The sequence below is a fragment of the Sulfurospirillum sp. 1307 genome (assembly GCF_054408545.1).
In genome coordinates, this window is sequence record NZ_CP176011.1 from 1,907,843 (window position 1) to 2,285,000 (window position 377,158).

A 377,158-nucleotide genomic window follows, 5' to 3' on the forward strand; every position below is an offset into this window, starting at 1 on the left:
AAGTTCTATCATAAGTCATATCAATTTCAGATTTGTACACTATACCAAAAGTTAAATCTTTCATAACATCATAACTAGCACCCACTGCAAAACCAAAACCAAAATCTTCACTTAAACCTGCACCAACAGATCCTCCACCCATTGAACTCATGTCATAAGAAATATCAAGAGATCCATACTGCATAACAGGAGCTACGCCAACTGCAAAATCACCTGAATGATAAGCGATAGTAGGAGCAAATTTCATGAGCATTAAACTAGTTCTTGCATCCATAAGAGAAGCTGTACCTCTATAATCAACACCCATACCAGCAGCACCAAACATTCCTACACCAAACGCCCAATTTTCATTTACTCTCATTGATGAAAAAACTTCTGGCATGATACTCATGTCTGCATCACTAGATACTCCATTTGCCTTAACATCTGGCATAAAAAGTGTACCACCAAAATCAATTTCTGTTGCTTTACATTTTCCAACCATAGCTGGATTTGTTAAAACATTTTCTGCCCCAAAATGTGTTGCAATTCCAACTCCTCCCATTGCCCTTGCTTTAGCCCCAAGACCTATTAAATTGTCACCATTTGTTGCAAATAACAATGAAGCACTAAGTGCTGTTATAACTAACTTTTTCACTATCCCTCCTCAAAAATTTTCGTCATTATACATTAAAATAAGTGAAAAATAAATGACTATTTTCAATAAATTAGATAACTTTTTTTTATTTAATTAATTATTTTTTTTAATTAAAAATATAGAAAAAATCAAAATACTCCATTTTTAGGTATTCTCATTTTTTATTAAAACTCAAATTTAAGCTAAAAAACATGATAAAAAAAAATTTAAAAAAAATTTCATTAGATTAAAAGATAATTTACTTTTATAAAATTAATTTTATATATATGACAAAGATATGACAATGCCTATATAAAGGCCTTTCTAACATAAAGTAATTTTAATTATATGATATAGTTATCCAAGTTCATGTTTTAAAAAGCAATTTGAGTGTAATCTACAAAAAAATTTATAGTGAGGTAAGTATGCTAAATGTTCTAATTTTACTTATAGCTTTATCTCTAATGTTCACATTGATTCGATTTGTCAAAGGGCCAACTCTTGCGGATAGAGTTGTTGCATTCGATTCAATGAGTATTATAGCAACATCACTACTTGTTGTATTATCTTTTTATTTCCAAAAAAGCTTATATATAGACATTGCTTTTGTTTTTGGTTTAATAGGATTTATAGGAACAGTAGTGTTTGCAAAGTTCTTAAATAAGGAGCTATAATGCTAGATATATTAGGGTATGTTCTTGGATTTTTAGGTGTTATTTTGTTTTTTATTAGTGGTCTTGGCCTTCTTAGAATGCCTGATACTCTAACAAGAATGCAAGCTGCAACAAAGGCTTCTACTCTTGGTTCACTTTTAGTGATTTTATCGATTGCTTGTTTTATGCCACAATGGACTTTTAAGCTTATAGTATTGGCTATTTTTATATTGATAACTAATCCTATATCTTCTTCTATTTTAGCAATGAATACATATAGAAGATTTAAAGACCATATTTACAATACAAGTAATGCAGACGCGCTAGAAGGAGGAGATGAATCATGATTGGAATTATGATTTTATTTACATTTATATCTATTATCATTGTAGCACTTGCTTCAATTTTGGCAAAAGATGTTACAACTGCAGTTATCTTCTTCATGGCTGTTGGTCTAGGAAGTGTTGTTTTATTTTTGATTTTCCAAGCGCCAGATGTTGCACTAACTGAAGCTGTTATTGGTACAGGTATTAGTACAGTTGTATTTTTACTTGGTATTAGACATACTTCAAAGGAGGAACAACAATCATGAATTTAAAAAAAGATTTAAGAATAAAACATATTGTTTTATCCATACTATCCTCTGCACTAATGCTTAGTATCCTTGGTATGCTAATTAACATCAAATCAAATTTGCATGAGAGTGTCGGCGATATATTTTTATCTATAAACATGGATACAGCAACTGCAAATGCAGTTACTTCAGTAGTAACTTTCTTCAGGGGAATTGATACATTAGGCGAAGTTACTGTTTTATTTCTTGCAACAACAGGAATATCTTTGATGTTATCATCATCTCAAAGAATCCATGAAAAAGTAATTCATCAAGATAGCTTTATTTTAAGAACAGCAAGTAAGCTTTTATTGGGCGTTATCATATTATTTGGTGTTTATATTATAGTTCATGGTCATTTAAGCCCTGGTGGTGGATTTCAAGGTGGTGTTGTAATAGCTAGTGCATTTTTATTATTATTTTTAGCAAATCCAAATATGAACTTAAAGCACAGCATACTTACGGTTGGAGAATCACTAAGTGGTGCAACTTATGTTTTGGTAGGACTTATTGGTCTGTTTAAACTAAACGTTATATTTGGAAACTTTTTACCTCATCCAGTAGGTCAATTAGGAGATCTTATCAGTGGTGGTATCATACCTATCATATATATATTGGTTGGTATAAAAGTTGGAAGTGAAATGAGCGTTATCATAGAACACTTTATCAAAGAAGAATCAGCTAATGAGGTGCAAAATGCTTGAATTTTTTAATCAAACACAAACTATACACACAATAATCATAATAGGCTCTATGACACTTTTTGCGATAGGACTTTATGGCGTTTTTACACAAAAGAATTTGGTTAGAGTTTTAATTGCATTTGACATGATGGAAGCAGCGCTGTTTATATTTTTTATAGGACTACACTATAAAGCTGGTGCAGTTGCTCCAATAGTTGATGAGAATTTAAAAACTTTTACAAATATGGTAGATCCTGTTCCTCAAGCGATGATTCTTACAACAATCGTTATTGGACTTGCAATCTTAGCTCTTGGATTATCATTTGGTATCGAGTATTTTAAACTTACTGGTAACAATGATATATCTAAAATGAATGAATTGAGGGATTGATATGAGTTTAGGTTATTATTTTTTACTACCCGTAATTTTTTCATTTCTAGCTCCATTTTTTAAAAAATTTGGAAGTTTTGGTTTAAGAGGAAGCTCAGTATTACTAAATTTTATACTGTTTTTTCAATCTTTTCAATATACAAAAATGACACTACCTCAAATATCACAATTTTCAATCAAACCTCCTTTGGGGATTGCGTTTGTATTGGATAATTTTTCATTACTCTTTTTGCTGATTTTTACATTTAGCGGTCTTGTAGTATCTTTATATATGCTATGGTACTTTAAAGAGAATGATTCAAAAAATGAATTGAGATTTTATGTATTTTTTAACATGCTAATCTCTGGAACAATCGGTATGATTTTGAGTTGCGATATCTTTAATGTATATATCTTTTTTGAGATAGTAGGTATCAGTTCTTACTCACTAGCAGCTTATAATAAAGATAAAAAAGCACTAGAAGCTGGTATAAAATACCTTATAGTTGGCTCAATCGCTTCAATATTTATAGTATTTGCAATTATGTTGATTTATCTTCAAATTGGTACTGTAAATATTGGTTTAATTGCTCAAAAATATGCTGACATTGATCCAAAAGTTGCTATTTTAATCGCACTTATGCTTTTTATTGGTTTTGGTACAAAAGCAGAACTGTTTCCACTTAACTTTTGGGTACCAGATATCTACCAAGGAAGTAGTTCTCACGTTGCAGGTCTTTTTAGCTCAGTCGTATCAAAAGCATATTTATTTGTATTTTTTCACCTATTTTATCTTTTTGGATTAAGCGAAAAATATACACTTCTTGTTATGGTTTTAGGAGCAATTACTTTCTTTGTTTCAGAGTTTACTGCACTTAATCAAAAAGATATAAAAAGACTGTTTGCTTACTCAACTCTAGGACAACTTGGTATCCTGTTTTTAGCATTATCCTCAAATTCAAATGAAGTTATTTCAGGTGCACTTTTTCATCTAACAAGTCATTCACTTGGGAAATTGCTTATATTCTTAGCACTTGGAATTTTGATTAGCAAATTTAAACATACTCAAGTTAGTATATTTGGAGATTTCCAATCTAAATTTTTAACAGTTATTTTTGCAATAGCTTTTCTTTCGATTTTAGGAATTCCTCCATTTAGTGGATTTGTTGGAAAAATTTTAATTTTAAAAGGTTTTGCACTAGTTGGAAACTATACAGCTATCGCTTTTATACTATTAGTTTCTATCGTAGAAGCAGTTTACTTCTTTAGACTAATTGCTATGATGAATAACAAACAAGTTATAAAAGAAGAAGTAAGCATTGGAGCAATAAATTATGTTTTATTAACTCTCCTAGCTGGTCTAATTTTACTTTTTGGACTTATGCCATCGCTTCTTACACATTTTACAGATTTGGCAACAGATGCACTTTTACATCCTGCTAACTATCTAAACTTAGCATTAGGAGTTGGACTATGAATTCAATCTTTTTACTTATAAATTTATTGCCAATACTGTTTTTATATCAGTACAGTGGCCAAATAGATATGAGTTTGGTTTTAACAAATGAGTTTACTCTAAGCCTTAGACAAACTCCTCTTGGTACATTTTTTGCATATTTGTCATTTGTATCTATCTTTTTAGTAACGATAGCTCAAAAAACAAAAAAGCTTACATGTAGCTACTATGTACTTCAGTTCTTACTCTCAATTGCAATGTTTGTAATAGTATTTGCAGGAGATTTTATAACATTGTTTATCGGTTGGGAGATTATGACTTGGAGTAGTTATTTTCTTATATCAAAATCTAAAAATGCTGATACAAAAACGATGCAAAAATATATCTTGTTTTCACTAAGTTCTGCATTTTTTCTAATAGCAGGTATGGTTATATCTTATGCTTATGCCGGCTCATTTGATTTTGAAAAAATCTCAATGACTTTTGAAACTATTCCATTTGCTATTCAAGTAAGCATCCTTGTACTTTTTACACTTAGCTTTTTTATTAAAACAGGTGTTATTGGACTTCACTACTGGGTAGTTGATACTTATGAAAAAGCACCTGATTTATTTAGCTCTATTCTATCAGGTGTTATGTCAAAAATGGGTGTTTTTGGACTATTTTTAATTTATGGTGAAATTGTTGGTTATCACCAATTAAAGACAATGTTTGGAACTTTACTCAATGGAACTTATTTTGGTTATGCTTTAGCACTTATTGGTGTTTTAACATCAATCATAGCAACTTTCAAAGCTATAACTCAAGATGAAATCAAAAGACTATTAGCATACTCTTCAGTTGCTCAATTAGGCTACATAGTAGCTGCAATTGGACTTGGAACAGTATATGGAGTTTCAGGAGCATTGTATTATACTCTACTTCATACAATAATAAAACTTTTACTATTTATCAACGTTGCAGCAATTATTGCTCAAACTGGTAAAACTAGATTTAGTGAATTAGGTGGTTTAATTTATAGAACTCCAGTATCATTTGTAATGCTTCTTATTGGTATCATTGCACTTGCTGGTTTCCCTCCACTTGGTGGATTTGCTTCAAAATTTATGGTTTATAATGCTTTTATAGATACTAAATTTGCAATAATTCTTGTTGGTATTCTTTTTTCAGGTGCTACTTCATTTCTTTATTGTTACAAACTTGTATATGGTATCTATCTTGGACATCCAAACTCACAAGGTTTAGAAACTCAAAAAGAAGTACCTATAAGTTTTCTTATACCTCAAATCATCCTAGCTATTGGGCTTATTGGAATAGGAACATTCCCTGGAGCGTTTGTCTATGTGATCAATCCTATACTAAAACAGTTTTTAATAACACCTTTACATGTAGAAAGTATAAGTATCCTTCCAAGTGCCGTTGGAGATTTTAATGGATTATTTGTAATGAGCGCTTTTGCTATCATATTTGTTCTAATACTATTGCTTGTAGTTAGTTTAAGATCAAAAATGGTAAAAAATGTAGATAGATTTGATATAAGCTACTGTGGCGAAACACCAAATAAAAAAACTCCTCTTCACTATGGATATAGTATGGGAACAGAAATTCATAGAATTGCTGTTGTAGGTGCAGTTCTAAGAAGAAGTTCATCACATTTTTATGAGTTTTTAGCAACTCAAACAAAAAGAACTGCTGAACTGTTTAGTAGGCTATATTATGGCAATATTCACAATACTGCTATAATCATCTTACTATTCTTTAGTGCTCTATTTTTTATAGGAGTTAGATAATGATATTACAACTTATTTTACTTATTATGTTAGCTTACGCAGTTGGTTTTATATATTATGGATTATATAGAAACATAACTGCTAGAATTCAAGGAAGATATGGTCCGACTGTATATCAAACTTTTTATGATAGTATAAAACTGTTTGGAAAAGAAACTAGTGTAAGTTATGGTTGGATGTTTTATCTTGGACCAATCATCATGGCAACTGGTGCAGTTTTAACTCTTACTATGGTACCACTTTTTAGTGATGGTGAATTTTTAAGAGGAATTACTTCACAAACAAACCTTTTTGTACTGCTTTATATGATGGTTTTAGGTCCATTGGGTAACGCTCTTGCTGTTGGAACAGGAGGAAATCCTTTTGGTGTTATGGGTGTTACAAGAGGTCTTACTAGACTGATGGGTTTAGAATTGCCTTTTTATATTGCAATTGTTGCTTTGATTATAGCAAATGGTAGCAGTGATATTGTGGAAATTATGCATAATCAAGCAGTAAATGGATGGAATGCTATAAATCATCCTTTTCTTTTTATAGCAGCAATGATATCAATGATAGGTTTTATGGGAGCATCTCCTTTTGATATACCAGGAGCTCCTCAAGAGGTTTATTCAGGACCTGCAACAGAGTTTAGTGGAAAGTTTTTAGCACTTTTAATGTCACAAAACTCTATATTCTCTTTTGCAAAATTAGTTCTTATTGTTGATCTATTTATGGGTGGAGCTGATAATCTTGTGATGTTAGTTCTTAAAACTTTTGCTATATTTATAACACTTATTTTCATAGGTGTTGTTTATGGAAGATATAAAGTAGATCAAGCAGTTGATTTTTTAATGAAATTACCAACACTAATCGGAATTATTGGATTAGTAAGAGTAATCTGGTTTGGATAGGAGAAAATAATGAAAGCTGGATTTCACGGAGATAAGATAAAAGATGAAGCAATTCAATGTACTATGGAAAATAAAGGTGGACACTCACTCATTGAAGATGCAGTAAAGTGGTTTAGAAGCAAAAGTATTTTCGTAGTAGCATATGGAACAGGTTGTGGCGCAATAGAAATGCCTCCTACTTTTACAAGTAGATACGATGCTGAGAGAATGGGTGTTACTGGAGTTGCAACTCCTAGACAAGCAGATGTAATTATATTATCTGGATATCTTGCATTTAAAACTTTAAGAAGAGTAATTAGGACTTATGAACAAATGCAAAAACCAAGATATGTAATGACTCTTGGAAGCTGTCCAATCAATGGAGGAATGTACTGGGACTCTTATAACACAATTAAAAAACTTGATGATTTTATTCCAGTAGATGTATATGTAAATGGTTGTATGCCAAGGCCTGAATCTGTTATTGAAGGGTTTATGCTTCTTCAAGAAAGAATTAAAAATGGAGAAGAAGCAGGCTGGCAAAAATATGATAGAGATTTGGAATTTTATAAAGAAAATCAAAGAAGAGCATTGGGTGGTCACATAGAACCAGCATACGAAACTAACTGGTATAACATAAGTGGTGGAGGAATTGCATGATTGAAAAACTAAAAAATGCATCTATTGATGTAGAAGATAAAGGCAATCATCTTTATAAAGTAATTGTTGATATAAAAGATTTAGAATCATCACTTCTAAGATTTTTAAATGAGTTTGAATACATCACACTTGATTCAATAAATTATAGAGATGATATAGAAGATGGAAAATTTTGTATAACATACTGTTTGCAAACACAAAAAAGAGACCATATACTAATGGTTCAAACTTTTATAGACAGAGACAATGCAACTCTTCCTACTATGCACAAAATTTGGCCACAAGCTGAAATAATGGAAAGAGAAATGCATGAAATGTTAGGCGTTGATTTTCCTGGTCATCCTTCACTTATAGATTTTGTTTTAGAATATTGGGACGATATACCTCCAATGAGAAGAGATTTTGATACACTAGAGTATGTAGAAAGAACAGCTCCTTTTAGAAAAAATCAAAGAGATGATAATCTAGATGTAAAAGCTGAAGCAAAAAGAATAAGAGAAGAAAAGAAGGCAGCTAAATTAAAAGCTGAAGCAGAAGCTGCTGCTTTAAATGAGAGCAAAGAGGATTCTAACAATGAGTGATGCTAAAAAAACAGTTAAAATATTTCACGGGCCACAACATCCTGGAATTACAGGAAATATGAGTGTAGAACTTGATTTGATTGGCGAAACTATACAAAGAGCCCAAACTCATGTAGGTTATCTTCACAGAGGTTTTGAAAAATTAGTAGAAAGAAGAACTGTTGTTCAAGGTTTTACTATCGTTTGTAGGATTTGTGTACCTGAGCCTGATCCAAATGAAGAAAATTATGCAAGAGCAGTAGAAACCCTAGCTGGACTTGAGATAAGTGAAAAAGCAAAATACATAAGAACAATGGTTTTAGAGATGAGCAGACTTGCAGCTCAATTTTTATGGATGGGTGGACAAGCAGGTTCAATTGGACTTGGACTAATTCCTCAATGGTCAGTTTGTGATAGAGATTATATGCTAGATCTTTATGAAGAATTAACTGGTGGTAGAGTTTATCACATGTATGCTTTTCCTGGTGGTGTAAGAAGAGATTTACCTGAAGGCTTTTTAGATAGATTATCTAAACTTTTAGACTATTATGAAGAAAGATTAAAAGTATATGACAATACATTTTTTGATAATACAACTTTTAAATCAAGAGCTATTGGTGTTGGGGTTGTAAATAAAGAAGAAGCTCTTAAAAATGGCTATGTTGGTCAAACTCTAAGAGCTTGTGGCATAAAAAGAGATGTAAGAAAAGATATGCCTTATCTAATATATGATAAACTAGAATTTGATGTTCCCACCAGAGAAGAAGGCGATGTTTATGCTAGAGCAATGGTTAGAAGAGAAGAAATGGATCAATCTATTAGAATATTAAGGCAAATTATAGAGCAAATGCCAAGTGAAGGTGAAATCCTTCAAAAAATACCAAAACATAGAAAATTTAAACTACCAGCTAATGATGTATATGTACAAACTGAAAGTGCAAGAGGTGCATATAGCTTTTATATGGCTGGAGATGGAAGTGAAAAAATTAGAAGAATGCAAGTAAGAGGTCCTTCGTTGGTTCATGCTTATACATTGTTAGAGAAGCTACTTGTTGGAGCGGAACTTGCAGATGTTGCACTGATAATGAACTCTTTGGGTATTTGCCCTCCAGAAATAGAAAGATAAGGAGAAAGATATGGCAGTAGATGTAAAAGGTGTTTTGTCACCGCTAAGTGCAGTTGGAACTTTGTTCAAACATCCAAAAACAATAACTTATCCAGAGGTAAAAAGGGAGTTCCCAAAAGGTTATAGAGGCTTTCATATAAACGATTTAGAAACTTGCATTGGTTGTGCAAATTGTCAAGATGTATGTATGAACGAAGCTATTGATATGGTAAGAGCTGATGGCGAAATTAACCCTAAAAATAACAGCGGTTGTATCCCAAGAATTGATTATGGAAGATGCTGTTGGTGTTCTTTGTGTACTGATGTTTGTCCTCCAAGCTCTTTAAAACTAGATAGAGATTGTATACATGCTGATAGAAGTGGAGATAATTTTCTTTTTATGCCTGTAAATAAAAAGGACATATCATGAGATTAGTTTTTTGGACACTATTTTTATTTTTAGTTTGGATTGGATTAACTCTTAGCTTTTCAAATCAAGAATTAGTTACTGGATTTGTGGTTTCTTTTACAATTGCTTATCTTTATGTAACCAACTATAAAAGCACAGATGAATTTAGATTTAGACCAATTATTTATATACAGTACCTAATAGTATTTATTAAAAATCTTATTTTATCAAACATAGATGTTGCAAAAAGAGTTATTGATCCAAAATTACCAATAAACCCAGGAATTGTAGAGATAAAAACAAATCTACAAGAAGATTATAAAAAATTAATTTTGGCAAATAGCATAACATTAACTCCAGGAACAATTACTCTTGATGTAAGAGAAAATAGTATGTTTATTCACTGGATTGATGTTGTAACAACAGATATAGCCAAAGCTTCAGAAGAAATTGCAGGTGACTTTGAAAAAGTTTTAATTAAACTCTAAAGATAAGGAGATTTTCTCCTTATCTTATTATATTTGATATTATTTAAAGTCGTAATATCTTGAAAAATACTCTTGTGAGTGCTTACAAACAGGACATGCTTTAGGTGCTTTTTTACCATAGTGGATATGACCACAAACTTCACAAATCCAAGCCTCATCACCATTTTCACTAACAAATACTTCTCCATCTTCCAATCTTTTTAGAAGTGCTTTGTACATTTCTTCATGTTCTACTTCAATTTTTCCAATATTTTTAAATAAAGTAGCTGCATCCTTGTAACCTTCTGCTTTTGCTATTGCTTCAAAGTCTGGATACATTGTAGTGTTTTCATAACTCTCACCTTCAATCGCCATTTGAAGATTTTCTTTAGTAGTTCCAAAACCATTTTCTAAATTATTTACTATTTTATTATATAGAGCTAATTCCATTTTTGCGTGTTGCTTTTCATTTGTTGCTGCTCTTTGAAAATGTTCTGCAATGTCTCTTAATCCCTCTTTTTGCGCTACTTTTGCAAAATACTCATACTTATTTCTTGCTTGAGATTCTCCTGCAAATGCTTTCATCAAATTCACAGCTGTTAAATTTTCAGTGATGCATTCCATCTCTACTCCACAGCATACTAGTGTTCCACCACCTACATTTTGAACCTCTACAACATTGCCACATTTTGGGCACTTATAACTCTCATATTGACGCATATTAGCTCCTTTTGTTTTATTAACTAACCTTGAACTATTACATAAGGTCAGTTATTATTAGTTTAATAATTATAAGTAAAGTATAACACTTCCTAGTTAATGCGAGGTTAATTACTTATAAACCATAAGTAAAATTATAACCAATTAATAATTATTTGTCAATAGGAATTTTTATTAATTAGAAAATAGATAAAAAAATAGCGCCTGAAGCGGGCATCTCAGACGCTATTTTAAGTTCTATCTACAAAAAGGAGGTTTTTGTCTTGGTAATGAAAGTATATAACTTTGTCTTAAACACTATTTTAACTATTTATTAATAATTTGTAAATAAGTAAAATATTTAAACTAAAATCGAAAAAATATTATAACCTTCTTCATATCTGTATTTTAATTTAAATCCATGATAATCTAAAATTCTTTTAACGAGGTTTAATCCTAGTCCATGTCCTTTAATATTTCTTGATTTATCTTCTTGTGTAAATATCTCTAGATAGTAACTTAACTCTTTTTGTAATGCTTCTCCTTGATTTTTTACTTCTATACAATTTTTTTCTATAACTATCTTTACTTTGCCATTAGTTTTGTATTTCATAGCATTGTCTATCAAATTCTTTATAGCAATTGATAAATAATTTAAATCTGCATAACATGTAAATACTTCAATAATCTCAACATCTATATCTTTTTCATCATCAATCAACATTTTAGATAGTGCTTCAAAAAGTATTGTATCAATGCTATATACTTGTATGTTTAAACTAAAATGTTTAGAATTAAATTTTTCTATATCTAAAAGTTCATTTGTTAAAAGATCAATTTGACTAATTGATTTTTTTAGTATTTTTTTATACTTACTTTCCCCAATCAACTCTAATGATAATATAGCCTTTGAAATCGGCGTTTTTAGTTCATGGCTTATATCATGAAGTAATTGTGTTCTAGATGTGATTAAAGTTTCTAAATTTTCTGCCATTTTGTTAAACTGCTCAGTAACTTTTGATATCTCATCTTCACTATTACTTTTATGTAACCTAAAAGAGTAATCTCCTGAGCCAAATTTATCCATAGCTAATGCAATATTTTTTAGGGGTATCAGCATTTTAATCACAAAAGCAAAAATAACAACAAGAAGCAAAATATCAGCAATAATTAAATAGTTAAGTAAAGCTTTTTTCTTTAATTCTTCATTTTGTGAGGTATCGTAAAATACAAATTCATCATCAAAATATTTCATATATAAAAAATAAACATTATCTTTTTCATATATTATGATTTTTCCAAAAGAAATATCTTTTTCATATACTTTTCTTTTGTTTCTAAAATCATTTGTTAATTTAATCTCATCATAGTAAAACTCTTTTGCTCTTTTTTTTAAACCAGTAATATCACCATTTACGAGATAATCAAAAAGTTCCCTTGAAGCTTGAATATATTTTTCTTTATGGATAAACTCAATTTTTTCATCTGTCAATTTTGCAGTAGTATTGGAAAGATAAAGCATTAAAACTATGCTTATTAAAAAAAGAGTGCTTACTTTAGTAAAAATTGACATACTATTTTGTCATCCTATAAACTTGTATCCAGTTCCCCAAACAGATTTGATATATTTTGCAGATTTTGGATCATCAAATATTTTATTTCTTATATTGCTTATATGCATATCTATTGCTCTGTCTTTTAAATTGGAATTATTGCCTAAATACATTGCAATTGCTTCTCTTGATAAAATTTTACCTTTATTTTGTAATAAAAATGAAAATATTTTGTACTCTATATTTGTCAATTCTAAAACATGACCATCTTGTTTGATTTGCATCGCACTTTCGTTTATCTCAAACTCACCTATTTTTTTGACACTTATACTATTGTTTGCTCTTCTAAGAACCGCATTTATCCTCATAATTAGCTCTTTAGGTTCATAAGGTTTAGCAAGATAATCATCAGCCCCATACTCATAAGCTAAGGCTTTATCTCCCAAGTTACCTCTGGCACTTGAGATTATGATTGGTATATCACTTGTTTGTCTGATTTTTTTACAAACATCAAAACCATCTATTTGAGGCAACATCAAATCTAATACAATCAAATCATATGAATTACCTTTCATATGCTCTAGTGCTTCTAATGGTTTATCAAATACTTTTACATTAAACTCATAATTTTCTAAATAATCTTTTAAAAGCTCTTGTATATCCAAATCATCTTCAATCAACAATATATTCACTCTATTTCCCATTCTTCAATATACTTTTCAAATTTCTCTTTTTGATGTTGAGTTAATAACTTGTGTGTTTTTCTTAAAAATTTTATTTCTATTTTCGTAGCATACTCATTAATTTTATTATTTATATCTTTTATTTTTTCTTCGTCTAAAATATCTTTTAAAAAAAGCTTTTCTTTTTGATCTATCAATTTGTATTTTAATTTTCTAAAATCTTTTATATCATTTCGATACTCTTTTAGTATTAATTCCATCTCTTTTTTTTGTGTATCTGAAAGTTTTAAATAACTAAGATCTTTTCTATAATGATACTCAGACCTACCATCATAATCAGCAAAAACAAAAGTTGAGAAAAATATAAAAAATAGAAATAAAATTTTCATTTTTAACCTTTAATTTCTGGTATCTTTATCAAATCATGCTCTATCAATCCATTTTGTATATCTTGATGACAAGCTTTACAATTTGCTTTACTTTTTACTTGCTTACTTTCAAAAACTGATTTTTCTATATCTTCGTGTTTTTTAATCCAATAAGGTGTTTTTCTTATAGCTATTGTACTATTATTATCTTTTAAACTTTTTAATATCTTTAAAGAACTTTTGTGAGTTGAATTCTCAGCACTATTTTTTATGAGAAATGCCAATATAGATTGATTCGTTGTCTCATCCAAACTAGCATCATCCCCAAAGTGATTGTCTAAATTTTTCATCATAAGAGTCCAAGAAGATTTAGGAAGTAAATAAGGAGGATAAGTTATATGGCAACTACCACATTCATCTGCAAAATCTTTATGTAAAACAGCATAATCCTGCTTTACATAAGAGCTTGCTATAAAAATATTATCTTTTGTAAAGATAAGATAATACAAAATAAATAAGGAAGCTAAAATCCAAATAATTCCAAATATTTTTTGAGCTATATTTACCCTGATATCAACTTTAGTAGTTAAACTTTTATATCCCTTTATCATTGAATCAATTGCATCGCTTTTTTTAATGAACTTATCTATTAAACTACCTGCAACATGAACGATAATAACTCCTAAAAATAGATTTGCAAAAAGGCTGTGAATATCTTTAAAAATTTCCATATCTTTATATGCTAATTTATGCAAAAAAGATAAAATTCCACGATTTTCTTCTATACCATATGCCAACACACCTGTTACAATAGTTAAAAAAGCAAGAATTATCATCGCTACAATTGCATAACTTGAAGCAGGATTGTGACCTGCATACTCTTTTGTTTTAACAAATACTGAAGATAGGTAACTTTTTAAATCTTCGATATTAAAATTAAAATCTTTAAATTTAGAATATTTAGGTCCAATAAAACCCCAAATTATTCTAAATAAAAAAACTACCCCCAAAGACAAACCAAAAGCTACATGTAAGCCTAAAAACCTATCAAAATCAGATAGTATATAAGATAGTGAGAAAAACACTATCAACAAAATATGTGAAATCCTATTGGCTAGTGGCCAAATATAACTTTTAGTCATCAACTCTTCCATAGTTTGGGACATTGATGTATCTTTCACTATAAACTCCTTTATCGGCTGTTTTATGACAAGCTGTACAATTAGAAATACTTTTTACCTCTTTTTGATCTATCATTCTTCTACTCAACTCACGGTGCTTTCGTTCAAAATATGCTACTTTGGTTATCCTCATAGGTGTTTCATTTTTTGATATAGAATTAGTTATTTTCCTACTTCTTTTATAATTCATAGCATGATCACTAGAGTTTTTAACCAAATACTGAGTTAATGTTTCTACATCTTTTTTATCCAAACTAGCATCAGTTTTAAAATGATTTTGCAAATTTCCCATAATTTTAACCCAAGAACGAGCTGGAAGTAACCCTGGCTGATAAGCAAAATGACAACTTGCACATTCATTTTTATATAGCTCATTATCCACTGGTTTAACACCACTTGCAAACGACATACTCACAATGAGCACAAATAAACATATAACTCTTTTCATAACATACCCCTTTTTTAGTTTGAATTTATATAATAAAGAACATCACCTTTTTGAAGTGCAGTTCCCTCTTTGTTGTATACATCATTAAAATTTCTTCTTAACCATTTTTTTACATTTTTAACTTTACTTAATCTCTTTGGATTTTGTGTTGGAGAGAGTGGATCTAAAACTTTATTTGTGTGTACATTTTTACCACTGTTTTTTAGATTTACCGTGTGACAACTTGTACAAGATATGCTCTCACCTCTTTTCCCTATATGACTCGTTGTAAATATCTTCTCGCCTCTTTTTGCACTAAAATCTACAAAATTTGGATTACTCTTTTTAGCTTCTACTTTTAAACCATCTACATAATCTTGCATTTGTGGATTAAAAGACGATGCAAATACAGATAATGGTACAAGTAAAAATAAAATTCTCTTTTTCATAACTTCTCCTCGCTCTTTTTTATTAACTGACCTTACGCACTAATGACACCCTGAGTGGCTTTTGTAGCATTTGAGTACAAGGCACATCAAAGAAGCATAGCCTTAGCTATGTTGATGAGATGTAACGCCGTAATCAAGTGCTACAAAAGTCATCCGTAGGACAAAAGAGTAAGCATTCTACTGCTTCGTTACAAAATTTCCACCGTAGCTACGGCTACGCCGAAAACTTTGTGCCTCACATTAAAACGCTTACTCTTTTGCTCAGGATGTCATTAGTGCGTAATGTCAGTTATTAATAAAATTGTATTCTTACTTTGTAAATTCCAACAATATAATTCTTTACAATTTCTTGACAATTTATGATAAAATAACCAAAAAAAAGGATTTACATGTACTGTAAAAATAGTGAAGATTTTCCAAAAAATGATATACCAAAAACACAAAAAGCAAAAATAGCTGTTTTAACACCAAAAGAAGATCCAGATTTTATTATGAGAAAAATCAAAATAGAAGCTGGTGGAAGTATGCCAAACCATACCAATGAGATACAACATCAACAATATGTATTAAGTGGTGAAGCAAAAGTAGTAGTAGGTGGAAAAGAGTATCATACAAAAGCTGGAGATTTTTTATATATACCAGCTGGTGTTACTCACTACTATGAAGCTTGTTATGGAAGTGATTACGAGTTTTTATGTACGATAAATACTAAAGAAGATACTATAAAAATGTTAGATTAAAAAAATTACTATATAAAAGTTCACACCTTAGGGAAATGTGAACTTTTTATCGTGTTTATCATTTTCTTTATAAAGAGAAAATTGCCTTAGAATTGATTGCATTTCTTATCATATTTGTTTGAATTTGCTTGATAGAATTTACTATATCTTTAAGAAATGCTTTTTTGTCTTCTATGTTATTCATACATAGACAAATATATTTTGCTGTTCCACTTAATTTTTCACATGAATACTTTTTGCTAATCATACTTCCGTATGGCTCATAAATTGTAACTTTATCTCCATCTACGTCCATTGGTAAAAATGTATAATCTTTCATTGCTTTTCCTTTTAAGCTAAATTGTAAGAGAATTCTATCAAATACTGATTTTTAATTCTTCACTATTATTATCTAATTTATTATCTATTTTTAATTATTTTTATATATTTTTTTAGTATAATTACTTACATTAAATAAGGAATTTATATGCATAAAAAATCAACTAAAAATAAGCATGTCCAAATTGTAAATGATGCGATGTACTATATATACCAGCATATAGATACAGATATAAACCTAGATGAACTAGCCATGAGTTTTAACATAAGTAAAGTTCATTTTCACAAAATCTTCAAAGAGCAAATGGGTAAAAATATATACGAAACTATAAAATCTATTAGACTTCACAAAGCTTCAAACCTACTTCTAACAAACAGGTCTTCTACAATAACCCAAATTGCAAATATGTGTGGTTATTCATCTCAAACATCTTTTATAAGAGCTTTTAAAGAAAGATTTCATCAAACTCCCAAAGAATGGAAGCAAGGTGGCTTTAAAGAGTATTCAAAAAATATACTTGATGCCTGTACAAATCCATTTACAAAAGATTTATCTGTACAAAATCTTGAAGCAAAAATTGTTACTTACAAATTTAAAACACTTTACTACATAAGACAATATGGATATCAAAGAGAAAAACTCTTCAAAACATGGCAAAAACTTCAAGCATGGATATATACAAATAAAATAAAAAAATATGAACTAATTGCCCTATATCACGACAACCCTGTAGTAACGCCTCTAAATGAGAGTTTTTATGTAGCTTCAGTTATGCCAACAGAGAAATATAATCTATCAAATACAAATCTACCTCATTTTAAATTAAAAGAGATATTATGCGCAAAGTTTGATATAAAAGGAATCCATGGAGATATTTTAAAATTTATCCAATGGGTATATCACGAGTGGTTACCAAAAAGTGGATTTGAAACAACTACAAATCCAGCTTTTACAGTTTTTAAAGAAAATCACTATCTAAATGATACAGGTAGGTTTGAGGCTTCTTTTTACTTACCAATTCAGCTTAGCTGATTTTTATAATCTTCCCAACCTTTAGCTCTTAAGATACAAGCTGGGCATTCGCCACATCCATAACCCCAGCTATTTTTTGTATTGTGATCGCCATTGTAACAAGTATGAGACTCATCTACAACAATATCTAAAACACCCTCTTCTTCACTCATTTTAAAGGTTTCACCTTTTGTTAGATAAATAAGAGGATAATGAAATTTAATATTTGATTCACTTCCTAAATTCAAAGCAACTTCTAGAGCTTCTATAAAATTCACTCTACAATCAGGATAGCCTGAATAATCTGTTTGATTTATCCCTACTATTATATTTTCAATCCCTTGTTTTTGAGCATAAGCATGAGCTAATGTAAAAAATATAGCATTACGATTTGGAACAAATGAAGCAGGAAGATTTGGCTTAGTTCTATGAGCACTACTTATGTCTAAACTACTATCAATCAAAGCAGAATCATTAAGTTGAGAAAAAGCATCAAATTTCAAAACAAAATTCTCAACACCTAAAGCTTTTGCAATCTTTTTTGCTTGATAAATCTCAATCCTGTGTTTTTGCCCATAATCAAATGTGAGTGTTTCAACTCTTTCAAATCTATTTTTTGCCCAACCAAGACAAGTTGTACTATCTTGACCACCACTAAATACTACTAAGGCAGAACCTTTTTTAACTTCCACTAATCAACTCCTAAAAATTTATGTAATTGCACACTAAGTTTGAAGTGAGGATATTTTTTAACTAAATCAATACAAAAATCTGTATTTTCCTCATTGATTTTATCACTAAAATTTTGAGCTTGTATATAAATTGGTTTTTTAGTTTTTAAATTTATGATTTTTTCAATATCATCATCTTTACTGACTACAAACTTATACTCACTAAATCCCTCTACATGTAAAAAGTTCCAATCTTTTGGTGAGTATGTTATCCAATCGGCATTTTTTATATTTTCAAGCCTATATCCATTACTCTCAACTGCTACATAAAAACCCTTTACATGTAAAACGTCAATAAAGCCATTTATGTCATTGATACTTGGCTCACCTCCGGTTATTACTACTTGTTTTGAAGGGTAACTTTTAATTTTACTTATAACTTCATCATATGAAAAACTTTCGTAACTTCCCTTGTGCAAAGGCTCATCACACCAACTACAATCAAGATTGCAACCATGAAGTCTTACAAAAATCGATGGAGTTCCACAAAAGAAACCTTCACCTTGAATTGAATAAAATATCTCTACTATTTTTAACATTAAACCTTCTATATAAATCTTTTTTGTATAATACTAAATAACTAATTAATAAGGTGTAAAATGAAATGGGAAATTGCTAAACAATTTGACTTCTGCTATGGGCATAGAGTATGGTCGCAAACTCTTGATGTAGAATTTTCTATGGATAGCTGTTTAGCTTGTCGCCATCTTCATGGGCACCAAGGTAGGCTCATTGTCTATCTTGAAAGTGATAAACTAGTTGATGGTATGGTAACTGATTTTCACCATCTAAACTGGTTTAAAATCTTTTTAGATAAAACTATCGACCACAAATTTATAATCGATATCAATGACCCACTTTTTGGAACTTTACTTCCTGATTATGCCGATAAGCAAAACCTCATCGAATGTGAAGGAGGATACAAACGACCTAATCTAGAAGTACTAAAAGATAAACCTGAACACCTATTTGAAATGTACGAGGGATATATCATAGTTGATTTTGTTCCAACTAGCGAAAATATTTCTGCATGGCTTATGAAAATTGTAGCAAAAAAAATGAGCAAAATTGATGTAAGAGTCTCAAAAATAGAATTTTTTGAAACTCCTAAAAGTAGAAGTGTAGTTTATAACTAAAACTTCAGCTCTTTTCTTATTAAAGCCATATTTCTCATAACTTTGTAATAGTATGTTCGGTTGTAATTTCCACCGTTATACCTGCTTACTGTTCTAAAATAGTTATGATTTGTATAATCATTTAGCCATACCAAAAATCTAACTGCTACGGTTGCATTAAACTTATCATCTGCTAATAGTTTATTTACGAGTTCTTTATCGCTCATATTTAAAATTTCTGTCCAATTTAACTTTTTTGCTAAAAATTTTGCAGTTTCTAATCTTACTTGCATGATTCCTAAAGAAGCATTAAAAATATTTGGATCTTTCCCTATATCTCCAACTTTAAAAGTCCCAGCACTTGTTTCGCTTAAACAAATTGCCATTGCTGTATTTTCAAAAGTTTCACCGTTTTTATTTGGGTATTGTAGAGCAACAGAGTGAACCAATCTTAAAATTTTTTCTTGTTTTGAAGAAAAAACTGATGATGTGGCACTACTTAAAAAAAGTCCGATTATCAGTATACTTCTTAGGATCATTTTATATGTTTCTTGCATATATAATCCTAAAATAAAAATTTGTAGATTATACCTAAAAAGTATTAAATATACAATAAATCTAAAAACTAATTATATATTTCAATTAACTAGGTTACTTTTTTCTACAAAAGTCCTAGATTTTGAAAGTATAAAATGGCTTAGATATACAACAAAGAAAACTTGTAGTAACAAACCAAACATTGGTATAAGAGATAGAAAAAAGAATATTAGTAAAATTATAAGCAAACTAATTTTGTTTTCCTCTACTATTTTTTTTGCATCCTCACTCACTCCAACTGAGAGTAAATCATATACCATAAGTTGGTAAAATAGATAAAAAAATGGTACTTGAAAAATCATAAAATTTACAAATGGTAAAAGTAAGAAAGGTAAAGTACACAAAAAGAGTAAAATAAATTTCAAAAATATTATAAAAATATTCCAAAGCGATTTAAACAGTGAATCTTCACTTCCTTCTCTTATGTGCGGATAATGTCTTTTTCTAATACTACTAACGATAAAAGGTGTTAAAAGTCCCACTGTAATAACAGCTATAATCAAAGAGATCAAAACTACCCCAAATGTTCCAACCACGACAAAGAGTGTCATAATTAGCCAGTGGATTATACTAAATGTTAGCAAATAAGCAATAGTAGGATGAACGCTCTCATCAATGAAAGAGAAATCTCCTGTGCTTGCACCTTGATTTAATAAATCAATAAATTCACTACTTCCATATATAAAAAATCCACCCAAAATAAGTATCGGAACTATAAAAGGTGCTAAGGAAATAAATAAAAATCTCCCTGAGAAAAAGTCTTTTAATGATTTAGCTAGTACAGTTTCACTCATGAAGCCTCATATACTTTTTTTAGTTCATTGTATAATTCATTTGCACCCATTGGTTTTTTAGATAAAATTTCAAGCATTACTTCGTTATCTTCTTTATCCCCCCAAACTTTTTTGTAAGTGCCTTCTTTATAGCCATGGTCTTGTCTAAATCCATTTAAAACATTTTTAGCAATATAGTATTTGTAAAGTATTTTTAGATTAACTCCACATTTTAAAGATAAAGAGAAATACTCTCTTAATAAACCATCAAAAAGATCAACATTTATAGTAGTTGTCATATGGATTATTGATTCTATATCATTAATAAGCTCCATAGTATCAACACCATCATGAGCTAGTGGCTCTTTGGTAAATTGCTCAAAACCCTGTACATCTGATACATCCCTGATGAGCTTATCGATACTACCTCTATTGTTTATCTTATAATCTTCTAGTAATAAACTCATAATAAAATGCCAAATATCAACTATCTCAATAGTAGCATTATCCCAATCTGGCTCTTTATTTATATCTTTCCAGTGCTTCCAGTTAAAACTATCTATGAGTTCAGCACTTTCCATATATATGCATCTTCTCCAATTTATTATGCGGTTATTTTTAGTATATCCATTTTCCCAACCGATTCCATTAGTTTCATCATTTAATTTTTGTTGGAGATAAAACATCTCTTTTAAATAATCTATTTCATTCATCTATAAATTCCCTTATTGTTAAAACTCTAGTAAAAATTAACTTTTTATCTTGCTATATAAAAGCTGTTATTTTACCATTTTTTTGGTTAATTTTTGATATCATTAAGAAAAAAGAGGTAAAAATGTGTTGTAATAGTTTAAGAATACTATTGATGTTCACTTTTACGGCATTATCTTTTGGACTAAATGCTTTTATGCCTACAATTCCAGTTATTTATTGGTATTTTGTATCTATTAATATTTTTACTTTTTTTCTATTTGTTATAGACAAATTTAATTCGATAAAAGATAGAAAAAGAGTTCCAGAAATTAGTTTACATTTTTTTAGTATAGCTGGAGGTTTTATTGGAGCAATTTTAGCAATACTTCTTGCTAGACACAAAATAAATAAAAAAGCTTTCTTATTTATCCAATCCCTAATTATTGCTATTTGGCTAATAGTAATCTATCTTGTCTCTACAAATTTACAAACTATTCAAAGGGCTCTTAGTTGATAGATGAAAGCATCATTGAGTTTATAAATAATCACCATCTATTATCACTATCTACATGTAAAGATAATCTTCCTTGGAGTGCTAGTTGTTTTTACGCATTTGATAAGAATAATTTTGTATTTGTAATTGCTTCAGATGAAAAAACTTTACATGTAAAAAATCTTTTGATAAATCCTAATTATAGTGCGCTAATCGCACTTGAAACTAAAGAAGTAGGAAAAATCCAAGGTTTACAATTTAGAGGAGTTATAAACAAATCAAGCTCTAAAGAAAAAGCCTTATACCTTAAAACTTACCCTTATGCAATAGCCCTAAATCCAACTTTGTGGACACTAAGCGTAGAGTATCTAAAATTTACAAATAATAAACTAGGATTTGGGAAGAAATTGGAGTATAAAAGAAGTGAAGGGGCTAAACTCGCCCCAATTAATTAACAAGATGGAACATTTCCACTGTCACTTGCATACTCTATACAAAAGTCTGCAATATGTTTCATATATTTCTTTTTGAATTTATCTTTAGCAAAAAAAGCTTTTGCTTTTGGATATTTTGCTGAATACTCATCAATAAACTTTTCTCCACCATTTGCAAAAAGAGCTTTCCACTCAGCTTGAGTATGCTGAACTGCAAATTTTGCACCATTGATCCCAGTAGTCTTTTTTAGATACTTAAGATAATACTTCTGCCCTTTAGCAGCATCAGCTAGTGCTGAAGAACTCATCACTCCTACCATCATAAAAGCTGTTATTAGTAAAGCTAATAATCTTTTCATCTCATCTCCTTATGTTAATTTTGAAAATTATATTATACAAAAGTGAATTAATCGTGAATAAATCTAGATTTTATTTTAAGATAATATAAGTCAATTTTTGATACTATTTTTTAATAATTTTTTACAAAAGGTAATATTATGAAATTTTTATTTACTATTTTGTTACTATTTTCATCTCTTTTTGCAACACAACTAGATAAATATCCAAATGATATAAAAAAAATAGTTGCTATTGGACCAGGTGCATTAAGAATTGTTACGATACTAAATGCAATTGATAAATTAGTAGGTATAGAAAAAGTTGAACATAAAGCTATTGGTTTTTCTGAATATAGAAGTGTAATTGGCAAAGAAAAGATAAACTCTCTTCCTATAATTGGTGCAGGTGGCCCAAATAAATTACCAAACCTAGAAATGCTAATACAGCTTAAACCTGATTTGATTGTATCATCTTTTATAGATAAAAAACAGTTACAAATTATAAATCAAAAAACTAAAATCCCGACAATCTCTTTAGATTATGGCTTAGGATATGGAGGGAATGACAATAAAATAGAAGCTATAAAAAAATCGATACTTCTTTTAGGAAAAGTACTACATAAAGAAAAAAGAGCAAAAAATATAGTAGATTTTATGAATAATGAAGAAAAAGAATTAAAAAAATACAATATCAAAGATGCAAATATTTACATAGGTGGAATTGGATTTAAAGGAGCTCATGGGATAACAAGTACTGAAAAATTTTATCCATCATTTGAGCTTTTAGGAGTAAAAAATCCTCTTGCTAAAAATGCAAAGTCAAACCATGTTATCATTCAAGAAGAAGCTTTGGTGTTGAAAAATCCAGATTATATATTTTTAGACCTTTTTGGTAAAAAAATTATAAAAGAAAATTTCAAAAAGAAAAAATCACTCTATACCTCTTTAAAGGCATACAAAAACAAACAAATATATTGGCTACTTCCATATAATTTTTACAATACAAACATATCAAATGTATACATCAATAGTTGGATAATACTTTCTAAATTAGGATACAATATTGACATAAAATCGAAAATGCAAACTATTTACAACACTTTTTATAAAAATGGAGCCAGTAAACTTATGAAAACAAGATATCCACTAAAAAGTTTTTATTAGCATGTCACAACTTTTAGCAATAAAACAAAGGACAAAAAAAAGAAATTTTATCATTGTTGTTTCTTTACTTGCTTTAGTAGTTTTATCTGTCATAAATCTTTTAACAGGCTCTAATGGCTTAGAATTAAGTGACTTTTACAAATTTTTTCAAATTGATTCAAACTTTGATTTGATTATATTTCAAATAAGACTTCCAAGAGTATTAACTGCAATTTTAGCAGGTTTTTTACTTGGTCTTAGCGGTGGAATTATGCAAGGAGTTTTAAAAAATCCTTTGGCTTCACCTTTTACTCTTGGCATCTCTGGAGCTGCTGCATTTGGTGCATCATTTGCTATTATTGTTTTAGGAGCATATAGCAATGAACAAAGCATAAGCTCAAATCTAAGCGTAAGTTTATCTGCATTTATTGCAACTTTATTGTGTATGGGAACTATTATAATCTTAGGTAAAGTTGCTACACTAAGCCCAAGCTCTATGATACTAGCAGGTGTTGGACTTGGCTCATTTTTTCACGCACTTACAATGTTTTTACAATACTTTGCAGATGACATTGAAGTAGCAGCAACTCTGTTTTGGACTTTTGGAGAGCTTGGAAAAGCAAGTTGGAATGAGATAACAATAATGAGCGTAGTTTTTGTTCCAATTTACATATACTTTTTATTTTCTTACTGGAAAATGGATGCTTTAAGCTTTGGAGATGACAGTGCTAAAAGCAGAGGTGTAAATGTAGATAGATTTAGGATAATTTCACTACTTTTAGCATCTCTTTTGTCTGCTATTGCTGTATCTTTTCTTGGTATTATAGGTTTTGTAGGACTTGTTGCGCCACATATCATAAAAATAGTTATGGGAAACTCTTATCGATGGGTTTTAACTCTTTCTCCTTTAATTGGTGCTATATTACTCTTAGGAGCTGATTTTTTATCTAAGATGATTTTATCTCCTATAATTTTACCTATTGGGATTTTAACCTCTTTTATGGGTGTTCCTATCTTTTTGTATCTTTTGCTAAAAAGGAGTAATTGATGAGCTTGGTAGTGGAAAATATAAATTTTACTATGAAAAAGAAAAAGCTTTTAAATCAAATCTCCTTTACATGTAAAGCAGGAAATATGCTAGCACTAATTGGCCCTAATGGAGCTGGTAAAACAACTCTTTTAAAATCACTTACAAATATCTACAAAAAAGATAGTGGTAAAGTTGTGCTTTTTGGCGAGGATATAAGCAATATGTCCTATGAAGAGCTTTCAAAAAAAGTAGCCTATATGCCCCAGTTCAACGAAGTTCCACACATCAGCGTTTTAGAAGTTTTAGAACTAGGAAGATATACTTTTAGCAAAAATAAACTAAAAAAAGAAGATAGAAAAATCTTAGATGACATTATAAACGAATTTTCGCTACAATCCATACTCTCTACCAATATTGCAAATTTAAGTGGTGGTCAAAGGCAAAAGGTTTTTTTAGCTTCTGCACTTGTTCAAGAACCTAAACTTTTGATTTTAGATGAACCAATAAGTCACCTTGATCCAAAAAATCAACTAGATGTTTTAAGAGTAGTAAAAAAAACAACAAAAGAAAAAAATATCGTAACTCTGATAGTTTTACACGATATCCAACACGCACTTCACTATGCCGATGAGCTTTTAATGCTAAAAAACACCCAAGTTTTGTATCAATTAAAAAAAGATGAAGTTAAAGAGGAGCATTTAAACAAAGTTTTTGATATAAAATCAAAACTTTTCAAAGAAGAAAAACATACTTTTGTTTTTTATAAACACTCCCACGATATAAAATAGGAGAAAAATTTCTCCTAAACTTTACTCAAGTCCAATTTTAACTCTTCATTGCTCATAACTCCAACTTTGGAGTCAAGTACCTTTTGAGCTATTTTTTTTGCTTCATCAAGAGAGTGCATTTTGTAAGTTCCACACTGATATTCATTTAGTTCAGGAATATCATCTTGAGATTTTACATGTAAAACATCTTCCATTGAATCTTCCCAAGCTTTTGCTACTCTTTTTTCATCCGGTGAACCAATTAAACTCATATAAAATCCAGTCCTGCATCCCATAGGAGAGATATCTATAATCTCAACTCCATTTCCATTTAAATGCTCTCTCATAAAACCTGCAAAAAGATGCTCTAAAGTGTGAATTCCCTCTTGAGATAAAATCTCTTTATTTGGCTTACAAAATCTCAAATCAAACACACTAATAGTATCTCCACTTGGAGTTTGCATCTTTTTTGCAACTCTTACTGCAGGAGCTGGCATTTTTGTGTGATCTACTGTAAAACTATCTAATAATGGCATATATATTTCCTTTAATTTTTTTGTGATTATACCATAGTTTGTGATATAATCCTCGCATGAAAAAATACATATTGCCAATACTACTCATACTATTTTTAACTGGCTGTGCGAACTCTCAAAACAGAGTTCAAGAAATTTTTCAAACCGACAATGCTACACAAATAAAGCATGATTATTTAAATATAACATCTTTACTTTTAGAATTTAAAAAGAAGCTAGATATCAGAAATCCAAACAACTATGAAAAAAGAATGTCTCATTACATAAATAAAGATATTAAAAACTCTACAAATGAAATTTATCTTAAATATAAAGATAAATACATAAAATCTTATATGGATTATCTAAAAACAGCATTTAGTACAAAACCTGTAAAAAATCGCAATGATTACTTGATAATAGGACTTTATAAACTCATTTATGAAGCCTATGAGATAGATAAAAATCACCGTTTTACTACCTTGAATTATAACAAAGATAAATTAAAAGAGTTATACTACTCATTGATGGTAATTAACTGGGAAATTAAAACAAAAAGAGACCAAGAGGGAGATTATCTTTTTTTGACATGGCAAAATAATTGGCAAATAGAATTAGATAAAAGATTAAGAAAAAAAGAGCAGCTCTCAATCAAACTTATCAATGATTTGGCTTACATAAAAAACAAAAAAGAGACCTTGCTTTCAAAAAGTAATTGTAATTTTGAAATACTAATTTCAAAAATACTTTATCATATAAAAAATTCTCTAAAAATCATAGGAGATGAACCACTTGATATAAGCATTGACACTGCAAAAAGTTTAATTTTCTTTTTATAGTACTTGATATTTTTTCAACATTTCATTGATTTACTTCAAGGCTTTTATTTGTTTAATTTAGTATAATTACAAAAATTTATAAAAGGATAACATATGGAAATTAACAATACTCAAGTTTGTAATGTTTGTTTAAAAACAAGTGATGATGATAAAGGTGCAGTATTTCTAAAAGCTAAAAAAGGCGGAGAAGATATAGATGTATGCACAAACTGTATCCCTCATATCATCCATGGAAGTGGAGATGTTGTAAAATCTAATGAAGATGTTAAAAAAGAATTAGGCTTATAATTTAGATTGTATCGTAACACTACGATACAATCTTCATCTTTGTTCCAAGATTTATCATTCCGCAAAAATACATAGCACTCGTTACGATCCCAGAAATTCCTGTTTTTGCAAACTCTTTTGCATTGTCTTTATTTATTCCTCCTGCTGCTAAAACCTTTACATGTAAAGAGTTTTTATTTATATAATTTATGATTTTCTCTAAAGTCTCAATGCTTACTTTATCCATTTGCAACACATCAACCCCAACTTTAATAAGCTCAATCGCTTCTTCATAAGTTTCACTCTCAACAATTAGTTTTTTCTCTGGAATTCTTTTTTTTATATCTTTTAATGCTTCAAAAAATTCTTCATTGTTTTTGTAAACAATCCTATGATGAGGAAAAAATAGAACAGTTTCACTAAGTCCAAGTCTATGAGGCATAGCTCCACCACTCATGATAGATTTTATACAAAATCTTTTTGTAAATGGAAAATTTTTTCTAGTTCCCAAAAGTTCACAATGAGGATTTACTGCTTCAATTTGTTCCTTCATTTTATTTGCGTAAGTAGCAATAGCTGAGCTATACTCCAAAATAAGCTGAGTAGACCTCCAAGCTTTATGAATATCTTCATAATTACCTACAAACTCCAATAAAACTTCACCATTTTTAGCTTTATCTCCCGAATTTAAAGCAAAAACAACCTCACATTTTAACAACTCTGCAACTCTTTTAGCCTCTTCTGTGCAAGAGACTACTATGTCTTCTCTAGTAAAAATCTGTAATTTTGCTCTTTTATTTTTTGCACCTTGCAAATATGTTGTTAAATCAATGTAAGGTACATCCTCTTTTATAAAATTCATCAATTCAATATCATCTAAATTAAACATTTTCTTCCTTTTTTATGGTCGGAGCAAAAGCTTTTGTTCCAACCCTTACAATATCCCCTACTTTTAAATTTTTTACTTCGTCATTTGAAATTACTACTTCAACTAACTGCTGAGCAATTGAAATGATAGCCACATGTATAACATCAATTTTTTGTATATCCAACACTTCACCCTCAAAAGAAAATTTCTGAGAACCACTTGTTTTTAATAAAATATCTTTTGGAGTTCCATCATTTCTAATTTTTCCATCTTCCAAAACTACAACTCGGCTTGCTAGTTTATATATCTCACTTGGATCGTGACTTACTAAGATTGTAGTAGTTTTAAACTCATTATGAAGTGTCAAAATCTCTTTTTGAAGCTTTTCTCGCATGTAAGGATCAAGTGCTGAGAGAGGCTCATCAAGTAAAAGAATTTTTGGTTTTTTCATCAAGGCTCTACATAAACTTACTCTTTGTTGCTGACCGCCACTAAGAGTTGTTGGTAGTCTGTCTTTTAAGCTTGTAAGCTCTGTTAATTCTAGAAGTTTATTTGCTAATTTCTTATCATTTTGAACAAAAAGTAAATTTTTTTCAACACTCATATTAGGAAAAAGCGCATAATCTTGAAAAACAAAACCAATCTCTCTTTGTCTTATATCTTTACATGTAGAACTATCTAGCCAAGTATCACCTGCAACACTAATCGCGCCTTTAGCACTTTCGAGCCCAGCTAAAATCCTAAGTAGAGTTGTTTTTCCACTTCCACTTTTACCGCTTAGTGCTATAAAATCTCCCTCATTAATTTCAAGTTTTATTTTTAAATCTATCTCTTTTAATTTTTTTTCTATATCTATGCTGATCATTTTATGCCCAATCTTTTCTTATAATTTGAATTAAAAATATATACACTAAAAAGCACAATAAAACTTATTGCTAACATAATCGCACTATATATATGAGCATTTTCATAATCCATAACTTCAACCATTTCATAAATCGCAACTGATGCGACTTTTGTTTCATTTGGGATACTTCCTCCAACCATTAAAACAACGCCAAACTCTCCAACAGTGTGTGCAAAGGTTACAATCAGTGCAGTAAGTAAAGATGGTTTTATATTTGGTAAGGCTACATGTAAAAGAGTTTGAAACTTACTTTTTCCTGCGATATATGAAGCTTCTATGATATGTTTATTTAAGCTTTCAAATCCACCTTGAAGTGGTTGAACCATAAAAGGAAATGAATAAAAACAACTAGCTACTACAAGACCTGTAAAATTAAAAACAAGTTTTATACCAAAAACTTCATCAAAAAACTCTCCAATTGGTGAATTTTGAGATAATGCCCAAAGTATATAAAAACCAAGAACAGAAGGCGGTAAAACTATCGGTAAAGCAGTAACCGCTTCTAAAAATGGTTTAAATCTGGAATTTGTTTGAGACAGATACCAACTAAGAGGCAAAGCTAAGATAAACAAAATTACTGTAACAATAAAAGCCAATTTAAAAGATAATATAAATGGTGAAAAATCTAGCATATAACCTCTTTAATAGAAATTTCATTTGCTTTTATAAGCATAACAACCTCATCACCCTCTTTTAAATCAAGTTTATTTTTTGATTCTCTCAACAATACACTCTCAAACAAATTACCCTCAAAATCAAGCCTAACGCTCAAAAGCAATTCACCCTCTTCAATGCTTACAACTTTTGCTTTTAACTCATTGATAAAGCTTATTTTAGAAGTATCTCCTTTTGCTAAAGCTATATTTAGAGGTTTTATTGATAAAACAACTTTAGCACCAATTTTCACATCATGTAACTCCAAACTCATCATACAAAATTTTTGATGATTTAGCTCAAACCAAACTACATGTAAAGAATCATTCTCTTTTATATCAATTATCTTTGCACTAAATTGCATATCCATACTTTTCAAATATTTTTTTAGCTTTTTTGCTCAATATAAAATCATAAAAAGCTTTTACTTCCTTAGATTTTTCACCATTTTTCAAAATCACAATACCTTGGTCAATCGGAGTATAAAGAGATTTATCAACTTCTGCCCAATTGACACCCTCTTTAAATCTTTTCATTTTAGGACTAAACAAAGAAGATTTTGCTACAAATCCCAAATCTGCTGCATTTATCGAGTAAGCAACAGCAGCTGAAATTGACTCAGCATATACAAATTTATTTTTAACATCTTTTAAAAGTTTTGCATTGTCCAAAGCCTGAATTGCAGCTTTTCCATATGGTGCAGTTTTAGGATTTGCAATTGCAATTTTTTCTATATTTTTATTTTTAACAAGCTTTATACCCTGTGAAAAATCAAACTTTTTGCCACTAAGCATAGCTATTGCTCCTCTTGCATAAACTATTGGCTTTGCTAAAGCAATTTTTTGTTTAAATAAAGCATTTGGATATTTCATATTAGCAGACATAAATAGCTCATAAGGAGCACCATGGGTTATTTGCGCTGTTAGTTTACCACTACTTCCCAATGTTACTTTTACTTTAATATCAGGATATTGTTTATTAAACTCTTTTTTCAAATCATTTAGCGCATAACTAACATTTGCTGCAACTGCTACATTTATGCTTTTTGCACATAAAAGTGTTGAGAACATCAAAAACACCATAATGATTTTAAAATTACTTTTCATTTTACCTTCCTATCAAAATATTTTTTGGCTGTATAAAAATATATACTTCCTTGTTTACTTTCAAACTCAACTCATCAATTAAATAACTCTTACATGTAAGCCAAATTTTATCAGTATTGTTTACATGTAAAGCTATCTTTGCTATACCTTCATCACTTTGTATATCATCTATTGATGCTTTAAAATTATTGATATTTTTTGTAGGCTCATTTGCTATATAAACAGAAGATGCTTTGATGATACCAACTATCTCATCTCCTACTTTCAAATCCATCTGCATTACTGCTTCATGAGTTATGGTTGAACACAATCTTACTCCACTTTTAAGCTCAAACACAACATCTGAACTTACTTTGTAATTTTTTATCTCTATAATTTTTCCTAAAAGCTGATTTCTAGCACTTATGCTAATTGCTAATTTTTGAAGGGTTTTTAAATCATCTATCTTTGATATATTTTGTAAAAAAGCATCATATTTATCTTTTAAAATATAATAACTCTTTATTAGCTCTTTTCCATGGCTTGTAAGTTTAGTACCACCTCCTCCACTTCCACCAACAGCTTTTAAAACTATAGGTTTGCTTGAGAGATTATTCATATTATCTAACATCTCCCAAGCAAGTTTGTAGCTAATAGGAACTTCTTTCGCAGCCTTCGAGATTGAGCCACATTTTTCAATACTCTCTAAAAGTTTTATCTTTTTTTCTAGATTTTGAGGATTTGAAAGATTTAGTATATCACTTTGCATATATTTCCTTATATTCTAAAAAACATAACGAAATCTTAGCGTTATATATCTTAAAATATAATGAACCAAAAGGGGTCAGGGCTAAACTTTAAACTTTTATCTACATGTAAAGAGAAAAATCTCTTTACATGTTAGATAAGTTATTGAAGTTCTTCTCGTATCTCTTCGACTGCTTTTTGCATATTTTTAAGAGCTGGTTTTACTTCATCCCATTTTCTGGTTTTTAGCCCACAATCTGGATTTATCCATAACTGCTCTTTTGGTAAAACTTCTAAAAGAAGTTTTATCTGATTTTTTATCTCTGATACACTTGGTACTCTTGGAGAGTGTATATCATATACTCCTGGCCCTACTTCAGCTTTGTAGCCAACTTCTGCAAAAATTTTAAGAAGCTCATTTCCACTTCTTGCAGTTTCTATGGTAATAACATCAGCATCCATAGCTTCAATAGTTTTTATAATATCATTAAACTCACTATAGCACATATGAGTATGAATTTGAGTCTCTTTTTTTGCTTTGCTAACAGATATTTTAAAATCTCTTACAGCCCAATTTTCATACTCTTTTATATTCTCTTTTCTTAAAGGATAACCCTCTTTAAAGGCAGCTTCATCAACTTGGATTATCTTTATACCAGCATTTTGTAAATCATCAACTTCATCACTCAAAGCTAATGCAATTTGAAAAGAAACCTCATCTCTTGATATATCATCTCTTACAAATGACCAATTTAACATTGTAACAGGCCCAGTTAGCATTCCTTTCATGATTTTTTTTGTTTTTGATTGCGCATAAACTATCCAATCTACACTAATAGGCTTTTGCCTACTTACATCACCATAAATAAACGGAGGTTTAACACATCTGCTTCCATAACTTTGTACCCAACCATTTTGGCTAAAACCATATCCATTTAAGTACTCAGCAAAATACTCAACCATATCATTTCTCTCTGGCTCTCCATGAACTAACACTTCCAACCCACACTCTTCTTGAAAAGCTATACACTCATCAATGTATTTTTTCATAACACTTTCGTAATCATCTTTGCTAATCAAACCTTTTTTAAAAGCTCTTCTTGTAAGTCTGATTTCAGAAGTTTGAGGAAATGAGCCAATTGTAGTAGTTGCTAAATCTTTATAAGCCAATACTTCTCTTTGAGTTTTAATTCTATCTTCGTATCTGTCTGCTCTTTCATACTTTTCTAGTTTTGCTACTCTTTTTTGAGTAGCCACATCGTGAATTTTAGTTGATTTTCTTCTGTTTTGATTTATTGTTTTGTTAAATTCTACCTTTTTTATCTCTTCACTACTTAACTCTTCTTCAAAGAAAAGCTTAGCCAAAAGATTAATTTCATCAAGTTTTTCTAGAGCATAACTGAGCCAACTCTTTAGTTTAGTATCCATTTTGTCTTCATACTTCAAACTATAAGGTACATGTAAAAGTGAACATGAAGATGAAATTAACATATTTTCTTTTGGAATTTTTGAGTTAATAACGCCTAATAAACTCAAAGTTTTTTCAAAATCATTTACCCAAATGTTTCTTCCATCAACCACTCCTGCAATCAAATTTTTGCCACTTTTTGATATAACCTCAAGTGATTCTAGATTTTTAGCTCCATAGATAAAATCCAATCCAATTGCCCAAATGGGAGTATTTACAAGTATATTAGTAGCTTCATTTGAATGTTCAAAATAACTTACAACTGAAATTTTTATATTTTTTGAGATATTAGCCAATCTATCATAAGTTGGTTTTATGAGGCTTAAAACTCTTGCATCCAAATCTTTTACAAAAATTGGCTCATCAAATTGAACTACTATTTCATCATCTAACTTCGAAATTTCTTTTAATAGCTCTTCATAAACAGGCAAAATCTTATCCCACAGTTCAAAACAATCTCCACCATCAACTCTTTTAGAAAGTCCTAAATAAGTCAGTATCCCTATTAGATTTATCTTGGTTTTAATACCTGCTTTTTTAGCTTCACTAAATTCATCGATTATCTTTTTACTATTTAGCTTAAACTCATTATCAAGTGAAAGCTCTGGGACAATGTAGTGATAATTGGTATTAAACCATTTTGTCATTTCACAAGCATTGCAATTTTTAGAGCCTCTAGCCATTGCAAAATAAAGCTCATTTGAACTTAGATTAGCAAATCTTTTAGGAATTGCATTTATCATGATAGAAGTATCTAGCATATTATCATACAATGAAAAATCATTAGAGCTTATAAGGCTAATACCTGCATCTTTTTGATAATTCCAATGACGCACTTTTAAATCAAGCGCAACTTTTTTAACTTCATCATATGAACACTTACCTGCCCAAAACTCTTCTAAAATTTTCTTGAGTTCTCTTTGTTCTCCAATCCTTGGAAAACCTACAATATATGTTTTTTTTGACATTATTATATCCTTGTATATTTAATTTGATTAGTTTTTTGATTAGATTAAGGATATATAAGGAGGATGTACACCAGTGCGTCTAAATGCAAAATAAGTACAATAATAAGGACATCTAGGAATGTAATGATAGATTGAAGTTACGATTTTTGTTTTGATTTTAAAAAAGCAGTTACAATGACAAGGCTTATCACTGTTGAGATTCTCAATGGGGAGTTCAAACTCTAGCAAATCTTCGTCTTCATCTTCACTACCATATCTTGTATTATTAAAAACAAGATTACTTACACTAGTCTCTTTTGCATGTAACTTTGTAGCTACTGAGTATGCTAAGATAGCTGATAAAGAAAAGTAATTTTTTTTAAAACCACGAAGTAACTTCACTAAATTCCCTAATTTTTTTTGGAATTATATCACAATTTTAAATATATTTTCTTGATTTTTGTAATCATAAGCCAAAGACATATCGTGTATTCTTAGTATAGAGTATACAATATAAAGTCCTAAACCCATACCGTGATTTTTTGATTTTGTATCATTATGAAATGGTTTATAGTAATCTTGCAATGGTTTTTTTAATTTTTCGCCTTTTGAAACTACATACAATCCACTGTCATCTTCTTTAACATATGCCTTTTTATCAGTAGAGTACTTCAAAGCATTATCAAGCAAATTTTTTATAGCTAAAGCGAAAAGTTCTATATCTACATGTAACTTTTTATTGCTTATATTTCCAACTATGATTTTATCTTCACTATTTTCTAACATTAACATATCAACAGCGCTATTTAAAATAGCTCCTAAGCTATATTTTGACCTATGAAGTTTTGTATTATTTGAAATGACTTTTTCTATCTTTGCAAAATCATCTATCAAATAATTTAGCTTATCAAATACTGTGATTATTCTGTCTTTTTGAATTTTATCTTCTATAAGACTTGAAACAATTTTACCTTTTGCTATTGGAGTTTTAAGTTCATGCATGATAGTTCTTAGAAACAACTGCCTTGATTCTAAAAGTAATGCTATTTCTTTTACTGCTCTATCAAACTCATTTGCAACATCTGCTATTTCATCTTTTGCATTACTTTTGCAATCTATTTGCAGGTTTCCATTTGCAAACTCTTTAATCTCTTCTTTTAAATTCTTCAAAGGAAGTAGAGTTTTTACAATCCATAAAAAAGCAAAACTTACAATCAAAAACATAAAACCTATTATCCAAAAACCCAAATAGTTTTTTTCATACTCATTTAAATCTTTAAATAAAAACATTTCAGGAGGAGTATGTAAGTTTAGATAATACACTCCATCTTTACTTATAGCATCAAAACCAGGACCAGACATTTTTATAGGTAATTTCTCAAACCTATGATTCATATCTTTTTCTTCAAATTTAAAACCAAGTGATTCGACATACTCAACAAGTTTTTCAGGACTTAAATGATTTAACATAATGTATTGTGATATTCGTCTATAAAAGTTTTTCACCTCTTTTTCTTGCACAGAATTTGCAAAAGAAAAATAGCCAAAAGTAATAGCTATGAAAAGAGTAATTACAACTAAATATATAAATAAAATTTTGGTGAATATAGAATTTAGATTCATGACTGACCTTACGCACTATATATAGTTCTTGATAAAACAAGAAGGCGTTATATGCAAGACAGATTTTTAAAAGCCTAGCCAAAGCTAAGGTGAAAAAATCTAACGCCGTCAGATAATGCCTTATTGTTTTACCCTTTGGGTGCTTTTTGCAACACTCCCTTGGGTCGTTAAAAAGTTTCAAGTTACCTACGGGTAGCTTTTCAACTTTTTGCCTACCAATGAAATGTTGCAAAAAACATCAAGTACTACATATAGTACGTAAGGTCAGTCACGAAATTAGTTTATAACCAAGCCCTCTAATAGAATGTATATGAGTTGGATTTTTAGAATCTTCTTTTAGTTTACTCCTAAGTCTTCCAATGATGACATCTAAACTCTTAGAGTAGCTATCACTCAAACTCTCACAAGAATTTACTATGTGATCACGAGAGCAAATTCCATTTGCATTTTGTAACAAACAAGCAAGCACTTCATACTCAGCATGAGTTAAATCCAAAACTTCTCCATTAAAACTGATAGTCATTTTAGCTTTATCATGTTTAAAAACTGAGCTTTCATTTTCATCTTTGTTAAATTTTTTAGAACGGCGAAGCAAGCTTTGAATAACAGCATACATTTCGCCAGGATCATAAGGCTTAGGTAGATAATAATCTGCACCAATTTGAAGTCCCATTATCTTATCAGTTACATCACTTCTTGCACTTGAAATTATAATTGGTATATCATATTTCTGTGCTACTTCTTTACAAACATCAAGTCCATCTATATTTGGCAAAGTTAAATCCAATATCATAATATCAAACTTTTCAATACCAGAACTCAATCCAAGGTACGGATCATCATAGTTTGTAATCTTTATATTGTATCTTTTTAGATATTCTCCCAAAAAAAGGGAGAATTCAGGGTCATCTTCTATCATTAGTATATTAATCATGATTATAATCTACCATAAGTTAAATTAACTAAGCATAAAAAGAGACTCTGTTATAATTGTCTGGATTACTCAAAATTTGAGTTAAATTATACTTTACTATTGCACTTACTTCTTGCTTTGAATAATCATTTTCATCACCTGATAACTCTTCGATCATTTTCATTACTTGATCTTGACTATCTTGATTTAAATTTACAATTCTACTTGTATAATTTAACACATTATCAAACGATGTACTGCTACTTGAGTCATCACTATCATCAGTAGTTAAAAGCGAATCCAGAAGTGTACTTATATAATCCTCTTCTTCTTCGCTAACTTGATTGCCTCCTTGCGGTGGTGGAGGTGGTGGCATTGCTCCAACTTGTCTTCCCCCTTCAGCTAAGCCTCCACTGTCTCTTGCTAAATCTCCTATCTCTCTAGCATCAAACCCAGAATCAGCCATAAGCGAAGCTAATTCTTCAGATGGTGCAATTCCTTGGTCTTTTAAAGAACTTACAATTGCTAGTGCATCATCACTTGTTAGGTTGCTTGGATCGTAATTTTCTAAAAGAGTTCCAATGTATTCTTTTTGATATGAACTCAAAGTCTGATTTTGAGAATTACTACTCAAAACTGAACTCGTTTGAATAAAAGCAGATGAATTACCTACAGAATTTACCATATATTCCTCCTGTTATAATATACCTAATAAAATAATATCCATTAAAATTTAATCTAATTACAACTCAAGGTAAATGAAATTAAACAGCCCAAGTATCAAATGCTTGTTTCTCTAAAACCATATTATCTTGCTCATCTTTATATATATTTATCCAAGCTCTCCAGTTTTTATCATCAACATTTGGATAATCAAGTCTATAATGACTGCACCTACTCTCTTTTCTCATCATAGATGCTTTTAGTTTCATTTTTGCATTTATTATCATATTTTCTGTTTCGTGCGCTAATCTTAACTCATGCATATCACTTGCTTTTAATTTAGGAACATGATGATTTAGTAGTTCATCAACAAATGCAAGTGCACCTTGAAGCATTGCTTCACTTTTTATGTATAAAACAAAATTTGGAATCATTACCCCTTGTAAAGTTTGGGTTACCCATGCAGGAGAATATCCGTTTTCTCTTTTTAAAGGAGCTATCATATTCTTATGAATACTAGCTAAATTTTGTTTATCTAAATTGATATATTTTACATTTTGTGCATACTTTGCAGCACTTTGCCCTGCTATTGCACCTTGTACGGCTGAACCAGCTAAGGATGAGCCTATTTGAGTATAAATCCCTCCAGACATATGTGACCCAAGTGCATCTCCTGCTGCATATAATCCCTTTATGGTTGATTCACATTTATCATTTATGGGGACTAAACCTTCAGATTTATGAATCGCAAGTCCAGCTGAAGATCCGCCAGTTGGATTTTCGCTCATCCCTGGAGGTCGACCACCGTTGTGAGCATCATCACTAGGTGGCCTTTGTGTCCTTCTTCTTTGAAATTCTTCTGGGACATATGGCCCATTTATATCAGATTTAGCTTCACTAAACTGCATTTTTGAAATGCCCCCATCTACATATGCTCTAAAATTAAGATCAACTCCCAAGTCGTGTCTAATTTCTACTTTAGTTATATTTGGTTTTTCTTCAAACATACCATGCCAATTACCAAATGAATCGCCTGGATTTTTACTACTTGCATGGTGTCCATCATTCCACTCTTTGCCTGTTACTTTTGCACCAATTTTATATGCCATGATTGTTCCATCATGAGTTAAATCACAAATTGGAAATCCATTTGGCTTGAATCCACCAGCACCAGTACAAAGCACAACACTTTTCGCCTTAAATGTTATAATTTTCTTATCATCCAAACAAAAGCCTGTAGCTCCTGCAATTTTTCCATCTTGTTTTATAAGATTAGTAATCATAACTCTTTGATGCATTTGTATGTTTCTTTCTTTTATCGGCTTTGAAAAAGATTCATAATACAGTGGTGAATCAAAAAAACCCCACTCTTTAAGCTCTTCAACTCTTTGTTTTGAGTAAAGTGCTAATTGTCTCGTATAAGCTTTATTATTAGTTCCTAAAGCAGAGTTTGAAACTTTATTTACAAATTCATCGATACTTACTTTTTCTTTTTTCTCATCATAAGAAAAAATTCCTTTTGCAAAAGGTGTCTGCCCAGAAGTTCCTAATGCTCCTTTTGAAACCATTATAACTTTAGCACCACTATCATGCGCTTTTACACTAGCAAATAGTCCTGCCATACCACTTCCTACTACTAAAACATCGCACTCACGCTCTTCAAAGCTTAATGAATCTGGATTTACTTTTTCTTTTTTATATTCATTTTCTTCTTTTAAAGACATTTTAGAAAGAGTTGCCAAACTAGCTGTAGCTGCAGCCAACCCTAAAAAACCTCTTCTTGTTAATTTTGTATCTTTATATTTCATTTTTTACTCTTGTATAATTGTTTTTAATAACAATGAAAATCCCAAAAACTCCTAGTATCCCCATAACCAAAAGCATTGCTAAACTAGAGTGTTTTCCTATTTCAAAAGCATGCCAAATACCAAAAGCTACAAATATAATTGAAAATAACCCATGATACATTCTCCAAGAAGAATGTTTGAATTTTTTCTTATATATCGCTAATGCTCCTAAAACAAGCATACTTACCCAAGCTATTATTCCTAGTAAAATTCCGATAGTTTGTAGCTGTGAAATCATAAGAACAAATGAATCAACAGGATTTACTCTCAATTCAATCCACTGAGACAAAACACTCAAAAAAGGGTGAATTATCAAAAAAGAAATCACGCTATACCCTAAATATTTGTGATATTTATAAACACCTTTTGATTCTTTTATGAAAAAAAACTGTCCAATTACTAGTATAAAAGCAAATACTGTTATAAATGACAATAAATTTTTCCAAATACTGTTTTCATAAAAACTTCCAATACTAAGAAGTGTTAATAAGAAAAATATCATTACATAAATAACATAATCATAATTTATATTTTTAAACATCATCTACCCCCAGGACACATTAACAGGTAAGTTTTTCTCAGGAGAAATTGTAATTGCATCAACAGGACAGTACATCCTACAAAGATGACAAATTTGACAATCTTGCATATATGCAATTACTGCTTTATTGTTTTTTTTATCCATCCTAAGCACATCAGTTGGACAAACCCTTACACAAGTAGCACAACCAATGCATCCTCTAATATCTTTTATAGCCATTTTACTTTTGCCTCATTGGCCCATCTTCTGGCATACAAACAAAATATTTGTCATCAGGAGTATACATGCAAGTTCCCTCTAACTCATCCCCTCTTGGAGTAGTCATATGACAAGCAGAGCCTTCATCAAGATTTTTACATACTTCAATAGCTTCTTTAGGAGGAATTCTATCACCTCTTGGAGGCCTATCTTGTGCAATGGCATAATTAAATGCGCCAAAAGTTAACAAACTTACAAACAATATAAATACAGTATTTTTTATGATTTTCTTCATCTCTCATCCTTTTAACAAATTTGATAAAAGAATGATATAAAGTTAGTTAAAATGTTAGGTTAGCTATAAGTAAATGAAAGTAAATAAGAAAGAATATTTACATGTAAAGAAGATTTAAACCTCTTTACATGTAAAAGTTATTATGATTTTTTTTCATTGATAATGTTATTTAAAAATTCAAATAACTTTGATGACATATTTTCAAGCTCATGTATGATGGAGATAAGTTCATTTGATTTTTCTATTGTTTTTCCTAATTTAACAATATCTAATGCTTTTTGTGCATTTTCGTGTACTTTTTTATGAACTGGTGGAATTAATGAGTAAGATGGCATATTTCCAAAAGTATTTTTTCCCTCATTTGAGTTATACCATTTACCAAATCTACAACTATTTGAATCACTAATAACAACATCTTTTTTATTATTATAAATTGAAAGATAAGTAGAAGACTTAAATAACATATGATCAATTTTAGATAAAGAAACAAAAAGGTCATTTGCAATATTTTCATTTTTCTCTTTTATAATTTTTGAACTATCTATAAGATTTCCAAGCACTTCAGTAAATTCTTGTAATTTTTCAGTTGAAGCTTGAGTTAAAAGCTCTGTTTTTTCACTGCTTTCAATCATAGCATTTGAGTTTTGTTTAAGTACATTGATATTCATTTCAACTTCACTAGTTGCTTTTTGTGTTCTCTCTGCTAATTGTCTAACTTCATCAGCAACAACAGCAAATCCTCGTCCGTGTTCTCCTGCTCTAGCTGCCTCAATGGCAGCATTTAATGCAAGTAAATTTGTTTGATCTGATATGTCTTTAATAAGTCCTATTACACTACCTATCTCTTCTACATTATTACTTAATTGTTGAGAATTATCTCTAGAAGAATTCATCATAATTGCAATATCATTGATTTTTTTTACTATTTCATCTGTACTTTTTTGCACATTTGTTATAATTTTTTCTGTTTCTTCATTTATTTTATTAATATCTCTTATTTCATCTACATTGTATTCTATACCATTTTGTAAATCTCCTGCATCATGCATAGTTCCATCTATAAGGCTATCAGCAAGAGAAACAAATAGTTTACTCTCTTGTAAACTTCTTTTTGCTTCTTGTTCAGATATATTTGCTAGCTCTGCTTCTCTTTCAGCTTTTTTTGCTATCTCTTCTGCTTTTTCTATGAACTTATTAAAGTTTTCAACTGCACTTCCCATTTCATCTTTAGAACTTATATCTATTCTTTTGCTAAGATCAGCTTCTCCTTGACTTAATTCTTGTGCTGTTTTGGCTAAATCATTTATTGGCTTTAATATAACTTTTCTTAACATAAATAGTATTGCTAATACAATAAGAATATCAACAATTCCAATTAGTAAAAGTTGCTGGTAAAGAAGAGACTTTGAATGTTCAATAGATTTATTGATAATATCTTTTTTCATACCTAAAAGCGCATACCCAACTATCTTATTTTCAAAATTTTTTAGAGGATATGCTTTAGTAAAATATTTATCATCTATAGTGTACTTATCTTTTATAGCTTTTTCAAACTTAAAAGCACTAGAAAAAACATAATATTTAAACGACTCATCCATGTTCTTAGTACTAGAAAGTCCGTATCCTTCTTTACTCATTTTAGCTGAAAAAATACTTGAATATTTTTTATCGAGAAAATATAAAAAATCTAAATTGCTTTTTTTAAGAGCACTTCCAAAGTTATTGATACCACCACTAAAATCTAACATACCTATAAATTTATCTCCATCAAACATAGGGAAAACGCTTCTTAACCTAAGTCCTTTTTCATCTTCTTCAAATGTAATAGTAGGTTTTTTTGTTTCTATAACATATTTATATGAAGCAAAATTTACTTTTTGTCCAAAACTATTTTGTTTCCATGATTTAAAAAATGATTGTAGATTTTCATCTATTAAGTGGACAGACACTTTTTTAAATGGAGAATTTTTTGCATACATTTTTCCTATACCAGAAAATATTTCTTTTAAACTCTCTCTATCTTCGCTTATAAAAGCATCTATAATTTTTTTATCTTTTGCAAGTAACATTGCATTTGTTAACCAAACATTTTTCTTTGAATTTATTTGCTCATCAAGTTGTAGTTTAAACTCTTTACTTTTTGAAATATAAGTTTCTTGCTCTATTTGTTTTATCGCAAACCATTCTTGAACGGCAAAGGCAATAAAACCAATCAAAATAATAACAACAACAGGGATCTGTAACTTTTTTGAGATAGAAGCATTCTTAAACATGGTGTATTCCTTGAGCTTTTATATAAAAATATTCTAGCCTAATATCAATAAAAAATGCTTAAATGTATTAGTTTTTAATAGATAAAAATTATTAAAAAGATAATATGAGGTAATTTTGTGCAGATGTAGTGAAAAGGAGAGGTGTCCCTCTCCTTTAAATTTTTTATTCAACTTCGTTAGAATAATCAGCTTCTGCCATTCTTTTTAGTTGTCTCCATCTAAATTGAGCATCAGCTTTGTTTTTATTGTATAGCTCTTGAGCATGCTCTGGATTAGATTTTTTGAGACTTGCATATCTAACTTCATTCATTAAGAAGTCTTCATAAAGATCCCAATCCGGCTCTTTTCCTGATATTTTGATTGGGTTTTTACCTTCTTTAATTAAACGTGGATCATATGTATATAATGGCCAATATCCACATTTAGTTGCAAGTTCACCTTGGTTTCCTGATTTTCCCATACCACCTTTAATACCATGAGCGATACATGGAGAATAAGCAATAATCAATGATGGTCCATCATAAGCTTCTGCCTCTTGAATAGCTTTTAGAGTTTGAGATTGTGAACCATTTGAATTGATTTGAGCAACGAAAATATTACCATAAGTCATTGCAATATAACCCAAATCTTTTTTCATAGTTGGTTTACCTGACGCTGTAAATTGAGCGATTGAACCTGATCTTGCTGATTTTGAACTTTGACCACCAGTATTTGAATACACTTCAGTATCAAGAACAAGTACATTTACATTCTCGCCACTTGCTAGTACATGATCAAGTCCGCCATAACCAATGTCATATGCCCAACCATCACCACCAATTATCCACTGTGATGTTTTTACCAAGTATGATTTCAATGATAGTATATCTTTAACACCTTCAACATCTTTATTTTGCTCTAAAATTGGAACTAATCTATCTCTAATTTCTTGAGTCTTTTTACCATCATGTTTAAATTCTAACCAATCTTTGTATAGTGCTTTTAAAGAGTTTGGAACTTTATCCATAGTATCAAGCATAATATTTTCAATTCTATGTCTTATAGTCTCATTTGCAACTCTCATACCCATACCAAACTCTGCATTATCTTCAAACAATGAGTTTGCCCAAGCAGGACCTTCACCTTTATCATTTTTTCTATATGGAGTAGAAGGAGCAGAACCACCATAGATTGAAGAACAACCTGTCGCATTTGCTATCATCATTCTATCACCAAATAGTTGAGTTGCTAATGTGATATATGGAGTTTCACCACATCCTGGACATGCACCATGGAACTCAAATAGAGGTTTAGCAAACTGAGAGCCTTTTACTGTACTAGTTGAAACAACATCATCTTTATATGTTACTTCATTAAATAAGTAATCTGCATTTTCTTGTTCACCAGCTTCAACTTGCTCTTCAAGAGGAACCATAACAAGTGATTTTTCTTTTGAAGGACAAACTTCAGCACAAAGTTCACATCCAGTACAATCTAGAACAGAAGTTTGGATTTTGTATTTAAAATCTTTAAGACCTTTTCCTTTTCCATCTAGAACATGATTTTTTACACCCTCTGGAGCTTTTTCTAGCTCTTCATCAGTAATTAAAAATGGACGAATAACTGCATGTGGACAAACGAATGAACATTGGTTACACTGGATACAATTCTCTTCTATCCACTTAGGAACCATAACTCCAACACCACGCTTTTCATATTGAGTTGTACCGTTTTCAAAAGAACCATCTTCATGTCCTTCAAAAACTGAAACAGGAAGATCATCACCTTTTGCAGCGTTCATTGGTTTTACAATTTTTTCTACAAATTCAGGGCCTTTATATTTATCTTCTTTTTTACTCTCTTGGATTACTAAATTTGACCAAGCTGGATCAACTGGAACCTCTTCAATTCCACCTTCTCCTGCATCAATAGCTTTGTAGTTCATCTCTACAATATTCTCACCTTTTTTGATGTAAGATTTGTAAGCGAACTCTTTCATAAATTTCTTAGCATCTTCAAAATCAATAATTTTTGCCAATTTGAAAAATGCTGATTGCATAATAGTATTTGTTCTTCCACCAAGACCTATATCACGAGCTAATTTAGTAGCATTGATAATATAGAATTTTGCTTTTTTATCTGCCAAAGTCTTTTTAACATGATCTGGAATTTTAGAAATAGTTTCTTCTACACTCCAAATAGAGTTAAGTAAGAATGTACCGCCCTCTTTTAGACCACCTAACATATCATAAAGATCCAAATAACCAGCAACCGTACAAGCAACAAAGTCTGGCTTTGAAACTAGGTAAGTTGATCTTATTGGATTTGGTCCAAATCTAAGGTGACTTCTTGTATAACCGCCAGATTTTTTAGAATCATATGCAAAGTATGCTTGTGCATAAAGATCAGTCTTATCACCGATAATTTTTACAGAGTTTTTATTTGCACCAACTGTTCCGTCAGCTCCAAGTCCATAAAATAGACACTCTGTTACTCCTTCTCCACCTAAAGACAAGTTCTCTCCTACTTCTAAAGAAGTAAAAGTAACATCATCTACGATACCAACTGTAAAGCTATTTTTAGGTTCATCTTTTTTAAGATTATCAAAAACTGCTACAATTTGAGCTGGATTAACATCTTTAGAAGATAATCCATATCTACCACCAACTATAACTGGAGCATTTTCTCTTCCATAAAAAGCACTTCTTACATCTAGATATAATGGCTCACCAATACCTCCAGATTCTTTAGTTCTATCTAAAACTGAAATTTTCTTAACAGTATCAGGGAGAACATCAAATAAATATTTCACACTAAATGGGCGATATAAATGAACATTAATTACACCTACTTTTTCGCCTTTAGCTCTTAAATAATCAACAGTTTCTTTTGTAGCCTCGACAACTGAACCCATTGCAACAATAACACGTTCAGCTTCTGGATCACCATAATAAGTAAATGGTTTATAATCACGTCCTGTAATTTTTGAAATTTCATCCATATACTCTGCAACTATATCAGGAAGTGCTTCATAAAATTTATTTTGTGCCTCTCTTCCTTGGAAATAAATATCATCATTTTGTGCAGTACCACGAGTTTTTGGACTTGAAGGATGCAATGCTTCATCTCTAAATTTTTGAAGAGCTTCTCTATCTAACAATCTATCAAAATGAGCATAATCCATAACTTCAACTTTTTGAATTTCGTGTGAAGTTCTAAAACCATCAAAGAAGTGTAAGAAAGGAACTCTACCTTTGATTGCTGCAAGATGAGCAACACCTGCTAAATCCATAACTTCTTGAACTGAACTAGTCGCAAGCATTGCATATCCAGTTTGACGACAAGCATATATATCTTGATGATCACCAAAAATAGATAGTGCGTGAGTTGCTAAACTTCTAGCACTTACATGTATAACACTTGGAAGTAACTGACCAGCCATCTTATACATATTAGGAATTTTAAGTAATAAACCTTGAGATGCAGTATATGTTGTTGTTAATGCTCCTGCTTGAAGCGAACCGTGAACACTACCAGCAGCTCCACCTTCACTTTGCATTTCAACTACTTTAACAGGCATACCAAATAAATTTTTCTTTCCATGTGCTGCCCACATGTCCGTAAAATCTGCCATTGGTGAGCTTGGTGTAATAGGATAAATTCCAGCAACTTCGGTAAACGCATAAGATGCATATGCTGCAGCTTCGTTACCATCCATAGTTTTCATGACTTTTGCCATAACAGTTCTCCCTTTTTAATTATTTTATCACTTTTTTTCGTGTTTGAGTTTATTGTACTTTTCGTTATCTTAATAACTTATAAATAGCGACAGAACAATGTATCACTTAAATCAACTTTAAACAAAATTGAAACACTCGAAAATTATAGCTTTAATATTACTTTAAAGATATGAAAAAAATATAACACTTTACAAGTTTTTTATAAGTTTTATTGCCTCATATGTACTTTCAAATACATAATTTGTGTATTTTCGTAACTCTTTTTCTTCTCCATAGCCACATTTTACTGCTATTGCATTAACATTAGCATTTTTAGAAGATTGCAAATCTAAGATAGTATCTCCTATCATCCATGTAGATAAAATATCCGCACTAAGTTTATCTACAGCTTTTAAAATAGGTTCGGCGTGAGGTTTTGGAAACTTTACATGTTCTCTGCCAATAAGAGTTTCAAAATAATCCATAATCCCCATATACTCTAAAAGCTCTTGTGAATACCTAGCGGTTTTAGTAGTCACAATCCCTAATCTAGCAAAGCTTGAAGCCTCTTTTATAGCCTCTTTTGCGAGAGGTAGTAAAGTAGTATTGTCTTTTGAAATTACCCTATAATGCTCTTTATAAGCATCAACATAATCCCAAACATTCTTCCCACTTATACCTAGTTTATCAAACATAACATCAAGGGGATAACCTATGAGTGGTTTAATATCATCTTCATTTGGAACATTTTCATTAAACCTTTGATAAACAACTTTAAAACTATCTACTATAGCTGTTGTAGAATCTATCAATGTTCCATCTAAATCAAAAAGTATAGTTTTCAAACATTACCTTTATTTTCATTTAAAAAGAAAAAGAGGAGGCTTCTACTCCTCTTTTAATATATTATTTATCTGTGTGAATGTCCATCTGTGGATAAGGAATAGAGATATTTTTCTCATCAAAAGTTAATTTAACTTTTTCTAAGGTATCAAAATACACTCCCCAGTAATCCTCACTCTTAACCCAAGCTCTAACTACAAAGTTTACACTACTATCAGCTAATTCACTAACAGCAACCAATGAAGCTGGTTCTTTTAAAACTCTTTCATCAGAATCGATTATCTCTTTGAGTGTAGATTTAGCAAGCTTTAAATCATCTTCATACCCAATGCCAAATACAAAATCAACTCTTCTTGTATCTTTTGCTGAAAAATTTGTTATATTGCCACCAATTACAGATGAATTTGGGATAATAATTTGTTTATTATCCCCTGTTTTCATCATAACGCTAAATAAATTAATCTCTTCAACAACACCACTCTCACCTGAAACTTGTACAAAGTCTCCAATTTTAAATGGTCTAAAAAAGATTATTAAAACACCTGCTCCAATGTTTGCAAAGGTATCTTTAAATGCCAGCCCAACTGCAAGTCCAGCTGCACCCAAAATTGCAACAAAAGATGTAGTATTTACTCCTAAATTGCTAAGTGCTGCTAATACAACTACAACAAATAGCATTGCATATATGATATTGTAAAGAAACTTACTAAGAGTTTCATCCATATTTGATTTTCTCATCATTTTTAAAATCAAATTACTAAGGATTGAAACAACTCTCTTACCTATTACATATATAAGAATTGAGCCAATTACTTTTAATCCATATATAGATATATATGAGATTATTGTATCTAAATTAAAATCCAAAAAATTATCCTTTGTTATTCTTCAAAACTTGCATCAACTCTTCTATTTTGAGCCATGCCTTCTTTGGTTTTATTTGAAGCGATTGGTTTAGTCTCACCATAACCAACTGCACTTATTCTACTAGCATCAACTCCTAAACTTACAAGAGCCTGTTTAACACTATTTGCTCTTTTTTCTGATAGCATTTGATTATACTTTTGAGATCCTCTTGAGTCAGTATGACCTTCTAGTACAACCTTATAATCTTTATTATCTGCTAAAAACTCTGCAACTTCTTTGATTTTAGACATATACATTTGAGATATTTCTGCTTTATTTGTATCAAAGTTTACATGTAGACGAACTATTTTCATACATCCATTTTCACCTACTACTTTTCCTGCCGGAGTTGTAGGACATTTATCCATACTATTTACAACACCATCATTATCATCATCTTTTTCGCACCCATTTGCTTTTACTTCTACCCCCATTGGACTTTGTGGGCATACATCATCTTTGTCTAAAACGCCATCTTTATCACTATCTAATTCAACCATGGCTTTAACTGGTTTTTTCATAACAGGAGCAGGAACTGGTTTTACAACTGGTGCTGGTTCTTCTTCTACTTCTTGTGCTCTTTTACCAAATGGAATCACAAATCCTATTGAATATAAAAGATTATTGTCTCTACTGAAGTTTATAGCATGTCTTGCTTCTGCTTTTAGAGCAAATTGATCGGTTATCCAATGTTTTATTCCTACACCATAATTGAAGAATCCATCGTCATCATTATCAAGCTGAGGATTTCTGTAATTTTCATAACCAATTCCAGCTAATCCATAAAGAGCAGTATCTTTTGTCAAATCATACTCTTTTATCAAGTTAACATAAAAACGATTTATATCTGTTTTTTGATTAATCAAATCATACTTAACTTTACTAGCTCTATCAAAACCAACTTCAACAATATCAAAGAATTTATCTTCAACATATGTTCCAAATCTAAGACCAAGATTTAGTTTATCTTCTAAATCCAAGTTCCCTTCAGGTTTAACCCCACCTACATTTACAGTTAGCTCAGACTTATAATCCCCTTGCGCACCAAATGCCAATGACATACATGTCAATAATGCAACAATTGTTTTTTTCATTTTTTCTCCTTATTTTTTATTAAAACTTATTTCAACTCTTCTATTTTGAGCTCTTCCCTTTTTAGTTTCATTTGAAGCAATTGGAACAGTCTCTCCATATCCTTTAGTCATAAGCCTACTCTTATCAATGCCAAATTCATTGATTGCTAAAGCTACTTTTTTCGCTCTTAACTCTGATAACACATAGTTATACTCATTTGTTCCTACTGAGTCAGTATGACCTTCAATCACTGCTTTATATGATTGATTTTTTTTAAGTATCATAACAGCTTCTTTAATTTCATCTTTAAATTCATCTTTTATATCATACTTGTCAAAATCAAAATTTACTTTTAAAACTATGACTTTCGTACACCCATTTGGATCAACCACTTTTCCATCAGGTGTATCAGGACACTCATCATTAACATCTTTGACACCATCTTGGTCAACATCATCTTTTACATGTCTTATGATAAAACCTTTTGGACGATCCTTATCCGGGATTAAACTTCCTTCTGTTATACCAGAATTTGTCGCACCTTCAACACTTTTAATTGTAACTCCTGCATAACTTAAACAAAAAGATATAAATAACAAGAGAACTATTTTTTTCATAATTTTTCCTTAAAAGGGTATGATTATATCATTCTAACATAATTTAATTTAAAATTTACAATACAAACATATTAATTATCATTTTTATTTATACTTAGCTAGTTAAGGAGCTTTTATCCAATCGATACTATTGTGCATAACTCCGATAATAGAAGGGCTAACTGGAGTAATTTTTTTATTGACAACAGTTATAGAGTTTGGAATTACTAAGAAGAGATAAGGTACATCATCTGCTATTAATTTAAAAATTTTTTGATATATTTTATCAAACTCATTTTGATTTACTGTTTTTTCTGCTTTTTTAATAAGTCTATCTACCTCTTTATTTTCATAACCTATGAAATTAAATCCACCCTTTCTTTGCGATTCACTGTGCCAAATGCTATAAGCATCTGGTTTTAGACCAAGAGACCAGCCCATCAAAACAGCTTCAAATTTTTTTGGAAGTATCACAGTATTTAAAAAAGCTTGCCACTCCATAACTCTTAACTTCATCTTTACACCAACTTTTTTTAATTGATGTTGAATTATTTGAGCTATGTAACTACCTGAACTTCCAGCACTTGTAGTTAGTGTAAACTCGAAAGGATTATTTTTATCATACCCAGCTTCTTTAAGTAGCTTTATAGCCTTAGAAATATCTTGTTTTGGAGATTTTACATTTGGGTTAAAAGCACCTGTTTTTGGCATAAAAGGACCATTACACACCCTTCCATGTCCAAAATATAATATCTTTACCAATTCATCTCTGTTGATTGCATAGCTAAGAGCTTTTCTTACCCTTATATCTTTAAATTTTTTATTTTTTAAATTAAATCCCAAATAACTATATGAGTGCGCTAAATCTTCATAAATATTAAATTTACTTTTAAAATCTTCATCAATTTGTCTTTCAAGTTGCAGTGGTGTTAAGTTTCCAACATCTAATTTACCTGATTTTAACATTAAAAATCTTGAACTACTATCAGGTACAAAATGATAAATAATCTTGCTAATCTTTGGTTCATGAATGAAATAGTTTTTATTAGCATACAAGGTTATATCACTTGATGGAGAAAACTTTTTAATAGTATATGAACCAGTACCAATTGGAGATTGATTAAACTTTGAAGTCATTAAATCTTTTTCTTTTTTCAAAATATGTTCAGGCAAAATCTGCATCATCCAAGTCTCAAGTGCCTTAAAATACGGATACTTATACTTTACTATAACTCTGTTTTTATCAATTTTTACAGATTTTATATGAACAAAACTAGAAGAGTATGGAGTATATATTTTTGGAGATATGATAGTATTATAAGTAAAAAGTACATCCTTTGCGCTAAATTTAACTCCATCACTCCAGTAAACATCATCTCTTAAAACAAACTCCAAAGTAGTATCATCGATAAATCTGTAACTTTTTGCCAATTCTGGCTTTATATTTCCATCTTTATCATAAGTAATGAGAGAGTTAAAAATCCATTGCGAAATTTCAGAACTTATTGAATCAGTAGAGAGTATAGGATTTAGCCTAGCTGGACTTGCTGAAATTGCTAAGTGCAAAGTTGCGCTAAAAAGATAAACTGATAAGATTAGTGTAATTGTTATAATTTTTTTCATGTCAGCATTATATAGAAAAATCGGGCAAAAAAAAAGCATCCTAGGCGGGCAACTAGGATGCTTGATTTTAAAAATTTATAAGTTCTATCTACAAAAAGGAGGTTTTTGTCTTGGTAATGAAAGTATACAAGTAATTACTAAATGGTTTTTTAACTTTTTTTAAACAAAAAGTAAATGAGACTAAAAATATCCTATTTAAACAAAATTTTTTCTAATTTTTCTAATTCATTCTCAGTAAAAATTGCTACCTTAGTATCTTTAAGTATTTTAGCAGCAATTCCATCACCATTTATCAATTTTTTACTAAAACTACCATCATATATCAATCCACTTCCACAAGATGGACTTTTAGCTTTTAGTATTGCATATTTTACATTATACTTTTTAGCAATATCTAGTGCCTTTTTCGCACCTTTTTGAAAAAACAGCGTTTTATCTTCGCCATTTTTGTTAATTGCCAATCCATCTTTGATTTCTACTGGAACTCTAGGAGTACTAAGTCCACCATCAACTTCAGGACATACAGGAATTAACATATCTAGTTTTTGTAGTTTTTGAATAAAAAGATTATCTAAAATTGAATTATTATTGCCATCATATTTTACATTGTTCCCAAGTAGGCATGAACTTATAAGGATTTTCATAATGAGAAGCAGAAGCCCACTAATAGGGCTTCTTTTTTTATCAAACGATTAACGTTTACTAAATTGTGGAGATTTTCTTGCTTTCTTTCTACCATATTTCTTACGCTCAACGCTTCTTGAGTCTCTTGTAAGAAGTCCGTGTGGTTTAAGTTCAGCTCTAAACTCAGCATCCATTGATGCTAAAGCTTTAGAAATACCATGACGAAGTGCATCAGCCTGTGCTGAATACCCACCACCAAGAGTTGTAGCTTTTATATCAAAGTTACCTTCTTGCTTAGTTACAGCTAATGGTTGGCGAACTCTTTTCTTGATTGTTTCGTGACCACCTAACCATGTATCTAAATCTAGTCCATTTACGATTATGTTACCGCTTCCTGGAGCTACCCATACTTTAGCAATCGCAGTTTTTCTTTTTCCAGTTGCATATACTTTTGCCATATCTATTTTCCTTCTGACTTGCTAACTTGAGCAGAATGCGGATGTTCACTACCTGCATATACTTTTAGTTTTTTAATCATCTCTTTTGCAAGATTTGTTTTAGGAAGCATACCACGAACAGCTAATCTATATAGTTTAGCTGGGTTGTTCTCTAATAAATCTGCTAACTTATCAGTTTTTACACCACCGAAATATCCACTATGTCTATGATATTTTTTAGTTTCTAACTTATTTCCACTAAACTCTACTTTTTCAGCATTGATTACAACAACAAAGTCACCGCAATCAACATTTGGAGTAAAGCAAGGTTTATGTTTTCCTCTTAAAAGTGTAGCAATCTCAGTAAGAACACGTCCAAATCTCTTACCAGCTGCATCAACAACGATCCAATCACGCTGTACTTCATGAGGCTTAATAGCTCTTGTAGCTTTCATCTTAAGACCCTTTGCTTAAATTTATTTTGAAGTGAGATTGTAGTGGAATAAACCTTATAAATAGCTGAAATTAAGTATTTTCTAAGAATTTTATACTGATTCTATTTTTATTTCATTATCTCTTACATAAATCAAGTAAGCATTTACTCTTTTATTACTAATACTTCTTAAAGCCTTTTTATATAATCTTACTTGAGCTAAGTGTGAATCATCTACATGTAAAGAGCTTTTATAGTCTATGATTGTGATTTCATCTTCACTTTCGCAAAGTAAGTCTATCTGTTTTCTCTCTCCTTCGAAGATTAGAGGTTGTTCTTTGTATAGTTTTTTACCCTCGATTAGTTCTAAAAATGGCTTATGGTTTATGAGTCTTTGAACTCTTTTGTATATGTTTTTCAAAGAGTTTTCATCTAGTATTTTTGAATATCTATTGCACATTGCACTATATGCAATTTGTAAAGATTGCTCATCAAAGTTATTCATCAATTCTAAACAATAGTGCATTGCAAGTCCAAAATCTATGGCAAAAAAGTCAATATCTTCTTCATTTTCGCTTGTTATTTTAACTTCTTGCTTACCATAATGACTTGGTATATGGCTTACTACATGTAAATCTTTTTTATCTTCTTTTTCTTCGTTGATTTCAATCTTTCCAAATGTCTCTTTTGTAAGAGTTAGATACTCAAATGCACTATTTTCTTTTTTTGAACAAATCATCAAGCTATCTTTTGCTCTACTAAAAGCAACATAGTGCAAATTCAATGTGTCTTCATACTCTAAAATTTGCTCTTTTTCTTTTGCTCTTTTATAACTTGTATCAAAACACTCTCTATTTTTAACTCTTTTGTAAATACCTTTTAAATCTATACCATCATACTCAAAAATTAGTGGTTTACCCCTATTATTCTTAGCTCCAAATCTATCTACAACAATAACATGTGGAAATTCTAAACCTTTTGATTTGTGGATTGTTAGGATTTTTACTCCACTATTGTCCTGCGCATTTGCTTCAGTACTAATTCTCTCACTCTCAAATAAAAAACTCTCTATATCTGCATATGAACTACTAACCTCAAGCAGTCGTATCAAATCAATATCATCACTAAAAAGCTCATATTTTTCAATAACTTTTTTTATAATTTGCATTGGAGTTTGACTAAAATCAACCCAAGAAGTATCAAGATTTTCATCAATTTGCTTGCCGATTAGAGCTAAAAAGTTGCTTTTGTAAAGATTATCTCCAAAGTATGCAAATTTTAAAAACTCTATGACAGCTTTTACCATAGGAACTTCTATGAGCTTTATACTAGCATCATTTTGAAAAGTAATGCCCTCAAATTTTGCAGATAAGATATCTTTTAACTCTTTAGCATCTTTGTTTTGATGAGTTAGCAAAGCTATATCTTTTGGATTTGCTCCATTTTCAAATAAAACTTCTAGCTTTTTAGTGGCAAGTTCAACTAAATCTTCTGAAAAATCAACTTCTACAAAGCCCACTTTAGTGCTTGATACTTTTTGTTTTTCATAGCCTTTAATCTTATCTATAAATGTTTTATTTACAAACTCTACAACATTTTTTGAGCTTCTATAGTTTGTATCTAGTGTGTCTTTTTGCAAATTAAATTGCTTTTTAGCATATCCAAAAAGCTCTTTTGCTCCACCCCTAAATCTATAAATTGATTGTTTAACATCACCCACAAAAAAGAGTGTTTTAAACTCTTCTTGTCCAATTCCTGAGATTACTTCTTCAAAGAGTGGCTCAAGGATTTTATACTGCATTACATTTGTATCTTGAAATTCGTCTACCAAAATATGCTCACACTTACTATCAAGCCTAAAGTATAAAAAATCTCTATTTATTTCATTTTTTAACAAATTGTACAAAACATTAGTAACATCAGCAAAGCTAAGCGTAGAAAATTCTTTGTTAGTTTGAGCAATAGCTCGTTTATAGGTATGAAAAAGCTCACCCAACTTACCTAGCAGATAACTCTCTTTATAGTTAAAATGTCTTGCTATTTCATCTTTTAACTCAAAAAATTTATCATCCATCTCTTGAGTGAAATACTTTTTAAAATATTTATGCTCACTTAAACTAAGTTTTGCAAATACTGATTTTGCTATGAGAGTATTTACATCTTTTACATCAAAGATTGCGATTGCACTTTTACTTGCTTTTGCATTTATTATGATATTTTTTAACTCATCTGCTATTTTTAGTATCTTTTGTTCATTGTTTTTGTAGCTACTTTGCAAACTTTCGGGCTGAAATTCACACTCTTTATTATAAAAAGTATTTAAAAGTGCAAAAATATCTCCAACTTGTTTTTCTTCGTTTACACTAAATTTAACTAAAGATTCATACTGTTTATTTAATATACAAAGTGATAAAAACTTTTTTAAAACTTTTTCTTCAACTAGCTTATCTTCAATCCCAAAATCAGGCATCAATCCAGCATAAAATGAAAACTTCCTAAGCACTTTTGCAAAAAAAGAATCAAATGTAGATATAAGTAAATCATCTTTTAAAAATTTTTTCAATATATTTTGCTTTTTAGCTAGTATCTCATCTTTGGATACCCCAACTAATAAAGCTATATCTTTTAACTCATTTTTATTTTCTAAGTTCATCAAAACTTCACAAATCCTACTTTTCATCTCACTTGCAGCTTTGTTTGTAAAAGTTAGAGTTAAGATATTTGAAGGTTTTGCTCCTAAGTACAAAAGTGCGATATATCTAACAGAAAGCGCATAAGTCTTTCCACTCCCTGCACTTGCTTCAAGTGCTAAATATGGTTTTAAACTACTCATGAGTCTCTCCCACAAAGCATTGTATATGGACAATATCTACAATTAGATAAATCCTCGCATTTTTCATATCCATTTAGTGGTTTTTTTAAACTCTCTAGGATTTCATCTAATTTTTTTAATTTATCTTCAAAAATACTCTCTTGTATTAATTCTCCACTATTTAAATCATAATAATAAAGTCCTTCAATCTCACCATATCTTCTTGATAAAAGGTAGTAAAACTCAAGTTGAAAATCACTGTGTTTATCTAATTTTTTCAATGTAGTAAGTGGGATATTGCCACTTTTATAATCGATGATACTAAACTTGCCATCTTTTTTATCAATCCTATCAATCGTTCCTTCAAGTTTGAAGCCACCATAATCTACATGTAAAGGTTTTTCAAGTTCAAAAACTCTGTATCCTTCTTCATATCTTTTAGCTTCATTTTTTGCAAAACTTTTCAACTTTTCTAGCCAAACATCAACCAAATACCTATCTGTCACATCACTGCAAATATCATTAAAATACTCTCTTAACTCTTTAAAAATCAATTCTTCATTTACAAATTTCAATCTTCTAAAGACAAATTTCAAGGCTTCGTGAAGTTTATTTCCAATATCTGCTTGATTTAAGTTTTTTGTTGGTAACTTTGCCTCTTTTAACTGCTTTATATATCTAAAATAGTATTTTCTTTTACATGTGAGAAGTGTTTTTAACTTTGAAGCTGATAGTGTTTTTATCTGGCTTTCGTGTTCTATCCAATCAGTCTCACTAAATCCCTTCTTTTTACTAGAGTTAAAAAGAAGTTTAACATATGATTTTTCTTCAACTCCTTTTTTTACATGTAGACCTAGTTCATCTAAAAATCTAGAACCCATACTTTGCTCATTTACAACAAATGAGATAGCAACCTCTTTTGCATTTTTTATAAGGTTGTTGTAGTAATATCTTTGTAGATTTTCTCTATCTTCAAGGCTAGGAAGTCCTACTAATTTTTTCAAAGATGAGTTTAAAAACATCTCTTTTGAACTTCTTTTCGGAACAAAATCATCTGAAAAATCAACTATAATCACACCATCATAGCTAATTCCCCTACTCTCTAAAAGCCCCATAACAGTAACTTTCCCACCATTTGTATCATCAATGCTTTGTTTTGCTAAACGATTTAAAAAAAGTTTAAAAGCATCCTTCAGTGCTAGCCTTTCAATCCTATCAAGAAGAGCTTTAAATGAGTATAACTCTCTTTCATAAATATCATTTTTACCCTCTAAAAAGTTTTGCAAAATATTTATGGTTTCACTCGTTTCTAGTTTTTGTTGCCATTTAGTAGAAATTTCTTCAATAAAGCTTTTTTCAATCCCCAATCTGTTTAATCTATACAAATCCTCAATCTCATTTGAGCGTAAAAATTTATCAACACTACTTATCTTTTTATATATATCAGTATTGCTAAAACTCTCTCCCATAGCAAAGTTAAAGTTTTTATATCTATCAAACTCTTTTAATGTTTTTGCAAAACTCTCATCAGGAGTAATTACTACAACATCTTCAGCTTTTATACCCAAACTAACAAATTTTGCAATACTTTCTACAACATATGAAACTTGAAGTAATCTTGAAGAAAAGCTTTTTATATCAACATTTGTTTTTTGATTTTTTATCGAAGTTTTACTTTGAATTTTTTTACTACTTAAATTTAAAACATAAGAAAAACCAACTTCCAAATCAAAATCTTTAAATATTGAAATCAGTTTTTTACTAAAATTATCAATTTTCAGTTCTATTTTAAACTCTTTTAATTTTGCAATTTTTTTAAAAAGCTCTATTTCAAACCTATTTAAAAAACCCTCTACATGTAGAAAAAAACCATCATGTGAATTGATAAAATCTTCATTTAGTTCATATACTTCATTTAAATTAATTCTATCATATAGTTTTTTACTATCTAAAAGTGATTTGTAGTTTGTAAGTAACTCGCCTAAAATCATAAGATGTTCACTGAACTCTGCGTATGTATCAGCACTATTTAAATCATCAATACTTACATCATTTAAGCTTAGTTCATCAAAAAAACGAAATAAAAAATTTGAATTTTTCAAAAATGTTAAAAAATCTCTCTCTATTTTTAGCTTTGAGAAATTTTCAAACTTTGAAGCCTCTTTTAAAAGCAAGATTCTAGTATCTTCATCTACCATTGCCCTATTTGGAACAACTATACTCATTTGCTCAAATTCAGCAATACTAAGAGCCTTTGGAACTAAAGTATTGGTATCTAAAAAAGATGCATAATACTCTCTTATACACCTACTTGTAGGAAATATTTGTGTCATTTACTATCTTCTTTTCTAATATATAAATCAAAATTCTAAACAATCCAAACAGATTTAAAACTACAAATAGCATAGTTTCTATGAGGATGTTATAATTATACATTAAAGTAATTGCAAAAAGAAAGATAAAAATAAAAAGATTAAAAAGCTTACATAAAGAAAAATTTTGAAATATATTTTTTATAGCAAAAAAAGAAATAACAAACCAAAAAACAGCTAAAAAAAAGTTATTTATGTAAGTTAGATACTCATTTTCTAAAATATCTTCTCGATAAACTAAATCTCGCTCAAAACCCATATAGTAATCACTAAGGCCGATATAAATCAGCCCTAGTAAAAGTATTAAAAAGCTTATTATATTTAGTATAACTCTACTTTTTATCATTCAAGCTCCACTCTAGCCAGCCTCCATCATACATTGAAACATTATCATACCCCATAGCATATGCATAAAACTGAACTTCAGCAGCCCTCCATCCTGTTCCACAGTAAAACGATAAGTGCTTAGAAGGATCAACTCCCAATTCTTTCCACATTTTTTCTATATCATATTGATTTTTCATTTTTCCAGTAGGGCTTCTGTAATCTTCTAAATGATAAGCATCACTACCTGCTTTACCCCAGATAGCACCTTTTATATTACCTTTTGGTTTTATATAAGAGTAACCACTAGTTTTCCCCAACCATTCATCAAGTGAGCGAATACTAACTAATTGGGCATTTGGATTTTTTATTATCTCACTAGCTTCTTGTTTATTTTTGATTATATCAGCTTTACTAAAAAACTCTCCGCCAAAGCTTTTAATCGGGGTTGACTTTACTTCACCTTTTTGGATTTCATAACCTTGCGATTTCCAAGCATTAAATCCACCATTTAGAAGTCTAACATCTTCAACACCCATAGCTTTTAATATAATAGCAACCCTACTAGGTGGCATATTATCAGGACCATAAAGAATTACTTTAGTATCTTTTGATATGCTATATTTTAAAGCAAAATCAAGTAATTCTTTTTTGCTTCTATAGTTCCAAATAGGACCACTCTCAACTAAGTCTGTATTTATATGAACTGCTGTTGGAATGTGTGCTTTTTTGTAATCTTTACCTTTTCCCCAACTAGCCTCGAAAATTTTTATATCTTTTTTACTTTTAATTGCTTCTTGCACATAGCTCGCTGGAACTAAAAGTTTGTAATTTTTTAAATAATCTAGCTTTAATTTATCATTATTTAAATACTCTGACATAAATGCATCATATATATCTACATTTACTCCAGCCTTTTTTAAAAACTCATATACAGCGTTTGTATCTTGCTTGTTAGCTCCATAAAGTACAACTTTTTTCTTAGAAGCTAGATTTTTAACAATTGGTGAATCTACCTTTAAAATCTTCGTCCACTCTTTAGGAAATGGTCTTGCAAAAGGTATATGCCCTCTTCTTTTTTCACCATTTAAAATCCAACCATTGTAGGCATCTTCACTTCTAGTATCTAAAATACTTACATCCTTTTTTCCCGTAAGTTCAACTATCTCTTTTGTATCCACAGTCGCATTTAAGCTACTTAGTAGTAAAAATACAAATAGACACGCCTTTAAAATTTTCATTGTCATCCTTTTTGAAAGTGCATTTGTGGGTATAAAATACTTATGAAGTTATGTGTGAAGTAAAAAGTATTGTTATGTTGCCTAAACTTAGGCCTGCACTTTTTTTGTTTTTCGTATTATATCAAATTAAATTATTTAGTAGCATAAACCTCATATTTGTTAAAGCTACTTAAGTCTCCAATTTTTATCTTTGTCAAAATTTGCCAGCGCCCTGGAAGTTCAACTTGAATATTATCAAACTTAAATATTCCATTTTTTGCTGAAGTTAGTTTAAACTCTTTGTTGTAGTCATTTACATCTGGTCTTGTTACAACCAATGTAATGTTAGCATTTTGAATTAATTTATCACTTTTTATATCTTTTATGCTCATCTCAAAGCTATTGTTTGAGCCTATTTTAAATTTATTAGTTTTATAAATAAGGTTATAATTTTTCTCAAATTTTACTTGAGCTTCTTTGATAGCGTTTATGTTTTCATCTACTTGTTGATATTTTTCAAGATAAAAGCTATCCATTTGAACTGGATTATCCATCGAAATTTTAACAACCATAACACATGCAAAGACCATAAACAAAAGTACCATCACAATTCCGTGAGGCCAATAGTTTCTTTCTTTAGCTTTATTCATTTCTAAATTTCCTTCTTTGATAAAGATATCCCAAGATTACAAAGACTAAAAATCCATACACTCCATATCTTAAATAGTGAAGTAAGCTTCTATTTGTGCTACCTATGGCACTTTTTAGTTTAATCCCTTTAGATTTTGCAATTTGTTCTACAATGTCTGCATAACCATTTAGTGTTGCTACATTGTACTTGTCTTTCATTTTTCTATCTGCTAGTATTGGTATGATAGTACCATCCCAAGAAAATGGGCTTAAAGTTCTTTCTTTATCATAAAGACTTTCTACTTCTTTTGAACTAATAATATCTACTTTTTGATTTTCTACAGCTAGGGTTAATAAAACATAAGGCTCTTTTAACTTTAAAGATAATTGTTTCTCAAAATCAATTATGTCATTTTCACCAATATCTTTTGAAACATACGCATAAGCACTAACCCCAGTTTTACTAAAAAGTTCACTACCCATTTCTTCAATTTTTAAAGAAACTTTTTCATTTAGCAAACCATCACTATTTAACAGATAAGTAGCCTGGAGATTAGTAGCTATAAAAAAAGCGCAGAGCATAAGAACTCCACGCTTTAAAAATGAGCTATTCAAAGCTTATCCTACAAACAGATGATTTGAAGTCAAAACCGCCCAAGCAGCAACCACTCCCATTATGATGAGACCTATTGTTATAATTTTATCCATATCATCTTCCTATTGTTTATATTTAACATTTTCTTTATCTATCTTTTTGATAGCACTAGGATTTGTAATCTTATATGGCTTTTCAGCAGCAACTTGTTGAGCTGAAATCCCCCACATTGTAAGTCCAGCCAAGATAGAAAGCAACAATACTGTAGCAATTAGCATGCCAGTAATACCGTGTAATCCAAAAACATTTCTATTTGTATTTTCCATATCTTTTCCTTATTCTGAAAGTGAATTAACGTACTTACCAACAGCAAGTTTTTGAACATCTGTCAAACGACCATCACTAAATGCTGGCATTTTACCAATCATACCTTTTTTACCACGATTTAAAACATCAGCAATAAATTCAGGTTTACCATAGTTTGCTAAAGATGGAGCGCTTCCGCCCATACCTTTTCCATCTTCACCATGACAAGCAGCACAAGTTGCCCATAAAGCTTCACCAGTTGCTACTAAATCTGGGTTCTTACTTTTACCTGTTTTAGCAATTTTTTCAACTACGAAAGCTGCTACTGCTTTTGCACTATCTTTATCTAAAAGTCCAGCTGGCATTTCACCTAGTGGATAGTTTAATCCTTTTGAACCATTAAGTATTGTATGAACTATAGCTTCTTCACTTCCCCAAGAAGTTAAATCTTGAGCTTTTCCATTGATACCATCTCCAGTAATTCCATGACATGGTGCACATTGAACTAAAAATACACCTTCACCCATACCTAACAGTGTTTTATCATCTGGATTAGCCCATTTACTTTCAAACTTAGTATTATAGTTTGATACCTCTTCATTGTACTGACCTATTTGTGAATAACCATTGAGTGGGTATCCTGCAAGAAAATACCAAAGTCCCCAAACAATTGTTCCTAAGAATGCCAATGACCATCCAATAGGCAATTCATTTTTATATTCGCCAATACCATCCCAATTATCTTCTCCTAATTCACCTGTACTTTTGTCGTTTTTCATCTGTTTTACATATTTACCAACAACAAAAACGGTAATTAAAATAATAGCACTAGCACCCAAGATTGCTAGCATATTTACATTATCATTCAGCCAATTCATTTATCGCTCCTCTTTTTTTGCATTTGACGGCTCAACTTCTTCAACTAGAGAATCACTTATATCATCATGAAGAGCTATATTGGCATACTTTTCATAATCAGTGCCACCTTTTTTCTTCGAACTATATAAATAATATGCATAAGAATAAAATATAACTGCCAAAATTACACTACCAAATGCATATCCATAAGCTTGTAGCTCTCTAATTGTTTCCATATCCACCGCTATACCTTTATTTTAAACTATTTAAATATGCAATTAATGCAACAATTTCTTTGATTTCACCTTTTTTCAATGCCTCTTTTACCTCTGGAGACTTCATATCAGCAACAATTGCTTGAGCCTCTTTTAGAGCTGATTTTTTAGCATCATCTAAAGAGCCAAGTTTTGGCATATCTGGCTTATCATAAGGAACGTTGAAAACTTCTTTTACAGTTAATGCCTCAGCATAAGCTGTATCAAGATCTGCTGCGTTTTTAAACATATGAGGATACTTAGGCATGATTGAACCTGGAACTATTTCAGCAGGATTTAGCATATGATGTTCATGCCAATCTGTTGTTCTATAGTTTCCAATTCTATGTAAATCTGGACCAGTTCTTTTTGATCCCCATAAAAACGGTCTATCATAAGCATACTCTCCACTTAAGCTGTACATTCCATATCTATCAGTTTCTGATTTAAATGGACGAATAAGCTGTGAGTGACAAGCATTACAACTATCTTTTATATAAACATGACGTCCTGCTAATTGCAGTACTGTGTATGGTTTTGTGCCTACTACTGGTCTAGCACTATTCATAAAATCTGGTAAAATTGTGATTATACCAGCATAAGCAACAACCAAAAACACACCTACCGCAAAAAAGAATGGATTTCTTTCTAACCAATGAAACATATTACTCTCCTCCTTTTACGCTGCCATAGGTGAAGCATATTGAGGTTCTTTCTCAATTGCTTTACTTGCAGTTGCTGTTTTGTACATATTATAAGCCCACATAAATACCCCTATTAGGTATAGTGTTCCACCGATTGCTCTTAATGTATAGTAAGGATGAAGTACTGTAACTGTATCTATAAAAGAGTAAGCTAAGTTACCGTATTGGTCAGTTGCTCTCCACATCATACCTTGAGTAATACCTGCAATCCACATACTTGTAAAGTAAAGAACTATACCAGTTGTTTGAATCCAAAATTGTGATTCCATAAGTTTTTTACTGTAAATCTCTCTTTTAAACATTCTTGGAGCCATATGAAACAATCCAGCTATAATCATAAATCCAACCCAGCCTAGTGTTCCATCATGAACGTGTCCTGGAATCCAGTCTGTAAAGTGTGCTAGAGCATTTACTGATTTAATTGCTTGAATAGGTCCTTCAAGCGTTGAGAACATATAGAATGTTGAAGCCAGTACATAAAATTTAATTAGTGGATTTTCTTTTAGTTGTCCCCACTCACCTTTCATAGTAAGTAGCATATTTATCGCACTACCCCATGAAGGAAGAATTAGAACTACTGAGAAGATTGATCCCATAGTTTGTACCCAATCAGGAACTGTTGAATAAAGAAGGTGGTGTCCACCTGCCCAAAGATAAACAAACATAAGTCCCCAGAAACTTAAAATTGAAAGTTTATATGAAAATACTGGTTGTCCTGATTCTTTTGGTAAAAAGTAGTAAATCATTGCAATGATAGGAACAGTAAAAACAAATGCAACCGCATTGTGTCCATACCACCATTGAACCATAGCATCATTTGTTCCTGCATACATTGATACAGAGTGATACCATTTACCAACTCCTGCTATAAAGTATGTTGGTACTTCCATGTTGTTGAAAAGATAAAGCATTGCAACACCCAAAAATGTTGCTATATAATACCAAACAGAGATATAAAGAGTTTTTTCTCTTCTTATTCCTATAAGTCCAAAAATGCTCATACCCCATATAACCCATACAACTACAACTGCAACGTCAATTGGCCATTCAAACTCAGCATACTCTTTTGATGTTGTTATACCAAGCAATAAACTTACAACAACACTCAAGACTACCAATATGTATAGCCAAAAATGAAGTCTACCTAAAAACATTAAAAATGGTGACTCTGCCATAGATACTTTAAGTACCCTTTGCCCAACATAGTACCAAGTAGCAAATATACCACTTAAAGTAAAGCCAAATGCAACTGCATCAGTATGCAAAGGTCTTAACCTTCCAAATGTACCAAATTCTCCAGCTAAATTACTTAACTCTGGGAAAGCCATTTGAAAAGCTATAAGTACACCTACAGTCATACCAATAATACCAAATGCTATGGTAGCGACTGTAAAGCACTTTGCAACTGAATAGTCGTAGTTAATCATGTTACTAGACTGCATCAATTCCTCCTAATTTTGTTTTATGTCACAAAAATATCACATAATTGTGAGAATTATAATATATTCTCTATACGATAAAGCTTAATAAGATTAAATTTGTGTTAAATATAGTAGGCTAAATAAATTTTTAAGAATCAAAATCAAAAATTTATTCGTCATAGTTTATTTTATATCCAAGTCCAGGAACATTTTTTATAAAGTCTTTCCCTGTTTTTTCTCTAACTCTTTTAATAAATGTCCTAATTGCAGCATCAGTTACGTTTTTATTTGTCCAAACATATTTTTTTATTTCTTCATGAAGGACAAAGACACCTAGATTTTTGACTAAAATAGAAATAAAAAGAAGTTCTTTTTTCGTCAAAGGAATTGTTTCTCCATTTTTTATCAAAACTTTTCTTATTTTATCAAATTGATATCCACCACCTAGTTCTGTAATTTGATCAACTGATAGCAATTCTTTTGCTACTAATTCTAAAGTATTCATAAGTTCATCTGGATCAATTGGCTTAATTAAATATTTATCTATTCCAACATCAATTGCTTTTAATAATCTTTCTTTCTCACTAAATGCACTCATAACTATTATAGGAGTTTCACGGGATAGTTTTTTAATCTCTTTTGACATCTCTAAACCATCACAAATAGGCATCAAAATATCAGTAACTACAATATCTGGTTTATATTTTTTAAATTTTTTTAATCCATCATCACCATCACGAGCAACAATAAACTGTTTAAATTCATCAGATATTGCACTTTCGAGTGCATTTCTTAACTCTTTTTCATCTTCAACAAATAAAACTGTTAAATTGCTAAGATTGCCCATCACACTTCTCCTTATTTTCACAAACTGGAATCTTTATATCAAAACATACCCCACCTTCACAATTATATGCACTTATAGTACCATTCATGCTATTTTGAACAATCATTCTGCTCATGTAAAGCCCAAGACCTGTACCACTACTAGCATGTTTTGTTGTAAAGTATGGCTCAAAAATTTTATCTAATATGTCTTCTTTTATTCCGCCAGCATTATCTTTAAAGCTAATGATAGCATAATTTTTATCAAACTTTTTAATTTCTAAAATTATCACTCTATTGTTAAGGCTTTTTTTATTATAGGCATCTTTTGAATTATTAAGTAAATTAATTAAAACTTGAGAAAATTCACTAAGATAACCTTTTATCCAAACTTCATTATGATAAAGCACATCTAGCTTGATTTCGTGCCTTTGAAGAGTTCCTTGCATAATGAGCATTGCTTCATCAAGTGCATTTTTTACTGAAAAAACTTCTTTTGGCCTGTGAGGATTAAAAAAATTTCTAAAATCTTCAATAGTATCGCTCATTTTTTTTATAACTTTTTTTGACTCTTCGTAAGCTTCTGCAAAATCTATATTGTTATCATTGTATCTTTTAAAAATTTTTTTAATTTTATATAAGATTATTCCAAGTTCACTTAGAGGTTGTCGCCACTGGTGAGCAATATTTCCCATCATCTCACCCATTGCAGCAAGACGAGATTGTTGAAATAAGACTCTGTCTTTATCTCTATTTTTCTCTACTTCTTCTTTTACTCTTTTCTCAAGATTTTCATTTAACTCTCTTAGCTCTTTTGTTTGTTTTCTTACTCTCTCTTCTAATGTTGCATTTAACTGCTCTAGCTCTTCTTCTTTTTGTTTAAGTTGTTTTGTTAATTTTACATTTTCTGTAACATCATAACGAATTGCAATAAATTCTTCTATTTCGTCTTTTTCATTTACCATAGGTATTACAGTCGTATTTACATAAAATGTACTTCCATCTTTTGCTAAATTTTTTACAGTTGATACATAAGTTTTTTTAGCCTTGATAGTTTTCCAAAGTTTTTCAAATACCTCTTTTGGAACATCAGGGTGTCTTATGATATTGTGATTTTTCCCAATCAATTCCTCTCTAGAGTACCCAGAAATCTTGCAAAATTCATCATTTACAAAAGTTATTACTCCGTTTAGATCAGTTTTTGAAACAATATTACTAGACTCAATTGCTTCTTGATATCTTTTTAAATTCATCCTCTAACCGCCATAAAACCCTCATATGAGATATATATACCATAAGCCATAATAACTACCGATGCAGTTTTTATCATAATTTCTCTAAAACTTGTACTTTTTAAAAATCCAACAATAAAACCAAAGCTTAATAAAACTGGGATTGTTGAAATCCCAAAAATGAACATTGTAACTGCTCCCCAAAACATTGAACCTGTAGCTGCTGCACTTATTGCAAAAAAATAAACTAATCCGCAAGGTAAAAAACCATTTAAAAGTCCAAGTCCATAAAAACTAAGGTAAGATTTTGAGTGAATCAATGAAGAAAATATTTTTTTAACCCAACCATCACTTGATATACTGCACTCTAAAGAAGTTAAAAACCTAATTTTTCCCATCAAAGATAAGCCCATTAAAACCATAAGTAAACCGATAAAAAAATACAAATACCCAGTTGACGTTTTTGAAAAGGAAATTACACTTCCAATATAACCAAAAACTGCACCTAAAAAAGTATAAGATGTTACTCTTCCTATGCTATAAAACATATGAGAAAAAAATTGCGAAATTCTTGATGATTTTGGATCAATTTTAGCGCTACTATAAGCTACTATAAAACCACCGCACATCCCAATACAATGGCCTAAACTTCCTAGTAATGCTACACTTATGATTGCAAATAAATTAATATTATCCATATTTAAAGGCTATTTGCAAACTCTTTAAATATATACTTGCTATCGTGAGGACCAGGACTAGCTTCAGGATGATGCTGTACTGAAAAAATAGGTTCATCATTATATTTTAAACCCTCAATTGTATTGTCAAAAAGGTTTATGTGAGTTGTTTTTGCAATTTCACAAATGTTATCAGGAACATTATAATTGTGATTTTGGGCAGTTATTTCTACAATTTTACTATCTTGATTTTTAACAGGATGATTACCACCATGCTGACCAAATTTTAATTTATAAGTAGGATAACCATGAGCAATTGATAAAAGCTGATGACCAAGACAGATTGCAAACATTGGAATTTTCTCTTCTATAAGCTTTTGTATCTTTTTTACTTCATCTTTAAGTATCAAAGGATCACCAGGGCCATTTGATAAAAATACACCACTTATTTCTCCACTTTTATACCTTTTTATAAGCTCATTTTCATCAAAACTATGAGGAACTACTTCTACTTCAAGTCCAGCTTCTGATAATTCATTTAAGATATTTCTTTTCACTCCAAAATCAATTGCTACAATCTTTTTACCAAGATTTCCCTCAGCAACTTTATACTTTAACTCTTTATCATCCCAAGCCCCACTAGTATGGATATAGCTCTCTTTTGTACTTACTTTTTCTATGTAATTTACTTCTTCAATTCGAGGAGAGTTTTTAAGAATTTTTTTTAACTCTTCCTTATCTTTTATCTCAGTAGAAGCAATCATCATTTGTGGACCATTGTCCCTAATCATTTTTGTTAAATATCTTGTATCAATATCGCAAATTCCTAAACTTTCGTGAGTTTTTAAAAATTTACTTAAAGATGTAGTTGCTCTAAAACTCGAGTAATCTTCATTCAAACTTCTAACAAGCATTCCACTTGCATGGATTGTTTTACTCTCCATATCATCATCATTTGTTCCAACTATCCCAATCTCAGGCATACTAAATACAACAAACTGTCCAGCATAGCTAGGATCACTCATGATTTCTTGATATCCGCTCATAGAAGTGTTAAAAACTATTTCTCCAACCTTAGTTCCGCTATATCCAAAGCTTTTTGCTTCTAAATAAACATCATTTTCAAGATAGATATATATAGGCTTTAAACTCATAGAAGTAACCCTCTTTTTCTTAATTCTTCTTCATAAAGTCTTTCAAAGACCAAATCATACTCTGGAGTTCCAGCAATTAATTTTCTTTTGTAATTATCAATTTTTTCTGCAACTATCTCTTCTACGCTTTCAAAACTTTCTATATAACTTTCCATTGCGTTATAAATTATATTTTTAATTCTATTTTCACTAACACTGTACTCAATTAAATTATCTTGCCAAATTTTCTCTTGTATCTTATGAGCTAAATCACTATATCTATCTTCATAAGATAAAACTACTTCATACTCTTTTGCTAATTTTTTCTTTACAAGCCAAAACATATTTCGTCTATCAACTTGCATAAACTCCATATCATCTTCATTTTCATCCAAAATTTCAGCGACTCTAGCTTCTAGTGCCATCTCTTTTTTTATATCTTCTTCGATTAATTCTTCTGCTACTTTTACAACTGGTTCTAATCCACTATGCAAAGTAACAAAACCACTCTTTAATAAATCTATAGCTATTTTATTTGCAATATATGGTGCGTGAGGTAATCTGATTTTCATTTATGCAGACCTTATATATAATTTTTCCCATTTTATCTAAAATTAGGTAAATATCTGCTTTGTCACAAAAAAGTTGTTTACTATGATTTCAATATCAATGCGCTTCCAGCTCCTATCATAACGCCACCAGCAAACTTGTTTATAATCTTTTGAGTTTTTGGTTTTTTTATAGCTTCTCTTGCTTTAGATGCAAAGTAAGCATAACTTCCTAATACTAAAGTTAATATTGTTGCAACTAAAAAAGAAACTAAAATGATATCAGATAAACTTAAAGTTGAAAGATTGATAAAAGTTGGAAGAAATCCCAAATAAAAAAGTATAACTTTTGGATTACTAATACAAATCAAAAAGCCAGAGACAAAATCTTTGAGTAAAGAATCACTTTTTAATGACTTAATTTCTTTTTCATTTGGTTTTGCACGAAATATTTTAACACCAAGATATAAAAGATAAATTCCACCTATGTATTTGACTATGACAAATATATCTCCTAACATATTAGCAATTGCACTAAGACCAAAAATAGCCATTAGTAAAAATATAAGATCCCCTATGACTATGCCAATTGACATAGCAAATGCATGAGAAAAACCTGAACCCAAAGCTCTTGCAACAATCGCAAAGGTTCCAGGGCCTGGACTAGCCATAAATATAAACAATGCTCCGCTAAAAGCTAAAATTGTTAAAAAATCCATAATTTATTCTTTTACTTTTTTGTTGCATTTTCATCAAAAGGCGGTCCAATTCTTAATCTTTGAGTTATTTGTGAAGCTGTTTTTGGATTCATCTTTGCCATAATTTTTGAAACTTTTTTAGAATCAAGTGTAAACATAACCGCTGCTGCTTCGTTGATTGGTAATTGTTCTAAAATAGAAGCTGCTGCAGAATCTTTCATCTTAGCATAGCTTTGAGATATTTTATCATTTTTAGCACCATTGATTGCTTCTAATAATTTTTTGTTCTCATCTAACATTTTTTGAATTTGAGCTTTTTTAGCTTCAATCTCTTTCATTGTTGCATTTAAATCTGCTCTTTTTTTATCCAAGTTTGCTTTTTGTTTATCAAATAAAGCATTTGAAGCAGCCCTTAGAGCTTCAAAAGATTGTCTTGCTTCATCAATCTTTTCAATCTCTTTTAAAAGCTCACTCTTTCTTTCTTCAAATATTTTTGTACAATCAACACTAGCAGCATTTAAAATGGTATAAGACAACAAAAATAAAAATAAAATTCTCAAACTTTACCCCTTATTTACAAACAACATTGTAGAAACCTCATCCAAATCAAGTTGTTCTTGCTTTTTAATCTTTTTCATCCACTCTTCAAAATCTCTTTTTTCAAGATACTTCATTTTTTCATATTCCATTCTGGCTCTTTTGTATTTATCTTGAAGTTGTTTTATTTCATTTTGAGAAATTTCGAGTTCTCTTGATAAATTACTCTTTTCATCTCTTAAAATTTTCAAATTCTCTCTAAATTGAAGCATCAAAGAAATCGAACCTTCTTTGGGTACTTTAGTCTCTTCAATTTGTTTACATGTAAAGCTTAATTTCTTTGATATATTTTGTTCTTTATACCTAGCTTTTGCCAAAAGAGTTTCCACCCTATCCATCATCTGTTTTTTAACTTTGACTATGGGTGTGAACTTGCTTTTCATTTAACTGTCTCCTTTTTACTGAGCGAAGCCCAGCAAAAATTCCTCTCACTGAAGCACAACCTTACGGTCGTATTTCTTTTTATTATCTCCTTTTTACTGAGCGAAGCCCAGCAAAAATTCCTCTCACTGAAGCACAACCTTACGGTCGTATTTCTTTTTATTATCTCCTTTTTACTGAGCGAAGCCCAGCAAAAATTCCTCTCACTGAAGCACAACCTTACGGTCGTATTTCTTTTTATTATCTCCTTTTTACTGAGCGAAGCCCAGCAAAAATTCCTCTCACTGAAGCACAACCTTACGGTCGTATTTCTTTTTATTGTCTCCTTTTTACTGAGCAAAACTAGCAAATACGACTTTGCGTAGCGAAAAGTTTCTCTGAAAGCTCAGCAAAATCCTTTAAAACTCTTTTTTAAAACTTACAATACTATTGTATCATTTCTATCAGGGCTAGTTGAAATTATTCCTACTTTTGTATTTGTTAATTCTTCAATTCTTTCTATATACTTTTTAGCATTATCAGGTAATTTTTCATATTCACTTATGCCTTTAACACTATCCCATCCATCTATTTCTTCATAAATTGGCTTAACTCCATCTAAATTACTTGGCATATAATCAATCGTTTTACCATCTACTTCATACGCAACACAAATTTTAATCTTTTCAAAACCATCTAAAACATCTAGTTTCATTAAAGCAAATTGGTCACAACCATTTAATCTTGAAGAGTATTTAACGCTTACTGCATCAAACCAACCACATCTTCTTCTTCTACCTGTTGTTGTACCAACTTCTCTTCCAACATCAGCCATTCTTTTTCCATCTTCACCAAAATCTTCAGTAGGAAATGGACCGTGTCCAACTCTTGTTGTATATGCTTTTACAATTCCTGTTACAATTCCTATATCTTTTGGATTAATTCCAAGTCCTGTGCAAGCTCCTGCACTAACTGTTGATGAACTTGTAACATAAGGATAAGTTCCATGGTCAATATCTAAAAGAGTTCCTTGAGCACCTTCTAAAAGAATTTTTTTATTTTTATCTAGTGCATCCCAAACCATCTTTGTTGTATTTGCAATGAATGGAGCTAATTTTTCTTTGTATGATTTAAGTTGAGCAAGCAATTCTTCTTTACTTGGAGTTTCTACATGTAAAGCATCATAAAGTGGTTTATTTACGCCAAATTCAGCTAAAATAGAATCACAAAGTTTTTCTACATCTAAAAGTTCTCCAACTCTATGCCCAACTCTGTTTATCTTATCTGCATATGCTGGACCTATTCCTTTTCCAGTAGTCCCAATAGCCTTATCACCTTTTAGCTTCTCTCTTGCTATATCAATCAATGAGTGATATGGTAAATTCAGATGTGCTTTATCGCTGATAAAAAGTCTTCCTTCTAAATTTTCAAACTGTTCCATCTCTTTTATGATTGATTCGGGTGCTAGTACAACTCCATTTCCGATTATATTAATAGCATCTTTATTTAAAACTCCAGAAGGTATAAGGTGCAGTGCGTATCTTACTCCATCAACCCATATTGTATGACCTGCATTGTGTCCGCCTTGACTTCTACATACCACATCATAATTTTGAGCAAGCATATCTACAATCTTGCCTTTTCCTTCATCTCCCCACTGTATTCCTACTATCAAATCTGCTTTATTAGCCATCTTTCTTCCTATCAATTACTATTTTATAGTTTCTATTAATGAATCTGTATATAGACCAAAACCACTTGATTCTAAGCCTTCGCTCTCATAGCTACCACCCTTTGCAAGAGTTGTGTTTTTTTGAATAAATCTAAAAAACAGTTCATCATAATATCTCATATTAACATAATACAAAGGTGAAAAATGCACATTATCATATCCGCATGTTTTATATAGCTTTTTCATTTTTTCAAGCTCTTTTTTTATATCATCTGGAACTACTTTAATAACACTATCTATATCTTCTGGCTTTACAAGACAAGCTAATTTATCTAGCCAATCAATTTTTAAAGAGAGTATTTTTTGCAGTTCTGATCTCTCAAAAATATCTAAATTAAGATTTAACTCTTTTGCTATAATCTTTGGGATTTTTATATTGCTTATATGCATCAATGGTTTTATATTAAACTTATCAAAAATTTTAACACAAATCTTAATAGAATCAGCCACATCACTAGAACCAATAAACTCTGCACCAATTTGATTGACTTCAAAGCTTGGGTATCTAAAAACAGGTTGAATATAAAACCATTTGTTTTGTTCTGTAGTTCTTCCCAATCTTTTTGTAATAAGCCTAACAACATCTTGTGTACTATCAGCTCTAAGAGAAATTAGATTATTTCTCTCATCAGAAAAGCGAATTATCTCTTTTTCATCTAAACTTTTGTGTTGATGATAAGAAAAAAATGGAGTTACAATCTCTTCAAACCCAGCATCTTCTAAAACATCACTTGCAACTCTTTCAATTTGCCTTTTTAGTTTGGCACTTTTTGCAAAATATAACCTACTTCCATTTGGGATTTCATGTTCATTTATCATTTATAATACTCTTTTGTAAAAATTGAATTTGCTCTTCCATCATACTCTCTTCTTCCAAGTTCATCTAAAGCAAGCTCTATAGAATTCAAACACCATGCAATTTCATATGGTTTAACCAATCCCATATGATTAATCCTAAATAGTGTTGATTTTACATGGTCTTGTCCACCAGCCATATTTACACCATATTTTGTTTTTAAAATACTTCTTATCTTGCTAGCATCTTCATCATAAACTGCACTCATTGAAATTGCTGGAGATTTTGGAAAAATATTTAATCCAAGCTCTTTTAAAGCCTCTTTTGTAGCATCTGATAATTTTTTAGTATCCTCATAAAGTTTATCAAAACCATCAACTTTTATTTGCTCTAACATAGCTTTTAAACCTATGATTAGAGTTGTTGCTGCAGTCCATGCAGTTGTATTTTTCTTTTGCTTTTGCAACTCTGTTTTTAAATTAAAATAATACCCAACGCCATTTTCTTCTATGATTTTTATAGCTTCCGCACTTAATCCAATAAGAGCAAGTCCAGGAGGTAACATAAGAGCTTTTTGGCTTCCACTAATAAGTGCGTCCAAATTTGAAGTATCAATTTTTTCAACGCCAACTGCTGTTATTCCATCAGCTACTATCATAACATCTTTGCGTATTTTTTTAACCTCTTTTGCAATCTCTTCAACTGGATGTCTAAGACCTCCAGCACTCTCACAAACTTGTATAAAAACAGCATCTATCGCTTCATCATTTTTTATTTCATTAACTACATCTTCTACACTACAAGGTGTATTCCAGTCATATTTTAATTCTTTATATTCTTTATTATGAGCTTTACAGATTTTTCCAAACCTCTCACCAAATTTTCCGGCATTTATTGTTAAAGCTTTTGAGCGGCAGAGATTTAAAACACTAGCTTCCATAGCTCCAGTACCGCTACTAGCTAAAACTAAAACTTCTTCCATGCAAAAAAGCTCTTTTAAAAGCACTCTTGTTTGAGCAAAAATTGCTTCAAATTCTGGAGTTCTATGATGTAGTGTTGGTTCGCTCATAGCAACTCTAATATTTTCAGGAACTGGTGTTGGTCCAGGAGTCAGTAGTAACATATTTCGCCTCAATTATAATTTTGTATTTTATTCTCACTATACATAGTAAGTAAAGATAGCTATTTTATCCAAAAATTACTTTTTATTTGTTTACACCACATAAAATAAAGTCATAAGATAGTGAGACATACTTCCTAAAAGCACAAATATATGCCATATTATATGATTATAGGGAATTGATTTTTTAACATAAAATACAACCCCAACGGAGTAGAAAATACCTCCTAAAAGCATTAAAATAAAGCCGTTAGTATCCATAGTTTCTAAAATTTTTCCAATTGCAACTACAATGAGCCATCCCATACCAAGATACAAAACCAAAGATAGTTTTTTAAATCTATTTGGATACAAAAATTCTAGCAATACTCCAACAATAGCTATACTCCAAATAATTAAAAATATACTCCAACCCAAAGTTCCACCAAGCGAAACTAAAGTTATGGGAGTGTATGTTCCTGCAATTAAAAGATATATTGAAGCATGATCAAACTGTCTAAATACCTGCTTTGCTTTTTCATTGGTAATTGCATGATAAAGAGTAGAAGAAGAATAAGCAATTATTAGTGTTGCACCAAAAATAGCTGAGCTTACTATACTAATAGAGCTTCCTTTTATAGCTGAATAAGCTACAAGGATACAAAGTCCTACAATGCTAAGAACTACACCAATTCCATGTGTAACACTATGCCAAACTTCTTCTATTTGGGTATATCTTTTTGATAAATTTTCCATCCTTGTCCTTTTAATGGCTTATTCAAGAATGGAATTGTAACAAATATCTGTTTTGATTACTCTTTATGACAAGCTGCTGTAAAAATTACATCAGTTGAGCTATTTAGTGCAGTTTCAAGTGAATCTTGAATTACACCAATGATAAATCCAATAGCAACCACTTGCATGGCTATGTCATTGCTTATACCAAACAAACTACATGCTAAAGGAATAAGCAAAAGTGAGCCTCCAGCTACACCACTTGCTCCACAAGCTGCTAGTGCAGAAACAACACTTAAAAGAAGAGCCGTTGGAATATCAACTAAAATTCCCAAAGTATTTACAGTTGCTAAAGTTAAAACAGTAATGGTAACAGCAGCCCCAGCCATATTCGTAGTAGCACCTAATGGAATAGAAACTGAGTAAGTGTCTTCATGAAGATTTAATTTTTTACATAAATTTAAATTCACTGGAATATTTGCAGCTGAACTTCTCGTAAAAAAAGCAGTAATTCCACTCTCTTTTATACATGTAAAGATTAATGGAAAAGGATTTTTCTTAGTTTTTACGAATACTATGATTGGATTTACTACAAATGCTATAAAAAGCATAGTTCCAACTAAAACAGCCAATAATTTGCTATATCCCAAGAGTGATTCAAACCCTGTTTTAGAAAAAGTATTTGCAACAAGTCCAAATATACCAAATGGAGCAAGTCTAATGATGAATTTTACTATTTTTGTAATTCCAACTGATACATCATTGAAGATACTTTTTGTTTCTTTTGAACTATAGTGCATGGCAACTCCTATAGCGATTGCCCATACCAAAATTCCTATAAAATTACCTGTTGCCAAAGCATTCACTGGATTATCCACCATATTAAATAAAACAGTTTTTAAAACACTCACAACGCTATCTGGTGGATTTAAATTTGTATTTGCACTATCCATTAAAACTAATTTAACAGGAAACATAAAGCTAGCAAGTACAGCAATTAATGCTGCTAAAAATGTTCCAATCAAATAAAGAGTTATTATAGGTTTTATATTGATTTGTGAACCTACTTCTTTTGTAGCAATTGCAGTTGCTACTAAAACAAAAACTAATATAGGAGCAATAGCCTTTAAAGCACCAACAAAAAGACTTCCTAAAATCGCAACTGCACCAGCTAAACTAGGTGAAACCAATGCAACTACAACACCAAGGACAATACCAATTAAAATCTGTATAACTAAATTTCCACTAGCATACTTATCTACTAGATCCTTACTTACGCCCATAAACAACCTCCATTGTTATTTGAAAAATGGGATTATATCGTAAGATTTGTAAAAGTTTTTTTACATATTAAGTTTATGGAATATCTTTTATAATGTAGCTAAGATTTTTATCAACTCTTTTGGATTGCTAGCTATGTATTTTGCTCCATTTTCTTCTAATTCTTTTTGTGACCTAAATCCCCATAATACACCAACTGAATCAATGTTGGCATTTTTTGCAGTTTGCATATCTACCTTAGTATCTCCCACAAAAAGTGTTTCTTCAGGCTTTACATGTAATTCTTGCATAATTTCAAATACAGCTTCGGGGCTAGGTTTTCTAGGAATCCCTTCTCTTACACCATAAACTGCATCAAATTTCCAATTGTTAAAATATTTTAAAACACATTTTTTTGTAAAAGCATGAGGCTTGTTGGATAAAACAGCAATCTTAATGCCCTTAGTTTGCAAAAAAGTTAAAAGTTTATTTATATCATTGTAAGGCTTTGTATTTTTACTGTACTGCTTAGCGTAGTGTTTTTCAAACATTTCTAATGCCAATTTTCTATCATCTTCACTGGCATTTGGCAACAAATCTTTAAAAAGCTGGACTGCACCTTTTCCTACAAGGAGTTTATACTCACTTGTAGAAAAAGGTTTTATACCAAATTGTTCTATTACATAATTACAACTTATTTTTAAATCCTCAATGGTATCAAGCAAAGTTCCATCTAAATCAAAAATAACAGCTTTATACATCACAGCTTGTTGTCTCTTTATACTCAACTTCTAGTAACTTACAAGCTCTTTTTACTATATTTTCTTCACTAAAACCAAATTTTTTAAATAATTTATCAGCAGGAGCACTAGCACCAAATCTTTGCATACAAATAACATCATCAGCAAATCTATACCACTCAACCCCACTAGAAGCTTCAACAGCTAAAACTTTTGTAGATTTATCAACAATAGAGTCTATATACTCTTTATCTTGTTCTACTAATAAATCAAAACAAGGAACACTTACTATATTTGCTCTTATTCCTAATTTTTCTAAGGCACAAGCAGCTCTTAATGAAGTATAAACCTCACTACCGCTAGCAATTAAAGTTAAATTGGCATTTTCTCTTTTTGTGAGCAAATATCCACCATTACTAACATCACCTATAACTCTATCATCTTTTAATACTTTTAATTTTTGACGAGAACAAACAAAAGCACTTGGAGCACTTAATTCTAATGCTTTTTTCCACGCTTTTACATTTTCACTAGCATCAGCTGGACGCCACACATAAAAGTTAGGCATAGCTCTGTATTGACTCAATTGTTCAATTGGCTGATGAGTTGGGCCATCTTCTCCAACTCCTATACTATCATGAGTCCAGACATAAAAAGTTTTAAGTCCCATTAGTGCACTTAGTCTTGCTGCTGGTTTTAAATAATCACTAAATATAAAAAATGTCGCACTAAAAGGGATAAACAAGCCATATAAAGCAAAAGAGTTAGCAATAGCAGCCATTGAGTGTTCACGAATACCAAAATGGATATTTCTTCCACAAGGAAAATCTCCCATACCTTTTAATTCGCTCTTATTTGAAGGCCCTAAATCCGCACTTCCTCCAATAAAACCTGGAATTGATTTTGCAATAGCATTTAAGATTTTTCCATTACTATCACGAGTTGCAACTCCATCTCCTACTTCAAAACTAGGATACTCTATCTTACTAAAATCTGGATTTAATAATTTTTCAAAAAGTTCTTTTTGCTCATTGCTTAAATCATTTTCTACTACTTTTTCCCACGCCTCTTGAGCTAAAGTTCCTCTTTTTGCTTCAGCTTCAAATTGTTCTTTTACTTTGGTATCTATAAAAAATTTATTTTGTGGATCAAATCCTGCTTTTTTCTTAGCATTTGCAATTTCATCTTCTCCTAAAGGAGCTCCATGAGAATGGTGGCTTCCTTCAAGTTCACATGCACCTTTTGCAATCACAGTATCTGCTATTACTAATAGTGGTTTTGTTTGCTCTTTTGAATTTTCTAGTACAGCGTTAATTTCATCAAAATCATGACCATCAATCTTTGCTACGCTCCAACCTTGAGCTTCAAACCTAAGCTTTACATCCTCGCTCCAAGCAATACTCGTATCACCCTCAATTGTAATGTTATTTGAATCATAAATTACAACCAAATTATCTAAGCTCAAATGCCCAGCCAAAGAACAAGCTTCATAGCTAATTCCCTCTTGTAAGTCTCCATCTCCACATAAACAATAAACTTTATGGTCAATTACTTTTGTATTTTCACTATTTAAAATATTACCAGCATATTTTGCAGCCATTGCAAAACCTACTGAATTTGTAATTCCTTGTCCAAGTGGTCCAGTTGTTACTTCAACACCTGGTACATCTCTATACTCAGGGTGACCTGGAGTTTTACTTCCTAATTGTCTAAATTCTTTTAAATCCTCTAAACTGATATCATATCCGCTTAAGTGTAAAAATGAATAAACTAAACTAGAAGCATGTCCACCACTAAAAATTAGTCTATCTCTATTTATCCATTTTGGATCTTTTGGATTATGTTTTATATGCTTACTTAAAACTGTAACAATATCAGCAAGTCCCATAGGAGCACCTGGATGTCCACTATTTGCTTTTTGCACCATATCAGCACACAAAAATCTTATTGTATTTGCTTGTTTTTGAAGTAACTCTTTGTTTTGCATTATTTATTATCCTTTAAAATATTCACTTATTATTTTTTGTAGCCTATTTGCCAACTCATTATCTAAATTTTTAACATCATTTTTTAACTCATTTAAAAGTTCCTCTTTCTTCTTCTGTGCACCATCTAACCCCAAAAGATTTACAAATGAATTTTTATTGCCATCATTGCATGTTGGTTTTCCTGCATCTTGCGTGCTCATAGTAGCATCGATGATATCATCTTCAATTTGAAATAACAATCCAAGTTTTAAGCCAAATTCATACAAAATATCTTGAGATTTTTTATCTAACTCACAAATTACTGCTCCCATTAACAATGAAGCTGCAATTAATTTTGCTGTTTTATTTATATGTAAAAACTTCAGCTCATCCAAACTTAGTTTCTTGTTTTCAAATTCACAATCAATTGCCTGACCGATAATCATACCACCAATACCACCATCTCTTGCTAAAATAGACACCAATTTAACTTTAATCTCATCACTCAATGGAGCATTTGCTATAAGATAAAAAGCATGAGTGTTTAAGGCATCTCCAACAAGCGTTGCAGTTACTTCATCATAAGTTACATGTAAAGTAGGTTTTCCTCTTCTCAAATCTGAATCATCCATACATGGTAAATCATCATGAATCAAAGAGTATGTATGAAGCAGTTCAACTCCTAATGCAACATGAAGAGCATTTTTTACTAATAAGGGATTTGAAGCTTCAACTACATTTAAAAGCAAAAGTGGTCTAAACCTCTTTCCTCCGGCATTTAACATCTGAGATAGGGCATCATTAAAATGAGGGTGAAAACTATCTACTTTTGGCAGATTTTCTTTTAAAAAACTTTCAAACAATTCTAGCAAATCAAATCCTTAATTTTACAAAAAATTGAAAATCATTTCTATCTATTAGAAATTCCAACTCTTTATCTTTTGTATTACTCAAAAACTCTTTTAAATCTTTTTTACTTTTTATATCTTTTTTATTTACCATCAAAAATTTATCTCCAACTTTTAATCCAACATCAAAGGCTTTAGAATCTTTTGTTATTTTTGTTATTTTTAATTTATCGTCTATATAAACTCCGGCTTTTTCTAAAAAGCTATTTGATTTTTTATCCCCTAGTAGCCTATCATAAACTTTAACTTCTGATTCAATTAATTCTTTACCATTTAAATATCTTATTTTTAATTTACTATTTGGTTTTGCAAATAAAATCGCTCTTGTTAATTGTTTTAATGAGTTGATTTTTTTCCCATTTACACTAACGATTTTACAACCTTTTTTCAAAGGGTTATTTTTATAAAAAGGATTTACTTTATCTACAAAGATATCATTTCCTCTTTTTACAAATTCAACTCCGATATCTCCATATTGAATTTTGCTTTTTGTATTTATAAATCTTTTGATTAGTTCACTATCAATAAATTTGCCACTTCCAATACCAAGTCCATAAATATCACAACAAAGACAAGTTACCATACTATTTGGTTTTAAATTTGAGTTTTGCAGATATATACTGCTTATCATATCATCATTGGCTGAAAAATTCCCAATATATAAAGAGTTATCATCCATACCAGCAATCCATTCGCCAATTTTTAATTTACTTGTATTTTTAAACTTTACTGGCATTAATGTTTTTTTTGAGTAAAAAAGGTATAAATTCAAAAAAGGATCATATTTTTCAAATTTCACATTTGGTTTTGTTTTAGAGTAAGCAACAGCTAAATGCTTGCTAACTGCAACTGCTCTAATATCGCCAAAATACACAAAAGATTTTACATTTTTTGCATAACACTGTTTGAAATCTGGGTATGTAAAACTAGCAGCATTTATTGATGTTACTAGTAATAATAGGGAAAAAAATAACTTAAACATAGATTTATCCTTTTGTTCCGAAACCTCCAAATCCTGTAAGCATTTCGGCAGCTGCATGTTTTTTATTGTCTTCAACCATTTTAATAGCGTCATTTACAGCACTTATTAAAAGTATTTGTAAAGACTCTTTATCTTCTAAAAGTGAATCATCTATACTTATATCGTTTACTTCGCCTTCCCCATTGATGCTGACACTAACTAAACCCCCACCACTTTTTGCAGTAAACTCTTTGTTTTTTGCTTCTTCTTGCATTTTTTTAGCATTTTCTTGAACACTCTGAAGCATTTCACCCATTTTTGAAAAATCAATATTATCAAACATTATACAAAATCTCTTATTTCATCAATATTGTTATTTTCATCCACTAAAACAACATGCGGTTTAAACTTACTTCTTTCTTCTTCATTCATGCTAGCATATGCAATTATGATAATTCTATCTCCAACTTGTGCTTTTCGAGCAGCTGCTCCGTTTAAACATATATCTCTTTTGCCAGCTTCACCTTCAATTACATAAGTTGAAAATCTCTCACCATTATTTATATTTACAATTTCTACCTTTTGTCCAACTACTAATTTAGCTGCATCCATAAGCTCTCTATCAATAGTAATAGAGCCTACATAATTTAAATTTGCATCAGTAACACAAGCTCTATGAATTTTACTATACAACATTTCAAATGTCATTTTTATTTCCCTATTTACAAATTTTGCCTGTAAAATTTTGGCGTATTGAATTGATAACTATATTATTTTATCAATTTTTTCCTTAGTTTACCAAACCAAGTAATTCTTTAGCTATTTTTCTATCATCAAAAGGAAGTTTTTCTCCTTTGATTTCTTGGTAAGTTTCGTCACCTTTTCCTAAAATCACAACTATTTCTTCATCTTTTCTCATATCCAAAGCAAGCTTAATTGCTTTTCTTCTATCCGCTTCTACATGTAGATTTTTTTTATCTTTTATACCAGTTAAGATATCTTCAATGATTAAACTTGGGTTTTCACTTCTTGGATTATCACTAGTTACTATAACTTCTTTTGCATACTTACTAGCAATAAAGCCCATTTTAGGTCTTTTAGTTTTATCTCTATCTCCACCAGCTCCAAATACTACTATGATATCTTTATCTTTTAGAGCATCTAAAACTTTTTCCATTCCATCTGGTGTATGAGCAAAATCAACAATCACCAAAGGCTTATTGCTTACAACTTCCATTCTACCTTGAACACCAGCAAAGTTCTCTACTGCTTCACAAATATTTTCCATAGAAGAAATACCAAGCATATCAACTGCACTAATTGCTGCTGTTATATTATATAGATTAAACAGGCCATGTAAAGGAGAGCTAAACTCATACATTTTATCAAATTTTTGAACCACTCCACTGATTCCATCTTTTAAAGAATATGCCATAACTTTATAAGTGGAAGGATTTTCTAATCCATATGTCATACAATTTTTACGATTAAATCTAATTTTTCCATCATCTTTATTAATCAACTTTGGTGTTTCATCTTCAAAAAAACGGCTTTTTACAGCAATATAATTATCTATATTTTTGTGAAAATCTAAATGATCTTGACTTATGTTAGTGAAAATCTTAAGCGCAAAATCTAATCCTTCAATTCTTTGTTGCTCTATTGCATGAGAGCTAACTTCCATCACAAAATACTTACATCCCTCTTGACTTGCTGTTTGTAGATTTTTTAAAGTTCCTAATACCAAGGGAGTAGTAAGTGATTTGCTTTGCACCTGTTTTTCATTAAGAAAAAAACCTCTAGTTCCTTGAAAACCAACTGATTTATCTAAATCTAAAAGTATTGAGTATATACAAGCAGCTGTAGTTGTTTTACCATTAGTTCCTGTAATCCCAATAATTTTTATATTTTCATTAATCCCCATTAAAGCAATTGCATCTTTAGGTGTTACATAAGGTATATTAGATGAAATATCAAAGTATTTTTTATTTTGATTTGTCAATAAAAAAAGAGTAACTTCATCTATCTCATTTGTATCATCACTTAGATATTTAAATTCTTTACTATCAATCTTAATTTTCACTATTTTGTACTTTCTTGATCAGCGATAATAATTTTTCATCATTTGGAAATAAATTTACAGCACTTTCAAAATAATTAAGTGACATGTCTTCAAATCCATTATCAATTAATTGTTCTAAAAAGTCTATAAAGTCATCTCTTTTATGTATAATAACTTTTGTAGAAAACATTATATCTTCAAATGCTTCTTTAAAACTATTTTTACTTTTTATAAAAGATTTAAAATCATCATATCCAATTGCTTCTTGGGTATTTAAATTTTCTTCGATAGATTCTTCAAAAAACATTTTTTCCAATGTCTCTAAAGTAAAATCTACTGAATTTAAAATATCTTCAACTATACTTTCACTGTTTTCTACACCATTTGATTTATTAACTAAATAATACTCAAATATTGCAATAGCTTCTTCTTCTTTTTCATGTGCAAAATCACATAATATTGCACCAATCTTTGCTTCTTGTGAATTTGGATTTAATTCTAATGCTAGAGAAAAATTAAGCATTGCAACATCGTATTTTTTATCAAAAAAATTATCAGTTGCTACTTTAATATATTTTTCTACTTGCTTAGTTAAATTTTTCAATCGTATCTTCCATCCCTGGAGCAATATTTATAACTTCAATTTCCGGATGAATATCAATTCTTAATTGTCTTTCAATTCCATATTTCAATGTTTGACCACTAGAAGCACATCCAACACAAGCACCTTGTAATTGAACAAATACTTTTCCATTTTTTATATCAAGTAGCGTCATACCACCACCATCTAAAGCTAACATTGGCTTGATTTTTTCTAAAGATTTCTCTACTGCAGGACGTAATTCTTCATCACTAAATGGTATCATTTTCTTGCCTTTCTTTACTTTTTTTATAATGGCATTTAACAATATATTGGCTTACACAGGGCTGAATTTTATGATAGAAAATTAATTTTTAAAAGTTTGGAGGCATTGTATGCCTCCAGTGTAATATTATACTAACTCTATGAAAGCCATAGGAGCAGCATCACCTCTTCTTACGCGAGTTTTGATGATTCTTGTATAACCACCATCTCTATCCGCATATTTAGGTGCAATTTCTTCAACTAGTTTTTTTGTACACTCTTTGTCTTGAAGTAACGCAAAAACAGCTCTATGAGCATTAAAATCGCCTTTTCTTGCTCTTGTTATTAACTTTTCTACATAGCTTCTAAGCTCTTTAGCTTTTGGCAATGTAGTTTCAATTTTTTCACTTTTTATTATAGCTATAGCCAAATTTTTTAAAAGTGCACTTCTATGCGAAGAAGTACGGCCAAGCTTTCTATATCCATGCTTATGTCTCATTATTAACCCTCACTCGTAGCAGACTTTAAATCTGCAATTTTTTTCTTTAGTACTTCTTGTGTGTCATCAGAAAATTCGGTTCCTACAGGGAAGCCAATCTCTTCCATAACAGCATTTATCTCTTCTAGAGACTTTTTACCAAGATTTTTAAGATTTTTAAGCTCTAATTCACTCATCAAAGCTAATTCACCTACATACTTAATCTCAGCTCTATCAAGGCAGTTAAAACTTCTCGCACTTAAATTCAATTCTTCAACACTCTGTAAAAGTTTATTCAACTCAACTGAAGTTGAAGTGGAACTTTCTTCTTTTGAAGCTATATCTATATCAAGCACACCGTTAAAAACAGCCATTTGATTATACATAGCTTCTAGTGAATTTTTAAACGCTTCTATTGGCGAAATTAATCCATCTGTTTCGATTGTAAAAACAACTTTTTCAAAGTTTGGATTATCTTCAACCAATATGTTTTCTATATCATACGTAGCTTTTTTTACAGGAGTAAAAAAAGCATCTAATGCTATATAATCACTATCTACTAAATCTCTAATAGTCTCACTAGGAACATAACCAATTCCCTTTTCTACAATTAATGAAAAATTCAATTCAGCATCTTCATTAATTGTTGCTAAATATGCATCAGGAGTTACTACCTCAATTTCATCATTAGATAAATCTCTACCATATATCTCTTTTGGTCCACTAAAAGAATAATTAACCTCTACTCTTTTTTCATCGCTAGTTATTTTAAAGCGAATATTTTTAAGATTAATAATAAATAGTGCAACATCTTCTAGCATACCACGCATACTATCAAATTCGTGAGTTACACCATCAATCTTAATAGCAGTTGGCGCATAACCAACTGTACTACTAAGAAGTAATCTTCTAAGTGGGTGAGCTAGAGTTACAGCAAAACCAGACTCAAAAGGATAAGCTATCACTTGAGCCTTATTACTTGAAATATTCTCAACTTCAATCTCTGTTGGCATATGTGCCGATGTACTGATTTGCTTCATTTATACTACCTCACTATTATTTAGAGTATAGCTCGACGATCAATCTCTCTTCAACCGGTATAACTACTTCTTCTCTTTCAGGGATTCTTGTAAAAATTCCCATCACTTTGTCTTTTTCAACATCAACCCATGGAACAATTCCAGTTTGATTCGTAAGCTCTAATGCACGTTGAATTTGTGGATTGTTTTTTGACTTTTCACGAATCTCAACTTTGTCACCTTTTTTTACTTGATAAGATGGAATATCCAATTTCTTACCATTTACTAAAACATGACCATGAGTTACTAATTGTCTTGCATTTCTTCTTGTTGTTGCAAAACCCATTCTGTAAACTACGTTATCTAATCTTCTTTCAATCAAAAGGATAAGGTTACTACCTGTATTTCCTTCTCTTCTAGCTGCTTCTTGGAATAACTTTCTAAATTGTTTTTCAGAAACACCATACATAAATTTAGCTTTCTGCTTTTCACGTAATTGAAGTCCATACTCACTAATCTTTGCTCTTCTTTGACCATGTTGTCCTGGTGCATATGGACGTTTGTCCAACGCGCTCTTACCAGCAAGGCGACGCTCACCTTTTAGAGCCAAACTAACACCTAGTCTTCTCTCTAATTTCTCGACAGGTCCTCTATATCTCGCCATCTTTTCTCCTAATCTATTGCATAAACCAAAAAATATCGTCTAAATCATCTACATCTACATGTAGAACAAATTAATTTACTCTTTTGAGTAAAACTCAGACTTTTATTGCTTTTTTAAATATAAAATTAAACTCTTCTACGCTTTGGTGGTCTACAACCATTATGAGGTAATGGACTGATGTCTTTTAAGAAAGTCACCTTTATTCCCTCTGTTGCACCTACAGTTTTTACTGCTGTTTCGCGTCCACTTCCAGGTCCTTGAACTTTAATACCAACTTCTTTGATACCATGTTCCATTGCTTTAGTTAAAGCATCTTCAACTGCTTGTTGCGCTGCATAAGGAGTTGATTTTTTACTACCTTTGAAGTTTAAGCTACCAGCACTACTCCATGCTATAACATTACCCATTTCATCAGTAACAGTTACTACAGTATTGTTAAATGTTGCAGAGATGTAAACTACACCTTTAGCAATATTTTTCTTTGCAACTTTTTTACGTACTACTCTTCTTTTTGCCATTTAATTGTTCCTCGTAATCAATTATGCTTTAGCGCCGACGGTTTTTTTCTTACCTTTTCTCGTGCGCGCATTAGTTTTTGTCTTTTGACCACGTACAGGAAGACCACGTCTATGTCTTAATCCTCTGTAGCTACCCATGTCCATTAGAGCTTTAATGTCTAATGTAACTTTCTTTCTCAAATCACCTTCAACTTGGTAACTGTTTTGAATTTCATTACGAATTGAAGCAATTTCAGACTCACTTAATTCGTGAACTCTTTTATCAAATGATATTCCAGTAGCATTTAAAATAGCTCTAGAAGTAGTTAATCCTATACCGTAGATATAAGTTAACGCATACTCTACTCTCTTCTTCTTAGGAAGGTCTACACCTGCAATTCTTGCCATGCTTATCCTTGTCTCTGTTTATGTTTTGGATTAGAACAAATGATTCTAACGATACCTTTTCGCTTAATCACTTTGCACTTATCGCACATTTTTTTGACACTTGGTCTAACTTTCATTTTATGTCTCCTTTTTACTGAGCAAAGCTCAGAAAAAATTCCTCTCACTAAAGCTTTTGCCTTTGCGAAGAAAACTATGTTCAATAATTTTTCTACATGTAAAGCTTTTGCTTTATTGCGAGAAAAATACAATATGAGATTAAAAGATATGACCACGCATATCTAAACCAGTCCACTAGTTGCCTCGTAAACTGTCACAGGTCTAACGAACTTTGTTATTAGACCAATAATTGTAAAAATAGTGGGGTTTTTACAATTATTCTTCACACAGTTTTACAAAAGGGGCTTATTATACTCAAAAAAAGCTAATATTTTACTTATATCTGTAAGTTATTCTTCCCTTATCTAAACTATAAGGTGTTAATTCAACTTTTACAGTATCTCCAGGCATGATTTTTATATAGTGCATTCTCATTTTTCCTGCGATATGACACAAAATCACATGTCCATTTTGAACTTCTACTTTAAAAGTTGCATTTGGTAATGCTTCAAGTACTTTACCATCTACTTCTATAACATCAGCTTTTGCCATCTACAAATCTCCTTTATGCATCTACCGAAAGTATTTCGGCCTTGTTGTTTATAATTGCCACAGTATGCTCATAATGACTACCTCTTAAACCATCTTCACTAACAACTGACCATTTATCATCAAGTATCTTAGCAACACCACTTTTTTGACATATCATTGGTTCTAAGCAAAAAACCATACCATTTTTTATTTTTGGTCCTTGTTTAGGATTTGGTGAATCTAAATAGTTAGGAATTTCTGGTTCTTCATGAGGTTTTCTTCCAATTCCATGTCCACAAAAGCTTCTAAGTGGGACATATCCTCTTGAGAGAATAAACTCTTCTAAAAGTAAAGATAATTCTTTAAATCTCATCCCAACTTTGATATTTTCAATAGCATGATACAAGGCATCTTTTGAACAAGCAATTAAATCTTGATCTTGTTGAGATATTTCTCCTACTCCAACACTAATAGCAGCATCTCCATACCAACCATCGATTTCTACACCAATATCATAACCTACAATATCACCCTCTTTTAATACATAATCGTTTGGGATTCCATGAATTATAACTTCATTTACAGATGTGCAAACGCCAGCTGGAAAGCCATACAGACCTTTAAAAGCTGGTCTTCCACCATGAGAGATTATAAAATCCTCGCCCATTTGGTTTAACTCTTTTAGAGTCAAACCAGGACGAGTGTTTTCTTTCAAAAGATTAAGAGTTTTTGCAACTAATTGGTTAGAAACCCTTAGTTTTTCAATGTCACTCTGTTTTTTAATTGATATAGCCATTAAAGACCTACTGCACTTAATGTTTCATACTTACTCATATACATTTGAGCTTCTATTTTTCTCATAGTATCAAGTGCAACTTGAACTACAATCAATACAGCTGTTCCTCCAAAATAAAATGGAACACCCATAGTTTTAACTAAAACCCATGGAAGAGTTGAAATTAAACCTAGGTAAATTGAGCCCCAAAAAGTAAGACGACTTGCTACTTCATTTAAATACAAAGCTGTACTCTCACCTGGTCTAACTCCAGGGATAAAACCGCCTTGTCTTTTTAAATTATCAGCAATATCTTTTGCATTAAAAACAATCGAAGCATAAAAATATGCAAAAAAGATAACAAATATAAAAGTCAATACATTAAATGCATAACCACTAGGACTTAAAAAGTCATTTATCTTTTGAACAATAGGATTTGTACTAGCTTGCATGATAGTAGAAGGAAACATCAAAATAGCACTTGCAAAAATTGGAGGAATTACACCACTTAAATTTACTTTAATTGGCACATAATTCATAATTCTTTTATGCTGATTTTGCATCATAACTTTTCTACTATATGAAATTGGAACTCTTCTTTCTCCCATTTCAACATAAATAATAGCCCCAACAGTTGCTAAAATTACCACTAAAATTCCAATTACAACTAAGAAGTTCAATTCACCAGTGTTAACTAAGTTTATTGTTCCTCCTATTGCGTGAGGTATACCTGAAACAATACCAGCAAAAATAATCAAAGATATACCATTTCCAATACCTCTTTGAGTAATCTGCTCACCAATCCACATAAGAAGCATAGTTCCTGTTAACATTGATGCAGCTGCGATTGCTGTAAAAGTTGTCATGTCGATCATTATTGCACTCTCTCCAGCACGTCCTGTTATACTTCCAAGACCAACTGAAACTCCGATCGCTTGAATAAGTGTAATAGCAATTGTTGCATAACGAATGATTTGCATATACTTAACCATTCCGTCACGTTCTTTTTTCATTTTTCCAAGAGCTGGAAATGTTGCAGCTAGAAGCTCCATAACAATTGAAGCAGTAATGTAAGGCATAATTCCTAATGAAATTATACTAAATCTTTGTGCAGCTTTACCGCTGAACATATTAAACATACCTAAAGCATTTGAGCTATTAGAATCAAAGAATTCTTTGATAACATCTAGGTTTACGCCAGGAACTGGCACGTATGCCAGAACCCTGTACGCAAAAATAAAACCTAGAGTAATCAAAATCTTTTTAGTAAGATCATTACTCATTTTATTTACCAGTAAATGTTATATTATCGTCTTTAATTTTACTTGCAAGATCTTTTGCTCCTGCACCGATAAGTTTCACTTTACTAACACTTCCAGGAATCTTGTGAATACTTCTGATACTTTCCATAGTTATTTCTTCAAGATTTGCAACCGCTTTTATTTTTTCAACATTTATTACATAAGGTTTAGTTACACGAGAAGTAAATCCAACTTTTGGGAGTCTTCTTTGAAGAGGTTGTTGTCCACCTTCAAATCCTCTTTTGATCTTGTAACCTGAGCGAGATTTTTGGCCATTGCAACCTCTACTCGCAGTTTTTCCCATACCGCTTCCTTGACCACGGCCAACTCTTTTACTTTTATGAGTTGAGCCAGCAGCAGGAGTTAGATTATCTAATGCCATTATAACTCCTTCTTAAGCTTTTAACATACTAAGAGCTTTCATTGTAGCTCTTACCACGTTAGCAGGATTATTTGAACCAAGTGATTTAGTCAAAATATCTTTTATTCCAGCAAGTTCAACAACTGGACGAGTAGCCCCACCAGCAATAACTCCTGTACCTTCGCTAGCAGGTCTTAGTAAAACTCTACTTGCATTATACTTAACTTCAATATCATGCGCTATTGTTGAGCCTTTAACATTAACACTAATAATGTTTTTAAATGCATCATCAACTGCTTTTTTAATAGCATCTGGTACCTCTTTAGCTTTACCAAAGCCAAAGCCTACCAATCCATTTTTATTTCCTACAACTACAAGTGCAGTGAATCTAAAACGTCTACCACCCTTAACAACTTTAGTTACACGGCCGATGTTAACGATGACTTCTTCAAATTCTTCTCTATTATACTTTTCCATTGAATTGTCTTCCCTTTTTTACAGCGTAATGCCGTTTTCTCTTAAGCCGTCTGCAAAAGCAGCAACCACGCCATGATAAAGATAACCATTTCTATCAAATACAACATTTGTCAAGTTTTTTTCTTTCAAAGTTTCAGCAAAAACTTTAGCTAGTGCATTTGCACCTTCTTTACTTGATTTAAAACCTAATTTAGCACCATCAGCACTAGCCAATGTTACTCCATTTACATCATCGATTGCTTGAACATAAACATATCTATTTGATTTAAAGATAGAAACTCTTGGACGCTCAGCCGTTCCTGAAATATCCGCTCTTACTCTTTTCTTACGCTTAATTCTAAGTGCAAGTTTTCTTTTTAAAATATTTGCTCTCATTTGCTACCCCTATTTTTTAGCAGTTTTTCCGGCTTTGCGGATAATATGCTCATCAACATACTTAACACCTTTACCTTTGTAAGGCTCTGGTGGTCTAAAACTTCTAACTTCAGCAGCAACTTGACCAACAACTTGCTTATCATCACCTTTAATAGTAATTATGTTCTTTTCAACATTAACCTGAATTCCTTTAGGAATTTCATAGTTAATTGGGTGAGAAAAACCAAGTTGAAGCTCAAGGATATTTCCTTTAACAGCAGCTCTATATCCAACACCATTGATTTCCAATTGCTTTTGGAAACCTGTTGTCAATCCTATTATAACGTTTTGAGCTAAAGAACGATATGTACCCCAGAAGGCTTTATCAAATCTATCTTCACTTTTTGGTGAAAATACGATTTCATTGCCTTCTACTTTTACATAAACATTACCCTTAGTATCTAATTCTTTAGATACATTACCTTTTTTAAACACAATAATATTTCCATCAACTGAAACATTAATATCAGCTGGAACTACTACAGGTTGTTTTCCAATTCTAGACATATATTTCCTTTACTTGTCTACGATAAGACGTTTTCTTGTTTTGGTTATCGAATACCATAAAAGAAATTTGTTTTACCAAATACTTGCAAGTACTTCACCACCGACTTTTAGCTCGTGAGCTTTATCGTTGCTTAGTACACCTTTTGAAGTACTTACAACATAAGTACCATATCCGTTTTTAAATCTTTTAATCTCATCACTGCCTTTGTAAACTCTTCTACCAGGCTTTGAGATTTTTTTAACTTCTGTTATAACACTATTACCATTTTTGTCATATTTTAAAGCAACTTTGATAAATTTCTTGTTACCTTCTTCTATAACATTATAGCTCTCGATATAACCTTTTTCTTGAAACACACCCATTACAGATTCAACTAATTTTGAGTGCATTAACTGAGTTACATCTAATTTTCTTAATGATGCATTTCTAATTCTTGTTAGTGCATCTGCTAAGAGATCATTAATCATTTATTTTTCCTTACCAGCTTGCTTTTTTAAGTCCAGGGATTAATCCCTCGTTTGCCATTTTTCTTAGACAAACTCTACATACACCAAAATCTCTGTACACTGAATGAGGACGTCCACAAATTTGACATCTTGTGTAGCCTCTAACTTTAAACTTAGGCTTTCTTGCTGCCTTTGCTATCATAGATTTTTTTGCCATGTTACTTGCCCTTTGTAAATGGAATTCCAACTAACTCAAGAAGCCTAAAAGCTTGTTTGTCGTCAGATGCTGTTGTAACAATTGTAATGTTCATACCATGAGTTTTTAAGATATTATCAAAAACTACTTCTGGAAACATTAATTGTTCTTGTAAACCAAAGTTATAATTTGCACGACCGTCAAAACCATTTCTTGGCAACCCTCTAAAATCCTTAACCCTTGGAAGTGCTACTGTTATAAGCTTATCCAAAAATGCATACATTCTCTCATCTCTAAGAGTAACTTTTACACCAACAGGATATCCTTCTCTTACTTTAAAACCTGCTACAGATTTTTTAGCAACAGTAGTTACTGCCTTTTGTCCAGCGATTAGTGAGATTGTATCTACTATATTTTGTAGAATTTTACTATCTTTACCATCATCACCAGCACCAACACTAATAACAACTTTTTCAATAGCAGGAATGTTCATCGGGTTTTTAATATCAAACTCTTTTACAAGAGTATCTTTGATTTCATTAGCATATTTTGCTTTTAATCTGTTCATTACTCACCCTCTACTTTTGCTACATTAGAGATATGTATTGGCATCTCTTTGTTAATAAATCCACCTTTAGGATTATTGTCATCAGGTTTAACAGCTTTTTTTGCTATTTTACAACCCTCAACAATTACTTGAGAAGTTTTAGGAAGTACTGCTAGTACCTTTGCAACTTTTCCTTTGTCATCTCCAGCGATAATTTTAACACTATCACCTTTTTTAATTTTAAATTTTACAGCCATTAGAGTACCTCCGGTGCCAATGATACAATTTTCATAAAGTTAGCGTATCTTACTTCTCTACTAACTGGTCCGAAAATCCTTGTTCCTATTGGCTCTTTCTTATTATCAAGAATAACAGCAGCATTCTCATCAAATCTAATGAGTGATCCGTTCTCTCTTTGTATCTCTTTTTTTGTTCTAACTACAACTGCTTTTACAACCTGTCCTTTTTTAACTTTTCCATTTGGAATAGCTTTTTTAACAGAAGCAACTATTACGTCACCTACAGTTGCGTAGCGTCTTTTAGAACCGCCTAATACTTTGATACACATAATCTCTTTAGCACCACTGTTATCTGCAACAGCTAGTCTCGTAAAACCTTGTATCATTATTCAACTCCTACTTTCACTATCTCTTTAAGTCTAAAAGACTTTCTTTTAGATAGTGGTCTACATTCTACAGCGATAATTTCATCACCTGCTTTTACTTCATTTCTTTCATCATGAACAAGGAACTTTTTAAAACGCTTAACAATTTTACGATATCTAGGGTGCATAACACGTCTTTCTACCAAAACTGTTGCTGTTTTATCACCAGTTTTTTGTACAACTACGCCTTGTATTTCTCTTTTTAAAGCCATTACTTTCCCCTAATCACTTATTTTGAGCTGAAATAGCCGTACTAATACGTGCGATATCTCTTCTAACTTCTCTAATCTCGTTAGGATTAGTTAGTTGCATTGTTTTTAACTTTTGCTTTAATGTAAACAAAAGCACCTTCTTTTCTTTTAACAGCTCATTTAATTCTTGTAAGCTTTTTTCTTGTAAATCAGTATATTTCATTTTCGATCTCTTTCGTAACTATCTTGGTTTTAAAAGGTAGCTTATGCATAGCAAGTGTAAGAGCTTCTCTAGCTAACTCTTCGCTAACTCCTGCCATTTCAAAAATGATTCTTCCTGGCTTAACATTCATAACCCATTTATCAACTGCACCTTTACCTTTACCCATTCTTGTCTCAAGAGGTTTAGCAGTCAAAGGCTTATCTGGAAATACTCTAATCCAAGTTTTAGCTTGACGCTTAACATGTCTTGTATAAGCAATCCTTGCTGCTTCAATTTGACGAGAATCTATACGACCAGCCTCAGTAGCTTTTAGAGCAATCTCACCAAAAGCAATACTATTACCTCTGTAAGACTTACCTCTATTTCTACCTTTTTGCTGTTTTTTATATTTTGTTCTTTTAGGCATTAACATTAGTTCTTACCTCTTCTTGGTTTTCTTGGTTTCTTCTCATCATCTTTAGACTCAGATGGAACTCCAGTTGTTAAAACTTCACCTTTAAAAATCCATACTTTAATACCTATAATTCCATAAGTCGTATGAGCTTCAGCGAAACCGTAATCTATCTTAGCTCTAAGTGTATGTAAAGGAACTCTACCTTCAAGATACCACTCAGTTCTAGCCATTTCAGCACCACCAAGTCTTCCTGCAACTGATACTTTTATACCTTTTGCTCCAGATTTTTGTGCGCCTTGAATTACTTTTTTCATAGCTCTTCTAAATGCAACACGTCTTTCTAATTGCATTGCAACATTTTCAGCTGCAAGTTGAGCAGAAGCTTGTGGTTTTCTCTCTTCTTTGATATTTACATTAACATCTTTACCGATAAGCTTGTTAAGTTTAACTCTAAGCTTCTCAATATCTGCACCTTTTTTACCGATGATGATACCAGGGCGAGCTGCAACTACAGTTACTCTTAACTTCTTAGCAGTTCTTTCAATCAAAATTTGGCTAACACCAGCATAGTAAAGTTCTTTTTTCAAAAACTTTCTAATTTTGTGGTCTTCACCAATATTTGCCGCTAAATTTGCTCCAGGATACCATCTTGAATCCCAATTTCTATTGATTCCAAGTCTTAAACCAATTGGATTTACTTTTTGGCCCATCTTAGTCTTCCTTCTTTGCTAGCTTACTTACTTCGACAAATACATGTGAAGTTGGTTTTCTGATACCACTTGCACTTCCTCTTGCTCTAGGTCTAAATCTTTTAAGAACAGGACCTCTATCTACTCTACAAGATGAAATTACAACTTCTTCTGGCTCATAACCACCATTAGCAACTGCGCTAGCTATAACTTTTGATATAACTTTAGCTGCTTTATTTGGCATAAACTCTAAACTTGCAAGTGCTAATTCAGCATTCATTCCTTGAACTTCACGAGCAACTAATCTAGCTTTTATAGGAGATAATCTAATAAATTTTAATACTGCTTTACTCATAATCTACCTACTTACCTATTTTCTTTTGAACAGAGCCTTTATGACCCTTAAATGTACGTGTTGGAGCAAATTCACCAAGTTTATAACCAATGTGATTCTCAGTTACATAAACAGGTACAAAATTTCTTCCATTATGTACGTTCAATGTTAATCCGATCATATCAGGAGTAATAGTACTTCTTCTAGACCATGTCTTGATCGGCTTGTTTGATTTCTCTTCTTTTGCTTTCATTACTTTTTTAAGTAAATGATCATCTACAAAAGGACCTTTTTTTAGCGATCTAGCCATTTATCTTCCTTTTCTTCTAGAAATAATCAGTTTATCACTCGCTTTTTTTCTACGAGTTTTAGCACCTTTAGTTGGTTTACCCCAAGGAGTAACTGGGTGACGACCTGAATTTGTTTTACCTTCACCACCACCGTGTGGGTGATCGATAGGGTTCATAGCACTACCTCTTGTTTGAGGTCTAATTCCTCTGTATCTGTTACGACCAGCTTTACCAATAACAACATTTGCCCAATCTTCACATCCAACTGTACCAACTGTTGCCATACATTCGCCAAGAACTTGTCTCATTTCACCACTTGGAAGTCTTAGTATTACATACTTATCTTCTTTACCCATAAGTTGAGCATATCCACCAGCACTTCTTGCCATCTGTCCACCCTTACCAGGCTTCATTTCGATGTTATGAATAATTGTACCAACTGGGATATTTTTCATCTTCATAGCATTACCTGGTTTAATATCTAATCCAGATTCAGCTGATTCAACTCTATCTCCAACTTGTAATCCCGAAGGCTGTAGTATATATCTTTTTTCACCATCAACATAGCTAATTAGTGCTATACGACAATTTCTATTTGGATCATACTCAATTGCTTCAACTTTACCAGGAACACCAAACTTTCTTCTTTTGAAATCTATGATTCTATAAAGTCTTTTAGCTCCACCTTGCTTATGGCGAGATGTAATTCTTCCGTTATTATTTCTTCCAGCAGTTACAGGAAGTTTTTTAAGAAGTGAAGGAACACTCGCTTTAGCTGTAATATCGCTTGAATCCAAGCCTGTCATATATCTACGACTTGGAGTATATGGTTTAAATGATCTAATTGCCATATTACGCCCCTATGCTTTCTAGTGCAGCACCTTCTGGTAGCTGAACATAGAATTTTTTATAATCATTTCTCTTACCTGGAATACCTTTGAATCTTTTAACTTTTCCTAGAACCCTCATTGAGTTCACTTTTAAAGGAGTTATTCCAAAGTATTCTTTAAGCACCTCTTTAAGACGGTTTTTAGTCATTCTTGTTGATGTTTGAATAACAACTGTACCACTCTCCTGAAGGCTTAAGCTCTTTTCAGTATAAAGTATTGCTTTAATATCAGTAATATCTGCCATAATTAGCCCTCTTTTGCTATAGTTTCAAGCACTGATTTTTCTACTACTACTGCATAAAATGCTGTAGCTAAATAAGCATTTAGTTCATTTGATTCAATTAAATATGCATTTGGAACATTTCTAAATGCTAAAAATGTTTTTTCATCAATTAAATCTTTTACAATCAGTACATCTCTTGCGCCTATTGACTTAACAATAGCAGCCGCATCTTTTGTTTTACCAGATTCTACACTAATTGAGTCTACTACAAAAAGAGCATCTTTGCTTGCTTTTTCATTTAGTGCATACTCTAGTGCCAATCTTTTCTGCTTTTTATTAACTTTTTGGTCATAATTTCTATTTGCTTTAGGACCAAAAGCAATACCACCACCTACCCATACAGGGTTAGTTCTACTACCAGCACGAGCGCCACCACGACCCTTTTGAGCCCAAGGTTTTTTACCGCCACCGCTTACTTCACTTCTAGTTTTTGTACTAGCTGTGTTTGCACGAAGTGCTGCTAAATAAGATTTAACATATAGGTGTAAGTTGTGAGAGTTGATCTCTTCATATTTTTCAGGAAGAGCTAACTCACCCGATTTTTCAAATTTATCATTTAGTACTATTGCACTACTCATTTAACTATCCTTACTCTACCCATTGCACCATTTGCGCCAGGAACTGCTCCCTTAACCGCTAAAATGCCGTTTTCAGCGTCAAATGAAACTACATCATTTTTTACTGTAACTTTTGCGTTTCCATAGTGTCCAGGCATCTTTCTACCTTTTTGAACACGACCAGGCCATTCTGCATTACCAATTGAACCAGGTGCTCTGTGAAAACGACTACCATGACTTGCAGGACCACCAGCAAATCCATGTCTTTTAATAACACCAGCAAAACCTCTACCCTTAGAGTTAAAAGTAACTTTCAAATTCTTTGCTTCACTAAGTGGTGTAGTATCAAGAGTTCCAGCTTCGCTATTTGCAACATCCATAGTAACAAAACGATTAAACTCTGCAGATAGACCATACTTTTTTTGTTGTCCAGCTATTGCTTTGTTTATTTTCTTACCACTTGCATATGCAACGATTGCACGTTTAGATTCATCTACTTCACAAACTTTCGCTTCCACTACTTTAAGTAAAGTTACAGGAACACTCGGTACTGCAATTGTTCTGCTCATTCCGATTTTTTCTACTATATATTCCATCATTTACTCCCTATTTACCCATAGCTCTAACTTCGACATTCACCTCAGGAGCTAAGTCAAGTTTCATTAATGAGTCAATTGTATCAGTCGTAGCAGATACGATATCTATCATACGAGCATGTACTCTCATCTCAAATTGTTCTCTTGATTTTTTGTTGACGTGTGGTGATTTTAGCACTGTATAGCGCTTTATCTTTGTCGGCATAGGAATTGGGCCTCTAATTTCAGCTCCAGTTCGTTTAACAGCTTCAATAATTGCTGCAACAGATCTGTCTAAAACTCTATGGTCATACGCCTTGAGTTTAAGTCTAATTTTTTCCATGTTTACCCCTAAAAAGAACTTGTCACCTATGCATTAATCTTTATAAAAATTAATAATGATGACTTTAAAAGGAACGTGATTTTACTGAAATTTTCTTTAAAAGTCAACAGTTTAGGGCTTTTTGGAAAATATTTTCCTAATTTATTTCCTTTTAATAAGGAAAAGAATAAAATTTCGAGTATGGAAACATTAGAAATTTTATATGAAATAAAACATAAAAACAACCATTTTTTTACAAGAAAACTATCAATTACTTCAAAAAGAACCCTAATAAGGGGTGTAAAAAAATCAGGAAAAACATCTTTGATTATTGATTATATTTCAAATTTTAACCATGAAGAAGTTTTATACATTGATTTAAATGATACAAGAGTAGAAAAAAATGATATAGCAAAAAATTTATCTGCTTTTGTAAAATCTAAACCTATAAAACTGCTTGTTGTAGAAAACTTTGACAACTCTTTTGAATTGCCAAATGTTGAAGAAATCATCCTTACATGTAAAGATAAAATTGAAGGATTTGAAACTATTTATTTATATCCCTTAGATTTTGAAGAATTTATCTCTTTTGAGTCAAGACACTCTAATATTGAGCATATTTTTAATATATACGCAAACAGTGGTTCATATCCTCAAACTATCTTAAATTCATCAAATAGTGTTTATTGGTCGATGCAAGAAATGCTACATGTAATGATAAAAGATGAAAAAGAGTTTGAAATTTTTAAAACTTTGAGTTTATTTCAAAGCAAACAAGTTTCACAATTTAAAATTTACAACCTTTTAAAAGATAAAATAAAAATTTCAAAAGATAAATTATATGCTAGTATCAAAAAGCTAGAAGATGAAAAAATGATTTTTTTGATACAAAAGTATGCACATCCTAGAAGCCCTAAAAAGCTCTACCTCATCGATTTTGCACTTAAAAATGCTCTTACTTTCAAAAAAGAGTTTTTAAAGAAGTTTGAAAATATGGTATTTTTAGAGTTAATTAAAAAGGATAAATATATATTTTATACTGATAAAATTGACATCTATATACCAAAAGAAAAACATGCAATATTTTGTATACCTTTTTTACCTAAAGAGATGATCAAGCTAAAACTTCAAAAAATTTTACCACATGTACAAGAGTTAAATATAAACAAGATTGAAATTGTAACTGTTGGAAATGATGGAGAATTTTGGTTAAAAAATATCAAATGCTCCATCATTCCTTTTTGGGAATGGGCTTTGCAAGATTAAAGTTACAAATAAAAATAGTTTCAACAATGGCAGTTCTATTTGATAAATTTATCACTTGTTTTGTCTTCTAAAAAATTTTATATCTCACCGTATATAATTAATCAAATCAAATAAAGAGTCAAATTTCATAAATTTACTTTTTTTAATCTCTTTTGGTAGTTTATTTCCTGTTTTTACCCAAGCTGCATTTATACTTGAATTAATTGCACCCAATAGGTCTGTTTCATAGGTATCTCCTACCATTAAAACTTCTTCGTTGGCTAAATTAAATTTTTTGAGTATGTAGTTGTATGCAAAACTATCAGGTTTGCCAACTACTTGGACATCTTTGCCGGTTACATCTTTGATGATATCTATGATCACCCCACACTCCAATGCAAAACCGTTTTGTTTTGGGATTAGTTTATCTGGATTTGCTGCAATTATCTTGGTATCATTTTTTATTATATTAATTGCCTGCGATATTTCCAAAAGTGTTATATTGTCATTCATGCCAAGAATGAGTGCCTCAGGATATTTCTCAGTTTTTGTAAATTTAGTGTATAAATTTTCTTTTAAGTTTAAACTTCCCAAAACATATATATTTTCTATCTTTTGTTCTTTAAGATATTGTTCAACTAAAATTGTTGTCGTTACTATTTTACTTTCATCTATGATAATTCCGCATCGAAAAAGTTTTTCTATATAAACTGAGAGAGGATAGCTTGAATTATTCGTTAAAAAACAATAATCTATACCATTTTCCTCACACTTTTGTATAATCTCTTTGCCTCCAAGTATAGGCTTAGAATCTCTATAAAATACACCGTCTAAGTCAAAGATTATAAATTTGATTTTATTTGTTTTAAAATTTTTCATTTTATCCCCGAATATAAAAATGATTTGACAAACTGCTTTTGAAATAGTAAAAACGCTAAAAGCAAAGGTGATACCGATATCAATGTAGCAGCTGATAAAATTGGCCATGAAACTCCTGTTTCAGGTGATGCAAATATAGCAAGTCCTACAGTCAAAGGTCTAACTGATTGAGAATTGGCTACAACCAATGGCCATAAAAAGTTGTTCCAATGATAACTTATAGACACCAAAGCATATGCTATATATGTTGGTTTAGCAAGTGGAATATATATTTTTCTCAATATACACAGTTTTGAACACCCTTCTATCATTGCAGCTTCATCTAACTCCTTTGGTATAGTTTTAAATGTTTGCCTAAGTAAAAATATACCAAAAGCCGAAGCCATATATGGCAATCCTATACCCAATATTGTATTGGTTAAACCAATTGATGCCAAAGTTTGATAATTTTTCATAATAAGAACTTCTGGCACTATCATAAGTTGCAATAACACCATAAAAAAGACTATATCTTTTCCGAAAAAATCATACCTTGCAAATGCATAAGCAGCCAATGTACAAAGAAATAGTTGTACAATTAATGTTGTAGTTACCAATATGACAGTATTTAACATATATCTTATAAAAGGAGCTTGATTTAACGCGATTTTAAAATTTTCCAAAGTTAAAGGGGCACTCAAATCAAAATGAGTAGCACTACTTTCAAAATGAAATGCCGCCCAAAATACATATAAAAAAGGAAATGCCCATAATATAGCCAAAACCCAAGCCGAGATTGATTGTAAATTTTTCAATATATTATTTCCTTATCTGTAGTGTATTCGTTTTTCAATAATTAAAAATTGAAATAAAGATATAGATATCAAAATGACAAGTAAAACCATAGTAAGCGTTGCTGCATAAGAGTAATCAAAAAATGAGAATGCCGTTTCATAGACATAATATAAAAGCAGATTTGAAGCATTGTCAGGACCGCCTTTTGTAAGTATAAAAAGTTGATCAACTGTTTTAAAAGCATTAAGTAGTGCATTTATCATGATAAAAAATGTTGTCGGCATTATTAGAGGAAAAGTAATCTTCCAAAAAGATGTCCAAGATGTTGCGCCTTCTATCTTTGCCGCCTCATATAGCTCTCTTGGTAAAGTCTGAAATGCCGCAATGTAAAATATCATAAAAAAACCTGCTTCTTTCCAAATAGTCATAACAACTAATGCATCCAACACTGTTTTTTGATTTCCAAGCCAATTTACAGGATTAATGCCAAAAAATGGGACTATTTTATTTAAAAGTCCAATATCAGGTGCATAAAAAAATAGCCAAATATTTGCTACTGCTACCATTGGTAAAATTGTAGGTGTAAAATATGCTAACCTTACTATACCTTTACCACGAATATTATGGTTGATAAATAAAGCCATGATAAGTGATAAAGCTATGGAAGCGGGAACTGTTGCTAAAGCGTAATAAAATGTATTTTTCAATGTTGTTAAAAACACTTCATCTTTTAGCATAAACAAGTAGTTATCAAACCCCACAAATTTTTGGGGCCTGATAACTGTTTTATTAGAAAAAAAAGAGTTTATAAATGTTGCAATGGTGGGATAGTATGTAAACATACTTAATAAAACAAGAGCAGGCAATAGCAAAAGCCATCCATGCAATTGATTTATCTTGTTCTTTTTCATCTATAATTTCTTAAAATCATATCTGATTTTTTCTGAGCGTCCATCAATGCTTTTTCAGGAGTTTTTGCATCTGTTAATGCTGCTTGTATAGCATCATTGAGTAACTTTCTTACTCTACCTGTCTGATATGTTGAAAATTCTGCAGTTGCATAATTTAGCTGGTCTCTTGCGACTTTTGCATATGGAAATCCTTCAACATAAGATTTAAGCGCTGGAGTATTGTAAGCTGCTTTAGATATACCCATATAACCTGTTGCTATAGACCATTTAGCTGAAATTTCTGGACTTGTCATAAATTTGATGAGTTTTAAAGATGCTTCTCGTTCTTTTGGATTAGTATGTTTAAAGATATAAAAATTACCTCCACCTGTAGGTGTTCCTCTCATTGTTTTTTTAGGCAACATTGCAACTCCAAAATTAAAAGTAGCATTTTTCTTAACGGCTGTTAAATTACCTGTAGAATTCCACATAATTGCTGTTTTACCCTCTAAAAAATTTTTTCTGAGAGTTCCCCATTCTACTGTACCTTTTGGCATAACACGGTATTTAGTTGATAAATCTTTCCAAAATTGCAATGCTTCTATAACTTTTTTATCATCAAAAAATACTTTGTTGCCATCTTTATTCATAAGTACTTTACCGTTTTGCTTTGCAAGTGCTTGAAACATCCAATACGGATAACCAGTTGATGGTATCATAATACCCCAATGATCTTTTGTAGTCAATTTTTTAGACATACTAACCATTTCATCCCAAGTTTGTGGTGCCCTCTCAGTATCCAAACCGGCTTCTTTAAACATATCCTTGTTGTAATACATTACAATCGTAGATCTTTGAAACGGAACACTCCAAACTTTTCCAAGTGTTTTTGAGTTTTCCATTAAAGTTGGATAAAATGAGTTAAGCCACTTTTTATCATCTTCTGTTTTACATAGATCTGTAAAAGGAACTATTACATCTTGTTCAATCAAATCATACAAATCTATAGAAAACATAACTGCCAACTGAACATGTTCTCCAGCTTTTATAGCTGCTAAAGATTTGATTCTTGCATCATTATAGTTACCCGAATATATTGCATTTACTTCAATATCCGGATTTTTTTTCTCAAAGTCCGAAACAAGACCGTCCATAACCTTGGTCAATGGACCTCCAACCGCTATAGGGTAATACATATTTAACTTTGTTTTTGCCTGAGCATATATAGAGCAAACGCTTACTACAATTAAACTCATAAACACCATTTTGATTTTTTGTGTCATTTTAATTTTCCTTAAAAATTGTTATTTGTAAAATAATTGGAAGATGAAAAAACATCTTCCAAAACACTATTATTTTATAAGTTTTTCAACTTTAGTTGCCATTTCATATATGACTTTATCGCTGTCTTTTTCACTTCCGTCTGCTATTGACTGCATAGCTTTATATATAACATCTGTTATTTTTAAAGCATTATTTCCAGGAAATGCATACCATTTTGTCATAAGAGGTAACTCTTCAACTGCAGTATAGTTGTTTGGATTGTTTTTATAAAATCCCTCTTTTACTAACTCTTTTGCACCTAACTGATTTGGTGGCATATAACCTGTATTTTTAGCAACTACTTTTGCTCCTTCTGTTCCACACCAGAATTTTATAACTTTCCATGCTGCTTTTTGCTTAGCAGGATCTTTTGTTAGCATTACAGGACCATTTCCGCCTGCCGGAAGATGTCCGTATCTACTTATAACTCCTGGAAATTGGTGTGTTTTTAGTTCAAATTTATCGCCTATTGATTTTGATACTTTAAATAGATCTGAAGTTGAATTAAACATGACTCCTACATTACCATTTATAAAGTCAGCTCTGTTTACTTTTCTCAATCTATTTGGCATTCCTGCTTCTGTAAAAAACTTTTGAAAAGTTGCCATAGACCATCTGCCTATAGGGCCTGTAAAAGCCACTTTTTTCTCGTCATCACTAAGAAGTTTACCGCCTTGTGAGAAATTAAGCGCCTGAAACAACCAGTTGCCTGTTATATCCCACTGAAAAGCCATACCGTATGTATTTTTTATATGCATAGCATTTATCTTTTTAGAAAGTGCTATCACTTCTTCCCAAGTGTTTGGAAGGTGATTTACATCCCAGCCTGCTTTTTTAACTATATCCATATTGTAGTATGCTATTGGTAAGGATACCGCAAAAGGGATACCATATACATGTTTGCCAAATCTTCCGGCTGCATACATACTTTCATTAAAACCTTTTTCACTCATTTGTTTATCATTTTTGATAAATGGCGCTAAGTCAACCACCAAACCTTTGTCAACAAAAATTCTAAATCTATTTAAACCTTGAAATGAGACATCAGGCATTCTATTTGTAATAGAATCTCTTAAAACTTTTTGAGTAGCATCTTCGTAATCTTGTGCTCCTGGTCTTATCTTTACTTCAATATCAGGATTTATTTTTTCAAATTTTTCTTTTAACTCTTGATGTACATGTTTAAAAAGAAAAGGATACGGGTAAGCTATCTCTATCACTGTTTTAGCTAGTAAAGATGATGCAACTGCTGCTGACAGACCAAACGCTATAAGCATTTTTTTCATTTTTTTCTCCTGCAAATTTTTGTCCCTTTCGGGATATATCAATCTTTTATAAAAAACTGATATATCCCGAAATATCTAATCTACTTTATTCCAGCTTGTGTGGAAATACCTTTTATAAACTTATCCTGAGCAAGCAAAAATCCTATGACTAATGGCAGTATAATCACTGTAGCTGCCGCCATCAACGGTCCATAGTCAGTTCCTGCGATTTCATCTCTGAAAAATGTAACCCCAAGTGGAGGTGTATATAAATCTGTACTATTTATAGCGATTAATGGCCAAAAATAGTCATTCCAGTGAGCTATCACGGATGCAATTCCGCAAGCTGTGATAACAGGCAAAGAAGAGGGGATTATAACTCTAAAGAGTATTGTTATCTCTCCCATCCCGTCAACTCTTGCTGCATTTATAAGGTCGTCAGGTATAGTTTTTAAAAACTGTCTTATTAAAAATATGCTAAACACTGATATACTCCAAGGCAGAATCAAAGCTGCATATGTATCAAGAGCACCCATCTTAAAAAGCTCCAAATAAACAGGAATCGCTGTTACATGTGGAGGTATCAAAAGAGAAAAAAGTACCATCCAGAAAAATATCTTTTTTGCTTTGAACTTTAATTTTGCCAATGCATAGGCTGCCGGAATCGCAAAAGTCATTTGTAGCACGAAAATGCTTGCTGTAACAAAAACACCGTTTATCATATATCTTAAAAGCGGTTCTTTTGTAAAAGCGTCTCTATAATTTTCCCAAATATACCAGTGATGGGGCAATAATCTTATGGTCGAGCTAAATATCTCATCTTCAGGCTTAAATGAAGTAGATATCATCCAGATAAAAGGTGCAAGTATAAAAACCGCTCCTGTTATCAAAATAAAATGTCTAAAAATAAAATTTATGAAGTTTAGTTTTCTCATTGGTAATGAACCTTTTTTTCGAAATAGAGCATTTTAATTGCTGTCAGAGCCAAAATAAGCAACAAAAAGACTACTGCTATAGAGGAAGCATATCCGGTTCTAAAAAAATCAAATGCCTCCTTATAGAGAGTGTAAACAAGTATCTCAGTAGAATTTCCAGGACCTCCTTGGGTTAAAACTTTTACCAAATCAAATGCTTGAAATGATCTTATAGTGGTATATACCGCCACAAAAAGTGTAACCGGACTTAACATCGGAAAAGTTATCAGCTGAAATTTTTGCCAAGGTGAGTTGCAGCCATCAACATCTGCCGCATCATATAACTCTTTGGGTATAGAGCTAAGACCTGCCATAAAAAGCACCATATTAAATCCTGTAAACTGCCATATAGTTATCGCTGCAAGTGTTGCCAATGCGGTATGTCTATTTTGCAGTAAATCAACATTTTCAAATCCAAAAAGAGATAGAAAATGTCCGACCATGCCAAAACTTGGGTGCAAGGCAAATTGCCACACTATAGCGATAGCAACAGTAGTTGCCATAACCGGTAAGAAGTAAACCGCTCTGTAAAATTTACTCAAACTCATACTGCTTTGAATTAAAATTGCCAGAAACATACCCAAAAATATAGATGCCGGAACTACCAATAAACTAAAAACAATCGTGTTTGTAAAAGAGCTTTTAAAAACATCATCGCTAAATAAATTTATATAGTTATTAAATCCGATAAAATTCATACTTTTGCTTCCAAAATTCCAATCTGTAAAAGAGAGAAATATAACTACCAAAACTGGACCGATGATAAAAAATATCATCAACAGCAGTGCCGGGCTAAAAAGTGAGTATGCACTAAAAGATTGTATGAAACTGTTTGATTTAATTTTCATGACTATCTTCCTTTTTGCATTCTATCCTTTCCCCGTCTTCATCAAAAACAAAGATATGTTTAAGTTTTGGTTTAACTAAAAATTCTTCTCCAATTTCCGGATTAAAATCTTTGCTGATTCCTACTCTCATAACCGCTTTTTCACTTTTTTCTATTTCGATATAAAATAGAAGATATGCTCCGAGATTTTCTTTGTGATAAACTTTCGCATTCCATTTAATGTTGTCATTATCGTCTGCAAGCTTTATTGCTTCCGGTCTGATAGCAACTGTAATATTTTGTTGATTTGCTTTTTGACATCTTACTTCTATGGGTTTATTAAATAGTGTTATTAAACCGTTTTCATCTATTTTTGCTTTTAAGGTATTGATTTTTGGACTTCCGATGAATTCTGCTACTTTTAAATGTCTAGGGTTGTTGTATATATTCTCTGGAGTATCAATTTGTAACAAATCTCCCTCATGCATCATAGCAATCCTACTTCCCAGTGTCATAGCTTCGGACTGGTCATGCGTTACATAAACAAAAGTGCTACCAAGTTCTCTATGAAGGGCAGAAATCTCAGCTCTCATATGAACTCTTAGCTTTGCATCCAGATTTGAAAGAGGCTCATCCATCAAAAATACTTTTGGATTTCTCACCATAGCTCTGCCTATAGCAACTCTTTGCCTTTGACCACCAGATAGTTTTGAAGGTTTTTTATCTAGTAACTCTTCAATATTTAAAATTCTTGCAATTTGCTCTACTTTCTTACTTATCTCTCTCTTTTTTGTTTTAAAACCAGGCATAAATTTTCCCAAAATAGGGAGTTTTTGGAAAAATTTTAAATGTTTCATATAAAGTGGGGTTGCTATATTTTCAAATGAGCTTAAATGTGGATACAGAGCATAAGATTGAAAAACCATAGCTATATCTCTTTTTGAAGGGGAGAGATCGTTTACAACCGTTTCATCAATCAAAATTTCTCCCTTTTGGATATCTTCCAAGCCTGCTATCATTTTCAAAAGTGTAGATTTTCCACATCCGCTAGGTCCAACGATAACCAAAAATTCTCCGTTTGCTATATCTAAACTTATATCTTTAAGAGCAACAAAACCGTTTTCGTACCTTTTTTTGAGATTTCTTATCTTTATAGAGCCGCCATTAATCATATTAGTCCTTGATTGATTACACATTTTGCATTGGGATAAAACTTGGATAAATCAACTCTTCATTTAGATATTCATGTGCGATAGAGTTTACTTGATCTTTATCTATATTGATAATGGCATAAGTAGGCTGTTCGTTTGAATTGAAATAAAGATCTTTGTCTTGTGAAAGAAGAGCAACTTGATGATTTGTACTTCTTACACTCGAGTAACTTACACCTTTATATGAGCCGTTTATCAAAAGATGAACATGACCGAAAAATATATGTTTAACATTTTGATATTTAGATAAAATCTCCCAAAATCTCTCTTTTTGTCTAAATCCGATATCATCCATCTGTTTATGATTTATAAGAAATGGCGGATGATGCATAAATAAGTAAGTTGGAAGTTTGGAATTTGCTTTTAATTGATTCTCTATCCATTCAAATCTCTCTTCACAAAAACCACCATCATGCCAATCCCCAAATTTTGTATCCAAAAAAAGAAAAAGCATATCATTTTTTATAAGACTAAATTGTGTAAATCGGTTTTGATAGTCATAGATATCACTAAAGATTTGGAAAAAATTATCTCTATTGTCATGATTACCGATAATTAGATGGTAAGGGATAACCAAATCTTCAAGTATCTCTCTTAAATCTTCATAAGCATCCAAACTTCCACTATCAGTTAAATCTCCTGTTATTGCAACGAAATCAGCATCATTTTGATATAGATTGATGCTTTGTACAGCTTTTTTTAGTTTCAAAATAGGATCTGATGCATAATGTCCATTTCTACCAGCCACCAAGTGTGTATCACTTATATGTATAAATTTCATTTCGATTCCTTCGTAAATATTAAATTTCTACTCTTTTGCCAAGGGAGTCAAATATATTTATATTTTCTTCTTCCCATGCAACTTCTACTTGTTCGCCAACACTGTACTGCTTTTGTCCGCTAATTTGTACAAGAAATGGTTTTTCTTTGGATTGTTTATCTAACTCAATACCAAGAATTGTATTTGATCCATGATAATCTTGAAACAAAACAGTTCCCTCTATCCCTTCTTGATTATTGTCAACCTTCACATCTTCAGGACGGATACCAAGAAAAAATTCTCCATCCAAGAAACTGTTTAGAGAATCTATTTTTATTGATTTATTGTTGATAAATAGTTCTTTTTTTGTTTTGTGTAGCTTGAGTATGTTCATCGGGGGAGTCCCAATAAATCTTCCTACAAATGTCGTTGCGACTTTTTGATAAAGAGACCAAGGGGTGCCTTGTTGTTCAATTTTTCCATTATTAAGCAATATAATATGATCGGCCATACTCATGGCTTCAGTCTGATCATGCGTAACATAAAGTACTGTCATGCCAAGCATCTTTTGTAAGCTTCTAATTTCTATTCTCATCTCATGTCTTAGTTTTGCATCGAGATTTGAAAGAGGTTCATCCATAAGGCACAGTGGATGATCTGCAACAAATGCCCTTGCAAGAGCAACTCTTTGCTTTTGCCCCCCTGATAATTGTCCCGGTTTTTTATCTAGCATATTTTGCAAACCAACTAGTTTAGCTACTTTTGCTAACTTATCTTCGCGCAAATGTTTTTTGACTTTTCTAATCTTCAATCCGAATATAATATTTTCTCTAATACTGAGATGCGGGAAAAGTGCATAAGATTGAAATACCATTGAAAGTGATCTTTGAGAAGGACTTTTATGTACAATATCTTCTCCTTTGAGCAAGATTTTGCCACTGTCTGGCTCTTCAAGACCTGCTATCATTCGTAACATTGTAGATTTACCACATCCAGAGGGACCAAGCAATACAGTAAAACTTCCTTTTTTGATAGTAAAATTAATATCTGATATTACTTGTTTTCCACAAAAAGATTTCGAAAGAGAGATGATATCAATGTGAGAACCAACATTTTCCGTATAAGTCAAATCAAAGCCTTTATTGGATTCAAATTTTTGTTTGCAAAAGAATTTTATATTAAGTAAGTAACAAATTAGTTACAAAGATAACTAATTTTGTTGGGGAGGGGTAATCACCTATCTTTTTTGTTTTATTTAAATTATATTATGAGCAAATTTTAGTGATTTTTTGACTAAACTTTTTATATTTAGATCCCAAATTATCCATAATTCCTTTTGTGAAATTATACTTTGCAGGATTAAGATTTAAACAGATATATATAACTCTCTGACAACTCTATAATACTTATCATTGGTATCTACAAAAGTTTATCCATGAGTTAGACTTATATAAATTGAACCCTCTGAACAATTAGCACGTTCTTGACAAAAGAGAGGATGAACTATTGTGAGGCAAAGATATGAAGGAGCTACTAGTAGCTTCAAATATCTTTAACGAAGCAAAAGTTTATTCTCTCTTTTGCCCTTTGGGAGGACTTTTAAAAAGCAATCTTGCAAAGATTTTTACATCGACTTAAGCTTAGCTAAGCCTTAGAAAAATATCTTTACAATCTTACCTTTTAAAAGTCCTTCAAGAATGTGTTAATTGTTCAGAGGGTTCAATTATAAGCTTTCTGATTCCCCTTCAAGGCCCATATATGAACATCAGTGTCTATTACCGTGTCATACGTCAAAGTTTCTACCCGTTCTTAAGTCTCTTGCAAAACTATCTACTTCTATATCTTTATAACTCCACATTCCAAAAATTGAAGTATCTTTTTCATCTTTTAAATGATTTATTGAAATAAGTTTTTCTTTTGGTTTGACTCTATAGTTTATAGTTACATCTTCACCTTTACTTAGCACATTAACATTAAAAAGCATAGAAATATTAAATCTAAAATCTTTTGCAATTACTAACATAAAATTTCCTAAGTAGTTTATATTTATAAATAACTTTAATCAAAAAACTTTTTATCATATAGTACTTTGATAACACTTTTTACAGACTCTACACTTTTTGCAAATTGTTGTTTTTCACACCTATCTAGTGAAAATTCTATAATTTTTTCTGCCCCATTACTACCAAGCATAACAGGTACTCCATTTACTACATCATTATGACCGTATTGGCCGTCTAGCAAAGTTGAGCAAGAGTAAATTTTTTTAGTATCTCTCAAAATTGCATCTATCATAATGGCTGCAGATTTTCCAGGTGCCAAGTATGCTGATGTTCCCATATACTTGACAATCTCAGCTCCTCCATGAGTGGTTTTTTGAACTAATTCTTCAACCTCTTCTTCGCTTAACAAATCATATAGAGGAACTCCTGCAACTGTAGTAAACCTAGGAAGAAGTACCATAGTATCTCCATGTCCTCCTATAACGCTAACTCTTATTTGACCAGCACCATATCCAAGTTTCTCTTGTATAAAGTGAGTCATTCTAGCAGCATCTAAGATCCCTGCCATACCTAAAACTCTCTCTTTTGGAAATCCTGATTCTTTTAGGGCTACATAAGTCATAACATCAAGTGGATTAGAAACAACTATGATGATACTCTCTGGTGCATAAATTTTAATTTGAGCAGTAATTTCTCTTACAATTTTTGCATTTTCTATTAGTAAATCATCACGACTCATTCCCTCTTTTCTAGGCTGTCCTGCTGTTATAACTACAATCTTACTATCTTTTAAATCTTCATAACTCTCAGCCACTTTAACAACTGAGTGCGAACGCATTGCAGCTGAAGCTTGATTCATATCTAATGCTTGTCCCCTAGCATAATCTAAATTTCTGCCTTTTAAAATAACTTCATGTGCAAGTCCTTGCATAGCTACTGAATATGCAACTACCCTTCCTACATTACCAACACCTATTACAGATACTTTACTTTTACTCATCACATACCCTTTTTAATTTAGAACAAATTAATTTTTATATGTCAATTTTTTCAACATCATAAAGAATATCATCCCAAGGATGCCTATACATCTGCATGTTTAATCTTTTTTCATCTAATACATGCCCAATAAATCCGATACACCTTCCTATAACAAAAAATGCATTTAATGCACCAGCATCTATTAATTGCTCAATTTCTTGGTCATTATACTCTAATTCTTTCCACATATCAATCATTAAAACACCGATTGTTCCATCAACATTTAATATAAGATTTTCTTTTTTACTAGTTGTAATCTTTTCAATCTCTAGTGCGTAATTAAGTAATGGATGAGATGGAAAATATTCATCAGCATAATTTTTTAAACCTGATACTCTTAAATCAGGGTTTTTTACTGATTTTATTCTATGTCCAATACCTGGAATTGGAATACCTTGTTTTTTCATATATGATAAAAACTCTTTTGGGGATAGGTTATTATCGTATCCATACTTAAAATATTTAGCAGCCCCATCAATAGCTCCACCAAATCTAGGACCGATAGTTAATAAACCTGAAATCAATGAACTTACAACATCTTTACCAGCTCTAGCAGTTATCTTTGCATTATGAGCCCCACTTACAGCAGGTCCATGATCAGCAACTGTTTTTAACACTGTTTCTATAAAATCTACAGCCCATTTTGGATATCTTTGCTTAAACCACAAAATACTCATAACATCACCTATACTAAAACCAGTATCTGGAGTTGCTACTTTTGATATTGGTATGCCACAATATGTTGCTTCTTCACCTCTATCATCACTTATTGTACATATAAAGTTTTTGGCTCTTCTTATAGATGGAATTTCTTTAATTGCTGGTTCTTCTATATCACTTATGATACCACTTTGTTTTAACTTTGTATAAACTTCATTTATTGCTAAAGGAAGATTGTTAAATGAATCAGGCACATAAAAACCAGCTTCTCGCATAGCCTTATTCTTTGCTTCAGCAGTTTCAGCATCAGCATTTGCACTAGCTCCTGCATGTCCAAATTGTACACCACTATCAAAATATTTTGCAATTGTTCCTATACACCAAGCTATAATTGGTTTTGTAATCTTTCCACTCTTTACAGCTTCAATTACCTTATACTCTTCTTTTCCTCCAACTTCACCTAATAAAATCATATATTTTACTTCAGGGTTGCTCTCCATCCTTAAAAGATGGTCAATGAAAACAGAGCCTACAAACCTATCACCACCAATTGCAACTCCTTCAGCAATACCATCAGCATTTAACGAAATGATATTTGCCATCTCATTAAATAATCCACCACTTCTAGTTACTAATCCACAACTACCGCCTCTTGTTAATCTTGAGTTTACTATATTTTCAATAGTACCACCAAGGTTAGCTATTTTAAAAGCTCCAGGAACAATAGCTCCTACTGTTGCTGGCCCTATGATAGTAACACCTTTTGACCTTGCAATTTGATTCATAACTCTTGCTCGTCTCTCAGGAATACCTTCAGCAGTGACCATAATAACCTTAAATTGATTTAAATCTAAAGCTTCCATAACTACATCATAAGCTGTCCTAAAAGAGCCAAAATTTAATAAAACATCAACATTTTTATGTTCTTTTATAGCTTCTGGAGTACTTTTATAAAGAGGAATCATAATTTCTTCTCCTCCCCAAAAGTATTTATCAAATTTTGAACTTGTAGTAGGAGCTACAATTGCAGCAACTGATGGAGTATCTCTTCCTATCGTGTAGTCATAATCTAGCATTCTTTGAATTGCACTTTTGTTGTTATTCCAAAATATAGCTTGTGTTTTTCTTGTAAATAATTTATTCATTTTATTCTCCATTCTCTAAAGCCATTCTTACTATGTCTGTTACATGTGTATCAGGGCCATAAACTTCCATATAAAGTCCTAATTTATCAGCAGTCTCTTTTATATTTTTAAGACCCTTTTCATAGTTTGGTCCCCCTCTTCTTACATATATTTTTACACCTATATTTCTAAGTTTTTCTGCATACTCTTCTAAAGATTGAATAATGCCTTTAAATGTTTTTGCAACATCTGTAAAATTTGCAATGGCTCCACCGATTATTAAAATTTTATCCTTACCTTTTGGGTCCTCAAATCTTGTCATCAAATCAAAAATAGTATCTGCATAAAACTTTGTTTCACTTGTTGTTGGTCCACCGCTATACTCTCCATAATTTGCTAATACTGAAACATCTCCACTTAGATCAGCAATAGTATCAGCATATACAACACTAGCTCCACCACCAGCTACCATAGTCCAAATTCTTCCCATAGGATTTAAAATAGTAAGCTTTAAAGAAGCTCCACTATTAGCATCTGCTTTTGCTATTAATTTCTCTTCTTCTGATTGATCCTCCATCCCAAAAGGAGTTGGATACTCTATTTCTCCCCACTTATCCTCCATGAGGTAAGCTGCTGTATCATCAAGTCTTGAAACAAGGTCTAAAATAGCCATATTATTGTTTTCTAACATAACTAGTGGGTTAATCTCTAAATATGCAAAATTTAAATCTCTGTAAAATTTAAAAAAACTAATTGCAAATGAGATAAATGCTTCTTTCTTATCAGTAGGAAGATTCATAGGAGCATTTGCTCTTACCATATGCTCAATATTTGCATCTTCCATAGTTACAGGAATTTTAACTTCTATAACCTTTTCATCCCACCCCTCTTCAACCTCAATTCCACCTTGTGTTGACATAAATAAAACATCATCTTCATCTACTGTTGTGGCTGAAATATAATATTCTTGGTCTTCACTATGGGGAGTAAAAGGCTCAACTATAAAATGAGTAAGTCTACCATGTTGGCCACTAAGTAAAGTAGTTGTACATGAACTCTTATTTTCTATCCATTTTGCTGCTACTTCTAGCGTTACATCACCTGGTTCTTTATCTTTGAATAAAACGAGTCCATTAACACCTCTTTTCCCAAAAAGCATATCTGGTTTCACTACAAGTGGCTCTTGTCTTAACCATTCAAAACCATGCTCTTTCGATTTTTTGATTAACTCTTCTGCACTAGTAACCAAAACTGATTTAAATTCATATTTAAAACCACTAAAATACTTTTCCCAATGCCTTGAAAAAAGTAACTTACTATCATATTCTCTTATTGCTCTTTGGGCCATATAAAATCCTTCAAAATTTTATTTTATGAATCAATCTAAACCAACTCATCCTAATAGTTTAATTTCATAGTTACTAAACGTAACATAATTAATTTAAGCTATACTTAAATCTACATATATTAAGCTTAATTTTTTATTAAATAGTATCTATTATTTTATATAAAGTTACTAATTGTGTTTTTTAAGCTTAAATATTGTTAAAATTTGTAACTTATTGTATATTACATAAGTTTTATAACAGATTTGAAAAGTTTTATTAGGTGCTATAAGAACTTGTTAATGTAACTATTTAAAACAATAAAAAATAAATTAAAAGAAAAATTGCTCTAAAATAAACAAAATATTTATAAAATACATATAGTTTAATTTTTAATTTATTTTTAAAGTTGTATTATGATGATAAGGAGTGCAAAATGAAATATGATGTAGTGATTATAGGAAGTGGAATTTCTGGTATGAGAGCAGCAATAGAAGCAAAAGAGCTAGGAGCAAATGTAGCTTTAATCACAAAAGGCTCACCAACTGCAAATAATTCATTTATGGCAAAAGGTGGTATCAATGCTGCTATGGGAAATATGAAAGATAAAGACAGCATATTTGAGCATGCTAGTGAAACATATAAAAGTTCTGTTGGAATTGGAAATAAAGAATCTATTAGAATATTTTGCGAACAAGCACCAGCTACCATAAGAGAACTTAGTGAATATGGAGTCAATTTTTCAAAATTAAAAAATGGAAAAATTGCGCAGCGATCTTTTGGTGGGTCAAAATATAAACGAACAGTTTATGCGGCGGATGAAACTGGTTCAGCAATTATGAGAACTCTTTACGAAGTTATAAAACAATATGAAATTGATGTGCTAAAAAACTTTATGGCCATAAATCTCATTAGTAAAAACAACATTATTTCTGGAGTAACTTTATACGATGAAGTAACTAAAAAAGTTCTTGTTTGTGAAGCAAAAAGTTTAATACTAGCAAGTGGTGGTTTTGCTTCACTATATAAAAATTATACTTCTAATGTAAGAGATGCAACTGGTGATGGAATTGCTATGGGTCTTAGAGCAGGACTTGAAGCTAGAAATTTAGAGTTTGTACAATTTCATCCAACAGTATTAGATGGAACAAATTTCCTCATAAGTGAAGCCGCTAGAGGAGAAGGTGGAAGATTGGTTGATAAAGATGGAAAACCATTTGTTGATGAGCTTAATACAAGAGATTTTGTAACAAGAGCCATATATAAAAAATTAAGTGCTGGAGAAAAAGTTTATTTAGATTTAACACAAATTCCAGGAGAAGTGATCAACGAAAAACTAATAGGCATAAAAAAAAGAGTTAAAACGCTTAAAAAGTTAGATATAACAAAAGATTTTATTCCAATTTCTCCAGTTGCTCACTACACTATGGGAGGTATCAATACTGATACTATCGGAAGAACATCAATAAATGGTTTATTTGTAGTAGGAGAAGCTGGAGACAATGGTGTAAATGGTGCAAATAGGCTTGGAGGAAACTCACTGTCTCAAGGTGCAGTTTTTGGTAAAATTGCAGCTTATGAGGCTATAAAATTTGCAAATAGAATGAAAAAATTTAATGGTGTTGATTATTATGAGATTATGAATGATATTAATTATATAGAAGAGCTTAAAAAAGAAGCAGAACATATCAATGCAAATGAAGTACGAAATGAAATAGGAAAAATTCTTTTTGATTACTTAGGTATAATTCGTAATGGTGATGATTTAAATAAAGCTTTTATACAATTTAAAAATCTGGAACAAACCAGCGATGAAAAATTTTCAGGACAAACTGCTACTATAAAATCTATGCTAGAACTTAAAAATGCACTACTTGTAGCAAAAGCTGTAGCTAAATCTGCTCTTCTTAGAGAAGAAAGTCGAGGTGCTCACTTTAGAATGGATTTTCCAGAAAAAGACCATAAATTTAAAAAAGATACAACAGTTAGTATTGAGGATTTATGAAAATTTAACTAAAATCCCACAAAGGATTTAATATGTTATGTGGTATAGATGAAGCAGGTAGAGGATGTTGTGCTGGTCCTTTAGTTGTTGCTGGTGTTGTTATAAAAAACAAAATACAAGGATTAAATGATTCAAAAAAATTGAGTGAAAAAAAGAGAGAAGAACTGTTTGATATTATCAAAGAAAATGCAAGATATAAAATTCTTTTTTATTCAAATAAACAAATTGATGAACGTGGGCTTAGTTATTGTTTAAAAGATGCTATTAAAACTATAAAAGAAAACTTTAAAGACTGCGAAATACTAATGGATGGCAATAGCTCTTTTGGGGTAAGTGAAATTCAAACTATGATAAAGGCTGATAGTAAAATTCCTGAAGTAAGTGCTGCTAGTATACTCGCAAAGGTAAGTCGTGATAGATACATGTACTCAATAAGTAGTGACTATAAAAACTACTCATTTAAAAAACACAAAGGCTATGTCACTTCTTTACATGTAGAAGAAATTGCAAAGCATGGATACTCTTCAATTCATAGAAAAAGTTTCAAAATAAAAAGCCTTAGAGAACCAACTCTTTTTTAATAAGCTTATCAGATTTAAGGATAATAAAACTCTTTTTTTTCTGTTACATTTTTACACAAAATAATTATTATCAAAATAACTTATGTATAAATTATGTAATTTTCTATACATATATGCTTTATTGCTCTAAGATTATACAAATAAATTATTTTGAAGGGGGAGTGTGTGTCATTTAAAATAACAAAGATGATGGACCTTGATTCTATTGACTATTTAGTTGAAGTAGAAGCACCAGAAGTTGCTGAGAGATTTCATCCCGGACAATTCGTAATGCTAATGACAAGGAAAGAGGGAGAAAGAATTCCTATGTCAGTTATGAAAACCACAGAAGATGGAATTATTAGCATGTTTATAAGAAAACTTGGTAAAACATCAAAAGAGTTAAGAGATGGGCTTACTAGTTTTGAAAATGTTATTGGACCTTTGGGACATGGCATTGAAGAAAAAGAGTATGGAACAGTTATAGTTGTATCAGATGCTGTATGTGGTCATGCTGAAAACTATGCAATATGTGAAGCTCTTAGTAAGATTGAAGGCAATTCAATCATATCAATTCAAACTTTTCCAAGTAAAAAAGAAGTATATCCAGAAGATTATCTAGCAAAAAATCTAGTAGACAAACATATTATTACCACTGAAGATGGCTCTTTTGGAGAAGCTGGGACTTATGTTCCTGTAATTCAAAAACTAATAGATAATGGAGTAAAAATAGACTTTGTTTTTGGTGGGGGAAAGCTACCTACCATGAAAGCTGTTTCTACTGTTTTAGCGAAAAATAATATCGACAATCTCTTTACTACTAGACAAATGATGGTTGATGGTTCAGGTATGTGTGGAGCTTGTAGAGTTTATATTGATGGAGAAATGAAACTTGCATGTGTTGATGGACCTATGTTTGATAGTAGAAAAATCAATTGGACAAGAGCTATGAAAAGATATAGTATGTTTAAAAAAGAAGAAAAAATTGCAAATGACTATTATGAAGCTCACAAAGGTCTCAAAGGAGGATGTGGACAATGCCAAAAATAGAACCAAGAGTACCAGTAAAAGAACAACCTGTCGTAGAGCGTATTAAAAATTTTAAATCTGTTCCTTATGGATACACTGAAGATGAGGCAGTTGCAGAAGCTGCTAGATGTATACAGTGTAAAAAACCAAAGTGTGAACCTGCATGTCCTGTTAATATTGGGATAAAAGAGATGAATCTTTTAATTTCTCAAAGAAAATTTAAAGAGGCTTATCTATTGGTTAAAGAGGACAATACATTCCCAGCATGTTCAGGAAGAGTTTGCCCACAAGAAAATCAATGTGAGGGTGATTGTATTTTGAAAAAATTTGATCAGCCTATTGCTATTGGTAAACTAGAAGCTTTTATAGCTGATTGGGGAAGAGAGCATCAAGTAGAAGTAGAACAAGCAATAGCTGATAATGAAGACAAACATGTTGCTATTGTTGGCTCTGGTCCTGCTGGACTTGCTTGTGCTGCTGAGTGTAGAAAATATGGATATGCTGTAACTATTTATGAAACACTTCATAAAGCTGGTGGTGTTTTGCAATATGGTATACCAGAATTTAGACTACCAAAAGATATCGTTGATGCAGAGATTGAAAAATTAGAAAAAATGGGTGTTAAGATTGAGCTAAACCATACTGTGGGACAAAATATATATTATTATGAACTTGTGAGTCAAAATGACGCCGTATTTTTAGCAATGGGAGCTGGAGCTCCAAAATTTATGGGTATAGCTGGGGAAAATCCACTTGATGGTGTCTACTCATCAAATGAATTTTTAATTCGTGCCAATTTAATGAAAGCATACAAATTTCCAGAGTGGGATACTCCAATAGTAGTTGGAGATATAGTAGCAGTAATTGGAGCTGGTAACGTAGCAATGGATGCTGCTAGAACTGCACTTAGACTCGGAGCAAAAGAAGTTCACATTATATACAGAAGAACAAAAGAGTATGCACCTGCTAGAGAAGAAGAGCTACATCACGCACTTGAAGAGGGAATTATTTTCCATGAACTAGTAAATCCTGTAAGGTTTCATGGTGATGATAATGGTTTTGTTGATTATATGGAACTTATTAAAATGGAACTTGTTGAACAAGAAGATGGCAGATTGTCTCCTCAACCAATTGAAGGAAGTAATTACTACATGGCAGTTGATACTGTTATTGAAGCACTTGGAACTGTTCCAAATAGACTCTTTTTAGACAGAGCTCCTGAAATCAAAAGAGATAAAAATGGTGTTATTATAGTAGATGAAAATCACATGACAAGTGTTGAAGGAACCTTTGCTGGAGGTGACGCTGCTAGTGGTGCTGCTACTGTTATCAAAGCTTTAGGTGAAGGTAAAAATGCTGCTAAAGCAATCCACGCTTATTTAAGTACTCAAAAATAAAAACCTTTTTTGGTAGGAGTATGACTTCTCCTACCAAACCTCATCAAAATCTTTTTTCTCTACATGTAGAGCTTTTGTAAGTTCAACTAAACCAACATTTTGCATAACTTTAATTACCTTTGGAGCCCAAGTTTTGCGATGGTTAAATGAATTTTTTGTACCACTTATCATATAAATAAATTTTTCATTTAAATCCTTATCAAATAAAATATCTTTTGAATTTTTAGCTACTTGTTCATCCAAAAACTCTCTTGCTTTTACAAATGGTTCAAATTTTTTATTTTTACTTATCCAGTTTTTTGCAAAATCTTCGATACATTTAAGATTTGCTTTTATTTTTTCTTTTTGATGCCTATCAAAATAATCTAGTTCTTTGGTAGTTCCAGCGATATTTTTTGGTCTATAATCTTTTTTTAAGCTTTTAGGTCTTTTCTTCCATTCTAGGTCGTCTTCATAATATTTTTTAATCTTACTTCCATAAAGAATTTTTGATTTATCTGATTTTAAGTTTGGAAGATAAAGAGCGGGAAGCTCAGCCTCATTTTCTTTTGCTCCAAGGCTCATAATATTGCCCGTAATTTTTGCAACATACCCTCTTGCGTATCCTGATTCTACTCCAGCTATCGCTAAGATTGCAGCTGGAGGAACATTGTATTTTAAACCTATAGCGATAGCATCTTTTGCTATATTTTTATAAAAGCTCTTTACATGTAGATATTTTCTGTATCTAAAGTCTTTTTTTATTTGTTCTGTTTTCGCCTCTTTTACAGGTTTAATTTCTTGTTTATTGTTTTGCCAAATGAAATATGAAGCAATTACTAAAACAAGAACTAATAGACTAACTATATACTTTTTTAACATTTTGTATTTTTGAACTCATATTTAAAAGAAGCATATCAGCAATAACTAAAGCCATCATACTCTCAGCCACAACACTTCCTCTAACAGCAACGCAAGGGTCATGTCTACCTTTTAGAGCAAAAGTTTGTTCATTTCCTTTAGTATCTATTGTTTGTTGATTAATAAAAATTGACGGAGTTGGTTTAAAATATACCTTTGCAACTATTTCATCACCATTACTTATACCACCTAAAATTCCGCCACTATGATTTGATTTGAATCCATCTTTACTTATTTCATCATTATTTTGTGAACCAAGTAATGAAGAAGAGTTCATGCCATCACCAATCTCAACAGCTTTAACACCATTGATCCCCATCATAGCTTCTGCTATTATACTATCTAGTTTATAGTAAATTGGCTCGCCAAGTCCAACTGGAGCATTTTGTACTTTTATAAGAGCAACTCCTCCAACTGAATCATGGGCATTTTTTGCTTTTAAAATAGCTTCTTTTTGTTTTTCTTCAACGCTGCAATCAAGTGTGTATATTTCACTATCTTTAACATAATCAAAATCAATTGATTGAGCCTCAATCCCTGCTATACTATAGATTCCACTTCTTACATGTATATCAAGCTCTTTTAACATAAGTTTGGCGATTGCTCCTGCTGCCACTCTTGCTGCTGTTTCTCTAGCACTACTTCTTCCTCCACCTCTATAATCTCTAAGACCATATTTATGAAAGTATGTAAAATCAGCATGAGCTGGACGAAAAATATCTTTTATATTATTATAATCTTTACTTTTTTGATTTTCATTAAAAATTACAAGTGCTATGGGCGTTCCTGTACTAAGCCCTTCAAAAACTCCACTTAGAATTTCTACTTTATCACCCTCTTTTCTAGAAGTTGCAAATTTATTTTGCCCTGGTTTTCTTCTATCAAGTTCGCTTTGAATAAAATCTTCATCTATTTTCAAACCAGCTGGTACGCCATCAATAACACATCCTATAGCTCTTCCATGAGATTCTCCAAATGTTGTAAAACTAAACTTTTTCCCAAAATTGTTCGATGACATACTTATACTTCCTTACTTAAAACTTCAAGAGCAATTTTGGCTGCGTTTTGCTGAGCCTCTTTTTTACTCTTTCCTTTTGCTTTTGCTATTAATTTACCGTGAATATTTACTGAAATTTCAAACTCTTTTTTATGATCTGGACCACTTGAACTTTCTAATTTGTACTCTGGAGTTATACCTTGGTGTGCTTGGGTAAACTCCTGAAGAGTCGTTTTATAATCTTTAAATATAGTATCCAAATCAATGATTGGATAAGCCTTTTCAAGTATAGGTACAACCACGTTTTTTGCTTTTTCAAGTCCAGCTTCCAAATATAAAGCTCCAATAACAGCTTCAAAAGCATTTGATAGTAAAGAAGGTTTTTCTCTTCCTTTATTATTTTCTTCAGCCACAGAAAGATAGATACAATTTCCCAAATCTAAAATTTTAGCTAGTTTTTCAAAGCCCTTTTCATTTACTAAAGATGCTCTTAATTTACTTAAATCACCTTCTGGAACATTTGGAAACTTAAAAAACAAATACTCTCCAACAATCAAATCAAGTACAGCATCTCCTAAAAATTCCAATCTTTCATTATTGTATGGTTTTTTATAACTCTTATGTGTAAGTGCCTCGATTATCAGATTTTGATTTTTAAACTGATAATCCAAACGCTTTTGTAACTCTTTTAACATTTATTCATCCTTTCAAACTTTGAGCTTCTTCTTTGGCGATTTTATCGCACCTCTCATTTTCTTCATGCCCATTATGACCTCTAACCCAAGTAGCTTTTATCTTATGAGGTTTTGAAACCTCTACATACTCTTTCCATAAGTCAGGATTTTTCACTTTTTTAAATTCTTTTTGCTTCCAATTCTCAAGCCATTCATTTATGCCTTTTACAACATAACTAGAATCACTTACAATTTCAACTTCACAAGGCTCTTTTAAAGCTCTTAATCCCTCAATAACAGCTAATAATTCCATTTGGTTATTTGTTGCATCTCTAATAGCCCCGCTAATTACTTTTTCATGCTCACCAAACCTAAGAATCGCACAGTAACCACCTTGACCAGGGTTGCCTAGGCTTGAGCCATCACTGAAAAGATAAATCTTCTTCATAAAACTCTTTTGTAATTATAGGCTCTATCTTAACACTAGCAACTGCTTGACAATTTGGACATCTATAAAAATGAACCGGAAAACTATGCTTACAATCACTACACATATATTCAAAATTTAATGTTGCCTTTTTGTATCCTATGGCATTTAATTTTGCCAAAACTTCAAATTCAAAATATTTATATAAATTTATTGGCTCTCTTAAACCCCTTGCGCTTGCAATCTCTAAAGCCATTGGGGCTTTACAAGTAACAAGTACATCCTCATCGCAATGCCAAAGAAGATCAATCATTTTTGAATGATCAAATTTTTCTACTAAAGCTTTATCAATCTCAAGTGAATTTTGTGTAAAAAATTCAAAAATCATCCTCTCTAAAAACTTTGCATTTTCCAAAAGTTTCAATAACTCTTTTAATTTTTTTGAATCACTTAATTTATAGTTATACCTTATAGCTAATGCTTTTAAATAATCTCTTTGTTTTATAACTTTTGCACCCAACTCTTCTAGTGAATCTAAAACTTCGATTGCTCTGTCATACTCTTTTAATTTTTCATATGTAACACTAAGATATTTAAGAGATTCAGAGTTTCTTGGGTGGAGTTTTAGTGATTCTAAAAAAACATCCTCACTTCTTCTTAGAAAACCAGCTTTAAAATAGGTTTTTCCAAGCTCGCTTAATATATACTTTTTCTCTTCTCTATGCGTTGTTCTCTCTAAAGCTAAAAGATAAAGTCCAATTGCTTTTTCAAAATCACCATTTTTAGAATAAGTATGGGCTAAAAGCACTAAAGACTCAATAGGGATAGAGTGGTCTTTTAGAAGATTTTTAAAAGCATCTTCATCACTTATAATCTCAAATCTTTTGATAAATTGTGCAATATCATTTTTTTCTTCTTTACTCTTATAAGTTCCCCACCAATAATTAACAAATGAAATAACAAAAATGATAGCAAATAGAACTAAAATCCCAAAAAGTGGATCACGATATTCTATAAAAAAATTGTCCAAAAATATCTCCTTTTCAATAAAGCGATTCATTATACCAAATTTAGTATAATAGCTTTATGATAGATAATAATTCCATAGAAAATCTTAAAACTAGACTTGATATTGTTGATGTAGTTGGAAGCTATTTGGAGCTTAAAAAAAGTGGGGCAAATTTTAAATGTGTATGTCCATTTCACGATGATAGCAATCCAAGTTTAGTAATAAGCCCATCAAAACAAATTTATCACTGCTTTAGTTGTGGAGCTGGTGGAGATAGTATAAAGTTCGTTATGGAATATGAAAAATTAAGCTATCCAGAAGCCATAGAAAAACTGGCAAATATGTACAATTTTTCACTAACTTATACAAGCCAAAATGGCAAAAAACAAGAAGATAGAAAACTATTAGAAAATTTAAATAATTTTTATAAAAAAAACTTGGACAATAATACTTTTGCAAAAGAATACCTAACAAAAAGAGGTATTGGAGAAGCGAGTATTGAAAAATTTGAAATCGGTTATGCACCTAGTTCAAGAGAAACTTTAAGCTTTTTAGGCTCTCATGGATATAGCGTATCTGAAGCCATAGAATTAGGAATTTTAGGAAGTGGCGAGGGTGGCACTTATGCTAGATTTATAGAACGCATAATGTTTCCGATAAAAAGTGCTAGTGGAAAAATAGTAGGATTTGGCGGAAGAACCATAAACAATCACCCAGCAAAATACATAAACTCTCCACAAACAAAACTTTTTAACAAATCATATCTGCTTTACGGATATAACTTTGCAAAAGAAAATATATTTAAACAAAACAACATCATCATAACAGAAGGTTATTTAGATGTTATTATGCTTCATCAAGCAGGTTTTCAAACTGCTGTTGCAACTCTAGGAACTGCTCTTACAAAAGAGCATTTACCTTTGATCACAAAAACAAATCCAAGAGTAATTCTAGCTTATGATGGAGATAGTGCAGGAATTGCCGCAGCTCTAAAAGCCTCTTTAATGCTTAGTAAAATGAGTGTAGATGGTGGAGTTGTTATATTTGGAGCTGGAGCAGATCCGGCTGATATGGTAAAAAATGGACAAATAGAAGAATTAAATCGACTATTTAACAAACCAACTGCTTTTGTAGAGTTTGTAATAACACATATAATAAAAAAATACAACATAAAAAATCCTATAGAAAAACAAAAAGCTCTTGAAGAAACAAGTGCTTATTTAAAAACTCTACCAGCAACGATAAATGAAGAATACACAGGCATTGTAGCTGCTAAGTTAAATATCTCACAAAATCTTATAAAAGTTCAAACTCACAATTCTTCTCGTTTACAAAACAATAAAAGAGTATTTGAAGATATCTTAGAACTAACTATTATAAAAACTCTATTAACAAAACCAAGCCTAATTGATACACTTTTAGACACAATTAACCCTAAAATGTTTAAAACTCATCAAATAGAACTTGACGCTCTTTTAAAAAATCAAAAAGACCATCCAAAACTTAGAGAAATTCTTTTAAGAGATGATATAAAAGTTTATGGTGAAAGTGAATTTACAGCTTCTATGTTAAACTTTTTAATAAACTTTTATAATGAAGAATTTAAAAGAGTGAAAAATTCTGATATGGACTATGACAAAAAAAGTTTTATGATAAGAAAAATACAAGAAAATATATTTCATCTAAAACAAGGTAGATTAGTGAATTACTGATGTAACTCTTACAATACAAAGTCTTAAAATTTTGAATTATCTATTTTTAACTCCCTTGGAGAATATCTAAACAATCTTTTGAATTCTCTACTAAACTGTGCAAAATTTGTATAGCCTGATTCAAAAGCTGCACTACTTACATTGTAACCTTCCAACAATAAAGAATGTGCATTATGCAACCTTAGTTGCTTTACAAACTGCATTGGAGATAATGAGGTTGCCTTTTTAAAGTTTTTATGTAAGCTTGGTATACTCATACTTGCATATTTTGCTATTTCATTTATAGTAATTTTATGTGGTTTACTGTTTGATAAAATAAACAAATCCAAAGGTAGAATAGTATTGGTAAGTAGCTTAGCGTACAAGATGGGGCTAAAAAAAATCCAATTTGAAAATTTAAATTTTGATAAGAACTATCATCCAAACAATGCATATAGCCAAAGTAAATTAGCTTTAATGCTATTTGCATATGAATTACAAAGAAGAATCAAAGATAAAAATCTTAATGTACAAATTCATGTTTGTCACCCTGGTTCTTCAAAAACAACTCTAATTAGAAAAGATGCTCCACTTGCAACAAGAATTGCACTTAAACTGATTTTCCATTTCTTTCAATCAGCGCAAAAAGGATCTTGGCCTGAAGTTTTGTGTACCACTGAAGATGGCTTAGAAGATGAAATATTTTATGGTCCAACAAAACGATCTGAAACAATTAGACCAATAGGCAAATCAACCCTACTACCTATTGCACTAGATAAAGAAGTAGCAAAAAAACTTTGGAGTATATCTGAAGAAAAGACAGGATTTAATTGGACTTTGTAAAAATAAAAAAATTACTTATAACTTTAACAAGATATAAGTAATTTTTAAATACAATTCTTAACCAATTATTAGGTATGACTAACCTAAAAATTTGTCTTAACCTTAAAATCCTCAAATGGGGGGTATCTGACCCTGGTGGGCAGCACGGGCTTCAAACCCGATGTTTGGGCGGTTGACCGTCTGAAGGTAGGTTCGATTCCTACACCTTCTCGCCATTTTCTACACACTCACGTGTATTAATACCAAATAAATTAAAATTCTAAAGAATAAACTAGTCTTTCACCTCTATTACTTCGGATAGCTTTTACATAACTAAGTCCAAGTTTTTCTATACACTTTATGGAAGCACTATTTTTAGGATGTACTAGGGCTATTGCTTTTTCTTTTTTTAGAGTCATTATTTCAAAATTTAACAGTTTTAGTTGCTATACAAAAAATTATTTTTAAATTCAGGTTATCAAATATTTATTTTTGATAGAATGGGAAATGGAGATAGAACTATGAAATTGGTTTATATTTTATTCATTCTTTTTTTCAATTACTCCGCTTTTGCTGGAAACATCAAAAATATTTTAATTCTTCATTCATATGATTCTACATATAAATGGACCAGTGACATACAAAAAGGAATATCTGAAGAGTTTTTGAGCCTTAACAATGCTCACATTTACATTGAGTATATGGATACTAAAAGATTTTATTCAAAAACTTATTTAAACAATTTAAAAAAATTTTATATCAATAAATACAAACAAATTCCTATAAACCTCATAATAGCAAGTGATGATAATGCTTTTAATTTTGTAAAAGAGCTAAAAAAAATAACTTTTAAAGACATACCGTTTCTTTTTTGCGGTGTTAATTTCTTGCAAAAACAGCAAACAAAAGGTTTACGTAATATATCGGGTGTAAACGAACAAGCTGATATAGCAAAAAACTTTTTGCTTATAAAAAAGCTTCATCCAAATGTAGATAAAATATACCTTATTGTAGATTCTACTACAACGGGAAGAAAGATAAAAAAAGCATTAAAAAAAGCTATACAAAATTTTCAAGATAAAAATATTAAATTTGAATTTATCAGTAATGTTACATTAAAAGAATTAAAATCAAAGGTTAAAAATCTACCTAAAAATACTGCTATACTTTTTACAATTTTTTTCAGAACAAAAGATGGTATATATCTAAAGTACGATAAAGCAACAAAAATCATATCAAATATTTCACAAGTACCAATGTATGGACTTTGGGATTTTAGTTTAGACAATGGCATAATAGGAGGGTACTTAACAAGCGGGTACTTTCAAGGTAAAACAGTTGCTAAAATGGCTAAAAAAGTTTTAAATGGAACAAATATAAACGATATCCCCATAGTTTATAATAGTCCAAACAGATATATGTTCGATTATAGCCAGCTTAAAAAACATAGCATCGCTCTAAATGACTTACCAAAAGATTCATATATCATAAACAAACCTTTTTCCATATTAGAACAATACAAAAAACAACTTATAGCCATTATATCTTTTATCTTTATATTATTGATTTTTATAATTATTTTACTCATCAATATAAAAAGCAGAAAAAAAGCAGAAAAAGAAATAGCAAAACAATTAGCCTTTCAACAAGATTTAATAGACAGTGTAAATGCTCCAATTTATTATAAAGATTTAAATGGTATGTATTTGGGTTGCAACAAGGCTTTTGAAACTTTTTTAAATAAAGATAAAAAAGATATAGTTGGTAAAACTTCGTATGATTTTTTAGACAATGACCTAGCAGATATTCACTATAAAAAAGATAGAGAGCTTATAAAATTTAAAAAAGGTATAAAATATGAAAATAGACACCCAATAGGTGAAAATAAAGAGCTAGAATTAACTTTTTATAAAAACCTTTTTTATGATAACAGAAAAGTTGCAGGTATAATTGGAGTTATTTTTGATATAACAAAGCTAAAACAATTAGCAAAAGAATTGCATACTTTAAATACTCATTTAGAGGAAAAGGTTGAACAAAGAACACAAGAGTTACAACAAACAATTTTAGATTTGAAAAATACACAAAATAAACTAGTAGAATCTGAAAAAATGGCATCTTTGGGTTCATTGGTTGCTGGTGTTGCACACGAAGTAAATACTCCTGTAGGTATTAGCTTAACTGGAATTACACATTTTTTGAGTGAAGTTAAAAATCTTCAAAAAAAATATGATGAAGACTCTCTAAGCGAAGAGGATTTTGAAAATTTCATAGAAGATTCAAGTGAAATTGCATCACTTATAAATACAAATCTTAAAAAAACAGCCAATTTAGTTAGTAGTTTTAAACAAATAGCAGTTGATCAATCATATGATGTAAAAAGAGAAATAAATATAAATAAGTATATGCAAGAGATACTTTTTAGCTTAAATAACATCCTAAAAAAGACAAACTTAACTATTGATATAATATGTGAAGATTCTTTACATGTAACAACATATCCTGGTTCACTTTCTCAGATTATTACAAATTTGATAATAAATTCAATTACTCATGCCTATGATAAACATCAAAAAGGAACTATTAGTATCGAGATAAAAAAAGAGTTGAATGATGTAGTGATAATCTACAAAGATGATGGAAAAGGGATTGATAAAAAAATAATAAACAAAATATTTGATCCATTTTTTACGACAAATAGAAAAAAAGGCGGAACAGGATTGGGGCTTAATATTATTTATAATATAATAGTAAATCAGCTTAACGGACAGATAAAATGTGAAAGTAAACTTGGTGCTGGGGTTACCTTTACTATCAAGTTTAAAGAAGAAGATGTTTAATAAGGACAAAAAATGGCTAAGCTTAATTTAATAAAAAAAGGTAAAAATAAAACTACATTACCTTCAAATAGGTGGAAGGTTTTAATAGCTGATGATGAGATAGATGTCCACACTCTTACAAAATCGGTTTTGAAAAATTTTAGATATGATGGAAAATCATTAGAATTTCTAAGCTCTTTTAACACAGAAGAAACCATAAAAATTTTGAAAGAAAATCCAGATATTTCTCTTATTTTACTAGATGTTGTTATGGATAGTGATGATGCAGGATTAAATATAGTTAAAATTATTAGAGAAGAGTTAAAAAACGATATTATTCAAATTGTTCTAAGAACAGGACAACCTGGTTCTGCTCCTGAAGCTGAAGTTGTTATAAACTATGGTATCAATGATTACAAAGAAAAAACTGAACTTACTTCAAAAAAACTTATTACTACTATTGTAACTTCTCTTAGGACTTATAAAACTCTGAATGCCTTAGAAATAGCAAAAAAAGGCTTACAAAAAGTGATTAAATCTTCAGACGACTCACAAAATATAATCTCATCACAACTTTTTATCAAAGGGATTTTAACTCAAATCATATCACTTTTAAAGATAAATCATAACTCTATTGTAGTTGAACACTTAAATGGTCTTAATATTGAGAAAAAAAATGCACAATACAATATCATAGAATCAACTGGAAAATTTAGCAAATTAAATAACTTTGATGATATAAAAGAAGATACAAAAAACATAATCAGTTTGGTTATTAAAAATAAGGAAATTTATTTTGAAGATAATATCTTTGTTGGTTTTTTAAAAATTGATGATAATACATCAAATATCATATATATAGAAAATTACGAAACATTAAGTGCCCTAGATAAAAGTTTAATTGAAATGTTTTTTAAACATTCTAGCACAAGGCTAGATAACATAAGACTAAATATGGATATTTTTGAAACACAAAGATCATTAATCGAAATACTTGGGGATGCCGTTGAAAAACGCTATATTGATGATCCTTATCATATCAAAAGAGTTTCTAAAATGTCATACTTATTAGCTACCAAATATGGATTGAGTGAAAAAGAGGCAAAATGTTTGCAAACAGTATCTCCAATGCATGACCTTGGTAAAATTGGTATCTCTGATAGTATCCTTTTAAAACCAGGAAAACTTACAAAAGAAGAATTTGAAGTTATTAAAACTCATACCTCAATAGGATATGAAATATTAAAAGGCACAGATAAACCTACTCTAAATCACGCTTCTATTGTTGCATTAGAACATCATGAAAGATGGGACGGAAATGGTTATCCAAATGGATTAAAAGGTGAAGAGATATCTGTTTTTGGAAGACTAATAAGTGTTATTGATGTATTTGATGCACTTTATAACAAAAGATGCTATAAAGATGCTTGGGAAATTAAAGAGATTATAAAATATTTTGAAAAGGAAAAAGCAAAACAGTTTGATCCTGAAATGACCGAGCTTTTTCTTGAAAATATAGACGAATTTATTCAAATTCAAAAAAAGTATCAGTCTTAAGTTAACAAAATACTTATAATTTTTCCACTACTTTAGAAATTAAAGAGCTTGTTAATCAAGGCCTATATACTTTTATATTACTGCAATCAAATTCATCTTTTAGATACTGTCCGTGAAGTTGGCTTAGAATTCCTTTTTCGCAGTAAAAAAGATACTCTTTGCTCTGAGGAAGTTTTAAAAATTCGCTCTTTAGTTTATAAAAAGGTATTTTTATAATTTCACATGGGGCTTTTATGCACTCATCTTCTGCTCTTATGTCTATGATTGTGTAATCTCCACTTGAAACATCACTTACAATATCTAGCTGTCCTATATCTTTAATATCAGTTACTATTTCATCAACTTTTATCTGTACAGCATTTTGCACTGCTTTATCTAAAACACTATAATCAAATTTTTCAGCTTCTTTTTCCATCCTAGAAAAAGAGCCGTGTGTGATTGGATTTTTAGAAATTACACCACAATACTCTGGCATATTTTCTGCAAAACGACTAGTACCTATCTCGTTGGCTATAGAAATAATATCTGATTTATTCATAGTTGCAAGTGGTCTAATAACAAGCATATCTACTGATTTATCTATAAGTGCAAGATTACGAAGAGTTTGGCTTGAAACTTGAGCAATACTCTCTCCTGTTAAAAGAGCATCTATACCAAGTTTATTTGCAATGCTTTGAGCAGCTTTTAGCATAAGCCTTTTAAGAGTTACGCCCATGTAAGATTCACCGGTAGAGCGAAATATCTCTGTGACTACATCATCAAATGGAACAGTTGTAAAAGTTACTCTACTAGAAGATCCAAACTTATCCCAAAGATAATATGCTACTTGTTTCACGCCAATTTCATGTGCAATTCCACCTAGATTAAAAAATATAAAATGAGTTTTTAAACCTCTTTTCATAGCAAGATAACTAGCAACAGTTGAGTCAAACCCACCAGACATCAAAGATAAAATTTCACCTTGAGAACCAAGAGGATATCCTCCTAAACCTTTATATTTTTGGGTTATTATATTTAACTGATTATGTATCAGTTCAATATATATAGTTTTTTCTGGATTATGCAAATCAACTCTACTTGTTTTATTTTTGGCTAGCATGTAGCCACCAACAGTTTGTTCAATCTCGGGAGATCTAAAGTCATGTTTACCAGTACGCTTTGCTCTAATAACAAATGACTTATTTTGGATAGTATGCTTCATATTTTCATTAACTATCTCTTTTATCATATCCAATGAAGTAACTTCATCAAACTGTAATGCCTCTAGCAATAGCTCAATTCCTGGAGTATTTAAGAGTTTTTGCCTTGTTTCTACTACAAACTCAATTGGACATACAACTTCGATTTTGTCAGAAAATTTTTTAAACTGCATTTCATTAGATATTACTCTTAACATATCAATAATATTATTGTATAAATGACCAGTAATTTGTTTCCTAGCTGTATTTCCTTTAACCATGATTTCTGAAAAAAACTTTATGATAAATTTTTGTGTAGTTCTTTGTGATTTTTGCATAGCTATATTTAAACCTTATTTTTTAAGTGCAATTATATCCTAAAACTTTCCTAATGTATGGTGATTTTTTAAAATTTTCTTGAATGTATTTAAGTAAATTATCATTAGAATAAGATATAATACCGTATGAATAAAAAATTTCAAAAATCAAAAGTATTTACCATCTCGTTTGCACATTTTGCACATGATATTTACTCATCTTTTTTAGCCCCTCTACTTCCACTTTTAATAGAGAAGCTTGGTATGAGTCTATCAAGCGCAGCTCTACTAGATATAGCAAGAAGAGTACCATCTCTTTTAAATCCACTCTTTGGTCTGATTGCTGAAAAAACCGGTGTTAAATATTTTGTAATATTAACCCCTTTTATCACTGCTCTTAGTATGTCTTTAGTTGGTTTAACAACTTCATATATAGTTCTTTTTATATTGTTATTTGTAGCAGGAATCAGTGCTGCACTTTTTCATGTACCAAGTCCCACTATGATCAAAGAAAGCTCTGGAGATAAAACAGGCACTGGTATGAGCTTTTTTATGGTTGGAGGTGAGCTAGCTAGAACTCTTGGACCTTTAATCGCAACTGCTGGGGTTTCACTATGGGGATTAGAAGGAATCTATAAACTTCTTCCTCTTGGATTAATTGCTTCATTGATACTTTATGTAAAATTAAAAGATTATGAAACAACAAGACCTCCTAGAAAACCAAAAGAAAAAGGTGATACGAAAAAACTTTTAAAAAAATTCACACCTTTTTTTATAGTTTTAGGCTCATTTATACTATTTCAATCTGGACTTAAAAGTGCACTTACACTTTATCTACCTGTTTATTTGGTAAATCATGGAGAATCTCTTTGGTATGCTGGAATTTCACTAAGTATTCTGCAAGGATTTGGAGTATTAGGAACTTTGGTCTCTGGAAATATATCAGATAAAATTGGAAGAAAAAATACTCTTTTGATATCTAGTATAGGGCTTGTTATAAGTATGGGAGCATTTTTATACTTTCAAAGTATATTTTTACTCTCTTTTATAGGTCTATTTTTGCTCTCAACTGGTCCAGTTTTAATGGCATCAGTTCAAGATACAGAATCAAATATGCCTACATTTATGAACAGTATGTATATGAGTATAAATTTTGGAGTTAGCTCCCTTGTAGTTTTTTGTGTTGGTGGTATGGGAGATATATTTGGGTTAGATACAACTTACAGTGTTTTTACTCTTTTAGCTCTAGGATGTATACCAGCTGCATTTCTTTTAACTAAATATATCAAAGAAGAATAAACTCACTCTTCTTTGATTCTATCGGCAATCTGTTTAAATCTATCTTTTATTTGAAAAAATGCATCAACTAAGAGTGGATCAAAATGTGTTCCTTTTCCTTTTATGATAATCTCTTCAGTTTCCCCATAATCAAAAGCTTTTTTATAAATTCTTCTACTTATTAGAGCATCATATACATCTGATAGTGCCATTATGCGTGCTTCTAGTGGAATTTGCTCTTTTTTTAAGCCTAAGGGATAGCCACTTCCATCCCATTTTTCATGATGATAGTATGCAATATTTTTTGCAATCTTTAAGAATTTGTTATCTTTTTGCTCTATTAATGCGTTATCCAAAATTTTCTTACCAATTACTGGATGCTCTTTCATTATCTCAAATTCTTCATATGTAAGCTTCCCAGGTTTTTTAAGTACATTATCTGGGATACCAACTTTACCTATATCATGAAGAGGACTTGCTCTATAAATCAATTCAATAAACTCATCATTGATAATCTCAGTATATATACCTTGATCCTTTAAATAACTTGCAAGAAGCTTTGAATACTCTTTTGTTCTTTTTATATGTGCGCCTGTTTCAGCATCCCTACTCTCTGCAACCAGTGACATACTATCTAGTACTGAAGAGTGAGCTTTCATAATCTCTTTATCAAATATTTTTCTCTCTACATAACTCATAATGATAGAAAACAAATTCATAAGTGCAAAGCCTATCACAAATGGAGCTAAAAAATATGCAGATGAAATATATACATTTTTTACTATATACATGTATGAAATAAAAGAAAAAATTACAAGTATAGATAAAAAAGTACTCAAAAATGAAATATAGCGTTTTTTGTATAAAAGATAAAATAATAAAATTAAAAATATATTTGCTAAGATAAAATTAAACAGTTTTAAATTTTTAATTTCATGTCTAAAATCATTTAAAATGATATTGTCTATGAGTGTAGAGTGAACTTCAATACCAGCTATTTTTCTACCGCCAGTTGCTATAAATCTATCATGTAAACCAACTGCTGATGTTCCTATCAAGATGAATTTACCTGATAACATTTTTTTATCAACATCAGCAGTAAATATATCTACTGCTGAGATTCTCTTGTACCAAGATTTATCATAAAATTTCAACAAAACTTCAGAATTTGGACCAATTTTAAGGGAATTGCCAAGATAATCAATATTATCTTTATCAAGCTTTATATTTTCTAGACTTGATAGTGTTGCTAATCCTAAGGTAGGTACAACATTATCAAAATATTTTATAAACAAAGGTACTCTTCTAAAAATCCCATCTTTATCCACTGAAGAATTTATAAAACCTATCGTATTTGCACAAGCTTGAATTTCACTTAGATTACACAGAATATTTTTTGAATTATATGTTACAAAAGAATCATCTATCACTTTTATACGATTTTTACTCAAATCACACTCAGATTTATTTTGATTTGAATCTTGTAAATATACTCCCAAAGTAACATTTGCATTTTTAAGTGCGCGAGCAAAAATCATATCATTATCAAATAGACTATTAGGAAGTCCTTTGATATCAAGATTTAAACTAAAATATTGTTTATAAAATTCTTTTAGAACCAAAGGAGATGTTTTATCTCTCTCCGGAAATAAAATATCAAGTCCAATACCTGCTGGATTTGCACTGTTTATTTCATTGATTAGCTGAGTCAAAATAACTCTAGACCAAGGCCACTGTCCAAGCCTAACTAAGCTCTTCTCATCTATATCTACGATAACTACTGAACTTGTATTGCCCTTTTGTTGTTTGTCAAAACTACTTAAAATATCATATGTTTTATAATCAAAGTACTCTATCATTCGAAATAAAAAAATGTTCAATACTAGTACAACCAGTAAAATAAAGAGTACTTTTGTATTTTTCATTATATTTATTTTATAAAAATTTCAACTCGTCTATTTTTAGGCTCTGATACATCATCTGCTGTTGGTACTAAAAGATCATTTTCTCCATAGGATTCAGCTTTTAAGTTATTTAATTTAACCCCAGAAGATAAAATCCAATCTTTTACATATTTTGCTCTTTTTAAAGCAAGTTTTTCATTGAAACTGCTTGAGCCTTTTGTATCAGTGTGTCCTATGATATTTACATCACAAGGAGATCTTTTTTGTATCATATCAAGGATTTCAGGCAATCTACTTTTTGATTCATCAGTTAATTCATTTGAGTTATTTTTAAAGTACAGATTAACTTCAACAGGAGGAAGAGCAGCCGCTTTTATAACACTATCAAACTTTTTATTTATCTCATCTTTACTCATGATTTTGATTTCACTTGGAGCTTTATCTTTGGAGTCTAGACTCACATACCCACCAACTTTATCAATCTCAACTGAACCAGCTTTTGTTTGTACTACTATAGCATTGTGATCTTTGTTATTATCAACTAAAACTACAGTTGTTTTTGGTTCACTATTTAAAAGTGAAGCTACTAACATAACTATCCATGTTCCAATAACTGCTACTTCCATCACTTCACCTCCACATAAAATTTAGTGCCTCTTATGCCAATAGTTCCTTCAGGAACTCTAAACTTTACTGCACTTGGTTTTAGTTTTCCAATCTTACCTGATTCAAAAGATGCTAAACCTTTTTTCATATTTATATCAAAATCAAACTCATTTTTTGCAGGTTTAAATATATATTTATCAATTGAGAGTAAACTGTTTGAACCAAGAGAAAGTGCTGTGCCATCATCAAATAAAACACCTATACTGCTTGAAGCTTTAGTGATTAGTATATCTCCATTTTGAAGCTTATCTCCAACAGATAAGTTCTCTAACTTTTCGCCTCTTTTAGCAAAAACTTCGCCATTTGCTTTTTTTACTATCGCAACATTTGCACCAAAAGTAAACGAAAGCATTAAAAAAAATGTTAAAAGAATCCTAGCCATTACTGCTCCTTTTGATAATATTATCGCTTATTATAATATATCTTAGGTGCAATAACAGCTTAAGTTATACTAATTTGATAGACTTTCCTTCAAACTCTTTTACATTTGCAACAATTGAAGAGTTTTCATATCCTTCATTTTTCAATCTCTTTAAAAGCTCTGGTGCTTCTTTTTGATTTATTGAGATTAAAAGTCCTCCTGATGTTTGTGCATCAAAAAACAGGATTTCATCTTCATACTCTTTTTTTGCCTCTACATGTAAAGAGACATAATCTTTGTTAGCATAAGTTCCAGCTGGGATTATACCCATACTTGCCATCTCTTTAGCTTCTTCGATAATTGGGATTGAGTTAAAATCAAATTCTAAAGTAAACTTTCCTCCACTCATCTCATAAGCATGTCCGGCAAGACCAAAACCTGTAACATCAGTACAAGCACTTACATTGAAATCTCTTGCAATTAATGATGCTTTGAAGTTTAACTGAGCTAAAATTTGAGCAATTTTTTCTACACTGCTATCTTCTAACATATCAGCCTTTATTGCAGTTGTTAAAATCCCAAGTCCTAATGGCTTAGTAAGGATTAAAACATCTCCAGCTTTTGGTGTGTTATTTCTAAAGATTTTATCAGGATGTACTAATCCACTAACGCTAAGACCATAAGTCATCTCAGGAGTTTCTATCGTATGACCACCAGCCAAAACTCCTCCACACTCTTTTACTTTGGATAATCCTCCATGTAAAATTTCACCTAAAACCTCTTTAGGGTGATTGCATCCATCAAAGCCTACTAAATTCATAGCCGTGAGTACATCTGCTCCCATAGCAAAAATATCACTTAAAGAGTTTGCAGCTGCAATTTGACCATACACAAAAGGATCATCCACAACAGGAGTTATATAATCAACCGTTTGAACTAATGCTCTGTTTTCATCTAGCTTGTAAACACTAGCATCATCATTTGTATCAATTCCTACCACTAGATTATCATCACTACAATCAAGCCCACCAATTACATGTGATAGCTCACCCGGAGCCAACTTGGCTGCTCAACCTGCAGCTTTGACAAACTTGGTTAATTTATGTTTATTATCCATTATAACGATATAGTTCCTTCACTATTTACTAAACTCTCAACAGTTCCATAAGCATTTCCAACCATCCCAACTCTTAATTTATCTGCTACATTATAAAAGTCCAAACAAACACCACAAGAAAAAATTTCAACACCCTTTTGCTCTATCTCTTTTAAAATATTTATAATTTCACTATCTTCATCAGCTGTTGTTAAAAGTACACCTTTATTTACAAAAATCAAGGTTTTAGGAAGTTTTGGAAGTTCTAATATACTCTTTATAAAACCAACAACAAGTTTACTTCCAAGCTCGCCTTCTCCTACCTTATCATCTTTAATAAATACGACTTTATCTAAAAACTCTGATTTATCTTCTTTAGTAGGTATGCCACAAGCAAAACCTTTAACAATTGTGATTAGGGTATCTTCGCCTTTAGTTTCATAACTTACTGTAAAGCCACCTTTTTTAGCAAATCTTTCTACATTTTCTACTGATGATTTAGCATTTACTAAAACTTCTAAAATTGAATCATCAGGAAGTGAATCAAGCGCTTTTTTTGTCTGAATTACTGGTTCTGGACAAGCCAGATTTCTACAATCTATTTTCATTTTTACTCCAATATGTTTTTTGTATGCGAGTTATCTCGTAGTTTTTGTTACTCTATCCTAGAGTCTAAAAAAGAGGGGGGTAAGGTAAATTTTAATCAAGTTTAAGTTTTATATCAAATTTTATTGGTTCTAAGGACGTTCATTTGTGTTAGGATGCACAAATAGTCCGAAGCCTCGCAAAAAATGCAGGAAGCATTTTTGAGAATGAAATAAAATTTGATATAAAACTTAAACTTGAGCTACCTTTTACTTGTTTAAATTATTTTCAATCCAATCATTTGCTTCTTTAACAGAAGAAAATTTTTGAGATTTTGCAACTTGTTTATCTCCTTCGTAAAAACGAATTCTAATACCATCTTGCACCTCATCTATTTTAAGGCGTGTTATCTTATCGATATTTAAATAAGCCCTATCATTTAGTTTAACAAACATTTTACAACCCTTACAATTTTTTATTCGTATTATACTACTTTAATCTATTATTTACAAACCTAACACTTAAAAATACAATGATTGAAAGCATTATCATCAAAGCTGCAACTGGTGCAGAGTAGCTAAGACCATATGTTGTAAACCTATCATAAATCAAAACTGGAGCTGTCATAGGATGATATACCAAAATCACAACTGCACCAAACTCTCCAAGTCCTCTTCCCCACATCATCAATGCACCATTTATGATATCTTTTTTGGCATTTGGAATTGAGATTTTTAAAAAAACTTGCAAAGGATTTGCTCCAAGAGTGCGTGCAACTTTTTCAAGCTTAATATCAACTTTTTTAAACCCCTCTTTTGCACCGTTTATTAGAAATGTAGAAGATAAAAACATCATAGCTATCATTATGCCCATCTCATTTTCTGCAAATGTAATGCCAATTTTTTCAAATGCATTAGCAATGCTTCCTTGTCCAAAAACCATCAAAAGAGCAATTCCAGCTGCCGTATGAGGTATCATGATAGGAATATCAATAAGAGCTTCTATAAAAGAGCGACCTAGAAAATTTTTTCTAGCTATGATATAAGCTAGAGGAAGCCCAGTAAATAAAACAAAAATCATAGCAAAAAATGAGACTTTCATAGTAAGCCAAATTGAGCCAATCACATCTTTTTGTTTTAAAGCTTCTAAAAGCATAGCCAAATCACTGCCGAATATTATTTTTACCAAAGGAACTGACAAAAAAAGCAGGATTATCATCCCTAAAAACATTAAAATATATAAAAACCAACCTCTTATCATAAATAACTCACATCTGTTTTATTAAAACCTACATACACATTCTCACCTCTATGTGCATAACAACCTTGGTAATCTCTTTTTAAAATTTTTGCAAAAAACTGTTCATTTCCAACTCTTACAAATACTTTATAATGATCGATAATGCCCATACAATCTTCTAGTTTTCCTTCAAATACAAAATCAGTAGGTGGTTTTTCTTTTGAGATAAAAAGCGCATTTGGATCTACACTAAAAAGTTTATCGTTTTTTTCATTTAAAATTGAACTTGGAAGTATATTTTTAAATCCTAAAAATTTTGCCACTTCTATACTAGCTGGAGCATTTAAAACTTCGCTTGTAATTCCAACTTGTAAAATTCTACCTTTCTTTACTATCGCAATCCTATCAGCTAAAAAACTAGCCTCTCTAAAATTGTGCGTTACATGTATAGTTGTAAGATTGTATTTCCTATGGATTTCTTTTAAAAACTTCATAATAGAATTTCTAAAAGTAGGATCAATAGCACTTAATGGCTCATCCAAAAGTAAAATCTTAGGCTTAGAAAACAGAGCTCTTGCAATCGCAACTCTTTGTTTTTCTCCACCTGAGAGATTATCAATCTTTCTATCTAACAAGGGCATAAGTCCCAAAAAATCAGCCAAATCATGCAGTATTTCTTCTTTGTTTTCTATCTTTTTATATTTTGCAGAAAACATAATATTTTCTTTTACACTCATATTTGGAAATAGAGCAAAATCTTGATACACAAAACCAATCTCTCTATCTTCTGGTGGTAAATCTGAGATAACTTTGTTATCGAAAGTTATCTCACCTTTTATTTTATTAAACCCTGCAATAGATTCTAAAAGAAGAGTTTTTCCACTTCCACTTTGCCCTAGAAGAACAAAATATTCACCTTCATTTACTTTAAAATTTATGTCTTGTAAAGAAAAATTTTTAAGATTGTATGATAAATTATTTATCTCAAATAGACTCATTTGATACCTAGTTATCTAATATCGAGGCATCGCCTGTAATGATTGGAGGATTTATAACACCTTGCCCATTTTTTTTCATGATGGCTTGTCCCTCACTGCTTAAAACAAAGTTTACAAATTTTACAGCTCCATCTTTGTTGATTGGAGATTTATCGTTTTGTACAACTGTTATGCCATAAACCATAGGTGAGCCTTTTTTAGTAATCCAAGTTCCTGGTTTTTTGCCATTGATTTTAAAGCTAACTTGCTTATAAATATCTTTATATTTTGCACTTTTTAGTGAAATTTCTGGTGGTAATGTTATATACTTTAGTCCATGTTGAGCTGCAACTGATTTGTATATAAAAAGATAATCATACATACCAGCTTCTAAAAGCCCCAATAAATCAGTTTCTTTTGGTCTTACAATTACTTTTTTAGTGTTTTCTTCTCCATTTGTATAACTTTCGCCATAACCAAAAAGTTTATCATAAAAATGTGATTCTTTATAAAATTTTTCTGCTAATTTTGTAACTAACATTGAGCGGTAACCACAAGGATCCATATTTGGATTTGAATGACCTACTTTTACTCCATCTCTTAAAAATATTTTTGGCCAATTTTTCTCATTTATTTCATTTGCAAATTTAGACTTTGGTGTATATGTTATTGCCATCTCATTTGTAACAAATTGTGCATTAAATTTTGCATTATTTGGAATCATAAGATTATCAATCACTTTATAATCTGCACTTGCCATAACATCAGCTGGTTTTTTAACATCTGTTATCTTTCTAGCACATGCTCTACTTCCTGCTGCTTCTCTTAAAACATCAAACTGGGGATATTTTGCTTCAAATACTTTTTCAATCTCTCCAAAAGGAACACTTAAACTTCCTGCGTGAAAAACAACTATCTTATCTTTTGCAAAACCTAGTGTTGCTATTAAACCAAATGCTACAATTAGCCTTTTCAATTTATTTCTCCTCTTTTAAATCTTTAAATTCTCTTTTATTACGGGGCTTTAAAAAAAGCTCTTTAAATCTCTCATTTGCATACTCTTCAACCTCTTTTTGAAGTTGCTTAAAACCTTCAATAAAATCATTTGCTTTAGGAGTTAGTTTACTTCCTCCTTGCTCTCCACCACCTTTATGAGATTCAACCAAAACATCATCTAAATTTTTTTGCAAAATTTTTACATGAGTCCAAGCTTTTTTATAATTCATTCCAAGTTTTTCAGCTGCTTTTGCAATGGATCCTTCTTGTTCAATAAGCTCTAATATCTCAGTTTTTCCTTTACCAAATAACAGCTCGCCATTTTCATTTTCTATCCAACTTTTTGTTTTAAGATACAATCTTGAGCGTCTCTTCTTGGTAAAACATCCAAGTTCGCAATACGTTACATCAAAGTTTTTCTCTTTTATAGTTCCTCTTATCTTTTTTAATCCTAAACCACTTGCACTTGCTCTTGCTTCTTTACATGTAACTCTGTTTTTTTCATCTAATAGTGGAGTTAATCTATCTTCAGCCTCTTTTGAATACTCTCCAGTTCCTTTTAACTTTCCAAATTGACCAAGTTCACATGCACTTATTCGCACTCCCATATCTTTTGCACAAGCTCCAACTTCGCCAATTGGAGTTTTACTTTTAGCAGAAATCTTATAGGCATCCTTACAATCAAGCTTGCCTTCCTCGTTTAGATACTCGCTAATAAAATCTTTTAATTTCATATCTCTATCCTTTGTGGATTTCTGTATATATTCATCCTCTCACCCCTTACAAATCCTATAAGAGTCAATCCAAATTTATCAGCTATATTTACACCTCTACATGTAGAAGCTGTGCGAGATGCTAGTATTGGTATTTGGTGAGTTACTGCTTTTGCTACCATTTCTGAACTTAATCTTCCACTTACCATTAAAAAACATTTACTAACGTCAATTCCAGCCAATCTTGCTTTTCCAACAGCTTTGTCTATTGTATTGTGTTGAGCTATATCTTCTCCTATGAAGTAAGTATCTTCATCAAAATAAATTTTTGCCGTATGAACACAACCAGTTTGCTCATATAAAGGACACTGGGTATAAAACTTTGCCATCTCTTTAAAAAGTAAGTCAGCTTTGATTTTAAACTCATCTTTCATAATAGCTGCATCAATTGCAATTTTAGAGATTTGAGTGCTTACTCCTCTTCCGCAACCACTAACTATAACCCCTTCTAAATCTAATCTTTCAATATTTTTTTCATTTACAATTGCATCAATATAAACTTCAAAATTTTTTGTATCTATATCTTTTAATTCAATATCTTTTATATCATTTACATCTTCGATTATACTCTCACTCATCAAGAAACCAACTGCTAATTCTTTCAAATCAAGAGGAACACTCATCAAAGCCCCAACTTTTTTGCCATTTACAAAAATTGTAAGCTTTATCTCTCTTATTACTTCATCTTCAACTTCAAATTTTTTTCCATCTTTTATCTTAACTACTTTAGTTTTAAAAACCATGCTCATTGATTTTCTCCATTTATAAATATGCTAAAATGGCATATTTTAATACAAAATAATAGCCTACAACACCTTAATAGATGTTATAGGCTAAATTTTAAGAAGTTTAAACTTTGCCCTGCTTTTTCAACTTCTTATACCAAGAACTATGAAGTATTTTAACTTCTTCTTCTTCTTTATACCCTGTAATTATACTATGTATTGCACCCTTGATTGCAAATACTGACATATATATATGAGTAAAGAAAAGAGCTACAACAGCCATACCAACAAAAGCATGAACAATAGCAGCTAGTCTTAATAAATCTATCTGAGATAATCCAGTAATAGATTTTACCATGGCAATATCAAAATCTAAAAAGTACATAGCAGCACCTGTTAAAATCATGATCATACCACCAATAGTTGCTAACCAAAACCACATCTTCTGACCAGCATTAAACTTACCAGCTGGAATTGGTCTTTTAACTTTAGATAAATATCCCCCAAGTATGAGCATCCATTTTATGTCATCAAAACTTGGTAACATATCTTTTATCCACATCAAAAACATTGGAATTACAACGATAGCAAAAGTTATAGTTGCAAGTCCATGTAAATCTTTCATCATTCTAACAAATTCGCCACCACCAAATTCATCTCCAAAAGTCATGATAAACCCAGTTGGAACAAGAGCTATAAAAGATATAGCCGCTACTTGGTGAACAATTCTGTTAAAAATACTAAAAGCATAAACCTTTTTACCATCATGAGAAAAGACCTTTGGTCCTACTGCAATATAATGAAGTAAAAAAACAGTTGGAACACCTACTAATAATGCTAAAAATATCTGAGCAAAATAGTTTGCCTGTAACATTGTAAATAGCGGTCCTAGCTTCAGTGATTCTGCCTGTCCATATCCAAAGATATTTCGTATTCTAGCCTCTCCCCATATCTGGCTATCAGTCGCATAAGCGACTGATGCCAACAATAAAGTTGAAACAAGGATAAACAAATATTTTTTCATAACCTTGCTCCTTTTATCATCCACCGTAAGCTTTACTCCAGCCATAAGGAGCAGATTGAACACCCTTGCCTTTTGCTGCAATTCTTGCACGGTAAATTTTAGATACATCTTCAGCATCGCCAACTAAAAGAGCCTTAGTAGAACACATAGCAGCGCACACAGGAACTTTTCCCTCAGCAATTCTGTTTTGTCCGTAAAGTTCTCTTTCTTTTGCACTATTAGTTTCTTCTGGACCTCCTGCACACATTGTACATTTATCCATAGCACCTTTTGTTCCAAAAGCCCCATCTCTTGGGAACTGTGGAGCACCAAAAGGACAAGCATACAAGCAGTAACCACAACCTATACAAATCTCTTTATCATGAAGAACAATTCCATCTTCTCTGATATAAAAACAATCAACTGGACAAACTTGTTCACATGGAGCATCTGTACAGTGCATACAAGCTACTGAAGTTGAAAATTCTTTTCCTTCAATACCCTCATTAAGAGTTACAACTTTTCTTCTTGAAACTCCTGTTGGAAGCTCATGAGCATCAGCACATGCTACACTACAACCATTACACTCTATACATCTCTCTTCGTCACAATAAAATTTCATTCTTGACATTTCATTATTACTCATTTCTCACCCCCCTACGCTTTTTCTATGCGGCATAATCCGCCTTTTGTTTCAGGAATCTGAGTAATAATATCGTAACCATAGTTAGTAACAGTATTTGCACTCTCACCAACTGCATATGGTTTTGTTCCCTCAGGATATTTTCCTGATAAATCTTCACCTTGGAAGTGTCCTGCAAAGTGCATAGGTAAAAATACTCTATCTTCGCTAACAGTATATGAATACTTAGCTTTTACTTTTATCTTAGTACCTTCTGGTGAGTGAATCCACATCATATCCCCATTTCTGATACCATATTTTGCAGCAAGACCTGGGTTGATATCACAGAACATCTCAGGAGTAAGCGCTGCAAGATATTTACTAGCTCTATTTTCCATACCTGCACCATTTAGATTTACTAAACGACCAGTTACAAGATTGATAGGGAAATCTTTTGCCCAATCTTTTTTGCTTTGTCTTGATATATACTGAGTATCAACTCTATAATGATTTGCTTTATCTTTATAAGAAGGATACTTCTTAGCAAGATCAGCTCTTGGAGAATGAAGTGGTTCTCTGTGCATTGGAATTTGATCAGGGAATGTCCAAACTTTTGCTCTAGCTCTTGCATTTCCATAAGGAGCAACTCCAGCTTCCATACACTTTTGAGCTATGATTCCACTAGTATCAACTTTCCAGTTTTTACCAATTCTTTTCTTTTCATCAGCTGTTAATTTAATGCCTAAAACTTTTTCAATATTGGCAGCTGTAATCTCAGGATAACCACCTTTTACTTTTGAATTTTTAGGAGCTGAACCCTCTCCTGCAAGCTGGCTAACACCATCATGCTCTAGTCCAAATCTATTTCTAAAGCCCATACCACCTTCACTTACTGGTCTATGGATATCATAAAGTATTGGACTACCACTATGACTCTCAGTCCAACAAGGCCATGGAAGTCCGTAGTATTCGCCCTTCATAGGACCAAAACCTCTTAGACTTACTTCATCAAACATATGCCAATTGTCTGTATGCTTTTTGATTCTCTCAGCAGTCCATCCTGTAAGACCAATAGTTTTAATAATTCTAGCGATTTCATTAGTAGCATCTTCAGGCCATTTGAAATCTTTTTTGTTATCGCGAATTAGCATACCTTTAGTATACTCTTTGTAAAAACCTAATCTTTTTGCAAACTCAAACATGATTTCATGGTCAGGTTTACTCTCATACATAGGCTCTACTACTTGATATCTCCATTGTGCTGAACGGTTTGTAGCAGTAACTGAACCACTAGTTTCAAACTGAGTAGCAGCTGGAAGTAAGAATACATCATCTTTCTTATCAGTTAAAACAGCAGCTTCATTTACAAATGGATCAGCTAGAACTATCAATTCTAAGTTATCAAGAGCTTCTTTTACTTTTGCTTGTTGAGCAATAGAAGTTATACCATTACCCATAACAAATAGAGCTTTTAGATTAGTTCCAGCATTGTGAATTTTATCTTCACCTGGTTTTCCAGCAAGTACACCAGCATACCATCTAGCAAGGGTAAAACCTTTTGTACTCATCATTTTTTTGTTTTTAAATCTTCCAGCAAGCCAATTATAATCAACTCCCCAGCTCTTAGCAAAATATTTCCATGAACCTTCACTTAGCCCGTAGTATCCAGGAAGTGTGTGAGATAAACAACACATATCAGTAGCGCCTTGAACATTATCATGTCCTCTAAGGATGTTTGTTCCACCACCCTCTTCACCCATATTTCCAAGACAAAGCTGTAAGATTGGAGCCATACGAGTATTTGATGAACCAATTGAGTGTTGAGTAAGACCCATAGCCCATACTAATGTACCTGGAGTTGACTTAGCATAAGCTCTAGTAATTTGCACTAGTTTTTCTACACTTACACCAGTTACATCAGATACTCTCTCAGGTGTCCATTTTTCTGCTTCTTTTCTGATATCTTCTACACCATATACTCTATCTTTGATAAACTTTTTATCTTCCCAACCATTTTTGAAGATAATATGAAGCATACCATACATAAAAGGTATATCAGTACCAGGTCTGATTTGTGCATAAAGATCAGCTTTTGCAGCAGTTTTTGTAAATCTAGGATCTACAACGATAATTTGAGCGTTATTTCTTTCTTTTGCTTTTAGAAAGTGCTGAAAACCAACTGGATGGTTTACCGCAGGATTCGCACCAAAAATGATAATTGCTTTTGCGTTTTGGATATCTCCAAGTGAGTTAGTCATAGCGCCATAACCCCATGTATTCGCCACACCGGCGACTGTTGCACTATGTCAAATTCTAGCTTGGTGATCTATATTGTTTGTTCCAAACATTGCAGCAAACTTTCTAAAGTAGTAAGCTTGCTCTGTACTCATTTTTGCTGAACCTAAGAAAATTGTACTATCTGGTCCACTTGTTTTTCTTAAACTATCTAATTTTTTAGCGATTCTATCATAAGCTGTATCCCAACTGATACGCTTCCATTTACCGCCCTCTTTTACCATTGGATACTTAAGTCTTACTTCTGATCTGACCATATCGATCATATCAGCACCCTTACAACAATGGCCACCTTTACTAACAGGATGGTCTTGTGCTACTTCTTGTCTAACCCAAACACCATTTTGAACCTCAGCAGTAATTCCACAACCTACTGAACATGCAGTACAAATTGTTCTTACTTTCTTAGATCCAGGAAATGGGTTTTTAACCTCATCTTCTGTTGCTGCTCTTGTTACTTTAGAACTTGCAAATGCACTTGTTGCCCCAAATGCACCAGCAACTGCCGCCATTTTCATGAACGAGCGACGTCCTATTTTAGTAGAAAGAGCATTTTGAGTAGAATTTGACATACTCAACTCTCCTTTTCTCTATTGAGCTGAACGATAAAAGTCGTCCCAAGCTTTAGTTTTCTTGTAAAGTATCTCTTTCTTTGGAGAATGCCCTACAACAACGCCATTTGAACTGTATGTAGCTTCATCTTTTGCACTAGCTGCTACAGTACTAACTGCTGCAACAGAGCCCGCAACTGCAGCTTTTTTCAAAAAACTACGTCTAGATTCTTTCATACAATCCTCCTTGCTTTGAATTTAACCTCTTACAAAAGGGGTCAGGGCTAAACTTTAAACTTTTTATTAAAATTTACCCCTGAGCCCTTATAGGCTCTGTTATAAATCGCCCTCTTCTTCACCTTCAGAATATGATTCTTCAAGTGAACATGCTTGAACTAGTGAATCAGCAGCTTTTTTAGCTCTATTTTCAGCTCTTCTTTTTGCTTCTTCATCACTGATAAATTCACATTCATTTGTTTCTTTTTTAACTGGTCTTTCTTTTATAGCAGGTTTTGCTACATCAAAATACAATCTTTCAAACTCAATAAATGCATTAAATACAACAGCTACTGATTTATATGCATTAGCTTTTTTATGATTATATACTTCACTTATAAACTCATCAATAAACTCATTTATAACTTCACTAAATAAACAGTGCTGTAAAGTATCGTATGATTTTTCTCCATTGATGATTAGTTCAATCAATTCGTGCATAAAAGTTACTAAAAATCCAACACTATCTTCGCTCTCTTTAAAGTTTTTTTCATCTCTTCTAATTCTAGTTTTCGATAAAAAGTTTTTAACTTCTAATCTTTTCTTACCACTTTCTAGTCCTTCATCATAAAATGATGCTGTGTTTCTTACTATCTTGGTTTCAGGATTATGAAAAATTTCATCATACTCTTCAATAAAAACTTGCTCTCCACCAAGTTCAAAAAACTCTTTTATCTCTTTTAGTGCCTCTTTTGAATTATCATCCAAAGAATTTTCAATCATGACTTCAAGTGCTTCTTTAACTCCTGCAAATCTATCTTCACTTTCACTAAAAACAAACATTTTGCTAAAAAAACCATAATAAAGTGATCTTGCTGGATTTAACTGTTCTTTATTTATCATTACTTATTCCTCTCTTTAAGGTGCGCTTGAAGCATAACTTTTGGCTTACAATCAGCACAACAATAAAGTGTTCTAATTTTTACTTCATCATTACCAAATATAGGTTTCATCATATTTGCTATTTTTTCAACTGATTTAACTGTTGCAAACTCAACTCCACACTCAACACACTTGAAAAGTTCATCATGTGCCATAATATTTTGTTTAAAATAGTTTGGATTTAAAGATATCTCATCTTTTATTACATGTAGAGTATTTGGTTCAGGACAAACAACTTCACAATAGGTACAATTCGTACAAATTGATGGATTAAATCTTAATGTATTATCTTCTGGATGAGCAGTTAGAGCTCTCACATTACAAGCCCCAACACAACTTAAACATAGTGTACATGTATCTTGATTGATAGTTATATTGCCATAATGAACATGCTCTCCAGTTTTTACTACTCCCAAATCATCTTCACCTACTAAATGTGAAAGGCGAGCTGAAAAAATTTCTCTTTTTTTAAGTCCATCTTCATTTATTCCATACATACACTCTTCTAAAGATTCAAGATTAGCTAATGCATCTGTTAATTCATCTTCATCTTTTGCTACTAAAATGGCTGGTTTTTGATATTTTTTTTCAAATATTTCATTTAATACCCTAATTACATCCCCTGTACCTTTTGAAATGAAATCTGTATAAAAAACAATTTGATTTCCACTTGTTTGAAGAAGACTTAAAAGATGAGCTTCGTGTAAAAACTTTTCTCCTTCAATCGCTAAAGGCAAAACTCCTTTTGGAAGTTCTACATGTAAAGAATCTAACTCCATTTTAGAAGGGATTATAAGAGCAGTGTGATTTTTAAAAAACTTTGATACTTCATAAAAGGCAACTCTAGGCATTTGTGCATAATCTAGTGCTCCACTAGGGCATACGCTAATGCATCCTCCACAACCATGGCAATCAACATGAGAAAATTCCAAATGTTTGTTTTTATCATCTTTTAGTATTGCTACTGTTGGACAAACTTCAGCACATTTTCCGCAAATCTCTGTATTTCTTTCATGATATTGGCAAATATTAGAATCATACTTTACAAAGTTTTTGTATCTATACTCTCCAAGATTCTTTTTAACCTCTTGCATTACAGCTTCTAAGGTTTTTATCTTTGGATCATAAACACCACTTTGTTTCATTGCATAACCTGGAGCATCTTCCCAAATGATTTGATCACATTCTAAATCTAAAAAATCCTCTTCTTTTTTTATGGTAACAACTAACTTACCAATTTGCCCATTTACATCTACTATATTTATAGGATTTAGTACAACACAAGTAAACCCAAACTTGCTCATTTGATTTTCTAATTGACTTTCATCTTTATCTGAAACTATAAGAAGTTTATCTCCAACTTCACAAGAAAAATCCAAATCCTGTGCTAAGTCAAAATTTGTAGCCCTTATGTCGTAAAGTTTTTTTATATTTTGAATTTGCTCTGATATATCATCTTTAGTATTTTTTATATAAAAATTTATTTCTTTAGCTAAGATTGTAGAATTTACTTCTTTTGAATTTGATATTAGGTATTCGTCATTTTTACTAATATCTTGCAAAACTTCTATACTATCATCTAAAGGAAAGTCTATGCCATTTTGGTCATAATACACATACTCTTTTTGCATTTCTACCTTTCGCAGTGGTCAATACTTATTTACCGTTATTGTAAATAGATATATATTAAAACATACTTAATTTAAAAAATTAATCATCAAGAAAATTAAGTATTTTTTACTTTAGTCGATAAATTTTATCAATAAGGAAAGATATACTTGCCTATTTATAGGCTTTTATTAAATATGTAAAATTTACATATTTAATTTTATTATAAAAATATAATTTTTTATTTTTTTACTTTTTGATACATTTTGCTGATATTTCATTTTTACTGGTTAATACTTGTTAACTGTATTAAAAAAAATTTGCTTGTTTTAGTATATTTTGAGTATAATCTCATATGGCCATTTAAATATTTTTAAAGGATTATGCTTGATAAAGAGAGCTTTACTATTTTTTTCCGTTATAGTTTTGGTATTTTTCTTGTTGAAATTTTTAGATAAAAATGAAAGTAACAAAATTGTACTTGGCTCTTCCATCCCAATAAGTGGTATTAATAAAGAATTAGGTAAAGAGATAGTACAAGGAGCAAATAGTTACTTTTCTCATATAAACGCAATAGGTGGTATAAATGGTAAACACATTGATTTTATTTATTATGATGACAAATATGAACCACAAAATACAATAAGAAATACAAAAAAACTTATAAATGAGGATAAATCTTTTGCGCTATTTGGTTTTGTTGGAACTCCTACAGTAAAAGCAATATTACCTATAATAAATGATGTTGATATCCCTTTTATAGCTCCTTATACTGGAGCTTCTTTTTTAAGAAACAGTGATAATGAAAACATAATGAACTTTAGAAGCTCATATAAAGAGGAAATTGAAAAAATTATAAATTATTTGCATGATATAAAAGGACTTAATAAATTTTCAATTTTTTATCAAAATGATGATTATGGAGAAGAAGGATATATTGCAACAATTGAGGCATTAAAAAAACGTAATTTAAAACTTACAAGTGAAGGAACATACAAAAGAAATACCCTATCAATCAGGCACGCCATACACGAAATAAAATCAAATAAACCTGAAGCAGTTATTATAGTAGGTGCTTATAAACCAAGTGCTCATTTTATAAGAAAAGCACGTGAGTGTTGTTTTTCTGATGTTATATTTGCACCAATATCTTTTGTAAATTCAAATGCTTTGATGGATGAGTTAAATGGAGATGGAAAAAATATAATATTTTCGCAAACTGTTCCTCCTTATAATGATTCAAGCAATAAAATTACTCAAGAGTATCTCAAGCTATTAAATTTTTATTATCCAAATGCTGAGCCAACATATACTTCTTTTGAATCTTTTCTAGCTGCTAAGCTAGTTGTAGAAGCTCTATGGCAAATAAAAGATAGTATTAATAGAAAAAGATTTTTACAAGAATTAAAAAGTCTTCCTCAAAACTTATTGGAAAACATACCTATTAAGTATAAAAATACTCAACTTTTAAATAAGGTCTATCTGAGTGTCTATGAAAAAGGGAAGTTTAAGCAAATTGAAGAGAATTTAAAATGACATCTAATCAAACAATAAATAAGTTTTTAAATAAAATTACTTTTACAAATAAAACTAAACTACTGATTTCTGTTATAGCTCTTAGTATGATGATGATTGGATTTTTAATGCTTATATCAATCTTTGCAATTAAGTATGACTATGAAACGCTATATCAAAAAAGAACAATTCCACAAGTTGGACTTGAAGATATAAAAGATATATATACTGTAAATATTTATGATACCTTGTATGATTTGAAAGAAGAAAATATTGATATGCAAAATGCTTCAGAAGTTTTAAATCTTGCAAGGACTATCATAAAAGCACAATGGGGGAATTATAATAAAGCTGTACAAGCAAACATAGGAGGATTTACAAAATTTGCTAGTGACTGGCTAAATTTCTTCTTATTGTCCCAAAGTCTGCCAAGTAAAAATTACTATCAAAAGGGAGTTAAGTTTAAAATTGAACAAAAAATGCAAAGCTTGGATAACAAACTAGAACAAATTATAAAAGATTTAAATAAGAAAGAAAGATTTGAAATAGAAGCAAAAATAAATGATATATTTTTAGAAATAAACTCTATAAATATTTACTTATCTAGCCTTATAAATTCGCATCTAAAAGATGCTATTGCAGAAAAAAATAGAAATGATAGAATTTTCAATACAAGTATATATATGCTTTTTTTACTCATTGGTTTAGTTTTCTTTCTAAGCATTATAATCTCTGCAATACTTGTAAATCACTTCAAAGAGTTACACAATTCGCTTGAAGAAAAAGTTGAGGAAAAAACAAAAGAGCTAAAAACTCTAAATAGCTCTCTAGAAAAAAGAATAAAAAAAGAGGTTCAAAATAGTAGAAAAAAAGATCAAATCATGTTTGCTCAAGCAAGACTTGCTAGCTTAGGAGAAATGCTTCAAAACATAGCTCATCAATGGCGACAGCCTCTAGGAGCTTTGATGATGATAATACAAAGTTTTGAATCTAAGTTTTTAGCAGGTAAACTAACAGAAGATTTTGTAGAATCAAGGGTTGAAGATGCTAGAAAGTTAGCACAAAATATGAGTGAAACTTTAGAAGATTTTAGAACTTTTTTTGATCCAAATAAAACTCACAAAAAATTCAAAATAAAAGATGTTATTCAAAAAGCAATTGACTTGACAAAATATCAGCTTGAAAAAGAAGCTGTCTTGGTTGATTTTTCAATAAATGCAAACATAGAAATTTATGGCTTTGAAAATGAATTAACTCATGTTATTTTAAATCTTATAAATAATTCTAAAGATGCGCTATCATCTAGCAAAATTAATCCAAAATATATAAAAATTATAGTAAAAAACACAAATAAAGAAGTTATAATAAATGTAATAGACAATGCAGGTGGAATCAAAAGCGATATAATGCCAAAAGTATTTGATCCATACTTTACAACCAAACACAAAAGTGTAGGAACAGGTATTGGGCTTTATATGTCAAAACAGATGATTGAAAAGCACATGAGCGGAAAAATTGCTTGTAAAAATATAAAACATAAATTAGGTAGTGAAGAAAAGATGTATGATTGTGCCATGTTTACTATAGAAATTCCTAAAAAAGAACTCACAAGTGGAGAAAGTAATGAATAAAAGAGATTTTGATTTATTAAATAGTTTTAATATCCTTTATATCGAAGATGAAGCTGATTTATTGAAGCATACTACTTCAGTTTTAGAAGATTTTGCTAAAAATATCTTTCCTGTAAGCACATGCGATGAAGCTATGGAAATCATCAATAAACACCATATTGATGTTATAATTTCTGATATACTTTTAAAAAATGAAAATGGCATAGATTTCTTAAGACATTTAAAAAAAGATTTAAACATTGACATTCCTGCCATATTAACAACCGCTCATACTGATACAGAACACCTTTTAGATGCAATCAAGCTAAAGGTAGAAAATTATATCATTAAGCCTATCAACATTAAGGAGTTGCTAAATTCCTTGCATGATGTATTGATGCCAAAAATTCAACAAAGAGAAATCGATAAATCATACAATATCATTAAAACAATTTCAGCAGTAACTGATGGTAAGCAAGTTGATTTGATTCGATTTATCATAAAAAATTTAGATGATGAAAACATACTAAATTATTCTTACAGTGAAATAATGGAAAGAGTAGATGTAAGCAAACCAACAGTTATAAAACTTTTTAAAAGTTTAAGTGATCAAGGGATATTAACAAAGATACAAAATGGAAAATACTATTTTGATGAAACTAAACTGCCAATGCCGGAGTAAAAGATGAAACACTCATTAAGAGATTTACCTAAAATTGACAAATTTATTCAAAGTGAAAAATTCAGTGGATTAAATACAAATTTGATAACACAAATTGCAAAAGAAAAGATTGAAGATGTAAGGGCAAAACTTTTATCAAAAGAGATTGAATCTTTTGATATAGAAAAGCTTGAAGATGAAGTTAAAAAAAGTTACGAAAAAATTTTTGAACCATCTTTAATACCTCTAATTAATGCGACTGGAGTTATACTCCACACAAATATGGGAAGAAGTTTGATAGATGAAGAGTTGCTTAAAAGAGCTTCAAAAGTTATAACAAACTATTCAAACCTAGAATATAATCTAAAAGAAGGATGCCGTGGAGAGAGGTATGAGCATGTAACAAACCACATGAAAAATCTTTTACATGTAGAAGATGTCTTGATAGTGAACAATAATGCAAGTGCTGTCTTTTTAATACTAAATACTTTTGCAAAAGACCATGAAGCAATAGTTTCAAGGGGTGAGCTTGTAGAAATAGGTGGAAGTTTTAGGATACCAGAAGTAATGAAACAAAGTGGAGCTATACTTAAAGAGGTTGGAGCTACAAATAAAACTAAAAAAAGTGATTATGAAAATGCCATCAATGAAAATACTTCAATGCTTATGAAAGTTCATCAATCCAACTTTAGTATTGAAGGTTTTAGTGAAGATACAAACTATGCTGATATAAAAGAGCTTTGTGAAAAAAACAATTTAATAGATTATTATGATTTGGGAAGTGGATATATCCCAGAGCTTCCTTACAACCTTAGCAATAATGAGCCTTCATTAAAGACAATTTTAAAATACAATCCATCACTTATTAGTTTTAGTGGAGATAAACTCTTTGGAAGTGTTCAAGCAGGAATAATTGCAGGCAAAAAAGAGCTAATTTCAAAACTTAAGAAGAATCAACTTTTAAGGATGTTAAGAGTTGATAAGATAACTTTAAGTATCTTGGAAGAAACCATAAAATCATATCTAAAAGATGATTTAAAATCTATTCCTACTCTTTGGCTTCTCTTTCAAGATATATCGGATTTAGAAACTAGGGTTAAAGATATGGCTGAAAAAGTAGGGTCAGATAAATGTGATATAATTCACACTAAAACATTTATGGGGGGAGGAACTCTTCCAAATAGAGAGTTTCCAACTGTTGCTTTACATGTCAAGGGAAAAGCAAAAGATTTAGAGAGAAAATTTAGGTCTAAATATTTGATTGGAAGAATTGAAAATGATAAATTTTTGATAGATTTTAGAAGTATACTTCCAAGAGATGAAGAAACAATCATAAAAACAATAAAAGAGATAGTCTAATGAATTACATAATAGTAGGAACAGCTGGTCATGTTGACCATGGAAAAACTGCACTCATTGAAGCACTTACAGGATTTAGTGGAGATACACTAGAAGAAGAGAAAAAAAGAGGGATTACTATAGATTTGAGTTTTTCAAATCTCATTAATGAAGATACTAATGTAGCTTTCATTGATGTTCCAGGCCATGAAAAACTACTTAAAAATATGATTGCTGGAGCATTTGGTTTTGATGCTAGTATGGTTGTGATTGATGCAAATGAGGGGATTATGCCCCAGACAAACGAGCATCTTGAAATCTTAAATCTTCTACATGTAAAGCATATCATTGTAGCTTTGACAAAAGCTGATTTAGCTGATAATGAAACGATAGAAAAAAGAGCAGAAGAGATAAATGAGTATTTTAAAACATTTTCTAATTTGGAGTTAAAATCAATCATTACTGTTAGTATTTATGATAAAAACTCTATTGAAAAGTTAAAAAATGAGCTTTTTTCAATACCAGTTGAGCCAAAACCTAGTAATGGTCTATTTAGATACTATATAGATCGCTCTTTTAGTCTAGCTGGAGTTGGAACAGTAGTTACAGGAACTGTCTTAGATGGCACTATCAAGGTTGGAGATAAAGTTTTTGCACCAGAACTTAACAAGGAAATAGTTGTAAAAAATTTACAAGTTCACGAAAAAGATGTTGAAGAAGCATATAGTTCTCAAAGAACAGCAATCAACCTTCAAAATCCAAAAGTTGCTTTAAAAAAAGGGACTTTGCTTTGCAAAAAAGGTTTCATTAGAGGATTTGAGAGTGTTGATGTATGGGTTGAGGGAATTTCAAACCACAAGATAAAACACAATACCACACTTTCACTATTTGTAGGAACAAAGCAAGTTGAAGCAAAAGTTTTACTCTACAACAACAACGAAGAAGCAGAAAAAGGATTTGCTAGATTACAATTTAAACAAAAGATTTTTTTGGTTCATAATGAACCTTTTATCCTATGTGCTAGTGGAAGAACAATAGGTGGAGGAAGAGTAATTAATCCTATCAATGACCCTATTAAAAAGAAAGTAAAACTAGAATTACTAAAAGCTTTAAAAGATGAGGATTTTAAAAGTGCATTTGAAATTTTAGTAAATATCCATAAAAGAGGATTTGGACTTATCTCTTCAAATCAAAGATTTGGATTAAATCATGATGAAGCCATCGAGATAGCAAAACAGATTGATAATGTTTTTATTGATGAAAATGGTTTAGTTCTTTACCCACTCAGCATAAAAGATGAATTAAAAGAGAAAATTGAAGCAATTTATAAAAAAAATGAATATGCTCTTTTGTCTTCAAACTCTTTATCTTTGAAAATCAAGTGGGCAAGTGCTACTCTTTTAAAAGAAGTTTTAGAAGATTTAGTAAAAGAAGGAAAATTAGAATTTAAAGATGGTATATATAAAAACCCTAATATCAATGTTGATAATGTAGATAAAGTTATAGAAGACAAAATATATTCTATCTTGCAAGATGAAGGCTACACTCCAACTGCTCCTTATAATATATATGATGAACTAGATATCGATAGAAAAATGGGAGATGATGCTCTAAAAAGGCTAACTAAAGCCAAAAAAGTAGTTCGTCTAGCTCACAACCTTTTCGTTACATCTCAAAATCTAAGTACTATAATGACAAGACTTAGAGAAATTATGAAAAATGAAGGCAGTGTTGATATCAACTCTTTTAGAGCACATTATGATATGAGTAGAAAGTATCTTGTAGCATATTTGGATTATTTAGATATGTATGATGATGTAAAAAAAGAGGGTATGAAAAGGTTTTTAACTAATTAATATAACTATTTTGAAGTATATTACTTAACTGAAGATTGGTGAGTTTTAAATCATCTAAAAGCTCATCAGTCTTTGGCATATCAAATCTTTCAATAGCAATTACAAGCTCCAACAGTTTTCCAAGCTCTCCTGTTTTTTCCAACAAAGCGTCTCTAACATTATTATCAACATTTATCTCATCTAAGATAATATCTATTGGCATTCTTAAAAGCGCGTCAACCAAAGACAAAACACCAACAAAAGATGCTTCGTGAATATCACAACTTTTACTATTCATAGCTTTAGCAAGAGATGACATAATTTTTGAACGATTTTGAGCAAGTACTAATATAGGATTTTTTTCTATCATTGATTCATTTTGCATTGACTTTGAAAATGCAATCAAAAGTAGCCACTGTTTCAATGGCTTTCTACCTAACATCATAACGACTTGTTGGACTGATTTTATCTCTTTTCTAAGTTCAACATAACTTGAATTTATAAATCTTAAAAGCTGAATCGTAAGCTCAACTTCTGATTCTAATTCGCGTACAAAATCCATAAGTTCAACATCATCATTATCTAATAGATTAATGAGCTGAAATATTTTTTTAAAGGCTGGATCGATAGATTTTTTTTGCTCAATATCTGGCTTTGCAAAATAGTAGCCTTGAAAAAGTTCACAGCCATAGGATTTATACCGTTCATAATCTCTTTGAGTTTCAACTTTTTCTGCAAGCATTTTAAAACTGTATTTTTTAAAACCATCCAAATACTTTTCTAACGTATTCTCTTTTATCAAAGAAACATCAAGTTTAAGTATATCAATATAAGGAAATATTGGACTAAATCTCTCTATAAAACCATCATTACAATGCACATCATCTAAAGCAAATTTATAACCAAGATTTTTTAACTCCACTACCCTTTTGATAGTCTTTTCATCTATAACTGTATTTTCCAATATTTCTAAAATAAAACGCTCTTTTGGAATACTAAATATCATAGGATCAAGTAAAAACTCTTGATCCATATTTACAAAAGCTATGTTATTGTTAACTAAAGAGTTTATTCCAAAGTGATTTAATGCATTTACTAGTACTTTTGCAGTAGCTAGTAAATCATCTTTAAAAACAGCTTTTAAATCTCCACTGCTATCTACTGTTCTAAAAAGTAATTCGTAACCATAAACTTGGTTATTTAAATCAATAATCGGTTGTTTTGCTATATAAAAATCTTGAATCATAAAAACCTCTAAAAATTACCTTTTAAAACATATTATCTCATGAATTATATAAAAGTATAATAACATTTATTGTTTACATAATTCATTAAACCACTCTTCATTTTGCTCACTTCTAGTTTCTTTTGATTTATATAGGTTTTTTAGTACAGATTTTAAATCATCTTCACTCAAAAACTCTAGTACACTTAACTCCATTGGTGTGGCATTTGGATCTGATTCTATCATTTTTTCTATTTCTTTTATAAGCTCTTCTTTGTTCATATTTACCTATCTTGTTTAAAATATATTTGCTTAGCAATTGTATAATAACACAAATCAAAAACATATTACATGTAAAGGCTAATTTATGAAAAATGTATATAAACTTTTATTAATGGCTTCTTTAGTTGCCTCCTCTTTAAATGCTGCAACTGATGAGCAAATAGTGAAGTACTTTAAATCTCAAATTCCTGTACCAACAGTAACTGTAAAAGTTACTTCTAGAATCCCTATACAACAAATTGAAGGTATGGATTATGTTTCACTTAATTTAAGTGATGGTTCACGAACTCAAAAGCTTTCAGTTTTTACTCAAGGTGATTTGATTTTTCCTGATGTCATTACAATCAAAGAAGGTAGTATAAAAGATAAATTAGATAAACAAAAGCTTGCTATGGAACTAGCTAAGCTTTATAAAAACCAAAACAAAGATAAAATTATTACTTTAGGAAATGATCCAGAAAAAGAAACTCTAGTAAAATTTACTGATCCTGAGTGTCCATTTTGTAGAAAAGAAGTAGAAAACATAGAAGAAAAATTAAAAAAATATAACTTAAAGTATATTTTTACTCCTGTTCATGACAAAAGCTCATTGGAAAAAGCAATCCTTATAGAAAAACAAACAAAAGATGCAAAAAGTACAGAAGAAAAAATTAAGATAATAAAAAAATATTTTAGTGAAACTGCAAGTGTAGATGAAAAAGTAAGCGATGAAGAGGTTCAAGCAGAAGAAGCTCAAAGAAGAGCTTATTTTGATGCTGGACTAAAAGGTGTACCTTTTTATGTAAACGAAAAAGAATTATTAAAATAAAAACCTTTTTGTTTTATAATATAGATATTATGACACCAACAAAACAACTCAATAATTGAGATAATTTGTTGGTGTAGCAATAACAAAAAGGGATTATTATGCTAGAACTTGTATTAATTTGTTCAAACCTTTTACTTCTTATTTTATATTTTTTTAAACACAAAAATAATCAAAAAACTAAAATAGAATTAGAAAATTACAAAAAGGCACTGTCCAATATAAATATTCCAATTTTTACACATGATGAAAACCATAAATTTAAAAATGCCAACAAAGCCTTCGAAATTGCTTTTAAAGATTGCAAAAATAAAATCATAAAAGAGTTAGATTCTTTTCAAAAAACCTCTGTAACAGAATGTGAACTACTCTATGACAACGGTATAAGAAAACCATCAATCGTTTATTATTCAAACTTTTTAGAGGGGGATGTGGGAGTTATCGTTGATATTAGCAAGATACAAAAAGGCAAAAAAAGATTATTTGAAAACTATGAATCAATCAAATTTGCACTTGATGGTAGCCAAGATGGATACTGGCAATGGGATGTGAAATCTGATTTTATTAAAATATCCAAAAAAGCAAAAACACTACTAGAGTATAGCGAAGATGAAATTGAAGCAAAAACAATGTCAGAACTATTAAATATAATTGAATCCTACGATATAGCAAAAGTAAATGAAGCTTTAGCAACTCATATAAATGGCGGTTCTGATTTTATAAATATTGATTATAGGTTAAAAACTTCTTCTAAACAAAAATGGCTAAATATGAGAGGTAAAGGAGTTTTTAGTAAAAATGACAAAATAACAAAAGTTTACGGTACGCTAAGAGATGTAACACAGATAAAAGAAGAAATTTCGAGTTTAAAAATGCATCATGAATTACATACCAACTTTATAGAAAATTTACCAGCAATTTTTTACATCAAAGATAAATCAGGCAAATATCTTTATGCAAATCTTTACTATCAAAAACTATTAGGATTTCAATCTTTCATAAATAAAACAGATGAAGAACTATTTACTAAAGAAATTGCAAAAGAGATTCAAGAAAGTGATAGGGAAGCTTTTTTTGAGAGTAAACATGAACATACAGAAACTTATATAGATGATAAAAATCAACACAAAAAATTCCTCACATACAAACTTCCTTTAGAAAAAGAGAAAGAGAAAATTTTATTTTGTTTTGGAGTAGAATTAACAAATCATTCACATTAACTTGCTAAAATATTTTACGACAATTTAAGTTTAAGTTTTATATCAATTTTTATCTCATTCTCAAAAATGCATCCTTGCATTTTTTCCGAGGCCTCGGACTATTTGTGCATCCTTGCACAAATAAACGTCCCAAGAACCGATAAAATTTGATATAAAACTTAAACTAGAGTTTTTTAATCTTCAAAGGAGAAAAGTATGAATCCAAAAATTATTATGATTGAAGATGATTGTGAATTGGCTCAGATGCTTATTGATTTTTTAAAAAAATACAATGTTGAAGTCGAAAATTTTGATGATCCATTTTTGGGCATAAGTGCTCTTAGTATAAACAAATATGATTTATTGATATTAGACTTGTCTCTTCCTGGTATGGATGGACTTGAAATTTGTAGAGAAGTAAGAGAAAAAAGTGATATACCTATCATAATTTCAAGTGCTAGAAGTGATATCGAGGATAAAATTGTAGGTTTGGAACTTGGAGCTGATGATTACCTGCCAAAACCATATGAACCAAAAGAGTTATATGCTAGAATTATGAGCGTTTTAAGAAGATTTAAAAGAACAAATTCCACTCATACTGAAGAAAATCATGACATAACATTAGACAAAAATAAATCAATAATATTTTTTAAAAACGAACCACTAAATCTTACAAGAGCAGAGTATGAAGTCTTATCCTATATGTTAAAAAAAGAGGGACGTGTAATCCCTAGAAGTGAACTCATAGGAAATGCACCATCATTAAATGACGAGAGTGACAGTAGAAGCTTAGATGTTCTAATAAGCAGAATTAGAACTAAACTAGGGGAGAACTCAAAAGAGCAAAAACATATACACTCAATAAGAGGGATTGGATATAGGCTACAAGCGTGAAGTGGTATAACTCTTTAATATCTAAAATAACTATTGTTTTTGTTATAGCTCTCATTGGAATTGGAGCAATTTTTTTCTCCATAAAATCACATACTATGTTTAACGAAATTCATAATATCCAAAGATATACTAGAGCATTAGTAGGAGCCAAAGGTTCAGTAGATTTTGATACTCTAAAAAGTGCAGGATATATTCTTGTAAAAGATGATAAGTTAAAAGATAGGATACTAAAAGATAAAACATCTGATTTTATGCAACAACGTATGAAAAATTTTGCCAATAAACGTTCAATCAAGATAAAAACAGTGCCTTTTCATGGCGATATTTATACTATCATAAATAATAAAATAGTTTTTAAAGCACCATATGAGAAAAAATTTTATTTGACTACTATATTTCCAATTGTTGCATTTGTACTAATTTTAATCTTATATATAACTATCATAAAAAGTATTCTTCCACTTTATGACCTTAGAAAAAAAGTAATAGAGTTTGCGGAGGGAAACTATAACATTAACTGCAAAAGTGATAAAAAAGATGAAATAGCAATACTTGCTAATGAGTTTGACAAAAGCGTTAAAAAAATTAAAAAGCTTAGAGATTCAAGACAACTTTTTTTAAGAAATATAATGCATGAGCTTAAAACTCCAATAACAAAAGGCAAACTAGCTTGTGAAATGATAGAAGAATCGATTTATCAAACAACTTTAAAAAATGCATTTAAAAGACAAGAAAATCTTATAGAAGAGTTTGCAAGGATTGAAAAACTAAATGCAAATGAACTTGAACTGAAAAAAGAGAAATACTCACTTCAAGACATAATTGATTTTAGTCTTGATTTGATAAATCATGAAAAAGAAAAAGTAGACTTGAAAATTGCCCCAATGAGTCTAATGGTTGATTTTGAACTATTTGCCACAGCTCTTAAAAACCTAATAGACAATGGTATAAATTATTCTTACAATAAAAAAGTAGAAGTAATTTCTACAAAAGATACAATAATCATAAGAAATGAAGCCCCACCTTTAGAGTTTTCTTTGGAAAAATATGCGCAACCATATTTTCTAGAAGGCAAGAAACAAAAAAGCTCCAGAGGTTTAGGATTTGGACTTTTTATTACTATAAATCTTATAAAATTACATGGTATGAAATTAGAATATAAACATATCGATGGCATCAATAATTTCATAATTCAAACCAACCCAAGCTAATATTAAGTAAAACTAAGTATAATGAGCGCAATTTAGAACTTCTTATGAACTTCACAAAACCTACCAAGATTTGGAAATCTCCGAGCAAGTATGTAGGTTTTTACATACTAGTTACCGAGTTTTTACCCACAAATAATTAACTCAAAATTTTTATGTAGTAAAGATTGCCTTTACATGTAATGGAAGTTTTAAAAATTTATTACATGGATAATACATGAACACATTTGAATCATTCGGACTGCACGAAGATATATTAAAAGCAGTAAAAGAAGCTGGCTTTAGAGAGCCAAGCCCAGTACAAGAACAAGCAATTCCTCTAGTCATGCAAGGTAGCGACATAGTTGCTCAAGCACAAACAGGAACAGGAAAAACAGCAGCATTTGGTCTATCTACTATGAGTATGATTGAACCTAACAATAAGGTAGAAATTTTAGTAGTAACTCCAACTAGAGAGCTTGCAACTCAAGTTAGTGATGAACTTTATACTCTAGGAAAATACAGAGGCATTAGAACTGTAACAATTTATGGTGGAAGCTCATATACTAGACAAATTTCACTTGTTGAAAAAGGAGCTTCGGTAGTAGTAGCAACTCCTGGAAGATTACTTGATCTTTTAAAAAACAATAGATTAAAAAATTTCAAACCAAGTATCATAGTACTTGATGAGGCAGATGAAATGCTTGATATGGGATTTTTAGATGATATTGAACAAATTTTTTCATACCTACCTGAAGATAGACAAACACTTTTATTTAGTGCAACTATGCCTGAACCCATCAAAAGATTAGCAAAAAAGATTTTAAGAGATCCAAAATATGTAAGTGTTACTCCAAAAGATCACACTACAAATGAAGATATTGAACAACTTTACTATGTAGTAAATGAAAGCGAAAGAGATAGTGCTATGATTAGGCTTCTTGATGCTACGACTCCTCAAAAAGCTATTGTATTTTGTAGAACAAAAAAAGAGGTTGATAGACTCTCAAACCAATTAACAGCTGTCGGATATGGAGCAAAAGGTCTTCATGGAGATATGGAGCAAAACCAAAGAGAAAGCGTTATCAAAGCTTTTAGAAGCTCACAAATAGAAATCCTAGTAGCAACAGATGTTGCAGCTCGTGGATTAAATGTAAGCGATATTAGTCATGTTTTTAACTTTCATATGCCTTTTGATCCAGATAGTTATGTTCACAGAATAGGAAGAACAGGACGTGCTGGTAAAAAAGGAACAGCAATTACAATCCTAACTCCGATGGAATATCACTCAATGCAAAGAATTGCAAAAAAAGTAGGAACTAGTCTAATACAAAAATTCATTCCAACTGTAAAAGATGTAAATAAAGCTAGATTAGAAAAATTAGCAAATGATATAAAAAATACAAAATTAAATGATGATGCAACAGAGATACTAAATATGCTTGAAAATGATATGGACATGGCTCAAATTGCTCTGAAACTCATATCAATTTTGATGGATAAAAATGCAGTTGCTGGGCCTGATAAAATTGGTTTTGATAAAAAATCTCTAAGCAATATACTAAAAAGATTTTCAGAAAAAGAAAAAAGTAAAAGCAATAGACGCTATGGAAGAAATCCTAGAGCAAGACGTGAAGGCGGTGGAAGAAGCCACTCTTCTCGCCATAGAAACGATAGAAATAGAAACAGACGTAACTCTTAAGTAAACCTTTTTTACATGTAGAGAAAATCTCTACATGTAAATACTTAACTACAAATAAAATACCTCTTAAAAAAACTCTCATTTTAAAAATTACTAAGTTTAGCATATAATCAACCTAACTATTTTATAAAATAAATTTATATTTACTATAATTTTTTCATATTTTTCTTGACTTTATGGTCATATGTGCGATATAATTACGAACATATGTGCATATAAGGAAGTATTTCATGAAATGCTGTGGAAGAAAACGAAAGAGTAGAAATATAGATGCAAATCATGAAGAAATCTGCTTTAAGCCATGTGGTATAAAAGGAGATGAACTAGAAAGCATAACCATATACGATGATGAAATGGAGGCTCTTAGATTGGCTGATTTTGAGTCATTGTATCAACAAGATTGTGCTGATAAAATGAATATATCTAGAACTACTTTTTCGAGGTTAGTTGTATCAGCTAGAAAAAAAGTAACTGATGCTTTGTTAAATCAAAAACTATTGAAAGTAGAATCAAGATAAGGAGAAATTAAATGAGAAATGGTTGCAGGAATGAAAGAAGACAAAATAATTTTTTAGACGGTAGAGGAATGGGTCAAAGAGGTGGTAGAAACCAAAATCCAAATCCTTGTAGAGGTAATGGCGAAGGTTATGGAAGAGGCAATGGTAGAGGAAAAGGAGCTAATCGAAGAGGAGCTCTTCAGTGAAAATCACAATAGCTAGTGGAAAAGGTGGTACTGGAAAAACCACCATTTCCACAAATTTAACATCTTATATATTTTCCATGGGAAGTAAAGTTGTATTATCTGATTTAGATGTGGAAGAGCCAAATTCTGCACTGTTTTTAGAAAGCAAACTTGTTGAAGAAATGGATTTTCATAAAATGGTTCCAAAGTGGGAAAAAGAAAGTTGTACTTTATGTGGAGAGTGTGCAAAAGTTTGTGCTTTTAATGCAATAGTTGCACTCCCAAGTGAAATTTTAACTTTTGAGCAACTTTGTCATAGTTGTTATGCTTGTAGCGAACTTTGCCCTACAAATTCACTTCCTATGAATCCTACAAAAATTGGTCAAATAAGAGAATTTAAAACAGAATATTTCCCTTTTGTTGAGGGTAGATTAGATTTGGGCCAAGAAATGGCTGTACCTCTTATATCTGGAGTAATAAAATACGTTGATAAAAGATTTGATGATTATCTAAAAATATATGATGCGCCTCCTGGTACTAGCTGTCCTGTCATAGAAGCTTCAAAAGAGAGCGATTTTGTCATACTCATAACTGAATCAACACCATTTGGATTAAATGATTTAGAACTTGCCGTTGAGACAATGAGAGTTTTAGATAAAAATTTTGGAGTTGTTATAAATCGACATGGAATTGGTGATGATAAAGTTGAAGAGTATTGCTTAAGAGAAAATATACCAATAATTACAAAAATAAAAAATGATAAAGAAGTTGCAAAACTATACTCAAAAGGCGAATTAATTTATAATAAAATTGAACATTTTCAAAAATCTCTGGATGAAATTGTTTCATTTATAGGAGATATAAAATGAAAGAAATAGTTGTAATTTCAGGAAAGGGAGGCACAGGAAAAACTTCCATAAGTGCTTCTTTTGCATATCTTGAAGGTAAAAATGCAATTATTTGCGATTGTGATGTTGATGCTGCTAATATGCATCTACTTTTAGATGCAAATTTTGATAACCAAGAAGATTTTTATAGTGGTGAAGTAGCTCTAATAGACCAAGAAATTTGTATAAATTGCGGAAAATGTGCTGAAGTATGTAGATTTGAAGCAATTGACGTTATAGATGGACAACATATAGTTGATTCAATTTCTTGTGAGGGGTGTCACTATTGTAGTAGAGTTTGTCCTACTCATGCAATTGAAATGAAGACTCAAAAAGCAGGAGATGTTTTTATATCTAAAATAAAAAATGATGCAAAAATGGTTCATGCAAAACTTGGTTTTGGAGCAGAAAACTCAGGAAAACTTGTAGCTAGAGTTAAAACTTTAGCAAAAGAAGTAGCAAAAAATGAAAATAAAGAGATAATTATAACAGATGGAAGCCCAGGTATTGGATGTCCTGTAATTGCTAGTCTTGGAGGAGCAAGTTTGGTGGTTTTAGTAACTGAACCAACTGTAAGCGGACTTCACGATTTACAAAGAGTTTTAAAACTTATTAAAACTTTTAGCTTAGAAGCAGTTTGTATCATAAATAAATTTGATTTAAATGTTGATATGAGTAAAAAAATAGAAGATTTTTTAGAAAAAGAAAATGTAAAAGTGATAGAAAAACTTCCATATGATGAAACTTTTACAAAAGCTTTAAGCAAAGCAAAACCGATAGTAGAATTAAAAGATGATAGTAATCTATCAAATTTAATAAAAAATAGTTGGAATAAAATAAAGGAGAAAATAGCATGAAGATAGTGTTTACCGCAAAAGGTGAAACTTGGGATAGTTTGATTGATGAGAGATTTGGAAGATGTGAAATGTTTGTCATATTTGATGAAGAAAATAGCAGTCTTAAAGGTGTTTCTAACGCAGAAGTAAAAGATATGGGACATGGAGCAGGACTTCAAATAGCAAAAAAAGTTCTTGATTTAAATCCAGACATTATCATAACAGGCAATGGTGCAGGAGATAAAGCATTACAAGTATTAAGTAAATCAAATGTGAAAATGTACATAGGTGCTGGTGGTATGAGTCTTAAAGAGGCTTATGAAGCTTATAAAAACAATGAATTGAAATTACAATTTTAGGAGATAAAATGAGATTGGTTTTTCCAACAAATGAAAATGAAGGGTATTTAAGTAAAAGAGGAGCACACTTTGGTAAAGCAAGATTTTACACAATCGTGACAATCGAAGATGGTATTATAAAAAATGTTGAAGGCGTACAAAACCCAGGTCATACAACTGGAGCTTGTAGCAATGCTATTACAAATATCTTAAGCTTGAACCCTGATGCACTAATTGTTGGAGGCATTGGTGGGCGTCCTGCACAAGGATTTGCTGAAGCAGGACTTGATGTATATTTTGATCAAGTTAGCCCAACTGTACAAGATAGTATAAAGTTATTTTTGGATGGAAAATTACAAAAACTAGAGGGACAAGGAACTTGTTCTCATAATTAAAATGAATATTTTTAAAAAAATTCTAGATTTTTATATTAGCGGATTTAAAAGTATGAAAGTTGGAAAGAAACTATGGTTAGTTGTGGGAATAAAACTTTTTGTTTTTTTCTTTATACTAAAACTGTTTTTCTTTCCAGATATTCTTAAAACAAAGTTTTCAAATGACGAAGATAGAGCAAACTTTGTCATTGAAAACATAACAAAATAAGGAGATACCATGGATAACTCACTTTTAGTTGAACTTTCACGTGGTCAATTTGCCCTAACAGCACTTTACCATTGGTTGTTTGTTCCTTTAACACTAGGATTGTCATTCATAGTCGCTATCATGGAAACATTATATGTTAAGACTAATGATCCTGAGTGGAAAAAAATAACTAAGTTTTGGATGACGCTTTTTGCTATAAACTTTGCAATCGGTGTTGCAACTGGTATTATCATGGAGTTTGAGTTTGGTACAAACTGGTCAAACTACTCATGGATAGTAGGAGATATCTTTGGAGCTCCTTTAGCCATCGAAGGAATTATGGCATTTTTTATGGAATCTACATTTTTTGCCATTATGTTTTTTGGCTGGAATAAAGTTTCAAAAAAAATCCATCTTCTTTCTACTTGGTTAGTTGCGATTGGCTCAAACCTATCTGCTTTATGGATACTAGTAGCAAATGGTTGGATGCAAAATCCAGTTGGTATGGAGTTTAATGTAGATACTGCAAGATTTGAGATGAGAAGCTTCTTTGATGTTCTTTTCAACCCTGTAGCTGTATCAAAGTTTTTACATACTGTAAGTAGTGGTTATGTCATGGGTTCACTCTTTGTTGTTGGAGTTAGTTCATGGTTTTTACTTAAAAAAAGAGATGTATTGTTTGCTAAAAGAAGTATCATTGTTGGTGCTTCATTTGGACTTTTGGTATCTATTTTCTTAATCATAACAGGAGATGAATCAGCTCACGAAGTTGCCCTAAAACAACCGACAAAACTTGCAGCCATGGAAGGTCTATATGAAGGCCATAAAAGAGCTGGCATAGTTGCAATTGGTCAGTTAAATACAGACAAAAAAATAGGCAATACAACACAAGATGAATTTGTTTGGAAGATAGAAATTCCATATGCTCTCTCTTTTTTAGGCTTTAGAAATATAGATGCTTTTGTTCCTGGTATAAATGAACTTGTTTTAGGAGATAAAAAGCACAACATACTTCCAGCAAATGAAAAAATAAAAAATGGTAAAATTGCAATAAACTCTCTTAAAGCTTATAAAGAAGCAAAACAAAAAAATGATTTAGAAGCTTCTAAAACTGCTTTAAAAGATTTTAGAACTTATGAAAAATATTTGGGATATGGTTACTTAAAAAAACCAGAACAAATTATACCTCCTGTTGGAATTACTTTTTATAGCTTTCACATAATGGTAGGACTAGGTAGCTGGTTTGCAGGTCTATTTTTATTGCTATTATATCTTTCAATGACAGGTAAAATAGAAGGAAAAAATCTACTTTTCAAAGCAGCTATATTTTCAATACCTCTAGGATATCTTGCAGGAGAAGTTGGATGGATAGTTGCTGAAGTTGGAAGACAACCATGGGCTATAGAAGAAATGCTCCCAGTAGGTGTTGCAACTTCTCAGTTAGATACTACATCTGTTCTTATTACAATGTCTTTATTTGCGATTGTATTTACAGCCCTTTTGATAGCAGAAATAAAGATAATGATAACACAGATAAAACTTGGTTACAAGGAGTCATAAATGTTTGAAACTTTATCTTATTTAACACTACAACAATATTGGTGGTTTTTAGTTTCACTTTTAGGTGCTCTATTTGTTTTTCTTACATTTGTTCAAGGAGGACAAACACTTCTTAATAAAATTGCAACAAATGAAGAACAAAAAGATATGCTAGTAGCATCGCTAGGAAGAAAATGGGAGCTTGGATTTACTGCTTTAGTTATGTTTGGCGGAGCTTTATTTGCTGCTTTTCCACTTTTTTATGCTGTTAGTTTTGGAGGAGCATACTATGTTTGGATGGCTATACTTTTTTGTTTTGTGATTCAAGCTGTATCTTACGAATATAGAAAAAAACCAGATAATTTTCTAGGTCAAAAAACTTTTGAAACTTTTCTTTATATCAATGGAAGCTTAGGCATAATTCTCATAGGAATAGCTGTGGGAACACTTTTTAGCGGAGGAAATTTTATAGTAAATGAGTTAAATTTATCCTCATGGACACTTTCAAGTAGAGGGTTAGAAGCAGTTTTAAATCCTTTTAATGTTGTATTTGGATTTACTGTATTTTTCCTAGCAAGAGTTCAAGCAAGTATATATTTTCTAAACAATATAGACGATGCTAACATAGAAAATCAAACTAGAAAACAACTAAGATATGACTCTATATTTTTTGTAGGATTTTTTATCTTACTTGCTATTATGCTTTTAATGATGAGTGGATTTTCATATAATGAAAGTGGATTTTTTATAGAAAAATATAAATTCTTATTAAATTTTTTAGCAAACCCAATTTTACTTCTACTCTTTTTAGCCGGAACTTTGATGGTTTTATATGCTATCTTTGTGTCTTTGTTCAAAGAGAGTAAAAAAGGCATTTGGTTTAGTGGAATTGGAACAGTCTTAGTTGTACTTAGTCTATTTTGTTTACTGGGTTTTAATCATACAGCTATTTATCCATCTCTTAGCAACATCCAAAGCTCACTAAGCATAGAAAACAGTTCAGGCTCTCACTACACGCTAAGTGCTATGAGTTATGTTTCACTCATGGTTCCTATTGTTTTAGGATACATCATCCTAGTATGGAGATCTATGGATAAAACAAAGATTACATCTGAAGAAATCCAATCAGATAAGCATCACTATTAAGGAGAAAAAATGGAACCTATAAGTTACACAGCTGGAATGATTTGGTACGCTAGTTGGCCAGTTTTGATATATGTATCATACAAATTTGTCTCTATAAATATTGATCATTTTGAAGACAATATCAAATAAATTTGACATACAAAGAGAAGTATAACTTCTCTTTGTATTCTTTCTTAAAATTTTTTCATAAATATATATTTCAACTATAATTATAATAATAAAAATATATAATTGTAGTTTAAATTTATAAAAAGGCTTTTTATGAAAAGAATGTTATTTAAAGAAAAGTATCCAGTTTGTACATTAGAAGTACTAAAAAGTGAAATTAAATATAAACACATAGATGAAATCATAACTTTTTTAAGAAACAAAATAGAAGAAAATCCTGTTGCTACTTTTATAGCTATATTTGATCAGTTTGAACATTGTAAAAAAAACAATGGTACTGCACAAGAAGGACTGATTGGTGCAAAAAACTTGGTGTTTTGTTTAGGTAAAGATATCCCATCAAGTAAAATTATGGCTGTAAAACCTAGATCTATCGGAATAAGTGAATTTGAAGATAAATTTGAATTGGGTATTCTTGAAGTACCAAATGCTGAAGCTCATATAACTTTACAGAGCTGGATAATGGAAATCAAAAACTAAAAACATAACCCTCATTGATTTGAGGGTTTCAATTTCTCCTTCTATACTCTTCGTATCCAAACTCTCTTATTAGATCAATTTCTCCATTTTCTCTAAGAACTCTTAAATCAGGAAGTTTTATGCCATTGAAAGTTGTATTTTTTACAATCGTATAGTGAATTTGATCTTCAAAGATGATTTTATCTCCTACTTTTAAAGGCTCATCAAAACTATAATCCCCCATGATATCACCTGCAAGACAAGTATTGCCAGCTAATCTATAAGTGTATTTTTTTACATTTGGCTCTGCTGCTCCTCTTACTTCTGCGCGATATGGCATAGCTAGAGTATCAGGCATATGAGCTTCTGCTGAACTATCTAGTATGGCTATTTTCATACCATTGTCTACGATATCAAGAACGCTTGCATGTAGCGAACCTGTTTCCCAGCCCACAGCTTCTCCTGGTTCTAAGTAAACTTGTACATCATATCTACTTTTAAAATCTTTGATGAGTTTTATAAGTTTTTTTACATCATAGCCCTTTTTTGTTATATGATGCCCTCCTCCCGACTTAGGACATAAATTCCAAAGAAAAGCCTATATTACGGAGTTTGAAAATTATTTTAGGCACTACATTGGATTGATTATTTTAATATTGATGGTCTAGTTGTTATTGGAACTTCCATGAGTTTATAAATTTTTTTAGCTTCGTCAGATACCCTTGAAGGCATTGCGAACTTTTTGTCTGTAGCAGTATCATACAGTATAGATGTTTGTATACTAAGAAGTATCTGTCGTATTTTTTCAGGGGATAGTTTTTTATATTGTAGTCTTATTCTGTATTCTAAATATCTAACTAGTGTAAATGCCATAAAAGATATAGCAAGATGAGCTTTTACACGACTAGGCTTCCAGTGATAGATTGGTCTTATTTTTAAATCATGTTTTGTGATTCTAAAACTCTCCTCTACTTGCCATAGATTTGAGTATTGATGAATCAGTTCTTCATTGGATAAAGTTTCATTGTTGGTAATAATACCTTTTAATCCATCCCATGCTGCATCTTCTGCTATCTTCTCTTCATTAAGGGTAATAGATAAATCACATGACCTGTTTTTATCACTGCTCTTTAGTTGTAGATACTTTTTGTATCCATTATTGGATAATTGAGATTTTACAGACTTTGAGTTTTCTAATCTCTTTTTGAGTTTACTAATAGCCTTTTCTCTATCATGCTTATCTTTTTTTGCTCTTTTTTTAGAGTATGAGATAAGAAGTTTTTTACCATTATAATCAAGAGTCTTTATTTTAGTATCATCATTAAGTTCTGTATAATCATCAGTTTTTAATATCTGCTCTTTATATGTTTTTGCCATAGTCTTTATTTTAGCACCTACGATATAGGTCATATTTTTATTTTTATCAAACTCTTCTAAATTTGTTTTATTAAACATTCCAGCATCTGCTACATATACAATCTTATCTACTTTAAACTCATCTTCTATCTCTTTAAGTGAAGGTATTATTGTATGACCATCAAAGGTATCTCCACTAAATGCTTTATACCCTACAGGTAGTCCTTGCTTTGTTACAAGTAGTGCAAGTACTACTTGAGGTTGATTAAACTTACCATCTTTTGAGTATCCATTTTTTCTGATTGCCTCTTCTGCATCTTCTGGATTATCTATATCCTCACTAAAACTTTCAAAGTAAAGGGTAGTTGCATCAAAGTAGATAACATCTATTTTATCATCAAGTAGTGATTTCGTTTGAGTAAGTACAAGTTTATTTAGTTTTTTTATCTGTTTATCATCTATCATATCCATCATGCGGTAAACAGTTTTTAGATTGAGATTCACTCCAAACTTTGAAGCAAGCATATCTACACTAGCACTTTTAGAATCAGGATTTGCAACTCTTGCTAATACTATCTCTTTAAGTGCTTTAGATATTGCAACATGTCTAGTTGCATTAGGAATAATACTTTTAAAATTGATTTCATCATAAAGTTTTCCATATATCTCATGAATACCTTTAATAATCCTATCCTCTTCTAGCATATCAAGAAGATTTACATCGTAATCTTCTCTATTGACCTCTTTTTCTCTATTTGCAAACTCTTTATCTTTTCTATCACTAGCACGATTCTCCATATCTTCTATCTCTTGTGGAGAATAGAGTGGCAGTTGATTTTTAGACTCCAGCTCTGCTTTAATGGAAACAGCAAGTGATTTTAACTCTTGAAGTTCATTATCATCAAGTGCAACTCCCACATGTTTTATAATCTTTTGCTTAACTTTAGAACCTATTCGCTGAGAATTAACAATCTGTACTGATTTTCTTGGACTATTCGGCGTACTTTTTACTCTTATAAACATAAAAAGAAGTATAGCATATTTTAGTAAATATTAGAAGTTATCAATAATAACTAGGCACTACAATTTTTACTAAAAAATTATAGCCCTATTTTAAGGAATTTTTTGGTTATTGATGTAGTGCTTTTGTCCTAAGTCAGGACAATATCAAATAAATTTGACATACAAAGAGAAGTATAACTTCTCTTTGTATTCTTTCTTAAAATTTTTTCATAAATATATATTTCAACTATAATTATAATAATAAAAATATATAATTGTAGTTTAAATTTATAAAAAGGCTTTTTATGAAAAGAATGTTATTTAAAGAAAAGTATCCAGTTTGTACATTAGAAGTACTAAAAAGTGAAATTAAATATAAACACATAGATGAAATCATAACTTTTTTAAGAAACAAAATAGAAGAAAATCCTGTTGCTACTTTTATAGCTATATTTGATCAGTTTGAACATTGTAAAAAAAACAATGGTACTGCACAAGAAGGACTGATTGGTGCAAAAAACTTGGTGTTTTGTTTAGGTAAAGATATCCCATCAAGTAAAATTATGGCTGTAAAACCTAGATCTATCGGAATAAGTGAATTTGAAGATAAATTTGAATTGGGTATTCTTGAAGTACCAAATGCTGAAGCTCATATAACTTTACAGAGCTGGATAATGGAAATCAAAAACTAAAAACATAACCCTCATTGATTTGAGGGTTTCAATTTCTCCTTCTATACTCTTCGTATCCAAACTCTCTTATTAGATCAATTTCTCCATTTTCTCTAAGAACTCTTAAATCAGGAAGTTTTATGCCATTGAAAGTTGTATTTTTTACAATCGTATAGTGAATTTGATCTTCAAAGATGATTTTATCTCCTACTTTTAAAGGCTCATCAAAACTATAATCCCCCATGATATCACCTGCAAGACAAGTATTGCCAGCTAATCTATAAGTGTATTTTTTTACATTTGGCTCTGCTGCTCCTCTTACTTCTGCGCGATATGGCATAGCTAGAGTATCAGGCATATGAGCTTCTGCTGAACTATCTAGTATGGCTATTTTCATACCATTGTCTACGATATCAAGAACGCTTGCATGTAGCGAACCTGTTTCCCAGCCCACAGCTTCTCCTGGTTCTAAGTAAACTTGTACATCATATCTACTTTTAAAATCTTTGATGAGTTTTATAAGTTTTTTTACATCATAGCCCTTTTTTGTTATATGATGCCCTCCTCCAAAATTTATCCACTTCATTTTTGGTATAAATTCACCAAATTTTTCTTCAAAAGCTTTTAAAACTTCTTCTAAGGCACTTGCATCTTGTTCACAAAGAGCATGAAAATGAAGTCCTTCAACTCCTTCAATTTTATCTTTTTGAAAATTTTTTCTTGTAATTCCAAGCCTACTGTAAAGCCCACAAGGATTATACAAATCAACAGGTGCTGATGATACTTCAGGATTCACTCTCAGACCGATTGAGCCTTGTATCTTATCTTTATATCTTTCTAACTGCGAAAAAGAGTTAAAAACAACATGTTGCGAGAGTGTATCTATCTCATCTATTTCATCATCTTTAAAAGCTGGAGAAAAAGTATGAATTTCTCCTTTAAAATACTCTTTTGCAAATTTAGCTTCATGCAAACCACTACATGTACAACCATCTAGATACTCGCTTACCAAATCAGCCAAGCCACTAAATGCAAAGCCCTTTAAAGCAAGGAGTATCTTTGCTCCACTCTCATCTTTGACATATTTTAAAAGTTCTAAATTTTTGCGAAGAAGCTTTTCTTCACATAAATAATATGGTGTTTTCATTTCTTCTTCTTAGCAACACTACTAAGCATAACAACTCCTATGATAGCTGCTACAAAAGATGCTCCAAAGATGCCGATTTTAGCAGCTGCGATTAAACTCTCATCTGCAAAAGCAAGGCTAGTTATAAAAATAGACATAGTAAATCCAATACCAGCTAAAAATCCAACTGCTATAACTTCATTCCAAGATATATTTTCTGGTTTGCTAACTATCTTTAGTTTAGACATGATATATGTAAAACCAATTATGCCTATTGGTTTTCCTACTACCAATCCTACAAAGATTCCAAGAACAACAAATATATGCTCGCTAACTGAGCTAAAATCTATCATCACTCCTGCATTTGCAAATGCAAAAACCGGCATAATAAAATATGCACTAAAACCATGAAGCAGATGCTCTAATCTTACTAATGGATTTTGAACTTTATCATAGCCAGTAGCGATAGTTTCAAGCGCATCAATTTGCTTATGATTTAGTATAGGTATTTCATCTATATTTTTTTCAAATTCATCTAGTGCTTTTTTTGTAAATTTGATAAAATTTCTTTCTTTAACTTCTGATTTTATAGGAATTGCAAATGCAAGCAATACTCCGGCAATCGTTGCATGTATTCCAATAGCGTGTATATATACCCAAAGGAAAACTCCCAATATCATATATGGCCAAAGAGATTTAACGCCTTTTATTTTAATACCCCAAATAATCCCATAAATAACTGCTACATGTAGAAAATAAATACTATGTATTTCACTTGTATAAACAGTCGCTACTACTAAAACTGCACCCAAATCATCTACCACAGCCAAAGAAACAAGAAATAGCTTTAAAGTAGGACTTACTTTATCTCCTAACAAAAGAAGTATTCCAAGCGCAAAAGCGATATCAGTAGCCATTGGTATTCCAAAGCCTATTGGACTAGAAGCATTAAGACCTACATAAATCAATGCAGGTATTACCATACCTCCAACTGCTGCTACGACTGGAAATGAAGCTTGTTTTACACTAGATAGTTCACCAATAAGCAACTCTCTTTTTATCTCCAAGCCAACCATAAGAAAAAAGAGTGCCATTAAACCATCATTTATCCATTGAGTTAAACTCATAGATACGGTTGCACCTCCAAGAGTAACACCAAGATGCATATGCCAAAGGTCATAATACTCTTGAGACCAAGGAGAATTAGCAACAATCACTGCAAGCAAAGTTGCACCAAAAAGCAAAAGTCCACTTAGTGACTCTTTTGATATAAAATCGCTCAAAGCTTCTACATATCTAGTCAATTTTTATCCTTTTAATTATTTAATCAATTCTATATAGAATTTTATCTAAAAAACTTGAACTTAGCACCCTTTTTAAAAACCAAAATAACTTTGTAGGAAAAGTTACTCTATATCTTGGTTTAACTTTTTTAGAATTTATAGCTTTTAATAGTACCTCAAAAACAGCCTTTTCTCCCAAAGTAAAAGGGGCATCACCCTTGTTTTGTAATCTTTTTAAAGTTTGCTCATACACTTTTACATGTACACTTGATTTTATGTCGATATTTTCTTTAAATTTTTGCAATGCATTTTTTCTAAAAGCACTTCTAATTGGACCTGGCTCAATCAAAACAACATCAATGCCACTTCCTTTTAATTCCAATCTAAGTGTATCACACAAACCCTCAATTGCATATTTACTTGCATTGTATGCACCTCTATATTTCATCGATATAAAACCTAAAACTGATGAATTATAAATAATCCTTCCAAAACCATTTTTTCTCATTATTGGAATTACTAGATTTGTAAGTTCTTGTGTTCCAAAAACATTTGTTTCAAACTGCTCTTTTAAAACTTCCCTACTTAAATCTTCAACGGCTCCTGGCTGACCAAATGCTGCGTTATTAAATAAAATATCGATTTTTGAATTGCTCTTTTTAACTATCCAATCAAGCGCTTCATTTATACTATTTGAATCGTTTAAATCTAGTCTATGGGCTTTTAAACCTTCCCTTTGCAATCTATCAACATCTTCTTGACTTCTACATGTAGCATAAACATTAAATCCACATTTATCTAACTCTTTAGCACAAAAATAGCCTATGCCAGAAGAGCAACCAGTGATAAGTATATTCATCAAAAAGTCATCAAAGGTTTTCCAGATTTTGCCCAATCACTCAAAAGCTCTCCTGTATAAAACAAATCTATCCCACAAGAGAGTAAGCTATCCTCCAAACCAAGATTTTGGGCACACTTTTTACATGCTACAACTTTCACTCCAGCGTCTATCATCTCTTTTATTTTAGCCTGAAGTTCTTCATCCTCTTTTAAAATCTCTTGTGAAGCTCCCCAAATCAACAAAGTGACTTCATCAAACCAAGATTTTAATTTTGCATTTAGAGTATATAAAAACACCATGTTTTTTATTGTATCTTTATTATCAGTCGTCCAAACAACCATAAGTTCATTTTTCATAGTAGTACCTTTTTTTATAAATTATAACATAATTGATTTTTGGAGATTGGGCTGAATATTTCAGCCCATATTTTTATTTTACTTCGTAGGTTTCGTCTGGATCCATTTCTATAATTTTCCAAGGAAGTCCTTGCTTGTTTAACTCTTCCATAAATGGTTTTGCATCAAACTGTTCCATATTGAAAACTCCCTTGCCGCTCCAAATGCTTTTCATTATCATTTTAGAGCCAATCATAGCTGGAACTCCTGTTGTATAACTAACAGCTTGTGCTCCAGTTTCACGGTAACACTCTTGGTGGTCGCAAGTGTTGTAAATGTATATTTTTTTAGGCTTATTGTCCTTAAATCCACTAATAACACAGCCTATATTGGTTTTTCCAACTGTTCTTGGGCCTAGACTAGCAGGATCAGGAAGTAAAGTTTTTAAAAATTCCATTGGAATTATCTCCATGCCATTATGTTTAACTGGCTCAATTCCTAACATTCCTACATTTTCTAAACACTTCATATGAGTCAAATAACTCTCACCAAAAGTCATAAAAAATCTTATTCTTTTTAGTCCTTTGATATTTTGAACCAAACTTTCCATCTCTTCATGATATAAAAGATAACTATCTTTTGGGCCAACTTCAGGATAGTCCCAAACCATTTTTATCTGCATTGGCTTAGTTTCAATCCATTTGCCATCTTCCCAATATCTTCCATTACTACTAACTTCTCTTAAATTGATCTCTGGATTAAAATTTGTAGCAAAAGGATATCCATGATCACCGGCATTACAATCAAGTATATCTATGTAATTTATCTCATCAAAAAGATATTGTTGTGCATACGCACAATATACATTAGTAACTCCTGGATCAAAACCACTCCCTAAAAGAGCCATAATTCCAGCATCTTTAAAATCTTTATCTTTTGCCCATTGAAGCTTATACTCAAACTTCGCCTCATCAGGATGCTCATAATTTGCAGTATCTACATAATGAACATTAGTTTTCACACAAGCATCCATAATAGTTAAATCTTGATAAGGAAGAGCTACATTTAAAACCAAATCTGGATTTACCTTTTTTATAAGCTCAACTAACTCCTCAGTATCATCTGCATTAACACTTGCTGTATTTATTGTTATATTAAGCTCTTTTTGTATCTCACTGGCAATTTTATCACACTTTGATTTTGTTCTACTTGCCAAAGTAATTTCACTAAAAACATCACTATTCATAGCACATTTTTTCGTAGCAACTCTACTAACTCCACCTGCACCTATTATTAAAATTTTTCCCATTACTATATCACCTTATTTTAATGTGTTTAATATAATCCTAGCCAAAGCTAGCGCTTTTGAGCGATGGCTCAACTCTTTTTTTACACTCTCATCTAACTCACCAATAGTTTTATCAAATCCAAGTGGTATAAACATAGGGTCATATCCAAAGCCATTATTTCCTCTAGCTTCATCAATAACATTTCCATACATCCAACCATGCACGCAAAACTCACCTCTATCACAAATTATACCAATAGACGCTGTATAATAAGCTGGTGTTTTTTTAATCCCCTTATCTTTTAATGTCTCAAGAAGTTTATTTAGATTATCTTTAGCACTTGCATTAATTCCTGCATATCTTGCACTATAAATCCCTGGAGTATGACCTAGCGCATTTACACTTATGCCACTATCATCACTCATAACAATTGCACTTTTATCATCAAGCGCTTCATAAACCGCCCTTGCTTTTATAAGAGCATTTTCTTTAAAACTATCTCCATCTTCTACAATCTCAAAAGGAGTCATCACTTCACTAAAAGCATAAACATCAAAATCTTCCATCCAAGCTTTTAACTCTTTTAATTTACCTTGATTTGAACTTGCCAATATAATCTTCACAAATATCCTTTACATGTAAAAAGATATTTTATCATTTTTATATAAAAGATTCCACATTTATTCCATCTTAAAAATATATAATTCGTCATACAAATGAAAAGGATATAAAATGTTAAATCAAGGAAACTGGGATGGCATGGGCCATATGGGAAATTTCATGGGAGGAGGATTTATGTTTTGGATATTGATTTTAATAGTAGGATTTTTATTGGTTGGTTTTTTTAAAAATAACAATAATTATCAACCAAAAGAAGATAATGCTTTAGATGTTTTAAAAAAAAGATTTGCAAACAGCGAGATTTCTGAAGAAGAGTATCTTTCAAAAAAACAAATTTTAAATCAATGATTCTTTACATATAAAACTAAATAAAGTTAAGATACAATATTTTTATGAAAATACTATTACTAGAAGATGATGAAATTTTAAATGAGATAATTAGCTCTTTTTTACTAAAAAAAGGTTATGAGGTAGAGAGTTTGTTTGATGGGGAAGAAGCTCAAGATATTTTGTATGCAAAAAGTTTTGACTTACTACTTCTTGATGTCAATGTACCAAATATAAACGGTTTTGAATTGCTCAAGGATTTAAGAAAACAAAACATCAATACTCCTGCTATTTTCATAACTTCACTTAATGAAACAGAAGATTTAAAAGAGGGATTTTTAAGTGGTTGTGATGATTATATTAAAAAACCTTTTGAGTTTGAAGAGTTAGAAATCAGGATCAATAATATAAAACGATTGTGTAAAATAGAATCTTTACATGTAGAAAAAATTTCTGAAAATATTTCATACAATTTTCAAAATTTATCTTTACATGTAGAAGATCAAATATTTACATTATCAAAAAAAGAATCACAAATTTTGGAATATTTTATAAAAAATAAAAACAGAACAATATCTGTAGATGAATTATGTTGCAATATTTGGGCATATGAAGACATTCCAACAAATTCAACTGTTAGAACTTATATAAAAAACCTCAGAAAAATCTTAGGAGAAAATATAATAAAAACAATAAAAGGAGTTGGATATAGTCTTAACTAAAGAGGAAAAAAGAACTTTTTACGGTTTTTTAGGTTTATATCTAGGTTTAGCACTGTTTTTGATTTCTATCATAGCATGGCTTTTTTATTATACTAGTAGTAAAAACCAAGAGGAATTAGTCATATCCAAAATGCAAATAAATGCAAGCAAATTGGCTAGTAAGATAATTCAAGCCCATATGAAAGGATTAAATTTAGATTTAGAAAAATTAAAGGTTGATTCAGGTTTTGAATATGGACTTTTTGATAAAAAGAAAAGAGCTATTTATAAAGAATTCAAACAAGACATTGATTTGACAAAAAATATTATAAAACAAAACAATTCACTGTTCTTCGTTGACACTGGATCATCTGAACATCTAGCAGTATCATATGTGGTGATAAAAGAGAATTATTTAAAAGAAATCCTTAAAAATTTAAAAAATAAAATTATTTTGATAACAATTATTGGATATTTTGTAACAGCATTTGTTGGTTTTTATCTAGCGAAACTTTTTATATATCCTATCCAAAGCCAAAGAGAAAAATTAAATAAATTTATAAAAGATACAACTCACGAGCTAAATACACCAATATCAGCAATTTTGTTATGCACCAATAGTGAGCTAAATGAGAGCAACAAAGAGGTTATAAAATTAAGCGCTAAAAAGATATCAAATTTATATAAAGATTTAACATATATAACTCTAAAAAATAATATAAAAAAAGAGATTAAGCTTTTAGATATATCTGCTATTTTAAAAGAGGAATTAGAATTTTTCAATAAACTTGCTAAGAAAAAAAATATTTCAATTGAATCTAAAATAAAACAATCTTTAATCAAAATTGATAAAGAAGATTTTACAAGACTCATTAACAACCTAATATCCAACGCTCTTAAATATACAAAAAGAAATGGACACATAAAAATATCTTTGAGTGAAAATGAACTAATCATTGAAGACAATGGAGTAGGAATAGAAAAAGAGAAGCTAAACAAAATACACGAAAGATACTACAGAGCAAATGATGAGATTGGTGGTTTTGGAATTGGACTTGATATCGTTAATAGTATAGTTAAACAATATAACATAAAATTAAACATTATCAGTGAAAAAAACAAAGGAAGCAAATTTATTTTAAAATTTTAAACTTCAAAATTTCTCCACGCAAATTACACAAGAAAAATGTAGAATTACGCTATGAAAAAAATAGCACTTATTTTAATACTAACAAAGTTATTACTTGCAGACTCTCAAGGAGATGCTCTTTATAACTCATGCAAATTTTGTCATGGGTATAAAGGTGAAAAAAAGTATATGAATGTAGTTGAGCCTATTTCAAGACTAGACAAAAAATCTTTGGTTTACATGCTAAAAGAATACAAAAAAGGTACACTTGATAATTATGGCTATGGAAATATTATGAAAATGCAAATGAGAAATGTGCCAGATAATCTTATAGATAAATTAGCACAACACATAAAGGAACTAAAATGAAAAAATTGCTACTTGTATTAAGCTTTGCACTATCGTTTAGCTACGCTGAAATGCCAAAAGACATGGTCGTATACAAAACACCATATTGTGGATGTTGTACAAATTGGATTGCTCAAATGAAAGAGAAAGGCTTTAATATAAAAACTATAGTACAAGATAATTTTGATGCTTTAAAAATGAAAAGTGGAATCACTAGAGATACAGCTTCTTGCCATACTGCATTTATTGGAGGCTATGTCATAGAAGGTCATGTTAATTATTCTGCTATTAAGAGATTATTAGAAGAAAAACCAAAAGACATTATAGCTCTTAGTGTACCTGGCATGGTAATAGGAAGCCCTGGTATGGAAATGGGCAATAAAAAAATGCCTTATAATATCATAGCTATCAAAAAAGATGGCTCACAGGTAATTTACGAGAGGCATTAAACTGCCTCTTCTTTTAAAATCTCTTTAATACCCAAAAAGAGAGTTTCTATGCACTCTTTTTCGCTAACTCCCAATCTTCGTTTGTTACTTATATCAAATATACCATCTTTACTGTTAGAGTGTTCTCCATCTATACCTCTTATTTGAAGGTCAAAATTATTGGCTAATTGATTTAGTTTATCCATGTCTTTTGATAATTTCTCAAGTTTTACATGTACACTAGCTCGCATAGCAGTTCCTAGGTTTGTTGGGCAACTTGTTATGTATCCATACTTTTCATGATATAAAAAGTTTAGAGTATTTTCTAATTCTTTGATATATTTAACCAAGCGATTATATACTTCACTTAAATTTCCGCCTTTTTGCATAGAAATGATACGAAGCTGGTCTTCTTCATTTATCCAAACTAAAAAAGTTTTATCATCATTTAAAAAAATCCCTCTGCCACTTGGCCAATCATTATTTAATCCAGCCTCTTTTAGAAATCTATCTCCTTGTTTAAATAAAAAATGCTCTTTTACAAGCTCCTCTTTTTCATCATCACTCAAATTTTCTAAAGAGTAGTATGTACCTTTACATGTAAGATTGCTAAGCGCGTCTTTTACTTTTTTTTCAACTTCTAATCTTTGCTCTTTTGAGATATTTGTTCCAAGTGGGAAATCAGCTAAATTTCTTCCTACTCTAACTCTAGTTGAAATTACCAAAGGATTATCAAAATCACCTACTTCAAAAGGACTCAAATCACTTTTATGCACACCACTAAATTTGTGGTATTCTTGTATGATTGGATCCATCAGAGCAGAAAACAAATCATAACTCTCTTTATCTCCTGCATAAACTCCAATAGAGCTATCAGGATTTTTTAAGCCAGAATTGATAAGCTTATCAAGAGTATATCCATAAGCAGTTTTTTTATCTTGCAACTCTTTTTTAACCTCATTTGTTAAATACTTTTTCATCAATGATGACATGATTTCTCCCTTTGTTTTTTTTGTACTATATTGTACCTAAAGTTTAATTAGGGTAATATATATCTTAATTAAATTTTAGGAAGTTTAAAATGATGAAAAAGATTATGCCAATTACAGCTATTATTGGCTTAAGATTTATGGGTTTATTTATAGTACTACCTGTCTTGTCCGTTTATGCACTAGGATTAAAAGGAGCAAATGAATTTTTAGTAGGTCTTACAATTGGTGGATACGCACTGACGCAAATGCTTTTGCAAGTTCCATTTGGAATGCTCTCAGACAAGATAGGAAGAAAGATAACCATAACAATAGGTCTTATAATATTTACAATAGGCTCAATCATATGTGGAATTAGTGAAAATATTTATACGCTAATGTTAGGAAGATTTATACAAGGAGCAGGTGCCATTGGTGCAGTTGCTACTGCTATGATTAGTGATATGGTAAAAGAAGAAGTTCGCGCTAAAGCTATGGCAGTTATGGGCGGAAGTATAGCTATGTCATTTGCACTTTCAATGATGATTGGCCCGCTAGTAGCTGGATATTTTGGTATTGATAAACTCTTTTATCTAGTAGCCATCTTATCAATAATAGCTATAATCATACTATATACAAAAGTACAAAATCCTCCAAAAATCAAACATAGTTATGATAACAGTGAAAAACAGCTTTTAGATATATTAAAAAATAAAGATTTGATGAAAATGAACATCACCAATATGCTTCAAAAAGGTATGATGACTTTAGCATTTTTGATAATCCCTATTTTAATGGCAAAAGAGTTTGGTTGGGTAAAAAAAGATTTATGGATGGTTTATGTTCCTGCTATGATTTTTGGAGTTCTCGCTATGGCTCCTTCTGCAATCATTGGAGAAAAATACCACAAAGCAAAAGAGATGCTAATGCTAGGAATCATCTTTTTTGCGATAAGCTATACAATCATGGGATATGCAAGTAGCTCAACTGTTTTTATCATAGGAGTTATAATCTTTTTTATCGGTTTTAATATGCACGAACCTCTGATGCAATCAATGGCAAGTAAATTTCCAAGAATCCATCAAAAAGGAACGGCTCTTGGTATCTTTAACTCGTTTGGATATATAGGAACATTCATAGGTGGTGTTTTTGGAGGATATTTTCTTCAGCACTACGGTATCCAAGAAATATCTTGGGTGATAATAGCAGTAGCCTTTGTATGGTTATTTTTAGTGGCTAGCATCACAAATCCAAAAATCAATAAAAATCTATATCTAAATTACTCAGATATAAATCTTGAAAAAGCTGAAAAATTACACAATATAGACGGTATTATAGAGTGGTATAAAAACGAAAGCGAAGCGATACTGATAGTCAAATACAATACTCTTGATACAAATAAAGAGATAATAGAAGAGTTTTTAGCTATAAAATCTTGATTTTACTATTTTTTATCTCTCTTGGCGCTGCTACCTTACTTCCTGGTGGCAGCGAATTATATTTTTTGTATGAGTTAAATAAATCTCCTGATTTAAAATATCTCATTTTATTTATAGCAACTCTTGGCAACACCCTAGGCTCAGTTGTTAACTTTTTTTTAGGAAAGTACGCTTCATCTTGGGCAGTCAAAAAAAACTATATAAAATCTTTACATGTAGAAAAAGCTAAAACATACTTTGATAAGTATGGAGTCTTCGCCCTACTTCTTGCTTGGACTCCTATCATCGGAGACCCCATCACATTTGTAGCAGGGATTTTGAGGTATAACTTTTTAAAATTTTTAGTTTTAGTGACCATATCAAAACTTGCACGTTATGCTTTTTTACTCTATATGTTTACTGCTGTAGTATCTTAATCTATAAAAGTGCGACAATCCATTCACATAGTTTATTCATACTGTCTGATTCTTTGTTACTAATAAAAAGTGCTGGTTTATTTTTTCTATTGTTTTTTACATCACTTCTCATTAAATCTAAATCTACTTTTACATAAGGTGCTAGATCTGTTTTGTTAATTACCAACAGATCACTAAAAAGAAGTCCTGCTCCTTTTTTTCCTGACTTAGGACAAAAGCACTACATCAATAACCAAAAAATTCCTTAAAATAGGGCTATAATTTTTTAGTAAAAATTGTAGTGCCTAGTTATTATTGATAACTTCTAATATTTACTAAAATATGCTATACTTCTTTTTATGTTTATAAGAGTAAAAAGTACGCCGAATAGTCCAAGAAAATCAGTACAGATTGTTAATTCTCAGCGAATAGGTTCTAAAGTTAAGCAAAAGATTATAAAACATGTGGGAGTTGCACTTGATGATAATGAACTTCAAGAGTTAAAATCACTTGCTGTTTCCATTAAAGCAGAGCTGGAGTCTAAAAATCAACTGCCACTCTATTCTCCACAAGAGATAGAAGATATGGAGAATCGTGCTAGTGATAGAAAAGATAAAGAGTTTGCAAATAGAGAAAAAGAGGTCAATAGAGAAGATTACGATGTAAATCTTCTTGATATGCTAGAAGAGGATAGGATTATTAAAGGTATTCATGAGATATATGGAAAACTTTATGATGAAATCAATTTTAAAAGTATTATTCCTAATGCAACTAGACATGTTGCAATATCTAAAGCACTTAAAGAGATAGTATTAGCAAGAGTTGCAAATCCTGATTCTAAAAGTGCTAGTGTAGATATGCTTGCTTCAAAGTTTGGAGTGAATCTCAATCTAAAAACTGTTTACCGCATGATGGATATGATAGATGATAAACAGATAAAAAAACTAAATAAACTTGTACTTACTCAAACGAAATCACTACTTGATGATAAAATAGATGTTATCTACTTTGATGCAACTACCCTTTACTTTGAAAGTTTTAGTGAGGATATAGATAATCCAGAAGATGCAGAAGAGGCAATCAGAAAAAATGGATACTCAAAAGATGGTAAGTTTAATCAACCTCAAGTAGTACTTGCACTACTTGTAACAAAGCAAGGACTACCTGTAGGGTATAAAGCATTTAGTGGAGATACCTTTGATGGTCATACAATAATACCTTCACTTAAAGAGATAGAAGATGAGTTTAAAGTAGATAAGATTGTATATGTAGCAGATGCTGGAATGTTTAATAAAACAAATTTAGAAGAGTTTGATAAAAATAAAAATATGACCTATATCGTAGGTGCTAAAATAAAGACTATGGCAAAAACATATAAAGAGCAGATATTAAAAACTGATGATTATACAGAACTTAATGATGATACTAAAATAAAGACTCTTGATTATAATGGTAAAAAACTTCTTATCTCATACTCTAAAAAAAGAGCAAAAAAAGATAAGCATGATAGAGAAAAGGCTATTAGTAAACTCAAAAAGAGATTAGAAAACTCAAAGTCTGTAAAATCTCAATTATCCAATAATGGATACAAAAAGTATCTACAACTAAAGAGCAGTGATAAAAACAGGTCATGTGATTTATCTATTACCCTTAATGAAGAGAAGATAGCAGAAGATGCAGCATGGGATGGATTAAAAGGTATTATTACCAACAATGAAACTTTATCCAATGAAGAACTGATTCATCAATACTCAAATCTATGGCAAGTAGAGGAGAGTTTTAGAATCACAAAACATGATTTAAAAATAAGACCAATCTATCACTGGAAGCCTAGTCGTGTAAAAGCTCATCTTGCTATATCTTTTATGGCATTTACACTAGTTAGATATTTAGAATACAGAATAAGACTACAATATAAAAAACTATCCCCTGAAAAAATACGACAGATACTTCTTAGTATACAAACATCTATACTGTATGATACTGCTACAGACAAAAAGTTCGCAATGCCTTCAAGGGTATCTGACGAAGCTAAAAAAATTTATAAACTCATGGAAGTTCCAATAACAACTAGACCATCAATATTAAAATAATCAATCCAATGTAGTGCCTAAAATAATTTTCAAACTCCGTAATATAGGCTTTTCTTTGGAATTTATGTCCTAAGTCGGGAGTCTTCGCCCTACTTCTTGCTTGGACTCCTATCATCGGAGACCCCATCACATTTGTAGCAGGGATTTTGAGGTATAACTTTTTAAAATTTTTAGTTTTAGTGACCATATCAAAACTTGCACGTTATGCTTTTTTACTCTATATGTTTACTGCTGTAGTATCTTAATCTATAAAAGTGCGACAATCCATTCACATAGTTTATTCATACTGTCTGATTCTTTGTTACTAATAAAAAGTGCTGGTTTATTTTTTCTATTGTTTTTTACATCACTTCTCATTAAATCTAAATCTACTTTTACATAAGGTGCTAGATCTGTTTTGTTAATTACCAACAGATCACTAAAAAGAAGTCCTGCTCCTTTTTTTCTTGGGATATCACCTCCTTGTGCAACATCAATCACATAAAGATAATAATCAATCAGTTCATAAGAAAATGTTGCAGATAGATTATCTCCGCCACTCTCCACAAAAATAATATCTGGATGAAAGTTTTTTTCTATCTGTTCACATGCTTTCTCGTTCATAGATATGTCATCACGAATTGCTGTATGAGGGCACCCTCCTGTTTCTACTCCAATAATCAAATCATTTGGGATATCTAATTTATTTTTTAAGTAGTTAGCATCCTCTTTGGTATAAATATCATTAGTTACAATTCCAATTTTGTATTTTGATTTCAATATATTTGTTAAAGACTCTATAATAGAAGTTTTTCCACTTCCTACTGGACCTGCTATTCCTATTTTTAAACTCATTTTATTCCTTATGTGACAAACAGTTTTGGTTCTTGATTTTTGTGTAAAAAAATTACTTCCTCAAAAAGAGGGTTAAAGTTACTCACAACATTTTTACTATCTTTTATCAACTCTTCAAGTACATCATCAAACTCAAAAAGCAACTGTTGAATTTGTGATGGCTTTATACGCGAAATTTTTAAAGAAGCATATGCAATATTTACAATATTTTTTTTACACCATAAAAGTAAAAAAGTATCACAATCCAATCCTAACTCATACGCATAAGCACTTAAAACCATAATCTCATTACCTGCTGATTTTTCACTCTGTATGGCTTTAAAATACTCTTTAACCGCCGTATTGTTAATGTTGAAATCAATGTGTTTTAGATAATTTTTACCTATATCACAAGAGGCTTTTGAAAATTCATAGTTTGACATACAAGAGTATCTATTATCTTCTTTTATTATAAAATTCAACTGATCTTCTTCTAAAAGTTTATAAACTTTTTTTGCATAAACAAACTCTAACTTTTGATACTGATCTTGAATGATATTTAAAAGAAATTTTTTAAGAGATTTATCATCATCAATAACTCCTAAAACTATATGAGGTTCTAGCCCAAAAGAGTGCACAAAACCTCCTGATGGAAAAGAGCTATCAAAAATCTGTATAAATCTACTAAATGCTTTAGTGCGAATGATGTGATTTTCCATTGGGATGGAAATATCCTTTGCTTTTAGTAATTCTTACATGTAAACAGCTTTGCAATGATAAAATAATATCTTCAATTGCTACATCATCTAAAACTGTTATTTTATAATCTTCTATACAAATTGGCTGATGACGATTTCCTATATCGTATGCTGTCCTAGCAAAAACTATATGATCAGAAAATTCTAAAATATAAACTTCATCTTCACTACGCTTAACCTCTATCTTGTAGCCATCTTCACAAACTAAAATATCATTTTCATATAAGTTTGTAAATTTTGTTTTCATGATAAAATCTACATCTTTTTGTGTTGTTGCTCCAAGATTTGGTTTTTGCATATCAAACCAAGAAAGCTCAACGCTATCATTAGCTTGTAAACCTTGTTCGATTTTAATTACTTTTTTTATCATACTAATTCCTAAAACAAAAAGTATTTTTTTGCCATAGGAAGTTCACTAACATAGCTAGACTCAATAATCTCTCCATCTACATGTACATCATATGTCTCAGGATCAACACTAATATCTCCTATAAAATCATTTAATTTCATATCTTTTTTCGTGATATTTCTTGTATTTTTAACAGCTATCATCTCTTTAGAAATATTTAGTTTATCTTTTAATCCTTTATCCAAAGAAGCTTGTGAAACAAAAACTGCACTTGTTCTACTGCTTGCTTTTCCTAAGCTTCCAAACATAGGTCTATATAGATTTGGTTCTGGTGTAGGTATAGAAGCATTTGAATCTCCCATTACACTTAAAGCTATAAAACCCCCTTTTATAACAATAGAAGGTTTAACTCCAAAAAAGGCTCTATCCCAAAGAACTAAATCAGCTATTTTTCCAACTTCAACACTTCCAACGTGCTCATCAATACCACAAGCAATTGCTGGATTTATAGTATATTTAGCAATATAACGTTTAATTCTGTTGTTATCATGTTTTTCATTGTCATCTTTAAGTGCACCTCTTTGTTTTTTCATGCTATCAGCCACTTGCCATGTACGAATAACAACTTCTCCAACACGTCCCATCGCTTGAGAATCTGAGCTTGTCATAGAGATTGCACCTATGTCATGTAAAACATCTTCTGCTGCTATTGTTTTTCCTCTTATTCTTGATTCTGCAAAGCTTACATCTTCTGGTATTTTAGGGCTAAGATGATGACATACCATCAACATATCAAGATGCTCTTCGATTGTATTTTTTGTATAAGGAAGAGTTGGATTTGTTGATGATGGTAAGATATTCTTTAATCCTGCCACTTTCATAATGTCTGGAGCATGTCCACCACCAGCTCCTTCACTATGAAAAGTATGAATAGTACGTCCTTTAAAAGCATTGACTGTATTGTCCACAAAACCTGACTCGTTTAAAGTGTCAGTATGGATTGCCACTTGAACATCAAGTTCATCAGCAACACTCAGACATACATCAGTTGCGTTAGGAGTTGTTCCCCAATCTTCATGTAACTTAAGTCCCATAGCACCAGCTTCTACTTGTTCTTTTAGTGCTTGAGCGTTACTTGAGTTTCCTTTTCCCATAAAACCAAAATTTAATGGTATATCATCTACAGATTCCATCATCTTTTGGATATTCCACTCACCAGGTGTACATGTAGTAGCATTGGTACCTGTATTTGGTCCTGTACCACCACCTATCATCGTTGTGACTCCACTTGAAAATGCTTCATCTATTTGTCCAGGAGAGATAAAATGAATATGTGCATCAATTCCACCAGCTGTTATGATTTTTCCTTCTGCTGAGAGTATTTCTGTACTAGCTCCAATCTCTAGTCCTTTAGTTATGCCATCACAATTATTTGGATTTCCACTCTTTCCAATCGCAATAATCTTGCCATCTTTTACTCCAATATCTGCTTTATAAATCCCTGTATAATCTATAATCGTAGCATTTGTAATTATCAAATCTGCAACATCTACAGCAGTTGGTGATTGGCACATACCGTCTCGTATAGTCTTTCCTCCACCAAACTTACTCTCTTCGCCATATATTGTATAATCTTTTTCAATTGATGCGATTAAGCTTGTATCAGCTAATCTAAATCTATCTCCTACAGTTGGTCCATACATTGATGCATACTTTTTTTTATCTATTTTCATGACGCATCTCCTAAAAATTTTTCTAGATTTTTCATGGCTCTTTGTTTTGTCTCTTCATCATCTAAAAAACCTTCGACAAGAGCATTAAACCCACTAATAAACCTTTTACCACTATAAGCTACTAAACTTACCTCTTTTATGGAGCCTGGTTCAAACCTAACAGATGTTCCTGCAGGTATATTTAGTCTCATTCCATAGGCTTTTTCTCTATCAAAATAGATTGCAGAGTTTATTTCAAAAAAGTGATAGTGAGATCCCACTTGTACTGGTCTATCACCTCTATTTTCAACTTCAAGAGTAATTGCTTCACTATTAGGATTCAATTCTATCTCTCCATCATCAATGATGTATTCTCCAGGTATAGTGTCGTTTTTCTTTAAAGGGATTGGATTGTGAACAGTTACTAGCTTAGTACCATCATCAAAGGTTGCTTCAGTTTGTACCATGTCCATCATAGAAGCCACACCATCCATAACGTCATCAGCACTAAGTACATGTGTCGCACTTACCATCAAATCTGCTACATTTCTACCATCTCTAGCACCCTCAAGAATAAAAGAGCTGATAATCGCAGTTGCTTCTGGATAATTTAGTTTTAGTCCTCTACTTTTTCTATCTATTGCTAACTTTGCAGCCGCATAAATCATAAGCTTTTCTTGTTCACGGTTGGTCAATAACATTTACTCTCCTACTGCTTTCCTAAATTAAACGCTTTTTTTTCTAAACTTTTTCTATAAAGTTGCCATATTTTTTCAGTTTCTCTTTTCATTTGTGCCATACTCTCACTACTTATAACACCTATAATCATTTTCTTTGATTTAGTATAACTAAATGATTCATAACTATACCGAGATAAGATGTCTAAAAAATCATCATTTTTATCTGTTTTAATATAAACTTTTGAAAAAATCAATTTTGTGCGATGATGCCTAGTTAAATAGTTTTTAATTTCATCACCACTAATGTCAAAATTTTCTAAATATTCTAGCTCTTCATCTATTATAAATCTGTTTCGTACTCTCATAGAAGTAAAATCAAAATCTTCAAAACTTCTTCCAGAACTAAGAATATCAACATAAAAAAAGGTAGAGTTTTGATTTGCCTTGATAGTTAAAAATTGAATTAATTTAGAATTTTTATATAAAATAAGCTCATCATTTATAAACTCACAGTTTGATTCTATAAGATTAATGCAAATACTGTTGATACCGTAATCTTTATCACTAGGATAAATTTTTGTCGCCGATTCAGTGCTAAATATACAATTTGAGCGAATCAACTCTATATCTGTTTTTAATCTATCTTTTGGGAAAATTCCTTCACCAATACTAAGTAATTTTATATAGTTTTCATCATCTTTAAAGTGATAATATCGAGTAGGAAGCTTTAATCTTTTCAAATAAAACTTATCATCTTCAAAACGAACAGAAAAACTCATCTTATACCGATAAAAATTGTTTGATTATATCATCACTCAACTGCTCTATCTCACCACTAGCAGCAATCTTTCCACGCTCCATGATAAAAAAATCATCTCCATGTTTCCTTGCAAATGGTAGTTTTTGTTCGATTAGGATAACTGTTATTTTCTCTTCTTTAGTAAGATAATCAATCACATCTCCAATCTGCTGAACTATATTTGGTTGAATTCCCTCAGCTGGTTCATCAAGAATAAGCAGTTTTGGCTCAATACACAAAGCTCTAGCAATCGCTAGTTGTTGCTGTTGTCCACCTGAGAGATCTCCGCCTTTTCTCTTTAGCATCTCTTTTAACACAGGAAAAAGTTTATAAATTTTTTCTGGTACTTTTTTTAAACCATTTCGATTTCCAAGTAATCCTATCTCTAAGTTCTCTTTTACTGATAAATTTGAAAAAATTTCTCTTCCTTGAGGTACATACCCTATGCCTAAACTAGCTCTTTTATCAGAGGTCAACTTTGATATATCTTGCCCTTCAAATATAATCTCCCCATCTTTAATAGGAAGTAGTCCCATAATCGCTTTTGTTAATGTTGTTTTTCCAACACCATTTCTTCCCATGATACATGTGCATCTTGCAGATTTTATCTCTAAACTCAAATCCCATAGCGTATGGCTTTGTCCATAAAACTGGTTTAATTTATCTATTTTCATTATTCACCTAAATATACTTTACGAACTTTTTCATTCTCTTGAATGTTTTTCATTGATCCTTCAGCAAGTACAGAACCCTCGTGTAAAACAGTTACTTTTTTTGCAATACTACGAATAAACTCCATATCATGCTCTACGACAACAACACTATGTTCTTTTGCTAAGTCTGTTAGTATTCGCCCTGTTTTTTCAACTTCTCCTGGAGTCATACCAGCAACTGGCTCATCAACAAGTAAAAGTTTTGGGTCTTGCATCAAGAGCATTCCTATCTCTAACCACTGTTTTTGCCCATGAGAAAGAATACTTGCTTTTTTACTTGAGAAATCTTGAAGTCCAACAAGTTCCATAGTTTTTTCTATTTTACTTTTCTCTTCACCACTCATTTTAGCAAATAAGGTTTTAAAAAATCTTTTGTCACTTTTCATAGCTAACTCAAGATTTTCAAATATACTATGCCCTTGAAATACTGTAGGTTTTTGAAACTTTCTACCTATACCAACTTCGGCTATTGATGGTTCATCCATCTCTAAAAGGTTTACATCTTCACCAAAAATTACGTGCCCAGTATCTGGTTTTGTTTTACCAGTAATTACATCCATCATTGTAGATTTACCAGCACCATTTGCTCCAATGATACATCTTAATTCTTTATGATTTATAACCAAACTAAGAGCATTGAGTGCTTTAAAACCATCAAAACTTACTGTGACATCATCTAAATATAGTATTCTTTGTCCTGCTATTAATTCTCCAACATTATCAATGTTGTCACGTTTAGACATAAACATTTGATACCTCTTTACTCTTTTTTGAAATATTTATCTTTTCTACTATGCCAACTATACCTTTTGGTAAAAACAGCGTAGAAAAAACGAATAATCCTCCAAGTGCATAAAGCCATATTTCAGGTAGTGCCGAAGTAAAATATGTACTTGCATAGTTCACTATAAATGCTCCTATGATGGCTCCATAAAGTGTCCCTCTTCCACCAATAGCTACCCAAATAACAAGTTCAATTGAAAACAGAGGTGAAAATACTCCTGGATTTATAATACCAACTTGAGGAACATACAATGCCCCAGCAACCCCAGCGAGTATAGCAGAGACAACAAAAATAAAAAGTTTATACTGCTCAACTTTATAACCAATAAATCTCACTCTACTCTCAGAATCTCTAATAGCAATACATACTCGACCTAACTTTGATTTGATGATAAACCTACTAATAAGATATCCAACAAAAAGAGCAAAAAATGATACTATCAATAAACTAACTCTCGTTCCATCACTTTGTAAATCAAATCCTAAAATATCCTTAAAATCAGTCAATCCATTGTTCCCACCAAAGCCCATATCATTTCTAAAAAATGCCAGCATAAAAGCATACGTCATTGCCTGAGTTATTATTGAAAGATATACTCCAGTTACACGTGATCTAAATGCAAACCAACCAAATACAAAAGCAAGTATTGCTGGAACTGCTCCAATCATAAAAGCTGCTATAAAAAAGTTATCAAATCCATGCCAAAACCAAGGTAACTCTTTTAGATTCATAAACACCATAAAATCTGGTAAATCTGCATTTCCATAAACGCCACGATCTCCAATTTGACGCATGAGGTACATACCCATTGCATATCCACCAAGAGAGAAAAATGCACCGTGTCCTAAGCTCAATATACCTATATATCCCCAAACCAAATCAAGAGCCAATGCTAAAAGTGCAAAAGCTATATACTTTCCCAATAGCGTTACAGTATATGTAGATATATAAAACAATGAGCTTTGTGGTAAAAAAAGATTTGCTATAGCTACATAAATAACAACTAGTGCTAATATACTTAAAACTATCTTTCCACCTTTGTCATTTTCTAAAATTTTTAAAATTATAGGCTGCTTTTTACTCATAATCTAATCCTGTGCATCTCGACCCTTTTGTGGGAAAAGTCCACGAGGTCGTTTTTGTATAAAAAGTATAATAAATACAAGTATCAATACCTTAGCAAGAACAGCTCCTGCAACTGGTTCTATAAACTTATTTAGTTCACCCAGTGTAAAAGCACCTATGAGCGTTCCCCATAGGTTTCCAACCCCACCAAAAACAACAACCATAAAAGAATCAACTATATAAGCTTGTCCAAGATTTGGACCAACATTTGTAAGCTGACTTAGCGCTACTCCTGCAATCCCTGCAATCCCTGAACCTAAACCAAATGTAAGTGCATCAATCAATCCAGTTCTAATTCCCATAGCTTGAGCCATTTCACGATTTTGTGTTACGGCTCTTACTTTTAGACCAAGTGATGTTTTATTTAATAACAACAAAATTCCAACAAAAACAATTAAAGCAAAAACAATAATATATAGTCTATTATAAGTAAGTGACAAAGCTGCATTTACTTCTAGTGCTCCACTCATCCACTCTGGTGTCTTAACTTCTTGATTTAATGGAGAGTAGATTGTTCTTACAAGTTGTTGCAAAACAAGACTGATACCAAATGTTGCTAACAGAGTTTCTAAAGGTCGACCGTACAAATGCCTAATAACAAGTCTTTCTATGATTATCCCGATAAGACCACTAACTAAAAATGCAATTGGAATTGCCAAAATAACAGAGTATTCAATCAGACTTGGCATAACTTGTTGCAAAGTATAAGTTACATATGCACCAATCATCATCATCTCACCATGTGCCATGTTGATGACTTTCATTACTCCAAAAGTAATAGCAAGACCAATAGCTGCTAAAAGCAATACTGAACCCATACTAAGTCCAAAAAATGCTTTTTCAACAAACTCATAAAATGACTTTTTACTTTGGATGGTTCCTATTGAGTATTTTGCTAGTTCTTTTACTTCTTTATCTTGTGAATTAGACAATATCTCTTGTAGTGTTTGTAAAGATTGTGGTGAAATGAAATTAGCAAGTTCTTTTATAGCTACTAATTTCTCCTCTTCTGTGCCAAATTTTGCTTTTAAAATAGCATCTGTCTCAGCCAATACACTCTTAACACTAGAATCTTTCTCTACCTTTAGTGCTTTTGCAATTAAAGGAATATATCCTTCATCAACATTCTTTAAAATGTTTTTTATTGAAGCTAAACGAACTTCTTTATCTTTAGAAAACAGATTTAGTTCAGCTAACTTACTTCTAATAATACTTCGTAATTTATTGTTTGTTTTCACTTTTTTAAATATCTTTTTGTTTAAAGGGTCTTGTGAAACGCCAGTAAGCAAATCCGACGTATAATAAATTTTTCCTTCTTTTTTATTTAATACAACAAATGATTTATCTGCTTTTTTATAAAACAATTTTCCATTTAAAAGCTCATTCAAAAGAGTGCTTAATCGCTCATCTTCTGCGTGCACTTTAGAAAGTTGATTTATAACTTGTATTTTAACTTTAAAACTATTTTTTACAAGTGGCTTGATGTCATTTGCAAAATCAGCTGAAAAAACAGAAGTAATAAATAATAAATTAAGAAGTATTAGTTTTATAAATATTTTTTTCATAATTAACCTATTTTAAAAGGGAGGGAAAGAAATCCCTCCTTATTTTTATTAGAAGTTTTGACCTGAACATTTTGCTGTTTTAACATTATAGTTACCACATCTCAATGGAGCTCTCCAATCTGAAATCAAATCCTTACTACCTGGCAAGAAATCACTCCATGCATCACCTACAACAGTATCTGGTGTTTGCCATACAGTCTCAAATTGACCATCTTCTTGAATCTCTCCAATAAGCACTGGTTTTGTTAAGTGATGATTTGGCATCATAGTTGCAGTACCACCTGTTAGGTTAGGAACAGAAACACCTACCATAGCATCTACTACTGCATCAGTGTCGGTTGTTCCAGCTTTTTCAACTGCTTTAACCCACATATTGAAACCTATATACGTAGCTTCCATAGGGTCATTTGTAACTCTTTTTGGATCTTTTGTATATTTTTTCCAATTTGCAATAAACTCTTCATTTATATCAGCTTCTGCACTTTGAAAATAGTTCCATGCAGCAAGATGTCCTACTAAAGGTTTTGTATCAAGCCCTGAAAGTTCTTCTTCACCTACAGAAAATGCAACAACAGGGATATTTTCAGCGCTTATGCCTTGATTTCCAAGTTCTTTATAAAAAGGTACATTTGCATCTCCATTTATTGTAGATACAACGGCTGTTTTTTTACCAGCTGAACCAAACTTTTTGATGTCTGAAACTATACTTTGCCAATCAGAATGTCCAAATGGTGTATAGTTCACCATGATATCACTCTCTTTGACACCTTTTGCCATCAAATAAGCTTTTAAGATTTTATTTGTTGTTCTTGGATACACATAATCTGTTCCAGCAAGAACCCATCTTTTAGCTCCAACTTCATTCATCAGATAATCCACTGCAGGAATTGCTTGTTGATTTGGTGATGCTCCTGTATAAAACACATTTTTAGAAGACTCTTCACCCTCATACTGCACAGGGTAAAATAAAACTCCATTTAATTCTTCAATAACTGGAAGAACTGATTTTCTTGAGACTGATGTCCAACAACCAAATGTTACATCTACTTTATCTTTTGTCAATAGTCCTCTCATTTTCTCAGCAAACAAAGGCCAATTTGATGCAGGATCAACTACTACTGCTTCAAGTTTTTTACCTAAAACACCACCTTTTTTGTTTTGCTCATCAATGAGCATCAAGACAGTATCTTTAAGTGTAGTTTCTGAAATCGCCATTGTTCCAGATAAAGAGTGTAATACACCAACTTTAATTGTATCTGCAGCTTGTGCTACAAGTCCCATACCTACTATAGCAGCAATTGCAATGCTGCGAGATAATAATTTAACCATACTTTCCTCCATTTATATTTTTCAAGTATTTAACTTTGATAAAAAATTATACATTTAAAAAGATAATTTTAAATCAAAATATTGATTAAAAATTAATCATATAAAAAATTGGGGGGTGTAAAACTATTGGTAGTAGAATTTTTTGTATATTCAAGTATAGTTATAAAATGAAATTGTAGTATGCTATAATAATTTTTAATTGAATTTTATACTTTATTAGCAATAGGGATTTATAAATCCCTATTTAGATGTAAGCATTTTAATCTCTCTTTGAGGAAATGGTATAGAGATTTTTGCACCATTTAGTGCATTTAAAATTTGAAGATTTACATCATACTGTGTTTTAAAAAAACTTTTTGTTGGAACCCAATAACGATATCCTATATCGATAGAACTCTCGCCAAAGTTTTCAATACCTATGATATGCTCTTGTTCGTCAGATACATCTTTACATGTAGCTATTGTTTGTCTAATCAACTCTATAGCTTTTTCTACATCACTATCATAAGCGATACCAACGCTTCCTTCTACAATACGTCTTTCAAAAGAGTTAACTAACACATCTCCAATCATATACTTATTTGGGATTGTTATCTGTTCTTGGTCTTCATTTCTTAAAACTGTATAAGCTAATTTTATATCTTCTACTTCACCATAGACATCATGGACAGTTATAGTATCACCTATTTTAAAAGGCTTAGTTGCTACAAGCACAACTCCTGCTGCAAAGTTTGCTACACTTCCTTGCAAAGCTAAACCAGCAGTTAAAGAAAGAGCACCTAAAGCTGCAACAAAAGGCCCTATAGAGATACCTAGTTTACCTAAAGCCAAAATACCCATCATAACGATGATAAGAAGCCTAACAAAGTTAGCTACAAAACCACTAAGAGTTTCATCTATTTTCGTTTTTAAAAGGTTATCTACCATTTTATATGCATATTTAGACACAAATATACCTATAAGAAATATTATGATTGCACCTAAGATTTGAAAACTATAGTTAGTGATAAACTCTATAACTACATCATAAAACTTTGTTACACTTTCTAACTCTTTGTCCATGAAAAGCTCCTATTTGTTTCATTTCATTTTAACTTATCTTGCTTTAGGAAATAATAAATAAGCAAGCAAAGAAGTTGTGAACATACCTATAGAAACCGAACTCAACGACGTATCATGAAAAAGTGATACACCTGTTGCAACTACTGCTCCAACACTAAAATTTAAAACTCCGATAACCGCTGTTGCCGTCGCTGCATTTTTAGAGAAGTTTTCTAAGATAGTCGCTGTTAAATTACCAAATATTATTCCTAACATACTAACATGAGCAGTTAAAAGTATAAACATAACGGTTAAAGATGGATGTGCTAAAGCGATTACAAGGGCTAATGCAATAATCAGTTGCATAAAAACACCAAATTTTATGATAGAGACTGTCTCATACTTTTTTAAAAGTCTTAAATTTACTCGTGCCATTATCATAACAAAAATAACATCTGCACCAAAAAACAGTGGAAACCAATCTGTACTTACTTTAAAGTACTCAATATATACAAAAGCTGATTTACTTATAAAAATAAACATCCCTGAAAATATAATAGGAAAAACAAGTATAAATGGTTTTGCATCCTTGTTTGTCAAAACATTTTTATATGATTCAAGTATATTTTGTTTCACATAAGTAAATGTCTCTTGCAAGTTTAAGTATACAAGAACAAACACAACTAAAGTATAACTTCCTAAAAAAACAAAAATAGCTTTCCAAGAAAAAAAATGAAGTATAAAAGATCCAATAGCAGGTGCTAACAAAGGTGCAAGCATACTAATAGTACCTATGATAGTAAATATCCTACTTGCTTCTTTACCACTAAACATATCTCTGACACTTGCATTTGCATTGACAACTATGAGTCCACCAAAAAACGCCTCTATGACTCTTAGTATCCACAGCTCATAAACTGAAGAGCTAAAAATAATCATAAAACTAAAAACTGAAAATCCAAAGAGTCCAACCAAAGAAGTTTTACGCCTACCAATCCTATCTGATATAGCTCCGCCAAAAAGCTGTCCTGTCGCAAAGCCAAATAAAAAAAGTGTTAAAGTAAGTTCTATCTTATCTATACTAACGACAAAATACTCAGCAATGGATGGTATAGATGGTATATATGTATCTATTGATATAGGAGCGATTGAGGAAAGTGCTGCTAATATAACTATTAGCAGCTTGTGGTTTTTTGTGTTTATAATAAACTACTCATTGGCAAGACTTTTACTTTCTCACCTTTTTTTATAAGTTTTGTAGGTTGCTCTATCCTTAAAAGTGCACTTCTTTCAAGCATATTGGTTAGTATAGCACTACTTCCTAATTTTTTACCATCCAAATTCACATAAAATTTACCATCACGAAGGACCAAATTACATGCTGTAAACTCAGTAAAACGAGATCGTTTTTTATAATCTTCTTCTATGATAGCTTCTATGTATTGGCTCTTTACATGTAAACCTTGCATAGCTTTTAAAAGTGGTAAAACATACAAGAAACACATAACAGCCGAGCTATAAGGAAATCCAGGAAGTGCAAAGATATATTTGTTTCCTATTTTTACTATTTTTATATGTCTTCCAGGTTTTACACTAGCACCATCTACTATATACTCTGGCTCCATACCTTTTATAATCTCTTTTACAAAATCATAATCCCCAACACTAACTCCACCAGTTGTTATGACTATATCGCTGTGTTTTAAAGCTTCTGTGATTTTGTTTTTGATCAAATCTTTGTCATCTTTAGCGATGCCCAATCTATTGACTTCTGCCCCATTTGCTTTTACAATTGCTTCAAGAGTTACATGGTTTGAACTTCTAATCTGTGCTTGTGATGTTTTAACTTCTCCAATATCAAGAATCTCACTTCCCGTTGCGAGTATACTAACAAGAGGTTTTGAGTAAACTGGAACTTGAATCTTACCAATCTCAGCCATCACACCAATCTCAGCAAAACCAATCTTTGTTCCTTTTTTTATAAGAACTTCACCCTCAAAATAGTTCTCTCCAACAGGACGAACAGCAAAACCTTTACTAACAGGCTCTATGATTTTCACCTCATCACCATTTACTTCCACATTTTCAATAGGAATCAAAGTATCACTGCCATCACTCATGAGTGAGCCTGTAAAAGTTTTAACACAAGTGCCTTCTTTTACAACTGTACTTATGTCAGTTCCAGCGGGAACAAAATCAGCAAGTTTTAAAACACCTTTATCTTGATCAACATAGCGAAAAGCATAACCATCCATAGAAGATGTTACATGTAAAGGTGAGTTTTCATTTGCTACTATATCTTCTGCTAAAATCATATCTTGAGATTCTGTTAAAAAAACATTTTTAACTAAAGTCTCTACTCCATGCATCGAAGTAACTAAATCTTCTATCGTTTCATCATAATCTTTGAATTTCATTTTAACAATCCTGCGCCTTTTAAAGCTGTGCTTCTCTCTTTTGCATAAACTCTTTTACCATCAATCAAATCATACTTCCAAATAGGAGCTGATGCTTTAAAATCTTCAACAAACTCATTTATAAATCTTAAAGCAACTTTTCTTTGTGGACTAACTACTGCACTAATATAAGAGCTTGTATGATTTGGAACATCTCCTTTTGAGTGAGCCATCAAAAGATAAGCGCCCTCTTTGTTGGCTTTTTCTTGCCAAGCATCAAACCAACTTTTTAGTATCGGTTCATATATATCAAAACTAAGTCCACTAATACCATCTTCATCTCTTACAATTCCTACAAATGGAATGAAAGCTCCATAGTTTTTATCTTTCATTTCATTGTACCAACGATTTAAAATCTCTTCTACATGTAAACTTCCATCATGTAACTCTAAACTCATATCAACCTCCACAAACTGGTGGTAATAAAGAGATTTTATCACCTTTTTCTATCTTTGTATCGAGTGAGCAAACTAGTGTATCATTTATGGCTACTGCACAAATCTCCAACCACTCTTGCAACTCTTTATCATCTTTAAAAATCTCTTTTAACTCTTTAAGCGAACTAACATCAACTTCAATCGTATCTCTATTTAAAGGTCCTAAAAATTCAACTTTTGCCATAACTTATCCTTTGTTACTTATATCTTTTATATCGTTTATCAGTTCGTTTATTCTATTTTTGTGAGAATCCCAAGAAAATACAAATCTATTTGAGTCCCCAATAAAAGCATAAAATATCCAACCTCTTTTTCTTAATTCTACTTCAATTTCAGGCTTAAACTTCAAAAAAACTTCATTTGCATCAACTGGATTTACTACGCTAACTCCAGCAATATCTTCAACACTACTTGCAAAGTATTTTGCCATTTCATTTGCATGCTTTGCATTTTTAAGCCAAACATCATTTTCTAAAAGTCCTAGCCATTGAGCTGAGATAAACCTCATCTTTGAAGCTAATTGACCTGCTTGTTTTACTCTGTATTCAAAATCTTCAGCCAGTTTTTTATCAAAAAATACTACAGCTTCACCAAAAGCCATTCCATTTTTAGTTCCACCAAAACTTAAAACATCAACTCCAGCTTTCCACGTCATTTGTGCTGGGCTTACACCTAAGCTCACTAAAGCATTAGCAAATCTAGCACCATCCATGTGAATTTTTAAATTATGCTTGTTTGCTACCTTTTTTATAGCTTCGATTTCTTTAACACTATAAACCACTCCAACCTCATTTGATTGAGTTATACTTATAACTTTTGGTTTTGGATAGTGAATATCTACTCTTTTAGTTGCTAACTCTTCAATACTTATAGGATTTAATTTTCCATATTCCCCTCTTCCTAAAAGAAGTTTAGAGCCATTTGATGAAAATTCTGGTGCGCCACACTCATCAGTTTCTATATGAGCTAGTTCATGACATAAAACACTATGATAAGATTGACACATAGAAGCAAGTGAGAGTGAATTTGCCGCAGTTCCGTTAAATACAAAAAATACTTCACAATCACACTCAAAAATTTCTCTGATTTTCTCAGATGCCCGGTGTGTAAATTCATCATTCCCATAAGCAGGAGCTGTACCTTCATTTGCCTTAACTAATGCTTCCATTACCTCAGGGCAAATTCCAGCATAGTTATCACTTGCAAATTGCTCCATTTTATTTTCTCCTTGTTTATACTTCACCTTTTTCTTTTAATGGATTATACCAAAAATACTTTAAGTTGCTTAGTGTTATAATCAATTTCTTTTTTAAGATAAAACAAATTAATAGGTATCATAAGAATGATTTTTGGAAAAATAGATTATATTAACCTTCTGCCTTTTCATGTTTATCTAAAGCAATCCTCTTTTACAAACTCTTTTAAAAAAGCTTGTGAATATAAAAAATCATATCCTTCAAGTATAAATAAAAAATTTAAAAAAAGAGAAGTTGACGCAGCTTTCATATCTAGCATAGAAAGTAATAAAAAATATATAAAAACTTTAGATTTAGGAATAGTAGCAAAAAAAAATGTAAATAGTGTTTTAGTCAAAAAAAATACTAAATCTCAAAATGACCCCCATTCTGCGACATCCAATGCGTTAGCTAAAGTCCTACATGTAGAGGGTGAAGTTTATATTGGAGATAAGGCATTAAAGCTATATTTAGAAAATCCAAGTGATTATATTGACTTAGCAAGTGTGTGGAATTGTAAATATAATTTACCATTTGTCTTTGCTAGGCTTAGTGTAAATAAACATTTTAAAATTTATAAAAAAATATCAGATAACTTTAAAAACAAAAGGATTAAAATACCGCAATACGTTTTAAGAAAGTATGCTAATGAACGTAAGATACCACCCAATGAAATCAAAAAGTATCTTACCTTGATTAGCTATGAAATAGGCAATAAAGAGAGGAGGGGATTAAAACTCTTTTTAAAAAGAGCCAAATTCCTTAACTTAGTATAAAAATCACTACGCTAAGGCGTAATAAAAAAAGGAAAATTATGTCAGTTCAAAAGTATATTGACAAGGTTATGAAGAGTACAATCGAAAGTACTCCAGGGCAAACAGAGTTTTATCAAGCAGTTGAAGAGGTGTTGATGACACTTGAGCCTCTTTTACATGCTGAGCCAAAATATGATCATCATAATATATTAGAAAGAATTGTAATTCCTGAGAGACAAATTTTATTTAGAGTTTGTTGGATGGATGATGCTGGTAAAATCCAAACAAATATAGGTTACCGTGTACAATTCAACTCTGCAATTGGACCATACAAAGGTGGTTTAAGATTTCACCCAAGTGTAAATCTAGGTATTATCAAATTCTTAGGTTTTGAGCAAATCTTTAAAAACTCACTAACAGGTCTTCCAATCGGTGGTGGTAAAGGTGGATCTAACTTTGATCCAAAAGGCAAGAGTGACGGAGAAATCATGAGATTCTGTCAAGCATTTATGACTGAACTTTCTAAGCATATTGGTGAAACTGTTGACGTTCCTGCTGGAGACATTGGTGTTGGTGGACGTGAAATTGGTTATATGTTTGGTCAATACAAAAGAATGACTAATAGATTTGAAGGTGTACTTACTGGAAAAGGTGTAAACTGGGGTGGAAGTTTAACAAGAACTGAAGCTACAGGATTTGGTTCAGTTTACTTTGCTGAAAACATCTTAAATAAAAAAGGCGATTCACTAAAAGGTAAAACTGCTACAGTTTCAGGAAGTGGTAACGTTGCTATTTATACTATCCAAAAACTTTATGATATGGGAGCAAAACCTGTTACATGTAGTGATTCAAGAGGTATGATTTATGATAAAAATGGAATCGATTTAAATACTTTAAAAATGATAAAAGAAGTCAATAGACAATCTCTTGAAGAGTACAAAAAAGTTCATCCAGAAAGTGAGTATATCCCTGTTCAAAAATATCCAGAAAATACAAATGCTGTATGGGCAGTTCCTTGTGATGTTGCTTTCCCAAGTGCAACTCAAAACGAACTTAACTTAAATGATATTAAAAACTTACATAAAAATGGATGTATATTAGTTAACGAAGGTGCAAACATGCCTTCAACTCCAGAAGCAATTGACTTTATGCTTAAAAACAACATCCTTTATGGTCCAGCAAAAGCAGCAAATGCTGGTGGTGTTGCTACAAGCCAACTTGAAATGAGCCAAAATGCAAGTATGCAAAAATGGTCATTTGCAGAAGTTGATAGCAAATTAAGAACTATTATGAAAAATATCTTTGATTTATCTTATGAAACTTCAAAAGAGTTTGGTGACGAAGGTAATATCATGATGGGCGCAAACATAGCAGGCTTTAGAAAAGTTGCTGATTCTATGATTGACCAAGGTGCTGTATAAGATTAAATTTAAGAGGACTTTTTAAAAGTCCTCTTAAAATTTTTAGGTATTAAATACTCTATCTCCTGCGTCGCCAAGACCTGGAACTATATATCCATTATCATTTAACTTTTCATCCATACATGCTATAAACACAGGTACATCTGGATGGATTTTAGAAAATTTCTCAACTCCTTCAGGTGCTGCAACTAAAGCTATAAATCTGATATCTTTTACGCCTTTTTCTTTCAAAAAATTAACAGCATCAATAGCAGTTCCGCCTGTTGCAAACATAGGATCGATTATAATTGCTGTTCTGTTTGCATGATCACTAGGAAGTTTAGCATAGTAAAATTCTGCCTCTAGAGTTTTTTCATTCCTTTGAAAACCCAAAAATCCAACACTAGCATCTGGTATAAGTTTAAATATACCATCTAACATACCAAGTGCTGCCCTTAAAATTGGGCAAATCATTAATTTAGTATCAAGTTTTTTACAGTTTGCTTTTGCAACTGGAGTTTGAACTGTAGTGTCTCTTAATGGAAGATCTCTTGTAGCCTCAAAAAGCATCAAATAAGAAATCTCATCAACTAATAATCTAAAATGAAAAGGATCTGTCTTTTCATCTCTTAGTATTGAGAGCTTATGCTCTATAAGTGGGTGTTTTATTATATTTATATTTTTCATTTTTTCTCTATTGCCTCAAACATATCTTTTGTTACTTCTTCAACATCTTTTGTACCATCAATCTCTACCATCACACCTTTTTGTTTGTAAAAATCAAAAAGTGGTGCTGTTTGAGCATGGTAAGCCTCTAATCTACTTTTAACAGTTTCGGCATTATCATCTTTTCTAACTATCAACTCCCCGCCACAATAATCACAAATATTTTCTTTTTTGCTAGGATTAAACTCTACATGAAAAGATGCACCACAATCTTTACAAACTCTTCTTCCTGTAATTCTTCCTACAATTAGTTCATCTGGAACATCAAGTGATATTACTTTATCTAGTTTTATACCAAGCTCATTCATAAGTTCATCCAAAGCCTTCGCTTGTGGAAGAGTTCTTGGAAATCCATCTAATATAAAACCTTTTTTACAATCATCTTGGCTAAGTCTATCTTTGATAATACCAATGATAGTAGAATCAGGAACAAGTTTACCTTCATCCATGTATTTTTTAGCTTCTAGTCCCATTGAAGTATTATCTGCAATCGCAGCTCTTAGTATATCACCTGTTGAGATTTGAGGTATGCCATACTTTTCTATCAAGTACTTAGCTTGTGTACCTTTTCCAGCACCAGGTGCTCCAAATACCATTAAATTCATAGGAAACTCTCCTTTTGTTGTTTGACGTTAGTATATAAAAATTGTATTTAATAAGAGATAAGATGAGGAATTTATATGAGGTAGTATAAACTACCTCATAAATTTAAATATTATTTTCTTTCTGATTCTACTTGGTATACTAGTTTTGAATGATATGCGTCAATATCAAAACTATCATCAACTCTTGCAACACCATCTTCGATTGCTGCTTTTGCAACTGCAGTTGCAACCCATGGAAGAACACGTCTATCAAATGGCTTTGGAATGATATAATCAAGACCAAATTTCAAATCAGCTCCATTATAAGCTTCTTTTACATACTGAGGTACGTCTTCTTTTGCAAGTGCAGCAAGTGCCTTAGCCGCTGCCATTTTCATACCTTCTGTAACTTTAGTTGCTCTTACATCTAAAGCACCTCTAAAGATAAATGGGAAACCTAAAACATTGTTTACTTGGTTAGGATAGTCACTTCTTCCTGTTCCCATCATAACATCATTTCTTACCTCTTGTACTTCTTCAGGAGTGATTTCTGGTACAGGATTAGCAAGAGCAAAAATGATTGGATGAGAATTCATAGATGCAACCATCTCTTTTGTTAAAATTCCAGGAGCTGAAAGTCCTAAGAACATATCTGCACCCTTCATAGCATCTGCTAAAGTTCTATCTTCAGTTTCAAGTGCAAATTCTGCTTTGTATTTATTTAAATCATCTCTTCCACTATGAATAACACCTTTAGAATCAACCATAACAATATGATCAGCTCCTAAAAGCTTGTACATCTTAGCACAAGCAATTCCTGCAGCTCCCGCGCCACTTACTACTATTTTCATATCATGGATATTTTTGCCACTAATCTCAAGTGCATTTATAAGACCAGCACTTGTAATCATAGCAGTTCCGTGTTGGTCATCGTGCATAACAGGAATATCTACTGCTTCTTGTAGTTTTTTCTCAATCTCAAAACATTTTGGAGCTTTAATATCTTCTAAATTTATTCCACCAAAAGTTGGAGCTAATGCCTTGCAGATTTCAACAATTTTATCTGGATCTTTTTCATCAAGTTCTATGTCAAATGCATCAACATCTGCAAATACTTTAAAAAGTACACTCTTACCTTCCATAACTGGTTTTCCAGCTACTGCTCCAATATCACCTAAACCAAGAACTGCTGTTCCATCACTAATAACAGCAACTAAATTACTTTTATTAGTATATTTAAATGCTAATTCTTTATCTTCAGCTATTTCTCTACAAGGATAAGCAACCCCTGGAGTATAAGCCATAGATAAATCTCTTGCTGTATCACAAGGTGTTTTTACATCTATCGCTATTTTACCACCTACGTGATATTCTAAAGATTCTTCTTTAGTAACCTTAATTGACTTTGCCACTCATTACTCCTTTTTTTATCAAGTTATCAATTCTCTTGATAACATCTTTTAAGCCTACTATACTTAAAACATCAAATACACTAGGACTCACCGCACTCCCTACTATTGCAATTCTAATTGGCTGAGCTATATGTTTTAGCTTCAAACCATTCCTTTCTAGAATTTTATCTGCTATATTTTTAAAATCATCAGCACTTTTCAAATCACTTGTTTTTTTTAACTCTTCATTAAACTCTTTTAAAAGTTCAATTGATTCTGGCTTTAAAAATTTGTTTACTGCTTTTTCATCGTAACTTGTTGGCTCATCTATTATAGAACTAGCCATTGCGTTAAGTTCAAGCATATCTTTTGCTCTATCTCTTAAAAGATTTATCAATTCTTCTTTTTTCGCATACCCACTTAAATCCAAATCATACTCTTTTAAAACTTCTACCAATCTGTCTACATGTAAAGTTTTAATATATTGTGCATTTAACCACTGAAGTTTGTCTAAATTGTAAGCTGAAGCTGATTTGTTTATATCATTTGGATCAAAAAGCTCTAACATCTCGTTCATACTAAAAATCTCTTGGTCTCCATGACTCCAACCAAGACGAACAAGAAAATTAATAAGTGCTTCAGGTAAAAATCCTAGTTTTTTATACTCCATAACATCCATAGCGCCATCTCTTTTTGAGAGCTTTTTACCTTGTGGATTTAGTATCATTGGAACATGATAAAATTTTGGAATATCAAATCCTAAAGCATTATAAACTACTATTTGTTTTGGAGTATTTGAGAGGTGATCATCTCCTCTTATAACATCACTTACTCCCATCAAGGCATCATCAATTGCCACAACAAAATTATAAAGTGGACTTCCATCAGCTCTTGCTATTACAAAATCATCTAAAACATCTTCTACATTAAATTTTACTTCACCCTTAATGCCATCAACAAAACTAATCTCTCCACTTGTTGGAGCTTTTATCCTGATAACTGGCTCAATTCCTGCTGGAGGAGTGCCTTTAAAATCTCTATATCTTCCATCATATCTAGTTCGCTCTTTATTGGCTTTTTGCTTTTCATACAACTCTTCTCTTTCTTCGGGTGTCATATAGCAATAATATGCTTTTTTTTCATCTAAAAGTTGTTTTATATATTTTTTATAAATATCAAATCTTTCAGATTGATAAAAAACTTTATCATCATAACTAAGCCCAACCCAATCAAATGCTTCAATGATAGCATTTGTTGCTTCTTGTGAGTTTCTCTTTAAATCTGTATCTTCAATTCTAAGAAGAAATTTACCATTGTTTTTTTTAGCCCAAAGGTAACTATAAAGTGCAGTTCTAAGTCCTCCAATATGCAAATATCCTGTTGGAGATGGTGCAAATCTTGTTATTGTCATATATGTATTTCCTTAGTAAATGACGTTAATACTTTGTATTTTATCAAGTTTTAATGTCAAAATTATGTATAAATTAAAAAGTTAAGATTTTATCAAAAGATTTTTAGAAATTTAACTTTAAATTTCTAAAAAAAATGTTATCCTTTTATGTTATATTATATAAATTTTTTACTTAACAAAGGATTATTGGTGAAAACAAGTTCACGTATTTTAGTATCTCTAGCGCTTTGTAGCACGCTTGGATTTTCAGGTATCGTCTCAGGTGTATCAATCATCATAAACAAAGAGCCTATTACTCTATATGAAGTTTATAAGTATTCTAAAAAATATAATTTATCTAAAAAAGAAGCACTTGATGTACTAGTAAGACAAAAGCTAGAAAATGCGCAGATAAAAAAACTTAGAATTAGTGCAAGCGATTTTGAGGTAGATAACTACATAGAAAAGATAGCTACTCAAAACAATATGAGCCCATTTGAGTTTTTAAACATGCTAAAAGAAAAAGGTATTGATGAAGACCAATATAGAAAAGATTTAAAACAAAAGATAAAAGTAGAAAAATTATATGCTCAAATTTACAGAGAAAAATTAACAAATATCAAAGAAGATGATGTTAAAAGTTTCTATGAAAAAAACTTAGACCAATTCAAAATTGCAAATAAATTTGATGTTGTTATTTATAGCTCTAAAAATGAAGAAGATTTAAAAGCTTTAAAGAAAAACCCTATGCTAAAGCCAGAAGGAATTCAAATAAAAGCTGAAACTCTTACATCAAATAAATTAAACGACCAACTAAAAGCACTTTTAAGCGCAACAAAGGATGGAACTTTTACAAATATCATAAATTTAGGTGGAAATCCAACTATGATTTATGTAAAATCAAAAGCAGATATAAAAACTATACCGTTTGAAAATGCCAAAAACAATATATACAGACTTTTATCAAATAAACAAGAACAAGAAGCTCTAAAAGATTATTTTGAAAAGCTAAAAGCTTCAGCCAATATCCAAGTTATTAGAAATCCAAGCTAGAAGAAATAATTTGGGAGTTTAAAAACTCCCAAATTATTTAAAAACTGACCTTACGCACTATATATAGTACTTGATGTTTTTTGCAATACTTCATTGGTAGGCAAAAAGTTGAAAAGCTACCCGTAGGTAACTTGAAATTTTTTAACGCCTGGGGGTAGTGTTGCAAAAAGCACCCAAATGGTAAAACAATAAGGCATTATTTGGCATCGTTAGATTTTCTCACCTTAGCTTTGGCTAGGCCTTCAAAAATCTGCCTTGCATATAACGCCTTCTTGTTTTATCAAGAACTATGTATAGTGCATAAGTTCAGTTAAAATTTTGAAAGATAATTTGTATCGAAATTATTGTTTATAAAATCTTCATTTTCCATCATTTTAAGATGAAAATCTCTGACTGTTTTAATCCCTTCAATCTGAAGTTCACTTAGAGCATTTTTCATTTTTGCTATTGCTCTATCTCTATTTTCAGCCCAAACAATGAGCTTCCCAATCATAGAATCATATGTAGGAGGAACATTATATCCTTGATATATGTGAGAATCTATCCTAACATTTCTCCCACCTGGAGCTACATACTTTGATATTTTACCAGGACTTGGGATAAACCTAACAGGATCTTCAGCTGTGATTCTACACTCGATTGAATGACCTTTTAACTCAATGCTATCTTGAGATGGTAACTCTTCACCTTCAGCAACTTTTATCATAAGCTCTATTATATCAACTCCACTTACCATTTCGCTTACACAGTGCTCGACTTGAAGCCTTGTGTTCATCTCCATAAAGTAAAAGTTCTTATCAGCATCAAGTAAAAATTCAAATGTTCCAGCATTTTCATATTTTAGATATTTTGTAGCTTTAACTGCAACTGCATGCAAATTAGCTCTTGTTTCTTCATCCAAAGCAATTGCAGGAGACTCTTCGATAAGTTTTTGATGTCGTCTTTGTAAAGAGCAATCTCTCTCACCGATATGAATAGCATTGCCATGGCTATCACCGATAACTTGAACTTCAATATGGCGAGGATTTTTAATATATTTTTCCATATACAAAGTACCATCACCAAAAGCAGTTTCACTTTCACTTTGAGCTGATAGAAATGAGACTTCTAAATCTTCTTCTCTTTCAACAACTCTCATTCCTCTTCCACCGCCACCAGCACTTGCTTTTACAATCACTGGATAGCCTATCTTTTTAGCTAATTCTTTTGCTTCATTAACATCACTCAAAGCGCCTTCACTTCCTTCTATCACAGGAACTCCGGCTTTTTTCATTACCTCTTTTGCCTTGCTTTTATCACTCATCAAAACCATTGCATCAACAGAAGGGCCTATAAATTTGATATTGTGATGTCCACAAATCTCAACAAAAGTTTGGTTTTCACTTAAAAATCCATATCCAGGGAAAATTGCATCACATCCACTGATTTCAGCTGCACTGATAATAGCAGGAATATTTAAATAACTTTGGCTACTAGGAGCATCTCCGATGCAAATAGCTGCATCAGCATATTGTAAATAAAGAGCATCTTTATCAGCAGTTGAGTAAACAGCTACTGCAATCTTACCCATCTCTTTTATAGTTCTAATTGCCCTAAGAGCTATCTCACCTCTGTTAGCAACAAGAATCTTGTTTATCTTAGCCATATCTTTTATACCTTCTGCACAACAAACAACGGCATATCAAATTCAACAGGCTGACCATCTTCTATAAGAATTTCTACAATTCTACAATCAAACTCAGCTTCAATTTCATTCATGATTTTCATAGCTTCTATAATTCCTACAGCCTGTCCTTTTTTAACAACGCTACCAACTTTTACAAATGGCTCAGCTCCTGGTGCTGGTGCTTTGTAAAAAGTTCCTACCATCGGAGACTTGATACTAAGTTCATCTTTAACTTCTTTTTTATTAGGAGCTGGCGCTTCACTTGAGCTAGCTGGAGCTTGTGGTGCAACAACTTGCGTTGGAGTAGCAACAGTAGTTGTAACTGCACTATTTTCAAAACCTTTTTGTAATTCTATTGAAAAATCACCATTTTTAATTTTTACTCTTGATAATTCACTATTATCAAAAAAACGCATTAAATCCTTTATTTCTCTATTTGTCATGCAGTATCCTTATTTATATTAAAAAATTCTTTACATTTTAGCAAAATTTGAATTAATCTTTTATTTGTTCAATTATGACCCCATTATCTTTGATAAATTTAGTAACAATCTTTGAATTGGTATGCTCGTATGATTTATCATAAACAATCCTTTTTATGCCACTTGCAATGATGTTTTTACTACAATCACTACAAGGCTCAAGCGTTACATAAATCGTAGCACCTTTTATACTTATACCCTCACGTGCTGCCCAAATGATAGCATTCATCTCCGCATGGATTTCATAAGTCTTACTCCATTCATGATGCTCATTTGTATACTTACCATCCCAATAATCACAACAATTTACATAGCCTGAAGGAGTACCATTGTAGCCTGTACTTAGAATCCTTCCATCTTTTACAATAACTGCTCCAACCTGTTTTGAAACACACTTACTAGCTCTTGCAATTTCGTGAGCTATGTTTATAAAATTTTTATCATTTAACATCTATTATTTTCCTACTTATCTTTTTGCTAAAGCTTTGGCTAAAGCCTTTTTGATTTTATCATATTGTATATCAATTGGATGCTCTTTAGTTTTTATTTTTTCTAAAGACTCTTCACTTTCTTTTAGTTTTTTCTCCCAAATTGCAATATCTTTTTGTTTATTTGAAATCTTTATATCTATCTCTTTTAACTCTTTTGTGATTAATTTTTTCCTTATTAACAGTTCATCTTCTTGTCTATATAGCTTAGAAATTAGTTGATTTTTATCGTATATCTTTTCATTTTCTCCATCTTTATACATAACTTTTTTTGAACTTGCATTTTGTACTTTTTGCATATTTTCTTTTAGAGTTTGAAGCTTATTTTCTAACTCATCAAGCTCTTTTTCTTTATCTTTTTTTTGGTTTTCAAAATTTAACATTTCTACTAAATGATCATCAATCTTATGCTTTATCCCTACTATCAAATTTTTTTTATCATAAATCGTTTGCTTTGCTCTTTTGTGTTGAATCATGACTGATTTAATCGTAGTTATATTCCATGCACGATTATTTTCATCTAGTATTGGAATGGCTTTGTGCCTTATCCCATTTGCATCGATTGTTTCATTTACACTGAAGTAGCTTAAAAACTCAATTGCTTTTTTATCTTGATTTGAAAAATGAAAAAGTATATCTTCTGCGATATTTAACAAAAATTCATCAAACATTTCTCTTAAAAGATATAAAGACAAACCTTTTATGGTTTTTTCATCATCTAAGTCTGTATTTTCTAGTAAAATTAACTCCATCATATTTATAAAAACAACTATAAATATCTTTTTAAACTCATATGGATTTAACTTTTTAAAACTAAGGTTGTCTTCTATGACAAAATCTAAAAGCCATAAAGAAAGTTCCTTATAATCTTCATTTTTAAAATATCTTTGTTTATACTCTTCTAAAATATCAGGACTAATTCCACAAGCTCTTCTTTCTTTAGCCTCTTTTTGTGTTACATGTAGAAAAAGTTTTATATAAATACAATCATCTAGAAAAAAAATGGTATCTAATTTACTTAAGTTTAATTTTTCAAAGATTATCCTTTTTAAAACATCTTTGATTTCACTATTTTTCATCGTCTCTTGAGTAAGCATAAAAGACATCAGCTCTTCATAATCATACCCATCAATTTTATACAAATATTTATTGATTTGATATCTTTTCAAATCTCCTAAAAAGAGTTCCAAATCAGACAAAATCCCAATCAAAACCCAAACCTCTTAAGCATTTGTCTTATAACTTTTTCAAAATCAGGATGATTTAAAACATCTGCATGAGTTGTATCTTTTAACTCTACATGTAAAGCTAGATTTTGTACACTTTTTTTGAGCCTATCAAAATGATACTTTGGTATGGTTTGGTCATCAAACACTTCTATAAGAGCGATTGGAGTTAAGACTTTTTGTAGGTATTTGGTTGATTCAAACTTGTGTTTAGCAAGAAGCTCTATTGGTAAAAATGGATATTTTCTTTTTCCAATAGATACAATTGAATCATATGGAGTTATTAAAATCACTCCTTTAACTTCTCTCTTACTCGCTAGATATGAAGCTACACCGGTACCTAGGCTTCTTCCTATTATAACTATGTCTTTATCTTTTGCAAATTCATCATATATTTTTATTGCATCACTAAAAAGTGCCGTTTGGCTAGGTTTACCATCGCTATTTACAAATCCTCTGTAATTAAATGCTACTATATCAAAATCATTTATATTTTTTAACTTAAGCACTATCCTAGTAGCATCATCAGCATTTCCACCAAAGTAGATGATCAAAGGAGCATTTTGTTTTTTAGACTTTTTATAAACTCCTCTAATAAATAGGCCATTTTTAGCTTCTAGTGAGATTTGTTTGGTATCTTCTAATGTAAATTCTTCTTTATTTTCAATAGCATCAGGATTAAAAATCTTTGAAGTTTGAGTAAGATATACATACGCTAAAACTAAAACATAAAGTCCAATCAAACATAAAAAAAATAGTTTCATAATGTCATCTTTACAGTCATATCGTTTTTTAAATACTCCTCTTTAATCTCTACATGTAAAGCTTTTTTATTGGCAAATAACATTATATCATCTATTGTTTTATAGTTGAATGTTTTACTTTTTTTATCCCCACACAAAATATTAAAAACTATGCCTTTTTTTGAATGATTTAGCATATTTTCTAAAAACAGCCATGTTTGAAAATCACTGAGTATATTTAAACTTCCACTTGCGACATACCAAGTAGCAAGTGGCAAACTTTCTTTTAATATATCTTTACATGTAAAGAAATTTTGAGGAAATTTTTTTTGAGAGATACTAACAAAAAGCTCCATAGAATCTATGCCTATGTACTTTTTTACTTTGATTTCATTTGCTTGCCAAAAAGCGTACAAATCAGCAAATCCACAACCAGCATCAGCTATAACTGAGTTTTTTAATTCATCTTTTAAAAATTCTGTTATAACCTCAAAGCGAATCTCTTGTGATTCTTTTGAGTTCCAATTAAGACCTTTTGGAGTTTGCCCAAACTTCTTATAAGCTCCTAGATAAAAATCTTCATTGCTTATTGACATGCTATACTAATAAAGCTGAAATCCTTTTTTGAAGTTGATCATTTTTATGAGCTTGAGCTAGCATAGATGCTTCAAGTTTGATCTTATTTGAACTTAAATCATTTATCTTTTCATCCATCGGACTCTCTTCAATCATAGATTTTGAACTAGTAAGATTTGATACTGCTGAGAGTGAATTTGCAATACCTACTTCAAAGTTTTGCATAGCTGAGTCAATATCACTTCTAGTTGCACTAAGAGAATCTACGAACTGTTGTATTGTTGATTGGTCTGTTATGTCAAGTGCGTCTATGTCTCCTACTTCTAAAGCATTTACTGCTACGTTGGAATTTCCAGTTTCAAATGTCATAGACTCTCCAAAAAGCTGCTTGCCATTGTAAGTTGTACTGTCTACCATGTCTTTCATAGCTTCTTTTGTGGCATTAAACTCTTGCTTTAGCATAGCTTTTTGGTCACTATTTAGTGCAGCATTGTTTTGTCTAACTGAGAGCTCATTTAATCTGTCTGCACTTTGAGATAAATTTTGTAAAGTAGAATCAGCAATTTGAAGCATCCCAATTGCCTCATTTGAGTTTTGAATACCCTGAGTCATAGAAGAGATTTGAGTATTTAAAGAGTCTGCTATCATAAGGTTTGCACTATCTTTCCCACTAAGCTCTCTAACAGCTGCAATCTTTGAAAGTACCGAGTCGGTATTTGTTTTGTGGTTATTTAAATCATTTAAAGCTTGTGTATTAAAACTATTACCTATCTTCATGATGCACTCCTTCATTTCTACACGTAAACTATTATACTACTTGATAGTAAAGATGTCAAATTTTGATGGCATTTTTTTTAATCTCATTTGCCAGTAATTCATCCCTTGGATTGAGTTTTACTATGTCAAATTTTAAATCCATATTTAATTTCATCATAGAGATAATAAAATCAACCTTTTTCTTTCTAAATTCTATCCTAGAATCACTAGAGTCTACTGCTAAATCTATATCTCCTCCAACTTTAAAATCATCAATCCTACTTCCAAAAAGATAGACATCACTACTTCCAAAGCTCTCTTTTGCACTCTTTTTAATAGCCTCTATAATCCTTTTTGATAATCTCACTTTATATACCTTTTTGCAAACTCAAGACTACTTAGATAATAGCTCTCAAGTTTTTTAAAACTATTTATACAAAATTTCAAATCTTCTAAAGCATCTTCAAGCTCTTCAGGATAATCATGCTCAAGTTCATTTCTAACCTCACGAAGTTCTATCCAATCTCCCAAACTATCAATAATACCTATAGTATAAAACTTCGCTCATTTTGGTATAACTAATTCCAGATATATCTAGCAATAAATTAAAAATCTTTGCTCCCAAAAAATCTTGTAATGATGAGAATCTTTTCAAATAAGCATCCAAAATTGCTCTTTTTTCAGCTTCTAAAGATTCAAAAATCTCTATGTCATATATATTTTTCTTTCTTACTAAATCATCTATCAATCTCTTATACTCTTTTAAAGCAACATAGTGTTTTTCTAATTTATTTAGTCTTTTTTTAAGTATATCACCTTTATCTGACATAGTTTTTGCCTCATCTTTAATTTATAATAATTATTATATCATATATCGACGGAATTAAATTTGCTTAAGATTATAACAAAAAGCTAAAAAGGAACAAATGTGTTCAATGGTGCAAATATACTTATAACTGGCGGAACTGGGAGTTTTGGTAAAAAATATACAAAAATACTTCTTGAAAATTACAAGCCAAATAAAATCATAATATACTCAAGAGATGAGCTAAAACAGTATGAAATGGCTGGAGAATACAACAATACATGTATGAGATACTTCATAGGTGATGTAAGGGATGAGAAGAGATTAAGAAAAGCGATGTATGGGGTTGATTTTGTTATCCATGCAGCTGCTCTTAAACATGTACCTGTGGCTGAATACAATCCGATGGAAGCCATAAAAACAAATATAAACGGTGCTCAAAATGTCATAGATACTTCTTTGGAAGAAGGAGTCAAAAAGGTTATCGCTCTTTCAACAGATAAAGCAGCAAACCCAATAAACCTTTATGGAGCAACAAAACTAGCTAGTGACAAACTTTTTGTAGCTGCAAATAATATCTCAGGAGGAAGAAAAACAAAGTTTTCTGTTGTAAGATATGGAAATGTAGTTGGAAGTAGAGGAAGTGTTATACCATTTTTTAAAAAACTCATAGCTAGTGGGGCAAAAGAACTGCCAATAACTGATGAGAGAATGACAAGATTTTGGATTACTCTAAGAGAAGGTGTTGAATTTGTTTTGAAAAATTTTCAAAGAATGCAAGGAGGAGAGATATTTATCCCAAAAATTCCTTCTATGAATATAGTTGATTTAGCTCATGCAATAGCACCTGATTTACCTATAAAAATCATTGGAATTAGACCTGGAGAAAAGCTACATGAAGTAATGGTTCCAAAAGATGATAGTCACTTAACTTTAGAGTTTGATGATCACTTTGTGATTGAGCCAACCATACAATTTACAAGCAAAGTTGATTTTAGTACAAACTTACTAAATGAAGTTGGAAAAAGAGTTAAGTTAGGATTTGAATACAGTTCAGATACAAATGAAAAATGGCTAAACAAAGAAGAACTTTTAAAAATGGTTGAAAGCGTATGATAAGCTATAGTAAACAAAGTATAGATGAAGATGATATAAAAGCAGTAGTAGAAGCTTTAAAAAGTGATTTTTTAACTGGTGGAAGCAGAGTTGAAGAGTTTGAAAAAGCACTTTGTGAATATATTGGAGTAAAGTATGCTGTTGTTATGAACTCTGCAACTTCAGCTTTACATGTAGCCTACCTATGTGCAGGGATAAAAAAAGATGATGAGATTATAACAACACCCATAACATTTATGGCAACTTCAAATGCAGCTTTGATGGTAGGAGCAAAACCTGTTTTTTGTGATGTAAAAAGTAATGGAAATATCAATGAAAATAAGATAGAAGATTTGATAACTCCTAAAACCAAAGCCATAGCTCCAGTTGATTTTGGTGGAAATCCAGTTGAGATTAAAAAGATACAAGAGATTTGTCAAAAACACAATCTAACTCTCATCGAAGATAGTTGCCATGCACTAGGAAGTGAGTTTGAAGGTAAAAAAGTTGGAAGCTTTGCTGATATTTCTATCTTTAGTTTTCATGCTATAAAACCTATCACAACTTGTGGTGAGGGCGGAGCTTTGGTTACTAATGATAAAGAGATATATGAAAAAGCAAAAAGATTAAGAAGCCATGGTGTAGTAAAAAAACAAGTTTGGAACTCCGAAGCACATGAACTAGGTTACAACTATAGACTTAGCGATGTTGCATGCGCTCTTGGGATTTCTCAACTACAAAAGTTAGATAGCTTCATAGAAAAAAGAACAAAAATCGCAAAATTTTATGATGAAAAGTTTAAAAATAACCCATACTTTTTTCCTGTAAAGATACCTCTACATGTAAAGAGTTCATATCATCTCTACCCAATACTACTTGATAGAAGTTTGTGGTGTGCTAAGGAAGATATATTTAAAGCTTTACATACAAAGGGGATAGGCGTTCAAGTACACTATAAACCAGTATATAAATTTGCTTTATATAAAAATCTATTTGGTGAACAAAGTTTGCATAATACTGAAGAGTTTTACAAAGCTGAATTATCCCTTCCGTGCCATCAGGAGATGAGCTTAGATGATGCTAAATTTGTGGCTGATACTCTATTTGAAATACTTCAAGAGATTAGAGGGTGCAAACTTTAAATATGGTATAATTATTAACAATGGAGGATAAAAATGGTAGATATTGAAAAAATAAAGCCTGAAATTATTGAAAAACTTAAACCATTGAATCCTGATAAAATCATACTATTTGGTTCATATGCTTATGGAACTCCAAATGAAGATAGTGATTTAGACATATGTGTAGTAAAAAAAACATATAAAAATAGATGGGAAGAGAAAGCTAAAATAAGAAAACTTTTAAGCAATATAAAAGTACCAAAAGATATATTGGTCCCTTTTTTAGATGAATACAACTTCTACAAAAAAGAGTATGGCTCTGTATACAAAGACATAGAAGACAAAGGTGTTGTACTATGGAGTTTTTGAAACAATACCAAATATTATTTAAAAAAGCAAGAACAGATTTGAAAGTGGCAAAAAATATATTGGAAGATTTTGAAAATGGAGATGAAGAACTCGATCTTGAAGTTGTACTCTTTCATCTTCAACAGTCTTGTGAAAAACTCTTAAAAACTCTACTATCTTATAACAAAATTCATTTTACAAAAACTCATAGTTTAGAAATTTTGGTAGATAAAATAAAAGAAAAAAATATTAAATTAATACCTGATATAGATACTTTATTATCTCTTGAAGAATATGCGATTGAAGGAAGATATGCAATATTACATGATGATATAGAAAATGTAGACAAATATATAAAAATACTAGACAATCTACTAAAATTTGTTGAAGATACCATAGAGAAGACATCGTGAACATAGCAATAATCCCAGCTCGTGGCGGTAGTAAACGCATACCTAAAAAAAATATAAAAAAATTTTGTGGAAAACCTCTTATCGCTTACAGCATTGAAACTGCACTAAATAGTGGGCTTTTTGAAAAAGTATTAGTTTCAACTGATAGTGATGAGATAGCTAGTGTTGCAAAAAAGTATGGCGCAGATGTTCAGATGAGACCTAAAAAGTTAGCTGATGATTTTACAGGCACTTGGGATGTCATAGAGTATGTTTTAGAAGCTCTAAAAAAAGATGGGGAGTTTTATGAATTTGTTTGTACCATCTATGCAACTGCACCATTTTTAGATGAAAAATATCTAAAAGAAGGGTATGAAAAACTAAAAAATTCAGATGCCATAAGAGCATTTAGTGTAACAACTATGCCTTTTCCAATCCAAAGAACATTTAAAATAACAGATGGAAGATGTCAAATGTTTTGGCCAGAAAATTACAACAAAAGAAGCCAAGATTTAGAAGAGGCTTATCAAGATGCAGGACAATTTTACTGGGAAAAACAAGGTATGAAAAGTAACGAGATATTTTTTGGAAAAGATTCTATTCCTATCGTGCTTCCTCGTCATTTAGTACAGGATATAGATACTATGGAAGATTTTACAAGAGCTGAGTTAATGTATAAGGCTTTGAATGAAGATAAATTTGACAAATGGAATAAAGTTAAAAAATCAACTCACAATACTATCAGAAAAACAGGCTTTAAAGAAAAAGAAATTTTTTGGTTAAGGATGGGTCAAAATATAGGGAGTGAAGAATACGGAAAAGGAAATGAATTTCAAAGACCTGTACTGATCATAAAAAAACTTACTTTTAACCTTTTTATAGGAATTCCTCTTACTTCAAAGCTTAAAGAAGATAATGATTATTTTCATACTATTTCATACAGAACAAAAAAAGGCATAATAGAAAATTCGACTATGCTTTTACAAATAAAATCATTTGACAAAAAAAGGTTGATGGGAAAAATAGGAACTCTAGAAGAAAAACAATTTTCAGAAGTATTAAAAAAATTAAATAAACTATTTATCCCCTCTTAAAAAAAGAGGGGGGTGCCCGAAGGCTAATTGTGCTAGTATTATACCACAAAGGATAAAAAATTACAATCTTTAGAGTAGATTTTGGAAATGACATAGGACTAGGACATTTAAAAAGAAGTCTTGTTTATGCTAAAAATTTTGATGAAGTCACATATATCTCAAAAAGCAACAAGAAAGAGTTTGTACCCTACCCTCTCATAACCATAAAAAATGAAGAAGAATTTTTTCTACATGTAAAGAAACTAAAACCTCTACATGTAGTTGTGGATAACTACAACTTTACATGTAAAGATGAAAAAAAGTTCAAAAAACTTTTCCCACAAATAAAACTTAGTGTTTTTGATGATGATTACAGAGAGCATTTTTGCGATGAAATTATAAATCACAACATAAGTGCAGACATAACCAAATATAAAAATCAAAATATTGTAAAAATCATACCACCACTCATACGAGATGAATTTATAAAAGAAAAAAAGATCCGAAGAGAAAAAATCTATGATATTTTTGTTAGTATGGGAGGAAGTGATACAGCAAATCTTAGCATTCCAATAGTAAAAACTCTACCAGATAATTTAAAAATAGCGCTACTTACAACTTCTGCAAATGAAAACCTAGATGATTTAAAAAAGTTTGTAGAAAATAAAAAAAATATAGCTCTACATGTAGACTCAAATGAAGTTGCCAAACTACTAAACCAAAGCAAATTTGCTATCATCACTCCTAGTGTTATAGTACATGAAGTTTTATATATGGAAATTCAATTTGTAGCGATTAAAACTGCATCAAATCAGGACGATATATACAAATACCTTAAAAGAAATAGCTACAAAGTATTTGCAAACTTTGAAAAATGGTATAATAATAACAAAAAGGGGATAAAATGGTAGATATAGAAAAATTAAAACCTGAAATAATTGAAAAATTAAAACCATTAAATCCTGATAAAATCATACTTTTTGGCTCTTATGCTTATGGGACTCCTAATGAAGATAGTGATATAGATCTATTTTTACTAAAAGATGATTTAAAGCTAGATGACAGTAGATATTATTCAAGAGAAGCAAGAAAAAAAATCCGCGAATTAATTTTGAAATACAAAATAGGATTTGACATAATCTCTGCACCCACTAAATATGTCAATCAAACCCAAGATTATTTTTATAAGATAGATATTCTGCAAAATGGAAAAGTTTTATATGAATAAATCATCAGCTCAAAAATGGTTAGTTAAAGCTTGGCACAATTTATCTGGCGCAAAGATTTTTTACAAAGCAAATCACTATACAGATGTAACTGCTGTTGAACTTCACTATACAGTAGAGAAACTATTAAAATCATTCATAGCTTATGAAAACAAAAAAATACCAAAAACTCACAATCTAATTGAACTAAGCGGTTTGATTATAGATTTTATAAAATTTTCTGAGGAGGAATTTGATTTATTGGATATTATTTCAGGGTATCATATAGAAGAATCATACCCAATGCCTGACAGGACTTTACCTTCTAAAGAAGAAATAAAAGAAATTTTAGATTTTGCTGATAATTTACTAGAAAAAGTTTGTAAAATTTTAGAGGTTGATATAGATGAGATTAAAAAGTAGCCTGTCGCTTTTTACTCACTCATATGAAATTATCAAAAACAAACAAATAGATGTTCTTGTAATTGCTTCCTCGTTCTTCAATGAAATTAAAGATACTTTAAATGAAAACAACATAAAAGCAAAAGAAATAGAGACTTTTTTCTAAGGATATAAATGAAAACTATAAAAACAAAAAACCGTGAAATTGGCGGAAACAAGCCTGCTTATATCATAGCCGAAATTGGTAGCAATCACAATAATGATTTTGATATAGCTTTAGAAATGATAGATAAAGCGAAAGAAGCTGGAGTTGATGCGGTCAAATTTCAAACTTTTAAAGCTGAGAATCACTATTCAAAATTCACACCTAAACACTCACAACACAAAAAAAATATTCATGAACTTATAAAAGAATTGGAGATAGATAGAAATTGGCATAAAAAATTAAAAAATTATTGCGACAAAATTGGGATTGATTTTTTTACATCACCTTGTGATTTTGAATCTATTGATGAAATGTTAAAACTAGAAGTTCCTTTTTTAAAAGTTGCTTCTTTTGATTTAACAGATTTAAAATTGATAGAATATATGGCAAAAACAAAAATACCACTTATCCTTTCTACTGGACTTGCAACATTAAGTGATATTGAAAATGCTGTAAATACATCAAAAAAAGCAGGTAATGACAATATAGCTCTACTTCAATGCACTTCGTTATACCCTGCTCCTGCTAAGCTATCAAATCTTAATGCTATGAAAACAATGCAATTAGCTTTTGATTGTGTTATAGGATATTCTGATCATACGATTGGAGATCATATACCAATTGCGGCTGTGACTTTAGGAGCAAAAATTATTGAAAAACACTATACACTTGATAGAACTATGAAAGGGCCTGATCATTCATTTGCAATTGAGCCAAATGAACTTAAAGATATGGTAAAAAAAATAAGAGATATAGAAGTATCATTAGGAGATGGTCTGAAAAATGGACCAAGGGAAGAAGAAAAAGAGAACTTTAGCTTAAGAAGAAGTATAATTGCAACAAGGGATTTAAAAAAAGGAGAAATAATTACCCAAGAAGATTTGATCATAAAAAGACCAGGATATGGCATTGAACCTAAATTTTACGACATTGTCATTGGACGAGAAGTCAAAGAAGATATAAAAGAAGATGAGTGGATTACATGGAGAAAAATATGAAAAAGTTGTTAATCTCAGGCTTAGGCGGATCACTTTTTCCTTATCTTATAGAAAAATTAAATAAACAATATGAAATGATATTTATTGACTCGAATCCAAATGTTTTACGCTTATACCCAAATGAAAGAATCTATATTGTTCCAAATGCTACTGAACCTACTTTTGAACAAGTTGTAATTAAAATAATAAAAAAGCATTTGATTGATTTTTATATCCCTCTTATAGATGAAGAAATCTTAAAAGCAATAAATATAGCACAAAAAACAAATATTAAAGTATTGGCACCTTCTAAGCAATTTGTGAAGTTGTCTTTAAATAAGTATAAATTAATGCAAACATTAATGGATTTAAACATATCACATATACCAACTTTTTTTGCAAATAATTTTTCAGACCAGATCAAATACCCATTATTTTTAAAACCAAATATTGGTCGTGGTAGCAGGGGCATAAGAAAAATAGAAAACCATGATCAATTCAACGCATATTTTATTTTTGAACCATACAAAAAAAATGAAGTTTTAGTACAACCTTATATTGACGGTACGGAATATACTGTTAGTGTTACAGTAAATAACCTTAATCAATTAATTTCTATAGTTCCTAAATTAGTATATTTAAAAACTGGTATAACTAGATACGCTAAAAGTATAAAACATAAAAAAATTGAAAAATTATGCAAAAACCTTGTGGGTACACTGAAACCCTGTGGATCTTTTAATGTGCAGTTAAAAGAATATAATGGTGTATTATATATCTTTGAAATAAACCCAAGATATTCTACTACAACTGTATTAAGTGTGGAAAGTGGTATAAATGAAATTGATTTAAACATTAAGAACTACAATAAAAATAAAATTGATTATATGAATGATTTTAAAGAAACTTTTTTGCTAAGAAGATGGGAAAATATTTTCTATGAATAATGTATTAATTATCGGAGGAAAGGGATATATTGGACAACATATGAAAAAAATTTTTCCAAATGCAATATATACCAATAGTAAAGATTTTGATTTAACCAAAAAGGATGAAATAAAAAATTTTATAACGAATATAAATATAGACTTCTGTATTATTTTATCATCAAAAATAACTTTTAATAAAAAAATTTCTATAGATAGTGAGCCATTCTTAACAAATGTTGAAGGCTTAAATAACCTACTTGCTACATTTACTGAATTAAGGAAATATCCCAAAATAATATATTTTAGCTCTATGACTGTCTATGACAAAAATGCAGTTTCACCTGTAAAAGAAACTAGTGTTTTAAAGCCTATACACGATTATGGGCTTTCAAAAGTATTTGCGGAAAACATTATAAATTTTTATAATTTCAATTCAGTAATAATTAGAATTCCTGGTGTATTTGGAGGTTCAAGAACTGATGGTTTTATTTATAATACAATCACAAAACTAATAAAAAATGAATATATTAATATTAATACTTCAAATATTGGATACTGGGAAACAATATATATAGAGGACTTAATAGTACTATTAAAAAAATTTTTTGAAATTTACGATTTCAAAAGATGTTTTGATATATTTAACTTTTCTTATGGTACAAAAACAGATTTAATAGAAACTGCTTTTTTCTTAAAAAAAGAATTAAAATCTAGTAGTAAAATCGCTATAAAAAAAGAATATAGTGATTTATATCTATCGAATGAAAAACTAAATAAATATATAGACATCAATATAAATTACTTTAGTTCACTTAAAAAATATGTATACCTAATTAAAAAAAATAGGCAATTATAATGACATTTGTTATAGGTGACATACATGGAGAAATAACAAAACTAAAAAATCTTATAAAAAATATATATATTTTAGATAAAAATCCGTTATTAATATTTATAGGTGATTACATAAATAAAGGAGAAAATTCAAAATTAGTTTTAGACTATCTCATAAAATTACAAAATTCTATATTTTTAATGGGAAACCATGAATATTATATTCTAGAATATATCAAAAATAAAAATTTTGGAAATGAAATAATAAAACATGGATATAAAAGTACTTTCATAGATTTCAATATAACCCTTGAAAACATTTATGATAAGCTTTATTTGCCTTACAAAAATTTTTTTGATGAACTAATTCCTTTTTATGAAGTCGATGAATATTTTATATTGCATCAAGGTCTAGATATAAATTATTTAAAAAAACCCATTAATTCAATTCCATTAAATAATTTTTTCTCTTGTGATAGATATGTTTTTTTGAAATCTAATAAAAAAATCAATAATAAATTAATTATTTTTGGACATACAGGCTTTCAATACCCATTTTATGATGGATTTAAAATAGGCATTGATACTTCTGCTGTGTATAGCAAAGATGCTAATCTTACTGCATTCTGTTTAGAAAAAAAAATATTTATTAATGATAAAAAATGTACTTTTAACTTATATGATCTAAAATTAGATAGATGCCCAAATATATTTAGACATATTCCATATAGATTACGAGGAAATAATAATGAATAAAAAAATTCTCATAGTAGCAGCTCACCCTGATGACGAAGTTTTAGGTTGTTTTGGTACAGTTGCTAGACTCATAAAAGAAGGTTACGAAGCATATACTCTAATACTTGGCGAGGGGAAAACTAGCAGAGGAGAAGGGAAAAAAGAGATTGAAGAACTAAAACAAGAGATAAAAAAAGCAAATGATAAAATAGGCATAAAAAAAGTTTTTACTTATAATTTCCCTGATAATAGTTTTGATAGCATTCCTCTTTTAGACATCGTAAAAACTGTTCTACATGTAAAAGAAAAAGTCAAACCAAACATAATATTTACCCACTATGAAAATGACTTAAACATAGACCACCGTCTAACCTACCAAGCAGTCATAACTGCTACCAGGCCGATGGAAGATGAATATGTAAAAGAGATATATAGTTTTGAGATACTTTCTTCAACAGAGTGGAATTACCCACTATCATTTTCACCTGATACTTTTTTTGATATATCCGATACAATAGATTTAAAAATAGATGCCATGAGAGAATATCAATCTGAGTTATGTGCATTTCCCCACCCAAGAAGTTTAGAAGGAATTAAACTAAATGCAAATTATTGGGGCATGAGAGTTGGTAAACAAGCTGTTGAAGCTTTTAAAAGTATAAGAGTTGTAAAATGATAAAGTTAAAAAACTTTATTGATTTAACTCAAGAGGAGATAAGTCTTGTTTTAAATTGGAGAAATCATCCAAACATACAAAAATGGATGCATACAAAAGATATATCAATCAAAGAGCATTTAAATTTTATAAAAAGTTTGCAAACTTCTAAATCAAAAAATTACTTTTTAGTTCTTGAGAACACTTCATACTTAGGTGTCATTTACTTAGTAAATAACTATATTGGGTTATATGCAAATCCTGAAAAAAAAGGAGTAGGCAAAATTTTAATGAATGAAATAATTAATTTTGCATCTAAAGTAAAAAAACTCAAATTTATAAAAGCTGAAGTTTATAAAGAAAATCAAAAGGCTATACAACTTTATAAAAAATTTGGCTTTACTAATGTTGATGAATCTGAGCAATTATTAATTATGCAATTAGATATAAATATTTTTTAGAATACATTAAATACCTATGGAATATAAATTGCTTTTGCTATCCTAAAAAAGGCTTTTTATGTTATCTACATATGAAAAAAATTTACTAGCACTAGAAAAAACTAATCCTAATCTATCTCAAAAACTAAAATCAATAGATTCAAATACTAGGTATGATGTTTTTCAAGGATCACAAGCACAAGCAATAAATATATTAGATACAAAAACACAAGATTTCTTATACTCTTCGCCAATTGAAGATATCATTAAAAAGCAAATAGATATTCAAAAGTATAAAGAGTTTGAATACCTTTTTATCTATGGTGTTGGAAATGGAGTTTTAATCAAAGAATTGTTTAAAAATCAAAAATTAGAACAATTAATCGTTATTGAAAATCAAATTGAACTTATATACATCATGTTAAATTTAGTAGATTTGTCTAATGAAATCATTTCTAATAAAATTATCTTACTAATTGATTCTGAAATCACTGTACCAATAATGGTTAACCTAATAAACTACAACAAAATTAAATTTTACGCAAGAGTTTACACCCTCTTAGTCCAAACCCCATATTATGAAAGAAATTTCTCAAAAGAAATTGAAAGTACAAATAAAATAATTTTAGATGCATTTGAACATAGGATATATACAGATGGCAATGATATAACAGATCAATTTATAGGATTAAAGCATACTATACAAAATCTAAAAATGATGATACAAAACCCTACATTAAAGAGTTTACAAGAACAAAAAAATAGTGAAGTTGCAATCATAGTTTCTACTGGCCCTAGTTTATACAAACAATTAAGTATTTTAAAAAAATATCAAGATTTTGTTACAATCATAAGTGTTGATGCAAGCCTTCCTATCTTAGAAAAACACGAAATAAAACCTGATATTGTAACTTCTATAGAAAGAGTAGAACTTACTTCTGAGTTTTTTAAAAAAACGACCGCAAAATTTCAAAAGGACATAATCTTTGCTAGTGCATCACTACAACACGAAGCTACCCTAAAAGCTATCAAAGGGCAAAAAGTACTCATTCAAAGACCATTTGATTATAATAGCTATTTAGGTTTTGATGAATACGGATATATAGGACATGGTATGAGCGCGGCAAACTTAGCGCATGAATTAGCAATAAATATGAAGTTTAAAAATTGCATACTTATAGGGCAAGATTTGGCATATGGAAAAGATGGCATGAGTCACTCTAAAGGACATGTTTTAGGGGTAGATTCTGATGTTGAAAGATACAAAGACAACTATATTGAGATTGAAGCATATAATGGAGAAGGTGTTGTTAAAAGTACAAAAATTTGGGAATTATTTAAAGTATTTTTTGAACAAGTCATAACCGCAACAAAAGATCGTATTACAACCTATAACTGTACTGAAGGTGGAGCTAGGATAAAAGGGACAATTGAAAAACCGTTTGAAAATACTTTAAAAGAGTTATTAAAAAATGATTTAAATAAAAAAGAAAAAATAATTCTAAAAAAACCGAGTAAAAAAATCTATGAAGAAAACATAAAAAAAGCAAGACAAAAGATTACTCATATCATAGAAGAGGGAGAAAGACTTCAAGAATCTATCAATAAAACTCTAATTTCAGTAGAAAAATTTGCAAAAAAATATGAAAATATAGATTTAAAAAAAGCTCTAAAAATCACAAAAAACAAGCATGTCATCAACAAACTAAATGAGATTGAAAACACAAGAAAAGAGCTTACAACAAATGAAGTTTTTACAAAATTCTTATCAGATATTGCTAAACCTTATCTGCTTCACTACGAACTAGAGCTAACAAGCATCAGAGTACAATACATAAAAACCCCAAACGAAAACAAAGAAAAAGCTCTAAAATGGATATTTGCCCATAGATACTGGCTTTTTAGTTTATCGGGTATTATATTTAACATAGTCGAGGTTTGCAAAGAAGAATTAGACAAATGGGAATCATAAATTCCCATTTGTCTTAGAACATTTTCACAGAAACAACCTTAGATTATTGTAATAATCTAAGGACATTTTCACAGAAACTTATCCAAAACTACTGAAGTAGTCTTAGAACATTTTGTTGAACAGCGTTTGCTTGACTCATCGCATAACTTCCAGATTGTGCTAGGATATTATATTTTGAGAAATTCGCTGATTCTTCAGCAAAATCAACATCTCTGATAGTTGATTCAGCTGCTTTAACATTAACTTTAGTTACGGAGATATTGTTTACTGTAACAGTAAGTTGATTTTGAACAGAACCAAGGTCAGCTCTAGTAGCATCAAGTTGAGAAATAGCAGCTTCAACTATATTCATAGTAAGCATAGCTCCTTCTCTTGTTTTTAGTAAACCTACCTCTTCATCTGCTAAACTACCATCGCCATTAGTATCATAAGAGCCTGTTACCAAATCACTCAAAGTATGGCTCTCAGCAACATTATCAAATCTAGCTGCAGTTGTTGATTTTGTACTTAAAGAAGCATCACTATAATGCGCAGCTGTTACATCAACAATTTCGACATTGTTTTTAGTAAGTTTTAAATCTCCAGCATATGTACCATCAGTTATATTTGCAGTACTAGTCATACCAGATACTGTCATAACCCTACCGTCACTTGTAAGTTTTAATTTACCTTCAGTTGTGATAGTAGCACTAACTCCTGTTTTATCTGAAGCTGCATTGATAGCATTTTTAAGCTTTTCATCAGTATCACCAGAGAGTAAAGTATCACCAGCTTTTAGTATAGTTTCACCATTGATAACAATATCTGAAGTTAAAATACCAGCACTTACTTTACTTGTTCCAGTTTGTTCAACTAGTGCAGTTGCTTTTATGTGAGTTTCAGCTGTAGTTTCATTGATAAGATCAGCTACTCTTCCAAGACCGGTATTTGCAACACCATTACCATTAGCATCAGTCATCTGAACACCGATAAGCTGTGTTCCTTCAACATTGTACTGAACATAATCAGCTCCACTGAATGATGAGCCCATAACAGCCGATGTAGCAACTGTAATAGCACCTGTACCAGCAGCACTAACATTAACAGCAGCACCTGTATTGTTTGTCAATGTAACAGTATTATTAGCTGTATCAAAAGCAGTTAATGTCCAATTTGAAGCTGTACCACCAGTCGTAATTATGTCTGCAGTAACTATATCACCAATTGCAAGACCTTGTAAACTTCCTGAAGCTACTGTTAATACAAGTGTAGCACCATTAGCAACAGAACCATTTAGCCCTGTATCATTTCCAACAAGATTAGTAGAATCAGCTGCATTTGTATCAACAGCAATAGCAGTTCCTGATACAATTTGAGATGTCAATGCACTATCTAATGTGATAGTTGCGCCACCACTATTTCCATTTACATTTGTAATAGTAAAAGTCTTAGTTTGCCCAGCTATCTTTATAGTATCTCCAACAGCCAATCCAGTTTCAGCAACACTGATAGTAGTAGAACCAACTGAAGCTGTACCGCTTAGTTCCCCAATGTTTCCAAACTGGTTAAGATCAGTTGTAGTTTGTATACTACCAACAGCTATACTTTGAGTATTGTTGATAGAAGTTTTTATAGTTTGGTTAGAAAATGCTCCTACTTGAAACTCTTTATTAGAGAATTTACCAGAAAGAAGAACTTGACCATTAAATGAAGTAGTCTTAGCAATGTTATCAAGTTGCTCGATAAGTCTGTTAACATCTTTTTGAATCGCTATACGAGATGCTGTAGTTTGACCATCTGATGCCGCTTGGATTGCTTTAGTTTTGATGGTATCGAGTATCTTTATCTGCTCGTCCATCGCCTTATCTGCAGTTTGAATCAAACCTATACCATCATTTGCATTTGCTATAGCTTGACCAAGACTGTTTGCTTGTGACCTTAGAGAATCTGCAATCGCCATACCTGAAGCATCATCTGCTGCTTTGTTGATTCTCAAACCTGAAGACAATCTGCTAAGTGAGTTGTCTAAACTTCTGTTGTTCATTGCAGCTGCTGTGTGAGCGTTTAGCGCTGCAATGTTCGTATTGATCCTGAATCCCATGATAAATCCTTTTATCTAAAATTTGAGTGGCATCCTTGCCTCTCTTGTAAACTATATCGGATGGGCAAAAAAAAAATTTACAGTTTTGTGCTATAATTTAAAAAATTATTGAAGAATTGAGTGGAGCTTGGAGTGATTTTGCTTCTTTGGAAGAAATAGAACTTTAAAATCAATAGAAAATAACGAATGGAAAGATGATAAACTTTACACTAAAGAGCTTGAATTATATAAAAACTCTGCAAAGTATACAAAATCTTTAAATGAAAAAAAGCAAACTACTATCCGCTTTAGTGTTAGTGATTTGGCATTTGTAAAGGCAAGGGCAAAAGAGATGGGTATAGGATATCAAAACCTTATTCAAGCTTTAGTTCACAACTATGTAAAAGGTGATATTAAGTTAAAAATATAAGATACAAATAACTCTAAATTTGGTTTTAATTTCCTCATTTACTTTTTTTTCGCTACAATTCAAAAAACGTTTATAAAAAGACATATATAGGTAAGTAATGAAAAATTTAATCATAGTAGAATCACCAACGAAAGTAAAAACAATAAAATCTTTTTTGGGAAAAGATTACGATATTATCGCTTCAAAGGGGCATATTAGGGATTTGCCAAAGAGTAGTTTTGGTATCAAAATTGAAGATGGAAAGTTTAGCCCTGAGTATAGAGTAGCTAGAGATCACTCTAGTGTTGTAAAAGAGATAAAAGAAAAAGCAAAAAAAGCTGATACCATCTACATCGCAACGGATGAGGATAGAGAGGGTGAGGCTATTGGCTATCATATTGCAAAGGCTATTGGTAAAAATCCTGAAGAACTTCCTCGTATAGTTTTTCATGAAATTACAAAAAGTGCTATAACAAATGCTTTAGAAAATCCTAGAAGACTAGATACCTCTAGTATAAACGCTCAACAAGCAAGAAGACTCTTAGATAGAATAGTAGGTTACAAACTCTCACCACTTTTAGCCTCTAAAATCCAAAAAGGCTTAAGCGCGGGGCGTGTTCAAAGCTCAACACTCAAAATCGTAGTAGATAGAGAAAGAGAAATTAGAGCTTTCAAGCCAGTTGAGTTTTGGAGCATAGATGCAATTTTTGAAAAAAATATAGAATCAATTCTAACTAAGTTTGACAATGAAAAAATCGAAAAGATGACTATCTCAAATGCAGATCGTGCAAATGAGATAAAAAATCGCTTGTTAAAAGAGAGTTTTAAAGTAGCAAGCATAGATAAAAAAGAGAGAAAAAGCTCTCCAAGTCCAGCTTTTATGACTTCAACACTTCAGCAAAGCGCTTCAAGTATGCTTGGATTTAGCCCTAAAAAAACGATGATGGTTGCTCAAACTCTTTATGAGGGTGTTAATACCAACAAGGGCATGATGGGTATAATTACCTATATGAGAACTGACTCACTAAATGTTGCAAATGAAGCGATTGAGGCAGCTAGGAAACAAATACTTAAAGATTTTGGAGATAAATACCTTCCAAAAGAGCCAAAGTATTATAAATCAAAAAGCAAAGGTGCTCAAGAGGCACACGAAGCTATCCGTCCAACGCAGATAGATTTTACTCCAAAGATTGCAAAAGAGTATCTAAAACCTGATGAGTACAAGTTATATGCTCTTATTTACAACAGATTTTTAGCATCACAGATGAATAGTGCTTTGTTTGAATCTCAAACAATCATATTTAAAAGCCAAAGTGCAGAGTTTAAAGCTAGTGGAAGAAAGCTTCTTTTTGATGGATTTTATAAAGTCTATGGCTCAAGTGATAAAGATAAGCTCTTACCCGAACTTAAACTTGAACAAACCGTAGAGCTAAGCAAACTAGAAGCAAATCAACACTTTACTGAACCACCTTCTAGGTATTCTGAAGCTAGTCTAATCAAAAAAATAGAGAGTTTAGGCATAGGAAGACCTTCTACTTATGCGCCAACTATCTCAACTTTGGTTGCAAGAGATTATATCAACATAGAAAAAAAACAAATCATACCAACTAATAATGCATTTAAAGTGATTGAACTTTTGGAAAATTATTTTCCTGAGATTGTAGATAGTGCGTTTACTTCAAACATGGAAGAAACCCTTGATTTGATAGCGGAAGATAAAGCTGATTGGCAGAAAGTTTTACTTGATTTTTATGAGCCTTTTATAAAAAAGGTTGAAGATGGTAAGAAAAATATCAAATCTCAAAAGGTAGTAATTCCAACTGGAGAGAATTGTCCAGAGTGTGGAGAGCCCCTAGTAAAGAGAAAAGGAAGATTTGGAGAATTTATAAGCTGTAGTGCATTTCCAAAGTGTAAATACACTAAAAACCTTGGTAAAACAGAGAAAAAAGAGTTAAAAACCATAGATGTAAAATGTCCAAAATGTGGAAGCCCTATAGTAGAGAGAGTCTCAAGAAGAGGAAAATTTTATGGGTGTAGTGCTTATCCAAAGTGTAAATTCATCTCAAACTATGAGCCAATAGATGAAAAATGTAGCCAGTGTGGGGGCATGATGACTAGGCGCGAACTTAAAACTAAAATTGTCAAAGAGTGTATTGATTGTAAAAACAAAATTGAGGTTGCAAAGTAATATGAGTAAGGTTTTTTTATGCGCTATTTGTAATGTTTCAAGTGGAAGTTGTAATGAAGATTGTAAGTTTTGTACTCAAAGTGCTAAATATAAAGCAGATATACAAAGATACAAATACAAAGAGATAAAAACCATAGTTGAAGAAGCAAAAATGGCTAGAGCAAACGGTGCAGTTGGTTTTTGCTTGGTTACTAGTGGATTAGGACTTGATGATAAAAAAGTGGAATTCATCAGTAATGCTGCATTTGAAGTAAAAAAAGAGCTTCCAGAGTTTAATGTCATAGCATGTAATGGAACTGCATCAATAGAGCAACTAAAAGAGTTAAAAAAAGCTGGTGTTACATCATACAATCACAACCTTGAAACTTCAAAAGAGTTTTATCCAAATATTTGTACTACTCACTCTTGGGAGAGTAGATATGAGACTTGTTTAAATGTAAATGAAGTAGGATTAAATCTAGTAAGTGGAGGTATATTCGGGCTAGGAGAGAGCCAAGAAGATAGAGTTAGTTTTATCAATTCACTAAAAGAGTTAAATCCAAAAACAACACCTTTAAACTTTTATCACCCAAATGAAGCGCTTCCTTTAAAAACAAATCCTTTACATGTAGAAGAAGCACTAAAACTTGTAAAGTGGGCTAGAGGTGAGCTAAAATGCGAAAGATTAATGGTTGCAGGTGGGCGAGAGTTTATTTTTAAAGAGCGCCAAGCTGAGATTTTTAAAGCTGGTGCAAATGCAATCGTCATAGGTGATTATCTAACAACTAGTGGAAATGCTCCAAAAAAAGATGTTAGACTAATAGAATCACTGGGATTAGAGATAGCAAAAACCTGTCATGGCTGAATTATCAATAATCTTTACATTAGCGGTGATTCTTTTTTCATCACCTTTTTTATCAAGATATTTAAGAGCACCAACTCCTGCTGTTGAGATAATTCTTGGAACTATTTGTGCATACTATGGCTTTATAAGTGATTTTTATCTGTTTGAACTTATAGCACATATTGGATTTTTCTACCTTATGTTTATGGCTGGGACTGAAGTTGATTTGAAAATTTTTACTCAAATAGATAGAGCAATTCTCAAAAAAAGTATCTACTATCTTTTACTACTATATATAATATCAGCTATATCAGTTTTTTATCTAGATATGAACAAACTACTCATCATAATTATTCCAACACTTTCAGTTGGTCTTATCTTAGCTCTTTATAAAGACTATGGTAAAGATGCAAATTGGCTTAATTTATCCATGCTAGTTGGAGCTATGGGAGAGCTAGTTAGTATCTCTTTGCTAACGCTTTCAGGAGCTGCACTTGAGTATGGAGTTGGGACTGAACTTTATAAGGCTGTTGCATATCTGGTTTTACTAGTTGGTGGAATTATTGTTTTATTTAAACTTTTACATGTACTATTTTGGTGGTATCCTGAGATTAAAATCTATCTTATGCCTCACATAGATAAAGAAGAGCAAGACTTAAGACTTTCTATGGCTCTTTTTGTACTCATGATAGGTCTTATGATATGGCTAAAGATAGAAATTGCATTTGGAGCTTTTATAGCAGGTATTTTTATAGCAACATTTTTTGAACATAAAAAGGATCTTCCTCATAAAATTTCATCTTTTGGCTTTGGTTTTTTAGTTCCAATCTTTTTTGTATATATTGGCTCAACTTTCAACATAAACATGCTACAAAATAATGATGTTATTTTAAAAGCATTAGGAATAGTAGCTTTGATGATAATCATAAGAATTTTTGCATCACTTGTTTTTATAGAAGTACTTGGTAAAGTAAATATCTTTAGATTTGCACTTTCTCAAGCTATGCCTCTAACTTTAATGATTGCAGTTGCTACTATCGCATATGAATCACATAGTATAGATGACCTTTTATATTCAGCTTTGATTTTGGCATCTTTGTTTGAAGTAATAATTTCTATGCTTGGTATCAAAGTAATCAGCACAATCAACAATTATTATAAAAGCAAACTTAATTAAGCTCCATAATTTTCTCTATTTAAGCTAAAATAAACAAATTAATTTTGAAAAAGTTATCTTTTTCTAATATTATTGGAGTAATATTATATAAGAGAAAATTTTCAAAAGGAGCTTATATGCCAAATAAATCTGTTACAGTGATTGATAATAGAACTGGAGAAAAGTTTTACTTCCCAATTCTAGAACCAACTGTTGGGCCTGATGTTGTTGATATTTCAACATTTTATTCAAGAACAGGAATGTTTACATTTGATAGAGGGTTTACTTCGACGGCTAGTTGTAGGTCTAAAATAACTTATATAGATGGGGCCAAAGGTCAACTTATGTATAGAGGTTATGATATATCATATCTTGCAACTAAAAAAACTTTTTTAGATACTGCATACCTCCTTTTAAATGGGGAACTTCCTAGCCAAGAAAGACTAGAATCATATAAAGAAGAGATTAAAAAACGCTCTTTTATACACGAAGGTATGAGGAAACTTTTCGATGCATTTCCTGATAATGCTCATCCTATGGCAATTCTTTCAGCTGGAGTTTCAGCTCTTTCAACTTTCTATTTTGATCATTTAGATATGCATTCTCCGGAAGAAACAATGGAAATGGCAAATAGAATAATCGCTAAAATTCCAACAATCGCAGCATTTTCATACAGGTATTCACAAGGATTACCTATTATTTATCCTGATTTAAATAAAGGTTTTACTGAAAACTTTTTATATATGCTAAGAGGATATCCTCACCATCATATTGAACTAAAACCAATCGAAATAAAAGCGTTAGACACTATCTTTACTTTGCATGCTGATCATGAGCAAAATGCTTCAACTACAACTGTTAGAGTAGTGGCTTCAACTCAAGCTCACCCATATGCTTGTATATCAAGTGGCATAAACGCACTTTGGGGAAGAGCTCACGGTGGTGCAAATGAATCAGTTATAAGACAGCTTGAACTAATAGGAAGTATTGATAATGTAGATAAATACATCGCAAAAGCAAAAGATCCTAATGATCCATTTAGACTAATGGGATTTGGACATAGAGTTTATAAAAACTTTGACCCAAGAGCTACAATTCTAAAAAACATTCAAAAAGAACTCCAAGAAGAATTAAATCTAGATACAGAGCTTATGGCAGTAGCTAGAAAAATCGAAGAAATTGCTCTAAATGATGAATACTTCATAGAAAGAAAACTATATCCAAATATCGACTTTTACTCAGGGGTTATTCTTCAAGCTCTTAAAATTCCTAAAGAGATGTTTGCTGTTATATTTGTTATCGGAAGAACTCCAGGCTGGATTTCACAGTGGATTGAACTTAAAAGTCAAGATAGCATTAAAATTGCTCGTCCTAGACAACTATATCTTGGACCAAACGATAGAACTCCAAAAGAGTAATCACAAAACATCTACATGTAGAATTTTTCTACATGTAGATTACTCTAAAGTAATCAAGTAACCTTCATCTGATTTTTTGATTTTGTAGATATACTGACCATCTAGCTCAATTGCTACTCTGTAGTATCCGCTATGCTTGCCTATGGCTATACTTTTAAATTTTTTTAGATTTAACTTGTAAATTTTCGTATAAAAAGAAAGCTCTTTTTTGAAATCTAAAACTATCTTATATGGATTAGCGACCATAAAATCACGCAATTTTTTATCTTTTGTTTTTATTTGTATTTGATTTGATTTGATTTCAAAGGAGATAATATCTTTGAAGTTTATAACTTGTTTTTGTTCTTTCATTTTTTGAGTTGGAATTTTGCTTTTTGTTTTAATCATAACTTCATTGGTATTATACTTTTTTAAAATCAAAGTATCATGCCAATCTATTTTTTTATCAATATCAACTTTTTTACTTTCTATTGAGCCATCTAAATTTTGATAGTTTAACTCAATAGATTTTAAGATACGAGCGCTACTTGGAAGATTTACCTTTACATTATCAAAATCTTCGATGCTATCTTTAGTTATGGTTGACGCGCTAATTGAAGTATCAACTGGTACAAATGGATTCTCTCTTGCTATTAGGGGACTAAAAATTAATGCTATGTATAAAAGATACTTGTTCACTACTTTCCTTTACTATCAGGGTCTAAATCTTTGAGTTCAAAATACTCTTTTTGTAAGATTGCATTTTCCTCTTTTAACTTTTCTACACCTATTTCATAACTTTGTTTCACTTCTTGCAAATTCAAAAGTACTTCAAGCGAACTTTTACCAAAAAGCATATCCCCAACATATATACCAAAGCCTATTATGATAGCTACAAGAGCGAGGATTTTTAAATAAAAAGATGGGCTTTTGCCACTACTTTTTAGTGTTTCATCCTCAAACTCTTCTAGCAATTCACTCATTATCTAAAAAGTTCTCTTCCTATGTACTCACTTGAGTTTACTTCTCTTTCAATCTCTAAGAGACGATTGTATTTTGCATTTCTCTCGCCTCTTGCTGTTGCTCCAGTTTTTATCTCACCACAATTAAGCGCGACTGCAAAATCTGCGATAAAAGCATCTTCGCTTTCACCACTTCTGTGACTCATAACACACTTGTAATTGTTTCTTTGAGCAAGTCTTACTGTTTTCATAGTCTCGCTTACACTTCCTATTTGGTTTGGTTTTATAAGGATCGAATTTGCAATATTTTTACTAATACCTTCACTTAAAATCTTTTCATTTGTTACAAATAAATCATCACCAACTAATTGAACTTTGTTGCCTAATTTTTCTGTTAAAATTTTCCAGCCATCCCAGTCGTCTTCACTCAATCCATCTTCTATAGAAACTATTGGATATTTGCTACACATATCAACATAGTAATCTACTAACTCTTCACTACTTAAGGTTCTATTTTCACTCTCTAATCTATATCCACCATCAACTACAAGCTCACTACTTGCAACATCAAGTGCAATTGCTATGTCTTCACCTGCTTTATATCCAGCATTTTCAATTGCTTGCATAATAACTTTTATAGGCTCTTCATTGTCTTTTAAATTTGGAGCAAATCCACCCTCATCACCAAGGGCAGTACTCTCGCCCATATCTGAGATTATTTTTTTTAGATTGTGGTAAACTTCAGTTGCTGCTCTTAGCGCCTCACTAAAAGTATCAAAATTTAGTGGCATTATCATGTACTCTTGAAAATCTACCGAATTATTTGCGTGACTTCCACCATTGATTATATTAAACATTGGAGTTGGAAGAACTAAAGCATTTGATCCACCAAGATATCTATAAAGAGGCATTCCTAAACTCTTTGCACTTGCTCTTGCTACTGCCATACTGACTCCAAGAACTGCATTTGCTCCAAGACTGCTGTAATTTTCAGTACCATCACACTCTTTCATAATTGCATCAATCATAGCTTGATCATACGGATTCATGCCAATTAAAGCATCAGCAAGTGTAGTGTTGACATTTTCACAAGCTTTTAGTACACCCTTGCCCATATATCTTTCATCTTTATCTCTTAATTCAAGAGCTTCTCTTTTTCCTGTACTAGCACCACTTGGCACAATAGCATTTGCAACTGTTCCATCACTTAGTTTTACTGTTGCTCTAACTGTTGGATTTCCTCTACTATCTAGTACTTCATCAGCATATATATCATCTATGTAAACCACTTTTTCTCCTTATATTACTCTTGTGAATCTAAATCTATATCAGCGCCAACGCCCATTGCTTCTTTGATTTTGTTTTCAATCTCTAAAGCTAATTCTTTGTTTTCTTTCAAAAATGCTTTAACATTTTCTCTACCTTGCCCTAGTCTTGTTTCACCATAGCTAAACCAAGCGCCACTTTTATCTATCACATCTAGTTTTACACCATAATCAACAAGTTCGCCCTCTTTACTTATACCCTCACCAAACATGATATCAAATTCTGCCTGACGAAATGGAGGTGCAACTTTGTTTTTTATAACTTTTGCTTTTACTCTGTTTCCTATTTGCTCTTCACTTTGTTTTAGTGTAGCTATCTTTCTTACATCAATTCTAACTGAAGCATAAAACTTTAAAGCATTTCCACCAGTTGTAGTTTCAGGCGAACCATAACCCATAGTTCCTATCTTCATACGAATTTGGTTTATAAATATAATCGTTGTATTCATCTTATGAACTACACCAGTAAGCTTTCTTAAAGCCTGCGACATAAGCCTTGCTTGAAGTCCAACATGAGTATCTCCCATATCTCCTTCAATTTCAGTTTTAGGAGTTAGCGCCGCAACTGAATCAACAATAATCAAATCAACTGCCCCACTTCTAGTAAGGGTTTCAACTACATCTAAAGCTTGTTCACCAAAATCTGGCTGAGAAACCAAAAGATTATCTGTATCAACGCCCAAGTTTGAAGCATACTTTACATCAAGAGCATGTTCAGCATCAACAAATGCACAAATTCCACCCTCTTTTTGAGCTTGTGCAGTGATTTGTAAAGCTAAAGTAGTTTTACCAGAACTCTCAGGTCCATAAATCTCTATAATTCTTCCCTTTGGAACCCCATCAACTCCTAAAGCAATATCAAGTCCAAGTGAACCTGTACTTATAGAATCAATCGGTTCAATCTCTCTTTCGCCTAAACGAACTAGTGTTCCTTTACCAAAAGCTTTATCTATCTGTTTAATTGCTAAATCTAGTGCCTTTTTTTTATTGTCATTAATTTCCATTAGGTTCCCTTTTATTATAATGTTGCATGTGCAACACTAAGTGTTAGTATTTTATCATTTTGTGCTTGAAAAAGTTCTTTATCTTATACTAGATACCAAAAACAGCTATAAAATATTTCAATTTGAAATATCCAATACGACAATTTAAATTTAGGGCACCTCTAAGTTTTATATCAAATTTTATCGGTTCTTGGGACGTTCATTTGTGCAAGGATGTACAAATAGTCCGAAGCCTCGGAAAAAATGCAGGACGCATTTTTGAGAATGAGATAAAAATTGATATAAAACTTAAATTTGAATTAAACTACTTTTATATTCGTTTAATACAATTTAGATACAATACCACCACTGAAAGATGATTCTAGTTTACATCTTTAGTCTACTTTATATTGATGACTCCTAGTTACAGTTAAATTTGCCTAAAAGAAAACTTATTATTCTACATTTCAGACCCACCTTAGCGATAAGGTATATTTAAACACAAAGGATTCTCAATGGCAGAATTACAAAATGGAACAGTAAAATGGTTCAACACTGACAAAGGTTTCGGATTTATCGAGCCAGAAAATGGAGGCAAAGATGTATTTGTACATTTTCGTCAAATAAATACAAACGGATATGATCGTGCAACACTTAACGAAGGTCAAAAAGTAACTTTTAGTATCGGTGAAGGACAAAAAGGTCCTCAAGCAGAAAACGTTACAGGTTTATAATCTAAAATTTGAGCAGATTTATTCTGCTCCTCCCCTCTTTTTAATTAAAACAATTTACTTTCAACTTTTTTACTACTCTAAAAATTAACAGCTATTAAGTCGCATTTTATTATAATAAGTCTAGAAAAACATGAAGGCAACAAATGAAAAAGATAACAGTAGCACATTCACCAGATGCTGATGATATATTTATGTATTATGCTATTAAATTTGGCTGGGTAAATTTAGATGGAGTTGTATTTGACAATATTGCGCTTGACATTGAAACTCTAAACAAAGAGGCTTTAAAAAACACTTATGATATCAGTGCTATTAGTTTTGGGCTTTATCCAAAGATTAGAAATGAGTATGCACTTTTGAGAACTGCTGTTAGTTTCGGAGAGGGTTATGGTCCAAAAGTTGTTAAACTAAAGAACAAAAAACTAAAAAGAAATTTCAAAGTTGCTCTAAGTGGTGAACACACTACAAATGCAATGCTTTTTAGGATTTACTACCCTGAAGCTAGAATAATCTATAAAAACTTTTTAGAAATTGAAGAAGCAGTTTTAAGTGGTGAAGTTGATGCTGGAGTGTTGATTCATGAGAGTATTCTTACATACAACGACAAATTAGAAGTTCAAAAAGAGTTGTGGGATATTTGGTGTGAACTTAGTGGAGGAGATTTGCCACTTCCACTTGGTGGCATGGGACTTCGTCGCTCAATCCCACTAAATAGAGCAATTGATTATGAAAAAACATTAATCAAAGCAGTAAAAGTAGCTACAACTCACGCAAAACTTTTATCAGATATGCTTTTAGAGAGAAACTTAATCAGAGTAGATGCTCCAACTTTAGAAAAATACCTAAGTCTATATGCAAACAATAACTCAATTGAGTTAAGCCAAATACAACTAAAAGCGATAGATAAACTTTTTGAGATTGGATATAAACATGGCTTTTATGATAAACTTATAAAAGCAGAAGATTTTTTAATTCCTAGTGAATATGAAGAACTAAGGAATAGTTAAATACAAAAAGTTTAACCTTGAGCTATTTTAAGAAGAAAACATGAAAATATTATTTGACAACTACAATAAAAACTCTACATGTAAATCACTTTGGGGATTTAGTGCTTATTTTAAAAAGTATAAGCTACTCTTTGATACAGGAAGTAATGGAAGAGCTCTTTTACATAACATGCGTGAGCTTGGAACTGATATGAAAGATATCGAATATCTTTTTATAACTCATGCTCATTGGGATCATATCGGAGGGATTGATTCTGTTTTGGAACTCAATAGTAATATAACTATGTTTGTTCCTTCTTCTTTATCTAAAAAGTTGGTTGCTGATTTAAAAACGCTTACTAAAAAAGTAGTGGTTTGTGATGATAAACCAAAAGAGATTTTACAAGGTATCTTCACAACTGGGATACTAGGAGAAGAGATGCCTGAACAATCTTTGATACTAGATGAAGAGTTTACAAAAGTTATCACCGGCTGTGGACATTATGGCATAGAAAAGATAGTAAGTGTTGCTAAAAAGGTTTTGAACAAAGATATAAAAATGGCGATTGGGGGATTTCATCTTTTAAACAAAAATGATAGTGAGATTTTATCATCAATTAAGACTTTAAAAGCTTTAGGTGTACAAAAGGTTTTACCTACTCATTGTACTGGAGATAGAGCAATAGAGCTTTTTAAAGAGCACTTTAAAGACAACTGTATTGAAGGCGGTATTGGGTGTATGATATCATAAAAAAAGAATGTTAAATCCACTGTATATTAAGTTAAATTATGCCTTATTTATAAAAATTTGAATATAATAGTAAAAGTGATAATAAAAACTAAAAACAAGCTTTACTTTTTATACAAATAAAAAAAGAATTCTCTTCTTTGAAAAAGGAAATATTAAATGGAAGCTAAATTAATCGGCCTTGGCGTTGAAACATTTAAATTAGCTCTTATGATGGCTCTTCCTATGTTGCTTGCTGGGCTTTTTGCCGGGCTTGCTATTAGTATATTTCAAGCAACAACTCAAATCAATGAAATGACTTTAAGCTTTGTTCCAAAAATCATATTAGTTATCGTTGTAGCAATCTTTACTATGCCTTGGATGATGAATATGATGATAGAATTTACTCACAAAATTATAACAATGATACCAAATTTTATATTTTGAAAAAGATAGATTTAAGCTCTTATACAAGCATCAAAATAGGCCCTGTTGTTGAAGTTGAACTCATAAAAGAAGTTCTACATGTAGAAGCTTTTTTGCTAGGTGGTGGAAACAATCTTCTAATCTCACCAAACCCTCCTAAAATGGCAATGCTTAGTAAGGATTTTAATTTTATCTATGAAAAAGATAAACTTTTACATGTAGGAGGAGCAACCCCTAGTGGAAAAATCCTATCGTATGCTAAAAAGCATAATATAGCAAACTTTGAACTCATGCAAAAACTCCCTGGAACTCTTGGTGGAATGGTTAAAATGAACGCTGGACTTAAAGAGTGGGAGGTTTTTAATCATTTAGTTGCAATTAAAACAGAAAATGGATGGATAAAAAAAGAAAATATTGAGTATGGATATAGAAAAACAAATATAAACGGGACAATATATGAAGCTACTTTTGAGATAAAAAAAGGGTTTGATAAATCTTTACTTGAGATGTTTAAAAAACTAAGAGATAATCAACCAAAACTTCCAAGTGCAGGAAGCTGTTTTAAAAATCCTCCAAATAATTTTGCTGGGAAACTGCTAGATGAAGCAGGTTTGAAAGGATATAGACTAGGAAATATGGCTTTTAGTGAAACTCATGCAAACTTTTTAGTAAATCTTGGTGGTGGAACATACGAAGAAGCAATAAAACTGATTGATTTAGCTAAAAAAAGAGTTTTTGAAAAAAGTGGTATAAATCTAGAGTTAGAGATAAAAATAGTGTAAAAAAAAGGTTGAGCCTAAACTCAACCCATCCCCATATATAGCAGTTTGCTATGGGGGAATTATAAGAAAACTACGATAAAAAGTTCTTAAGTATTAAAAATTAATTTTTGGATTAATCTTAATTTCATCTAATATAAAAATCCCATTAACCAAAGTGGAATTTTATTGTTAAATCCTACCTCTATATCATCTGCAATTATATATCCATTTTGTCCTCTTAATTGACTATCATCCTTAGATGCTCCACCAATTTCAAATACTAAAGTATCATCAACTATAAAACCACCCATGTCGTGATAATGTACTTGATGTTTAAGTTTCATTTGGGATACAAAAAAACTCTCTCTTATAGTTCCAATATCAGAATTAGCACAAAGAACTGTAAATAGATTTGGATTATCAAGCAGTAATTTATCAGGACGATTAACTGCTCTCATTCCAACTCCACCTCTTACAATATGAATTAAACTTCCTGCGTCCATTCTTTCTAAATACTTTTGCAAAGTTGGCCAAGAAGCTCCTACTGCTGAGCTGAGTTTGGAGATATTTAACTCATAAGGTTTTGAGCTACATAACATATAGATAATCTTTTTGAGTTTATCAAGTTTTGAAGGATCAATATTGTAAATTCCACAAAGATCAGAATCAATTGTTGTGTTTATCACTTCTAATAATTTTGAAGGATAATCTGCAAGAGATTCTTTAAAAAAAGGATAACACCCATATTCACAATAGTTACTAAACTGCTCTAACGGTCTTATCTCTTTCATTATTGATACTGCTATATCTTCATGGTTAGATAATATTTCATCTAATGTAAATTTGTTAAATGTTTTTTGTGTTTCTAATTCACAAAACTCTCTAAGAGATAACACTCCTAGTGTATGTATAACTGCTCTACGTGATAAATCACCGCTTTCATGTTCAATTTGAAGAGCTGATGATCCGCTAAATATTACTTGTAAATCAAATACGTCATAGATAGCTTTTAATTCATTTGAAAAATTAGATGATTTATGAATCTCATCAATAATCAGTAACTTTCCTCCTCTTGCATAAAAACTCTCAGCTACCTCATACAAACTCACTCCGCTCATAGCAGGATGATCACAACTTAAATACAAAATTTTTGATGATGGTAAATTTAAACTTTTTGCATATTGTAAAAGTATAGTACTTTTTCCAGTACCTCTTGCTCCCTTTATGCCAATTAGTTTTGAGTTAAAATCTATTTGTGAGTAAAAATATCGTTTATATTCAGGAGTTTTACGAACAAGTATCTGGTTTGATATTTTTTGGAGTGTTGCTAAATTCATTTGATACCTTTTAAAACGTATTTTACAATTATAGTAGTTTTATTATAAAATACACTTTATACTAAAATTTCAAAAATTAATTTTTGGATTAATATTAATTTCATCAAGCAAAGCAAATCTTTTTAATTCATACGCCTTTAATGCACATCTTCCTATCATTGCTGCATTGTCTGAGCAGAACTTTAGTGAAGCTACATGTAAACTCATACCAAACTCACTGCAAATATTTTCTATCTTATCTCTTAAATATAGATTTGCACTAGCTCCGCCTACAATAGCAAATCTTTCATATTTGTTTTTTTTCAAAACTTTTTTTATCTTTTGAATCAAATGCTCAGTTGCAACTCTTTGAAAAGAGGCACAAATATCTTCTTTACAAAAAGTACCCTCTTCTATAGCAAGTCTAACTTGATTTTTAAGTCCAGAGTAACTAAAGGCAACCTTAGGAGAGTTTGATAGAGGAACTGTAAAATTACAAGCTTTTTCATCTCCTTTTTTTGCACACTCTTCTACAATAGGACCTCCAGGATATCCAAGTCCAAGCATTTTTGCAACTTTATCAAAACTCTCACCAAAACTATCATCTAAAGTTGTTGCAAGAGTTGTTATATCATCATAACTTTTTACATGTAAAAGCTTTGTATGGCCTCCTGAGACTAAAAGTGTAAGCATCGGGAAGTCTTCTTCTTTTTTTTCAATAAAAAGCGAATATATATGCCCTTTTAAGTGGTTTATGGGAATCAAAGGAATATCCAAAGAGATACTCAAAGCCTTTGCCATACTAACTCCCTCAACCAAAGTTACACTAAGGCCAGGCTCATTTGTAACTGCTATAGCCTTTAAATCTTTAAAATACTCTTTTGTTTCTTCTAATATATTTGGCAAAGCAATCGCGTGTAATCTAGCAGCAAGTTCAGGCACTACCCCTCCATATACGCTATGGTCAATCTCTTGTGAAATTTTTTTATGAAATAAAAGCTTTGCATCTTTTATCCTAGTAATTGCTATCGAGCTGTCATCGCAACTACTTTCAATACTTAGTATCACTTCACAAACTCCACTAAAACCATACCTAAAAATTTATCTTGATTTTTGGCATCATATACTTCAACACGATACCTTTTAGAATCTTTATCGATTGAAAATCTTTTTAAAAGATATTTTTTTCGTATATTTAGTCCTGATTCATTTTTATGCTTTTTATTCACATAGCCTATGACATTTACTCTCAATCTCTTATCAACACCTACATTAAAAAAGTCTTTTACTTCTATCAAACTACCAAGCTTGACATCTTTTACTTTTCCATCTATATTTATCTTTATACTACCATCAAATTTATCATATTCTAGGTATTCTGGGACCAATGTTGTAAGCCTTTTGTTGCCATAATAAACTATAAATTTACTATCTTCTTCTATAACGGTCATTACAGGGCTACTAGGTTTAAATGAAATCTTACTTCCTTTTTGCACAGGAAAATATGTAATATTTGGTCTAATTCTTGAAAGTGGTATAAAAATTCTTTTATCATTAAATGAAATATATATATCATTGTCTATGACATCTTTTAACTCTTTTGGATTAAGATTAAACTTTCTTTCATACTTTATACCCATAATATCCATAAACTTTTCAAGTGCCAAAAGTTTGTAATAAACTCTTTCATTGACTGGTAAAAATTTACTAGATTCATTTCCAAAAGCAGCTTTTCCTTGGCCAATAGCATAAAAGGTCAAAGTCTTACTCATCTCTTTTTCTTCATAAGTTTTTTTGAGGTGAGTTTTTGTATTTTTTGTATGAAACATATGATCTTTTTTGATAAGTTTTTGATTTATATAATCATCTACTTTATTTGCAATTTCTTCAAGGTTACCATACTTTATACCATCAACTTTTGCTTGGTCTATGATAGTTGCTTGCCCCCATCTTGAAGGATTTCTCCACTTGTCTATATACTTTGGCCTATAATACCCACTTCCATCATGCAAATTTATCACCATCTTGATATTGTCTTTAGTAATAATCTTTTTCATCCTATCTATGAGGTGAAAATCATGATCATCAGGTGAGAGATTTGCAAACTTTCTATTTAAATCTCCATAAGGTGCTCTACTTCTTTTTATAATTGAGTAAAAATTAAAATTTGGAACAATCCAAACTGAGCCTTTTTTGATTTCATAATGAGTTGAAAGTAGTGAAGCTGCCATAAAGCCACCTGGCTCATCCCCTTGAATTCCACCAACTACCAAAAGAGTGTTATTATCATCAATATTTCCCTTTTTTATCAGCGTAAAATCAAATCCATCAGCAAAAACCAATGCTTTTAAAACTAATAAAATACTAAATAATCTTAACATGCCAAGGCTCAAATCTAACTCCATCTTTATTGTTTATAGTATATCTCATTGAAATATAAGGCAATCTTCTTAATTCCCAAAACTCTTTTGTTCTAGCAAATGAAACTGTAAAGTTTTTATATCCCCAGCCTTTTTTTCCTACATCAAAATCTCCCAAAGAGTGATAAGAATAAGCCGGAGGTGCTAAAGATTTAGAAGCCTCGGTTAAATTACCATTTGTAGATTTTATTTTGTTAAAATACAAATTCATTTGCTTTGGCACACCTCTAACTCCAGAAGTTAGAATCAATGATTTACCAATATCACTTATAACTCTTTCATATGATTCTTTAGAATGCCCCTTAAACAGGTAATGTCCTGTTCTTGAGATTTTAATCACATCTTTTGGATTTATTCTCGTTGTAAGAGATGGAACTGTTTTTTTGCCATAAAATCCAAACTCACTTGGGTCAGCATAAAAAATTTCTTCTATAAAAGCAAGCTCTTCTTTACTAAACTTACCAATTTTTGGATATCTAATGGCAGTTTTTAACATATCATCAAATGATATGATATTAAAATTTCCATATCCTACATGCCTTTTTACCAATTCTATTTTTTTTTGGACACTTAAAAATGGTTTTACTTGATCATGTCTTAACCAGATAGATTTTGTTTCACTACTATCTTTTGCCATGAGCGAAACTGTACTACCTACCATAAGCCCCAAAAATGCACGCCTTTGCATTTTTTACCTTTATTTCAAATTTTTTACTAATAATTTATTATACTATAAAATACTCTAACATTCTACGATATTTACTGCCAATCCACCTTGTGAAGTCTCTTTGTATTTGTTCATCATATCTTTTCCTGTTTCATACATCGTTTTTATAACTCCATCTAGTGAAACATAATGATGCCCATCTCCATTTAGTGACATTCTAGCAGCATTTATGGCAGTTACAGCAGCCATTGCATTTCTTTCAATACATGGGATTTGAACTAAACCTCCAACAGGGTCACAAGTAAGCCCAAGATGATGCTCCATGCCTATCTCAGCTGCATTTTCAACCTGCTCTACGCTTCCACCCATAGCTTCAGCCAATGCTCCAGCCGCCATAGAACAAGCTACTCCAACTTCTCCTTGACATCCAACATCAGCACCACTTATAGAAGCATTTTTTTGATAAAGTATCCCAATAGCACCTGCTGTTAATAAAAAATTGACAATCTTATCTTCATCTAACTCTCTTAAAGAACTTCCCAAAAATTTATTCATATACATAATAACAGCAGGAATTATCCCAGCAGCTCCATTTGTAGGAGCAGTTACAACCTTACCTCCACAAGCATTTTCTTCATTTACAGCTAATGCCCAAAGATTTACCCAATCCATGACTTCAAGAGGGTCTATCATAGAAAATCCCTCTTTTTTTCTTAGCCTTTTATATACTAAATTTGCTCGTTTTTTTACTCCTAAAACGGGAAGTTCTCCACTGCTTTTATATCCTCTTTGTATACATTCATCCATAACTTGCCAAATTTTAAGCAAATCTTTTCGTATATCTTCTTCTTTTTTAAATACTTTTTCATTTTCCATCATCAAAGCACTGATTGATAGGTTATTGTCTTTACAATGTTTTAAAAGCTCTTTTGCAGAATTAAACTCATATGGTAAAGGTTTTGTTTTGCTATCTTCTTTTTTACCAATATCATCTGCATCTAAAATCGCTCCCCCTCCAATTGAGTAATAAGTTTTTTCAAACAATAACTCATCGTTTAAATCATACATGTAAAGCTTTAGAGCATTTGAGTGAAATTCTAAAAATTTATCTTTATATAAAATCAAATCTTTTTCAAAATCAAAGTTTATTCTTTTTGCTTCTAAGAGGTTTATTTTTTTATTTTCGAGCATTTTTTCAAATCTAAGATTTGCTTTATCCATATCGATATCATGAGCGCAAAATCCCATAAGACCAAAAACAACTGCCTTGTTGCTTCCATGTCCAACTCCAGTTGCCCCAAGTGAGCCATAAAACTCTACTTTAACTCTTGCAACACTTTGTAAAATTCCTTTTTCAAATGCAAGCTTTACAAAATCTTTTGCAATGTTCATGGGCCCAACTGTATGAGAACTTGATGGTCCAATACCAATTTTGAAAATTTTAAAAACTGTGCTCATTGGTTAAACAACTCTTCAATAGCCTTTTCATCAACTGGCTTACTAAATAAAAATCCTTGCATTTTTATACAACCCATAGAAATTAATATATTTTTTTGTTTCTCATTTTCTATGCCCTCAGCTAAAACTTCTAGTTTTAATCCCTTACCCAAGGAAATAATAGTTTTAGCTATTGCTCTATCTTCAGAATTTATCAAAATATCTTTTACAAATTCCCTATCTATTTTTAACTTGGTAATCGGTAATTTTTTCAGATATGCCAAACATGAGTATCCTGTACCAAAATCATCAATTGCAATACCAATTCCCATAGCTCTTAGTTTATTTAAAACTTTAATTATTTTATGATAATCTTGTACAAAAGCTCTTTCAATTACTTCTATTTCAATCCATTCAGGCTGAGCATTGTATTTTTTCAAGATTTTGTTTATATTCTCTACTAAATCACCACTATAAAACTGTTTTATTGCAACATTAATTGATACTTTTTGTATATCAATACCCTGTTTTTTCCATTTAGATATCTTAGAAACTGCTTCTTCAATAATCCACATTCCCATAGGAATTATCAATCCACAATCCTCAACAATACTTATAAACTTATCAGGATAAATTAATCCTTTTGTTGGATGATTCCAGCGTATAAGAGCCTCTACTCCACAAACTTTATTTGTTAATCCATCTACCAAAGGCTGATAATGCAATACAAACTCTCTGTTTTTTATCGCTACATGTAAAGATTTTTCTATTTCAATTTGAGTTTGTACCTCTTCATTCATAGATTGCTTGAAAAATTTATATCTATTTCTCCCCTCTTCTTTTGCTCTAAACATTGCAATATCAGCATTTTTTAATATATCTTCACTATTTTTAGCATCAAAAGGGTATAAACTTACTCCCATGCTAAGAGATATTTTATAGGAATTTTTTCCTAACTTAACACTTTGCTCAAATGATTTTTTTATCTTTTCAAGAATACTAACAATGTCGCTAATTCCTTCATAATTATCTATCAAAATCACAAATTCATCACCACCAAATCTGGCCACCAAATCACTTGTTCGTATATTTTTTTGAATAGTATGTCCAACTTGTTGAAGCAGTAAATCTCCTACATCATGCCCTGCTGAATCATTGATACTTTTAAAATTATCAACATCAAGAAATATAATTGCAAATTTACTATCACTTTTTCTTGATTGCTTTATAGCCAAATCCAACCTTTTAGATAACATTTGTCTATTTGGAAGCGAAGTTAGAGTATCATGGTAAACTTGATGAATTAATTCTATCTTTTGTTTATTTATCTCCTCATTTTTACTTAGTAAACTATTTTGATAATCTTTTAAAATAATTTTAATTTTATTGGATATCAAAAACATAAACAATACAACTATAGCCAAAGAGATAAAGACTATTATCATAATATCCATTTGTAAAGTAGTAATTTTTTCTTTTATACTATTTTTTTTATGTTCTATATTTTCAAGCAATGCTTTATTGTACGTTTTTTCCCCAATAATCCAGTCAAATATAGGTATATACTTAACATAAAAAGATTTTGCTCTTGTTGCATCAGCAACATCAAAAGTTTCTAGTTCTTTTTTGCTTATAAAAAAACTATCATCTATCATTAAAGAAGCTTTTTTTATATCTAAAATTTCTTTCGGATTAAAAGGGTCAAAATCTCCATAAAGCTTTTTCCCTTTTGAATTATATATAAATAGATTTTCTTCTATAGAATGGTTGTTTAACCTGGTTAAAATATCTTTTTTTATTTCATTTAGTATATCTTCTTCATATCTTGCTGTTCCAATATATGCATTTAATGGTTTAAAAATTTCTACATATCCAATCTTTTTTTTCATTTTATTTTCGTTTGGCTTATACCAATACCATTCATCAAATCCAAAACTGCTAGATTTTACTTTATCAATATGTCTCTTGATTGTAAAATTTCCTTTAGAGTCTTTTAAATAAATTAAATTTTTACCTTCCATGGATGGGTTTGGTGGCATCAAAAGACAAACACCATTAAGGTCGTACATGAAAAAATATCCACTTTTGTTACTAAAAAATCTTTTATCTCTTAAAATATTTTTAATGTACTTTGAAAGTGTTTCTTTATTTTGATATGGATTTTTTTCATAAAAATCTTGCATTAAAGAAACTGTTGTTGAAACTATATCTCTTAATTTTTCCTTTTCTATCTTTTCTAAGATTTTTTCGTTCATCAAAAATCTTTTTTCAATTTCAGTAATCTTTTTGATTGAATTTAACTTAAAATTTTTTATAGCTTCTATTCTAAAACTTTTTATTTCGTTTTTATAAATACTATTTATAAAATCTGAACCAATTAAAATAAGTATAAATGAAGTAAGAATAACTGCCAATATAGGCAACAATATAATCCATCTTGTCAATTTTTTATTTGCTTTATTCAATTATGTCAATCCTACTAAAATACTAAAAGTGCATTTTACAATAATTTTATCGTTACTACAGCTTTTGGTGAATTTAAAATTTCTTTTACCCTATCTTGCCAAAGATACCCAAACTCAATTTTTTCTTCATCGCTAGCATTTTCACTTAAGACTTTTTGCATGAGTTCGTTCATCTTTGGATTTGGTAAAATTTTATTAGGATTATAGTATAAATCTACATATTTATTTCTAAATTTATCTTTTAATCTCATTGAAGATTCTATATCTGCGTTAAAATACATAAGATTTCTTCTATCAAACTTTCCAGCAAGACCATGAAAACCGCTTTGATTTGTCGCTCCTATAACTTGGGCTATTACATTTGAGATAACTCCAGTTACTCCATCTTTTATATCATCTTTTAAAAAAGCTTCAATTTCACCTCTTTTAGGGTTGCTAAACTCTTTTAATCCCTCTTTTAGCATCAAATAAGCTCCTGCTATGGTAGGGCAACTATGCCCAGCGCTTTTTACAACATCTAAATAACTAAATTCAACAATTCCATCTTCAAATGCACCAAGCGTATCTGCTAAATCATCTCTTAATCTGATTTTCTCAATTTCATCAAAAAACTTTGGATATTTCACATCAATTCCTTTTTTGATTTTATGATACAATATTGCCAAAAAAATTTTATTGATTAGGGACAAGATAGCATGCAAGAACTATGGAACGGCAAATTCTCAAGAGATGGTCTTTTATATGGAGAAAATCCAAATAAATTTATAAAAGAAAATGTAGATAAATTTGAAAAAAATTCAAAAATACTTTGTCTTGGAGAAGGAGAAGGAAGAAATGCTATTTTTTTAGCCAAAAAAGGTTTACATGTAGAAGCACTAGATGCTAGTGATGTGGGGCTCATGAAGCTTCAAAAAAGAGCACAAGAAGAAAATATAGCAATTACCATAAGACATACTCTTATTGAAAATTGGCAACCTGCTTTAAAATATGATGCAATTGTATCTTCATTTATGCATTTACCTAAAGAACTTCAAGAAGAGATGCTAAGTAAATCTGTAAATGCTTTAAAAAAGGACGGCTGGTTTATTGCTGAGTTTTTTAGCGAAGAGCAGTTAAATTTCAATAGTGGCGGACCAAAAGACAAAGAGCTATTGTATAATCTAAATGACCTTTATACCATAGTAAAAGAACTTCCATGTATCATTCATAAACTCTCTTTAGAAATCATTCATCTAAATGAAGGAAAAGGACACAATGGAGAAGCAAGTGTCATTAGGTTAGCTTTACAAAAAAACTAAGACTTAAGTCTTATACTCACAATTTCACTAGGGGACATAACTCTTATTGGTGGTCCCCAATAACCAGTTCCACTACTTACAAAAATTTTTCTATTTTTACTATACTCATAAAGCCCTCTAAGATATGGTTGGTCAAGTAAAACTAAAAGGCCAAAAGGAAATATCTGTCCACCATGAGTATGCCCTGAGAGTATTAAATCAATTTTTTCATCTTTTAATTCTTTTGTGATTTTTGGCTGGTGAGCAAGCAATATAGTTGGAAGACTACTCTTTACATGTAGAAGTGCTTTTTTAAGGTCAGGCTCTAAAATCTTCATTCGCCTTCCCATTAAATCAGTTATACCAGCTAGATTGAAAGTATTGTCAATCACTACACTTTCATTTTCTAAAACATTTACGCCTAAACTTTTTAAATGCTCGCATATCTTCTTTACCCCGTGGAAATATTCATGATTTCCACTTACAAAATATACACCCAATTTTGATTTAATTTTTTTTAAGCTATCTAGTTTATCCCCAATTTCAGAGGCTTTTAAATCTACCAAGTCACCTGTTATTACAACTAAGTCAGTATTAAGCTTATTGATTTTTTCTACAATCATATCAAAAAAATCTTTCCCTAGACTTTTACCTATATGAACATCACTGATTTGAACTACATGTAAATCTTTCTTTAGATTATCTATCTTTATATCTACTTTTGTTATTTTAGGTTCTTTAAATCCATTTATAAATCCTTTTAACATATAAGAAAATGCTAAAATCAACATAGTGATATCTAGTATGATTTTTAACATATATCTTCTTGAACTATCAAATGGAATTTTTTTAATTGGGACATGAAATAAATCATATAAAACTGATATACAAAAAAGCATAAAAGAGATGCCTATCAAAGAAGAAAAAACTATAAATAAAGAGCTTGGCATTTGCCCTGATCTTAGAGTAAGAAAAAATATAAGCTCAGCAATGCTTACAATAATAACAATGCTTTTTAAAATTGATTTGTAATTATCAAAGATATGAATTTTGCTTAGAAATCTTTTATAGATATATAAATTCAAACCTAAAATAACAAGAGTGGCTACTAGAGCAAATATGATACGAAAAATTTCCATCTAGTAGCCTTTTTATTATTTTATAGATTTAAAATAAACTTTTGTTTCATTAGAGATCACTTTTGATAAAATCAATAATGCTAATAAGTTAGGGATTGCCATCAAACCATTTGCAAGGTCTGAAAAGTTCCAAACAAACTCAAGCTTCATCATAGCTCCAACCATAACAACCGCTATAAATAAAACACGATAAACTTTTACAAATTTTTCACCAAAAATATATTCAAATGCTTTTTCACCATAGTAACTCCAACCTAAAATTGTAGAGTAAGCAAATAAAGCAGTCGCAATAATTACAACATATCCACCTATATCTCCAAGATAGTATGAAAAACTTTTCATAGTAAGAACACCAGCACTTACTCCTTCATGCCAAAATGGAGCAATGAGGATAATAAGAGCAGTCATTGTACAAACTACTAAAGTATCTATAAAAGTTTGAGTCATACTAACCAAAGCTTGCCTAGCTGGAACATTTGTTTTAGCAGCTGCGGCTGCTATTGGAGCTGAGCCAAGACCAGATTCATTTGAGAAAACCCCACGAGCAACACCAAATCTAATTGCTGATGCAATCGTAGCTCCTACAAACCCGCCTCCAGCTGCTATTGGATTAAAAGCATGATAAAATATTAGCCCAAAAGCATCACCAATTTTATCTGCATGAACTACAAGTATAACTAACGCACAAATAACATATGCAAAAATCATAATTGGAACTAACTTTGAAGTAAAGTTACCAATTGATTTAATACCACCTAGAATTACTACCGCAGTTAATGTGAGCATAACAACTCCAGATATCCATGTTGGAACACTAAGTTGAGAGCTAAGAAGAGTTGCAACTGCATTTGATTGGGTCATATTACCAATACCAAATGCTGCACATGCTGTAAAAACAGCAAATGCCATACCAAGCTTTGGAAGTTTTGCACCATCTCTAAGGTAATACATTGGTCCACCTTTCATACCATTTTCACCAACTTCACGGTACTTAACAGCCAAAATTGCTTCGGAATATTTTGTTGCCATTCCTACAACGCCAGTAACCCACATCCAAAAAACAGCGCCAGGTCCACCAAGTGTGATAGCAGTTGCAACACCCACAATATTTCCAATACCAACAGTAGCTGCTAAAGCTGTCATGAGAGCTGCAAAGTGAGAGATATCTCCCTCTCCATCAGTGTCTTTGTGAAAAATCATCTTAATAGCATGAGGCAACGCCCAAAACTGCATGCCCTTTAATATAACTGTTAGGTAAATTCCCGTACCAACCAATAAAACAAGCATAGGTGGTCCCCACACAATGCTAGAAAGTGTTGAAATCAAACCTTCTAATGCCTCCATAGATTCTCCTTAATCAAATTATTATCTATATTTTTAAAAACCTAATCTTACTAATATCCATCAAAATGTCTTGTTTTTGGCAATACAAGATTTAGGAAAATTCCAACTATTGCACCTAGACCAATTCCACTAAAAGCAACTCCTCCAAAATCAAAAGTCATTCCACCAATTGCAAAAACTAAAATGATTGAAACGATAATCATATTTCTAGGATCAGCTAAATCAACTTTTTCTTTTATAAGAGTTTCCATACCAACTGAAGCTATAATTCCAAATAAAAGAAGTAAAATTCCTCCCATAACAGGAACTGGTATTGTAGAAAGCAATGCTCCTAATTTTCCAATAAATGCTAAACCGATGGCAAACAAGGCTGCCCAAGTCATAATAGCTGGGTTAAAAGCTTTAGTAACTGTAACCGCTCCAGTAACTTCAGAATAAGTTGTATTTGGAGGACCACCAAATAAAGCAGCAGCACTTGTTGCTAAACCATCTCCTAAAAGTGTATTTTGAAGACCTGGCTTTTCTAAATAATTTCTTTTAGTAACATTAGAAATCGCTAACATATCACCAATATGCTCAACAGCAGGAGCAATTGCGATAGGAAGAATGTAAATAATTGCTTCTAAATTAAACTCTGGTGCTACAAAGTTTGGAAATGCAAACCATGCAGCTTTGCTTACCGAAGAAAAATCAACAATCCCAAAAATTAAAGATACGATGTAGCCAACTATAATACCACAAAGAATAGGAAGCAGTCTTATCATACCTTTACCAAGAAGTGTTGTAAACATAACTGTTGCTAAAGTTAGAAGAGAGATTGTAATTGCTATTGGAAATTCGACCAAAGTTACAGCTCCATCACCAGTTTGCCCCATAGCCATATGAACAGCAACTGGAGAAAGTATAAGACCAATTGTCATAATAACAGGCCCAACAACAACAGGAGGTAAAATTTTATGCAGTAACTTAGTACCTTTTGCACGAATTAAAAAACTAAGAACCACATAAAAAAGACCAGCTGCAAAAAGACCACTCATAGTTCCAGCTATTCCCCAAGTTTTTACCCCATATATAATTGGAGCAATAAAAGCAAATGAAGAAGCCAAAAAGATTGGCGGAACAGCTTGTCTATTTACTATTTGAAAAATAAGCGTTCCAAGTCCTGCTGTAAAAAGAGCCACATTTGGATCAAGCCCCGTTAAAATTGGAACTAAAACCAAAGCTCCAAAAGCCACAAATAAAAACTGCAAACCAATCACGCTATCTTTAACGCGAAAGTTGTAATCAGTGCTACTCACATATCCTCCTTAATGTATTGTTTTACTTCATTGTCTATCTCAAAAATTTCATCTAAATTTTTTGGGTTTATATCTTCAAATTTTCTAAAAGCCTTTTTTGTAAGTTCTGCAAGTTCTAGTATGTTTAACTCCCCATTAAAAAACTTTTCTATTGCCATTTCATTTGCTCTATTTACAACAACTCCTCTGTGAGGATTTGCTAACAATTCATCTTTTATTTGCCAAATTGGATATCTTGTTTCTTCTATTTTTCTAAACTCTAGTGAGCCAATTTCACATAAATCAACATATTTTACAATTTGTTTTTCCACATTTCCTAAAAGCGCATAAGAAATCGGCAGTCTCATATCAGCTCTTGCTAAATGAGCTGTACTGCTACCATCAGCAAAATTAATCATAGCGTGAATTACTGATTTTGTTTCCATGATAGCATCTAAGTTATCTATATCAAAAAGCCATTTTGCCTCAAGTAGTTCAAAAAGCTTATTTGTCATAGTAGCACTATCTACTGTGATTTTTTTACCCATCGACCAGTTTGGATGATTTAGTGCATCTTTTGGAGTTTGCTTTGAAAGCTCTTTTAAAGGTGTATCTCTAAAAGCTCCACCACTAGCCATAATTGTCATACTAGATATTGCTCTTTTACTTAGTAAATACCAAAGTCCAAAATGTTCACTATCTATTGGGATTATTTTTGATGTATCTAAAAGATGTCCAGCTACGACTAAACTCTCTTTGTTTGCAAGTGCTAATTTTTTACCAAGTTCTAATGTTTTTAAAGTTGGTCTTAAACCCATAAATCCAACTAAAGCATTTACGACTAAGTTAGAATTAGAAGTTTCTAATATCTCTAAAATTCCTTCTTGACCAACATACACTTTATCATGTTTTACTAAACTAGCAACTTCTTTGTTTGCAACACATACATATTTTGGGTGATATTTGGCTATTTGTTCGTTTAATAAGTTTATATTTGTTCCGGCTACTAAAGCTTCTACATGTAGATTAAATTCGTCAGCTATTTTAAGCGTATTTGTACCAATTGAGCCTGTACTTCCAAGAACTATCACTTATGCTAATCCTCTTAAAAGCACAACCATAACAACAGCACCAAACAAATACCCATCCAACCTATCTAATACTCCTCCATGTCCTGGAAAAATCGTTCCACTATCTTTAACCCCAGCTTCACGCTTTAAATAACTCTCAAATAAATCACCCCAGATAGAAGATGCTGAAACCAAAAATGAAGTTAAAAGTGCCATTTGCCAACCATAATATATTTGTCCTACAAGAGTACCAACTATGCTTGCTATTAAAATACCTCCGATTACACCTTCCCAAGTTTTATTAGGACTTGTTGGAGAAAATGGAGTTTTTCCCATGCTTTTTCCGACAAAGTATGCTGAAGTATCAGTAAGCGCTACTACGACTACAAGCCAAACTAAAACACTCATACCAAAATCTTTGTACAAAGAAAACAAAAAAAGCATAGAAATAGAAGGATATAAAAAAGGAGCCAATTTTCTAAAATCTACCTCTTTCTTATGTGCCATCAATGCAGTTGCTACAATCAAAACGATAAAAATAAGCTCTGTTGGATTTGGATAAATTGCAGCTACAAACCAAACCAAGAGTGCATATATGAAAAACTTGTCATCTTTTTGTCCAAAAAGCTTCATTGCTTCATAAAAGGCTATAATATAAGCAATACCAAGTATTGCCCATGTTATAAAAAGTGAGTCCATAACAGCCATCAAAGCAGCCACACCAAGAAGCACAAGTCCTGTTAAAACTCTTTGCTTATTTGAGTTATATATCTCTTTTAAATCCATAATTTACCTTGAAAATTTTTAGGGCATATCTAATAACCCTTTGTATATTACCTAATGTTTCGTGAGTTTTTGCTTATACGCTGATATCTAAATGTTTTGTAGAGGGTTTTTCTTCTTCGTTTTCTTTTAAGTGTTTGTGTTTTGTATCTTTTGTGGTTTCTTCCTCTTTTGCTCCACTTTCTTCATCTCTTTTTTGTTTTTCATGCTCTTTTTCAGGGTCTATTTTGTATGTTTCTTCAGTAGGACGAACCTCTTTTACCTCTTTATCTTTTTCATTTGCAAGTGTAGTAGCAGCTATATTTTGTAATTCTTGTCTATTTTGAAAATCATTTTGTTTAGAAGCAGCAGCAACCATATTTTGATTTGTATGAATTATACTTCCTATTGGTCCTATTGCCATGAATTACTCCTCAAAATGCATTGTTTTGTAATCTACATATGTTACATTTGCTCCATCTTTTACACTTACATTGTGTCTTTGAGTATAATCGACTAAATAATTCCCTTTTTTAGTGACGCTAAACTCAACACAAATTTTTCCAGCAAAATCAAGTACACTTTGAGGTACACTTTGCTTGTTTGTTCTTATTATAACATGTGCGGAGGGAATATCTTTAAGGTGCATCCAAATATCTCTCTTTTTTGCCTCTTTTAGTAACTGTATGTTACCTTTTTCATTCCTACCAAGCATTATCTTGTAACCTTCTAGAAAAAAAGTTTCATAATTTTTTTGTTCATTTTTTTCTTTTTTACTCTTTTTTTGTTTTGGCAAAAGTATATTTATCTCTGTTTCGTCTTTTGCTTTTGTTACAACTCTTTGCATAGATTTTAAAAAGTTTATTTTTTCATTTAAATTTTCTCTTTCTTTATATAGTGATTTTGCTTTTTGCTTTAGTTTTTTACTAGAATTAAAAAGTATATTAGCTGATTCACTTGGAGTTCTTGCCTCTTTTGGAAGAGTAATTTTTACTTCTTTTTCTTCCCAGTCTTTTAAAGTAATCTCTTTTTCATATGCTTTTACTTTATCTATATTTGCAAGTATCAAACCTCCCCACAATTCATACTCGCTAGCCTTTTTTAAAAGCTCTTCTTCACTACTTAGAGAGTCTAAAATCTTTTGAAATTTATCTATCTTTTTTTGTAGTGCAATGAGTTTTTGATTTTTGATTTGATTGAGTCTTAAACTAGCTCTTTTCTCATACTCATTTTTTAAAAAGCTTTCAACATCATCTATGATTAAATCATCATCTTTTACCTCATACTTTGGAAGTTGCTCTAGCTTTTCTCCTGTTTTTACACTTCTATATGATACACTTAAATCAACATGCCTAAGTGCTTCTAAAACTACCTCATCACTATCAAGTATAATTGCATTTGTATTTCTTCCTGTAAATTCTAATTGAAGTATACTTTTTAGTGTTTTGTAGCTACTATTTGAGTTTACATGTAGTCTTAAAACTCTATTACCTTCAAGTAGCTCAATCTTTTCAATTTTACTTCTAGCCAATCTTTTATAAAGTATCACATCAAACGGAGCATTATAAACTTTAGCTCTTTTATAAGAGTCTTTTTTAAAGATATAAAAATCTCCCTTTTTCATATCAAAAAAAAGAGTTTCATCTTTTTGAGTGCTTACCTTTTTATCATTTTGAAAAATAACTTTTATGATAGTATCATCAACCCTCGTTATTTTGAGGATTGATGTATACTTTTGCATATATTTGACTATGTTTTTTAATTCACTGTATTTCATAGTCTTATTATATGATATTAAACCTTTTAAATTCTTCTAAATTTTGCAGGTCCTGTTGTGTGAATTGACTCACCGCTACTATCAACTGCCACAGTTACAGGCATATCTTTTACCTCAAACTCATAAATTGCTTCCATACCAAGCTCTTCAAAGGCTACAACTTTAGCCTTTTTAATTGATTGACTAATAAGATATGCTGCACCGCCAGTTGCGATTAAGTAGATTGAGCCATACTCTTTTATAAGGTCAATCGTAGGCTGTTTTCTCTCAGCTTTTCCAATCATGCCTAGTATATTTAACTCCATCATGTCTTTTGTAAATTTATCCATCCTAGTTGAAGTTGTTGGCCCTGCTGGTCCTACTACTTCATCTCCTACTGGATCTACTGGCCCCACATAATAAATCAATCTATTTTCTAAATCGACACCATTTGGAAGTGGTTTTCCTGCTTTTTTGTACTCAACTATTTTTTTATGAGCTGCGTCTCTTGCAGTTAAAATTTTTCCTGAAAGAAGTATAGTATCTCCTGATTTTAAATCTGAAAGATTTCCTTTGTTTAAATCTTCTATATTTACCCTTTTGATACTATCCATAGGAAGCTCAATATCAGGCCAGATATCTAAATCAGGTTTTTCAAAAACTGCTGGTCCATCACCTTTAAGCTCAAAATGTATATGTCTAGTAGCAGCACAATTTGGTATGAGTGCAACAGGAAGCGATGCTGCGTGACAAGGATAATCTAGTATTTTAACATCCAAAACAGTTGTAACGCCACCTAAACCTTGAGCGCCAATTCCTATCTTGTTAATATCTTCGTAAAGTTTTAATCTTAACTCTTCAAGTGGAGTTTTTGCTCCTCTTTCTTTTAACTCATGGATATCAACTTTTCCCATTAGCGCTTCTTTTGCAAGCATCATTGATTTTTCAGGGTTTCCACCAATTCCAATTCCTATTAGACCAGGAGGACACCAGCCTGCTCCCATATTTTTTACGCTATCCATTACCCAATCATATATACTATCACTTGGATTTAAAATCGCAAATTTAGATTTGTTTTCACTTCCTCCACCTTTTGCAGCAACTGTGATTTCTACTTTATCTGAGTTATCTACACTATAGTGAATTACTGCAGGAGTATTGTTCTTCGTGTTAATCCTAGCTCCAGCTGGATCACTTACAATAGAGAATCTAAGAGTGTTTGATGAGTCAGTATAACCTAAAGCAACACCTTCATTTATGATATCTTCCAACTCTTTATCTATATCAAGTTCAGCTTTTAGTCCAACTTTTATGAAAACATTTACTGATCCTGTATCTTGACAAAGTGGACGATGTCCCATAGCACACATTTTTGAGTTTATCAAAATCTGCCCTATTGCATTTTTTGCTGAATCTGATTCCTCTTTTTCGTATGCTTCAACCATACCTTCAACGAAATCTTTTGGGTGGTAATAAGATATATACTGAATTGCATCAGCAATGCTTTGTCTTATATCACTTTCCGTAATTTTTCCCATACTTACTCCTTTTGAAATTGTATCATTATAGCCAATATTTAGATATAATTCATAAAAAAACAAGGAAGAAGATTTATGATTTTAGACTATAATAAAGTTAATGACCTAGATAGATATAAACTTATGTCTGATACAGTTATACCTAGGCCAATTGCTTGGATAGTAACTGAAGATGATGGCATTATTAATGCTGCTCCGTTTTCATACTTTATACCACTCTCTAGTAATCCAGCAACCTTGATAGTATCTATTGGACAAAAAGAGCCAAATGTTCCAAAAGATAGCTTAGCAAACATACTAAAAACAAAAAAAGCAACTATCTGTTTTGCTAACAAAGACAATCTTGAAAAACTAAAATTATGCTCTAACCCACTAGATAAAAACCAAAGTGAAGTAGAAGAATACTCCATAAAAACACAAAGGCTCCTAGAAGACTTCCCGCCGATGATAAGCTCATCTCAAAGTGCCTTTTTTTGTGAATATTACAAAACAGTTGAACTTCCTGGTAAAACAACACCTGTTATTTTAGAAATCAAAAAACAGTTTATTGAAGATGGAAGATTAGATGAAAAAATGCACGTACATGTAGAAAATGTCGGAAGAAGTGGAGCTTTTTTTAGCGCCATGGTTAAAATCTAAAAAAAAGAGAAAAAATGGACACACAACAACAAGATAATATTGAATTACTGTTTTTAAAAGTCAGTGATTACAAAGAACTAAAACAAGTTATGTCTTTAGTTTATGAAAACTTACCTGAAGCTTACTGGGAAGAACATCACATAAAAACACTAATTAATAAATTTCCAGAAGGACAAGTCGTTATAAAAGTAAATGGCAAAATTGCTGGGTGTGCACTATCTTTGATAGTGGATTACGATAAATTTACAGACAAACATACATACCAAGAAATTACACAAAACTTTACTTTCAACTCACACACATCTGAGGGAGATATTCTTTATGGAATTGATGTATTTGTTGAGCCTAGCTTTAGAGGTATGAGAATAGGTCGTCGTTTATATGATTATCGTAAAGAGTTATGTGAAAAACTAAATCTTAAAGGCATTATTTTTGGAGGACGAATCCCAAACTATCATAAATATGAAAAAAAATTAAGCCCAAAAGAGTATATAGAAAAAGTAAAAAGAAAAGAGATAAATGACCCTGTACTCAATTTTCAAATCTCAAATGATTTTCAGCCTATCAAAATTTTAAAAGGCTATTTAGAAGGCGATGAAGAATCTGGAGAATACGCAGTTTTATTAATTTGGAACAATATATACTATGAAAAACCAAACAAAAAAGCAACCACAAAGAAAAAAGTTGTTAGATTAGGGCTTGTTCAGTGGCAAATGAGACCATATAAAAAACTAGAAAATTTAATTCAACAAGCTGAATATTTTATAGATACACTATCTACTTACAGATCTGATTTTGCCCTCTTTCCTGAGTTTTTTAATGCTCCATTGATGGCTGAAAATAATCACTTATCAGAGCCTGATGCTATTAGAGAACTAGCTAAACATACTGAAGATATTGTAAAAAAGTTTTCTGAATTTGCAATTTCTTACAACATCAACATCATTTCAGGAAGTATGCCTGAGATTAAAGATGGTCATCTATATAATGTTGGTTATCTTTGTAAACGAGATGGAACAATTGAAAGGTACGAAAAAATCCATGTAACTCCTGATGAATCAAAAGTTTGGGGTATGCAAGGTGGAAAAGATTTAAAAACTTTTGATACAGATTGTGGGAAAATTGGTGTTTTGATATGCTATGACTCAGAATTCCCTGAATTAAGCAGGCTATTAGCACAAGAAGGTATGGATATACTTTTTATTCCATTTTTAACGGATACTCAAAATGGATACTCTCGAGTAAGAAACTGTTCACAAGCAAGAGCAATTGAAAATGAATGCTATGTTGCAATAGCAGGAAGTGTGGGAAACCTACCTAATGTTCACAATATGGATATGCAATTTGCCCAATCAGTAGTATTTACTCCTTGTGATTTTGCTTTTCCAACAAATGGCATTAAAGCAGAAGCCACACCAAATACTGAAATGGTTTTAATAGCAGATGTTGATATTGACCTTTTAAGAGAATTAAATGAGTTTGGAAGCGTGAAAAACTTGCAAGATAGACGAACTGATTTGTATGAACTAAAAAAGATTTCCAGTGAAAGATCATAGTTTTTACATTCGTAGTATATCCTCATTATTTATTGCCATATCTCTTTTAGCTTTGGGATATGGCATCATTTTAACATTTGTAAGTGTTCATTTAAAAGAATTAGGAGTAAGCAATACAAGCATTGGTATTATAAACGCTTCTTTCTTTTTAGGCTCAATTATCTCTGTTATAATAAGCCAAAAAATAATCTCAACGATTGGGCATATTAGAAGTTTTGCAACATTTGCTTCTGTTATGGTTGTCTCCTTTTTAATGCACTCAATCTTTTTTAATGAAGTATTATGGGCATTTTTACGATTTATCTCTGGATTTTCTTATTATGGATTATTAGTTATTATTGAAAGTTGGCTAAATGAAAAAAGTTCACAAGAAACAAGAGGAAAAGTTTTAGCACTTTATAGTATCACATTTTATCTATCAACAGCTCTTGGACAGCTATTTTTAAATCTAGATGGGAACTTAAAACAACAACTTTTTGCTATTGGGTCAATTCTTATCCTTCTTTCTGTTGTTGTTATTTCTTTAACCAAAATAAAAGAGCCAAAGTTAAAACCATTTGAAAAATATAGTTTTCCAAAAATTTACTCTGTAGTTCCTTTAGCTACTACAAGCAGTTTTATAAGTGGTATTTTTGTTAGTGGTTTTTTTACAATCTTTCCTATTTATATACTTACCAAATTTAACTCATTTGAGGTAGTTTCTTATTTTATGATTGTAACTTTAATAGGAGGCTTAGTATTTCAATGGCCTATTGGAAAGCTTTCAGATAAATATGGAAGACGAAAAATAATTTCTCTAAGTGCTTTTTTCACTGCAATTTCATTTACTATTTTTATGATTTCATCTAATTCTATTTACTTTACATACATTGCTGGATTTTTACTTGGTAGTACCATTTTTTCAATTTATCCGTTGAGTGTTGCAAGAGCTAATGATATGGTTGATGAAAATACAGATATAGTGGAAATAAGTAGAACTCTTCTTTTTACATATGGGATAGGATCTTTCATCTCCCCTATTTTACTAGGTACATTATCTACGTATTTTAATAATAGTATATTTATAGTATTAATTTCACTTAGTCTTTTTTTAACATTTTATGCACTATCTAAAAAAAGAGTTGCTGATGATGAATTAAGTGAATTTATAAACATGCCAATAGCATCAGGAGCAGAACTTCCTGAGCTTGATCCAAGAAAAGATATACAAGATTAATTTTCCTTACATGTAAGGAAAATTAATCAACTTCTAAAACAATTTTACCTATATGTTTTTTTTGCAAAAACTCTTTTTGTGCATCCACAATGTTTTCTAAAGGAAATGTCTTTGCAACTAAAGGCTTAATCTCTTCTTTTTCTATTCTTTTTATAAGATTTGCAAAAACTTCAGGCTCTAAAACAGTACATCCAAAAAAACTTAAATCTTTTAAGTAAAGTGTTCTTATGTCAAGCTCCACTATAGGTCCTCCTATAGCTCCTGAAACTGCATATCTTCCTTTTGATTTCAAAACTTCTAAAAATTTACCCCAAGTTTTCCCTGCAACTAAGTCGATAACCACATCAACACTGTTTTCACCTAAAACTTCTACTATATCATCATCTCTTGAAACTACTTTCGAAACTCCCAAAGATTTTATAACATCAAATTTTGAAGGGCTTACTATAGCTATAACCTTAGCCCCTCTTGCTTGTGCTAACTGAATTGCAGCACTTCCCACTCCACCAGATGCTCCTGAGATTAATACCGTATCATTTTTATTTACATTTGCTCTTGTTAGTAAATTTTCAGCCGTAGAATAAGAGCAAGGAAATGATGCCAATTCAACATCACTATATGAACTATCTATCTTATAGGCATGTTCATTTGAAACGACTGTATACTGCGCAAAACCTCCATCGCATTCACTTCCAAAGTACCAAGCACTATCTAATTGCTTACCATTTACTTTTTGAAGTGAAGGTTCTATCAAAACTCGCTCATTTAGTCTAGATATATCAATATTTTTACCAACAGCTACTATTTCTCCACATACATCTGCGCCTTGAATTATAGGAAATTTCAGACTTTCGCCAGACCATGAAGAATCCTCAGCGTTCTCACTTTTAGAGTACCAACCAATCCTTGTATTTATATCTGTGTTATTTACTCCTGCTGCTTTTACTCTGACTAACACTTCATTCTCTTTTGGTGTTGGTATTGCAACATTTGTTGAATATTCTAATTGTTCAAAATCACCATGAGCTTTTAAAAGTACTGCATTCATTTGTTTTGGTATTAACTTCATTATTACCCTTATGTTATTTTAATCTACATATTTTGATTATAGCAAGTTATACCTTAGTGTTGAAGAGGTTTACATGTAAAGCTAAACAACCTTACATGTAAACAGTATTGTTATGAAAAAAACCTTTTATTTACTTCATCAGAAAGCTTTACTCCACTAAAGTGAGCTCTTTGAACTAGTTCCCAAAAGTATCGGTAAGTCGCTCTATCATGAAGTTCTCCAGCGTATTGGATTGGTCCCCATGAAGCATCTTGAGCTGCTATTAGGATATTGCCAGCATCTTCTACTTCTGTAAAATCTGGTTTCATTGCATCTACGATTGCTTGTATTTGAGTTGGGTAAATACTCCACATTCTTAAAAATCCAAATTCATCTCTCGCTCTTTTTGCATCGCTATATGTTTGATATGGATTTTTTAAATCCAGCGTAACATTATGACAAGGAATAACATGATTTGAAAGTGCTGCTTGAGTTACTTCAGCTTTTGCTCTTGCTAATAGTTTATGTTCAAACTGACCTGGACTTCTCATGTTTGAAGCTGGAATTGCACCTTGATAGCCTGATACAAAATCCATAAGACCAAAATCTAAAACTTGAAGCCATGGAAGTGTTGCGATTTTATGAACATCTCTTAGTGATCCGTGAGTTTCTATCAATACATGAATTGGTATCTCTCTTTTGATTCCAGCTTTATTGCAAGTCTCTTGGATATATTCGATTTGTTCTTTTACTTCATCATAGCTTGTACATTTTGGTATAGTTATATAAGCTAGTTTTTCTCCAGCATTTGGAACTAAAATATCTACATCTTGTTTCCAATTTTCATTTGAGTAATCATGAATTCTAACTCCAGCCATACCATATGGATTATCTTTGGAATTTACCATACGAACAACCATATTTGCATGCTCTACTTCTGCTCCAACTTGTGCTCCATCTTCACAATCACATGTAATATCAAAAATCGGGCCTAACTTTCTTTGCATATCAAATGCTTTTGATATTAGTTTTTCACTTCCTGCAAAGTGCTCGCAACTAGGGATAATTGGTAAACTTTTCCCTGATTCAAAAAGTTCTTCATTTGGGTGTGTCATTTGTTTCTCCTTGGTATAATTAATGTATAATCTAAATCAAGCACAACATTTTTGATGTACTTGTTATCTTCGCCTTTTGGATTTTTTACATCCTCTGGCCTCATATTTTTAAGTCCTATTGTTCTTACTCTCATAAGAGCTATGTCTTTTCTTTTAAGCTCAATTTTCTCTAAAATCTCACTATAAGCATAAATGGTATCTCCTGCAAATGTAGGATTTGCATGAGCCCCACTATTTATCGCATATATCCACATAGCATTTTGAAGCCCATTAAATGATATACTTCTAGCAAGTGAAATGATATGTCCTCCATAAATCAACCTTTCATTCATAGGAGTACTTTTCATCATAAAATCATCAAAATGAACTTTTGCATTATTTTGGTACAAATTTGTAGCTAAAGTATGCTCGGTATTATCAATCGTAAATCCTTCAGTGTGATTTAGTCTTTCGCCTACTTCATAATCTTCAAAAAAGTATTTGCCTCCTGTTTTATTAGTATCTACATGTAAAATCTTTGGTATATTGATATTTTCATCAATCAAAGCACTACTTTTTAAAGTTGGGACTATGTTTACATTGCTCTTTTTTTCTTTATCTTTTTTATGAACCATTACCCATCTTTTGAGATTCAAAACTTCTTGCCCATTTTGATTTTCTCCAATAGAATGAACATATACAACTCCGCTTTTTCCACTTGAATTTTCTTTTAAGCCTATTACTTTTGATTTCATACTAACTGTGTCACCTACAAAAACAGGGTTTTTAAAAGTAACTTCAGCATAACCAAGATTTGCAATAGCATTTAGTGAAATATCTTGAACACTTTTTGCAAAGATCAAATGAAAAGCTAGCAAATCATCAAGTGGCCTTTTTTCATAACCCAATTCCTTTGCAAAAACATCACTTGAATGAAGAGCAAACCTACTTCCGCTAAGAGCGATATACAAAGATACATCGCCCTCGCTAATAGTTCTAGGAAGTGGGTGAATAATCTCTTGGTCTATGCTAAAATCTTCAAAGAAATTGCCTTTATTTATTTTATTCACAATTGCTCCTTAAAATAGCTCTTTGCCTATCTCTTTGTATCTATCATACAAGGTGATAATCCTTTGAGCCCATTCTATTCTTGTTTTATCTACCAATTCATTTTTAAACTGAATTACTTCTCTTCCACTTTTACCAGCTCTCTCAAATGCTTCAATCATGCCTTTTGCATCTTCAACTTCACTCTTTTTTGGAGTAAAAATATCATTGATATACTCAAGTTGTATCGGATGAATTGCTGCTTTTCCATCACATCCAAGATAAAATGCATCTTTGGAACTTGCCTCACAAGAAAACTCGTCATTAACATCAAAATGAGGTCCATCAATAACAACTTTTCCATACGCACGTGCAGCCAAAACTATATTTGACATATAGTTAAATATAGCCTTTGAATTCTTCTTTAGATTAATCTGAAGTCTTTGTGCTAAAGTATTTGAGCCTATCATGATAACATTTAGTTTTGTTCCAGCTGAGCAAATACTTTGTATATTTAAAACTCCCAATGGACTCTCTACGCTTATCATAAGCTCCAAATTTGGATTAATAGACTCTATGATTTCATCAGCTTTCATTACATCTCCAGCACTTTCAATACATGGAAATAAAATTGCATCAATATCTAACCTTTTAGCAAGTTCAATATCAGCTTCTATATCAGCACTATTTAGTTTATTTACTCTTAGAACTCTCTCGCTTGTTCCAAAGTTGCTATTTTTAGCAAATACTTGTTCAAGCATTACTCTTGCAACTTCTCTTTGCTCTTCCAAAATACCCTCTAAATCAAAGATAATAGCATCACTTAGAAGTGATCTTGATTTTTCTAAGAATTTTTCATTATAAGCTGGAACAAATAGCATAGATCTTCTTGCTCTATATACATTTTCAGGCTCTTTTGCTTCAACTGCTTCTTTATTTGTTAATTGTTTTACTAACTCTTTTCTTAAAACTTTTCCATTTTTTGTTTTTGGATAATCATTTACAATGTATATCTTTTTAGGTGCTTTATATTTAGCAAGATTTGATTGAGCATATTTTAAAATATCCTCTTCATCTTCTTTATTAACTTCGCCTTTTGGAATAACTGCAATTGAAACTATTGTTTTATACGCATCTATGTCAATCCCTAAAGCTACACAATCAGCTACTTTTGGATGAGTTTTAACAACTCTTTCTATCTCATGAGGGCTTACTCTAAAACCAAAAGTATTGATAATGTCATCTTTTCTTCCTAAAAACCAAATATAACCATCTTTATCTCTTTTAGCATAATCACCAGTGAAAAAGTATCCACTATGTCTTGCTTTTGCTGTATCTTCTTCTAAATTCCAATACTCTAAAAACAATCCAGGATCATCTTCAGATATACAAATCATCCCCTCTTCTTCAATCCCTACTTCTTCTAAAGTATTAGGATCAAGTAGTTTTACATTGTGACCTGGTTGAACAAACCCAGCACTTCCAGGGCGAATTGGTCTGTATTTTGAGTGCGAAATATAGTAAGAAAACTCGCTCATACCAATTGCTTCGTAAATATTTTGTTTAAATCTCTCTTGCCATAGTGTTACCATCTCACTTGATAGATGTTCTCCAGCACTCATACAATGGCGAAGACTAGGACAATCATCTATCGTATAATCTGTTTTTTGTAAAATTTGTCTATAAATAGTAGGAACCCCTATAAAAATAGTACAATTATGTTTTTTGATAAGTTTTACCCAACTATGTGCGTCATTTTCACCTTCATGTGCTATAACTGTATGTCCTCTATAAAGTGGGTCCATAAGCGCTGAGCCTAAAACATATGTCCAGTTGAATTTTCCTGAATGCATAATGCGGTCATTTTCTTTAAAATCAAACCAATACTCACTAGCAGGCTCTCTTCCTATGAGTGAGCTATGAGAATGAAGTACACCCTTTGGAAAACCTGTTGTTCCAGAAGTATAAACCAAATATGCTGGCTCTCTTGATTTTGAGTTATAAGTACACTTTTCTTCATAAGTTTGTTTGATTACATCTTCAAATGAGTAGATATTGATATCTTTTGGCTTAGTAAAATCATCTAAGCTCTTTGCACCTGATATGATTATATGCTTTAGGTTATCTAAGTGCTGAAGATATGGCAATAAATTTTCATACATACTAGCTGACAATACTATTGCTTTTGCTTGAGAATCAGTTGCTAAGTATTTAACTTCAGAACCACTAAGAAGTGTAGAAGTTGGAACTGCAATAGATCCTGATTTCATTGTTCCAAAAAAACTAATAGGATAAGCAAGTGAGTTTTTTAGACAAATCAAAACCCTATCTCTAACTTCAAGGCCAATTGATCTTAAAAAACATGCAAAGTTATCACTACTGTTAGCTAACTCTTTGTATGTGATTTGACTAGTACCAAGGTTGCTATCTTCAATAATCATAGCAATATTATTTTCTTTTTCGCTTCCCAAATGCTTAGAAGTACAAGCAACACCTATATTTAAAAATTCAGGAACTTTTATTTCTATTTGTGGGTAATCTTCAAGTTTCATATTTAGCTCCTTATAATAGACCAAATGGCCAGTTTTCTTTGATTGTATGGATTGGCATGAGGCTTAGTACCTCTAGTGCAAACTTTTGGTCTTCTTTACTCAAACTTTTAAGTGCATTTGCTCTTAAAATATTTTGTAGAGATTTTCCAAACATTGGAGGATCTAACATCTCTCCTTTATATCTTATAGCTCCACCAAGTAAAGCTTCAGCTTTTATAGCTTGTTTTAAAATTTCTATATCATTTGCTATATCACTAGGAGCTGGAGTAAATGCAACCTTACATATATTGATATGATTTGGAGTGATTACTTGCTTTCCAGTTAAGCCCATAGATGTTTCTCTTTTTGCATGAGCATAAACATGTCTACTTGCATCATCTCCATGCAGATCAAGCCAACGCCTGATGTCTTTTTTCTCAACACAGCTATCTGGAAGTGAATTTGGAGTTAAAAGAACTTCAACGCCCCCAATTACTCCTCTTCCTTTAATCCTAGCTTCCATTGTTAAAATATTGAAAAATGTTTCAAGCTCATCAATCCAACCCTCTGGAGTTATCTTGTAAGCCATAGCTTTTGAAAAATCGTGAATTCCAAATACAACATGCTTAACAGTCGAATGACTCATAAGCTTATCTGCAATTTGGAGTGATCTTGGATGCTCTATGATTGGCTGAATTGTAAGATTACTACCAATTGAAACCAACCAAGAAGAAAGATCTCTAATCTCAGCATCCCCATAAACTTCACCAGCTTTTGCAAGGACTAAAACATCTATATATTTATGAATTTTTTTGATTAACTTTAAATCCTCATCATACTCTGGAGTTCTAAAAGGATTTATTCTTATTGCGATTTGAAAATCACGCTCAGGAAATTTTGGTAATTCTTCCTCCAAAAGCGCTCTTGACATCTCCTTCATACGACATCCATCTTCTAAATCAAATAAAAGAGTATGTGCTTTTGTTCTATAAGCATGTTTTTGCAATCTTATTTTTGCTTGTTCTATCGTTTCATACGAACCATCAAGAGGGTTAAATTTGATTGGGGGATAATATATTTGAATCCCCGGCCAATATCCTCCTAAAACCGGAGTTAGATCATCACTTTTAGTAAGTTTGGATAAATCTATCATTGATGAAGTCATGATATCACCTTTTTATATTTTTTGATAATCACATTAATACATATAAAAAATAAAGGCAAACATATCTATAAATTAATTAGGATATTTTTTATCTTTTTTTTATAAAAGATTTAAAGCCCTTTATCTAGAGCTTTAACAAAGGGAAGAAAAATCGAAGTTTCACATAGTGAGAAAATTTTTTACAAACTTCTCAGATACTAAAAGAAAAAATTTATAATATTTTTCAAAAAGTAACACAAAAATGTTATTATTATAAAAAACTTTTATAAAATATGTGTAAATTCTAATTTAAGTTTATATTGTCTTTTATCGGTTCTAAGGACAAATATTTGTACATGGATGTACAAATAGTCCGAAGCCTCGCAAAAAATGCAAGGATGCATTTTTGAGAATGAGATAAAAGATAATATAAACTTAAATTCAACTTACCATATATGAAAGGAAAATATGTCTCAAAATAAATCACTATCAAAAGGCTTGTCTATTTTAAAAGAGATTATGACAAGCAGTGAACCTCTTAATGCTACAAAACTATCTTTGAAACTAAATATTGATAAAAGTACTATGTCAAGACTTATTACTACTCTTATGAAAGAGGAGTTTATAGAGTACAAAGAAGGCTCAAAAGAGATAATTTTAAGTGATTTGATGAGAAGACTTAGCCAAAAACAAAGTAGAGAAAAACTCATACAAAAAACAAATAAACTTTTAGATGAGATTTTTTATCTAACCAATGAAGCCTCTTATCTTGGGATTTTAGACAATAACTCAGTTTTATATTTAAACCAAGTAGATAAATCCAACAGAGTATTAAAAACAAGAAACTCAGTCGGACTTCATGCTCCACTTCATACAAATGCCTTTGGAAAAATCATCTTAGCAAATTGCGATATTGATCTAAACTCTTTAAATCTCAAAAAATTTACTGCAAAAACAATCTCAAGTGTAAGTAGGCTTAAAAAAGAGATTGATATAATAAACAAACAAGGATATGCAATAGGAGATGAAGAACATGAGTATGGCTTAAAATCGCTAGCTGTCGCTTACTTTAATAACTTAGGAGAGTTCGCAGGAGTTGTAGGAATATCTGGACTTTCTATCAGACTAGACAATGCTCTTTTGCATCAATGGGGTAAAAAGATACTCGAACTTACTAAGAGGTAAAATATACCCTATTTTTGCCATGGCTTTTTGCTTTATATAGATTTTCATCAGCTTCGTTTATAACCTCATCTATATCTTTTATACCATCAAAAATACTTAAACCAAAACTAGCAGTTATATTTTTTTCTTTTAAAAATTCATCATCTTCAATTTTCTGCCTTAAAACTTCTGCAATCTTCTTTAAATCATCTAGTTTTATATAGCGACAAACTATCAAAAACTCTTCTCCACCCCATCTTCCAACGATATCACTTCTTCTAACATTTTGTACCAAAACTTGTGATATCTTTTTTAAAACTTCATCTCCAAAAAGATGACCATAAACATCATTGACAATTTTAAAATCATCGACATCTAATAAAATGATCCCTGATGAAATTTTACTTTTTTTCACATCATAATATACTAATTGTAACTCTTCATTGAGTTTTAATCTATTTGCAACTTGTGTTAGAGTATCTGTTCTTGAGATTTTATTTAACACTTTATTTTTAGACCTTAGTTTATACTGATGCACTATTATTATAATCAATAACAAAACAATCAAAGCAAAAATTTTCCATAAAAAAGTATAATCTATATCTACACTCTCTTTTACTGAAATCCAACTATTTGCAATCTTTTTTATTTTTGATTTATCAATACTCTCTATGATTTTTTGAAAAATTTCATTTAAAAGTGGCTCATCATTTCTAGATCCAATCGATAAAACATCACTTTCATCCAATCTTGATGAAACCTTCAAGATTCCGTTGAAATTTTCTTGTATGTTTGCTACTGAAACATGAAGATTGTTTATATATCCAAACAATTCTCCTTTCTCTAATCTTTGTAAACCATCATTTGTATCTTTTACTTCAACTAAATTTATACCCGGATATTTTCTTCTAAGTTTTTCAGCAATTGCATAACCTTTTGTAACACCTATCTTTTCTGTTCGTACATCACCAATATCTTCAATAAATGTTTTATCCATATTTGTTATCAAAACCATAGGTGATAGCATATATGGTTGGGTAAAATTCATATACTTTAGACGACTTTTTGTTGGAGTAGCTGAAGCTATAATATCACACTCTTTGTCTTTCATGGCATTTATAGTTTCTTTCCAAGTCTTTGTTGGATGTATGATCATTGGTATTGGCAATTTTTCTTGAACAAACTTAAAATATTCTGAAACTATACCTTCGTATTTATTGTTCTTATCAAGACCTTCAAAAGGCATCCTAGCTGGATCAACACAAAGTTTTATGATTCCTTTTTTCTTTAAAAAATCTAATTCTTCTTTTGTAAAAAACAGTTCTTTTCTATTTAAATGTAGAAGTACTTGATTGAAAGTATATTTATCTAACTTATCTTCTATCTTTAGCTTGCCACTTCTTATTAGTTGTTTATATAATCTTTTTATAAGATTTTCATCTACTTCGCCAATATCGTATAAATCCAAAAGCATTAAACCTTTTATTATCTTAGCCTTATATTTTAATGCTTCTAAAGATTTTTTAGATTCATACTTTTTATGAATGATGCCAATCATTTCTGAAGTATGATTAATGGCATATTCCCACCCTTTATTGCTGGCATCAATGAACTTTTTTACCTTTTCTGGATTATTTTTAACATATTCATAGGAACTAAAAAGATTCATGGCATTTGTTACAAATCCATACACTTCTGGATCTATAATATTGTATTTAACATTTTTTTGTTGCAATTCATAAATCTCATTGGACATATAAACACTCATAGCATCTACTTTTTTATTTTTAAAATCTTCTATGTGATATGAATGATGCACAAATTGAGAATTATTTTTATTGATATTAAAATGCTCTAACAAAAAAGAAAGAGGACTACTTTCAAACTCATCTTGTGTAGCCATGATTCTCTTACCTTTTAACATAGACGGTAAAGAAATCTCAGGTTGAGCTATAAACACTAATGGAGATTTGTGAAAATATGTAGCAAGTACAACTGTTGGCTGAAGCTTTCCATCTTTTGCTATCAAAGAAGCTGTAAATGTTCCAAAAGTAGCTCTTTGCGAGAGTACTTCGTCTATTGCATTCACCCCTTTTTGTTGTTCTTTAATAGTAACATCAAAACCAGCTTCTTTGTAAAAGCCCTTCTCAAGAGCTGCTATAAAACCAACAAATTCAAACTGATACTTCCAATCAAGCTGTAATGTTACTTTTTCTAAGTTAGAATTTGCAAAAAGATTTAGTGACAATAATAAAATAAATAAAGTTTTAACTAAATTTTTCATCGAGTGATTATATCATAAAATGATTATTTTAGTTAAATTTTGATAATATTAAAACAAAAAAGGTAAAACATGGGTCAAACTATCACAGAAAAGATTTTCAGCGATCATGTGGGAAGAACTGTAAAGGCTGGAGAAATCATAGAGTGTAAAATAGATATGATTATAGGAAATGACATCACAACTCCTATTAGCATAAAAGCTTTTGAAGATAGTGGTGTAGAAAAACTAGCAAATCCAGATGGATTTTCTATCGTGATGGATCACTTCATCCCTGCTAAAGATATAGCAAGTGCAAACCAAGCAAAAATTAGCCGTGATTTTGCATATAAACACGATTTAAAGCATTTTTTTGATGAAAAAGATATGGGGATTGAACATGCACTTTTGCCTGAAAAAGGACTCGTAGTCCCAGGAGATGTTATCATTGGGGCTGATAGTCACACTTGTACTCACGGAGCTCTTGGAGCATTTAGTACCGGTATGGGAAGTACTGATCTTTCTTATGCCATGATAACTGGAGGAAACTGGTTTAAAGTTCCAGAAGCTATCAAAGTAGTTTTTAGTGGGAAACCAGCTAAACATATCTATGGAAAAGATTTAATCCTTGAAGTTATAAGACAAATTGGGGTTGATGGAGCACTTTATAAGACTTTAGAATTTACTGGCGATACGATAGCTCATCTTAGCATGGATGACAGATTTAGCCTTTGTAATATGGCAATAGAAGCTGGGGCAAAAAATGGAATAGTAGCAGTTGATGATGTCACGAGAGAATTTTTAGCTGATAAAAACTTAGCAAGAGAGCCAAAAGAATTTTACAGTGATGAAGATGCAACTTATGTTCAAACTATACATGTAGATGTTGAAAAATTAGAGCCAGTTATCGCCTATCCTCATCTTCCATCAAATGGAAAGCCTATAAGCAAAGCCGTTGCAGATGATTTAGAAGTTGATCAAGTTTTCATAGGAAGTTGTACAAATGGTAGATTAGAAGATTTAAGAATTGCAGCTAAGATTTTAAAAGGTAAAAAAGTAGCAAGAAAAACAAGACTTATCATCACTCCAGCAACTCAAAAAATCTCACTTCAAGCACAAAAAGAGGGATTGGTTGATATATTTATCGAAGCAGGTGCAGTTTTTTCAAATCCAACTTGTGGAGCATGTCTTGGTGGATACATGGGGATTTTAGGAAAAGGTGAGAGATGTATTTCAACAACAAATAGAAACTTTATCGGTCGTATGGGTGATAGAAGTAGTGAGATATACTTGGCAAACTCAGCAGTAGCAGCTGCAAGTGCTGTTGCAGGAAAGATTGTAGACCCTAGATAATGGCTTTTATCATTGAAAATGAAGCTTTAGCGCAAGGAATTGAGATTAGGACTTGTTCTCATCTCAAGGAAACAGTCAAATGATAAATTTGCCCTTGGTGATAGTTGCAGGTGGTAAAAGTAGCCGAATGGGAAGTGATAAAGCATTGCTTCCTTTTGGCTCATTTAAAACACTAACACAGTACCAATTAAACAGGCACAAAGATTGTTTTAGCTCTTTACATGTAAGTTGCAAAAACAAGGACAAGTTTAACTTCGAAGCAAATTTCATAGAAGATACGCATGAGTTTGAGGAATTTTCTCCATTAGTGGCTTTATATAGTATTTTAAAACAGTTTGACAGTGATGTTTGCATACTAAGTGTTGATACTCCATTTGTTACATGTAGAGTTTTTGAAAAGCTCTTTACATGTAAAGAAGATAGCAAAGTAACTCTGGCTCGCTCACCATTTGGCTCACATCAAATGTGTGGAATTTACTCACCTACAATCTTAGAAGCCATAAAAGAAAATATAAAAAACAATAATCACAAAATAAGAGATATACTAAAAGTTACAAAAACAAAATATGTTGATTTTGACGATGATGAAATTTTTACAAATTTAAATTATCAAAAAGAATACCAAGAGGCACAGATAAAATATGCTAGATGAATTGACAAAACTTCCCTCACTAAGTTCATTAGAAGAAATGCTTGGCAAATTAGCTCACCCAAAACTTATGCTTATTGATTTGAAAGATTTCAAAGAGATAAATTTAAAATATTCAGACTTTGTTGGTGACCTTATCTTAAAAGAGTTTGCAAAAAACTTACAAGAATACGCAAATAAAAATGAAATGCATGCTTTTAGAGTAAGAGAGGATGAATTTGCGCTAGTAAAAGATATGCCATTTAATTTAGCTCAAATGGAGCAACTTTTATTTGATCTATTAGATTTCATGAAAGAGCAATCTTTTAATTATAAAGATGAAAATATCAAGATTGAAGCTCATATTGGCTTGTGTTTAGACCAAATGAATCTTTTAAAAAAAGCAAGAAGAGCATTGATAGTGGCTCAAAAAGAGGATCAACCTTTTGTAACTTACTCAGAGTTTGTAAATAGCTTATTAGAAGAAAATAAAGAAAAAATTTCTGCTATCCTTGAAGAATCCATTGCAAATGGAACTATTATGCCTTATTATCAAAAAATTGTAGATAAAGATAATAATACAGCTTTTTTTGAAATGCTACTTAGAAATGAGACAAAAGATAGTATACAAACTCCAAAGTTTTTTTTGAAAATCGCTCATGAAAAAGGCTTTTACAATCAAATTGTAAAGAGCGTTTCTAAAAAGATTGATACGAAAAAACATACTATATCGATAAACTTATCTGCTAATGACTTTTTTGATGATGATTTATTTGAATTTTTGCTTGATTATTATGGAAATACCAAAGCTATATTTGAAATTCAAAATGACAAATACATAAACAATGAAGGGCTTGAAAAAAGATTACATATTATAAAAGAAAACAACATTAAAATCTGTCTTGATAATGTTTCAAAAGAAGATGAAATAAAAGCTTTTGATAACTCCTTAATCGATTTTATAAAGGTAGCTCAAACACAAACTAGGCTTATTAAAATAAGTCAAACAAGTTATGATACTTGCAAATCAATAGTCTCTACATGTAAAGATCTAAACATAAAAAGCATAGCTTCTCATATAATATCAAAAGAGATTTACGAAGTAGCAAAAGAGATTGGATTTGATTATTTTCAAGGGTATTTCATAGGTAAACCTACCCCAAGCGACTCTTCCTTTGCTGAATAACAAGTCCTAAAATAATCAAAATAAGAGCTATTATTGTAGAGAGTAATATCTCTTCTCCTACAAAAAAATGTATAAAAACTAATGATAAAAATGGAGATAAAAATATAAGATTTGAAATCTTAGAGATGCTATGCGTATAGTTTACTGCTTTTAGCCAAAAAACAAATGTAATTCCCATCTCAAATAAACCAATATAAATAACTCCAAAAGTTGCTTTTAAATTTGGTATTTGAAGCTCTTTAGTAAACATCAGATAAAATCCAATCAAAAATACACCGATAAAAAAGTTACAAAAAAGCCCAACAGTTGCATCTATTTTGGATTTTGAATTGATTATCCAATAAATCGCCCACAAAATTGTACTTGTTATTGCTAAAATCACTCCTAATGTACTTGAAAACTCCAATGAAAAAGGATGGCCTTTAGTAGCGATTATCAAAACTCCGAAATAGCATATAAATCCAGCTATAATATCTGCTTTTGTAAGTTTGTTTTTTAAAAAAATTACCGAAAGATAAGCAAACATCAATGCCCATGTATAATTTATAGCTTGTGCTTCTTGGGCTGGTAGGATTTCATAAGCGTTAAAAAGTATGAGATAGTATAAAAATGGATTAATAGCCCCTAAAATCAAAGATAAAATTGGTTTATTTTTTATATGCAAAAATGCTATGTTTAACTTTTTTTCTTTATATAAAATTGCTCCTAATATAATCAAAGATACAACAGATGAATAAAAAAGCAGGCTTACTGGATTTAAAAACTCTAAAGTAACTTTAAAAGCAGTTGCAACTGTTGACCAAAAAAGAACAGAAATTAAAGCATATCTATAAGCTAAAGATTGGTTTTTCATGAAATTTTTATCTTCTCCTACTATAATACGAAATAATATCATAAAAAGGGAAAACAATGGTAAAACACATAGTATTTTTTAAACTAGAAGACAATTCAAATGAACACAAAGAGTATGTAAAAAATCTTATAATGGATTTAAAAGATAAGATAGAAGTTATTCAAGCTTATGAAGTTGGTATAAATTTCAGCGATGAAGAAAGAGCGTATGATTTAGCTTTGATTAGTGATTTTAAAAGTAAAGAGGACTTGCAAACTTATGCAACTCATCCTTTACATGTAGAAGTTGTAAACTACCTTCGCTCTAAAAATACTGTCACTAAAGTGGTAGATTATGAGTACTAGGAATTTTCCTAGTACATTTTTTGGTATAAATCATCCTCATAAAGAGCAACTCTTTTTTGAACTTTTTTAAGTTTTAAGTGCCCTTCAACAGATTCTGTTCCCAAGCGAAGATATATGACTTGAGATTTTTCTAAATCGATAGTTTGTGTATAAATTTCTGGATTAAACTCGACATCTTCTTTTATTTCTATTTTATATTTACCTGCTGGTTTGTTAAAGCTTAGATATCTTCCATCTAAAATTAAATCTTCATAATTCCCATTTATGTAGATGTTAAACCTCTTGTGTCTCCAAATATAGTTTTTAGGTCGATAAACAAAGATAACTCCATCACTACCTTTGATGCTAACATCAGCTTTACTTGGCGCTTTTGTAGCACAACCAACAAAAAAACTTACTAGCAAAATAGCTAATATTGATAACTTTAAAAACTTCATTGTTTTATCCTTTTTGATAATAATTTTTTAAAATTTTCCCATGAAGATAGGATTGAACCTAAGACTATGAGGATTGCTGCTATTAGAACATTTGGTGTTAGTTGTGATAGGCCAACAAAAATGAGTAAAAAAGTTGAAAGCAAAGGAATAGCATATGAAAGTGAGCCTAAAAGCATAATATCTCCCTTTTTCACACCATAATCCCAAACAAAAAATGCTCCTCCAACGGGACCTAAGCCTAAAGCTAATATGACTAAAAATTCACTAGTATTAGGGATTACAGTACTTTCAAAAACAAAATGACAAAGCATTGATAAAACAGCAGTAACTCCACAAAAACCACCAACCGCACTTGTAGGAACTTTCGCAAAATATCTTGATATGACTGAGTAGCTTGACCAAGTAAGCGCTGCTATAAAAGCGTATATATAACCATCTATATATCTAATATCAAAATTTAAAAAGCCATTTTTACTTACTAAAAAAACCACTCCTACTAAACCTAAAAAAGTTCCTGCTATATGAAACCATTTTAACTTTTCATTTGGTAAGAATGAGCTAAAAAGCACTATAAAAAGTGGCCACAAATAATTGATAAGATTTGCTTCAATAGCTGGAGCATTTTGAATCGCTAAAAAGTAAAAAAAGTGATATCCAAAAAGCCCAAAAACTCCTACTAGCCAAACTTTTATAGGCAATTTTAAATGTTTTATAATCCCATCATTTTGTTTTTTCCAAACTAATATACCTATAAAAAATGCTACAAAAAAAGAGAGTGAAGTTAACTCAAAAGGAGGAATTTTGCTTGCTAAAACTCCAAATGTTGCAAGTGTTGCCCACAAAAGTATAGCTATAATTCCAAAAATATTTCCTTTAACGCTATATTGCATTTAACCCCTTAATCTGCTAGAATTCCTAAAAAAATCAGGAAAAAATTTGTATAAAAAAATATCTATATTAATAATAACATTTTTTTGCTTATCTTTAAGTGCAAGCGAATTAGATAGCCTACTTAAAAAAGCAAAAGAGCTTGAGAGCCTTGGTGATTTTAAAAATGCAATGCTTTATTATAAAAAAGCTGCCCTTTTAAACAAGGATGAAAAGCAAAATGAGCCTATTTTAGAGTATGGAAAAAATCAAGTAGATAGTTATGAAGATAACGAAACAAATAATGAAATTAAAAAAATCATTTTTGGAAATTTTGATGTAAAACCATACAAAATGAATTATCTTTTGCCAGTTATATATGATGCTAAGAAAAAAATAGATAGAAATCAAGCTGAGACAAAATTTCAAATCAGTTTTAAAAAGAAATTAGCACAAAATTTATTTGGACTAAATGAAAAAATATATCTAGGCTATACTCAAACTTCTTATTGGCAAACTTTTGAGGATTCAACTCCTTTTAGAGAAACAAACTATGCTCCTGAAATCTTTGCGCAATTTCCATATATCAATGAAAAAAGCCCTCTAAAAGCTTACAGCATTGGATTACTTCATGAATCTAATGGAAGAAATAAAGAGTTTTCAAGGTCATGGAATAGAATTTATCTAAATGGCGTTTTTCAATACAAAGGTTTTTTCATAACTCCAAGAGCATGGTATAGATTGCCTGAGAGAGAAAAAAGAAACGCATTGGATGCAAATGGTGATGACAATCCTGATATTTATGATTATCTTGGTTATGGGGATTTGAGTATATCTTATCCATATAAAAAACAATTATTTACAATTTTACTAAGAAATAATCTAAAATTAAATGGAAACAACAAAGGAGCAATCCAATTTGACTGGACATTCCCATTTCCTTGGGTAGAAGATTTGTATGGTTATTTACAAATTTTTAGTGGATATGGTGAGAGTTTGATAGATTATGATAAAAGAAATGACAAAATAGGTTTAGGATTTGCTATAACGAAATAAAAAAAGGGTTAAGAGAGCTAACTCTCCTAACCCTTTGAATTGTTTTTATTAAAAACTAGTATCTAGGACGTCTTGGACGCTCTTCTCTAGGTCTAGCTTCATTTACTCTTAGAGTTCTACCATCAACTTCTTTTTCATTAAGAGCTTCGATAGCTGCGTTTGCTTCACCATCATCTTGCATCTCTACAAATCCAAATCCCTTTGATCTTCCAGTTTCTCTGTCATTTATAACTCTTGCACTCGCAACGGCACCAAATTCTGAAAATAGATCTGATAATCTATTGTCATCTGTACTGTAAGAAATATTACCTACGTAAATATTCATACTATCTCTCCTTAAATTTTCAAAAACCCTAAAACGATTGCAAGACTAAAAATTAACTCTCTCAAAGGCATAAAGGCATTTTTCGAGGTCTATTGTAGCATAAAAAAGTATATTTATACCTTTTTTTCAAAAAAATTGCTAAAATTACTAAAATTAAATTTCAAAGTGATAAATATGATTGGCCTAGCTACTACTTTAGGATTAAAAATTCTTCCACTTTATTTAACTATTGCACTTGGATTCATAACAGTAAAATATTTAAATACAAATAGGGGAAATATAGCATCACTGCTCATATATATAATAGGTCCTGTTGTAATTTTTATGGCTTCATACAAAGTACAGTTAAATTTAGCTGTTATATCGCTTCCTATTTTGCTTTATTGTCTTAGCAGTTTACTCTCTTTACTTACACTAAGATTTAGTAAAAACTTTTTTAAAGACAACACAAGAAATATACTGGCATTTTCAGCAGGAACTGGAAATACTGGTTACTTTGGGATTCCTCTTGCAATTATGCTTTTAGATGAAAACCTTGCAAATATTTATATTTTTACTGTTCTTGCCTCTTTGCTTTATGAAAGTAGCGTTGGGTTTTTTGTTGTTGCAAAAGGGCATTATAGTGTTAAGCAAAGCCTAGTAAAAGTAGCAAAACTACCTTCTATTTATGCTCTAATTTTAGGTTTAATTTTTAATATACTAGACATAAAATTCTCTCAAAACCTAAGCTCTTACCTTGATTACTTCAAAGGAGCTTATGCGATACTTGGCATGATGATGATAGGCATGGGACTAAGTGGACTTAGAAATGTTGGCTTTGATAAAGTTTTTATGGGCTTTGCTTTTTTTATCAAGTTTATTATCTATCCGGTTTGTGTTCTTTTAATAATTTGGCTAGATAAGATGTATTTTAATTACTTTGATAGTTCTTTGTATAAAGTTATGTTTATATTTTCAATCGTACCAATGGCAGGAAACACTGTAGCAGTAGCTTCGCTCTTAAATGTTCATCCTCAAAAAGCTTCATTAGCTGTCATTTTAAGCACTGTCATATCAATTGTTACAATACCAGTGATGGTAGCTATATTTTTAAATACTTTTTAAGCCTTTTAATTCCCTCTGCCATATGCTCAATCTCTCTAGTGTATGCAAAGCGAATATATTTGTGAGTATCATTTAAGCCAAAATCAACCCCTGGAGTTGAAGCGACATGAATCTTTTGTAATAACTCTTTTGCAAAAGAAAAGCTATCATCACTATATTTTGAAACATTTGCCCACATATAAAAAGCACCCTCTGGTTTTGCATCAATTTCAAAGATTTGGCTTAATTCATTAAAAAGAAAATCTCTTCTTCTTTTAAACTCCTCTTTTACTTTACTTAGGTACTCTTCATCAAATGCATTTAAAGCTCCATATTGAGAAATTGTAGGCGCTGAAATAAAAAGATTTTGAGATATTTTTTCTGCTTCTTTTACTAAGTGCTTTGGTACTATTATCCAGCCTAAACGATTTCCTGGCATACAATAATACTTTGAAAATCCATTTATAACAAAAACATTTTTACTAAACTCTAAAGCTGAACTTGCCTCTTTTTCAAAATCAAGTCCATGATATAACTCATCTGATATAAAAGCTATGTTATTTTTTTCACAATATTCTATCAAGCTTTTAAAGTTTTCTCTGCCATAAATATTGCCTGTTGGATTAGCAGGAGAACTAATCTGCAAAGCCTCAAACTCATAATTTTTTATCATATCTACATGTAGTTCAAAATTATCCTCTTTCCCGATAGGAATGAAAACTGGTTTTAGATTTAAAAAATGAGCAAAATTTTTATAGCAAGGGTAAGAAGGATCACTAAGCGCAAGCCTTGAATTAGCACTCATACTAAGTCCATATGCTATTAAAAATGCCCCGCTAGTTCCTGGAGTCAAAAAAACTTGTGAAGGCTCCAAATCTATTCTATATCTTTTTTTATAATGAGCCACTATCTTTTCTCTAAGCTCTAATAATCCATGAGATTCTGTGTATAAAAATTGGTTATTCTCAATTGCTACATGTAGAGCCTCTTTTACTTTAGGAGAAGGAGGGATATCTGGTTGTCCGATTTCAAAATGAATACAATCATCATACTTTTTTGCTTCTTTTACGATATCCATCACTATAAATGAACTCAAATTCTTACTTAACATATACCCATCCTAAAGAGATTTCCAAATTTTACTATAAAATGCTAAAATTAGGGATTAAAACAACTAGGGAAAAAATGAAAAAAACAAATTATAGCTTGGATGATATCGGAAAACTACTAACCTATATCCCTCAGATATTTCTTATATTGCTTGCTACACTTTTTATCATTATCTCATATTTTGTAACTCAATATAAAGAGACAAGTGAAATAAACAAATTTTTGGCAGAACAAAAATATTCTAATGAAAAAACATTAAGTAACTATATATCTCAAGTAAATAAAAAAATTGATAAATACCTTTTAGAAACAGAACAAGAATTAAAAAAAAATGTACATATAACAAAAGGCTTGCTTGCAAATAGTAAAGATATAAATGAAGTTATAGAAAAATATATAAAAGATTTTGAATCAAAAAAAAGTATAAAATTTGTTATATTTGATACAAATTTAAATATCATATATGGTAAACAAGTTATACAAAAACTTGAAAATCTTATATTTAATCAAAAGGGAGATGAAACTTACATTGGCTTAACTCTTTTGTATCTCTCTTCACAAGGAGAAAGCACCTCTTTTTCATGGAAAGATGATGCAAAACAAACCATACAGCTTAGTTTTTTAGAAAAAAGTTTTGATAATAAATATTTTATTGGGGCTTTTTCATTGGTGGATTATCAAGAACACCTTATACAAAAAGCATTTATTAATGATATAAGAGAAAACTCAAAACCTTCACAAAACTACTACTTTTGGCTTTATGATAAAGCGAGGAAAAATGCCTTTAACTTAAAAAATGACAAAAAATGGCAAATTGCAGTAGGCGTTCATAAAAGAGGCAAAACTTTTTATAATTTTGAAAAATATGAACTTCATGTAGGTATTACTCAAAAACGTGAATTTATAAATAAAAAAATAGAAGAAATCAAATCAAAATATCAAAGGAAACACAACTTCAATACTTTTGCAATCTTAATGTCAACAATCATACTTATAGCATTTGCAACTTTATTTTCATCATTCATCAAACGAATATTTACAACTTACAATAGAAATTTTGCAAGCAAAAATAAGCAATTAAAAAGAATCAAACAAAGATATGAATTAGCAATTATTGCTTCAAACGATGGACTTTGGGATAGAAATCTAAGAACAAATACCATCTTCTTTTCAAAAAAATGGCTTGATATGTTAGGCTACAGAGCCGGCGAAATAAAACATTATGATGAATGGTTAAACCTTTTACATGTAAAAGATAGAGAAAAGATAGAAAAAGTTATTGATGATTATATAAATTCGAACAAAGAAGACCATCTTATATGTGAATATAGATTGAAAATGAAAAGTGGAAAATATAAGTGGATTTTAGCTCGTGGTAAAGTTTTTAGAGATGAAAAAGAGAATCAAAAAAGACTTTTGATGATGACAATGGATATTGATGATAAAAAAGAGGCAACAAAACATTTACAAGAATTAGTAAAAAAAGAAGTTGCTAAAAATGAAGAAAAACAAAGACTACTAATCCAACAAAACAAACTAGCTGCAATGGGTGAAATGATAGGAGCGATTGCTCATCAGTGGAGACAACCTTTAAACAATATTTCATTGATTATACACTTTATCAGGGATAGTATAAAAAGTGAGCATTTTAAAAAAGAGCTAATAGATAGTTATGTCCAAAACGCAAAAGAGCAAATTGAATATATGAGTGAAACCATAGATGATTTTAGGAACTTTTATAAACCATCTAAAGAGAAGTTAAATTTTGACATAAAAAAAGCAATACAATCAACAATCGATATAATGAAAACACAAATAGACAAATACAACATAGAGATCAACTTAAAAGGTAAGGCTCTAGAGGTAGTAGGATACGAAAATGAATTTAAGCAAGCAATTTTAAACATATTATCTAATGCCCAAGATGCTATAAATTCAAATAAAATTGAAAATGGAAAAATCGATATACTTGTTTATGAAGAAGAAAATCAAAAGTGCATAAGCATTTTTAACAATGGTGGAAATATACCAAATGAAATATTGGATAGAATCTTTGAACCATACTTTACGACAAAATTTGAAACAAAAGGAACTGGAATCGGACTTTATATGACAAAAACAATTATAGAAACAAGTATGGGTGGTGAAGTTTTTGTAAAAAATAAAGATAACGGAGTTTTATTTACTATAAAACTTAGCTGACACTTCTTTGCTACTTTAATATCTTTTTTGTTATAATTTTGTTAATTCTAAAATAAGTTGGTAAGTTATGTCACAATTTTTCACAAAAGTACTTTTGGCAGAAGATGAAAATGTTGCAAGAGAAATTCTTAGCTTTTATTTAAATACTATTTTTGATGAAGTAGTAGTAGCAACTGATGGGAAAGAGGGGCTGGAGATATACACTAATGCTTTAGATAAGAACCAAAAATTTGATTTAGTTTTAACAGACATTAAAATGCCAAATATGAATGGTATAGAAATGTTAGAAAACATATACAAACTAAATCCAAATCAAAAATTCATAATAGTATCAGCCTACAAAGATGAAGAAAAACTATTAAAATCAATAGAATTAAAGGTACTGGGATACTTCGTAAAGCCCCTAAATGTAGACAATATCATGAAACTCCTCATGAAAGCCAAAGATGAAGTATTAGAAGATAAAAAACAAAATGCCGGAGTTAGCAAAATAAATCAAACTTACACTTATAATCAAAAATCAAATTTACTTTATGAAAATAATGTATTAGTAAAACTGTCCAAAAAAGAAACAGAAGCTCTTAAGATATTGATGAAAAACAGAGGAAAAATCGTAAGTATAAATAGATTTAAAAAAGCTATTTGGCAAGATGAATCTACACTTGATGCCACTTTTAGAACTGTAATGAAAAGGCTAAAAGACAAAATCAAAAAAGATGATTTTATCATTTCTAGAAAAGGTCAAGGCTACATAATCGAGTAAAAAAGTTACATATCTCATAAAAATAAAAAACTTCAGTGATATTTTTGAAACTTTTTTGAAACAGTATTGTATAATAGATTCAAATTCAAAAGGAGTCTATATGAAGAGTTTACTAAAAAAAGTTTTAGTCACTTCAGTAGTTGCTACAGCACTCATAACTGGTGCAAATGCTGCAACTAAAGAAAAGAAGTACATAATCGCAACCGCTAGTACAGGGGGAACTTACTATCCAGTTGGTGTTGGAATTGCTACAATTGCAAGTCTTAAACTGGCTAAAAAGCATAAGATGACATTTTCTGCAATAACAAGTGCAGGAAGTGGAGAAAATGTAGATATGATAGATAAAGGTGAGGTTGATTTTGCAATCTTACAAGGTCTATTTGGCTCAATGGCTTGGCAAGGAGTTGGTAAGTACGAAGGTAAACCTAGAAAAAATCTAAGATCAGTTTCTATGCTATGGCAAAATGTTGAACAATTTGTAGTATATAAAAAATATGCTCCTACTGGTAACATTATGGATCTTAAAAATCTATATGGTAAAAAGTTTTCAATAGGTAAGAGAAATTCAGGAACTAGAGTATCAGGTGAGACTATACTAAGTTCATTGGGAATTGATTATAATAAAATGAATCTTCAATTCTTAGGATATGGACCAAGTTCAACTGCTCTTCAAGATGGAAAAATTGATGGTATGAATATACCAGCTGGACCTCCAACAAGTGCAATTGTAAATGCTTATGCAACAATTGGTGCTGATAAAATCACTCACTTAGAATTCAGTGATGATAACATCAAAACAATTCAAGCAAAATTTCCAGTTTGGACTAGATATGTAATCAAAAAAGGTACTTATCCAGGACAAAAAAAGGATATAAATACAATTGCTCAGCCAAACTTACTTGTTGTTACTAAAGATACTCCAGTTGAAACTGTTTATCTTTTAACAAAAACAATGTATGAAAACTTGCCATTTTTAAATACTGTGCATAAAGCAACAAAAGCTATGAGCCTTCAAAAAGCAATCGATGGTCTTCCTATGCCACTTCACCCAGGAGCAGCAAAATACTATAAAGAGCAAGGTATAAAAATACCTGATAGACTAATAGCTAAGTAAAGATATGTTAGGCATAAAAAAAACAAGCGTAAAGAAATTCACTTTTCTTTACGCCATTGTAATCTCCCTTTTTCATTTTTATGAAAATATTTATGGTGGTATGAGCGACCTTTGGTTTAATGCAGCTCACTTTTCTTCTCTTGCAAGTCTTGGATTTTTAACTTATAGTGCTACAAAAAAAGAATCAGAATTTGTATCAATAATAGATATTTTGTTATCAATATTGGTATTAGTTCCATTTTTCTACCTAGTTGGATTTGAAGAGTCTCTTTACCAAGAAGCCAATGGTACGATGAGATTTTGGGACTTAAATGTTGCAATTTTATCGGTCATACTAGCACTAGAAATCACAAGAAGAACAACAGGTTTTATAATACCAGCTATTATGCTCGTTTCAATGGGATATATACTATATTTTGGAAAACTCTTAAGCGGCGTTTTTGCTTTTGGGGGTATGACTGTTGAGAGATTTTTTTATAGAGTTTATTTTACCAGCGAAGGTCTTTTTGGCTCGATTGCTACGATTTCATCTACTTATGTTTTCATGTTCATCTTATTTGCTGCATTTTTGCTTAAAAGTGGAGCTGGAGATTTTATAGTAGATTTAAGTACAGCTGTAACTTCAAAGTTTAGAGGTGGAGCTGGACATGTAGCAGTTTTTAGCTCAGCTCTTATGGGAACAATCTCAGGAAGTGCTGTTGCCAATACAGTTTCAACTGGTTCTATTACAATCCCAATGATGAAAAAAAATGGCTTTAAACCTATATTTGCAGCTGGAGTTGAAACAGCAGCTTCAACAGGTGGTCAAATAATGCCTCCAATTATGGGTGCTGGTGCATTTATCATGGCACAAATGACTCACATACCTTTTGTTACTATCATACTTGTTTCTATACTTCCTGCTATATTGTATTTTGCTTCAATTGCATTTTATATACATATTCATGCAAAAAAACACAATATTGATGCTCAAGAAGGTATAAAAGTTAAAATATTTCCTATTTTAAGAGAGGGATTTCACTTTTTAATACCTCTTTCTACTCTAATAGGACTTTTGATATATGGTTTTACTCCAACATACGCTGCTGGAATTTCAATAGTTGCTATCATTGCATCGTCATATCTTACAAAAACCAAGAGAATGAGTATCAAAGATATATTTGAAGCTCTTGCACTTGGTAGCCAAAACATGGTTGTAACTGGAGTTTTATTAGTTAGTGTAGGTATCATTGTAGGAGCAATTAATATCTCAGGAATTGGTATAACTTTTTCACAACTCATCATGGAATGGTCAAACAATAACTTGCTTATCGCATTTATCCTCATAGCAATTGCATCTTTGATTTTGGGTATGGGGCTTCCTGTTACTGCATCATATGTTGTTTTAGCAGTACTTTCTGCTCCTGCTCTTGTTGGCTTGATGCTAAGCCCTGAAATGGCTGCACTTGCAAATGCTGGAGTTGAAATGCCTCAAATCACTATGAGTTTATTGGCAGCTCATCTTATGATTTTTTGGCTCTCACAAGATTCAAATCTTACTCCTCCAGTTTGTCTTGCAGCTTTTGCAGCTGCTGCGATTGCTGGAACGCACCCTATGAAAACAGGAGTACAATCTTGGATATTGGGAAAAGGGCTTTATATAGTACCTCTTTTATTTGCTTTTTCTCCAATCATTACAGGTTCTTGGCCTCAAAGATTTGAAGTCTTTGGATTTGCTATGGTTGGTATATTAGCTTTTTCAATTGTAGTTGAAGGATTTTGGGATAGAAAATTAAATATTTTTGAGAGATTATTGTTTGCAGCGAGTTCACTTTTGATGCTATCTCAAGATAGTATGCTTCACTGGGAGAGTTATTTTGAATTGATTCCTGATACTCATATAGTTGGTCTTATACTATTTTGTAGTACAATGGCATATCACAAATTTGTTGGTGCAAAAAAATGAAAGAGTTAATACAAAATTTAGAAAAAAATGGTTTTGAAGTTCTACATGTAAAAGACAGAGAAGAGGCTTTGGAGATTGGCAAATCTTATGTAAAAGATGGTATGAAAATAGGACTTGGAGGCTCAGTAACAGTAGTAGAAATTGGATTACTAGATTTTTTAGTAAATCATCCAAATATTGATTTGGCTAATCAATATGAAGTTGGAATTGATATGGCTGAAAATCTTAGAAGACGAAGAGAAGGCTTACTTAGTGATCTTTTTATAACAAGTTGCAATGCTATTACAAGAAATGGCGAACTTGTAAACGCAGATGGCAGTGGCAATAGAGTAGCTGCTCAAATCTTTGGTCCTAACAAAGTACTTTTATTTGTTGGAAAAAATAAAATCGTTGATGATATAGAATCTGGATTTAAAAGAATCATGGAAGTAATTGCCCCTAAAAACATAGATAGAATGAATGCAAAAGCCATCCAAATGGGCAAGGAGCCAAGCTATAACTTAGATAATATAGCAAATAAATTTTGTTACATAAATGGTGATACAAAGGGAAGAACTACCATCGTTTTAATTGATGAGGACTTAGGATACTAGCATGTATGATTATCTTATAATTGGTGGAGGAATTATCGGTTTAAACATCGCAAAAACTCTAAAAGAAAAACAAAATGGTGCAAGAATTGTTCTCATAGAAAAAGAAAAGAGTGTAGGAATGCATAGCAGTGGAAGAAACTCTGGAGTTTTGCATGCTGGATTTTACTATACTGCTAACTCATTAAAAGCAAAATTTGCAAGAGATGGGAACAAATCATTAAAAGAGTTCTGTAAAAAAAGAAACTTAAAATTAAACGAATGTGCAAAAGTAGTAGTTGCTACAAATGAAGAAGAGCTAGAAGGCTTGGAAGAATTAAAAAGAAGAGGAGATACAAACAAAGTTGAGCTCTCTTGGATAAGTCAGGAAGAGTTAGAGCAAAAATATCCAAATATTAAAACTTATAAAAAGGCTCTTTTTTCACCAACAACTGCAACAGTAGATCCAAAGGAAGTTACCTTAGAGTTTGCAAAAGTCATAGAAGAAATGGGAGTTACAATCCTTACAAATACTGCTTATGTAAAAAAGATTTATGAAGATGAGGTTTTAACAACTCAAGGCTCAATAAAATTTAAAAAACTAATAAACTGTGCAGGGTTATATGCTGATAAGATAGCAAAAGATTTTGATTTTGCACAAAATTATGTAATCATTCCATTTAAAGGAATTTATCTAAAAGACAAAGATAACATTTCTAATCTAATGACAAATGTTTATCCTGTGCCAAACTTAGCAAATCCTTTTTTAGGAGTTCACTACACTCTTACAGTCAACAATGAAGCTAAAATCGGACCAACAGCAATCCCTGCTTTTTGGAGAGAAAACTACAAAGGTCTTGATAATTTTAAAATAGATGAGTTATTTCAGATTCTTTTTTATGAATCAAAACTATTTGTGACAAATGCATTTGGATTTAGAAAACTTGCTTTTGAAGAGGTAAGAAAATATATAAAATCATACCTTATTGGACTTGCTACAAAATTAACAAAAAACATGCCAATGGATGGATACAATTCTTGGAGCACGCCAGGAATTAGAGCTCAACTTCTTGACACAAAAACACTAGAACTCGTTCAAGACTATGTTGTAGAAGGAGATGATACAACTATACATGTACTAAATGCTGTAAGCCCTGCATTTACTTCATCCATACCTTTTGCAAACTGGGTTGTGGAGAACTATATATTAAAAAAAGATTAATAATGGTATTATAAGTATTAAGTTTTATCTAAAGGAATATTCATGATATTGCGGGCAATGTTTATATCTGGTCTAGTTCTGGTTTTTTTTAGTGGCTGTAGTGAAGCTACTAAAGCTCAAGTAGCTCCAAAGGTTGTTAAAACACCACAAAAGTATCAACTTAAAGTTGTACGAGTAGATAAAAAAACAACACAAGATAGTGATGTTTTTAGTGTTGATTTTCAAACTATAAAAAAGGTTTCATTACTAAAAAGTGCAAAACAGCTATCTAGTGAAGATAGGGTTTTAAAACTATTGAAAAGACTCAACATAAAAGAGTCTCTAAACCTTATGAGTATAAACGCATCCATAGAAGTTATGAAGCAGGCTAAAAGCGAGATAGTAGTCGTAGGTTCTTTTAACAATAATGGGTATGTTTTTTATTTTGATAAAGATTCTTTAGATATAAAAAGAGCAACAATCTTTAAAAATAAAAAAGTATTTGATATATCAAATGACATGAAAAATGTGCTTGTAGTTGAGAAAAAAGGCGATAACAGGCATATCAAAACATATAGTTTTAGTATTGGAAAGTTTAAAGATATAAAGGTAATTCCAGATAAAGTAACTTCTTTAAAATTTTCTCCAAAGGGAAGTTATGTGGTTAAAGTTTCAGAATTTAAAATTTCTGGGAAAAGGAACTCAAGCCTTGAAATATTTGATTCAAAAACAGCAAAAAGAGTATTGCTAGAACTGTCACAGAGTGTTAGTGAATTTGACGTAAAATTTGCATTTGCATTTAGCCCTGATGAAAAATATCTATTTGTATCTGAAGACGGCATAGAGTTAAAATATAAGAAAGCCAATCTATACACCACCAATAATTTTAAAAATGTATTGACTCTTCGTGAAGAGAAAAAAAATGATTCAGTGTATGGATGGGGAAATTTTATGCTTACCAATGACTATTTAGTCCTTGTAAGTAAACATGAGACGTATAGTCTAAAAACAAAAAAATTGATTGAAAAAATATATTTTGGTTTTTCATCTCCCAACATAATGGATAAAAAAGAAAATAAGCTATTTTATGCAATAGGTAAAGAAAAAATAGGCATTTATTATATAAAAGATGACTTAACGTACCTTATAAAAACTATTCCAAAAAAAGAAAACTTCCCGCGAAATGCATTTGTTTATAACAACAAACTCTACCTCTCTCCTTCTTATAAATCTGAATTTCAGATTATTGATATTCCAAATATAGAAATTGAGAAATACAATTTTGAATTGGCAAAACAGTTAAAACAAGCAAAAAAGTTTTATAATGCAGGGTTTAAAGCCAAATCTCTTGGAATGTACAAAGACTTGGTAAATAATAAAGATTTTGATAATTATTTTGATATTTCTAAATCTTGGGAGTTTATGGCTATTCACAGTACTGTAAATCTACAAAAATATAAGATATATGGAGATATTGATAGTCTAGGTACATACATAAGAGATGCTCTAAACAATAACTACATAAACGAAGCGAAAAAAGCACTAGGTGAGCTAAAAAGAACAGATAAAAAAGAGTTATATGCAGTATTAAATGCAATGTATTTAGCGCAGATAGGCAAAGAGCAGAAAGCTTATGATGATTTGGTAGAAAAAATGCCATTTTCTCAAAAAATAAAAGATATGGTAGAAAAAAATGCCAACTCTTATCTAAAACTATACAAAGATAAAGCGAAAGTAGCATTGATATTTGGTATAGCTGAGAGTAAAATAAACTATCATGAGTTAGACAAAAGTGTTGATTTTGTAAGTTTTGATGGACACTTTATAGACGCAAAAAGAAAAACCACAAAAGAGATAAAAACACAAGAAGTTGCATCACCAAAACAAAATGCTATACAGCTGTTAGATTAAGGGGGAAAAGATGAAATTTTTATATACATGTATAATCACAATAACGGCTTTACTATCTCAACTTCACGCATCTGAAATGATGGATTTTGTACAAAGAACTGATGTTCAGTACCAAAAAAGTGCTAGTATAGAGAACAAAGATGGTGTACTTATACTAAACGGTGGCTCATGGACAAATGCAAAAAACAAAGGTTCAGGATATGATGGTAATGGAGTAGAGAGTGTAAAAGGGCACAATTTTATCGGAACTTATGTTGGCATAAAGTTTGCAGTTCGTGCAGGCGGGAAATATAGTTCATTTAGCCTGTCACCGAAGGGCTTTAAAGGAGCTATGACATACACTACGCACAGCACTTGGGCGAAAAGTAAGCTAATAAGTGAAAATAATTATAGATACCAAACTTTGAACATAGATAAAGATGGTAACTGGGTTTTAAAACTTTCAAAAAATGGTTATAACAAAAAAGTTTTATATACAAAAAAAGGAAAACTAAGTAAAAAAGAGAAAGAAAGTTTAAAAAATGCAAAACTTCTTTTTACATTTGGAGATAATTACGCAGGAGAAAAAAGTAGGCTTACTATTTATGAAGTGCAATTAGAGAAGTAAAACTATGAAAATACTTCTACTAATAGCCCTCAGTTTTATTGGATTATTTGCTCAAAATGAGCTAACTTCTATAGAGGATTCATACAAAGAAGCCTCTAAAAGTTTTACTGTACAAAAAAATGAACACAACATTACCAAGCTACTTGCAATCACAAAAATTCTTTATGATAACAACAAAAAACTAAAAGAGTTAAAAGCAAAATATACTAAAAAACTGAGTGTTAAACTAACAAGTGAAAAACCACTCGATAAGCTTCAAGTAGAAGATGTAGTAGAGCTTCAAGTTGAGACTTCTCATAACATAAGTGATGAGTATGCAAAATCTGATTTAAACTTTTTTATTTATGATAGAGAAAACCTCTTAGCAACAAAAGATGTAGAACTATACGAAAAAGGTGGAATTCACAAAGAGACTTTGAAGTTCAAAATCACGGAACCAAGTGACAAGTATAAGATATGTGCTACTTTTACAGAGAACGATAAAGTATATAAAGAGTGTAAAAGTTTTGGTGTAGTTCAACTAATAGTAGCAAAGCCTATAATTGCTTCAACCTCACTAGAAGCTACTTCAAGCGATAAACAACTATTTCCAAATAGAGAGTTTTTTCTGTATATGCCATTTGAAAACAAGAGCGATATACCACTTAAAGGCAAAATAGAGATAGCAGATAGTGGTAATGTCATATTCTCAAAAGATTTTAAAAAAGAGCCTGCGATTGGTTTCAAAAAAGCAGGAGTTCAAGTTCCAGCTTCTTTACTTCATGAAAAACAGAGTCTACATGTAAAAATATCTTTAAAAGGCGAGGGAATCAACCCTATAGAAAAAGAAGAAGATGTATATATCTCTGCCTTTGAGTGGAGTTTATATTTTCCATCTAGCCTAGACGAAAATGAAGCAAAAAACTTTGAGATTGTAGCACCAAAGTCTTTTTTAAAACCTTTACATGTAGATGTCAGTCCACATGGTGGCATAGTAGTAGAACATAGTTCAAGTAAATTAAAAGGTAGCATAGTAGGAGCTTCACGCATAAAAGAGACAGCAAATGTAAGAATCACTATCAAAGATGCAAAAGGCGAAAAAGTTCAAAGAAGTATAGCAATAGCTTTAAACCCAAATCTAGTTGTAGCAAAAAATGAACCTGTAGTTTACACACCTAAACCTTTAAAAAAACATGCACAAAAAAAGACTCAGAAATATACACCCAAACCAGTCACAGAATATAAACCAAATGTAGCTCCTAAGCCAGAAAAAAGAGAGGTTAAGAAACTGTATAAGTTTTCTAGTTTTCAGGGTGATTGGTATTTAAAATTTAAGTATAATGGAGAAGATTATAAATTTGTTTTTGATAGCAATAAAAAACTAAAGGCACTTGATGTTGGGGGTTATCGTGAATTATATTACAGTTTTAATAAAGACTTATATAAAAATATCTGGGATAATTCTTTAGGAGAAGTAGGATGGAATAGTATTGGAAAAAAATTTGATGAATATAGTGCCGCTATGCAAGGCTTAGCTTATATGGCTAAAAAATATCCGGAAATAGATACTTTTGAATTAAAAATGCAAGATGCTGAACTAGGACTAAAGTTTTTAATATTTGCAGATCAATTGGGTAAGTATAAAAAGAGATTAAACTCACCAATTAAAGATTGGGCAAGTAAACCAGTAATACCTAAGAAATTTAGTGAATTTATTAAGAGCCATTCTACAAATCGTAATATGTTTTTGAATACTCCTGTTAATTCTAGAACATCTCAATATGTAGTAAAAAAATTTCAAGACTGGTATTGTAGACAACCGGCTAGTCTTTTGTTCGTAAAAATGAGAAAAGCTTTTGATAAATATTGCAAAAAGTACAATGTAAAGAGTCATCTATGAAAAAAAATATATTTTTTATAACTCTTTTTACAACTTGTCTATTTGCAAACAATGAACAAATGCTAAAAGAGATAGAAGTTTTACAAAAGAAAAATGCAGAGCTTTTTGCGGAAGTCAAAGTCTTTACAGATAAGATAGTTCAAAAAGAGAAAGACTCAAAGTACATCTTGAAACTTGATGGCGACTCTTCTGTAAAAGAGTTGCAATCAGGACTAAAAAGAGCTTACGATATAGCTGAGCTAAATGGTCTACATGTAGAGCAACTAAAATCACTTTATGAGCTTAGTAAAAAAGTGATTTTGAGAACTGATTTTGTAAAAAAAGATTCAAAACAGGCTGTTTCAGTAGGCAATAGTTTTCAAGATTGGTTTGATTTTACAGGCGCAAACTATGCCAAAATCCAAGAGGAAAAAGCAAAAGCACAAGAACAAAAAGTAGCATTTTACAAAAGAACAACAATCCAATACATAAAGGCACTAACAGCCAAAGATGCAACAGTAGCATACAAAGAGTTTTCTAAGTATGTAGATGCCTTGCGTACAATCCAATCTGCGGATGCCCAGCAGCTTATAGCCCAAGCAGATATGCTCGTTGCAGAGCAGAAACTTGTGGCTGATTTGTCTTCTGGCTTACCTTTGGTTGGAGAAGCGTTAGATATTGTTTCAATAGTAACAGCAAAAGACTTAAGTGGTCAACAACTCTCTGCATTTCAAAGAGGTTTTGCTTTTGTAGCATTGGTGACTCCTGAAGTTTTAACGCAACTTATAAAAAGAAATCCAGCAGTTGCAAAAGCTCTTGGAGAGATGGGTTCGGCTGCAAACAATATGTCAAAAGAAGCCTTACAAAAAGTAGCAAGCCAAAAAGCACTCAAAGAGTATATGAGTAAACTTGAAGGTGTGAGTGATGAAGTTTTAAAATGGCGAAGATTTTATGATGACAAGATAGTAGAGGCTAAAAAACTAGCCTCGATGAGCAGTACAAAACGCTTTACAAAAGCTAAAAATCTTGAAGATGGTATGGGAAGTGTGTTTAGTAGAAAAAACAATCTTGGAGATGATTTAGGTAAGAAAATCTCTCAAACAGCTAAAAAAAGAGACGAAATCATCATCACAAGACCTACAAGTGATGACCTGCCTGCTAGACTTAGTGAGGGTGCTTACACTAAAGGCATGAATGTAAAAGGCAAAAGTGCCGATAGTGGGATAGCTAGTGGTTATGTACCAACAAAACAGAAGTTTTCAAAACTAAATGATGCTGATGAGATAGCAAAATTTCAAAAAAAAGTTGATGAGTCCTTGGAAACCGTAGAAGTCAATGGAGTTACCATAACACCTCAACGAGTAAGCTCAAAACAACTCATAGTCACAAGAAATGATATGCGACTTGAGGGTATAGAGATATTTAAAAAAGGTAGCGATGAGTCTATGGCAGTTTTTAAAACAGCTGATGGAAAAATAGTTACAGAAAACTTTGAAGAGATAAGCAAAGATGTACTCAAAAAATACGATATTAAAAACGCAAAACCTTTTGAAGTCTTGACAGATATGAAAGGAAACTACCTTGCAGCAGATATCGACCTACTTACTGTTGGCTCCAAAAAGAAAACTACTATCATGCAAAATGATGAACTAATGGGCAATATAAACTCCAATGAGATGGGAACAGTAGCAGATATGAACAGGGCAATGAAATCAAAAGCACATCCAGATAGACAATTGGTTCACCACGGAGGAGAAGGTAGTTTTATGAACAAAGGCTCAAAACTAGACTTTCCTATCACAGCATACTCTCCTGACGGGAAAGTAGCAGTGATGCAAAGTGAAGCTGAGCTAAAAAAATACTTCCATATGCAAAAATTAAGAGGTTATGATTTACAACCAAATCCATACTGGGGTTGGGGTAAATATGATCCAAATAAAGGATATAAATAATGAAGTTAATATTTAGCTTATTTTTGGTTATAAATTTTGTTCAAGCAAGTAGTAACCTTTCTTTGTTTACAGAAAAAGAAGGAATAGTTTTAAAAGATATAAGTAATCAAAAAAATATCTATGTTTTTCAAAAAGAGTATAAAAAGTTAATAAAAAGTTCTGTTTCGTGGAATAATGACAAAGCATTTGTTAGCTATGGGTATAAAGATAAAAATAATGATAATTATTGGGAACAAGGTGGTATATATAATACAAAAACTTCTCAATTATTATGTAAAAACTTTTTTGATATTGATGGTAAAGTAAGAAATATAGGATGGCTAAGAGATGATTTACTTTATGTTTTAAGTGATAAATGTATAAATTATTATGTGTTAGAAGATGAAGACTGTATAAAAGTTGGTACTGATTATCATGGAATAAAAGAGTTAAATAGTGTAAATAAAGTACAACTAGAAAACAATACTTTAATACTAGACAAAAAAGAAAAAATAGATCTAAGAGTCATAAATCAAGACACAGTTGCTATATATAGAGCTTTTGATAAAATAAGTAAACTGTTAAGAGCTGGTTTCGAAAAAAGAGGATTAAGAACTATTGATAGACTAGTCGATACTCAATATAAGAATCTTAAAGTATATCATCAAAATAACATAAAAGTAGAAAAAAACAAACCAGCATATACATCATACTATCTAGCTAAAAATATAAAAAAATGTAATTCACTTGATGAAAATTTGTATGATTATTTTAGAGTTTATCTTGTATATGCTTATTGGAATGGATACTATGAACAAGCTAAAGAAATGACAGAGTATATTAAATCACTTAAAATTTCTCAAAAAAAGTTTAAAGATTTAATTAGCCTTTCAGATGCTATGTATCTTATTTGTATTGGTAAAGATGAGGGATATGATATACTTTTTGATATGCAGCCAATCTCCAAAGAGTTGAAAAGTGCTGTAGAAGTTTTTACAAGGTTTCAAACACCTTTTAGTAAAAATATAAACAAGCTCATAGCCTCATTAGATATGAAAAAGAGTGAGTTTGGGAAAAACAGTGTGTTAAATGATAGAAACAATATCTTTTTTGATTTAAATGGAAACAAAATAACAAATGGTAAAAAAATAGAGAAAAAAGTGCTACCAGAGACTAGTAAGAAGAGTAAAGCAATAAAGCTATTGGATTAAATTATGAAGTATTTTATATACCTATTTTTGATTAGTTCTTTATGTTTTGGAATAATGCCGCCAAAGTATTATGAGAAGATGGTATATAAATCACAAATTAAAGCAGAGGCTTTAATTTTACATGTAAAAGTTACAAATAAGACAGAGTATAAAATTAAAAAAGAGATTACATTTCAACTCCTCAAAAGTGACGGTAAAGTAACACCACAGAATCAGTTTAAAGGATGGTGCTACTCGGCTACTGATAAACATTTTGTAGGTGGAGAGAAGTACTATTATCCTAAAGTAGGTGAGAGAGTTTATGTCACACTTGCAACCAAAGGTGGTAAGGTTACTAGCTTAAAAACTATGCATGTAGATATACAAAAAGAGATTATGAGTGCTATTGCAACAATAGTCACAAAGAGTGAAGAAGAAGGCTTGAAAGAGCTTAAAAAGTTAATAAAAAAAGACCCAAAAGAGTTTAAAAATAGTTACCATAGACTCTATTTAGACCCAAATAAAAGTAAATATACAAGTGTACTTAAACAAGGATATAACCGTTTTGTCGATTTGATGGTGTTTAAAGAATTAGCAAAACAAGGGCTTATTGATAAGTATATGCAAGACTCTGCTATTACATATATATTTTTCTCTTCATATAAAAACTTTGCAAACAAACATCTTCCTTTTATGGAGCTCTTTCGTGATTTGATGTTACAAAACCTTAAAAATAACACTAAAGAAAATCAAGAACTTTTAGCTTTATTTGAAACCAATTATCTTCTTAGTCGTGGACGTGATGATGAAGCATATAGAATTTTAGAAAACAATACTCCTTATCACTCAAAAGCACTTCAAGCACTTAGTTATTTTTCAAGCATAAAAGATATACCTATTTTTAGTGATAGAGAAAAACTTTTAAAGATTATCAACATAAAAAAGTTTAGATTAAAAGAGGCTCAATTTGAACATAAGCCTAAATTTTTGTTTGATTTTGATGGTAAAAAATATATGATGAAGGATTTTCAATGGTAAGAATCATTACTTTGCTAGTTTGTTTACATGTAGCAGTTTTAGCAGTAAGTTTAGATGCAATAGAGCTCAAGCATGAGTGGATCATAAAAAAGATAGAGAAGACAGAAAACATACTAAAACAAAAGCATAAAGAGTTTAAGCTTGGTATAGTCGCTTTATCAGATTTGACCTATTGGAATCAAAAGCTTTTTAAAGCTAGAAAAGAGAAGTTAGACATAGAGTACGAATGGAAAGCCGAAGAGAACCCAAAAGATATGAGCAATGTGAAATTTGAAGATAGTATAAATTATGTTTCAGCTTTACTAAATATCTCAATTGAGCAAGTTAATTTTTTTGAAAAACTTCTTCCTTTTATGAAAAGTGCTATCGAAGTAGGAACAATGACAAAGTTAGATTTAGAAGAGTTTGAATTAAATGCTATTGAGGCATATGCACAGTATGACTACACTTTGAAACTATACAAAGACCATACAAAAACAAAAATTCCTTACGAGTTACCTATCAACATTGTTAAAGCATTGAAGAAACTTTAAGTATGGGCCGTATATTTTTAATTATCGCTGGTTTAATAGTGATAAATAGTTGGTCACTAGACATACAAAAATATGTGCAAAAAGCAAAAAATGGTGATGTACACTCAATGGCATATTTAGGACAAAACTATTATGCTGGTGATGTAATTCAGCAAGATCTAGAAAAAGCCTTTAGATGGCTTCATGCAGCTGCAAGTGGTGGAAACAACTCAGCTAAAAATTGGTTATCAAAAATGTATTTCCAAGGAGATGGTGTAGAAAAAAACTATCTTGCTTCATATAAATGGGCTCTTTTAGCTAAAAAAAGTGGAGATAAGCAGTCGGTAAACATTGTAAAGTTTTTAGAACCAAAGATAGAGTTTTATACAAAAGCAAGATATGAGGATTTAAAAAATACAAGTGTTGAAAAAAAAGCATTTGGTTTTATACTAGGAGATGTTTTTCCTGATGAATTGGTAAATGAAGACCAATATTATGATGACTATGCTCAAATTCATACTAATCATGCGAATATTCGGTATGTATTGAAAAAAGTAAATCCAAAGTATGCAACAAAAAGAGATAAGATAACAAACAAAATCACAGCTTTTTTAACACCCGTAAGTCATACGCTATATAAAATCAAAGCTCATGCCGAATTCGACACTACTCAACAGTGTAAAAACCATATGAACGGTTATATGAAAAGATTAGGTGCAAGAAATGTAAAAACAGAAAAAGACTCCTATGGAGTAGTATTAAAATATGTAGATTTTGGAGTTAAAAAATCACCAACTCTTCCAAATAGACAAGAAATAATAACAGGAATAGATAACCTACAAGGCATAAGACATAGTACAAAATGCAGTGGAGTTTTTGGAACAGTTATGGTTGAAGATTTTGCATCAAAAGAGTTAGCTATAGCAGAGGCTATTGAAAAAGAACCATTTTTTGAGAGCTATTTTGGAAAAGATATTGGAGTTAAAGCTAACTACATGAGTCCTTTTGGATTTAACTTGCTAAAACCATATAGAGATAAAAGAGTAAAGTTTAATGATTACTATAAAGTAAAACCTATAAATCCATCATCACTATTTCAAGACTATATTGTAAAAACATCAGTTTTAACAAATACTCTATATGAAATCATAGCAACAGGGAAGTTTAGGAACAAAGAAAGATGTATGTTCTCTATAGGAACAACCATAAACAAGTTTATTAGTCAATATAAAAATAAAAACTATAAAGATGAACAATATTGGTATAAAAATTATGGAGGATTTACTTCAAGTTTTTATATAAACGAAAATGGCATCGCACAATCTAGTAAAGCTTCAAAAGAAGCAGTATATATCCGAATGGGGTGCGACAATGCCAATAATGACGGCTGGAAAGGTTGGATAAATATGAAAAGTCTATTTGGAGAAAAAATCAATAGATTTGAAGAAAAACTTATGATAGAAGAGAGATTATGAAAAGATTTTTTAAAGTTATTATCATTTTTTTAATGGCGACTTGTTTAAATGCACAAGAAAAAAGTATAGCTCAACAAGCAGATGAAGCTTATCAAAATGGAAATTATCTTTTATCTCTAAAATTGTACAAAAAGATAATGTACGACGATACACTAGATGATCAATCAAGGTACTTTGGGTTAGCTTCTATGAGTGAGTCTCTTATGCAAATGGAGCCAGATTTAGCCATAAGGGAAATTGAAATTATATTTGAAGAATACCCTTATGATGATGAAGAGATATTGGTACCATATGCAACTGCATTTATAAAAAAAGGGGATTATAATAAAGCCAAAGAGATAGTAGATAAAATCTTAGTTTTAACCAAAAATGATAAATATTTGTATGAAAAATTAGTAACAAATGGTCTAGAAAAAATGCATACTATGACTAAAAAAGAGATAGTTGTAGAAGATGCTTATCCAGAGTTTGTAGATGAACTTTACAATAAATCTTTACGGTACTACAAAACTTGGAAAGAGACTAAAAAACCATATATGTATCACAAGGCTCTTTTTAATATAGATAGCGCTATAAATATAGAACCAAATAGAAGCGATTTGTGGTTTTTAAAAGGAATGATTTTAAGTGAGACAAAAACACATCTGCAGTTAGAACTTGCACTAACTTCTTTTATACAAGCTATCATAATTCGTCCTAAAAACGATCCTGCACAGTTGATGGTAGCACAAACTCTTTTCAATTTGGGTCGCTATGAAGAAGCCATAGTTAGATACAAGTGGATATTTAAAACATATAAAAAAGAGGCAATGAACTATATGACTTTATATCCTTTTGCTGTAAGTTATTTAGCACTTAATAAAGCAGACCCTTTATTGGGTTATTTTAAAAACGTACTTTCAAAATATGATGAATACAATAAAGATATGTGGTTTATACGAGCAGTTATATACAATAAGATGGGCTGGAAAAAAGAAGCTATTGATGTAATAGAATGGTTGATTGAGAAAAGTGAAGATAACAAAAAGAGAAAATATTTTGAATTTCTTTTGGCAAAGTACAAGGGAGCTATAAAATGAAAAAAATATTTTTAATTTTTATACTTACAATCAATCTGTTTGCATGGGATGATGCTCTTTTAGATGCAATGTATCAACTTAATCGTGGTGATGCATCAGATAAACAAAAAGCTCTTATCCTCCAAAAAAATGCAGTTATAAATCAAATGAGAATAAAAGGACAAATCTCAAATAGAACTTACCAAAAAGCTCAAAACTACTATACTAATTTTGTTGAAGATTTAGGGAAAAAAGTTTCAAAGCAAAATGGTGCCAAGATGGATGTCCAACCAAGAATGGGTAAAGCTTTTGATGCTGGAACAGATAGTGATTTTATAACAAATGCAACTTCTCTAGAGCAAGTAAAAGCTATTCAAAATGATTTTAATAAAGAGTTCGAAGCACACTTAATCGATAAAGGTTTAGATGTACCTAAAGGTAGCAATTGGACTCAAATAAACGATATAGACTTTATGGTTGACCCAAATGGAGTAGATGAAGAGACTTTTAAAAAGATTTCTAAAACACAAAATGATGCTTACAGTAGAGCAGATGCCGCAAGATATGAGATAAAAACAAGAAGAGGTGAACAACCTACACCAAAAGAGATAGCCGCTTATAAAGATGAAATGGATGATTTTATAAACAAAAAAAAGGTAAAAAGTATAAAGCTTTCAGAAGAGTTGATGGAGATGAAAAAAGACCCCAACTTCAACAAAAAAGGTACAAAAGAGTGGAAACAAAGGCAACTTAAAGAAGCAAAACTTCAGCAGATAAATGCTCAAAATTCTAAATACCAAGATAGGTCAATTGATGCAAACAATAGACTAGCACAAGCTTTAGGAGTTGATATAGCCTCTTCAGATTTACCACACAATGCAAAAACTAGAGCTCCAAACCTAGAGGTATCAGCTCAAAAAAGAGCTATACTTTCAGCAACTGTAAATGCTTCAAATAAACATCTAAGTTCACAATCAAAACTAAATGAAGCCTTATTGCTTTCGATTCAAGCTACTGAAGAGCCACAAAATGCAAAAGAGATAAAAAGAAGGATAGTAAAAGTAACAGATGGACTTAATTCTTCTCAAAAAGGTGAATTTTTAGAGAGGATAAAAAATGCTAATGGAGTTTCAGATAGTACGGTAAAAGACATAAACAAAGCTATGAAAGTAGAAAGACCAACTTCTCAAAACTCTTTACATGTAAAGGGTTCAAAGTTGGCAAAGGTGGGTGATGCTTTTGGTCTGGTTGGGGATGTTATGAGTATAAATGAACAATTGGGAAAAGCAAGCAGAGGAGAACATCTACTCATAAATATCAACAAAAAAGATAGTCTTTCAATGAAGGCTTTAAAGGGTGCTAGTGTAGCTTTACTTGAATTGGCGCCTATTCCTATCATAGATACTTTGGAAAACTATAATACAGCTGATAAAAAAGCAAAAACTACGATACTCAAAGCCATACAAAGAGGTGAACACATAAGCCCAGCTATGATAACTACTATGGTTTTTTCAGATATTGCAGGACAGAGCGTAAAAGCTATGGCTATTGACCCACTCCTTCAAGGTAAAGAGGCGATTGAAGAGGGAGCAAAAACAACTACAACAATAGTAGAAAACTATCAAAACAAACAGGTTTTAGAAAAAGATGATGAAAAAAACAGAAAAAGATTTGATGAGTATGTCAAAAGAGCAGAAAAGATAAATCTAGGAGCAATAAATACAAAAGCAAAATCTAGCAATGGCAAAAGCTATACTATCTTAGATAATGTAAAAAAAGGAGATAGGCTCTACTTTTACATTCAAAGAACAGACACTTGGAAGCCTTCCTATGATACTAATTGGGAAATTAGACAAGCTGGAAAACTTATAAAAAAATATAAAAAGATTTCTGCAACCAATGCAAATGCAAATAGACTCGCTTTTACAAACAATATGAAAAATGGAGATTATCAGATAATTTTTAGAATTTTCAATGAAAATGGAAAACAGATGGATTTTACAACAGCAGATGTAAGAGTAAACCAAACATTTGGCATGAGCCCAATTATAATACTAAATAGTTCAATGAAAATGGTTTCTAGTAGTGCTGTAAAAAAAGATAAAAAATATATATTTGGAATAAATCCTATAGGCGACTGGGATAGTTCATATACAATAGAGTGGTTTTTAAATGGAGATAAAATAAAATCAAGCAGCGCAGATGCTTCAAAACTTCAATCAGTTTGGATTCATTTTGACGATTTTGTAGGAACGGGAAGACACCAAATTTCAGTGAGAGCTATCAAAAAAGGAAAAATTGTAGCACATCAAAGTGTAAGTGTCAATATAAAAAAATCCCAAAAAAAGAAGATGAGTGCAATCGATAAACTGCGAGCTAAAATGGACAAAGAAAAGAAAAAATCTCAAGGAACTAAAACTACCACATCTGAACTCGATACAGTTTTTGAAGCAGGAGAAGATAGCCTTAAAGAACTAGATGAATATGACCGTCAATATGCAGAAGCTATGGCTAGTATCCAAAGAAGTAAAGAAGCTATGGCTCGTATGGATAGAGAAGATGAAGAGTTTTGGAGTGGACTGGCAGAGGGTTTTGCAATAGCAGGAAAAGCTATGCAAGAAGGTGCTAGGGAGTATCAAAAATCTACTAAATCATATCAACTGCAAGATGATTCTTGGAAAGAAGATGATGACTCAGAAGAAGAGAAATGGGCAACACAGTCAACTATAAACTACGGGGTACAAATTCCTCAATCTAAACAATCTTATTCTAATAGCAACTCAAATAAACAAGGAAGTTGTTGGTATGAACTTCACATAATTCCATCTAATATGGGGAAAAAAATATATACTCATAACTATGTGCATGAAATGACAGCTTGTGACTATTATGAACCTGACTATGCCCCTTTTGATTTAGAAGTAAATTTATGCGGGAAAAAGTATTATATTCATGGAGATATAGATCTAAAGAAATATACAAAAACAAAAAGTGGATTAAAGAGTTACTTTAATGAAGACTATTATGAAACCGTAAAGGAATTTGGTGTTTATACAGACCCTTTTTATGATAAATTAAAATTGATTTATGATGATGAGAGTAAATCTGAAGGAGAGGTAGTGATATGCGAAGAAAGTATGTGATAATTACACTAATTATTTTAATAACATTACAATAGAAGGATAAAAATGCAACAAAACACGGTAACACTTATACTAGCTTCTTTCATTGGGCTTTTATTGAGTGGGTATTGGATGTTCCATGAGGTACGATTTGTCTCAACGATGAATGAGTTTGACCAAGATATATCTTGGCTACTTCAAGCTCCTCTTATGCTTTTTATATCTGTTTTAATCTTAATCAGTTTAATGCTTTTTATAGGGAGTATCGGACAATTTAGTTTTATAGAACTAAAAAAAGAAGTGGCTTGGAAAAAGCTCTTCACAACTATATTGGCTTTTAATGCTATTGTCTTTTTGTTTGCTTGGTTAAATACTTACTTCCAGCTATCAAACAACTTGATTACTCAAATTTTTATGGTTGTTTTATTAGTTGTGTTTTATATATATGCTTCAGTAAAACAAAAAATAAATCCAATATTTTTTTTACTATGTTTGTGTGCTGTATCTAGTGTTTTATTATACATATTTTTAGGAGTGGATTGGTAATGCTACAAAGAAAATGTCCAAAGTGTAAAACTGGAATCATGAGTGACCTTTATACTGCTAGAGGTTGGGGTAAAGAGGGTTTTTATGTTTGCGATAGCTGTGAGCATAGCAAGAACATATATGAAGGTAAAACTATAGGTCCATATATATTTTTTATTGTTTTTGAAGTAGTTATTTTCTTCTTAGATAACAATGTTTCTCTTTTTGCATATGGTGTTTATAGTACTATCTTGCTGTTTTTACTATATCGTATATACAAAGCACAGATGCATGATAGTATGATAGACAGAGATTATACTCTCATAGGTGAGTTTGAAGATGAATTTGAACCAAATGAGATTCAAAAAAAATCTTTAGAAAAGTATATGACTAACACACTAAAAACAGCTAGAAAAATCAAAATAGTAATAGCATTAACCATAACTGTGTCATACTCTATTATGTTCTATTTTGAAGAGAGTTTGGGGTATATAGACTATATTGGTTTTGGTGTTATCGGTATTGTTTTGCCTATTTGGTTAGTGTTTACAAAATTTGAAGGTGAGTAGTATATGCTACTAAAAACTATATTTTCTATTATTTCTATTTTTCTCATTGCTTTTGGTGTTCAGTACTTTAATCTTTTAGAACCTAAAGATACTCACGAAAATATAGAAAAAGATTTTTATACATCTCTTAATTTACTTAAAGATAACAAAGAAGATTTAGGCTTAGTGCTATTACGAGAAACTATATCCAAAAATCCTTCTCAAAGTAGGATATTGTATAGAGAAAATATAGACAATAAGCCATATAGTGATATATTGCGTTATGATTATGTAAATTGCTTTGATGGGATGATTTTTAGTTCTATCGTAAAAGAAAAGCGTAGCATAGATATGGCAACAATGGTCTTGGCTGTTAGTTATATATTTTCTACTTCAGATATCAAGATGATGGATGAGCACAAAAAAATAATAGAATTATTTAAAAAATATACTAAAAATAGCAAGGTGAATTTAGAGACTTTAGCTATTTTTGAAGCAAACTTATTGATGATGGAGAACAGACCTGATAAAGCTTATGAAAGACTGGCTAAAGATATACCCTACTCTAAAGAGAGCATTGCTCTTTTAAGACAATTTTCTGCATCAAATGATATACCTCTTTTTAAATCTCATTCAAAATTATTAAAAGCTATGGGACTAAAAAACATAAGTTTAAATCCCTCTCAAATACCATACAATGCAAAACAATTTTTTAATCTTGATTGCGAAAAAATTTAATTTTTCACTATAACCTTACCATCTTTATCATAAGTGATTTGATTTAAAAGTTTACCATTTTTATAGTGTTGAACAAACCAAACTTCACCACTATCATAAAAATTTTTTGATTCACCTTCTGGTTTTCCATTTTTATAAAAACCAATAGAAGAGAGCGTACTCTCATCAAAATATTCTTCGTATTTACCACTTAATTTACCATTTTTTATAGTAAATCTTGTCCAAATAAAATCATCATCCATAATAAGCTCATAATTTCCATCTTTTAATAAAGAGTTTTGTACATAAACTTTTCCATCTTCTTCAAAAACAACATTTGGATTTTTATCTTCTATGTTTATCCAAATTGTACTAAATTTTTTTCTCCAAAAATCTGGTAAAAGTTTTTTTGGAAAATCTTTAGGAAAATCTTTTTTTATCTCTTTCATCTCTTTGAATGAAGGTACATCATTACGACTTAAATCATAAATAATCTCCCATTTACCTTCTTTTTTTTCTAAGCACAAAACAAAAACTATATCTTCAAAATATTCAGTTGATATATTTGAGCCATCTTCATAAAGTGGAGTTGCTGAAAGCATCGCAAATTTACCATCTATATTTAGATAAGATGGTTCAATGTAAAACTCATATTTAGGTGTTTTTAATGTATACTTTTTTAAAACATAATTCTTCACAACTAAAAGCAAGTCTGAGTTATTAGCTTGTTTTAAAGACATGCTAAAAAGTAAAGATGTAAGAAGCAATATTGATAACAAAAATTTCATGTATATCCTTTAAATGATGGGCATTTGAAGAATTATACAATAAAACAACTTCTTTTATCTTCTTGCTAATTATTACAATTTGATTACACAAATCAAGATATATTGATTTATTTAGATACTTATGCTAATATTCTCTAAAAGGAGTTTTTATGGATACATTTTTATCTACTGTTGGCTCAGTAAACGATGAAACAAGAGTTAGAATTTTAAAATTTATACAAAAAAACAGTGAAGTTTGTGTTTGTGACATCGAATGCTCATTTGATATGATTCAATCACGAATTTCTAGACATCTTAAAATCTTAAAAGATGGTGGTTTTTTAAAAGTTGAAAGACGAGGAAGATGGGCCTATTATAGCATTAGAAATCCTCTTGATAAATTTAGACAAGCTGTTCTTGAAGAAATCGAATATCTAGATATTGAAATACCAAAGCTTCAAAAAGCTTGTGGTATTGAATAATTCTATGCAAAGCATTAGCTTTAGTGCAAAGAATTTAACCAAATTAAAGGAAACAAAAAATGAAAAAAGTTTTAGTGATGTGTACAGGAAATAGTTGCAGAAGTATCATAGGGGAAGCTCTAATTAATGCAAACTTAGATGGCATTAAAGCATATAGTGCTGGTGTAAATCCTAGTGGTAAAGTAAATGAAAATGCAAAAAAAGTTTTGCAAAAATATGGTATTTGGAGTGATGAATACTACTCAAAACACTTAGATGATGTTTTACATGTAGACTTTGATTTGGTTGTAACAGTATGCGACCATGCCAAAGAGACTTGTCCTATGTTTCCAAAGCCAGTCAATAAAATACATGTAGGATTTAGTGATCCTGATGGATTAGATTATGAGGAGTTTGAAAAAACATATGAAGAGATAAAAAATGAACTACTACCTAAAATCAAAGAGGCATTAACGTGATACTGGCTGGAATTATATTTTTAATTACGCTTATATTTGTGATTTGGCAACCAAAAGGCTTGCAGATAGGTACAACTGCTATCATAGGAGCTATTGTTGCTCTTATAGTTGGAGTCGTTAGTTTAAATGATGTATGGATAGTAACTGGCATAGTTTGGGATGCTACATTGGCTTTTATTGGTATCATCATACTTTCAATGATACTAGATGAGATAGGCTTTTTTGAATGGTCTGCAATCAAAATGGCGAAATTTAGTGGTGGAAATGGAAGATTAATGTTTGTATATATCCTCATATTAGGAGCTTTAGTAGCTGCTTTATTTGCAAACGATGGAGCAGCTCTTATCTTAACTCCTATTCTTTTAGCGAAGATGAAACACTTAAAGATGGATAAGTTAGCTATATTTGCTTTTTTGATGGCAGGAGGTTTTATAGGTGATAGTGCCTCAAATCCACTTGTTATCTCAAACCTTACAAACATAGTAACAGCAAATTATTTTAACATAGGATTTTTAGAGTACGCTCAAAATATGTTTTTACCAAACTTGCTCTCTATCGTAGCTTCTATTGTTATTTTGTTTATATATTTTAGAAAGTCTATTCCTTTACATGTAAACATTGAAGAGCTACCCGAGGCTAAAAGTGTTATCAAAAATATGGCAATGTTTAAGCTAAGTTGGTGGTTTTTGATTTTTTTGATGGCATCTTATTTTGTAGGAGATATTTACCATCTTCCAATCTCACTTTTCGCTCTTGGTGGTGCTTTAGTCTTTTTAGCAATCGCTAAGTATTTTAAAGCAGTAAAACCAAAAGAGATTATAAAAACTGCACCTTGGCAAGTAGTTTGGTTTAGTATAGGCTTGTATGTTGTTGTTTATGGCCTTAAAAATGGTGGTATGACAGATGCTATTGCAGATGTCTTAATTGCTATTAAACCTTATGGAGAACAAACTTACATCATAGCAACTGGTTTTATAAGTGCATTTTTAAGTTCAATCATGAACAATATGCCAACAATCATGATAATGGATATCGCCATCGATAAAACAGGTGATACTTTTTTGGCATACGCAAATATACTAGGAAGTAACTTAGGCCCTAAAATGACACCTATTGGCTCACTTGCGACTTTACTATGGCTACATGTACTTAAGCAAAAAGGCGTTATCATTGGCTGGGGTGAGTATATGAGAGTTGGAGTTGTGATTACAATTCCTGTTTTGTTTGTAGCATTATTAGGATTATAAGTGTCAAGAAGTATACATAGAAATAGAGAAAAAACTTTAGGAGTACCTGAGCTTATAGCGATAGCACTTGGTGGCATGGTTGGTGGTGGTATCTTTACAGTTTTGGGTATCTCTGTTTCTATGGTTGGTGTTTTTACGCCAATAGCAATCATACTTGGAGGAGTAATTGCTTCGTTTGCAGCATACTCTTACATAAAACTTGGAGTTTATTATAAAGATGAAGGGGCAACTTACTCTTTTTTTAAAAACACATTTCCAAATTCTCACTTTGCAGCATCATTGATAGGCTGGTGGGTTATCTTTGGATATATCAGTACATTAGCACTTTATGCTTATACTTTCTCTTCGTACGCTATAAGCAGTTTTGAGTTTGCTAATAACATTTTGATAAGAAAAGCAGTAGCAGGTGGCATCATACTCATTTTTACACTTATCAATCTTTGGAGCGTAAAAGGTATGGGAAAAGTAGAAGATATCATGGTATATACCAAATTAGTTATACTTGCAATCATATCTTTTATCCTCATAAGTCATCCAACAACAACTTTACCAAAACTATTTGAGAGCACTCACGATGTCACGATACTCTCTATTTTGGTAGTAGCTTCTATAACATTTGTAGCTTATGAAGGATTTCAGCTAGTTATAAATGCGGTAAATGAAATGAGCTCACCAGAAACAAATATCCCAAAAGCAATATATAGCGCGATATTTTTAGCGATACTTATCTATGTTATCATCTCTCTTGGTGCAATTTTAGCTATTCCATTTGATGATATCATCAAAAACAAAGAGTATGCTCTAGCTTCAGGTGCAAAACAAGTTATAGGTCAATTAGGAGCCAATCTAGTAATCACAGGAGCTCTTTTAGCAACAAGCAGTGCTATTAGTGGAACTCTCTTTGGCTCATCTAGACAGATGTCAGTTATAGCAATGGATGGTTATATGCCGGCATTTTTAGCAAAAAGAAAGAACTCTATTCCTATATATTCCATCATCACTATGTCAGTATTTGCTTTTTCATTGATACTCATAGGAAACCTAGAAGTCATCTTAGAGTTTGGTAGTATCACATTTTTGCTTGTATCTTTACTCATGGCCATTGCAAATCTTAAAATCTACAAAAAAACTAATTCATCTTTTTTTATTACTATAACCTCTCTAGTAGGGCTTGTTTTAGGTGCTATTTTGATTTTATATTATGAATTTACCAATAAAATAGAACAGATGTATTTTATCTGTTTGCTTTATGTTTTGCTGACTTTTGCATCTTGGTTGTTTTCAAAATTTCATAACAAAACCTAAGTCAAATCATACTTTTGTAAAATTTTTCTTAAAGTACTTCTTGAAACAGAAAGATAATTAGCAAGGTGGGTTATATTGTCTGTTTTAATCAAAAGTGCAGAATAAAATGATTTTTCTAGTTTTTCTAAGACCGATCTTGCATTTTCCATACCTTCTTTTTCTAACATTTCAGCTACGATAGTTGTCAAATCTGCAAAGTTATGTTTTTGAGAAAATATTTTGATATTTTCTTTTTTTATTATATTTTCTCTAGCATCTAAAACACAGTTATAAACAATATTTCTAAGTTCTCTAATATTCCCTTTATAATCCCTATTTTTTAGGACCTCCATAGCTTCATCAGAAATTCCTTTTATATCTAAATTTAAATCATGATTTGCTTTTTTTATAAAGTGTTCTACTAGTATGGGTATATCTTGTTTTCTATCTTTTAGAGATGGTACTTCTATGCTTATCATAGAGAGTCTATAAAACAAATCTTCCCTAAAACTACCATTTGTTATATGTTTGTTTATATCTATATTTGTAGCTGATATAATCCTACCTTTAAATAGTATATCCTCATTTCCTCCAACTCTTTTAAATGTTTTATTTTCTAAAAATCTAAGAAGTTTACTTTGTAAAGCTAAATCCAATTCTCCAATCTCATCTAAAAAAAGTGTACCCTCACCAACACTCTGAGCAAATCCAATATGAACTGTTTTTGCATCAGTAAAAGCTCCCTTTTCATGCCCAAAAAGCTGAGATTCAAATAATTCTTTTGGTATAGAAGCACAGTTTATAGCTAACATATCAGATTGATTATTTAATGAATTTTTATGTATAAGATTTGCTATGAGCTCTTTACCAGTACCTGTGTCTCCTAAAATTATAACAGGTAAATCATTATTTGCTGCAATTCCAATTTTACTATATATATCTTTCATTGTTTCAAAAGAACCAACAAACTCATCATTTATCTGCTTTGTAAGTATAATGTTTTCACTTTTTGCTATATTGTATTTTTGTACAAACTTTCTAAGCGCTTCTGATGTAAATGGCTTTTGCAATATATCTTTTACCCCGATTTTTGAGGCTTCAATCATATTTGTAGGGGTTGTATATGCAGTCATTAGTATAATAGGAAGTTTTATATTTTCACTTCTAAAATTTTTTATCAAATCTATACCAGAAAAATCATCACTTAACATTACATCTATTATCAATAAATCAATACACTCTTCAATAATCGTATTAGATAAATTTTCTTCAAAACCATCAAATGTAAATACTGTATGTTTATCTTTTTTTAAAATCCTAGATACAGAATACCTTACTTCTTTTTGATCATCTATTACTGCTATTTTCAACTATTACTCCTTAATAACTGGTAAATATACTCGAAAAGTTGTTTTTTCTTCAACTCCAAGATGCATATGTCCACCTGAGAGATATACTATCTTATATACCGTAAAAAGTCCTAGTCCTGAGCCATTCTTTTTTGTTGTAAAAAATGGTTTAAATATCTTTTCTTTAATTTCACTAGGAATTCCAGGACCACTATCTTGTATTTTCAAAAGACTCATTCCATTTTTTTGTTTTTGCCAATCTATACTAATCTTACCACCATCATCTAACACTTCGATAGAATTAGATATAAGATTCATTAAAATCATTTCTATTGAGTTTTTGCTTATATTTATTTTCATATCATCAATTTTTGATATTATCTCTATATTTTTTTCATCTGCTCTAGGTTTAACTATACTACAAATTTCATTCATGATATCCTTTACATGTAAAGTTTCATTTTCTTGTATGTCCAAAGGTTTTCCTAATGATAAAAAATCAACCACTTGTGCATCCATACGATTTAGTGTAGTGTGTATGATTTTCATATCTTCATTTGTTAGTTCATCATCTTCTTCTAACAAAAGTTTCAAAGGTTGTAAAAGATTTTTTATTTCATGGGCAAATAAAGAGCTAATTTCTCCTACACTTTGAAGAGAATGAGTGATTTTTTCTTGTTCAGTTACTCTTTTCATCTCTTTCATTAGCTCTGTAATAGTAATAATTAGTATTGTTATTTCATCATTTTCTACACTTTTTATCTCTTTTATATCATCCCACTTTTTTAAAGAAATTGCTTTTGCATTATAAACAAGTATATCAAGTCTATCAAGTAAATTTTTCATAAAAAATATTGCAATCAAAAAAGAAACTAAAGCTGCTAAAGTCATAAATAAAAAATTATTGGAAAAATTCTTTTCTAAAATATTTTTTATTGATTTTTTCTCTATATCTAAAACAAAATATCCAAGCAAAACACCATCTTTTCTAAACTCTGTTATAGTATGGTTTTGTTTATCATCCAATATAGTACCTACTTTATGGGTCTTTGTATCAGTATGAGCTAAAACTATATTATTTGTATCGATAATTCCCGCATCACTTACAACACTATTTTTTGATAAAGATTTTACAAACTTAAATAAAGCCCAATTATCCCTTGCTAAAATTGCATCCGCTAAAAAGTCTTTATTTGAGTTAATATTGCTCTGAATCATTTCAGAAATAATTTCATTTGTTTGATTTTTTGCAGTTTCGATAGTCAAAAACACTACTGTACTAGAAAATATAAATATAACACCAAAAATCAAAAAAGCAAGTTTTGTATAAATAGAAAATGAGTGAATATATTGTAAAAACTTTTTCACCTGTAAATCTCCTTTACATTAAAGCAAAGCTTCAATGCAAATTCCTCTTACTGAAGCTTTGCCCATTCAAACAAGAAATGCAACTCTCAAGATTTTCATTATTGTTTGAGATTTTAATAAAAATCATAAGTGTTTCACTTTTTAGTTTTTATGTAATCTAACATTTCATATATTTGCGTATATGTTTGATTTGATGGTTTTTCAAATTTATCTATATTTAAATGCTTCAAAATTTCTTTTCCTACTTTTGTTTTATTCATATTTATAAATAACTCTTGTAGAGTATTGAAGGTTTTTTCATCAAGATTTTGCCTCACAACTATTGGCGAAATTGTATAAGGACCTAATTTCTCAACAACTTTCAATTTTCTTATCTCAACTGGATGCTTCTTTGCATATTGAGTAAAAACCAAACTATCTATACTAGCACCATCTACAAAACCATTTAAAACTGCTTCAATAGACTCTCCATGGTCATAAGTATAAATCAAATTTTTAAAAAAATGATTTATATCATATCCCTTCTTCAATATATGATATGTTGGAGATATCGCACCTGAAGTTGATTCTGGATCTGTAAAAGCAAAAATTTTATCTTTGAAATCATATAAACTTTTAAATTTACTATCTTGCAAAGCTATAATATCAGCATAATAAATATCTTTTCCATTACTAACTGGAATAACTAATAATTTTGCATTTTTTTTATCTTTTAAAATAGTATAAGTTGACCCACAAACATAAGCAATATCAGACTTATCATCTTTTATACTAGAAACTACTTCTGCGTAAGTTCTTGCAAATTTGATATCTACATGTAACTTAGAATTTTCTTCAAGATACTGTTTCCACTGCAAATAAGTTTTTAAATCCTCTTTTAAAGTAGTTCCAGTGAATGTAAATACTATTTGCTTAGCATTAACAGAAGAAACCATAAACAAAACCAAAAATAAAGTGGTAAAAATTTTACCAGCAATGGAAAAAATTTGAACAATTGACATTTATAAAATCCTTCTATTTTACTTGCAAATCCCTTAAATATAGGGCTTTTTATAAGTTGGAACAGTTTTTGCCCTATATAGGGAAGCTATGATTGACTCAGTCAATTATATAGAGTTTTATTAAAATTTAGCTTTAAAGGAGTTGCCATGAGCAAAGAGCAGCCTTTAGAAGTTAACCAAGAGTTGACTTTAGAGACTAGTGAGTCTAGAAGAGAATTTCTAGACAAGTTTACAAAAGGCATTTTCGGTGGTTTAATTGCTACAGGAGTTGCTAGTGCACTTGCACCAGTATCAGCCAATGCAAAGAAAGAAGGTAGTAACTTAAATGAATCTACGCCTTTCAAACCTTTTGTTTTGCCACCAAAAGTGGATGGAGAAGATTCTCTTATCCGTATGATGAGGGATTTACAAAGAGCACTTAAAAAACCAATTGAACAAAGACGTTGGAATATGGTTATAGATTTAAGAAAATGTGTCGGTTGTGATGCATGTTCTGTATCTTGTGCAGCTGAGAACAAACTTCCTCCAGGGGTAATTTATAGACCAGTAATTCAACAAGAAGTTGGAAGCTACCCAAATGTAGGACATCAAACATTACCTCGCCCATGTATGCAGTGTGACGAACCTCCTTGTGTTCCAGTTTGTCCAGTTGAAGCAACATGGAAAAGACCTGATGGTATAGTTGCAATCGACTATGACCAATGTATTGGTTGTAGATATTGTATCAATGCTTGTCCATACAATGCAAGAACATTTGACTTTGGACTAGAATATGTTGATGATGCAGATGATGCTCCAAACGTACTTCTTGGTAAAGAAAAATCTATGCGTTATGAAACTGAACCTTCATTTGAGTATGCAAAATCTTGGGCAAGAGAAGGTGAAGAATCTCCTATTGGAAATGCAAGAAAATGCCACTTTTGTATCCCTAGAATCGAAAAAGGAATGCTCCCAGAGTGTACAACTACATGTATAGGAAGAGCAACTTATTTTGGTGACGCTAGCGATCCTGAAAGCTTAGTAGCAGAACTAATTGCACTACCAAATGCATTTAGACTAAAAGAATCAGCGGGTACACATCCTAATGTGTATTACATTAAGTAAGGACGGATAAAATGACAAGAGAAAAAATGGGCGATATTTTCGTTTGGCTTTTAATAATTGGATTTTTCATTTTTGGAGCTCCAGGAATTGTAGATAGATTTACATTTGGACACCAGCATACTGCTTATGGTTCATACTTTCCATGGGGACTTTGGATTTCATCATATATTTGGTTGATTGGTCTTTCAGCTGGAGCCTTGATGATTTCAGTAATGACATATGTTTTTGGTATCAAAGAAGTTAAAAAAGTTGGGAAAATGGCTTTTTTAGTTGCAATTGCAACTCTAGTTGGCGCAATGATCTCCGTTGGACTTGACTTAGGACATATCTTTAGAGCATTTAACATACTACTTGATCCTAATCTTCACTCAATGATGGGTTGGATGGGTGTTTTATATACAGCTTACTTTATCACACTTGTAGTTGAACTTTATTTTGCTATTAAAAAAGAGCAAGTATATGGAGATCAACAAAAGAAAATAAAAAGAATTTTAGTCGTACTTGGTATTTGGAGTATTCCTTTAGCATTTGCTTTCCACGGAGGTGTTGGTGGAGTTTTTGCTAATGTTGCAGCAAAACCTTTCTGGCATGGACCAATGTTACCAATCGTATTTTTAGCTGGAGCTTTCTTAAGTGGTGGAGCATTATTTGCAACTGTTGCATATATTTGGAGACCAAATTTAAACAAAGAAGAATTTGTTAAAATGATGATTTTCTTAGGAAAAACTACTCTAGCACTTTTAATTTTAGATGAAATTTTAGAAATCTCTGAAATCTATGTTGGAACTTTCTATCACTCAGCTGAATCTGAACTATGGAATGAAATACTTTTTGGACAATACTGGTATACATTCTGGATTGTTCATATTTTAATTGGTGTAATTATCCCTGGTTTCTTACTAATCACAAAAGGTAAAACTCCAGGAGCAATCGCGCTAGCTGGTCTTTTAATAGCTGGAAGTTTCTTAGCAGTAAGACTAAATATCGTAATTCCAGGTATGTTACATCCTGAAATAAACGGGATAGATGAAGCTTGGGTACATAGCAAACTAACATTTGAGTATCTACCATCGATGATGGAATGGCAAGTACTTTTCTTTATAGTAGCTGTTGTAATGACTGTTTTTATGATAGGTAAGAAATTGTTGCCAATATACCAAACAGCAGGAGAGGAATAATGAAAAATAGTATAAAAAGTAAAATGGACAGAAGAGGATTCTTAAAAACTTCTGCACTACTTGGAGGAACTGCTGTTTGTTCAAATGCAGTGTCCACAATAAACTCAAAAGGGTTTGGAAGAGATCATATAGATTATCCTTTAAATGATCCAGAAAATGTTATATATTCAGTATGTTTACAATGTCATACTGCATGTCCTATTAAAGTTAAAATTGAAGATGGAGTTGCTGTAAAAATTGATGGTAATCCATATTCTATTCAAAATTTGAATAGCCCAATAAAAACTTCAGAGGATATCAATGTAGCAGCTAAAATAGATGCTGGACTTTGTCCAAAAGGTCAAGCAGGAATTCAAACACTGTATGATCCTTACCGCGTAACTAAAGTTTTAAAAAGAGCTGGTAAAAGAGGTGAAAATAAGTGGAAAGTTATATCTTTTAACAAAGCTATAGATGAGATAGTAGAAGGCGGTAAGCTTTTTGCTGATGTTCCTGGTGAAGAAAATAGAGTAGTAGAAGGTTTTCGTCAATTAAGAGCTCTTCAAGATGCAAGTATTGCAAAAGCAATGGCAAGCGATGCTATGAATGTGGGAAAAGGTAAAATGAGCCTTGATGATTTTAAATCTAAGTACAAAGATCATCTAGATACACTAATAGACCCAGACCAGCCTGACTTAGGACCAAAAAACAATCAATTTTTAATGCTTGCAGGAAGAATGGAGCATGGTAGAAAAGAGTTTGCAAAAAGATGGCAAAGAGGAGCATTCTGTAGTAATAACTTTATGGAGCATACTACAGTTTGTGAGCAATCTCATCATATTGCGTACAAGCAAGTAACAAGCCAATATCTTGATGGTGGAAAATGGAAAATTGTAAGCGAACATATGAAACCAGATTTTAGAAATGCCAGATTTGTGATTTTCTTTGGTACAGGCTTTGTTGAAGCAAACTTCGGACCTCCAATCATGGCAAACCTAGTTACAAATGCTGTTAATAATGAAGGCTGTAAAGTAGCTGTTGTTGATCCTAGATTTTCAAAAAGTGCTGCAAAAGCATGGCAATGGGTACCAGTTCGTCCTGGTGGTGATGCTGCATTAATCTATGCAATGATTAGATGGATGTTTGAGCACGACAAAATCAATGCTAAGTTTTTGATGAATGCAAATAAAGCAGCAGCAAAAAAAGGCAATGAAGAGAGCTGGACTAGTGCTACTCACTTAGTACAATATGATAGCGAAGGTCCATCTAAAAAGCTTAGAGCAAGTGATATCGGACTAGGAAGTAGCGATGAGTTTGTTACTACAAAAGATGGTAAGCCAGTAGCAGTTAATGCAAACGACAAACTAAATGCAGTTACTGGAGATCTGTTTTTCTCTGGCGAACTAAATGGTATCAAAGTAAAATCTGAACTACAAATGGTTAAAGATTATGCTATGAGCAAATCGATGGATGAGTGGGCTAAAGAAGCTGGATTAAGTGTAGATGATATAGTAAAACTTGTAAAAGAATACACTAAGTATGGAAGACAAGCAGCAGCTGAAATGTATAGAGGACCGGTACAACATACAAACGGATACTACAATGGTATGGCTGTAATCTATCTTAATATGCTAATTGGAAACATCGATTACAATGGTGGACTTATAAAAGGTGGTGGACACTACCACGAAGATGGAAGCCATGGAGGACCTTTCAATCTTAAAAAAGATCCTTTTGAAGGAAAAATGAAGGCATTTGGACATAAGATAACAAGAGAAGGTTCATACTATGAAAATAGTACTTACTTCCAAAAAAATGGTTATCCAGCAAAAAGACCTTGGTTCCCTCATACAGGAAATGTTTATCAAGAAGCAATTCCATCAATGGATGATGCATATCCATATGGTATTAAAATCTTGATGACTATTATGGGTACACCGTTACTATCAAATCCAGCAGCTCAAATGTCTATGAAAACTATATTAGATTTCAAAAAGACTCCTTTGTATATAGCAAATGATGTAGCTATTGGTGAAACAAGTATGTTTGCTGATTATATTTTCCCTGATCTTGCAATTTGGGAAAGATGGGGAACTCCTCATGTTACTCCAGCAGCGGTAACAAAAATGTCAAAGGTAAGACAACCAACAATCGAGCCTTTAACTGACATAGCTACTATATTTGGAGAAAAACAACATCTTGGTTTTGAATCAATGCTACTTGCGATTGCAGAAAAACTTAAGCTCCCTGGATATGGTGACAATGGCTTTGGAAAAGGTATGCCTTTAAAAAGAGCAGAAGATTGGTATTTAAAAATGGCAGCTAACATTGCAGCTGGAGATCATCATGGAGATGACTTACCTGAAGCAGATGCAAGAGAGATTGAAATATTCAAAAAAGCAAGAAGACATATGGCACCTGAAACATTTGATTTCAATAGATGGGAAAAAGCTTGTATAGATGCTAATGGTAAGAATTGGTTTAAAAAGACTATTTATCTACTAAATCGTGGTGTAAGAGGAGAAGACTTCTCTAAATATGTTGAAAATGTAGAAAAAAGTGATAAGATATTGCACAAATTTGGCAAAATGTTTAATTTCTACTGTGAAAAAGTAGCAACAACAAGACACTCTTATACAGGTAAAAGATTTAGTGGTATAAGTCAATATAATCATACATTTGATTATGCTGGCAAAGAAGTTGTAAAAAGTACAGCTTATCCATTAAAATCAATAACATATAAGCCAATTACAGGTGGACAAGCAAGAACTCAAGCAGTGGATTATTGGCTACAAGCTATAATGCCTGAAAATACTATTGATATAAATTCACAAACTGCCTTAGAATTAGGCTTTAAAGATGGGGACTTAGCAAAAGTAGTTTCTGCTGATAACCCTGAAGGAGTTTGGGATTTAGGTCCAGCTGGTAAAAAACCTATGGTAGCTAAAGTAAAAGTTGTTGAAGGTTTAAGACCAGGAGTTATAAGTGCTTCTTGGAGCTTTGGACACTGGGCATATTGTGCACGTGATATTATGATCGATGGAAAAGTTATAAAAGGTGAAAAAGCCAGAGAAAGTGGAATCTGTACAAACGCTGCTCAAACGGTCGATAGTGGCCTTAAAAATGTAGGTTTGGAAGATATGATAGGTGGTTCAGCGGTCTTTTACGACTCTTTTGTGGGATTAGTAAAAGTTTAATAATTAAAATATACCAAGAGGGCATTAAACCCTCTTGGTAAAAAGGAATATTATTATGAAGTTTATAAATAAATTTTTATCTTTTATTCTTATTATCTCTCTAACTATCGCATCAGATATCAAAATACCTCAAACTATAAAATCCTCCATTTTAAAACAATACGAAGGTGAGGATATTAAATTCTTATCAATAAAAAAAATAGGAAGTGTAAAATTTAGAGTTATAATACAAACAGAATACGGAAAAGATAAAGTCATAATCAATAAAAAAGGAAAAATTTTTAGTATCAGTGAGTACTTAAATGATCTTGAGCCTACAGGAGGATGTTAATTTGAAAAGTATGAATAAAATTGTTGTATTTTTAGTACTAAGTACAAATGTATTTTGTTCATCAATCTCAATTTGCCAAAATTGCCATGGCAAATATTTTGAAAAAAGGGCTTTAGGAAAATCAAAAGTAGTTAAAAATATGAAAAAAGAAGATATAATTAAAGCCCTTAGAGAATTTAAAATATCTGATTCCATAATGAAAAGTTATGCTTCAAGACTAAATGACAAACAAATAATACAAATTGGTAATATCTTTGGCAAATAACCAATACAGTAACTTCAAAAAGATTTTTATCGCAAAAAGTAACGCCTAAAAAGTTCTACATAGCTAAAACAACTAAATTTCCATATCTAACTATTACTCCACCAATAAATAAGCCGAATTTTTGATGTAGCAATTTCGTTCATACTCAAGGCAGATTTTTGAAGGACTAGCCATAGCTAATTCGAAAAAATTTAACGCAGAGAATGGACGAAAGTGCTACACCCTTTGGGGAGACTAATAAAAGGCAATCTGCAAACGTATCAATGTTCAAGTTACCTACAGGTAGCTTTTCACATTGCTAAGTTCACATCTTACCTTTTCTTAGTCTCTCAAAAGTTCGGTTTATTTATTGGTGGAGTAATAATATATAAAATTAAGTAACAATAAAGAATAATAATTTTATAATTAACTAATCAGTTAGTTAATAAGGAGTTGATATGAAAAAAAGAGATGCTGAAGCTTCAAAAGAAAAAATTATCACAAATGCAAAAGTTTTATTTTCAAAAAAAGGTTTTACTGCAACTTCTATGGATGAGTTAGCCTCAATATGTGATTTAAATAAAGCTATGATTTTTTACTATTACAAAAATAAACAAGGTCTTTTTGAAGCTGTTATGAAAGAGGTACTAGAAGAGATTTATATAACAATCAAAAAAGAGAATGAAAATGAAACAAAACCCATAAAAGAGTTAGAAAGTTTTATAAAAACTTATGCAACATTTGCTTGTGAGCATCCCTATCTTCCTTCTCTGCTTTTAAAAGAGTTAAGCGATAGTGGGGCAGTAGTACCTGAACAACTCTTTTCAAATATGAGACAACTTTTTGAGCTTTTCAGCGATATTTTGCAAAGAGGAGAAAAAAAAGGCTGTTTTAGTGATGTAATTCCAATGATTTTATACTTTATGGTAATTGGTACATTAAATCTAATGATAACTACAAAACCACTAAGAATCAAAGCTCATGAATTAAGTGGTGTTGATACTTGTTCTACGTGTAATATAGATGAGATTGCACAGTACATAATGAAAAAGATAAAAAAAATGCTAAAGGATGAAAAATGAAAAAGATGTTAATATTGGTATCTATGCTATTAGCAATGGGTGCTCAAGCAACTACAATAAGTGAGCTTTTTGATGCTCTAAAAAAACAGCCGACATCAAAACTAGACCAAATGAATGAACAAATGGCAAACACAGCCATAAAAAAGGTTGAATCAAACTATTATCCAAAGGTTGATTTATTTACCAATATAACGCACTACAACAGCGCTACAAATCTGCTCCCTGTTGATCCTCTTACAGCAGGAAAACTTATTGCACAAGGAAAAGATTTACCTTTTGCAAAAACTATAGGAAGATATGGCATAAAAATATCAGTTCCAGTTTTTGTAAAAGAGTTATCTGACTTAAGTGAAAAAGCAAAGTATATGACAAAGGGAGCTAAACTAAAAAAGCGACTAAATTTTTATAAAAATGAAGCTGTTATACTCGGAGCAAATGCTGGTTTAGAATACATTTACCATCTTGAACAAACTCTAAAGGCAACAAAAAAATCAATAGAAAAAACAAAAAGTGATATGCAAATTGCAGTTGATAATGGAAGAATGCCAGGAATTGCGATAGACAAAATAGATGAAAAGCTAAATCAACTTGAAATAGCAATCAACAATGTTCATATCAAAAAAATATCTTTGATTTCAAAAATACAAAGTCTAACTAATATTGCTTTAACAAACTATACACCAATGGAACTAGTTTCTCAAGTAAAAAAAGACCATATTTTTGCATTAAAACCACTGCAAGAAATCATAAATGCATCAAAAAGTGACTTAAAGGCAAGCAAAGCAAAAAGATATTATCCAAAAGTAGGAGCAAATGTTTTTTGGAGTGAAAATTATGCACCTGATGCTGTGAATACTGGTGATGATGTACATAGAAGTTATGGATATTATCAACTAGGATTGTCTTTACCTCTATACGACAAAACTAGCGATACAGATATACAGCTTAAGCAAATAGCTCTTATGAAAGATAAGATGAAATTGGAAAAAACAAAAATAGAACTAGAAAGTGAAGCAAAAAGATTAGCCAACGAGCTATCTTTGCTAAAAAAGTCTGAAAAGCTTACAAAAGAAAATATAGCAAAAAAAGAGGACCTTTTAAAATTTGCAAAAGTTGCAACTAAAGAGGGAAGAATGAGTGAGGAGGATTATTTGAGATATGAAGATGGTCTGCTAAGTGCAAACTCTAACTACTATCAAATAAAGTCTCAAATTTGGCAAAACATAGCTAAACTTGCCGTAATTTATGGAAATGATTTAAGGAGTATTGTAAAATGAAAAAATTTATAACATATATACTAGTATTGTTAGTATTGGGTGGCATGGTTATAGGTGGTATGAAAATTATCCAATCAAAAAAAGCAGCTGATGCTAAAAATAAACCAGCAAAAGAATATGAGATTGTTGTAAAAACTTTTACGCCAAAAATATCTCAAACTATGCTTACTTTACCATTTTTAGCAACAACAAAAAGCAATGATGATGTAAAAATAAGTTCAAAAATCCCTGCAAGGATTGAATACATAGTAAAAAGTGGTAAAAATGTAAAAAAAGGTGATGTTATTGTAAAACTTGACGATAAAGATTTTCAAATTAAATTAGAAGCTTTAAATCTAAATATGAAATCATTAAAATCTCAACTAAATTCAAAAAATATTGCACTTCAAAATTTACTAAAAATTCATAAAAGAACTGAAGAATTGTTAAAAGTCAGAGGTGCTTCAAAAGAGCAATTTGATAAAGAAACTACAAACATTGAAGCATTAAAAGCTGGTATCAAAACACTTGAGTACAAAATAAAAGAGCTCAATGCAAATAAAAACTCTATAAAAAATATGCTCTCTTATACAAAAGTATTAGCTCCTGTTAGTGGTGTAGTTACAAATATGGCAAATGTTGGTGATGTAGCAATGCCTGGGCATCCTTTGGTATCAATCAGTGCAGATTCAAACTCATATCTTTTAGTAAGACTCCCAAGTGATGTGAAAGCAAAAGAGTTAATATACAACGGCAAAAAAGTAAAACTATCTCCTCTTAATACAACTTTTAATGGATTATTAGAGTACTTAGCAAATATTGATGAAAGTTTAGCTGCTAATCAAAGAGTAGAAGTTGATGTTGTGGTATATGATGATATGGGATACAAATTGCCGATTGATACTGTTTTAAATAGAGATGGAAAAAGTTATGTACTTACGATAAATGGCAACAAAGCTAGTGCAAAATTGGTAAATATTGTATCAGCAGGAGAGCAAGGCGTTGTTGTAACTGGAGTTGATAGTAATGACAAATTAGTTGTTGCTAAACCAGATATATTGCTAAAACTTCTTAGTGGTATTAGTGTAAAAGGAATATAAAATGTTTGAATATTTCTATAAAAGACCTTATCTACTTTATAGTTTGATTGCTGGGTTTTTTATCATGGGAATTGTAGCGCTTATTACGCTACCAAAAAACTTATTCCCTGATGCAAACCCACCTAAAGTAGTGGTTATTACAAAAGTTCCAGGTGCTACTGCAAAAGTAGCTGCTAGTACAGTTTCAAAACCAATCGAACAAGAAATTTCAAGACTTGGTCTTGTAACTGATGTTAGTAGTGTAAATGTTGCAAACTTTTCTATAGTTGCAGCAGAATTTGGATATGAAAAGGGCTTAAATGCAGCAGCAGTTGATGTAGCAAATGCTCTTTCTATCGCAAAAGCCAAACTTCCAAGTGGTGTTAATCCTGCTATTTATACAGCAGGGGATTTTACACTTCCGGTTGATATAATATCACTAAGTCCAAAAAATAAAAATATTTCTCTATCAGAAATTAGAAAAATTGCAGATAGTTTCATAAAGCCATATTTATTGGGAAACAAAGATATAGGAAATGTTGAAGTTTTTGGTGGTTACCAAAGCTCTATAAATGTAGAAATTGATCCATTCAAAGCTAAAAAATATGGTATTGATTTTGGTACTATAACAAAAGTTATCATGGCTCAAAACAAGGATATACCAGTAGGTTTTGTAAAAAGTGATGATAGTTTTTATACAGTAACCATTTATGATGAAAAAGATAATATCTTATCTTTAAAAAATTTACTTATCAAACCAAATGTTAGATTAAAAGATGTAGCTGATGTAAAATGGAGCTATCAAAAACGAACAAGTGGCTACTTAGGGAATGGTAAAGATTCTATCGCGCTAGCTATTCAAAGAGCTCCTGGTGGAAGCGTTTTAGATGTAAGTAAAGCTGCTCGTGCTGAGATGAAAAAATTAGCACAAAAATATCCAAATATAAATTTTGAGATAAGTGACACCCAAAGAAATCTTATAGAACAAGCTAACTCAAATATGCTTGATGCCCTAAGAGATGCGATAATCTATACTTTGATTGTTATCATGTTCTTTTTAGGAAACTTTAGAGCAATTATAGCAGCTGGTGTTACAATACCTATGGTATTTTTCTCAACAATGGCAATTATTTGGCTAACTGGAGGAGAATTAAACATAGTTATATACACTGCTATTATATTAGCTCTTGGTATGCTTACTGATAATGCTGTAGTTGTACTTGAAAATATAGAAAGACATTTAAAAGAATTAAAAGAAGACCTAAATACATCTATCACCAAAGGTACAAAAGAGGTAGTTGCTCCAATATGGGCTGGAACTATTGCTACAATTGCTATAGTTTTTCCACTAATGTATGTAGGAGGATTCCCTCAAAAGATATTTAAACCGCTTATTTTTACTCTAATTATTGCTTTGCTTGTATCATTCTTTTTATCAGTAACATTTATACCAAAGCTATTGGAGTTTTTATATAAAAATGGTTCAGAAAAAACTAAAATTGAGAAGTTTTTTGATTATCTATACGAAAAAAGTATAGGCCGTTTAGTATCTCCATATGTAAGTGTTATAAAATTCTCAAATGGTGGATTTAGAATTTTAAGAAGAATTATACTGACTTTTGGAGTAATTGCTTTTTTGATATTTAGCTTGAAAAATGTTATGCCAGTTATAGGAAAAGATGCAATGCCACCTATGGATACTGGTATTATAAAAGCTCAAATAGCTTTTAGTGCTAATGAAACTGTAGATAGTGCTGAGAAGAAATTAAAACCATTTCTAAAATGGCTACATGATCAACCTTGGACTCTAAAGAGTTCAGTTGCATTTGGTAGTGAAGCAGGAGTTTTAAGTCTTGGTAGCGGAAATCTACCCGCTGAAGCTACTATAACAATAAATGCAGTCAACAGATTTGAGAGAAAAAAAGACATGTGGCAATTAGAAGACATCATAAGAGATAAACTTTCTCATCTTGAGGGTTTAAAAAGAAATGATGTATTTGATTTTGGTGCTACTGCATTATCTAGTATAAAAGCTACTGTTGATACTCGTATACAATCGCCTGTTGTTGAAGGCTTGAGTGAGTATTCACAAAAAGTTGCAAATGCCATGAAAAGTGTAAAAGGACTCACATCTATTTCAACTAGTTGGGACAAAGATTTTAGTGAATATGTGATTTCTATAGACAAAAACAAGGCTTTAAGCTATGGTATAACTCCATATAATGTAGCAATGCAATTGCCTATAAAAGGTCAAATTGCTTCACTAAACGCAAATTTAGAGTCAATGAATACTCAGTTTGTAAGAATTTACTTAAAAGGAAAATTTTCTAAAAACTTAAATACTTTAAAACTTTTACCAATACAAACAAAATTTGGAGAAGTTCCATTATCTCAAATAGCAGAGATTAAAAAAGATATTACTTATGCGAAAATTGAAAGAGATAAAATGCTTTATTCATTAGATGTGAATGGATACAGAGCAAAAAGGCCAGTTACACACCTAACTGATGATACTCTAGAAGCTCTAAAAAGTGTAAAAGATGACAGCTTCATAGTAACACAACAAGGTGATATTGCTCAAATCAATGATAGCTTTCAAAGAATGATAAAAGCTATTGGACTTGGTGTTATTGTTTTACTTATGACTCTAATTGCTATATATAAATCTGTAAGAATGGCAATTATTATGATATTGGTTCTACCTTTATCTATGATTGGAGCTTCTTGGGGAATGCTTTTGTTTGATAAGCCAAGCTGTATGCCTAGTTTATTGGGTATCTTATTGTTATTTGGAATTATCATTAAAAATGCTGTTTTATTGATAGACTTTTACCAAATGCATAGAAACGAAGGAGAAGGTGCATTTGAGAGTGCCTTAGAGAGCGTTAGAGTGAGATTTCGTCCTGTTATGATGACTGCATTTGGTACGATTGCAGGTATGATTCCAATTGCACTTGAGCAAGCTGTAGGACTTGAACGACTTAGTCCACTTGCAGATGTTGCTATTGGTGGGCTTTTGATTGGTACACTTTTGACACTTATTTACGTGCCAATGTATGCTTATATGTTTGATAAAGATGATAAAAAACTTATAAAAGAGGATAAGTAATGGCAGAACACCATCATCACCATCATCATGAGGTAAAAGGCAAAAATCTTTTTATCACTATTATTTTAAATATCATCATAACACTATCACAAATTGTTGGTGGTGTTATGTCTGGAAGTTTGGCACTGCTTAGTGATGCTATGCATAATTTTAGTGATGTATTGGCTTTAATCATTGCATGGTGGGCAAATAGATTATCAAGTAAACCAAAAAGTGAGCAAAAAACTTTTGGGTACAAAAGAGCTGAGATTATTGCAGCTCTTTTTAACTCATCCGTTTTATTCGGGATTGCTATATTTTTAATTATAGAGGCTATAACTAAATTTATTCATCCTGAACCAATAGAATCATCTCTTGTAATTTGGTTAGGATTGCTAAGTATCGTTTTAAATGCTGCTAGTGTATTACTTATAAAAGATGATAGCCATGATAATATGAATATGAAAGCTGCTTATTTACATCTTTTAACTGATGTTATGACTAGTGTTGCTGTCGTTGTAGGTGGAATTTTAATGCAGTTTTTTGATATCTTTTGGGTAGATAGCGTAGTAACTATTTTGATAGCAATATACTTACTAAAAGCCTCTTTTGGAATTATTAAAGATTCTATAAATGTATTGATGCAAAGTAGCCCAGAAAATGTAAATATAGAGGATATAAGACAATTTGTGGAAAGTAGAAAAGAGATAAAAAACATTCATCATCTTCATATTTGGAGATTGGATGATCATCATATTCATCTTGAAGCCCACTTGGATTTTGTAGAAGATTTACCACTTAGTAAATCAACAAAAATAGTAGAATATATTACAAAAAATTTACATGATAATTTTGGTATAGAACATTGCACTTTTCAAGCAGAATATGATAAAAATGACAAAAAAGATTTTATCTATAAATAAGGATAAGAAACATGGATAAATTTAGTGATTACTTAAGAAACTTTGATTATCAAGAACGACTTGATATGAAGATCAAAAAGGAGGAGCTTTTAGAATTACATGTAAGAGATGAAATTCAAATTATTGATATCAGATTTAAAGAAGAGTATGAAGCTTGGAATGTTGGATTTATAGCCAATATTCCACTTAATGAGTTGCCTAATAGGCTAAATGAACTTGACAAGTCAAAAACTATCGTATGTGTTTGCCCACACTACGATAGAGCAGAAATTGCTAGACTTTATCTAAAAGTTCAAGGGTATAAAAGTAGATATTTAACTGATGGGTTATTAGGTATTGTGGAGTTACTTAGAGGTGATAAAGCAAGAGATTATATGCAAAAAATCAAAAACAAACAAAATAAAGGAAAATAATAATGGATAATATAGTTAGAGAGACAACTTTAAAAGATGTAAAACCTATGAAAATGGACATAGAGGATTTCATAGAAAGTTTTAACAAAAAAGAAGCAATTTTATTAGATATAAGAATGCCTTTTGAAACTAAAGTCTGGGCTTTTGGCTTTGCAACAAAAATCCCTTACAACGCACTTCCTGATAAACTTGAAGAGTTACCAAAAGATAAACTTATAGTTTGTGCTTGTCCAAATGATTATAGAGCTAATATAGCAAAAGAGTATTTAAGATTTAAAGGTTTCAATGCAAAAACACTTAATGGTGGTTTACTTGGTTTAGCTGAGAGATTAAAGGGTGGAAAAGCAAAAGACATAGAGTTTTAAAGGTAAAAAATGTTTGATACAATGTATATAGCCTACTTTTTTGTAGCGCTCATAGTTTCAACAATCTTTTCTATAGGAGGAGTTGGCTCAGCCGTTGCGCTGATACCAACTCTTAGTTTTATGGGAGTAGATTTTAATTTAGCAAAAGCAATAGGACTATTTTCAAATACAAGTTCAACTATCGGCGCTTCAATTATGAATCTTAAAAGAAAAGATTTAGATGTAAAAGAAGTTATTCCATTTGTTATCATGTCAACAAGTTTTGCTCCAATTGGAGCATACTGCTCAACCATAGTAGAAACACACTACCTCAAAATAGCTTTTGCTCTGTTTTTATATGTCAGTGCAACTCTTATGCTAAGAAAAAAAGCAAAAAATGAAGGCGAAAGTCAAACCAAAAGCAGACCAATTATAATGATTTTAATGGGATCATTTGTCGGATTTTTATCTGGACTTTTAGGTATTGGTGGTGGTGCTATCATAATACCTTTATTGATTTTTTTGGGTTATGACGCTAAAAAAACAGCAATTACCGTTAGTTTTATGATACCATTTTCGACACTTTCTGCTTTTATAGCATATTCTTATCTCATTCATATAGACTGGATTTTATTAATCGTAGTCGCTGTTGCTTCTGCTCTTGGTGGAGTTTTGGGTAACCAAATTATGGTTTTTAAACTAAGTGTTCACCAAACTAAAAAAGTAATAGCTATATTGATATATATTATGGCAACAAAAATGTTGTATAATTTGATATAGGATTACAAATGACAAAGCAAGATAATATAAAAATAGCCCTTCTACTAGGTCATATTGCAGCACTTAAAGACCACGATACTAGTGAACACAATACTAGAGTGGCTTATCTATCTTGCTTATTCGGTGAAAAACTAAACTTAAATAGGCCTACTTTACAAGCTCTTATGAAGGGAGCATTCCTTCATGATATAGGTAAAATTGGAATTCCTGATGCCATACTGCTAAAAAACGGAAAATTAAACAAAAGTGAGTGGGAAATCATGAAATCTCACACAACTTTAGGAGCCGAGTTAGTTCAAGATATAAAATGGTTTGATGATGCAAGAGACGTAATACTTCATCATCACGAAAAATTTGATGGCACTGGCTATCCTGACGGATTAAAAGGAGATGAAATTCCTCTACATGTAAGAGCCTTTAGTGTCATAGATGTATTTGATGCTTTGATTGCTCATAGACCATACAAAAAAGAATTCTCTTTAGAAAAAGCGAAACAAATCATACAAAAAGATTCAAATTCTCATTTTGATCCAAATTTAATAAAAGAATTTTTACCTCTTTGTAATAGTTTTTATAATATATCAAAAAATTATACTCATGATGAACTAAAAGAAAAATTGGTTAAAAAAAGAGAGAAAATCTTTGGATAACTTTTGTCATGCATTGGAAAAAGATGAAATATTAAATGAAAAAAATACAGATTTTCCATTGTATAAATTGTATATATATGGAAGTAAATTAGAATGCTTAAAAATCTCTAAACGTATTATGTGCAGTATAAAACACCTTCCTATAAGAGTAAAAGTTCACTATATATACGATACAAAAGAAGCGATCGAAAAAGGCATAGCAAAAGATCCCTCTGTAATGCTTGGTGGAGACATTATAATAGAGGGATTGATTAGCGCTGAAGAAATAGAAAAAATATTTTTATCTTTATTACAATTTGGTTTAATTAAGCGCTAAGTATTTTTTACAATATGAATTTACCAAATAATTTATCTTCATTCACTCATAATATTTACAAACTTCTTGCTATTTTTAATACTTTGAAAATTTAAATTTCAACCAACTTTCCAATTTGATGGAAAATTTTCATCTAAAGTATCTTTTTTTATAAGCTCAATAAATTTTAAAACTTCTTGTTTTATTAGCAAATAAACCTCTTTTTTCTTTTCATATTTTTCTTTTTCACTTCCTTGAAATAAACTAGGGTCCTCGAAACTCCAATGCAATCGATTAGTTATACCTGGGAAGATTGGACATCTTTGTGCATTACCTTCATCGCATACAGCAATAACATAATTAAAAAGTTTTCCTTGTTTAAAAAAACCAAATACTAAATCAGAACTATTATGAGAAATATCTATATTTTCCTCTTCCATTAGCACTCTAACCACTAATGGGTTTATAGGTGCCAATTCAAATCCTGCACTTTCTACATGAAATAAATCTTCACTATATTTTTTTAATAAAGTCTCTGCCATTTGGCTTCTTGAATTATTATGAATACATACAAACAATACCTTTTTTAACATAATTTTACTCCTTGTGTATTTTTCTATTTTCTATAAAATCAAATAAATAATCAACTAAATCTTTCAACAATACAAATTATTAAAAGTTCTATAATTCAAAAAATATACCTACAATCTTTACATGTAAAATGCTTTTAGAATCATAGCTTTGGTTAAACTAAAATCTTTTCTAAGCTACATTGTAAAGTATTTACATAGCTTTGATGTCATATATTTTTTATTTTAGGAAAGTATAGAGCATAATTATTTCAATATATCTAGATATCTTGAAATATTATCATTTTAATGTTATACTTTTAAAATATATAAAAATAGATTAAAAGAAAGTACATGGAAAATATTTTAATAGATTATATACAACAATATGGTTTTGTTTCACTTTTTGCTTCACTAATAGTAGGAGTGATAACTTCTTTAGCTCCATGCTCTATTGTTACACTTCCTCTTTTAACAGGAAGTGCAATAACTTTGAGTGAAGATTTATCTCCAAAAGAAAAGAAAAAATTTATCTATAAATTTTCTTTTTTATTTGTATTTGGTTTAATCATCAGTTTTTCTATACTCATGCTACTTGTATCTAAAGTAGGGTTAATGCTTAGTGTTGCTCCAATTTGGGCGTATATACTAGCAAGCTTAGCAACACTTTTAGTTGCTTTTTATGCACTTGGTTATTTTGGTAGTATTGATAAACAAAAGGTGACAGATAAGTTTATAAAGTTTAAGCTTTATGGTGCAATTATCATCGGCTTGATATTTGGTCTTGTTAGCTCACCTTGTGCAACAGCTCCTTTGATAGCTATCATTACAGTTGCTGAAAACTCTGGATGGATATATTCTTACCTTTTAGTATTGGCTTTTGCGATTGGTCATGCTAGTTTATTGTTGCTTGCAGGAATTTCCATAGGTTTTGCACAAAATATTGCTAGTTCTGCTCTATTAAACAAAATTAGCAAATTTGTAAATGTATTTTTTATTGTTACGCTATTTATTATTAGCGGATATTTTGCTTATAAAGCATATCTTTTATTTTAAGGAATATCATGAAGAAACTTTTTATTTTGATTGCACTGTTGATTGCAACTTTTAATCTTATTGCAGCCGAACCAACGCTTAAGGCAACTCCTTTTTCTCAAATAAAAATTGGAAACGGTAAAGCTTTAATGTTAGAATTTGGCTCAACTAGTTGCCACTCTTGTGTTGAAATGGGTAAAATTTTATATAAGATAAAATCATAATACCCAAAAAGCAACATACATTTTGTAGATATCTACAAAGACATGAAAGCTGCACAAGGATTTGGTATTAGGATGATTCCTACTCAAGTTTTTCTTGATGAAGAGGGAAATTATATAGGAAATCATGTAGGACTAATAGAACAAAAGGAACTAATTAGTACTCTTAAAAAACTAAAAATATTATAGGTAAGATTAGTGAAAGAACATGAAAACAATGACAAAGGGAATTACAAATTTTCATACCATTATGTAATCATATTATAAAAACTTCGATAAAAAAATTTAATCAATCAAAAATAGCTACATGTAGAACTATTTTAAATATATCAAATTGCTAATTGATAAAAACAAACATTATTTATACTACATAAAAACACAAAAATTAGCTTCTTAGCAATAATTTTGATCAATAATTTAATTTTACTTCTTTTAGATTATTGGACATCTAACAAAATGATTATCTCCTATATCTACTAATTCAGGATGAATTAGTGCACATTTGTCATTTTTATATTGACATCTATTTTCAAAGAAACACCCTTTTGGTAAATCAATGGGACTTTGTATCTCTCCTGTCTTCAACACACTCTCAGTAGCCAAAGGAGTATGAATATCAGGTACAGTAGAAAAAAGCATTTTTGTGTATGGATGTTTTGGGTTTTTAAATAATTCTTTTTTACTAGCATATTCTACTATTTCACCAAGATACATAACTGCAATGTAATCACTAATATGCTTTACAACGCTTATGTCATGAGTTATAAAAAGCATTGTGGATTTATATTTTTTTTGTAAATCCATCATTAGGTTTAGAATTTGAGCTTGAATTGATACATCAAGTGCAGAAATTGGTTCATCTGCAAGTATTAATTCTGGTTTTAAAATCATAGCCCTTGCTATTGCTATTCTTTGTCTTTGTCCTCCCGAAAACTGATGCGGATACCTTTCAAGATAACTATAATCTATTCCTACATCTTTACATAATGATAATATGGCTTCCTGTCTATCTTTTTTATTCATATTAGTATGAATTTTTAATGGCTGTTCCAATATAGTTTTTATTTTTTTTCTTGGATTTAGTGATGAGTATGGATCTTGAAAAATCATCTGTATATCTTTTTGAATATCTCCTCTTTCATCTGGAGCTAATTTTGCTATATCTTTTTCCTTGAACAATACTTTACCTTGCGTAGCTTGATAAAGGCCTAATATAACTTTTCCTACTGTAGTTTTTCCACATCCACTTTCACCTACTAAAGATAGTGTTTTTCCTTTATAAATATTAAAATTAACTTTATTTAATGCATGTAAATCTTTTTTTTCAAAAGTACCAACTTTAACACTAAAAATTTTTTCTACATCCCTTACTTCTAATAATTTTACTTCACTTTGTGGCAAAATACAATCCTTTTATCAATCTTTTGCATTTGTGGATAAGTATCACACTGTTCATCTGCAAACTCACACCTATCTTTAAAATAACAACCTTTTGGCAAATTCAAAAGTGAAGGCATAATACCTGGAATTTGATACAACCTTTCTTTATCATCATTAAGCTTTGGTAAACACTCAATTAGACCTTTTGTATATGGATGCAAAGGATTAAAAATAACATCTTCTTTTTTCCCATACTCTACAATTCTACCAGCATACATAACAGCTATTTTATCACAAAGTTGAGATACAACAGCAATATCATGGGTTATAAGGATTAGAGCTGAATGGAACTCTTTACTTAACTTTTTCATCAGATATAATATTTGAGCTTGTATTGTAACATCTAAAGCTGTTGTTGGCTCGTCCGCTATTAATAATTTAGGATTATTCAAAAGTGCCATAGCTATTACAACTCTCTGTTTCATTCCTCCAGAAAGTTGATGAGGATAACTTTTCATTCTTTTCTCTGCAGCAGGCAATCCAACAGTTTTTAAAATTTCAACACAAGTATTATAAGCATCTTTTTTTGTAACATTTTTATTGTGATAAAGTATAGCCTCCATTAATTGTTTTCCAATGGTAACTACGGGATTTAATGATGTTTGAGGATCTTGAAAAATCATAGCTATTTCATCTCCTCGTATCTGCTCCAATTCATCTTGGGTTAATTCTACTAGATTCTTGCCATCAAAGATTATATCACCATCTACAATCTTACCAGGAGGATCAATTAATCCAAGTATAGAAAACCCAGTAATAGACTTCCCAGCTCCACTTTCACCAACAATACCTAAAATTTCTCCTTTTTCTATCGAGAAACTTGTTCCATCTACTGACTTAACTACCCCATTTCTTGTAAAAAAATGTGTCTTTAAATTTCTTACTTCTAATAAAGCCATCCTTTGCCTACCTTTTTAACCTAGGATTCATAATATCTCTCATCCTGTCACCTATAAGATTTATAGATATAATCAAAATCATCAATAAAATCCCAGGGAATACAGATGCCCACCAATAACCACTAAAAAGAACCTGGTAACCATTAGAAATTAAAGAACCTAATGATGGTTCAGTTATAGGTACACCTAAGCCTAAAAAGCTCAAAGTAGCTTCCAAAATAATAGCGTTTGCTATTCTAACAGTAGCTATTACGATAATTGGTGCCATAGTATTTGGCATAATTTCTCCAAAAATTATCCAAAAATTGCTCATTCCTAGTGCTTTTGCAGATTGGGCATAATCTTTTTCTTTTTCAGACAAAACTACACCCCTAGCAGTTCTTGCATAATAGACCCAATTTACAATAGTAATAGCAATTACAATTTTTCCTATACCTTCACCCCACAATGCCATGATTATAAGAGCTATTAGTATTGCTGGAAAAGAAAGTTGTATATCAGCAATTCTCATAATGATACTGTCTACCCAACCACCATAGTATCCAGAAATAAGTCCTAATGTATAGCCTATCATCACAGACAATAATGTACTTGCTATTCCTACATATAAAGAAATTCTCAAACCATATATCATTGCAGAAAAAATATCTCTTCCTTGCTCATCAGTTCCCAACCAAAAATTATTATTTGGGGGTTGAAAACTATTTTCCAAAAAGAGCTGTGTTAAATCATAGGGATTTTGATATGAAAACAAAGAAGGAAATAGAGCAAATATAGATAAAAATATAAATATTATCAAACCAGATACTGCTAGTTTATCTTCAAAAAATTCTACAACGAGTTCACTTTTAAAAATTTTCATGTTATACCCTCACCCTAGGATCGATAAAAGTATACAGCACATCTACAATAAAATTTATAGCAACAAATATAAAAGATATAACCAACAAATAAGCTACTACTATAGGTCGATCTAAATTTTGTATAGAGTCAATTATTAATTTACCTGTCCCAGGCCATGCAAAAATAGTTTCTGTAACAATTGTAAAAGCAACTAACTGCCCAAACTGTATACCAATAACTGTAATTAATGGGATTAGAGAATTTTTTAATGCGTGGTAATATACAATCACTCTTCTAGGAACCCCTTTAGCAGCTGCTAATTTTATATAATCTTGCATCATTACTTCCATCATACCAGTTCGTGTTAACCTTAAGATAAGTGCGAGTTGAAAAAATGACAATGTCAATACCGGCATAATTAAATGTTTTATACCATCCCATGTAAAAGCACTAGTAAAAAGGTAAACTTCACCTCTTCCTGAACTAGGTAAGACACCTAAGATAACAGAAAAAATCAATACAAGCACCATACCAGTCCAAAAAACAGGTACCGATATACCACTTAATGATAAAAACATTATGAGCCTACTATACCATGCTTTTGGTTTAATAGAAGATATAACGCCTAGAGGAATACCAAACAGTATAGAAAAAAGCATAGCTAAAACGGAAAGCTCTAATGTAGCAGGTAGTCTTTCAAAAACTACATCAAGGGCTGGTTGCCCATAAACAAAAGAATTACCCAAGTCACCTTCTGATACTTTAATCAAAAAAGCTTCATACTGTTTTATAAAAGATTTATCTATACCTAAAGCGTGCCTCATTTCAATGACATCTTGTTGGGTTGCATCAGGTGGCAGTAGAAGCTGAACAGGATCTCCTGCTTTAAACATTATAAAAAACACTATGAAACTTATAACAAACATAACTATAACGGAGTGAAATAATCTATTTAAGATATATTTTAACATCTTCTTCCCTTGAAAGTTCACCTCCAAAAGGAGGTGAAAAAACTTATTTTATATCAAAAGCCCAAATTCTACTGTCTGTTCTTGGTGCAAATTTGATTTTTTTACTACTTGCATATATATCAACTTGATAATGCAAAGGAATAATACTTTGATCGTCTACTATTGCAATTTTTTGAGCTTTTTGCATCTGTTTAACACGAGATTTTGGATCCATATTTGCATCACTTTCTTCTATAAGCTTATCAACTTCAGGGTTAGAATATTTACCGTTGTTATATCTTCCATATCCTTTTTCGTCATCTTTTGAATGAACAACGCCATCTAACATTGAACTTCCATCACCATCACTACTAGCCCATCCTATAAGGAAAAAGCTTGTTTGTTGCTTAGCTGTTTTAGGGAAGAAAGATGATTTTGGAACAGCACTTACTTTTACTTTAATTCCTATTTTTGCTAAAGAAGAAGCAATTGCCTGAGCTATTTGAGCATCATTTATGTATCTATTATTAGGAGCATCGAGTGTAACGGTAAAACCATTTGGATAACCTGCTTCAGCTAATAATTTTTTAGCTTTAGCTGGATCATACTTAAATCTCTTAATAGAAGGATCATATCCTACAACAACACTTGGATGGAACTGAGACGCAGGCTCTGCAAATCCTTTCATTATGTGTTTTATAATAGCATCTTCATTTATTCCATAATATATTGCTCTTCTTACTCTTACATCCATAAATGGATTTTTACCATCTGATGTTTTAACATATGGTGATTTATCTCTAAATTGATCCATTTGTAAATATATTAATCTTAAACCAGGTTTCACAAAGGTATTTAATTTAGAATTACCTTTTATTCTATTTACGTCAACTACAGGAACTCTATTAATCAAATCAACTTCGCCACTCAAAATTGCTGCAGTTCTAGTAGCATTATTAGATAGTACTCTAAAAACAACATCATCAAAATTTGGTTTTCCTGCCCAATAGTTTTGATTTGCTTTTAGTTTTATTTGATCGCCTTTTCTCCATAAATCTAACTTATAAGGACCTGTTCCAATTGGATTTAATCCTATCCAATCATCATTTTTATTTTCAACTGTTTCTTTATCTAATATATTAACATAAGTCAATTTCCTTAGAAATACTGGAAAGGCTTTTTTTGTAGTAAACTTAACTGTAAAATCATCGACTTTTTCAACATTCTCTATCATCGATACTTTACCTTTAAAACCAGATTTTTTCCAGTTTTTAATCCTGTCAAAAGAAAATACAACATCATCTGCAGTAAATGCATTCCCATTATGAAATTTTACACCCTTTCTTAACTTCATAATCCAAACTGTTGGTTCAGGATTACTCCATGATTCTGCTAAACTAGGGTGAACTTTAATATTCTCATCAAATCTTACTAATGTGTCAAATATATTTGACAAAATACTATTCGTTGCTGTTTCGTTAAAAAACTGCGGGTCCATAGAATAAGCACCGGATGCTAAACCAATCTTTAAAGTTTTAGCAACACCCATTGTACCAAGTAGTGCCAATGTAGCTATTGCAACTGTAAATTTTTTTTTCATACCTTCTCCTTTAGGTTTATTTATACTCTTATAATCTAAAGATAAACAATCTATAGAACCTCATTTACTCAAATATCCCCAACTTTAAAATTATTTATTTAATAATTTACTCATAAATAAAACAAATATTTTTATTCTATAAATAAGTGATTCTTTGTATATAAATTCCTTCTTAGTATGACTATAGTTACCTACTGCACCCATTCCATCAATTGTCGGAATACCCATTGCACTTAAAAAATTGCCATCAGAACCACCACCTGTTGACATTTCTTCACATTTTATTCCTAGGTCATTTGAAGTATCTATATATAATTTTGCTATTTGTTGACTCTTTGAACTCTTTTCCAAAGGAGGTCTATTTAATTCTAAATTATATTTAACCTCAGCACCAACTGAATTTTTAGAATTTAAAATATTTTCTATATCATCAAAAAGTTTTTCTTTTTGATTCATAGTTAAGAATCTAATATCAACCAATATCTTTGTATTTGCAGGAACTACATTTCTAGCCACGCCACCATCAATCTGATTACAACCAACTATAATACCACTATCATAATCATTAAGTGCTTCTAGTTTTGATATTATTTCACAAGCAGCAAGTATAGAGTTTATTCCTTCCCAAGGTTCAACTCCAGAGTGAGCAGGTTTTCCTATAATCTCAATATCTAAAGTAGCAATACCTTTTCTCTGTGTTACAATTCTAGTGCCTGGCCTGCCTGGTTCAAAAACAAATCCAGCTAAAGCACCTATAAACTCTTTTTCAATAATTTCTTGAGAATCTAAAGATCCTACCTCTTCATCAGAATTAAACAATATCTTAAATGGTAATTCAATATCAGGATATAATTCTTTTAAAATATAGCAAGAATACATTACAACTATAAGACCTGATTTCATATCATTAGTCCCTGGACCTTTTAGAAGACCATCAACTTCTTTTAAACTTTTAAAATCACTTTTAGGGGAATGTACTGTATCAAAATGTCCTATTAATGCATAGAAATTTTCCTTCTTTTCTTTTCCATACATCAAATGTGGTCTAGCTTTTTTACTAGAATATACAGTTTCTAATGGAATATTAAGACTAAAAGAAATCTCCAACAATTTATTCATCACCATATTAATACCATCTAAGTTAGATGTAAAACTGTTTATATTAACAATATTTTCAAAATTTTTATATATTTCCGATGACTTATCATTTAATATAAGGTCTATCTTATCTGTCATTTGTTTATTCCTTATTGTACATAAGATTGATTATTACCAATGGTTTATAAATTAGAGCTTAATACAATAGTAAAATAAAACTATTTTGAAATAAAGTTACTTTTTTACGTTATAATGTCTCAATACAAAATTTCATAGGAGAAATACATGTCTAGGACTATTCAAAAAGTTGCAATAACAGGCGGAACACACGGAAATGAACTTACAGGGGTGTACCTTGTTAATAAATTTAAAGAAAATCCACAAATAATAAAACGAAATAGTTTTGAAACAATATGTATGCATACTAATGTAGGTGCAATGAAAAAATGTACTAGATATGTAGATATAGATTTAAATAGAACGTTTATAACAAAAGACTTAAATGACCCTTCAAAATATTTGTACGAAGAAATATTAGCAAAAAATATTAATGAAAAACTTGGACCAAAAGGGGCAAAAAAAACTAATGTAGATTTTATTGTAGATTTACACTCTACAACTTCCGATATGGGTTTATCAATTGTTATTGATAACAATAATCCATTAACTTGGCAAGTGGCTGCACACTTAAAAGAGATGGTTCCCAATTTGAAAATTTTTAGATGGGAAGGAGATACAAATGAAGTATCTTTTTTAAACTCTATTACAAAAGATGGCTTTGCTATCGAAGTAGGCCCTATACCTCAAGGTGTTTTAAGAGCGGATTTGTTTTTTGAAACAGAAAAACTAATTGGACATATACTTGATTATTTTGAAAACTTAAATACAAACAAAATAACTACAAAATATAAAGAGATAGAAATTTATGACTATGTAAAATTAGTTGATTTTCCAAGAGGAGAAAATGGGGATTTAAATGCAACTGTTCATCCAAATCTACAAGATAATGGGTATTATAAGCTTAGAAAAGGAGATCCACTTTTTATAACATTGGATGGAAAAATTATACAATACTTAGAAGAAAAAGACCTATATGCATTGTTTATCAATGAAGCAGCATATTATGAAAAAGGCTTCGCAATGTGTTTAACTGAAAAAAAGATAATAAATATCTAAAGAATTTTACTCTATTAAAATAATATTGAATACGTTAACTAATTTAAAGCGTATTCAATATACAATATACATCTATATATCTTGATATATTAAATATTTTATGCTATACTTCGTTGAAAAAAACAAAGGCAATCTATGTGGAAACAACTGGTTGACTACCTCACAGTTGATATTTTGGGCTTAGAGGGGCATTTAAATGAAGCTATAAATTTCTTTATTTATGATGTTGGAAAAATTTGGTTTTTATTGATTACTATTATTTTTGTAGTTTCATACCTAAGAACTCATTTTAACACTGAGTATGTAAGAGCTCACTTACAAGGTAAATCTCAGTTTTATGGAAATGTTTTAGCAGCACTCTTTGGGATAATTACTCCTTTTTGTAGTTGTAGTGCAATTCCTCTTTTTTTAGGATTTATTCAAGCTAGAATTCCTCTTGGGGTTACATTTTCATTTCTTATAAGCTCACCTATGAACAATGAAATTGCGATTGCTCTTTTATTTGGACTTTTTGGCTGGAAAATCACAGCTATTTACATCGGATTTGGACTTATTGTAGCGATATTTGGAGGATTTTTCATCGGAAAGCTAAATTTAGAAAAATATATCTTGCTAGATGTAAAGCCAATGGAAGGTGAACTTGAAGAAGTTAAAATCAAAATGACATTTAAGCAAAGAGTGAAAGAAGCATGGGATTATACAGCTGATATATTTAAAAAGATTTATATTTATGTTATGATAGGGGTTGGAATTGGGGCTTTTATACATGGCTATATACCAGCTGATTTTATTGCTAAATATGCCGGGGGAGATAATCCTTTTGCTGTTTTAATCGCAGTTTTGATGGGAATACCAATGTATTCAAATGCTGCTGGTGTTATGCCGTTAGTTGAAGTGTTAACAGGAAAAGGAATGCTTTTAGGAACTGCTCTTAGTTTTATGATGGCAGTAACTGCTCTTAGTCTTCCTGAAGCTATGATATTAAAAAAGATTCTACATGTAAAGCTAATAGGAGCATTTTTTGGAATAGTTGGTGCTGGTATTATAGGTGTTGGCTATCTTTTTAATGCTATTTTATAAAAAAAGGAGATTTATAGGTGAAAATAGAAATACTAGGAACGGGATGTTCTAAATGTAAAGCACTTGAAGAAGCTACAAAACAAGCAGTTGCAAAAATTGGTGGATTTCATACAGTAGAAAAAGTTGAAGATATTATGAAAATCATGGAGTATGGAGTTGTAAGCACTCCAGGACTTGTTGTTGATGGTGTTGTTAAAAGTACAGGAAAACTTTTAAGCGTTGATGAAATAGTTAAAATCTTACAAAATTAAAACCCAATATAACCCGAACTAGTAAAATAAACTAGTTTAGGTTATATGGACTTATCTCATCATTTAATTTAAGCCATCCTTTTACGATTCTGTAAATATTCCAAATCATAGAAATCAAAAGAATAAACCAACCAATACCTATAAAAATCGTTAAAACTCCTACAAAACTAAGCGCAAAAGTCACCCAAAAAGTATTGATTTGCCACCTAAAGTGATCTTCAAGCCACTCTATTTTGCTATCGCCTTTTTTAACATAAGCTATTATCACACCGATAAGATAAGTTATCCCAAAAAAATATGACAATGCATAAAGCAAATAAACAACAAAAATAACTTTTTTAGTTGATTCTATCTTTTTTTCTTCCAAATACTGCATAAATAACCTTTGTAACATCGTTATAATGAAAATTATACTAAAATAATACCAAAAGGAGAACTTTGAAAACAGAAAATAAAATAATATTTTACATACTACTGGTTTTTGCAATGCTAGGCTGGGGTTCGTCTTGGGTAAATGTAAAGGTTTTAAGCTCATACATAAATGAATATCAAATGATGTTTTTACGATTTGGAATAACTGCAATTAGTATGCTCCCAGTAATCATCTTTTTAAAAAAATCATTTAAGATAGATAAAAAAACTGCCTTTATTGCACTTATAGCTGCAATTGCTAACATACTTTATATGAAATTCTTTTTTCTAGGTACAAAACTAGGGAGTGCTGGACTTGGAGGAGCTTTAGTAACAACTTTGGTTCCAATCAATACTTTTTTAATAATGGCTTTGTTTTTTGGTAAAAAAATAAAAAATATTGATTTTTTTGCTCTTATACTTGGTGGATTTGGAGTTATGATGATGCTTGGAATTTGGAGTATGCCAAGTTCTATGATTCTTACAAAATATAATTTTTATTTCATATTAGCTTCCATATTTTGGCCAATACTTACAATCATAAGTTCAAAAAACACTCTAGTTTCACCTATCGTATTTGTTTTTTACATGTACACTTTAACAACTATCTTATCTTTTATATTTTTCATTGATATCTCATTTGTTAAAAACATACAATATGATAATCTGTTTTTATTAAATATCTTGCTAATTTCCATAGGAGGAACCACTTTTGCAACCTCTATATACTTTATAGGTATAGAAAAACTTGGCACCAATGAAGTTAGCTCTTTTATCTTTTTAGTACCATTTTTTGCTATTGCACTAAGTGCTATCTTTTTAAAAGAAAACATAGGTTTACATGTAGTAATTGGAACAATTATGACTGTTATCGCCGTTTCAATATTAAACAATATCAAATTTGATATAATAACTACTATAAAAAAATCAAAATAATCTTCTGTACAAAGTACTAGCTTTAGCAAGAGGAATTTTTAATGGGCTTTGCTCATTAAAAAGGAGAAATTAAGATGAAATTAACGCACCTAGATGAAAAAGATAGACCAAAGATGGTAGATGTATCAGACAAAGCAGATACCTTTAGAGTAGCAGTAGCTAGTGGAATTATAAAAATGAGTTCTGATGCATACTCTATGATAACAAATCAAAAAACAAAAAAAGGTCCTGTAATTCAAACAGCAGTAATCGCTGCTATTATGGGGACTAAAAAAACTAGTGATTTAATCCCAATGTGTCATCCTTTGATGCTAACTAGTGTCAATGTAGATGTAGAAGAATTACCAGAGCTTCCTGGATTTAAACTTTTTGTAACTGCAAAACTAAAAGGCCAAACTGGTGTTGAAATGGAAGCTTTAACTGGAGTTAGTATTGGCTTGTTAACCATATATGATATGGCAAAAGCAATTGACAAGTCAATGGTTATCTCAAATGTCCAGTTAGAATCAAAAAGTGGAGGCAAGAGTGGAGAATTCAAAAGAGAAGCTTAAACTTGATTACCCTTGCAATTGGGAATACAAAGCGATTTGTGAATCACACCATGACATAAGCCAAATAGCATCTGATGTGCTAGATAAAAAAGAGCACACCATAAAACAATCAAACAACTCAAAAGGTGGCAAATACACTAGTCACACTATCACAACACTAGTAAATAGTGATGATGAAAGAAAAGCTATCTATGAAGAGTTAAAAAAACACAAATCTATAAAATTTGTACTATAAGGAAATAAAATGAAATCTTTACAAAATATATTTAGTGCCTCGCTAGAAGAAAATAAAAACAACAAAAATCTATCAGCCATAATTCATGAGTTAACTTTTGAACTATCCAAAAAAAGAATTCAGAGATTAAAAGATGATGCAAATATACAAAATAGACTTGGAGAGCTTTTTGAAGTATATATGCGTTCACTAAATAGTGCAAATCTTGAAACAAAAGAAAATATAGAAGCTATTATCTCAGGTCTTATAAAAGCTGCAAATCATGATAAAGAAGAATTTTTATATAAAACAATTTACGAAAAAGAACAACTTGAAAAATATATAGAAGAGCAAAAAAGTAGTATTAGACACAATATCTTAAATACATTTAATATACTAGAATCACACATCCAAAATATGGAAAATACAAATTCTGATATTTCACTTCAAGCACTAAGTGATACTAAATTAAAAAGTATAGAAATGCTAGGAATTCTAAGAGAAACTGCAAGTGAAGCACTTTTAACAACTCTTGAAAAAGCTGTTGATATAGAAGATACAGCCTTTGAAATAACAAAAAACATAACATATCAAGCGATAAATGAAGGTGATTTTTTAAAGAAAAGATTTTTAGATATTTCAAAAAACATCATAGAAGTTGCAATTGAAATTGCAGACAATGACCAAGCAAACGCAAAAGAGTTACTAAGTGGTGTAATCCATGGTACAAAAGAGGGTATGGCAAAGGCAATAGACAAATTTAAAAATGACCTTAAATTTGCACCAGAAGAGATTGAAGACCTTAGCAATAAAAATCTATCTAACATAAAAAAAGAGCTAATAAGAGTTGAAGATGATTTTATAAGCCTATTAGAAGAGTTAAAAAACATAAGTGATGGTATATCAAAAGAGATTATATCTAATATTCTTGATGAAGAGCTCAACAGCTCTTTAGCAAAAATCAAAAGAGTAACTGCTGAAACAAGCGAAACTATTAGCCAAAAAATAGAAGAGCTAAAAAATAATTCTGCCTATTTAGACAATGATTTTATTAAAAAAGCTGAGAAAAAAATAGAAGAATTAGAAAAAATAGCAGAAGAAAAAGTAGAATCAATTAAAAATAGTGAAGCAACTAAAAAAGCAGCAAAAGAGGCAAAAAGAGTTGGTGAACATGCATGGAAACTAGCAAAAAATGCCCTTAAAAGTGCCCAAGATGCAATCAAAAAATAAATTTACAACATTTTGTGAGATATTATCATGCTAAGAAAAACAACTTCTTTTATAATGCTTTTTTCATTTGTTATTATGGTTGTAAGTGGTGTTGCTGAGTTTATATCACCTTTTGGAAGACTTGCAATGATGATAAAATGGAAAATGCTTGGTATTGATAAAATGCAGTGGCAAGCGCTTCATCTATCTTTTATGGTAGTTTTTACAATAGCTGGATTAATTCATATCTGGCTAAATATAAAACCTATAAAGGCATACCTTAAAAACAAAGCAAGAAAAATGGTATTTTTTACAAAAGAAATGTTTATAGCATTGGCAATAACTATCATATTATTTGTAGCAACTATAGAAAAGTTTGAACCTATAGAGCATTTTGTCAAATTAAACAAAAGTTTTAATAGTTATTGGATAGAACAGTTTAAAAAAGATAGGCTAAGATAATGATATAGAAACACAAAGTTTCTATATCATTTTATATTTTAATGAGCAACAAAAGTTGGAATATCCGTATGTTTTAAAATATATGGCGAACTACCACCAAGGAATAACTCTTTAACACCTTTTCTTCCATAAGCACCAGCAACAATTAAATCAGCACCAAATCTTTTTGCACTATTTAAAAGAGCTTCTCCAGGAATCAAAGTAGTTTTTATAATCTCATAAGTAGTTTCTATTCCATGAATTTTTAGATATTCTTGTAGTTTTTTAACTCTTGTAAGTTCTTTAGTTGTATAAGATTTTGTACTAACTATATGAACTTTTTTTGCATTTTTCATCACAGGAATTGCTTCAGTTATAGCTCTACTTGCCTGGGGGGAATTATTCCAACCAATTAAAACGTTATCCGTACTAAATTTTTCTAATTTTCTTGGGATAATCATAACAGGTTTTCCACTTTCCATAACAGCAGATTCAAAAGTAGCAGTTGGTTCACCCTTTGGAGGAGTAGCTGCTATTACCATATCACAAAATTTTGAATGATCTGTTACAAGTTGACTTCTAAGACCAGAAACAACATTTAAACAAGCTGTTGTTTTACCTTCGATCGGAGTACAAGTCATTTCAATCCCTAAATCAACCGCACACTGCTTTAAAATTTCTTGGTCTTTTTTATCATCATTTTTTAAATTTTCTAAATAAATTTTTTCCAATCTTTTCAAAATGTCATCAGATACTCCCATACCTTGAGGTATTGCTCGTGCAACATTTGCTTGAGAAACCAGTATCTCTATGTGTGTATTAAAATACTTTGCAACTAACAAGGCTCCATAAACTCTGCCTCGCAACTCATCATCTCCACCACCAACTGGAAAAAACAATTTCTTTGGTATCATTAGATATCCTTTATATAATTAAAATTATGTTTACTATATTACTATTTCACTAAAAAAGTTATTAAATTTTTTACAACTTTCTCTCGCCTCTTCTAAACTTACAAGTTTGAACCTTATCTTATCTCCTTGCTTTGCTTGAGCTAACTTAAAACAATCAACCCTTATGACTGAACCGATTTTTGGATAACCTCCTATAGTTTGCCTCTCTTTTAGTAAAACTATTGGCTCTCCATGAGCTGGGATTTGAACTGCACCAAAAGCAATCCCTTCAGAGATAATACCATTACATGTAGAAGTTATTTTTTCACCACTTAATCTAAAACCCATCCTGTCATTTTGACTTGTAACTTCATAAGTACTATTAAAAAACTTTTCTCGCTCTTTTTCTTCAAACTTATCCCACTGATAAGCACTAACCATTCTAAGCTCTATTACTTTATCAAATTTTAATCTATATTTTTCTTTTAAAACAATATTATAGTTTTGTTTACATGTAGAAAATTTTAAAAAATCTTTTGGCTTAATTACTCTTCCACCAATTCCCTCTTTTATACTTACTGAGCTACTATTGAACTCTTTTTCTACTTCAAATCCACCCTTAACACCAAGATACACTCTAGCTCCACTTGTTGCAAAGCCAATGGTTAAAACATCTCCATCTTTTAGCGCATGAGTCTTATACATTTCAACTTTTTTATTATTTACACTAACATCAACACTTGCACCAGTTAAAGCAAAGTGAGTATTACCTTTGCATTTTAGTTTCACTCCACCAAAAACAATCTCTAAAGCATTTGTTCCATAATCGTTTTGCAATATTTGATTTAATAAATTAAAAGAGTATTCATCTAAAACACCAGCTTCACTAACTCCAATCTCATTTAACCCAAATCTCCCTAAGTCTTGAATACTAGCTAGAATTCCACCATTTAGTACTTCAAAGCCACTCATAACTCACCACCTAAACTCAAAAACTCTTCTTTGTCAATAGATTTAAAAGTAACTTTATCTCCAACTTTGAAGTAAGAAAAACCATCATAACTTTTATCAAACATTTCAATTGGAGTTCTTCCTATGATATTCCATCCACCAGGGCTGACTCTAGGATAAACTGCTGTTTGAGTATCTGCAATGCCAACACTTCCTTTTGGGACTTTTGCTCTTGGATTTGCTAATCTTGGAGTTGCAATTAGTTTATCAACTTCACCCATATAAGGAAATCCGGGGGCAAAACCAATAGCATATACAAAATACTCTTTTTTAGTATGGATTTGTATAATTTCTTCAATACTCAAGCCTTTTTGCTTTGACATATCTTCCAAATCCAATCCAACCTCAATCCCATAATAAACAGGTAAAGTTATATTTCTTGATTCAATAATCTCTTGTGAGCTATTTTCAAGTTCTTTTAAAATCAGCTCTTTTATCTCATCAAAACTATATTTTATAAAATCATATTTAATTAACAAAGAAGTATAAGAAGGAATCAATTCTACAAACATATCAAGCTTTTTTAGAGTAAAAAAAGCTCCTCTAACACTACTTGCAACATCTTCACCAATTTTATCTCCAAAATAAATTATAAGAGAATCAACCGAAGCTACTTCAAACCTCATCGATATACTCCCTTAGAGCCTTAACAAAAGCAACAGCTTCTTTGTTGTCTCCATGAACACACATACTATCAGCTCTCAACTCAATCTCACTTCCATCTATGCTTATTAGTTTTCCCTCTTTTTTGAGTAAATTAATCCTATCTAAGACTACATGTAAATCATGGATAACTGCGCCTTCTTGAGTTCTTGGTACTAATAATCCTTCATTTGTATAAGCTCTATCCGCAAAGACTTCATAAATAAGCCCAATTCCAAACTCTTTAGCCAATTTTTCATAATAACTATTCTTAGTAGTTGATAAAATCATGAGTTTTAAACTATTATCAATCTTACTAATTGCACTCATAATCGCTTTTAAAACAACTTCATCTCTCATCATATCATTATAGAGTGCTCCATGAGGTTTTACGTACTCTACTTTTGTCCCCAAAGATTTACAAACACCGCTAAGTGCTCCTATTTGATATATCACAAATGCTTCAATCTCTTCAAAGCTACACTTTAAACTTCTTCTTCCAAAACCAACCAAATCAGGATATCCAGGATGTGCTCCAATTTGAACACCATTTTCTTTTAAAAGTTTAACTGTTTTTTGCATCACAAGTGGATCAGAAGCATGAAAACCACAAGCCACATTTGCCATATCAATAAGAGGTATGATTAATTCATCCTCTCCCATTTTCCAAGAACCAAAACTCTCGCCCAAATCACAATTCAATTTCATCTTCACTCCTCTAAGGGGTCAGGCCTAAACTTTAAACTTTTTATACTTTAGCCCTCTTTAAATCCTCTAAAATCTCTTTTTCTAATTCCCAATCTTTTCCATCAACACTTTTTACGCACTCTTTTTTTATACCATCAACCGAACCAAGTGATACAATATATCCAAGATACTCATCAACTTCTTCAAAAGTAGGAATCAAGTTTTTATCCAAACAAGCAATAAACCCATAAGCTCCCCAGTTAGAAACGCTAGCTAACATCAAGTAATCACACTCAACTTTACAAGGAACTAAAGTTAAATGTTCTTGTATATCTTCCTTGTAATTTCCCATGCCAACTTCATTTCCACCATCTCCAATTGAAAAAGTAGGAGCACTTTTTCTTCCCTCTTCAAATAACTCATCTACTCTAGCGGTGTAAGAAGATATATCCTGGCTTCTTGCATTTTCATACTTGCCATTGATATTTTTACCACATCTCTCAATACTTATATGAGCAATTGGTTTGTAAGTTTCTAATATTTCTTTATAATTTATCTCTTCTTTAATAGGCAGATATATGGTTTCAATCTCTTTAAAAAAATCCTTACAATACTCATCAGTAATTATGACTGATTTATATCCCAAAGCATTTAAAGCTTTAGCTAAAAAATAAGTTCCAACAGGGCCATCAGTCTCAGCAAAACCAGCCACCCAAAAACCAGTATATAAAAACACTGTCCCTTTTTCTAGGTTTAAAAAAGCATCTGCTGCCTCTTTTATATGCTCTTTTGGATGCAATTTTTGAAGAACATCCATCCCTCTATCAGAATATTTTAAAACTACTTCATCAACCAACATAATATTCGCTATCCCTCTTATCTCCCACAAACATATGACCTGGTTTGTGAGTTATAGCAAATGGTATCTTGATATCTCTAAGTGCATTTTGAGGGGTTACACCACAAGGCCAAAAAAGTGGAATTTCATCTTCATATATATCAACAAAGTCTCCATAATCAGGCTTGCTTAAATCTTTTATGCCAATCATTTCAGGATACCCCACTTGAATAGGACTTCCATGAGTTGCAGGATAGTGACTTGTTACAACACAAGCCTCAGCAACCAACTCTTTTTTAACAGGCCTCATAGAAACTACCATTTTACCCTTAAACATGTCATATGGATTTAAATCTATGTTTGTATTGTACATTGAAACATTTCTTTTTTGCTCCATATGTCTTAGTTTTATCCCCGCATCTACTAAAGCTTTTTCAAAAGTAAAACTACACCCGATAAGAAAAAATACCAAATCCTCATCATAGTACTCTTCTATACTCTTAACACTTTTGATGACTTTTCCATCTTTTATGATATTGTATTGAGGGATTTCATTTAACAAGTTTGCATCATCAGCCAAAACTTTTGTTTTATAACCACCTTTTATGATTTCTAAAACAGGGATTGCTTTGTTATTTAGCTTTGCAAACTCTTCAAATGATTTTGCATATTTACTTGGGAGTGCAACCATATTTGCTTGAACATGACCGTCACAATAACCAGAAGTTGGAGAGTTAAACTCTCCAAGTGCCACTTTTTTTCTAAACTCTTTAGGATTCATACTATCCCCTTAGATTATTTTTTATTTATTATACTATTTTATCCAACCATTTTTGCAGGCAGATAAGTAGCAATCTGCGGAAATGCTGTTACTACTACTACAATTAAAATCATAATAATAAAAAATGGAAAAGTAGCTTTAAGAATATAACTAATTTTTTCACCAGAGATACTTTGAATTACAAAAAGAGAAAATCCAACAGGTGGGGTAATCTGAGAAAGTTCCACCATAAAAACAAGGAAAATCCCAAACCAAAGTGCGTCAAAACCAGCCATTGTTATGATTGGAAGTACGATTGGAAGTGTCATAACCACGATTGAAATCCCATCTAAAATCATACCTAAAACTATATACATAAGACCAATTACAAAAATCAATACATAAGGTGACAATCCTAGTCCAGCTATATACTCGCTAATCGCTCTTGCAATGCCTAAAAATCCAACAACTTGAGATAAAAATCCAGCTCCAGCTATGATGAAACTTATCATAACTGTTGTTTTTATCGCATTAAAAAGAGCTTCTTTAAAAATAGCATAATTAAAACTTTTAAAATATATTGCTAAAACAATAGCGCCCATAACACCAAGAGCTGCAGCTTCAGTTGGAGTTGCAAAACCTCCATAGATACTTCCTAAAACTAAAGTAATCAAAGAAAATATTGGAATCAACTCTTTTATAGATTCTATCTTTTGACGAATGCTAAATACCTCTTCTTGTTTAGGAACTACCTCTTTTTTCAAAAAAGCAACTATCATAATATAAAACGAGTAAGCACTAGCAAGCAATAATCCAGGAAAAATTCCACCAATAAATAACTTACCGATTGAAACATCACTAAGTACCCCATAGATGATCATAATCAAACTAGGAGGTATCAAAAATCCAAGAGTTCCACTTCCAGCCAAGCTTCCAAGAGCAAGTTTTTTACTATAACCTCTTTTTTTAAGCTCTTCTAGTGTAATTTTTCCAACTGTTGCAGTTGTAGCAGCTGAAGAGCCTGATACTGCAGCAAACAAAGAACAAGCTGCAACATTTACATGTAGAAGTCTTCCCGGGATTTTATTGAGCCATGGCATAAGACCATTTAAAAGTCTTGTTGAGATGGATGAACGATATAAAATCTCTCCCATTAGTATAAACATAGGAAGTGCAGCCAAACTCCAAGAGTTTAAAGAATCATACAAACTCCCAGCCAACAAATCTCCAGCTTTATCAAAGATTGAAATTGCAGGTGGAAGATTGTGTTTAAAAATGAGCATTCCAACAAGCCCTGTTAGCATAAGCGCTGAGCCAATCCAAATAGAGCTTAGAAGAAAAAAGAACATTATGCCAATCAATACAACAGATAATACTAAAGGATCAGCTATCATTACTTATCCTTTTAATAGTCCAAACTATAGATACCAATATAAAAATACCAAGTCCAATACTCATAGGGATTTGAGTAAGCCAAAGAGGAGTTTCAGAAACATTTTCACTTACCATTTCCATCTCTTTAGAATCCATCATAAATTTAAAAGAGTAATAAAGAGCAAAAATTAAAACACCACTGTTTAAAATCCCTGCAAAAAAATCTATTTTTTTTCTACCATTTTCACTGAGTTTTGAAGTAAGTATACTAATTCTTATATGGCCATCTTGGGAAAATGTATAGCCAAGCCCAAAAAAGACAGCAGCCAAATACAAGTATCCGCTATATTCATCAGCAAGCATTGTTGAATAATCAAAAAAAGAGCGTCCTATGATTTCAGTCATAATCAAGCCAACCAACATTATAAAAATCACTGAAGCAATATAGGCTCCCAACTTGGAGAGCCTATCGCTTAAGATTTCAAGAAGTCTCATTACTTCGCCTGATACTCTTTAAAAATCTTTTTAATATCACTTGAAGCATCTTTTAGATACTCATCTAACATCTTTTTACCAATTGTTTTAAGCTCTTTTTTCAAAGTAGCACTAGCTTCACTTACTTTCATGCCATTATCACTTAACATTTTAAGAGCAATTGCATCTTCTTGTTTACTAGTTTCCCACTGAGCTTTTTCTATCTCTTTAGCAGCCTTTAACATTGCAGCTTGCTGTTTTTTATCTAAAGAATTCCAATAATCAAGATTAATTGTAACAGCTTGTAACGGATAAGCATAACCAATCTTAGTAAAGTTTTTCAAAACTTCCCAAAGTTTTCCATCTTTTCCACTAGCACTACTTGTTACAACTCCATTTACCATACCTGTTTGAAGAGCTGAGTAAACCTCTCCCCAAGGAAGAGCTACAGCATTTCCTCCAGCCATTTTTATAAAATTAGCTGAGTTTTTATCATAAGTTCTAACTTTTACACCTTTTAAATCAGCAACAGAGTTTACAGGTTTGTTTGTATAAATTCCACTTGGAGGCCAACTTACAGCATAAAGCATTTTTTGATTCCACTTTTTAGCTACCTTAGCATAAGCTGGTTTTGAAATTTGATACAATCTGTAAGCATCATCATAACTAGAAGCTACAAATGGAAGAGCAGAAATTCCAAATACCTTTCCTCCTCCACTTGTAAAAGGAATAAACATATCTGTCATTGGAGCAGTTCCATCTTTTACTGCTTTAAGTGGGTTTCCTTTTACCAAAGAACTTCCAGCGTGCACCACAATCTTAACGCTACCTCCTGTGTACTTATCCACTAAGTTTGCAAACTTTTCAGCCCCTTTAGTATGAAAGTTTGTCGCTCCATACTTTGCATTCAAATCAAGCTTAATATTTCCTGCAACTAATGCAACTCCAACTCCAGCCAATAAAACTACTTTTTTTAGCATGTTTACTCCTTTTATTTTATATACCTTCATAATATAAAATGCAAGTAGGGAATCAGTAGGGAAATGTATAGTTTTTCTACATGTATAACTTTTTAATTGCAAGAATGTTACAAAATGTAAAAATTTCTAAAGCAGTTTGTATCCAACCTGGGGAATATTTTCAATCAATTCAACAGGAATTTTTTTTCTTAAATCTCGTATAAAACTTTTAAGAGCACTAGAGCTCATACCTTTTTCTGCCCATAGTTCATCTTCTATCTCATCATATCTAACCACGCCACCCCTAGATAAAAGTTTCAAAAACTTACTCTCTCTTAAACTAAGAGCAACCTCATCTGTATTTATTTTTAAAATGGAATTATCCAAATCCAAAAAAACCTCTTTTTTAAGTTTAACAAGCCCGCTATATCTTCCTTTTAGAGCACTTTTTAATCCATCTTCCAAGCTATTTGTAGTCACAGGTTTTAGTATAAAATGCTGGATATTAAGATTAATCAACTCCATCAAATACTCTTCGGAATTGTAAGCGGTTAAAAAGATGATAGGAGTTATAAGGTCATTTTCTCTTATCTCTTTTACCATCTCAATTCCACTCATAACTGGCATTTGAATATCACAAATGATAATATCAGGCTCTTTTTCATAGTATATCTCCAAACCCTCTTTTCCGTTAGTAGCTTCAAAGACCTCTTTAAAATAGTATTTTAAGGTATTTACTAGTCTAATTCTAACTCCATCTTCATCTTCTACACATAATATACTCAAATCATTATACATGTAAAATCACCTCAAAAACAGCTCCATCATTACCATTTTTAACACTTAGTTTTCCACCCATATTTTCTTCTATTATCATTTTTGACATGTAAAGACCAAGCCCTGTTCCACTACTCTTTTTTGTACTAAAATATGGCTCAAACACTCTATTTATAATTCCCTCTTCAATTCCGCCACCATTATCACTAACACTTAAAATAATTTCTTTTTCTTTTTTGAGTATAGATATGTCTATCTTCGCATCTTTTATATCTCTTTCAACCAAAATATCTCTTGCATTTAAAATCAAATTTAAAATCACTTGAGCAAACTCTGAACTATAGCCAAAAACTTTCACATCATCCTTTACATGTAAAAGTAGTTTTATATCTTTAGATTTCAAACTTGCCTCTGCTATTACAATAGCCTCTTTACAAGCTTTTATTAGTGAAAACTCTTCTTTCGTTTTGGCTGGTTTAAAAAAATCTCTAAAATCATCAATAGTTTTTGACATATATGAGATTAGATTGTAACCATCCTTTGCATTTTTTGCTATAAATTCGTTATCTGCTTTTTTAAATTTACTAGCAGTTTCCATCTCCATAAAAATTCCAGAAATTTCACAAAGTGGTTGTCTCCACTGATGAGCTATCATGCTAAGCATTTCACCCATTTGAGCGAGGCGTGATTGATGAAGCAAGGCTCTGTCTTTTTTCTTTGCTTCATTTAGAGCTTCATCAATTTTATGACTCAAAGTTTTGTTAAACTCCTTTAGAGCTTGTTCTTTTTTTATAACATTTTGCCTATAACTTGTAAAAACTTCTACAATTCTTTTTGAAATCATATAACCTATTATCCCAAACAACAGTATCAAGCTAAAAGCACTTAAAAGTATGATTTGAACATACTTATCGATTTTTCTCTCAAGCTGTAATTTCTTTTTAAATATCGAAGATTCTATATCATCTATATAAAGCCCAGTTCCTACTACCCAACCCCATGTCTTATCAAGCTTTAAAAAACCTATCTTTTTTCTAGGAGCTTCAAACTCAGGTTTTGCCCAATAATACTCAACAAAACCACCCTCAGGATTTCTTGTAGCTGTATTTATAAATTTTTGAAATATTTTATCTCCAGTAGCATCAGTATTGTTAGTATCATCTTTTCCGATATCATAAGGTCTAAATGGATGAGCTATTAGATGATGGCTAGTATCGTGGATCCAAACATATCCATTTTTTCCATATCTAACACTCTCAACCCAATCAATTACCTCTTTTTTTAATCTGTCATATGATTTTTTTTCGTACTCTTCAACCTCTTTTTCACTAACTTCCTTACCACTTTTTCTTATATTTCTAAAATGATTGTGTATTTTTTTTGCTTCTAAATCTCTGTGGAATTTTATATAATCAAGAACTCTTTGGTTTTCATTTATGAGGATCTCTTTTTGTCTTTTAAGGTACTCAATTTCAAGCTCTTTACTCTCTTTATCAAAATTCTCATATTGAGAATTCACAAAAGTATATATGATAAACATAGCAAAGAGCAAAACCAAGACTATTGGAGTTGCAATAATCAGTCTTGGTAAATTTTTTTCAGTAAACAACTTTTTTAACTATTATTATCTTTTGTAACGACCCAAAGAGCATGAACAACTCCTGGTATAAAAAATATCAATGTCAAAATAAGATTGATCCAAAAAGCAGGCATTATTCCTTTTTTGAAAAAAACAGCCAATGGAGGGAGAAATATTGATAAAATTATCAAAACTAATCTACTCATAGTTTAAATCCTTGTTTTAATTTGTTGCGATATATTATCAAAATTTTTGTTAAACAACTTGAAATACAGTTTCGCCTTTGATGATTTTGCCTTCATTTATTACTTTAGCAAATATCCCTCTATTGTTTTTTAAAAGTTTTGGAAGTTTATTGTTTATTTTTGTAAGAGTATTACACAAAGTAGATTTTTGACTAATCTCAAATACTACATCTCCTATTTGAAGCCTAGTTCCATCTTCGAAAGAGTATGGATCAAAATCTATGAGTATATTTTCTCCTAGCTCACCAAGAGGCACATCTATATCTTTTTCTTTAGCCATTTCATAACTCTTTGTTGAAACTAAAAAAACTGATCTTTTTATATCTTTACCTTTAAATCTATCACCATAAACTCCATCAAACTCAAGAATCAATTCATCTTTTTCTTCTCTTGTTTTTAACTCATCATCTTTTGAAATAAAAAGATTTAAAACTTTTCCCAATGTACGCTTTTCACTCATCGACATAATACCTCTCTAATCCCTCAAACCAAAAATCACTTGTAACTTTAACGCTTAACTCTTTTCTTTTTTTAAAGTGTTCATCCATATCAAAGTTTTCATTTTTACCATAATTGTCTTTATACTCTTGGATCAACTTAGCATAATCTTTTTCTCTCATGGCTGTTATTTCAAACCTTATATGATCGTAACTTTTACCATCTATACTAAATTGTTCTCCATCAAGAAAATGAACATTTATACCACCATATCTCTCATCTTCTTCTAAAGTCATATTCATCTCAATATTTGCTCTTAAATTGGCAAAAAGATTCAAAAATTGATCTATTGAGGTATCTAGACTATGTACAACTACAGAAGTTTTGTGATCATACCCCCATCCTCCAGATATGTCAAGTTTTATATCAAACACCTCTTTGATAAGTCCTGATATATCATCAACGGGTTCAAGCTGTTTAAATTCCATCAAAAATCTTCCATTTCTTGTTTTTGTATAAATGATTCTAAATCCATTGTTTTATAACTTTTAGTAAGAACATATTTTATTTCAAGCAAATACTCGTCTATATTTCTATAACCAATCGATCTATATATTACTTCTCCCTCACTATTCATAAATATAGTTGCAGGATAGGCAACAGCACCAATATATGCTGAGAACTCTTTGTGAGAGCCTTTAAAGTCTCTAAATTTAACTACACCATTGTCTGCGGTATATATATCAACATAGACAAAGTTTTTATCTATTTCCTTTAAAATTGTTGCATCTTTAAAGTTTTCATCAAGCATAGCCTTACAATAAGAGCAACCAGGAATATGATGAAATATCAGTACACCTCTATTTTGTGCTTTAGCAACTTTAACAATCTTATCTAAATCAACATCACCTGCGTTGAGAATAGTAAAAGAAAACAGCAATAACAAAGATTTTATAAATTTTTTAAGCATTATGTTACTCCCTATTTAATATTATATAAAAAAACTTCTTAAGGATTTAAACGATGGCTATATCAAGACGAGATATTTTAAAGACAACGGCACTTTTAGCTACAACTGCAGTAATACCAGCTAATGCTAATCAAGAAAAAACAGTTGAAAAAAAATATACAAAAGCCCTTTTACCTAGTAAGAAAGAAAATCGAGTTGTTATAGTTGGGGGAGGTTGGTCTGGACTCTCTATAGCAAAAAATTTAAAAATTTTTTCACCTGACACAGAAGTCATTTTAGTAGAGCATAAAAATCAATTTGTATCATGCCCTATGAGCAATCTATGGTTAGTAGATAGAGTTTCATTAGAGTATCTTACTCATGATTATCTACAAGCAGCAAGAGAAAATAAATATACTTTTTTTCATGCAACTGCAATAGGCATGGATAAAAAAAGAAATATTTTGCATACAACAAAAGGAGATATTGAGTATGACCACATCGTTTTTGCTCCAGGGATTGATTATGACTATTCATCTATTACTGAAGATATAGAACTTCAAAGAAGACTAAGACAGGAGTATCCAGCAGGATTTAAGCCTGGTAACGAACATTTAACTCTTAAAAAGAAAATCCATAATTTCAAAGAGGGAAATTTTGTTATGACTGTTCCAGCTGGAAACTACAGGTGTCTTCCTGCTCCTTATGAAAGAGCATGCCTTGTTGCTGATTTTTTTAAATCAAAAAAACTCAAAGCAAAAGTACTATTACTTGATGAAAACAATGACATTACCATAAAAGAACATGGATTTCATACAGCTTTTGAAGAATTATACAAAGATTATTTAGAGTACCATCCAAATTCAAAGATAGAAAATATTGATTTAGAAAGCAAGACAATAGAGACTGAATTTGAAGAATTTATATTTGAAGATGCTTCTTTTTATCCGCGTGTTAGAGGAGCAAAGATACTCGAAACCGTAGGGATAGCCAAGGATAGTGTTTTTAACAAACTCGAAGGCAACATAGATGGCATTACTTATGAAGTAATAGGTCATAAAAACATCTATGTATCAGGTGATTCAAGACCAATGGGATTTTCAAAATCAGGCAACACCTCAAATACAGAAGGATTATATGTAGCACAATTAATAGCAGATAAAATTGCAGGTAAGAAAAAAACACCTTGGCACTCACCAACAACTATATGTTTTTCAGCAGTTACTATGTCACCTGAGAGAGCCATATTTGTTAACTCTATGTACGCATACAACAAGAAAACAAAAAGATTTGGATTTGCTACACCTAAGATGAGTGAAGTTTGGAAAGGCAAAGAGGGGCTTGAAAATGCAAAAGCACAACACTATTGGGCAGATGCATTATATAGAACAATGTTTGAAAAAGGGTAGGGATTTACATCCCTACTAATTTTATTCTATGGTAGAATCAATAGCAGATTCAAGTAGATTTTGTGCATCAATCAAAGGATTAAGAGACTCATCATCTGATATATTCGTAGACATTATCCAGTTATAAACAGAAGGATAACCCATCCTCGTAAACTTATCGCCTTTTTTCTTATACATATACATCGTACAAGGTGCTAAAGCCCCCACTTCAGGATGCTTTTTGTGAACTGGGTAGATTACTTCTAGTTTACAAATAGAGTATCCATCGTAAAAATCATAATCATTTATACCATTTGCAACTAAATCTTCATTTATTGGAGTAAATCCTGCAGCTATAAAGCCTGCTGATTCGATTTCACCCTCCATTGTTTCTTGATAACTATCTTTTGCATCTTCTATATCACCATCTTCATTTGGCATAACAAATGCAAATCTTGTTACAAGTGGTCCATCAGGTCTTACTATTTTGTAGCTTAATTTGTCAAATTTTCCACCAGGTAGTGCCTCTTTTAAAGATTTTGTCATGCTATCGTGAAGCTTTATTAGACTTGGATTAGTTGCTGGAACACCTGAAATCCTTGACATGCCAGTAAGGCTCAACGAGGAAATACTTATTTTCTTTCCATCTTTAGAATACACTGAAGTACTTAAAGGTGTCAAAAGACCAAATTCAGGATAGTCTTTCAAAATCTCCGAGCTAATCTTTGGATTATATACGAACATTAATCTATAGATCTTAAAATCTTTTCCACCACCAAATCTTTTTTCAAATGCAATATTCATATTGTTGTTACCGGTTATAGTAAATCCATTTGCTTTAAATGCTTTTTCTATACTATTTGCAGTTATTTTTCCATCACTATTGTCTGCTGTAAAGATTCTTATGTCATCTCTTGTTTTTGTCTTTGGAGCACTTAAAGAAGAAGCTTCTTGTGCGCACCCACTAAATACCAGTGCCAAAGTAAAAACTAAAGTTGCAACAACTCTCTTTTTCATAATTATCCCTTTCTTTTTTGTCTAGCAGTAAGTTCAACACTTTTCTCATAAGTATTGCCCTTTCTGTCTACTGCAGTTATTGTAAGAAGATCACCATACTCAGACTTTTCTCTAGTTACACCATTGTCGAGTTCTCTTCCAGATAATTTCCTTCCAATTTTAAATGAATCACACTTAAATTGAAACTTAAAAATCGGATTTTTTGAGAAAAACTGACTCGTTGATGCATCAAAAATAACTTTATCACCAACTTTTCCAGTAATATGAGTTATAAAGTTTGAATCATCTCTATTGCCTGTTTTAGCTTTAGCTTGGTCATATGTTAACATTGGGTGCGAAAATGCCATCTTAGCAATTGCAACACCATCTTTTATCTTAACTTTTACAGCTGTTATTTTATTTGCCATTGCCTATCCTTCACATCCACCAGCTGCAACTTTCGTTGCCACTTGTGCCATATAAATATTTCCATCAGTTCCTTCAACCAAAACCATTATCACTCCATCTTTCGCCATTTTTATTTTTACTTCATATTTCTTTAAATCATAAGGAGTTACATCAAAAACAGCTACTGCACTCTCAGGATTTGCATCTTGAAAAAGAGATACGCTTTTAGCATCCAAAGATGTTTCAAACTTGATAGGCACAGCTGCTCCACTTGAGTTTATTTTTGGAACCTTAATCTTGATCTTATCACTTTTGATTGGAGTTTTTAAACCATATAAAGCTTTTGTCGCATCATCAATATTATGTGCTGTCCAAACTTTTGGTTTCAATTTTCTATAATCTTCAGCACGAATGTTTACAGGAATTACTGATAAAGCCAATAACCCTCCTGCAAAACTTAAAAAATTTCTTCTATTCATCTTTTATCCTTTTACTTTACCATATACTCAACGACTTGCTTGAATTCATCATCACTAAGAGACGAACCTCCACGAGCTGGCATTCCGTTGTTTGTTCCAGCTAATCCATTTTTTATAACTTCTGCAAGACCTTTTTTTAAGATAGGTGCCCAAGCAGCCTTATCTTTTGGAGCAGGAGCAACGCCTGTGCCATGACACATTGCACAGTTATTATCATAAGCCCCTTTTACATCAAAACTTACCTTATGAGCTGGATCTTCTTTTTTAGGTGGTAAATCTCTTTTAACTGACATTGGTGGTTCAAAATCAGTAATTCCACCATCAACTCTTACTATATTATTAGTTTGCTGACAATCATTCATACAAGGCTCTTCACCTTCTTTAAGTCTTATAGCACCATAGTTATCAGGATTTTCATAAAATTTTCTTACATTTTCAAGTCCATCTGGACCATCTATATCTGGAATGAAACCATACTCATTTGGCATCTCTATTTTTAAGAATTTTTCACGATCTAGCTTAAATGTCTCATTTACAATTTCTCCATTTACCTTCATGCCGTTTATGTACAACATATATGCCACTAAGGAATATACTTCATCATCGCTTAAAGTCTTTGATTTTGTATGAGGCATTGCATCTTTAATATACCAAAATATTGTGCTTGCCCTTGGCCAGTATGAGCCAAATACTCTTGTCGGTCCTTCTGCAGTAGGATTTAACCATCTATTGTTTTTTAGTGTTCTTTGAAGCTCTCTTCCCTTTCCAGCTGAAAGCGCAGGATATCCTCCGCCACCTGAGCCAAAATCACCATGACATGCTAAACATTTTGCTTCATAAAGAGCTTCACCCTCATCAACATAACCATATCCATCAGGAAGACCTGTACCATCTGGCATTATATCTTTATCCCAAGCTTTTAGCTCATTTTTTGTAGGAACTCTTCCATGATTGTAAGCCACTTTTACTCCACCATCACCTTTTGACACATCGGAGTCTTTAAATACTTGTGGATTTACTTTGTATGGTCCAGTCATGCCATCTTTTATTGGATAGTAAACTCCCCCGCTAATGTCTTTTTTTGCATTCCAAAGTCCATTATAGGCCGTTGTTTCATCAGCCATTGCATTACTTAAAAGTGCTATTGTTGCTATCACAGAAGCTGTAAATAGTTTATATTGTTCTAATTTGAACATGGTTCACCTCCCCATTTTCTGCTACTTCCCAAGATTCAACAGCATTTCTGTGGTAGACTGATTCTACTCCCATTCCTTTGTTTCTATCTTTTCCGTAATCTTTTTTATCAACTCCATATCCAAATACTTCTTGATCAATTGTAGGCTGGATAAACCCTGCATCATCCATAGCTCTTGAAGTTAAAATTATCTGTTTTCCATTTGGATTTTTAAAACCTTTTGGTATCTTATACATGTAAGACCATCTTGTCCAACACTTAGGAAGCACTAGTCCTTTAAGGTTTGCTCTAACATAACTGTTTCCACCATCAAAAGAGAGATCAACTCTAGTAATAGTTCCCATTCCTGACCAAGCCAAACCTTCTATCTCAACTTCATCGCCCTCTTTTAAATCAGTCCAAGGTTTCTCCGGACTTGGATTTACAACGGTTGAATTTACTTCATTTGCATAAAAATGCTGAACTGCTTTACCTGTTGGCTTTAGTGCTGTATATTTACTAGTTTCTTCTTTTGCATACCATGGCTGATCAGCAAATTCCAATCTTTTAAGCCACTTAACACATAAGTTTCCTTCCCAACCAGGAAGCAATAATCTAACAGGATATCCTTGTTCAGGACGAAGAGCTTCTCCATTTTGTCCCCAAACAAGCATAGCATCATCTAGAACTTTTTCTACTGGAACACTTCTTCCCATCTCAGAGTTATCACTACCTTCAGCTAGCATCCACTTTGCATTTGGTTTTAATCCTAAATCTTTAAGTATTGTTTTTATATAAACCCCAGTCCACTCAGCACAAGACATAAATCCTTTCGCAAATTGAAGTGAATTATACTGTGGTTTTCTCCACTCTTGGCCACCATTTGCAGGGCACTCTATAAAATGAGTTCTTGTAACTCTTGGATATCTTTTTAGTTGATCTAGAGTTAAAACTATTGGTTTTTCAACCAATCCATGAATCATTAATCTCCACTCATTTGGATCAATATGAGCAATTCCACCATGACATCTTGAGAAGAATAATCCATTTGGAGTTATAATCCCCTCACTCTCATGAATCGGAGTAACTGCGATAGAAGCTCTATAGTTACCAGAAGCCAAAAGCTTTGTATTTCTTCTTGTATTATTGTGTTCATATTTTGAAGGCATTCCATATCTATTTTTAGTAACAGGATCACCCCATGATTGTCCCCACTTAGGATGATGCATGATAGCTGGATCATCCTGTGCTTTTAGAGTAGCTGGCGCTACAACACTAGCAGCTGCTATTGCACTAAAAGCCCCTGTTTTTTTAAAAAAATCTCTTCTATTAAGTACAACCTTATCATCATTCTTAACATCCGAAGAGCTTTTTTTGAGAATTTTTCTAATCTTCTCCACTCTCTCTCCTTATTAATTAACTATTTTTATTCTATTATTTCGCCACTTAACTCAATGTAAAATAACTTTTTTTTATATTAAAAGTTATAAAACTGTTACAGTTTTATACATATTTTACCAAAATATATATATAATTTTTACTAATATTTTGAAATTTGTAGAATAAGAGATTAGTATAACTAAAACAAATAATAAGAAAGTGTTATATTATAAGAAAAACTTATAAATATATAACTATTTTAAATTTTGTAAGAAAGTAACTATATCATTAATACTTTTTTCATCCATCCAATCATAACTTGGCATAGTTGAGATTTTTTCACCATTGTCACCTATACTATACCATGGAAAATCATTGTTTTCATCACTATTATTTTTAGGAACTACTACAGCACTTGGATTGGCAAGAGATTCTATTAAGTAATCTTTTGTTGAGTATCCTCCAACATTTGAAAGATTTGGAGCCATCTCTTTTGGAGCGGATTTTTCATCTTTATATCTATGACAAGCTGCACAGTTTTCTAATGCTAATCTCTCACCATTTTTGATATCACCACCAGCCTTAGATTCTAAAGCAGTTATAAATTCATCATCCCCACTCATCCCTTCATAATTAAATCCGATCCAAGGACTTATAAACTTTTTATCCCTATCAAAAATTCCAATGGATAAAACAAAAGCATTATTATTCAAATCATTTTGCATATCTCTAAGTGGTCTTGAAAAAGAAGCAAACCAAGACCCATCTTTATAAACCATTTGCATATTACTGCTATCACTTATTTCTTCAATATTTTCAATGCCACTAGCAATTAAAGTACTTTTATAAAAATCACGAATTTCATCACAATTACACTCAAACTGCTTAAGAAAGAAATCAATCGCAAATTGCTCATAAACAAAAACTTCTCTATTAGTATTTCCCATATCAACATATGGCAATTTTTCTACATCTTTATATTCTACTGGAAATTCCAAAAAGTAGCCATCAGGAATCAAATCTTTTACATACCAATTATTTTGTATATCCTTACTTTTATCTTTCCACTTTAAAAGTAGTGCAAGATTTTGCCCATCACTTAAAGCTTTAATTTTTACAATTTTATTTTTTTGTATAGATGAGTCTTTGGGATACAAAGTCACACTCTCGTACCTAGCACTTAGCCAAGCTTTAGAATCAACTCCTATATTTTTTATATTCCCAGGAATCCTAACAACACTCACTTTAGCAAGCACAAAACTAGAAAAAACCCCTAAAAATAAAATACACACTATAAATCTTTTCATTTTTCATCTTTTTTTGTTTGTATTTTATCAAAATAATTCTAATTTTTACTAAATTAATAACATTGCGCTACGGAAAAAATGCAAGGATGTATTTTTGAGAATGAGAGAAAAATTGATATAAAACTTAAATTTGAATTAGCCTGTCCTTTTTTCATATGCAACTCTTTATATAGTTTAAGAAACAAAAAGGTACAATTATGTTGTTTATAATAAACAAAAGGATATATATGATAGAAATTCTTTTTAGAAAACAAGAGTATATTTATAAAAAAATAGAAGAGATAAAATACAAACGTTATTTTTTTCAAGAAGTTGATTTTACAGAAAAATTAATAGGGCTCATTGGTGCAAGAGGAATTGGCAAGACCACTTTTTTATTGCAATATCTTTGCTCTCTTGATATACCAGAAGATAAAAAGCTCTATTTTAGTGTTGATAGTATTGCTACAAGCAATATGAAACTTTTTGATATAGCCGAAGATTTTTCTAATCTCGGTGGAAAAGTTTTAGTTATTGATGAAATTCATAAATATAAAAATTTTGAGATTGAACTCAAAGAGATATATGATTTTTTGGATATCCAAGTAATCTTTAGTGGTAGTAGTGCTATCGTGCTTGAACATAAAAAAGCAGATTTGAGTCGTCGTGCTATGATTTATAGACTTAAAGGTTTAAGTTTTAGAGAGTTTTTAGAACTAAAACTTGACAAAACATTTCCTTCTTTTAACTTAGACGATATACTACAACACCATACGAAGATAGCACGAGATATTACAAAAAAGATAAAACCGCTTGAATATTTTAAAGAGTACCTAAAAGTTGGATACTATCCATTTTACTTTGAAACACCAAATAGTTACTGTATCAAACTTGAAGAAACGATAAATACTGTCATAGAAAGTGATTTACCGATAATTTTTAATATAGAACCCTCAAATATCCATAAGCTCAAACAGCTTACAGCCTATATCTGTACCTCAAAGCCTTATGAACTTAATATAACTGCCTTAGCACAAAAAATAGGTCTCAATAGAAAAACATTATATCAGTATATTCACTATCTTAGTTTAGGTAATATCTTTAGTCGTTTAGAAGCAAAAAGCAAAGGCGATACTGTTTTTTCTAAACCCACTAAACTCTATCTAAATAATCCAAATCTCAATTACTGCTATTGTCAAGAAAAAGAGGTTGGAACTTTACGAGAGGAATTCTTTTTAAATATGTTAAGTCTCAATCATAAACTTTTATATCCAAAAAAAGGTGATTTTTTAGTAGATGAAAAGTATATATTTGAGATAGGAGGAAAAGATAAAAGTTTTAAACAGATCAAAGATATTGCAAACTCTTTTGTAGTAGCAGATGATATTGAAATCGGCTTCGCAAATAAGATTCCATTGTGGGTATTAGGATTTTTGTATTAATATAATTACTAATAATAAATACAAATAAGGTAGTACGATGAAAATAAAAATGAAAAAGGTACTAAAATTAAGAGTTTTGAAGAGTTTATCTTGAAATAAATTCCTTTACATGTAGAAGAGGCGAAAGCCTCCTGAGTTTCTCACTTCTAAAACCTTAATTTTCAATTTCCCTAAATTAAGGGGTTTATAAATGTTTATCAACCTAAATTAGGGTGTCCCAAGCTAAAAGCTGATACAATTTAACTATGTTTGTTCGTCAGAAAAAAAATAAAAGTGGTAGTATTAGTATTCAGATAATTTCTAAAAGTAAAGGTAAATATAAAGTAGTTGAAACTATAGGTTGTAGTAAAAATAATTATGAGATAGAAAAGTTATTAAAACAAGCCAATGAGAGATTATTAGAACTAGAGCCAAATCTATTTGATTTTGTTAAATATCAAGAGAAAAAACATAAGTTAACAAACAAAGATATTAGAGTTATTGGTGATGAACTTATATTTGGAAAACTTTTTTCAGATATTGGATGTAAAAATATTTCATTTATAAAAACTAAAGACTTAGAACTATTTAAAGCTTTAGTAATATCAAGATTGTTATATCCAGGAAGTAAACTCTATCTAATTGATTACTATCATATTTATAAAAAGCAAAATATAGATAAAAATAAGATCTATAGATTTATGGATACCATTTGCAAAGATGATTTAAAATTTAAAATCCAAAAGTGTATATTTGAACATACTAAGAAAATCATGAATGATACTATCACAGTTACTTTTTATGATGTTACAACACTATACTTTGAGTCTGAGAGTGAAGATGATCTTAGGCGAATAGGATTTAGTAAAGAAGGAAAACTGGCACGTCCTCAGATACAATTAGGATTGTTTACAACACTGCAAGGGTATCCATTATCCTATGAAGTGTATGAGGGTAATAAATATGAGGGGCATACGCTAATAGATATCTTACAAAACTTTCAAAAGAAATTTAATATAAAAACTAAACCAATAGTAGTAGCTGATAGAGGAATGCTAAATAATGATAATATTGCTTATTTAGAAAACAATAACTACAAATATATAATAGCAGCTAAAATTAAAAATATATCTAATGATTTAAAAGAGCAAATATCAAATTTAACTTTTTTAAATGATGGTGTCACTCATACTATTGAAATAAATCAAAAAATAAAATACAAAGATAAGAGTGATAAAAAGACTATAAATACCAAACAAAGACTTATTCTAACATATTCATCAAAAAGAGCTAAAAAGGATAAATATACAAGACAAAAAGCTCTTGAAAAGATTAAAGCCAAACTATCTAAAAATATCAATAAAAGTGATCTTAAATTATCATATTATGCAAAATACCTTGATATAGATGAAAAATGTGATATCAAATATAAACTTAATCAAGCAAAAATATCTGAGGATGAAAAACTAGATGGTGTTAAGGGATTTATTACAAATGATTTTAACCTTAAAGCAAATGAAGTTATTGAACACTATGCTAATCAATATGATGTAGAAAAAGCATTTAGAATATCTAAAACTGATCTTAAAATTAGGCCTATATATCACAGGCTAGAAACAAGAATTAAAGCTCATATCCTAATATCATTTGTTTCTTATGCAATATATAAAGAATTTGAAAGAAAAATCAAACAATCTAATATTGATATAAAATTTAAACTCACATTTGATCATATTAAAACAATGTATGGTTATAAAACTCCATATGGTATCGAACCATTACAAATGGATGAAATTCAACAAAAAATTTATGATGCTATTTATCTCAAATGAAAATTTGGGTGTCCTATGAGAAACTCAGGAAGATATTGCAAACTCTTTTGTAGTAGCAGATGATATTGAAATCGGCTTCGCAAATAAGATTCCATTGTGGGTATTAGGATTTTTGTATTAATATAATTACTAATAATAAATACAAATAAGGTAGTACGATGAAAATAAAAATGAAAAAGGTACTAAAATTAAGAGTTTTGAAGAGTTTATCTTGAAATAAATTCCTTTACATGTAGAAGAGGCGAAAGCCTCTTCTTTATTGTATTGTAGATTAGTATCTATATCTTAAAGATAAACGAAGATCTGAAGCAGATTTAACTGCACCTGGAGTTGTATCTACATCTGTTGGAGTTCCTGTTTGTCCAAAAAATGTATCACTACCTGTATAATCATAATCAATATAAGTATATCTTACTTGGGCTGTTAAGTTTCTTGCTATCAAAGGAAGATTGTAATAAACTTCATAAGCATCTCCACGAGTCGCAAGCTTACTACCAACTAGTGTATCCTCACCGTAAGTATAACTTCTCCAGTATTTACTTCCATGATTATACTCTAAACCAATTCTATCACTATCAAAAAAACCTGGAATTTGAACACCCACATAATATGAATATCCTGTTTCGTCATCTTGACTACCTAACATACCTGCGCCTTGCTTCATTAGGTCACTAAACATTGCTTGCATATCTGCTGGAGCAGAGCCTAACATAGTGTTAAGCTGACTAAGAGAAGTAACTCCAAAATCAGACATCAAATCACTTATATCTACATCATTTGCCACTTTATTGTTAGGCTGTGTCTTACTCATGGCAACTGATGCAAAAAATACAGTATCATCTAGAAAATCGTTAATTTCATCACCTATACCGTTAACTTGTAATGATAATGATGCTCCTTGCATATCCCCAACATCCTGAAATTTCATATTTGTATAATCAGGTGTCACAGAGTATATACCTGTTCCATTATCATTCACAGTTAGTTTAATACCTCCAAGTCCCATCATATTCCATCCTTGGAACACATTTGCCATTACTTTGTACTGACCATCATCATAAGCTTGGATTAATAAGCCTGCTAAATCCATATCAGGATTTGCTGAACCTGATAGATAAGAAGGATTAAATCCTCCCATAGAATTCATAGAATAACTTCCTGTAATGTCAGAAAAGCCTCTACCTAAACAAATTTTAAAGTAAAGCCCAGGAATGTCTGTGATTTTTTCAAAATCAAATTTAAAACTTGCTCCATCAAACTCCATATTGATATTGTGTCCAACTGGAGAAGCAGGATGCTCATTATCTTCTCTTAAATTTGTCATAAAACCATCAACAGATGGGCGACGACCAAAACTAGCAGTATATGGAATATCTCCCATTTGACCAAAGTATAAGAAATAAGCTTCTCTAAGTCTTATAACATTATCCCCTTGTGGCTTTTGATTAGCATACCAATCAAAATTTTGAAACATTGCGGTAGAATCTGTTGTTCCATCAAACCACATACTAGACTGACCAAATGCTTTATAAAAACCTAATGAACCTTTAAATACTAAATTATCAACAGGTTGTGCCGCCATTCCCAAGATAAGTTTATTTGTCCAAATACCATTTTTATACGTTTTTCCTTTAACATCACTTTTTTGTAAAGTTGCTGTAGCTGGATTGCCAGAAGTAAAATCAAATCCTGTTACAGCTTTTCCTGAAGTAGTTTTAGAATTTAAAATATCATAAGCACTTCTAAAATCAACGCTCCACTTAATATTATCTCCACCAGTATGTGCTTTAACTTCAGAAAGTTGAGATTTAAGGGCATCAATATTTATCTTTGATTGAGCCTCTTTTAACTCTGCCATTTGTGCTTTTAAAGCTTCTATTTCAGCTTTTAGCGAGTCATCCCCAGCCATTGCAGCTGTTGCCAATGTAGCTCCAATTAGCATAGGAGCAATAATCTTCTTCATTTTCTATCCTCCAAAATAATTAATTTACAATCTCACTAAACTAGCAAGAAGGAACATTTCCACTATCACTAGCGTACTCTATACAAAAATCTCTTATATTTTCCATATACTTAGATTTAAATTTGTCTTTACTAAAAAAGCTTTTTGCCTTTGGGTATTTTTTAGAATACTCAGCAATAAACTTTTCACCGCCATTTGCAAAAAGTTCTTTCCATTCAGCTTGAGTGTGCTGAACAGCAAATTTCGCACCATTAATACCTGTTTTTTTCTTCATATACTTTAGATAATACTTTTGTCCTTTCGCAGCATCTGCAAAAGAAGAAGTACTAAGAACACCTACAAGTAAAAAACAAGTCAAAAAAAGACCTAAAATCTTTTTCATTCTCACTCCTTAGTTTATTTTAGTAAATGATATCTAAATAAAAATAAAATCTAATTTAAATAAAGTATTTTTTGTAAATTTATTTTAATTTTTTGAAGATATAAGCAAATTATATATGTAATATAAGTATATTTTGAGTAAAATTTAATTAACTTTTAGTTAGTAAATAACGAATAATATAACTAATACAAAAGAAATTACCAATAAACGAACAAAATAATTAAACAGAGCAAACAGACAACAATAAATCAATAAGAACAAATAAAAATTAATGAGGGATAGAAAGTGTTGAATAAATAGTAAATATAAATTAACACAGAACCGGCAGCGACCTACGTTTCCGTCCCAGTAAGGGAGAGTATCATCGGCGATGAAGAGCTTAGCTTCTTGGTTCGAAATGGAGCAAGGCGTTTCCTCTTCTCTATAGCCACCGGAAGTGTTAATGAAAAGATACTTAGGGGTCTGCTGATTTACTTTTTACCTTTAGGTTAAAAGTAAAGCTCTGACTCCGGTTAAGAGTATATTTTCATTAACACTTTTTGTGTGTTTTTGGGGTCTGTTGCTTGAGTTTTAACTTTTGCTAAAAAGTTAAAAGTAAAGCTCTGACTCCCATTAATAATTGATTGTCTTGAAAAACATTTTGTTTCCTATTAGATTTATCTCTAATAAGGAAGCAAGTTGCGAATTAAAATAAAGATAAGCCAAACGACCTATTAGTACTGGTCAGCTAAAGGACTTTCATCCATTACACACCCAGCCTATCAAACATGTAGTCTTCATGAGGTCTTCAGGGAAGATTCATCTTGGAGTTGGCTTCCCGCTTAGATGCTTTCAGCGGTTATCACATCCGAACATAGCTACTGGGCGATGCTCTTGGCAGAACAACCCATACACCAGTGGTTCGTTCAACCCGGTCCTCTCGTACTAGGGTCAACTCTCCTCAATCTTCCTACGCCCACGGCAGATAGGGACCGAACTGTCTCACGACGTTCTGAACCCAGCTCGCGTACCGCTTTAAATGGCGAACAGCCATACCCTTGGGACCTGCTCCAGCCCCAGGATGCGATGAGCCGACATCGAGGTGCCAAACCTCCCCGTCGATGTGAGCTCTTGGGGGAGATCAGCCTGTTATCCCCGGCGTACCTTTTATCCTTTGAGCGATGGCCCTTCCACACAGAACCACCGGATCACTATGACCGACTTTCGTCTCTGCTCGACATGTACGTCTCACAGTCAAGCTGGCTTGTACCATTATACTCTGCGGACGATTTCCAACCGTCCTGAGCCAACCTTTGTAAGCCTCCGTTACTTTTTAGGAGGCGACCGCCCCAGTCAAACTACCCACCAGACATTGTCCTCGCACAGGATAACTGTACGGAGTTAGCTATCAGAATACAGAAGAGTGGTATCTCAACAACGGCTCATCATGATCTAGCGACCATGAATCAAAGCCTCCCACCTATCCTGCACATCTATATCCCAACAGCAGTGTCAAGCTGTAGTAAAGGTGCACGGGGTCTTTCCGTCTTGCCGCGGGTAGGAGGAATTTTCACCTCCACTACAATTTCACTGGATTCCTGGTCGAGACAGCTCCCATCTCGTTACGCCATTCATGCAGGTCGGTATTTAACCGACAAGGAATTTCGCTACCTTAGGACCGTTATAGTTACGGCCGCCGTTTACTGGGGCTTCGATCAACAGCTTCGCTAATGCTAACTGCATCAATTAACCTTCCAGCACCGGGCAGGCGTCACACCCTATACATCCACTTACGTGTTAGCAGAGTGCTGTGTTTTTGGTAAACAGTCGGGAGGGACTCTTTGTTGCAACCTTTCTAGCTTTCAGACGTAAAGTCCTATACCAGAGGAGGCACACCTTATACCGAAGATACGGTGCTATTTTGCAGAGTTCCTTAACCAGGATTCTTCCACGCGCCTTAGAATACTCATCTCACCCACCTGTGTCGGTTTACGGTACGGGTAATTTGTGATATGCTTAGAAACTTTTCTCGGCTCGACGGCATCAACGATTCTCCTTCCACTCCGAAGAGTATCTAGAGCCTGTCGGGTCTCGGTCTTGTGTGATAGGGATTTGCCTCCATCACAACCTACATCCTTCGACTAACTATTCCATCAGTTAGCTCGTTTAGCCCTAAGCGTCCTTCCATCACGCTCACAAATTAGTATAGGAATATTAACCTATTTTCCATCGTCTACCCCTTTCGGACTCGACTTAGGTCCCGACTAACCCTACGATGACGAGCATCGCGTAGGAAACCTTGGGTTTTCGGCGAAGGGGATTCTCACCCCTTTTATCGCTACTCATGCCTGCATGCTCACTTCTAGCCGCTCCACCACTCCTTACCGGTATGGCTTCAACGCTGACTAGAACGCTCTCCTACCACTCAGATAAATCTGAGTCTACAGCTTCGGTGTAAACTTTTAGCCCCGTTATATTTTCCGCGCAGAATCACTAGACCAGTGAGCTGTTACGCTTTCTTTAAAGGATGGCTGCTTCTAAGCCAACCTCCTGGTTGTTTAAGTAACTCCACATCGTTTTCCACTCAAGTTTAACTTTGGGACCTTAGCTGGTAGTCTGGGTTGTTTCCCTCTCGACGACGCATTTTATCACCCGCCGTCTGACTGCCATGATTACACATAGGGTATTCGGAGTTTGACAGGGTTTGGTACCTTGGTGTAGGCCCTAGCCCAATCAGTGCTCTACCCCCCTATGCTACAACATGACGCTATACCTAAATATATTTCGGAGAGAACCAGCTATCACGAAGTTTGATTGGCCTTTCACCCCTATCCACAAGTCATCCGAAGACTTTTCAACGCCTACCGGTTCGGTCCTCCACTGGCTCTTACACCAGCTTCAACCTGCTCATGGATAGATCACTTCGTTTCGGGTCTGCAGCCAGTGACTATGTCGCCCTATTAAGACTCGCTTTCGCTACGGCTCCGGGTATCCTTAACCTTGCCACTGACCACAACTCGCAGGCTCATTATGCAAAAGGCAGTCCATCACCCTGATAAATCATAGGGCTCTGAATGATTGTAAGCAAATGGTTTCAGGTTCTATTTCACTCCCCTCACTGGGGTCCTTTTCACCTTTCCCTCACGGTACTTGTTCACTATCGGTCTGTAAGTAGTATTTAGGGTTGGAGGGTGGTCCCCCCGGATTCAGACAGAATATCACGTGTTCCGCCCTACTCAGGATACTGCTATGTCTTCGCCAGATTTCGTATACGAGGCTTTCACTCTCTATGGCTAATCTTTCCAGATTATTCTACTATCCTTTGAAGTACAATATCGCAGTCCTACAACCCCCAATGCAAGCATTGGGTTTGCCCTCTTCCACGTTCGCTCGCCGCTACTAGCAGAATCTCGTTTGATTTCTCTTCCTCTGGCTACTGAGATGTTTCACTTCACCAGGTTAGCCCCCCGTAGGGTAACATGACTCACGCCATGCTGGGTTGTCCCATTCGGAAATCTACGGATCAAAGCCTCTTGACGGCTCCCCGTAGCTTATCGCAGTCTAGTACGTCCTTCTTCGCCTCTTACAGCCTAGGCATCCACCATTCGCTCTTAATAGCTTACCTTTGACTATTCTAATTCGCACTTACTTCCTTACTAAAAATAAATCTTTAATAAGTCAGCAAAATTGTTTTTCTATTTTTGACAATCAACAATTATAATTTAATGAACATAGATTATTTAAAATCTAATTTAATCTCTACCTATATACAATAGAAATTAAATTAAACTTCTTATCCTTTTAAATGTTATTAGAAATGGTGGAGAATAGCGGGATCGAACCGCTGACCTCCTGCGTGCAAGGCAGGCGCTCTCCCAGCTGAGCTAATTCCCCAAGCCTGATAACTCTTTTAGTTTATACAGTGCAAAGGTAATATTTTTAGTGCAGGAGCTTACTTAAGAGTAAGTGACTAAACTAAAAATTTTAGCTTTGAGCTGTATTGGCTAAAAATGGTGGGCCTGACAGGACTTGAACCTGTGACCTCACCCTTATCAGGGGTGCGCTCTAACCACCTGAGCCACAGGCCCCTTCTCTAATCAATCTCTCAAAACTAAATAAGCACTTTACAAGCTCAAGATAACCTCTTACTCATACATTGTGAGATGTATGAGTTTATACTCTAGAAAGGAGGTGATCCAACCGCAGGTTCTCCTACGGTTACCTTGTTACGACTTCACCCCAGTCGCTAATTCCACTGTGGACGGTAACTAATTTAGTATTCCGGCTTCGAGTGAAATCAACTCCCATGGTGTGACGGGCGGTGAGTACAAGACCCGGGAACGTATTCACCGTAGCATTGCTGATCTACGATTACTAGCGATTCCAGCTTCATGGAGTCGAGTTGCAGACTCCAATCCGAACTGAGATCAGGTTTTAAGATTTGCTCCACCTCGCAGTATCGCTTCTCTTTGTCCTGACCATTGTAGCACGTGTGTAGCCCTGGACATAAGGGCCATGATGACTTGACGTCGTCCTCACCTTCCTCCTCCTTGCGAAGGCAGTCTCCTTAGAGTGCTCAGCCTAACTGTTAGCAACTAAGGACGAGGGTTGCGCTCGTTGCGGGACTTAACCCAACATCTCACGACACGAGCTGACGACAGCCGTGCAGCACCTGTCACTAAGCTCTACCGAAGTAGCACTCTCTCATCTCTGAGAGATTCTTAGGATATCAAGTCCAGGTAAGGTTCTTCGCGTATCTTCGAATTAAACCACATGCTCCACCGCTTGTGCGGGTCCCCGTCTATTCCTTTGAGTTTTAATCTTGCGACCGTACTCCCCAGGCGGTACACTTAATCCGTTAGGTGTATTACTGCAATGACAAGCATCGCAACAACTAGTGTACATCGTTTAGGGCGTGGACTACCAG

Annotated in this window: 400 protein-coding genes, 3 tRNA genes, 3 rRNA genes and 2 pseudogenes (2 of these 408 cut by a window edge); 153 read left to right on the top strand and 255 right to left on the bottom strand. The window is 31.2% G+C overall.

The annotated features are described in order from the left end of the window. Positions 1-637 carry the 5' portion of an OmpP1/FadL family transporter gene (locus tag ACKGJI_RS09675; protein ID WP_458700082.1) on the bottom strand. It extends 518 nt beyond the left edge of the window, so 637 of the gene's 1,155 nt are visible here — the first part of the coding sequence; it begins with the start codon at positions 635-637; the stop codon falls past the left edge of the window. Between the two features lie 443 nt (positions 638-1,080). Between ACKGJI_RS09675 and ACKGJI_RS09680 the strand changes: the two genes are divergently transcribed. The 13 genes from ACKGJI_RS09680 to ACKGJI_RS09740 are packed head-to-tail and all read left to right on the top strand — an operon-like array spanning position 1,081 to position 10,275. Further along, positions 1,081-1,290 (top strand): monovalent cation/H+ antiporter complex subunit F, encoded by a 210-nt coding sequence (locus ACKGJI_RS09680; RefSeq protein WP_458700084.1) that lies wholly within the window; start codon positions 1,081-1,083, stop codon positions 1,288-1,290. After that, positions 1,290-1,616 carry a monovalent cation/H(+) antiporter subunit G gene (gene mnhG, locus ACKGJI_RS09685; RefSeq protein WP_458700085.1) on the top strand — a complete coding sequence of 109 codons (327 nt, stop codon included), beginning with the start codon at positions 1,290-1,292 and terminating at the stop codon, positions 1,614-1,616. Before ACKGJI_RS09680 ends, mnhG begins: the two co-directional genes overlap by 1 nt. After that, positions 1,613-1,861 (top strand): Na(+)/H(+) antiporter subunit B, encoded by a 249-nt coding sequence (locus ACKGJI_RS09690; RefSeq protein WP_458700086.1) that lies wholly within the window; start codon positions 1,613-1,615, stop codon positions 1,859-1,861. The genes mnhG and ACKGJI_RS09690 overlap by 4 nt, the downstream gene beginning before the upstream one ends. Then, positions 1,858-2,586: a Na(+)/H(+) antiporter subunit B gene (locus ACKGJI_RS09695; RefSeq protein ID WP_458700087.1), complete on the top strand. Its 729-nt coding sequence runs from the start codon at positions 1,858-1,860 to the stop codon at positions 2,584-2,586. The genes ACKGJI_RS09690 and ACKGJI_RS09695 overlap by 4 nt, the downstream gene beginning before the upstream one ends. Next, positions 2,579-2,956 (top strand): sodium:proton antiporter, encoded by a 378-nt coding sequence (locus ACKGJI_RS09700; RefSeq protein WP_458700088.1) that lies wholly within the window; start codon positions 2,579-2,581, stop codon positions 2,954-2,956. The genes ACKGJI_RS09695 and ACKGJI_RS09700 overlap by 8 nt, the downstream gene beginning before the upstream one ends. Before the next feature lies 1 nt (position 2,957). After that, entirely contained in the window at positions 2,958-4,412 is a 1,455-nt protein-coding gene (locus ACKGJI_RS09705; RefSeq protein ID WP_458700089.1) for a complex I subunit 5 family protein, read from the top strand. Further along, positions 4,409-6,181 (top strand): proton-conducting transporter transmembrane domain-containing protein, encoded by a 1,773-nt coding sequence (locus ACKGJI_RS09710; protein WP_458700090.1) that lies wholly within the window; start codon positions 4,409-4,411, stop codon positions 6,179-6,181. The genes ACKGJI_RS09705 and ACKGJI_RS09710 overlap by 4 nt, the downstream gene beginning before the upstream one ends. After that, complete coding sequence (locus tag ACKGJI_RS09715; RefSeq protein ID WP_458700091.1) at positions 6,181-7,074, top strand: respiratory chain complex I subunit 1 family protein; 894 nt, start codon at positions 6,181-6,183, stop codon at positions 7,072-7,074. The genes ACKGJI_RS09710 and ACKGJI_RS09715 overlap by 1 nt, the downstream gene beginning before the upstream one ends. Before the next feature lie 9 nt (positions 7,075-7,083). After that, positions 7,084-7,713 (top strand): NADH-quinone oxidoreductase subunit B, encoded by a 630-nt coding sequence (locus tag ACKGJI_RS09720; protein WP_458700092.1) that lies wholly within the window; start codon positions 7,084-7,086, stop codon positions 7,711-7,713. Continuing rightward, a complete protein-coding gene (locus ACKGJI_RS09725) occupies positions 7,710-8,294 on the top strand; it encodes an NADH-quinone oxidoreductase subunit C (protein ID WP_458700093.1) in 585 nt (194 codons plus the stop codon). Before ACKGJI_RS09720 ends, ACKGJI_RS09725 begins: the two co-directional genes overlap by 4 nt. Further along, positions 8,287-9,399 carry an NADH-quinone oxidoreductase subunit D gene (locus ACKGJI_RS09730; RefSeq protein WP_458700094.1) on the top strand — a complete coding sequence of 371 codons (1,113 nt, stop codon included), beginning with the start codon at positions 8,287-8,289 and terminating at the stop codon, positions 9,397-9,399. The genes ACKGJI_RS09725 and ACKGJI_RS09730 overlap by 8 nt, the downstream gene beginning before the upstream one ends. Positions 9,400-9,409: 10 nt before the next feature. Then, on the top strand, positions 9,410-9,808 hold the full coding sequence (locus tag ACKGJI_RS09735; protein ID WP_458700095.1) for a hypothetical protein: 399 nt from the start codon (positions 9,410-9,412) through the stop codon (positions 9,806-9,808). Next, positions 9,805-10,275: a Na+/H+ antiporter subunit E gene (locus ACKGJI_RS09740; RefSeq protein WP_458700096.1), complete on the top strand. Its 471-nt coding sequence runs from the start codon at positions 9,805-9,807 to the stop codon at positions 10,273-10,275. The genes ACKGJI_RS09735 and ACKGJI_RS09740 overlap by 4 nt, the downstream gene beginning before the upstream one ends. 39 nt (positions 10,276-10,314) lie before the next feature. Here ACKGJI_RS09740 and ACKGJI_RS09745 read toward each other — a convergent pair whose 3' ends face one another. The 7 genes from ACKGJI_RS09745 to ACKGJI_RS09775 form a co-directional block, all read right to left on the bottom strand. Then, the gene (locus tag ACKGJI_RS09745) at positions 10,315-10,974 is read right to left on the bottom strand and encodes a ferritin family protein (RefSeq protein WP_458700097.1); all 660 of its coding nucleotides are present in this window, start codon (positions 10,972-10,974) and stop codon (positions 10,315-10,317) included. 340 nt (positions 10,975-11,314) lie between these two features. Continuing rightward, entirely contained in the window at positions 11,315-12,526 is a 1,212-nt protein-coding gene (locus ACKGJI_RS09750; RefSeq protein WP_458700099.1) for an ArsS family sensor histidine kinase, read from the bottom strand. 9 nt (positions 12,527-12,535) lie between these two features. Continuing rightward, positions 12,536-13,210, bottom strand: a complete 675-nt coding sequence (locus tag ACKGJI_RS09755) for a response regulator transcription factor (RefSeq protein WP_458700100.1) — start codon at positions 13,208-13,210, stop codon at positions 12,536-12,538. Further along, entirely contained in the window at positions 13,195-13,578 is a 384-nt protein-coding gene (locus ACKGJI_RS09760; protein ID WP_458700101.1) for a Spy/CpxP family protein refolding chaperone, read from the bottom strand. The genes ACKGJI_RS09755 and ACKGJI_RS09760 overlap by 16 nt, the downstream gene beginning before the upstream one ends. A gap of 2 nt (positions 13,579-13,580) precedes the next feature. After that, entirely contained in the window at positions 13,581-14,738 is a 1,158-nt protein-coding gene (locus ACKGJI_RS09765) for a cytochrome b/b6 domain-containing protein (protein ID WP_458700102.1), read from the bottom strand. After that, complete coding sequence (locus tag ACKGJI_RS09770) at positions 14,692-15,186, bottom strand: diheme cytochrome c (protein ID WP_458700103.1); 495 nt, start codon at positions 15,184-15,186, stop codon at positions 14,692-14,694. The genes ACKGJI_RS09765 and ACKGJI_RS09770 overlap by 47 nt, the downstream gene beginning before the upstream one ends. A gap of 14 nt (positions 15,187-15,200) precedes the next feature. Further along, positions 15,201-15,614, bottom strand: coding sequence for a DUF1924 domain-containing protein (locus ACKGJI_RS09775; protein ID WP_458700104.1), 414 nt, complete (start codon positions 15,612-15,614; stop codon positions 15,201-15,203). Positions 15,615-16,003: 389 nt separating this feature from the next. On the opposite strand from ACKGJI_RS09775, the gene ACKGJI_RS09780 reads away from it, so the two are divergent. Further along, the gene (locus tag ACKGJI_RS09780; protein WP_458700105.1) at positions 16,004-16,354 is read left to right on the top strand and encodes a cupin domain-containing protein; all 351 of its coding nucleotides are present in this window, start codon (positions 16,004-16,006) and stop codon (positions 16,352-16,354) included. Between the two features lie 67 nt (positions 16,355-16,421). Here the strand turns inward: ACKGJI_RS09780 and ACKGJI_RS09785 are convergent, their stop codons facing one another. After that, the gene (locus tag ACKGJI_RS09785; RefSeq protein WP_458700106.1) at positions 16,422-16,673 is read right to left on the bottom strand and encodes a hypothetical protein; all 252 of its coding nucleotides are present in this window, start codon (positions 16,671-16,673) and stop codon (positions 16,422-16,424) included. A gap of 147 nt (positions 16,674-16,820) precedes the next feature. On the opposite strand from ACKGJI_RS09785, the gene ACKGJI_RS09790 reads away from it, so the two are divergent. Beyond that, positions 16,821-17,705 carry an AraC family transcriptional regulator gene (locus tag ACKGJI_RS09790; RefSeq protein ID WP_458700107.1) on the top strand — a complete coding sequence of 295 codons (885 nt, stop codon included), beginning with the start codon at positions 16,821-16,823 and terminating at the stop codon, positions 17,703-17,705. On the opposite strand, the gene queC is transcribed toward ACKGJI_RS09790, so the two are convergent. Next, entirely contained in the window at positions 17,693-18,376 is a 684-nt protein-coding gene (gene queC / locus ACKGJI_RS09795) for a 7-cyano-7-deazaguanine synthase QueC (RefSeq protein ID WP_458700108.1), read from the bottom strand. The genes ACKGJI_RS09790 and queC overlap by 13 nt on opposite strands. Then, the gene (locus tag ACKGJI_RS09800) at positions 18,376-18,954 is read right to left on the bottom strand and encodes a 7-carboxy-7-deazaguanine synthase QueE (RefSeq protein ID WP_458700109.1); all 579 of its coding nucleotides are present in this window, start codon (positions 18,952-18,954) and stop codon (positions 18,376-18,378) included. The genes queC and ACKGJI_RS09800 overlap by 1 nt, the downstream gene beginning before the upstream one ends. 60 nt (positions 18,955-19,014) lie before the next feature. On the opposite strand from ACKGJI_RS09800, the gene ACKGJI_RS09805 reads away from it, so the two are divergent. After that, positions 19,015-19,551 carry a 6-carboxytetrahydropterin synthase gene (locus tag ACKGJI_RS09805; RefSeq protein ID WP_458700110.1) on the top strand — a complete coding sequence of 179 codons (537 nt, stop codon included), beginning with the start codon at positions 19,015-19,017 and terminating at the stop codon, positions 19,549-19,551. On the opposite strand, the gene ACKGJI_RS09810 is transcribed toward ACKGJI_RS09805, so the two are convergent. The 3 genes from ACKGJI_RS09810 to dut form a co-directional block, all read right to left on the bottom strand. Then, positions 19,548-20,087 carry a transglycosylase SLT domain-containing protein gene (locus ACKGJI_RS09810; protein WP_458700111.1) on the bottom strand — a complete coding sequence of 180 codons (540 nt, stop codon included), beginning with the start codon at positions 20,085-20,087 and terminating at the stop codon, positions 19,548-19,550. The two genes, ACKGJI_RS09805 and ACKGJI_RS09810, sit on opposite strands and share 4 nt — an antisense overlap. 81 nt (positions 20,088-20,168) lie before the next feature. Next, positions 20,169-20,921: an EI24 domain-containing protein gene (locus ACKGJI_RS09815; protein ID WP_458700112.1), complete on the bottom strand. Its 753-nt coding sequence runs from the start codon at positions 20,919-20,921 to the stop codon at positions 20,169-20,171. Continuing rightward, positions 20,918-21,613 carry a dUTPase gene (gene dut, locus ACKGJI_RS09820; protein WP_458700113.1) on the bottom strand — a complete coding sequence of 232 codons (696 nt, stop codon included), beginning with the start codon at positions 21,611-21,613 and terminating at the stop codon, positions 20,918-20,920. Before dut ends, ACKGJI_RS09815 begins: the two co-directional genes overlap by 4 nt. A gap of 122 nt (positions 21,614-21,735) precedes the next feature. Between dut and ACKGJI_RS09825 the strand changes: the two genes are divergently transcribed. Together ACKGJI_RS09825 and ACKGJI_RS09830 are read left to right on the top strand one after the other, a co-directional pair. Continuing rightward, the gene (locus ACKGJI_RS09825; RefSeq protein ID WP_458700114.1) at positions 21,736-22,107 is read left to right on the top strand and encodes a DUF1294 domain-containing protein; all 372 of its coding nucleotides are present in this window, start codon (positions 21,736-21,738) and stop codon (positions 22,105-22,107) included. Further along, positions 22,104-22,541 carry a pyridoxamine 5'-phosphate oxidase family protein gene (locus ACKGJI_RS09830; RefSeq protein WP_458700115.1) on the top strand — a complete coding sequence of 146 codons (438 nt, stop codon included), beginning with the start codon at positions 22,104-22,106 and terminating at the stop codon, positions 22,539-22,541. Before ACKGJI_RS09825 ends, ACKGJI_RS09830 begins: the two co-directional genes overlap by 4 nt. Here ACKGJI_RS09830 and ACKGJI_RS09835 read toward each other — a convergent pair. Continuing rightward, positions 22,538-22,879 carry a hypothetical protein gene (locus tag ACKGJI_RS09835; RefSeq protein ID WP_458700116.1) on the bottom strand — a complete coding sequence of 114 codons (342 nt, stop codon included), beginning with the start codon at positions 22,877-22,879 and terminating at the stop codon, positions 22,538-22,540. The two genes, ACKGJI_RS09830 and ACKGJI_RS09835, sit on opposite strands and share 4 nt — an antisense overlap. 138 nt (positions 22,880-23,017) lie before the next feature. On the opposite strand from ACKGJI_RS09835, the gene ACKGJI_RS09840 reads away from it, so the two are divergent. From ACKGJI_RS09840 to ACKGJI_RS09850, 3 genes are read left to right on the top strand one after another with little or no spacing between them, the layout of a single operon-like run. Continuing rightward, positions 23,018-24,022, top strand: coding sequence for an ABC transporter substrate-binding protein (locus ACKGJI_RS09840; protein ID WP_458700117.1), 1,005 nt, complete (start codon positions 23,018-23,020; stop codon positions 24,020-24,022). Position 24,023: 1 nt separating this feature from the next. Then, the gene (locus tag ACKGJI_RS09845; RefSeq protein ID WP_458700118.1) at positions 24,024-25,049 is read left to right on the top strand and encodes a FecCD family ABC transporter permease; all 1,026 of its coding nucleotides are present in this window, start codon (positions 24,024-24,026) and stop codon (positions 25,047-25,049) included. Continuing rightward, positions 25,049-25,819 carry an ABC transporter ATP-binding protein gene (locus tag ACKGJI_RS09850; protein ID WP_458700119.1) on the top strand — a complete coding sequence of 257 codons (771 nt, stop codon included), beginning with the start codon at positions 25,049-25,051 and terminating at the stop codon, positions 25,817-25,819. The genes ACKGJI_RS09845 and ACKGJI_RS09850 overlap by 1 nt, the downstream gene beginning before the upstream one ends. Before the next feature lie 14 nt (positions 25,820-25,833). Here the strand turns inward: ACKGJI_RS09850 and luxS are convergent, their stop codons facing one another. After that, the gene (luxS, locus tag ACKGJI_RS09855; protein ID WP_458700120.1) at positions 25,834-26,334 is read right to left on the bottom strand and encodes an S-ribosylhomocysteine lyase; all 501 of its coding nucleotides are present in this window, start codon (positions 26,332-26,334) and stop codon (positions 25,834-25,836) included. A 56-nt stretch (positions 26,335-26,390) separates the two neighbouring features. Between luxS and ACKGJI_RS09860 the strand changes: the two genes are divergently transcribed. Continuing rightward, positions 26,391-27,152 (top strand): hypothetical protein, encoded by a 762-nt coding sequence (locus ACKGJI_RS09860; RefSeq protein ID WP_458700121.1) that lies wholly within the window; start codon positions 26,391-26,393, stop codon positions 27,150-27,152. Positions 27,153-27,245: 93 nt separating this feature from the next. Next, positions 27,246-27,440 (top strand): hypothetical protein, encoded by a 195-nt coding sequence (locus tag ACKGJI_RS09865; protein ID WP_458700122.1) that lies wholly within the window; start codon positions 27,246-27,248, stop codon positions 27,438-27,440. Positions 27,441-27,459: 19 nt separating this feature from the next. Here the strand turns inward: ACKGJI_RS09865 and modD are convergent, their stop codons facing one another. From modD to rpsJ, 87 genes are all read right to left on the bottom strand, one after another. Next, positions 27,460-28,308, bottom strand: coding sequence for a ModD protein (gene modD / locus ACKGJI_RS09870; RefSeq protein ID WP_458700123.1), 849 nt, complete (start codon positions 28,306-28,308; stop codon positions 27,460-27,462). Then, positions 28,301-29,152: a sulfate/molybdate ABC transporter ATP-binding protein gene (locus ACKGJI_RS09875; RefSeq protein WP_458700124.1), complete on the bottom strand. Its 852-nt coding sequence runs from the start codon at positions 29,150-29,152 to the stop codon at positions 28,301-28,303. Before ACKGJI_RS09875 ends, modD begins: the two co-directional genes overlap by 8 nt. Continuing rightward, entirely contained in the window at positions 29,149-29,826 is a 678-nt protein-coding gene (gene modB / locus ACKGJI_RS09880; RefSeq protein ID WP_458700125.1) for a molybdate ABC transporter permease subunit, read from the bottom strand. The genes ACKGJI_RS09875 and modB overlap by 4 nt, the downstream gene beginning before the upstream one ends. Further along, positions 29,820-30,212: a TOBE domain-containing protein gene (locus tag ACKGJI_RS09885; protein WP_458700126.1), complete on the bottom strand. Its 393-nt coding sequence runs from the start codon at positions 30,210-30,212 to the stop codon at positions 29,820-29,822. The genes modB and ACKGJI_RS09885 overlap by 7 nt, the downstream gene beginning before the upstream one ends. Beyond that, positions 30,202-30,954 (bottom strand): molybdate ABC transporter substrate-binding protein, encoded by a 753-nt coding sequence (gene modA / locus ACKGJI_RS09890; protein ID WP_458700127.1) that lies wholly within the window; start codon positions 30,952-30,954, stop codon positions 30,202-30,204. Before modA ends, ACKGJI_RS09885 begins: the two co-directional genes overlap by 11 nt. A 1-nt stretch (position 30,955) precedes the next feature. Then, positions 30,956-31,702, bottom strand: coding sequence for a TOBE domain-containing protein (locus ACKGJI_RS09895; protein WP_458700128.1), 747 nt, complete (start codon positions 31,700-31,702; stop codon positions 30,956-30,958). Between the two features lie 140 nt (positions 31,703-31,842). Then, positions 31,843-34,116 (bottom strand): 5-methyltetrahydropteroyltriglutamate--homocysteine S-methyltransferase, encoded by a 2,274-nt coding sequence (gene metE, locus ACKGJI_RS09900; RefSeq protein WP_458700129.1) that lies wholly within the window; start codon positions 34,114-34,116, stop codon positions 31,843-31,845. Between the two features lie 39 nt (positions 34,117-34,155). After that, a complete protein-coding gene (locus ACKGJI_RS09905; protein WP_458700130.1) occupies positions 34,156-34,497 on the bottom strand; it encodes a hypothetical protein in 342 nt (113 codons plus the stop codon). A gap of 24 nt (positions 34,498-34,521) precedes the next feature. Then, positions 34,522-35,718: an ArsS family sensor histidine kinase gene (locus ACKGJI_RS09910; RefSeq protein ID WP_458700131.1), complete on the bottom strand. Its 1,197-nt coding sequence runs from the start codon at positions 35,716-35,718 to the stop codon at positions 34,522-34,524. Positions 35,719-35,986: 268 nt separating this feature from the next. After that, positions 35,987-36,652: a response regulator transcription factor gene (locus tag ACKGJI_RS09915; RefSeq protein ID WP_458700132.1), complete on the bottom strand. Its 666-nt coding sequence runs from the start codon at positions 36,650-36,652 to the stop codon at positions 35,987-35,989. 28 nt (positions 36,653-36,680) lie between these two features. Beyond that, a complete protein-coding gene (locus tag ACKGJI_RS09920) occupies positions 36,681-37,316 on the bottom strand; it encodes a hypothetical protein (RefSeq protein WP_458700133.1) in 636 nt (211 codons plus the stop codon). Between the two features lie 79 nt (positions 37,317-37,395). Further along, positions 37,396-39,102: an FAD-binding protein gene (locus ACKGJI_RS09925; RefSeq protein WP_458700134.1), complete on the bottom strand. Its 1,707-nt coding sequence runs from the start codon at positions 39,100-39,102 to the stop codon at positions 37,396-37,398. Continuing rightward, entirely contained in the window at positions 39,092-39,682 is a 591-nt protein-coding gene (locus ACKGJI_RS09930; protein WP_458700135.1) for a ferric reductase-like transmembrane domain-containing protein, read from the bottom strand. The genes ACKGJI_RS09925 and ACKGJI_RS09930 overlap by 11 nt, the downstream gene beginning before the upstream one ends. A gap of 3 nt (positions 39,683-39,685) precedes the next feature. Further along, complete coding sequence (locus ACKGJI_RS09935; RefSeq protein WP_458700136.1) at positions 39,686-39,901, bottom strand: 4Fe-4S dicluster domain-containing protein; 216 nt, start codon at positions 39,899-39,901, stop codon at positions 39,686-39,688. Between the two features lies 1 nt (position 39,902). After that, positions 39,903-40,175 carry a hypothetical protein gene (locus tag ACKGJI_RS09940; protein WP_458700137.1) on the bottom strand — a complete coding sequence of 91 codons (273 nt, stop codon included), beginning with the start codon at positions 40,173-40,175 and terminating at the stop codon, positions 39,903-39,905. Between the two features lie 140 nt (positions 40,176-40,315). Further along, on the bottom strand, positions 40,316-42,448 hold the full coding sequence (locus tag ACKGJI_RS09945) for a methyl-accepting chemotaxis protein (RefSeq protein WP_458700138.1): 2,133 nt from the start codon (positions 42,446-42,448) through the stop codon (positions 40,316-40,318). A 163-nt stretch (positions 42,449-42,611) separates the two neighbouring features. Then, positions 42,612-46,166, bottom strand: a complete 3,555-nt coding sequence (nifJ, locus tag ACKGJI_RS09950; RefSeq protein WP_458700139.1) for a pyruvate:ferredoxin (flavodoxin) oxidoreductase — start codon at positions 46,164-46,166, stop codon at positions 42,612-42,614. A 189-nt stretch (positions 46,167-46,355) separates the two neighbouring features. Next, positions 46,356-46,991, bottom strand: coding sequence for an HAD family hydrolase (locus tag ACKGJI_RS09955; RefSeq protein WP_458700140.1), 636 nt, complete (start codon positions 46,989-46,991; stop codon positions 46,356-46,358). Positions 46,992-47,052: 61 nt separating this feature from the next. Further along, positions 47,053-47,856 carry a mechanosensitive ion channel family protein gene (locus tag ACKGJI_RS09960; RefSeq protein ID WP_458700141.1) on the bottom strand — a complete coding sequence of 268 codons (804 nt, stop codon included), beginning with the start codon at positions 47,854-47,856 and terminating at the stop codon, positions 47,053-47,055. Between the two features lie 14 nt (positions 47,857-47,870). Next, positions 47,871-48,989 (bottom strand): OmpA family protein, encoded by a 1,119-nt coding sequence (locus ACKGJI_RS09965; protein ID WP_458700142.1) that lies wholly within the window; start codon positions 48,987-48,989, stop codon positions 47,871-47,873. A 9-nt stretch (positions 48,990-48,998) separates the two neighbouring features. After that, complete coding sequence (locus ACKGJI_RS09970; protein WP_458700143.1) at positions 48,999-49,586, bottom strand: OmpA family protein; 588 nt, start codon at positions 49,584-49,586, stop codon at positions 48,999-49,001. 102 nt (positions 49,587-49,688) lie between these two features. Continuing rightward, positions 49,689-51,188 (bottom strand): peptide-binding protein, encoded by a 1,500-nt coding sequence (locus tag ACKGJI_RS09975; protein WP_458700144.1) that lies wholly within the window; start codon positions 51,186-51,188, stop codon positions 49,689-49,691. Positions 51,189-51,379: 191 nt separating this feature from the next. Further along, positions 51,380-51,832: a 2-thiouracil desulfurase family protein gene (locus tag ACKGJI_RS09980; protein WP_458700145.1), complete on the bottom strand. Its 453-nt coding sequence runs from the start codon at positions 51,830-51,832 to the stop codon at positions 51,380-51,382. 48 nt (positions 51,833-51,880) lie between these two features. Continuing rightward, positions 51,881-52,270, bottom strand: a complete 390-nt coding sequence (rpsI, locus tag ACKGJI_RS09985; protein WP_458700146.1) for a 30S ribosomal protein S9 — start codon at positions 52,268-52,270, stop codon at positions 51,881-51,883. A 2-nt stretch (positions 52,271-52,272) separates the two neighbouring features. Further along, a complete protein-coding gene (gene rplM / locus ACKGJI_RS09990) occupies positions 52,273-52,704 on the bottom strand; it encodes a 50S ribosomal protein L13 (protein ID WP_458700147.1) in 432 nt (143 codons plus the stop codon). A gap of 90 nt (positions 52,705-52,794) precedes the next feature. Then, entirely contained in the window at positions 52,795-55,515 is a 2,721-nt protein-coding gene (locus tag ACKGJI_RS09995; RefSeq protein ID WP_458700148.1) for a RecB-like helicase, read from the bottom strand. Next, positions 55,512-57,827 carry a PD-(D/E)XK nuclease family protein gene (locus ACKGJI_RS10000; protein ID WP_458700149.1) on the bottom strand — a complete coding sequence of 772 codons (2,316 nt, stop codon included), beginning with the start codon at positions 57,825-57,827 and terminating at the stop codon, positions 55,512-55,514. Before ACKGJI_RS10000 ends, ACKGJI_RS09995 begins: the two co-directional genes overlap by 4 nt. After that, complete coding sequence (locus tag ACKGJI_RS10005) at positions 57,802-58,212, bottom strand: hypothetical protein (protein ID WP_458700150.1); 411 nt, start codon at positions 58,210-58,212, stop codon at positions 57,802-57,804. Before ACKGJI_RS10005 ends, ACKGJI_RS10000 begins: the two co-directional genes overlap by 26 nt. Beyond that, the gene (locus tag ACKGJI_RS10010; protein ID WP_458700151.1) at positions 58,199-59,431 is read right to left on the bottom strand and encodes a rhodanese-like domain-containing protein; all 1,233 of its coding nucleotides are present in this window, start codon (positions 59,429-59,431) and stop codon (positions 58,199-58,201) included. The genes ACKGJI_RS10005 and ACKGJI_RS10010 overlap by 14 nt, the downstream gene beginning before the upstream one ends. 131 nt (positions 59,432-59,562) lie before the next feature. Then, complete coding sequence (locus ACKGJI_RS10015) at positions 59,563-60,060, bottom strand: FixH family protein (RefSeq protein ID WP_458700152.1); 498 nt, start codon at positions 60,058-60,060, stop codon at positions 59,563-59,565. Then, a complete protein-coding gene (locus tag ACKGJI_RS10020; RefSeq protein WP_458700153.1) occupies positions 60,053-60,655 on the bottom strand; it encodes a TPM domain-containing protein in 603 nt (200 codons plus the stop codon). The genes ACKGJI_RS10015 and ACKGJI_RS10020 overlap by 8 nt, the downstream gene beginning before the upstream one ends. Positions 60,656-60,757: 102 nt before the next feature. Continuing rightward, complete coding sequence (locus ACKGJI_RS10025; RefSeq protein WP_458700154.1) at positions 60,758-60,961, bottom strand: DUF4006 family protein; 204 nt, start codon at positions 60,959-60,961, stop codon at positions 60,758-60,760. A 9-nt stretch (positions 60,962-60,970) separates the two neighbouring features. After that, a complete protein-coding gene (locus ACKGJI_RS10030) occupies positions 60,971-61,819 on the bottom strand; it encodes a c-type cytochrome (RefSeq protein WP_458700156.1) in 849 nt (282 codons plus the stop codon). Continuing rightward, complete coding sequence (locus ACKGJI_RS10035; RefSeq protein WP_458700157.1) at positions 61,820-62,035, bottom strand: cytochrome c oxidase, cbb3-type, CcoQ subunit; 216 nt, start codon at positions 62,033-62,035, stop codon at positions 61,820-61,822. Positions 62,036-62,051: 16 nt separating this feature from the next. After that, the gene (gene ccoO / locus ACKGJI_RS10040) at positions 62,052-62,717 is read right to left on the bottom strand and encodes a cytochrome-c oxidase, cbb3-type subunit II (RefSeq protein ID WP_458700158.1); all 666 of its coding nucleotides are present in this window, start codon (positions 62,715-62,717) and stop codon (positions 62,052-62,054) included. 15 nt (positions 62,718-62,732) lie between these two features. Continuing rightward, positions 62,733-64,199: a cytochrome-c oxidase, cbb3-type subunit I gene (ccoN, locus tag ACKGJI_RS10045; RefSeq protein WP_458700159.1), complete on the bottom strand. Its 1,467-nt coding sequence runs from the start codon at positions 64,197-64,199 to the stop codon at positions 62,733-62,735. A gap of 148 nt (positions 64,200-64,347) precedes the next feature. After that, complete coding sequence (locus tag ACKGJI_RS10050; RefSeq protein ID WP_458700160.1) at positions 64,348-65,025, bottom strand: response regulator transcription factor; 678 nt, start codon at positions 65,023-65,025, stop codon at positions 64,348-64,350. Next, complete coding sequence (locus tag ACKGJI_RS10055; protein WP_458700161.1) at positions 65,012-66,256, bottom strand: PAS domain-containing sensor histidine kinase; 1,245 nt, start codon at positions 66,254-66,256, stop codon at positions 65,012-65,014. The genes ACKGJI_RS10050 and ACKGJI_RS10055 overlap by 14 nt, the downstream gene beginning before the upstream one ends. After that, positions 66,253-66,933: a sulfite exporter TauE/SafE family protein gene (locus ACKGJI_RS10060; RefSeq protein ID WP_458700162.1), complete on the bottom strand. Its 681-nt coding sequence runs from the start codon at positions 66,931-66,933 to the stop codon at positions 66,253-66,255. The genes ACKGJI_RS10055 and ACKGJI_RS10060 overlap by 4 nt, the downstream gene beginning before the upstream one ends. Before the next feature lie 2 nt (positions 66,934-66,935). After that, on the bottom strand, positions 66,936-68,066 hold the full coding sequence (carA, locus tag ACKGJI_RS10065; RefSeq protein ID WP_458700163.1) for a glutamine-hydrolyzing carbamoyl-phosphate synthase small subunit: 1,131 nt from the start codon (positions 68,064-68,066) through the stop codon (positions 66,936-66,938). After that, on the bottom strand, positions 68,063-68,617 hold the full coding sequence (locus ACKGJI_RS10070; RefSeq protein ID WP_458700164.1) for a DUF507 family protein: 555 nt from the start codon (positions 68,615-68,617) through the stop codon (positions 68,063-68,065). The genes carA and ACKGJI_RS10070 overlap by 4 nt, the downstream gene beginning before the upstream one ends. An 80-nt stretch (positions 68,618-68,697) precedes the next feature. Next, on the bottom strand, positions 68,698-69,312 hold the full coding sequence (locus tag ACKGJI_RS10075; RefSeq protein WP_458700165.1) for a LysE family translocator: 615 nt from the start codon (positions 69,310-69,312) through the stop codon (positions 68,698-68,700). A gap of 11 nt (positions 69,313-69,323) precedes the next feature. Next, positions 69,324-69,851 carry a MotE family protein gene (locus ACKGJI_RS10080; protein WP_458700167.1) on the bottom strand — a complete coding sequence of 176 codons (528 nt, stop codon included), beginning with the start codon at positions 69,849-69,851 and terminating at the stop codon, positions 69,324-69,326. 3 nt (positions 69,852-69,854) lie between these two features. Further along, on the bottom strand, positions 69,855-70,271 hold the full coding sequence (locus tag ACKGJI_RS10085; RefSeq protein WP_458700168.1) for a flagellar export protein FliJ: 417 nt from the start codon (positions 70,269-70,271) through the stop codon (positions 69,855-69,857). Positions 70,272-70,687: 416 nt separating this feature from the next. Then, positions 70,688-71,941, bottom strand: coding sequence for an adenylosuccinate synthase (locus ACKGJI_RS10090; protein WP_458700169.1), 1,254 nt, complete (start codon positions 71,939-71,941; stop codon positions 70,688-70,690). A gap of 18 nt (positions 71,942-71,959) precedes the next feature. After that, positions 71,960-72,799 carry an ATP phosphoribosyltransferase regulatory subunit gene (locus ACKGJI_RS10095; protein WP_458700170.1) on the bottom strand — a complete coding sequence of 280 codons (840 nt, stop codon included), beginning with the start codon at positions 72,797-72,799 and terminating at the stop codon, positions 71,960-71,962. Then, on the bottom strand, positions 72,796-73,899 hold the full coding sequence (locus ACKGJI_RS10100) for a pyridoxal-phosphate-dependent aminotransferase family protein (protein WP_458700171.1): 1,104 nt from the start codon (positions 73,897-73,899) through the stop codon (positions 72,796-72,798). The genes ACKGJI_RS10095 and ACKGJI_RS10100 overlap by 4 nt, the downstream gene beginning before the upstream one ends. Positions 73,900-73,989: 90 nt before the next feature. Beyond that, a complete protein-coding gene (trhA, locus tag ACKGJI_RS10105) occupies positions 73,990-74,631 on the bottom strand; it encodes a PAQR family membrane homeostasis protein TrhA (protein ID WP_458700172.1) in 642 nt (213 codons plus the stop codon). 56 nt (positions 74,632-74,687) lie between these two features. Next, a complete protein-coding gene (gene sstT, locus ACKGJI_RS10110) occupies positions 74,688-75,893 on the bottom strand; it encodes a serine/threonine transporter SstT (protein ID WP_458700174.1) in 1,206 nt (401 codons plus the stop codon). Between the two features lie 87 nt (positions 75,894-75,980). Continuing rightward, positions 75,981-76,631, bottom strand: a complete 651-nt coding sequence (locus ACKGJI_RS10115) for an HAD family hydrolase (RefSeq protein ID WP_458700176.1) — start codon at positions 76,629-76,631, stop codon at positions 75,981-75,983. Next, a complete protein-coding gene (tkt, locus tag ACKGJI_RS10120; RefSeq protein ID WP_458700177.1) occupies positions 76,624-78,597 on the bottom strand; it encodes a transketolase in 1,974 nt (657 codons plus the stop codon). The genes ACKGJI_RS10115 and tkt overlap by 8 nt, the downstream gene beginning before the upstream one ends. Before the next feature lie 6 nt (positions 78,598-78,603). After that, positions 78,604-79,449, bottom strand: a complete 846-nt coding sequence (locus tag ACKGJI_RS10125; RefSeq protein WP_458700178.1) for a polyprenyl synthetase family protein — start codon at positions 79,447-79,449, stop codon at positions 78,604-78,606. A 1-nt stretch (position 79,450) separates the two neighbouring features. Beyond that, complete coding sequence (locus tag ACKGJI_RS10130; RefSeq protein WP_458700179.1) at positions 79,451-80,467, bottom strand: DUF7488 domain-containing protein; 1,017 nt, start codon at positions 80,465-80,467, stop codon at positions 79,451-79,453. 4 nt (positions 80,468-80,471) lie between these two features. Further along, positions 80,472-80,789, bottom strand: coding sequence for a YbaB/EbfC family nucleoid-associated protein (locus tag ACKGJI_RS10135; protein WP_458700180.1), 318 nt, complete (start codon positions 80,787-80,789; stop codon positions 80,472-80,474). Then, entirely contained in the window at positions 80,789-81,154 is a 366-nt protein-coding gene (panD, locus tag ACKGJI_RS10140; protein ID WP_458700181.1) for an aspartate 1-decarboxylase, read from the bottom strand. Before panD ends, ACKGJI_RS10135 begins: the two co-directional genes overlap by 1 nt. 82 nt (positions 81,155-81,236) lie before the next feature. Then, positions 81,237-82,529, bottom strand: a complete 1,293-nt coding sequence (locus ACKGJI_RS10145; protein ID WP_458700182.1) for a UDP-N-acetylmuramoyl-L-alanyl-D-glutamate--2,6-diaminopimelate ligase — start codon at positions 82,527-82,529, stop codon at positions 81,237-81,239. Beyond that, positions 82,519-83,112, bottom strand: coding sequence for a tetratricopeptide repeat protein (locus tag ACKGJI_RS10150; protein WP_458700183.1), 594 nt, complete (start codon positions 83,110-83,112; stop codon positions 82,519-82,521). Before ACKGJI_RS10150 ends, ACKGJI_RS10145 begins: the two co-directional genes overlap by 11 nt. Continuing rightward, the gene (locus ACKGJI_RS10155; protein WP_458700184.1) at positions 83,096-83,374 is read right to left on the bottom strand and encodes a NifU family protein; all 279 of its coding nucleotides are present in this window, start codon (positions 83,372-83,374) and stop codon (positions 83,096-83,098) included. The genes ACKGJI_RS10150 and ACKGJI_RS10155 overlap by 17 nt, the downstream gene beginning before the upstream one ends. A gap of 126 nt (positions 83,375-83,500) precedes the next feature. Beyond that, the gene (rplQ, locus tag ACKGJI_RS10160) at positions 83,501-83,851 is read right to left on the bottom strand and encodes a 50S ribosomal protein L17 (RefSeq protein ID WP_458700185.1); all 351 of its coding nucleotides are present in this window, start codon (positions 83,849-83,851) and stop codon (positions 83,501-83,503) included. Positions 83,852-83,853: 2 nt separating this feature from the next. After that, on the bottom strand, positions 83,854-84,870 hold the full coding sequence (locus tag ACKGJI_RS10165; RefSeq protein WP_458700186.1) for a DNA-directed RNA polymerase subunit alpha: 1,017 nt from the start codon (positions 84,868-84,870) through the stop codon (positions 83,854-83,856). 16 nt (positions 84,871-84,886) lie between these two features. Beyond that, positions 84,887-85,513, bottom strand: coding sequence for a 30S ribosomal protein S4 (rpsD, locus tag ACKGJI_RS10170; protein ID WP_458700187.1), 627 nt, complete (start codon positions 85,511-85,513; stop codon positions 84,887-84,889). A gap of 125 nt (positions 85,514-85,638) precedes the next feature. Further along, positions 85,639-86,031 carry a 30S ribosomal protein S11 gene (gene rpsK / locus ACKGJI_RS10175; RefSeq protein ID WP_458700188.1) on the bottom strand — a complete coding sequence of 131 codons (393 nt, stop codon included), beginning with the start codon at positions 86,029-86,031 and terminating at the stop codon, positions 85,639-85,641. 21 nt (positions 86,032-86,052) lie between these two features. After that, complete coding sequence (gene rpsM / locus ACKGJI_RS10180; protein ID WP_458700189.1) at positions 86,053-86,418, bottom strand: 30S ribosomal protein S13; 366 nt, start codon at positions 86,416-86,418, stop codon at positions 86,053-86,055. Positions 86,419-86,420: 2 nt separating this feature from the next. Beyond that, on the bottom strand, positions 86,421-86,534 hold the full coding sequence (gene rpmJ, locus ACKGJI_RS10185; protein WP_458700190.1) for a 50S ribosomal protein L36: 114 nt from the start codon (positions 86,532-86,534) through the stop codon (positions 86,421-86,423). 313 nt (positions 86,535-86,847) lie between these two features. Next, complete coding sequence (infA, locus tag ACKGJI_RS10190) at positions 86,848-87,066, bottom strand: translation initiation factor IF-1 (RefSeq protein ID WP_458700191.1); 219 nt, start codon at positions 87,064-87,066, stop codon at positions 86,848-86,850. A 13-nt stretch (positions 87,067-87,079) separates the two neighbouring features. Continuing rightward, entirely contained in the window at positions 87,080-87,841 is a 762-nt protein-coding gene (map, locus tag ACKGJI_RS10195; protein WP_458700192.1) for a type I methionyl aminopeptidase, read from the bottom strand. Further along, positions 87,841-89,103, bottom strand: a complete 1,263-nt coding sequence (secY, locus tag ACKGJI_RS10200; protein ID WP_458700193.1) for a preprotein translocase subunit SecY — start codon at positions 89,101-89,103, stop codon at positions 87,841-87,843. The genes map and secY overlap by 1 nt, the downstream gene beginning before the upstream one ends. Before the next feature lies 1 nt (position 89,104). Next, positions 89,105-89,503, bottom strand: coding sequence for a 50S ribosomal protein L15 (gene rplO, locus ACKGJI_RS10205; protein ID WP_458700195.1), 399 nt, complete (start codon positions 89,501-89,503; stop codon positions 89,105-89,107). Between the two features lie 12 nt (positions 89,504-89,515). Continuing rightward, entirely contained in the window at positions 89,516-89,959 is a 444-nt protein-coding gene (gene rpsE, locus ACKGJI_RS10210; protein WP_458700196.1) for a 30S ribosomal protein S5, read from the bottom strand. A gap of 18 nt (positions 89,960-89,977) precedes the next feature. After that, positions 89,978-90,334, bottom strand: a complete 357-nt coding sequence (rplR, locus tag ACKGJI_RS10215) for a 50S ribosomal protein L18 (RefSeq protein ID WP_458700198.1) — start codon at positions 90,332-90,334, stop codon at positions 89,978-89,980. A 9-nt stretch (positions 90,335-90,343) separates the two neighbouring features. Then, positions 90,344-90,880 carry a 50S ribosomal protein L6 gene (rplF, locus tag ACKGJI_RS10220; RefSeq protein ID WP_458700199.1) on the bottom strand — a complete coding sequence of 179 codons (537 nt, stop codon included), beginning with the start codon at positions 90,878-90,880 and terminating at the stop codon, positions 90,344-90,346. Positions 90,881-90,952: 72 nt separating this feature from the next. Further along, positions 90,953-91,348, bottom strand: coding sequence for a 30S ribosomal protein S8 (gene rpsH, locus ACKGJI_RS10225; RefSeq protein ID WP_458700200.1), 396 nt, complete (start codon positions 91,346-91,348; stop codon positions 90,953-90,955). A 10-nt stretch (positions 91,349-91,358) separates the two neighbouring features. Further along, the gene (locus ACKGJI_RS10230) at positions 91,359-91,544 is read right to left on the bottom strand and encodes a type Z 30S ribosomal protein S14 (RefSeq protein WP_458700201.1); all 186 of its coding nucleotides are present in this window, start codon (positions 91,542-91,544) and stop codon (positions 91,359-91,361) included. A 1-nt stretch (position 91,545) separates the two neighbouring features. After that, entirely contained in the window at positions 91,546-92,091 is a 546-nt protein-coding gene (rplE, locus tag ACKGJI_RS10235) for a 50S ribosomal protein L5 (RefSeq protein ID WP_458700202.1), read from the bottom strand. After that, positions 92,091-92,327 carry a 50S ribosomal protein L24 gene (rplX, locus tag ACKGJI_RS10240; RefSeq protein WP_458700203.1) on the bottom strand — a complete coding sequence of 79 codons (237 nt, stop codon included), beginning with the start codon at positions 92,325-92,327 and terminating at the stop codon, positions 92,091-92,093. Before rplX ends, rplE begins: the two co-directional genes overlap by 1 nt. Next, positions 92,327-92,695 carry a 50S ribosomal protein L14 gene (gene rplN, locus ACKGJI_RS10245; protein ID WP_458700204.1) on the bottom strand — a complete coding sequence of 123 codons (369 nt, stop codon included), beginning with the start codon at positions 92,693-92,695 and terminating at the stop codon, positions 92,327-92,329. The genes rplX and rplN overlap by 1 nt, the downstream gene beginning before the upstream one ends. Beyond that, positions 92,695-92,946, bottom strand: a complete 252-nt coding sequence (rpsQ, locus tag ACKGJI_RS10250; RefSeq protein WP_458700205.1) for a 30S ribosomal protein S17 — start codon at positions 92,944-92,946, stop codon at positions 92,695-92,697. The genes rplN and rpsQ overlap by 1 nt, the downstream gene beginning before the upstream one ends. A 13-nt stretch (positions 92,947-92,959) precedes the next feature. Beyond that, the gene (gene rpmC, locus ACKGJI_RS10255; protein ID WP_458700206.1) at positions 92,960-93,148 is read right to left on the bottom strand and encodes a 50S ribosomal protein L29; all 189 of its coding nucleotides are present in this window, start codon (positions 93,146-93,148) and stop codon (positions 92,960-92,962) included. Beyond that, on the bottom strand, positions 93,135-93,560 hold the full coding sequence (rplP, locus tag ACKGJI_RS10260) for a 50S ribosomal protein L16 (RefSeq protein WP_458700207.1): 426 nt from the start codon (positions 93,558-93,560) through the stop codon (positions 93,135-93,137). Before rplP ends, rpmC begins: the two co-directional genes overlap by 14 nt. Further along, positions 93,560-94,252 carry a 30S ribosomal protein S3 gene (rpsC, locus tag ACKGJI_RS10265; RefSeq protein WP_458700208.1) on the bottom strand — a complete coding sequence of 231 codons (693 nt, stop codon included), beginning with the start codon at positions 94,250-94,252 and terminating at the stop codon, positions 93,560-93,562. Before rpsC ends, rplP begins: the two co-directional genes overlap by 1 nt. A 1-nt stretch (position 94,253) precedes the next feature. Next, positions 94,254-94,586, bottom strand: coding sequence for a 50S ribosomal protein L22 (gene rplV, locus ACKGJI_RS10270; RefSeq protein WP_458700209.1), 333 nt, complete (start codon positions 94,584-94,586; stop codon positions 94,254-94,256). Between the two features lie 7 nt (positions 94,587-94,593). Next, on the bottom strand, positions 94,594-94,875 hold the full coding sequence (rpsS, locus tag ACKGJI_RS10275) for a 30S ribosomal protein S19 (protein ID WP_458700210.1): 282 nt from the start codon (positions 94,873-94,875) through the stop codon (positions 94,594-94,596). Further along, positions 94,876-95,706, bottom strand: coding sequence for a 50S ribosomal protein L2 (gene rplB / locus ACKGJI_RS10280; protein WP_458700211.1), 831 nt, complete (start codon positions 95,704-95,706; stop codon positions 94,876-94,878). A 1-nt stretch (position 95,707) separates the two neighbouring features. Next, positions 95,708-95,989 (bottom strand): 50S ribosomal protein L23, encoded by a 282-nt coding sequence (locus ACKGJI_RS10285; RefSeq protein WP_458700212.1) that lies wholly within the window; start codon positions 95,987-95,989, stop codon positions 95,708-95,710. A 2-nt stretch (positions 95,990-95,991) separates the two neighbouring features. Beyond that, positions 95,992-96,606, bottom strand: coding sequence for a 50S ribosomal protein L4 (rplD, locus tag ACKGJI_RS10290; protein ID WP_458700213.1), 615 nt, complete (start codon positions 96,604-96,606; stop codon positions 95,992-95,994). Further along, on the bottom strand, positions 96,603-97,181 hold the full coding sequence (rplC, locus tag ACKGJI_RS10295; protein ID WP_458700214.1) for a 50S ribosomal protein L3: 579 nt from the start codon (positions 97,179-97,181) through the stop codon (positions 96,603-96,605). The genes rplD and rplC overlap by 4 nt, the downstream gene beginning before the upstream one ends. A 10-nt stretch (positions 97,182-97,191) precedes the next feature. Beyond that, entirely contained in the window at positions 97,192-97,503 is a 312-nt protein-coding gene (gene rpsJ / locus ACKGJI_RS10300) for a 30S ribosomal protein S10 (RefSeq protein ID WP_458700215.1), read from the bottom strand. A gap of 180 nt (positions 97,504-97,683) precedes the next feature. Between rpsJ and ACKGJI_RS10305 the strand changes: the two genes are divergently transcribed. Beyond that, a complete protein-coding gene (locus ACKGJI_RS10305; RefSeq protein WP_458700216.1) occupies positions 97,684-98,748 on the top strand; it encodes an AAA family ATPase in 1,065 nt (354 codons plus the stop codon). A gap of 84 nt (positions 98,749-98,832) precedes the next feature. On the opposite strand, the gene ACKGJI_RS10310 is transcribed toward ACKGJI_RS10305, so the two are convergent. The 14 genes from ACKGJI_RS10310 to ACKGJI_RS10375 form a co-directional block, all read right to left on the bottom strand. Next, positions 98,833-99,606: an HAD-IIA family hydrolase gene (locus ACKGJI_RS10310; RefSeq protein ID WP_458700217.1), complete on the bottom strand. Its 774-nt coding sequence runs from the start codon at positions 99,604-99,606 to the stop codon at positions 98,833-98,835. After that, positions 99,603-100,400 (bottom strand): carbohydrate ABC transporter permease, encoded by a 798-nt coding sequence (locus ACKGJI_RS10315; protein ID WP_458700219.1) that lies wholly within the window; start codon positions 100,398-100,400, stop codon positions 99,603-99,605. Before ACKGJI_RS10315 ends, ACKGJI_RS10310 begins: the two co-directional genes overlap by 4 nt. Before the next feature lie 12 nt (positions 100,401-100,412). Continuing rightward, positions 100,413-101,291: a carbohydrate ABC transporter permease gene (locus tag ACKGJI_RS10320; protein WP_458700220.1), complete on the bottom strand. Its 879-nt coding sequence runs from the start codon at positions 101,289-101,291 to the stop codon at positions 100,413-100,415. After that, the gene (locus tag ACKGJI_RS10325) at positions 101,288-102,553 is read right to left on the bottom strand and encodes an ABC transporter substrate-binding protein (RefSeq protein WP_458700221.1); all 1,266 of its coding nucleotides are present in this window, start codon (positions 102,551-102,553) and stop codon (positions 101,288-101,290) included. The genes ACKGJI_RS10320 and ACKGJI_RS10325 overlap by 4 nt, the downstream gene beginning before the upstream one ends. Before the next feature lie 69 nt (positions 102,554-102,622). Then, on the bottom strand, positions 102,623-103,879 hold the full coding sequence (locus tag ACKGJI_RS10330) for an ABC transporter substrate-binding protein (protein WP_458700222.1): 1,257 nt from the start codon (positions 103,877-103,879) through the stop codon (positions 102,623-102,625). Positions 103,880-103,959: 80 nt separating this feature from the next. Then, positions 103,960-104,793, bottom strand: coding sequence for a carbohydrate ABC transporter permease (locus ACKGJI_RS10335; RefSeq protein ID WP_458700223.1), 834 nt, complete (start codon positions 104,791-104,793; stop codon positions 103,960-103,962). After that, on the bottom strand, positions 104,790-105,680 hold the full coding sequence (locus tag ACKGJI_RS10340) for a carbohydrate ABC transporter permease (RefSeq protein WP_458700224.1): 891 nt from the start codon (positions 105,678-105,680) through the stop codon (positions 104,790-104,792). The genes ACKGJI_RS10335 and ACKGJI_RS10340 overlap by 4 nt, the downstream gene beginning before the upstream one ends. Further along, positions 105,670-106,830: an ABC transporter ATP-binding protein gene (locus ACKGJI_RS10345; RefSeq protein ID WP_458700225.1), complete on the bottom strand. Its 1,161-nt coding sequence runs from the start codon at positions 106,828-106,830 to the stop codon at positions 105,670-105,672. Before ACKGJI_RS10345 ends, ACKGJI_RS10340 begins: the two co-directional genes overlap by 11 nt. A gap of 16 nt (positions 106,831-106,846) precedes the next feature. Next, a complete protein-coding gene (locus ACKGJI_RS10350; RefSeq protein WP_458700226.1) occupies positions 106,847-107,650 on the bottom strand; it encodes a phosphodiesterase in 804 nt (267 codons plus the stop codon). 19 nt (positions 107,651-107,669) lie between these two features. Further along, complete coding sequence (locus ACKGJI_RS10355; RefSeq protein WP_458700227.1) at positions 107,670-108,758, bottom strand: ABC transporter ATP-binding protein; 1,089 nt, start codon at positions 108,756-108,758, stop codon at positions 107,670-107,672. A gap of 654 nt (positions 108,759-109,412) precedes the next feature. Continuing rightward, a complete protein-coding gene (locus ACKGJI_RS10360) occupies positions 109,413-109,652 on the bottom strand; it encodes a hypothetical protein (RefSeq protein ID WP_458700228.1) in 240 nt (79 codons plus the stop codon). Positions 109,653-109,687: 35 nt separating this feature from the next. Continuing rightward, positions 109,688-110,632, bottom strand: coding sequence for a malate dehydrogenase (locus ACKGJI_RS10365; RefSeq protein ID WP_458700229.1), 945 nt, complete (start codon positions 110,630-110,632; stop codon positions 109,688-109,690). A gap of 34 nt (positions 110,633-110,666) precedes the next feature. Further along, positions 110,667-112,478: a citrate/2-methylcitrate synthase gene (locus ACKGJI_RS10370; protein ID WP_458700231.1), complete on the bottom strand. Its 1,812-nt coding sequence runs from the start codon at positions 112,476-112,478 to the stop codon at positions 110,667-110,669. A 1-nt stretch (position 112,479) separates the two neighbouring features. Next, entirely contained in the window at positions 112,480-113,805 is a 1,326-nt protein-coding gene (locus ACKGJI_RS10375) for an ATP citrate lyase citrate-binding domain-containing protein (RefSeq protein WP_458700232.1), read from the bottom strand. A 413-nt stretch (positions 113,806-114,218) separates the two neighbouring features. On the opposite strand from ACKGJI_RS10375, the gene ACKGJI_RS10380 reads away from it, so the two are divergent. The 4 genes from ACKGJI_RS10380 to gltA all read left to right on the top strand — a co-directional run bounded on the left by ACKGJI_RS10380 (position 114,219) and on the right by gltA (position 118,773). Continuing rightward, on the top strand, positions 114,219-115,787 hold the full coding sequence (locus tag ACKGJI_RS10380) for an L-aspartate oxidase (RefSeq protein ID WP_458700233.1): 1,569 nt from the start codon (positions 114,219-114,221) through the stop codon (positions 115,785-115,787). Positions 115,788-115,819: 32 nt separating this feature from the next. Next, positions 115,820-116,368 carry a ribonuclease HII gene (locus ACKGJI_RS10385; RefSeq protein ID WP_458700234.1) on the top strand — a complete coding sequence of 183 codons (549 nt, stop codon included), beginning with the start codon at positions 115,820-115,822 and terminating at the stop codon, positions 116,366-116,368. Between the two features lie 165 nt (positions 116,369-116,533). Further along, on the top strand, positions 116,534-117,397 hold the full coding sequence (locus ACKGJI_RS10390) for a sulfide/dihydroorotate dehydrogenase-like FAD/NAD-binding protein (protein ID WP_458700235.1): 864 nt from the start codon (positions 116,534-116,536) through the stop codon (positions 117,395-117,397). After that, positions 117,385-118,773, top strand: coding sequence for an NADPH-dependent glutamate synthase (gene gltA, locus ACKGJI_RS10395; protein WP_458700236.1), 1,389 nt, complete (start codon positions 117,385-117,387; stop codon positions 118,771-118,773). Before ACKGJI_RS10390 ends, gltA begins: the two co-directional genes overlap by 13 nt. A 30-nt stretch (positions 118,774-118,803) precedes the next feature. On the opposite strand, the gene ACKGJI_RS10400 is transcribed toward gltA, so the two are convergent. Genes ACKGJI_RS10400 through ACKGJI_RS10420 form a run of 5 tightly spaced genes read right to left on the bottom strand, consistent with a single transcriptional unit; the run spans position 118,804 to position 122,801 of the window. Beyond that, positions 118,804-119,634, bottom strand: coding sequence for a glucosaminidase domain-containing protein (locus ACKGJI_RS10400; RefSeq protein WP_458700237.1), 831 nt, complete (start codon positions 119,632-119,634; stop codon positions 118,804-118,806). Further along, positions 119,612-120,691, bottom strand: a complete 1,080-nt coding sequence (gene aroC / locus ACKGJI_RS10405; protein ID WP_458700238.1) for a chorismate synthase — start codon at positions 120,689-120,691, stop codon at positions 119,612-119,614. The genes ACKGJI_RS10400 and aroC overlap by 23 nt, the downstream gene beginning before the upstream one ends. Before the next feature lie 2 nt (positions 120,692-120,693). Next, positions 120,694-121,365 carry a ribonuclease III gene (gene rnc, locus ACKGJI_RS10410; RefSeq protein WP_458700240.1) on the bottom strand — a complete coding sequence of 224 codons (672 nt, stop codon included), beginning with the start codon at positions 121,363-121,365 and terminating at the stop codon, positions 120,694-120,696. A 4-nt stretch (positions 121,366-121,369) separates the two neighbouring features. Further along, positions 121,370-121,792: a ribonuclease HI gene (gene rnhA / locus ACKGJI_RS10415; RefSeq protein ID WP_458700241.1), complete on the bottom strand. Its 423-nt coding sequence runs from the start codon at positions 121,790-121,792 to the stop codon at positions 121,370-121,372. Further along, positions 121,767-122,801: a tetratricopeptide repeat protein gene (locus ACKGJI_RS10420; protein ID WP_458700242.1), complete on the bottom strand. Its 1,035-nt coding sequence runs from the start codon at positions 122,799-122,801 to the stop codon at positions 121,767-121,769. The genes rnhA and ACKGJI_RS10420 overlap by 26 nt, the downstream gene beginning before the upstream one ends. Positions 122,802-122,857: 56 nt before the next feature. Between ACKGJI_RS10420 and dnaG the strand changes: the two genes are divergently transcribed. Then, complete coding sequence (dnaG, locus tag ACKGJI_RS10425) at positions 122,858-124,492, top strand: DNA primase (protein ID WP_458700243.1); 1,635 nt, start codon at positions 122,858-122,860, stop codon at positions 124,490-124,492. Positions 124,493-124,515: 23 nt separating this feature from the next. Here the strand turns inward: dnaG and ACKGJI_RS10430 are convergent, their stop codons facing one another. Continuing rightward, complete coding sequence (locus ACKGJI_RS10430; protein ID WP_458700244.1) at positions 124,516-124,815, bottom strand: helix-turn-helix transcriptional regulator; 300 nt, start codon at positions 124,813-124,815, stop codon at positions 124,516-124,518. Positions 124,816-124,834: 19 nt separating this feature from the next. On the opposite strand from ACKGJI_RS10430, the gene ACKGJI_RS10435 reads away from it, so the two are divergent. From ACKGJI_RS10435 to ACKGJI_RS10450, 4 genes are all read left to right on the top strand, one after another. Next, positions 124,835-125,314 carry a Rossmann-fold NAD(P)-binding domain-containing protein gene (locus ACKGJI_RS10435; RefSeq protein ID WP_458700245.1) on the top strand — a complete coding sequence of 160 codons (480 nt, stop codon included), beginning with the start codon at positions 124,835-124,837 and terminating at the stop codon, positions 125,312-125,314. Between the two features lie 117 nt (positions 125,315-125,431). Beyond that, a tRNA-Sec gene (locus ACKGJI_RS10440) sits at positions 125,432-125,529 on the top strand. A gap of 285 nt (positions 125,530-125,814) precedes the next feature. Further along, entirely contained in the window at positions 125,815-128,133 is a 2,319-nt protein-coding gene (locus tag ACKGJI_RS10445) for a sensor histidine kinase (RefSeq protein ID WP_458700246.1), read from the top strand. Positions 128,134-128,145: 12 nt separating this feature from the next. Then, a complete protein-coding gene (locus tag ACKGJI_RS10450) occupies positions 128,146-129,669 on the top strand; it encodes a DUF3369 domain-containing protein (protein WP_458700247.1) in 1,524 nt (507 codons plus the stop codon). Between the two features lie 55 nt (positions 129,670-129,724). Here the strand turns inward: ACKGJI_RS10450 and thiI are convergent, their stop codons facing one another. Continuing rightward, positions 129,725-131,185 (bottom strand): tRNA uracil 4-sulfurtransferase ThiI, encoded by a 1,461-nt coding sequence (gene thiI, locus ACKGJI_RS10455; RefSeq protein WP_458700248.1) that lies wholly within the window; start codon positions 131,183-131,185, stop codon positions 129,725-129,727. Between the two features lie 126 nt (positions 131,186-131,311). Between thiI and ACKGJI_RS10460 the strand changes: the two genes are divergently transcribed. Beyond that, positions 131,312-132,463, top strand: coding sequence for an MFS transporter (locus tag ACKGJI_RS10460; protein ID WP_458700249.1), 1,152 nt, complete (start codon positions 131,312-131,314; stop codon positions 132,461-132,463). Between the two features lie 2 nt (positions 132,464-132,465). Here ACKGJI_RS10460 and ACKGJI_RS10465 read toward each other — a convergent pair whose 3' ends face one another. From ACKGJI_RS10465 to ACKGJI_RS10545, 17 genes are all read right to left on the bottom strand, one after another. Beyond that, positions 132,466-134,367, bottom strand: coding sequence for a CHASE2 domain-containing protein (locus ACKGJI_RS10465; protein ID WP_458700250.1), 1,902 nt, complete (start codon positions 134,365-134,367; stop codon positions 132,466-132,468). A gap of 5 nt (positions 134,368-134,372) precedes the next feature. Further along, positions 134,373-134,972 (bottom strand): OmpA family protein, encoded by a 600-nt coding sequence (locus ACKGJI_RS10470; protein ID WP_458700251.1) that lies wholly within the window; start codon positions 134,970-134,972, stop codon positions 134,373-134,375. Continuing rightward, positions 134,972-135,394 carry a FecR family protein gene (locus ACKGJI_RS10475; protein ID WP_458700252.1) on the bottom strand — a complete coding sequence of 141 codons (423 nt, stop codon included), beginning with the start codon at positions 135,392-135,394 and terminating at the stop codon, positions 134,972-134,974. Before ACKGJI_RS10475 ends, ACKGJI_RS10470 begins: the two co-directional genes overlap by 1 nt. Before the next feature lie 64 nt (positions 135,395-135,458). After that, on the bottom strand, positions 135,459-136,490 hold the full coding sequence (gene selD, locus ACKGJI_RS10480) for a selenide, water dikinase SelD (RefSeq protein ID WP_458700253.1): 1,032 nt from the start codon (positions 136,488-136,490) through the stop codon (positions 135,459-135,461). After that, positions 136,490-137,077 carry a sulfurtransferase-like selenium metabolism protein YedF gene (yedF, locus tag ACKGJI_RS10485; protein ID WP_458700254.1) on the bottom strand — a complete coding sequence of 196 codons (588 nt, stop codon included), beginning with the start codon at positions 137,075-137,077 and terminating at the stop codon, positions 136,490-136,492. The genes selD and yedF overlap by 1 nt, the downstream gene beginning before the upstream one ends. 246 nt (positions 137,078-137,323) lie before the next feature. Then, complete coding sequence (locus tag ACKGJI_RS10490) at positions 137,324-137,509, bottom strand: sodium-dependent tyrosine transporter (protein ID WP_458700255.1); 186 nt, start codon at positions 137,507-137,509, stop codon at positions 137,324-137,326. Between the two features lie 34 nt (positions 137,510-137,543). Next, positions 137,544-138,314, bottom strand: coding sequence for an ABC transporter permease (locus tag ACKGJI_RS10495; protein ID WP_458700256.1), 771 nt, complete (start codon positions 138,312-138,314; stop codon positions 137,544-137,546). Further along, the gene (locus ACKGJI_RS10500; RefSeq protein WP_458700257.1) at positions 138,311-139,291 is read right to left on the bottom strand and encodes an ABC transporter ATP-binding protein; all 981 of its coding nucleotides are present in this window, start codon (positions 139,289-139,291) and stop codon (positions 138,311-138,313) included. Before ACKGJI_RS10500 ends, ACKGJI_RS10495 begins: the two co-directional genes overlap by 4 nt. Positions 139,292-139,298: 7 nt before the next feature. After that, entirely contained in the window at positions 139,299-140,246 is a 948-nt protein-coding gene (wtpA, locus tag ACKGJI_RS10505; RefSeq protein WP_458700258.1) for a tungstate ABC transporter substrate-binding protein WtpA, read from the bottom strand. Between the two features lies 1 nt (position 140,247). Next, complete coding sequence (locus tag ACKGJI_RS10510) at positions 140,248-141,000, bottom strand: winged helix-turn-helix domain-containing protein (protein WP_458700259.1); 753 nt, start codon at positions 140,998-141,000, stop codon at positions 140,248-140,250. Continuing rightward, positions 140,997-141,788, bottom strand: a complete 792-nt coding sequence (fdhD, locus tag ACKGJI_RS10515) for a formate dehydrogenase accessory sulfurtransferase FdhD (RefSeq protein ID WP_458700260.1) — start codon at positions 141,786-141,788, stop codon at positions 140,997-140,999. The genes ACKGJI_RS10510 and fdhD overlap by 4 nt, the downstream gene beginning before the upstream one ends. 100 nt (positions 141,789-141,888) lie before the next feature. Continuing rightward, the gene (locus tag ACKGJI_RS10520; RefSeq protein WP_458700261.1) at positions 141,889-142,788 is read right to left on the bottom strand and encodes a formate dehydrogenase subunit gamma; all 900 of its coding nucleotides are present in this window, start codon (positions 142,786-142,788) and stop codon (positions 141,889-141,891) included. Between the two features lie 16 nt (positions 142,789-142,804). Continuing rightward, positions 142,805-143,413: a formate dehydrogenase FDH3 subunit beta gene (gene fdh3B / locus ACKGJI_RS10525; protein WP_458700262.1), complete on the bottom strand. Its 609-nt coding sequence runs from the start codon at positions 143,411-143,413 to the stop codon at positions 142,805-142,807. 11 nt (positions 143,414-143,424) lie between these two features. Further along, the gene (locus ACKGJI_RS10530) at positions 143,425-146,256 is read right to left on the bottom strand and encodes a formate dehydrogenase subunit alpha (protein ID WP_458700263.1); all 2,832 of its coding nucleotides are present in this window, start codon (positions 146,254-146,256) and stop codon (positions 143,425-143,427) included. An 18-nt stretch (positions 146,257-146,274) separates the two neighbouring features. Further along, positions 146,275-146,472, bottom strand: coding sequence for a twin-arginine translocation signal domain-containing protein (locus ACKGJI_RS10535; protein ID WP_458700264.1), 198 nt, complete (start codon positions 146,470-146,472; stop codon positions 146,275-146,277). Positions 146,473-146,571: 99 nt separating this feature from the next. Further along, on the bottom strand, positions 146,572-147,354 hold the full coding sequence (locus ACKGJI_RS10540) for a TorD/DmsD family molecular chaperone (protein ID WP_458700265.1): 783 nt from the start codon (positions 147,352-147,354) through the stop codon (positions 146,572-146,574). Further along, a complete protein-coding gene (locus ACKGJI_RS10545) occupies positions 147,354-149,024 on the bottom strand; it encodes a 4Fe-4S binding protein (protein WP_458700266.1) in 1,671 nt (556 codons plus the stop codon). The genes ACKGJI_RS10540 and ACKGJI_RS10545 overlap by 1 nt, the downstream gene beginning before the upstream one ends. Before the next feature lie 364 nt (positions 149,025-149,388). On the opposite strand from ACKGJI_RS10545, the gene ACKGJI_RS10550 reads away from it, so the two are divergent. From ACKGJI_RS10550 to selB, 5 genes are read left to right on the top strand one after another with little or no spacing between them, the layout of a single operon-like run. Next, positions 149,389-150,537 (top strand): ABC transporter substrate-binding protein, encoded by a 1,149-nt coding sequence (locus ACKGJI_RS10550; RefSeq protein ID WP_458700268.1) that lies wholly within the window; start codon positions 149,389-149,391, stop codon positions 150,535-150,537. Continuing rightward, the gene (locus ACKGJI_RS10555) at positions 150,534-152,147 is read left to right on the top strand and encodes a sensor histidine kinase (protein ID WP_458700269.1); all 1,614 of its coding nucleotides are present in this window, start codon (positions 150,534-150,536) and stop codon (positions 152,145-152,147) included. The genes ACKGJI_RS10550 and ACKGJI_RS10555 overlap by 4 nt, the downstream gene beginning before the upstream one ends. Then, positions 152,140-152,808 carry a response regulator gene (locus ACKGJI_RS10560; protein WP_458700270.1) on the top strand — a complete coding sequence of 223 codons (669 nt, stop codon included), beginning with the start codon at positions 152,140-152,142 and terminating at the stop codon, positions 152,806-152,808. The genes ACKGJI_RS10555 and ACKGJI_RS10560 overlap by 8 nt, the downstream gene beginning before the upstream one ends. A gap of 3 nt (positions 152,809-152,811) precedes the next feature. Further along, complete coding sequence (selA, locus tag ACKGJI_RS10565; RefSeq protein ID WP_458700271.1) at positions 152,812-154,146, top strand: L-seryl-tRNA(Sec) selenium transferase; 1,335 nt, start codon at positions 152,812-152,814, stop codon at positions 154,144-154,146. Then, positions 154,146-155,981, top strand: a complete 1,836-nt coding sequence (selB, locus tag ACKGJI_RS10570; RefSeq protein WP_458700272.1) for a selenocysteine-specific translation elongation factor — start codon at positions 154,146-154,148, stop codon at positions 155,979-155,981. The genes selA and selB overlap by 1 nt, the downstream gene beginning before the upstream one ends. Here selB and ACKGJI_RS10575 read toward each other — a convergent pair. Further along, entirely contained in the window at positions 155,974-157,206 is a 1,233-nt protein-coding gene (locus tag ACKGJI_RS10575) for an EAL and HDOD domain-containing protein (protein ID WP_458700273.1), read from the bottom strand. The genes selB and ACKGJI_RS10575 overlap by 8 nt on opposite strands. A gap of 66 nt (positions 157,207-157,272) precedes the next feature. Beyond that, positions 157,273-157,467 carry a hypothetical protein gene (locus tag ACKGJI_RS10580; protein ID WP_458700274.1) on the bottom strand — a complete coding sequence of 65 codons (195 nt, stop codon included), beginning with the start codon at positions 157,465-157,467 and terminating at the stop codon, positions 157,273-157,275. Positions 157,468-157,552: 85 nt separating this feature from the next. Here ACKGJI_RS10580 and ACKGJI_RS10585 point away from each other — a divergent pair, with 85 nt between their 5' ends. From ACKGJI_RS10585 to ACKGJI_RS10655, 15 genes are all read left to right on the top strand, one after another. Beyond that, positions 157,553-158,275, top strand: a complete 723-nt coding sequence (locus ACKGJI_RS10585) for a thioredoxin domain-containing protein (RefSeq protein ID WP_458700275.1) — start codon at positions 157,553-157,555, stop codon at positions 158,273-158,275. 98 nt (positions 158,276-158,373) lie between these two features. Then, complete coding sequence (locus tag ACKGJI_RS10590; RefSeq protein WP_458700276.1) at positions 158,374-159,492, top strand: PAS domain-containing protein; 1,119 nt, start codon at positions 158,374-158,376, stop codon at positions 159,490-159,492. Between the two features lie 195 nt (positions 159,493-159,687). Further along, entirely contained in the window at positions 159,688-160,365 is a 678-nt protein-coding gene (locus tag ACKGJI_RS10595; protein WP_458700277.1) for a response regulator transcription factor, read from the top strand. Continuing rightward, the gene (locus ACKGJI_RS10600; protein ID WP_458700278.1) at positions 160,362-161,576 is read left to right on the top strand and encodes an ArsS family sensor histidine kinase; all 1,215 of its coding nucleotides are present in this window, start codon (positions 160,362-160,364) and stop codon (positions 161,574-161,576) included. The genes ACKGJI_RS10595 and ACKGJI_RS10600 overlap by 4 nt, the downstream gene beginning before the upstream one ends. Positions 161,577-161,790: 214 nt before the next feature. Then, complete coding sequence (locus ACKGJI_RS10605; RefSeq protein WP_458700279.1) at positions 161,791-163,254, top strand: DEAD/DEAH box helicase; 1,464 nt, start codon at positions 161,791-161,793, stop codon at positions 163,252-163,254. 230 nt (positions 163,255-163,484) lie between these two features. Continuing rightward, a complete protein-coding gene (locus tag ACKGJI_RS10610; RefSeq protein ID WP_458700280.1) occupies positions 163,485-163,772 on the top strand; it encodes a DUF134 domain-containing protein in 288 nt (95 codons plus the stop codon). An 11-nt stretch (positions 163,773-163,783) separates the two neighbouring features. Then, the gene (locus ACKGJI_RS10615; protein ID WP_458700281.1) at positions 163,784-163,957 is read left to right on the top strand and encodes a hypothetical protein; all 174 of its coding nucleotides are present in this window, start codon (positions 163,784-163,786) and stop codon (positions 163,955-163,957) included. Continuing rightward, complete coding sequence (locus ACKGJI_RS10620) at positions 163,954-164,805, top strand: ATP-binding protein (RefSeq protein ID WP_458700282.1); 852 nt, start codon at positions 163,954-163,956, stop codon at positions 164,803-164,805. Before ACKGJI_RS10615 ends, ACKGJI_RS10620 begins: the two co-directional genes overlap by 4 nt. Beyond that, positions 164,802-165,680 (top strand): ATP-binding protein, encoded by an 879-nt coding sequence (locus ACKGJI_RS10625; protein ID WP_458700283.1) that lies wholly within the window; start codon positions 164,802-164,804, stop codon positions 165,678-165,680. Before ACKGJI_RS10620 ends, ACKGJI_RS10625 begins: the two co-directional genes overlap by 4 nt. Further along, positions 165,677-166,018, top strand: coding sequence for a NifB/NifX family molybdenum-iron cluster-binding protein (locus tag ACKGJI_RS10630; protein WP_458700284.1), 342 nt, complete (start codon positions 165,677-165,679; stop codon positions 166,016-166,018). The genes ACKGJI_RS10625 and ACKGJI_RS10630 overlap by 4 nt, the downstream gene beginning before the upstream one ends. An 8-nt stretch (positions 166,019-166,026) precedes the next feature. Further along, a complete protein-coding gene (locus tag ACKGJI_RS10635) occupies positions 166,027-166,392 on the top strand; it encodes a NifB/NifX family molybdenum-iron cluster-binding protein (RefSeq protein ID WP_458700285.1) in 366 nt (121 codons plus the stop codon). 1 nt (position 166,393) lies between these two features. Then, positions 166,394-166,600 carry a DUF4492 domain-containing protein gene (locus ACKGJI_RS10640; RefSeq protein WP_458700286.1) on the top strand — a complete coding sequence of 69 codons (207 nt, stop codon included), beginning with the start codon at positions 166,394-166,396 and terminating at the stop codon, positions 166,598-166,600. A gap of 9 nt (positions 166,601-166,609) precedes the next feature. Next, the gene (locus ACKGJI_RS10645) at positions 166,610-168,139 is read left to right on the top strand and encodes a cytochrome ubiquinol oxidase subunit I (RefSeq protein WP_458700287.1); all 1,530 of its coding nucleotides are present in this window, start codon (positions 166,610-166,612) and stop codon (positions 168,137-168,139) included. Further along, complete coding sequence (locus ACKGJI_RS10650; RefSeq protein WP_458700288.1) at positions 168,140-169,264, top strand: cytochrome d ubiquinol oxidase subunit II; 1,125 nt, start codon at positions 168,140-168,142, stop codon at positions 169,262-169,264. A 261-nt stretch (positions 169,265-169,525) separates the two neighbouring features. Further along, positions 169,526-169,912 carry a DUF6858 family protein gene (locus ACKGJI_RS10655; protein WP_458700289.1) on the top strand — a complete coding sequence of 129 codons (387 nt, stop codon included), beginning with the start codon at positions 169,526-169,528 and terminating at the stop codon, positions 169,910-169,912. Positions 169,913-169,940: 28 nt separating this feature from the next. Here the strand turns inward: ACKGJI_RS10655 and ACKGJI_RS10660 are convergent. Beyond that, positions 169,941-170,459, bottom strand: a pseudogene (locus tag ACKGJI_RS10660) (type III PLP-dependent enzyme domain-containing protein); the annotation flags it as partial. 77 nt (positions 170,460-170,536) lie between these two features. Further along, complete coding sequence (locus ACKGJI_RS10665) at positions 170,537-172,270, bottom strand: IS1634 family transposase (RefSeq protein WP_458700290.1); 1,734 nt, start codon at positions 172,268-172,270, stop codon at positions 170,537-170,539. Between the two features lie 284 nt (positions 172,271-172,554). Between ACKGJI_RS10665 and ACKGJI_RS10670 the strand changes: the two genes are divergently transcribed. Then, positions 172,555-172,941: a DUF6858 family protein gene (locus ACKGJI_RS10670; protein ID WP_458700289.1), complete on the top strand. Its 387-nt coding sequence runs from the start codon at positions 172,555-172,557 to the stop codon at positions 172,939-172,941. Between the two features lie 28 nt (positions 172,942-172,969). Here the strand turns inward: ACKGJI_RS10670 and nspC are convergent, their stop codons facing one another. The 6 genes from nspC to rdgB form a co-directional block, all read right to left on the bottom strand. Next, complete coding sequence (gene nspC / locus ACKGJI_RS10675; RefSeq protein ID WP_458700291.1) at positions 172,970-174,067, bottom strand: carboxynorspermidine decarboxylase; 1,098 nt, start codon at positions 174,065-174,067, stop codon at positions 172,970-172,972. Further along, positions 174,064-175,350, bottom strand: coding sequence for a Na+/H+ antiporter NhaA (nhaA, locus tag ACKGJI_RS10680; protein ID WP_458700292.1), 1,287 nt, complete (start codon positions 175,348-175,350; stop codon positions 174,064-174,066). Before nhaA ends, nspC begins: the two co-directional genes overlap by 4 nt. A 19-nt stretch (positions 175,351-175,369) precedes the next feature. Further along, positions 175,370-176,224 (bottom strand): SDR family NAD(P)-dependent oxidoreductase, encoded by an 855-nt coding sequence (locus ACKGJI_RS10685; RefSeq protein WP_458700293.1) that lies wholly within the window; start codon positions 176,222-176,224, stop codon positions 175,370-175,372. Then, positions 176,188-176,526, bottom strand: a complete 339-nt coding sequence (locus ACKGJI_RS10690) for a DsrE family protein (protein WP_458700294.1) — start codon at positions 176,524-176,526, stop codon at positions 176,188-176,190. The genes ACKGJI_RS10685 and ACKGJI_RS10690 overlap by 37 nt, the downstream gene beginning before the upstream one ends. Positions 176,527-176,599: 73 nt before the next feature. Further along, entirely contained in the window at positions 176,600-177,814 is a 1,215-nt protein-coding gene (locus ACKGJI_RS10695) for a saccharopine dehydrogenase family protein (protein WP_458700295.1), read from the bottom strand. Between the two features lie 12 nt (positions 177,815-177,826). Beyond that, positions 177,827-178,417 carry an RdgB/HAM1 family non-canonical purine NTP pyrophosphatase gene (rdgB, locus tag ACKGJI_RS10700; RefSeq protein ID WP_458700296.1) on the bottom strand — a complete coding sequence of 197 codons (591 nt, stop codon included), beginning with the start codon at positions 178,415-178,417 and terminating at the stop codon, positions 177,827-177,829. A 109-nt stretch (positions 178,418-178,526) separates the two neighbouring features. On the opposite strand from rdgB, the gene ACKGJI_RS10705 reads away from it, so the two are divergent. From ACKGJI_RS10705 to ACKGJI_RS10725, 5 genes are read left to right on the top strand one after another with little or no spacing between them, the layout of a single operon-like run. Continuing rightward, positions 178,527-178,763 (top strand): SHOCT domain-containing protein, encoded by a 237-nt coding sequence (locus tag ACKGJI_RS10705; RefSeq protein ID WP_458700297.1) that lies wholly within the window; start codon positions 178,527-178,529, stop codon positions 178,761-178,763. Positions 178,764-178,807: 44 nt separating this feature from the next. After that, positions 178,808-179,464: a response regulator transcription factor gene (locus ACKGJI_RS10710; protein ID WP_458700298.1), complete on the top strand. Its 657-nt coding sequence runs from the start codon at positions 178,808-178,810 to the stop codon at positions 179,462-179,464. Further along, a complete protein-coding gene (locus ACKGJI_RS10715; RefSeq protein ID WP_458700299.1) occupies positions 179,445-180,593 on the top strand; it encodes a sensor histidine kinase in 1,149 nt (382 codons plus the stop codon). Before ACKGJI_RS10710 ends, ACKGJI_RS10715 begins: the two co-directional genes overlap by 20 nt. Positions 180,594-180,644: 51 nt before the next feature. Next, complete coding sequence (locus ACKGJI_RS10720; protein ID WP_458700300.1) at positions 180,645-180,941, top strand: c-type cytochrome; 297 nt, start codon at positions 180,645-180,647, stop codon at positions 180,939-180,941. Then, a complete protein-coding gene (locus tag ACKGJI_RS10725) occupies positions 180,938-181,369 on the top strand; it encodes a DUF411 domain-containing protein (RefSeq protein ID WP_458700301.1) in 432 nt (143 codons plus the stop codon). The genes ACKGJI_RS10720 and ACKGJI_RS10725 overlap by 4 nt, the downstream gene beginning before the upstream one ends. Here ACKGJI_RS10725 and ACKGJI_RS10730 read toward each other — a convergent pair. Continuing rightward, positions 181,366-182,340, bottom strand: a complete 975-nt coding sequence (locus ACKGJI_RS10730) for a phosphagen kinase (RefSeq protein WP_458700302.1) — start codon at positions 182,338-182,340, stop codon at positions 181,366-181,368. The two genes, ACKGJI_RS10725 and ACKGJI_RS10730, sit on opposite strands and share 4 nt — an antisense overlap. 89 nt (positions 182,341-182,429) lie before the next feature. Between ACKGJI_RS10730 and ACKGJI_RS10735 the strand changes: the two genes are divergently transcribed. Next, a complete protein-coding gene (locus tag ACKGJI_RS10735; protein ID WP_458700303.1) occupies positions 182,430-183,755 on the top strand; it encodes an MFS transporter in 1,326 nt (441 codons plus the stop codon). Next, positions 183,752-184,171 carry a YqaA family protein gene (locus ACKGJI_RS10740; protein ID WP_458700304.1) on the top strand — a complete coding sequence of 140 codons (420 nt, stop codon included), beginning with the start codon at positions 183,752-183,754 and terminating at the stop codon, positions 184,169-184,171. The genes ACKGJI_RS10735 and ACKGJI_RS10740 overlap by 4 nt, the downstream gene beginning before the upstream one ends. A 1-nt stretch (position 184,172) precedes the next feature. Here the strand turns inward: ACKGJI_RS10740 and ACKGJI_RS10745 are convergent. Next, a pseudogene (locus ACKGJI_RS10745) lies at positions 184,173-184,358 on the bottom strand (GTP-binding protein); the annotation flags it as partial. Positions 184,359-184,509: 151 nt separating this feature from the next. Here ACKGJI_RS10745 and ACKGJI_RS10750 point away from each other — a divergent pair. Further along, entirely contained in the window at positions 184,510-186,243 is a 1,734-nt protein-coding gene (locus tag ACKGJI_RS10750; RefSeq protein ID WP_458700290.1) for an IS1634 family transposase, read from the top strand. A 246-nt stretch (positions 186,244-186,489) separates the two neighbouring features. Here ACKGJI_RS10750 and ureG read toward each other — a convergent pair whose 3' ends face one another. The 17 genes from ureG to ACKGJI_RS10835 all read right to left on the bottom strand — a co-directional run bounded on the left by ureG (position 186,490) and on the right by ACKGJI_RS10835 (position 202,020). Continuing rightward, positions 186,490-187,077, bottom strand: a complete 588-nt coding sequence (gene ureG, locus ACKGJI_RS10755) for an urease accessory protein UreG (RefSeq protein WP_458700305.1) — start codon at positions 187,075-187,077, stop codon at positions 186,490-186,492. An 8-nt stretch (positions 187,078-187,085) separates the two neighbouring features. Beyond that, positions 187,086-187,775, bottom strand: coding sequence for an urease accessory protein UreF (locus ACKGJI_RS10760; RefSeq protein WP_458700306.1), 690 nt, complete (start codon positions 187,773-187,775; stop codon positions 187,086-187,088). After that, complete coding sequence (locus ACKGJI_RS10765) at positions 187,750-188,184, bottom strand: urease accessory protein UreE (protein WP_458700307.1); 435 nt, start codon at positions 188,182-188,184, stop codon at positions 187,750-187,752. The genes ACKGJI_RS10760 and ACKGJI_RS10765 overlap by 26 nt, the downstream gene beginning before the upstream one ends. An 8-nt stretch (positions 188,185-188,192) precedes the next feature. After that, the gene (gene ureC / locus ACKGJI_RS10770; RefSeq protein ID WP_458700308.1) at positions 188,193-189,896 is read right to left on the bottom strand and encodes an urease subunit alpha; all 1,704 of its coding nucleotides are present in this window, start codon (positions 189,894-189,896) and stop codon (positions 188,193-188,195) included. Then, positions 189,893-190,576 carry an urease subunit beta gene (locus ACKGJI_RS10775; protein ID WP_458700309.1) on the bottom strand — a complete coding sequence of 228 codons (684 nt, stop codon included), beginning with the start codon at positions 190,574-190,576 and terminating at the stop codon, positions 189,893-189,895. The genes ureC and ACKGJI_RS10775 overlap by 4 nt, the downstream gene beginning before the upstream one ends. Before the next feature lie 8 nt (positions 190,577-190,584). Further along, positions 190,585-191,334, bottom strand: a complete 750-nt coding sequence (locus ACKGJI_RS10780; protein WP_458700310.1) for an urease accessory protein UreD — start codon at positions 191,332-191,334, stop codon at positions 190,585-190,587. A 1-nt stretch (position 191,335) separates the two neighbouring features. Further along, the gene (urtE, locus tag ACKGJI_RS10785) at positions 191,336-192,028 is read right to left on the bottom strand and encodes an urea ABC transporter ATP-binding subunit UrtE (RefSeq protein ID WP_458700312.1); all 693 of its coding nucleotides are present in this window, start codon (positions 192,026-192,028) and stop codon (positions 191,336-191,338) included. Next, positions 192,028-192,810, bottom strand: a complete 783-nt coding sequence (gene urtD / locus ACKGJI_RS10790; protein WP_458700313.1) for an urea ABC transporter ATP-binding protein UrtD — start codon at positions 192,808-192,810, stop codon at positions 192,028-192,030. The genes urtE and urtD overlap by 1 nt, the downstream gene beginning before the upstream one ends. After that, a complete protein-coding gene (urtC, locus tag ACKGJI_RS10795) occupies positions 192,803-193,936 on the bottom strand; it encodes an urea ABC transporter permease subunit UrtC (RefSeq protein WP_458700314.1) in 1,134 nt (377 codons plus the stop codon). Before urtC ends, urtD begins: the two co-directional genes overlap by 8 nt. 3 nt (positions 193,937-193,939) lie before the next feature. After that, the gene (gene urtB / locus ACKGJI_RS10800; protein ID WP_458700315.1) at positions 193,940-195,541 is read right to left on the bottom strand and encodes an urea ABC transporter permease subunit UrtB; all 1,602 of its coding nucleotides are present in this window, start codon (positions 195,539-195,541) and stop codon (positions 193,940-193,942) included. A 48-nt stretch (positions 195,542-195,589) separates the two neighbouring features. Further along, complete coding sequence (urtA, locus tag ACKGJI_RS10805; protein WP_458700316.1) at positions 195,590-196,870, bottom strand: urea ABC transporter substrate-binding protein; 1,281 nt, start codon at positions 196,868-196,870, stop codon at positions 195,590-195,592. Between the two features lie 240 nt (positions 196,871-197,110). Continuing rightward, on the bottom strand, positions 197,111-197,932 hold the full coding sequence (locus ACKGJI_RS10810; RefSeq protein ID WP_458700317.1) for a mechanosensitive ion channel family protein: 822 nt from the start codon (positions 197,930-197,932) through the stop codon (positions 197,111-197,113). 33 nt (positions 197,933-197,965) lie between these two features. Further along, a complete protein-coding gene (locus ACKGJI_RS10815; protein WP_458701722.1) occupies positions 197,966-199,117 on the bottom strand; it encodes a multidrug effflux MFS transporter in 1,152 nt (383 codons plus the stop codon). Then, positions 199,111-200,328: a molybdopterin molybdotransferase MoeA gene (locus ACKGJI_RS10820; protein ID WP_458700318.1), complete on the bottom strand. Its 1,218-nt coding sequence runs from the start codon at positions 200,326-200,328 to the stop codon at positions 199,111-199,113. Before ACKGJI_RS10820 ends, ACKGJI_RS10815 begins: the two co-directional genes overlap by 7 nt. After that, positions 200,325-200,765 (bottom strand): molybdopterin synthase catalytic subunit, encoded by a 441-nt coding sequence (locus ACKGJI_RS10825; protein WP_458700319.1) that lies wholly within the window; start codon positions 200,763-200,765, stop codon positions 200,325-200,327. The genes ACKGJI_RS10820 and ACKGJI_RS10825 overlap by 4 nt, the downstream gene beginning before the upstream one ends. Position 200,766: 1 nt before the next feature. Next, on the bottom strand, positions 200,767-200,988 hold the full coding sequence (locus ACKGJI_RS10830; RefSeq protein WP_458700320.1) for a MoaD/ThiS family protein: 222 nt from the start codon (positions 200,986-200,988) through the stop codon (positions 200,767-200,769). A 3-nt stretch (positions 200,989-200,991) separates the two neighbouring features. After that, entirely contained in the window at positions 200,992-202,020 is a 1,029-nt protein-coding gene (locus ACKGJI_RS10835; protein WP_458700321.1) for a threonine aldolase family protein, read from the bottom strand. Positions 202,021-202,146: 126 nt separating this feature from the next. Here ACKGJI_RS10835 and ACKGJI_RS10840 point away from each other — a divergent pair, with 126 nt between their 5' ends. Together ACKGJI_RS10840 and gdhA are read left to right on the top strand one after the other, a co-directional pair. Beyond that, complete coding sequence (locus ACKGJI_RS10840; RefSeq protein ID WP_458700322.1) at positions 202,147-202,815, top strand: MqnA/MqnD/SBP family protein; 669 nt, start codon at positions 202,147-202,149, stop codon at positions 202,813-202,815. Between the two features lie 38 nt (positions 202,816-202,853). Beyond that, positions 202,854-204,215: an NADP-specific glutamate dehydrogenase gene (gdhA, locus tag ACKGJI_RS10845; protein WP_458700323.1), complete on the top strand. Its 1,362-nt coding sequence runs from the start codon at positions 202,854-202,856 to the stop codon at positions 204,213-204,215. 42 nt (positions 204,216-204,257) lie between these two features. Here gdhA and upp read toward each other — a convergent pair whose 3' ends face one another. The 4 genes from upp to gltX form a co-directional block, all read right to left on the bottom strand. Further along, positions 204,258-204,881: a uracil phosphoribosyltransferase gene (upp, locus tag ACKGJI_RS10850; RefSeq protein ID WP_458700324.1), complete on the bottom strand. Its 624-nt coding sequence runs from the start codon at positions 204,879-204,881 to the stop codon at positions 204,258-204,260. Next, complete coding sequence (locus ACKGJI_RS10855) at positions 204,878-205,525, bottom strand: adenylate kinase (RefSeq protein WP_458700325.1); 648 nt, start codon at positions 205,523-205,525, stop codon at positions 204,878-204,880. Before ACKGJI_RS10855 ends, upp begins: the two co-directional genes overlap by 4 nt. A gap of 110 nt (positions 205,526-205,635) precedes the next feature. Next, the gene (locus ACKGJI_RS10860) at positions 205,636-206,916 is read right to left on the bottom strand and encodes a malic enzyme-like NAD(P)-binding protein (protein WP_458700326.1); all 1,281 of its coding nucleotides are present in this window, start codon (positions 206,914-206,916) and stop codon (positions 205,636-205,638) included. Beyond that, complete coding sequence (gene gltX, locus ACKGJI_RS10865; protein WP_458700328.1) at positions 206,900-208,306, bottom strand: glutamate--tRNA ligase; 1,407 nt, start codon at positions 208,304-208,306, stop codon at positions 206,900-206,902. The genes ACKGJI_RS10860 and gltX overlap by 17 nt, the downstream gene beginning before the upstream one ends. Positions 208,307-208,495: 189 nt before the next feature. Here gltX and ACKGJI_RS10870 point away from each other — a divergent pair, with 189 nt between their 5' ends. Further along, positions 208,496-209,338 carry a SurA N-terminal domain-containing protein gene (locus tag ACKGJI_RS10870; RefSeq protein ID WP_458700329.1) on the top strand — a complete coding sequence of 281 codons (843 nt, stop codon included), beginning with the start codon at positions 208,496-208,498 and terminating at the stop codon, positions 209,336-209,338. 310 nt (positions 209,339-209,648) lie between these two features. Here the strand turns inward: ACKGJI_RS10870 and ACKGJI_RS10875 are convergent, their stop codons facing one another. Genes ACKGJI_RS10875 through ACKGJI_RS10920 form a run of 10 tightly spaced genes read right to left on the bottom strand, consistent with a single transcriptional unit; the run spans position 209,649 to position 216,104 of the window. Then, positions 209,649-210,983 (bottom strand): acetyl-CoA carboxylase biotin carboxylase subunit, encoded by a 1,335-nt coding sequence (locus tag ACKGJI_RS10875; RefSeq protein ID WP_458700330.1) that lies wholly within the window; start codon positions 210,981-210,983, stop codon positions 209,649-209,651. A 5-nt stretch (positions 210,984-210,988) separates the two neighbouring features. Beyond that, the gene (gene accB, locus ACKGJI_RS10880; protein WP_458700332.1) at positions 210,989-211,447 is read right to left on the bottom strand and encodes an acetyl-CoA carboxylase biotin carboxyl carrier protein; all 459 of its coding nucleotides are present in this window, start codon (positions 211,445-211,447) and stop codon (positions 210,989-210,991) included. Positions 211,448-211,499: 52 nt separating this feature from the next. Continuing rightward, positions 211,500-211,937 (bottom strand): deoxycytidylate deaminase, encoded by a 438-nt coding sequence (locus ACKGJI_RS10885; RefSeq protein WP_458700333.1) that lies wholly within the window; start codon positions 211,935-211,937, stop codon positions 211,500-211,502. 15 nt (positions 211,938-211,952) lie between these two features. Then, positions 211,953-213,185, bottom strand: coding sequence for a coiled-coil domain-containing protein (locus ACKGJI_RS10890; protein WP_458700334.1), 1,233 nt, complete (start codon positions 213,183-213,185; stop codon positions 211,953-211,955). After that, a complete protein-coding gene (locus tag ACKGJI_RS10895; protein WP_458700335.1) occupies positions 213,182-213,964 on the bottom strand; it encodes an alpha/beta hydrolase in 783 nt (260 codons plus the stop codon). The genes ACKGJI_RS10890 and ACKGJI_RS10895 overlap by 4 nt, the downstream gene beginning before the upstream one ends. Beyond that, positions 213,961-214,539, bottom strand: a complete 579-nt coding sequence (locus ACKGJI_RS10900; RefSeq protein ID WP_458700336.1) for a class I SAM-dependent methyltransferase — start codon at positions 214,537-214,539, stop codon at positions 213,961-213,963. Before ACKGJI_RS10900 ends, ACKGJI_RS10895 begins: the two co-directional genes overlap by 4 nt. 1 nt (position 214,540) lies before the next feature. Continuing rightward, positions 214,541-215,296 (bottom strand): flagellin, encoded by a 756-nt coding sequence (locus ACKGJI_RS10905; RefSeq protein ID WP_458700337.1) that lies wholly within the window; start codon positions 215,294-215,296, stop codon positions 214,541-214,543. A gap of 55 nt (positions 215,297-215,351) precedes the next feature. Then, on the bottom strand, positions 215,352-215,642 hold the full coding sequence (locus ACKGJI_RS10910; RefSeq protein WP_458700338.1) for a nucleotidyltransferase domain-containing protein: 291 nt from the start codon (positions 215,640-215,642) through the stop codon (positions 215,352-215,354). After that, a complete protein-coding gene (locus ACKGJI_RS10915; protein ID WP_458700339.1) occupies positions 215,639-215,806 on the bottom strand; it encodes a hypothetical protein in 168 nt (55 codons plus the stop codon). The genes ACKGJI_RS10910 and ACKGJI_RS10915 overlap by 4 nt, the downstream gene beginning before the upstream one ends. Before the next feature lie 4 nt (positions 215,807-215,810). After that, entirely contained in the window at positions 215,811-216,104 is a 294-nt protein-coding gene (locus tag ACKGJI_RS10920; RefSeq protein ID WP_458700340.1) for a hypothetical protein, read from the bottom strand. Between the two features lie 99 nt (positions 216,105-216,203). Here ACKGJI_RS10920 and pseB point away from each other — a divergent pair, with 99 nt between their 5' ends. The 16 genes from pseB to ACKGJI_RS11000 all read left to right on the top strand — a co-directional run bounded on the left by pseB (position 216,204) and on the right by ACKGJI_RS11000 (position 228,463). Next, entirely contained in the window at positions 216,204-217,196 is a 993-nt protein-coding gene (gene pseB, locus ACKGJI_RS10925) for a UDP-N-acetylglucosamine 4,6-dehydratase (inverting) (RefSeq protein ID WP_458700341.1), read from the top strand. Next, the gene (gene pseC, locus ACKGJI_RS10930; protein ID WP_458700343.1) at positions 217,193-218,317 is read left to right on the top strand and encodes a UDP-4-amino-4,6-dideoxy-N-acetyl-beta-L-altrosamine transaminase; all 1,125 of its coding nucleotides are present in this window, start codon (positions 217,193-217,195) and stop codon (positions 218,315-218,317) included. The genes pseB and pseC overlap by 4 nt, the downstream gene beginning before the upstream one ends. 33 nt (positions 218,318-218,350) lie before the next feature. Continuing rightward, a complete protein-coding gene (locus ACKGJI_RS10935; RefSeq protein ID WP_458700344.1) occupies positions 218,351-218,665 on the top strand; it encodes a nucleotidyltransferase domain-containing protein in 315 nt (104 codons plus the stop codon). Then, positions 218,653-219,057, top strand: coding sequence for a HEPN domain-containing protein (locus ACKGJI_RS10940; RefSeq protein WP_458700345.1), 405 nt, complete (start codon positions 218,653-218,655; stop codon positions 219,055-219,057). Before ACKGJI_RS10935 ends, ACKGJI_RS10940 begins: the two co-directional genes overlap by 13 nt. Next, a complete protein-coding gene (gene pseF, locus ACKGJI_RS10945; RefSeq protein ID WP_458700346.1) occupies positions 219,054-220,130 on the top strand; it encodes a pseudaminic acid cytidylyltransferase in 1,077 nt (358 codons plus the stop codon). Before ACKGJI_RS10940 ends, pseF begins: the two co-directional genes overlap by 4 nt. 263 nt (positions 220,131-220,393) lie before the next feature. Further along, complete coding sequence (locus tag ACKGJI_RS10950; protein WP_458700347.1) at positions 220,394-221,020, top strand: hypothetical protein; 627 nt, start codon at positions 220,394-220,396, stop codon at positions 221,018-221,020. Next, complete coding sequence (locus tag ACKGJI_RS10955; RefSeq protein ID WP_458700348.1) at positions 221,014-221,337, top strand: nucleotidyltransferase domain-containing protein; 324 nt, start codon at positions 221,014-221,016, stop codon at positions 221,335-221,337. The genes ACKGJI_RS10950 and ACKGJI_RS10955 overlap by 7 nt, the downstream gene beginning before the upstream one ends. Beyond that, positions 221,330-221,737, top strand: a complete 408-nt coding sequence (locus tag ACKGJI_RS10960) for a HEPN domain-containing protein (protein WP_458700349.1) — start codon at positions 221,330-221,332, stop codon at positions 221,735-221,737. The genes ACKGJI_RS10955 and ACKGJI_RS10960 overlap by 8 nt, the downstream gene beginning before the upstream one ends. After that, positions 221,721-221,882, top strand: a complete 162-nt coding sequence (locus ACKGJI_RS10965; RefSeq protein ID WP_458700350.1) for a hypothetical protein — start codon at positions 221,721-221,723, stop codon at positions 221,880-221,882. Before ACKGJI_RS10960 ends, ACKGJI_RS10965 begins: the two co-directional genes overlap by 17 nt. A gap of 8 nt (positions 221,883-221,890) precedes the next feature. Further along, on the top strand, positions 221,891-222,919 hold the full coding sequence (locus tag ACKGJI_RS10970; protein WP_458700351.1) for an N-acetylneuraminate synthase family protein: 1,029 nt from the start codon (positions 221,891-221,893) through the stop codon (positions 222,917-222,919). Further along, positions 222,916-223,845, top strand: a complete 930-nt coding sequence (locus ACKGJI_RS10975; RefSeq protein WP_458700352.1) for an ATP-grasp domain-containing protein — start codon at positions 222,916-222,918, stop codon at positions 223,843-223,845. Before ACKGJI_RS10970 ends, ACKGJI_RS10975 begins: the two co-directional genes overlap by 4 nt. Beyond that, a complete protein-coding gene (locus tag ACKGJI_RS10980) occupies positions 223,838-224,683 on the top strand; it encodes an NAD-dependent epimerase/dehydratase family protein (protein ID WP_458700353.1) in 846 nt (281 codons plus the stop codon). Before ACKGJI_RS10975 ends, ACKGJI_RS10980 begins: the two co-directional genes overlap by 8 nt. Next, on the top strand, positions 224,683-225,417 hold the full coding sequence (locus tag ACKGJI_RS10985; RefSeq protein WP_458700354.1) for a metallophosphoesterase: 735 nt from the start codon (positions 224,683-224,685) through the stop codon (positions 225,415-225,417). Before ACKGJI_RS10980 ends, ACKGJI_RS10985 begins: the two co-directional genes overlap by 1 nt. After that, positions 225,410-226,072: a PIG-L deacetylase family protein gene (locus ACKGJI_RS10990; RefSeq protein ID WP_458700355.1), complete on the top strand. Its 663-nt coding sequence runs from the start codon at positions 225,410-225,412 to the stop codon at positions 226,070-226,072. Before ACKGJI_RS10985 ends, ACKGJI_RS10990 begins: the two co-directional genes overlap by 8 nt. Then, positions 226,069-226,512, top strand: coding sequence for a UDP-4-amino-4,6-dideoxy-N-acetyl-beta-L-altrosamine N-acetyltransferase (gene pseH / locus ACKGJI_RS10995; RefSeq protein WP_458700356.1), 444 nt, complete (start codon positions 226,069-226,071; stop codon positions 226,510-226,512). Before ACKGJI_RS10990 ends, pseH begins: the two co-directional genes overlap by 4 nt. A 58-nt stretch (positions 226,513-226,570) precedes the next feature. Further along, complete coding sequence (locus tag ACKGJI_RS11000) at positions 226,571-228,463, top strand: motility associated factor glycosyltransferase family protein (protein WP_458700357.1); 1,893 nt, start codon at positions 226,571-226,573, stop codon at positions 228,461-228,463. A gap of 88 nt (positions 228,464-228,551) precedes the next feature. Here the strand turns inward: ACKGJI_RS11000 and ACKGJI_RS11005 are convergent, their stop codons facing one another. Then, positions 228,552-230,543: a flagellin N-terminal helical domain-containing protein gene (locus tag ACKGJI_RS11005; protein ID WP_458700358.1), complete on the bottom strand. Its 1,992-nt coding sequence runs from the start codon at positions 230,541-230,543 to the stop codon at positions 228,552-228,554. Positions 230,544-231,049: 506 nt separating this feature from the next. Between ACKGJI_RS11005 and topA the strand changes: the two genes are divergently transcribed. The 4 genes from topA (at position 231,050) to ACKGJI_RS11025 (ending at position 236,516) form a co-directional block, all read left to right on the top strand. Next, on the top strand, positions 231,050-233,119 hold the full coding sequence (gene topA / locus ACKGJI_RS11010; RefSeq protein ID WP_458700359.1) for a type I DNA topoisomerase: 2,070 nt from the start codon (positions 231,050-231,052) through the stop codon (positions 233,117-233,119). 1 nt (position 233,120) lies between these two features. After that, positions 233,121-233,963, top strand: a complete 843-nt coding sequence (locus ACKGJI_RS11015; RefSeq protein ID WP_458700360.1) for a biotin synthase — start codon at positions 233,121-233,123, stop codon at positions 233,961-233,963. Continuing rightward, positions 233,956-235,119, top strand: coding sequence for a cation:proton antiporter (locus ACKGJI_RS11020; protein WP_458700361.1), 1,164 nt, complete (start codon positions 233,956-233,958; stop codon positions 235,117-235,119). Before ACKGJI_RS11015 ends, ACKGJI_RS11020 begins: the two co-directional genes overlap by 8 nt. Before the next feature lie 116 nt (positions 235,120-235,235). Beyond that, the gene (locus ACKGJI_RS11025) at positions 235,236-236,516 is read left to right on the top strand and encodes a citrate synthase (RefSeq protein WP_458700362.1); all 1,281 of its coding nucleotides are present in this window, start codon (positions 235,236-235,238) and stop codon (positions 236,514-236,516) included. A 39-nt stretch (positions 236,517-236,555) separates the two neighbouring features. Here ACKGJI_RS11025 and ACKGJI_RS11030 read toward each other — a convergent pair whose 3' ends face one another. Genes ACKGJI_RS11030 through recA form a run of 4 tightly spaced genes read right to left on the bottom strand, consistent with a single transcriptional unit; the run spans position 236,556 to position 239,780 of the window. After that, positions 236,556-237,194 carry an AMIN domain-containing protein gene (locus ACKGJI_RS11030; protein ID WP_458700363.1) on the bottom strand — a complete coding sequence of 213 codons (639 nt, stop codon included), beginning with the start codon at positions 237,192-237,194 and terminating at the stop codon, positions 236,556-236,558. Then, on the bottom strand, positions 237,194-237,478 hold the full coding sequence (locus ACKGJI_RS11035; RefSeq protein ID WP_458700364.1) for a septum formation initiator: 285 nt from the start codon (positions 237,476-237,478) through the stop codon (positions 237,194-237,196). Before ACKGJI_RS11035 ends, ACKGJI_RS11030 begins: the two co-directional genes overlap by 1 nt. Continuing rightward, a complete protein-coding gene (gene eno, locus ACKGJI_RS11040) occupies positions 237,478-238,746 on the bottom strand; it encodes a phosphopyruvate hydratase (RefSeq protein ID WP_458700365.1) in 1,269 nt (422 codons plus the stop codon). Before eno ends, ACKGJI_RS11035 begins: the two co-directional genes overlap by 1 nt. A gap of 14 nt (positions 238,747-238,760) precedes the next feature. Next, positions 238,761-239,780 carry a recombinase RecA gene (gene recA, locus ACKGJI_RS11045; RefSeq protein WP_458701724.1) on the bottom strand — a complete coding sequence of 340 codons (1,020 nt, stop codon included), beginning with the start codon at positions 239,778-239,780 and terminating at the stop codon, positions 238,761-238,763. Between the two features lie 500 nt (positions 239,781-240,280). On the opposite strand from recA, the gene ACKGJI_RS11050 reads away from it, so the two are divergent. From ACKGJI_RS11050 to ACKGJI_RS11070, 5 genes are all read left to right on the top strand, one after another. After that, positions 240,281-240,499 (top strand): cold-shock protein, encoded by a 219-nt coding sequence (locus tag ACKGJI_RS11050; RefSeq protein WP_458700366.1) that lies wholly within the window; start codon positions 240,281-240,283, stop codon positions 240,497-240,499. Positions 240,500-240,642: 143 nt separating this feature from the next. After that, complete coding sequence (locus tag ACKGJI_RS11055) at positions 240,643-241,506, top strand: menaquinone biosynthesis family protein (protein WP_458700368.1); 864 nt, start codon at positions 240,643-240,645, stop codon at positions 241,504-241,506. A gap of 40 nt (positions 241,507-241,546) precedes the next feature. Continuing rightward, positions 241,547-242,236, top strand: a complete 690-nt coding sequence (locus ACKGJI_RS11060; protein WP_458700369.1) for an MBL fold metallo-hydrolase — start codon at positions 241,547-241,549, stop codon at positions 242,234-242,236. Positions 242,237-242,392: 156 nt separating this feature from the next. Then, complete coding sequence (gene fliQ, locus ACKGJI_RS11065; protein WP_458700370.1) at positions 242,393-242,659, top strand: flagellar biosynthesis protein FliQ; 267 nt, start codon at positions 242,393-242,395, stop codon at positions 242,657-242,659. Continuing rightward, positions 242,653-243,420 carry a UDP-N-acetylmuramate dehydrogenase gene (locus ACKGJI_RS11070; protein WP_458701725.1) on the top strand — a complete coding sequence of 256 codons (768 nt, stop codon included), beginning with the start codon at positions 242,653-242,655 and terminating at the stop codon, positions 243,418-243,420. Before fliQ ends, ACKGJI_RS11070 begins: the two co-directional genes overlap by 7 nt. A 128-nt stretch (positions 243,421-243,548) precedes the next feature. On the opposite strand, the gene ACKGJI_RS11075 is transcribed toward ACKGJI_RS11070, so the two are convergent. The 7 genes from ACKGJI_RS11075 to ACKGJI_RS11105 form a co-directional block, all read right to left on the bottom strand. Next, positions 243,549-244,736, bottom strand: a complete 1,188-nt coding sequence (locus ACKGJI_RS11075; RefSeq protein WP_458700371.1) for an ATP-binding protein — start codon at positions 244,734-244,736, stop codon at positions 243,549-243,551. A gap of 69 nt (positions 244,737-244,805) precedes the next feature. After that, positions 244,806-245,783 carry a tRNA (adenosine(37)-N6)-threonylcarbamoyltransferase complex transferase subunit TsaD gene (tsaD, locus tag ACKGJI_RS11080; RefSeq protein WP_458700372.1) on the bottom strand — a complete coding sequence of 326 codons (978 nt, stop codon included), beginning with the start codon at positions 245,781-245,783 and terminating at the stop codon, positions 244,806-244,808. Beyond that, positions 245,780-247,108: a M99 family carboxypeptidase catalytic domain-containing protein gene (locus ACKGJI_RS11085; protein WP_458700373.1), complete on the bottom strand. Its 1,329-nt coding sequence runs from the start codon at positions 247,106-247,108 to the stop codon at positions 245,780-245,782. The genes tsaD and ACKGJI_RS11085 overlap by 4 nt, the downstream gene beginning before the upstream one ends. Further along, positions 247,080-247,823 (bottom strand): M15 family metallopeptidase, encoded by a 744-nt coding sequence (locus ACKGJI_RS11090; RefSeq protein WP_458700374.1) that lies wholly within the window; start codon positions 247,821-247,823, stop codon positions 247,080-247,082. The genes ACKGJI_RS11085 and ACKGJI_RS11090 overlap by 29 nt, the downstream gene beginning before the upstream one ends. 54 nt (positions 247,824-247,877) lie before the next feature. Then, positions 247,878-249,260, bottom strand: coding sequence for an L-serine ammonia-lyase (locus ACKGJI_RS11095; RefSeq protein WP_458700375.1), 1,383 nt, complete (start codon positions 249,258-249,260; stop codon positions 247,878-247,880). Further along, positions 249,257-251,704, bottom strand: a complete 2,448-nt coding sequence (locus ACKGJI_RS11100) for a bifunctional diguanylate cyclase/phosphodiesterase (protein ID WP_458700376.1) — start codon at positions 251,702-251,704, stop codon at positions 249,257-249,259. The genes ACKGJI_RS11095 and ACKGJI_RS11100 overlap by 4 nt, the downstream gene beginning before the upstream one ends. Positions 251,705-251,739: 35 nt before the next feature. Continuing rightward, positions 251,740-252,330, bottom strand: coding sequence for an FmdE family protein (locus ACKGJI_RS11105; RefSeq protein ID WP_458700377.1), 591 nt, complete (start codon positions 252,328-252,330; stop codon positions 251,740-251,742). A gap of 69 nt (positions 252,331-252,399) precedes the next feature. Here ACKGJI_RS11105 and ACKGJI_RS11110 point away from each other — a divergent pair, with 69 nt between their 5' ends. After that, positions 252,400-253,002 (top strand): SAM-dependent methyltransferase, encoded by a 603-nt coding sequence (locus ACKGJI_RS11110; RefSeq protein WP_458700378.1) that lies wholly within the window; start codon positions 252,400-252,402, stop codon positions 253,000-253,002. Here the strand turns inward: ACKGJI_RS11110 and ACKGJI_RS11115 are convergent. The 8 genes from ACKGJI_RS11115 to ACKGJI_RS11150 form a co-directional block, all read right to left on the bottom strand. Beyond that, complete coding sequence (locus tag ACKGJI_RS11115; RefSeq protein ID WP_458700379.1) at positions 252,999-254,120, bottom strand: metallophosphoesterase; 1,122 nt, start codon at positions 254,118-254,120, stop codon at positions 252,999-253,001. The genes ACKGJI_RS11110 and ACKGJI_RS11115 overlap by 4 nt on opposite strands. A gap of 15 nt (positions 254,121-254,135) precedes the next feature. Then, positions 254,136-255,464, bottom strand: coding sequence for an alanine/glycine:cation symporter family protein (locus ACKGJI_RS11120; protein ID WP_458700380.1), 1,329 nt, complete (start codon positions 255,462-255,464; stop codon positions 254,136-254,138). A gap of 50 nt (positions 255,465-255,514) precedes the next feature. Continuing rightward, the gene (locus tag ACKGJI_RS11125; protein ID WP_458700381.1) at positions 255,515-256,762 is read right to left on the bottom strand and encodes a uracil-xanthine permease family protein; all 1,248 of its coding nucleotides are present in this window, start codon (positions 256,760-256,762) and stop codon (positions 255,515-255,517) included. After that, positions 256,759-257,832, bottom strand: a complete 1,074-nt coding sequence (gene dxr, locus ACKGJI_RS11130) for a 1-deoxy-D-xylulose-5-phosphate reductoisomerase (RefSeq protein ID WP_458700382.1) — start codon at positions 257,830-257,832, stop codon at positions 256,759-256,761. Before dxr ends, ACKGJI_RS11125 begins: the two co-directional genes overlap by 4 nt. After that, a complete protein-coding gene (locus ACKGJI_RS11135) occupies positions 257,833-258,597 on the bottom strand; it encodes a phosphatidate cytidylyltransferase (RefSeq protein ID WP_458700383.1) in 765 nt (254 codons plus the stop codon). Positions 258,598-258,670: 73 nt separating this feature from the next. Continuing rightward, positions 258,671-258,997: a hypothetical protein gene (locus ACKGJI_RS11140; RefSeq protein WP_458700384.1), complete on the bottom strand. Its 327-nt coding sequence runs from the start codon at positions 258,995-258,997 to the stop codon at positions 258,671-258,673. Positions 258,998-259,000: 3 nt separating this feature from the next. Further along, entirely contained in the window at positions 259,001-260,314 is a 1,314-nt protein-coding gene (locus ACKGJI_RS11145) for an NFACT RNA binding domain-containing protein (RefSeq protein ID WP_458700385.1), read from the bottom strand. Positions 260,315-260,376: 62 nt separating this feature from the next. Further along, a complete protein-coding gene (locus tag ACKGJI_RS11150; RefSeq protein WP_458700386.1) occupies positions 260,377-261,867 on the bottom strand; it encodes a fumarate hydratase in 1,491 nt (496 codons plus the stop codon). Positions 261,868-261,942: 75 nt separating this feature from the next. On the opposite strand from ACKGJI_RS11150, the gene ACKGJI_RS11155 reads away from it, so the two are divergent. From ACKGJI_RS11155 to ACKGJI_RS11165, 3 genes are read left to right on the top strand one after another with little or no spacing between them, the layout of a single operon-like run. After that, positions 261,943-262,506, top strand: a complete 564-nt coding sequence (locus ACKGJI_RS11155; protein ID WP_458700387.1) for a flavin reductase family protein — start codon at positions 261,943-261,945, stop codon at positions 262,504-262,506. Positions 262,507-262,520: 14 nt separating this feature from the next. Next, positions 262,521-264,062, top strand: a complete 1,542-nt coding sequence (locus ACKGJI_RS11160) for a GNAT family N-acetyltransferase (protein WP_458700388.1) — start codon at positions 262,521-262,523, stop codon at positions 264,060-264,062. Then, complete coding sequence (locus ACKGJI_RS11165) at positions 264,049-265,278, top strand: MFS transporter (RefSeq protein ID WP_458700389.1); 1,230 nt, start codon at positions 264,049-264,051, stop codon at positions 265,276-265,278. The genes ACKGJI_RS11160 and ACKGJI_RS11165 overlap by 14 nt, the downstream gene beginning before the upstream one ends. 22 nt (positions 265,279-265,300) lie before the next feature. Here ACKGJI_RS11165 and ACKGJI_RS11170 read toward each other — a convergent pair whose 3' ends face one another. From ACKGJI_RS11170 to ACKGJI_RS11190, 5 genes are all read right to left on the bottom strand, one after another. Beyond that, entirely contained in the window at positions 265,301-266,347 is a 1,047-nt protein-coding gene (locus tag ACKGJI_RS11170; protein ID WP_458700391.1) for an alcohol dehydrogenase family protein, read from the bottom strand. A gap of 110 nt (positions 266,348-266,457) precedes the next feature. Next, positions 266,458-267,441 (bottom strand): HpcH/HpaI aldolase/citrate lyase family protein, encoded by a 984-nt coding sequence (locus ACKGJI_RS11175; protein WP_458700392.1) that lies wholly within the window; start codon positions 267,439-267,441, stop codon positions 266,458-266,460. Further along, positions 267,438-268,490, bottom strand: a complete 1,053-nt coding sequence (locus ACKGJI_RS11180; protein ID WP_458700393.1) for a MaoC family dehydratase — start codon at positions 268,488-268,490, stop codon at positions 267,438-267,440. Before ACKGJI_RS11180 ends, ACKGJI_RS11175 begins: the two co-directional genes overlap by 4 nt. 9 nt (positions 268,491-268,499) lie before the next feature. Then, the gene (locus ACKGJI_RS11185; protein WP_458700395.1) at positions 268,500-271,019 is read right to left on the bottom strand and encodes an aldolase/citrate lyase family protein; all 2,520 of its coding nucleotides are present in this window, start codon (positions 271,017-271,019) and stop codon (positions 268,500-268,502) included. A gap of 10 nt (positions 271,020-271,029) precedes the next feature. Then, the gene (locus ACKGJI_RS11190; protein WP_458700396.1) at positions 271,030-272,163 is read right to left on the bottom strand and encodes an HpcH/HpaI aldolase/citrate lyase family protein; all 1,134 of its coding nucleotides are present in this window, start codon (positions 272,161-272,163) and stop codon (positions 271,030-271,032) included. Positions 272,164-272,610: 447 nt separating this feature from the next. Between ACKGJI_RS11190 and ACKGJI_RS11195 the strand changes: the two genes are divergently transcribed. Then, positions 272,611-273,327, top strand: a complete 717-nt coding sequence (locus tag ACKGJI_RS11195; protein WP_458700397.1) for an IclR family transcriptional regulator — start codon at positions 272,611-272,613, stop codon at positions 273,325-273,327. Here the strand turns inward: ACKGJI_RS11195 and ACKGJI_RS11200 are convergent. Further along, positions 273,317-275,590 carry a diguanylate cyclase domain-containing protein gene (locus tag ACKGJI_RS11200; protein ID WP_458700398.1) on the bottom strand — a complete coding sequence of 758 codons (2,274 nt, stop codon included), beginning with the start codon at positions 275,588-275,590 and terminating at the stop codon, positions 273,317-273,319. The genes ACKGJI_RS11195 and ACKGJI_RS11200 overlap by 11 nt on opposite strands. Before the next feature lie 69 nt (positions 275,591-275,659). Here ACKGJI_RS11200 and leuC point away from each other — a divergent pair, with 69 nt between their 5' ends. The 3 genes from leuC (at position 275,660) to ACKGJI_RS11215 (ending at position 278,733) form a co-directional block, all read left to right on the top strand. Further along, on the top strand, positions 275,660-276,919 hold the full coding sequence (leuC, locus tag ACKGJI_RS11205; protein WP_458700399.1) for a 3-isopropylmalate dehydratase large subunit: 1,260 nt from the start codon (positions 275,660-275,662) through the stop codon (positions 276,917-276,919). 79 nt (positions 276,920-276,998) lie between these two features. After that, positions 276,999-277,571: a molybdenum cofactor guanylyltransferase MobA gene (gene mobA, locus ACKGJI_RS11210; RefSeq protein WP_458700400.1), complete on the top strand. Its 573-nt coding sequence runs from the start codon at positions 276,999-277,001 to the stop codon at positions 277,569-277,571. Continuing rightward, a complete protein-coding gene (locus tag ACKGJI_RS11215) occupies positions 277,561-278,733 on the top strand; it encodes an EAL domain-containing protein (RefSeq protein WP_458700401.1) in 1,173 nt (390 codons plus the stop codon). Before mobA ends, ACKGJI_RS11215 begins: the two co-directional genes overlap by 11 nt. Here the strand turns inward: ACKGJI_RS11215 and ACKGJI_RS11220 are convergent. Further along, positions 278,702-279,586, bottom strand: coding sequence for a DMT family transporter (locus ACKGJI_RS11220; protein WP_458700402.1), 885 nt, complete (start codon positions 279,584-279,586; stop codon positions 278,702-278,704). The genes ACKGJI_RS11215 and ACKGJI_RS11220 overlap by 32 nt on opposite strands. A 56-nt stretch (positions 279,587-279,642) precedes the next feature. Here ACKGJI_RS11220 and ACKGJI_RS11225 point away from each other — a divergent pair, with 56 nt between their 5' ends. Then, on the top strand, positions 279,643-279,930 hold the full coding sequence (locus ACKGJI_RS11225) for a Dabb family protein (protein ID WP_458700403.1): 288 nt from the start codon (positions 279,643-279,645) through the stop codon (positions 279,928-279,930). An 8-nt stretch (positions 279,931-279,938) separates the two neighbouring features. Here ACKGJI_RS11225 and ACKGJI_RS11230 read toward each other — a convergent pair whose 3' ends face one another. Together ACKGJI_RS11230 and yddG are read right to left on the bottom strand one after the other, a co-directional pair. Then, complete coding sequence (locus ACKGJI_RS11230) at positions 279,939-280,367, bottom strand: hypothetical protein (RefSeq protein ID WP_458700404.1); 429 nt, start codon at positions 280,365-280,367, stop codon at positions 279,939-279,941. Then, entirely contained in the window at positions 280,364-281,257 is an 894-nt protein-coding gene (gene yddG, locus ACKGJI_RS11235) for an aromatic amino acid exporter YddG (RefSeq protein ID WP_458700405.1), read from the bottom strand. Before yddG ends, ACKGJI_RS11230 begins: the two co-directional genes overlap by 4 nt. A 46-nt stretch (positions 281,258-281,303) precedes the next feature. Between yddG and ACKGJI_RS11240 the strand changes: the two genes are divergently transcribed. Further along, the gene (locus ACKGJI_RS11240; protein ID WP_458700406.1) at positions 281,304-282,290 is read left to right on the top strand and encodes a phospholipase A; all 987 of its coding nucleotides are present in this window, start codon (positions 281,304-281,306) and stop codon (positions 282,288-282,290) included. Positions 282,291-282,345: 55 nt separating this feature from the next. On the opposite strand, the gene ACKGJI_RS11245 is transcribed toward ACKGJI_RS11240, so the two are convergent. After that, positions 282,346-282,615: an RNA recognition motif domain-containing protein gene (locus ACKGJI_RS11245; RefSeq protein ID WP_458700407.1), complete on the bottom strand. Its 270-nt coding sequence runs from the start codon at positions 282,613-282,615 to the stop codon at positions 282,346-282,348. Positions 282,616-282,789: 174 nt separating this feature from the next. On the opposite strand from ACKGJI_RS11245, the gene ACKGJI_RS11250 reads away from it, so the two are divergent. After that, the gene (locus ACKGJI_RS11250; protein ID WP_458700408.1) at positions 282,790-283,719 is read left to right on the top strand and encodes an AEC family transporter; all 930 of its coding nucleotides are present in this window, start codon (positions 282,790-282,792) and stop codon (positions 283,717-283,719) included. Here the strand turns inward: ACKGJI_RS11250 and ACKGJI_RS11255 are convergent. Beyond that, positions 283,697-284,809 (bottom strand): pyridoxal phosphate-dependent aminotransferase, encoded by a 1,113-nt coding sequence (locus ACKGJI_RS11255; RefSeq protein ID WP_458700409.1) that lies wholly within the window; start codon positions 284,807-284,809, stop codon positions 283,697-283,699. The genes ACKGJI_RS11250 and ACKGJI_RS11255 overlap by 23 nt on opposite strands. A gap of 74 nt (positions 284,810-284,883) precedes the next feature. Between ACKGJI_RS11255 and ACKGJI_RS11260 the strand changes: the two genes are divergently transcribed. The 19 genes from ACKGJI_RS11260 (at position 284,884) to ACKGJI_RS11350 (ending at position 309,115) form a co-directional block, all read left to right on the top strand. After that, positions 284,884-287,010, top strand: coding sequence for an ATP-binding protein (locus ACKGJI_RS11260; protein WP_458700410.1), 2,127 nt, complete (start codon positions 284,884-284,886; stop codon positions 287,008-287,010). A 67-nt stretch (positions 287,011-287,077) separates the two neighbouring features. Next, positions 287,078-287,773 carry a response regulator gene (locus ACKGJI_RS11265; RefSeq protein ID WP_458700411.1) on the top strand — a complete coding sequence of 232 codons (696 nt, stop codon included), beginning with the start codon at positions 287,078-287,080 and terminating at the stop codon, positions 287,771-287,773. A 100-nt stretch (positions 287,774-287,873) separates the two neighbouring features. Next, positions 287,874-288,887, top strand: coding sequence for a TAXI family TRAP transporter solute-binding subunit (locus tag ACKGJI_RS11270; protein ID WP_458700412.1), 1,014 nt, complete (start codon positions 287,874-287,876; stop codon positions 288,885-288,887). Between the two features lie 4 nt (positions 288,888-288,891). Next, a complete protein-coding gene (locus tag ACKGJI_RS11275; protein ID WP_458700413.1) occupies positions 288,892-290,832 on the top strand; it encodes a TRAP transporter permease in 1,941 nt (646 codons plus the stop codon). Further along, on the top strand, positions 290,829-291,425 hold the full coding sequence (locus tag ACKGJI_RS11280) for a lactate utilization protein (protein WP_458700414.1): 597 nt from the start codon (positions 290,829-290,831) through the stop codon (positions 291,423-291,425). Before ACKGJI_RS11275 ends, ACKGJI_RS11280 begins: the two co-directional genes overlap by 4 nt. Before the next feature lies 1 nt (position 291,426). Then, positions 291,427-292,623, top strand: a complete 1,197-nt coding sequence (gene lhgO / locus ACKGJI_RS11285) for an L-2-hydroxyglutarate oxidase (RefSeq protein WP_458700415.1) — start codon at positions 291,427-291,429, stop codon at positions 292,621-292,623. Between the two features lie 42 nt (positions 292,624-292,665). After that, positions 292,666-294,513, top strand: a complete 1,848-nt coding sequence (locus ACKGJI_RS11290) for a hypothetical protein (RefSeq protein WP_458700416.1) — start codon at positions 292,666-292,668, stop codon at positions 294,511-294,513. Between the two features lie 10 nt (positions 294,514-294,523). Then, positions 294,524-295,120: a hypothetical protein gene (locus ACKGJI_RS11295; RefSeq protein WP_458700417.1), complete on the top strand. Its 597-nt coding sequence runs from the start codon at positions 294,524-294,526 to the stop codon at positions 295,118-295,120. A 4-nt stretch (positions 295,121-295,124) separates the two neighbouring features. Continuing rightward, positions 295,125-296,999, top strand: coding sequence for a hypothetical protein (locus tag ACKGJI_RS11300; protein ID WP_458700418.1), 1,875 nt, complete (start codon positions 295,125-295,127; stop codon positions 296,997-296,999). After that, positions 296,996-298,930, top strand: a complete 1,935-nt coding sequence (locus ACKGJI_RS11305; RefSeq protein ID WP_458700419.1) for an anthrax toxin-like adenylyl cyclase domain-containing protein — start codon at positions 296,996-296,998, stop codon at positions 298,928-298,930. Before ACKGJI_RS11300 ends, ACKGJI_RS11305 begins: the two co-directional genes overlap by 4 nt. Beyond that, complete coding sequence (locus ACKGJI_RS11310; RefSeq protein WP_458700420.1) at positions 298,930-300,120, top strand: hypothetical protein; 1,191 nt, start codon at positions 298,930-298,932, stop codon at positions 300,118-300,120. The genes ACKGJI_RS11305 and ACKGJI_RS11310 overlap by 1 nt, the downstream gene beginning before the upstream one ends. A 3-nt stretch (positions 300,121-300,123) precedes the next feature. Beyond that, positions 300,124-301,137, top strand: coding sequence for a hypothetical protein (locus ACKGJI_RS11315; protein ID WP_458700421.1), 1,014 nt, complete (start codon positions 300,124-300,126; stop codon positions 301,135-301,137). Then, a complete protein-coding gene (locus ACKGJI_RS11320) occupies positions 301,131-301,670 on the top strand; it encodes a hypothetical protein (protein ID WP_458700422.1) in 540 nt (179 codons plus the stop codon). The genes ACKGJI_RS11315 and ACKGJI_RS11320 overlap by 7 nt, the downstream gene beginning before the upstream one ends. Before the next feature lie 2 nt (positions 301,671-301,672). Beyond that, positions 301,673-303,124: a tetratricopeptide repeat protein gene (locus ACKGJI_RS11325; RefSeq protein WP_458700424.1), complete on the top strand. Its 1,452-nt coding sequence runs from the start codon at positions 301,673-301,675 to the stop codon at positions 303,122-303,124. Then, a complete protein-coding gene (locus ACKGJI_RS11330) occupies positions 303,121-304,203 on the top strand; it encodes a tetratricopeptide repeat protein (RefSeq protein ID WP_458700425.1) in 1,083 nt (360 codons plus the stop codon). Before ACKGJI_RS11325 ends, ACKGJI_RS11330 begins: the two co-directional genes overlap by 4 nt. Then, positions 304,200-307,325 (top strand): hypothetical protein, encoded by a 3,126-nt coding sequence (locus tag ACKGJI_RS11335; RefSeq protein ID WP_458700426.1) that lies wholly within the window; start codon positions 304,200-304,202, stop codon positions 307,323-307,325. Before ACKGJI_RS11330 ends, ACKGJI_RS11335 begins: the two co-directional genes overlap by 4 nt. A 45-nt stretch (positions 307,326-307,370) precedes the next feature. Next, positions 307,371-307,850 (top strand): hypothetical protein, encoded by a 480-nt coding sequence (locus ACKGJI_RS11340; protein ID WP_458700427.1) that lies wholly within the window; start codon positions 307,371-307,373, stop codon positions 307,848-307,850. Continuing rightward, positions 307,850-308,398 carry a hypothetical protein gene (locus ACKGJI_RS11345; protein ID WP_458700428.1) on the top strand — a complete coding sequence of 183 codons (549 nt, stop codon included), beginning with the start codon at positions 307,850-307,852 and terminating at the stop codon, positions 308,396-308,398. Before ACKGJI_RS11340 ends, ACKGJI_RS11345 begins: the two co-directional genes overlap by 1 nt. Positions 308,399-308,401: 3 nt before the next feature. Further along, complete coding sequence (locus tag ACKGJI_RS11350) at positions 308,402-309,115, top strand: hypothetical protein (RefSeq protein ID WP_458700429.1); 714 nt, start codon at positions 308,402-308,404, stop codon at positions 309,113-309,115. Here ACKGJI_RS11350 and ACKGJI_RS11355 read toward each other — a convergent pair. Further along, entirely contained in the window at positions 309,112-309,882 is a 771-nt protein-coding gene (locus ACKGJI_RS11355) for a toxin-antitoxin system YwqK family antitoxin (RefSeq protein ID WP_458700430.1), read from the bottom strand. The genes ACKGJI_RS11350 and ACKGJI_RS11355 overlap by 4 nt on opposite strands. A gap of 149 nt (positions 309,883-310,031) precedes the next feature. Between ACKGJI_RS11355 and ACKGJI_RS11360 the strand changes: the two genes are divergently transcribed. The 4 genes from ACKGJI_RS11360 to ACKGJI_RS11375 are packed head-to-tail and all read left to right on the top strand — an operon-like array spanning position 310,032 to position 313,353. Continuing rightward, positions 310,032-310,343 carry an ArsR/SmtB family transcription factor gene (locus ACKGJI_RS11360; protein ID WP_458700431.1) on the top strand — a complete coding sequence of 104 codons (312 nt, stop codon included), beginning with the start codon at positions 310,032-310,034 and terminating at the stop codon, positions 310,341-310,343. A 59-nt stretch (positions 310,344-310,402) separates the two neighbouring features. Next, on the top strand, positions 310,403-310,801 hold the full coding sequence (locus ACKGJI_RS11365) for an arsenate reductase ArsC (RefSeq protein WP_458700432.1): 399 nt from the start codon (positions 310,403-310,405) through the stop codon (positions 310,799-310,801). Next, entirely contained in the window at positions 310,798-312,048 is a 1,251-nt protein-coding gene (locus ACKGJI_RS11370; protein WP_458700433.1) for an arsenic transporter, read from the top strand. The genes ACKGJI_RS11365 and ACKGJI_RS11370 overlap by 4 nt, the downstream gene beginning before the upstream one ends. Further along, a complete protein-coding gene (locus ACKGJI_RS11375) occupies positions 312,049-313,353 on the top strand; it encodes an APC family permease (RefSeq protein WP_458700434.1) in 1,305 nt (434 codons plus the stop codon). It abuts the gene before it with no gap. Here ACKGJI_RS11375 and ACKGJI_RS11380 read toward each other — a convergent pair. From ACKGJI_RS11380 to phnD, 3 genes are all read right to left on the bottom strand, one after another. Further along, on the bottom strand, positions 313,350-314,702 hold the full coding sequence (locus tag ACKGJI_RS11380; protein WP_458700435.1) for a sigma-54-dependent transcriptional regulator: 1,353 nt from the start codon (positions 314,700-314,702) through the stop codon (positions 313,350-313,352). The two genes, ACKGJI_RS11375 and ACKGJI_RS11380, sit on opposite strands and share 4 nt — an antisense overlap. A gap of 3 nt (positions 314,703-314,705) precedes the next feature. Then, positions 314,706-316,049, bottom strand: coding sequence for a sensor histidine kinase (locus ACKGJI_RS11385; RefSeq protein ID WP_458700436.1), 1,344 nt, complete (start codon positions 316,047-316,049; stop codon positions 314,706-314,708). 134 nt (positions 316,050-316,183) lie between these two features. Further along, complete coding sequence (gene phnD / locus ACKGJI_RS11390; RefSeq protein ID WP_458700437.1) at positions 316,184-317,050, bottom strand: phosphate/phosphite/phosphonate ABC transporter substrate-binding protein; 867 nt, start codon at positions 317,048-317,050, stop codon at positions 316,184-316,186. A gap of 147 nt (positions 317,051-317,197) precedes the next feature. On the opposite strand from phnD, the gene ACKGJI_RS11395 reads away from it, so the two are divergent. The 15 genes from ACKGJI_RS11395 (at position 317,198) to ACKGJI_RS11465 (ending at position 333,014) form a co-directional block, all read left to right on the top strand. Further along, on the top strand, positions 317,198-318,154 hold the full coding sequence (locus tag ACKGJI_RS11395; RefSeq protein WP_458700438.1) for a 4Fe-4S dicluster domain-containing protein: 957 nt from the start codon (positions 317,198-317,200) through the stop codon (positions 318,152-318,154). An 11-nt stretch (positions 318,155-318,165) separates the two neighbouring features. Next, a complete protein-coding gene (gene nrfD, locus ACKGJI_RS11400; protein WP_458700440.1) occupies positions 318,166-319,332 on the top strand; it encodes an NrfD/PsrC family molybdoenzyme membrane anchor subunit in 1,167 nt (388 codons plus the stop codon). Further along, on the top strand, positions 319,332-322,508 hold the full coding sequence (locus ACKGJI_RS11405) for a molybdopterin-dependent oxidoreductase (protein WP_458700441.1): 3,177 nt from the start codon (positions 319,332-319,334) through the stop codon (positions 322,506-322,508). The genes nrfD and ACKGJI_RS11405 overlap by 1 nt, the downstream gene beginning before the upstream one ends. Before the next feature lie 55 nt (positions 322,509-322,563). Continuing rightward, a complete protein-coding gene (locus ACKGJI_RS11410) occupies positions 322,564-322,839 on the top strand; it encodes a hypothetical protein (RefSeq protein ID WP_458700442.1) in 276 nt (91 codons plus the stop codon). Between the two features lies 1 nt (position 322,840). After that, a complete protein-coding gene (locus ACKGJI_RS11415) occupies positions 322,841-323,104 on the top strand; it encodes a hypothetical protein (RefSeq protein WP_458700444.1) in 264 nt (87 codons plus the stop codon). Positions 323,105-323,541: 437 nt separating this feature from the next. Continuing rightward, positions 323,542-324,165, top strand: coding sequence for a TetR/AcrR family transcriptional regulator (locus ACKGJI_RS11420; protein WP_458700446.1), 624 nt, complete (start codon positions 323,542-323,544; stop codon positions 324,163-324,165). Next, positions 324,162-325,442, top strand: coding sequence for a TolC family protein (locus tag ACKGJI_RS11425; RefSeq protein WP_458700447.1), 1,281 nt, complete (start codon positions 324,162-324,164; stop codon positions 325,440-325,442). Before ACKGJI_RS11420 ends, ACKGJI_RS11425 begins: the two co-directional genes overlap by 4 nt. Beyond that, a complete protein-coding gene (locus tag ACKGJI_RS11430; RefSeq protein WP_458700448.1) occupies positions 325,439-326,521 on the top strand; it encodes an efflux RND transporter periplasmic adaptor subunit in 1,083 nt (360 codons plus the stop codon). Before ACKGJI_RS11425 ends, ACKGJI_RS11430 begins: the two co-directional genes overlap by 4 nt. Before the next feature lies 1 nt (position 326,522). Continuing rightward, positions 326,523-329,609, top strand: a complete 3,087-nt coding sequence (locus ACKGJI_RS11435; RefSeq protein ID WP_458700449.1) for an efflux RND transporter permease subunit — start codon at positions 326,523-326,525, stop codon at positions 329,607-329,609. After that, positions 329,609-330,511: a cation diffusion facilitator family transporter gene (locus tag ACKGJI_RS11440; RefSeq protein WP_458700450.1), complete on the top strand. Its 903-nt coding sequence runs from the start codon at positions 329,609-329,611 to the stop codon at positions 330,509-330,511. Before ACKGJI_RS11435 ends, ACKGJI_RS11440 begins: the two co-directional genes overlap by 1 nt. An 11-nt stretch (positions 330,512-330,522) precedes the next feature. After that, positions 330,523-330,924 (top strand): rhodanese-like domain-containing protein, encoded by a 402-nt coding sequence (locus tag ACKGJI_RS11445; RefSeq protein WP_458700451.1) that lies wholly within the window; start codon positions 330,523-330,525, stop codon positions 330,922-330,924. A gap of 2 nt (positions 330,925-330,926) precedes the next feature. Continuing rightward, positions 330,927-331,289, top strand: a complete 363-nt coding sequence (locus tag ACKGJI_RS11450) for a rhodanese-like domain-containing protein (RefSeq protein ID WP_458700452.1) — start codon at positions 330,927-330,929, stop codon at positions 331,287-331,289. Between the two features lie 9 nt (positions 331,290-331,298). After that, positions 331,299-332,048, top strand: coding sequence for a sulfite exporter TauE/SafE family protein (locus ACKGJI_RS11455; RefSeq protein ID WP_458700453.1), 750 nt, complete (start codon positions 331,299-331,301; stop codon positions 332,046-332,048). Positions 332,049-332,056: 8 nt separating this feature from the next. Beyond that, entirely contained in the window at positions 332,057-332,698 is a 642-nt protein-coding gene (locus ACKGJI_RS11460; RefSeq protein WP_458700454.1) for an HD-GYP domain-containing protein, read from the top strand. Further along, a complete protein-coding gene (locus ACKGJI_RS11465; protein ID WP_458700455.1) occupies positions 332,691-333,014 on the top strand; it encodes a thioredoxin family protein in 324 nt (107 codons plus the stop codon). The genes ACKGJI_RS11460 and ACKGJI_RS11465 overlap by 8 nt, the downstream gene beginning before the upstream one ends. A 98-nt stretch (positions 333,015-333,112) precedes the next feature. Here the strand turns inward: ACKGJI_RS11465 and ACKGJI_RS11470 are convergent, their stop codons facing one another. Continuing rightward, the gene (locus ACKGJI_RS11470) at positions 333,113-333,586 is read right to left on the bottom strand and encodes an arsenate reductase ArsC (RefSeq protein WP_458700456.1); all 474 of its coding nucleotides are present in this window, start codon (positions 333,584-333,586) and stop codon (positions 333,113-333,115) included. A 330-nt stretch (positions 333,587-333,916) separates the two neighbouring features. Between ACKGJI_RS11470 and ACKGJI_RS11475 the strand changes: the two genes are divergently transcribed. Both ACKGJI_RS11475 and ACKGJI_RS11480 read left to right on the top strand, forming a co-directional pair. Next, positions 333,917-334,618 (top strand): cytochrome c biogenesis CcdA family protein, encoded by a 702-nt coding sequence (locus tag ACKGJI_RS11475; protein ID WP_458700457.1) that lies wholly within the window; start codon positions 333,917-333,919, stop codon positions 334,616-334,618. 8 nt (positions 334,619-334,626) lie between these two features. After that, positions 334,627-334,821: a hypothetical protein gene (locus tag ACKGJI_RS11480; protein WP_458700458.1), complete on the top strand. Its 195-nt coding sequence runs from the start codon at positions 334,627-334,629 to the stop codon at positions 334,819-334,821. 429 nt (positions 334,822-335,250) lie between these two features. Here ACKGJI_RS11480 and ACKGJI_RS11485 read toward each other — a convergent pair whose 3' ends face one another. From ACKGJI_RS11485 to ACKGJI_RS11510, 6 genes are all read right to left on the bottom strand, one after another. Then, positions 335,251-336,219: an ABC transporter ATP-binding protein gene (locus ACKGJI_RS11485; RefSeq protein WP_458700459.1), complete on the bottom strand. Its 969-nt coding sequence runs from the start codon at positions 336,217-336,219 to the stop codon at positions 335,251-335,253. Then, complete coding sequence (locus ACKGJI_RS11490; protein WP_458700460.1) at positions 336,201-337,157, bottom strand: ABC transporter ATP-binding protein; 957 nt, start codon at positions 337,155-337,157, stop codon at positions 336,201-336,203. Before ACKGJI_RS11490 ends, ACKGJI_RS11485 begins: the two co-directional genes overlap by 19 nt. Before the next feature lie 7 nt (positions 337,158-337,164). Further along, the gene (locus ACKGJI_RS11495; RefSeq protein WP_458700461.1) at positions 337,165-338,019 is read right to left on the bottom strand and encodes an ABC transporter permease; all 855 of its coding nucleotides are present in this window, start codon (positions 338,017-338,019) and stop codon (positions 337,165-337,167) included. A 1-nt stretch (position 338,020) separates the two neighbouring features. Continuing rightward, on the bottom strand, positions 338,021-338,971 hold the full coding sequence (locus tag ACKGJI_RS11500; RefSeq protein ID WP_458700462.1) for an ABC transporter permease: 951 nt from the start codon (positions 338,969-338,971) through the stop codon (positions 338,021-338,023). Between the two features lie 43 nt (positions 338,972-339,014). Then, entirely contained in the window at positions 339,015-340,550 is a 1,536-nt protein-coding gene (locus tag ACKGJI_RS11505; protein ID WP_458700463.1) for an ABC transporter substrate-binding protein, read from the bottom strand. Between the two features lie 90 nt (positions 340,551-340,640). Next, entirely contained in the window at positions 340,641-341,786 is a 1,146-nt protein-coding gene (locus ACKGJI_RS11510; RefSeq protein WP_458700464.1) for a M20/M25/M40 family metallo-hydrolase, read from the bottom strand. Positions 341,787-341,933: 147 nt separating this feature from the next. On the opposite strand from ACKGJI_RS11510, the gene ACKGJI_RS11515 reads away from it, so the two are divergent. The 3 genes from ACKGJI_RS11515 to ACKGJI_RS11525 all read left to right on the top strand — a co-directional run bounded on the left by ACKGJI_RS11515 (position 341,934) and on the right by ACKGJI_RS11525 (position 344,155). Next, positions 341,934-342,824: an aspartoacylase gene (locus ACKGJI_RS11515; protein WP_458700465.1), complete on the top strand. Its 891-nt coding sequence runs from the start codon at positions 341,934-341,936 to the stop codon at positions 342,822-342,824. Between the two features lie 135 nt (positions 342,825-342,959). Continuing rightward, complete coding sequence (locus tag ACKGJI_RS11520; RefSeq protein WP_458700466.1) at positions 342,960-343,904, top strand: permease; 945 nt, start codon at positions 342,960-342,962, stop codon at positions 343,902-343,904. Between the two features lie 17 nt (positions 343,905-343,921). Next, a complete protein-coding gene (locus tag ACKGJI_RS11525) occupies positions 343,922-344,155 on the top strand; it encodes a thioredoxin family protein (RefSeq protein ID WP_458700467.1) in 234 nt (77 codons plus the stop codon). A 31-nt stretch (positions 344,156-344,186) separates the two neighbouring features. On the opposite strand, the gene ACKGJI_RS11530 is transcribed toward ACKGJI_RS11525, so the two are convergent. Continuing rightward, positions 344,187-344,531, bottom strand: coding sequence for a DUF4870 family protein (locus tag ACKGJI_RS11530; protein ID WP_458700468.1), 345 nt, complete (start codon positions 344,529-344,531; stop codon positions 344,187-344,189). Positions 344,532-344,593: 62 nt separating this feature from the next. Between ACKGJI_RS11530 and ACKGJI_RS11535 the strand changes: the two genes are divergently transcribed. The 5 genes from ACKGJI_RS11535 (at position 344,594) to ACKGJI_RS11555 (ending at position 347,938) form a co-directional block, all read left to right on the top strand. Beyond that, positions 344,594-345,502, top strand: a complete 909-nt coding sequence (locus tag ACKGJI_RS11535) for a DMT family transporter (protein ID WP_458700469.1) — start codon at positions 344,594-344,596, stop codon at positions 345,500-345,502. Between the two features lie 74 nt (positions 345,503-345,576). Then, complete coding sequence (gene moaC, locus ACKGJI_RS11540; RefSeq protein WP_458700470.1) at positions 345,577-346,053, top strand: cyclic pyranopterin monophosphate synthase MoaC; 477 nt, start codon at positions 345,577-345,579, stop codon at positions 346,051-346,053. Next, positions 346,028-346,288, top strand: a complete 261-nt coding sequence (locus ACKGJI_RS11545; protein WP_458700471.1) for an HP0495 family protein — start codon at positions 346,028-346,030, stop codon at positions 346,286-346,288. Before moaC ends, ACKGJI_RS11545 begins: the two co-directional genes overlap by 26 nt. Before the next feature lie 9 nt (positions 346,289-346,297). Then, positions 346,298-347,497 (top strand): DUF6781 family protein, encoded by a 1,200-nt coding sequence (locus tag ACKGJI_RS11550; protein WP_458700472.1) that lies wholly within the window; start codon positions 346,298-346,300, stop codon positions 347,495-347,497. A 27-nt stretch (positions 347,498-347,524) separates the two neighbouring features. Continuing rightward, positions 347,525-347,938 (top strand): DUF4405 domain-containing protein, encoded by a 414-nt coding sequence (locus tag ACKGJI_RS11555; RefSeq protein ID WP_458700473.1) that lies wholly within the window; start codon positions 347,525-347,527, stop codon positions 347,936-347,938. Between the two features lie 38 nt (positions 347,939-347,976). Here ACKGJI_RS11555 and ACKGJI_RS11560 read toward each other — a convergent pair whose 3' ends face one another. From ACKGJI_RS11560 to ACKGJI_RS11630, 15 genes are all read right to left on the bottom strand, one after another. Next, positions 347,977-348,831: a universal stress protein gene (locus ACKGJI_RS11560; RefSeq protein ID WP_458700474.1), complete on the bottom strand. Its 855-nt coding sequence runs from the start codon at positions 348,829-348,831 to the stop codon at positions 347,977-347,979. A 33-nt stretch (positions 348,832-348,864) separates the two neighbouring features. Further along, a complete protein-coding gene (locus ACKGJI_RS11565) occupies positions 348,865-349,782 on the bottom strand; it encodes a 5-oxoprolinase subunit C family protein (protein ID WP_458700475.1) in 918 nt (305 codons plus the stop codon). After that, entirely contained in the window at positions 349,779-350,447 is a 669-nt protein-coding gene (gene pxpB / locus ACKGJI_RS11570; protein ID WP_458700476.1) for a 5-oxoprolinase subunit PxpB, read from the bottom strand. Before pxpB ends, ACKGJI_RS11565 begins: the two co-directional genes overlap by 4 nt. Next, on the bottom strand, positions 350,437-351,171 hold the full coding sequence (locus tag ACKGJI_RS11575; RefSeq protein WP_458700477.1) for a 5-oxoprolinase subunit PxpA: 735 nt from the start codon (positions 351,169-351,171) through the stop codon (positions 350,437-350,439). Before ACKGJI_RS11575 ends, pxpB begins: the two co-directional genes overlap by 11 nt. 40 nt (positions 351,172-351,211) lie before the next feature. Further along, a complete protein-coding gene (locus tag ACKGJI_RS11580; protein ID WP_458700478.1) occupies positions 351,212-352,009 on the bottom strand; it encodes a DUF4392 domain-containing protein in 798 nt (265 codons plus the stop codon). Next, complete coding sequence (locus tag ACKGJI_RS11585; protein ID WP_458700479.1) at positions 351,999-352,769, bottom strand: putative hydro-lyase; 771 nt, start codon at positions 352,767-352,769, stop codon at positions 351,999-352,001. Before ACKGJI_RS11585 ends, ACKGJI_RS11580 begins: the two co-directional genes overlap by 11 nt. 38 nt (positions 352,770-352,807) lie before the next feature. Further along, positions 352,808-354,142, bottom strand: a complete 1,335-nt coding sequence (locus tag ACKGJI_RS11590; protein ID WP_458700480.1) for a TRAP transporter large permease — start codon at positions 354,140-354,142, stop codon at positions 352,808-352,810. Next, entirely contained in the window at positions 354,132-354,617 is a 486-nt protein-coding gene (locus tag ACKGJI_RS11595) for a TRAP transporter small permease subunit (protein ID WP_458700481.1), read from the bottom strand. Before ACKGJI_RS11595 ends, ACKGJI_RS11590 begins: the two co-directional genes overlap by 11 nt. Further along, on the bottom strand, positions 354,617-355,576 hold the full coding sequence (locus ACKGJI_RS11600) for a TRAP transporter substrate-binding protein (RefSeq protein WP_458700482.1): 960 nt from the start codon (positions 355,574-355,576) through the stop codon (positions 354,617-354,619). The genes ACKGJI_RS11595 and ACKGJI_RS11600 overlap by 1 nt, the downstream gene beginning before the upstream one ends. Positions 355,577-355,702: 126 nt before the next feature. Continuing rightward, the gene (locus ACKGJI_RS11605) at positions 355,703-356,353 is read right to left on the bottom strand and encodes a response regulator transcription factor (RefSeq protein WP_458700483.1); all 651 of its coding nucleotides are present in this window, start codon (positions 356,351-356,353) and stop codon (positions 355,703-355,705) included. Beyond that, positions 356,346-357,941 carry a sensor histidine kinase gene (locus ACKGJI_RS11610; protein ID WP_458700484.1) on the bottom strand — a complete coding sequence of 532 codons (1,596 nt, stop codon included), beginning with the start codon at positions 357,939-357,941 and terminating at the stop codon, positions 356,346-356,348. Before ACKGJI_RS11610 ends, ACKGJI_RS11605 begins: the two co-directional genes overlap by 8 nt. A gap of 5 nt (positions 357,942-357,946) precedes the next feature. Beyond that, complete coding sequence (locus ACKGJI_RS11615; protein WP_458700485.1) at positions 357,947-358,117, bottom strand: YqaE/Pmp3 family membrane protein; 171 nt, start codon at positions 358,115-358,117, stop codon at positions 357,947-357,949. 49 nt (positions 358,118-358,166) lie between these two features. Beyond that, positions 358,167-358,616 carry an MOSC domain-containing protein gene (locus ACKGJI_RS11620; RefSeq protein ID WP_458700486.1) on the bottom strand — a complete coding sequence of 150 codons (450 nt, stop codon included), beginning with the start codon at positions 358,614-358,616 and terminating at the stop codon, positions 358,167-358,169. Then, positions 358,609-359,082: a hypothetical protein gene (locus ACKGJI_RS11625; protein ID WP_458700487.1), complete on the bottom strand. Its 474-nt coding sequence runs from the start codon at positions 359,080-359,082 to the stop codon at positions 358,609-358,611. The genes ACKGJI_RS11620 and ACKGJI_RS11625 overlap by 8 nt, the downstream gene beginning before the upstream one ends. Further along, a complete protein-coding gene (locus ACKGJI_RS11630) occupies positions 359,082-359,564 on the bottom strand; it encodes a thioredoxin family protein (protein ID WP_458700488.1) in 483 nt (160 codons plus the stop codon). The genes ACKGJI_RS11625 and ACKGJI_RS11630 overlap by 1 nt, the downstream gene beginning before the upstream one ends. A 53-nt stretch (positions 359,565-359,617) precedes the next feature. Between ACKGJI_RS11630 and ACKGJI_RS11635 the strand changes: the two genes are divergently transcribed. Further along, positions 359,618-360,952, top strand: a complete 1,335-nt coding sequence (locus tag ACKGJI_RS11635; protein WP_458700489.1) for an FAD-dependent oxidoreductase — start codon at positions 359,618-359,620, stop codon at positions 360,950-360,952. 21 nt (positions 360,953-360,973) lie between these two features. On the opposite strand, the gene ACKGJI_RS11640 is transcribed toward ACKGJI_RS11635, so the two are convergent. The 6 genes from ACKGJI_RS11640 to ACKGJI_RS11665 all read right to left on the bottom strand — a co-directional run bounded on the left by ACKGJI_RS11640 (position 360,974) and on the right by ACKGJI_RS11665 (position 366,675). Next, complete coding sequence (locus ACKGJI_RS11640) at positions 360,974-361,948, bottom strand: DUF302 domain-containing protein (RefSeq protein WP_458700490.1); 975 nt, start codon at positions 361,946-361,948, stop codon at positions 360,974-360,976. Positions 361,949-361,950: 2 nt separating this feature from the next. Then, positions 361,951-362,355, bottom strand: a complete 405-nt coding sequence (locus ACKGJI_RS11645) for a thiosulfate oxidation carrier complex protein SoxZ (RefSeq protein WP_458700491.1) — start codon at positions 362,353-362,355, stop codon at positions 361,951-361,953. Between the two features lie 3 nt (positions 362,356-362,358). Further along, positions 362,359-362,814, bottom strand: a complete 456-nt coding sequence (locus ACKGJI_RS11650; protein ID WP_458700492.1) for a thiosulfate oxidation carrier protein SoxY — start codon at positions 362,812-362,814, stop codon at positions 362,359-362,361. An 11-nt stretch (positions 362,815-362,825) separates the two neighbouring features. Beyond that, the gene (locus tag ACKGJI_RS11655; RefSeq protein ID WP_458700493.1) at positions 362,826-364,010 is read right to left on the bottom strand and encodes a c-type cytochrome; all 1,185 of its coding nucleotides are present in this window, start codon (positions 364,008-364,010) and stop codon (positions 362,826-362,828) included. After that, positions 363,988-365,379, bottom strand: a complete 1,392-nt coding sequence (gene soxC / locus ACKGJI_RS11660) for a sulfite dehydrogenase (RefSeq protein WP_458701726.1) — start codon at positions 365,377-365,379, stop codon at positions 363,988-363,990. The genes ACKGJI_RS11655 and soxC overlap by 23 nt, the downstream gene beginning before the upstream one ends. Before the next feature lie 243 nt (positions 365,380-365,622). Next, a complete protein-coding gene (locus ACKGJI_RS11665; protein ID WP_458700495.1) occupies positions 365,623-366,675 on the bottom strand; it encodes a c-type cytochrome in 1,053 nt (350 codons plus the stop codon). 227 nt (positions 366,676-366,902) lie between these two features. Between ACKGJI_RS11665 and ACKGJI_RS11670 the strand changes: the two genes are divergently transcribed. Continuing rightward, positions 366,903-368,096: an ATP-binding protein gene (locus tag ACKGJI_RS11670; RefSeq protein WP_458700496.1), complete on the top strand. Its 1,194-nt coding sequence runs from the start codon at positions 366,903-366,905 to the stop codon at positions 368,094-368,096. A 245-nt stretch (positions 368,097-368,341) separates the two neighbouring features. Then, entirely contained in the window at positions 368,342-369,907 is a 1,566-nt protein-coding gene (locus ACKGJI_RS11675; RefSeq protein ID WP_458699983.1) for an IS1634 family transposase, read from the top strand. Between the two features lie 271 nt (positions 369,908-370,178). On the opposite strand, the gene ACKGJI_RS11680 is transcribed toward ACKGJI_RS11675, so the two are convergent. The 7 genes from ACKGJI_RS11680 to ACKGJI_RS11710 form a co-directional block, all read right to left on the bottom strand. Continuing rightward, positions 370,179-371,870 carry a DUF3373 family protein gene (locus tag ACKGJI_RS11680; RefSeq protein WP_458700497.1) on the bottom strand — a complete coding sequence of 564 codons (1,692 nt, stop codon included), beginning with the start codon at positions 371,868-371,870 and terminating at the stop codon, positions 370,179-370,181. A 40-nt stretch (positions 371,871-371,910) separates the two neighbouring features. Then, the gene (locus ACKGJI_RS11685; RefSeq protein WP_458700498.1) at positions 371,911-372,252 is read right to left on the bottom strand and encodes a hypothetical protein; all 342 of its coding nucleotides are present in this window, start codon (positions 372,250-372,252) and stop codon (positions 371,911-371,913) included. Positions 372,253-372,571: 319 nt separating this feature from the next. Beyond that, positions 372,572-372,687: ribosomal RNA gene (gene rrf, locus ACKGJI_RS11690) — 5S ribosomal RNA — on the bottom strand. Between the two features lie 257 nt (positions 372,688-372,944). After that, positions 372,945-375,856 (bottom strand): 23S ribosomal RNA (locus ACKGJI_RS11695). Between the two features lie 193 nt (positions 375,857-376,049). After that, positions 376,050-376,125, bottom strand: a tRNA-Ala gene (locus ACKGJI_RS11700). A 117-nt stretch (positions 376,126-376,242) separates the two neighbouring features. Then, a tRNA-Ile gene (locus tag ACKGJI_RS11705) sits at positions 376,243-376,319 on the bottom strand. A gap of 96 nt (positions 376,320-376,415) precedes the next feature. After that, positions 376,416-377,158, bottom strand: a 16S ribosomal RNA gene (locus tag ACKGJI_RS11710); it runs 768 nt beyond the window's last position. The 16S, 23S and 5S rRNA genes sit together here with 2 tRNA genes alongside, the layout of an rRNA operon.

Bases quoted from the DNA above. Each gene is read 5' to 3' on its own strand.
- ACKGJI_RS09680 (WP_458700084.1), top strand. From the start codon at position 1,081: ATGTTCACATTGATTCGATTTGTCAAAGGGCCAACTCTTGCGGATAGA.
- mnhG (WP_458700085.1), top strand. From the start codon at position 1,290: ATGCTAGATATATTAGGGTATGTTCTTGGATTTTTAGGTGTTATTTTG.
- ACKGJI_RS09690 (WP_458700086.1), top strand. From the start codon at position 1,613: ATGATTGGAATTATGATTTTATTTACATTTATATCTATTATCATTGTA.
- ACKGJI_RS09695 (WP_458700087.1), top strand. From the start codon at position 1,858: ATGAATTTAAAAAAAGATTTAAGAATAAAACATATTGTTTTATCCATA.
- ACKGJI_RS09700 (WP_458700088.1), top strand. From the start codon at position 2,579: ATGCTTGAATTTTTTAATCAAACACAAACTATACACACAATAATCATA.
- ACKGJI_RS09705 (WP_458700089.1), top strand. From the start codon at position 2,958: ATGAGTTTAGGTTATTATTTTTTACTACCCGTAATTTTTTCATTTCTA.
- ACKGJI_RS09710 (WP_458700090.1), top strand. From the start codon at position 4,409: ATGAATTCAATCTTTTTACTTATAAATTTATTGCCAATACTGTTTTTA.
- ACKGJI_RS09715 (WP_458700091.1), top strand. From the start codon at position 6,181: ATGATATTACAACTTATTTTACTTATTATGTTAGCTTACGCAGTTGGT.
- ACKGJI_RS09720 (WP_458700092.1), top strand. From the start codon at position 7,084: ATGAAAGCTGGATTTCACGGAGATAAGATAAAAGATGAAGCAATTCAA.
- ACKGJI_RS09725 (WP_458700093.1), top strand. From the start codon at position 7,710: ATGATTGAAAAACTAAAAAATGCATCTATTGATGTAGAAGATAAAGGC.
- ACKGJI_RS09730 (WP_458700094.1), top strand. From the start codon at position 8,287: ATGAGTGATGCTAAAAAAACAGTTAAAATATTTCACGGGCCACAACAT.
- ACKGJI_RS09735 (WP_458700095.1), top strand. From the start codon at position 9,410: ATGGCAGTAGATGTAAAAGGTGTTTTGTCACCGCTAAGTGCAGTTGGA.
- ACKGJI_RS09740 (WP_458700096.1), top strand. From the start codon at position 9,805: ATGAGATTAGTTTTTTGGACACTATTTTTATTTTTAGTTTGGATTGGA.
- ACKGJI_RS09745 (WP_458700097.1), bottom strand. From the start codon at position 10,974: ATGCGTCAATATGAGAGTTATAAGTGCCCAAAATGTGGCAATGTTGTA.
- ACKGJI_RS09750 (WP_458700099.1), bottom strand. From the start codon at position 12,526: ATGTCAATTTTTACTAAAGTAAGCACTCTTTTTTTAATAAGCATAGTT.
- ACKGJI_RS09755 (WP_458700100.1), bottom strand. From the start codon at position 13,210: ATGGGAAATAGAGTGAATATATTGTTGATTGAAGATGATTTGGATATA.
- ACKGJI_RS09760 (WP_458700101.1), bottom strand. From the start codon at position 13,578: ATGAAAATTTTATTTCTATTTTTTATATTTTTCTCAACTTTTGTTTTT.
- ACKGJI_RS09770 (WP_458700103.1), bottom strand. From the start codon at position 15,186: ATGAAAAGAGTTATATGTTTATTTGTGCTCATTGTGAGTATGTCGTTT.
- ACKGJI_RS09775 (WP_458700104.1), bottom strand. From the start codon at position 15,614: ATGAAAAAGAGAATTTTATTTTTACTTGTACCATTATCTGTATTTGCA.
- ACKGJI_RS09780 (WP_458700105.1), top strand. From the start codon at position 16,004: ATGTACTGTAAAAATAGTGAAGATTTTCCAAAAAATGATATACCAAAA.
- ACKGJI_RS09785 (WP_458700106.1), bottom strand. From the start codon at position 16,673: ATGAAAGATTATACATTTTTACCAATGGACGTAGATGGAGATAAAGTT.
- ACKGJI_RS09790 (WP_458700107.1), top strand. From the start codon at position 16,821: ATGCATAAAAAATCAACTAAAAATAAGCATGTCCAAATTGTAAATGAT.
- ACKGJI_RS09800 (WP_458700109.1), bottom strand. From the start codon at position 18,954: ATGTTAAAAATAGTAGAGATATTTTATTCAATTCAAGGTGAAGGTTTC.
- ACKGJI_RS09805 (WP_458700110.1), top strand. From the start codon at position 19,015: ATGAAATGGGAAATTGCTAAACAATTTGACTTCTGCTATGGGCATAGA.
- ACKGJI_RS09810 (WP_458700111.1), bottom strand. From the start codon at position 20,087: ATGCAAGAAACATATAAAATGATCCTAAGAAGTATACTGATAATCGGA.
- ACKGJI_RS09815 (WP_458700112.1), bottom strand. From the start codon at position 20,921: ATGAGTGAAACTGTACTAGCTAAATCATTAAAAGACTTTTTCTCAGGG.
- dut (WP_458700113.1), bottom strand. From the start codon at position 21,613: ATGAATGAAATAGATTATTTAAAAGAGATGTTTTATCTCCAACAAAAA.
- ACKGJI_RS09825 (WP_458700114.1), top strand. From the start codon at position 21,736: ATGTGTTGTAATAGTTTAAGAATACTATTGATGTTCACTTTTACGGCA.
- ACKGJI_RS09835 (WP_458700116.1), bottom strand. From the start codon at position 22,879: ATGAAAAGATTATTAGCTTTACTAATAACAGCTTTTATGATGGTAGGA.
- ACKGJI_RS09840 (WP_458700117.1), top strand. From the start codon at position 23,018: ATGAAATTTTTATTTACTATTTTGTTACTATTTTCATCTCTTTTTGCA.
- ACKGJI_RS09845 (WP_458700118.1), top strand. From the start codon at position 24,024: ATGTCACAACTTTTAGCAATAAAACAAAGGACAAAAAAAAGAAATTTT.
- ACKGJI_RS09850 (WP_458700119.1), top strand. From the start codon at position 25,049: ATGAGCTTGGTAGTGGAAAATATAAATTTTACTATGAAAAAGAAAAAG.
- luxS (WP_458700120.1), bottom strand. From the start codon at position 26,334: ATGCCATTATTAGATAGTTTTACAGTAGATCACACAAAAATGCCAGCT.
- ACKGJI_RS09860 (WP_458700121.1), top strand. From the start codon at position 26,391: ATGAAAAAATACATATTGCCAATACTACTCATACTATTTTTAACTGGC.
- ACKGJI_RS09865 (WP_458700122.1), top strand. From the start codon at position 27,246: ATGGAAATTAACAATACTCAAGTTTGTAATGTTTGTTTAAAAACAAGT.
- modD (WP_458700123.1), bottom strand. From the start codon at position 28,308: ATGTTTAATTTAGATGATATTGAATTGATGAATTTTATAAAAGAGGAT.
- ACKGJI_RS09875 (WP_458700124.1), bottom strand. From the start codon at position 29,152: ATGATCAGCATAGATATAGAAAAAAAATTAAAAGAGATAGATTTAAAA.
- modB (WP_458700125.1), bottom strand. From the start codon at position 29,826: ATGCTAGATTTTTCACCATTTATATTATCTTTTAAATTGGCTTTTATT.
- ACKGJI_RS09885 (WP_458700126.1), bottom strand. From the start codon at position 30,212: ATGCAATTTAGTGCAAAGATAATTGATATAAAAGAGAATGATTCTTTA.
- modA (WP_458700127.1), bottom strand. From the start codon at position 30,954: ATGAAAAGTAATTTTAAAATCATTATGGTGTTTTTGATGTTCTCAACA.
- ACKGJI_RS09895 (WP_458700128.1), bottom strand. From the start codon at position 31,702: ATGCAAAGTGATATACTAAATCTTTCAAATCCTCAAAATCTAGAAAAA.
- metE (WP_458700129.1), bottom strand. From the start codon at position 34,116: ATGTCAAAAAAAACATATATTGTAGGTTTTCCAAGGATTGGAGAACAA.
- ACKGJI_RS09910 (WP_458700131.1), bottom strand. From the start codon at position 35,718: ATGAATCTAAATTCTATATTCACCAAAATTTTATTTATATATTTAGTT.
- ACKGJI_RS09915 (WP_458700132.1), bottom strand. From the start codon at position 36,652: ATGATTAATATACTAATGATAGAAGATGACCCTGAATTCTCCCTTTTT.
- ACKGJI_RS09920 (WP_458700133.1), bottom strand. From the start codon at position 37,316: ATGGTAAATTCTGTAGGTAATTCATCTGCTTTTATTCAAACGAGTTCA.
- ACKGJI_RS09925 (WP_458700134.1), bottom strand. From the start codon at position 39,102: ATGAAATATAAAGATACAAAATTAACAAGAAGAGGTTTTTTAGGGTTG.
- ACKGJI_RS09930 (WP_458700135.1), bottom strand. From the start codon at position 39,682: ATGTTTAAAAATATAAATTATGATTATGTTATTTATGTAATGATATTT.
- ACKGJI_RS09935 (WP_458700136.1), bottom strand. From the start codon at position 39,901: ATGGCTATAAAAGATATTAGAGGATGCATTGGTTGTGCTACTTGTGTA.
- ACKGJI_RS09940 (WP_458700137.1), bottom strand. From the start codon at position 40,175: ATGAAGAAAATCATAAAAAATACTGTATTTATATTGTTTGTAAGTTTG.
- ACKGJI_RS09945 (WP_458700138.1), bottom strand. From the start codon at position 42,448: ATGTTTAAGAATGCTTCTATCTCAAAAAAGTTACAGATCCCTGTTGTT.
- nifJ (WP_458700139.1), bottom strand. From the start codon at position 46,166: ATGGCAAAAGTCATGAAAACTATGGATGGTAACGAAGCTGCAGCATAT.
- ACKGJI_RS09965 (WP_458700142.1), bottom strand. From the start codon at position 48,989: ATGAAAAAAACAATTGTTGCATTATTGACATGTATGTCATTGGCATTT.
- ACKGJI_RS09970 (WP_458700143.1), bottom strand. From the start codon at position 49,586: ATGAAAAAAATAGTTCTCTTGTTATTTATATCTTTTTGTTTAAGTTAT.
- ACKGJI_RS09975 (WP_458700144.1), bottom strand. From the start codon at position 51,188: ATGAAAAAAATTATAACAATTACACTAATCTTATCAGTTTATCTTTTT.
- ACKGJI_RS09980 (WP_458700145.1), bottom strand. From the start codon at position 51,832: ATGAAAATCCTTATAAGTTCATGCCTACTTGGGAACAATGTAAAATAT.
- rpsI (WP_458700146.1), bottom strand. From the start codon at position 52,270: ATGGCAAAAGTATATGCAACTGGAAAAAGAAAAACTGCGATTGCTAAA.
- rplM (WP_458700147.1), bottom strand. From the start codon at position 52,704: ATGAAAGCTACAAGAGCTATTAAGCCTCATGAAGTACAGCGTGATTGG.
- ACKGJI_RS09995 (WP_458700148.1), bottom strand. From the start codon at position 55,515: ATGAGTAGTTTAAAACCATATTTAGCACTTGAAGCAAGTGCAGGGAGT.
- ACKGJI_RS10000 (WP_458700149.1), bottom strand. From the start codon at position 57,827: ATGACACAAATATTTCCTACAAGTAGGTGTATAAGAGAGTATTATGCA.
- ACKGJI_RS10005 (WP_458700150.1), bottom strand. From the start codon at position 58,212: ATGATAAAAAGTAGAGTTATACTAAATATAATAAGCTTTTTAATACTT.
- ACKGJI_RS10010 (WP_458700151.1), bottom strand. From the start codon at position 59,431: ATGAAAATTTTAAAGGCGTGTCTATTTGTATTTTTACTACTAAGTAGC.
- ACKGJI_RS10015 (WP_458700152.1), bottom strand. From the start codon at position 60,060: ATGAATAAAGCTAAAGAAAGAAACTATTGGCCTCACGGAATTGTGATG.
- ACKGJI_RS10025 (WP_458700154.1), bottom strand. From the start codon at position 60,961: ATGGAAAATACAAATAGAAATGTTTTTGGATTACACGGTATTACTGGC.
- ACKGJI_RS10030 (WP_458700156.1), bottom strand. From the start codon at position 61,819: ATGAATTGGCTGAATGATAATGTAAATATGCTAGCAATCTTGGGTGCT.
- ACKGJI_RS10035 (WP_458700157.1), bottom strand. From the start codon at position 62,035: ATGGAAACAATTAGAGAGCTACAAGCTTATGGATATGCATTTGGTAGT.
- ccoO (WP_458700158.1), bottom strand. From the start codon at position 62,717: ATGTTTCATTGGTTAGAAAGAAATCCATTCTTTTTTGCGGTAGGTGTG.
- ccoN (WP_458700159.1), bottom strand. From the start codon at position 64,199: ATGCAGTCTAGTAACATGATTAACTACGACTATTCAGTTGCAAAGTGC.
- ACKGJI_RS10050 (WP_458700160.1), bottom strand. From the start codon at position 65,025: ATGGGCAATCTTAGCAATTTAACAGTTTTATTTGTTGAAGATGAAAAA.
- ACKGJI_RS10055 (WP_458700161.1), bottom strand. From the start codon at position 66,256: ATGAATTTAAAAAGATATCAAGAAGCAATTGAGTCTAGTAATATTGTT.
- ACKGJI_RS10060 (WP_458700162.1), bottom strand. From the start codon at position 66,933: ATGGATAATATTAATTTATTTGCAATCATAAGTGTAGCATTACTAGGA.
- carA (WP_458700163.1), bottom strand. From the start codon at position 68,066: ATGAGTTTAAAGCCTATATATATCTATCTTGAAAATGATGTTTATTTA.
- ACKGJI_RS10070 (WP_458700164.1), bottom strand. From the start codon at position 68,617: ATGAAAATCAGATTACCTCACGCACCATATATTGCAAATAAAATAGCT.
- ACKGJI_RS10075 (WP_458700165.1), bottom strand. From the start codon at position 69,312: ATGGATTTTTTAACAATTTTAGCTTTTAGCGGAGCATTGTTTATATTT.
- ACKGJI_RS10085 (WP_458700168.1), bottom strand. From the start codon at position 70,271: ATGAAAAGCAAGTTCACACCCATAGTCAAAGTTAAAAAACAGATGATG.
- ACKGJI_RS10090 (WP_458700169.1), bottom strand. From the start codon at position 71,941: ATGGCTAATAAAGCAGATTTGATAGTAGGAATACAGTGGGGAGATGAA.
- ACKGJI_RS10095 (WP_458700170.1), bottom strand. From the start codon at position 72,799: ATGATAAATGAACATGAAATCCCAAATGGAAGTAGGTTATATTTTGCA.
- ACKGJI_RS10100 (WP_458700171.1), bottom strand. From the start codon at position 73,899: ATGTTACTACTGACTCCTGGACCAACACCAGTTCCTGAAAATATTAGA.
- trhA (WP_458700172.1), bottom strand. From the start codon at position 74,631: ATGGAAAATTTATCAAAAAGATATACCCAAATAGAAGAAGTTTGGCAT.
- sstT (WP_458700174.1), bottom strand. From the start codon at position 75,893: ATGGGCGTAAGTAAGGATCTAGTAGATAAGTATGCTAGTGGAAATTTA.
- ACKGJI_RS10115 (WP_458700176.1), bottom strand. From the start codon at position 76,631: ATGTATAAAGCTGTTATTTTTGATTTAGATGGAACTTTGCTTGATACC.
- tkt (WP_458700177.1), bottom strand. From the start codon at position 78,597: ATGCAAAACAAAGAGTTACTTCAAAAACAAGCAAATACAATAAGATTT.
- ACKGJI_RS10130 (WP_458700179.1), bottom strand. From the start codon at position 80,467: ATGTTTAAGTTATTTTTTTCCCTATTATTACTAGTAACATCAATAAAT.
- ACKGJI_RS10135 (WP_458700180.1), bottom strand. From the start codon at position 80,789: ATGTTTGATAATATTGATTTTTCAAAAATGGGTGAAATGCTTCAGAGT.
- panD (WP_458700181.1), bottom strand. From the start codon at position 81,154: ATGACATTTGAAATGTTGTATAGTAAAATTCATAGAGCTTGTGTTACT.
- ACKGJI_RS10155 (WP_458700184.1), bottom strand. From the start codon at position 83,374: ATGATACCATTTAGTGATGAAGAATTACGTCCTGCAGTAGAGAAATCT.
- rplQ (WP_458700185.1), bottom strand. From the start codon at position 83,851: ATGAGACATAAGCATGGATATAGAAAGCTTGGCCGTACTTCTTCGCAT.
- ACKGJI_RS10165 (WP_458700186.1), bottom strand. From the start codon at position 84,870: ATGAAGCAAATCAGTACATCGGCACATATGCCAACAGAGATTGAAGTT.
- rpsD (WP_458700187.1), bottom strand. From the start codon at position 85,513: ATGGCGAGATATAGAGGACCTGTCGAGAAATTAGAGAGAAGACTAGGT.
- rpsK (WP_458700188.1), bottom strand. From the start codon at position 86,031: ATGGCAAAAAGAAGAGTAGTACGTAAAAAAGTTGCAAAGAAAAATATT.
- rpsM (WP_458700189.1), bottom strand. From the start codon at position 86,418: ATGGCAAGAATTGCAGGTGTAGACCTTCCTAAGAAGAAGAGAGTAGAG.
- rpmJ (WP_458700190.1), bottom strand. From the start codon at position 86,534: ATGAAAGTTAGACCAAGTGTCAAAAAAATGTGCGATAAGTGCAAAGTG.
- infA (WP_458700191.1), bottom strand. From the start codon at position 87,066: ATGGCAAAAGCTGATGTTATAGAAGTAGATGGTAAAGTACTTGAAGCA.
- map (WP_458700192.1), bottom strand. From the start codon at position 87,841: ATGGCTATATCAATTAAAAAACAGAGTGACATTGAAAAACTAAGGGTT.
- secY (WP_458700193.1), bottom strand. From the start codon at position 89,103: ATGAGTAATGATCTTACTAAAAAGATTTTGATTACTCTAGGTTTTATT.
- rplO (WP_458700195.1), bottom strand. From the start codon at position 89,503: ATGGCATTAGATAATCTAACTCCTGCTGCTGGCTCAACTCATAAAAGT.
- rpsE (WP_458700196.1), bottom strand. From the start codon at position 89,959: ATGGAAAAGTATAATAGAGAAGAATTTGAAGAAGTCATCGTTAACATC.
- rplR (WP_458700198.1), bottom strand. From the start codon at position 90,334: ATGAGAGCAAATATTTTAAAAAGAAAACTTGCACTTAGAATTAAGCGT.
- rplF (WP_458700199.1), bottom strand. From the start codon at position 90,880: ATGTCTAGAATTGGAAAACAACCTGTAGTAGTTCCAGCTGATATTAAT.
- rpsH (WP_458700200.1), bottom strand. From the start codon at position 91,348: ATGATTAATGATCTCTTAGCAGATGCACTAACAAGAATTAGAAATGCA.
- ACKGJI_RS10230 (WP_458700201.1), bottom strand. From the start codon at position 91,544: ATGGCAAAAAAATCTATGATAGCAAAGGCAGCAAGAAAGCCTAAGTTT.
- rplE (WP_458700202.1), bottom strand. From the start codon at position 92,091: ATGAACAGATTAAAAGCAAAATATGCTAATGAAATCAAAGATACTCTT.
- rplX (WP_458700203.1), bottom strand. From the start codon at position 92,327: ATGGCTGTAAAATTTAAAATTAAAAAAGGTGATAGTGTTAAAATTATC.
- rplN (WP_458700204.1), bottom strand. From the start codon at position 92,695: ATGATACAAGGTTTTACGAGACTAGCTGTTGCAGATAACAGTGGTGCT.
- rpsQ (WP_458700205.1), bottom strand. From the start codon at position 92,946: ATGGCTTTAAAAAGAGAAATACAAGGCGTAGTTGTACAAAAAACTGGT.
- rpmC (WP_458700206.1), bottom strand. From the start codon at position 93,148: ATGAAATATACTGATTTACAAGAAAAAAGCTTACAAGAATTAAATGAG.
- rplP (WP_458700207.1), bottom strand. From the start codon at position 93,560: ATGTTAATGCCTAAAAGAACAAAATATAAAAAACAGCAAAAAGGTAGA.
- rpsC (WP_458700208.1), bottom strand. From the start codon at position 94,252: ATGGGCCAAAAAGTAAATCCAATTGGTTTAAGACTTGGAATCAATAGA.
- rplV (WP_458700209.1), bottom strand. From the start codon at position 94,586: ATGAGTAAAGCAGTATTAAAATTTATTAGATTATCTCCTATAAAAGCT.
- rpsS (WP_458700210.1), bottom strand. From the start codon at position 94,875: ATGGCTAGATCGCTAAAAAAAGGTCCTTTTGTAGATGATCATTTACTT.
- rplB (WP_458700211.1), bottom strand. From the start codon at position 95,706: ATGGCAATTAGATCATTTAAACCATATACTCCAAGTCGTAGATATATG.
- ACKGJI_RS10285 (WP_458700212.1), bottom strand. From the start codon at position 95,989: ATGGCAGATATTACTGATATTAAAGCAATACTTTATACTGAAAAGAGC.
- rplD (WP_458700213.1), bottom strand. From the start codon at position 96,606: ATGAGTAGTGCAATAGTACTAAATGATAAATTTGAAAAATCGGGTGAG.
- rplC (WP_458700214.1), bottom strand. From the start codon at position 97,181: ATGGAATATATAGTAGAAAAAATCGGAATGAGCAGAACAATTGCAGTA.
- rpsJ (WP_458700215.1), bottom strand. From the start codon at position 97,503: ATGGAAAAAATTAGACTTAAACTCAAGGCGTATGACCATAGAGTTTTA.
- ACKGJI_RS10305 (WP_458700216.1), top strand. From the start codon at position 97,684: ATGGAAACATTAGAAATTTTATATGAAATAAAACATAAAAACAACCAT.
- ACKGJI_RS10310 (WP_458700217.1), bottom strand. From the start codon at position 99,606: ATGAAAAATTTTAAAACAAATAAAATCAAATTTATAATCTTTGACTTA.
- ACKGJI_RS10320 (WP_458700220.1), bottom strand. From the start codon at position 101,291: ATGAAAAAGAACAAGATAAATCAATTGCATGGATGGCTTTTGCTATTG.
- ACKGJI_RS10325 (WP_458700221.1), bottom strand. From the start codon at position 102,553: ATGACACAAAAAATCAAAATGGTGTTTATGAGTTTAATTGTAGTAAGC.
- ACKGJI_RS10330 (WP_458700222.1), bottom strand. From the start codon at position 103,879: ATGAAAAAAATGCTTATAGCGTTTGGTCTGTCAGCAGCAGTTGCATCA.
- ACKGJI_RS10335 (WP_458700223.1), bottom strand. From the start codon at position 104,793: ATGAGAAAACTAAACTTCATAAATTTTATTTTTAGACATTTTATTTTG.
- ACKGJI_RS10340 (WP_458700224.1), bottom strand. From the start codon at position 105,680: ATGAAAATTAAATCAAACAGTTTCATACAATCTTTTAGTGCATACTCA.
- ACKGJI_RS10345 (WP_458700225.1), bottom strand. From the start codon at position 106,830: ATGATTAATGGCGGCTCTATAAAGATAAGAAATCTCAAAAAAAGGTAC.
- ACKGJI_RS10350 (WP_458700226.1), bottom strand. From the start codon at position 107,650: ATGAAATTTATACATATAAGTGATACACACTTGGTGGCTGGTAGAAAT.
- ACKGJI_RS10360 (WP_458700228.1), bottom strand. From the start codon at position 109,652: ATGTTAGTAATTGCAAAAGATTTTAGATTTAATATTTCTATGCTTTTT.
- ACKGJI_RS10365 (WP_458700229.1), bottom strand. From the start codon at position 110,632: ATGAGTAAAAGTAAAGTATCTGTAATAGGTGTTGGTAATGTAGGAAGG.
- ACKGJI_RS10370 (WP_458700231.1), bottom strand. From the start codon at position 112,478: ATGAATAAATTATTTACAAGAAAAACACAAGCTATATTTTGGAATAAC.
- ACKGJI_RS10375 (WP_458700232.1), bottom strand. From the start codon at position 113,805: ATGGCCCAAAGAGCAATAAGAGAATATGATAGTAAGTTACTTTTTTCA.
- ACKGJI_RS10380 (WP_458700233.1), top strand. From the start codon at position 114,219: ATGAAATATGATGTAGTGATTATAGGAAGTGGAATTTCTGGTATGAGA.
- ACKGJI_RS10385 (WP_458700234.1), top strand. From the start codon at position 115,820: ATGTTATGTGGTATAGATGAAGCAGGTAGAGGATGTTGTGCTGGTCCT.
- gltA (WP_458700236.1), top strand. From the start codon at position 117,385: ATGCCAAAAATAGAACCAAGAGTACCAGTAAAAGAACAACCTGTCGTA.
- ACKGJI_RS10400 (WP_458700237.1), bottom strand. From the start codon at position 119,634: ATGTTAAAAAAGTATATAGTTAGTCTATTAGTTCTTGTTTTAGTAATT.
- aroC (WP_458700238.1), bottom strand. From the start codon at position 120,691: ATGTCATCGAACAATTTTGGGAAAAAGTTTAGTTTTACAACATTTGGA.
- rnc (WP_458700240.1), bottom strand. From the start codon at position 121,365: ATGTTAAAAGAGTTACAAAAGCGTTTGGATTATCAGTTTAAAAATCAA.
- rnhA (WP_458700241.1), bottom strand. From the start codon at position 121,792: ATGAAGAAGATTTATCTTTTCAGTGATGGCTCAAGCCTAGGCAACCCT.
- dnaG (WP_458700243.1), top strand. From the start codon at position 122,858: ATGATAGATAATAATTCCATAGAAAATCTTAAAACTAGACTTGATATT.
- ACKGJI_RS10445 (WP_458700246.1), top strand. From the start codon at position 125,815: ATGAAATTGGTTTATATTTTATTCATTCTTTTTTTCAATTACTCCGCT.
- ACKGJI_RS10450 (WP_458700247.1), top strand. From the start codon at position 128,146: ATGGCTAAGCTTAATTTAATAAAAAAAGGTAAAAATAAAACTACATTA.
- thiI (WP_458700248.1), bottom strand. From the start codon at position 131,185: ATGCAAAAATCACAAAGAACTACACAAAAATTTATCATAAAGTTTTTT.
- ACKGJI_RS10460 (WP_458700249.1), top strand. From the start codon at position 131,312: ATGAATAAAAAATTTCAAAAATCAAAAGTATTTACCATCTCGTTTGCA.
- ACKGJI_RS10465 (WP_458700250.1), bottom strand. From the start codon at position 134,367: ATGAAAAATACAAAAGTACTCTTTATTTTACTGGTTGTACTAGTATTG.
- ACKGJI_RS10470 (WP_458700251.1), bottom strand. From the start codon at position 134,972: ATGGAAGTAGCAGTTATTGGAACATGGATAGTTATGTTAGTAGCTTCA.
- ACKGJI_RS10475 (WP_458700252.1), bottom strand. From the start codon at position 135,394: ATGGCTAGGATTCTTTTAACATTTTTTTTAATGCTTTCGTTTACTTTT.
- yedF (WP_458700254.1), bottom strand. From the start codon at position 137,077: ATGAAAATAGATTGTAGAAATCTGGCTTGTCCAGAACCAGTAATTCAG.
- ACKGJI_RS10490 (WP_458700255.1), bottom strand. From the start codon at position 137,509: ATGTTTGTTAAACTAAATGATAGGGCTTATTTAAATATCGATAAGATA.
- ACKGJI_RS10495 (WP_458700256.1), bottom strand. From the start codon at position 138,314: ATGATAAGAGGTTGGTTTTTATATATTTTAATGTTTTTAGGGATGATA.
- ACKGJI_RS10500 (WP_458700257.1), bottom strand. From the start codon at position 139,291: ATGAGTCTATTTGAGATAAATAATTTATCATACAATCTTAAAAATTTT.
- ACKGJI_RS10510 (WP_458700259.1), bottom strand. From the start codon at position 141,000: ATGAAATTAAAAGATTTTATTAGCGAGTATCTAAACGAGGAAGGCAAG.
- fdhD (WP_458700260.1), bottom strand. From the start codon at position 141,788: ATGAGCATGGTTTTTAAAACTAAAGTAGTTAAGATAAAAGATGGAAAA.
- ACKGJI_RS10520 (WP_458700261.1), bottom strand. From the start codon at position 142,788: ATGAAAAAATATTTGTTTATCCTTGTTTCAACTTTATTGTTGGCATCA.
- fdh3B (WP_458700262.1), bottom strand. From the start codon at position 143,413: ATGAGTAATAATGAAATGTCAAGAATGAAATTTTATTGTGACGAAGAG.
- ACKGJI_RS10535 (WP_458700264.1), bottom strand. From the start codon at position 146,472: ATGAAAGAATCTAGACGTAGTTTTTTGAAAAAAGCTGCAGTTGCGGGC.
- ACKGJI_RS10540 (WP_458700265.1), bottom strand. From the start codon at position 147,354: ATGATAAATAAAGAACAGTTAAATCCAGCAAGATCACTTTATTATGGT.
- ACKGJI_RS10545 (WP_458700266.1), bottom strand. From the start codon at position 149,024: ATGCAAAAAGAGTATGTGTATTATGACCAAAATGGCATAGACTTTCCT.
- ACKGJI_RS10555 (WP_458700269.1), top strand. From the start codon at position 150,534: ATGACATCTAATCAAACAATAAATAAGTTTTTAAATAAAATTACTTTT.
- ACKGJI_RS10560 (WP_458700270.1), top strand. From the start codon at position 152,140: ATGAATAAAAGAGATTTTGATTTATTAAATAGTTTTAATATCCTTTAT.
- selA (WP_458700271.1), top strand. From the start codon at position 152,812: ATGAAACACTCATTAAGAGATTTACCTAAAATTGACAAATTTATTCAA.
- selB (WP_458700272.1), top strand. From the start codon at position 154,146: ATGAATTACATAATAGTAGGAACAGCTGGTCATGTTGACCATGGAAAA.
- ACKGJI_RS10575 (WP_458700273.1), bottom strand. From the start codon at position 157,206: ATGATTCAAGATTTTTATATAGCAAAACAACCGATTATTGATTTAAAT.
- ACKGJI_RS10580 (WP_458700274.1), bottom strand. From the start codon at position 157,467: ATGAACAAAGAAGAGCTTATAAAAGAAATAGAAAAAATGATAGAATCA.
- ACKGJI_RS10585 (WP_458700275.1), top strand. From the start codon at position 157,553: ATGAAAAATGTATATAAACTTTTATTAATGGCTTCTTTAGTTGCCTCC.
- ACKGJI_RS10590 (WP_458700276.1), top strand. From the start codon at position 158,374: ATGCTAGAACTTGTATTAATTTGTTCAAACCTTTTACTTCTTATTTTA.
- ACKGJI_RS10595 (WP_458700277.1), top strand. From the start codon at position 159,688: ATGAATCCAAAAATTATTATGATTGAAGATGATTGTGAATTGGCTCAG.
- ACKGJI_RS10605 (WP_458700279.1), top strand. From the start codon at position 161,791: ATGAACACATTTGAATCATTCGGACTGCACGAAGATATATTAAAAGCA.
- ACKGJI_RS10610 (WP_458700280.1), top strand. From the start codon at position 163,485: ATGAAATGCTGTGGAAGAAAACGAAAGAGTAGAAATATAGATGCAAAT.
- ACKGJI_RS10615 (WP_458700281.1), top strand. From the start codon at position 163,784: ATGAGAAATGGTTGCAGGAATGAAAGAAGACAAAATAATTTTTTAGAC.
- ACKGJI_RS10625 (WP_458700283.1), top strand. From the start codon at position 164,802: ATGAAAGAAATAGTTGTAATTTCAGGAAAGGGAGGCACAGGAAAAACT.
- ACKGJI_RS10630 (WP_458700284.1), top strand. From the start codon at position 165,677: ATGAAGATAGTGTTTACCGCAAAAGGTGAAACTTGGGATAGTTTGATT.
- ACKGJI_RS10635 (WP_458700285.1), top strand. From the start codon at position 166,027: ATGAGATTGGTTTTTCCAACAAATGAAAATGAAGGGTATTTAAGTAAA.
- ACKGJI_RS10640 (WP_458700286.1), top strand. From the start codon at position 166,394: ATGAATATTTTTAAAAAAATTCTAGATTTTTATATTAGCGGATTTAAA.
- ACKGJI_RS10645 (WP_458700287.1), top strand. From the start codon at position 166,610: ATGGATAACTCACTTTTAGTTGAACTTTCACGTGGTCAATTTGCCCTA.
- ACKGJI_RS10650 (WP_458700288.1), top strand. From the start codon at position 168,140: ATGTTTGAAACTTTATCTTATTTAACACTACAACAATATTGGTGGTTT.
- ACKGJI_RS10655 (WP_458700289.1), top strand. From the start codon at position 169,526: ATGAAAAGAATGTTATTTAAAGAAAAGTATCCAGTTTGTACATTAGAA.
- ACKGJI_RS10665 (WP_458700290.1), bottom strand. From the start codon at position 172,270: ATGTTTATAAGAGTAAAAAGTACGCCGAATAGTCCAAGAAAATCAGTA.
- ACKGJI_RS10670 (WP_458700289.1), top strand. From the start codon at position 172,555: ATGAAAAGAATGTTATTTAAAGAAAAGTATCCAGTTTGTACATTAGAA.
- nspC (WP_458700291.1), bottom strand. From the start codon at position 174,067: ATGAAAACACCATATTATTTATGTGAAGAAAAGCTTCTTCGCAAAAAT.
- ACKGJI_RS10690 (WP_458700294.1), bottom strand. From the start codon at position 176,526: ATGAAAAATGAACTTATGGTTGTTTGGACGACTGATAATAAAGATACA.
- ACKGJI_RS10695 (WP_458700295.1), bottom strand. From the start codon at position 177,814: ATGGGAAAAATTTTAATAATAGGTGCAGGTGGAGTTAGTAGAGTTGCT.
- ACKGJI_RS10705 (WP_458700297.1), top strand. From the start codon at position 178,527: ATGTTAAATCAAGGAAACTGGGATGGCATGGGCCATATGGGAAATTTC.
- ACKGJI_RS10710 (WP_458700298.1), top strand. From the start codon at position 178,808: ATGAAAATACTATTACTAGAAGATGATGAAATTTTAAATGAGATAATT.
- ACKGJI_RS10720 (WP_458700300.1), top strand. From the start codon at position 180,645: ATGAAAAAAATAGCACTTATTTTAATACTAACAAAGTTATTACTTGCA.
- ACKGJI_RS10725 (WP_458700301.1), top strand. From the start codon at position 180,938: ATGAAAAAATTGCTACTTGTATTAAGCTTTGCACTATCGTTTAGCTAC.
- ACKGJI_RS10730 (WP_458700302.1), bottom strand. From the start codon at position 182,340: ATGTCATCATTGATGAAAAAGTATTTAACAAATGAGGTTAAAAAAGAG.
- ACKGJI_RS10735 (WP_458700303.1), top strand. From the start codon at position 182,430: ATGATGAAAAAGATTATGCCAATTACAGCTATTATTGGCTTAAGATTT.
- ACKGJI_RS10750 (WP_458700290.1), top strand. From the start codon at position 184,510: ATGTTTATAAGAGTAAAAAGTACGCCGAATAGTCCAAGAAAATCAGTA.
- ureG (WP_458700305.1), bottom strand. From the start codon at position 187,077: ATGAGTTTAAAAATAGGAATAGCAGGTCCAGTAGGAAGTGGAAAAACT.
- ACKGJI_RS10760 (WP_458700306.1), bottom strand. From the start codon at position 187,775: ATGGAAAATCACATCATTCGCACTAAAGCATTTAGTAGATTTATACAG.
- ACKGJI_RS10765 (WP_458700307.1), bottom strand. From the start codon at position 188,184: ATGATAAAAAAAGTAATTAAAATCGAACAAGGTTTACAAGCTAATGAT.
- ureC (WP_458700308.1), bottom strand. From the start codon at position 189,896: ATGAAAATAGATAAAAAAAAGTATGCATCAATGTATGGACCAACTGTA.
- ACKGJI_RS10775 (WP_458700309.1), bottom strand. From the start codon at position 190,576: ATGTTATTGACCAACCGTGAACAAGAAAAGCTTATGATTTATGCGGCT.
- ACKGJI_RS10780 (WP_458700310.1), bottom strand. From the start codon at position 191,334: ATGAGTTTTTCTGTTCGTTTTGAAGATGATAAGTTTTATTTGAAAAGA.
- urtE (WP_458700312.1), bottom strand. From the start codon at position 192,028: ATGAAAATAGATAAATTAAACCAGTTTTATGGACAAAGCCATACGCTA.
- urtD (WP_458700313.1), bottom strand. From the start codon at position 192,810: ATGTCTAAACGTGACAACATTGATAATGTTGGAGAATTAATAGCAGGA.
- urtC (WP_458700314.1), bottom strand. From the start codon at position 193,936: ATGAGTAAAAAGCAGCCTATAATTTTAAAAATTTTAGAAAATGACAAA.
- urtB (WP_458700315.1), bottom strand. From the start codon at position 195,541: ATGAAAAAAATATTTATAAAACTAATACTTCTTAATTTATTATTTATT.
- urtA (WP_458700316.1), bottom strand. From the start codon at position 196,870: ATGGTTAAATTATTATCTCGCAGCATTGCAATTGCTGCTATAGTAGGT.
- ACKGJI_RS10810 (WP_458700317.1), bottom strand. From the start codon at position 197,932: ATGGACAAAGAGTTAGAAAGTGTAACAAAGTTTTATGATGTAGTTATA.
- ACKGJI_RS10820 (WP_458700318.1), bottom strand. From the start codon at position 200,328: ATGAAATTCAAAGATTATGATGAAACGATAGAAGATTTAGTTACTTCG.
- ACKGJI_RS10825 (WP_458700319.1), bottom strand. From the start codon at position 200,765: ATGAGTTTAGAGTTACATGATGGAAGTTTACATGTAGAAGAGATTTTA.
- ACKGJI_RS10830 (WP_458700320.1), bottom strand. From the start codon at position 200,988: ATGGCAAAAGTTGAATTTTTAGGACCTTTAAATAGAGATACGATTGAA.
- ACKGJI_RS10835 (WP_458700321.1), bottom strand. From the start codon at position 202,020: ATGGAGCAATTTGCAAGTGATAACTATGCTGGAATTTGCCCTGAGGTA.
- ACKGJI_RS10840 (WP_458700322.1), top strand. From the start codon at position 202,147: ATGATTTTTGGAAAAATAGATTATATTAACCTTCTGCCTTTTCATGTT.
- gdhA (WP_458700323.1), top strand. From the start codon at position 202,854: ATGTCAGTTCAAAAGTATATTGACAAGGTTATGAAGAGTACAATCGAA.
- upp (WP_458700324.1), bottom strand. From the start codon at position 204,881: ATGAAAAATATAAATATAATAAAACACCCACTTATAGAGCATAAGCTC.
- ACKGJI_RS10855 (WP_458700325.1), bottom strand. From the start codon at position 205,525: ATGAATTTAATGGTATTTGGAGCACCTGGTGCTGGAAAAGGTACACAA.
- gltX (WP_458700328.1), bottom strand. From the start codon at position 208,306: ATGACAATAACAAGATTTGCACCATCTCCAACAGGATATTTGCATATT.
- ACKGJI_RS10875 (WP_458700330.1), bottom strand. From the start codon at position 210,983: ATGGCTAAGATAAACAAGATTCTTGTTGCTAACAGAGGTGAGATAGCT.
- accB (WP_458700332.1), bottom strand. From the start codon at position 211,447: ATGACAAATAGAGAAATAAAGGATTTAATGCGTTTTTTTGATAATAGT.
- ACKGJI_RS10885 (WP_458700333.1), bottom strand. From the start codon at position 211,937: ATGTTAAATGATAAAAATTTTATAAACATAGCTCACGAAATTGCAAGA.
- ACKGJI_RS10895 (WP_458700335.1), bottom strand. From the start codon at position 213,964: ATGAAACTATTTTTTTTATGTTTGATTGGACTTTATGTTTTAGTTTTA.
- ACKGJI_RS10900 (WP_458700336.1), bottom strand. From the start codon at position 214,539: ATGTCAATAAGCAATGAAGATTTTTATCTAGGAGCTTATAAGAAGTTT.
- ACKGJI_RS10905 (WP_458700337.1), bottom strand. From the start codon at position 215,296: ATGAAGATAGGTAATAGTTTTAATACACAAGCTTTAAATGATTTAAAT.
- ACKGJI_RS10920 (WP_458700340.1), bottom strand. From the start codon at position 216,104: ATGTCAGATAAAGGTGATATACTTAAAAAAAGACTAAATAAATTAGAA.
- pseC (WP_458700343.1), top strand. From the start codon at position 217,193: ATGATAAGCTATAGTAAACAAAGTATAGATGAAGATGATATAAAAGCA.
- ACKGJI_RS10935 (WP_458700344.1), top strand. From the start codon at position 218,351: ATGGTAGATATTGAAAAAATAAAGCCTGAAATTATTGAAAAACTTAAA.
- ACKGJI_RS10940 (WP_458700345.1), top strand. From the start codon at position 218,653: ATGGAGTTTTTGAAACAATACCAAATATTATTTAAAAAAGCAAGAACA.
- ACKGJI_RS10955 (WP_458700348.1), top strand. From the start codon at position 221,014: ATGGTAGATATAGAAAAATTAAAACCTGAAATAATTGAAAAATTAAAA.
- ACKGJI_RS10960 (WP_458700349.1), top strand. From the start codon at position 221,330: ATGAATAAATCATCAGCTCAAAAATGGTTAGTTAAAGCTTGGCACAAT.
- ACKGJI_RS10965 (WP_458700350.1), top strand. From the start codon at position 221,721: ATGAGATTAAAAAGTAGCCTGTCGCTTTTTACTCACTCATATGAAATT.
- ACKGJI_RS10970 (WP_458700351.1), top strand. From the start codon at position 221,891: ATGAAAACTATAAAAACAAAAAACCGTGAAATTGGCGGAAACAAGCCT.
- ACKGJI_RS10975 (WP_458700352.1), top strand. From the start codon at position 222,916: ATGAAAAAGTTGTTAATCTCAGGCTTAGGCGGATCACTTTTTCCTTAT.
- ACKGJI_RS10980 (WP_458700353.1), top strand. From the start codon at position 223,838: ATGAATAATGTATTAATTATCGGAGGAAAGGGATATATTGGACAACAT.
- ACKGJI_RS10985 (WP_458700354.1), top strand. From the start codon at position 224,683: ATGACATTTGTTATAGGTGACATACATGGAGAAATAACAAAACTAAAA.
- ACKGJI_RS10990 (WP_458700355.1), top strand. From the start codon at position 225,410: ATGAATAAAAAAATTCTCATAGTAGCAGCTCACCCTGATGACGAAGTT.
- pseH (WP_458700356.1), top strand. From the start codon at position 226,069: ATGATAAAGTTAAAAAACTTTATTGATTTAACTCAAGAGGAGATAAGT.
- ACKGJI_RS11000 (WP_458700357.1), top strand. From the start codon at position 226,571: ATGTTATCTACATATGAAAAAAATTTACTAGCACTAGAAAAAACTAAT.
- ACKGJI_RS11005 (WP_458700358.1), bottom strand. From the start codon at position 230,543: ATGGGATTCAGGATCAATACGAACATTGCAGCGCTAAACGCTCACACA.
- topA (WP_458700359.1), top strand. From the start codon at position 231,050: ATGAAAAATTTAATCATAGTAGAATCACCAACGAAAGTAAAAACAATA.
- ACKGJI_RS11015 (WP_458700360.1), top strand. From the start codon at position 233,121: ATGAGTAAGGTTTTTTTATGCGCTATTTGTAATGTTTCAAGTGGAAGT.
- ACKGJI_RS11020 (WP_458700361.1), top strand. From the start codon at position 233,956: ATGGCTGAATTATCAATAATCTTTACATTAGCGGTGATTCTTTTTTCA.
- ACKGJI_RS11025 (WP_458700362.1), top strand. From the start codon at position 235,236: ATGCCAAATAAATCTGTTACAGTGATTGATAATAGAACTGGAGAAAAG.
- ACKGJI_RS11035 (WP_458700364.1), bottom strand. From the start codon at position 237,478: ATGAGTGAATTGCTAGAAGAGTTTGAGGATGAAACACTAAAAAGTAGT.
- ACKGJI_RS11050 (WP_458700366.1), top strand. From the start codon at position 240,281: ATGGCAGAATTACAAAATGGAACAGTAAAATGGTTCAACACTGACAAA.
- ACKGJI_RS11055 (WP_458700368.1), top strand. From the start codon at position 240,643: ATGAAAAAGATAACAGTAGCACATTCACCAGATGCTGATGATATATTT.
- ACKGJI_RS11060 (WP_458700369.1), top strand. From the start codon at position 241,547: ATGAAAATATTATTTGACAACTACAATAAAAACTCTACATGTAAATCA.
- fliQ (WP_458700370.1), top strand. From the start codon at position 242,393: ATGGAAGCTAAATTAATCGGCCTTGGCGTTGAAACATTTAAATTAGCT.
- ACKGJI_RS11075 (WP_458700371.1), bottom strand. From the start codon at position 244,736: ATGAATTTAGCAACACTCCAAAAAATATCAAACCAGATACTTGTTCGT.
- ACKGJI_RS11090 (WP_458700374.1), bottom strand. From the start codon at position 247,823: ATGCAAAGGCGTGCATTTTTGGGGCTTATGGTAGGTAGTACAGTTTCG.
- ACKGJI_RS11095 (WP_458700375.1), bottom strand. From the start codon at position 249,260: ATGAGCACAGTTTTTAAAATTTTCAAAATTGGTATTGGACCATCAAGT.
- ACKGJI_RS11110 (WP_458700378.1), top strand. From the start codon at position 252,400: ATGCAAGAACTATGGAACGGCAAATTCTCAAGAGATGGTCTTTTATAT.
- ACKGJI_RS11115 (WP_458700379.1), bottom strand. From the start codon at position 254,120: ATGGAAATTTTTCGTATCATATTTGCTCTAGTAGCCACTCTTGTTATT.
- ACKGJI_RS11120 (WP_458700380.1), bottom strand. From the start codon at position 255,464: ATGGAGGCATTAGAAGGTTTGATTTCAACACTTTCTAGCATTGTGTGG.
- ACKGJI_RS11135 (WP_458700383.1), bottom strand. From the start codon at position 258,597: ATGGATTTAAAAGAGATATATAACTCAAATAAGCAAAGAGTTTTAACA.
- ACKGJI_RS11140 (WP_458700384.1), bottom strand. From the start codon at position 258,997: ATGGCAATAGGACCAATAGGAAGTATAATTCATACAAATCAAAATATG.
- ACKGJI_RS11145 (WP_458700385.1), bottom strand. From the start codon at position 260,314: ATGCAAAAGTATACATCAATCCTCAAAATAACGAGGGTTGATGATACT.
- ACKGJI_RS11150 (WP_458700386.1), bottom strand. From the start codon at position 261,867: ATGGGAAAAATTACGGAAAGTGATATAAGACAAAGCATTGCTGATGCA.
- ACKGJI_RS11155 (WP_458700387.1), top strand. From the start codon at position 261,943: ATGATTTTAGACTATAATAAAGTTAATGACCTAGATAGATATAAACTT.
- ACKGJI_RS11160 (WP_458700388.1), top strand. From the start codon at position 262,521: ATGGACACACAACAACAAGATAATATTGAATTACTGTTTTTAAAAGTC.
- ACKGJI_RS11170 (WP_458700391.1), bottom strand. From the start codon at position 266,347: ATGAAGTTAATACCAAAACAAATGAATGCAGTACTTTTAAAAGCTCAT.
- ACKGJI_RS11175 (WP_458700392.1), bottom strand. From the start codon at position 267,441: ATGACACACCCAAATGAAGAACTTTTTGAATCAGGGAAAAGTTTACCA.
- ACKGJI_RS11185 (WP_458700395.1), bottom strand. From the start codon at position 271,019: ATGAAACTTGAAGATTACCCACAAATAGAAATAAAAGTTCCTGAATTT.
- ACKGJI_RS11190 (WP_458700396.1), bottom strand. From the start codon at position 272,163: ATGACTTCATCAATGATAGATTTATCCAAACTTACTAAAAGTGATGAT.
- ACKGJI_RS11195 (WP_458700397.1), top strand. From the start codon at position 272,611: ATGTCTCAAAATAAATCACTATCAAAAGGCTTGTCTATTTTAAAAGAG.
- ACKGJI_RS11200 (WP_458700398.1), bottom strand. From the start codon at position 275,590: ATGAAAAATTTAGTTAAAACTTTATTTATTTTATTATTGTCACTAAAT.
- leuC (WP_458700399.1), top strand. From the start codon at position 275,660: ATGGGTCAAACTATCACAGAAAAGATTTTCAGCGATCATGTGGGAAGA.
- mobA (WP_458700400.1), top strand. From the start codon at position 276,999: ATGATAAATTTGCCCTTGGTGATAGTTGCAGGTGGTAAAAGTAGCCGA.
- ACKGJI_RS11215 (WP_458700401.1), top strand. From the start codon at position 277,561: ATGCTAGATGAATTGACAAAACTTCCCTCACTAAGTTCATTAGAAGAA.
- ACKGJI_RS11220 (WP_458700402.1), bottom strand. From the start codon at position 279,586: ATGAAAAACCAATCTTTAGCTTATAGATATGCTTTAATTTCTGTTCTT.
- ACKGJI_RS11225 (WP_458700403.1), top strand. From the start codon at position 279,643: ATGGTAAAACACATAGTATTTTTTAAACTAGAAGACAATTCAAATGAA.
- ACKGJI_RS11230 (WP_458700404.1), bottom strand. From the start codon at position 280,367: ATGAAGTTTTTAAAGTTATCAATATTAGCTATTTTGCTAGTAAGTTTT.
- yddG (WP_458700405.1), bottom strand. From the start codon at position 281,257: ATGCAATATAGCGTTAAAGGAAATATTTTTGGAATTATAGCTATACTT.
- ACKGJI_RS11245 (WP_458700407.1), bottom strand. From the start codon at position 282,615: ATGAATATTTACGTAGGTAATATTTCTTACAGTACAGATGACAATAGA.
- ACKGJI_RS11250 (WP_458700408.1), top strand. From the start codon at position 282,790: ATGATTGGCCTAGCTACTACTTTAGGATTAAAAATTCTTCCACTTTAT.
- ACKGJI_RS11255 (WP_458700409.1), bottom strand. From the start codon at position 284,809: ATGTTAAGTAAGAATTTGAGTTCATTTATAGTGATGGATATCGTAAAA.
- ACKGJI_RS11260 (WP_458700410.1), top strand. From the start codon at position 284,884: ATGAAAAAAACAAATTATAGCTTGGATGATATCGGAAAACTACTAACC.
- ACKGJI_RS11265 (WP_458700411.1), top strand. From the start codon at position 287,078: ATGTCACAATTTTTCACAAAAGTACTTTTGGCAGAAGATGAAAATGTT.
- ACKGJI_RS11270 (WP_458700412.1), top strand. From the start codon at position 287,874: ATGAAGAGTTTACTAAAAAAAGTTTTAGTCACTTCAGTAGTTGCTACA.
- ACKGJI_RS11275 (WP_458700413.1), top strand. From the start codon at position 288,892: ATGTTAGGCATAAAAAAAACAAGCGTAAAGAAATTCACTTTTCTTTAC.
- ACKGJI_RS11280 (WP_458700414.1), top strand. From the start codon at position 290,829: ATGAAAGAGTTAATACAAAATTTAGAAAAAAATGGTTTTGAAGTTCTA.
- lhgO (WP_458700415.1), top strand. From the start codon at position 291,427: ATGTATGATTATCTTATAATTGGTGGAGGAATTATCGGTTTAAACATC.
- ACKGJI_RS11290 (WP_458700416.1), top strand. From the start codon at position 292,666: ATGATATTGCGGGCAATGTTTATATCTGGTCTAGTTCTGGTTTTTTTT.
- ACKGJI_RS11295 (WP_458700417.1), top strand. From the start codon at position 294,524: ATGAAATTTTTATATACATGTATAATCACAATAACGGCTTTACTATCT.
- ACKGJI_RS11300 (WP_458700418.1), top strand. From the start codon at position 295,125: ATGAAAATACTTCTACTAATAGCCCTCAGTTTTATTGGATTATTTGCT.
- ACKGJI_RS11305 (WP_458700419.1), top strand. From the start codon at position 296,996: ATGAAAAAAAATATATTTTTTATAACTCTTTTTACAACTTGTCTATTT.
- ACKGJI_RS11310 (WP_458700420.1), top strand. From the start codon at position 298,930: ATGAAGTTAATATTTAGCTTATTTTTGGTTATAAATTTTGTTCAAGCA.
- ACKGJI_RS11315 (WP_458700421.1), top strand. From the start codon at position 300,124: ATGAAGTATTTTATATACCTATTTTTGATTAGTTCTTTATGTTTTGGA.
- ACKGJI_RS11320 (WP_458700422.1), top strand. From the start codon at position 301,131: ATGGTAAGAATCATTACTTTGCTAGTTTGTTTACATGTAGCAGTTTTA.
- ACKGJI_RS11325 (WP_458700424.1), top strand. From the start codon at position 301,673: ATGGGCCGTATATTTTTAATTATCGCTGGTTTAATAGTGATAAATAGT.
- ACKGJI_RS11330 (WP_458700425.1), top strand. From the start codon at position 303,121: ATGAAAAGATTTTTTAAAGTTATTATCATTTTTTTAATGGCGACTTGT.
- ACKGJI_RS11335 (WP_458700426.1), top strand. From the start codon at position 304,200: ATGAAAAAAATATTTTTAATTTTTATACTTACAATCAATCTGTTTGCA.
- ACKGJI_RS11340 (WP_458700427.1), top strand. From the start codon at position 307,371: ATGCAACAAAACACGGTAACACTTATACTAGCTTCTTTCATTGGGCTT.
- ACKGJI_RS11345 (WP_458700428.1), top strand. From the start codon at position 307,850: ATGCTACAAAGAAAATGTCCAAAGTGTAAAACTGGAATCATGAGTGAC.
- ACKGJI_RS11350 (WP_458700429.1), top strand. From the start codon at position 308,402: ATGCTACTAAAAACTATATTTTCTATTATTTCTATTTTTCTCATTGCT.
- ACKGJI_RS11355 (WP_458700430.1), bottom strand. From the start codon at position 309,882: ATGAAATTTTTGTTATCAATATTGCTTCTTACATCTTTACTTTTTAGC.
- ACKGJI_RS11360 (WP_458700431.1), top strand. From the start codon at position 310,032: ATGGATACATTTTTATCTACTGTTGGCTCAGTAAACGATGAAACAAGA.
- ACKGJI_RS11365 (WP_458700432.1), top strand. From the start codon at position 310,403: ATGAAAAAAGTTTTAGTGATGTGTACAGGAAATAGTTGCAGAAGTATC.
- phnD (WP_458700437.1), bottom strand. From the start codon at position 317,050: ATGTCAATTGTTCAAATTTTTTCCATTGCTGGTAAAATTTTTACCACT.
- ACKGJI_RS11395 (WP_458700438.1), top strand. From the start codon at position 317,198: ATGAGCAAAGAGCAGCCTTTAGAAGTTAACCAAGAGTTGACTTTAGAG.
- nrfD (WP_458700440.1), top strand. From the start codon at position 318,166: ATGACAAGAGAAAAAATGGGCGATATTTTCGTTTGGCTTTTAATAATT.
- ACKGJI_RS11405 (WP_458700441.1), top strand. From the start codon at position 319,332: ATGAAAAATAGTATAAAAAGTAAAATGGACAGAAGAGGATTCTTAAAA.
- ACKGJI_RS11410 (WP_458700442.1), top strand. From the start codon at position 322,564: ATGAAGTTTATAAATAAATTTTTATCTTTTATTCTTATTATCTCTCTA.
- ACKGJI_RS11420 (WP_458700446.1), top strand. From the start codon at position 323,542: ATGAAAAAAAGAGATGCTGAAGCTTCAAAAGAAAAAATTATCACAAAT.
- ACKGJI_RS11425 (WP_458700447.1), top strand. From the start codon at position 324,162: ATGAAAAAGATGTTAATATTGGTATCTATGCTATTAGCAATGGGTGCT.
- ACKGJI_RS11430 (WP_458700448.1), top strand. From the start codon at position 325,439: ATGAAAAAATTTATAACATATATACTAGTATTGTTAGTATTGGGTGGC.
- ACKGJI_RS11435 (WP_458700449.1), top strand. From the start codon at position 326,523: ATGTTTGAATATTTCTATAAAAGACCTTATCTACTTTATAGTTTGATT.
- ACKGJI_RS11440 (WP_458700450.1), top strand. From the start codon at position 329,609: ATGGCAGAACACCATCATCACCATCATCATGAGGTAAAAGGCAAAAAT.
- ACKGJI_RS11445 (WP_458700451.1), top strand. From the start codon at position 330,523: ATGGATAAATTTAGTGATTACTTAAGAAACTTTGATTATCAAGAACGA.
- ACKGJI_RS11450 (WP_458700452.1), top strand. From the start codon at position 330,927: ATGGATAATATAGTTAGAGAGACAACTTTAAAAGATGTAAAACCTATG.
- ACKGJI_RS11455 (WP_458700453.1), top strand. From the start codon at position 331,299: ATGTTTGATACAATGTATATAGCCTACTTTTTTGTAGCGCTCATAGTT.
- ACKGJI_RS11460 (WP_458700454.1), top strand. From the start codon at position 332,057: ATGACAAAGCAAGATAATATAAAAATAGCCCTTCTACTAGGTCATATT.
- ACKGJI_RS11470 (WP_458700456.1), bottom strand. From the start codon at position 333,586: ATGTTAAAAAAGGTATTGTTTGTATGTATTCATAATAATTCAAGAAGC.
- ACKGJI_RS11475 (WP_458700457.1), top strand. From the start codon at position 333,917: ATGGAAAATATTTTAATAGATTATATACAACAATATGGTTTTGTTTCA.
- ACKGJI_RS11480 (WP_458700458.1), top strand. From the start codon at position 334,627: ATGAAGAAACTTTTTATTTTGATTGCACTGTTGATTGCAACTTTTAAT.
- ACKGJI_RS11490 (WP_458700460.1), bottom strand. From the start codon at position 337,157: ATGGCTTTATTAGAAGTAAGAAATTTAAAGACACATTTTTTTACAAGA.
- ACKGJI_RS11495 (WP_458700461.1), bottom strand. From the start codon at position 338,019: ATGAAAATTTTTAAAAGTGAACTCGTTGTAGAATTTTTTGAAGATAAA.
- ACKGJI_RS11500 (WP_458700462.1), bottom strand. From the start codon at position 338,971: ATGTTAAAATATATCTTAAATAGATTATTTCACTCCGTTATAGTTATG.
- ACKGJI_RS11505 (WP_458700463.1), bottom strand. From the start codon at position 340,550: ATGAAAAAAAAATTTACAGTTGCAATAGCTACATTGGCACTACTTGGT.
- ACKGJI_RS11510 (WP_458700464.1), bottom strand. From the start codon at position 341,786: ATGACAGATAAGATAGACCTTATATTAAATGATAAGTCATCGGAAATA.
- ACKGJI_RS11515 (WP_458700465.1), top strand. From the start codon at position 341,934: ATGTCTAGGACTATTCAAAAAGTTGCAATAACAGGCGGAACACACGGA.
- ACKGJI_RS11520 (WP_458700466.1), top strand. From the start codon at position 342,960: ATGTGGAAACAACTGGTTGACTACCTCACAGTTGATATTTTGGGCTTA.
- ACKGJI_RS11530 (WP_458700468.1), bottom strand. From the start codon at position 344,531: ATGCAGTATTTGGAAGAAAAAAAGATAGAATCAACTAAAAAAGTTATT.
- moaC (WP_458700470.1), top strand. From the start codon at position 345,577: ATGAAATTAACGCACCTAGATGAAAAAGATAGACCAAAGATGGTAGAT.
- ACKGJI_RS11550 (WP_458700472.1), top strand. From the start codon at position 346,298: ATGAAATCTTTACAAAATATATTTAGTGCCTCGCTAGAAGAAAATAAA.
- ACKGJI_RS11555 (WP_458700473.1), top strand. From the start codon at position 347,525: ATGCTAAGAAAAACAACTTCTTTTATAATGCTTTTTTCATTTGTTATT.
- ACKGJI_RS11560 (WP_458700474.1), bottom strand. From the start codon at position 348,831: ATGATACCAAAGAAATTGTTTTTTCCAGTTGGTGGTGGAGATGATGAG.
- ACKGJI_RS11565 (WP_458700475.1), bottom strand. From the start codon at position 349,782: ATGAGTGGCTTTGAAGTACTAAATGGTGGAATTCTAGCTAGTATTCAA.
- pxpB (WP_458700476.1), bottom strand. From the start codon at position 350,447: ATGAGGTTTGAAGTAGCTTCGGTTGATTCTCTTATAATTTATTTTGGA.
- ACKGJI_RS11575 (WP_458700477.1), bottom strand. From the start codon at position 351,171: ATGAAATTGAATTGTGATTTGGGCGAGAGTTTTGGTTCTTGGAAAATG.
- ACKGJI_RS11580 (WP_458700478.1), bottom strand. From the start codon at position 352,009: ATGTTGGTTGATGAAGTAGTTTTAAAATATTCTGATAGAGGGATGGAT.
- ACKGJI_RS11585 (WP_458700479.1), bottom strand. From the start codon at position 352,769: ATGAATCCTAAAGAGTTTAGAAAAAAAGTGGCACTTGGAGAGTTTAAC.
- ACKGJI_RS11590 (WP_458700480.1), bottom strand. From the start codon at position 354,142: ATGATAGCTGATCCTTTAGTATTATCTGTTGTATTGATTGGCATAATG.
- ACKGJI_RS11595 (WP_458700481.1), bottom strand. From the start codon at position 354,617: ATGAGACTTCTTGAAATCTTAAGCGATAGGCTCTCCAAGTTGGGAGCC.
- ACKGJI_RS11600 (WP_458700482.1), bottom strand. From the start codon at position 355,576: ATGCTAAAAAAAGTAGTTTTATTGGCTGGAGTTGGAGTTGCATTAGTT.
- ACKGJI_RS11605 (WP_458700483.1), bottom strand. From the start codon at position 356,353: ATGTATAATGATTTGAGTATATTATGTGTAGAAGATGAAGATGGAGTT.
- ACKGJI_RS11615 (WP_458700485.1), bottom strand. From the start codon at position 358,117: ATGAGTAGATTAGTTTTGATAATTTTATCAATATTTCTCCCTCCATTG.
- ACKGJI_RS11620 (WP_458700486.1), bottom strand. From the start codon at position 358,616: ATGAGTGAAAAGCGTACATTGGGAAAAGTTTTAAATCTTTTTATTTCA.
- ACKGJI_RS11625 (WP_458700487.1), bottom strand. From the start codon at position 359,082: ATGGAATTTAAACAGCTTGAACCCGTTGATGATATATCAGGACTTATC.
- ACKGJI_RS11630 (WP_458700488.1), bottom strand. From the start codon at position 359,564: ATGCTTAAAAAATTTATAAAATCTTTGTTATTGCTGTTTTCTTTTACT.
- ACKGJI_RS11635 (WP_458700489.1), top strand. From the start codon at position 359,618: ATGGCTATATCAAGACGAGATATTTTAAAGACAACGGCACTTTTAGCT.
- ACKGJI_RS11640 (WP_458700490.1), bottom strand. From the start codon at position 361,948: ATGAAAAAGAGAGTTGTTGCAACTTTAGTTTTTACTTTGGCACTGGTA.
- ACKGJI_RS11645 (WP_458700491.1), bottom strand. From the start codon at position 362,355: ATGGCAAATAAAATAACAGCTGTAAAAGTTAAGATAAAAGATGGTGTT.
- ACKGJI_RS11650 (WP_458700492.1), bottom strand. From the start codon at position 362,814: ATGAATAGAAGAAATTTTTTAAGTTTTGCAGGAGGGTTATTGGCTTTA.
- ACKGJI_RS11655 (WP_458700493.1), bottom strand. From the start codon at position 364,010: ATGTTCAAATTAGAACAATATAAACTATTTACAGCTTCTGTGATAGCA.
- ACKGJI_RS11665 (WP_458700495.1), bottom strand. From the start codon at position 366,675: ATGAAAAGATTTATAGTGTGTATTTTATTTTTAGGGGTTTTTTCTAGT.
- ACKGJI_RS11670 (WP_458700496.1), top strand. From the start codon at position 366,903: ATGATAGAAATTCTTTTTAGAAAACAAGAGTATATTTATAAAAAAATA.
- ACKGJI_RS11675 (WP_458699983.1), top strand. From the start codon at position 368,342: ATGTTTGTTCGTCAGAAAAAAAATAAAAGTGGTAGTATTAGTATTCAG.
- ACKGJI_RS11680 (WP_458700497.1), bottom strand. From the start codon at position 371,870: ATGAAGAAGATTATTGCTCCTATGCTAATTGGAGCTACATTGGCAACA.
- ACKGJI_RS11685 (WP_458700498.1), bottom strand. From the start codon at position 372,252: ATGAAAAAGATTTTAGGTCTTTTTTTGACTTGTTTTTTACTTGTAGGT.